This window comes from Pseudomonas sp. XWY-1 (assembly GCF_002953115.1).
GTDB lineage: Bacteria > Pseudomonadota > Gammaproteobacteria > Pseudomonadales > Pseudomonadaceae > Aquipseudomonas > Aquipseudomonas alloputida.
The window spans coordinates 602191-1060339 of the sequence record NZ_CP026332.1 but is presented as its reverse complement, the minus strand read 5'-3'; the positions used below and the strand labels follow the sequence as shown (position 1 = coordinate 1060339).

Annotated in this window: 391 protein-coding genes, 11 tRNA genes, 3 rRNA genes, 10 pseudogenes and 1 riboswitch (2 of these 416 running past the window's edge); of the genes and pseudogenes, 182 read left to right on the top strand and 233 right to left on the bottom strand. The window is 62.4% G+C overall.

The genetic code is table 11. The features are described 5' to 3' along the window. From PRJ_RS05020 to pmbA, 3 genes are all read right to left on the bottom strand, one after another. Window positions 1–255 carry the 5' portion of a lyase family protein gene (locus tag PRJ_RS05020; RefSeq protein ID WP_029615372.1) on the bottom strand. Its footprint begins 1122 nt before the window's first position, so 255 of the gene's 1377 nt are visible here — the first part of the coding sequence; the start codon lies at window positions 253–255; its stop codon lies off the left edge, out of view. Continuing rightward, window positions 248–649, bottom strand: coding sequence for a hypothetical protein (locus tag PRJ_RS05015; protein ID WP_012051310.1), 402 nt, complete (start codon window positions 647–649; stop codon window positions 248–250). The genes PRJ_RS05020 and PRJ_RS05015 overlap by 8 nt, the downstream gene beginning before the upstream one ends. A gap of 242 nt (window positions 650–891) precedes the next feature. Then, a complete protein-coding gene (pmbA, locus tag PRJ_RS05010; RefSeq protein WP_014589820.1) occupies window positions 892–2238 on the bottom strand; it encodes a metalloprotease PmbA in 1347 nt (448 codons plus the stop codon). 109 nt (window positions 2239–2347) lie between these two features. Between pmbA and yjgA the strand changes: the two genes are divergently transcribed. Continuing rightward, the gene (gene yjgA, locus PRJ_RS05005) at window positions 2348–2869 is read left to right on the top strand and encodes a ribosome biogenesis factor YjgA (protein WP_003255152.1); all 522 of its coding nucleotides are present in this window, start codon (window positions 2348–2350) and stop codon (window positions 2867–2869) included. Between the two features lie 57 nt (window positions 2870–2926). Here the strand turns inward: yjgA and tldD are convergent, their stop codons facing one another. The 8 genes from tldD to mreB form a co-directional block, all read right to left on the bottom strand. Beyond that, window positions 2927–4366: a metalloprotease TldD gene (tldD, locus tag PRJ_RS05000; protein ID WP_003255154.1), complete on the bottom strand. Its 1440-nt coding sequence runs from the start codon at window positions 4364–4366 to the stop codon at window positions 2927–2929. A 2-nt stretch (window positions 4367–4368) separates the two neighbouring features. Next, window positions 4369–5220 (bottom strand): carbon-nitrogen hydrolase family protein, encoded by an 852-nt coding sequence (locus PRJ_RS04995; RefSeq protein WP_104960855.1) that lies wholly within the window; start codon window positions 5218–5220, stop codon window positions 4369–4371. Window positions 5221–5228: 8 nt separating this feature from the next. Next, a complete protein-coding gene (locus PRJ_RS04990; protein WP_104960854.1) occupies window positions 5229–9050 on the bottom strand; it encodes a YhdP family protein in 3822 nt (1273 codons plus the stop codon). An 82-nt stretch (window positions 9051–9132) separates the two neighbouring features. Continuing rightward, window positions 9133–10590, bottom strand: a complete 1458-nt coding sequence (rng, locus tag PRJ_RS04985) for a ribonuclease G (RefSeq protein WP_010952135.1) — start codon at window positions 10588–10590, stop codon at window positions 9133–9135. Between the two features lie 53 nt (window positions 10591–10643). Next, the gene (locus tag PRJ_RS04980; protein ID WP_104960853.1) at window positions 10644–11255 is read right to left on the bottom strand and encodes a nucleoside triphosphate pyrophosphatase; all 612 of its coding nucleotides are present in this window, start codon (window positions 11253–11255) and stop codon (window positions 10644–10646) included. Between the two features lie 32 nt (window positions 11256–11287). Beyond that, window positions 11288–11776: a rod shape-determining protein MreD gene (gene mreD, locus PRJ_RS04975; protein WP_003255161.1), complete on the bottom strand. Its 489-nt coding sequence runs from the start codon at window positions 11774–11776 to the stop codon at window positions 11288–11290. Continuing rightward, window positions 11776–12777: a rod shape-determining protein MreC gene (gene mreC / locus PRJ_RS04970; RefSeq protein ID WP_263399876.1), complete on the bottom strand. Its 1002-nt coding sequence runs from the start codon at window positions 12775–12777 to the stop codon at window positions 11776–11778. The genes mreD and mreC overlap by 1 nt, the downstream gene beginning before the upstream one ends. Window positions 12778–13003: 226 nt before the next feature. Then, window positions 13004–14041, bottom strand: a complete 1038-nt coding sequence (gene mreB, locus PRJ_RS04965; RefSeq protein WP_003255163.1) for a rod shape-determining protein MreB — start codon at window positions 14039–14041, stop codon at window positions 13004–13006. 205 nt (window positions 14042–14246) lie between these two features. Between mreB and gatC the strand changes: the two genes are divergently transcribed. The 5 genes from gatC (at window position 14247) to PRJ_RS04940 (ending at window position 19063) form a co-directional block, all read left to right on the top strand. Beyond that, entirely contained in the window at window positions 14247–14534 is a 288-nt protein-coding gene (gatC, locus tag PRJ_RS04960) for an Asp-tRNA(Asn)/Glu-tRNA(Gln) amidotransferase subunit GatC (protein WP_003255165.1), read from the top strand. Between the two features lie 15 nt (window positions 14535–14549). Next, window positions 14550–16001: an Asp-tRNA(Asn)/Glu-tRNA(Gln) amidotransferase subunit GatA gene (gatA, locus tag PRJ_RS04955; protein WP_104960851.1), complete on the top strand. Its 1452-nt coding sequence runs from the start codon at window positions 14550–14552 to the stop codon at window positions 15999–16001. Window positions 16002–16012: 11 nt separating this feature from the next. Then, window positions 16013–17458, top strand: coding sequence for an Asp-tRNA(Asn)/Glu-tRNA(Gln) amidotransferase subunit GatB (gene gatB / locus PRJ_RS04950; RefSeq protein WP_010952130.1), 1446 nt, complete (start codon window positions 16013–16015; stop codon window positions 17456–17458). 126 nt (window positions 17459–17584) lie between these two features. After that, window positions 17585–17959, top strand: a complete 375-nt coding sequence (locus tag PRJ_RS04945; protein WP_010952129.1) for a septal ring lytic transglycosylase RlpA family protein — start codon at window positions 17585–17587, stop codon at window positions 17957–17959. A gap of 60 nt (window positions 17960–18019) precedes the next feature. Then, window positions 18020–19063 carry a calcium/sodium antiporter gene (locus PRJ_RS04940; protein WP_064492408.1) on the top strand — a complete coding sequence of 348 codons (1044 nt, stop codon included), beginning with the start codon at window positions 18020–18022 and terminating at the stop codon, window positions 19061–19063. A 551-nt stretch (window positions 19064–19614) separates the two neighbouring features. Here PRJ_RS04940 and PRJ_RS04925 read toward each other — a convergent pair. The 3 genes from PRJ_RS04925 to PRJ_RS04915 all read right to left on the bottom strand — a co-directional run bounded on the left by PRJ_RS04925 (window position 19615) and on the right by PRJ_RS04915 (window position 23055). Then, on the bottom strand, window positions 19615–20976 hold the full coding sequence (locus tag PRJ_RS04925; protein WP_104960850.1) for an amino acid permease: 1362 nt from the start codon (window positions 20974–20976) through the stop codon (window positions 19615–19617). 56 nt (window positions 20977–21032) lie between these two features. After that, entirely contained in the window at window positions 21033–21974 is a 942-nt protein-coding gene (locus PRJ_RS04920; RefSeq protein WP_012051304.1) for an AEC family transporter, read from the bottom strand. 193 nt (window positions 21975–22167) lie between these two features. Next, window positions 22168–23055 (bottom strand): hypothetical protein, encoded by an 888-nt coding sequence (locus PRJ_RS04915; protein WP_020193101.1) that lies wholly within the window; start codon window positions 23053–23055, stop codon window positions 22168–22170. 160 nt (window positions 23056–23215) lie between these two features. Here PRJ_RS04915 and olsB point away from each other — a divergent pair, with 160 nt between their 5' ends. Continuing rightward, a complete protein-coding gene (olsB, locus tag PRJ_RS04910; protein WP_104960849.1) occupies window positions 23216–23971 on the top strand; it encodes an L-ornithine N(alpha)-acyltransferase in 756 nt (251 codons plus the stop codon). Continuing rightward, the gene (locus PRJ_RS04905) at window positions 23971–24759 is read left to right on the top strand and encodes a lysophospholipid acyltransferase family protein (protein ID WP_104960848.1); all 789 of its coding nucleotides are present in this window, start codon (window positions 23971–23973) and stop codon (window positions 24757–24759) included. Before olsB ends, PRJ_RS04905 begins: the two co-directional genes overlap by 1 nt. Before the next feature lie 113 nt (window positions 24760–24872). Here the strand turns inward: PRJ_RS04905 and PRJ_RS04900 are convergent, their stop codons facing one another. Then, entirely contained in the window at window positions 24873–25457 is a 585-nt protein-coding gene (locus tag PRJ_RS04900) for an ACP phosphodiesterase (RefSeq protein WP_010952124.1), read from the bottom strand. A 150-nt stretch (window positions 25458–25607) separates the two neighbouring features. Here PRJ_RS04900 and PRJ_RS04895 point away from each other — a divergent pair, with 150 nt between their 5' ends. Both PRJ_RS04895 and PRJ_RS04890 read left to right on the top strand, forming a co-directional pair. Then, window positions 25608–25910 carry a helix-turn-helix transcriptional regulator gene (locus PRJ_RS04895; RefSeq protein ID WP_003255178.1) on the top strand — a complete coding sequence of 101 codons (303 nt, stop codon included), beginning with the start codon at window positions 25608–25610 and terminating at the stop codon, window positions 25908–25910. Between the two features lie 17 nt (window positions 25911–25927). Then, on the top strand, window positions 25928–26977 hold the full coding sequence (locus PRJ_RS04890; RefSeq protein WP_010952123.1) for an alkene reductase: 1050 nt from the start codon (window positions 25928–25930) through the stop codon (window positions 26975–26977). A gap of 109 nt (window positions 26978–27086) precedes the next feature. Here PRJ_RS04890 and PRJ_RS04885 read toward each other — a convergent pair whose 3' ends face one another. The 3 genes from PRJ_RS04885 to PRJ_RS04875 form a co-directional block, all read right to left on the bottom strand. After that, complete coding sequence (locus tag PRJ_RS04885) at window positions 27087–27956, bottom strand: ATPase (protein ID WP_104960847.1); 870 nt, start codon at window positions 27954–27956, stop codon at window positions 27087–27089. A 73-nt stretch (window positions 27957–28029) separates the two neighbouring features. Continuing rightward, window positions 28030–29022, bottom strand: coding sequence for an NAD(P)-dependent oxidoreductase (locus PRJ_RS04880; RefSeq protein ID WP_003255182.1), 993 nt, complete (start codon window positions 29020–29022; stop codon window positions 28030–28032). Window positions 29023–29071: 49 nt separating this feature from the next. Further along, complete coding sequence (locus tag PRJ_RS04875; protein ID WP_003255184.1) at window positions 29072–29962, bottom strand: LysR family transcriptional regulator ArgP; 891 nt, start codon at window positions 29960–29962, stop codon at window positions 29072–29074. 101 nt (window positions 29963–30063) lie between these two features. Here PRJ_RS04875 and PRJ_RS04870 point away from each other — a divergent pair, with 101 nt between their 5' ends. Together PRJ_RS04870 and PRJ_RS04865 are read left to right on the top strand one after the other, a co-directional pair. Next, window positions 30064–30663 (top strand): LysE/ArgO family amino acid transporter, encoded by a 600-nt coding sequence (locus PRJ_RS04870; protein ID WP_020191198.1) that lies wholly within the window; start codon window positions 30064–30066, stop codon window positions 30661–30663. A 266-nt stretch (window positions 30664–30929) separates the two neighbouring features. Beyond that, window positions 30930–31526 carry a superoxide dismutase gene (locus PRJ_RS04865; RefSeq protein ID WP_003255187.1) on the top strand — a complete coding sequence of 199 codons (597 nt, stop codon included), beginning with the start codon at window positions 30930–30932 and terminating at the stop codon, window positions 31524–31526. Window positions 31527–31679: 153 nt separating this feature from the next. On the opposite strand, the gene PRJ_RS04860 is transcribed toward PRJ_RS04865, so the two are convergent. After that, window positions 31680–32429 (bottom strand): hydroxypyruvate isomerase family protein, encoded by a 750-nt coding sequence (locus PRJ_RS04860; RefSeq protein WP_104960846.1) that lies wholly within the window; start codon window positions 32427–32429, stop codon window positions 31680–31682. A gap of 193 nt (window positions 32430–32622) precedes the next feature. Here PRJ_RS04860 and PRJ_RS04855 point away from each other — a divergent pair, with 193 nt between their 5' ends. From PRJ_RS04855 to PRJ_RS04805, 12 genes are all read left to right on the top strand, one after another. Next, on the top strand, window positions 32623–33525 hold the full coding sequence (locus PRJ_RS04855; RefSeq protein WP_104960845.1) for a GntR family transcriptional regulator: 903 nt from the start codon (window positions 32623–32625) through the stop codon (window positions 33523–33525). Window positions 33526–33730: 205 nt separating this feature from the next. Further along, window positions 33731–34510 (top strand): hypothetical protein, encoded by a 780-nt coding sequence (locus tag PRJ_RS30280; RefSeq protein ID WP_256597922.1) that lies wholly within the window; start codon window positions 33731–33733, stop codon window positions 34508–34510. A gap of 163 nt (window positions 34511–34673) precedes the next feature. Continuing rightward, the gene (locus PRJ_RS30275) at window positions 34674–35090 is read left to right on the top strand and encodes a PQQ-binding-like beta-propeller repeat protein (protein WP_256597921.1); all 417 of its coding nucleotides are present in this window, start codon (window positions 34674–34676) and stop codon (window positions 35088–35090) included. A 300-nt stretch (window positions 35091–35390) separates the two neighbouring features. Then, window positions 35391–37442, top strand: a complete 2052-nt coding sequence (locus PRJ_RS04845) for a bifunctional diguanylate cyclase/phosphodiesterase (RefSeq protein WP_162497226.1) — start codon at window positions 35391–35393, stop codon at window positions 37440–37442. 158 nt (window positions 37443–37600) lie between these two features. Next, window positions 37601–38932, top strand: a complete 1332-nt coding sequence (locus PRJ_RS04840) for an imelysin family protein (protein ID WP_010952117.1) — start codon at window positions 37601–37603, stop codon at window positions 38930–38932. Between the two features lie 141 nt (window positions 38933–39073). Next, window positions 39074–39556, top strand: a complete 483-nt coding sequence (locus PRJ_RS04835) for a hypothetical protein (RefSeq protein WP_104960843.1) — start codon at window positions 39074–39076, stop codon at window positions 39554–39556. 14 nt (window positions 39557–39570) lie between these two features. Further along, complete coding sequence (locus PRJ_RS04830) at window positions 39571–39957, top strand: hypothetical protein (RefSeq protein WP_020192047.1); 387 nt, start codon at window positions 39571–39573, stop codon at window positions 39955–39957. A 109-nt stretch (window positions 39958–40066) separates the two neighbouring features. Beyond that, entirely contained in the window at window positions 40067–41494 is a 1428-nt protein-coding gene (locus tag PRJ_RS04825) for a di-heme oxidoredictase family protein (protein WP_104960842.1), read from the top strand. 19 nt (window positions 41495–41513) lie between these two features. Continuing rightward, complete coding sequence (locus PRJ_RS04820; protein WP_104960841.1) at window positions 41514–42578, top strand: imelysin family protein; 1065 nt, start codon at window positions 41514–41516, stop codon at window positions 42576–42578. 2 nt (window positions 42579–42580) lie between these two features. Further along, window positions 42581–43678, top strand: coding sequence for a DUF1513 domain-containing protein (locus tag PRJ_RS04815; RefSeq protein ID WP_020192044.1), 1098 nt, complete (start codon window positions 42581–42583; stop codon window positions 43676–43678). A 219-nt stretch (window positions 43679–43897) separates the two neighbouring features. Continuing rightward, complete coding sequence (locus tag PRJ_RS04810) at window positions 43898–45055, top strand: efflux RND transporter periplasmic adaptor subunit (RefSeq protein ID WP_064492396.1); 1158 nt, start codon at window positions 43898–43900, stop codon at window positions 45053–45055. Window position 45056: 1 nt separating this feature from the next. Then, window positions 45057–48101, top strand: coding sequence for a multidrug efflux RND transporter permease subunit (locus PRJ_RS04805; protein WP_104960840.1), 3045 nt, complete (start codon window positions 45057–45059; stop codon window positions 48099–48101). Between the two features lie 105 nt (window positions 48102–48206). On the opposite strand, the gene PRJ_RS04800 is transcribed toward PRJ_RS04805, so the two are convergent. The 5 genes from PRJ_RS04800 to colR all read right to left on the bottom strand — a co-directional run bounded on the left by PRJ_RS04800 (window position 48207) and on the right by colR (window position 51916). Beyond that, window positions 48207–48440 carry a hypothetical protein gene (locus PRJ_RS04800; protein WP_047603320.1) on the bottom strand — a complete coding sequence of 78 codons (234 nt, stop codon included), beginning with the start codon at window positions 48438–48440 and terminating at the stop codon, window positions 48207–48209. Further along, window positions 48440–49138, bottom strand: coding sequence for a lipopolysaccharide kinase InaA family protein (locus PRJ_RS04795; RefSeq protein ID WP_049586448.1), 699 nt, complete (start codon window positions 49136–49138; stop codon window positions 48440–48442). Before PRJ_RS04795 ends, PRJ_RS04800 begins: the two co-directional genes overlap by 1 nt. A gap of 6 nt (window positions 49139–49144) precedes the next feature. Continuing rightward, window positions 49145–49825 (bottom strand): class I SAM-dependent methyltransferase, encoded by a 681-nt coding sequence (locus PRJ_RS04790; RefSeq protein WP_010952107.1) that lies wholly within the window; start codon window positions 49823–49825, stop codon window positions 49145–49147. 107 nt (window positions 49826–49932) lie between these two features. Continuing rightward, window positions 49933–51243 (bottom strand): HAMP domain-containing sensor histidine kinase, encoded by a 1311-nt coding sequence (locus PRJ_RS04785; protein ID WP_064492394.1) that lies wholly within the window; start codon window positions 51241–51243, stop codon window positions 49933–49935. Next, the gene (gene colR, locus PRJ_RS04780) at window positions 51233–51916 is read right to left on the bottom strand and encodes a two-component system response regulator ColR (protein ID WP_003255215.1); all 684 of its coding nucleotides are present in this window, start codon (window positions 51914–51916) and stop codon (window positions 51233–51235) included. The genes PRJ_RS04785 and colR overlap by 11 nt, the downstream gene beginning before the upstream one ends. 183 nt (window positions 51917–52099) lie before the next feature. Here colR and PRJ_RS04775 point away from each other — a divergent pair, with 183 nt between their 5' ends. Next, a complete protein-coding gene (locus PRJ_RS04775) occupies window positions 52100–52828 on the top strand; it encodes a phosphatase PAP2 family protein (RefSeq protein ID WP_104960839.1) in 729 nt (242 codons plus the stop codon). A 41-nt stretch (window positions 52829–52869) separates the two neighbouring features. Here PRJ_RS04775 and PRJ_RS04770 read toward each other — a convergent pair whose 3' ends face one another. Next, the gene (locus tag PRJ_RS04770) at window positions 52870–53790 is read right to left on the bottom strand and encodes an iron-sulfur-binding ferredoxin reductase (RefSeq protein ID WP_104960838.1); all 921 of its coding nucleotides are present in this window, start codon (window positions 53788–53790) and stop codon (window positions 52870–52872) included. A 249-nt stretch (window positions 53791–54039) separates the two neighbouring features. Here PRJ_RS04770 and PRJ_RS04765 point away from each other — a divergent pair, with 249 nt between their 5' ends. Beyond that, on the top strand, window positions 54040–55563 hold the full coding sequence (locus PRJ_RS04765) for a fumarate hydratase (RefSeq protein WP_003255232.1): 1524 nt from the start codon (window positions 54040–54042) through the stop codon (window positions 55561–55563). 121 nt (window positions 55564–55684) lie between these two features. On the opposite strand, the gene PRJ_RS04760 is transcribed toward PRJ_RS04765, so the two are convergent. Further along, window positions 55685–56557, bottom strand: coding sequence for a carbon-nitrogen hydrolase family protein (locus PRJ_RS04760; RefSeq protein ID WP_104960837.1), 873 nt, complete (start codon window positions 56555–56557; stop codon window positions 55685–55687). Next, complete coding sequence (locus tag PRJ_RS04755) at window positions 56554–57144, bottom strand: GNAT family N-acetyltransferase (protein WP_104960836.1); 591 nt, start codon at window positions 57142–57144, stop codon at window positions 56554–56556. Before PRJ_RS04755 ends, PRJ_RS04760 begins: the two co-directional genes overlap by 4 nt. Window positions 57145–57259: 115 nt before the next feature. On the opposite strand from PRJ_RS04755, the gene PRJ_RS04750 reads away from it, so the two are divergent. After that, on the top strand, window positions 57260–57658 hold the full coding sequence (locus PRJ_RS04750; RefSeq protein ID WP_064492390.1) for a nuclear transport factor 2 family protein: 399 nt from the start codon (window positions 57260–57262) through the stop codon (window positions 57656–57658). 30 nt (window positions 57659–57688) lie between these two features. Here the strand turns inward: PRJ_RS04750 and PRJ_RS04745 are convergent, their stop codons facing one another. The 7 genes from PRJ_RS04745 to PRJ_RS04715 all read right to left on the bottom strand — a co-directional run bounded on the left by PRJ_RS04745 (window position 57689) and on the right by PRJ_RS04715 (window position 63401). After that, window positions 57689–58267, bottom strand: coding sequence for a DJ-1/PfpI family protein (locus PRJ_RS04745; RefSeq protein ID WP_003255238.1), 579 nt, complete (start codon window positions 58265–58267; stop codon window positions 57689–57691). A 51-nt stretch (window positions 58268–58318) separates the two neighbouring features. Further along, window positions 58319–59476: a phosphatidylserine/phosphatidylglycerophosphate/cardiolipin synthase family protein gene (locus tag PRJ_RS04740; protein ID WP_104886652.1), complete on the bottom strand. Its 1158-nt coding sequence runs from the start codon at window positions 59474–59476 to the stop codon at window positions 58319–58321. Between the two features lies 1 nt (window position 59477). Further along, complete coding sequence (locus PRJ_RS04735) at window positions 59478–60059, bottom strand: YceI family protein (RefSeq protein WP_104960835.1); 582 nt, start codon at window positions 60057–60059, stop codon at window positions 59478–59480. A 44-nt stretch (window positions 60060–60103) separates the two neighbouring features. Continuing rightward, window positions 60104–60400, bottom strand: coding sequence for a hypothetical protein (locus tag PRJ_RS04730; RefSeq protein ID WP_010952096.1), 297 nt, complete (start codon window positions 60398–60400; stop codon window positions 60104–60106). Continuing rightward, window positions 60397–61476, bottom strand: a complete 1080-nt coding sequence (locus PRJ_RS04725; RefSeq protein ID WP_104960834.1) for a serine hydrolase — start codon at window positions 61474–61476, stop codon at window positions 60397–60399. The genes PRJ_RS04730 and PRJ_RS04725 overlap by 4 nt, the downstream gene beginning before the upstream one ends. A 108-nt stretch (window positions 61477–61584) precedes the next feature. Continuing rightward, window positions 61585–62145, bottom strand: coding sequence for a response regulator transcription factor (locus PRJ_RS04720; protein WP_003255244.1), 561 nt, complete (start codon window positions 62143–62145; stop codon window positions 61585–61587). Beyond that, window positions 62145–63401, bottom strand: a complete 1257-nt coding sequence (locus PRJ_RS04715) for an ATP-binding protein (RefSeq protein WP_014589781.1) — start codon at window positions 63399–63401, stop codon at window positions 62145–62147. The genes PRJ_RS04720 and PRJ_RS04715 overlap by 1 nt, the downstream gene beginning before the upstream one ends. A gap of 202 nt (window positions 63402–63603) precedes the next feature. On the opposite strand from PRJ_RS04715, the gene PRJ_RS04710 reads away from it, so the two are divergent. The 9 genes from PRJ_RS04710 (at window position 63604) to PRJ_RS04665 (ending at window position 75347) form a co-directional block, all read left to right on the top strand. Beyond that, window positions 63604–64320, top strand: coding sequence for an SIMPL domain-containing protein (locus tag PRJ_RS04710; RefSeq protein ID WP_003255248.1), 717 nt, complete (start codon window positions 63604–63606; stop codon window positions 64318–64320). A gap of 379 nt (window positions 64321–64699) precedes the next feature. Next, complete coding sequence (locus PRJ_RS04705; protein WP_104960833.1) at window positions 64700–66325, top strand: ABC transporter substrate-binding protein; 1626 nt, start codon at window positions 64700–64702, stop codon at window positions 66323–66325. Window positions 66326–66471: 146 nt separating this feature from the next. Beyond that, window positions 66472–68064 carry an ABC transporter substrate-binding protein gene (locus PRJ_RS04700; RefSeq protein ID WP_104960832.1) on the top strand — a complete coding sequence of 531 codons (1593 nt, stop codon included), beginning with the start codon at window positions 66472–66474 and terminating at the stop codon, window positions 68062–68064. Window positions 68065–68292: 228 nt separating this feature from the next. Further along, window positions 68293–69672, top strand: a complete 1380-nt coding sequence (locus tag PRJ_RS04690; RefSeq protein ID WP_104960830.1) for an OprD family porin — start codon at window positions 68293–68295, stop codon at window positions 69670–69672. A 78-nt stretch (window positions 69673–69750) separates the two neighbouring features. Beyond that, window positions 69751–71361, top strand: coding sequence for an ABC transporter substrate-binding protein (locus tag PRJ_RS04685; protein ID WP_033726404.1), 1611 nt, complete (start codon window positions 69751–69753; stop codon window positions 71359–71361). Between the two features lie 91 nt (window positions 71362–71452). Continuing rightward, window positions 71453–72463 carry an ABC transporter permease subunit gene (locus PRJ_RS04680; protein WP_003255257.1) on the top strand — a complete coding sequence of 337 codons (1011 nt, stop codon included), beginning with the start codon at window positions 71453–71455 and terminating at the stop codon, window positions 72461–72463. Window positions 72464–72473: 10 nt separating this feature from the next. After that, entirely contained in the window at window positions 72474–73400 is a 927-nt protein-coding gene (locus PRJ_RS04675; RefSeq protein WP_009685150.1) for an ABC transporter permease subunit, read from the top strand. Window positions 73401–73410: 10 nt separating this feature from the next. Then, window positions 73411–74379 (top strand): ABC transporter ATP-binding protein, encoded by a 969-nt coding sequence (locus PRJ_RS04670; RefSeq protein ID WP_020191897.1) that lies wholly within the window; start codon window positions 73411–73413, stop codon window positions 74377–74379. Next, window positions 74379–75347, top strand: a complete 969-nt coding sequence (locus tag PRJ_RS04665) for a peptide ABC transporter ATP-binding protein (RefSeq protein ID WP_003255261.1) — start codon at window positions 74379–74381, stop codon at window positions 75345–75347. Before PRJ_RS04670 ends, PRJ_RS04665 begins: the two co-directional genes overlap by 1 nt. A 366-nt stretch (window positions 75348–75713) precedes the next feature. On the opposite strand, the gene PRJ_RS30620 is transcribed toward PRJ_RS04665, so the two are convergent. Both PRJ_RS30620 and PRJ_RS04660 read right to left on the bottom strand, forming a co-directional pair. After that, window positions 75714–75818 carry a LysR family transcriptional regulator gene (locus PRJ_RS30620; RefSeq protein WP_121162286.1) on the bottom strand — a complete coding sequence of 35 codons (105 nt, stop codon included), beginning with the start codon at window positions 75816–75818 and terminating at the stop codon, window positions 75714–75716. Window positions 75819–75959: 141 nt separating this feature from the next. Then, entirely contained in the window at window positions 75960–76826 is an 867-nt protein-coding gene (locus PRJ_RS04660; RefSeq protein ID WP_064492383.1) for a DMT family transporter, read from the bottom strand. A 613-nt stretch (window positions 76827–77439) separates the two neighbouring features. Between PRJ_RS04660 and PRJ_RS04655 the strand changes: the two genes are divergently transcribed. The 4 genes from PRJ_RS04655 (at window position 77440) to PRJ_RS04640 (ending at window position 81243) form a co-directional block, all read left to right on the top strand. Continuing rightward, the gene (locus PRJ_RS04655; protein WP_177429881.1) at window positions 77440–78264 is read left to right on the top strand and encodes a nuclear transport factor 2 family protein; all 825 of its coding nucleotides are present in this window, start codon (window positions 77440–77442) and stop codon (window positions 78262–78264) included. Window positions 78265–78328: 64 nt separating this feature from the next. Continuing rightward, a complete protein-coding gene (locus PRJ_RS04650; RefSeq protein ID WP_104960829.1) occupies window positions 78329–79735 on the top strand; it encodes an FAD-binding oxidoreductase in 1407 nt (468 codons plus the stop codon). 33 nt (window positions 79736–79768) lie between these two features. Next, entirely contained in the window at window positions 79769–80110 is a 342-nt protein-coding gene (locus PRJ_RS04645; protein ID WP_012051262.1) for a cupin domain-containing protein, read from the top strand. 80 nt (window positions 80111–80190) lie between these two features. Continuing rightward, complete coding sequence (locus PRJ_RS04640) at window positions 80191–81243, top strand: polyamine ABC transporter substrate-binding protein (RefSeq protein WP_104960828.1); 1053 nt, start codon at window positions 80191–80193, stop codon at window positions 81241–81243. A 130-nt stretch (window positions 81244–81373) separates the two neighbouring features. Here PRJ_RS04640 and PRJ_RS04635 read toward each other — a convergent pair whose 3' ends face one another. Further along, complete coding sequence (locus PRJ_RS04635) at window positions 81374–82957, bottom strand: peptide chain release factor 3 (RefSeq protein WP_104960827.1); 1584 nt, start codon at window positions 82955–82957, stop codon at window positions 81374–81376. A 557-nt stretch (window positions 82958–83514) separates the two neighbouring features. Here PRJ_RS04635 and PRJ_RS04630 point away from each other — a divergent pair. Genes PRJ_RS04630 through PRJ_RS04615 form a run of 4 tightly spaced genes read left to right on the top strand, consistent with a single transcriptional unit; the run spans window position 83515 to window position 86957 of the window. After that, entirely contained in the window at window positions 83515–84228 is a 714-nt protein-coding gene (locus tag PRJ_RS04630) for an ABC transporter permease (RefSeq protein ID WP_003248483.1), read from the top strand. A 13-nt stretch (window positions 84229–84241) separates the two neighbouring features. Further along, window positions 84242–85153, top strand: a complete 912-nt coding sequence (locus PRJ_RS04625; RefSeq protein ID WP_004575997.1) for a glycine betaine ABC transporter substrate-binding protein — start codon at window positions 84242–84244, stop codon at window positions 85151–85153. Beyond that, complete coding sequence (locus PRJ_RS04620) at window positions 85150–85803, top strand: ABC transporter permease (RefSeq protein ID WP_003248487.1); 654 nt, start codon at window positions 85150–85152, stop codon at window positions 85801–85803. The genes PRJ_RS04625 and PRJ_RS04620 overlap by 4 nt, the downstream gene beginning before the upstream one ends. After that, window positions 85800–86957 (top strand): betaine/proline/choline family ABC transporter ATP-binding protein, encoded by a 1158-nt coding sequence (locus tag PRJ_RS04615; protein ID WP_010952079.1) that lies wholly within the window; start codon window positions 85800–85802, stop codon window positions 86955–86957. The genes PRJ_RS04620 and PRJ_RS04615 overlap by 4 nt, the downstream gene beginning before the upstream one ends. Window positions 86958–87497: 540 nt before the next feature. Here the strand turns inward: PRJ_RS04615 and PRJ_RS04605 are convergent. From PRJ_RS04605 to PRJ_RS04595, 3 genes are all read right to left on the bottom strand, one after another. Then, window positions 87498–89927: a TonB-dependent siderophore receptor gene (locus PRJ_RS04605; protein ID WP_104960826.1), complete on the bottom strand. Its 2430-nt coding sequence runs from the start codon at window positions 89925–89927 to the stop codon at window positions 87498–87500. 108 nt (window positions 89928–90035) lie between these two features. Continuing rightward, window positions 90036–90998 (bottom strand): FecR family protein, encoded by a 963-nt coding sequence (locus PRJ_RS04600; protein WP_104962853.1) that lies wholly within the window; start codon window positions 90996–90998, stop codon window positions 90036–90038. Window positions 90999–91018: 20 nt separating this feature from the next. Then, window positions 91019–91504 (bottom strand): RNA polymerase sigma factor, encoded by a 486-nt coding sequence (locus tag PRJ_RS04595; RefSeq protein WP_003248496.1) that lies wholly within the window; start codon window positions 91502–91504, stop codon window positions 91019–91021. Between the two features lie 507 nt (window positions 91505–92011). On the opposite strand from PRJ_RS04595, the gene PRJ_RS04590 reads away from it, so the two are divergent. After that, on the top strand, window positions 92012–93175 hold the full coding sequence (locus tag PRJ_RS04590) for a type III PLP-dependent enzyme (protein ID WP_003248498.1): 1164 nt from the start codon (window positions 92012–92014) through the stop codon (window positions 93173–93175). Between the two features lie 585 nt (window positions 93176–93760). Here PRJ_RS04590 and PRJ_RS04585 read toward each other — a convergent pair. Beyond that, the gene (locus PRJ_RS04585; RefSeq protein WP_104960825.1) at window positions 93761–94510 is read right to left on the bottom strand and encodes a tetratricopeptide repeat protein; all 750 of its coding nucleotides are present in this window, start codon (window positions 94508–94510) and stop codon (window positions 93761–93763) included. A 3-nt stretch (window positions 94511–94513) separates the two neighbouring features. Further along, window positions 94514–95194 (bottom strand): Fe2+-dependent dioxygenase, encoded by a 681-nt coding sequence (locus PRJ_RS04580; RefSeq protein ID WP_003248502.1) that lies wholly within the window; start codon window positions 95192–95194, stop codon window positions 94514–94516. 221 nt (window positions 95195–95415) lie between these two features. On the opposite strand from PRJ_RS04580, the gene PRJ_RS04575 reads away from it, so the two are divergent. Further along, window positions 95416–97698: a TonB-dependent siderophore receptor gene (locus PRJ_RS04575; RefSeq protein WP_104960824.1), complete on the top strand. Its 2283-nt coding sequence runs from the start codon at window positions 95416–95418 to the stop codon at window positions 97696–97698. Window positions 97699–97926: 228 nt separating this feature from the next. Then, entirely contained in the window at window positions 97927–100479 is a 2553-nt protein-coding gene (locus tag PRJ_RS04570) for a sulfite reductase flavoprotein subunit alpha (RefSeq protein WP_104960823.1), read from the top strand. A gap of 526 nt (window positions 100480–101005) precedes the next feature. Here PRJ_RS04570 and PRJ_RS04565 read toward each other — a convergent pair. The 21 genes from PRJ_RS04565 to trmJ form a co-directional block, all read right to left on the bottom strand. Continuing rightward, window positions 101006–101797, bottom strand: a complete 792-nt coding sequence (locus PRJ_RS04565; RefSeq protein WP_012051253.1) for an amidohydrolase — start codon at window positions 101795–101797, stop codon at window positions 101006–101008. Then, window positions 101785–102933, bottom strand: a complete 1149-nt coding sequence (locus tag PRJ_RS04560) for a pyridoxal phosphate-dependent aminotransferase (RefSeq protein ID WP_014861262.1) — start codon at window positions 102931–102933, stop codon at window positions 101785–101787. Before PRJ_RS04560 ends, PRJ_RS04565 begins: the two co-directional genes overlap by 13 nt. A gap of 151 nt (window positions 102934–103084) precedes the next feature. Continuing rightward, on the bottom strand, window positions 103085–104548 hold the full coding sequence (der, locus tag PRJ_RS04555; protein ID WP_010952071.1) for a ribosome biogenesis GTPase Der: 1464 nt from the start codon (window positions 104546–104548) through the stop codon (window positions 103085–103087). Between the two features lie 116 nt (window positions 104549–104664). Continuing rightward, window positions 104665–105807 (bottom strand): outer membrane protein assembly factor BamB, encoded by a 1143-nt coding sequence (gene bamB, locus PRJ_RS04550; RefSeq protein ID WP_003248513.1) that lies wholly within the window; start codon window positions 105805–105807, stop codon window positions 104665–104667. Then, on the bottom strand, window positions 105808–106449 hold the full coding sequence (locus PRJ_RS04545; RefSeq protein WP_104960822.1) for a tetratricopeptide repeat protein: 642 nt from the start codon (window positions 106447–106449) through the stop codon (window positions 105808–105810). A gap of 39 nt (window positions 106450–106488) precedes the next feature. Then, window positions 106489–107778, bottom strand: coding sequence for a histidine--tRNA ligase (hisS, locus tag PRJ_RS04540; protein WP_003248516.1), 1290 nt, complete (start codon window positions 107776–107778; stop codon window positions 106489–106491). A 25-nt stretch (window positions 107779–107803) separates the two neighbouring features. Beyond that, window positions 107804–108913, bottom strand: coding sequence for a flavodoxin-dependent (E)-4-hydroxy-3-methylbut-2-enyl-diphosphate synthase (gene ispG, locus PRJ_RS04535; protein ID WP_010952070.1), 1110 nt, complete (start codon window positions 108911–108913; stop codon window positions 107804–107806). A gap of 3 nt (window positions 108914–108916) precedes the next feature. Beyond that, window positions 108917–109945 carry a RodZ domain-containing protein gene (locus tag PRJ_RS04530; RefSeq protein WP_104960821.1) on the bottom strand — a complete coding sequence of 343 codons (1029 nt, stop codon included), beginning with the start codon at window positions 109943–109945 and terminating at the stop codon, window positions 108917–108919. Then, on the bottom strand, window positions 109942–110703 hold the full coding sequence (gene pilW, locus PRJ_RS04525; RefSeq protein ID WP_020193002.1) for a type IV pilus biogenesis/stability protein PilW: 762 nt from the start codon (window positions 110701–110703) through the stop codon (window positions 109942–109944). Before pilW ends, PRJ_RS04530 begins: the two co-directional genes overlap by 4 nt. A 14-nt stretch (window positions 110704–110717) precedes the next feature. Further along, entirely contained in the window at window positions 110718–111863 is a 1146-nt protein-coding gene (gene rlmN / locus PRJ_RS04520) for a 23S rRNA (adenine(2503)-C(2))-methyltransferase RlmN (RefSeq protein ID WP_003248524.1), read from the bottom strand. Window positions 111864–111891: 28 nt separating this feature from the next. Next, entirely contained in the window at window positions 111892–112317 is a 426-nt protein-coding gene (ndk, locus tag PRJ_RS04515; RefSeq protein ID WP_003248526.1) for a nucleoside-diphosphate kinase, read from the bottom strand. Window positions 112318–112405: 88 nt separating this feature from the next. After that, window positions 112406–112606 carry a Fe-S cluster assembly protein IscX gene (gene iscX / locus PRJ_RS04510; protein ID WP_003248529.1) on the bottom strand — a complete coding sequence of 67 codons (201 nt, stop codon included), beginning with the start codon at window positions 112604–112606 and terminating at the stop codon, window positions 112406–112408. Between the two features lie 10 nt (window positions 112607–112616). After that, entirely contained in the window at window positions 112617–112958 is a 342-nt protein-coding gene (gene fdx / locus PRJ_RS04505; protein ID WP_003248531.1) for an ISC system 2Fe-2S type ferredoxin, read from the bottom strand. Window positions 112959–112961: 3 nt separating this feature from the next. Beyond that, on the bottom strand, window positions 112962–114824 hold the full coding sequence (gene hscA, locus PRJ_RS04500; protein ID WP_104960820.1) for a Fe-S protein assembly chaperone HscA: 1863 nt from the start codon (window positions 114822–114824) through the stop codon (window positions 112962–112964). Window positions 114825–114867: 43 nt separating this feature from the next. Beyond that, on the bottom strand, window positions 114868–115389 hold the full coding sequence (gene hscB / locus PRJ_RS04495; RefSeq protein WP_010952065.1) for a co-chaperone HscB: 522 nt from the start codon (window positions 115387–115389) through the stop codon (window positions 114868–114870). Window positions 115390–115397: 8 nt separating this feature from the next. Continuing rightward, window positions 115398–115721 carry an iron-sulfur cluster assembly protein IscA gene (iscA, locus tag PRJ_RS04490; RefSeq protein ID WP_003248536.1) on the bottom strand — a complete coding sequence of 108 codons (324 nt, stop codon included), beginning with the start codon at window positions 115719–115721 and terminating at the stop codon, window positions 115398–115400. Window positions 115722–115749: 28 nt separating this feature from the next. Beyond that, window positions 115750–116136 (bottom strand): Fe-S cluster assembly scaffold IscU, encoded by a 387-nt coding sequence (iscU, locus tag PRJ_RS04485; protein ID WP_003248539.1) that lies wholly within the window; start codon window positions 116134–116136, stop codon window positions 115750–115752. Between the two features lie 46 nt (window positions 116137–116182). Continuing rightward, window positions 116183–117397 carry an IscS subfamily cysteine desulfurase gene (locus PRJ_RS04480; RefSeq protein WP_003248541.1) on the bottom strand — a complete coding sequence of 405 codons (1215 nt, stop codon included), beginning with the start codon at window positions 117395–117397 and terminating at the stop codon, window positions 116183–116185. Window positions 117398–117442: 45 nt separating this feature from the next. After that, complete coding sequence (gene iscR / locus PRJ_RS04475) at window positions 117443–117934, bottom strand: Fe-S cluster assembly transcriptional regulator IscR (RefSeq protein WP_003248542.1); 492 nt, start codon at window positions 117932–117934, stop codon at window positions 117443–117445. A gap of 179 nt (window positions 117935–118113) precedes the next feature. Further along, window positions 118114–118899: a serine O-acetyltransferase gene (cysE, locus tag PRJ_RS04470; protein ID WP_104960819.1), complete on the bottom strand. Its 786-nt coding sequence runs from the start codon at window positions 118897–118899 to the stop codon at window positions 118114–118116. A gap of 3 nt (window positions 118900–118902) precedes the next feature. Continuing rightward, window positions 118903–119658, bottom strand: a complete 756-nt coding sequence (gene trmJ, locus PRJ_RS04465; protein ID WP_004576300.1) for a tRNA (cytosine(32)/uridine(32)-2'-O)-methyltransferase TrmJ — start codon at window positions 119656–119658, stop codon at window positions 118903–118905. Window positions 119659–119809: 151 nt separating this feature from the next. On the opposite strand from trmJ, the gene suhB reads away from it, so the two are divergent. After that, complete coding sequence (gene suhB / locus PRJ_RS04460; RefSeq protein WP_003248548.1) at window positions 119810–120628, top strand: inositol-phosphate phosphatase; 819 nt, start codon at window positions 119810–119812, stop codon at window positions 120626–120628. A 169-nt stretch (window positions 120629–120797) separates the two neighbouring features. Here the strand turns inward: suhB and PRJ_RS04455 are convergent, their stop codons facing one another. From PRJ_RS04455 to queA, 6 genes are all read right to left on the bottom strand, one after another. Beyond that, on the bottom strand, window positions 120798–121340 hold the full coding sequence (locus tag PRJ_RS04455; protein WP_010952063.1) for a glycine zipper 2TM domain-containing protein: 543 nt from the start codon (window positions 121338–121340) through the stop codon (window positions 120798–120800). Window positions 121341–121458: 118 nt separating this feature from the next. After that, window positions 121459–122367, bottom strand: coding sequence for a protein translocase subunit SecF (gene secF, locus PRJ_RS04450; protein ID WP_104960818.1), 909 nt, complete (start codon window positions 122365–122367; stop codon window positions 121459–121461). Between the two features lie 10 nt (window positions 122368–122377). Next, the gene (gene secD, locus PRJ_RS04445; RefSeq protein WP_020189973.1) at window positions 122378–124240 is read right to left on the bottom strand and encodes a protein translocase subunit SecD; all 1863 of its coding nucleotides are present in this window, start codon (window positions 124238–124240) and stop codon (window positions 122378–122380) included. Window positions 124241–124303: 63 nt separating this feature from the next. Beyond that, a complete protein-coding gene (gene yajC, locus PRJ_RS04440; RefSeq protein WP_003248556.1) occupies window positions 124304–124639 on the bottom strand; it encodes a preprotein translocase subunit YajC in 336 nt (111 codons plus the stop codon). Between the two features lie 42 nt (window positions 124640–124681). Then, complete coding sequence (tgt, locus tag PRJ_RS04435) at window positions 124682–125797, bottom strand: tRNA guanosine(34) transglycosylase Tgt (protein ID WP_014589748.1); 1116 nt, start codon at window positions 125795–125797, stop codon at window positions 124682–124684. Between the two features lie 14 nt (window positions 125798–125811). Further along, window positions 125812–126861 carry a tRNA preQ1(34) S-adenosylmethionine ribosyltransferase-isomerase QueA gene (gene queA, locus PRJ_RS04430; protein WP_004576301.1) on the bottom strand — a complete coding sequence of 350 codons (1050 nt, stop codon included), beginning with the start codon at window positions 126859–126861 and terminating at the stop codon, window positions 125812–125814. Window positions 126862–126966: 105 nt separating this feature from the next. Here queA and PRJ_RS04425 point away from each other — a divergent pair. The 6 genes and pseudogenes from PRJ_RS04425 (at window position 126967) to PRJ_RS04405 (ending at window position 130025) form a co-directional block, all read left to right on the top strand. Beyond that, window positions 126967–127051 (top strand) — tRNA-Leu (locus PRJ_RS04425). 207 nt (window positions 127052–127258) lie between these two features. Further along, window positions 127259–127375: pseudogene (locus tag PRJ_RS30170) on the top strand (Arm DNA-binding domain-containing protein); the annotation flags it as partial. Beyond that, window positions 127341–128495: a phage major capsid protein gene (locus PRJ_RS04420; RefSeq protein ID WP_256597920.1), complete on the top strand. Its 1155-nt coding sequence runs from the start codon at window positions 127341–127343 to the stop codon at window positions 128493–128495. The pseudogene PRJ_RS30170 and the gene PRJ_RS04420, both read left to right, overlap by 35 nt. 129 nt (window positions 128496–128624) lie before the next feature. Next, window positions 128625–128822 (top strand): hypothetical protein, encoded by a 198-nt coding sequence (locus tag PRJ_RS04415; RefSeq protein ID WP_033698165.1) that lies wholly within the window; start codon window positions 128625–128627, stop codon window positions 128820–128822. 256 nt (window positions 128823–129078) lie between these two features. Further along, window positions 129079–129438: a hypothetical protein gene (locus tag PRJ_RS04410; protein ID WP_104960817.1), complete on the top strand. Its 360-nt coding sequence runs from the start codon at window positions 129079–129081 to the stop codon at window positions 129436–129438. Further along, window positions 129438–130025 (top strand): tail assembly protein, encoded by a 588-nt coding sequence (locus PRJ_RS04405; RefSeq protein WP_104960816.1) that lies wholly within the window; start codon window positions 129438–129440, stop codon window positions 130023–130025. The genes PRJ_RS04410 and PRJ_RS04405 overlap by 1 nt, the downstream gene beginning before the upstream one ends. A gap of 98 nt (window positions 130026–130123) precedes the next feature. Here the strand turns inward: PRJ_RS04405 and PRJ_RS04400 are convergent, their stop codons facing one another. The 3 genes from PRJ_RS04400 to PRJ_RS04390 all read right to left on the bottom strand — a co-directional run bounded on the left by PRJ_RS04400 (window position 130124) and on the right by PRJ_RS04390 (window position 135117). Then, window positions 130124–131017 carry a hypothetical protein gene (locus tag PRJ_RS04400; protein WP_104960815.1) on the bottom strand — a complete coding sequence of 298 codons (894 nt, stop codon included), beginning with the start codon at window positions 131015–131017 and terminating at the stop codon, window positions 130124–130126. A gap of 125 nt (window positions 131018–131142) precedes the next feature. Continuing rightward, window positions 131143–132293, bottom strand: a protein-coding gene (locus tag PRJ_RS04395; RefSeq protein WP_104960814.1) for an IS3 family transposase whose coding sequence is annotated in 2 segments (ribosomal slippage) — window positions 131143–132059 and window positions 132059–132293 — 1152 coding nt in all. Because the reading frame shifts where the segments join, the coding sequence is not laid out codon by codon here. Between the two features lie 22 nt (window positions 132294–132315). After that, the gene (locus tag PRJ_RS04390; protein ID WP_104960813.1) at window positions 132316–135117 is read right to left on the bottom strand and encodes a zinc chelation protein SecC; all 2802 of its coding nucleotides are present in this window, start codon (window positions 135115–135117) and stop codon (window positions 132316–132318) included. A gap of 282 nt (window positions 135118–135399) precedes the next feature. Between PRJ_RS04390 and PRJ_RS04385 the strand changes: the two genes are divergently transcribed. The 3 genes from PRJ_RS04385 (at window position 135400) to PRJ_RS04375 (ending at window position 137311) form a co-directional block, all read left to right on the top strand. Continuing rightward, window positions 135400–135633 (top strand): hypothetical protein, encoded by a 234-nt coding sequence (locus PRJ_RS04385; protein WP_104960812.1) that lies wholly within the window; start codon window positions 135400–135402, stop codon window positions 135631–135633. A gap of 380 nt (window positions 135634–136013) precedes the next feature. Then, a complete protein-coding gene (locus PRJ_RS04380; RefSeq protein ID WP_028697390.1) occupies window positions 136014–136661 on the top strand; it encodes a trypsin-like peptidase domain-containing protein in 648 nt (215 codons plus the stop codon). Between the two features lie 170 nt (window positions 136662–136831). After that, window positions 136832–137311: a GNAT family N-acetyltransferase gene (locus PRJ_RS04375; RefSeq protein WP_104960811.1), complete on the top strand. Its 480-nt coding sequence runs from the start codon at window positions 136832–136834 to the stop codon at window positions 137309–137311. A gap of 10 nt (window positions 137312–137321) precedes the next feature. Here the strand turns inward: PRJ_RS04375 and PRJ_RS04370 are convergent, their stop codons facing one another. Further along, window positions 137322–137618, bottom strand: a complete 297-nt coding sequence (locus tag PRJ_RS04370) for an addiction module antidote protein (RefSeq protein WP_003248566.1) — start codon at window positions 137616–137618, stop codon at window positions 137322–137324. Between the two features lie 319 nt (window positions 137619–137937). On the opposite strand from PRJ_RS04370, the gene PRJ_RS04365 reads away from it, so the two are divergent. After that, window positions 137938–138831, top strand: a complete 894-nt coding sequence (locus PRJ_RS04365; RefSeq protein ID WP_104960810.1) for a bestrophin family protein — start codon at window positions 137938–137940, stop codon at window positions 138829–138831. Between the two features lie 36 nt (window positions 138832–138867). On the opposite strand, the gene phnE is transcribed toward PRJ_RS04365, so the two are convergent. Genes phnE through PRJ_RS04345 form a run of 4 tightly spaced genes read right to left on the bottom strand, consistent with a single transcriptional unit; the run spans window position 138868 to window position 142113 of the window. Beyond that, on the bottom strand, window positions 138868–139635 hold the full coding sequence (gene phnE, locus PRJ_RS04360) for a phosphonate ABC transporter, permease protein PhnE (RefSeq protein WP_104960809.1): 768 nt from the start codon (window positions 139633–139635) through the stop codon (window positions 138868–138870). Beyond that, complete coding sequence (locus tag PRJ_RS04355; RefSeq protein WP_064491326.1) at window positions 139632–140459, bottom strand: ABC transporter permease; 828 nt, start codon at window positions 140457–140459, stop codon at window positions 139632–139634. Before PRJ_RS04355 ends, phnE begins: the two co-directional genes overlap by 4 nt. After that, on the bottom strand, window positions 140453–141262 hold the full coding sequence (locus tag PRJ_RS04350) for a phosphonate ABC transporter ATP-binding protein (protein ID WP_104960808.1): 810 nt from the start codon (window positions 141260–141262) through the stop codon (window positions 140453–140455). The genes PRJ_RS04355 and PRJ_RS04350 overlap by 7 nt, the downstream gene beginning before the upstream one ends. Further along, window positions 141259–142113: a putative selenate ABC transporter substrate-binding protein gene (locus tag PRJ_RS04345; protein ID WP_010952054.1), complete on the bottom strand. Its 855-nt coding sequence runs from the start codon at window positions 142111–142113 to the stop codon at window positions 141259–141261. The genes PRJ_RS04350 and PRJ_RS04345 overlap by 4 nt, the downstream gene beginning before the upstream one ends. A gap of 126 nt (window positions 142114–142239) precedes the next feature. Between PRJ_RS04345 and selD the strand changes: the two genes are divergently transcribed. Beyond that, window positions 142240–143274 (top strand): selenide, water dikinase SelD, encoded by a 1035-nt coding sequence (gene selD, locus PRJ_RS04340; protein ID WP_104960807.1) that lies wholly within the window; start codon window positions 142240–142242, stop codon window positions 143272–143274. Then, a complete protein-coding gene (gene mnmH / locus PRJ_RS04335) occupies window positions 143274–144386 on the top strand; it encodes a tRNA 2-selenouridine(34) synthase MnmH (protein ID WP_104960806.1) in 1113 nt (370 codons plus the stop codon). The genes selD and mnmH overlap by 1 nt, the downstream gene beginning before the upstream one ends. A gap of 125 nt (window positions 144387–144511) precedes the next feature. On the opposite strand, the gene PRJ_RS04330 is transcribed toward mnmH, so the two are convergent. From PRJ_RS04330 to hmpA, 16 genes are all read right to left on the bottom strand, one after another. Beyond that, window positions 144512–144898 (bottom strand): lysozyme inhibitor LprI family protein, encoded by a 387-nt coding sequence (locus tag PRJ_RS04330; protein ID WP_014589736.1) that lies wholly within the window; start codon window positions 144896–144898, stop codon window positions 144512–144514. 20 nt (window positions 144899–144918) lie between these two features. Then, on the bottom strand, window positions 144919–145458 hold the full coding sequence (locus tag PRJ_RS04325; RefSeq protein ID WP_104960805.1) for a hypothetical protein: 540 nt from the start codon (window positions 145456–145458) through the stop codon (window positions 144919–144921). 67 nt (window positions 145459–145525) lie between these two features. Then, window positions 145526–148051, bottom strand: coding sequence for a TonB-dependent receptor (locus tag PRJ_RS04320; protein WP_104960804.1), 2526 nt, complete (start codon window positions 148049–148051; stop codon window positions 145526–145528). A 76-nt stretch (window positions 148052–148127) separates the two neighbouring features. Then, complete coding sequence (locus PRJ_RS04315; RefSeq protein WP_104960803.1) at window positions 148128–149099, bottom strand: FecR domain-containing protein; 972 nt, start codon at window positions 149097–149099, stop codon at window positions 148128–148130. Further along, a complete protein-coding gene (locus PRJ_RS04310) occupies window positions 149096–149623 on the bottom strand; it encodes a sigma-70 family RNA polymerase sigma factor (RefSeq protein WP_012051229.1) in 528 nt (175 codons plus the stop codon). Before PRJ_RS04310 ends, PRJ_RS04315 begins: the two co-directional genes overlap by 4 nt. 56 nt (window positions 149624–149679) lie before the next feature. Beyond that, entirely contained in the window at window positions 149680–150243 is a 564-nt protein-coding gene (locus tag PRJ_RS04305; protein WP_003248588.1) for a GNAT family N-acetyltransferase, read from the bottom strand. Window positions 150244–150509: 266 nt separating this feature from the next. Then, entirely contained in the window at window positions 150510–150893 is a 384-nt protein-coding gene (locus PRJ_RS04300; protein WP_003248590.1) for a YkgJ family cysteine cluster protein, read from the bottom strand. 161 nt (window positions 150894–151054) lie between these two features. Then, on the bottom strand, window positions 151055–152182 hold the full coding sequence (locus PRJ_RS04295) for a hypothetical protein (protein WP_104886668.1): 1128 nt from the start codon (window positions 152180–152182) through the stop codon (window positions 151055–151057). A gap of 113 nt (window positions 152183–152295) precedes the next feature. Continuing rightward, on the bottom strand, window positions 152296–153504 hold the full coding sequence (gene alaC / locus PRJ_RS04290) for an alanine transaminase (RefSeq protein WP_004576357.1): 1209 nt from the start codon (window positions 153502–153504) through the stop codon (window positions 152296–152298). Window positions 153505–153813: 309 nt separating this feature from the next. Beyond that, window positions 153814–154701, bottom strand: a complete 888-nt coding sequence (cyoE, locus tag PRJ_RS04280; protein ID WP_003248596.1) for a heme o synthase — start codon at window positions 154699–154701, stop codon at window positions 153814–153816. Between the two features lie 11 nt (window positions 154702–154712). Next, window positions 154713–155045, bottom strand: a complete 333-nt coding sequence (cyoD, locus tag PRJ_RS04275) for a cytochrome o ubiquinol oxidase subunit IV (RefSeq protein WP_003248599.1) — start codon at window positions 155043–155045, stop codon at window positions 154713–154715. Then, window positions 155045–155668 carry a cytochrome o ubiquinol oxidase subunit III gene (cyoC, locus tag PRJ_RS04270; RefSeq protein ID WP_019436939.1) on the bottom strand — a complete coding sequence of 208 codons (624 nt, stop codon included), beginning with the start codon at window positions 155666–155668 and terminating at the stop codon, window positions 155045–155047. The genes cyoD and cyoC overlap by 1 nt, the downstream gene beginning before the upstream one ends. A 3-nt stretch (window positions 155669–155671) precedes the next feature. Next, window positions 155672–157690 carry a cytochrome o ubiquinol oxidase subunit I gene (gene cyoB / locus PRJ_RS04265; RefSeq protein ID WP_010952047.1) on the bottom strand — a complete coding sequence of 673 codons (2019 nt, stop codon included), beginning with the start codon at window positions 157688–157690 and terminating at the stop codon, window positions 155672–155674. A 3-nt stretch (window positions 157691–157693) separates the two neighbouring features. Continuing rightward, window positions 157694–158635 carry a ubiquinol oxidase subunit II gene (gene cyoA / locus PRJ_RS04260; protein ID WP_003248605.1) on the bottom strand — a complete coding sequence of 314 codons (942 nt, stop codon included), beginning with the start codon at window positions 158633–158635 and terminating at the stop codon, window positions 157694–157696. 559 nt (window positions 158636–159194) lie between these two features. Next, window positions 159195–159701: a disulfide bond formation protein B gene (locus PRJ_RS04255; RefSeq protein WP_003248609.1), complete on the bottom strand. Its 507-nt coding sequence runs from the start codon at window positions 159699–159701 to the stop codon at window positions 159195–159197. A gap of 515 nt (window positions 159702–160216) precedes the next feature. Next, window positions 160217–161395, bottom strand: a complete 1179-nt coding sequence (gene hmpA, locus PRJ_RS04250) for an NO-inducible flavohemoprotein (RefSeq protein WP_064491317.1) — start codon at window positions 161393–161395, stop codon at window positions 160217–160219. A gap of 154 nt (window positions 161396–161549) precedes the next feature. Between hmpA and norR the strand changes: the two genes are divergently transcribed. From norR to PRJ_RS04175, 11 genes are all read left to right on the top strand, one after another. After that, window positions 161550–163106 carry a nitric oxide reductase transcriptional regulator NorR gene (gene norR, locus PRJ_RS04245; protein ID WP_104960802.1) on the top strand — a complete coding sequence of 519 codons (1557 nt, stop codon included), beginning with the start codon at window positions 161550–161552 and terminating at the stop codon, window positions 163104–163106. Window positions 163107–163296: 190 nt separating this feature from the next. Next, window positions 163297–186099 (top strand): BapA/Bap/LapF family large adhesin, encoded by a 22803-nt coding sequence (locus tag PRJ_RS04240; protein ID WP_158682543.1) that lies wholly within the window; start codon window positions 163297–163299, stop codon window positions 186097–186099. Between the two features lie 63 nt (window positions 186100–186162). After that, entirely contained in the window at window positions 186163–187599 is a 1437-nt protein-coding gene (locus PRJ_RS04235) for a TolC family outer membrane protein (protein WP_104960800.1), read from the top strand. Further along, entirely contained in the window at window positions 187596–189764 is a 2169-nt protein-coding gene (locus PRJ_RS04230) for a type I secretion system permease/ATPase (RefSeq protein ID WP_003247299.1), read from the top strand. The genes PRJ_RS04235 and PRJ_RS04230 overlap by 4 nt, the downstream gene beginning before the upstream one ends. Continuing rightward, window positions 189761–190945, top strand: a complete 1185-nt coding sequence (locus PRJ_RS04225; protein ID WP_104960799.1) for an HlyD family type I secretion periplasmic adaptor subunit — start codon at window positions 189761–189763, stop codon at window positions 190943–190945. The genes PRJ_RS04230 and PRJ_RS04225 overlap by 4 nt, the downstream gene beginning before the upstream one ends. A 1354-nt stretch (window positions 190946–192299) precedes the next feature. Beyond that, on the top strand, window positions 192300–193199 hold the full coding sequence (locus PRJ_RS04205) for a chemotaxis protein (protein ID WP_003247301.1): 900 nt from the start codon (window positions 192300–192302) through the stop codon (window positions 193197–193199). 88 nt (window positions 193200–193287) lie between these two features. Next, window positions 193288–193599: a hypothetical protein gene (locus tag PRJ_RS04200; protein ID WP_014589718.1), complete on the top strand. Its 312-nt coding sequence runs from the start codon at window positions 193288–193290 to the stop codon at window positions 193597–193599. Continuing rightward, complete coding sequence (locus tag PRJ_RS04195) at window positions 193596–194330, top strand: YkgJ family cysteine cluster protein (RefSeq protein WP_104960797.1); 735 nt, start codon at window positions 193596–193598, stop codon at window positions 194328–194330. Before PRJ_RS04200 ends, PRJ_RS04195 begins: the two co-directional genes overlap by 4 nt. Before the next feature lie 190 nt (window positions 194331–194520). After that, window positions 194521–194745: a hypothetical protein gene (locus PRJ_RS04190; RefSeq protein ID WP_049586405.1), complete on the top strand. Its 225-nt coding sequence runs from the start codon at window positions 194521–194523 to the stop codon at window positions 194743–194745. Window positions 194746–194950: 205 nt separating this feature from the next. Further along, entirely contained in the window at window positions 194951–196285 is a 1335-nt protein-coding gene (locus PRJ_RS04185; protein ID WP_010952035.1) for an OprD family porin, read from the top strand. 384 nt (window positions 196286–196669) lie between these two features. After that, entirely contained in the window at window positions 196670–198160 is a 1491-nt protein-coding gene (locus PRJ_RS04175; RefSeq protein WP_104960796.1) for a sensor domain-containing diguanylate cyclase, read from the top strand. Here PRJ_RS04175 and PRJ_RS04170 read toward each other — a convergent pair. Then, window positions 198157–198633, bottom strand: a complete 477-nt coding sequence (locus PRJ_RS04170; RefSeq protein WP_014589713.1) for a PA2169 family four-helix-bundle protein — start codon at window positions 198631–198633, stop codon at window positions 198157–198159. The genes PRJ_RS04175 and PRJ_RS04170 overlap by 4 nt on opposite strands. Window positions 198634–198834: 201 nt before the next feature. Here PRJ_RS04170 and PRJ_RS04165 point away from each other — a divergent pair, with 201 nt between their 5' ends. Continuing rightward, window positions 198835–199056, top strand: a complete 222-nt coding sequence (locus PRJ_RS04165; RefSeq protein ID WP_003247308.1) for a DUF3820 family protein — start codon at window positions 198835–198837, stop codon at window positions 199054–199056. A 147-nt stretch (window positions 199057–199203) separates the two neighbouring features. Here PRJ_RS04165 and PRJ_RS04160 read toward each other — a convergent pair whose 3' ends face one another. The 3 genes from PRJ_RS04160 to ptsP are packed head-to-tail and all read right to left on the bottom strand — an operon-like array spanning window position 199204 to window position 204743. After that, the gene (locus PRJ_RS04160) at window positions 199204–200946 is read right to left on the bottom strand and encodes a PTS fructose-like transporter subunit IIB (RefSeq protein ID WP_104960795.1); all 1743 of its coding nucleotides are present in this window, start codon (window positions 200944–200946) and stop codon (window positions 199204–199206) included. Beyond that, a complete protein-coding gene (pfkB, locus tag PRJ_RS04155; RefSeq protein WP_104960794.1) occupies window positions 200943–201890 on the bottom strand; it encodes a 1-phosphofructokinase in 948 nt (315 codons plus the stop codon). The genes PRJ_RS04160 and pfkB overlap by 4 nt, the downstream gene beginning before the upstream one ends. Beyond that, window positions 201891–204743: a phosphoenolpyruvate--protein phosphotransferase gene (gene ptsP, locus PRJ_RS04150; RefSeq protein WP_104960793.1), complete on the bottom strand. Its 2853-nt coding sequence runs from the start codon at window positions 204741–204743 to the stop codon at window positions 201891–201893. Window positions 204744–205027: 284 nt separating this feature from the next. Here ptsP and cra point away from each other — a divergent pair, with 284 nt between their 5' ends. Both cra and PRJ_RS04140 read left to right on the top strand, forming a co-directional pair. Next, window positions 205028–206023, top strand: coding sequence for a catabolite repressor/activator (gene cra / locus PRJ_RS04145; protein ID WP_003247312.1), 996 nt, complete (start codon window positions 205028–205030; stop codon window positions 206021–206023). Window positions 206024–206025: 2 nt separating this feature from the next. Then, complete coding sequence (locus PRJ_RS04140; RefSeq protein ID WP_104960792.1) at window positions 206026–206802, top strand: TatD family hydrolase; 777 nt, start codon at window positions 206026–206028, stop codon at window positions 206800–206802. A 44-nt stretch (window positions 206803–206846) separates the two neighbouring features. Here the strand turns inward: PRJ_RS04140 and ampE are convergent, their stop codons facing one another. From ampE to PRJ_RS04125, 3 genes are all read right to left on the bottom strand, one after another. Continuing rightward, window positions 206847–207677, bottom strand: coding sequence for a regulatory signaling modulator protein AmpE (gene ampE, locus PRJ_RS04135; RefSeq protein WP_010952026.1), 831 nt, complete (start codon window positions 207675–207677; stop codon window positions 206847–206849). After that, window positions 207674–208246: a 1,6-anhydro-N-acetylmuramyl-L-alanine amidase AmpD gene (ampD, locus tag PRJ_RS04130; RefSeq protein ID WP_010952025.1), complete on the bottom strand. Its 573-nt coding sequence runs from the start codon at window positions 208244–208246 to the stop codon at window positions 207674–207676. The genes ampE and ampD overlap by 4 nt, the downstream gene beginning before the upstream one ends. Window positions 208247–208334: 88 nt before the next feature. Continuing rightward, window positions 208335–210494 (bottom strand): DUF1631 domain-containing protein, encoded by a 2160-nt coding sequence (locus PRJ_RS04125; RefSeq protein WP_104960791.1) that lies wholly within the window; start codon window positions 210492–210494, stop codon window positions 208335–208337. Between the two features lie 243 nt (window positions 210495–210737). Here PRJ_RS04125 and nadC point away from each other — a divergent pair, with 243 nt between their 5' ends. Further along, on the top strand, window positions 210738–211586 hold the full coding sequence (nadC, locus tag PRJ_RS04120; protein WP_064492563.1) for a carboxylating nicotinate-nucleotide diphosphorylase: 849 nt from the start codon (window positions 210738–210740) through the stop codon (window positions 211584–211586). A gap of 92 nt (window positions 211587–211678) precedes the next feature. Here nadC and PRJ_RS04115 read toward each other — a convergent pair whose 3' ends face one another. Together PRJ_RS04115 and trxB are read right to left on the bottom strand one after the other, a co-directional pair. Then, on the bottom strand, window positions 211679–212989 hold the full coding sequence (locus PRJ_RS04115) for an IS4 family transposase (RefSeq protein WP_104960600.1): 1311 nt from the start codon (window positions 212987–212989) through the stop codon (window positions 211679–211681). A gap of 112 nt (window positions 212990–213101) precedes the next feature. Further along, complete coding sequence (gene trxB / locus PRJ_RS04110) at window positions 213102–214064, bottom strand: thioredoxin-disulfide reductase (protein WP_003247318.1); 963 nt, start codon at window positions 214062–214064, stop codon at window positions 213102–213104. 330 nt (window positions 214065–214394) lie between these two features. Between trxB and cysZ the strand changes: the two genes are divergently transcribed. Next, a complete protein-coding gene (gene cysZ / locus PRJ_RS04105) occupies window positions 214395–215123 on the top strand; it encodes a sulfate transporter CysZ (protein ID WP_021781720.1) in 729 nt (242 codons plus the stop codon). A 44-nt stretch (window positions 215124–215167) separates the two neighbouring features. Here cysZ and PRJ_RS04100 read toward each other — a convergent pair whose 3' ends face one another. The 5 genes and pseudogenes from PRJ_RS04100 to PRJ_RS30610 all read right to left on the bottom strand — a co-directional run. Next, window positions 215168–215785 (bottom strand): GAD-like domain-containing protein, encoded by a 618-nt coding sequence (locus PRJ_RS04100; RefSeq protein WP_104960790.1) that lies wholly within the window; start codon window positions 215783–215785, stop codon window positions 215168–215170. Window positions 215786–216127: 342 nt separating this feature from the next. Continuing rightward, window positions 216128–216751: a GAD-like domain-containing protein gene (locus PRJ_RS04095; RefSeq protein WP_104960789.1), complete on the bottom strand. Its 624-nt coding sequence runs from the start codon at window positions 216749–216751 to the stop codon at window positions 216128–216130. A gap of 15 nt (window positions 216752–216766) precedes the next feature. Beyond that, entirely contained in the window at window positions 216767–218104 is a 1338-nt protein-coding gene (locus PRJ_RS04090) for a DUF6861 domain-containing protein (RefSeq protein WP_104960788.1), read from the bottom strand. A gap of 225 nt (window positions 218105–218329) precedes the next feature. After that, window positions 218330–218743 (bottom strand): annotated as a pseudogene (locus PRJ_RS30615) (methyl-accepting chemotaxis protein); the annotation flags it as partial. 180 nt (window positions 218744–218923) lie between these two features. Next, window positions 218924–219517: pseudogene (locus PRJ_RS30610) on the bottom strand (PAS domain-containing protein); the annotation flags it as partial. Window positions 219518–219824: 307 nt separating this feature from the next. Between PRJ_RS30610 and PRJ_RS04080 the strand changes: the two are divergent. Beyond that, complete coding sequence (locus PRJ_RS04080; protein ID WP_104960787.1) at window positions 219825–221015, top strand: glycosyltransferase family 1 protein; 1191 nt, start codon at window positions 219825–219827, stop codon at window positions 221013–221015. Window positions 221016–221078: 63 nt separating this feature from the next. Here the strand turns inward: PRJ_RS04080 and PRJ_RS04075 are convergent, their stop codons facing one another. Together PRJ_RS04075 and PRJ_RS04070 are read right to left on the bottom strand one after the other, a co-directional pair. Beyond that, window positions 221079–221561 (bottom strand): glutathione peroxidase, encoded by a 483-nt coding sequence (locus PRJ_RS04075; RefSeq protein WP_004575870.1) that lies wholly within the window; start codon window positions 221559–221561, stop codon window positions 221079–221081. A 145-nt stretch (window positions 221562–221706) separates the two neighbouring features. Further along, a complete protein-coding gene (locus tag PRJ_RS04070) occupies window positions 221707–222192 on the bottom strand; it encodes a peptidylprolyl isomerase (protein ID WP_003247325.1) in 486 nt (161 codons plus the stop codon). Here PRJ_RS04070 and PRJ_RS04065 point away from each other — a divergent pair. Both PRJ_RS04065 and pta read left to right on the top strand, forming a co-directional pair. After that, window positions 222191–222493, top strand: coding sequence for a DUF3565 domain-containing protein (locus PRJ_RS04065; RefSeq protein WP_014755346.1), 303 nt, complete (start codon window positions 222191–222193; stop codon window positions 222491–222493). The two genes, PRJ_RS04070 and PRJ_RS04065, sit on opposite strands and share 2 nt — an antisense overlap. Window positions 222494–222524: 31 nt before the next feature. Beyond that, a complete protein-coding gene (pta, locus tag PRJ_RS04060; RefSeq protein ID WP_010952014.1) occupies window positions 222525–224612 on the top strand; it encodes a phosphate acetyltransferase in 2088 nt (695 codons plus the stop codon). Window positions 224613–224691: 79 nt separating this feature from the next. Here pta and PRJ_RS04055 read toward each other — a convergent pair whose 3' ends face one another. The 10 genes from PRJ_RS04055 to PRJ_RS04000 all read right to left on the bottom strand — a co-directional run bounded on the left by PRJ_RS04055 (window position 224692) and on the right by PRJ_RS04000 (window position 237767). Beyond that, complete coding sequence (locus tag PRJ_RS04055; RefSeq protein WP_003247328.1) at window positions 224692–225411, bottom strand: OmpA family protein; 720 nt, start codon at window positions 225409–225411, stop codon at window positions 224692–224694. Window positions 225412–225520: 109 nt separating this feature from the next. Then, window positions 225521–226165, bottom strand: a complete 645-nt coding sequence (locus tag PRJ_RS04050) for an MBL fold metallo-hydrolase (protein WP_104960786.1) — start codon at window positions 226163–226165, stop codon at window positions 225521–225523. 18 nt (window positions 226166–226183) lie between these two features. Further along, on the bottom strand, window positions 226184–226531 hold the full coding sequence (locus tag PRJ_RS04045; RefSeq protein WP_104960785.1) for a type II toxin-antitoxin system ChpB family toxin: 348 nt from the start codon (window positions 226529–226531) through the stop codon (window positions 226184–226186). Then, the gene (locus PRJ_RS04040) at window positions 226528–226806 is read right to left on the bottom strand and encodes an AbrB/MazE/SpoVT family DNA-binding domain-containing protein (RefSeq protein ID WP_019436943.1); all 279 of its coding nucleotides are present in this window, start codon (window positions 226804–226806) and stop codon (window positions 226528–226530) included. The genes PRJ_RS04045 and PRJ_RS04040 overlap by 4 nt, the downstream gene beginning before the upstream one ends. A 169-nt stretch (window positions 226807–226975) precedes the next feature. Further along, complete coding sequence (locus PRJ_RS04035; protein ID WP_104960784.1) at window positions 226976–227668, bottom strand: sensor histidine kinase KdpD; 693 nt, start codon at window positions 227666–227668, stop codon at window positions 226976–226978. Continuing rightward, on the bottom strand, window positions 227665–229272 hold the full coding sequence (locus PRJ_RS04030; protein ID WP_003247330.1) for a tetratricopeptide repeat-containing response regulator: 1608 nt from the start codon (window positions 229270–229272) through the stop codon (window positions 227665–227667). Before PRJ_RS04030 ends, PRJ_RS04035 begins: the two co-directional genes overlap by 4 nt. Before the next feature lie 159 nt (window positions 229273–229431). Beyond that, window positions 229432–232149 carry a LuxR C-terminal-related transcriptional regulator gene (locus tag PRJ_RS04025; RefSeq protein WP_104960783.1) on the bottom strand — a complete coding sequence of 906 codons (2718 nt, stop codon included), beginning with the start codon at window positions 232147–232149 and terminating at the stop codon, window positions 229432–229434. A gap of 327 nt (window positions 232150–232476) precedes the next feature. Further along, entirely contained in the window at window positions 232477–233841 is a 1365-nt protein-coding gene (locus PRJ_RS04015) for a DUF1329 domain-containing protein (protein WP_010952007.1), read from the bottom strand. Window positions 233842–233866: 25 nt separating this feature from the next. Next, window positions 233867–235753 (bottom strand): DUF1302 domain-containing protein, encoded by a 1887-nt coding sequence (locus PRJ_RS04010; RefSeq protein WP_064490772.1) that lies wholly within the window; start codon window positions 235751–235753, stop codon window positions 233867–233869. Window positions 235754–236084: 331 nt separating this feature from the next. Then, window positions 236085–237767: a fatty acid--CoA ligase gene (locus PRJ_RS04000; RefSeq protein WP_010952004.1), complete on the bottom strand. Its 1683-nt coding sequence runs from the start codon at window positions 237765–237767 to the stop codon at window positions 236085–236087. 293 nt (window positions 237768–238060) lie between these two features. On the opposite strand from PRJ_RS04000, the gene PRJ_RS03990 reads away from it, so the two are divergent. From PRJ_RS03990 to PRJ_RS03980, 3 genes are all read left to right on the top strand, one after another. After that, window positions 238061–239026 (top strand): 2-hydroxyacid dehydrogenase, encoded by a 966-nt coding sequence (locus PRJ_RS03990; RefSeq protein ID WP_104960782.1) that lies wholly within the window; start codon window positions 238061–238063, stop codon window positions 239024–239026. Between the two features lie 54 nt (window positions 239027–239080). Beyond that, window positions 239081–240079 (top strand): class I SAM-dependent methyltransferase, encoded by a 999-nt coding sequence (locus PRJ_RS03985; protein WP_010952002.1) that lies wholly within the window; start codon window positions 239081–239083, stop codon window positions 240077–240079. A gap of 40 nt (window positions 240080–240119) precedes the next feature. Further along, window positions 240120–240259: riboswitch (yybP-ykoY riboswitch) on the top strand. Window positions 240260–240347: 88 nt separating this feature from the next. Further along, window positions 240348–240932: a TMEM165/GDT1 family protein gene (locus PRJ_RS03980; RefSeq protein WP_003247342.1), complete on the top strand. Its 585-nt coding sequence runs from the start codon at window positions 240348–240350 to the stop codon at window positions 240930–240932. A gap of 43 nt (window positions 240933–240975) precedes the next feature. On the opposite strand, the gene PRJ_RS03975 is transcribed toward PRJ_RS03980, so the two are convergent. The 4 genes from PRJ_RS03975 to PRJ_RS03960 all read right to left on the bottom strand — a co-directional run bounded on the left by PRJ_RS03975 (window position 240976) and on the right by PRJ_RS03960 (window position 243104). Further along, complete coding sequence (locus PRJ_RS03975; RefSeq protein WP_104960781.1) at window positions 240976–241794, bottom strand: M48 family metallopeptidase; 819 nt, start codon at window positions 241792–241794, stop codon at window positions 240976–240978. 228 nt (window positions 241795–242022) lie between these two features. Next, the gene (locus PRJ_RS03970; RefSeq protein ID WP_064490774.1) at window positions 242023–242643 is read right to left on the bottom strand and encodes an SOS response-associated peptidase; all 621 of its coding nucleotides are present in this window, start codon (window positions 242641–242643) and stop codon (window positions 242023–242025) included. A gap of 15 nt (window positions 242644–242658) precedes the next feature. Further along, window positions 242659–242919: a putative signal transducing protein gene (locus tag PRJ_RS03965; protein ID WP_020192887.1), complete on the bottom strand. Its 261-nt coding sequence runs from the start codon at window positions 242917–242919 to the stop codon at window positions 242659–242661. Beyond that, window positions 242919–243104, bottom strand: a complete 186-nt coding sequence (locus tag PRJ_RS03960) for a CPXCG motif-containing cysteine-rich protein (protein ID WP_010951999.1) — start codon at window positions 243102–243104, stop codon at window positions 242919–242921. The genes PRJ_RS03965 and PRJ_RS03960 overlap by 1 nt, the downstream gene beginning before the upstream one ends. Before the next feature lie 122 nt (window positions 243105–243226). On the opposite strand from PRJ_RS03960, the gene PRJ_RS03955 reads away from it, so the two are divergent. Further along, window positions 243227–244396 carry a 1-acyl-sn-glycerol-3-phosphate acyltransferase gene (locus tag PRJ_RS03955; RefSeq protein WP_014589682.1) on the top strand — a complete coding sequence of 390 codons (1170 nt, stop codon included), beginning with the start codon at window positions 243227–243229 and terminating at the stop codon, window positions 244394–244396. A 35-nt stretch (window positions 244397–244431) separates the two neighbouring features. On the opposite strand, the gene PRJ_RS03950 is transcribed toward PRJ_RS03955, so the two are convergent. Beyond that, a complete protein-coding gene (locus PRJ_RS03950) occupies window positions 244432–244692 on the bottom strand; it encodes a hypothetical protein (protein ID WP_104960780.1) in 261 nt (86 codons plus the stop codon). A gap of 160 nt (window positions 244693–244852) precedes the next feature. Between PRJ_RS03950 and PRJ_RS03945 the strand changes: the two genes are divergently transcribed. Then, window positions 244853–245059, top strand: a complete 207-nt coding sequence (locus PRJ_RS03945) for a hypothetical protein (protein ID WP_003247353.1) — start codon at window positions 244853–244855, stop codon at window positions 245057–245059. A 74-nt stretch (window positions 245060–245133) separates the two neighbouring features. On the opposite strand, the gene PRJ_RS03940 is transcribed toward PRJ_RS03945, so the two are convergent. After that, the gene (locus tag PRJ_RS03940; protein WP_010951995.1) at window positions 245134–245718 is read right to left on the bottom strand and encodes a YajG family lipoprotein; all 585 of its coding nucleotides are present in this window, start codon (window positions 245716–245718) and stop codon (window positions 245134–245136) included. A 145-nt stretch (window positions 245719–245863) separates the two neighbouring features. Here PRJ_RS03940 and PRJ_RS03935 point away from each other — a divergent pair, with 145 nt between their 5' ends. After that, window positions 245864–246097: a hypothetical protein gene (locus tag PRJ_RS03935; RefSeq protein WP_014589680.1), complete on the top strand. Its 234-nt coding sequence runs from the start codon at window positions 245864–245866 to the stop codon at window positions 246095–246097. Window positions 246098–246698: 601 nt separating this feature from the next. Beyond that, the gene (gene mqo / locus PRJ_RS03930) at window positions 246699–248207 is read left to right on the top strand and encodes a malate dehydrogenase (quinone) (protein ID WP_104960779.1); all 1509 of its coding nucleotides are present in this window, start codon (window positions 246699–246701) and stop codon (window positions 248205–248207) included. Window positions 248208–248648: 441 nt separating this feature from the next. Here mqo and PRJ_RS03920 read toward each other — a convergent pair whose 3' ends face one another. The 4 genes from PRJ_RS03920 to PRJ_RS03905 all read right to left on the bottom strand — a co-directional run bounded on the left by PRJ_RS03920 (window position 248649) and on the right by PRJ_RS03905 (window position 250563). Beyond that, window positions 248649–248939 (bottom strand): PA4642 family protein, encoded by a 291-nt coding sequence (locus PRJ_RS03920; protein ID WP_003247360.1) that lies wholly within the window; start codon window positions 248937–248939, stop codon window positions 248649–248651. Window positions 248940–249007: 68 nt separating this feature from the next. Next, window positions 249008–249478: a hypothetical protein gene (locus tag PRJ_RS03915; RefSeq protein ID WP_003247361.1), complete on the bottom strand. Its 471-nt coding sequence runs from the start codon at window positions 249476–249478 to the stop codon at window positions 249008–249010. Between the two features lie 51 nt (window positions 249479–249529). Next, a complete protein-coding gene (locus PRJ_RS03910) occupies window positions 249530–250003 on the bottom strand; it encodes a WbuC family cupin fold metalloprotein (protein WP_104960778.1) in 474 nt (157 codons plus the stop codon). Between the two features lie 2 nt (window positions 250004–250005). Beyond that, a complete protein-coding gene (locus PRJ_RS03905; RefSeq protein ID WP_010951990.1) occupies window positions 250006–250563 on the bottom strand; it encodes a hypoxanthine-guanine phosphoribosyltransferase in 558 nt (185 codons plus the stop codon). Between the two features lie 162 nt (window positions 250564–250725). Between PRJ_RS03905 and upp the strand changes: the two genes are divergently transcribed. Further along, entirely contained in the window at window positions 250726–251364 is a 639-nt protein-coding gene (gene upp / locus PRJ_RS03900; RefSeq protein ID WP_003247366.1) for a uracil phosphoribosyltransferase, read from the top strand. 2 nt (window positions 251365–251366) lie between these two features. Further along, complete coding sequence (locus tag PRJ_RS03895) at window positions 251367–252632, top strand: uracil-xanthine permease family protein (protein WP_003247369.1); 1266 nt, start codon at window positions 251367–251369, stop codon at window positions 252630–252632. A gap of 35 nt (window positions 252633–252667) precedes the next feature. Here PRJ_RS03895 and hemH read toward each other — a convergent pair whose 3' ends face one another. Together hemH and PRJ_RS03885 are read right to left on the bottom strand one after the other, a co-directional pair. Further along, the gene (hemH, locus tag PRJ_RS03890) at window positions 252668–253684 is read right to left on the bottom strand and encodes a ferrochelatase (RefSeq protein ID WP_019437887.1); all 1017 of its coding nucleotides are present in this window, start codon (window positions 253682–253684) and stop codon (window positions 252668–252670) included. A gap of 13 nt (window positions 253685–253697) precedes the next feature. Continuing rightward, complete coding sequence (locus PRJ_RS03885) at window positions 253698–254603, bottom strand: TIGR01777 family oxidoreductase (protein ID WP_010951988.1); 906 nt, start codon at window positions 254601–254603, stop codon at window positions 253698–253700. A 186-nt stretch (window positions 254604–254789) separates the two neighbouring features. Between PRJ_RS03885 and PRJ_RS03880 the strand changes: the two genes are divergently transcribed. From PRJ_RS03880 to PRJ_RS03860, 5 genes are all read left to right on the top strand, one after another. Continuing rightward, complete coding sequence (locus PRJ_RS03880; RefSeq protein WP_010951987.1) at window positions 254790–255776, top strand: NAD(P)/FAD-dependent oxidoreductase; 987 nt, start codon at window positions 254790–254792, stop codon at window positions 255774–255776. A gap of 103 nt (window positions 255777–255879) precedes the next feature. Then, complete coding sequence (locus tag PRJ_RS03875; RefSeq protein ID WP_010951986.1) at window positions 255880–256848, top strand: DUF523 and DUF1722 domain-containing protein; 969 nt, start codon at window positions 255880–255882, stop codon at window positions 256846–256848. Next, on the top strand, window positions 256838–257737 hold the full coding sequence (locus PRJ_RS03870) for a MerR family transcriptional regulator (RefSeq protein ID WP_104960777.1): 900 nt from the start codon (window positions 256838–256840) through the stop codon (window positions 257735–257737). Before PRJ_RS03875 ends, PRJ_RS03870 begins: the two co-directional genes overlap by 11 nt. Next, window positions 257728–259170 carry a deoxyribodipyrimidine photo-lyase gene (gene phrB / locus PRJ_RS03865; protein WP_104960776.1) on the top strand — a complete coding sequence of 481 codons (1443 nt, stop codon included), beginning with the start codon at window positions 257728–257730 and terminating at the stop codon, window positions 259168–259170. Before PRJ_RS03870 ends, phrB begins: the two co-directional genes overlap by 10 nt. Further along, window positions 259167–259865, top strand: coding sequence for an SDR family oxidoreductase (locus tag PRJ_RS03860; protein ID WP_104960775.1), 699 nt, complete (start codon window positions 259167–259169; stop codon window positions 259863–259865). The genes phrB and PRJ_RS03860 overlap by 4 nt, the downstream gene beginning before the upstream one ends. 62 nt (window positions 259866–259927) lie before the next feature. Here PRJ_RS03860 and PRJ_RS03855 read toward each other — a convergent pair whose 3' ends face one another. The 6 genes from PRJ_RS03855 to hemA form a co-directional block, all read right to left on the bottom strand. Continuing rightward, entirely contained in the window at window positions 259928–260446 is a 519-nt protein-coding gene (locus PRJ_RS03855) for an acyloxyacyl hydrolase (protein ID WP_003247385.1), read from the bottom strand. A gap of 104 nt (window positions 260447–260550) precedes the next feature. After that, the gene (murI, locus tag PRJ_RS03850) at window positions 260551–261348 is read right to left on the bottom strand and encodes a glutamate racemase (RefSeq protein WP_010951981.1); all 798 of its coding nucleotides are present in this window, start codon (window positions 261346–261348) and stop codon (window positions 260551–260553) included. Beyond that, window positions 261341–262096: a molybdopterin-synthase adenylyltransferase MoeB gene (locus tag PRJ_RS03845; RefSeq protein ID WP_014589669.1), complete on the bottom strand. Its 756-nt coding sequence runs from the start codon at window positions 262094–262096 to the stop codon at window positions 261341–261343. The genes murI and PRJ_RS03845 overlap by 8 nt, the downstream gene beginning before the upstream one ends. Next, window positions 262090–262920 (bottom strand): peptide chain release factor N(5)-glutamine methyltransferase, encoded by an 831-nt coding sequence (prmC, locus tag PRJ_RS03840; protein ID WP_014589668.1) that lies wholly within the window; start codon window positions 262918–262920, stop codon window positions 262090–262092. The genes PRJ_RS03845 and prmC overlap by 7 nt, the downstream gene beginning before the upstream one ends. Continuing rightward, window positions 262920–264002, bottom strand: coding sequence for a peptide chain release factor 1 (prfA, locus tag PRJ_RS03835; RefSeq protein WP_003247392.1), 1083 nt, complete (start codon window positions 264000–264002; stop codon window positions 262920–262922). The genes prmC and prfA overlap by 1 nt, the downstream gene beginning before the upstream one ends. Beyond that, the gene (gene hemA / locus PRJ_RS03830) at window positions 263999–265276 is read right to left on the bottom strand and encodes a glutamyl-tRNA reductase (protein WP_010951977.1); all 1278 of its coding nucleotides are present in this window, start codon (window positions 265274–265276) and stop codon (window positions 263999–264001) included. Before hemA ends, prfA begins: the two co-directional genes overlap by 4 nt. An 809-nt stretch (window positions 265277–266085) precedes the next feature. Here hemA and PRJ_RS30605 point away from each other — a divergent pair. The 10 genes and pseudogenes from PRJ_RS30605 to PRJ_RS03775 all read left to right on the top strand — a co-directional run. After that, window positions 266086–266191 (top strand): annotated as a pseudogene (locus tag PRJ_RS30605) (3-deoxy-7-phosphoheptulonate synthase); the annotation flags it as partial. 769 nt (window positions 266192–266960) lie between these two features. Further along, entirely contained in the window at window positions 266961–268682 is a 1722-nt protein-coding gene (locus PRJ_RS03815; protein WP_104960772.1) for a tetratricopeptide repeat protein, read from the top strand. Between the two features lie 4 nt (window positions 268683–268686). Next, entirely contained in the window at window positions 268687–269304 is a 618-nt protein-coding gene (gene lolB, locus PRJ_RS03810) for a lipoprotein insertase outer membrane protein LolB (RefSeq protein WP_010951969.1), read from the top strand. 4 nt (window positions 269305–269308) lie between these two features. Beyond that, window positions 269309–270169: a 4-(cytidine 5'-diphospho)-2-C-methyl-D-erythritol kinase gene (gene ispE, locus PRJ_RS03805; protein ID WP_019750445.1), complete on the top strand. Its 861-nt coding sequence runs from the start codon at window positions 269309–269311 to the stop codon at window positions 270167–270169. Window positions 270170–270189: 20 nt separating this feature from the next. Next, window positions 270190–270264: transfer RNA gene (locus PRJ_RS03800), tRNA-Gln, on the top strand. Between the two features lie 48 nt (window positions 270265–270312). Beyond that, window positions 270313–271254, top strand: a complete 942-nt coding sequence (locus tag PRJ_RS03795) for a ribose-phosphate pyrophosphokinase (protein ID WP_003247410.1) — start codon at window positions 270313–270315, stop codon at window positions 271252–271254. Between the two features lie 118 nt (window positions 271255–271372). Beyond that, window positions 271373–271966: a 50S ribosomal protein L25/general stress protein Ctc gene (locus PRJ_RS03790; protein WP_003247411.1), complete on the top strand. Its 594-nt coding sequence runs from the start codon at window positions 271373–271375 to the stop codon at window positions 271964–271966. Between the two features lie 79 nt (window positions 271967–272045). Then, window positions 272046–272630 carry an aminoacyl-tRNA hydrolase gene (gene pth / locus PRJ_RS03785; RefSeq protein ID WP_003247413.1) on the top strand — a complete coding sequence of 195 codons (585 nt, stop codon included), beginning with the start codon at window positions 272046–272048 and terminating at the stop codon, window positions 272628–272630. A gap of 24 nt (window positions 272631–272654) precedes the next feature. Further along, the gene (gene ychF, locus PRJ_RS03780) at window positions 272655–273755 is read left to right on the top strand and encodes a redox-regulated ATPase YchF (protein WP_003247414.1); all 1101 of its coding nucleotides are present in this window, start codon (window positions 272655–272657) and stop codon (window positions 273753–273755) included. A 176-nt stretch (window positions 273756–273931) separates the two neighbouring features. Further along, on the top strand, window positions 273932–275644 hold the full coding sequence (locus PRJ_RS03775) for a SulP family inorganic anion transporter (RefSeq protein WP_104960771.1): 1713 nt from the start codon (window positions 273932–273934) through the stop codon (window positions 275642–275644). A gap of 19 nt (window positions 275645–275663) precedes the next feature. On the opposite strand, the gene PRJ_RS03770 is transcribed toward PRJ_RS03775, so the two are convergent. From PRJ_RS03770 to ycaC, 7 genes are all read right to left on the bottom strand, one after another. Further along, a complete protein-coding gene (locus tag PRJ_RS03770) occupies window positions 275664–276686 on the bottom strand; it encodes a DUF2955 domain-containing protein (RefSeq protein WP_104960770.1) in 1023 nt (340 codons plus the stop codon). Further along, window positions 276676–277773, bottom strand: coding sequence for an HlyD family secretion protein (locus PRJ_RS03765; protein WP_020190535.1), 1098 nt, complete (start codon window positions 277771–277773; stop codon window positions 276676–276678). The genes PRJ_RS03770 and PRJ_RS03765 overlap by 11 nt, the downstream gene beginning before the upstream one ends. Continuing rightward, window positions 277770–279284 (bottom strand): efflux transporter outer membrane subunit, encoded by a 1515-nt coding sequence (locus PRJ_RS03760; protein WP_104960769.1) that lies wholly within the window; start codon window positions 279282–279284, stop codon window positions 277770–277772. Before PRJ_RS03760 ends, PRJ_RS03765 begins: the two co-directional genes overlap by 4 nt. Before the next feature lie 3 nt (window positions 279285–279287). After that, on the bottom strand, window positions 279288–280385 hold the full coding sequence (locus PRJ_RS03755) for an AI-2E family transporter (RefSeq protein ID WP_076402554.1): 1098 nt from the start codon (window positions 280383–280385) through the stop codon (window positions 279288–279290). A 40-nt stretch (window positions 280386–280425) separates the two neighbouring features. After that, window positions 280426–281622, bottom strand: a complete 1197-nt coding sequence (locus PRJ_RS03750) for a monovalent cation:proton antiporter-2 (CPA2) family protein (protein ID WP_104960768.1) — start codon at window positions 281620–281622, stop codon at window positions 280426–280428. A gap of 36 nt (window positions 281623–281658) precedes the next feature. Continuing rightward, the gene (gene ppk2 / locus PRJ_RS03745; protein WP_003247423.1) at window positions 281659–282474 is read right to left on the bottom strand and encodes a polyphosphate kinase 2; all 816 of its coding nucleotides are present in this window, start codon (window positions 282472–282474) and stop codon (window positions 281659–281661) included. A gap of 106 nt (window positions 282475–282580) precedes the next feature. Further along, a complete protein-coding gene (gene ycaC, locus PRJ_RS03740) occupies window positions 282581–283201 on the bottom strand; it encodes an isochorismate family cysteine hydrolase YcaC (RefSeq protein WP_003247424.1) in 621 nt (206 codons plus the stop codon). 207 nt (window positions 283202–283408) lie between these two features. Here ycaC and PRJ_RS03735 point away from each other — a divergent pair, with 207 nt between their 5' ends. The 3 genes from PRJ_RS03735 (at window position 283409) to PRJ_RS03725 (ending at window position 286834) form a co-directional block, all read left to right on the top strand. Further along, window positions 283409–283798, top strand: coding sequence for a nuclear transport factor 2 family protein (locus PRJ_RS03735; protein ID WP_004575697.1), 390 nt, complete (start codon window positions 283409–283411; stop codon window positions 283796–283798). Window positions 283799–283890: 92 nt separating this feature from the next. Next, the gene (locus PRJ_RS03730; protein ID WP_104960767.1) at window positions 283891–285390 is read left to right on the top strand and encodes a cytosine permease; all 1500 of its coding nucleotides are present in this window, start codon (window positions 283891–283893) and stop codon (window positions 285388–285390) included. A 13-nt stretch (window positions 285391–285403) separates the two neighbouring features. Beyond that, the gene (locus PRJ_RS03725; RefSeq protein ID WP_064490912.1) at window positions 285404–286834 is read left to right on the top strand and encodes an aldehyde dehydrogenase family protein; all 1431 of its coding nucleotides are present in this window, start codon (window positions 285404–285406) and stop codon (window positions 286832–286834) included. A 1138-nt stretch (window positions 286835–287972) separates the two neighbouring features. On the opposite strand, the gene PRJ_RS03705 is transcribed toward PRJ_RS03725, so the two are convergent. The 3 genes from PRJ_RS03705 to PRJ_RS03695 are packed head-to-tail and all read right to left on the bottom strand — an operon-like array spanning window position 287973 to window position 292167. Next, entirely contained in the window at window positions 287973–290384 is a 2412-nt protein-coding gene (locus PRJ_RS03705; protein ID WP_104960764.1) for a DUF3772 domain-containing protein, read from the bottom strand. Window positions 290385–290440: 56 nt separating this feature from the next. Then, window positions 290441–291493 carry a bifunctional DNA-binding transcriptional regulator/O6-methylguanine-DNA methyltransferase Ada gene (gene ada / locus PRJ_RS03700; RefSeq protein ID WP_104960763.1) on the bottom strand — a complete coding sequence of 351 codons (1053 nt, stop codon included), beginning with the start codon at window positions 291491–291493 and terminating at the stop codon, window positions 290441–290443. 47 nt (window positions 291494–291540) lie between these two features. Beyond that, the gene (locus tag PRJ_RS03695) at window positions 291541–292167 is read right to left on the bottom strand and encodes a DNA-3-methyladenine glycosylase (protein ID WP_010951953.1); all 627 of its coding nucleotides are present in this window, start codon (window positions 292165–292167) and stop codon (window positions 291541–291543) included. Between the two features lie 171 nt (window positions 292168–292338). On the opposite strand from PRJ_RS03695, the gene PRJ_RS03690 reads away from it, so the two are divergent. Both PRJ_RS03690 and PRJ_RS03685 read left to right on the top strand, forming a co-directional pair. Continuing rightward, complete coding sequence (locus tag PRJ_RS03690) at window positions 292339–292854, top strand: sigma-70 family RNA polymerase sigma factor (protein ID WP_104960762.1); 516 nt, start codon at window positions 292339–292341, stop codon at window positions 292852–292854. Next, window positions 292841–293797, top strand: coding sequence for a FecR domain-containing protein (locus PRJ_RS03685; RefSeq protein WP_177429880.1), 957 nt, complete (start codon window positions 292841–292843; stop codon window positions 293795–293797). Before PRJ_RS03690 ends, PRJ_RS03685 begins: the two co-directional genes overlap by 14 nt. 7 nt (window positions 293798–293804) lie before the next feature. On the opposite strand, the gene PRJ_RS03680 is transcribed toward PRJ_RS03685, so the two are convergent. From PRJ_RS03680 to PRJ_RS03675, 3 genes are all read right to left on the bottom strand, one after another. Next, entirely contained in the window at window positions 293805–294962 is a 1158-nt protein-coding gene (locus PRJ_RS03680) for an MFS transporter (RefSeq protein ID WP_010951950.1), read from the bottom strand. A gap of 83 nt (window positions 294963–295045) precedes the next feature. Then, the gene (locus tag PRJ_RS30020) at window positions 295046–295183 is read right to left on the bottom strand and encodes a hypothetical protein (protein ID WP_003247435.1); all 138 of its coding nucleotides are present in this window, start codon (window positions 295181–295183) and stop codon (window positions 295046–295048) included. 103 nt (window positions 295184–295286) lie between these two features. Beyond that, window positions 295287–296501: an MFS transporter gene (locus tag PRJ_RS03675; protein ID WP_104960761.1), complete on the bottom strand. Its 1215-nt coding sequence runs from the start codon at window positions 296499–296501 to the stop codon at window positions 295287–295289. A 193-nt stretch (window positions 296502–296694) separates the two neighbouring features. Here PRJ_RS03675 and PRJ_RS03670 point away from each other — a divergent pair, with 193 nt between their 5' ends. Next, complete coding sequence (locus tag PRJ_RS03670; RefSeq protein ID WP_104960760.1) at window positions 296695–297618, top strand: FecR domain-containing protein; 924 nt, start codon at window positions 296695–296697, stop codon at window positions 297616–297618. Window positions 297619–297713: 95 nt separating this feature from the next. Then, window positions 297714–297790 (top strand) — tRNA-Met (locus PRJ_RS03665). Window positions 297791–297920: 130 nt separating this feature from the next. Here the strand turns inward: PRJ_RS03665 and PRJ_RS03660 are convergent. Further along, window positions 297921–298535 (bottom strand): LysE family translocator, encoded by a 615-nt coding sequence (locus tag PRJ_RS03660; RefSeq protein ID WP_010951947.1) that lies wholly within the window; start codon window positions 298533–298535, stop codon window positions 297921–297923. A 227-nt stretch (window positions 298536–298762) separates the two neighbouring features. On the opposite strand from PRJ_RS03660, the gene PRJ_RS03650 reads away from it, so the two are divergent. Continuing rightward, a complete protein-coding gene (locus PRJ_RS03650; RefSeq protein ID WP_104960759.1) occupies window positions 298763–299680 on the top strand; it encodes a LysR substrate-binding domain-containing protein in 918 nt (305 codons plus the stop codon). Here PRJ_RS03650 and PRJ_RS03645 read toward each other — a convergent pair. Genes PRJ_RS03645 through PRJ_RS03635 form a run of 3 tightly spaced genes read right to left on the bottom strand, consistent with a single transcriptional unit; the run spans window position 299620 to window position 301491 of the window. Further along, window positions 299620–300195 carry a D-Ala-D-Ala carboxypeptidase family metallohydrolase gene (locus PRJ_RS03645; protein ID WP_020191533.1) on the bottom strand — a complete coding sequence of 192 codons (576 nt, stop codon included), beginning with the start codon at window positions 300193–300195 and terminating at the stop codon, window positions 299620–299622. The two genes, PRJ_RS03650 and PRJ_RS03645, sit on opposite strands and share 61 nt — an antisense overlap. 58 nt (window positions 300196–300253) lie before the next feature. Continuing rightward, window positions 300254–300709: a ribosomal protein S18-alanine N-acetyltransferase gene (gene rimI, locus PRJ_RS03640; RefSeq protein WP_004575708.1), complete on the bottom strand. Its 456-nt coding sequence runs from the start codon at window positions 300707–300709 to the stop codon at window positions 300254–300256. Next, window positions 300706–301491, bottom strand: a complete 786-nt coding sequence (locus tag PRJ_RS03635) for an energy transducer TonB (RefSeq protein WP_104960758.1) — start codon at window positions 301489–301491, stop codon at window positions 300706–300708. Before PRJ_RS03635 ends, rimI begins: the two co-directional genes overlap by 4 nt. Before the next feature lie 211 nt (window positions 301492–301702). Here PRJ_RS03635 and mksB point away from each other — a divergent pair, with 211 nt between their 5' ends. The 3 genes from mksB to mksF are packed head-to-tail and all read left to right on the top strand — an operon-like array spanning window position 301703 to window position 306517. Next, on the top strand, window positions 301703–302992 hold the full coding sequence (gene mksB / locus PRJ_RS03630) for an Mks condensin complex protein MksB (protein ID WP_003247449.1): 1290 nt from the start codon (window positions 301703–301705) through the stop codon (window positions 302990–302992). Next, a complete protein-coding gene (gene mksE, locus PRJ_RS03625) occupies window positions 302982–303689 on the top strand; it encodes an Mks condensin complex protein MksE (protein ID WP_003247452.1) in 708 nt (235 codons plus the stop codon). Before mksB ends, mksE begins: the two co-directional genes overlap by 11 nt. Beyond that, complete coding sequence (mksF, locus tag PRJ_RS03620) at window positions 303686–306517, top strand: Mks condensin complex protein MksF (RefSeq protein WP_104960757.1); 2832 nt, start codon at window positions 303686–303688, stop codon at window positions 306515–306517. Before mksE ends, mksF begins: the two co-directional genes overlap by 4 nt. Before the next feature lie 524 nt (window positions 306518–307041). On the opposite strand, the gene PRJ_RS03605 is transcribed toward mksF, so the two are convergent. From PRJ_RS03605 to rplU, 5 genes are all read right to left on the bottom strand, one after another. Further along, window positions 307042–307503, bottom strand: coding sequence for a CreA family protein (locus PRJ_RS03605; protein WP_104960756.1), 462 nt, complete (start codon window positions 307501–307503; stop codon window positions 307042–307044). Next, a complete protein-coding gene (proB, locus tag PRJ_RS03600) occupies window positions 307500–308618 on the bottom strand; it encodes a glutamate 5-kinase (protein WP_003247458.1) in 1119 nt (372 codons plus the stop codon). The genes PRJ_RS03605 and proB overlap by 4 nt, the downstream gene beginning before the upstream one ends. Before the next feature lie 85 nt (window positions 308619–308703). Next, window positions 308704–309930: an Obg family GTPase CgtA gene (gene cgtA, locus PRJ_RS03595; RefSeq protein ID WP_003247460.1), complete on the bottom strand. Its 1227-nt coding sequence runs from the start codon at window positions 309928–309930 to the stop codon at window positions 308704–308706. A 188-nt stretch (window positions 309931–310118) separates the two neighbouring features. Then, on the bottom strand, window positions 310119–310376 hold the full coding sequence (gene rpmA / locus PRJ_RS03590) for a 50S ribosomal protein L27 (RefSeq protein ID WP_003247464.1): 258 nt from the start codon (window positions 310374–310376) through the stop codon (window positions 310119–310121). Between the two features lie 38 nt (window positions 310377–310414). Next, a complete protein-coding gene (rplU, locus tag PRJ_RS03585) occupies window positions 310415–310729 on the bottom strand; it encodes a 50S ribosomal protein L21 (RefSeq protein ID WP_003247466.1) in 315 nt (104 codons plus the stop codon). 244 nt (window positions 310730–310973) lie between these two features. Between rplU and PRJ_RS03580 the strand changes: the two genes are divergently transcribed. The 3 genes from PRJ_RS03580 to PRJ_RS03570 all read left to right on the top strand — a co-directional run bounded on the left by PRJ_RS03580 (window position 310974) and on the right by PRJ_RS03570 (window position 312774). Beyond that, window positions 310974–311942, top strand: coding sequence for a polyprenyl synthetase family protein (locus PRJ_RS03580; RefSeq protein ID WP_010951940.1), 969 nt, complete (start codon window positions 310974–310976; stop codon window positions 311940–311942). Between the two features lie 160 nt (window positions 311943–312102). After that, on the top strand, window positions 312103–312444 hold the full coding sequence (locus tag PRJ_RS03575; protein WP_104960755.1) for a zinc ribbon domain-containing protein YjdM: 342 nt from the start codon (window positions 312103–312105) through the stop codon (window positions 312442–312444). 84 nt (window positions 312445–312528) lie between these two features. Continuing rightward, entirely contained in the window at window positions 312529–312774 is a 246-nt protein-coding gene (locus tag PRJ_RS03570; protein WP_010951938.1) for a hypothetical protein, read from the top strand. 26 nt (window positions 312775–312800) lie between these two features. On the opposite strand, the gene PRJ_RS03565 is transcribed toward PRJ_RS03570, so the two are convergent. The 5 genes from PRJ_RS03565 to PRJ_RS03545 form a co-directional block, all read right to left on the bottom strand. Next, window positions 312801–313418: an FKBP-type peptidyl-prolyl cis-trans isomerase gene (locus tag PRJ_RS03565; protein WP_003247482.1), complete on the bottom strand. Its 618-nt coding sequence runs from the start codon at window positions 313416–313418 to the stop codon at window positions 312801–312803. 85 nt (window positions 313419–313503) lie between these two features. Further along, complete coding sequence (locus PRJ_RS03560; protein ID WP_014589631.1) at window positions 313504–313809, bottom strand: DUF6482 family protein; 306 nt, start codon at window positions 313807–313809, stop codon at window positions 313504–313506. Between the two features lie 217 nt (window positions 313810–314026). After that, window positions 314027–314515: a TIGR00645 family protein gene (locus tag PRJ_RS03555; protein ID WP_003247486.1), complete on the bottom strand. Its 489-nt coding sequence runs from the start codon at window positions 314513–314515 to the stop codon at window positions 314027–314029. Window positions 314516–314704: 189 nt separating this feature from the next. Continuing rightward, entirely contained in the window at window positions 314705–315043 is a 339-nt protein-coding gene (locus PRJ_RS03550; protein ID WP_010951936.1) for a hypothetical protein, read from the bottom strand. A gap of 162 nt (window positions 315044–315205) precedes the next feature. Continuing rightward, window positions 315206–317644 carry a Lon protease family protein gene (locus PRJ_RS03545; protein ID WP_004575710.1) on the bottom strand — a complete coding sequence of 813 codons (2439 nt, stop codon included), beginning with the start codon at window positions 317642–317644 and terminating at the stop codon, window positions 315206–315208. 250 nt (window positions 317645–317894) lie between these two features. On the opposite strand from PRJ_RS03545, the gene PRJ_RS03540 reads away from it, so the two are divergent. From PRJ_RS03540 to PRJ_RS03525, 4 genes are all read left to right on the top strand, one after another. Further along, window positions 317895–318383: a DUF3015 domain-containing protein gene (locus tag PRJ_RS03540; RefSeq protein ID WP_003247492.1), complete on the top strand. Its 489-nt coding sequence runs from the start codon at window positions 317895–317897 to the stop codon at window positions 318381–318383. 71 nt (window positions 318384–318454) lie between these two features. Beyond that, complete coding sequence (locus tag PRJ_RS03535; protein ID WP_049586363.1) at window positions 318455–320308, top strand: DUF4105 domain-containing protein; 1854 nt, start codon at window positions 318455–318457, stop codon at window positions 320306–320308. A gap of 217 nt (window positions 320309–320525) precedes the next feature. Next, complete coding sequence (locus PRJ_RS03530) at window positions 320526–320882, top strand: lipoprotein (protein WP_003247495.1); 357 nt, start codon at window positions 320526–320528, stop codon at window positions 320880–320882. Between the two features lie 67 nt (window positions 320883–320949). Continuing rightward, window positions 320950–321447: a GreA/GreB family elongation factor gene (locus PRJ_RS03525; protein WP_060538637.1), complete on the top strand. Its 498-nt coding sequence runs from the start codon at window positions 320950–320952 to the stop codon at window positions 321445–321447. Window positions 321448–321612: 165 nt separating this feature from the next. Here PRJ_RS03525 and gdhA read toward each other — a convergent pair whose 3' ends face one another. From gdhA to PRJ_RS03505, 3 genes are all read right to left on the bottom strand, one after another. Beyond that, a complete protein-coding gene (gdhA, locus tag PRJ_RS03520) occupies window positions 321613–322953 on the bottom strand; it encodes an NADP-specific glutamate dehydrogenase (protein WP_003247498.1) in 1341 nt (446 codons plus the stop codon). A 222-nt stretch (window positions 322954–323175) separates the two neighbouring features. Continuing rightward, window positions 323176–324843: an energy-dependent translational throttle protein EttA gene (gene ettA, locus PRJ_RS03515; RefSeq protein WP_010951931.1), complete on the bottom strand. Its 1668-nt coding sequence runs from the start codon at window positions 324841–324843 to the stop codon at window positions 323176–323178. A gap of 304 nt (window positions 324844–325147) precedes the next feature. Continuing rightward, the gene (locus PRJ_RS03505; RefSeq protein WP_104960754.1) at window positions 325148–325552 is read right to left on the bottom strand and encodes a hypothetical protein; all 405 of its coding nucleotides are present in this window, start codon (window positions 325550–325552) and stop codon (window positions 325148–325150) included. Window positions 325553–325800: 248 nt separating this feature from the next. On the opposite strand from PRJ_RS03505, the gene PRJ_RS03500 reads away from it, so the two are divergent. The 3 genes from PRJ_RS03500 (at window position 325801) to PRJ_RS03490 (ending at window position 332336) form a co-directional block, all read left to right on the top strand. Further along, the gene (locus tag PRJ_RS03500) at window positions 325801–329631 is read left to right on the top strand and encodes an EAL domain-containing protein (protein WP_104960753.1); all 3831 of its coding nucleotides are present in this window, start codon (window positions 325801–325803) and stop codon (window positions 329629–329631) included. 249 nt (window positions 329632–329880) lie between these two features. Beyond that, on the top strand, window positions 329881–331134 hold the full coding sequence (glyA, locus tag PRJ_RS03495) for a serine hydroxymethyltransferase (RefSeq protein WP_003247505.1): 1254 nt from the start codon (window positions 329881–329883) through the stop codon (window positions 331132–331134). Between the two features lie 248 nt (window positions 331135–331382). Continuing rightward, window positions 331383–332336 (top strand): arsenic resistance protein, encoded by a 954-nt coding sequence (locus PRJ_RS03490; protein WP_104960752.1) that lies wholly within the window; start codon window positions 331383–331385, stop codon window positions 332334–332336. 133 nt (window positions 332337–332469) lie between these two features. Here the strand turns inward: PRJ_RS03490 and PRJ_RS03485 are convergent, their stop codons facing one another. The 12 genes from PRJ_RS03485 to PRJ_RS03430 form a co-directional block, all read right to left on the bottom strand. Continuing rightward, window positions 332470–334902: a TonB-dependent receptor gene (locus PRJ_RS03485; RefSeq protein WP_047605100.1), complete on the bottom strand. Its 2433-nt coding sequence runs from the start codon at window positions 334900–334902 to the stop codon at window positions 332470–332472. A 90-nt stretch (window positions 334903–334992) separates the two neighbouring features. Further along, window positions 334993–335967, bottom strand: a complete 975-nt coding sequence (locus PRJ_RS03480; protein WP_104960751.1) for a FecR domain-containing protein — start codon at window positions 335965–335967, stop codon at window positions 334993–334995. Continuing rightward, window positions 335964–336500, bottom strand: coding sequence for a sigma-70 family RNA polymerase sigma factor (locus PRJ_RS03475; RefSeq protein WP_010951925.1), 537 nt, complete (start codon window positions 336498–336500; stop codon window positions 335964–335966). Before PRJ_RS03475 ends, PRJ_RS03480 begins: the two co-directional genes overlap by 4 nt. A gap of 170 nt (window positions 336501–336670) precedes the next feature. Further along, window positions 336671–337033, bottom strand: coding sequence for a RidA family protein (locus tag PRJ_RS03470; RefSeq protein ID WP_047605103.1), 363 nt, complete (start codon window positions 337031–337033; stop codon window positions 336671–336673). A 16-nt stretch (window positions 337034–337049) separates the two neighbouring features. Next, window positions 337050–338468: an aldehyde dehydrogenase family protein gene (locus PRJ_RS03465; protein ID WP_104960750.1), complete on the bottom strand. Its 1419-nt coding sequence runs from the start codon at window positions 338466–338468 to the stop codon at window positions 337050–337052. A gap of 12 nt (window positions 338469–338480) precedes the next feature. After that, on the bottom strand, window positions 338481–339524 hold the full coding sequence (locus tag PRJ_RS03460) for a homoserine dehydrogenase (protein WP_104960749.1): 1044 nt from the start codon (window positions 339522–339524) through the stop codon (window positions 338481–338483). A gap of 198 nt (window positions 339525–339722) precedes the next feature. Then, complete coding sequence (locus PRJ_RS03455; protein ID WP_010951921.1) at window positions 339723–340160, bottom strand: Lrp/AsnC family transcriptional regulator; 438 nt, start codon at window positions 340158–340160, stop codon at window positions 339723–339725. Further along, the gene (locus PRJ_RS03450; RefSeq protein ID WP_104960748.1) at window positions 340157–341545 is read right to left on the bottom strand and encodes a threonine synthase; all 1389 of its coding nucleotides are present in this window, start codon (window positions 341543–341545) and stop codon (window positions 340157–340159) included. The genes PRJ_RS03455 and PRJ_RS03450 overlap by 4 nt, the downstream gene beginning before the upstream one ends. Before the next feature lie 24 nt (window positions 341546–341569). Further along, complete coding sequence (locus PRJ_RS03445; RefSeq protein ID WP_014859427.1) at window positions 341570–342454, bottom strand: LysR substrate-binding domain-containing protein; 885 nt, start codon at window positions 342452–342454, stop codon at window positions 341570–341572. A 45-nt stretch (window positions 342455–342499) separates the two neighbouring features. After that, window positions 342500–343939: an amino acid permease gene (locus tag PRJ_RS03440; RefSeq protein WP_010951918.1), complete on the bottom strand. Its 1440-nt coding sequence runs from the start codon at window positions 343937–343939 to the stop codon at window positions 342500–342502. A gap of 142 nt (window positions 343940–344081) precedes the next feature. Beyond that, on the bottom strand, window positions 344082–345353 hold the full coding sequence (locus PRJ_RS03435) for a cystathionine gamma-synthase family protein (RefSeq protein ID WP_104960747.1): 1272 nt from the start codon (window positions 345351–345353) through the stop codon (window positions 344082–344084). A gap of 167 nt (window positions 345354–345520) precedes the next feature. Beyond that, window positions 345521–346405, bottom strand: a complete 885-nt coding sequence (locus PRJ_RS03430; protein ID WP_177429879.1) for a homocysteine S-methyltransferase family protein — start codon at window positions 346403–346405, stop codon at window positions 345521–345523. 118 nt (window positions 346406–346523) lie between these two features. Between PRJ_RS03430 and PRJ_RS03425 the strand changes: the two genes are divergently transcribed. Together PRJ_RS03425 and PRJ_RS03420 are read left to right on the top strand one after the other, a co-directional pair. Further along, window positions 346524–347345: an ABC transporter substrate-binding protein gene (locus PRJ_RS03425; protein ID WP_003247511.1), complete on the top strand. Its 822-nt coding sequence runs from the start codon at window positions 346524–346526 to the stop codon at window positions 347343–347345. Beyond that, window positions 347342–348163, top strand: coding sequence for an amino acid ABC transporter permease (locus tag PRJ_RS03420; RefSeq protein ID WP_003247513.1), 822 nt, complete (start codon window positions 347342–347344; stop codon window positions 348161–348163). The genes PRJ_RS03425 and PRJ_RS03420 overlap by 4 nt, the downstream gene beginning before the upstream one ends. A gap of 61 nt (window positions 348164–348224) precedes the next feature. Here PRJ_RS03420 and PRJ_RS03415 read toward each other — a convergent pair whose 3' ends face one another. From PRJ_RS03415 to PRJ_RS03405, 3 genes and pseudogenes are all read right to left on the bottom strand, one after another. Beyond that, window positions 348225–348584 carry a hypothetical protein gene (locus tag PRJ_RS03415; RefSeq protein ID WP_020191670.1) on the bottom strand — a complete coding sequence of 120 codons (360 nt, stop codon included), beginning with the start codon at window positions 348582–348584 and terminating at the stop codon, window positions 348225–348227. Window positions 348585–348589: 5 nt separating this feature from the next. Further along, window positions 348590–348706 (bottom strand): annotated as a pseudogene (locus tag PRJ_RS30270) (type VI secretion system tube protein Hcp); the annotation flags it as partial. A 121-nt stretch (window positions 348707–348827) separates the two neighbouring features. Next, the gene (locus tag PRJ_RS03405; protein ID WP_049586352.1) at window positions 348828–349757 is read right to left on the bottom strand and encodes a malate dehydrogenase; all 930 of its coding nucleotides are present in this window, start codon (window positions 349755–349757) and stop codon (window positions 348828–348830) included. A gap of 431 nt (window positions 349758–350188) precedes the next feature. Here PRJ_RS03405 and PRJ_RS03395 point away from each other — a divergent pair, with 431 nt between their 5' ends. Beyond that, window positions 350189–351574, top strand: coding sequence for a GntP family permease (locus tag PRJ_RS03395; protein ID WP_104960745.1), 1386 nt, complete (start codon window positions 350189–350191; stop codon window positions 351572–351574). 64 nt (window positions 351575–351638) lie between these two features. Here PRJ_RS03395 and PRJ_RS03390 read toward each other — a convergent pair whose 3' ends face one another. The 8 genes and pseudogenes from PRJ_RS03390 to PRJ_RS03350 form a co-directional block, all read right to left on the bottom strand. Beyond that, entirely contained in the window at window positions 351639–351866 is a 228-nt protein-coding gene (locus tag PRJ_RS03390; RefSeq protein WP_014755271.1) for a hypothetical protein, read from the bottom strand. Window positions 351867–352355: 489 nt separating this feature from the next. Continuing rightward, window positions 352356–352626, bottom strand: a pseudogene (locus PRJ_RS30265) (hypothetical protein); the annotation flags it as partial. Window positions 352627–352818: 192 nt separating this feature from the next. Beyond that, window positions 352819–353208 (bottom strand): hypothetical protein, encoded by a 390-nt coding sequence (locus tag PRJ_RS03380; protein WP_104960744.1) that lies wholly within the window; start codon window positions 353206–353208, stop codon window positions 352819–352821. Continuing rightward, window positions 353201–353782, bottom strand: a pseudogene (locus PRJ_RS03375) (PAAR domain-containing protein); the annotation flags it as partial. The gene PRJ_RS03380 and the pseudogene PRJ_RS03375, both read right to left, overlap by 8 nt. After that, window positions 353782–354324: pseudogene (locus PRJ_RS03370) on the bottom strand (integrase); the annotation flags it as partial. The pseudogenes PRJ_RS03375 and PRJ_RS03370, both read right to left, overlap by 1 nt. Window positions 354325–355222: 898 nt before the next feature. Then, the gene (locus PRJ_RS03360) at window positions 355223–356545 is read right to left on the bottom strand and encodes an integrase arm-type DNA-binding domain-containing protein (protein ID WP_104962849.1); all 1323 of its coding nucleotides are present in this window, start codon (window positions 356543–356545) and stop codon (window positions 355223–355225) included. Between the two features lie 161 nt (window positions 356546–356706). After that, window positions 356707–356782 (bottom strand) — tRNA-Thr (locus PRJ_RS03355). Between the two features lie 71 nt (window positions 356783–356853). Then, window positions 356854–357264 (bottom strand): pilin, encoded by a 411-nt coding sequence (locus tag PRJ_RS03350; protein ID WP_104960743.1) that lies wholly within the window; start codon window positions 357262–357264, stop codon window positions 356854–356856. 216 nt (window positions 357265–357480) lie between these two features. Between PRJ_RS03350 and PRJ_RS03345 the strand changes: the two genes are divergently transcribed. The 4 genes from PRJ_RS03345 to yacG are packed head-to-tail and all read left to right on the top strand — an operon-like array spanning window position 357481 to window position 360378. Beyond that, window positions 357481–358689, top strand: coding sequence for a type II secretion system F family protein (locus PRJ_RS03345; protein ID WP_104960742.1), 1209 nt, complete (start codon window positions 357481–357483; stop codon window positions 358687–358689). Window positions 358690–358691: 2 nt separating this feature from the next. After that, entirely contained in the window at window positions 358692–359558 is an 867-nt protein-coding gene (locus PRJ_RS03340) for an A24 family peptidase (protein ID WP_104960741.1), read from the top strand. After that, the gene (coaE, locus tag PRJ_RS03335; RefSeq protein ID WP_064492469.1) at window positions 359558–360181 is read left to right on the top strand and encodes a dephospho-CoA kinase; all 624 of its coding nucleotides are present in this window, start codon (window positions 359558–359560) and stop codon (window positions 360179–360181) included. The genes PRJ_RS03340 and coaE overlap by 1 nt, the downstream gene beginning before the upstream one ends. After that, window positions 360178–360378 carry a DNA gyrase inhibitor YacG gene (gene yacG / locus PRJ_RS03330; protein WP_010951889.1) on the top strand — a complete coding sequence of 67 codons (201 nt, stop codon included), beginning with the start codon at window positions 360178–360180 and terminating at the stop codon, window positions 360376–360378. The genes coaE and yacG overlap by 4 nt, the downstream gene beginning before the upstream one ends. Before the next feature lie 193 nt (window positions 360379–360571). On the opposite strand, the gene PRJ_RS03325 is transcribed toward yacG, so the two are convergent. Continuing rightward, entirely contained in the window at window positions 360572–361279 is a 708-nt protein-coding gene (locus PRJ_RS03325) for an energy-coupling factor ABC transporter permease (RefSeq protein WP_020190540.1), read from the bottom strand. 86 nt (window positions 361280–361365) lie between these two features. On the opposite strand from PRJ_RS03325, the gene PRJ_RS03320 reads away from it, so the two are divergent. The 4 genes from PRJ_RS03320 to PRJ_RS03305 all read left to right on the top strand — a co-directional run bounded on the left by PRJ_RS03320 (window position 361366) and on the right by PRJ_RS03305 (window position 364168). After that, window positions 361366–361797: a hypothetical protein gene (locus tag PRJ_RS03320; RefSeq protein WP_104960740.1), complete on the top strand. Its 432-nt coding sequence runs from the start codon at window positions 361366–361368 to the stop codon at window positions 361795–361797. Window positions 361798–361852: 55 nt separating this feature from the next. Then, window positions 361853–362482 (top strand): DUF1780 domain-containing protein, encoded by a 630-nt coding sequence (locus PRJ_RS03315; RefSeq protein WP_003247546.1) that lies wholly within the window; start codon window positions 361853–361855, stop codon window positions 362480–362482. A 132-nt stretch (window positions 362483–362614) separates the two neighbouring features. After that, on the top strand, window positions 362615–362788 hold the full coding sequence (locus PRJ_RS03310; RefSeq protein ID WP_008091951.1) for a DUF3094 domain-containing protein: 174 nt from the start codon (window positions 362615–362617) through the stop codon (window positions 362786–362788). 84 nt (window positions 362789–362872) lie between these two features. Beyond that, window positions 362873–364168 (top strand): NAD(P)/FAD-dependent oxidoreductase, encoded by a 1296-nt coding sequence (locus tag PRJ_RS03305; protein WP_003247549.1) that lies wholly within the window; start codon window positions 362873–362875, stop codon window positions 364166–364168. Window positions 364169–364353: 185 nt separating this feature from the next. Here the strand turns inward: PRJ_RS03305 and PRJ_RS03300 are convergent. The 8 genes from PRJ_RS03300 to rluD form a co-directional block, all read right to left on the bottom strand. Next, window positions 364354–364429, bottom strand: a tRNA-Lys gene (locus PRJ_RS03300). Window positions 364430–364434: 5 nt separating this feature from the next. Then, window positions 364435–364511, bottom strand: a tRNA-Pro gene (locus tag PRJ_RS03295). A 47-nt stretch (window positions 364512–364558) separates the two neighbouring features. After that, a tRNA-Lys gene (locus PRJ_RS03290) sits at window positions 364559–364634 on the bottom strand. Window positions 364635–364640: 6 nt separating this feature from the next. Then, window positions 364641–364717 (bottom strand) — tRNA-Pro (locus PRJ_RS03285). A gap of 4 nt (window positions 364718–364721) precedes the next feature. Further along, window positions 364722–364797, bottom strand: a tRNA-Asn gene (locus PRJ_RS03280). A 362-nt stretch (window positions 364798–365159) separates the two neighbouring features. Continuing rightward, entirely contained in the window at window positions 365160–367724 is a 2565-nt protein-coding gene (gene clpB / locus PRJ_RS03275) for an ATP-dependent chaperone ClpB (RefSeq protein ID WP_104960739.1), read from the bottom strand. 249 nt (window positions 367725–367973) lie between these two features. Then, window positions 367974–368714 carry a peptidoglycan editing factor PgeF gene (gene pgeF, locus PRJ_RS03270; protein WP_104960738.1) on the bottom strand — a complete coding sequence of 247 codons (741 nt, stop codon included), beginning with the start codon at window positions 368712–368714 and terminating at the stop codon, window positions 367974–367976. After that, window positions 368711–369673, bottom strand: coding sequence for a 23S rRNA pseudouridine(1911/1915/1917) synthase RluD (rluD, locus tag PRJ_RS03265; RefSeq protein ID WP_049588123.1), 963 nt, complete (start codon window positions 369671–369673; stop codon window positions 368711–368713). The genes pgeF and rluD overlap by 4 nt, the downstream gene beginning before the upstream one ends. Window positions 369674–369820: 147 nt before the next feature. Between rluD and PRJ_RS03260 the strand changes: the two genes are divergently transcribed. The 10 genes from PRJ_RS03260 (at window position 369821) to PRJ_RS03215 (ending at window position 379722) form a co-directional block, all read left to right on the top strand. Continuing rightward, window positions 369821–370840: an outer membrane protein assembly factor BamD gene (locus PRJ_RS03260; protein ID WP_004577276.1), complete on the top strand. Its 1020-nt coding sequence runs from the start codon at window positions 369821–369823 to the stop codon at window positions 370838–370840. A gap of 92 nt (window positions 370841–370932) precedes the next feature. After that, window positions 370933–371163 carry a PP0621 family protein gene (locus PRJ_RS03255; RefSeq protein ID WP_014589594.1) on the top strand — a complete coding sequence of 77 codons (231 nt, stop codon included), beginning with the start codon at window positions 370933–370935 and terminating at the stop codon, window positions 371161–371163. A 266-nt stretch (window positions 371164–371429) separates the two neighbouring features. Beyond that, complete coding sequence (locus tag PRJ_RS03250) at window positions 371430–372194, top strand: FadR/GntR family transcriptional regulator (RefSeq protein WP_020192253.1); 765 nt, start codon at window positions 371430–371432, stop codon at window positions 372192–372194. A 90-nt stretch (window positions 372195–372284) separates the two neighbouring features. Further along, on the top strand, window positions 372285–373487 hold the full coding sequence (locus PRJ_RS03245; protein ID WP_003247562.1) for an ABC transporter substrate-binding protein: 1203 nt from the start codon (window positions 372285–372287) through the stop codon (window positions 373485–373487). 65 nt (window positions 373488–373552) lie between these two features. Continuing rightward, window positions 373553–374413: a branched-chain amino acid ABC transporter permease gene (locus tag PRJ_RS03240; RefSeq protein ID WP_003247565.1), complete on the top strand. Its 861-nt coding sequence runs from the start codon at window positions 373553–373555 to the stop codon at window positions 374411–374413. Between the two features lies 1 nt (window position 374414). Next, window positions 374415–375434, top strand: a complete 1020-nt coding sequence (locus PRJ_RS03235; RefSeq protein WP_003247567.1) for a branched-chain amino acid ABC transporter permease — start codon at window positions 374415–374417, stop codon at window positions 375432–375434. After that, the gene (locus PRJ_RS03230; RefSeq protein ID WP_012051121.1) at window positions 375434–376186 is read left to right on the top strand and encodes an ABC transporter ATP-binding protein; all 753 of its coding nucleotides are present in this window, start codon (window positions 375434–375436) and stop codon (window positions 376184–376186) included. The genes PRJ_RS03235 and PRJ_RS03230 overlap by 1 nt, the downstream gene beginning before the upstream one ends. Then, complete coding sequence (locus PRJ_RS03225; protein WP_020192256.1) at window positions 376186–376881, top strand: ABC transporter ATP-binding protein; 696 nt, start codon at window positions 376186–376188, stop codon at window positions 376879–376881. Before PRJ_RS03230 ends, PRJ_RS03225 begins: the two co-directional genes overlap by 1 nt. Window positions 376882–377033: 152 nt before the next feature. Then, the gene (locus PRJ_RS03220) at window positions 377034–378311 is read left to right on the top strand and encodes a Zn-dependent hydrolase (protein ID WP_104960737.1); all 1278 of its coding nucleotides are present in this window, start codon (window positions 377034–377036) and stop codon (window positions 378309–378311) included. Between the two features lies 1 nt (window position 378312). Beyond that, window positions 378313–379722 carry an amidase gene (locus tag PRJ_RS03215; protein WP_104960736.1) on the top strand — a complete coding sequence of 470 codons (1410 nt, stop codon included), beginning with the start codon at window positions 378313–378315 and terminating at the stop codon, window positions 379720–379722. Window positions 379723–379866: 144 nt separating this feature from the next. Here PRJ_RS03215 and thiO read toward each other — a convergent pair whose 3' ends face one another. The 5 genes from thiO to PRJ_RS03190 are packed head-to-tail and all read right to left on the bottom strand — an operon-like array spanning window position 379867 to window position 382694. Beyond that, complete coding sequence (gene thiO / locus PRJ_RS03210) at window positions 379867–380964, bottom strand: glycine oxidase ThiO (RefSeq protein ID WP_020192259.1); 1098 nt, start codon at window positions 380962–380964, stop codon at window positions 379867–379869. A gap of 54 nt (window positions 380965–381018) precedes the next feature. Further along, the gene (locus PRJ_RS03205) at window positions 381019–381408 is read right to left on the bottom strand and encodes a type IV pilin protein (RefSeq protein ID WP_104960735.1); all 390 of its coding nucleotides are present in this window, start codon (window positions 381406–381408) and stop codon (window positions 381019–381021) included. 1 nt (window position 381409) lies between these two features. Then, a complete protein-coding gene (locus PRJ_RS03200; protein ID WP_104960734.1) occupies window positions 381410–381874 on the bottom strand; it encodes a hypothetical protein in 465 nt (154 codons plus the stop codon). Further along, window positions 381871–382515, bottom strand: a complete 645-nt coding sequence (locus PRJ_RS03195; protein WP_104960733.1) for a PilW family protein — start codon at window positions 382513–382515, stop codon at window positions 381871–381873. The genes PRJ_RS03200 and PRJ_RS03195 overlap by 4 nt, the downstream gene beginning before the upstream one ends. Next, complete coding sequence (locus PRJ_RS03190) at window positions 382512–382694, bottom strand: prepilin-type N-terminal cleavage/methylation domain-containing protein (RefSeq protein ID WP_049588116.1); 183 nt, start codon at window positions 382692–382694, stop codon at window positions 382512–382514. The genes PRJ_RS03195 and PRJ_RS03190 overlap by 4 nt, the downstream gene beginning before the upstream one ends. A 109-nt stretch (window positions 382695–382803) precedes the next feature. Here PRJ_RS03190 and PRJ_RS03185 point away from each other — a divergent pair, with 109 nt between their 5' ends. Beyond that, window positions 382804–383286: a GspH/FimT family protein gene (locus PRJ_RS03185; protein WP_104960732.1), complete on the top strand. Its 483-nt coding sequence runs from the start codon at window positions 382804–382806 to the stop codon at window positions 383284–383286. A 76-nt stretch (window positions 383287–383362) separates the two neighbouring features. Here the strand turns inward: PRJ_RS03185 and ispH are convergent, their stop codons facing one another. The 6 genes from ispH to murJ form a co-directional block, all read right to left on the bottom strand. Beyond that, window positions 383363–384310 carry a 4-hydroxy-3-methylbut-2-enyl diphosphate reductase gene (gene ispH / locus PRJ_RS03180; protein WP_010951872.1) on the bottom strand — a complete coding sequence of 316 codons (948 nt, stop codon included), beginning with the start codon at window positions 384308–384310 and terminating at the stop codon, window positions 383363–383365. Between the two features lie 14 nt (window positions 384311–384324). Continuing rightward, entirely contained in the window at window positions 384325–384762 is a 438-nt protein-coding gene (gene fkpB, locus PRJ_RS03175) for an FKBP-type peptidyl-prolyl cis-trans isomerase (protein WP_010951871.1), read from the bottom strand. Further along, entirely contained in the window at window positions 384755–385270 is a 516-nt protein-coding gene (gene lspA, locus PRJ_RS03170; RefSeq protein WP_003247609.1) for a signal peptidase II, read from the bottom strand. The genes fkpB and lspA overlap by 8 nt, the downstream gene beginning before the upstream one ends. Next, a complete protein-coding gene (gene ileS, locus PRJ_RS03165; protein WP_104960731.1) occupies window positions 385263–388094 on the bottom strand; it encodes an isoleucine--tRNA ligase in 2832 nt (943 codons plus the stop codon). The genes lspA and ileS overlap by 8 nt, the downstream gene beginning before the upstream one ends. Then, on the bottom strand, window positions 388091–389041 hold the full coding sequence (ribF, locus tag PRJ_RS03160; RefSeq protein WP_010951868.1) for a bifunctional riboflavin kinase/FAD synthetase: 951 nt from the start codon (window positions 389039–389041) through the stop codon (window positions 388091–388093). The genes ileS and ribF overlap by 4 nt, the downstream gene beginning before the upstream one ends. Before the next feature lie 118 nt (window positions 389042–389159). Then, window positions 389160–390698 (bottom strand): murein biosynthesis integral membrane protein MurJ, encoded by a 1539-nt coding sequence (murJ, locus tag PRJ_RS03155; protein ID WP_104960730.1) that lies wholly within the window; start codon window positions 390696–390698, stop codon window positions 389160–389162. A 250-nt stretch (window positions 390699–390948) separates the two neighbouring features. On the opposite strand from murJ, the gene rpsT reads away from it, so the two are divergent. Beyond that, complete coding sequence (rpsT, locus tag PRJ_RS03150) at window positions 390949–391227, top strand: 30S ribosomal protein S20 (protein ID WP_003247625.1); 279 nt, start codon at window positions 390949–390951, stop codon at window positions 391225–391227. Window positions 391228–391472: 245 nt separating this feature from the next. Here the strand turns inward: rpsT and PRJ_RS03145 are convergent, their stop codons facing one another. From PRJ_RS03145 to PRJ_RS03090, 10 genes are all read right to left on the bottom strand, one after another. Beyond that, window positions 391473–393773: a PqiB family protein gene (locus PRJ_RS03145; protein WP_029615415.1), complete on the bottom strand. Its 2301-nt coding sequence runs from the start codon at window positions 393771–393773 to the stop codon at window positions 391473–391475. Beyond that, window positions 393766–394389 (bottom strand): paraquat-inducible protein A, encoded by a 624-nt coding sequence (locus tag PRJ_RS03140; RefSeq protein WP_014589576.1) that lies wholly within the window; start codon window positions 394387–394389, stop codon window positions 393766–393768. Before PRJ_RS03140 ends, PRJ_RS03145 begins: the two co-directional genes overlap by 8 nt. Next, window positions 394376–395035: a paraquat-inducible protein A gene (locus PRJ_RS03135; protein WP_020190949.1), complete on the bottom strand. Its 660-nt coding sequence runs from the start codon at window positions 395033–395035 to the stop codon at window positions 394376–394378. The genes PRJ_RS03140 and PRJ_RS03135 overlap by 14 nt, the downstream gene beginning before the upstream one ends. A gap of 260 nt (window positions 395036–395295) precedes the next feature. Next, window positions 395296–395411 (bottom strand): 5S ribosomal RNA (gene rrf / locus PRJ_RS03130). Between the two features lie 131 nt (window positions 395412–395542). Next, window positions 395543–398435, bottom strand: a 23S ribosomal RNA gene (locus tag PRJ_RS03125). A gap of 243 nt (window positions 398436–398678) precedes the next feature. Next, window positions 398679–398754, bottom strand: a tRNA-Ala gene (locus PRJ_RS03120). Window positions 398755–398778: 24 nt separating this feature from the next. Then, window positions 398779–398855: transfer RNA gene (locus PRJ_RS03115), tRNA-Ile, on the bottom strand. 85 nt (window positions 398856–398940) lie between these two features. Next, window positions 398941–400477 (bottom strand): 16S ribosomal RNA (locus tag PRJ_RS03110). The 16S, 23S and 5S rRNA genes sit together here with 2 tRNA genes alongside, the layout of an rRNA operon. Window positions 400478–401402: 925 nt before the next feature. Further along, on the bottom strand, window positions 401403–402896 hold the full coding sequence (locus PRJ_RS03095) for a CoA-acylating methylmalonate-semialdehyde dehydrogenase (protein WP_064493232.1): 1494 nt from the start codon (window positions 402894–402896) through the stop codon (window positions 401403–401405). Window positions 402897–402969: 73 nt separating this feature from the next. Further along, window positions 402970–404316, bottom strand: a complete 1347-nt coding sequence (locus PRJ_RS03090; RefSeq protein WP_010951866.1) for an aspartate aminotransferase family protein — start codon at window positions 404314–404316, stop codon at window positions 402970–402972. 118 nt (window positions 404317–404434) lie between these two features. Here PRJ_RS03090 and PRJ_RS03085 point away from each other — a divergent pair, with 118 nt between their 5' ends. The 5 genes from PRJ_RS03085 (at window position 404435) to PRJ_RS03065 (ending at window position 408788) form a co-directional block, all read left to right on the top strand. Continuing rightward, complete coding sequence (locus PRJ_RS03085; protein WP_014755221.1) at window positions 404435–405352, top strand: LysR family transcriptional regulator; 918 nt, start codon at window positions 404435–404437, stop codon at window positions 405350–405352. Between the two features lie 90 nt (window positions 405353–405442). Next, window positions 405443–406105, top strand: a complete 663-nt coding sequence (locus tag PRJ_RS03080) for a TetR/AcrR family transcriptional regulator (RefSeq protein WP_003255279.1) — start codon at window positions 405443–405445, stop codon at window positions 406103–406105. Between the two features lie 9 nt (window positions 406106–406114). After that, window positions 406115–406699: a YigZ family protein gene (locus tag PRJ_RS03075; RefSeq protein WP_104960729.1), complete on the top strand. Its 585-nt coding sequence runs from the start codon at window positions 406115–406117 to the stop codon at window positions 406697–406699. A gap of 368 nt (window positions 406700–407067) precedes the next feature. Beyond that, window positions 407068–407754, top strand: coding sequence for an SDR family oxidoreductase (locus tag PRJ_RS03070; protein ID WP_010951863.1), 687 nt, complete (start codon window positions 407068–407070; stop codon window positions 407752–407754). Window positions 407755–407840: 86 nt separating this feature from the next. Beyond that, on the top strand, window positions 407841–408788 hold the full coding sequence (locus PRJ_RS03065) for an adenosine deaminase (RefSeq protein WP_010951862.1): 948 nt from the start codon (window positions 407841–407843) through the stop codon (window positions 408786–408788). A gap of 20 nt (window positions 408789–408808) precedes the next feature. On the opposite strand, the gene PRJ_RS03060 is transcribed toward PRJ_RS03065, so the two are convergent. Continuing rightward, window positions 408809–409522 carry a helix-turn-helix transcriptional regulator gene (locus PRJ_RS03060; RefSeq protein ID WP_053868202.1) on the bottom strand — a complete coding sequence of 238 codons (714 nt, stop codon included), beginning with the start codon at window positions 409520–409522 and terminating at the stop codon, window positions 408809–408811. Window positions 409523–410011: 489 nt separating this feature from the next. Between PRJ_RS03060 and PRJ_RS30260 the strand changes: the two genes are divergently transcribed. Next, window positions 410012–410209 (top strand): hypothetical protein, encoded by a 198-nt coding sequence (locus tag PRJ_RS30260; protein WP_003255284.1) that lies wholly within the window; start codon window positions 410012–410014, stop codon window positions 410207–410209. Here PRJ_RS30260 and PRJ_RS03050 read toward each other — a convergent pair. Further along, entirely contained in the window at window positions 410160–411341 is a 1182-nt protein-coding gene (locus PRJ_RS03050) for a multidrug effflux MFS transporter (RefSeq protein ID WP_003255285.1), read from the bottom strand. The two genes, PRJ_RS30260 and PRJ_RS03050, sit on opposite strands and share 50 nt — an antisense overlap. A 107-nt stretch (window positions 411342–411448) precedes the next feature. Further along, window positions 411449–411646: a heavy-metal-associated domain-containing protein gene (locus PRJ_RS03045; RefSeq protein ID WP_014589568.1), complete on the bottom strand. Its 198-nt coding sequence runs from the start codon at window positions 411644–411646 to the stop codon at window positions 411449–411451. Window positions 411647–411791: 145 nt separating this feature from the next. Here PRJ_RS03045 and PRJ_RS03040 point away from each other — a divergent pair, with 145 nt between their 5' ends. From PRJ_RS03040 to PRJ_RS30595, 5 genes and pseudogenes are all read left to right on the top strand, one after another. After that, a complete protein-coding gene (locus PRJ_RS03040; protein WP_003255287.1) occupies window positions 411792–412178 on the top strand; it encodes a hypothetical protein in 387 nt (128 codons plus the stop codon). A 52-nt stretch (window positions 412179–412230) separates the two neighbouring features. Beyond that, window positions 412231–414630, top strand: coding sequence for a heavy metal translocating P-type ATPase (locus PRJ_RS03035; RefSeq protein WP_104960728.1), 2400 nt, complete (start codon window positions 412231–412233; stop codon window positions 414628–414630). Continuing rightward, the gene (cueR, locus tag PRJ_RS03030) at window positions 414627–415037 is read left to right on the top strand and encodes a Cu(I)-responsive transcriptional regulator (RefSeq protein WP_104960727.1); all 411 of its coding nucleotides are present in this window, start codon (window positions 414627–414629) and stop codon (window positions 415035–415037) included. Before PRJ_RS03035 ends, cueR begins: the two co-directional genes overlap by 4 nt. Window positions 415038–415204: 167 nt before the next feature. Continuing rightward, a pseudogene (locus PRJ_RS30600) lies at window positions 415205–416290 on the top strand (cache domain-containing protein); the annotation flags it as partial. A gap of 90 nt (window positions 416291–416380) precedes the next feature. Further along, window positions 416381–417148: a methyl-accepting chemotaxis protein gene (locus tag PRJ_RS30595; protein WP_371928147.1), complete on the top strand. Its 768-nt coding sequence runs from the start codon at window positions 416381–416383 to the stop codon at window positions 417146–417148. Window positions 417149–417242: 94 nt separating this feature from the next. Here PRJ_RS30595 and PRJ_RS03020 read toward each other — a convergent pair whose 3' ends face one another. Both PRJ_RS03020 and PRJ_RS03015 read right to left on the bottom strand, forming a co-directional pair. After that, the gene (locus PRJ_RS03020; protein WP_020193139.1) at window positions 417243–418022 is read right to left on the bottom strand and encodes a helix-turn-helix transcriptional regulator; all 780 of its coding nucleotides are present in this window, start codon (window positions 418020–418022) and stop codon (window positions 417243–417245) included. Window positions 418023–418111: 89 nt separating this feature from the next. Further along, window positions 418112–419389 (bottom strand): acetyl-CoA C-acetyltransferase, encoded by a 1278-nt coding sequence (locus PRJ_RS03015; RefSeq protein ID WP_104960725.1) that lies wholly within the window; start codon window positions 419387–419389, stop codon window positions 418112–418114. A 117-nt stretch (window positions 419390–419506) separates the two neighbouring features. On the opposite strand from PRJ_RS03015, the gene PRJ_RS03010 reads away from it, so the two are divergent. The 8 genes from PRJ_RS03010 (at window position 419507) to PRJ_RS02970 (ending at window position 425762) form a co-directional block, all read left to right on the top strand. Beyond that, window positions 419507–420859 carry a 3-oxoacyl-ACP reductase gene (locus PRJ_RS03010; RefSeq protein WP_104960724.1) on the top strand — a complete coding sequence of 451 codons (1353 nt, stop codon included), beginning with the start codon at window positions 419507–419509 and terminating at the stop codon, window positions 420857–420859. Window positions 420860–420861: 2 nt separating this feature from the next. After that, window positions 420862–421713: a MaoC/PaaZ C-terminal domain-containing protein gene (locus PRJ_RS03005; RefSeq protein WP_020191269.1), complete on the top strand. Its 852-nt coding sequence runs from the start codon at window positions 420862–420864 to the stop codon at window positions 421711–421713. A gap of 78 nt (window positions 421714–421791) precedes the next feature. Next, on the top strand, window positions 421792–422097 hold the full coding sequence (locus PRJ_RS03000) for a MazG-like family protein (RefSeq protein WP_003255298.1): 306 nt from the start codon (window positions 421792–421794) through the stop codon (window positions 422095–422097). Further along, window positions 422094–422843 carry a methyltransferase domain-containing protein gene (locus tag PRJ_RS02995; RefSeq protein WP_104960723.1) on the top strand — a complete coding sequence of 250 codons (750 nt, stop codon included), beginning with the start codon at window positions 422094–422096 and terminating at the stop codon, window positions 422841–422843. Before PRJ_RS03000 ends, PRJ_RS02995 begins: the two co-directional genes overlap by 4 nt. A 22-nt stretch (window positions 422844–422865) precedes the next feature. Beyond that, a complete protein-coding gene (locus PRJ_RS02990; protein ID WP_049587205.1) occupies window positions 422866–423501 on the top strand; it encodes a DUF4136 domain-containing protein in 636 nt (211 codons plus the stop codon). Between the two features lie 19 nt (window positions 423502–423520). Then, window positions 423521–424090, top strand: coding sequence for a DUF4136 domain-containing protein (locus PRJ_RS02985; protein ID WP_010951849.1), 570 nt, complete (start codon window positions 423521–423523; stop codon window positions 424088–424090). A gap of 305 nt (window positions 424091–424395) precedes the next feature. Continuing rightward, window positions 424396–424866, top strand: coding sequence for a prepilin peptidase (locus tag PRJ_RS02975; protein WP_010951848.1), 471 nt, complete (start codon window positions 424396–424398; stop codon window positions 424864–424866). Between the two features lie 119 nt (window positions 424867–424985). Beyond that, complete coding sequence (locus PRJ_RS02970) at window positions 424986–425762, top strand: response regulator transcription factor (protein ID WP_012051094.1); 777 nt, start codon at window positions 424986–424988, stop codon at window positions 425760–425762. Window positions 425763–425834: 72 nt separating this feature from the next. Here PRJ_RS02970 and PRJ_RS02965 read toward each other — a convergent pair whose 3' ends face one another. Beyond that, window positions 425835–427499 carry a ShlB/FhaC/HecB family hemolysin secretion/activation protein gene (locus PRJ_RS02965; protein ID WP_104960721.1) on the bottom strand — a complete coding sequence of 555 codons (1665 nt, stop codon included), beginning with the start codon at window positions 427497–427499 and terminating at the stop codon, window positions 425835–425837. A 92-nt stretch (window positions 427500–427591) separates the two neighbouring features. Then, window positions 427592–429946 carry a peptidoglycan glycosyltransferase PbpC gene (gene pbpC / locus PRJ_RS02960; RefSeq protein WP_020189961.1) on the bottom strand — a complete coding sequence of 785 codons (2355 nt, stop codon included), beginning with the start codon at window positions 429944–429946 and terminating at the stop codon, window positions 427592–427594. Window positions 429947–430023: 77 nt separating this feature from the next. Here pbpC and PRJ_RS02955 point away from each other — a divergent pair, with 77 nt between their 5' ends. Continuing rightward, the gene (locus PRJ_RS02955; protein ID WP_004577004.1) at window positions 430024–430317 is read left to right on the top strand and encodes a hypothetical protein; all 294 of its coding nucleotides are present in this window, start codon (window positions 430024–430026) and stop codon (window positions 430315–430317) included. 151 nt (window positions 430318–430468) lie between these two features. Here the strand turns inward: PRJ_RS02955 and PRJ_RS02950 are convergent, their stop codons facing one another. Then, entirely contained in the window at window positions 430469–435370 is a 4902-nt protein-coding gene (locus tag PRJ_RS02950; RefSeq protein WP_104960720.1) for an alpha-2-macroglobulin, read from the bottom strand. 279 nt (window positions 435371–435649) lie between these two features. Here PRJ_RS02950 and PRJ_RS02945 point away from each other — a divergent pair, with 279 nt between their 5' ends. The 3 genes and pseudogenes from PRJ_RS02945 (at window position 435650) to PRJ_RS02935 (ending at window position 437668) form a co-directional block, all read left to right on the top strand. Then, the gene (locus PRJ_RS02945) at window positions 435650–437005 is read left to right on the top strand and encodes an MATE family efflux transporter (RefSeq protein WP_104960719.1); all 1356 of its coding nucleotides are present in this window, start codon (window positions 435650–435652) and stop codon (window positions 437003–437005) included. A 61-nt stretch (window positions 437006–437066) separates the two neighbouring features. Next, window positions 437067–437153, top strand: a pseudogene (locus tag PRJ_RS30590) (bacteriocin); the annotation flags it as partial. Between the two features lie 179 nt (window positions 437154–437332). Next, on the top strand, window positions 437333–437668 hold the full coding sequence (locus PRJ_RS02935) for a hypothetical protein (RefSeq protein WP_256597913.1): 336 nt from the start codon (window positions 437333–437335) through the stop codon (window positions 437666–437668). A gap of 35 nt (window positions 437669–437703) precedes the next feature. On the opposite strand, the gene speA is transcribed toward PRJ_RS02935, so the two are convergent. From speA to PRJ_RS02915, 4 genes are all read right to left on the bottom strand, one after another. Continuing rightward, window positions 437704–439617, bottom strand: a complete 1914-nt coding sequence (gene speA / locus PRJ_RS02930; RefSeq protein WP_010951840.1) for an arginine decarboxylase — start codon at window positions 439615–439617, stop codon at window positions 437704–437706. A 150-nt stretch (window positions 439618–439767) separates the two neighbouring features. After that, on the bottom strand, window positions 439768–440139 hold the full coding sequence (locus tag PRJ_RS02925) for a translation initiation factor Sui1 (RefSeq protein ID WP_003255318.1): 372 nt from the start codon (window positions 440137–440139) through the stop codon (window positions 439768–439770). A 239-nt stretch (window positions 440140–440378) separates the two neighbouring features. Further along, a complete protein-coding gene (locus PRJ_RS02920; protein ID WP_010951839.1) occupies window positions 440379–440912 on the bottom strand; it encodes an NUDIX hydrolase in 534 nt (177 codons plus the stop codon). Between the two features lie 2 nt (window positions 440913–440914). Next, a complete protein-coding gene (locus tag PRJ_RS02915; protein WP_014589550.1) occupies window positions 440915–441982 on the bottom strand; it encodes a DUF2333 family protein in 1068 nt (355 codons plus the stop codon). A 247-nt stretch (window positions 441983–442229) separates the two neighbouring features. Here PRJ_RS02915 and PRJ_RS02910 point away from each other — a divergent pair, with 247 nt between their 5' ends. The 6 genes from PRJ_RS02910 to accC all read left to right on the top strand — a co-directional run bounded on the left by PRJ_RS02910 (window position 442230) and on the right by accC (window position 450321). Beyond that, a complete protein-coding gene (locus PRJ_RS02910) occupies window positions 442230–443585 on the top strand; it encodes a diguanylate cyclase (protein WP_104960717.1) in 1356 nt (451 codons plus the stop codon). Between the two features lie 244 nt (window positions 443586–443829). Then, the gene (locus tag PRJ_RS02905) at window positions 443830–445791 is read left to right on the top strand and encodes a methyl-accepting chemotaxis protein (protein WP_104886743.1); all 1962 of its coding nucleotides are present in this window, start codon (window positions 443830–443832) and stop codon (window positions 445789–445791) included. 188 nt (window positions 445792–445979) lie between these two features. Beyond that, window positions 445980–447752, top strand: a complete 1773-nt coding sequence (locus PRJ_RS02895; RefSeq protein WP_104960716.1) for a protein-disulfide reductase DsbD — start codon at window positions 445980–445982, stop codon at window positions 447750–447752. A gap of 179 nt (window positions 447753–447931) precedes the next feature. Beyond that, window positions 447932–448387: a type II 3-dehydroquinate dehydratase gene (gene aroQ, locus PRJ_RS02890; protein WP_010951834.1), complete on the top strand. Its 456-nt coding sequence runs from the start codon at window positions 447932–447934 to the stop codon at window positions 448385–448387. Window positions 448388–448486: 99 nt separating this feature from the next. Then, window positions 448487–448948 (top strand): acetyl-CoA carboxylase biotin carboxyl carrier protein, encoded by a 462-nt coding sequence (gene accB / locus PRJ_RS02885; protein ID WP_010951833.1) that lies wholly within the window; start codon window positions 448487–448489, stop codon window positions 448946–448948. Between the two features lie 17 nt (window positions 448949–448965). Further along, window positions 448966–450321, top strand: coding sequence for an acetyl-CoA carboxylase biotin carboxylase subunit (gene accC, locus PRJ_RS02880; protein WP_003255333.1), 1356 nt, complete (start codon window positions 448966–448968; stop codon window positions 450319–450321). 90 nt (window positions 450322–450411) lie between these two features. Here accC and PRJ_RS02875 read toward each other — a convergent pair whose 3' ends face one another. Beyond that, window positions 450412–452265: a sigma-54-dependent Fis family transcriptional regulator gene (locus tag PRJ_RS02875; protein ID WP_064492936.1), complete on the bottom strand. Its 1854-nt coding sequence runs from the start codon at window positions 452263–452265 to the stop codon at window positions 450412–450414. Between the two features lie 283 nt (window positions 452266–452548). Between PRJ_RS02875 and PRJ_RS02870 the strand changes: the two genes are divergently transcribed. The 6 genes from PRJ_RS02870 to PRJ_RS02845 all read left to right on the top strand — a co-directional run. Continuing rightward, window positions 452549–453604, top strand: coding sequence for an ATP-NAD kinase family protein (locus PRJ_RS02870; protein ID WP_064492935.1), 1056 nt, complete (start codon window positions 452549–452551; stop codon window positions 453602–453604). A 22-nt stretch (window positions 453605–453626) separates the two neighbouring features. Further along, a complete protein-coding gene (locus PRJ_RS02865) occupies window positions 453627–454604 on the top strand; it encodes a thiamine pyrophosphate-dependent dehydrogenase E1 component subunit alpha (RefSeq protein ID WP_010951830.1) in 978 nt (325 codons plus the stop codon). A gap of 33 nt (window positions 454605–454637) precedes the next feature. Further along, on the top strand, window positions 454638–455660 hold the full coding sequence (locus PRJ_RS02860) for an alpha-ketoacid dehydrogenase subunit beta (protein ID WP_010951829.1): 1023 nt from the start codon (window positions 454638–454640) through the stop codon (window positions 455658–455660). Continuing rightward, on the top strand, window positions 455657–456763 hold the full coding sequence (locus PRJ_RS02855) for an acetoin dehydrogenase dihydrolipoyllysine-residue acetyltransferase subunit (protein ID WP_010951828.1): 1107 nt from the start codon (window positions 455657–455659) through the stop codon (window positions 456761–456763). The genes PRJ_RS02860 and PRJ_RS02855 overlap by 4 nt, the downstream gene beginning before the upstream one ends. 52 nt (window positions 456764–456815) lie before the next feature. Further along, window positions 456816–457880 carry a 2,3-butanediol dehydrogenase gene (locus PRJ_RS02850; protein WP_223843612.1) on the top strand — a complete coding sequence of 355 codons (1065 nt, stop codon included), beginning with the start codon at window positions 456816–456818 and terminating at the stop codon, window positions 457878–457880. A 213-nt stretch (window positions 457881–458093) separates the two neighbouring features. Beyond that, a protein-coding gene (locus tag PRJ_RS02845) for a C13 family peptidase (RefSeq protein WP_104960715.1) crosses the window boundary here: on the top strand, window positions 458094–458149 show its 5' end (the start). 1678 nt of this gene lie beyond the right edge of the window; only the first 56 of its 1734 coding nucleotides appear in the window; the start codon lies at window positions 458094–458096; the stop codon falls past the right edge of the window.

Genomic DNA, 458149 nt, shown 5'->3' with positions numbered 1-458149 from the left:
GAAGTCCTCGGCCAGCAGTTGCTCGACAGCCTTGACGATAGCCTGGCCCTGCCCGGCAGACAGTTGCTCCAGTTCGACGTTGGCCTTGGCCGCAGCGGCCTTGGCCAGCAACAAGGCACGAATGAACTGGGCCGGCATACGCTGGCCGCTGATCGGGAAGTTGTCGACCGCGCGCTGGGTCTGGGCGCCGTAGAGGGCCTGGGCCGGCACCTGCAGCTCACCCATGCTGTCACGCTCGATACGGGTATCACTCATCATCAAATCCTTGCATCAGTTCATCGGGAGAAATCGAAGGCAGCAGACGGCAATTGGCCAACTGCAGGGCATAGGGTTGCCAGCGTTGGTTCTGTTCCTGGCGGTCGAGGTTGCGCAGGTCCAGCAGAGGGCGCCACGCCTGATCCAGGCACAGGCAACGCCAATGCCAGGGGAGCATGCGATCGCAGGCGGTATCCAGCAGCAGACGAAACGCTGTCAGCGCCACCGTCCATGGCGAGGTTTCGGTGCAGCACACCAGATAGCGGCCTTCGGCCAGGTAATGCTCGATCAGGCGCGGCTCGTCGGGGTCGAGCGCACAGCGAATGCGCCGGCTGAGCCAGCGCCAGTTTTCCAGGTAGGGCAGTTCGCGGAGGACGGATTTCATGAACATCATCGCCGGGTTACTGGATAATGATATTCATTATTAAATGATAAACAGAATCACTTCAAGGAGAAGGTGATGAAATAAAAACCCGGCGCGAGGGCCGGGTCTTCGGATTTGCAGGGAAAGGTGTAGGGCTGTGCCGGCCTCTTCGCGGGTGAACCCGCTCCTACAACGGCCTATGTCCTCGCCCCGATGTGCGTCTAATATCGTGTAGGTGATGGATCCGCGCTAGGGCCGGCGCAGGCTAAAGATCAGCTACCAGCAACGGTCATCCGCTCGATCAGCACCGAGCCCGTATGAATGTTGCTACGGGTTTCAAGATCGCTACCGATCGCGACAATCTGCTGGAACATGTCCTTCATGTTTCCGGCGATGGTGACTTCCTGTACGGCATGCTGAATCTCGCCATTCTCGACCCAGAACCCCGCCGCACCACGGGAATAGTCCCCCGTCACCATGTTCAAGCCATGCCCCATCAGTTCGGTCACCAGCAGCCCGCGCCCCATACGGCGAATCAGCGCGGCCTGATCTTCGACACCGTGGCTGACGAACAGGTTGTGCACGCCACCGGAATTGGCCGTACTCGGCAAACCCAGCTTGCGCCCCGAATAGGTACCCAGCAAGTACGACACCAGCTCGCCTTTGTCGACAAACGGTTTGGCATAGGTGGCCAGGCCATCACCGTCGAAGGCGGCGCTGCCCAACGCGCGCGGAATATGCGGGCGTTCGTCGAGGGTCAGCCAGGAAGGGAACAGGCGCTGGCCAATGGTACCCTCCAGGAACGACGACTTGCGGTACAGGTTGCCGCCGGAAATGGCCGACAGGAAGCTGCCGAACAGGCCTCCGGCCAATTCGGCCGAGAACAGCACCGGTACCTCGCAAGTCGGCACCGGCCGGGCGCCAAGGCGGCTGGCGGCACGCTGGGCAGCGCGCAGGCCGATGCTGCTCGGGTCGGCCAGCAGGTTGCCCTGGCGGTTCACGTCGTACCAGTAGTCACGCTGCATCTGCCCGTCGCCTTCGGCAATCATCACGCAGCTCAGGCTGTGCCGGGTCGAGGCGTAACCACCGATGAACCCATGGCTGTTGCCATACACGCGGCAGCCCTGGTGGGTATTGAGGGTGGTGCCATCGGCGTTGAGGATGCGCGGGTCGGCGTCGAACGCCGCCGCCTCGCAGGCCAGGGCCATTTCGATGGCCTTCTCGGGCTCGATATCCCAGTCGTGGTACAGGTCCAGATCCGGGATTTCACGCGCCATCAGCGCTGCGTCGGCCAAGCCCGAGCATTCATCCTCGGAGGTATGCCTGGCAATTGCCAACGCTGCGGCGACGGTCTCGCGAATCGCCTCCGGTCCACTGGCCGAGGTGCTGGCCGAACCTTTGCGCTGGCCAACATAAAGGGTGATACCAAAGCCCTGGTCGCGGTTGAACTCGACCGTTTCGACCTCACGCTGGCGTACGGTGGTGGACAGCCCTTGCTCCAGCGACACCGCCACTTCGCAGGCACTGGCCCCCTGACGACGCGCCTCGGCGATGATCGCCTCGACCTGTTCCTGCAATGCTGGCAGGTCTTTCGGACCTACGCTCTGGACTGCACTCATGGTTCTCTCCACTCAAATTCTGCGTTCGGCTTGGGGTCATTCTACGACCGGGCCGGACAAGCGGCCCCCGACTGGTTATCATGGCGGCGATTTCTAGCGGACTGCCACCATGGTTGATTCAAACGACGACGCCTTCGACGGCGAAAAAAGCAAAACCCAGATCAAGCGCGAACTGCATGCGCTGGTCGAACTCGGCGAGCGGCTTACCACGCTCAAGGCCGATACCTTGGCGCGCCTGCCTTTGACCGACGAGCTGCGCAAGGCACTGGCCGAGGCCAGCAAGCACACCGCTCATGGCGCCCGTAAACGCCACATGTCGTTCGTCGGCAAGCTCATGCGCGTGCAAGACCTCGATGCCATCCATGCCTTGCTCGAACAGATGGACAGCTCGACTCGCCAGTACAACGAACGTTTCCACAGCCTGGAGCGCTGGCGTGACCGGTTGATCGACGGTAACGACGAAGACCTCGAGCGCTTCGTCAACGAGTATCCCGACACCGACCGCCAGCAGCTGCGCTCGCTGGTGCGCCATGCCCAGCACGAGAAGGCGCGGAACAAGCCGCCTGCCGCCGCGCGCAAGGTGTTCAAGTACATCCGCGACCTCGACGAGTTGCAGCGCGGGTTGCGCTGACGGACTGGGGCCCTGTGGGAGCGGACGTGCCCGCTCCTGCAAGGGCCCCCGAAGCCATCAAGCCCCGGTACCGCCCACGGTAATCGCATCCAGTTTCAAGGTAGGTTGCCCCACCCCGACCGGCACCGACTGCCCGTCCTTTCCGCACGTTCCTACCCCGCTGTCCAGTGCCAGGTCGTTACCGACCATCGAAACCCGGCTCATCGCCTCGGGACCATTGCCGATCAGGGTTGCGCCCTTCACTGGCGCGGTAATCTTGCCGTCTTCGATCAGGTAGGCCTCACTGGTGGAGAACACGAACTTGCCGCTGGTGATATCCACCTGCCCACCACCGAGGTTGGCGCAGTAGATACCCTTCTTCACCGACGCGATGATCTCCTGTGGGTCGCTTTCGCCGGCTCGCATGTAGGTGTTGGTCATGCGAGGCATCGGCAGGTGCGCGTAGGATTCACGGCGCCCGTTGCCGGTCACGGCCATGCCCATCAGGCGCGCGTTCAGCTTGTCCTGCATGTAACCCTTGAGCACGCCATTCTCGATCAGCGTGGTGCACTCGGTCGGGGTACCTTCGTCGTCCACGCTCAACGAGCCGCGGCGGCCTTCGAGGGTGCCATCGTCGACGATGGTGCACAGGCTCGACGCCACTTTCTCGCCAATGCGGCCACTGAACGCCGAACTGCCCTTGCGGTTGAAGTCGCCTTCCAGGCCATGACCGACCGCTTCGTGCAACAGCACGCCCGACCAGCCCGAGCCCAGCACCACCGGCAAGGTACCGGCCGGTGCCGGGATCGCTTCCAGATTCACCAGGGCCTGGCGCAAGGCCTCGCGGGCATAGCCCATCACCCGCTCTTCGGTGAAGTAGCGGTAATCGGTACGCCCGCCACCGCCCTGCCCGCCACGCTCGCGACGGCCATTCTGCTCGACGATGACGCTGACATTGAAGCGCACCAGCGGGCGTACGTCGGCGGCCAGGCTGCCATCGGCCGCGGCAATCAGAATGCGTTCCCAGACCCCGGCCATGCTCACGCTGACTTGCTGAATGCGCGGGTCCAGGGCACGGGTGGCGGCATCGACACGCTTAAGCAGCTCGACCTTTTCGGCACGGCTGAGCACGTCCAGCGGGTTGTCCGCGGTATACAGGGCGGCCACTTCCTGGCTGCGGAAGGCTTGCACCGTGCCGTTTTGCCCGGCACGGGAAATCGAACGGGCGGCACGGGCTGCCGAGGTCAGCGCTTCGAGGTTGATCGCGTTGCTGTAGGCGAAGCCGGTTTTTTCGCCGGACTGGGCACGCACGCCCACGCCCTGGTCGAGGTTGAAGCTGCCCTCTTTGACGATGCCGTCTTCCAGCGCCCAGGTTTCCGAGATCTGGCCCTGGAAATACAGGTCGGCGGCATCGATGCCGGGGCCAGCCAACTCACCCAGCACGCTCTGCAGGCTGTCCAGGGTCAAGCCGCCTGGGGCCAGGAGCTGCTCACTGACGGTGGATAACATCTGGCTCATAGTCACTCCGAGGTATGCGCAGGCCGCAACGCGCCCTGCGAAAAAAAGCGCCGGTGCGATACCACCGGCATGCGCGTCCGAATGGACGCTTGTTCTTCAATGTCGCGCTCGGCAAGCAGTACCGCTTCACCTTGCGCCTGTTCTGCGAGAATGCGCCCCCAAGGGTCGACGATCGCCGCATGGCCATGGGTTTCCCGTGGGCCAGGGTGGGCACCGCCCTGTGCCGCTGCCAGCAGGTAACACTGGGTTTCGATGGCCCTGGCACGCACCAGCACCTCCCAATGTGCTGCGCCGGTCACTGCAGTAAAAGCTGCCGGTGCGGTGATCAGCTCCGCGCCGGCCGCGCGCAGCGCGCTGTAAAGTTCGGGAAAGCGCAGGTCGTAACACACGCTCAGCCCCAGCCGACCGACCGGCGTATCAGCCACCACCACCTGAGCACCCTGTGCGTAGTCATCCGACTCGCGGTAACGGCCCCGGTTGTCGGCCACGTCCACATCAAACAAGTGCAGCTTGTCATACCTTGCCGCCACCTCGCCGTGTTCATCGACCAGCAGCGAGCACGCATGGGCCTTGGCATTGGGCTGGCCGAACGGTGGCAAGGGCAAAGTACCGGCAACAATCCATAACTTGAGGTCGCGGGCGGTGCGTTTCAACCACGGCAGAATGGGCCCTTCCCCCAAGGCTTCGGCACGACCGATGGCAGCCGCGTCCTTGCGCCCCATGGCGGCAAAGTTTTCCGGCAGCACCGCCAGCCGTGCGCCGCCCAGCGCGGCCTGCTCCAACAGGGCGCCGGCACGCTGCAGGTTGGTCTGCACGTCGTCCTGGCTGACCATCTGGATTACCGCTGCCTTCATGGGTACTCCTAGCGGGATTTCTCGAAAGGTTTCACAAATGTGATTCTAGGCTCTTTCCACGGCCCTTCGACACGGTAGTGCACGCTGGCAAAGCGTGACACGCGGTCACCGATCAGCCGATCGACCAGGAACAGCGCACCGCCCACCGCCGGCGCGCCGACGATCAACGCCGCCAGCGGCAGGTTGTTGGTCACCGGCAGGCTCACCTGCAAGTCAGCATCGACCCGGTCCCTGACCATGTCCAGCGTGCCGTCGAGCTCGAAGTTGCTCGACGGGCCGGTCACGGTAATCGGTTCGCGGGTCACGTACACGCCACTGCTGGCCACCAGCAAGCCCTTGACCCGGTCATAGGCCAGGCCCTTGTCAAACAGGTCGGAAAAGTCCAGACGCAGGCGCCGGCCAATCGAGTTGAAGTTGAGCAGGCCGAACACCCGCAGTGCCTGTGCGCTGCCTTCGACCTCGACGAACTGGCCGGTGCGCAGCGCCGCATCCATGCTGCCCGAGAAGCGCTTCAGGCCCACTGCGGCCGGCGAACCCGGCCAGCGGCCATCCACGTCCAGGCGGAAGTCGCGGCTGGTCACCGTCGGGGCAAAGCCCCAGGCGCTGAGCACATCCGCCAGGTTCTTGCCGTCAAGGCGCCCTTTGTACCAGCTGCTGGTTTTGCCCGTTTCACCCTCCCAGCCACCACCGCCATCGATGCGCAACCCCTTGAGGTCGAGGTCGATATCACTGGCAGTAACGCCACGTGGGGTCGGCCGCAGCTTGATCGCGGCACTACCGTAAAGATCGTCACCGCGATAGAGCTTGTCGATGCTCAGGTCCAGTGCCGGTACTTTGCGCGGATCGAACGAGGCCAGCGGGTCGGGACCGTCTTCAGCCTGCTGTTCAGCGGCGCTGGCGGCAGGCAGCCGCAAGGTCTGCATGCGCACGACCATCGGCGCGCCCTTGGCATCCGGAACGCGTGCGTTACCGATGACTTCCTTGCTGTCGAGGCGCAAATCCCAGGCCGGGCCGCCCCGGGCCAGGCGTACCACGGCCTGGTTCAGGTCCATGCCGAAGGCTTTCAATTGGCCGATGCTCAGGTCGACGCTTTGCAGGTTCTGCCGCGCGCTGCCACCGGGGTCGTCCCCAGCCAGCCGGCCCGCCTGCTCTTGCCAGGGGGCCAGGTCCAGGGTCTCCAGGCGCCCGCGCACCCTCAGCCCCTGGCTGGCAGGTACCCGGGCGTCGCCTGTGCCCAGCACTAGCTCGCCGCGGCCCTGGGTCAAGTTTTCAGCCGGTGCAGCATAGGCAAAGCGGGCAAGGTCGGCGTAGGCAGCATCGAATTGCCGCTCCGGGCCCTGAAGGCTCATGCTGAAACGGCTGTCGCGGGTATCTGCTGCCGCTTTGCCGAACGGAGCCGGCAGGTCGATGGCCAGCCCCTTGAGGCTGGAAGTGACACTCAGGCGGTTGTCCCGGCTCCCCAGACTGAGCTGCAACTGATAGGGCAGGTCACCGGAGGCCGGCAAGGCCTGCTTGAACTGCAACCAGTCAGTCAGCGCCTTGAGCGATACCTGGCCATTGGCATTGATGCGGGTCTGCATCTGCCCAGCCTGACCTTCAGCGGTTATTTGCGCCGTTACCGGCTTGCCGAAGGCCTGTAGGCTGATGCCTTTGCCACTCAGGCCCTTGTCGAAATCGAAGCTGAAGTCTCCCTTCAGGCGGCTCAACTCCAGGCTTGGCGGAGCAACTTTCAGGCGCGCATCGCTGGTGGCGAAGTCCACCTGCACTTTTGGGCGCTGCCCATGGGCCAGCGGGATATCGAGCTTGACCTTGCCCTTCAGCGGCCCCTCACCTTCCCAGCCGGCGAAAATTTCACCAGTGCCGATGGGCGCCTCCTTGAGAATCTTCAGGCCATCACCCAGGCTACCGTCGAAGTCGCCATCCAGGTAGAGATGGCTGTGCTGGTCGCCGTCGACATGCGGGATATCGACATTCACATCGCTGACCTTGGTGTCGAGCAGCACGCCTCGCTGGGCCTTGATGCGCACGCCACTGTCCTCGATGAACACATCACCATCGACGTGCTGCACCTGTGGCCAACCGGGCTGGAAGTCCAGCGCGGCGTCATGCACCTTGAAGAACAGGCTGATGCTGCGCGCTTGCGGGGATGCGCCATGGTTCAGCGAGCCCTGATACTGGAAGTAGCCTTCATCCACAGCGCCTTTGACGATAGCGCTGCGCAGCCACTCGTCGAGGGCCGGGCTGAGCACCTCGGGCAGATACTTGGCAGTAAAGCGGCCATCGCCTTCGGTCAGGCCGACGCGCAGGTCCATGTAGTCCTCGCGGCCTTCCTCGAACAACAGGCGAATCAGGAAGTCACCGGCGATCTTGCCCTCCTCGCCCAGCACCTTGAGGTAGGGCGCAATCAGGGTGAAACCGTCTTTGTCCAAGGTCCAGGTCAAGCGCGCATTCGCCTTCTGGTAATGCCAGGGCTTGGCGAAGATCGGGTACAGATGCAGCATGAACGCATCGGTATCCAGGCGCAGCTCGCCGTGGCCCAGGTCACCACTGATGCTGCCACTGACGTTACCGGCCGCCGGGGCGTTGTGATAAGCATCGAAGCCTACCTTCTCCAGGTTGGCTGCGAACTGCAGGCGCTGGTCACCCTCGGCCTTGGGCCTGGCCTCGAGGCGCACATTGCGCAGCGCACCGGTCACCTTCAAGCCATCGACCACATCCTTGACCTTGTCCGGCAGGGGGGCCAGGGCATCGATCAGCGGAGTCAGCGGGGTGAGGTCGAGGCGGTCGGCCTGTAACTGCCAGCTTTCATCGGCTGCGCTCTGGCCAGGGCGCTGCTGCAACTGCAGGTGAGACTCCCAGCGGGCCTTGCCGAGGTCCATGGCCAACGAGTCGACGACCACATCGAAGCCTTGCTCCCGGCGCTGGAACCAGGCGCCCAAAGCCAGGTTATTCAGGTTGGCAGCCTTGCGCCCGGCATAGGCCCCCTCCAGCCTGGGTGCATTGAGCCGTACCACGGCCCGTTGCAACTGCCCCTTGCCCCACCCGATCCAGAACTCACCGCCCGCCCGCAGGGTGTCAGCATGCCACTGCCCCAACACCCTGGGCGGCAACCAATGTGCCCAGTCACTTTGCGGCAGGCTCACATAGGCTTCTACCTCGCCATCACGCCAGGCTTCGGCCGACATACGGCTGTTCAGGCTCAACGCCAGGGGCTGGCCGTCAGGCAGGGTCGCACGCAAATCCAGGGCCTGGCGTTTAGCACCGGCCTGCAGGCCGGCACTCACATATATCAGGGTCAGCGGGTCGCGCTGCCAGGGGTGCAGGGTGACCAGACTGTCGAACACATCGATGCGCCCCAGCTGGCGCAGGCGCTGCAGCAAGTCGGCAGGGTCCAGCGGCGCGTCGTCCTTCTTCGGCAGGCCTTCCAGGCTCCAGGCGCCCTGCTCGTTTTCGCGAAGGATCAGTTGCAGCCCGCCCAGCTGGATGCGCGCCAGGCGCACTTCGCGGGCGGTGAGGCTGGCCCAGATGTCGGGCACCACCATGACGTCGTCCAGCCGGAGCGCCCTGGTGCCTTCGCCCAGTTGCAGGTCACGTACCCGCAGCACAGGGGCCAGTCCGCTCCAGTGCCCTTCCAGGGCACCGACATGCACGGGCAGGCCCAGCGCCTGCTCGGCCTTGCTTTCTACGTCGGCACGGTACTCGGCTACCAGCGGCACCAGTTCACGACCAAGGCTGACATACAGCGCCACCAATACTGCCAGCAGGGCACATATGCCCAACCCCCAGCGGGTCAGAGCAACAAGAACGCGGTTCAGACGTCCCATGGCCATGGCCCTCCAAGTCGTTTATCCATGATGGCCCGTCGTGCCGGTTTTGCCAGCACGACGATGCAGTGGCGTGTTTCAGAAGACCTCAGAGCAGCACCACGTCGTATTGTTCCTGCGAATACATCGACTCGACCTGGAAGCGAATGGTTCGACCGATGAAGGCTTCCAGTTCCGCCACGTTGCCTGACTCTTCATCCAGCAGGCGGTCGACCACCTTCTGGTTGGCCAGCACACGGTAGCCTTCAGCCTGATAGGCACGGGCCTCACGCAGGATCTCGCGGAATATTTCGTAACAGATGGTCTCGGGTGTTTTCAGCTTGCCGCGGCCCTGACAGGCCAGGCACGGCTCGCAAAGCACCTGTTCCAGGCTTTCCCGCGTGCGCTTGCGGGTCATCTGCACCAGGCCCAGCTCGGTGATGCCGATGATGTTGGTCTTGGCGTGATCGCGCTCCAGCTGTTTTTCCAGGGTACGCAGTACCTGGCGCTGGTGATCTTCGTCTTCCATGTCGATGAAGTCGATGATGATGATGCCGCCAATGTTGCGCAGGCGCAGTTGTCGGGCGATGGCGGTAGCAGCCTCGAGGTTGGTCTTGAAGATGGTTTCTTCGAGGTTGCGATGGCCGACGAAAGCTCCGGTGTTGACGTCGATGGTGGTCATCGCTTCGGCCGGGTCGACCACCAGGTAACCGCCGGACTTCAACGGCACCTTGCGCTCCAGAGCCCGCTGGATCTCGTCTTCGACGCCGTACAGGTCAAAGATTGGGCGCTCGCCCGGGTAGTGTTCGAGGCGGTCGGCAATTTCCGGCATCAACTCGCCGACGAACTGCGTGGTCTTCTGGAAGGTTTCCCGCGAGTCGATGCGGATCTTCTCGATCTTCGGGTTGACCAGGTCGCGCAGGGTACGCAGGGCCAGGCCAAGGTCTTCGTAAATGACCGTGGGCGCGCCGCAGGTCTTGATCTGGGTGCCAATCTGCTCCCACAGGCGGCGCAGGTAACGGATGTCCTGCAAGATCTCCTCGGCACGCGCGCCTTCGGCGGCGGTGCGCAAGATGAAACCACCGGCATCCTTGATGTTTTCGCCATCCATGCAGTCGCTGACCACTTGCTTGAGGCGCTCACGCTCGGCTTCGTCCTCGATTTTCAGCGAAATACCGACATGGCTGCTGCGTGGCATGTACACCAGGTAACGCGACGGAATCGATAGCTGGGTGGTCAGGCGTGCACCCTTGGTGCCGATCGGGTCCTTGGTCACCTGCACCACCAGGGCCTGGCCTTCATGTACCAGTGCGGTGATGTTCTCTACCGCCGAGCCTTCGCGCTGGGAGATTTCCGAGGCATGGATAAACGCTGCGCGTTCGAGGCCGATGTCGACGAAGGCCGCCTGCATGCCTGGCAGCACACGCACCACCTTGCCCTTGTAGATATTGCCGACGATGCCACGGCGCTGGGTGCGCTCGACGTGCACCTCCTGCAGCACCCCGTTTTCCACCACCGCCACACGTGACTCCATCGGGGTGATGTTGATCAGGATCTCTTCACTCATGGCAGGCTCTCGTCAAAGGTTCTTCTAATGATGGATGGCGTATGCACTGCTGGCTACTGCGGGTTTGTTACCTCTGGCGTATGCGCGAGCGACTGCCAGCAGGCGATGCCGAACTGGCCAAGCAAATCGGCCGTTTCACAGAGTGGCAAGCCGACCACCGCCGAATAGCTGCCGGAAAGGCCGCTGACGAAGACCGCACCCAGCCCCTGGATGGCATAGCCGCCAGCCTTGTCAGATGGCTCGCCGCTGGCCCAATAGCGTTGCGCTTCATCAGTGCTGATGGCGCGAAAGCGCACCGTGCTGGTCACGCAAAAACTGTGCACACGCTGGCCATCGCCCAGGGCGACAGCGGTCAGCACCTGATGCTCACGGCCTGACAGGTCAGCCAGCATGGCCAAGGCATCTTCACGGTTTTCCGGTTTGCCGAGAATACGACCATCGAGCACCACGGCAGTGTCTGCGCCGAGCACTACAGCCGGGCCGTCGACACTGGCCAGGCCGGCGGCGGCCTTTGCCCGGGCCAGGCGTTCGACGTAGGCAGGGGCGCTTTCGCTGGGTAGCGGAGATTCATCGACCGGGGCACTGATGACAATGAACGGCACGCCGATCTGCGTCAGCAGTTCACGACGACGGGGCGAGCCTGAAGCCAGGTATAGCGGGGTCATGCAGACATCTCCCTGTCAGTGGCGCGTTGCCGTCAGTTGATGTGCAAGCGTCGACGCAGGTCGCGCAAGGCAAAGCTGATCCACGGCCAGAGCAAGGCGCTGATCACCGCCGACCAGACAAGCGCCAGGGTGGGCAGGCGGTTGCCGGTCAGTGCACTGAGCCACAGCTGGATCAACTGGGCGATACCGAAGATCACCAGAATGACCAGGCTTTGCTGCCACATGGGGAACATGCGCAGACGCTGCTGCAGGGACAGCACCAAGAAGGTGATGAGGGTAAGGACCAGCGCATTCTGCCCCAGCAACGTGCCATACAGCACGTCCTCGGCAAGGCCCAGCACGAATGCCGTGGTCATGCCGACCTTGTTCGGCACGGCAAGGGTCCAGAACGACACCAGCAAGGCCAGCCACATGGGCCGGAACACTTCCATGAACTGCGGCATGGGGGAAACGCTGAGCAGCAGGCCGATGGCGAACGTAAGCCAGATGACCCAGCCGTTATTGCGGCGTGATGCAGCCATCATTGCCTCCGGGGTTGAGCGGGTGCGGCCGGCGTGGCAGGTGCAGCAGACGGGGCTGCTGGCTGCGCGACCGGAGTGGCCGGTGCTGCCGGTGCTGCCGGTGCGACCGACGCGGCAGGCGTGCCAGCGGCGGGTGCGACCTGATCACGGGTAGCGGCCGGCTGGCCAGCAGGTGCAGCGCCCTTGCGGTCAGCCTCTTCCTGGGCAATGGCGGCATCGGTGGCGCGCTGCTCCGGGCTACGCCGGTCACTGAACACCAGCAACATATAGCGGCTGCGGTTGAGCGCGGCGGTGGGGATGGCACGGACGATGGCAAAGGGTTGGCCGGAATCGTGGATCACTTCGTTGACCGTGGCCACCGGGTAGCCGGCAGGAAAGCGCTGCCCCATGCCGGAACTGACCAGCAGGTCGCCTTCCTTGATGTCGGCAGTGTCGGCCACATGGCGCAACTCCAGGCGCTCCGGGTTGCCAGTGCCGCTGGCGATGGCACGCAAACCGTTGCGGTTGACCTGCACCGGAATGCTGTGGGTGGTATCGGTCAGCAACAGCACCCGCGCGGTATAGGGCATCAACTCTACGACCTGGCCCATCAGGCCGCGGGCATCGAGCACCGGCTGGCCCAGGAACACACCATCACGCTCACCCTTGTTGATCAGAATGCGGTGGGTAAACGGGTTGGGGTCGACGCCGATCAGTTCCGCCACTTCAACCTTCTCGTTGACCAGCGCCGAAGAGTTGAGCAACTCGCGCAGCCGCACGTTCTGCTCGGTCAGGGCCGCCAGCTTCTGCAGGCGCCCCTGCAGCAGCAGGGCTTCGGTCTTGAGCTTCTCGTTTTCGGCAATCAGCTCGGTGCGGCTACCGAACTGGCCGGCCACACCTTGCCAGGCACGCTGTGGCAAATCGGTGATCCAGTACGACTCCATCAGCACCAGGCCCATCTGGCTGCGCACGGGTTTGAGCACGTCGAAGCGCGCGTCGACAACCATCAACGCGACCGACATCACCACCAGAACGAGCAGGCGAACGCCCAGCGAAGGGCCCTTGGAGAAAAGCGGTTTAATGGGCCGTTCCTCGTGGACGACTCAGGAGGTCATTGGACATGGAACAACGCACCAGCCTGGTTGCGGGTTGACGGATACGGCGCCCCAAACGGGCGCCAGCCCAGCGCATACAGGTAGCACTGTACGTACTACCTGTAAACCGGGCGCTCGTGAACAGCGAGCGGGATCACTCGCTGGAGAGCAGGTCCATCGCGTGCTTGTCCATCATCTCCAGGGCGCGACCGCCGCCACGGGCGACGCAGGTCAGCGGGTCCTCGGCGACGATCACCGGCAGGCCGGTTTCCTGGGCCAGCAGTTTGTCGAGGTCACGCAGCAGCGCACCACCACCGGTCAGCACCAGGCCGCGCTCGGCGATGTCCGAGGCGAGTTCCGGCGGCGATTGCTCGAGGGCGCTCTTGACCGCCTGGACGATGGTCGCCAGCGATTCCTGCAGCGCTTCGAGCACTTCGTTGGAATTCAGGGTGAAGGCACGCGGTACACCTTCGGCCAGGTTACGACCACGCACGTCGACTTCACGTACTTCGCCACCTGGGTAGGCAGTGCCGATTTCCTGCTTGATACGTTCGGCGGTGGATTCGCCGATCAAGCTGCCGTAGTTGCGGCGCACGTAGGTCACGATGGCTTCGTCGAAGCGGTCACCGCCAACGCGGACGGACTCGGCATAGACCACGCCGTTCAGCGAGATCAGGGCGATTTCAGTGGTACCGCCACCGATATCGACGACCATCGAACCGCGGGCCTCTTCAACCGGCAGGCCTGCACCGATGGCAGCGGCCATCGGCTCTTCGATCAGGAACACTTCACGGGCACCCGCGCCGAGGGCCGACTCGCGGATGGCGCGGCGCTCGACCTGGGTCGACTTGCACGGCACGCAGATCAGCACGCGCGGGCTCGGCTGCAGGAAGCTGTTCTCGTGAACCTTGTTGATAAAATATTGCAACATTTTTTCGCAGACGCTGAAGTCGGCAATGACGCCGTCCTTCATCGGACGAATGGCTGCAATGTTGCCAGGCGTACGGCCCAGCATGCGTTTGGCTTCGGTACCGACGGCGACGACGCTTTTCTGGTTGCCATGGGTACGGATGGCAACAACCGAGGGCTCATTCAGGACGATACCGCGCTCACGCACGTAAATAAGGGTGTTGGCAGTACCCAGGTCGATAGAAAGATCGCTGGAAAACATGCCACGCAGTTTCTTGAACATGGGAAAGTGACCCTGGGGAAAGCGTGGGTAAAAAAGTGCGGCAAACTCTAACAATGGCAGGGATTTTGGGCAAGGAGCCAATATGTTAAATTGGCTGTTTTTCCGAGCACGCCAGCAGAATTTCGCGGCCGTTAGACCGCCAGAAAGCTGACATGTTCCTCACCGCGGACCCAAATTCCGTTCTTTGTTTCCCTTGGAGATCCTCATGGCGCTTGAACGCTGCGACGTGGAAAAGATCGCCCATCTGGCCCGCCTGGGCCTGAATGATGGCGAACTGCCACGCATTACCGACGCCCTGAACAGCATTCTCGGCCTGGTCGACCAGATGCAAGCGGTCGATACCACTGGCATCGAGCCCCTGGCCCACCCGCTGGAGGCCAGCCAGCGCCTGCGTCCTGACCAAGTCACCGAAAGCAACCAGCGCGATGCCTACCAGGCCATCGCGCCGTCGACCGAAAGCGGTCTGTACCTGGTTCCCAAAGTCATCGAGTAAGGGATAGAGCCTGCCATGCATCAATTGACCCTGGCCGAGATCGCCCGCGGACTCGCCGACAAATCGTTTTCTTCCGAAGAGCTGACCGGCACGCTGCTGGCGCGCATCAAGCAGCTCGACCCGCAGATCAACAGCTTCATCAGCATCACCGACGACCTGGCCCTGGCTCAGGCGCGTGCCGCCGATGCCCGTCGCGCCGCTGGCGAAACCGGCGCGCTGCTGGGTGCACCGATCGCCCACAAAGACCTGTTCTGCACCAACGGCGTACGCACCAGCTGCGGCTCGAAGATGCTCGACAACTTCAAGGCGCCCTATGACGCCACCGTGGTCGCCAAGCTGGCCGAAGCCGGCATGGTCACCCTGGGCAAGACCAACATGGACGAGTTCGCCATGGGTTCGGCCAACGAATCCAGCCATTACGGCGCGGTGAAGAACCCGTGGAACCTCGAGCACGTTCCGGGCGGATCGTCCGGTGGTTCGGCCGCTGCCGTGGCCGCGCGCCTGCTGCCCGCCACCACGGGCACCGACACCGGCGGCTCGATCCGCCAACCAGCGGCACTGACCAACCTCACCGGCCTCAAGCCGACGTACGGTCGTGTGTCGCGCTGGGGCATGATCGCCTACGCCTCCAGCCTCGACCAGGGCGGCCCGCTGGCCCGCACCGCCGAGGACTGCGCGCTGCTGCTGCAAGGTATGGCCGGTTTCGACGCCAAGGACTCCACCAGCATCGAAGAACCGGTGCCGGACTACAGCGCCAGCCTGAACGCTTCGCTGCAAGGCCTGCGCATCGGCCTGCCGAAAGAGTACTTCGGTGCCGGCCTCGACCCACGCATCGCCGACCTGGTCCAGGCCAGCGTCAAAGAGCTGGAAAAGCTCGGTGCAGTGGTCAAGGAAATCAGCCTGCCGAACATGCAGCATGCCATTCCGGCCTACTACGTGATCGCTCCGGCTGAAGCCTCTTCCAACCTGTCGCGTTTCGACGGCGTACGCTTCGGCTACCGCTGTGAAGAGCCCAAAGACCTCACCGACCTGTACAAGCGCTCACGCGGCGAAGGGTTCGGCGTTGAAGTACAGCGCCGCATCATGGTCGGTACCTACGCCCTGTCGGCCGGCTACTACGACGCCTATTACGTGAAGGCGCAGCAAATCCGCCGCCTGATCAAGAACGACTTCATGGCCGCCTTCAACGATGTCGACCTGATTCTCGGCCCGACCACGCCAAACCCGGCCTGGAAGCTTGGCGCCAAGAGCAGCGACCCGGTTGCCGCCTATCTCGAAGACGTCTACACCATCACCGCCAACCTGGCGGGCCTGCCAGGCCTGTCGATGCCTGCGGGCTTCGTCGACGGCCTGCCGGTCGGCGTGCAACTGCTGGCGCCGTACTTCCAGGAAGGCCGCCTGCTCAACGTCGCGCACCGCTACCAACAGGTGACCGACTGGCATACCCGCGCCCCCAACGGCTTCTGAGGAATTCACACATGCAATGGGAAGTTGTGATCGGGCTGGAAATCCACACTCAGCTCGCCACCCAGTCGAAGATCTTCTCCGGCAGCGCTACCACTTTCGGCTCCGAGCCGAATACTCAGGCCAGCCTGGTTGACCTGGGCATGCCCGGCGTACTGCCGGTGCTGAACGAGCAAGCCGTGCGCATGGCGTGCATGTTCGGCCTGGCCATCGATGCCGAGATCGGCAAGCGCAACGTGTTCGCACGCAAGAACTACTTCTACCCCGACCTGCCCAAGGGCTACCAGATCAGCCAGATGGACCTGCCGATCGTCGGCAAGGGCCACCTGGACATCGCGCTGGAAGACGGCACCATCAAGCGCATCGGTGTAACCCGCGCGCACCTGGAAGAAGACGCCGGCAAGAGCCTGCACGAAGACTTCAGCGGTTCCACCGGCATCGACCTGAACCGTGCCGGCACCCCGCTGCTGGAAATCGTCTCCGAGCCTGACATGCGCAGCGCCAAGGAAGCCGTGGCTTACGTCAAGGCGATCCACGCGCTGGTGCGCTACCTGGGCATCTGCGACGGCAACATGGCCGAAGGTTCGCTGCGCTGCGACTGCAACGTATCGATCCGCCCGAAAGGCCAGACCGAGTTCGGCACTCGCTGTGAAATCAAGAACGTCAACTCGTTCCGCTTCATCGAGCGCGCGATCAACAGCGAAATCCAGCGCCAGATCGACCTGATCGAAGACGGTGGCAAAGTGGTGCAGGAAACCCGCCTGTACGACCCGAACAAGGACGAAACCCGCTCCATGCGCAGCAAAGAGGAAGCCAACGACTACCGTTACTTCCCCGACCCCGACCTGCTGCCGGTGGTCATCGAGGACAGCTTCCTCGAAACCATCCGCGCCGGCCTGCCGGAGCTGCCGCCACAGAAGGTCGAGCGCTTCCAGACTCAGTACGGCCTGTCGGCCTACGACGCCAACGTATTGGCCTCCAGCCGCGAACAGGCAGACTACTTCGAAGAAGTGGTGAAGATCGGTGGTGATGCCAAGCTGGCAGCCAACTGGGTCATGGTCGAACTGGGTAGCCTGCTGAACAAGCTGGGTGTCGAAATCGATCAGGCGCCGGTCAGCGCCGCGCAACTGGGCGGCATGCTGCTGCGCATTCGTGACAACACCATCAGCGGCAAGATTGCCAAAACCGTGTTCGAGGCCATGGCCGCCGGTGAAGGCGATGCCGACAGCATCATCGAGAGCAAAGGCCTGAAACAGGTTACCGACACGGGTGCGATCGACAAGATGCTCGACGAAATGCTGGCAGCCAATGCCGAGCAGGTCGAACAGTATCGCGCAGCCGATGAGGCCAAGCGCGGCAAGATGTTCGGCTTCTTCGTCGGCCAGGCCATGAAAGCCTCCAAAGGCAAGGCCAACCCGGGGCAGGTGAACCAATTGCTCAAAGCCAAGCTCGAAGGGTGATGGTTTTACCCCTGTAATGCTGCGAGGGCTTCGCCCTCGTTCGCGGCTGAAGCCGCTCCTACACAAGCCAGCGTTCCCTGTAGGAGCGGATTTACCCGCGAATGGTCGCACCGGAGAGCACCTGACTTGCTAAAACGTTCCCTCGGCACCCTCGCCCTGTTTTCTTTCCTGGCCGGCTGCGCCAGCCATGACATCGACCCGCGCGGCTACGACCAGACGGGCACCGCTTCCTACTACGGCTCGCGCCACCATGGCAAACGCACCGCCAGTGGCGAACCGTTCAACCAGCACGCCCTTACCGCCGCCCACCGCAGCCTGCCCTTCGGCACACGTGTACGGGTGACCAACATGGCTAACCAGCGCAGTGTGGTGGTACGCATAAACGACCGTGGCCCGCACACCCGCGGCCGCCTGATCGACCTGTCTCGCGCAGCAGCGGAAAAAATCGGCATGCTCCGTAGCGGAACAGCGCGTGTGCGAGTACAAGGGCTTAGCGACTGACGCGACAGGAGTCCGACCATTTTCGACCTGGCCACCCTTCCCACTTTTAGCCTGCTGCAAATGGGCGTTGCCCTGCTGTTGCTGGTCGGCGGCGCCGAGCTACTGGTGCGCTCCGCTTTGCGCCTGGCGCAGCGCCTGCACGTGCGCCCGCTGATCATAGGCCTGAGCCTGGTGGCCTTCGGCAGTACCGCGCCACAATTGACCGTAAGCCTGCAGGCCGCCTACCAGGGTGCGCCGGATGTGGCAGTAGGCAGCGTGATCGGCAGCAACATCTTCAACGTACTGGTCATTCTCGGCCTGGCCGCGCTGATCATCCCGCTGCGGGTGTCACGCCAGCTGGTGCGGCTGGACATTCCCCTGATGATCCTTGCCAGCGGGCTGGTGTATGCGCTGTCCGCCAATGCCCATCTGGGCAGGGTTGAAGGGGCACTGCTATTGCTGGGGCTGGCCGGTTACCTGGCAATGCTCTGGCATCAGTCGCGCCATTACGCACGCACCTACCCTGCCCCGGACGCCGCCAGGTCCGGGGCCGGGCGCTTCTGGTCAGGTACGCTGCTGCAGATACTGGTCGGCCTTGGCCTGCTGAGCCTGGCGGGCCACTTGCTACTGGAAGCTGCCATCGAGGTGGCCACCGACCTGGGCCTGTCCGAGCGTATTATCGGCCTGACGGTCGTCGCCATCTGCACCTCCCTGCCGGAACTGGCCGCTGCGCTGATCGCCGCCTTGCGTGGCGAACGGGAGATCGCCGTGGGCACGGTGATCGGCAGTAACCTGTTCAACCTGCTGGCTGTACTGGGCCTGACCGCACTGATCACCCCGGAACCCCTGTCGATCTCGCCTAACGCGCTGTCTTTCGATCTGCCTGTAATGCTCGGCGTTGCTGTCCTGAGCCTGCCAGTGTTCTATTCCGGTTACCGCATCACTCGCGCAGAAGGCCTGGTGTTTCTTTGCCTGTACCTGGCCTACGGCCTTCATGTGGCGGCTTTTACCATGGGTATGCCGCTGGCTGGCCGCCTGGAGCGATTGATGCTGTTCTATGTACTGCCGGTGCTCGCTACAGTGTTGCTGTACACCACCGTGCGTGCCTGGCGGAGGCAGCATTGAGGGGCATGGAAGGGAAACGCGTCAGGGCCGCCAGACGCATGCCTTTAGGCTTTCATCGCCTGTGAGATCGAGCGCCGCCCGCGCGGCGCTTCGCGGGTAAACCCGCTCCTACGTTTGTTTCGGGCCAATTATTCCTGTGGGATTTGCGCGCGAACGCTTTGGCGCATGCCTCGATATCGCGTCGTACAAACAAGGCGGTCGCGCGCGCCTGGCACAGAACGGTTTGTTTCGGGCCAATTATTCCTGCGGGATTTGCGCGCGAACGCTTTGGCGCATGCCTCGATATCGCGTCGTACAACAAGGCGGTCGCGCGCGCCTGGCACAGAACGGTTTGTTTCGGGCCAATTATTCCTGCGGGATTTGCGCGCGAACGCTTTGGCGCATGCCTCGATATCGCGTCGTACAAACAAGGCGGTCGCGCGCGCCTGGCACAGGAGGGACTGGCCCGAAACAAACGTAGGAGCGGGTTTACCCGCGAAGCGCCGCGCGGGCGGCGCTCGATCTCACAGGCACCGAAAACCTAACGGCATACCCCTTACGAACAAACCCGATCAGCCCTTGGCCTGGCGAGCCTTCTTCAGCTTGAAAGCCACCCACAGCACAGCGATCCATGCCGGGATCAGCATTACCGAGATGCGAATCGGCGGCGTCAGGTACATCACCACCAGGATCAGCACGATGAACGCCAGGCACAGGTAGTTGGTCAGCGGGTGCCCCAGGCTTTTGTAGAAGGGGGTGATCCCGGCGGCCAGCTTGGCCTTGCGGAATTTGAGGTGGGTAATGCTGATGCTCGCCCAGTTGATCACCAACGCGGACACTGCCAACGCCATCAGCAAGCCAAAGGCCCCGCCCGGCATCAGGTAATTGATCAGCACGCACAGGCCGGTCGCAAAGGCCGACACGCCCAGCGCGGTCAGCGGCACGCCGCTACGGCTTACCTTCAGCAACTGACGCGGCGCATCGCCCTGGCTGGCGAGGCCGAACAGCATACGGCTATTGGCGTACACACAGCTGTTGTACACCGAGAGCGCAGCCGTCAGCACCACGATATTGAGAATGGTCGCCACCAGGTCGCTGTCCAGTTCGTGGAAGATCATCACGAACGGGCTGCCGCCCTGCACCACCTTCTGCCAAGGGTACAGCGACAACAGCACTGCCAAGGCACCGATGTAGAAAATCAGGATGCGGTACACCACCTGGTTGGTGGCCTTGGGGATGCTCTCGCGCGGGTTGTCAGCCTCGGCAGCCGTGATGCCGACCAACTCCAGGCCACCGAAGGAGAACATGATCACAGCCAGGGCCATTACCAGACCCGTGACGCCGTTAGGGAAGAAGCCGCCGTACTGCCACAGGTTGGCCACGCTGGCATCCGGGCCACCATGACCGCTGCCCAGCAACCAGGCACCAAAGCCGATCATGCTGACGATGGCTACTACCTTGACCAGGGCGAACCAGAACTCCATCTCGCCATAGACCTTTACCTGAGTCAGGTTGATCAGGTTGATCACCACGAAGAAGATCGCCGCCGTGGCCCAGGTGGGGAAGTCCGGCCACCAGTACTGCACGTAGATACCGACCGCCGTCAGCTCGGCCATGCCGACCAGCACGTACACCACCCAGTAATTCCAGCCTGAGACAAAGCCGGCAAACTCGCTCCAGTATTGGTGGGCGAAGTGGCTGAAGCTGCCGGCGACCGGCTCTTCCACCACCATTTCGCCCAGCTGACGCATGATCAGGAAGGCCATCAGGCCGGCGATGGCGTAGCCCAGCAACACGGAGGGGCCGGCCAACTGAATGGTCTGGGCAATGCCCAGGAACAAGCCGGTACCGATGGCCCCGCCCAGCGCGATCAGCTGGATATGGCGATTCTTCAGCCCGCGCTGTAACCGCTCGGGCGTGCTCTGGTCTTGCATGAAGTGTCCTTTAGCTCAGTAAGGCAGTGTTGTTGCTGTTATTTGCAGTCAAGGATCTAGATCCATCCGCCCCACTGCAAGATGAAAATACCAATGTTGGTGGTGATCGCCGCCATTAGCGTGGTAATCACGATGATCGACGCGGCCAGCTCATGATTGCCGTTGGCCGCGCGCGCCATTACGTAGCTGGCTGCAGCGGTCGGGCTGCCTATGTACAGGAACAGGATGCCCAGCTCCGCCCCGCGAAACCCGCACAACCAGGCACCAAGAGTGCCGAGCAGCGGCAGCCAGAGCATCTTCACCAGGCTGGCATCGATGGCCAGCCGGCCACAGTTACGCAGCGCTGCCAGCGACAGCGTGCCACCGATACAGATCAGCGCCAGCGGCAGCGTCATCTGTGCCAGGTAGTCGCCCGAGGTCAGCAGCCAGTTGGGCAGCGGCACCTGGCCGTAAGCCATCGGTGCGGCCACCAGCACGCTGATAATCAGCGGGTTGCTGAAAATGCTTTTGCAGATGCTCCACGGATCGGACTTGAGGTCCGGGCTGTACACCGCCAGCACCACCGCGGACAGCGAGTTGTACATGAGGATGACCAAGCCTGCGAGCACCGCCCCCAGGGAGATGCCATAGTCACCGTACAGGCTGGCGGCCAGGGCCAGGCCTATCACACCATTGTTGCCGCGGAAGGCGCCCTGGGTATAGATGCCCCGGTCGGCCATCGGGCTGCGCCAGATGGCCATGCCCCAGGCAATGGCGAAACCGACCAGGGTGGCGACGATGAAATACAGGATGACACCGGGCTTGACCGCTGCGGCCAGGTCGGCGTGGTAGATGCCGAGGAAGAGCAGCGCCGGCATGCAGACGTTGAATACCAGCTGCGAGGCGACGCGGTTGAAGTTGTCGTCGATCAAGTGAATGCGTTTGAGCAGGACGCCCATGAACAGCATGGCGAAAACCGGCGCCGTGATGTTCAGGGTCTGGATAAGAAGGGCGAGCATGCGCAAGCGATCCTGGAGGGGTTGCCGTCAGGCGGCCAATGATACGTCAACGGCTGGGATTTGCGGGGATCAAGCGCGATAAAAGGAAATGTCTTTCAGGTTTTCTGCTGCCAGTACCGGCCGCTTTGCACCTAACCCCGCCCCCACAGGTACCACGCCGCGATTCATCGGTTCACACAAACCTGTGAGCCATTCATGAAAAGCCCGCAGCAGCCCAAGCCTTGTTCAGCCGCTTCTCCCGCGCCGACGCCGCCAGCGCCATCACCCCTTGGTCACGCTGCCAGACTTGCGCCCACTGCACCGGCCCTGTCGCCAACGCCGCATCGATCTCCCCCCGCAAGGCCTGGAACTGCGCAAACAACCCGCCAAGCAACAAGTGACAACCCATGCTATCGGCACACTGGCGGCTACCCTCGGCGCAGCCGGCCAACAGCCCAAGCAACTGCAGGCGCAGCCCCTGCGGCCAGGCGCACTCCTGCCCAACGCCATACAACCAGGCGGTCAGCGCCGCGAGCACATACAAATCCTCCAGCGAACGGAACGGCTTCACGTAGGCATCCCAGCCGTCACCGGCCAGCAACTCGCACGATGCCTGCTCCAGCAGCAGCCGGGCGTGCCCGACTTCCGGCATCAGCGGCAGGGTCGGCAATGGCTCCAGTGTCACCCCCGGCTCCCCGGGATAGACCACCGCCAGGCTCAGTTGCGGCGCCGCGCCAGCCGCTTCGCTACGCGCCGCCACCAGCAACCACTCCGCCTCCAGGCCTGCGGTAACGAAGTCTTTGCAGCCCGACAGCCGCAGAGCGTCCAGCCGTGTGTGCATGTCTGCAGGCCGCACGCTGCGCCGCTCGGTGGCACACAAGGCGCCAAGGCTGTGCGGCGCACTGGGCCACAGCACACGAAGGGCGGCCTGGTAACCCACCAGGAAGGCCAGGCCCGGGGTGGCCATTGCACGCCCACCCAGTACCGCCAGTTCGAACGGGGCAACCGGGCCGAGGCGCTCAAGCAGCGCGGCGTAGGTTTCGCCCAGGGTGCCTGTCGGCGCGAGGCGAAGCGGATCGTTGAGTCGTTGCAACCAGGCCATGGAACAGCTCCTTGCTGGAGGGCTTTCAGTTAAGGCTCAGGGTGTGTCACGCAAGCATCACCAAACATTCACAGGGGTGACACTGGGTCTACCTAGGCTGACTTTGCACAACAAAGCCGACCGGCCGCAACCCTTCATGGCTGGCTTATGGAGACTCGTAATGACTCGGATCGCTACCGCTGGCGACTACAGCACCGAACGCCGTCTGCAAGCCGAACGCCTGGTTGGCGCCGCGGCGTTGCAAGAAGCCCAGGCTCTGCGCTACACCGTATTCAGCGCAGAATTCAAGGCCAAGCTCAAAGGTGCCGAGCAGGGCCTGGACATGGACGACTACGACGTGCACTGCCGCCACATTGGTGTACGCGACCTGAGCACCGGCGAACTGGTTGCCACCACCCGCCTGCTCGATCACCAGGCCGCCAGCAGCCTGGGCCGTTTCTACAGCGAAGAAGAATTCAGCCTGCACGGCCTGTTGCAGCTGCAAGGCCCGATCCTCGAACTGGGCCGTACCTGCGTCGCCCCCGACTACCGCAACGGCGGTACCATCGCCGTGCTCTGGGGCGAACTGGCCGAGGTGCTCAACGAGGGCCGCTACAGCTATCTGATGGGCTGCGCCAGTATCCCCATGCAGGACGGCGGCGTGCAGGCCCATGCAGTGATGCAGCGCCTGCGTGAACGTTACCTGTGCACCGAACACCTGCGTGCCGAGCCGAAAAAACCACTGCCGAAACTGGCCCTGCCCAACAACGTCATTGCCGAAATGCCACCGCTGCTCAAGGCCTATATGCGCCTGGGCGCGAAGATTTGCGGCGAGCCATGCTGGGACGAAGACTTCCAGGTGGCAGACGTGTTCATCCTGCTCAAACGCGACGAGCTGTGCCCACGCTACGCCCGCCACTTCAAGGCGGCGGTCTGATGCCGAAGTTGCGGGTACTGGCCCGCCTCATCCGACTGCTGCTGGTGCTGGCGCAGGGCATGCTGATGGCCAGCATTATCGCCTTGGGCGAACGCTTGGGCTTCAAGGCGCCGATCGAACGGCGCCAGCGCTGGACTTGCCTGTTCATGAAGCGCCTGGTCGCTGCCCTGCCCTTCGACGTCAAGGTAGTCGGCGAACTTCCGCAACGGCCGATGTTGTGGGTCAGCAACCATGTTTCCTGGACCGACATCCCCCTGCTTGGCATGCTCACGCCGCTGTCTTTCCTGTCCAAGGCCGAAGTGCGCCACTGGCCGGTGGCCGGCTGGCTGGCGGAAAAGGCCGGCACGCTGTTCATTCGCCGTGGTGGTGGCGACAGTCAGCGCCTGCGCGAACAGATCGCCGGGCAACTGGGGCTGGCCCGCCCGCTGCTGATATTCCCCGAAGGCACCACTACCACCGGCCGCACGTTGCGCACCTTTCATGGCCGCCTGCTGGCAGGTGCCATCGACCGTGGCGTGGCAGTGCAGCCAGTCGCTATCCAGTACCTGCGTGATGGCCAGATCGACCCGGTAGCGCCGTTCATTGGTGAGGACGACCTGGTGTCGCACCTGATGCGCCTGTTCGCCCTGCCGCGGGGCGAGGTGTGCATCCACCTGCTGCAGCCAATAGGTAGCGTGGGCAAGGAACGTGCGGTGCTGGCGTTGCAGGCACAACAGGCGATTCACCTGGCGCTGTTCGGGGTTGAAGACGTGGAGATGGCGCCACGTCGGCAGGCGCGGGCTGCCTGAATGCGTGTACTGCCTGTTCTGGCCCTTTCGCGGGTGAACCCGCTCCTACACCGATCGCAATTCCCCGTAGGAGCGGGTTTACCCGCGAAGAGGCCAGTATCACCCACACACCTCTAACTGTCAGACATCCGCCCCACCGCAGCAAACGCCTGCAGTTGCGGGTAGAACTCGCGAAAATCCGCCAGCAGCGGCTCGTACAGCCGCTCCAGTTCCACCATCACCCCGGCCATCCCCTCAGGCCGCGACAAGCGCCGGGCAATGCCGTTGAACACCTGTTCCAGCGTGTCGAAATCGCCATACGCCCCTAGCCAGTCATCCGCTGCCATGAACGGCGCAATCCGCGCCAGTCGCCCAGGCAGCTCAGGCTCTGCCAGCAATACCCGATAGAACGCGCCAGTGAACTGCTCCAGCGGCTGATCGGCGTAATTGCCCCAGTGCCGTGCCAGGCAATGGTCGAAAAACACATCCAGAACGATGCCGGCAAAACGCCGCCGCTCGCGCGGAAAACGTGCCAGAGCCGCCAGCACCACTGGGTGCCGGTCAGTGTAACTGTCGATTTGCCGGTGCAGCCGGATGGCCGCCTCCAGCGCAGGCGCAAAGCGCCCTTCCAACGAGCCTTTGACAAAGTCGCCATACAGGCTGCCAAGCAGTTGTTGCGGCGCCGGGCCGCCCAGGTGCAAGTGTGCGAGGTAGTTCATGAGCGCAGTCTAGCATCGTCACCGAACATATCGTTATAACGCGATATATCGATTCGTGCTCAGCTCAGAACACCTTCGTATTGGTATATCGGAATTCAGCGAATTATATTTCGCCCTATCGCGATATACCGCTACAACGAGCCTCAAACCATGCCACTCGATCTCGACGAAATCATAAAAGCACTGGCCCACCCGGTCAGGCGAGAAATTCTCAGTTGGCTGAAAGACCCGGCAACCCAGTTTCCGGACCAGTACCACAGCACCGAAAACGGTGTGTGTGCCGGGCAAATCGACCAACGCTGCGGCCTGTCGCAGTCGACCGTCTCTGCCCACCTGGCCACGTTGCAGCGCGCCGGGCTGATCAGCAGCCAGAAGATTGGCCAATGGCACTTCTTCAAACGCGACGAAGCCACCATCCAGGCGTTCCTCGAACAACTGCGCCAAGCACTTTGACAAGGCAGGTAACCGCTATGACCACGCTTTTCGATCCGATCAAACTGGGCGACCTGCAACTGCCCAACCGTATCATCATGGCCCCGCTCACCCGCTGCCGCGCCGATGAAGGCCGCGTGCCCAATGCGCTGATGGCCGAATACTACGTACAACGTGCCAGCGCCGGGCTGATCCTCAGCGAGGCGACTTCGGTCAGCCCCATGGGCGTCGGCTACCCAGATACCCCCGGCATCTGGAACGATGAACAGGTACGTGGCTGGAACAACGTGACAAAGGCCGTGCATGCTGCGGGCGGTCGCATTTTCCTGCAGCTGTGGCACGTAGGTCGTATCTCCCACCCCAGCTATCTGAATGGCGAACTGCCTGTGGCCCCCAGCGCGATCCAGCCCAAGGGCCATGTGAGCCTGGTGCGCCCACTGAGTGACTACCCTACCCCGCGGGCGCTGGAAACCGAAGAAATCAACGACATCGTCGAGGCCTACCGCAGTGGCGCCGAAAATGCCAAGGCTGCCGGTTTCGATGGTGTGGAGATCCATGGCGCCAACGGTTACCTGCTCGACCAGTTCCTGCAAAGCAGCACCAACCAGCGCACCGACCGTTACGGTGGCTCGCTGGAAAACCGCGCGCGCCTGTTGCTGGAGGTGACCGATGCGGCCATTGAAGTGTGGGGCGCGCAGCGCGTAGGTGTGCACCTGGCACCGCGAGCCGACGCCCACGACATGGGCGACGCCGACCGCGCCGAGACCTTCACCTATGTGGCCCGAGAGCTGGGCAAGCGCGGCATCGCCTTCATCTGCTCACGGGAGCGGGAAGCCGACGACAGCATCGGGCCGCTGATCAAAGAGGCATTCGGTGGCCCGTACATCGTCAACGAGCGGTTCGACAAGGCCAGTGCCAATGCGGCCCTGGCCAGTGGCAAAGCGGATGCCGTGGCGTTTGGTGTGCCGTTCATCGCCAACCCCGACCTGCCGGCACGGCTGGCAGCGGATGCGCCGTTGAACGAGGCACATCCCGAAACCTTCTATGGCAAGGGGCCGGTGGGTTACATCGATTATCCGCGGTTGTGATTGAGGGCCATTCGCGGGCATGCCCGCTCCCACCGGTATAGCGACAGGCTTGAAAGCTGTGCTCGATCCTGTGGAAGCGGGCGTGCCCGCGAACAAGGCTCAGCTGATGTTACGGACGGGCGTTGATCTGTTGCTGCAGGTTCTGAATCTGGCTCTGCAGCGTATTCAGGTTACGCGTCATCTGCGCACGGAAGGCATCGAACTCCTGCACCGAAGCACTACCGGATGACGCCGCAGCCGGGCGGTTGTCGACCTGGCTCTTCAACACCAGCATGTCCTGCTGCAGGCTCTGAATGTCAGCGCTCGGGTTGCCCTGTTTCTTCAAGGCCGCCACCTCGCTACCCAAACTCTTGAGCTGGCCGTCCAGCTGAGCGCCATCCACCTGTGAGGCCTTCAGCGCGGCAACCTGCTCGCTCAGGCTCTTCAACTGGGCATCCAGCTTGCCACCATCGACCTGGCCGGAACGCAGCGCCGCCAACTCGCCATTCACCAGCTTCAGTTGCGCCTGCAACTGGCTTTGCAGCTCGGTCACAGCCTTCTGCTGTTCTCGGGTATCGGCCAGCACCTGCTCCAGACGTTTGCCCAGGTCGCCGGTCTGCCCGGCAACACCCTGCTGCAACTGGCGCAGCTGTAGCTTCAATGCCTCACTGCTGGTAGTGGCGCCAGACTCACTGGCCGCCACCTTGCCACTGATTGCCTGAAGGCGGCCAGCCGCCTCTTCACTGATGCGGGCAAAGCTTTCCTGGGTCGCCACCAGTTGCTGCTCCATCAGCGAGATCTGCTGGAAGCTCCACCAGCCCAGACCCGCCAAGGCGATGAACGAGGCACCGAGCAATGCCCACAACGGCGCCGTGCTGGCCCCGCGGGCGGCTTTCTGGCGGCTGCGCATCACATGCGCCGGCATCAGTTCGTCATCATCAACGGTGCCCGCCCGCAAGGCAGGCACGTCATCAAAGTCATCGTGAGCATGGTTACGCATGGATACATTCAACCGCGGTAGTCACAAAGAGGCACGAGTATAAACCGCCAGCGCGGCGCATTGATGACCATTGTCAGCCGGGCGGCAAATGCTTCCACCAGCCGCAGAATTCATCCAGCGCCGTCCACAGGCTGACCTTGGGTTGGTAGTCCAGGTACTGCCGGGCACGGCTGATATCCAGGGTGAAATCACGGCTCATCACCTGCATCCCCAGGCGCGACAAGGTCGGTTGCGGGCGCCCTGGCCATAACATGCAGGCCGCCTCGTTGAGCGCGGCCAGGCTATAGGCAAGACCATAGGAACGGTAGCGGGTCACCTGGGGAAGCTGCATCTGGCGCATCACGTAGTTGACCACGTCCCACAGCGGCAGTGGCTGGCCGTTGCTTATGTTGTAAGCCTGGCCCAGCGCCCGGTCATCAGCGAACAATGCACTTAGCAGCGCCTCGTTAAGGTTGTGCACACTGGTGAAATCGACCTTGTTCAGGCCGTTGCCGATGATCGCCACACGCCCTTTGCGCTGCATCTGCATCAGCCGCGGGAAGATACTGGCATCGCCCGCACCGGTAACGAAGCGCGGACGCAGCGCCAGCACTTCCAGGCCGAACTCCTGGGCACCGAACACTTTCTGCTCGGCCAGGTACTTGGTTTGCCCATAGTGATCGTGGAAGCGACGCGGTACCTGGTCTTCGCGGACGTCCAGACGCGAACGGCCATTGAAGTAAATCGACGGCGAAGACAGATGCACCAGGCGCCGTACGTGCTCTTTCAGGCAGCCCTCGACCACGTTCTCGGTCACCACCACGTTGCCTTGGTAGAAATCCTGATAGCGCCCCCAGTTACCGACCGCGCCAGCGCAATGCACCACGGCTTCGACACCCTGGCACAAACGCCGGGCCAGCTCGGCGTCACCCAGATCACCCGGGATGAACTGTGCGCCACGCTTGACCAGATGCTCGACCCCTTCGGCACGGCGGCCGCTGACGCGCACGTCCAGGCCTTGCTCCAGGGCGAAACGCGCAAAACGCCCGCCAATGAAGCCACTCGCGCCGGTGACCAGAATTCGCATGTAACACTCCGTCTTGCCAGATTTCAGATGCAACTGACGCCAGCCATGGCTACAAGGGCACCAGCCAATGCTGTGCGGTGTGCCGCAGGTGGTCGGTCAGTTGCGCGAGCAATTGCCCGCCATTGCGCCAATGATGCCAGTACAGCGGCACATCGATAGGGGTATCGCGGCAGATTTCCACCAATTGCCCACTGGCCAGTTGCTCCCGGGCCTGCAATTCGGGCACCAGGCCCCATCCCAACCCGGCCTCGGTCATGCGCAGGAAGCCTTCGGATGAAGGGCACAGGTGGTGCAGGAAACCACCCTCTATGCCCAGCGATGCCAGGTAGCGATGCTGCAGGAAATCGTCCGGGCCGTACACGATCGCTGGCGTACGGGCCAGGCGGCTGGCGACAAAACCTTGGGGGAAGTGCCGCGCCATGAACACGGGACTGGCCAATGCCCGGTAGCGCATGGCCCCCAGTGGCAAACTACGTGCGCCGGCTACCGGCCGCTCACTCCCACACAGGCAGGCCGCCACTTCGCCGGCACGCATGCGTTTCAGGCCCACTTCCTGGTCCTCAACCACCAGGTCGGTCAGCACGTTCTGTTGTGCGCAGAAGTTGCCCACCGCGCCGGCCCACCAGGTGGCCAGGCTATCGGCGTTGAGGGCGATGCGCAGGCGCTCCGGCATGCCCTCTTCGTCCAGCGCCGGTACCTGGCGCTGCAGGTCGCGTTCGAGCAGGCGCACCTGCTGCACATGGTTGAGTAGCTGGCGGCCGACTTCGGTCGTGCCGGGCGGCGAGGCACGTACCAGCACCGGCTGGCCGACCCGCGCCTCAAGCAACTTGATGCGCTGGGAAATCGCCGATTGCGACAAGCCCAGCACCTGCGCCGCACGCTCGAAACCGCCTTGTTCGATCACTGCCGCGAGGGCAGCCAGCAGCTTGTAGTCGAACATCGATTTTCCTAATGGGTGATGAGCTTTATTTGTTTTTCTTATACAGCGCCGAACATCACAATGGCCAGCATCTTTCGTGACCCTTTTTGGAGAGCCCTGCCATGTGGCAAAGCTATCTCAATGGCATGCTGGTGGCCTTCGGTCTGATCATGGCCATTGGCGCCCAGAACGCCTTCGTCCTCGCCCAGAGCCTGCGCCGTGAGCATCACCTGCCGGTGGCAGCGCTGTGCATCATCTGTGACGCCATCCTCGTGGCCGCCGGGGTATTCGGCCTGGCTACCGTGCTGGCACACAACCCGACCTTGCTGGCGATTGCCCGCTGGGGCGGCGCAGTGTTCCTGATCTGGTACGGCGCCAAGGCGCTGCGCAGTGCCTGCTCCAAGCAGAGCCTGCAGCACCAGCAAGGCCAGGGCGTTCGCTCACGTCGCGCCGTACTGCTCAGCGCCCTGGCGGTGACCCTGCTGAACCCGCACGTGTACCTCGACACCGTGTTGCTGATCGGCTCGCTGGGCGCCCAGCAGTCCGCCCCTGGCGCCTATGTGGCCGGGGCGGCCAGCGCTTCGCTGCTGTGGTTCTCGACCCTGGCCATTGGCGCGGCGTGGCTGGCACCGTGGCTGGCGCGGCCGGCGACCTGGCGCATGCTCGACCTGATGGTGGCGGTGATGATGTTCGCGGTGGCGGCGCAATTGATCTTCAACTGACCTCGGGGCGCGGCATATTCATCAACGGCAAGATCGTGCAGCACGCGGTCTTGCAGGCAACACCCGCGCAACGCCGAGCCGCCGGTCGGCACAGCCCAGCCCCTGCGGAACCTCTATTCCCTATGTTTGTTGCGTGGTTATGCGCCGGGCCCGGTGCTATGATCCAGCCCTTGCGTCGCAAAGAGTACAGACTCGCCGACGCTTATCGGGCCGCCCGTGATCGGCCTTGCGCAAACCGCAAACAGACCTGAATCAGGAGATCCACCATGGCTTTTGAATTGCCGCCGCTGCCGTACGCCCATGACGCCCTGCAGCCGCACATCTCCAAGGAAACCCTGGAGTATCACCACGACAAGCACCACAACACCTACGTCGTGAACCTGAACAACCTGGTCCCAGGCACCGAATTCGAAGGCAAGACCCTGGAAGAGATCGTCAAGAGCTCTTCGGGCGGCATCTTCAACAACGCCGCTCAAGTCTGGAACCACACCTTCTACTGGAACTGCCTGTCGCCAAACGGCGGCGGCCAGCCTACCGGTGCACTGGCTGACGCCATCAACGCCGCTTTCGGTTCCTTCGACAAGTTCAAGGAAGAGTTCACCAAGACTTCGGTGGGCACCTTCGGTTCCGGCTGGGGCTGGCTGGTCAAGAAAGCTGACGGTTCCCTGGCCCTGGCCAGCACCATCGGCGCCGGCTGCCCACTGACCAGCGGCGACACCCCGCTGCTGACCTGCGACGTCTGGGAACACGCCTACTACATCGACTACCGCAACCTGCGTCCGAAGTACGTCGAGGCGTTCTGGAACCTGGTCAACTGGGCCTTCGTTGCCGAGCAGTTCGAAGGCAAGACCTTCAAGGCCTGAGTCCCTCAGCCTTGAGCAAGAAACCCGGCCTCGTGCCGTAATGCTGGCAGTCCAGCATTGCCATCCACGCCGGGCTTCCTCGAAAAACCGATGCCAGTCTTCTGGCATCGGTTTTTTTTCAAGGGTTCTGGAACGGGCCAGCGCACAGGGCGTTCATGAGGCGTACTGACCAAGCCAGCCAAGGCTATCCGCAGTAGCGCCCGTAGGCCGGTACTCACACCCGACCCAGCCCGCATACCCGCGCTGCTCCAGCGTCGCAAACAACCCTGCAATATCCATCTGCCCCGTCCCCGGTTGATGCCGCCCAGGACAGTCGGCCACCTGCACATGCACCGTCCGCTCAAAGAACTGTGCCAGCACATCGGCCGCATTTCCGGTCAACAACTGCGCATGGTACAGATCAAGGATCAGCCCGATACTCGCATGCGCCTCCAGCACCTGCTGTGCCTTGTTGAAGTCGGACATGTAATACCCTGGCATTTCCTGCGTGCAGATCACTTCGATCAATGGCCGCAGCCCCTGGTCCTCGAAATATTTCACGGCATAGTCCAGGTTGCTCGCGTACACCTTGCCGGCGCCATCCTCGTGGGTTATCCCGGACATCAGGTGCACATCCGTACATGCCAGCGTGCGGGCATAGCTGGCTGCCTGGCGCAACCCGTCACGAAACTCGGGCTCCTTGCCCGCCACCGCGGCAATGCCCTTGGAAACGCCAGCCGGTGCGGCAAACTGGACCAATGGCAACGCATACTTCGCCAGTTCATCAGCCAACAAACTCGCATCCAACTCATAGGGCGAGGGGAATTCCACCGCGCGAAATCCGGCGGCAGCGGCGGCTTCGATACGCTGCAGAAAAGGCAGTTCGTTGAACTGGAAGCCGAGGTGAGCATTGAATTTGAGCATGTGTAAAGATCCATCCCGGGAAGAAAACATTCGTCGTTGCAAAGCCTGAGCCGCGGCTCAGGCACTGCACTGGCGGCAACTGCGCCAGCTCGCTGCGTGCAGACACTCAGGTCCTTCGTGTGTGGTATTTTCCTGCCCCAGTCCGACCCAAATCTGCCGGATCGACTGAAGTCAAACATTCGGAATACAGCCTGTGATCAAGAAAGACCTCGCCCTGCAATTGGCCCCTCGCGTCATCGAGATGATCCGCGCCCGGTCGATGAAGGCCGGCGAGCCATTGCGCGAGCAGACCTTCGCCCAAGCCTTCGATGTCTCCCGCTCCCCCATCCGCAGGGTATTCGCCCTGCTCGCCGAGTGGAACATCGCGGTGCAGGAGCCCAATCGCGGCTATTTTCTGAAACAGGACGCCGGGCAGATCCAGGAAGCCACCGTACCGCCCGTCTGCGACCCCTTCGAAGACTTCTACCTGCGTGTGGTGGACGACATCCTCAACGGGGAAATCCCTGCCGAATTCTTTGAAGCCCAGCTACTGCGACGCTACTCTGTGCCTCGCGGGCAACTGCTCAAGGTCCTCAACCGGCTGGCAAGCGAAGCCATGGTCGAGCGCAAGCCCGGGCAAGGCTGGAGCCTCAACGAATTCGTGCACAACGCCCAGACCCACATCCAGAGCTACCGCTTCCGCATGGCCATCGAGCCGGCCGCACTGCGTGAGCCGGGCTACAACGTGAACCAGGCCGCCTTTGCCAAAGCCAGGGCGCAACAGCAGGCCATGCTCGACGGCGAGATTCACACGCTGTCACGTGCCCAACTGTTTGAAATCGGCGCCCAGTTTCACGAAATGATCGTGCAATGCTCGGGCAACCTCTTCTTCATCGATGCCATACGCCGGCAAAACCAACTCAGACGCTTCATGAGCTACAAAGCCAACGTCGACCGCAGTCGCCTGATGACGCAATGCCTGGAGCACCTGCACCTGCTCGACCTGATCGAATCCGGTCGGCGCGAAGAGGCCGCACGGTTTCTGTGGAAACATCTGGACGAAGTCGGCCGCCTCAAAACCGGCCAGACTGCCTTGCAGGAAAGCCAGCAGGCATAACCCCTCTCCCCCTTCCTTCAAACCTGCGCGTGAATCAGTTATGGCAGCTTAGCCATTGCCTCCTTTTGACACAAGATACAAAGAAGCCTGAAAAATCAGCGCTCGGCGTAAAATTTGCGCCACTCATTGTATTTCATTGCAACAATAAGCAATATGCGCATCGCTCGGACGCACTGTGGCACCGAATCACACAGGAAGGGATGCAATGGAACAAGGAACGTTGGCTAAAGGGACGGGGGTTTCGAGCCTTCTGTTCGGGGTGTACACGATTCTGCTGGCCCTGCTTGGCCTGACACTGGCCTATCAGGGAGGCGCGCTGGTCAATGCCGGTGGCTCGCCTTACTACGCGATGATGGGCACCGTATTGTTGCTGGCCGCCGCACTCATGGGCCTGAAGAAGGCGGCCGGAATTTACCTCTATGGCGCAGCATCCCTAGCCACCTACGGTTGGGCGATCTGGGAGTCGGGCTACAACGGCTGGGCCTATATTCCACGCCTGGCCTGGCTGGTACTGCTCAGTGTGATCTTTCTGGCTTTCTGGCCACTGGTCCGCCGCGACTTCGCCAAAATCAACAAGGCACTGTACTTCAGCATCATGGGCGTGCTGCCGCTGCTGATGGCGGCCACCATCCTGGCACCGCTGTTCTTCCCGAACATCGTTCATCTGGCCGACTCGCCGGCTATTACCGCGCATTCACAGCAACCGTTCAGCCGCAGCACGGTGGCATCACCAGATGCCAACCCATCCGCGGGGTGGTCATCACCGGTGGCCGGGTGCTGGACTCAGATGTGCGCCCGGCACCGTCAGGCGTGGTTCGCGCCTACGATGCAGTCAGCGGCAAACAAAATTGGGCCTGGGCTCATGGCCGTCCCGATAGCACTGCACCTGCCGACGCAGATGAAACCTATACGCTCAGCACGCCCAACTCATGGGCGCCGATGTCCGCCGACGACGAGCTGGGACTGGTCTACTCACCACTGGTAATGCAGCAGGTGACTTCTATGGCGGTACCCGCACCGAACAGGAAGACAAGTTCAGCTCTTCGCTGGTGGCCCTGGATGCCCTACGCCGCCAGTAGTCGCCCGGCAATAACCAGGGGTTCCGCGTCCAGGCCGGCCTGCCGTACGGGGCCATCAAGGACCCATGGATGTCGGCGCTGGAACAACCGTGCATCGCGCCACCCTGGGGGTTCATCTCAGCTATCGACCTGCGCACCCGTGAAGTACGCTGGAGCCGCCCATTCGGCACCGGCTATGGCAGCGGCCCCTTGGGCATCGCCTCGAAACCGCGCTTCGAAATCGGTACACCGAGCGATGCCACCGGCGTGGCTACAGCCGGCGGCGTGACCTTCATCGGCGCTGCCATCGACCCTTTCATGCGCGCCTACAACAGCGAAAGTGGTGAATTGCTGTGGGAAGAACGCCTACCGGCCGGCAACCAGGCGTCGCCCCTGACCTACGTGAGCGAAGGCCGCCAGTACGTGGTTGCAGTGGTCGGCGGGCATGACCGGATTCCGACCAAGCTGAGTGACAGCATCATTGCCTGGGCGCTGCCGGAGAAATAGCGCTGCCTTTCAGGGGCAGCCATCGTTTACTTCCGCTCCACAGGCCCTCTGTTCGAGGAGTGTGCCATGCCTGTGCGGGCGGGCTCTCCGCGAAGCAGCCAGCACGCATTTCACCTGCGCTCCACCCGCAAAACGCTTGCTCAGGCCGCATACCACGCTAACATCAAACCTCTGGAAGATTGATACAGCGCATTCAAGTTGCGGGGTCAGGCAACCGATACACTGCTAACGGTCGGCCGGTAGTGTATCGTCATCGTTGATGGCAAAATGATGCCATGCGCATGGATTAAGGAAACCCCATTGAAGCTGGAATTGCGGAACAGCTTGTCGGTCAAGTTGCTCAGGGTCGTGCTGCTGTCGGCGCTGGCGGTCGGCGTCGTGCTCAGCTGTGCGCAAATCATCTATGACACCTACAAGACCCGCCAGGCCGTGGACAGCGACGCCCAGCGCATCCTCGACATGTTCCGCGATCCTTCGACCCAGGCGGTTTACAGCCTCGACCGTGAAATGGGCATGCAGGTCATGGAAGGCCTGTTCCAGGACGAATCAGTACGCATGGCCTCCATTGGCCATCCCAACGAAACCATGCTGGCAGAAAAGTCCCGCCCGCTGCAGGACATGTCCATGCGCTGGCTCACCGACCTCATCCTCGGCCAGGAGCGCACCTACACCACGCAACTGGTCGGCCGTGGACCTTACAGCGAATACTACGGCGACCTCAGCATTACCCTCGATACCTCCTCCTACGGCAAAGATTTCCTGATCAACGCGGTGATCATCTTCATATCCGGCGTGCTGCGGGCCATGGCCATGGGCCTGGTGCTTTACCTGGTCTACCACTGGCTGCTGACCAAACCGCTGTCGAAGATCATCGAGCACCTCACCCAGATCAACCCTGACCGCCCCAGCCAGCACCAGATACCGCTGCTCAAGGGCCACGAGAAAAACGAGCTGGGCCTGTGGGTGAACACCGCCAACCAGTTGCTGGCCTCGATCGAGCGCAACACCCATTTGCGCCACGAGGCGGAAAACAGCCTGCAGCGCATGGCCCAGTACGACTTCCTCACCGGCCTGCCCAACCGCCAGCAACTGCAGCAGCAACTGGACAAGATCCTCGTCGACGGCGGCCGCCTGCAGCACCGAGTGGCAGTGCTGTGCGTTGGCCTGGACGACTTCAAGGGTATCAACGAACAATTCAGCTACCAGGTCGGTGACCAGTTGCTGCTGGCCCTGGCCGATCGACTACGCGCCCACAGCGGCCGCCTGGGCGCTCTGGCGCGGCTGGGCGGCGACCAGTTCGCCCTGGTACAGGCCAATATCGAGCAGCCCTATGAGGCTGCCGAACTGGCGCAAAGCATCCTTGACGACCTGGAAGTACCGTTCGACCTCGACCACGAGCAAATCCGCCTGCGCGCGACCATCGGCATCACCCTGTTCCCCGAAGACGGTGACAGCACCGAAAAACTGCTGCAGAAAGCCGAACAGACCATGACCCTGGCCAAGGCCCGCTCGCGCAACCGCTACCAGTTCTATATCGCCAGCGTCGACAGCGAGATGCGTCGCCGTCGCGAACTGGAAAAGGACCTGCGTGAAGCCCTGCCCCGCAACCAGCTGTACCTGGTGTACCAGCCACAGATCAGCTACCGCGACCACCGAGTGGTCGGCGTAGAGGCCCTGCTGCGCTGGCAGCACCCGGACCTGGGCATGGTGCCACCCGACCAGTTCATCCCCTTGGCCGAGCAGAACGGCAGCATCATCAGCATCGGCGAATGGGTGCTTGACCAGGCCTGCCGGCAACTGCGCGAATGGCACGACCAGGGCTTCAGCGACCTGCGCATGGCGGTCAACCTGTCTACCGTGCAACTGCACCACAGCGAGCTGCCACGGGTGGTCAACAACCTGCTGCAAGCCTATCGCCTACCACCGCGCAGCCTGGAACTGGAAGTCACCGAAACCGGTCTGATGGAAGACATCAGCACCGCCGCCCAGCACCTGTTGAGCCTGCGCCGCTCCGGGGCGCTGATTGCCATCGACGACTTCGGCACCGGCTACTCGTCCCTCAGCTATCTGAAGTCGCTGCCCTTGGACAAGATCAAGATCGACAAGAGTTTCGTTCAGGACCTGCTCGACGACGATGACGACGCCACCATCGTTCGCGCCATCATCCAGCTGGGCAAAAGCCTGGGGATGCAGGTGATCGCCGAGGGCGTGGAAACGGCCGAGCAGGAAACCTACATCGTGGCCCAGGGTTGCCACGAGGGCCAGGGCTACCACTACAGCAAGCCCCTTTCGGCCCGTGAACTGACCCACTTCCTCAAACAAGCGCAACGCAACCGGGTTTCGGTGTCCTGAGGCACCTGCCCGGTTACAGGCCGAGCCCCTGATTTACATGAATTGCGCGCCCGCCCCTTTACAGCAAATGCAAATCTTTCGCATGATGTTGTAGTTTTGCGTGCCACGGCGCACGGTCCACCCCCTTGGTCCAACCACACGATGCAGGAAAACCAATAATGATTCGAATGCCTCTGGCCTCCGCCAGTCTGCTGGCCATTGCCATCGCCCTCGCCGGTTGCGGTGAAGGCAAGGACGAAAAAGCCGCCGCGCCGCAAGCCCAGGCACCTGCTGCTGCCACCACCGCTGCGCCAGGGGCTGTCGACGAAGCAGCCGGCAAAGCCGTGGTCAAGCATTACACCGACATGGTCTACGCCGTGTACAGCGACTCGCTGAGCACTGCCAAGACGCTGCAGACCGCGGTCGACGCGTTCCTGGCCAAGCCCAACGACGAAACCCTGAAAGCCGCCAAGGAAGCCTGGTTCGCCGCGCGCGTACCGTACCTGCAGAGCGAAACCTTCCGCTTTGGCAACACCATCATCGACGACTGGGAAGGCCAGGTGAACGCCTGGCCCCTTGACGAAGGCCTGATCGACTACGTCGACAAGAGCTACGAGCACGCCTTGGGCAACCCGGGGGCCAGCGCCAACATCATCGCCAACACCGAGATCCAGGTGGGTGAAGAGAAGGTCGACGTCAAGGACATCACCCCCGAGAAACTGGCTAGCCTGAACGAGCTGGCTGGCTCCGAGGCCAACGTTGCCACGGGCTATCACGCCATCGAATTCCTGCTCTGGGGCCAGGACCTGAACGGCACCGGCCCTGGCGCTGGCAACCGCCCGGCATCCGACTACCTGGAAGGCCAGGGCGCTACCGGCGGCCACAATGACCGCCGCCGCGCCTACCTGAAAGCGGTTACCGACCTGCTGGTGACCGACCTCGAAGAGATGGTCGGCAACTGGGCACCGAACGTCGCCGACAACTACCGCGCCAAGCTGGAAGCCGAGCCCGTCAACGACGGCCTGCGCAAGATGCTGTTCGGCATGGGCAGCCTGTCGCTGGGCGAACTGGCTGGCGAGCGCATGAAAGTTTCGCTGGAAGCCAACTCGCCGGAAGACGAGCAAGACTGCTTCAGCGACAACACCCACTACTCGCACTTCTACGACGCCAAGGGCATCCGCAACGTCTACCTGGGCGAGTACACCCGCCCGGACGGCACCAAGCTGACCGGCCCTAGCCTGTCGTCGCTGGTCGCCAAGGTTGACCCGGCCGCCGATGCAGCCCTCAAGGCCGATCTGGAAGCCACCGAGGCCAAGCTTCAGGTGATCGTAGACCACGCCCTCAAAGGCGAGCACTACGACCAGCTGATCGCCGCCGACAACGCTGCCGGCAACCAGGTTGTACGGGACGCCATCGCCGCCCTGGTCAAGCAGACCGGCTCGATCGAGCAGGCCGCGGGCAAGCTGGGCATTGCCAACCTGAACCCGGACACTGCGGATCACGAGTTCTGATCCTGCTGTAGCGCTTCACCGCAAACGCCCGGCCTTGTGCCGGGCGTTTTCGTTTGCTGCCGGGTAAAACGCTTCCCGCTGCCTGGCGTGCGCGCAGATGCTCATCCTGTAGGCCTTCGATCAAACCTAACAGGAGGCACAGTGCTGCAGATTCTTGATGTCTGGGGCGAAGGCCGAATCGTCCAGCGCATGAATGGGGAAGACCTCATCACCGGATTCAACGATGCGTACAACCTGAACAAGGCTGGCCAGCTCATCTCCAACGGGCCGTTCGCTGGCGGGCACATTCCCAACCTTATCGTCGTATACGAATACGATGCTCCGGACTTTCCCCTCGACGACCATGCAGTCCCTCACGTGACGCTGATGGGCGCTCCGATCACCCACCATGTGGCCGAGGAAATGTGCCGGGTAGTTGCCCGTCCCGGCAAGATCTACCTGTACGACCCCAACGAAACCGACCGCCGGATGTTCGAGGCAGTCGCCATTGACCAAGGGATGCAACTGCTCGGTCGCTTTAATCCCGCCGAGCTCGCCCCCCCATTCAACGAAATCACCTTGCTCGCGGCCTATGTCTATCGCGCCCCGACCAGCCCATTACCACGCCCGAAAACTGAACATTGAAAGGAAAACACTACATGGCCAACGTCACCTACTTACGCTCCATCGCCAATAACACCCCTTATACCTTGACCCTGATCGACGGTGAAAACCGCAGCAACAGCCTGGCAGTCGGCGCACAGCACGTCTGGAATGGCTCGCTGGCCATCCCGTGGATCGGCAGATCGACTGAGAACCACAAGGCCTTGCGCCTGATACTCGGCCCGTCTGCCGACACCAGCATCTGGATATTCCAGGATTACTGGCAACCTGCGCACATGGACGCGGTCAAGTGCATTACCGCCTCCTCCATGGAATACACCAGCGAAGAAGTCATCGAAGTCACCGGCGATAATCGCGGTGGCGGCAACAAGAACCTGATCGTCAACCTGGTCAACCGACACTTCATGCTCTATATGGCCTGACCAACCGCGCTCGCAGCGATTTCATCAAGCAAACGCAAATTGCTCTTATTCAATGATCCTGGGCCTGCTAAGCTGCACGCCGGTTTTTCGCTCACGCCCAGGATTCTAGATGTCCTTGTCGCTGTCCCGACTCCCCCCCCTGCTGCTGGCCCTGGCCTTGGCCGCCTGTGACGACGCCCCGCGTTTCACCCACGCCGAGCCCGGCGAAGCGTTGTCGGGTGGCCAGGCGACCGTGCAGCGCAGCGACCGCAATGCCTATTCCCTGCCCTCGGCCAACCTCTCGCCAGAGCTACGCCTGGACTTCGCCGTGGGTAACAGCTTCTTTCGCAACCCTTGGGTGATCGCGCCGTCAACCACCACCGCGCGTGATGGTCTGGGCCCGTTGTTCAATACCAACGCCTGTCAGAACTGCCACGTGCGCGACGGCCGTGGCCACCCACCAGAGCCGGGCGACAGCAACGCGGTGGGTATGCTGGTACGCCTGTCGATCCCCGACCAACCCTACCTGGCCAAAGTGATCGAGCGCCTCGGCGTGGTGCCAGAGCCCGTCTACGGTACCCAGTTGCAGGACATGGCCATCCCCGGCGTGGCGCCCGAAGGCAAGGTGCGGGTGAGCTACACCCGCGAAACCATGTCATTCAAGGACGGCCATCAGGTCGAGCTGCGCAAGCCAGCCCTGCAAATCACCCAGCTCGGCTATGGTGTGATGCACCCCGACACGCGCTTTTCTGCGCGGGTGGCACCACCGATGATCGGCCTGGGCCTGCTTGAAGCGATCCCCGAAGCCGACCTGCTGGCCAACGAAGACCCGGACGACCGCAACCGCGATGGCATCCGCGGGCGGGCCAACCGTGTATGGGACGACGCCCAGGGCAAAACAGTGATCGGCCGCTTCGGCTGGAAAGCCGGGCAGCCCAACGTCAACCAGCAGAACGTGCACGCCTTTGCCGGCGACATGGGCCTGACCAGCACCCTGCTGCCCAACGACGATTGCACCCAGGCACAAACCGGCTGCCTGGCTGCGCCCAACGGCGATGGTGCCGATGGCGAGAAAGAAGTCAGCGACAACATCCTGCGCCTGGTCACGTTCTACACCCGCAACCTGGCTGTGCCGGCCCGCCGCGACGTCGGCTCGCCACAGGTACTGGCGGGCAAGAACCTGTTCTACCAGGCGGGTTGCCAAGGTTGCCACACACCGCAGTTCACCACCGCCGCCGACGCCACCGAACCCGCGTTGGCCAACCAGGTCATACGCCCCTACAGCGACCTGCTGCTGCATGACATGGGCCCGGGGCTGGCCGACGAGCGCACCGAGTTCGCCGCCAACGGCCAGGACTGGCGGACGCCGCCACTGTGGGGCATCGGCCTGAGCGAAACGGTCAGTGGCCATAGCCAGTTCCTGCATGACGGCCGCGCCCGCAACCTGCTTGAGGCCGTGCTGTGGCACGGTGGCGAAGCCGAGGCGGCACGCAATTTCGTACTCACTTTCGATGCCGAGCAGCGCGCTGCGTTGCTCGCGTTCCTGAACTCACTTTAAACGCGCAAAGGAGCCGGGCATGTTCCGACCCAAACTGTTGTTCACCAGCCTCGCCGCACTCGCCCTCGGTGCCTGCTCGCCACAAGACCCGCAAGCAGTGACCTCCGCCGCCATCGCCAACCAGGTGATCCTGCCTACCTACAGCCGCTGGGTCGAAGCCGACCGTACGCTGGCTGCCAGCGCCCTGGCCTACTGCGAAGGCAAGGAAAGCCTGGACAAAGCCCGCGCCGACTTCCTCAACGCACAAAAAGCCTGGGCCGAGCTGCAACCGCTGCTGGTCGGCCCGTTGGCCGAAGGCAACCGCGCCTGGCAGGTACAATTCTGGCCCGACAAGAAAAACCTGGTCGGCCGTCAGGTCGAGCAACTGGTCAACGGCGACAAGCCAGTTGATGCTGAGGTCTTGGGCAAGTCCAGCGTGGTGGTGCGTGGCCTGTCGGCGTATGAGTACATCCTGTTCGACAGCAAGCCGGACATCGCCACGGCCGAACAGAAAGCCCGCTACTGCCCGCTGCTGGTGGCCATCGGCGCGCACCAGAAGGCCTTGGCAGAGGAGATTCTCAAAGGCTGGAACAGCACCGACGGCATGCTTTCGCAGATGACCAAGTTCCCCAACCAGCGCTATGCCGACTCCCATGAGGCTATCGCCGATCTGCTGCGCGCCCAGGTGACCGCCCTGGACACCCTGAAGAAGAAGCTCGGCGCACCGATGGGCCGTCAGAGCAAGGGCATCCCGCAGCCGCTGCAGGCCGAGGCCTGGCGCAGCCACAACTCGATGAACAGCCTGCAGGCCAGCCTCAAGGCCGCCGAAGCCGTCTGGGTCGGGGTAGACAACCAGGGCCTGCGCGGCCTGTTGCCCAGCGATCAGAAAGCGCTGGCGGACAAGATCGACGCCGCCTACGCTACCTCGCTCAAGTTGCTGGCCGACAACCAGAAAACGCTGGGTGAGCTGCTGGCCGACGACGCCGGTCAGCAAACCCTCAACCAGATCTACGACAGCTTGAACGTCGTCCACCGCCTGCACGAAGGCGATCTGGCCAAGGCGCTGAACATCCAGCTGGGCTTCAATGCCAACGACGGTGACTGATCATGCTGCGACGCCAGGCACTCAAACTCGGTAGCGTATTGCTCAGTGCCCTCACCTTGGGCGGCTGGAGCCTGTTCCGCAGCAAAGGCAGCGAACCCTTGCTGCTCTCGGCGCGTGACAACGGCGACGGCCAGCACTATGCCGTAGGTTTTCGCCTGGACGGTACACAGGTGTTCAGCACGCAGGTCGCTCAGCGTTGCCATGCCATCATCCACCACCCCGAGCAGCCAATCGCTCTGTTCGTCGCCCGCCGCCCAGGTACCGAAAGCTACCTGATCGACCTGCGTGACGGGCGCCTGCTGCAAACGGTAGCCTCGCAGCCGAACCGGCACTTCTATGGCCACGCCGTCGTGCACAAAGGCGGCGAATGGCTGTATGCCACCGAGAACGACACCACCGACCCAGGGCGCGGCGTGCTTGGCGTGTACCGTTTCGAAGGCGAACGCCTGGTGCACACCGGTGAAATCCCGACCCACGGTATCGGCCCGCACGAGGTTGCCTGGCTGCCTGACGGTGAAACGCTGGTCGTGGCCAACGGCGGTATCCGTACCGAGGCCGAAAGCCGTGTCGAGATGAACCTCGACGCCATGCAACCGAGCCTGGTGCTGATGCAGCGCGACGGCACCCTGTTGAGCAAGGAAACCCTGGCCCAGCAGATGAACAGCGTGCGACACCTGGCAGTGGCCAGCGATGGCACCATCGCCGCCTGCCAGCAGTTCATGGGCGATGCCGATGAAACTGCCGAGCTGCTGGCGATCAAGCGCCCGGGCGAGCCATTCAAGGCCTTCCCGGTACCGGAGCGGCAACTGCAAGCCATGGCCCAATACACCGCAAGCGTTGCCATCCACAGCGAGCTGCGGCTGGTGGCGCTGACGGCACCGCGGGCCAACCGCCTGTTCATCTGGGACCTGGACAGCGGCGCTGTGCGGCTGGATGCCCCGATGCCCGACTGCGCAGGCGTTGGCGCGGTGAAGGACGGCTTTGTCGTCACCTCCGGGCAGGGCCGCTGCCGGTTCTACGATTGCCGCAAGGCCGAACTGGTCGGGCAACCGATGAACCTGCCGTCCGGCTTCTGGGACAACCACCTGCATCTCGTCTGATTGTTCTGTTGCACTCACTGGCCTTCTCGCAGCTAAAGCCGATCCCACAGGGTTCTACACAGTCCCTGTAGGAGCGGCTTTAGCCGCGAAAAGGCCGGCACAGGCATTTCACCCCCCCACCTCCGGAAAAACAGTCAATACTTCCCCCATCCACACGTGGGCAGGATCGCCCGTTGTCGTGTAGAAGCGAATAACAACTGCATCCAAGGAACCGGACCTATGCTGCGCCGCCGCATGCTCATCATGTTGGCCGTGGTTCTGCTGATCGTGCTGGCCCTGGGGGGTTACAAAGCCTTCTCGATCTACCAGCAGATCCAGATGTTCACTGCCCCCAAGCCCCCTATCACCGTGGCGGCTGCCATGGCTGAACAGCGCCCGTGGCAAGAGCGCCTGCCCGCTGTCGGCAGCCTCAAGGCGCTGCAGGGCGTGGATCTGAGCCTGGAGGTGGAAGGCATCGTCAAATCCCTGCACTTCGACTCAGGCCAGCAGGTCAAGGCCGGGCAACTGCTCTTGCAGCTCAACGACGATCAGGAAACAGCCCTGCTCGGTACCGCCCTGGCCGACCTGGGCCTGGCCAAGGTCGACTTCGGCCGTGGCAGCCAGCTGGTTGGTGATTCGGCCATCTCCCGCGGCGAGTTCGACCGCCTTTCCTCCCAGTACCGGCGCAACCAGGCGGTGGTCGAGCAGCTTAAGGCGCAGAAGATCAAGAAACGCATCAATGCACCTTTCAGCGGCACCATCGGCATCCGTCAGGTGGACATCGGCCAGTACCTGGCCGCCGGCACTGTGATCGCCACCCTGCAAGACACCTCCAGCCTGTACGTAGACTTCAACGTGCCGGAACAGGCGCTGCCACACCTGAGCCTGGGCCAGCAGGTGCTGGTGCAAGTGGCCGCCTACCCGGGTCAGCGCTTCCCCGGCAGCCTCAGCGCCATCAACCCCAAGGTCGAGGAAACCACGCGCAACCTGCTGGTACGCGCCACCATGGCCAACCCCGACGGCAAACTGCTGCCAGGCATGTTCGCCAGCCTGTTGATCCTGCTGCCCAACCCGCAGCCGCAAGTGGTGGTGCCGGAAAGCGCCATTACCTACACCCTGTATGGCAACTCGGTGTATGTCGCCTCACCGAAAAAGGACAAGGACGGCAAGCCGGAATACGACGACAAGGGCCAACCCCAGCTGGTCGCCGAACAGCGCACGGTAAAGACTGGCGAGCGCCGAGACGGCGTGGTTGTAGTCAGCGAAGGCCTGCAGGCCGGGGAACAGGTGGTCACCGCCGGGCAGCTGAAACTCACACCCGGTGCCGCAATACGCATTGGCCAGGACAACGCCCTCAAGCCCGAACCGGGCGCAGCGGCCAAGGACTCAGGAGGCTGACATGGCGTTCACCGACCCGTTCATCCGCCGCCCGGTGCTGGCCAGCGTGGTCAGCCTGCTGATTCTGCTGCTCGGCTTCCAGGCCTGGAACAAGCTGCAGATCCGCCAGTACCCGCAAATGGAAAACGCCCTGATCACGGTCACCACCGCCTACCCCGGGGCCAACGCCGAAACCATTCAGGGTTATATCACCCAGCCATTGCAGCAAAGCCTGGCCAGCGCCGAAGGCATCGACTACATGACCTCGGTGAGCCGGCAGAATTTCTCGATCATTTCCATTTACGCGCGCATTGGCGCCGACAGCGACCGGCTGTTCACCGAGCTGCTGGCCAAGGCCAATGAGGTGCGAAACAAGCTACCCCAGGACTCCGAAGACCCGGTACTAAGCAAGGAAGCTGCCGACGCCTCGGCGCTGATGTACGTCAGCTTCTACAGCAAGGAAATGAGCAACCCGCAAATCACCGACTACCTGTCACGGGTTATCCAGCCCAAGCTGGCCACTCTGCCGGGCATGGCCGAGGCGGAGATCCTCGGCAACCAGGTGTTCGCCATGCGCCTTTGGCTGGACCCGGTGAAGCTGGCTGGTTTCGGCCTTTCGGCTACCGACGTGACTAATGCCGTACGCCGCTACAACTTCCTTTCCGCCGCTGGCGAGGTGAAAGGCGAATACGTGGTCACCAGCGTCAACGCCAGCACCGAGCTGAAGTCGGCCGAGGCATTCGCCGCCCTGCCGCTAAAGACCAGCGGTGACAGCCGCGTGCTGCTGGGCGATGTGGCGCGGGTCGAGATGGGCGCAGAAAACTACGACACGGTCAGCTCGTTCGACGGCACCCCGTCGGTCTATATCGGCATCAAGGCCACCCCGGCCGCCAACCCGCTGGATGTCATCAAGGAAGTGCGGCGCATCATGCCTGAGCTGGAAAGCCAGCTGCCCTCGTCACTGAACGTATCGATTGCCTACGACGCCACGCGGTTCATCCAGGCCTCGATCGACGAAGTGATCAAGACCTTGGGCGAAGCGGTGCTGATCGTCATCGTGGTGGTGTTCCTGTTCCTCGGTGCCCTGCGCTCGGTACTGATTCCGGTGGTGACCATACCGCTGTCGATGATCGGTGTACTGTTCTTCATGCAGATGATGGGCTACTCGCTCAACCTGCTGACCCTGCTCGCCATGGTGCTGGCCATCGGCCTGGTGGTGGACGATGCCATTGTGGTGGTGGAAAACATTCACCGGCACATGGAAGAAGGCAAGTCGCCGTTCGACGCAGCCCTGGAAGGCGCGCGCGAAATTGCCATGCCAGTGGTGTCCATGACCATCACCCTTGCCGCCGTGTATGCACCGATCGGCTTCCTCACCGGGCTCACCGGCGCGCTGTTCAAGGAGTTTGCCCTGACGCTGGCCGGGGCGGTGATCATTTCCGGTATCGTTGCCCTGACCCTGTCACCGATGATGTGCGCCCTGCTGCTGCGCCGGGAGCAGAACCCGAGCGGCCTGGCCCACCGCCTCGATCAGCTGTTCGAACGCCTGAAAGGGCGCTACCAGCGTGTGCTGCACGCCACCCTCGACAGCCGGCCGGTGGTGCTGGTGTTTGCCCTGATCATCCTGTGCCTGATCCCGGTGCTGCTCAAATTCACCCAGAACGAACTGGCGCCCAACGAGGACCAGGGGGTGATCTTCATGATGAGCAGCTCGCCTCAACCGGCCAACCTCGACTACCTCAACGCCTACACCGACCAGTTCACACCGCTGTTCAAGGCCTTCCCCGAGTATTACTCGTCGTTTCAGATCAACGGCTTCAACGGCGTACAGACCGGTATCGGTGGTTTTTTGCTCAAGCCCTGGAACGAGCGCGAACGCACACAGATGGAGCTACTGCCGCTGGTGCAGGCCAAACTCGAGGAAATCAGCGGGCTGCAGATCTTCGGCTTCAACCTGCCTTCGTTACCCGGCACTGGCGAGGGCTTGCCATTCCAGTTCGTGATCAATACCGCTGGCGACTACCCGGCACTGCTGGACGTGGCCCAGCGCATCAAGATGCGCGCTCAGGAATCGGGCAAGTTCGCCTTCCTCGATATCGATCTTGCCTTCGACAAACCTGAAGTGGTGGTGGACATCGACCGGGCAAAGGCGGCGCAGATGGGGGTGTCGATGGACACCCTCGGCGGCACCCTGGCGACCCTGCTGGGCGAAGCGGAAATCAACCGTTTCACCCTTGAAGGCCGCAGTTACAAGGTGATCGCCCAGGTTGAACGGCCTTACCGCGACAACCCCGGCTGGCTGAACAACTACTACGTGAAGAACGACCAGGGCCAGTTGCTGCCGCTGTCGACCCTGATCACCCTCACCGACCGCGCTCGCCCACGCCAGCTCAACCAGTTTCAGCAACTGAACGCTGCGATCATCCAGGGCGTGCCCATGGTCAGCCTGGGCGAGGCGCTGAAGACCGTGCAGGAAATCGCTCGCGAAGAAGCCCCGGAAGGCTTTGCCTTCGACTACGCCGGCGCGGCCCGCCAGTATGTACAGGAAGGAAGCGCATTGTGGGTCACCTTCGGCCTGGCGCTGGCGATCATTTTCCTCGTGCTGGCTGCACAGTTCGAAAGCTTCCGCGACCCGTTGGTGATTCTGGTGACAGTGCCGTTGTCGATCTGTGGCGCGCTTTTGCCGCTGTTCCTGGGCGTGTCGAGCATGAACATCTACACCCAGGTCGGGCTGGTGACATTGATCGGGCTTATCAGCAAGCACGGTATCCTGATCGTCGAGTTCGCCAATCAGCTACGCGATGAGCGTGGCCTGAGTGTGCGCGAAGCGATCGAGGAAGCAGCGGCCATTCGCCTGCGGCCGGTGCTGATGACCACTGCGGCTATGGTGTTCGGCATGGTGCCGCTGATTCTGGCAAGCGGGGCGGGAGCGGTCAGCCGGTTTGACATCGGTATGGTGATTGCCACCGGGATGTCGATTGGCACGCTGTTTACCTTGTTTGTGTTGCCGTGCATCTACACCCTGCTGGCGCACAAGGCGAGCGCCAAGGCACCTGCAATCGCTTGAACCGACCTTGGGGCGGGCTTGCCCGCGAAGAGGCCGGCAAGGCAGACGCAAAAAACCAAAGGCCCCGCAATCGCGAGGCCTCTGGCTTTTCCAGCTAACGCAGGTTCATCCCTGTGGCCGCAACCCTTGACGCAGGCCAAACAGGAACAGCAAAAGGTCCTGGTCCGGCTCGCTTCGGGCCTGCTGCTGCGGTTTTGCATCCCGCGGCAACGCGCACTGGTCTGCCATCTCAGCCTTGCTGAACACGGTTGGCCTCGGCTCTTCCCAGGCAGCCACCGCCACGGTGGTCACCGCCAGGCCAGCTACCAGGAACAAAGCTCGAGCAATTTCTAGTTTCATTACTCTAACCCTTTGACAGCGCTGCCAAACGCCATCTTGTAAAAGTAGAGCAGCGTCCGCCATTCCGCGTCATTGAGCGACGAATGGCGGCGTAGCTGACGCAAGTCATTGCCGGCCGCCCGCTGGCAGCTGATACGCCGCCTGCACTTTTCCAGGTCCAGCAGCGCCACTTCGACGCGGGCCTGCTCGCCTTCGCCAATTACCTTGATGAATACGTGCTTGCCATACAGGCAGCCGTGCTGCCAGTGCCCCAGGTGCATCCGCGCCAGGTTGTCCGCCAGGTCCTTGAGCATGCGCTCATGCACCACCTGCGGGTAACGCTCGCGGGCACCTTCGGCATGCCAGGTGTCGAGTTCGACAAAACCGTCCAGCGCTTCGCTGACCAGCAGCGCGCGCCACTGGTGCTCGGCATCGCGCTGCGCGCCACAGAAGACGATGCGCGGTACACGCACGCCCAACTGCTCGAAACTGTTCAGTGCATCGAGTTCACGCAACACGGTCGGCCGACCAAAAGGGTGCAGCAGGCTGCGGTAGATATGCCCGACCTGGCGTTTGGCATACAACAGCTTGCCATCGGCATCGTTGAGGCGTTGCACGCCACTCTCGCCGCCGCGGCGCTGGTTAGGCTCCTCGACCCACTCGCCTTGCTGGCGCCAGTAAAAATCGAACTGCGCTTCCCCTTTATGGGCTACAGCCATCAAACACTACCCCTTACGCAATACATAGACCCGCCACATGGCATAGAACGGCAGGAAGTCGAGGCGTTCCTGGATTCTGAAGCCGGCGGCCCTGAATTCTTCTTCGACCGTTTCGGCAGGTAACACGAAACGGTTCTGGTAATTATCCTGCTCGGCCTTGGCGCTACGGCGTTGCTCCAGCTTTTTCCGCCGCCAGGCCTTGAAGTTGCCATCCACCCACAGGGAAAGGATCACACTATCACGGCTAACCCGTTGAAATTCCGAAAGAATGGTCTTTCTGTGCGCCGACTCGCCAATGTGATGGAACAGGCGCATGCAGAAAATGCTGTCCACCGCGTTATCTGGCAGGTCGATGGCAAATGCAGAAGTCTGCAAAGGCCGTACCCGTGCCACAACTTCTGGCGGTTGCGCCGCACAGGCTGTCTCGATCATGGCCTCGGAGTTGTCGGCACCGATGATTACCCGATTGGGCTTTTCCGCCAACAGCGGCCAGAAACGGCCCGCTCCGCATGGCAGGTCGAGTACCAGGCCAGGCTCGCCCGCCAATGCCAAGGCGCGGCGCGCCAACTGCTCATCTCGCTTGTGGGAAAGGCGTCGCGCCAGGCCGTCCTGGTGCTTGAGAAAGTACTCGCGCGCATGGTCTTTGTCGTACTTCTCGGAAAATTCAAGCTTGATGGGGCTACGCATTGGGCATCTCCTGACTCCATTGCGCCCACACTAGTCATGCAAGCGTTGGAATCAGGTCATGCCAATGTGAAAAAAACGTTGGGCACCAGTTGACCTGATACAAGACATTACTCGACCAGGGCGTCCGGGTCGCCTTTGGCCGCGGTGTTGCTCAGGTCCACCTGGAAGCGGCAGCCATGCGGCAAGGTGGATGTCAGGGTGACACGCCAACCTTGGTCGTCGCAGATCCGCTGCACCAGCGAAAGCCCCAGCCCAAGCCCCTCGCCACGCCGTTCATCGCCCCGCACGAACGGTCTGAACATGGCCTCACGCTGCTCTTCGGGGATACCCACGCCACTGTCCTCTACGCTGAAACCGTTGGCTTCCAGACTCAGGCGGATATACCCACTGTCGGTGTAGTGCGCCGCATTGCGCAGCAGGTTGCCCATCACCGACTGCAGGAAGGTGGCGTTGTACAGCACAGGGCTAGCGCTCACGCGGCCATCGAAATACAGGGTGAGGCCTTTCTGTTCGATGGTGTCGCGCCACACCCCGATGAGCTCGTCGGCCACTTCGCGCAGGGTCGCCCGTGACGCCACTGCCCCCTCATCACGCTGCGCGCGGGCCAACATGAGGAAGGTCTTGACCAGCTCGCGCATCTCTTCGGTGGCCCGCGCCACGCGCTCCACCTGGCTACGCGCGCGGGCATCGAGGCCAGGGTTTTCCATCAGAAGCTCACACGAGGTAGCCAACACCATCAACGGCGTGCGCAGCTCGTGGCTGACGTCGCTGGTGAACAGCCGCTCGCGGGTCAGCGCATCACGCAGCCGGCCCAGGGTATCGTCGAAAGCCACTGCAAGCTGGCCGACTTCGTCTGCCGCATAATCCGGAGCCAGCGGCGGGGCCAGGCCCAGTAGTTGATCGCGGTGGCGCACCTGACGCGCCAGGCGGATGACCGGTGCCATTACCCGACGTGCAACCAGCCAGCCAAGGATGACCGCCAGCACCAGGCTGAGCACGAAGCCCACCACAACCACGGCAAACAGTACGCGCTCGCGCTCCTCGAAGTCGCTCTGGTCCTGCAGCAGTACATAACGGCGACCATCGACGATCTCGACCATGGCGTGGTAGGACAGCTGGTCTCGGAACACCTCGTGGAAACCGCGGTCGAGGTGACGCAGGTCCTTGGGCAGCTCGAAGTCGTCACGCCCGCCGCTGAAATAGAACAGCTGATCTGGGCGAGGCCGATGACTCCAGTCACTGACGCTGTCCATACGCAGCAGGCGCTGCAGGTCACCGCCCAGTACCGAGGAAATCAGTCGCTCTTCGACCAGGTGCACCGTGCCGACGATACCGAATGCGAAGGCCCCGGCCACCAGCGCGCTCATCAGGGCAAAGGCGATGATGATGCGCTGGGCAAGGCTTTGCTTAAACTCCATCGCGGCCCTCGGCGAGGCGATAGCCGACGCCATGGACGGTATGCAGCAACGGTTTTTCAAACGGTTTGTCGATCACCTGGCGCAGTTGATGCACATGGCTGCGCAGGCTGTCGCTATCGGGGCAGTCGTCGCCCCACAAGGCTTCTTCCAGCACCTCGCGGCGCAGTACGTGCGGGCTTTTCTGCATCAGTACCGCCAGCAGCTTGAGGCCGACCGGGTTGAGCTTCAACAGGCGACCCTGGCGGGTAACCTCCAGGGTATCGAGGTCGTAGCTCAGGTCAGCCACCTGCAGGGTGCGCCGCCCACCGCCCTGGGCACGGCGCAGCACCGCTTCGATGCGCGCCGCCAGCTCCGACAGGGCAAATGGCTTGAGCAGGTAGTCGTCAGCACCCGAGCGGAAGCCCTGCAGGCGGTCGTCCAGCTGGTCACGGGCAGTGAGCATGATCACCGGCGTGTCACGGCGGGCATCTTCGCGCAGGCGCTTGCACAGGGTGTAGCCATCGATGCCTGGCAGCATGATGTCGAGTACGATCAGGTCATAGTGTTCGGTGGCGGCCAGATGCAGCCCGGACAGGCCATCCTGGGCACAGTCGACGGTGTAGCCTTTCATGCCCAGGTAATCGGCCAGGTTGGCCAGGATATCGCGGTTGTCTTCAACCAAAAGAATGCGCATCGGTTTCTCCTGTGCGGCGCTTCTCGCTGTGGTGCGCGGCAGGCGCAGCTTAAGGCCTATGCCTGCACGGTGCCAGCCCTGGGGAAAATTCACCGCACTTGACGGTTTTTTCACTGATCCTTCACGGACACAGGATAGCGGGCGGTCGACAATGCCCGATCTTTTTCGCGCCCTGGAGCCGTCATGCAGCAACGCACCCGCCCTCGCCCGATCAACTACTGGCTGTACCTGGGAATTCCCCTGGCGACTGCGCTGGCCTTGATCCTGCTGGAGCTGACTTCAGTCGACATGGATGTCGCCAACCTGTTCTTCGACCCCGCTGCCGGGCAGTTCATTGGCCGCCACAGTTACCTGTTGGAAAACATCCTGCATGACCGGGTCAAGCAAGTGGTGATCCTGTTGGGGGTGATATCGCTGCTGACCTTTGCCGCGAGCTTTTTCTGGAAGCGCCTGTTTGGCTGGCGCCGTGAACTGGGCTGCCTGGCGCTGGCACTGGGCTTGTCCACGGCGTTTGTCACGCCGCTGAAAAAAGTCACCCAGGTGCAGTGCCCCTGGAGCCTGACCCAGTTTGGCGGCACCGAAACCTACAGCAAGCTGCTGGAACCACGGCCGCCTACCGACAAGCCTGGGCTGTGCTGGCCGGGCGGGCATGCAGCGACGGGTTTCTGCCTGTTCGCCTTGTTCTTCATGCTGCGTGATCGCAAGCCGCGCCTGGCGCGGGTGGCGTTTGTAGTGGCCTTGACAGCAGGGTCGATACTGTCGGTGGGCAGGATGATGCAGGGGGCGCACTTCCTGTCGCACAATGTGTGGACGGCAGTGTTCTGCTGGTTGATCGGATTGGGGTCGTATTACCTGGTTCTCTATCGGCGGGGGCTGGCCGAGGTGCCCGTCGCCGAGCGCAGCGCCGCATGAAAGAGGGGCCGCTTTGCGGCCCTTCGCACTTCAAATGCTACTCAGGCATGCTCGACGAACACATCAGCAAACACCTGTCCCCGCGGTACCCCTGCCATGAACATGCGTCGGGCAAACCGCTCGACACTCCCCGGTGCCCCACACAGCAGCGCCACCGTCTGTCGCGACAACAGCCGCATCCCGGCCAACGCTTCATCCACATGCTCCACCAGCACCAGCTCGACACTGACCCCTGGCAGCTTCAGCAGCTTCTCCGCCAGATAGTGCCCAGCCGGATCCCGCGCCACATGCACCACCCGGATTTCGCCCCGATGCCCCCGGCGCAACGCTTCGCGCAAGATACCCCAGAGCGGCGCCAGCCCGGTTCCCGCAGCCAGCAACCACAGCGGCCGCTCCTGCCAATCAGGGTCGTAATGAAGGGCTCCGCCTCTGAACTCCCCCAAACGCATCTCATCGCCGACCTGCAGACCACGCGCCTTGTCGCAAAAGGCACCAGGCCGCTGGCAATCGATATGAAACTCGAGAAAATCATCCTGGCCCGGCAGGCTGGCCAAGGAATAAGGCCGAGCAACCGCGCCTAGCCACAGCACCACGTGCTGCCCCGCCTGGTAACGCACCACCCGATCGGGGCGCAACCGCAGGCGCAACACATCGGCAAACCAGTCCAACGCACAGACCTGCGCCGGGACACCGCCCAGCAGGGGGTCGTATAGCGCCACACGCAGGTCCTCGACCACCCGGCACTGGCAGGCCAGGCGCCAGCCCTGGGCGTGTTTCTCCAACGCCAACGCCTCGGGCAAAGCGTCTGCCGGTTGCCCTTCCAGGCAGCGCACCAGGCAGGCGTGGCAACTGCCAGCGCGGCAACTGTAAGGCACATTCAGCCCCGCCTCGTTGAGGGCATCGAGCAGGTTGCTGCCAATGGGCACCAGCCAGCGGCGCTCGCCCACGCAAATTTCGGGCATGTTCGGTACATCTCCTGCTGTCCAAGGCTCACTGTAAGCCAAGCAGAGCACACCAGCAAAATAGATGCCTGCGCGCTGCCGACCATGGTCCAGACCGGCCGCAGGTGTGCCGGGCACGGATGCGCGCTATACTGCCGCGCCTTTTTCCGTCGGCCTGACCTGCCGGCGCCTTGCAAGGCGCTTCGACGTGCTGGTCGGCTATGTCGAGCGTCTTTTTGAATGTTCCCGTCTTTAAGAGGAGCGCGCTGCATGACCGTGATCAAGCAAGACGACCTGATTCAGAGCGTCGCCGACGCCCTGCAATTCATCTCGTACTACCACCCCGTCGATTTCATCCAGGCCATGCACGAGGCCTATCTGCGTGAGGAATCGCCTGCTGCACGCGATTCCATCGCCCAGATCCTGATCAACTCGCGCATGTGCGCCACCGGCCATCGTCCAATCTGCCAGGACACCGGTATCGTCACCGTGTTCATCCGCGTGGGCATGGACGTGCGCTGGGATGGCGCCACCATGAGCGTCGACGACATGATCAACGAAGGTGTGCGTCGCGCCTACAACCTGCCCGAAAACGTCCTGCGCGCTTCGATCCTGGCCGACCCGGCCGGTGCCCGCAAGAACACCAAGGACAACACCCCGGCAGTGATCCACTACTCCATCGTCCCCGGCGACAAGGTGGAAGTCGATGTCGCAGCCAAGGGCGGCGGCTCGGAAAACAAGTCGAAGATGGCCATGCTCAACCCGTCCGACTCGATCGTCGACTGGGTACTGAAGACCGTGCCGACCATGGGTGCTGGCTGGTGCCCGCCTGGCATGCTCGGCATCGGCATCGGCGGTACCGCCGAGAAGGCCGCGGTCATGGCCAAGGAAGTGTTGATGGAGTCCATCGACATTCACGAACTGAAAGCCCGTGGCCCACAGAACCGCCTGGAAGAAATCCGCCTGGAGCTGTTCGACAAGGTCAACCAGCTGGGCATCGGCGCCCAGGGCCTGGGTGGCCTGACCACCGTGCTCGACGTCAAGATCATGGACTACCCGACCCACGCCGCGTCCTTGCCGGTGTGCATGATCCCCAACTGCGCTGCTACCCGCCACGCCCACTTCGTGCTCGATGGCACCGGCCCGGCAGAACTGGAAGCGCCGTCGCTGGACGCCTACCCGGAAATCGTCTGGGAAGCCGGCCCGAGCGCCCGTCGCGTCAACCTCGACGACATCACCCCGGAAGAAGTGGCCAGCTGGAAGCCGGGTGAAACCATCCTGCTCAACGGCAAGATGCTGACCGGCCGCGATGCCGCGCACAAGCGCATGGTTGAAATGCTCAACCGTGGCGAAGAGTTGCCGGTAGACCTGAAAGGCCGCTTCATCTACTACGTCGGCCCGGTCGACCCGGTGGGTGACGAAGTGGTAGGCCCAGCCGGCCCGACCACTGCTACCCGTATGGACAAGTTCACTCGCCAGATCCTCGAGCAGACTGGCCTGCTGGGCATGATCGGCAAGTCCGAGCGTGGCCCGACCGCCATCGAGGCGATCAAGGACAACAAGGCCGTGTACCTGATGGCCGTTGGCGGCGCTGCCTACCTGGTCGCCCAGGCCATCCGCAAGTCGAAGGTACTGGCCTTCGCCGAGCTGGGCATGGAAGCGATCTACGAGTTCGAGGTCAAGGACATGCCGGTGACCGTCGCCGTGGACAGCAACGGTGAGTCGGTACACATCACTGGCCCTGCCCTGTGGCAGAGCAAGATTGCCGAAAGCCTGGCCGTCGAAGTGAAGTAACCTGATGTAACTGCGGCGGCTGCTTCGCGGGCAAGCCCGCTCCCACACGTACAGCGCAAGCCAGAAGGCTACGCATTTGACTGTGGGAGCGGGCTTGCCCGCGAAGAGGCCGCCACAGTCATCACAGGACTCTCTCGAACTGCTCCGGCCAGTCCCGCCAGGTAAACACCTGCCCTTCCCGCCTCACCCGCCGCACTTCCTCCAAATCTACCTCACACACCAGCCACTGGCTGCAGTCCGGGTTCAGCTGCTCGCTCAACGCCACCACCCCATCCCCCGGCATCCCGTGATCCGGCGGTACGAACAAGCCTGCCCGGCCGATATTCTCGTCCAATGCCGGCGACCAGGGCGCCACCCCCACCGTCGGGCTCTGCAACACGGCAATCTGGTTCTCCAGGGCGCGCGCCTGGGCGCCAATACGCACCCGGTGGTAACCGGCTTCGGTATCGGTACAACTTGGCGCCAGGATCAGGTCGGCACCACACTCGGCCAGGCGGCGGGCCAGCATCGGGAACTCGTTGTCGTAGCAGATCAGGATGCCCAAGCGCCCCAGTTCGGTTTCGAACACCTGCAGCCCCTGGCCTGCAGCGATGTCCCACTGCTCGCGCTCGAAGCGGGTCATCATCAGTTTGTCCTGATAACCCAGCACACCTTGGGGGCCGAACAGCCAGGCACGGTTGCGGTAGCGCCCATCGTTGTCCAGCACCGGCACACTGCCCGGTTGCAGGTAGATCCCCCAGCGTCGGGCAAGGCTCTCGCACAACGCTTTCCAAGGTTCGATCAGCGGCTGGATACCGGCAATCGAAGCCTTCAGGTCTTCCCGCTGCCCGGCATTCAGCTGGCCGCTCAGCACCAGCCCGGCGTACTCCGGCAGTAGCAGCAAGTGTGCCCCCGCCTCCACCGCTTCGGCGCACAGGCCTTGCAGGTGGTCGGCGTAGGCGTCCCAGGTTTCGTGCAGCTCGATGGCGTACTGGCAGGCTGCCAGGCGGATCATACCGGCAGTGCCTTGAGCCAGAACGACATCAGCTTGTCGGAGCTTTCCTGCTCGTCCAGATCGCGCCAGGCGTAGTTGGTACGCAGCGATGGGTCGTGCAGGAAGCCGCGGTTGCGCCAGAAGCCGTGCAGGGGTTTGTACTCGGCTGGCCGGCGCGGGTGCGCACCGGGGCGCTCGACCGCGCAGAACGCGCAGTAATCGAACTCGGCCAGTTTGTGTGCGTAGGACTCGCGCTCGATGAAGAAGCGAACCCCCAGGCCCTGTCCGCGGTATGCCGGCAACACCAGCGACTCACCGAAGTAGTACACACTGGCTGGGTCGCGCCCCTGGGCCAGGAATGGCTGCTGGAATTCGGGCGCGACATCCACCAGCGGCAGGCCGGTAGAGGCGCCGACCACCTTGCCGTCGTCCAGCGCCAGCACAACCAGGCTGCGCCCGGAGCGGGCATAGTTGGCCAGGTAGTCGGCCTCGTACTCCGGGGTGCCGTCGTAGAGGTAGGGGAACTCGCGGAACACAGTAAGGCGCAGGCGAGCGAGGTCATCGATGTAAGGCGCGATAGCGGCACCGTGCAACAGGCGTATTTCCATGTTTGGCGGTCGTTTTGTCGATGTGGATGACGCGCTCGGCTAAGCCGGGCTTGAGGGGAAACCCTATCATCCGAGTTAACGACCCGCCTTTTCCCTACACGACAGGAAATGTTCCATGACCGCAACCGAACTGGTAAATGCTTACTACGCCGCCTTCAACGCGGGTGACATGCAGGCGTTTCTGGCGCTGCTCAGCGAAGACGTGATCCACGACATCAACCAGGGTGAGCGCCAGATGGGCAAGGCCAGGTTCGCCGCGTTCATGGAAAAGATGAACCGCTGCTACCGCGAGCGCCTGGCCGACATCGTGGTGATGCAGAACGCCGATGGCAGCCGCGCGGCGGCGGAGTTCACCGTGCATGGCCAATACCTGGCCGATGACGAAGGGTTGCCGACAGCAAACGGCCAGACCTATGTGCTGCCGGCAGGGGCGTTCTTCTATATTCACTGTGGCAAGATTGCCCGGGTCACCAACTACTACAACCTCAATGACTGGGTGGAGCAGGTTGCCTGAAGCAACCCGCTGCCAACTCAATCAAGCCTGTCAGACAATACGCGTGCCCAGCACTTGCAGGAACGCCGCCAGCCAGGCCGGGTGCGCGGGCCATGCCGGTGCGGTCACCAGGTTGCCATCCACATGCGCCTGGTCCACCGCGATGTCGATGAACGTGCCACCCGCCAGGCGCACTTCTGGCGCACATGCCGGGTACGCGCTGCACTCACGCCCCTCCAGCACCCCTGCCGCCGCCAGCAGCTGGGCCCCATGGCAGACCGCCGCAATCGGCTTGCCGGCCTGGTCGAACGCCCGCACCAGGTCCAACACCTTTTCATTCAGGCGCAGGTACTCCGGCGCCCGGCCACCCGGGATCAGCAGCGCGTCATAACTCTCAGGCCGCACCCGCACGAAATCATAATTCAGGGCAAAATTGTGCCCAGGCTTTTCGCTGTAGGTCTGCTCACCCTCGAAGTCATGAATCGCGGTACGCACGGTCTGCCCCGCCAGCTTTTCCGGGCACACCGCATGCACCGTGTGGCCCACCATGCTCAAGGCCTGGAACGGCACCATCGCTTCGTAATCTTCGACGTAGTCGCCCACCAGCATGAGAATTTTCTTCGCCGTCATCTCGCCCACTCCTTCGGTTAACTGTGAATAGTCACTGCACGATAGCCGCTGTCAGTCACGGCGGTCGAGGAAGTTGACCACCAGCCGATCGAGCCAGCCCCAGATCCGTTGCTTCACCCTGCGCCACAAAGGGCGAGCATGCCAGTGGGCGAGGTCGACTTCTTCGCTCTGGGCGAAGTCGCGCTCGAAGCTGGCCACCACCGCCGCTGTCAACGGCGGGTCGAGCGCTTCGATGTTGGCTTCAAGGTTGAAGCGCAAGTTCCAGTGGTCGAAGTTGCACGAACCGACGCTGACCCAGTCGTCTACCACAGCCATCTTCAGGTGCAGGAAGCACGGCTGGTACTCGAAAATCCGTACGCCCGCGCGCAACAGACGCGGGTAGTAACGATGCCCGGCGTAGCGTACCGAGGGGTGATCGGTACGCGGGCCGGTCAACAACAGACGCACGTCCAGGCCCTTGCTGGCAGCCCGGCGCAACGACCGGCGCACGCTCCAGGTCGGCAAGAAGTACGGCGTGGCCAGCCACACCCGTTTCTGGCCGCTGTTCAGTGCCCGTACCAGCGCGTGCAGGATGTCCTGGTGCTGGCGGGCGTCGGCATAAGCGACCCGGCCCATGCCCTGCCCCTGCGCAGGCACCTTGGGCAGACGCGGCAGGCCAAAGCCTTCAGCAGGGCGCCAGGCGGTGCGGCGGTTGTTGGCTTGCCACTGACGGTCGAACAGCAACTGCCAGTCGCTCACCACCGGCCCCTGCATCTGCACCATCACTTCGTGCCATTCGCTGGTCGCCTCACCCGGCGTCCAGAACTCGTCGGTAACGCCCGTCCCCCCCACCACTGCCCAACGTTCGTCAACCAGTAGCAATTTGCGATGATCACGGTAGAGGTTACGCAGGCCACGCTTCCAGCGCAGGCGGTTATACCAGCGCAAGTACACGCCGGCGTCCAGCAGGCGCTGACGCAACGCGCTGTTGAAGGCCAATGAACCGTAGTCATCGAACAGGCACCGCACCCGCACGCCACGCCGGGCAGCCTGCTCCAGCGCGTCGACCACCGCCTCGGCACAGGCACCGGCCTCGACCAGGTACAGCTCCAGGTCAACCTGGAACTCGGCACGCATGATCGCCAGGAGCATGCGCGGAAAGAACGCAGGGCCGTCGATAAGCAGTTCGAACTGATTGCCATCCCGCCAGGGGAAGACTGGCCCCGCCATGTCAGCGCGCAGTGAAGATCAGCACCGCGCTAACCGGTACCGACGGGTTGATGGACTTCAACCTGGCGAACTTGCGCAGGCTTTCCAGCCCCGGCACCAAGCCAAAATCTTCGGCGCGCAGCACCAGAGGCTCAAGGGTCACCACCTGAAAGCGCCGCGCATCCAGGCGGGTGGCCAGCAACAGGACATTGTAGCTGTGCGACTGGCCATGCAGGGTGACCGTCAGCGGCAGGCGCAATTCGATCTGTGCACCGTCGGCCAGATCATTGATCGGCTGCAGGTCGATCTGCGTCTTCACTGTAGCCTCGGCGAAGCGCTCGACCTCGAACAGGTTGTCGCGCATTTGCTCGTCACGCAGCGGAATACCGCTGCTTACCGAGTCCATCTCGATCCTCAACCCGGCCACACCCTTGCGGTCGACCGTGCCGTGCAGCACCAGAAAACGATGCACTTCGGCGGTGTCGCCGTTCTTGCCGGTGATGAACGACAGCCGTGAAGATTCGCCATCCAGGTGCCAATTGGCATGAGCGGGCAGGCACAGAGCCAGCAATAAGGCAGGCAGCAGACGGGGCAACTTGAACATGACAGATCTCGTGAAACCAGGCCGCCAACCTTACCCGCCTGCATTCATGGCAGCAAGCGGCAGCCCTCACGCGCGCCTTGCCAAGCCGCCTGGCTGCGCCGCCCCAGGCCTTCAGCGGTGACTCGCTGCTGCTGGCTGTTTTCCTCCAGCAGGCTCAGTGGCAGCCACTGCTTCACGTACCCTTGGCAGTACACCTTGTCAAAGCCCATGACAAAGCGGCAGGAGCAGTATTCCTTGGCCGAGTAGGCCGAGAGTATGCCGGGGAAGTCCGCCAGCGCCTGGCGTTCCTGCCAGGCCCAGTACAGGAGCCCTGCCAGCGCCAGCAGCAATAACCGCTTCATGCCCCCTCCCCGGCCAGTACCGCCAGCACCCGCTTGAGCAATTCGTCGTGTCGATAGCTGCTGTCACGGTCATCGGCGTAGCGCACGATCACCAGCTTTTGCTCAGGCACCACATATAACGCCTGCCCCCAGTGGCCAAGGGCGGCGAAGGTGTCTGCGGGTGCACTGGGCCAAGGCCGTTCGGCGCCAGCCAGCGGCTGGTTGAGCCACCAGTGGCCGCCCGGGATGGCCTCGCCAGGCAGCGCCTGGGCCTGGGCAAACGGGGTGCGGTTGAAGGCTACCCAGGCTTTGGGCAGCAATTGTCGGCCCTGCCAGCGCCCGTCGCGCTGCATCAGCAGGCCAATACGGGCCAAATCGCGGGCACTGAGGTAGAGATAGGAAGAGCCTACGTAGGTGCCTGCCCGGTCACGCTCCCACACCGCACTGCCGATACCCAACGGGGTGAACAGTGCGTGCCAGGGGTAGTCGGGGTACTGCCCGGCATCGAGCATGCCACGCAGCGCGGCGGCCAGCAGGTTACTGTCGCCGCTGGAGTAGAGGAATCGCTGACCGGGGCTGGCGGCGGCACCCCGCGCCGCCGCGTAGGCGGCCATGTCTGCGCGGCCCCGGGTATACAGCATGGCCACCACCGAGGACTTCAGCGGCGCGTATTCGTAGTCTTCCTGCCACTCGAGGCCACTGGCCCAGTGCAGCAGGTCGGCCACGCGCACGCCTGGGTGGGCGCGCATGGGGGGATAGAAGCGGCTGACCGGGTCTTGCAGCTGGAAGCGGCCTTCGCCCTGGGCTACGCCCATTACCGTGGCCAGTATGCTCTTGCTTACCGACCAGGTCAGGTGCGCGGTGGCGGCGCGGGTGGGCGCGGTGTAGCGCTCGTGGAGGATACGCCCGTCGCGGATGATCAGCAGAGCGTCCGTGCGGATGCCGTTGCGCTCCGAGGGGGAGCGTGCAGGAAAGGCGTAGGCGTCGACGGCCTGCCAGTCGAGGGTGGCAGGGTCGTTCTGCCACTGCGGGTCAGGCCAGTCTTCAGCTTTGGCGCTACCTGCAACCAGCGCAAGGATGACCAACAGTACCTTCATCGAGCTCGCCTTGATTGGGGCTGCTGTGCAGCCCTTCGCGGGCAAGCCCGCGCTCACAGTTGCAGGAGCGGATTCCCCCGCGAACAGGCCAACATCATCGATAAGGAATCAGCGCCGAACCGGCCGCTTCTGCAACTTGCGCTGCAACGTCCGTCGGTGCATGCCCAGCGCCCGCGCGGTGGCCGAGATATTGCCTTCATGCTCGTTCAGCACGCGCTGGATGTGTTCCCACTGCAGGCGATCGACCGACATCGGGTTTTCCGGCACCAGGGTATCCAGGTCGGTGTGCTCCGACAGCAGTGCTGCCAACACGTCATCGGCGTCAGCCGGCTTGCACAGGTAGTTGCAGGCACCGCGCTTGACCGCCTCCACTGCGGTGGCAATGCTCGAGTAACCGGTCAGGATCACCACGCGCATTTCCGGGTCCAGTTCCAGCAGCTTGGGCAGCAGCACCAGGCCGGAGTCGCCATCCATCTTCAGGTCCAGCGTGGCGTAGTCCGGCAGGTCCTGCTGGGCCAGAATCAAGCCTTCTTCGGCAGAACTGGCAGTGCTCACACGGAAACCGCGACGGCTCATGGCCCGGGCCATGACCCGGGTGAAGGTGGCATCGTCATCCACCAGCAGCAGGTGCGGCAGCTCTTCGCTTTCGACCTGGTTTTCTTCGCTCATCATTCATCTCCTCGCTTGCCATAGGGCAGGCGCAGTTCGGTCAGGGTGCCACCCTGTTCATGACTATAGAGTTTCACCGAGCCGCCCGCACGGGTCACGCTGGCCTTGCTCAAGAACAGGCCCAGGCCGAAGCCTTTGCCCTTGGTGGTAATAAAAGGTTTGCCAATGGCTTCGGCAATGGCTGGCGGTACACCAGGACCATGGTCGTGGATACTGATGACGATGTCCTGGGCGTCCCAGTCCAGGCGAACCTCCAGATCATCAGGGCAGGCATCGGCGGCATTGTTCAACAGATTCAGTAACGCCTGGGTCAGGTCTGGCGGCGGCGCCAGCCGCGGCACCTTGCCGTCGCGCAGGCGCTGGAAGCGGTAGCTGGCTTCCGGGCGCATCAGGTGCCAGCGGTTGAGCGCCTCGTCCAGCCAGGCGGTCACATCCTGCTCCACGATGGCCAGGCGTCGATTGGCTTCGGCTGCGCGCACCAGCTGTTGCAAGGTCTCTTTGCACAGCTTTACCTGGTCCTGGAGGATTTGCAGGTCCTCCTGCAACAGCGGGTCGGTGTGGTCCTGGCGCATTTCGTTGATCAGCACGCTCATGGTCGCCAGCGGTGTACCCAGTTCATGGGCGGCACCGGCAGCCTGGGTAGCCACAGCCAGCAGTTGCTCGTCGCGCAGGCTTTCTTCACGCCGCTCTGAACGCAGCTGCTCCTGGCGGCGCAGCTCTTCGGCCATGCGCGCGGCAAAGAAAGTGATCACAGCCGCCGCCAGGGCAATGCTCAGCCACATGCCGTAGACCTGCATCTTGTCCCGCGCCATCGGCAGCCCTTCGAGCGGGTAGAACTGCACCAGCAGCAAACTGTAGGCCGTCAGCGCAATGCCCGACAGGATCAGCGAATACAGCCACGGCAAGGTCACCGCAGCGATCGCCAGCGGCACCAGGTAATACGACACGAACGGGTTGGTCGAGCCGCCGGAGTAATACAGCAAGGCACTGTGGATCAGCAGGTCACAGGCCAGCTGCAGGGCGTACTCCATTTCGGTGACGGGCAGCGACAGCCGCAGGCGCAGGGCCGTGAAGGCACACAGCAACGAAGACAAGGCCAAGGTGCCGGCCAGTGACAGCCAGGGCAATGGCAGCAGTTCGGTCCAGTAGGCAACGCCCACCGAGCCGGCCTGGGCAGCCAGGACCAGGACCCGAATGACGGTCAGGCGCCAGAGGTTCTGGCGGGTAGCGGACAACGGTTGTACGGCGGCGAGCATGAGCTCTCCTGATGAGTGCTCCAGAAAAATCGGCTGGAGTATACCGAAGCCGGGCGCCTCGCTGCAGCGATGCGGCAAAGCGCCACACTTTGTCACAGGTTCATGATGGCACTTTTGAACCCACTACACTGTTGCCGGTCCTATGGGCCATGCGTGGAATGGATGACCAGCCCCCACGCCTTCAAATGCCAAGGAGTACCACATGCAAATCCCACGTCGCGGCGCCGCCCTGATCATGTCTTGCGGCCTGCTCGCCAGCCTGCCGGCACTGGCTGCCGATGAACCGCGTTTCAACCAGGTATCGCTGCGTGCCGAAGTCAGCAAGGAAGTGGCGCGCGACCTGATGGTCGTGACCCTGTACAGCGAAGCGCAGAACAGCGACCCGGGCAAGCTCGCCAAGCAGATTACCGAAACCATGAACAAGGCCGTGCAGCAGTCGCGCCAGGTCAAGGACGTGAAGATCAGCCAAGGCAGCCGCAACAGCTACCCGGTGTATGACAGCAAGGGCCAGAAAATTACCGGCTGGCGCGAGCGCGCCGAACTGCGCCTTGAAAGCGCCAACTTCCCGGCCTTGTCCCAGCTTACCGCCGATTTGTTGCAAGAGCTGAAAATGGCTGGCATGGACTTCTCCATCGCCCCGGCCACGCGCAAGGCCAGCGAGGATGCTCTGCTCAAGGATGCGGTCGATGCCTTCAAGGCACGCGCGCAACTGGCGACCGAGGCGCTGGGTGGCAAGGGCTACAAAGTGGTGAGCCTGAATCTCAACAGCAGCGGCTACCCGCGCCCGTACTTGCGTAGCGCGCCGATGGCGATGAAGGCGATGGGGGCTGATGAAGCGGCACCGGCGCCAGATATCGAGGCAGGCACCAGTGAAGTGAGCATGAATGCCGATGGCCTGATCGAAGTGCAGATGCCATAAGGCGTCCACGCATCATCTGTGGGAGCCCGCGAGCAAGACACGGTGGTGGAGGCACGGGCTTCGCCCGTGTTCGCGGGTAAACCCGCTCCTACGGGTGACTGCGTCGTTGTCACGATTTTCAGACATTTCTTACGCACCAACAGGGTGCGTCCTACGCTTTCCCCTACCTAGAAACATCGCGCAAAACGCCATCATTTTGCCTACGCAAACGTTTAACTTCACCAAAAGTTATACCGATGCGACATCCATGTACGTTCGTGCCACTTTCCCGGCGTCAACTATCCTTGTACCTGTTGCAATGGGAACGCCCCCTGCATAAGTATCCGCAGGTCGGCTCACGAGGCCACCTCATCCAAAAAATGACAACAATGAGGCCACCATGCTCAAACACGCAGTCATTCCGTTCCTGCTGGGTGCAGGCTTGCTCAGCGGCGCACCGTCGGCCGTTGCCGCATCCAACCTGGTGTTCTGCTCCGAAGGCAGCCCGGCCGGCTTCGATCCGGGGCAGTACACCACCGGGACCGACTTCGATGCCTCGGCAGAGACCGTGTTCAACCGCCTGACCCAGTTCGAGCGCGGCGGCACTGCGGTCATCCCGGGCCTGGCGACCAAATGGGAAGTGTCCGACGACGGCAAGACCTACACCTTCCACCTGCGCGAAGGGGTCAAGTTCCACACCACCGACTACTTCAAGCCCAGTCGCCCGTTCAACGCCGACGACGTGCTGTTCACCTTCAACCGCATGCTCGACAAGGACAACCCGTTCCGTAAGGCGTACCCCACCGAGTTTCCATACTTCACCGACATGGGCATGGACAAGAACATTGCCAAGGTGGAGAAGCTTGACGAGCACACGGTGAAGTTCACCCTCAACGAGGTTGACGCCGCGTTCATCCAGAACCTGGCCATGAGCTTTGCCTCGATCCAGTCCGCCGAATACGCCGACCAGCTCCTAAAGAACGGCAAGGCCGCCGACATCAACCAGAAGCCGATCGGCACCGGCCCGTTCGTGTTCAGCAAATACCAGAAGGACGCGCAGATCCGCTTCAAGGGCAACAAGGACTACTGGCAGCCCGAGGACGTGAAGATCGACAACCTGATCTTTGCCATCACCACCGACGCCTCGGTGCGCATGCAGAAGCTCAAGAAGAACGAGTGCCAGGTCACCCTGTTCCCACGCCCGGCCGACATCGAGCCGCTAAAAGCCGACAAGAACCTGCAAATGCCGCAGCAGGCCGGCTTCAACCTCGGCTATATCGCCTACAACGTGATGGACAAGATCAAGGGCAGCAACGAGGCCAACCCCATGGCCCAGCTGAAAGTCCGACAGGCGCTGGACATGGCCGTGGACAAGAAAAAGATCATCGAGTCGGTGTACCAGGGCGCCGGCCAGCTGGCGGTCAACGCCATGCCGCCCACACAGTGGTCCTATGACGACAGCATCAAGGACGCCGCCTTCGACCCCGAGAAAGCCAAGCAACTGCTCAAGGAAGCCGGCATCAAGGAAGGCACCGAAATCACCCTGTGGGCCATGCCCGTGCAACGCCCGTACAACCCCAATGCCAAACTAATGGCCGAAATGCTCCAGTCCGACTGGGCCAAGATCGGTATCAAGGCGAAGATCGTCAGTTATGAATGGGGCGAGTACATCAAGCGCTCCAAAGGTGGCGAACAGGGTGCCATGCTGATTGGCTGGAGCGGTGACAATGGTGACCCGGACAACTGGCTGGGTACCCTCTACGGTTGCGATGCCGTCGATGGCAACAACTTCTCCAAGTGGTGCTACAAACCCTATGACGACCTGATCAAGCAGGCCAAGGCCACGTCCGACCAGGCCAAGCGCACCGAGCTGTACCAGAAGGCGCAGCACATCCTCAAGGAGCAGGTACCGATCACCCCGATCGCCCACTCCACTGTCTACCAGCCCATGAGCGCCAAGGTGAAGGACTTCAAGATCAGCCCGTTCGCGCTGAACGCCTTCTACGGCGTCAGCGTGGACAAATAGGCTGACCGAGGCACCCGCTGAATCGCGGGTGCCCTTCACCCCCACCACCTCTTCATGTCGTCCTGCGGCCATACGCTGCGGGGACGGCGAACTGTTGCCGCCATTCGTACCCGGAGGCGGCGCGAACAGATGAAAAAGGATTTGCCATGCGCCACGTTACCCGCCTTTCCGCGCTGCTGGCTCTGGGCCTGGTCAGCCAATCCCCGGTCCTGCTGGCCAACAACCTGGTGTTCTGCTCTGAAGGCAGCCCAGCCGGCTTCGACACCGCCCAGTACACCAGCGCCACCGACAACGACGCCGCCGAACCCATCTACAACCGCCTGGTCGAGTTCGAACGTGGCGGCACCACCGTGCACCCGGCCCTGGCGACGCACTGGGAGGTGTCCGACGACGGCCTGCGCTACACCTTCCACCTGCGCGAAGGGGTCAAGTTCCACAGCAACAAGGCCTTCAGCCCGAGCCGCACGTTCAACGCCGACGATGTGCTGTTCACCTTCAACCGCATGCTCGACAAGGGTCATCGGTTCCGTCAGGCCTACCCTACCGAGTTTCCCTATTTCAACGGCATGGGCCTGGACAAGAACATCGCCCGTGTCGAGAAGACCGACCCATTGACCGTGGTGTTCACCCTGAACACCGTCGATGCCGCGTTCATCCAGAACCTGGCCATGAGCTTCGCCTCCATCCTCTCCGCTGAATACGCCGAACAGCTGCTGGCCAGTGGACGCCCCAGTGACATCAATCAGCAGCCTATCGGTACCGGGCCGTTCGTGTTCCAGCGCTACCAGAAGGATTCGCAGATCCGCTACAAGGGCAACAAGGACTATTGGGCAGCGAACGAGGTGAAGATCGACAACCTGGTGTTCTCGATCAATACCGACCCGTCGGTGCGTATCCAGAAGCTGCGCCGCAATGAATGCCAGGTCACCCTGCACCCACGCCCGGCCGACCTGCCGGCGCTCAAGGCCGACAGCACGCTGCAGGTGCTCCAGCAACCAGGCTTCAACCTCGGCTACATCGCCTACAACACCCAGCACCCGCCATTCGACCGCCTGGAAGTGCGCCAGGCAATGGACATGGCGGTCAACAAGGAAGCCATCCTCCAGGCGGTGTACCAGGACGCCGGCCAACGGGCGGTCAACGCCATGCCACCGACCCAATGGTCCTATGACGACAGCATCAAGGACGCCCCGTACGCGCCGGAAAAGGCCAGACAGCTGCTCCAGCAGGCGGGTGTCAAACCTGGCACCGAGATCACCCTGTGGGCCATGCCGGTGCAACGCCCGTACAACCCCAATGCCAAGCTGATGGCCGAAATGCTCCAGGCCGACTGGAGCAAGCTCGGATTCAAGGTACGCATCGTCAGCTACGAATGGGGCGAATACCTCAAGCGCATGAAAAACGGTGAGCACGACATCGCCCTGATCGGCTGGACCGGTGACAACGGCGACCCGGACAACTGGCTGGGCACCCTCTACAGCTGCGATGCCATCGGCAGCAACAACTACTCGCAGTGGTGCGATCCGCAGTACGACAGCCTGGTCAAGCAGGCCAAGCAAGTGACCGACCGTACGCAACGCACCGCCCTGTACCAGCAGGCCCAGCAGCGGCTCAAGCAGCAGGTACCGATCACGCCGGTGGCGCATTCCACCGTGAGCCAGCCGCTTAGCGTCAAGGTTTCCCAGTTCAAGGTCAGCCCGTTTGGGCGCAATGATTTTTCCGGTGTGAGTGTTGATTAAGCGTTAGCCAGTACCGGCCTCTTCGCGGGCAAGCCCGCTCCCACAGGATCTCGACAGGTTCGGACACTGCGCCCTACCTGTGGGAGCGGGCTTGCCCGCGAAGAAGCCAGAACGGCCAACACAACGCCCCGATTCTGCCCGGCGATCCCGCGGCACCCCTGGCAACACCGCAGCAATCACCCGGCCCACAAGGCCGGCCATAACTAGAAAAGAAAGGGAGCTTTAACCTTGAAAGTATTCACCTTGACCGCACTGGCGTTATCCATCGGTGCCTTTTCCACGGTGGCCCAGGCAGATCCGCAGAGCCAGGACTACATTCCGCTCACCCTCAAAAGCAGCAGCGAGCAAGCGCAAGCCAGCGGCTTCATCGACGGCCAAAGCCTGTCCGGCAGCACCCGCAACTGGTATGCCCGTGAACGTGCCGCACGCGCCCCGCTGTGGAAGTACTACAAGAACGACGGCACCCGCCACGACACCCACAGCCGTGAAAACTGGGTCCAGGGCACCATCCTCAATTACAGCTCCGGCTTCACCCAGGGTACCGTGGGCTTCGCCGTCGAGGCTGCCGGCTACAACGCCATCGCCCTGCAGCAGAGCCGCGAAGCCATCGCCGGCCCCAACAACCGCACCCTCACCCACAGCGATGGCGACCCCGTCGGCCAGTGGAGCAAACTGGGCCTGGGCAATATCAAGGCGCGCGTGTCCAACACCACCCTTACCCTTGGCCGCCAGTCGGTGGATACGCCGATGATCGCCTACATCGGCAACCGCGCCCTGCCCTCGAGCTTCCAGGGCGCGTTCCTGCACAGCGCTGAATTCGACAACCTCAGCCTCGACCTGGGCACCTTCGACCGCGTCTCGCCACGTACCGAACAGAGCCTCAGCAAGTTCCGCAGCGAGTACAGCGCCACCGGCGTGGAAACCGACCGCGCCAGCACCGCCGGCATCAACTACCAGCCGTTCAAGAGCCTGAGTACCAGCCTGTACGCCACCAAGGTCGACGACTTCTGGAACCAGTACTACTTCGGCGCCAACCATGTGCTCGGCGACAGCGCAGTGCTCAGCCTGAGCACCGGCCTGAACTACTACAAGACCGTCGACGCCGGCAGCCAGAAAATGGGCAAGATCGACAACGACACCTACAGCCTGTCACTGGGCCTGACCCATCAGGCCCACACCCTCAGCGCCTCCTGGCAGCAGGTCAACGGCAATGAGTACTTCGACTACCTGCACGAAACCAACGGCATCTTCCTGGCCAACTCGCTGCTGTCGGACTTCAACGGCCCCAACGAGAAATCACTGCAGATTTCCTATGTGCTGAACATGGCGCCCTATGGCGTGCCTGGCCTGAAGTTCAACCTGTACAACGCCCGCGGCTGGGGTATCGACGGCACCCACTACCGCGGCACTGCCTACGACGTGAATGGCCTGGATGGCGAAACCCACTATGAGTGGGGTATCGGCACCAGCTACGCGTTGCAGAGCGGGCCGCTGAAAGACACCAGCATCCGCGCCACCTACACCACCCATCGCGCCAGCAAGGCCCAGGGCGATGGCAGCCTGGATGAGTTCCGCGTGGTCACCACCATTCCGTTCAACATTCTCTGAGCGCGGGCGCCACGGCCTGTTTCGCTGCGGGCCGTGGCAGCTACGCTGGAATCAATGCACGCAGGGAGACTTCAACCTATGCAGATAGCTTTCAGGAAAACGCCAGTGCTGCGCCTTACCCTGGCAGCGCTGATACTGGGCAGCGCCACGCATCTGGCCGCCAAGCCGCTGGTGGTGTGTACCGAAGCCAGCCCGGAAGGGTTCGACGTGGTTCAGTACACCACTGGGGTCACTTTCGATGCCGCGTCCGAAACGCTGTTCAACCGCCTGGTCGACTTCAAGCCCGGCACCACCGATATCCAGCCGGCCCTGGCCGAGCGTTGGGACATTTCAGCCGACGGCCTGACCTACACGTTTCACCTGCGCCAGGGGGTGAAGTTCCACAGCACCGAGTACTTCACCCCTACCCGTGAATTCAACGCCGACGATGTGCTGTGGAGCCTGCGCCGCCAGCTCGACCCCGCCCATCCATGGCACGACAAGACCAGCGTCGGCTACCCGTACTTCGAAAGCATGGCCTTCAAGCAACTGCTCAAGTCGGTGGACAAAACCGACGACCACACGGTGGTGATCACCCTCACCCGCCCGGAAGCGCCGTTCCTGCGGGACATGGCGATGGGGTTCACCTCGATCTACTCCGCCGAATACGGCGACCAGTTGCTCAAGGCCGGCAAGACCGCAGCGCTGAACAGCAAGCCGATCGGCACCGGCCCGTTCATCTTCCAGCGCTACAACAAGGATGCGCAGGTCCGCTTCAAACCTAACCCGGATTACTTTCGCGGCAAGCCGCCTGCCGACGCCCTGATATTCGCCATCGCTACCGATAGCAACGTGCGCCTGCAGAAACTGCGCGCCAACGAGTGCCAGGTGGCGTTGTACCCCAAACCCGAGGACGTGCCGTCGATAAAGGCCGACGCCAGGCTCAAGGTCGCAGAGACCGAAGCGTTGGTCACCGGCTACATCGCCATGAATACCCAGCACAAATACCTCAACGACGTGCGCGTGCGTAAAGCCATCAACATGGCCTTCGACCGCCAGACCCATGTCGACCAACTGTTTGGCAAAGGCAACGCACTGGTGGGTGTAAACCCCTACCCACCCACCATGATCGGCTACAACACCCACAACCAGAACCCACCGCGCGACCTCGATAAAGCCCGCGCCCTGCTCAGGCAGGCCGGTGTACCCGAGGGCACGGTAATCACCCTGTTCACCCGCAACGGCGGCGGCATGACCAACCCTAACCCGCGCCTGTCCGCCGAAATGCTGCAAGCCGACCTCAAGCAGATCGGCCTGAAGCTGGATATTCGCGTGATGGAATGGGCCGAGATGCTGCGCCGCGCCAAGCAGGGCGAAGCCGACCTGGTGTCCACCGGCTGGGCAGGCGACAACGGCGACCCGGACAATTTCCTTGGCCCGCTGCTCAGTTGCGAGGCCGCCAAAAACGGTGAGAACTACGCGCGCTGGTGCAACTCGAAATTCCAGGAGCTGATCACCCGTGCCCGCGAGGTGATCGACAACGACGAGCGCGCAAGGCTCTATAGCGAGGCATTGAAGGTGTACGATGACGACCAACCCTGGATCAGCATGGCCCACCCCAAGGTGTTCACGGCCATGCGTGACAACGTGGAGGGCTACGTGATCAGCCCTCTGACCAACAATAACTTCGCCACGACCAAGGTGAAGTAGAACAACAACGACCGCCGGCCACCCACACGGGGACCGGCGGCTCTGCCGTACCGGGCTGATCGCCCCACGGCCTGATGAGGTAACCCCGACAATGTTGAGTTTTATTGCCCGGCGCCTTGGCCTGCTGATACCGACCTTTTTCGGCATCACCTTGCTGACCTTCGCGCTCATACGCCTGATCCCCGGCGACCCGGTGGAAGTGATGATGGGCGAGCGCAGGGTCGACCCCGAAATGCATGCCCAGGCCATGGAACGCCTGGGCCTGAACAAGCCACTGCCGGTCCAGTACCTGGACTACGTCGGCAAACTTGCCCAGGGTGACCTTGGCGAATCGCTGCGCACCCGCGAAAGCGTGTGGCGCGAGTTCCTCACCCTGTTCCCGGCCACCCTGGAACTGGCCTTCGCCGCCCTGCTGTTCGCCGGCGTCGTCGGCCTGCTGGCCGGTGTAATCGCCGCACTCAAGCGCGGTTCGCTGTTCGACCACGGGGTCATGGGCATATCACTGGCCGGCTACTCGATGCCGATTTTCTGGTGGGGCCTGATCCTGATCATGTTCTTCTCCGTGAGCCTGGGCTGGACCCCGGTGTCCGGGCGCATCGACCTGCTCTACGACATCGAGCCGAAGACCGGCTTCATGCTTATCGACACCCTGCTTAGCGATGAAGAAGGCGCGTTCAAGGACGCTGTGATGCACCTGATCCTGCCGGCCATCGTGCTCGGCACCATCCCGCTGGCGGTGATCGCCCGCATGACCCGCTCGTCGATGCTTGAAGTACTGCGCGAAGACTACATCCGCACCGCCCGCGCCAAAGGCCTGTCGCCGGCCCGTGTGGTGTTCGTCCATGGCCTGCGCAATGCGCTGATCCCGGTGCTGACCGTGTTCGGCCTGCAGGTCGGCACGCTGCTGGCCGGTGCGGTGCTGACCGAAACCATCTTTTCCTGGCCGGGCATCGGCAAATGGCTGATCGAAGCCATCGGTGCCCGTGACTACCCCGTAGTCCAGAACGGCATCCTGTTGATCGCCTGCCTGGTGATTCTGGTCAACTTCGTCGTGGACATCCTCTACGGCCTGGCCAACCCACGCATCCGTCATCAGCGCTGAGGCCCTTGCCATGACTAGCCCGATTCCAAAATCCGTGTCACCGGCCAGCCCGGTGGACCAGAGCCTGCTCTACCCCTCCCCGTACAAAGAATTCTGGCAAGCCTTCGCGCGCAACAAGGGTGCGGTGATGGGCCTGGCCTTCATGTGCCTGGTGGTGTTCTGCGCGCTGTTCGCGCCTTGGGTCGCCCCGCATGACCCGAGCGAGCAGTACCGCGACTTCTTGCTGACCCCGCCGGTGTGGCTGGAAGGCGGCACCTGGCAGTTCATCCTGGGCACCGACGAACTGGGCCGTGATCTGCTTTCGCGGCTGATTCAGGGTGCACGGCTATCGCTGCTGATCGGCCTGTCGTCAGTGGTGATGTCACTGATCCCAGGCATTCTCCTTGGCCTGCTGGCCGGCTTTTTCCCGCAGTTGCTCGGCCCGTCGATCATGCGCCTGATGGACGTGATGCTGGCCTTGCCGTCGCTGTTGCTGGCCGTGGCCATCGTCGCCATCCTCGGCCCTGGCCTGATCAACACCGTGATTGCCATCGCCATCGTTTCCCTGCCGTCCTACGTGCGCCTGACCCGCGCCGCGGTGATGGGCGAACTGAACCGCGACTACGTCACCGCTGCCCGCCTGGCCGGCGCCGGCTTGCCCCGACTGATGTTCGTCACCGTGCTGCCCAACTGCATGGCACCGCTGATCGTGCAGGCCACGCTCAGCTTCTCCTCGGCCATCCTCGACGCCGCTGCGCTGGGTTTCCTCGGCCTCGGCGTGCAGCCGCCTACCCCCGAGTGGGGCACCATGCTGGCTTCGGCCCGGGATTACATCGAGCGCGCCTGGTGGGTGGTAAGCCTGCCCGGCCTGACCATCCTGCTCAGTGTGCTGGCAATCAACCTGATGGGCGACGGCCTGCGCGATGCGCTGGACCCGAAACTCAAGAACGCCGCCTGAGGAAAACGCCATGCCACTTTTGCAGATCAACAACCTCAACGTGCGCTTCGGCGACGCCAATGCGGTACCCGTGGTGGACGGCCTTGACCTGGTGGTAGACGCCGGCGAAATCCTGGCCATTGTCGGCGAGTCCGGCTCGGGTAAATCGGTCACCATGATGGCCCTGATGGGCCTGATCGATGCCCCCGGGCGCATCACCGCCGACGCCCTCACCTTCGACGGCACCGACATGCTCAAGCTCAGCGGCCGTCAGCGGCGCAAGGTGGTGGGCAAGGACATCGCCATGGTCTTCCAGGACCCGATGACCGCGCTCAACCCCAGCTACACCGTGGGCTTCCAGATAGAGGAAGTGCTGCGCCAGCACTTGGGCCTCAAGGGCAAGGCTGCCCGCCAGCGTGCTCTGGAGCTCTTGAAAAAGGTCGAGATTCCGGCCGCCGAAAGCCGCCTGGACGCTTACCCGCACCAGCTGTCAGGCGGCATGAGCCAACGTGTGGCGATCGCCATGGCCATTGCCGGCGAGCCCAAGCTGCTGATCGCAGACGAACCGACCACCGCCCTCGACGTGACCATCCAGGCACAGATCATGGAACTGCTGGTCAACCTGCAGAAGGAGCGCAACATGGCGCTCATCCTGATCACCCACGACCTCGCCGTGGTCGCCGAAACCGCCAGGCGGGTGTGCGTGATGTACGCCGGCCAGGCCGTGGAAGTGGGCCAGGTGCCAGAACTGTTCGATGTGCCCGCCCACCCTTACAGCGAAGCCCTGCTCGCCGCGATCCCCGAGCACAGCATTGGCGCCGAACGCCTGGCCACCCTGCCTGGCATCGTCCCCGGCCGCTACGACCGCCCGGTCGGTTGCCTGCTGTCACCACGCTGCCCCTATGTACAGGACAATTGCCGGCGCCAGCGCCCGCCCCTCGACCCTCAGGCCCACAGCCTGGTGCGTTGCTTCTACCCGCTGAACCAGGAGGTGGCGTGATGGCCGTCGTTCTATCTGCCCGGGAGCTGACCCGGCACTACGAAGTCTCCCGCGGGCTGTTCAAGGGCCATGCGCTGGTGCGCGCGCTCAATGGCGTGTCGTTCGAACTGGAGGCCGGCAAGACCCTGGCCGTGGTCGGCGAGTCGGGCTGCGGCAAGTCGACCCTGGCCCGCGCCCTGACCCTGATCGAAGAGCCGTCGTCCGGCTCGCTGCAGATTGCCGGCACTGAGGTGAAGGGCGCCAGCAAGGCAGAGCGCAAACAACTGCGCCGCGATGTGCAGATGGTGTTCCAGAGCCCCTACGCCTCGCTCAACCCACGGCAGAAGATCGGTGACCAACTGGCCGAACCGCTGCTGATCAACACCTCGCTGAGCAAGGCCGAGCGCCGCGACAAAGTGCAGAAGATGATGGAACAGGTCGGCCTGCGCCCCGAGCACTACCAGCGCTACCCACACATGTTCTCCGGCGGCCAGCGCCAGCGTATCGCCCTGGCCCGGGCGATGATGCTGCAGCCCAAGGTGCTGGTGGCCGACGAACCGACCTCTGCGCTGGACGTGTCGATTCAGGCGCAGGTGCTGAACTTGTTCATGGATCTGCAGAAGGAGTTCAACACCGCCTACGTGTTCATTTCGCACAACCTGGCGGTGGTACGGCATGTGGCGGATCAGGTACTGGTGATGTACCTGGGGCGGCCGGCGGAGATGGGGCCGAAGGAGGACATCTACAACAAGCCGCTGCATCCCTATACCCAGGCGCTGCTATCGGCGACACCGGCGATTCATCCAGACCCGTTGAAGCCGAAGATTCGTATCGTCGGGGAGCTGCCCAACCCGCTGAACCCGCCGGATGGGTGCGCGTTTCACAAACGCTGCCCGTATGCGACCGAGCGGTGTGCCAAGGAGGTGCCGGCGCTGAGGCAGGTGAGTACGCGGCAGGTTGCGTGCCACTATGCGGAGCAGTTTCTTTAACTGTTAGAAAACTGGGCAGCCCTCAATGCGAAAAACAGCAGTTTGCTGCGCTGCCCAGCTGAAGTACCAAGGCTTTTTGATTGTGGAGCTGAATCCATTTGTGGACGAGGTTGCCATTGAGGCTGTAGCCCAAGGCGATGTTTGCGATGGAGGCGCCGGGCTCGTCGCACTCTGGGCTTTGAAAGGTTTATTGTAGGTACGGCGCTGAGGCCTGGAAAATCCGCTTGCTGGGTCAGAAATGGTGTCTACTTTTAGGTGGACACCATGGCCTTCGCCGGTTCCATCAGGAAGATGTGTTGGCCGGACGGATACCGGGATTCGACCATCAGGGAAGTGTCAGACTTTTGTGTACGGGACAAGGTATTTTCAATGCTTTGATACCTGCTTGCTGACTGCAGACGCCGTCAAGCCTAATCGGGCAGATGCGTATACAATACTTCCAGTTTCAACCACTACCGCAAATGCTGCCATGCAAGGCAACATATCAACATGACTTTCGCAAGATAGATTTGATAGTCCATTACTATGAGCACTCATATCTACAGGCCCACAGCGAAGAAATACGCCATTGGCACACCCCCAAAATCTACAATTTATATACCGAAGAAAATGTCACCCATACAGGTGCAGAAGCAAAGCCCCTGACAACACTAGGCTAACACCACCGATCTGGATGACTGACAGCCGCTCGCGAAAAAAGAAGTACCCCAGGATCGCGGCGATACCACCCGACAACGTGCTGATGACGGTGACAACGGACACCGAGCCATTTAGAGCCCCCCAAGAAAACGCAGAAAACCCTCCCAAGTTGAAAAGACTGGCCCCGCACAGTGAGCCATAGGTCTTCAGCATTATCGTCGTATGATCCCGCAGAAACTTGATGGCTTCAGGGATAAGGAACATGACCCCCACCGCATACCCTAGCGCCAGCATGTTCACCGGTCCCAGCGCCGGCAAGGTGAATTTCCCCTGAATCCAGAAGCTGATGCCGTAAAGCATGGCCGCCAACAAAGCAAACCACACAGACATTACGCTGGTGACCTTACGATCGAAACCACCATTATCGCTGCGGCAGGCCAACAGCACGCCGAAAAAGCAGACAAGGATACCGACCACCTGCCAAGCGGAAAGGGCATCACCACCCAGCCATGCCAACAGCGTTGTAAAAACACCATACGAAGTGACCAGGGGCGCTACTATGGCTGTCTTGCCAATAGCGAAAGCTTTTGAAAGCGCCAGCGCTCCTACTACGGTGCATAGAGAGGCGACAATTCCTAACCCTATCGTGAGCCAGGGCGCAGAAGTAAATTTCTGCCACTGATCGGCTGAAATGGCAATAATGATTGCCATCAAGAAAAGCCCTAGCAACTGACCGAAAAATACCGCCCGTTTTACTCCAACCGCTCTTGCGTTCACGCCGACCAAGAAGTCGGTGCACCCCCAGAACACCGCAGCCAGCAACCCCATGAATACGTCCATAGCAATGGTCCTTAATTATGAATTATTCCTGAACCTCCTCAGACAGTAATCGGGAAAACAGCAGAAATCAAACACCTATTTTGACAAGAATCTACAGACTAACGTATTTCGGCACGTCCACCAGCCTAGCAACATTATTAACGAGTTAGTTAGTACTGTAGAGATAGCGGCAAGTGCCAAGAGAATACTGTAGGAACTTTCAGACAACACTCCACTTGCACTTACTACACTAAATATTACTAATTCAACGAGACCCTTGGTGTTCATCAGAACACCAAATTGGATTTATTGATCTCAAGCCGGCATCCGGGCCCTGCCTTGCACACGCCTTTTGTAGCGAAGAGTTGTAGCAAAAGGGCCGCAAAGCGGCCCCCAAAATCTCAATGCATGAAGAACCAGATCAGAATGATCACCGGAATCGGCACCCCAATCATCCAAAGCAGTATCGAGCGCATGGCCTTTCTCCTTGATCGATGGTGACAAGAAAGGTGCAGCCGCCATGCCAGTTGTATCAAAAAACTACATTCATAAGAATCAAAGGCTTACCCTCCAAGCCGCCTGAGCAAACCGTGCAATATGCAGGATCCACGCCCTTGCACCTGGGTGTTCTGCAATGCACTATCCTCCCATGATCGCCACCACCCTCCCCGACGGCCCCGAGCAAACGCCGCTTACCGCCGAAATCGTGCTGCGCTACCACCTCTGCTGGAAGCATCGCGACCTCGACGGTGTCATGGCGCTCTACCACCCCGATATCCAGTACCACGACTTCTTTCAGAACCGCGTGCTCGGCCATCAGGAACTGCGCGACTATGTACGCGCCTGTCTGCCCCATGAAGCCGGCGAGGACATCGTCCACAGCGACCGCATCCGCGTCGATGGCTGCACCGCATTCATCCAGTATCAGGTCACGGTCCAGGGCGGTGACGGCCTGGTTGCGTTCCAGTCCAGCGAGGCGATCACCGTCAGGGACGGGCTGATCTGGCGGGTCAACGAATACGCCACGCTGGTCCGCCGGAACGGCACAGGCCCCGCCAACAGCGGCCCGCGCCCCGCCACCAGCCGCCTGGGCCTGTCGCCTCGGCAGTTGTCGACCATGGCCCAGGACCTGGAGCACTACTTCCAGCGTCAACGCCCCTACCTCGACCCGGAGCTCGACCTGCAACAGGTCGCCGACGCCAGCGGCTACAGCCGCAACCAGATTTCCTACCTGCTCAACCAGGTGCTGGGGCAAAGCTTCTACCGCTACGTCAACCAGGCACGCCTGCAGCACCTGATGGCCAGCCTCGGCGACGACAGCGTCGAGGCGACGATCGACGAGCTGGCCTTCAGTGCCGGCTTCAACTCGCTGTCGGCGTTCTACAAGTGCTTCCGTGAGCACACCGGGCTCACGCCCAAGGCCTACCTCAAGCAAATTTCCCTGCGTGCACGCACGTAGGACAGCTGCCCGCTGACACCACTACGATCGCCCACAGACCTTGACGGATGTGGAGCCGAACCCGATGCAACCCCTGCGCACGCTCAGCTTGTGGATGGACCAGCTCGACGAGCCGCTGTGCGCGCGCCCGGCACTGCGCAATGACCTCGACGTTGACGTGTGCATCATCGGTGCCGGCTATACCGGCCTTTGGACCGCGTACTACCTCAAGCGCCAGGCACCCCAGCTGAACATTGCGGTGATAGAAGCCCAAATCGCCGGCTTCGGCGCCTCCGGCCGTAATGGGGGCTGGCTGATGGGCAACCTGCTCGGCGAAGACCGCCTGCTCGGTGCCCTCTCGCCGCAACAGCGCCGCGCCAGCATCGACCTGCTGCACGGCATCCCGGATGAAGTGCATCGCGTGCTGCAAAGCGAAGGCATCGACTGTGACTACCGCAAAGGCGGCGTGCTGTATTGCGCGGCGCGCTACCCGGAGCAGGAACGCAGCCTGCGCGCCTACCTCGCCGACTTGTATCGCCAAGGCATGACCGAGGACGACTACCGCTGGCTGAGCCCCGAGCAGTTGGGGAGCCAACTGCGGGTCAGCAATGCGTTTGGAGCCATTTACAGCCCGCACACGGCGACCATCCAGCCAGCCAAGCTGGTGCGCGGCCTTGCCCGGGCAGTAGAGGCGCTGGGCGTATCGATCTACGAAAACACCCCGGCCATCGACTGGCAGCCGAGCGAGGTGCGTACCCCGCTGGCACAGATTCGCTGCCAGTGGATGGTGCCTGCCGTGGAGGGTTACGCCGCCAGCCTGCCGCCACTGGGCAAACACCAATTGCCGGTACAGAGCCTGCTGGTGGCCACCGAGCCGCTGCCGGAGGCTACCTGGGAGCAGATTGGCCTGAGCCAGGGCCAAGCCTTCAGTGAAAGCAGCCGCCAGGTCACCTATGGCCAGCGTACCGCCGACAATCGCCTGGTCTTCGGTGCCCGCGGTGGCTACCGCTTCGGTGGGCGCCTGCGCGAAAACTTCAACCTCGACGAACATGAAATCGAACTGCGCCGCTACCTGTTCGGCGAACTGTTCCCGCAGCTCAAACAGGTACGCATCACTCATACCTGGGGCGGCAACCTGGGCATGGCGCGGCGCTTCCGCCCACACATGCTCTGCGACCGCCAGCGCGGCATCGCCCTTGCCGGCGGCTACGGCGGCGAAGGCGTGGGGGCTACCAACCTGGGTGGACGCACCCTGGCGGCGCTGATCCTCAACCAGCGCAACGAACTGACGGCACAACCCTGGGTGCTCGACAACCGCCCGCTATCGAGCCTGGCCAGCTGGCCTCCCGAGCCCTGCCGCTGGCTGGGCTACAACGCGATCATCCAGAGCTTCGTCCACGAGGACCGGACCCTCGCCAACCCCGCCAGCGCGCCGTGGAGGCGGCGCCTGGCCATCTCGGTTGCGGACTTCATGGAAGGTTTCATGCACTGACTTCCCTTATCACTCGTACAGGATCCACCGGTCATGAGCATCACCCAGTTCAAGAACACCGAATTTGCCGTGCTCGACAGCTCCAACCCGGTCGCGGTACCGCTCGGCGAACCCGTGGCAGTCACGTCAGTCACCTGCGTGGAGCGCAGCGATGGCGTTGAAACCGGCATCTGGGAATGCACCCCAGGGCGCTGGCGGCGGCAGATCGTGCAACAGGAGTTCTGCCATTTCATCAAGGGCCGCTGCACGTTCACCCCCGACGGTGGCGAGCCCCTGGTCATAGAAGCCGGAGACGCATTGATGCTACCGGCCAACAGCACCGGCACCTGGGACATCCAGGAGACCGTGCGCAAGACCTACGTGCTTATTTTCTGATCCGCTGATCGCCTGCCTTCGATAACAACAGACAAAGCAAGGTAAACCCGACATGCGCACCTTCCTCCTCGCCCCCCCTGATGCTGGCCGCCAGCGTGGCCAGCGCCGCTGAAACGGTGAAGATCTACAACTGGTCCAGCTACGTGGCCCCCGACACGTTGAAGAACTTCCAGCAAGCCAGCGACATCGTGCCGACCTATGACGTGTACGACAGCAATGAAACCCTCGATGGCAAGTTGATGACCGGCAATTCCGGCTACGACGTGGTGTTTCCCTCCAACCATTTCATGGCCCGGCAGATTCAGGGCAAAGCCTTGAAGCGCCTGGACAAGTCGCAGCTGCCCAACTGGCACAACCTCAACCCGGTGCTGCTCAAGGCGCTGGAGGTCAACGACCCGGGCAACCAGTACGGCTTCCCGTACCTGTGGGGCAGTACCGGTATTGGCTACAACATCGACAAGGTCAAAGCAGTGCTCGGCGACAACGCGCCCGTGGACTCCTGGGACCTGATCTTCAAGCCCGAGTACATGAGCAAGCTGAAAAGCTGTGGGGTCGCGGTGCTGGACAATGGCCCCGAACTGCTGCCGATCGCCCTGCACTACCTGGGCTTGCCCCATCACAGCCAAGACCCCAAGGACTACGAAAAGGCCAAGGACCTGCTGATGAAAGTGCGGCCTTACATCAGCTATTTCCACTCGTCCAAGTACACGGGCGACCTGGCCAACGGCGATATCTGCGTGGTGGTGGGGTTCTCAGGGGATGTGCTGCAGGCGAAGAACCGCGCCGACGAGGCGAACAATGGCGTGAAGGTGGGCTATTCGATACCCAAGGAGGGCGCGCCGATGTGGTTCGACATGGTCGCAATGCCCGTCGATGCGCCGGATGAAAAGGCCGGATATGCCTACATGAACTACCTGCTGCAGCCGGAGGTGATGGCCAACATCAGCAACCACGTCCAGTACGCCAACGGCAACCTCAAGGCTGACGGGCTGGTGGACCCGGCGATGAAGGGTAATACGATGATTTACCCGAGCGACGAGGTGATGGGCAAGCTGTATGCGCTGGAGGCGATGCCGGCGAAGATCGACCGTATTCGTACGCGAATCTGGACCAGTATCAAAGCCGGAAATTGAAATGGGGCCGCCTAGCGGCCCTTCGCGGGCACGCCCGCTCCACAGGTATCACATGACCTCCAGGTCTGGTGATTCCCTGTGGGAGCGGGCGTGCCCGCGAAGGGCTGCAAAGCAGCCCCGATTTCAGGCCTTAATGGTGCTCGCGGGTAGCGCGGAACTTGATGTCCGGCCAGCGCTCTTCCATCAGCGCCAGGTTGACCCGGGTCGGCGCCAGGTAGGTCAGGTGACCGCCGCCGTCGATGGCCAGGTTTTCCATGGCCTTGGTCTGGAATTCCTCGAGCTTCTTCTTGTCATCGCAGCTGATCCAGCGCGCCGACCAGACGGTGATAGGCTCGTAGGCGCACTCGACCTTGTACTCTTCCTTCAGGCGGCTGGCGACCACGTCGAACTGCAGCACACCGACCGCACCGAGGATGATGTCGTTGCTGCGCTCAGGGAAGAACACCTGTGTAGCACCTTCTTCGGCAAGCTGCTGCAGGCCTTGACGCAGTTGCTTGGATTTCAGCGGGTCTTTCAGGCGTACGCGGCGGAACAGCTCCGGCGCGAAGTGCGGGATACCGGTGAAGCCCAGCGACTCGCCTTCGGTGAAAGTGTCGCCGATCTGGATGGTGCCGTGGTTGTGCAGGCCGATGATGTCACCGGCAAAGGCTTCTTCCAGTTGCTCACGCTCGGAGGAGAAGAAGGTCAGCGCATCGCCGATGCGCAGGTCCTTGTTCAACCGCACATGACGCATCTTCATGCCCTTCTCGTACTTGCCCGAGCAGATACGCATGAAGGCGATACGGTCGCGGTGTTTCGGGTCCATGTTCGCCTGGATCTTGAACACGAAGCCGGTGAACTTCTCTTCCACAGGCTCCACGGTGCGCTCGTGGGCAACACGGCCAAGCGGACGCGGCGCCCAGTCGACCACCGCGTCGAGCACGTGGTCGACACCGAAGTTGCCCAGCGCAGTACCGAAGAACACCGGGGTCAGCTGACCGTTGATGAACTCTTCCTGGTTGAACTCGTGGCAAGCGCCCTGCACCAGTTCCAGTTGCTCGACGAACGAATCGTACTGGTCGCCCAGGTGGGCGCGCGCTTCGTCCGAGTCCAGCTTCTGGATGATCTTGGCTTCGGTGCGCTCGTGGCCGTGGCCCGGGGTGTACACCACGATATAGTCACCGGTCAGGTGGTACACGCCCTTGAAGTCGCGGTAGCAACCAATCGGCCAGGTGATTGGCGCGGCCTTGATCTTCAAAACGGCTTCGATCTCGTCGAGCAGTTCGATCGGGTCGCGGATGTCACGGTCGAGTTTGTTGATGAAGCTGACGATGGGCGTGTCACGCAGGCGGCACACGTCCATCAGGGCGATGGTCCGCGGCTCTACACCTTTACCGCCGTCGAGCACCATCAGCGCCGAGTCCACCGCGGTCAGGGTGCGGTAGGTGTCTTCCGAGAAGTCTTCGTGGCCGGGGGTGTCGAGCAGGTTGATCATGTGCTCGCGGTACGGGAACTGCATCACCGAGGTGGTGATGGAGATGCCGCGCTGCTTCTCCATTTCCATCCAGTCGGAGGTGGCGTGGCGGTCGGACTTGCGCGACTTCACGGTACCGGCGACGGCAATGGCCTTGCCCATCAGCAGCAGCTTCTCGGTGATGGTGGTCTTACCGGCGTCGGGGTGGGAAATGATTGCGAAAGTGCGGCGCTTCGCGACTTCGGCGGCCTGGTTGGTCATGGGAAATCGCCTGACTGGGGGATTTGAAAGGGGCAGTATCATACCTGAAGTTGGGCCTGGACCAAAATCTGCCGAATGAATGGCGCCTGTGCCGGCCTCGTCGCGGGTAAACCCGCGCCTACAGGTACGACACAGGGTTCGGATGCGGTGCAGTCTTCGTAGGAGCGGGTTTACCCGCGAAGACGCCAGCACAGACAAAACAAACCCAACAGGCAATCGCTTTATCACGACAAATAACCAAAACGCAGTTATTTCAACGCCTGCAGCACATCAAGTCGCTGTTTTTTCTCGCCCAAAAACCCGCAACCCAGCGATTAACACTGGCCAAATGCCGTCCCAGATGGGAACCTTTACGCCCACGGAGACGTCCACTCCCCTGCAAACCGCTTCGGTTGGGGACTGGTTTCATCAGCATTTTCGGGCCCGACGGGGTTCGGCTCATGGCCTGATCGCAGCCTTCGGCTTGCATCTCGCTGCTACTCGCGAACACACCACCCGCCGCCAGGATTGGCCGGCTTCCAAGAAGTGTGCTCGCCGACAACACAAGGAGTCCGCCTGTGGCTAAACGCTACGGAAAGGGGCTGTTGGGATGGGCCGCCGTGCTCGTCATCCTGGCCCTGCTGGTCCACTGGATCGGCATCGACACGATCGCGCGTTATCGCGACGATCTTGGGTTCTACCTGCAAGCGCACCTGGTATTGGTGCTGGCTTCGATGGCGGCGGCGTTGGCCGTGGGCATCCCCGCCGGCATTGCGTTAAGTCGACCGCACCGGGTCGACAAAGCCGAGCGCTTCATGCAGTTCTTCAACGTTGGCAACACCATTCCCCCCCTTGCCGTTCTGGCCATCGCCCTGAGTATCCTGGGCATCGGCGCCGGGCCTGCGATCTTCGCACTGTTCCTCGCGTCCCTCCTGCCCATCGTGCGCAACACCTACGAAGGCCTGAAAAACGTCCCCGCCTCGCTCAAGGAAGCCGCTACCGGCATCGGCATGACCCCGCGCCAGCAACTCTGGCAGGTGGAGCTGCCCAACGCGGTGCCGATCATCGTCGGCGGCGTGCGCGTGGCCCTGGCGCTGAACGTGGGCACCGCGCCGCTGGCATTCCTGATCGGCGCCAACAGCCTGGGCAGCCTGATCTTCCCCGGCATTGCCCTGAACAACCAGCCGCAGCTGCTGCTGGGGGCCGCCTGCACCGCGCTGCTGGCACTGGTGCTGGACGCAGCGGTGAGTTTCTCCAGCAGGCGCTGGCTGGAACGTGGCCTGGCCCAATAAGGATAGGAAACGCATGAAGAAGAGAATCGCCTTGCTGCTGGGCGCGGCCCTGCTGTTCGCAGGAGTTGCCCAGGCAGCGGAAAAACCCCTGGTGCGCATCGGCGCACGGGTGTTCACCGAACAGACCGTGCTCGCCGAAATCACCGCGCAATACCTGCGCGCCAACGGCTTTGACGTACGCGTCACCACCGGCCTTGGCAGCAGCATCGCTCGCCAGGCCCAGGAAACCGGCCAGCTCGACCTGATGTGGGAATACACCGGGGTGTCGCTGGTGTCCTACAACCACATCGATGAGCGTATGCCCAGTGCCGAGGCCACCTACGCCAAGGTCAAGGAGCTGGATGCCAAGAAAGACCTGATCTGGCTGACCCCATCGAAATTCAGCAACACCTATGCCCTCGGCTTGCCGAAGCAGGTCGCCGAGGCCTACCCCCAGATCAATTCGATCAGCGACCTCAACCAGGTGCTGCGCGACGAGCGCAAGCGTAACCACCTGGTGGCCCTGGACACCGAGTTCGCCAACCGCCCCGACGGCCTGGTCGGGCTCAAGGAGATGTACGACCTGCAGGTCGGCCGCGCCAATATCCGCCAGATGGACGCGGGCCTGGTCTACACGGCCATGCACAACAACCAGGTGTTCGCAGGCCTGGTCTACACCACCGACGGTCGCCTGAGCGCGTTCAACCTCAAGCTGCTCGAAGACGACAAGCACTACTTCCCCGACTACACCGCCGCCCCGGTGGTGCGCAAGGCCGTGCTCGACGCCAACCCGCAACTGGTCGCCCTGCTCAAGCCACTGGCCGAGCAGCTCGATGACGAGACCATGCGCCAGCTCAATGCCAAGGTCGACGTAGACCACCAGAACCCGACCGCAGTGGCCGCCGCATTCCTGCGAGAGCATCCCCTCAAGGAGGTACAGCCATGAGCCTGCTCGACACGTTCGCCCACCTCGACTGGGCCCAGGTGCTGCAACTGACCTGGCAGCACATCATGCTGGTCGGCATCGCCGTCGGCCTGGCGATCCTCGTTGGCGTGCCGCTGGGCATCCTGATGACCCGCTTCCCGGCAGTGGCCGGCCCGCTGCAGGCCAGCGCCACAGTGCTGCTGACCATCCCATCGATTGCGTTGTTCGGCCTGCTGCTGCCGTTCTACTCCAAGTTCGGCCAGGGGCTGGGCCCCTTGCCTGCGATCACTGCCGTGTTTCTTTATTCGCTGCTGCCAATCATGCGCAACACCTACCTGGCCCTGACCAATGTCGAGCCCGGTATCCGTGAAGCCGCGCGTGGCATTGGCATGACCTTCGGCCAGCGCCTGCGCATGGTCGAGCTGCCCATCGCCGTACCGGTGATCCTCGCCGGCGTTCGCACCGCCGTGGTGATGAACATCGGCGTCATGACCATTGCCGCCACCATCGGCGCCGGCGGCCTCGGCGTGCTGATTCTGACTTCCATCAGCCGCAGCGACATGTCGATGCTGCTGGTCGGCGCCGTACTGGTCAGCCTGCTGGCGATCATCGCCGACCTGCTGCTGCAAACCCTGCAACGTGCCCTGACTCCAGAAGGACTGCGCTCATGATCGAACTGAAGAACCTCAGCAAAACCTTCAACGTCAACGGCAAGGACGTCAAAGCCGTCGACTCGGTAAGCCTCACCGTCAACGAAGGGGAAATCTGCGTGTTCCTCGGCCCGTCGGGCTGCGGCAAGAGCACCACGCTGAAAATGATCAACCGCCTGATCACGCCCACCTCGGGCCAGGTGTTCATCAATGGCGAAGACACCACCGGGCTGGACGAAGTCACCCTGCGCCGGCACATCGGCTATGTGATCCAACAGATCGGTTTGTTCCCCAACATGACCATCGAGGAGAACATTACCGTGGTCCCGCGCCTGCTTGGCTGGGACAAGCAGAAATGCCACGAGCGTGCTCGCGAGCTGATGCACATGATCAAGCTCGAACCCAAGCAGTACCTGCAACGCTACCCGCGGGAGCTGTCTGGCGGCCAGCAACAGCGTATCGGCGTGATTCGCGCCCTGGCAGCAGATGCACCCGTGCTGTTGATGGACGAGCCGTTCGGCGCGGTCGACCCGATCAACCGCGAGATGATCCAGAACGAGTTCTTCGAAATGCAGCGGGCGCTGAACAAGACGGTAATCATGGTCAGCCACGACATCGACGAAGCGATCAAACTGGGCGACAAGATTGCCATCTTCCGTGCCGGCAAGCTGTTGCAGCTGGATCACCCGGATACCCTGCTGGCGCACCCGGCGGATGATTTCGTCAGCAACTTTGTGGGCCAGGACAGCACCCTCAAACGCCTGTTGCTGGTGCGTGCCGAGGATGCAGCGGACAACGCGCCGTCGGTGAGCCCGGAAACACCGGTGGGCGACGCGCTGGAGCTGCTCGATGAGCACGACCGCCGCTATGTGGTGGTGACCGACGCGCAGAACAAGGCGCTGGGCTATGTGCGCCGACGTGACATGCACCGCCAGCAAGGGACGTGTGGCGATTTCCTGCGGCCGTTCAATGCCACGGCGTCGCACGATGAGCATTTGCGCATCTTGTTGTCGCGCATGTACGAGTTCAACCGCGCGTGGTTGCCGGTGCTGGATGCCGAGCAGGTGTTCTTGGGCGAGGTGACGCAGGAGTCGATTGCTGCGTACCTGAGCTCGGGGAGATCGCGGGGGGCGAAGAGCAGTATCGTTTCGCCGGCCGAGGCGGTGGTTTCGTAATCGCCGGGGGCGCTTTGCGCCCCTTCGCGGGTAAACCCGCTCCTACAACGGCCTGTGTTCAATCCCCGATGTATGTCCACAACCGATCAATGTGTAGGAGCGGGTTTACCCGCGAATACGGTGGTGGCGGCAACGGTGAGCGGCTGGTGAAATTGGCCAGCAGGCCCGGCCCTTTCGCGGGTGAACCCGCTCCTACGACGGCCTGCACCCAATCACCGATGTGTGTCCACCACCGATCAATGTGTAGGAGCGGGTTTACCCGCGAATACGGCAGCGGCGGCAACGGTGAAGCGGCTGGTGAAATTGGCCAGCAGGCCCGGCCCTTTCGCGGGTGAACCCGCTCCTACGACGGCCTGCACCCAATCACCGATGTGTGTCCACCACCGATCAATGTGTAGGAGCGGGTTTACCCGCGAATACGGCAGCGGCGGCAACGGTGAGCGGCTGGTGAAATTGGCCAGCAGGCCCGGCCCTTTCGCGGGTGAACCCGCTCCTACACCCGACCGCGAAGGGCCGCAAAGCGGCCCCGGCAATCTCCGATCAAAACCCAACACTGGCCTGCACGTAGAAGGTTCGCGGCTCACCCACGTAAAGGCCGGCATTGTTATCACTGGAGCGGGTGAAGTACTGCTTGTCGAACAGGTTCTTCACCCCCGCCGCCAGCTTCAGGTTGGACAACTGCGGCCCGAACTCATAACCGCCACGGGCATGCCAGGTCACGTAGCCCGGAATATCGCCATACTGCCCGTCAGCACTCGGCTCGGTGATGTAGTCGCCATTGAAACTGCCATCGGCATTGATCCCGGTACCGGGTGCGCGCTGCCTGGATTGGGCGTAGGCATCCAGGTTCCAGGTCCAGTGGTTGATCGCGTAACGCACCCCGGCAGTGGCCACCTGGCGTGAATAGAACGGCAGGTCTCGGCCCTTGAACCCTGGGATATCCCCTTCATAGGTCGCGCGGGTATAGGTGTAGCCACCGCTCACCGACAGCCCGTCCAGGCGCGGGTCCAGCCCTGCCAGGTCATAACGCACCGAAGCCTCGATGCCCTGGTGCTTGGTCGCACCGAGGTTGGTCCAGCCCACGTCGTTGCTGATGTACTGCAGCTCATCATCGAAGTCGATGTAGAACGCCGTCAGCTCACCGGCAAAGCCGCCATTGTCATAACGGGTACCCATTTCGTAGGTCTTGGCTTTTTCCGGCTCCAGGCCATTGGCCGTACTGTTGCCAGTACCGCCCTGGCCCAGCTGGAAGTACTGCAGGCTACCGAACGAAGTCTCGTAGTTGGCGAATACCTTCCAGGCATCGGAAACGTGATACATCACGCTCAGCGCCGGCAAAGGCTCGTTGCTGGTGATGCTGCGCTTTTTCTCGGCGACCGGGCGGTTGTTGGCGTCCAGTACCGGGCGGTCGCGCCAGTCGGTATTGATGTGCTCGAAGCGCACGCCAGGGGTAATGGTCCAGTTGCCCACGTCGATCTTGTCGTCGATGTAGTAAGCGCTGGCCTCGGTGCCGCCGCTGCGGTCCTGGAACACGTGGCCGTCGGAAGTCGGGGTCACCGTCGGCACGTTGTCGATCAGCGCCAGGCGAGTCGACTGTTCGCGCATCGCTTCCTTCAGGTAACGGTAACCGACACTGACTTCCTGGGTGGTTGGGCCGGCAAAGAAGATGCGCGACACACGGGGTTCGATGGCAAAGGTGTGGTAGTTGCGCGGGTACGACGACAACGTCTTCATGTCCCGCGAGGCTATTGTGCTGCCGCGGAAGCTGTCGGTGTAGTAGGTCAGCACTTCGAACTGGGTGGCATCGTCGAGCTGCCGCTGCCATTTGAACGACACATCCTTGCGCCGGCCCGCGAAGTAGTCGTAATCGCGCAGCGACTGGTACGGGTTGCTGTCGTATTGGGCCTGGGTCAAGCCACCCGGCATGTCGGCACGGCCATCGTAATAATGGAAGTTGAGCCAGAACTCATCGACATCGGTTGGCGCCCAATGCGTCTTGAGGATAACGTCGTCGATGTCGTTGCCGTTGTTGCTTTCACGGTAACCGTTGCCATTCACCCCGGTGTACAACAGCGCCACGCCGATGCCATTGTCGGCCGTGCCACCGACGAAGGCTGACTCGGTGTGTTTCCAGCCACCGTGCTGGGAGGTCTCCAGGGTGGTGGACAGCTCTGCCGAGGCCTTTTGCGGAATAGCCCGTGTTACAAAGTTGATCACGCCGCCCACGTTCTGCGGGCCATAGCGCACCGAGCCGGCACCGCGCACGACGTCGATGCTGTCGAGGTTGCCAGAGGAAATCGGTGCCATCGACAGCTGTGGCTGGCCATACGGCGCGAACGCGGCCGGGATGCCATCGATCAGTACCGTGGAGCGTGGTGACAGGCGCGAAGTGAGGCCGCGCACGCCCACGTTCAGCGACAGGTCGCTGCCACCGGTTCCGTTGGAATCCTGCACTTGCACGCCAGGGATACCGCGCAGCACGTCGCGCACGTTCATTGCGCCCTTCTCCACCATTGCCTCGCGGCGTACCACGGTGCGTGCCCCGGGGTGGTTCTGTACCACGCTCTGCTGGGCATCACCCAGCCAGTCACCGACCACCTTGATGTCGGTGGGGGCCAGCTCCAGGCTGCCGCTGCCCAGGTCAAGGGTAGTCGGCAGTGGCTTCACCACAACGGTGTCCCCGGACATCTCGTAGGTGAGCCCGCTGCCTTGCAACAGCTGTTGCAGCGCCTGCACCGGCGCCAGGTTGCCCGATACCGCCGGGGCCTGTTTGCCGGCGACCAGCTCGGGGCTGAAAAACAGCTGCAGGCTGGTTTGCTGGCCGAGCTGGTTCAGCGCCGAACCCAACGGCTGGGCCTGGATCTGGAGGGTATTGCCGGCCTCTGCGGCCTGGCTGTCAACGGCCACGGTGCTGACCGCCAGGGCCAGCGCCAGGGCGCGAAAGCGTGGGAAGGGTTTGTTGTTGTTCACGTCGTCGAAACATCCTGGAATGCGGAATAAACGCCAACCGCGTGCAAATGGAAATGCTTGGCAGTTGCAGCTGGCGAGGAAGACGAACGAGTGAGAAAAAACCTGAATCTAGTTGGCGATTATTTCGCTGGAGCCGTCTTCATGGGCCTTGATGGCCACCGGCAGGATGCTCGGCAAAGCCCGCAGCAGAGCATCTGTATCGTTGGTACTGAAGGTGCCGGACAGGCGCAGCCGCGCGACTTTCCCAGGGGCGACCCGCAATGGCTGGCTACGGTAGCGCAAGGTTTCGGCCACTACTTCGGTGAGGGTGGCGTTGTCGAACACCAGCTTGCCCTGTCGCCATGCGGTCATGGCGCCGGTGTTGACCGCATAGGGTGCGGCGACCAGGCCCTGTGCATCTATATGCGACCCCTGCCCGGCCGTCAGTTGCGCCAGCGAGGCGCCCTTGCCCTGCACCCGCACCGACCCCTGTTCCACCGCCACACGGGTGCTGGCTGGGTCCAGGCGGACGTCAAAGCGGGTACCTGTGACGATCACGCTGCCTTGGGCAGTGTCGACCACAAACGGCCGGTTACTGTCATGGGCGACGATGAACATCACTTCACCGGCGTTCAGGCGCACGTGCCGCTGGCCGGCGCTGAACTCCACCTGCAACTGCGTGCTGCCATTGAGCTCGAGATGCGAGCCGTCCGGCAGTTCGACCTGACGGCGCTCATTGAAGGCCGTCTGCAGGCTGCCCTGATGGTTCAGTTGCAGGTGGTGCCAGCCGCTCCAGCCCAGGCCCAGCGCCACTACCGCGACACTGGCGGCCAACGCCTGGCGCATGAAACGCCGTCGTGGCAGCTGCTGCACCGGGTCTGGCTGGCACAGCGCCTCCAGGTGCTGGCGTGGAATGAAGTCGGCGGCCTGCCACACGCGGCAGAGATGCTCATATTCTTCCCGGTGGTGCTCGTCGCTCGCCAACCAGGCATGCAACTGCTTGTGCAGCCCGGCATCCCGAGGTGCATCCTGCACACGGGCGAACCATGCGGCCGCCTGCTCGCGGACGGCATCGGTACCGTGCTGTTTCATCGAAAAGGCCTCCTGACTCTTCATGCCGACACATCCAGGTGCTCACGTAGGTGCCGGAGCGTGCGGATCATATACTTTTCGACCATGTTCTTGCTCAACCCCATGCGCTCGGCAATCTCGGCCTGGGTCAGGCCTTCGAGCTTCTGCCAGATGAACACCTGCCGGCAGTTGAGTGGCAGCTCGGCCAGAGCCCGCTCGACGCTGTCGGCCAGCTCCAGGGCATGCACGTAGGCTTCCGGGTCGCCACTGCCGGTTGCGCCTTCTTCGAAGGCTTCCCGCTCCAGGGCCTGGCGGCGGTCTTCGCGACGGAAGCCATCCACAGCGATGTTGCGCGCAGCCTGATGCAGGTAGGCGCGCGGCTGCTCAACCTGCTCGCGCGGGGTTTCCAGTACCCGGACAAAGGCATCGTGGGTGAGGTCCTCGGCCTGCTGACGACTGCGCAGCTTGCGCGTCCAGGTGCCGATCAGCTCATGGTAGTGGTCGAGGAAGCCTTTGTGTCCGGACACGGTCGGGGGTCATCAGGGAGGCAGATAAGGGTGCGAATAGTAATGTTTCTCATCAAAAGCAGCAAATCCGCCAGTCGGTAACAAAAAATTTATGGGCGATTTCCTGTACGGGGGTACCAGGAAAATGTGGCCATAAATATGAACACCTCCGGCCCTTTCGCGGGCAAGCCCGCTCCCACATGCAACGCGTATCCCCTGTAGGAGCGGGCTTGCCCGCGAAGGGCCGAACACGCTCCATTCCACAATTTTTTACGCTTGAAAGATCGCAGGGAACATCAGCCGGTCACACGAGTCGGTTATTCAAATGGCTGGTCGTCGATCCACGTCGATCACGCCCGGATTGCCTGTTGATTCTGCATTCTTCACGCCCTAAAGTGCGCGCCGAACGTCCATGCTGGAAACGATCCATCCGGCTCAAGTACTGAGTAGGCGAACCAAAGTGGGGATACGGAGGACGTTCAGTTTGCAGCCACTTAATCTTTCAGTTTGCCCATGGAGTCCCTGAGCATGTCGATCCAGGTCGAAGACTATTTCGCGCGTGAAACCTTCCAGAAAATGAAGGCGTTCGCTGACAAGCAGGAAACCCCGTTCGTACTCATCGACACCCAGATGATCAGCCAGGCGTACGACGACCTGCGCGCCGGTTTCGAATTCGCCAAGGTCTACTACGCGGTCAAGGCCAACCCGGCCGTTGAAATCATCGACCTGCTCAAAGAGAAAGGTTCGAGCTTCGACATCGCCTCGATCTACGAGCTGGACAAAGTGATGGGCCGCGGTGTCAGCGCCGACCGCATCAGCTACGGCAACACCATCAAGAAGTCCAAGGACATCCGCTACTTCTACGAGAAGGGCGTGCGCCTGTACGCCACCGACTCGGAAGCCGACCTGCGCAACATCGCCAAGGCCGCACCGGGCTCGAAAGTGTATGTGCGTATTCTGACTGAAGGCTCCACCACTGCCGACTGGCCACTGTCCCGCAAGTTCGGCTGCCAGACCGACATGGCCATGGACCTGCTGATCCTCGCTCGCGACCTGGGCCTGGTGCCATACGGCATCTCCTTCCACGTGGGCTCGCAGCAACGCGACATCAGCGTGTGGGACGCCGCCATCGCCAAGGTCAAGGTAATCTTCGAACGTCTGAAAGAAGAAGACGGCATCGAACTGAAGCTGATCAACATGGGTGGTGGCTTCCCGGCCAACTACATCACCCGTACCAACAGCCTGGAAACCTACGCCGAAGAAATCATCCGCTTCCTCAAGGAAGACTTCGGTGACGAACTGCCGGAGATCATCCTCGAGCCCGGCCGTTCGCTGATCGCCAACGCCGGCATCCTGGTCAGCGAAGTGGTGCTGGTCGCACGCAAGTCGCGTACCGCCGTCGAGCGCTGGATCTACACCGACGTAGGCAAGTTCTCCGGCCTGATCGAAACCATGGACGAAGCCATCAAGTTCCCGATCTGGACCGAGAAGAAAGGCGAAGCCGAAGAAGTGGTCATCGCCGGCCCGACCTGCGACAGTGCCGACATCATGTACGAGAACTACAAGTACGGGCTGCCGCTGAACCTGGCCATCGGTGACCGCCTGTACTGGCTGTCGACCGGCGCCTACACCACCAGCTACAGCGCAGTGGAATTCAACGGCTTCCCGCCGCTGAAGGCTTACTACCTGTAATGCACGACGGGGCCGAAAGGCCCCGTTTTCATTTGTGTGCTGTCGATGCTGGCCTCTTTGCGGGTAAACCGTACAACGGCCTGCGCCCAACCACCGATGCGTGTGTAGGAGCGGGTTTACCCGCGAATACGGTGGCGGCAGCAACGGTGAACGGCGGGTGGAGATTGGCCAGCAGGCCCGGCCTCTTCGCGGGTGAACCCGCTCCTACGACGGCCTGTGCCCAACCACCGATACGTGTGTAGGAGCGGGTTTACCCGCGAATACGGTAGCGGCGGCGACAGTGATCGGCGGGTGGAAATTGGCCAGCAGGCCCGGCCTCTTCGCGGGTGAACCCGCTCCTACGACGGCCTGTGCCCAACCACCGATGCGTGTGTAGGAGCAGGTTTACCCGCGAATACGATGGCGGCGGCAACGGTGAGCGGCGGGTGGAAATTGGCCAGCAGGCCCGGCCCTTTCGCGGGTGAACCCGCTCCTACGACGGCCTGCGCCCAACCACCGATGCGTGTGTAGGAGCGGGTTTACCCGCGAATACGATGGCGGCGGCAACGGTGAACGGCCAGTGGAAATTGGCCGGCACAGTCAACCTCACTCACCACGCCGTTCGATCTCCTCGGCATAGCGCCCGGCAAAGGTCATGAGCGCCGGCCCCGCCTCCTGCAAGGTCACCAGCGCCGCACGCAGGAAGTTCATGTTGCCCTCGATCCGCGCCCGCTCCAGCCAAGGCGCGGCCTCAGCCACCTGGCCGCGCTCGACCAGCACCAGCGCCAGGCTGAACATCCCACGAAAATCCCCCGCCTCGGCCGAACGCCGATACCAGCGCACCGCCCGCGCCGGGCTGGGCGCCGTGGCAATGCCCTGCTCCAGGTAACGCCCATACAGGTTCATCGATTTGGCATGCCCCAGCTGCGCAGCCTTCTCGTAGCACATCAGTGCCTGCGCCTGATTGGCCGGCACCCCACGCCCGGTCGCCAGAAGGTTGCCCAGGTTATACAGGCCCCAGTCCAACCCGGAGTCGGCCGCACGGGCGTAGTGAACGGCAGCCTGCGCCAAACTCACCTCGCCGCCCCAACCATGCTCCAGGCAACGCCCGAGCATGTTGTGCGCCATGGCACTGCCACCCTGTGCAGCGATACCGAACCAACGCCGGGCAACCGTGGCATCCTGCTGGATGCCACGCCCATCCAGCAAGATCTGCCCCAGCAGCAACTGCGCCTCGACCACGCCCTGCCCCGCTGCCGCCAGAATCGCCTGGGCGGCCTTGCCGGGGGTTTCCTCGAGCATGGCCTGCAAGCCGGCCACATCCACCACTTCCTCACGTCGCAGCAGGTAGGACACGGCTCAGACCTCAGCCCAGCGGCGCAGCAAATTATGGTAGGTGCCCGTCAGCTGCAACAGCGAAGGGTGGTCCGGCACATCGGCAGTCAGTTGCTGGATTGCGTTGTCCATCTCGAACAACAGTGCCCGCTGGCTGTCATCGCGCACCAGGCTCTGGGTCCAGAAGAATGCGGCATAGCGTTGGCCACGGGTCACCGGGTTGACCTTGTGCAGGCTTGTGCCGGGGTACAGCACCATGTCACCGGCGGCCAGCTTGATCTGCTGCACGCCATAGGTGTCCTGGATCACCAGCTCACCGCCGTCGTAGCTTTCCGGGTCGCTGAGGAACAGCGTGGAAGACAAGTCGGTACGCACCCGCTCCGGGCTGCCCTTGGGCTGGCGCAGGGCATTGTCGATGTGGAAACCAAAGTTGCCGCCATCGCGGTAGCAGTTGATCAGCGGCGGGAACACCTTGTGCGGCAAGGCTGCCGACATGAAGCGCGGGGTCTTCCACAGGCGGTCGATCAGCGCAGTGCCGATTTCCTTGGCCAGTGCATGGCCTTCCGGCAGCTGCAGGTTGTGCTTGGCCTTGGCCGACTGATAACCGGCCGTAACCTTGCCATCGGCCCAGTCGGCCCGCTCCAGCGCCTCGCGGATACGGGCCAGTTCATCAGCGTCGAACAGGCCTGGAATGTGAAGCAGCATGGCAACAGCACCGTTAGGAAATGTAAAGGCGCAATGATATTGATTCACTTTTACGCTACACAAGCCCCATTCGCCGCTTAAGACGTTTCAGCGGCATGAAACCGTAAAGACAAATTGTAAAGATTGTAAATTCTTCACGAATGGTAACGACTCTCAATTGTTAGTCAAAATTGCTTACATTAAGATCCACCGCCTCAATACCTTGGGGAAGGTTCTTTGCAATGCGCCAGTACGTACCATCTGCTGTGAGTTCGCCACGCCTGATCGTGTCTGCCATCGGTGTCGCCCTGAGTGCCTCGTCGGTCTATGCCGCCGATCCGGCCGCCAACAGCGCCATCACCCTCGATGCCACCAGCGTCAACGGCAAGGCTGAACAAGCCAGCACCGATTACAAGGTGGAGAAGGCCGCCTCGCAGAAGTACACCGCGCCGCTGGTAGACACCCCGCGCTCGGTAACCGTTATCCCGCAGCAAGTGATCAAGGACACCAACGCCCTGACCCTGCAGGATGCCCTGCGCACCGTGCCCGGCATTACTTTCGGCGCTGGCGAAGGCGGCAACCCGCAAGGTGACCGCCCGTTCATCCGCGGCTTCGACGCCCAGGGCGATACCTACCTGGACGGCGTGCGTGACACTGGCGCCCAAACCCGCGAAATCTTCGCCATCGAATCTGTTGAAGTGGCCAAGGGGCCGAACTCGGCCATCGGTGGCCGCGGCGCGGCCGGCGGTACCATCAATCTGGTAAGCAAGCGCGCGCATCTGGGCAACTCGCTGGACGGCGCCTGGACCTGGGGCAGCGACCAGACCCAGCGCTACACCTTCGATGGCAACTACCAGTTCAGCGATACCGTTGCCGGCCGCCTGAACCTGATGACCCACGAAAGCAACGTCGCCGGCCGCGACAAGGTCAACTACGACCGCTGGGGTATCGCCCCATCGCTGGCCTTTGGCCTGGGCACGCCGACCCGCGTCAACCTTGACTACTACCACCTGGAAAGCGACGACCTGCCGGATTCGGGCATCCCTTACAGCATCCCCGTTACTGGCAGCGCCGCCCGTACTTCGGCGCACCCGAGCAAGCCGATCGATGGCGGTGACAGCGACAACTTCTACGGCTTGACCGGTCGCGACTTCCGCAAGAGCCGCGTGGACATCGCCACTTTCGCCATCGAGCACGACCTGACCGACTCGCTGACCATCAAGAACACCCTGCGTCACGGCAACAGCATGCAAGACTACGTGCTGACCCAGCCGGATGACAGTGCCGGCAACGTGAACAACAACGGTGTATGGCGTCGTGCCAACACCCGCGTGGGTAACACCGCCACCACCACCAACCAGACCGACCTGTTCGGCGAGTTCTTCGTCGGCGGTTTCAAAAACAACTTCTCGACCGGTATCGAACTCACCAAGGAAGAATCCGACCGCCAGAGCTACACCGTCACGCCAAACAGCAAGCTCACCTGCACCGGGCCTGGCAATGGTGGTAGCTGCACCTCACTGAGCGACCCTAACCCGGACGACACTTGGGACGGCACTGTCTCGCGCAACTACGCCGGCACCAAGACCAGCGGCAAGACCCGAGCGATCTATGTCTTCGACACATTGGAGCTCACACCCCAATGGCTGCTGAACATGGGCCTGCGTTACGACCATTTCGATACCAAGTTCCGCACCTACGACGCCAGCGGCGCAACCGTCTTGAACAAGAACGGCGTACCCACCAAAGGTCGCGACAAAAGCGAATTCTTCACGGGCCAGCTGGGTCTGGTGTGGAAGCCAGCCGAGAACGGTAGCATCTATATTTCCTACGCCACCTCGGCGACACCGCCAGGCGCAATGCTCGGCGAAGGTACCGAGACCAACTCACTGCCAGGTACAACCGACCGCAGCGGCAATATTCTGGGCAGCGACCTGGAACCAGAAGAAACCACCAACTACGAAATCGGTACCAAGTGGGACTTACTGGACGAACGCTTGTCGCTGGCAGCGGCGCTTTTCCGCACTGAGAAGGAAAACGCCCGCGTTCAGGTGGACACCACTACCTACGAGAACGTCGGCGAAACTCGCGTGCAGGGTATCGAACTGTCGGCCAGCGGCAAGCTGACCGACAGGTGGCAGGTGTTCGCCGGCTACACCTACATGCAGGCTCGCCAGATCGACGGCGGCCCGGTGGGCAAGGCCAACGACGGCAACCAGCTGCCGAACACGCCAAACAACAGCGCCAGCCTGTGGACCACCTACTCGATCACACCAAAGCTGACCGTTGGCGGTGGTGCGTTCTACGTGGATGACGTGTACGGCAGCGTGGCCAACACCACCATGGTCGACAGCTACGTACGCTACGACGCCATGGCCGCCTACAAGCTGACCAAGAACGTCGACCTGCAACTGAACGTGCAGAACCTGACCAACGAGGTGTACTACGACAAGGCCTTCTCCACCCACTTCGCCAACCAGGCGGCCGGGCGGACGGCACTGTTGACCACCAGCGTGCACTTCTGATGTCAGGGTTGGGTTGATCTGTTGAAGGGCTGCGCCTGTGCCGGCCCTTTCGCGGCTGAAGCCGCTCCTGCGTTGCCGGTGCAGGAGCGGCTTTAGCCGCGAAGAGGCCCGCACAGACAACACGAAAAGCAGCCCTCCCGGCCCCGTTCATTCCCGCGAGCGGGGCTTTTGCGTATCAAGGCATAATGCACGCCGCGCTGGTCGCGGTAGCAACTCAAGGTGAGAAACGTGGTGAAGAAGACGCTGTTCCAATTGCACTGGTTCTTTGGCATCACCGCTGGCCTGGTGCTGGCCTTGATGGGCATTACCGGGGCGCTGTACTCGTTCCAGGAAGAACTGCTGCGCGCATTCAATGCCGATGTACTCAAGGTGGAAGTACGCGCCGAAGGCGTGCTGCCGCCGGCCGAGCTGGTTAAGCGGGTCGAAGCCCAGCAACAGGACAAGGTGTCGATGCTGTGGGTCGACGTGCGCGAAGGCAACGCTGCACGGATCTTCTTCATGCCCGCACCGGGCGAACGCCGTGGCGAGCTGCGCTATGCCGACCCGTACACCGGCGAACTCAAGGGCGAAGCGGCCGGGCAAGGCTTCTTCAACCTCATGCTCAAGCTGCACCGCTTCCTCGCCATGGGCGATACTGGCCGGCAAATCACCGGGGCCTGCACCCTGATGCTGGTGTTCTTCTGCCTGTCCGGCCTGTACCTGCGCTGGCCGCGCAAAGCGCTGGACTGGCGCACCTGGCTGACCTTCGACTGGGCCAAGAAAGGCCGCGCCTTCAACTGGGACCTACACGCCGTGGCAGGTACCTGGTGCCTGCTGTTCTACCTTCTGTTCGCCCTGACCGGCCTGTTCTGGTCCTATGAGTGGTACCGCGAAGGCCTGAACAAACTGCTGGCCGACACCCCGGCTGCGGGCCAGCAGCAAAAACGGGGTGAAGGCCGTGGCCGGCACGGGCCGCAGAACGTCGACAGGAATGCGCCGCCGCTGGTGGTGGACTACGACGCCATCTGGGCCAACCTCAAGGACGCCGCGGGCCCAGGCCTGTCCACCTACAACCTGCGCCTGCCGCCCGCTGGTGGTCAGCCGGCCAACCTGTTCTACCTGCTCGACAACGCTGCGCACCCGCGTGCCTTCAATAACCTGGTGCTGGACCCGGCCACTGGCCAGGTTAAAAAGCACGACCGCTACACCGACAAGTCCTTCAAGGCGCAGCTACTGCAGAGTGTTTACGCCTTGCACGTCGGCGAATACTTCGGCTTGCCGGGGCGCATCATCGTCACCATCGCCAGTCTCACCATGCCGTTGTTCTTCGTCACCGGCTGGCTGCTGTACCTCGACCGCCGCCGCAAGAAACGTCAGGTGCGCGCAGCCCGTGGCAACGTCGCCAACAGCGGCAATGGCGAGGGCTGGCTGATCGGCTTTGCCAGCCAGAGTGGCTTTGCCGAACAGTTGGCCTGGCAGAGCGCCGAGCAGTTGCAGGCAGCTGGCCAGCCCGTTCAGGTGCGCGCCCTTGCCGAGCTGGGTGAAAACGACTTGCGCCAGGCCCATCGCGCGCTCTTCGTGGTGAGTACCTTCGGCGACGGCGAAGCGCCCGACAGCGCTCGCGCCTTCGAGCGCAAGGTGCTCGGCCAGCCTTGGGCACTGAACAACCTCAACTATGCCCTGCTCGCCCTCGGTGATCGTCAGTACCCGCACTTCTGCGGTTTCGCTCGTCGTCTCCAGGCGTGGCTGGGGGAGCGCGGTGCCAGCAGTGCATTCAGCCCGGTGGAAGTGGACAACGCCGACCAGGCCGCCCTGCAGCGATGGCAGCAGGAGCTGGCGCAACTGACCGGTGTCCAGCCGGTGGCCGCCTGGCAGCCGCCAACCTTTGCCAACTGGTCGCTGGTGCGCCGCGAACTGCTCAACCCCGGCAGCCAAGGCCAACCGGTGTACCTGCTTGGCCTGCAGGCTGCAGAACCTGCAAGCTGGGAAGCCGGCGACCTGGTAGAGGTACTGCCGCTGAATGGGCAGCCACGGATCGACGCGTTCCTCAAGGGCGTGGCGCTGGACGCCAGCAGCCAGGTGCAGGTGAATGGCCTGAGCGAAACCCTTGCCCAGGCACTCGCAGGCCGCCAACTGCCGACGCGCCGCGACCACCTGATCGGCTTGCAGCCACAAGCGCTGGTCGATGCACTGGTGCCAATCGGTTGCCGCGAGTACTCCATTGCCTCGATCGCCAGCGATGGTGTGCTGGAGCTGATCGTGCGCCAGGAACGCCACCCCGACGGCAGCCTTGGCTTGGGCTCTGGCTGGCTGACCGAATACCTGCCAATGAATGGCACCCTGAGCCTGCGCCTGCGGCGTAACAGTGGCTTCCATCTGCCTGAGGCCGCTGCGCCGATGATCCTGATCGGCAACGGCACTGGCCTGGCGGGTCTTCGCAGCCTGTTGCGCGCGCGGGTCAATGCCGGTGAGCAGCGCAACTGGCTGTTGTTCGGCGAGCGTAATCGGGCGCATGACTTGCTGTGTGGCGATGAGCTGCACGCTTGGCTGGACAACGGCGACCTGGCACGGCTGGACCTGGCGTTCTCGCGCGATCAGGCCGAGAAGGTGTATGTGCAGGACGTGATGCTGGAGCAGGCCGAGGACTTCAAGCGCTGGGTGGCCGACGGGGCTTGCGTGTATGTCTGCGGCAGCCTGCAAGGCATGGCGGCCGGGGTGGATGCGGCGCTCAAAGGCATGCTGGGTGAAGCTGCTGTACAGCAGTTGATCGAGGATGGGCGGTATCGGCGGGATGTGTATTGATCGGCGTGTAGGAGCGGGTTTACCCGCGAATACGGTGGCGGTGGCAACGGTGAACGGCCGGTGGAAATTGGCTGGCAGGGCCGGCCCTTTCGCGGGTGAACCCGCTCCTACAACGGCCTGTGACCAACCGCCGATGCGTGTGTAGGCGCGGGTTTACCCGCGAATACGGTGGCGGTGGCAACGGTGAACGGCCGGTGGAAATTGGCTGGCAGGGCCGGCCCTTTCGCGGGTGAACCCGCTCCTACGGTGGCCTGTGACCAACCGCCGATGCGTGTGTAGGAGCGGGTTTACCCGCGAATACGGTAGCGGCGGCAATGGTGAACGTCGCATGAAAATTGGCCAGCAGGGCCGGCCCTTTCGCGGGTGAACCCGCTCCTACGACGGCCTGTGACCAACCGCCGATGCGTGTGTAGGAGCGGGTTTACCCGCGAATACGGTGGCGGCGGCAACGGTGAACGGCCGGTGGAAATTGGCTGGCAGGGCCGGCCCTTTCGCGGGCAAGCCCGCGAAGAAGCCGGGCCTGCTGTCAGTGCAGCTCGAAGGTATCGGCATCCAGGTTGGCCGGGAACTTGGCCCGGTACGCCGCCAGTTCCGCCGCGCTCAGTACTGCAGTGAACACCCCGTCCGCCTCCCCGGCACTGAGCAGGCTCTCGCCCTGGAAATCCAGCACCTGGCTGTCACCAGAGTAAGCAAAGCCTTTACCGTCCGTGCCCACCCGGTTCACCGCCGCCACATAGCACAGGTTCTCGATCCCCCGCGCCGGTAGCAGACGGTTCCAGTGCTGGCGACGCGCGGCCGGCCAGTTGGCGGTGTACAGCAGTAGGTCAGTGTCCTGGGCGTCACGGCTCCACACCGGGAAGCGCAGGTCGTAGCAGATCAGCGGGCGAATCCGCCAGCCCTTGAGCTCGAACTGCACCTGCCGCTCGCCTGGGGTGTAATGTTTGTGCTCACCGGCCATGCGGAACAGGTGGCGCTTGTCGTAGTGCAGAATCTCGCCGTCCGGCCGCGCCCACAACAGGCGGTTGCGGTGGCTGCCATCGGCGGCCTGGATGATCACACTGCCGGTAATCACCGCGTTGTGCTTCTTCGCCTGTGCCTTCAACCATTTGTAGGTCGGACCGTTCTCCGGCTCGCACAGGCTTTCCGATTGCATCGAAAAACCGGTGGTAAACATTTCCGGCAGGATTACCAGGTCAACCTCGCCCACCTGCTCCAGCAGCACCTCGAAGTGCGCGTAGTTGGCCTCACGGTCGTGCCAGGCCAAGGTGGTTTGCACCAGGGCGACTTTCAGGTTCGGCAGTGTACTCAGATCGCGCATAGTCGTTCCGCTGCCTGACGCAGCGTCTCCTCTCGTTTGGCAAAGCACAGGCGCACCAGGCGTTGCTCGGGGATGGGGTGCTGGTAGAACACCGATACCGGGATGGTCGCCACGCCGTGCTCACGCGTCAGCCACAGCGACATGTCGACATCGTTCAGGTCCGGACGGATTTGCGAATAGTCCACCAGCTGGAAATAAGTGCCCGTCGTGCGGGTAAAGTTGAAACGCGAACCGTCCAGCAAACCGCAGAACAGGTCGCGCTTGGCCTGGTAGAAGGCCGGCAACTCATCAATATGCTCGGGGTGCCCGGCCATGAAGTCGGCCAAGGCACACTGCAGCGGCGTAACGCCACAGAAGTTGACGTACTGGTGCACTTTGCGCAGCTCGGCGCTCAAGGCTGGCGGTGCGATCACGTAACCGGTCTTCCAGCCGGTAACGTGGTACGTCTTGCCGAAGGAACTGACCACGAAGGCACGTGAGTACAACTGCTCATGGGCCAGCACACTGGCGTGGCGTACGCCGTCGTAGACCAGGTGCTCGTACACTTCATCGCTGACCAGGTAGATATCGCGGTCGGCAATAAGTGCGGCCAACTGGTCGAGGTCTTCGCGGGTGATCAGCGCGCCACTGGGGTTGTGTGGCGAGTTGAGGATGACCATGCGCGTGCGCGGGCTCAAAGCATCGCTGAATTTCTGCCAGTCGATACGGAAGTCGCCGTCGCTCAATTGCACATGCACACAGCGACCACCGGCCAGCTCCACGGACGGCTCGTAACTGTCGTAGCAGGGGTCGAAGACGATCACTTCGTCACCGGCATGCACCACCGCCTGGATGGCACAGAAAATAGCCTCGGTGGCGCCGGGGGTGATAGTCACTTCCTGATCGGCATCCACCCTTGCCCCATACAACCGCTCGACCTTGGCCGCCACCTGCTGGCGCAGGGCCGGCAGGCCGGTCATGGGCGAATACTGGTTATGCCCGGCAGCCACGTGCCGGCCCACTGCATCGAGCAGGGCCTGCGGGCCATTGAAGTCAGGAAAGCCCTGGGACAGGTTGAGCGCGCCAGTCTGCACGGCGAGCTGGGACATGGTGGTGAAGATGGTCGTGCCGACATTCGGCAGTTTGCTGCGGATCATGGAGCCCTCTTTCCTGGGGTACATCCGGCACGGGGTGGAGTCCGAGCATAGCGGATCGAGCGGTCAGGAAAAAGGTTGAAACAATAGGGGGATTGCTCTGGATCAAAGGGCCTCTGTGGGGGCAGCCTTGCCCGCCCCCACATGGCGCTGCTTAGCGTTTGTCGCGACGCTTCTTCTCGGCCTTCTTGTGGTGCGACATCAGGCGGCGCTTCTTGTTGACCTGGCGATCGGTAAGGGTGTTCTTCTTACCCTCGTACGGGTTCTCACCCCCCTTGTACTCGATACGGATCGGCGTACCGACCAGCTTGAGCACCCGGCGATAGGTGTTTTCCAGGTAACGCGAGTACGACTTGGGAATGCTGTCGGTCTGGTTGCCGTGGATCACGATCAGTGGCGGGTTGGCACCGCCAAGGTGGGCATAGCGCAGCTTGATGCGGCGACCGTTGACCATCGGCGGCTGGTGCTCGCTCACGGCATCTTCGAGGATCTGCGTCAGGCGGCTGGTCGGCCAGCGGGTGACCGCGGACTGGAACGCAGCCTGTACCGACTTGTACAAGTTGCCCACGCCCGTGCCATGCAGCGCGGAAATGAAGTGGATGTCGGCAAAGTCGACGAAGAACAGCCGGCGCTCCAGCTCGGTCTTCACGTAGGCGCGCTCACCCGGCTCCATGCCATCCCACTTGTTCAGGGCAATGACGATGGCGCGACCGGCTTCAAGGGCGAAGCCCAGCAGGTTCAGGTCATGGTCGACCACACCTTCGCGGGCATCCATGACGAAGATGACGACGTTGGCATCCTTGATCGCCTGCAGCGTCTTCACCACCGAGAACTTCTCGACTTCCTCGTGGATCTTGCCACGCTTGCGCACACCGGCGGTGTCGATGAAGGTGTACTTCTCGCCATCGCGCTCGAACGGGATGTAGATACTGTCACGGGTGGTGCCCGGCTCGTCGTAGACCACCACACGCTCTTCGCCGAGCATGCGGTTGACCAGCGTCGACTTGCCAACGTTCGGACGGCCGATGATGGCGATCTTGATGCCATCCTTCTCGCTTGGGCCAGGAATGCGCACGGCTTCCTCACCTTCAGCGACGTCCTGTTCGAGGGCTTCTTCTTCGGCATCACGCGGCAGGTGACCGAGCACGGCCTCCATCAAGGCGTTGATACCACGGCCCTGGGAGCCCGCCACCGGAATGGCGTTGCCCATGCCCATTGGCGAGAATTCGGCGCGGGCAACGTCGGGGTCGATGTTGTCGATCTTGTTGGCAACCAGGATCGCCGCCTTGTTCCGCTTGCGCAGGTGCTCGGCGATCATCTGGTCTGCTGCAGTCATGCCCGCACGGGCATCAACCAGGAACAGCACATAGTCGGCTTCTTCAATGGCCATGAGCGACTGCTCGGCCATTTTCTCGTCCATGCCCACTTCGTCACCGGTGATACCACCGGTGTCGATCAGGATGAAGGAACGACCCTGCCAGCTGGCATCACCATACTGGCGGTCACGGGTCAGGCCCGACAGGTCACCGACGATGGCATCGCGGGTCTTGGTCAGGCGGTTGAACATGGTGGATTTGCCGACGTTCGGGCGGCCCACCAGGGCAATTACGGGAACCATCGGCTCTCCACTCTCGAATTCTTGAAAATGCAAAGGCCGCTGCAAGGCAGCGGCCGGAGTTTGGGCGGCGTGTCCTACGCCGCGGCTTGAAGCCCGCCAAGGCTTCAAGCATAGCTTCAGCGGATGGTCAGTGCCTCGAGCTTGCCGCTGTTGCCGAAGACATAGATGGTGTCGCCGACCACAAGTGGGCGGGCGCGCAGGCCATCGCTGTCGATACGCTCACGGCCGACGAAGCGGCCATCCACCTGGCTCAGCAGGTGCAGGTAACCTTCAAAGTCACCCACAGCCACGTAGCTGCTGAACACTTCAGGGGCGGTCAACTGGCGGCGAGCCATGCTGTCGTTGCTCCACAGGGCACTGGAAGAGCGCTCATCCACACCTTCCACGGTACCCGAGGCTTCGCTGACGTAGACGTTACCGAAGCCCTGAGCGACACCCACATAGCTGGAAGCATCGCGCTGCCACAGCTCGCGGCCGCTTTCCAGGTCCAGGCCCGCTACACGGCCCTGGTAGGTGCTGACGTACAGGGTACCACCAGACAGCAACAAGCCGCCGTCGATATCAACCACACGGTCCAGCTCGGAACGGCCCTTCGGGATGGCCACGCGGCTTTCCCACACCGGCACACCGTTGTTGATGTCAACCGCGACCACTTTGCCGGTGGACAGGCCGGCAACCGCCAGGCGGTTGGTGGCGATCGGCGCACCGGTACCACGCAGCGTCAGCACGGCCGGGGAGTTTTCGTAGATCCAACGGCGGTCGCCAGTGGCGGCATCCAGGCCGATCAGGCGGTCGTCCTGGGTCTGCACCACCACCACGTCACCGTTGTTGGCAGGTGGGGCCAGCACTTCGCTGGTCACGCGCGAGCGCCAACGCTCCTCACCGGTGCTGGAGTCCAGGGCAATGACTTCACCCTTGAGGGTACCGAGCATGACCAGGCCATAGCCTACGCCAACTGCACCGGAAACCTGCAGCTCCAGGTCCTTCTTCCACACCACGTCGCCGGTGATGCGGTCGAGGGCGAAGACTTCGCCGTTGACGTCGGAAGCGTAGATACGGTCGTTCTCGATGGCCGGTACCAGGGTGTTGTAGGTTTCACCCTGGCCGTCACCGATCGAACGGCTCCACTGCTTCTTCAGCACCACTTCCTCGGTGAACTTGGTCAGCTCGGCCGGGGGCAGTTCCTTCTTGCTGTTGCTGCTGCAACCTGCGGCCAGTACGGCCAGGGTCAGCACTGCTGCATGTTTCCAACCGATCACTTACGCGTCCCCTTTAGCCAGGTCATCCAGCTTCAATTGCAGGCCACCGACCGCCGCGTCATCGGACAGCGCAGCCTTGGCTTTTTCGTAAGCGCTGTGCGCGTCGTTGGTGCGACCCAGCTGCACCAGCAGGTCACCCTTCAACTCTTCACGGCTGGCCAGGAAGGCTTTGTCGGCGTCGCCGTCGAGCAGCTTGAGGGCATCCTCGGCCTTGTTCTGGGCTGCCAGTACGCGCGCCAGACGCTGACGCGAAATCTCGCCCAGGGTGACGTCGGCCGGATTGTCCAACACGCTTTTCAGCTCGGCTGCGGCGTCATCGAGCTTGCCGCTGTCGACCGCGACCTTGGCCACGAACAGGCTGCCGTACTGGGCGTAAGCGGTGCCGCCAAACTCGCTCTTGAGCTTGCCGGCCAGTTCCGCGACCTTGGTGGCGTCCGGCTGGCCGGTCGGTGTCAGGCTGGTTTCAATCAACGCCTGATACAACTGCGAGGCACCTTGCGACTGGTTGTTCTGGTACTTGTGCCAGGTATTCCAGCCCAACACCACCACGCCAGCCAGCAATGCACCGGTCAGCAGCGGCTTGCCGTTGCGGCTCCACCAGTCCTTGACGCCTGCCAGGTCATCATCATCGGTACTCGACACCCCAATACTCCTTTTCGCCTATTCGCTTGTTGAACCGCGTTACGCTTGCGCGATCGCGGTTTCCAGGTGCTCTGCAAGAGCATCCCAGGCAATGTTCTGTTGTTCACCCTGGCCACGCAGGGGCTTCAAGCCGATTTCTTGCTTGGCCAGCTCGTCGTCGCCGAGGATCAGGGCGAACAGTGCACCGCTCTTGTCGGCTTTCTTGAACTGGCTCTTGAAGCTGCCACCACCGGCGTTGACTGCCAGGCGCAGGCCCGGCAAGCGGTCGCGCAGGCCTTCGGACAGGCGCAGGCCAGCCAGCTCCGCCTGTTCGCCAAAGGCGCACAGGTAAACGTCGATCTGGCGGCTGATGGACTCCGGCACCTTGCCCAAGGTTTCCAACAGCAGGATCAGGCGCTCGATGCCCATGGCGAAACCAACGCCAGTGGTCGGCTTGCCACCCATCTGTTCGACCAGGCCGTCGTAACGGCCACCCGCGCACACCGTGCCCTGGGCGCCGAGCTTGTCGGTTACCCACTCGAACACGGTCTTGCTGTAATAGTCCAGGCCACGTACCAGCTTGGTGTTGATCACGAACGGAATACCGGCAGCGTCCAGGCGGGCCTTGAGGCCCTCGAAGTGCACGCGCGATTCTTCGTCCAGGTAGTCTTCCAGCTTCGGCGCTCCGACCAGCACCGCCTGGGTGTTCTGGTCCTTGCTGTCGAGGATGCGCAGCGGGTTGCTCTTCAGGCGGCGCTGGCTGTCTTCGTCCAGTTGCTCCAGGCGCGCCGAGAGGAACTCGACCAGCGCGTCACGGTAGCGTGCGCGGGCTTCACTGGTGCCCAGGCTGTTGAGCTCCAGCTTGACCGCGTCCTGGATGCCCAGCAGGCCCCACAGGCGCCAGGTCAGCATGATCAGCTCGGCATCGATGTCCGGGCCGTCCAGGTTGAACACTTCCACGCCAATCTGGTGGAACTGGCGGTAGCGGCCCTTCTGTGGGCGCTCGTGGCGGAACATCTGGCCGATGTACCACAGCTTCTGCACCTGACCGTTGCCGGTGATGCCGTGCTCGAGCACCGCTCGCACGCAGGCCGCAGTGCCTTCAGGGCGCAGGGTCAGCGAATCACCGTTGCGGTCCTCGAAGGTGTACATCTCTTTTTCGACGATGTCGGTCACTTCACCGATCGAGCGTTTGAACAGCTCGGTGAACTCGACGATCGGCGTGCGGATCTGGCTGTACCCGTAGGTGTCCAGCAGCCCGGCCACGGTGCCTTCGAAGTAGCGCCACAGCGGCGACTGTTCTGGCAGGATGTCGTTCATGCCACGGATGGCTTGCAGCGATTTGCTCACGAAAAGTCCTTACGAATTCTGTGTGTCAGCCACGAGCGATCAACGCCGCGTCGGCCTCGGCCTTTTCGGCCGCTTTCTGGCGGATGAGTTTTTCAAGCTCATCGACCAGGTTGTCATTGGTCAGCTTCTGCGCCGGCTTGCCGTCGATGTAGATCAGGTTCGGCGTACCGCCGGTCAGGCCTACATGGGCTTCCTTGGCTTCACCCGGGCCGTTGACCACGCAACCGATCACCGCCACATCCAGCGGCACCAGCAGGTCTTCCAGACGCCCTTCCAGCTCGTTCATGGTCTTGACCACATCGAAATTCTGCCGCGAGCAGCTTGGGCAGGCGATGAAGTTGATGCCACGCGAGCGCAGATGCAGCGACTTGAGGATGTCGTAGCCGACTTTCACTTCTTCGACCGGGTCGGCCGCCAGCGAGATGCGGATGGTATCGCCAATACCTTCGGCCAGCAGCATACCGAGGCCGACGGCGGACTTCACGGTGCCCGAACGCAGGCCACCGGCTTCAGTGATGCCCAGGTGCAGCGGTTGCACGATCTGCTTGGCCAGCAGACGGTAGGCTTCGACAGCCATGAACACGTCCGAGGCCTTGACGCTGACCTTGAAGTCCTGGAAATCCAGGCGATCGAGATGCTCGACGTGGCGCAGGGCCGACTCGACCAGCGCGGCCGGGGTCGGTTCGCCGTACTTCTTCTGCAGGTCTTTTTCCAGCGAACCGGCGTTGACCCCGATACGAATCGGAATGCCGCGGTCGCGGGCAGCATCGACCACCGCGCGCACGCGGTCTTCACGGCCGATGTTGCCCGGGTTGATCCGCAGGCAATCAACGCCCAGTTCGGCAACACGCAGGGCGATCTTGTAGTCGAAATGGATGTCGGCGACCAGCGGCACGCTGACCCGTTGCTTGATCTTGCCAAACGCTTCGGCCGCGTCCATGTCCGGCACCGAGACCCGCACGATGTCCACGCCGGCATCGACCAGACGCTGGATTTGCGCCACGGTGGCAGCGACATCGTTGGTGTCGGTGTTGGTCATGCTCTGCACCGCGATGGGCGCATCACCACCCACCGGCACATTGCCAACCCAGATTTTGCGGGATTCGCGACGTTTGATCGGAGATTCGCCGTGCATGACTTACTGTCCCAACTTCAGGCGAGCGGTCTCGCCACTGGTGAACGGGGCAACATCGACGGCCTGGCCGTTGTAGCTGACCTGGGCGCCCCGGGCAAAGCCCAGGCGTACCGCGAATGGCGGCTTGCCGGTCAGCTCGAGGTTGTCCCCCTTGCGCTTGATGGCGCTGAACAGCACCTTGCCGTTGCCGTCGCTGACCTGGGTCCAGCAATCGGCGGTGAACTGGATGGCGACCTTGGCGCTGCCTGCTGGCACCGCGGCAGGCTCGACGGCCGCCACGGCCGGTGCAGGTGCAGGTGCAGGTGCCGGCGCAGCAGTGGCCTGTACCGGAGGAGTAACCGGTGCAGGCGAAGCAGCAGGTGCGGGTTGCACAGGCGCTTGTTGTGCTGGCGCAGGCGCTGTGGCAATGACTGCCTCAGAGCTTACCGGCGCCTGTTCAGCGGCAGCATGCTGCTCGGCAGCGCCCTGCTCCAGCGCCAGCGGCGCGCTTTCAGGTTGCTGCCCAGCGGAAACGGCCTGGTCTTCAGGCTCATCGAGCGGGTGAATCTGTGTGGTGCCGTCGGCGCTTTCGACCTCGACGTGCTCCAGGGCAATCTTCGCCAGTTCCTTGCCCCGCAGGCTGCCCTGGTCCTGCCACCAGAAAAAGCCACCACCGACCACAGCCACCAGCAACAGCAGGCTGACGCCGCGCAGGATGTTGTGCGACAACCGCACAGGCTCTTCGATACGGCCCAGCGAATGCACGTCGCTGCCTTTGGCGTGGGTACCGGTGTAGCGGTCGAAGGCATCTACCAGGGCGGCTTGGTCGAGGTCCATCAGCTTGGCGTAGGCGCGAATGTAGCCACGAGCGAAAGTATGCCCGGGCAGCTTGTCGAAGGCGCCGGTTTCCACGTGGTTCAACGAACTGACAGTGAGGTTGAGCTTGCGGGCCACCTCGGCTTGAGACCAGTCCCGTTTCTCACGGGCCAGGCGCAAAAGCTCACCGGGGTTCTGGCCAGGCGCTACTGCTACTTCGGGATGCGCGGCGTTCATCGTTGCTCCGACAGGTATTGCTGATATTCCGGCGTACCGGGATAAAGTCGTTGTAATTGCTGGCCCAATTCGGCCAGTGTGCCCTGCTCGTCGAACACCCTGGCAAGGCGGCTGCCCAGCAGCAGGCTACGGGCGTCGTGGTCGCTCAACTGGCTGAAACGATCGTAGTAGTCCCGAGCCGGCACATAATGCCTGTTTTCGTAGGACAACTCAGCCATTTCCAGCAACGCTTTTGGTTGCCGCTGGTTGAGTTGTAACGCTTTCAACAGATACGCGTGCGCCTGATCGCGGCGTTCGAGCTTCAGGGCGGTCAGGCCCAGATTCTCGTACACGCGTGAGCGCTCAGGATACAGGGTATCGGCACTGGCCAGGCGAAACATCTGCTTGGCCTCGGCAAATCGCCCCTGAGCATAAAGGAAACTGCCGTAATTGTTGCGAATTCGCGTGTCACCGCGGCTTATCTGCAAGGCCTTGCGAAAATGTGCTTCGGCCAACGCCGGCTCGCCTTGGGCTTGAAACACTACCGCCAGGGCGGCGTGCGCGTCGACATCCTGGTCATCCAGCGCCAGGGCCTTTCCCAGCGGCGCCTTGGCCTGTTCGGTCAAACCTTGTTGCAAATAACCCAAGCCAAGCTGCACATAAGCCCGCCCTGCCTCCACCCTGCCCTGGCGGCTGGCCAAGGGGTCGCTCGCGCCGCCCGACACGCAGCCGGCCAGCAGCGAAAGCGCAAGGATCGACAGCGCGGCACGCAGGCTCATGGGCAAGGTACCTGTCAGTGGCTGGCGGCGCTGTCTGGCAGTTCGACGTCCGCAGAAAGCTGGCGAACAGCGATGTAGCGCTCACTGCGGCGAGTACGGTCATTGACCTGGCCGACCAGCTGGCCACAGGCAGCGTCGATGTCGTCGCCGCGCGTGGTACGGGTGGTGACGTTGAAGCCACCGTGGTGCAGCAGGTCCTGGAAGCGACGAATGGCGTTGTTGCTCGGTCGCTCGTAGCCCGAATGCGGGAACGGGTTGAACGGGATCAGGTTGATCTTGCAGGGTACATCGCGCAACAGTTCGATCATCTGCGCGGCATGCTCGGGCTGGTCGTTGACGTCCTTGAGCAGGGTGTACTCGACGGTGAGCACGCGCTTGCCGCCCAAGGTGGACATGTAGCCCATGCACGATTCCAGCAGCATCTTCAGCGGGTACTTCTTGTTGATCGGTACCAGCTTGTTGCGCAGTTCGTCGTTCGGCGCATGCAGCGACAGGGCCAGCGACACGTCGATGTGCTTGGCGAGTTCGTCGATCATCGGCACCACGCCCGAGGTGGACAAGGTGACACGGCGCTTGGAAATGCCATAGCCAAGGTCATCCATCATGATTTTCATGGCGGCAATGACGTTGTCGAAGTTCAGCAAGGGCTCGCCCATGCCCATCATGACCACGTTGGTAATCGCGCGGTCGACTTTGGCAGGAACGGTCCCGAAGGATTTGTTGGCAAGCCACACCTGGCCGATCACTTCGGCGGCAGTGAGGTTGCTGTTGAAGCCTTGCTTGCCGGTGGAGCAGAAGCTGCAGTCCAGGGCACAGCCGGCTTGCGACGATACGCACAGGGTGCCGCGGTCGTCGGTTGGAATATAGACGGTCTCGACGCAGCTGCCGGAGGCAACGCGGATCACCCATTTACGGGTGCCGTCGGCGGAAATGTCTTCACTGACCACTTCCGGTGGGCGAATTTCGGCAACGGCCTCGAGCTTTTCGCGCAAGACCTTGCCTACGTTGGTCATGGCCGCAAAGTCGGACACGCCAAAATGGTGAATCCATTTCATCACCTGGCCGGCACGGAAGCGCTTCTCCCCAATAGAGTCGAAGAATTGTTCCATTTCCGGCTGGGTCAGACCCAACAGGTTGATTTTGCCAGTAGATGTCGTCATGGATTCACCCTCACCCGTAAGCTTTCGCTTAGCGAGTGGTTACCTCGGTAGCAGCGAAGAAGTAAGCGATTTCGCGAGCAGCAGCAGCTTCGGAGTCCGAACCGTGAACGGCGTTGGCGTCGATCGACTCGGCGAAGTCAGCGCGGATGGTGCCGGCAGCAGCTTCTTTAGGGTTGGTAGCACCCATCAGCTCACGGTTCTTGGCGATGGCGTTCTCGCCTTCCAGAACCTGGACAACGACCGGACCGGAAGTCATGAAGGCAACCAGGTCACCGAAGAAGCCGCGCTCGCTGTGCTCAGCGTAGAAGCCTTCGGCTTCGGCTTTGGACAGTTGCTTCATTTTCGAGGCAACGATTTTCAGGCCGGCTTCTTCGAAGCGAGTGGTGATCTTGCCGATGACGTTTTTGGCAACAGCGTCAGGCTTGATGATGGAGAAAGTACGTTGAACAGCCATGGAAAACTCCAGAATATGAGTGTTACGAAAAATTAAACCCGCGAATTATACGCGGGTTCCGGGGGATTGCCTAACCTGCAAGTGACGCTTAGTCGGCTTCGTCGATCCAGGCGGCCTGGATTGCCTCGAGCACTTTCTCACCGCCGCGTGACGGATCGTCGCTGAACTCTGGCAATGCCAGCACCCAGCGGTGCAGGTCCACGAAATTCACATAACGAGGATCGACCTCAGGCTTGCTTTCTGCAAGCTGGATTGCGATCTCAAGTACATCAACCCATTTCAGACTCATGTACAGGCCCTCAGTGCGGTGCTTCGGCAGCATGGTTGAGCGAATACTTGGGGATCTCGATGGTCAGGTCTTCGTCAGCGACGAAAACCTGGCAACCCAGGCGCGATTGCGCTTCCAGGCCCCAGGCTTTGTCCAGCATGTCTTCTTCCAGCTCGTCAGCCTCTTCGAGCGAATCGAAGCCCTTGCGCACGATGCAGTGGCAAGTGGTACAGGCCTTGACGCCGCCGCAGGCGCTTTCCATCTCGATGTGATGGTCGTGGGCCAGCTCCAGGATGTTGGTCCCGGGCTTGACCTCCACGGTCAGCCCCTCGGGGCAGAACTTCTCATGCGGCAGGAATGTCACCAGCGGCATCGATTACTCCTCGATCTCATTCAGGTTGCGCCCGGCCAGTGCGGCTTTGACCGTCGAATCAAGGCGACGGGCGGCAAATGCATCGGTCACCTGCGACAGACGCTTGGTCTGTTGCTCGATGGCTGCGCCATCGGTGCCGGCCAGCAAATCACGTAGTTCTTGCATCTGGAATTCAATGGCGTCGCGCTCGTCACTGCTGAGCAGGCGATCGCCGTCGGCGTCCAGGGCGCCCTGTACCGCCTCGAGCAGCCGCTCGCCATCTACCTGATGCTCTCGCAGCTGGCGGGCGTGCTTGTCGGAACCGGCGTGTTCGAAGGAGTCCTTGAGCATGCGGGCGATTTCGCCGTCGGTCAGGCCGTAGGACGGCTTGACCTGAATGCTGGCTTCCACGCCCGAACCCAGCTCGCGGGCAGCGACGCTGAGCAGGCCATCGGCATCCACCTGAAAGGTAACGCGGATTTTCGCAGCGCCGGCAACCATGGCCGGAATGCCGCGCAGCTCGAAACGGGCCAGCGAACGGCAGTCACTGATCAGCTCGCGCTCGCCCTGCAGGACGTGGATCATCATGGCCGACTGGCCGTCTTTGTACGTGGTGAATTCCTGAGCGCGCGCCACCGGAATGGTGGTGTTACGCGGGATCACCTTCTCCATCAGCCCGCCCATGGTCTCAAGACCAAGCGACAGCGGGATGACATCGAGCAGCAGCAGCTCGCCACCTTCGCGGCGGTTGCCGGCCAGGGTGTCGGCCTGGATGGCGGCACCAATGGCCACCACTTGGTCTGGGTCGATCGAGGTCAGCGGGGTGCGCCCGAACAGCGCACCCACGGCCTCACGCACACGCGGCACGCGGGTAGAACCACCGACCATGACTACGGCGCTGACTTCTTCCAGCTCAACGCCACTGTCGCGCACGGCGCGGCGGCAGGCCTTCAGGCTGCGGGCAACCAGTGGTTCGATCATGGCTTCGAAGGCGCTGCGGGTCAGCTCACCGTGCCAGGCACCGTGGCTGACGTTGACCACGTCAGCGTCGGTCAGGGCTTCCTTGGCGGCGCAGGCGGTTTGCAGCAGCGCGCGCTGGGTAGCCGGGTCGAGGTCAGACGACAAACCCGCCTGTTCGATGATCCAGCCGGCAATAGTGTGATCGAAGTCATCACCCCCAAGGGCGGTATCACCACCGGTGGCCAGCACTTCGAATACGCCAGCGGTCAGACGCAGGATGGAAATATCGAAAGTACCGCCGCCCAGATCATAGATGGCCACCACGCCTTCGGCGTTCTGGTCCAGGCCGTAGGCTACGGCGGCCGCAGTCGGCTCGTTGAGCAGGCGCAGCACGTTCAGGCCGGCCAGACGGGCAGCGTCTTTGGTGGCCTGACGCTGGGCGTCATCGAAATAGGCCGGCACGGTGATCACCGCGCCTACCAGCTCGCCACCCAAGGTGGCTTCGGCCCGTTCGCGCAACACCTTCAGGATGTCGGCAGACACTTCCACAGGGCTTTTCGGCCCCTGCACGGTGTCGATGAACGGCATGTGCGACTCACCACCCACAAAGCGGTATGGCAGTTGCTCGCCCAGCTGCTTGACGTCGGCCAGGCCGCGCCCCATCAGGCGCTTGACCGACAGCACGGTGTTCAACGGGTCGCTGGAGGCAGCATCACGCGCGGCCTGCCCCACTTCGTTGCGCCCTTCGAGGTAGCGCACCGCGGACGGCAGAATGACGTTACCCTGCGCGTCGGGCAGGGGCTCGCTACGGCCGCTGCGCAGTGCAGCGACCATTGAGTTGGTGGTACCCAGGTCGATTCCAACCGCCAGGCGGCGCTGGTGCGGCTGAGGGCTTTGACCGGGTTCGGCAATCTGCAGTAGGGCCATGCTTATCTGAATACCTTAGGTGCCATCACGGGCAGCACCGGGGTTAATCGTCGAGGCGCTCTTCCAGTTGGCGCACTTCTTGGGCGAGCTTGTCGAGGAACTGCATGCGGCGCATCAGGCGTTCAGCCTTGTCGCGCTCGCCCGGGGCATCCCAGCAGCCGGCAAAGTCCTCATTCAACGTGTCCTGGGCGGCCTTCAGGCGCTTCTTGAACACGCCGACACCGTCAAGGTCGGCTTCATCCTGCAGTTCTTCGAGCTCTTCACGCCACTGCATCTGCTGCAGCAGGAAGTCAGGGTCGTGGACCGTGACCTCCTGGGGCACTTCGTGGCCACTGATGGCCAGCAGGTAGCGCGCGCGACGCGGCGCACTGCGCAGCGTCTGGTAAGCGTCGTTGAGGGCCGCGGATTTTTCCAGCGCTATACGCTGCTCACGCTCGGAGGCGTCGGCAAAGCGATCAGGATGGACTTCGCGGGCCAGCTCGCGATAGCGAGTGGCCAGCTTGTCGAGATCCAGACGGAAGCTTGGCTGGAGGTCAAACAATGCGTAATGACAAGGAGTACCCACAGCCAGCCTCAAACGTTGAAGCTTTCGCCGCAGCCACACTCACCGCGCACGTTGGGATTGTTGAACTTGAAGCCTTCGTTCAACCCTTCCTTGACGAAATCCAGTTCGGTGCCATCGAGGTAGACCAGGCTCTTGGGATCGATGATCACCTTGACGCCATGGTTTTCGAACACCTGGTCTTCGTCCGCCAGTTCGTCGACGAATTCCAGCACGTAGGCCAGACCCGAGCAACCGGTAGTGCGCACGCCCAGGCGAATGCCCTCACCTTTGCCGCGCCCGTCGAGGGAGCGGCGAATGTGGTTGGCGGCGGCTTCTGTCATGCTGATAGCCATCAGAACTCCTTACCTTGCAACAGGCGACTTAGATCAAGCCTTTCTTCTGCTTGTAGTCGCGTACGGCTGCCTTGATGGCATCTTCGGCGAGTACCGAGCAGTGGATCTTGACCGGCGGCAACGCCAGCTCTTCGGCCAGTTGGGTATTCTTGATGGTTTCGGCCTCATCCAGGGTCTTGCCCTTCATCCACTCGGTGGCGAGGGAGCTGGACGCGATGGCCGAACCGCAGCCGTAGGTCTTGAACTTGGCGTCTTCGATAACGCCCTGCTCGTTGACCTTGATCTGCAGACGCATCACGTCACCGCAGGCCGGGGCGCCGACCATGCCGGTGCCGACATCCGGGTCTTCGGCATTCATCTTGCCGACGTTGCGCGGGTTTTCGTAGTGGTCGATGACCTTTTCACTGTATGCCATGGTGCAATTCCTTCCTCATCAGGGAGCCGCTCTTGCCGGCGACTGCTTAGTGGGCGGCCCACTCGATCTTGGAGATGTCAACGCCGTCTTTGTACATATCCCACAGCGGCGACAGCTCACGCAGTTTATTGACGGCCTCGCAGACTTTCTGCGCGGCGTAGTCGACTTCTTCTTCGGTGGTGAAACGGCCGAAGGAGAAGCGGATCGAGCTGTGCGCCAGCTCGTCGTTGCGGCCCAGAGCACGCAGTACGTAGGACGGCTCGAGCGACGCGGAGGTACAGGCCGAACCGGACGATACGGCGATGTCTTTCAGCGACATCAGCAGCGATTCGCCTTCGACGTAGTTGAAGCTCAGGTTCAGGTTGTGCGGTACACGCGCAGTCTGGCTGCCATTGACGTACAGCTCTTCAAGGTTTGAGACCTGCTTGAAGAAGCGGTCGCTCAGGGCCTTGATGCGTGCGTTTTCTGCAACCATTTCCTGTTTGGCAATGGCGAAGGCTTCGCCCATGCCGACGATCTGGTGGGTCGGCAGGGTGCCCGAACGCATGCCGCGCTCATGACCGCCGCCGTGAATGATGGCTTCAAGACGTACACGCGGCTTGCGACTGACGTACAGCGCGCCGATGCCTTTCGGGCCATAGACCTTGTGCGCCGAGAACGACATCAGGTCGACTTTCAGCTTTTGCAGGTCGATTTCGACCTTGCCGGCCGACTGGGCGGCGTCGACATGGAACAGTACGCCGCGCGAACGGGTCAGTTCACCGATGGCGGCAATGTCGTTGATCGAGCCGACTTCGTTGTTCACATGCATCAGCGAGACCAGGATGGTGTCGTCGCGCAGCACCGCTTCTACCATGGCCGGGGTGACGATGCCGTCTTCGCCTGGCTCCAGGTAAGTGACTTCAAAACCTTCGCGTTCCAGCTGGCGAGCGGTATCCAGGACCGCCTTGTGCTCGATCTTGGAGGTAATGATGTGCTTGCCCTTGGTCTGATAGAAGTGCGCGACACCTTTGAGCGCGAGGTTGTCGGACTCGGTGGCACCGCTGGTCCAGACGATTTCGCGCGGATCGGCGTTGATCAGCTCGGCAACCTGACGACGACCGTTCTCCACCGCTTCCTCGGCCTTCCAGCCAAAGACGTGGGAGCGCGAGGCCGGGTTACCGAAGTTCCCGTCGACCAGCAGGCAGTCGGCCATCTTCTGGGCCACGCGTGGGTCGACCGGAGTGGTCGCAGAGTAATCAAGGTAGATCGGCAACTTCATTTGTCTCTCCTATCAGGCGGTGGCGTCGCTCGTCGTCCCAGGGGGTCAATCGACGGCAGACGTCTCAATCTTGTCCAGCTGGGCGGTTCGTCCTGCGACACGGCGCAGGTCCTGGCGCTGGGCGACTTCCTGCACATCACGGCGCTTGACGAGGTCGGCCAGGCTTATGCCGCTGAGGAATTCATGGATCTGCTGGCTGAGGTCGCACCACAGGTGGTGGGTCAGGCAGGTATCACCGGCATGGCAGTCACCGAGCCCCTGGCAGCGGGTGGCGTCGACCGATTCGTTGACCGCGTCGATAACCTGGGCCACCTGGATGGTTTCCATGCCCCGCGACAGCTGGTAGCCACCGCCTGGACCGCGCACACTGGAAACCAGGCTGCTGCGGCGCAGCTTGGCGAACAGCTGCTCCAGATAAGAGAGGGAAATGCCCTGGCGCTCGGAAATATCGGCCAAAGACACCGGCCCATGCTTCGCGTGCAACGCCAGGTCGAGCATGGCGGTCACGGCGTATCGGCCTTTGGTAGTCAGTCGCATGGCTATTGGGTACCACGGGAGTTTCAGGATGTGTGCGAGTATGCGATTCCCGAGCATTTAAGTCAACTATTAGACCTACTGCTTTAGTCGGGATTGCATCTGGGAGGCGGGCGCGATTGTAGCAGACGAGGGGCGTGAGCACACGCCCCGCATGCCACCATGACTTCAGTGCGGCGCGATCAATGCGGCTGAGTGTCGCGCTGGGCCACCTGGGCAGCCTCGCTGAAGTCGTCCTCCGGCAAGGCCGGCAGTTCCTTGGCACAATAGTCACTGCCCATCTTGGTCAGCGCGCCACACATACCCTCCAACCGTTCGTCGACGGCCTGCAGGTGATCGAGCATCTGGCCGATGGCCCGCGCCACCGGGTCGGGCATGTCGCCACTGACACCATAGGCGTCGAAGCCGATCTTCTCGGCCATTGCCTTACGCTTGGCTTCAACTTCAGCGTCCTCGCTCTTGACGATGATCCGCCCCGGAATGCCTACCGCCGTGGCCCCGGCCGGCACCGCCTTGGTGACCACCGCATTGGAACCGATCTTGGCGCCGGCGCCGACCGTGAAAGGCCCCAGCACCTTGGCACCCGCCCCTACCACCACGCCGTTCTCCAAGGTGGGGTGGCGCTTGCCCTTGTTCCAGCTGGTGCCACCGAGCGTCACCCCCTGGTACAGGGTGACGTCATCGCCGATCTCGGCGGTTTCGCCAATGACGATGCCCATACCGTGGTCGATGAAAAAGCGCCGGCCAATGGTGGCGCCAGGGTGGATTTCGATACCGGTCAGCCAGCGACCGAAGTTCGACACCAGCCGGGCCAGCCATTTGAAATCACGCCTCCACAGGGCATTGCCCAGGCGGTGCAGCCAGATGGCATGCATGCCGGGGTAGCAGGTGAGCACCTCGAAGGCATTGCGTGCAGCCGGGTCACGGTGGAATACGCTTTGAATATCTTCACGCAGGCGTTCGAACATCTGTCAGTCCTTCCGTTTATGCGGCTCGCCCCGGACCACTTTCTGGGTCTCGGTGAGGATGCCGCGCAAAATGCTCATTTCCGAACGCTCGACCGCCACCCGCCCATACAGCCGGCGCAAGCGCGGCATCAGGTGCTTGGGCTTTTCGGGGTCGAGGAAGCCGATGCCCACCAGGGTTTTCTCCAGGTGGTCGTAGAACAGCTCCATTTCATCCATGGTCGCCAGCTCAGCGGCGTCAACCTTCTCGACTTTGCCCGGCGCTTCACCGGCAGCCAGCCAGGCCATGCGCACCTCGTAGGAGAGCACCTGCACGGCAGCCGCCAGGTTCAGCGAGCTGAAGTCGGGGTTGGAGGGAATGTGCACGTGGAAGTGACATCGCTGCAGTTCTTCGTTGGTCAGGCCGGCGTGCTCGCGCCCGAACACCAGGGCGATTTCCTCGCCGCCATTGGCATGCTCCACCGCCTTGGCACCGCATTCACGCGGGCCGATCAACGGCCAGGGAATGCTGCGCTCGCGGGCGCTGGTGCCCATCACCAGGTTGCAGCCGACCAGCGCCTGTTCGAGGCTGTCGACCACCTGGGCATTGTCCAGCACATCGTCGGCGCCCGAAGCACGGGCACTGGCATCCACGGCGGGGAATTCTTTCGGCTGCACCAGCACCAGACGCGACAAGCCCATGTTTTTCATGGCACGTGCAGCGCCGCCGATATTGCCGGGGTGGCTGGTATTGACCAGAACAACACGAATATTTTGCAGCAAGGTGTTGTGCTCACAGATGCAGGAATCAGGGCCTTCGATCTTACAGAACCGACAGACGTAACGCCATGAAAGCAAATGTGACACTTCTGCCGCCAAAGTTTTCTGCTAGAATGATCGGCTTTCTTCTTTAACATCTCCAGGTGACCCGCCCATGCAGCCTATGCTGAATATCGCCCTGCGCGCCGCTCGCAGCGCCAGTGAACTGATTTTCCGCTCCATCGAACGCCTGGATAGCATCAAGGTCGATGAGAAAGAGGCCAAGGACTACGTTTCCGAAGTCGATCGCGCCGCCGAGCAGAGCATCGTCAACGCCCTGCGCAAGGCCTACCCGAACCACTCCATCCAGGGCGAGGAAACCGGCCTGCACGCGGGTAGCGGCGAAGAAGGCAAAGATTACCTGTGGATCATCGATCCGCTGGACGGCACCACCAACTTCCTGCGCGGCATCCCGCACTTCGCCGTCAGCATCGCCTGCAAATACCGCGGCCGCCTTGAGCACGCCGTGATCGTCGACCCGGTTCGCCAGGAAGAATTCACCGCCAGCCGTGGCCGTGGCGCCCAACTCAATGGCCGCCGCCTGCGCGTCAGCTCGCGCACAAGCCTGGAAGGCGCCCTGCTGGGCACCGGCTTCCCGTTCCGTGATGGCCAGATGGCGGACATGGACAACTACCTGGGCATGTTCCGCGCCTTGACCGGCCAGACCGCCGGCATCCGCCGCGCCGGCTCCGCCAGCCTGGACCTGGCCTATGTGGCTGCTGGCCGCTTCGACGCCTTCTGGGAGTCGGGCCTGTCCGAATGGGACATGGCAGCTGGCGTATTGCTGATCCAGGAAGCCGGTGGTTTGGTGAGCGACTTCAACGGCGGCCACGACTTCCTCGACAAAGGCCACATCGTTGCAGGCAACATCAAGTGCTTCAAGGCGGTACTGACTGCCATCCAGCCGCACCTGCCAGAAAGCATGAAGCGCTAAGCGCAGATTGCCGGCAAACAAAAAGCACCTCTTGAGGTGCTTTTTTTGTGCCTGGTGGTTTTGCGTGGCCTGTACCGGCCTCTTCGCGGGTCAACCCGCTCCTACATGGATCGCATTGCCCCTGTAGGATCGGGTTTACCCGTGAAGAGGCCGGCACAGACACCGCAAATCACTGACCCGCTTCGCTCAGAATCAGCTTGCCATTCTTGTCCAGCGGAATGGTCGATCCCGGCTCGCGATCCATCTTCACCTTGCCTACCTGATCACCGATGGAATAGGTCACATTGTAGCCCACCACCTTCTCACTGATGTCGTTGACCGTGTTGCAGCGGGTTTGCGTGGTCGTGTAGGTATCACGCTCCTGCATGCCTTCCTGCACCTTGTTACCCGCATAACCACCACCGACCGCACCGGCCACCGTGGCAATCTTCTTGCCGGTACCGCCACCAATCTGGTTACCCAACAGACCACCTGCCAACGCACCGACTACGGTACCGGCAATCTGGTGTTGATCCTTGACCGGCGCCTGGCGCGTCACAGTCACGTCCTTGCAAACTTCACGCGGGGTTTTCACCTGCTGCTTGATCGGCTGCACGTCAGTCACCTGGGCGACTTCGGGGCCTTTGTTCACCAAGCTGTAGGTCGCCACAGCACCTCCGGCAGTTACACCGACAGCACCCAGCACCGCACCCACCAGCATTGATTTATTCACGTGAACCTCCTGATCGTACCAGCGGGTGTGAACCCGCGCTTCTCCCAGCCTTGGAGCAAAAAAAAAGGCGCGAGTTCAACACTCGCGCCTTTTCATCGCCAAACGGCGCAGGAAAAACCTACGGACGTTCGTCCACACCTTCGGCCTTGACCGGCGGAATGAGATCCTCGCTGCTCAGGTTCAGCCAGATCAGTACCACGTTGGCGATATAGATCGACGAGTAGGTACCGGCCATGACACCAATGAACAGGGCCAACGAGAAACCGAACAGGTTGTCACCCCCGAAGAACAGCAGCGCGGCAATGGCCAGCAAGGTCGAAACCGAAGTGGCGACGGTACGCAGCAGGGTCTGGGTGGTGGATACGTTGATGTTCTCGATCAACGAGGCCTTGCGCATGACGCGGAAGTTTTCACGTACCCGGTCGAACACAACGATGGTGTCGTTCAGCGAGTAACCGATGATCGCCAGCACCGCCGCCAGCACCGTCAGGTCGAAGGTGATCTGGAAGAACGACAGGATACCCAGCGTTACCACCACGTCGTGGATCAGCGAAACGATCGCCCCCACGGCGAACTTCCACTGGAAACGGAACGCCAGGTAGATGAGGATGCCGCCCAAGGCCAGCAACATGCCTATGCCACCCTGGTCACGCAGCTCTTCACCCACCTGAGGGCCGACGAACTCGACACGCTTGACCTTCGCCGGGTTGTCACCTCCGGCCTTCTGCAGGGCTTCAGCTACCTTGTTACCCAGCATGGGATCGTCGCCAGGCATGCGCACAAGCAGGTCAGTGGTAGCACCGAAGCTCTGCACCACGGCCTCGTTGAAGCCGGATTCGACCAACTCGGCACGCACAGCCTTGACGTCGGCCGGGCGCTCGTAGGTCAGCTCGATCAGCGTGCCCCCGGTGAAGTCCAGCCCGAAGTTCAGGCCCTTTTGCCACCAGCTGAACAGCGCCAACACGGTGAGGAGCACGGTGACGGCGAACGCGAAATTGCGCACGCCCATGAAATTGATGGTTTTCATCGCAGCTCCCTCAAACCCACAGCTTCTTGATGTCACGCCCGCCACAGGTCAGGTTGACCAATGCACGGGTCACCATGATGGCAGTGAACATCGAGGTGAAAATCCCGAGGGACATGGTGACCGCAAAGCCTTTGACCGGGCCGGTACCCATGGCAAACAGGATGCCGCCGACCAACAGGGTGGTCAGGTTGGCGTCGACGATTGCCGAGTAGGCGCGATTGAAGCCTTCGTGGATGGCGCGCTGCACCGACATGCCAGCCGCGATTTCTTCGCGAATACGCGAGAAGATCAGCACGTTGGCGTCCACCGCCATACCCATGGTCAACACGATGCCGGCAATACCCGGCAGGGTCAGGGTCGCCCCCAGCAGCGACATCAACGCCAGCAGCAGCACCATGTTGCCCGCCAGGGCGATGGTGGCCAGCACGCCGAAGGCGCGGTAGATGGCGATGATGAACAGCGAGACGAACAGCATGCCCCACAGCGACGCGTTGATACCCTTGGTGATGTTATCGGCACCCAGGCTTGGGCCAATGGTACGTTCTTCAGCGAAGTACATCGGCGCGGCCAGACCACCGGCACGCAGCAGCAATGCCAGTTCCGACGATTCACCCTGGCCGTTCAGGCCGGTGATGCGGAACTGGCTGCCCAGCGGCGACTGGATGGTCGCCAGGCTGATGATTTTCTTCTCTTCGACGAAGCTTTGTACGGCAACATCCTTCTCGACGCCACCGACAGTCTGCTTGACGTAACGGGTGACTGGCTTCTGCTCGATGAAGATCACCGCCATGCTACGGCCGACGTTGCTGCGCGTTGCGCGGCTCATCAGCTCGCCACCGTGACCATCCAGACGGATGTTCACCTGCGGGCTACCATGCTCGTCAAAACTGGCCTGGGCGTCGGTGACCTGGTCACCGGTGATGATCAGGCCCCGCTCGACTGCGGCGGAGCGGCCGCCCTCACGGAACTCGAACACCTCGGTAGTGGCTTTGGAGGCACCTGGTTCAGCACCGAAGCGGAACTCCAGGTTGGCCGTTTTACCGAGGATACGCTTGGCTTCGGCAGTGTCCTGCACGCCAGGCAGCTCGACCACGATACGGTTGGCGCCCTGGCGCTGTACCAGGGGCTCTGCCACACCCAGCTCGTTCACGCGGTTGCGTACGGTGGTGAGGTTCTGCTTGATCGAGTATTCGCGGATCTCGGCGACTTTCGCCTGGGTCAGCGCCAGACGCAGCACCGCAAGCTCATTGCGCTCGGTGGTGGTCAGGTCGAAATCATTGAAATTCTTGCGGATCAGGGCACGTGCCTGTTCGCGGGTGGCATCGTCAGCGAAGCCCAGCATGATGCCGCCATCCTGCTGAGGCAGGCTGCGGTAGCGGACGCGCTCTTTGCGCAGCAAGGTCTTGACCTCGCCTTCGTAGACTTTCATGCGGGCAGTCATGGCCTTGTCCATGTCCACTTCCAGCAGGAAGTGCACACCACCAGACAGGTCCAGGCCCAGTTTCATCGGGCTTGCGCCCAGGTTGCGCAGCCATTGCGGGGTAGTCTGGGCCAGGTTCAGGGCCACGACGTAATCATCGCCCAGTGCCTTGCGCACGACATCCTTGGCTGGCAACTGGTCTTCCTGATTGGTCAGGCGGATCAGCCCGCTGCCCTTTTCACCCAGGCTTGCGCCCTTGACAGCGATCTTGGCATCGACCAGCGCCTTGCTGACGCGATCGAGGTCGGCCTGATTCACCTGCAGCGCCGAGCTGGCACCGCTGATCTGTACCGCCGGGTCATCCGGGTAGAGGTTGGGAGCGGAATAAATGAAACCGACCACCAGTACCAGCACGATCAGTGCATATTTCCACAGAGGATATTTGTTCAGCATCACGCCGCCCGTTCAAGACGCGGGGCGCGTTGCGCGCCCCGACTGGAAAATAAAACCGGTAACTCAGATAGCCTTGAGCGTACCTTTTGGCAGGGTCGCAGCAATGGCACCCTTCTGGAACTTCAGTTCGACAGTGTCGGACACTTCCAGCACCACGAAGTCATCGGAAACCTTGACGATCTTGCCGGCGATGCCGCCGTTGGTGACAACTTCGTCACCTTTCTGCAAGTTGCTCAGCAGGTTCTTCTGCTCTTTTGCGCGCTTGGCCTGCGGGCGCCAGATCATCAGGTAGAAGATGACCAGGAAACCGACCAGGAAAATCCACTCGAAGCCGGTACCGGCTGGGCCAGCGGCAGGTGCTGCAGCGTCCGCGTATGCGGCGGGGATGAAGAAGCTCATTGGGCACTCCTAATGTAATTTTCTAATAATGGATGCGGACAGTCAGTCCAAGGGCGGTACAGGAAGCCCGCGCTTGGCGTAGAAGGCGTCGACAAAGGCGGCCAATTTACCCTGTTGAATAGCCTCGCGTAAACCGGCCATCAAGCGCTGATAATGGCGCAAGTTGTGGATGGTATTCAGCATGCTGCTCAGCATTTCGCCGCATTTGTCCAGATGATGGAGATAGGCGCGCGAGAAGTTGGTGCAGGTATAGCAGTCACAGGTCGGATCCAGCGGCGATTCATCGTGACGATGGAACGCATTGCGGATCTTGATCACCCCTGTATCGACGAACAGATGACCGTTGCGCGCGTTACGCGTCGGCATCACGCAGTCGAACATGTCGACGCCGCGGCGCACACCCTCAACGAGATCTTCCGGTTTGCCTACCCCCATAAGGTAACGAGGTTTGTCAGCAGGCATCTGGCCCGGCAGGTAATCCAGCACCTTGATCATCTCGTGCTTGGGCTCGCCCACCGACAGGCCGCCAATGGCCAGGCCGTCGAAACCGATGTTTTCCAGGCCTTCCAGCGAGCGCATGCGCAGGTCCTGGTACATGCCGCCCTGGACAATGCCGAACAGCGCGGCGGTGTTGTCGGCATGGGCGTTCTTCGAGCGCTGGGCCCAGCGCAGCGACAGCTCCATGGAAGTGCGTGCCACATCGTGCTCGGCCGGGTACGGGGTGCACTCGTCGAAGATCATTACCACGTCCGAGCCCAGGTCACGCTGAACCTGCATCGACTCTTCCGGGCCCATGAACACCTTGGAACCATCGACCGGCGAAGCGAAGGTCACGCCCTCTTCCTTGATCTTGCGCATGGCACCCAGGCTGAATACCTGGAAACCACCGGAGTCGGTGAGGATCGGGCCTTTCCACTGCATGAAATCGTGCAGGCCGTTGTGCTTCTTGATCACCTCGGTGCCTGGACGCAGCCACAGGTGGAAGGTGTTGCCGAGGATCATCTCGGCGCCGATGGCCTCGATATCGCGTGGCAGCATGCCCTTGACCGTGCCATAGGTACCCACCGGCATGAATGCCGGGGTTTCCACGGTGCCACGTGGGAAGGTGATGCGACCACGACGGGCCTTGCCGTCGGTGGCCAGCAGTTCGAAGGACATTCGACAGGTGCGACTCATGCTTGATCCTCGGGCCCGCGTGGCGCCGGATTGCGGGTGATGAACATGGCATCACCGTAACTGAAGAAGCGGTACCCGTGCTCGACCGCCGCTGCGTAGGCAGCCATGGTCTCGGGGTAGCCGGCGAAAGCCGAGACCAGCATCAGCAGCGTGGACTCCGGCAGATGGAAGTTGGTGACCAGGGCGTCGACCACATGGAACGGCCGGCCCGGGTAGATGAAGATGTCGGTGTCGCCACTGAAGGCCTTGAGCACGCCATCACGCGCGGCGCTTTCCAGCGAACGCACACTGGTGGTGCCAACCGCAATCACCCGACCACCACGGGCCCGGCAGGCCTCGATGGCATCGACCACATCCTGGCCCACTTCGAGCCACTCTTTATGCATGTGGTGGTCTTCGATCTTGTCGACCCGCACCGGCTGGAAGGTGCCGGCGCCCACATGCAGGGTGACGAAGGCGCGCTCGACGCCCTTGTCGGCGATCTTTTCCAGCAGCGCCTCGTCAAAGTGCAGGCCGGCAGTAGGCGCGGCAACCGCGCCGGCGCGCTGGGCGTACACGGTCTGGTAGCGCTCACGGTCGGCGCCCTCGTCCGGGCGGTCGATATAGGGCGGCAACGGCATATGGCCGACACGGTCGAGCAACGGCAGCACCTCTTCGGTGAAGCGAAGCTCGAACAGCGTGTCATGGCGCGCGACCATTTCGGCCTCGCCACCGCCATCGATGAGGATGACCGCGCCTACCTTGGGCGCCTTGCTGGCGCGCACATGGGCCAGCACCCGGTGGCTGTCGAGTACGCGCTCGACCAGTACCTCCAGCTTGCCGCCGGAGGCTTTCTGGCCAAACAACCGCGCCGGGATCACCCGGGTGTTGTTGAACACCATCAGGTCGCCGGGGCGCAGATAGTCGAGCAAGTCGGGGAATTGCCGGTGCGCCAGCGCGCCGGTAGGCCCATCGAGCACCAGCAGACGGCTGCCATGGCGCTCGGCCAACGGGTGGCGGGCGATCAGGGAATCAGGGAGTTCGAAGGAAAAATCGGCGACGCGCATGATGATGTTCGGTTCGGCAGGGCCGGGAAGTTTAGCCCAATGTGTGAAAATTGACCATGAAAGCCGATTGACCGACCAGCGGCACCTCTTTATACTGCGCGCCACGCCCTGATGGCGGAATTGGTAGACGCGGCGGATTCAAAATCCGTTTTCGAAAGGAGTGGGAGTTCGAGTCTCCCTCGGGGCACCATCACATAGTTCCAAGCGGTCCCTACCAGACCCGGAACACCAGAGAAACCGGCCACATGGCCGGTTTTTTTGTGCCCATCGTTCCCAGCGGTTCCCTTGTAAGCCCGCAAGCATATGAGTAGATTTGTGAGTAGGACGAGTTCGGTCCAGAATCCTACTCACACACCGACCGCAATCCAGCGCGGTTCGGCACTCCACGGGAATAGCCGTGGCGCTCACAGATACCGCCATCCGCACCGCCAAACCCCGCGACAAGCTCTATCGCCTCGCTGACGCCCAGGGCCTTTGCCTTGAGGTTACAACCGCTGGGGGCAAACTGTGGCGCCTTAACGCTGCAGAACATCGGCACGCAGATCGCTGACTTCAAATCGTCCTCAGCAGAGAAGCAAAACGAGTTCGGCGCCCGGCTTCAAGAAATCGAGCAGAAGATGGTGAATGTCAGCGCCCGCCGAGGCGCTAACGACGATTCCACCGACTCCAATGCTGTAACTGCCCAGGTCGTGGCCGCCGATGGCATCGCCGGCTTCCGCAACGGTATGAAGTCCACCGGCCAGATCAATTGCAAAGTGGGCGTCCGCGCAGCCATCACCAACCCCAACAAAGGCGTTACTGGCTCGACCAGCTATCCAACTGCCCCGCAGCGTGATGGCGCCGGCATCCGTGGTATTCCGCAGCCGCGGCTGAGCTTGCTGGATGTGCTGCCGATCGTGCCGGTCACCAGCGCTACCTACGAGTTCGTTCGCCTCGACGGCTACATCAACGGCGCGGCCTACCAGAAAGAAGAAGGTGAGGAGAAGGCCGAAGGGTCGATGCCAACCAAGATGGAGCGGGCGGAGATCGCCACCATCGCCACCTGGATTCCGGCGAGCCTCCAGGTACTGCAGGACAATGACCAGCTTGAGGGACAGATCAACACGCTGATGAGCGTGGGCGTGCGCCAGAAGTTGGAAGCCGAACTCATCAACGGCGACGGCGGCGCGGGTGAAATCCTCGGGTTCAAGAAGCAAGCCACCGCTGCCGGCATCACCACTGGCAAACCGGCTGACCGCATCGGCGCAGCCCTCACTGACCTCAAGGCCGAAGGTTGGAACCCGAACGTCATCGTGATGAACCCGCGTGACTGGTTCGCCATCGAGAGCGAGCGCGCCGATGATGGCGACGGCCAGTATGTGATTGGCACCCCACGCGATCCAGCGCCGCCCAGCCTGTGGGGCACCCCTGTAGTCGTCACCAACGGCATGCCGCAAGGCGAGGCGTTGATCCTCGATACCAGCGTGGCCGCATTGCTGGACCGTCAGGAAGTGACCGTGGAGGCCAGCCGCCACGACGGTGACAACTTCCGCCGCAACATGGTGACCATCCTGGCAGAGCTGCGCGCTGGCCTGGCCGTGTTCGCACCCACAGCTACTCGACTCGTCACGCTGGCCGGCACGCCGACACCGTAACGACGAGCGTGGGTTAGCTGTGAGTGCCACGACCTCCTAACCGCAGCAGTCGGAGCCCTTCTTTCCTTTGTGGGGTGATCCGGCACAGGCCCGCACTCGCGGGCCTTTTCATTCACACCGGAGAAGACCATGAGCCATACCCATCTACCCAAGCCAGTTCAACGAGCCCTCAACCAGATCGCCCACAGCCGCGCCCTGTTGCGCCAGATGGAAGAGCGTGAGCGGTTGAGCAAAGAGATTGATCGACTGTTGGCCAGCGGCCTGAGCGCAGCCGAAGCGCTGGAACAGATCCGGTCGGCGCCGCCGTACATCGCGCCGACCTACTGAGGGGGGGCGGGTCGAAAGTCTGGAAGGTTCGCTGACCTAGACCGCCTCCGACCCCACGTAGACATTTTTTCCCCGGTTAAAAAAAAGTTAAAACGAGGTTAACACCATGCCGAACGTGCATGGGGCTGGAAGCCACGGAAACAGCGGCATAGACGGCGATAGCGCCCTCTGGCGGGTGTTAACCGGATTAACAGCTTTAACCTCGAAAAGTTAACGCTTTAACACCGACGAGTTAACACCTGGAGGCTATCCGCTGATGACCATTCAACCAGCTCCGTCCACCTTTCAAGAGCGTTTCGCCCGAGCCTGCGACGTGGCCACCTTCACCCTGGACAAAGGTGGCCCCTGCTATCTGCTGTGGGAAGTCGATCGTGTCCAGGCCGGCCAAAGGGTGAAGCTCGATGGCGTGTTCTTTACCGAGGAGGAGGCGCGGATATCTGCCGCCTTGCTGCGTGGCACCCTACGCGGCGCTCGCGCTTCAATGTCGAGCTATGCGCCCAACTGGAACCCTTGTCCTGCCCGAGAGGACTCCATTCGCCTGGAGGCGCTGCAGTGCCGCGAGATGCTCGCTCGGCGCCTGGGCGTCCATCTGTCCATGCCACAGGAGGCCGTGTGATGGCTGCGACCGTGATCGACTATGCGCCAAAAACCAAAATCCGTCTGGGCGGCTTCTTGGGCAAGAAGTACGGCAAACACCACCACTTCCTGCTGCAACGCGGTGACGCGAAAGAGGCCGCTAAAGCGCTGGATGCTAATTATCCAGGCTTCGCCCGTGACCTGGCCGATGCCGAGAGCCGGGGGCTACGCTTCGCGATATTCAAGAATGGCAAGAACATTGGCGACGGTGACCTGACCCGAGGGGGAGCCCGAGAGCTGTGGTTTGTGCCGGTAGTGCATGGCAGCAAGCGTGCTGGGCTGCTGCAGACGATCGTTGGAATCGCGTTGCTCATTGCTGGACCGTTCACCGGAGGCGCCACCTACGGGCCAGGTATCGCGCTGGTCGCTGGCGGCGTGATTCAGATGCTCAGCCCCCAGGCGAAGGGGCTGTCACAGAGCGGCGCGCCCGAGAACCTGCCTAGCTACGCCTTTGGAAGTGCCAAGAACACCACCGCTAGTGGATTACCGGTACCGATCTGCATCGGCGAGCGCCGCTGGGGCGGGGCCATCATTTCTGCATCGATCGTGGCCCAGGACAAGGCTTGAAGTGAACCAGGGCCACTTTGAATACCCCAGACTGAGGGTATTTAGGGGGTGTCCTCAAATTTGAAGACACCCATCAAACACTATCGTCACAGTAAAATTCACTCGCGCAGGTCTGATAGAGAGTTGAACGTGAATGTTTTTGCCTCTTCCCGAATTGCGCCTGACGCGAACTGCATGGGTACGGGATTGCTAAACACCACAACGCTTTCAATTATAGGGATACTTTTGAGGTTCAGATATTTTTGGACTTTATGGGCTTGCTCGCGCAGGATCGAAACCCTGTCTAAATGTTTTCTCAATAGATCTCGTTTCCCATTTCTCTCTACTCCGCGAAAATCATTGAGTTGCTCTGCAATTTCTCCGTACGTTTTTTTGAATTGTAAATCTTTGCATTCAATAATTAGTACTCGACCCAGATCAGCATCCCATGCTAGTACATCGACGTCTCCATAGTCGCGATCAAGTTTGTCTTTAAGTATCTTTGTTAGTTTGATTTCAGGCTGGGTTTGCCAGCCTAGCTCTTCTAGTTTTTCAGATACTTTAGTATTAAAAGCCATCCCATCTCGCTCGCGAGCATATCCAGCATACTTTCGCATTCCTGGTCCGCAATGCCGGTCTGGATAGGATCCGCTATAATAGTTGCTCACCATTGCGATGAAACCCTCTCGAATAATTCCAGGGGCGATGAGGTAGAGAGGTTCTTCGCTAGTTGTGATTTGTAGAAGAGGGCGTCTTACAACGCTCAAGCGTCGTTTGAATCGCCACGGATCGATATCTTTTGACTCATAGCCTTCCGGCACGTAACGCCAAGACTCCCTAGGGGCCAGGGTCATAGCTTGGAGTATGCACTCCGCGCTCTCCGCGCTTTCTCCTAAGTTCAAAAGCTCAGCGCGACGCATTACCAGGACAGATTGACCAGTATTGACTGCATAGTTTTCTATCGCATCTACTAACTTGCAGAAGTCTTCAAAGCTTGCTCCGAGATCTTGCATCCAAGCAGCTAAAAACTTAGGATCTATCTCTTGAGATTTTTCACTGGAAGAGTCGCGTTCCTTCAGGTTCTTTGCATAGTTGCGAGCAGAGGACAGGTATCTATGTGTGAATCGCCCCTGGTTTCCTAGACACTCTCCAAGCTCAGGAAATAGCGTTTCTCATACTCTACTGGAGACAGCTGCATAGCACTGCTGTGTCGGCGTTTAGGGTTATAGAACATCTCGATGTAATCGAAAATATCACTTCGGGCTTCTTCACGGGTTGTGTAGATCTTTCGTCGGATTCGCTCCCGCTTCAAAAGCTGGAAAAAGCTCTCGGCTACGGCATTGTCGTGGCAGTTTCCCCGCCGGCTCATGCTGCTGATTACATTGTTAGCCTTCAAGAAGCTTTGCCAATCTGAGCTACTGAACTGACTACCCTGATCTGAGTGAATCATCACTTGCTGCTGTGGCTTGCGTCGCCACACAGCCATCAACATTGCGTCGATAGCGAGGTCGCTGCACATCCTTGGCTTCATTGACCAACCAATTACTTGGCGTGAGAACAGATCCAGCACTACCGCCAGGTAGAGCCATCCTTCATAGGTGCGGATGTAAGTGATATCTGTCACCCAGACCTTGTTCGGTTCACTGACATTGAACTGCCGCGCGAGGTGGTTGGGCGAGGCCACTGTTGGTTTACCACCGTAAAACCCTGGACGCCGCCGATAGCCCGTTTGCGAACGCAGCCCCTCCGCCTGCATCAAGCGCCCGACTCGATTTCGTCCGCATTCCTCTCCTAGCTCACGTAGGTCATCGTGAATTTTGCGGTAGCCGTATACGCCTCCGCTTTCTAGCCAAGCGTGTTTGATCAAGCCAAGCAGACGTTGATCTTCTTTTGCTCGGGCAGATTGAGGCTCGGCCAGCCAGGCGTAGTAGCCGCTGGGGTGCACCTTGAGGGTTTGGCAAAGGCGCCGCACCGGGTAATCAGTCGAGTGCTTCTTGATGAAGGCGTACTTTAACCGCACTCCTTGGCAAAGTACGCGGCGGCCTTTTTTAAGATGTCTCGCTCTTCCGTCACGCGCTTGAGTTCAGCGCGCAGCTTGCGCAGTTCGGCCTGCTGATCGTCGTCTTGCTGACGCTGCTCTTGGGGCTTGCTGTAGACCTTGATCCAGGCATAAAGGCTGTGCACGGACATGCCCAGGCGCTGGGCAACATCGGCGACGGGCTTGCCTTTCTCGGTGACTTGCTTGACCGCTTCGATCTTGAATTCTTCAGGGTAACGCTGACGACTCATGGCACCTCCTATTTGGGCCTCATTATGAGGCTTGGAGGTGTCTACGAAACCAGGGGCGATTCAGTGTGCTCGTCGCTGTTCCAAAATCTTCTACTACAGTTTCGATGAAATCATGCTCTACATGAACGTCGCCTAAAGGGCGGATCATCACTTTGGGTGTCATTACATCCCAGCGTATCAGATCTGACCACCCTCCCAAGTGGTGTAAGCATGCAGCCTTGCCGAGTAGGCGAGCGATATCGAGGTCGCCCACAAGATTTCCGCCCTCAACTGGAGATTCACAAATTGCCATCTCAATTAAGTTTCGGCTCGGCTGCAGTACAGAATTAAGCTTGAACTCGTAATCACGCATGACGGCTAGCGCTGCATTTTGATCATTCCTAAGTGATAGAACTGCTGACGCTGTCCTATGCCACCGATCGCGTGAGACGCTAGCGGTATCTGCATTCATGAGTAGCTCTGACACCAAGCTCTCGCGGTTGAATTGTTTGACATCCCTGCAGAGTTCAACCTCTAATCTGGTAACGAGGGCATTCAGGTAGGCTTGGCATTCCACTTTGCCCTCAATTACGCCGCCTTCTCCCCTATCTCGGACTTTCCAGCCCATATTAAGTTTGCCAAGGCCTTCATCTAAGTTGTTTATTGTTATTACTTTTTTGCTTAATAGCTCTGGAAAGTGGTCTCTAAATTTCGAAGCTTGGAAAATATGTGCATGCCGCGCCTGGTCATTTGGTACTATTTTATTTGTTAGATCGTCCACTAATGAGCCGTCTTTTCGTGCAAGCTCTAGCACTCCCGCCACAAAAGCTTGCACCAGAGCCCGTTCTGCTATGTTTGTTGGGTTGAACAACGCCTTGTCGAAGTCGGGGCCTATGTTCAGTTGGACGGTCCTGATCTCAGCATGGACAGTCGCAGTTATCGATTTGGCAGCATCATCTTCATTACCGTGTTCTTCGATATAGGTTGCGTCTTGCGGCTTCTCAAATACACATCTCCAAACTATAGGTCCTTGCCCTAGCTCTTGACCTAGGGCGTCATCAAGAATAGGCGCGGCACGGACTATCCATACTCCCAGCATCTTCCAGCGATCGTAGCTAGCAGTATCAATTCCATTAGGCGGCGATGCCAGCTCTGTCCACCAACATCTGTTTTTTGTTATAACGGCTCCTTTCGGAATCCCGGGAGTGAAGCTTCCGTATAGTGGTAGAAGATCTTCTTCCTTAAAGTAGCTTGAGCCTTCTTTGCGAATCAGTAACCATGATCCGTCGGTGTATTGCTGGACCTGGTCGTCCATCGAAAATGCAACTTTTTGTCGTGTCTCTCGCAGTCCATTCTGTGTGATTGCCAAGAACAATGTTGAGTTGTGAGGATCATCAGGAATCTCTGAGTGCGGCACCATGTGACCATTTAAGGAATCGCACCATGCGTAAAGATTCAAAAGTCCGTTCATATTCTGGATAAGGACGTTGCTTTCTTGCAATTTTTCTTCAGCTTCGAGCATGCGCCACAGATTCAATGGCTCAAACTGCTCTACATTGCTAAGAGTGTAAAAGTCATGAGCGCTGATGACTTCGAGCTTCCACCCATCCCGCGGGGGGAGCGACAAATCAAAGGCGGCGCCTCTACCTATACCGCAGCTAACTATCAAATTTATTCCGCCCCTAAATTGGGGGTCAGCCGAAGCCTTGTCTTGCATTTCTATAACTTGTTCTGCCAGCTTTTCCCTTAATTTTTCGCTCGGGCTATACATGCCCATAAAGCCAGAGTCTGCAAAATCTTCTAGACTGTCCAATAGAAATGCAAAATTGATATATCGCCCTGTGTCTATAACTTTTTGAACACAGAAAAAGGCTTCGTCGCCATTGTGAGCAAAATCTGCATCAATACCGTCGCCACCTAATATTTTCATGTGACTGATAAGTCTGGAATATTCTTTGCTCAGGTTGTAAGTAAAAGTCGGCCTGGATTTGCCGGTCGCCAGCACTGAAACGCAACACGATCGGATTGCTAAAGATATTGCAGTTGGGAGTACGACATATATATCGCCCCCAATCATGGCTAGAGGTTTTCGCTCAAGAGAAGTATTACCAAGGCTTTGCTCTTTTATAAGGTTTCGCGTTGAAGGATCAAAAATGAATGGCTCAATATCCTCAAACTCGACACCCAACTCTCGAAGATCGGTAGGCGAAACCGCGACTGAACTCTTGAATGCAGCTGCTTTCGCTGCAGTTGCGCCGCCGAGGCGGTCCTGTCCAAATTCGTCGCCAAGGCTGTTGGGCATGAGGTTAGCCCGCAAGCATATAAAGTTCGAAATTTTAAGTAGCGCATGTATGGAGTTTCGGAGAGCGCCAAAGAGCCCATAATCAGGCATGCTATCTACAAGATGCATAAATCTTTGCAAGTAGAAGCCTGCACCCTCCCAAATACCATCAATTACTAAATAGTTTCCTCGGCGCGTATAAATGCGATGAGCGAAAAGATCCTCGGGGGGATCTTCCAGCTGACTGTATTCGTTCCCTACTGAATTGTATGCATCGATTAGATCTTGGTATGGTGCAGTACGTTTTCCGTTGCCTACTGCAATCGCAAGGTGAATAAGATACTCAAGCCGGAGACAGTTCTTTTGGAATTTTGGGTTAAGTAATAATCCACCAAACACCGCCGCAGTTGTTACTGGGCAATACCGCTCCAGCTTTTTAATCAACGCGGGGCACCGTTCCATTACTGACTCAATTGGTTCAGCGCTCGCACTCAAGGCCATGGCTGCCATCATCGCCTCAAAATCGAACTCTTTCATACCAGTATCTGCTTCGTCCCTGCTCATACTTGATCTCTTTCTAGTCTACGGATCTGCGACATCCCGTTGCCCGTGATGTCATCCTGGCATCGTAGCTGAAGGGTTGTGCCATGCAGAAGTGGAACGAAGAGGATCGGCATCAAATAGGAGGCTCACCGCGGGGGTATCAATGGGGATATCTCAAAGCTTTAACTACGAAAAAACCAATTAAAACAATGAGATACAATATACTTTGACATCCCGAAGAAGGATCGTAAAAGTCGGCTAGCCTGCTAAGACACCCAATCGAAAGCAGCTAGGAGATAGGAAATGTCCAACATTCAAGTGTACCTGCCGGCCAAAGACGGTTCGGCTTATTGGCCGGTCTCCACGGGGGACTCATGCAAAGAGGCTGTCCACGTCCTGTACACAGACGACTTTGCCGCCCCTCCTCACCGACTCGTGATTGAAATCACTACCGAGTCAGGCAAAAAGGTCGAGGTGAGCATCCCGTATGCTGATGACGCTCAAGCATCAGTCCGAATAGACGGCACAACCGTGTGACGGCTTTGCAACGCTTGCAAAAAAGTGAGTAGATTTGTGAGTAGACCCCCACTCACAAAGACCTAGACACCTGTAAATAAAGGCCAAAATTGAGCAGTACGGGTCTCCCTCGGGCACCAAATCCGGAAAAAACCGACCTTACGGTCGGTTTTTTTGTGCCTGCGATTCACGCACGTCGTTGACGCCGCCCCCCTGACTCCCGCGCCTCCCCCCATACCTGCATTCTATTGGCCGCGCCTTGCGCTAGCACTTAAGCTGTCATTCGTCAGATATATTCCGAAAGTATTGTTAGCGTAATGGCACTTAGCCATAGTGGCGCTCCCCTTTCTTCACGCAATGTGTGTCCCATGAAAACAATCGCGCCCTGCATGGCGGCAATGATGCTGCTCAGTGGGTGCAATGGAGTGCCAACGTCGTACGTTTCAGATCCCGTCTACAGCCAGGCGTTCGTGGTTACCTCAGGTGCCCCGCTGCCCATGTTGCTGATGGCCAGCGCCATCCAGTGGAACGAGGATTACGCAGTCACCGCCAAACACACCCCCTTCCTGCGCAACGTGGTCCACGAGGGCCTGGGTGACGTGGTGTTCTTCAAGCACAAGGCCAGCAACGTGCCGCACTGGCGCCAGTACGTGCCGGGGGAGGCAGTGACGGCGGTGGGTTTCAACAGTTTCATGATGCCGATGCAGGGCAAGGGCCATGCCCTGTCATCGCTGGTACGGCTTGAAGGTACGCCGGGCAGCGTCTTCTACTCGGTACACGACGGCCCGATTACCAAGGGTATGTCGGGCGGGCCTGTGTTTGCCGATGACGGCAAGGTCGTAGGTATCAACGTCGCGATCATTCCCACCCGCGAGATCGACGCTGGCAAGCGCCCTGACCTGGCGGGCAAGGATCGCATCAGCGTGTTCATGTCATTCAACGAGATCGACAAGGAATGGCGGCGCTATCAGTACTTGTTGGCGCACAAGGCCAAGCCGAGGGCGCCGGCTGCGGTCAAAGGCTACGTGGCGGTGGCCGCCAAGCCGTGAATCGGGGCGCGGTGTTGGATGGAAAGCGGCCTATGATGTGAGGCTGATGGCCTCTTCGCGGGTAAACCCGCTTCCACAGGGCCTGCACAGGATTTGAGCCTTGTGCAGTACCTGAGGGAGCGGGTTTACCCGCGAAGAGGCCCTGCCAGCCAACGCGAGAAGGACCTGCCATGCACCTGACCCACCGCCCCATCCGGCCAGAAGACATCCCCGTTATCTGCAGCTTCCCGCAGAGCCCGGACGAACTGTTCTACATGTTCCCCAAAGCCACCTACCCCCTCACCCCCAACCAGCTGAGCGACGCCATAGCCCAACGCAGCAGCTCCACGGTAGTGGAAGGTGATGGAGCTGTCCTGGCCTTCGCCAATTTCTACAAAGCCGAACATGGCGGCCTATGTGCCCTGGGCAACGTAGTGGTGGCCCCCGGCGCCCGCGGCCTTGGTGTAGCGCGTTATCTGGTAACGGCAATGATCGACCTCGCCCGCCAGCAGTACAGCGCCCGGGAGGTCTGGGTGTCATGTTTCAATCACAACACCGCCGGCCTGCTGCTTTACCCACAGCTGGGCTTCACACCGTTCGGCATCGAGGAGCGGCAGGCGTGGGACGGCACGCGGGTAGCGTTGGTGCAGATGAAGCAAATACTGACTTAACCGAACTGGATCAGCGGGTCATTGCATGTGGCTGAACGAGAAGGTCCACCCCCAGAGCACGAATGACCCTCAATACAGTGTCAAAACGAGGCTTCGCGCCAGGGCTCAGCGCCTTGTACAGGCTTTCTCTACCCAGCCCACTCTCCGTAGCAATATGTGTCATGCCCCGTGCACGAGCGATATGGCCAAGTGCTCGAATGATTTCCTCGGTATCGCCATCTGATAGCACCTGGCTAAGGTATTCACTGATTGCCTCATCGCTGCTCAACAAGGCTGCCATATCAAACGGGATCAATTTTTCGCTCATTTCATCTCCTTCAGCAGCTTTCTGGCTTTGAGGATGTCGGCGGCTTGGGTGGCAGTAGCCAAGCGGCAAAGCTTTCCTCTGTTCAACGAGAAACATCAAGTGGTCACCCAATCGTATCCTTATGGATACACCCATTCAAGGATTGAAGTGACCCACTCTGTCGTTTTCGAGCTGAATCAGGAATTCAGGCACACCTGATAGGCCGGTCGGATTTTTCCCTTCATTTCAGCTACAAAATCCCTTGCAACATTCAACCCTCGAACCTTCGACGAGCCTCGGCGTCCCATCCTGCATCCCCCGCGTTTCGAGGTGCCCCCGCGTGAAAGACGTCATCACCCGCAAGTACCGCCTGGTGGTGAAGACCATCGGCTATATCGGCTGGTCGCTGTTCTGGCTGCTGATCTGGGATGTGCTGGTCACCATCGATTTCATGCTGTTCTTGAACAGCAAGTTCACCCTGCCACTGATCCCGCTGACCCTGCTGGGCTCAGCCTTGGTGGTGCTGGTGAGTTTTCGCAACAGCAGCGCCTACAACCGCTGGTGGGAAGCTCGCACCCTGTGGGGGGCGCTGGTGAACAGTTCGCGCAGCTTCGCCCGGCAGACGCTGACGCTGATCGATGACCCGGATGACGGCCTGAACCCGGTCAAGGCCACCCTGCTGCGCCGGCATATCGCCTATGTGAACTGCCTGGCGGCGCACTTGAAAGGCGAAAGCTGCCCAGAGGAGCTGATGGCCTTCATCCCCCCGGCGGAGTTTGAACGGCGCAACCGCTCGAACAATTTCGCCAATGACATTCTCGGCGGCTCGGCAGCCTTGCTGGCGCGGGAATACCAGGCCGGGCGACTGGACAGCATTCGTCTGGCGCGGCTGGAGTCGACGCTGGTAGACCTGTCTAACGCCCAGGGCGGCATGGAGCGGATTGCCAATACGCCATTGCCCTACCCCTATGTGTATTTCCCACGGCTGTTCATCACCCTGTTCTGCCTGATCGTGCCGGTGGGGCTTGTGGAGTCGCTAGGCTGGTTCACGCCGCTGGCGTCGACGGTGGTAGGGTTCATGTTGCTGGCCATCGAGCGGATCGGCACGGACTTGCAGAGCCCGTTCAGGTTCAGCGAGCATCAGATCCAGATGGATACCATATGCGAGACGATCGAGCGTAACCTGGAGTCGATGCAGCGGGAGGCGCAGTGTGCCGAGGCTGTAGACGCCTGAGAGATGTCGGGGCTGCTTTGCAGCCCGGGCTTTCCGTCAGGCCCGCACATAGCGCTGACGCAACACATCACTCGACACATCCACCAGCAACACCAACACCAGCATACCGATGATCACCGTGCTGGCCTGGGCCTCCTGGAACAGGCTCAAAGTGGTGTACAGCATCTGCCCCAACCCGCCCGCCCCGACGAACCCGAGCACGCTGGCCATGCGGATGTTGTTCTCCCAGCGGTACAAGCTGTAGGCCAGCAACTGCGGCCACAGGTTGGGCAGGGTACCAAAGCAGAACGCCGCCACCTGGCTGCCCCCCTGCAAACGGATCGCCGCCGCAGGCTCGGGCGGGGCGTTCTCAAGCGCCTCGGCAAACAAACGCCCCAGCACGCCAGCGGTGTGCAACGCCAAAGCCAGGGTACCGGCATTCGGCCCCAGCCCAGCCGCCAGCACAGTCAGCGCTGCCCACACCAGTTCAGGAATGGCACGCAAGGCATTGAGCAGCAAACGCGCGGCCCCTTGCAACGGCCAACCGAAGCGCCCCGCCGCCGGCAGTGCCAGCAACATCCCCAATACCATTGCCAACAAGGTGCCCATGCCAGACATGGCCAGGGTTTCCAGCGCCCCGCGCCACACCGCCTTGAGGTGCCCCGCAGACAGATCCGGCTGCAGGAAGCGCCCGGCGTACTCGCCCATCTGCCCCAGCCCGCCATTGCCGACCAGCGCGTGCAGGTCCAGCTCCAGATACGCGAACGAGGCCACCGCCGCTGCCACGATGGCGCCCAGCAACACCAGGTTGATCACCCGGTTCATGCCAGCCTCCAGCGCAGCAGGCGGCTGAGCAGGTCGGCCAGGATCACCAGCAGCAAGAACGTCAACAGCATGCTCGCCACTTGCGCACCCGCAAACATGCGCATCGACAGGTCGATCTGCTGGCCCAGCCCGCCAGCACCGACAAAGCCCATCACCACCGAAGCCCGTACCGCGCACTCCCAGCGGTACACGGTGTACGACACCACTTCGGAGGCAGCATTGGGCAGGATGCCGTAGAAAAACGCCGCCAGCCGGCCACTGCCCGCCTGCAACAAGGCATGCGCCGGGCGCTGGTCGACCGACTCGAAGATTTCGGCATAAACCTTGCCGAGCATGCCACTGTAGGTGATGGCGATAGCCAGTACGCCCGCCGTCGGCCCCAGCCCCACGGCGCGCACGAACAGCAACGCCCAGACGATCTCCGGCACGCTACGCAGGAAAATCAGCAGCCCACGCACCGGCAGGCGCAACAGTCGCGACCACAACCCGGCCCGCCCGCCGCGTGAAGCAGCACGCAAGGACAAGGCACGGCTGGCCAGCAAGCCAGCAGGGATCGCCAACAACAACGCCAGCGCCATGCCGGCAGTCGCCACGGCCAGGGTCTGCAAGGTGGCTTCATACAGCAGTGCAAGAAAATCGGCATCATGTGCCGGCGGCCAGAAGGCGCTGGTGAAACTGGCAATCTGCTGACGGTTGTCCGCCTGCAACAGCACCCCGGGGTTCAGTTCGCTTGTCTGGATAGCCGGCCACAGTACTGCTACCGCCAACAGGGCCAGCAGCATCCGCGGCAGCAGCGCCGGGTCGCGGGCGTCGGCCTTCAGCATCGCGGAATCTGCACGGTCAGGGTCTGCCCCTGGGTTGGCGGCGGAGCCAGTTGTTCGTTGGCGTATAGCGCGTCCAGCAGTTGCTCGGTGATTGCTTCGGCCGGGCAGTCGAACACAACCTGCCCTTCCCGAATGCCAATCACCCGCGGAAAATGCGCCAGCGCCAACTCTACGGCGTGCAGGCTCGCCACCAACGTCACGCCAGTGGCCTGGGCATGGCGATTGAGCAAGGCCAGGCTGTGGTCGGCCAACACCGGGTCCATGGCCGACACCGGTTCGTCGGTCAGCAGCACCTGCGGACGCTGGTACATCGCCCGAGCAATGCCCACCCGCTGCAACTGGCCACCGGACAACTGCCCACACTGCACGAACAGCTTGTCGGCCAGGCCCAGTTCAGCCAACACCTGGCGCGCCCCCGGCACATCGCTGGGATACAGCAGGTTGAGCAAGCCGCGCAGCGTCCCCCACTGCCCCAGGCGACCCGCCAGTACGGCGGTCACCACCCGCTGACGCGGTGGCAAAGGCGGCGACTGATGCACCAGGCCAACCCGCGCACGCAGTCGCTGGCGTGCCCTTGCCGACAGTGCCCAAGGCTGCTCGCCAAGCAACTCCAGGCGCCCACTGCTGGGCTGGATGGCCGTGGCCATCAGGTGCAGCAAGCTGGACTTGCCCGCCCCCGACGGCCCGATGATGGCGACACGCTCGCCCTGCGCGATACGCAGGCTCACCGCATCAAGCGCGCGTACCTGGCCATGGCGCAGGCTGGCACCGTGCAGATGAATTGCCGCATTCGAAGCTGTCACTTGAGCAGGCCGGCCTCGCGTGCAGCTTGTTCGGTGCCCTTGTAGTTCTCAGGCTTGGTCTCGATGAAGCGGCTGGCGGCCTGCAGGTCAAGGATCGCCTTATGCTCCGGGTTGCTCGGGTCGAGGTCCAGGAAGGCTTTCTTGATTTTCTGTTTCAACGCCGGGTCCATGTTGCCGCGCACGGTCCAGTTGTAGTCGAAGTAGGTTGGGGTTGTGGCGAACACCTTCACCTTGGTGGTGTCGACCTTGCCGGCATCCACCAGCTTTTGCCACACGCTGGCGTTGAGCACGCCACCATCGACCTTGCCAGCCTGCACCCAGGCCACGGTGGCATCATGGGCGCCAGAATAGGCCACGCGGCTGAAGTACTCTTCAGGCTTGATATTGTCCTGCTTGAGCATGAAGTAACGCGGCATCAGGCTGCCCGAAGTAGACGAAATGGAGCCGAAGGCAAACGACTTGCCCTTCAGATCGCTCAGGCTCTTCACGTCGGGGTTGGCGGTGATGAACTTGGAGGTGAACTGTGCGTCCTGCTCACGCTGTACCAGTGGTGTGGCGGTCGGGTCCTTCAGGTGCACCTGAACGAACGTGAAGCCCCCCAGCCAGGCCAGATCGAGGCGGTCTGCGGCCAGCGACTCGACCACCGCCGGGTAGTCCGCCACAGGTACGAACTTCACCTCCATGCCCAGTTGCTTGGCCAGGTACTCACCCAAAGGCTTGAACTTGCGCTGCAGTTCGGTCGGCGCTTCGTCGGGGATGGCGCTGACCCGCAGGGTTTCTGCGGCCTGAACGACAGCGGCACAGCAAGACAGCACGAGGCCGGCGGCGAGCGCCAGGGGGCGGTTGAGCATGGGTGTTCTCCGGTTCAATAGCGGGGAAGTGCCGACACATTTGCCGACACCGGGAATTATAAGAGGCAAGGGCCTAAAGGCCAGCTTTGCTACAATCGCGCAACAATTTGACCTGCAGAGGTGCGTATGAGCGAGCCGATTCGCCTGACCCAGTACAGCCATGGCGCCGGCTGTGGTTGCAAGATCTCCCCCAAGGTGCTGGACGTGATCCTTGCCGAAAGCGGCACCCAGGCCCTGGACCCGAAACTGTGGGTCGGCAACGCATCGCGCGACGATGCAGCAGTGTACGCGCTGGACGACGAGCGCGGCGTGGTCTCGACCACCGACTTCTTCATGCCGATCGTCGATGACCCTTACGACTTCGGCCGCATTGCCGCCACCAACGCCATCAGCGACATCTATGCCATGGGCGGCGACCCGCTGATGGCCATCGCCATCCTCGGTTGGCCGGTCAACGTGCTGCCGCCGGAAGTCGCCCGCGAAGTCATCCGCGGCGGCCGTGCGGTGTGCGCCGAAGCGGGTATCCCGCTGGCCGGCGGCCACTCGATCGACGCGCCCGAGCCGATCTTTGGCCTGGCCGTCACCGGGGTGGTCAGTAAACGCCACCTCAAACGCAACGACACCGCCAGCGCAGGCTGCCAGCTGTACCTGACCAAACCCCTGGGCATCGGCATCCTCACCACTGCCGAAAAGAAGGCCAAGCTGCGTGTGCAGGACCAAGGCCTGGCTCGCGACTGGATGTGCACCCTCAACACGCCCGGCAGCCGCTTCGGCAAGCTGGACGGGGTCAAGGCCATGACCGACGTCACCGGCTTCGGCCTGCTCGGCCACCTGGTCGAGCTGGCCGAAGGCAGCGGCCTCACCGCGCACCTGAACTACGCCGCCGTGCCACGCCTGCCTAGCGTCGACCACTACCTGGCCGAAGGCTGCATCCCCGGCGGAACCCTGCGCAACTACGACAGCTACGGGCACAAGATCGGCGCCCTGAGCGACGACCAGAAGCACCTGCTGTGCGACCCGCAGACCAGCGGTGGATTGCTGGTAGCTGTTGCCCCGGAGGGTGAAGCCGAGTTCCTCGCCGTGGCTGCCGAACTGGGCCTGAAACTGTCCCCGATCGGCAAGCTGGTCGAGCGACAGAGCCATGCGGTCGAGGTGATCTGATGCGCCCCGACTGCACCGACTTCCGTCAGCTGTTCCTCGACGACGTGCCGATGATGGACATGCGCGCCCCCGTCGAATTCGCCAAAGGCGCCTTCCCTGGCGTGGTAAACCTGCCGCTGATGAACGACCAGGAGCGGCAGAAGGTCGGCACCTGCTACAAGCAGCAGGGCCAGGCCGCCGCCATCGCCCTGGGCCACCAACTGGTCAGTGGCGCCACCAAGCAAGCCCGTCTGGAGGCCTGGGCAGCGTTTGCCAAGGCGCACCCTGACGGTTACCTGTACTGCTTCCGTGGCGGCCTGCGATCGCAGATCGTGCAGGGCTGGCTGCGCGATGAGGCGGGTATTCAGTACCCGCGTGTCAAAGGCGGCTACAAGGCCATGCGTACCTTCCTGCTGGAGACTACCCAGCAAGCGGTGGAGCAATGTGATTTCGTACTGGTCGGTGGACTGACCGGTACTGGCAAGACCGATGTGCTGCACCAGCTGGACAACGTGCTCGACCTTGAAGGCCACGCCAACCATCGCGGTTCCAGTTTCGGCAAGCGCGCCACGGCGCAACCGGCGCAGATCGACTTTGAAAACCAGCTGGCAATCGACGTGCTGAAAAAGCGCGCCCGCGGTATCGGGCAGTTCGTTCTGGAAGATGAAGGCCGCATTGTTGGCAGCTGCACGGTGCCGCTGGAGTTGTACCAAGGCATGCAGCATTACCCGCTGGTGTGGCTTGAAGACAGCTTCACCAACCGCGTGGAGCGCATCCTGCGCGACTACGTGGTCAACCTGAGCGCCGAGTTCAAGGCCGTGCATGGCGAAGAAGACGGTCCCCGGCTGTTTGCCGAGCGCATGCTGCAGAGCATGGCCAATATCTACAAGCGTTTAGGTGGAGAGCGCCATCAGCGCTTGTCCGAGATGCTGCGCGAAGCCTTGGAAGAGCAGCAGCGCAGCGGCGCAGTAGACCTGCACCGGGGCTGGATCGAAGGCTTGCTGAACGAGTACTACGACCCGATGTATGCCTACCAGCGCGCAGCCAAGGCCGAGCGCATCGAGTTTGCCGGGGATGCCGTGGAAGTACGCGAGTACCTCAAGGCCCGGGCGCTGCGCCAACCGCGCAAATAGAACCAGCACCCTGTAGGAGCGGGTTTACCCGCGAAGAAGGCAACGCGGTGCATGACACCGGCAAAGCCGATGTTCGCGACTGAACCCGCGCCTGCAAATGTAGGCCAATCATGCCTGAACAGGCGTTACTGCCCCGGGCTAAGCACCCGCTCCAGCTCCGCAGCGCGGTCGCGGGTCATGTCCATGATGCAGCTGCCACCTTCCAGCTGCGCCAGGGTCCCGCCACTGGCCTGTACATGGAACTGGCAATTGCCATCACGGTAGGCCAGCCACTTGCGCTGCACATCCCGCAGGCTCTTCTGCTGCCCGGCATCCAGCTTGCCCATCAACTGCTTGTACACCCGGTTCAACCGCTGGTCCTGCACTTGCGTTTCGGCCCCGATGCACGCGTTCATGGCCACGGTGCTGGAGGCCTTGTCCATGCACTGCCCGTAGGCCGCCGTGTAATCGTCCGCCATCGCTACCGGTAGCACGCAAGCCAGTGCCAGACCTGCCAGGTAATGCTTGATCATGCTAACCCTCCTTGTGGGTATCAAAGCGTCTGCGGCTGCTCCGGGGGCATCAGCACCTTGCCTGGCTCGAAGCGCAGCGAGGGCATTTGCGTCGCTGCATACAACGTTACCCCCAGGGCGGCAATCAACGCGACATCAAGCCAGTTCCAGCCTGGCACGTCGTCAGCCCTTCGCGCCTTCCAGCAAAACCAGGCTTGCCCCAGGCAAAACATCACCATCGATACCAGCCACAGGTAAAAGCCAGCACCAAAGCCGGTAAGGTCATGAAATTCATAGCTGCTGTTATCCGGCAAGCGGTCGATGCCAAAACTGCTGGCTGCCAGATACGCCGCCCCAAGCCCGGCCAGCAAGGCCAGCCGGCGAAACCGCCGATGAGCAAGGATGGCCAGGGCCAGCAGCGGGTTGGCAAACCATTGGTACAAGCCGAACGGCATGCCCCAAGGCCCGTACAGCAGCATCTGCAGGGCCGGCATATGACGCTCGCCGCTCATCAGCGCGCCATCGAAGAACAGGGCGAGCAAATACAGCAGCAGGCTGATACTCAGGTAGAAAGCGGGCAAAGGGGATTCCTGAGAGAAACGGGACAGCCTACGACCTTAACCCAGGCCCTGCCCCGCTTCCAAACCCTCAATAGGTGCCGCGCAGGGTCACCATGAAGTTGCGTGGCTCACCATAGTAGTTGCCATAGGTCGAAGTACCCACGGTTTCGTAGTACTTCTTGTCGAACAGGTTGTTGCCGTTGAGCGTGACGTTCCAGTGATCATCGACACGGTATTCGACCAACGCGTTCCAGATCGCATAGCCGCTCTGGTCGAAGTCGAACGGTACGTTTCGCTCAACCAGCGCGCCGCTGCTGTCATAGCGATTCACTGTACCGCTCATGTACGTGGCGCTTTGCACCTGCACGCCACCGCCGACCTTGAAGTCGCTGAGGATACCCGGCAGCCGGTAGGTGCTGTACAGCTTGAACAGGTGCTTTGGCATCACCGTGCTCAGCGGTGCATCGGCGCTACGGTTGCGGTTCAGGTTGAAGGTGTAGCCCCCCACCAGCATCCAGTCCGGCAGCAGCTCGCCAGACAGCTCCATGTCGATGCCCTTGCTCACCACCTTACCGTTGGACACATAGCAGCAGCTGCCCGAGAAGCCGGCGTTGGTGGCCAGGAAGTTCGGGTCTTGCACCGCTTCGTTTTCGCGGGTGCTGTAGTACAGCGCCACGCTGGCGTTGAGTGCGCCGTTGAACAACTCACCCTTGAGGCCGGTTTCGTAGGTTTTGCCGGTCATGGGCTCAAGCGGCGAACCGCTTTGCGCAGGGCCGCTGATTCGGCTGGACTGCGGTTTGTAGATTTCCGAATAGCTGGCGTATGTCGACCATTGATCGTCAAGGTCGTAGACCAGGCCACCGAACGGGGTGACCTTCGTGCCTATACGCTGCTCCGGGCTGGAGATACTTGCTGGCGAGGTCAGGTTGTTGGTGTAGGTCTGCCAAAAGTGGAAACGCTGTGCACGCGCCCCGACAATCAGGTGCAGGGGTTCGGCCAGCTGCAAACGCAGGCTGCCGTACAGGCCGTACTGGCGTTGCGAGTTGGGGCTGTAGTCGCGCTTGTAGTCACGCCCGTTGCCGGGGTCGTCGAACGCCGAGCTGTCGGGGTCGAACACGTTGGCCGGCGCGCCCGAGGCGGCATAAGGCGCAGTGCCCAGCCACCGGCTGTCGATCTTCTGGTAGTCGGCGCCGAAGACCACTTCGTGGTCCAGACCAAAGGCCTGGAAGTGGCCAGAGACGTTACCGTCATACAGGTGCTGCTCGTTCTCCTGGCGTGTCGAGGTGCCGTACCAGGTCGCCCCGGTATTGGTCACCGGGTCTACTGCATTCAGGGTGGTCGCCGTCTTGAACAGCCCAAGGTCCCAAGTATTGGTGTAGCTGAGGTTGAGCTTCCAGTCGTCGTTGAATCGGTGGTCCACCTTGGCGAAGTACTCGCGCGCGGTGGCGTCGAGGTAGGCCCAATTCTTGGTCAGGCCGGTATGCCGTGGCAGGTTCAGGTCAGCACCATTGCTGTAGCGCGGCACCGCGCTGTTGCTGCCGGTTTCGTGGGATTTGTTGTAGCGAGCACCGAAGGTGAGCATGGTGTCGTCCGTAACGTCCGCCTCCAGCACGCCATACACCAACGGCCGCTCGGTGGCGCGGTTGTCGGTGAAATACTGGCGATCGGTGTTGGACATCACCAGGCGACCGCGCACGCGACCATCCCAGCCCAGCGGGCCGGACAGGTCGAACTCCTGGCGATAGTTGTCCCAGCTACCGGCCGACAGGGTCAGCTTCAGCTGGTTAAAAGAAGTCGGCCGCTTGCGCACCATGTTGATGATGCCACCCGGGTCACCCGAGCCACCATACAACGCAGCAGTACCACGCAGTACCTCGATGTGGTCGAACTCGGCCAGTTCGAAGATGTTCGACGAATAGAACGAACCCATGGCGGTCCCCAGCGCCTGCGGTGCAGCGCCGTCGATCTGCAGGTTCTGGATACTGAAACCACGCGAGATGAAGTCCTGGGTGCGGAAGGTGGTGCTCTGGGTGACGATGCCCGGCGTCACTTTCATCGCCTGGTTGATGTCGGTCAGTTGCTGGTCTTCAATCAGCTGGCGGGTCACGGTCGACACCGATTGCGGCGTCTGGCGCAGGCTGGTCGGGGTCTTGGAGCCAACGCTGATCAGGCCCGGTGCGTAGGAGCCGGTGTTCTCGGTACTCTGGCCCATGCCCTGCCCGGCTACTGTGGTCACGCCAAGTTCCATCGCGTCACTGCTCACCGCCGCTTGCGGCTCGGCCACCAGCCGGTAGCCGTTATCGCTACGCTCTACCCGGTAGCCACTGCCGGCCAGCAACACGGCAAAACCGCTGTCCACCGAATACAGGCCATGCAGGCCGTTGCTTTGCAGGCCGGCCAGTGCTTCGGGGGTGAAGGCCAGCGACACGGCGGCTTGCTGGGCATAGCTACCAAGCGCCTGGGCCAGGTTGCCGGCGGGCACTTCGAAGCTAAGGCGGGCGGCCTCCTCGGCGACGGCCGGCAGGGCCGCAACGGATAGGGCCAGCCCGGCACAGGAAAGGCGCAAGGCCAGGGCTAGCGGGCTGAGGACGGGGTGGCCAGGGAATCGGCGCATGGTGGATCGGCTCCTTGTTCTTGATCGGTTGGCCTCTTGTCTGACGGGCCACTGCGCAGAAGCGGAACCTCCTGGCTCAATTTTCTCGTGAGACGGGTTCGACCGTGGTCCACCAGCGGCCAACGCCGCCGATACGAATCGGCAGCGCCTCGGCCAGCAGGCGCAGGGCCCTTTCGCTGTCATCCAGAGGCAGTACCGCCGACACCTTGATCGCCTGCATTGCCTGGCGGTCGAAGCGCAGCACGCCACGGCGTTGCTCGGCCAAGGCATCGAGCACCTGGTCGAGCGGTACGCCGTCGGCCACCAACTGGTGGTGCTGCCAGGCTCGATCGACCCGCGCCGGGTCGATGGCCGGCAACGGGCCAAGCCCGTTACGCGCCACCCATGCCCGCTCGCCCGGGCCGACGACCAACTGATCGCCGGACACGGCAGTGCGCGCCTCGACCCGGGACTCAAGCATGGTCAGCTCGCTGCGAGCGCGGCCTTGGCTGACCACGAAGCGCGTACCCAGCGCCTTGAAGCTGCCTTCGTCGGTCTGTATCACGAAGGGTCGCGTCGGGTCATGGCTGACATCCACCAGTACTTGGCCATGCAGTAGGCGGATGCGCCTCTCGCCAGTGCTGAACTCGACATCCACGGCAGAGTTGCCCGCCAAGGTCAGCTGCGAGCCATCTTCCAGGGTTTGGCTGCGCCACTCCGCCGGCGCGGTATGCAAGTCGGCCAGCCAGTCGCGCGGCGTTCCACCGGAAAGGCTCAGTGTGCCCAGCAAGGAGATTGCCAGGGCCAAACCGAGCAAAGTGCGCCGTGCGCCCGAGCCTGGCGCCGAACCCCGTACGCCGGCGCGCAGCCCGGCGCCCACCGGTCCGCGTTGCTCGCGCAGTGCCTGCACCTGGCTGATCACCCCTTGCATGCGGCGCAAGATGGCGCCGTGGCGTGGGTCGGCCTGCAGCCATGCGTCGAACTCACGCGCCTCGTCGACATCCAGCTCACCCTCGCCCAGGCACAGGGCCCATTCGGCAGCTTCCTGTTCGATACGCGAGGGGTTCACGGTTCGGCAATGTCCAGCGTGCGGTGGCAATGGATCAGGGCCTGGGCCAGGTACTTGCGCACCATGCGTGGGGAAATCTGCAGGCGTTTGGCAATCTGAGGCTGGGTCAGGTCGTCCAGGTAGTAACCGACGAAGGCCTCGCGGGCATTCACGTGCAGGCCTTCCAGCAGGAAAGCGATCTGCTCCAGCGCTTCGAGGGTGATGAGGATGCTTTCGGGAGACTGGTGCCCTTCCAGCGCCTCGGCAGCCAAGGCAAGTTCGCTGAGGTAGGCCTCTTCGATTTGCTGTCGGCGCACCCGGTCAATCAACAGGCGGCGTGCAGTGGTACTGAGGTAGGCGCGTGGCTCGCGCATGCCCAGCAAGGCATCACGCGAGGCCAGGATGCGCACGAAGGTGTCCTGGGCCAGGTCGGCTGCGCTGTGCGAACAACGCAGCTTGCGACGTAGCCAGCTGAAAAGCCAGCCATGGTGCTCGCTGTACAGCTGTTCAAGCGGGTACGGGCTCGGTGAGTCGGCTACGGGCATGGGGCACCGGGACACAAGTGAGAATTGTTCCCGAATAGTAGCTATTCGCCGTAAGACTATGCAACAGGTGGTTCGAGCAACAAGCCGTAAATGCCAGAGTCGGACAGCTCACCCGCCACGCACCAGCGCGCCCGCAAGGTGCCCTCCAGCACGAAGCCCTGGCGCTCAAGGGTGCGTGCCGAGCCTTGGTTGCGCGGATCGATTTCGCCTTCCAGGCGGCGCATGTGCAGGGTGTGGGCGAGGTAGTCGATGAAGCAGGTCAGAGCCTCGTCCATGTAGCCCCTGCCCTGCACGGCGCTAGCCAGGCAGTAGCCGATTTCGCCACGGCGGGAAATGTCGTCGATGTTGAACAGCTGGACCATGCCGATCAGTTCGCCGTTGTCGCGGCGGTACATGCCAAGCTTGAGCTGGTCGCCATTGGCATAGGCTTCGCGGTCGGCGGCCAGGGCGCTCTCGGCTTCGGCCAGGTCTTGCCAGGGTGCATGGTGCCAATAGCGCATGACCTCGGGGTCGGCCATGATCGCCAACCACTGCGCGGCATCGGCATGGCGCATGGGGCGCAGTTGCAGGCGTGGGCTGTCGAGGCAGAGGTCACTGGGGAAACTGCGGGGTGGGGTCACGCCGGATCTCCTGTCCATTGCTGGGGAGATGACAGTTTAACGTCAAGTGCAGGGTTCAGGCATCTCGGGGCAGCTTTGCAGCCCGTCGCCGGCAGGTTCACCACAGGCCAGGAGCCTTTCACGCTACCTGTGGGAGCGGCCTTGTGTCGCGAAAGGGCTGCAAAGCAGCCCTGGCAATTCTCGCGGTGCCGCTGATGCCTGGGGCCGCTGTGCGGCCCTTTCGCGACACAAGGCCACACATCGACCGCGTCAGGCTGATCGATACTTCAGGCCACCTCAGCCCCATCATCCGGCCAATGCGGCTCGTTGGCCTCTGGCGGGGTCAGCGGCGGCAAACCATACGCCGCCCGCGCATCATCACAGCTCGGGTTATGCACCCCACCCTCCCACGACGCATCAAACTCGCGGCACGGGCTGGAACGGTTGGCGTAAATCGTACACGCTACCTCTTTACCTATCTCGCCCTGAAGGCTGACACAGCGGCAGGGCTTGGCATCGGTGCCGATCATGGCAACGCGCGTGGGGTTGATCTGTACCACCAGGTCGTCCGGCACTACGCCCCCGGCAGACTGGCATTCGCCCCAGAAGAAGGACACACGGAAGTACCCGCAGCAGGCGCCGCAGTCAAGGCAAGGGTTATATTCAGACATGATGTCACGGAGGGAAGGTTGTTGTTATCGGGGCTGGCCCGCGGCGCCATTTTTAATCCAAGCAGGGGCCGCTGGATAGAGGGGGAATGCAAAAAAAAATGCCGCTGATCCGGCTGCCGGACAAGGACGGCCAATACCTTCGCCGGCCGCCCCCTCTTCAGTCAGCAGATGGGCTGGTAGGTCTCTGCATCCCAGCGTTGCAAACCTAGGCCTGCGCTCGGCTCGTAGCCACCTCCCTGCACCTTGCTGAATTGCGTATGCGCCTCACCACAATGCACCAGACGATCGTTCTCATCGCCCTCGGTGAGTACCGTGTAGGACTTACTGCGCATGGCCTGATACTGCCTGTCGGCAGCCGCCATGACCTGGTGATACTTCATCAACTGGCAGCTGCTCAAGGCCAGACGTTTGTCCAGCTGCACGCCCCAGCGGGTCAGGCAAACCTCGGCAAAGTGGCGAACGATCAGCCCAGGTTCGGTCAGCACCTTGCCATCGCCTGCGCCATCAGCCGAGGCGTTGCCCACCAGCGTGGCATGGCGGCCCGGCATCGGGTAAACGCATATCCGTGTTTCTTTGGCGACCGAAGGGATCACGCAGGCAAAACCTTTGGAGCGCTCATCCCTTGAGTAGAAGCCTACGTACTCTTTGACATTGTCCGCCAAGGTTACGCGCTCGGCCTGTAGGTTACCGACGCCAGGCACCGGGTCGATGGCAAATATGTTCACCGGTATGCCGCGCAATACCGGGTCTTGCGCCATGGCATTGGCCAGCATGTGGCAGCTGATCCCTCCCCTGCTCCAGCCCACCAGGTTGACCTGGGTTGGCAGGCGCGGTTTGCGGAACATGCTGATGATGCGCTCCTGCAGTTCCTGCGGGGTCGGGTGGCGATCGCCGTAGTCGTAGGTTCGCCAGAACCATGAGGCGGAGGAAGACACGTCCGGAATGGGCACACCGGCAGCTTTCAGCCGCTCGTATTCCTGCTCACTGAGTTTGGTGCGCCGCCAGCTGCTTTCACCTTTGATGACCTGCAGCACATGGTTGACGTTCTCCTCCCAGCCGCGGCCAAACAGCTGGCCGGTCCAGTTGAAATAGCCGCCGGGTTCGACGAACAGGTTGTCATCCTGAAGGTTGCCGCTGCCTGGGCCGTCGACGGCGATCCAGTGGGCGAATTCCCGGCTCTGGTCGTTGCTGGCCAGGGTCGAGACCAGCTCGCCATTCCAGAAGTTGGGATTGGCGTCGTCGAAACGGTGCGAGCCAGTGCCGCAGAAGTAGGCGGTGAAGACACTCATGGGGGATCTCTTTGGTGAGAAATGAGTGCTGACGGTAGGCGTACGGGTAACCAGAAGGCAGGCGGAAAGCTCACCCAAGAGGCAGGTGGGGCTGCTTCGCAGCCCCTTTGGGCTTACTTGCGAGCCAAACCATCAGCCCGGAACATTTGCCGGATCCCGCGGATGGCCTGGCGAATACGGTCCTGGTTCTCGATCAACGCAAAGCGCACATGGTCGTCCCCATAGTCACCAAAGCCGATCCCCGGCGACACGCAGACCTTGGCCTCGGCCAGCAGCTTCTTGGAGAACTCCAGCGAACCCAGGTGCGCATACTCCGGCGGGATCTTCGCCCACACGTACATCGACGCCTTGGGGTTCTCAACCATCCAGCCCAGTTCGTGCAGCCCTTTGACCAGCAGGTTGCGACGCTGGCGATACTGCTCGGCAATGTCGCGCACGCACTGTTGGTCGCCTTCCAGCGCGGCAATGGCTGCAACCTGTAGCGGGGTGAAGGTGCCATAGTCGTGGTAGCTCTTGATCCGCGCAAGGGCGCTGACCAGCTCGGGGTTGCCGACCATGAAGCCGATGCGCCAGCCGGCCATGTTGTAGCTCTTGGACAGGGTGAAGAACTCCACCGCAATGTCCTTGGCACCCGGCACCTGCATGATCGACGGGGCTTTCCAGCCGTCGTAGACGATATCGGCATAGGCCAGGTCATGCACCACCAGTACGTTGTACTGCTTGGCCAGGGCCACCACGCGCTCGAAGAAGTCCAGTTCCACGCACTGGGCAGTCGGGTTGGACGGGAAGCCCAGGATCATCATCTTCGGCTTGGGGATGGACTCGCGAATGGCCCGCTCAAGCTCGTTGAAGAAGTCCACACCCGGCACCAGCGGCACCGAACGCACCTGGGCACCGGCGATCACTGCGCCGTAGATGTGGATCGGGTAGCTGGGGTTGGGCACCAGCACCGTATCGCCCTGGTCGAGGGTGGCCAGCATCAGGTGGGCCAGGCCCTCTTTCGAGCCGATGGTGACGATGGCTTCGCTTTCCGGGTCGATGTCGACCTCGTAGCGGTCCTTGTACCAGTTGGAGATGGCCCGGCGCAGGCGCGGGATGCCGCGAGAGGTGGAGTAGCCGTGGGTGTCTTCACGCTGGGCGACCTGTACCAGCTTCTCGACGATGTGCGGCGGGGTGGCGCCATCGGGGTTGCCCATGCTCAGGTCGATGATGTCCTCGCCACGACGGCGGGCAGCCATCTTGAGCTCGGCGGTAATGTTGAAGACGTAGGGGGGGAGACGATCGATGCGCGCAAAGCGGCGCGGCGAACCTGGGTTGGCCATGGCTTCCTCTGAGTACGTAAGCGCCCGGAACCGTCCGAGCGACGTTGGCCGATGTGGCGGCCTGAATCAGAAGATAGTGCCGAAACATGATCCGTGTAAAGGACAATTTCCTGTTTTGTTAGAACTTTTCAGATCTATTGTTTGAAAATCAGAGATTTATATTTTCCTGTGCTGGCCTCTTCGCGGGTAAACCCGCTCCTACAGGAACCTTGTAGGAGCGGGTTTACCCGCGAAGAGGCCAGCATAGGAAAAAACCTATAAAAAAACCCCGACGCAGAGGCCGGGGTTTTCGTGAAACAGGCAGCAGTTTCAGCGAGCGTAGGTCATCAGCACGTCCGCAGCGGTCTGGCTATCCACACCCATCATCACGCTCAGGGCAGTGACGGTGAGGATGGAGAAGCCGAACACCTTGCGGGCCCACTTGCTGTCGTCCTCGGCCTTGTAACCACCCCAGGCCATGTACAGCCAGTACAGGCCCATGGCAGCAGCCACGGCCAGGTAGCCGAGGCCGGCGTAACCGCCGAGGGTAAGCATCAGGGTAGCGAGCACGAAGGCCAGCACGTACAGCACGATCTGCTTTTTCGCCGCGAGGATGCCACGTGCCACCGGCAGGACCGGAATGTTGGCAGCGCTGTAATCCTTGAAGCGGAAGATCGCGATGGCAAAGCTGTGCGGCATTTGCCAAAGGCTGAACATCACCAGCAGGGTTACCGCAGCCAGGTCGAAGCTGTTGCTCACAGCGCAGTAGCCGATCACCGGAGGCATGGCACCCGACAGGCTGCCAACCAAGGTGCCGTGCACCGATTTACGCTTCAGCCACAGGCTGTAGAAACCGACGTAGACGACAAAGCCAATCAGTGCGCAGAACGCAGACAGCGGGTTGGCCTGGACATACAGCAGGCTGAAACCCGCCACCCCGAGCAGGGTGGCGTAGATCAGCGCGAGGGGCAGCGACATGCCGCCCTGAACCATGACACGGTTCTTGGTGCGCTCCATCTTGTGGTCGATGTCACGGTCGATGCAGTTGTTGAACACGCATCCGGACGCAACCACCAGCGAAGTACCGATCACCACCGCCAGGAACAGGGCGAAATCCACATGGCCCTTCGAGGCAAGGAAGAAACCGCCTGCCACGGAAAGCACGTTACCGAAAATGATCCCCGGTTTGGTGATTTGGATAAAGTGCTTAACGGACATGCAGTCTTACCTCACTTGGCCAACATTTCGAAGTGGATGCTGAACATGATCCACAGCGACAGGCCGACAAGCAGAGCGATCACCAGGGTGGTGAACAGGAACGTCGAAACGTTGTTGCGTTGCTCTTTCGAGCGGTCCATGTGCAGGAAGTAAACCAGGTGAACAACTACCTGGATCACGGCCATGGCAACAATGATCAGAACGGTCAGGTTCTTCGGCAGGCTGGCGGTCATGGCCAGGCCGAACGGGATCGCAGTCAGGATGATCGACAGTACAAAACCGATCATGTACGACTTGACGCTGCCGTGATTACCTTCGTGATGAGTGTCGTGTGCGTTAGCCATTACAGAACCCCCAGCAGGTAAACGACGGTGAATACGCAGATCCAGACCACGTCCAGGAAGTGCCAGAACAGGCTCAGGCAGCTCATGCGGGTCTTGGCGGTCGGCGTGATGCCGTGCTTGTTGATCTGGTACATCATGATTGCCATCCAGATCAGACCAGCAGTCACGTGCAGACCGTGGGTACCTACCAGGGCGAAGAAGCCCGACAGGAAGCCACTGCGCTGCGGGCCGAAGCCCTCGCTGATCAGGTGATGGAACTCATAGATTTCCATCGCGATGAAGCCTGCACCGAACAGGAAGGTCACAGCCAACCAGCCCAGTACGCCAGCTTTCTTGCCATCGAACATCTTCAGCATGGCGAAGCCGAAGGTGATCGAGGACAGCAGCAGGAGCAGCGTTTCAACAGCTACGAAATCGAGCTGGAAGATGTCATGACCCGACGGGCCGCCGGCAAAACTGCCGGACAGCACCGCGTAGGTGGCGAAGAGCGACGCAAACAGGATGCAGTCGGTCATCAGGTACAGCCAGAAGCCCAGTACGGTCATCTGGCCCGAGTCGTGGTGGTGGTCGTCGTGCCCATGGTCGTGACCATGAGCAGCGCCGTGCATTACTTGACTGGACATTGATTACACCCGCTCAAACGATTCGACACGTGCGCCGGCAGGCAGAGCACCTGCTTTGGCCAGCGCTTTCATACGCTCGCCTTCGATGCGCGCCACTTCTTCGGCCGGAACCATGTAGCCCTGGTCGTCACGTGCAGCGTGGCGAACGAAGACAGCGATGGTTGCAACCAGGCTCGCGCCAACCAGCCACCAGATGTGCCAGATGAAGGCGAAGCCGAAGACGGTCAGGAACAGGCCCATGAACAGACCGGTAGCGGTGTTGCTCGGCATGTGAATGGCTTCGTACTTGGCCGGGGCCTTGTACGCAACGCCTGCTTCCTTGGCTTCGTGCCAGCAGTCCAGACCAACTTTCTCAGGCATGTGAGCGAAGTTGTAGAACGGAGGTGGCGAAGAAGTCGACCATTCCAGGGTACGGCCGCCCCATGGGTCGCCGGTCACGTCCAGGTTCTGGTTGCGGTCGCGGACCGAAACGACGATCTGGATCAGCTGGCAAGCGATACCGAACAGGATCAGCACGGCGCCGACAACGGCTACGTACAGGTAGGGTTCCCACAGTGGGTTGTCGGAGTGGTTCAGACGACGGGTCATGCCCATGAAGCCCAGGGCGTACAGCGGCATGAACGCAACGTAGAAGCCCGACAGCCAGAACCAGAAGGCAGCTTTGCCCCACTTCTCGTTCAGGGTGAAGCCGAAGGCTTTCGGGAACCAGAAGGCGAAACCGGCGATGTAGCCGAATACCGCGCCACCGATGATCACGTTGTGGAAGTGCGCAATTACGAACAGGCTGTTGTGCAGGACGAAGTCAGCACCCGGAACGGCCAGCAGTACGCCGGTCATGCCACCGATGGAGAAGGTGACCATGAAGCCCAGGGTCCAGAGCATCGGTGCGGTGAAGCGCACACGGCCTTGGTACATGGTGAACAGCCAGTTGAACAGCTTCACACCGGTCGGAATGGAGATCAGCATCGTCGCCAGGCCGAAGAAGGTGTTGACGCTGGCGCCGGCACCCATGGTGAAGAAGTGGTGCAGCCATACAGCAAAGCCGAGGATGGCGATCGCGCCCGATGCGTAAATCATCGAGTGGTGGCCGAACAGGCGTTTGCCAGAGAACGTCGAAGTTACTTCCGAGAACACGCCGAAGGCCGGCAGGATCAGGATGTAAACCTCAGGGTGACCCCACGCCCAGAACAGGTTGACGTACATCATCGGGTTCCCACCAAGCTCGTTGGTGAAGATGTGGAAGTCCAGATAACGGTCAACAGTCAGCAGAGCGAGTGCAGCAGTCAGAATCGGGAACGAAGCGACGATCAGCACGTTGGCCCAGGTGCAGGTCCAGGTGAAGATCGGCATGTCCATCAGTTTCATGCCAGGTGCGCGCATCTTCATCACGGTGACGAGGAAGTTCACGCCGGTAAGCGTCGTACCCAATCCGGATAGCTGTAGCGCCCAGATGTAGTAGTCGACACCCACCCCAGGGCTGTACTGAATGCCCGCGAGCGGCGGATAGGCAACCCAGCCGGTCTTGGCGAATTCACCAACGCCCAGCGAGATGTTGACCAGCAGCACGCCTGCCAGCAGCAGGTAGAAGCTCAGGGAGTTCAGGAACGGGAAGGCAACGTCACGTGCACCGATCTGCAGAGGAACCGCCAGGTTCATCAGGCCGGTGAAGAACGGCATCGCCATGAAGATGATCATGATCACACCGTGAGCGGTGAAGATCTGGTCATAGTGTTCAGGCGGCAGGTAGCCTTCGGAGCCGCCGGTTGCGGCAGCCAGCTGGGTACGCATCATGATGGCGTCGGCAAAGCCGCGCAGCAGCATGACCATCGCGACGATGATGTACATCACGCCGATCTTTTTGTGGTCGACAGTAGTCAGCCACTCGCTCCACAAGTAGGTCCACTTGCGGAAATAGGTGATAAGACCGACGACAGCGATACCGCCGAGCGCGATCATGGCAAGCGTCACCATGACTATCGGCTCGTGATAGGGTATCGCCTCCAGGCTTAATTTACCGAACATCTCTTACTCCTCTGCACCGGCAGCTGGTTGCATACTCGATTCCACACCCTTGGTTGTGGCCAGATCTTTGCTGCCTGCTTCTTCGTGGCTACGACCGCGGTTCATGCCTTCGTACTTGTCGACGATCAGCTGGAACTGCTCAGGCGAAGCCTCGCTATACAGCGCGACCGGGTTGTTTTCGCTTGGTTTGGCCAAGGCGTCGTATTCGGCCTTGTCCAGCTTCTTCGGCGACTGCTTGACTTCAGCGACCCACTTGTCGAAGTCTTCCTGAGAGGTGGCAGTAGCCTTGAATTTCATGCCGGTGAAGCCAGCACCGCTGTAGTTGGCGCTGATACCGTCGAATTCGCCGTTTTCGTTGGCGATCAGGTGCAGCTTGGTGGTCATGCCGGCCATGGCGTAGATCTGACCGCCCAGGCCCGGGATGAAGAACGAGTTCATCACGGCGTCGGAAGTGACGCGGAAGTTGACCGGAGTGTTAGCCGGGAAGACGATCTTGTTGACCGTGGCAATGCCCTGCTCCGGGTAGATGAACAGCCACTTCCAGTCCAGCGCGACCACGTCGATCTGAATCGGCTTAACGTCCGAATCCAGCGGACGATAAGGGTCCAGCTTGTGGGTGGAGTGGTAGGTGACGTAACCCAGGGCGATGATGATCAGGATCGGGATGATCCATACCGCGGCCTCGATCTTGGTCGAGTGCGACCAGTCAGGGGTGTAGGTGGCTGCCTTGTTGGAAGCACGGTACTTCCAGGCGAACGCCAGGGTCATGATGATCACAGGGATTACCACCAGCAGCATCAGGCCGGTAGCGATCAGGATCAGGTTCTTTTGCTCAATGCCGACCTGGCCCTTCGGGTCGAGCAGGGTCCAGTTGCACCCACTGAGTAAAAGCATGCCTAAAAAGGGCAATATGCCAAACAGTCTGGGGTAACGCTTTTTACTCATCTCACGACCTCTAGATCAGCTTGCTTCAATGCAATTTGTGTTTTGGTAGCCAACACTTCGTCCTGCCAAGTGAGGCATTTCGCGCCCGTACTCGCTCCTGCCTGGGGTCCGACTGCAGGACCTTGGCTTCAAGCGGGTTAGCGGTGCTTATGGTTTCGTAGGCAACAGGCCTGTACTTCAGACCAAGTCCATTTGGTGCGGGAAAACGCGGAGGGGTGTCCGCCCGGTATCGCCGTTGGGCGAAACTTGACGAAGTCAGCAAAAAGGAGCGCTGAGGCTTCCTTCAATCCTGCGACTCGCAAGCAGTGCCGAACGGAAATTGGGGGCGATTGTAGATAGGTCGCCAACCCTTGACTATGACTTATTGAGCAACAGTCTTTTACAGAATCCGTAACAATGCTGCTCGATAATTCAACTTCGCGACAGTTTGTCGCACCCCGCTTGATAGGCCTCAAAGCCGCATCCTGCAAGGCCTGCGGGTTGATCTGGATCAAGCGGTGCGCAACTTTTCCCTCTTCTCATGCGGTGCAAAAGACCCCTTGCAATTCGGGACTTTTGTCTAAGCCTGGCGTCGATTGCGGTAGATACCGAGCGGGACCAGGACGGCGGTCAGCACGAACGCCACAAGTGCCCATTGCGCCAGCGACAGGCCGAGGATCGGCGGATACGGCGTGCTGCAGAAGCCGTCGACCTGAAACGCCAGGGGCCACAGCTTTGCCAGTGGCAGGTCATCCACGATCGGCTGCAGGGTATCGATACCGCAACTGACCATGGGGTTGGCGAGTATATACACATGGTTGCCCGCCGCAACGATTCCGCCAATTGCACTGAGCACCACCAACGCCTCGAAGAAGGTCAGGCTGCGGCGCCCGGGCATCGCCGCAGCGATGAAGGCAAACACGGCAATGAACAGCAACGCATAACGCTGCAGGATGCACAACGGGCAGGGTGCCTCGCCTAGCACCACCTGCATGTAGAGGGCGCCGCCGATCAGTGAAAGGCAGATCAGCCCCAACAGCACCAGAAAGCGCCGTTCCCGATTCAGGCGCGATGTTTGTTCGTTCATTGCCGGTTCCTTCGATGGATAGTGGCAGCGTGGTCCGCCTGCCTGGGCGCAAGTCTACACGCTGGGCATGGCCTGTGAGCATGCCGAGGGAGCGTCGCGGAAGCACTGCGCAGGGCTATCCAGTGTGGCTGAGACCGGCCGCAACGACGTCGGTTCAACGCCGGGCGGCAAAAAAGGCTGCCCAGGTGCCGCGCAGGGGCAAGCCCCTCGACACCCGGGAGTGAAGGATACCGTGATTAAAGGATGATTAAGGATGAAAGCTGCGCAGGTGCTTTCATCTCTTCTTTATATATAGGCAGAAAGATGTGCTGCAGCGGGGGACGAGTACGCTATAGGCCTGTACCGGCCCCTTCGCGGGTAAACCCGCTCCTACAGAGACGGCACCACATTCAAGACCGGTGCAATGCCTGTAGGAGCGGGCTTGCCCGCTCCTACAGAGACGGCACCCCATTCAAGACCGGTGCAATACCTGTGGGAGCGGGCTTGCCCGCGAAGAGGCCGGCACAGGCGCTACATCACTCCAGCGCTGCCGCCGGCCCGAAGAACTCGTAGCGGCTCTGCTGCTCGGGCACACCCAGGCCCTTCAGCTGGCGCTTGACCGCCGCCATGAAGCCCTTGGGCCCAAGGAAGTAGGCATCCACGTCACGCTCCTGCGGCAGCCACTCGGCGAGCAGGTCTTCACTCAGCAAACCCACGGCATCGGCCGCAGCGCCACCTTCCGGCTCGGCATAGCAGTAGAAGCGCTTGAGCTGTGGATGACGCGCCGCCAGGCCATCGATCCAGTCCCGGAAGGCATGCACCGCGCCGTTACGCGCACAGTGGATGAAATGCACCTCGCGCCGGGTTTGCAGTGCTGCCTGCAGCATCGCCAGGGTCGGGGTAATGCCCACCCCTCCGCTGATCAGCACCAGCGGCTTGTCGCTGGCTGCCAGGGTGAAGTCACCCGCAGGCGGGAACAGTTGCAGGGTATCGCCCACCATCAGCTCATCGTGCAGGTAGTTGGAGACCTTGCCGCCCGCCTCGCGCTTGACGCTAATGCGGTATTCCTTGCCGTCGCACAGCGCCGACAGGGAATAGTTGCGGCGCTGCTCGGCACCGTCAATGTCCAGTTTCAGACCGATGTACTGGCCAGGTTCTGCCTTGAGCACCGGCATGCCATCCACCGGGGCGAAGTAGAACGAAACGATCTCGCTGCTTTCCTGCTCGCGGCGTACCAGGCGGAATTCACGGGTACCGCGCCAGCCACCCTCGGCCTCTTCCTTCTCTTTATAGAGGTTTTCTTCAGCGCCAATCAGAATGTCGGCCAGCTGGCCATAGGCCGCGCCCCAGGCGTCGATCACCGCAGGGGTGGCAATGTCCTTGCCCAGCACTTCCTCGATGGCGCGCAGCAGGCAGCTTCCGACAATCGGGTAGTGCTCCGGCAGAATCTGCAGGGCAACATGCTTGTTGATGATCTGCCCGACCAGGCCGCCCAGTTGCTCCAGCTGGTCGATATGGCGGGCATACATCAACACGCCATTAGCCAGCGCACGCGGCTGATCGCCACTGGCCTGGTGGGCCTGGTTGAACAGCGGCCGTACCTCGGGGTACTCGCTGAGCATCATTTTGTAGAAGTGGGTGGTCAGCGCTTCGCCGCCGCTTTCCAGCAGAGGTACAGTGGCCTTGATGATTGCACGTTGTTCAGCATTGAGCATTGCAACAACTCCTGAGCCTGTGGCTTCAAATGACTGCCCCTGCCGTTACAGCAATCGTGCCAACTTTTATCGCCAGCAAAATCAGGGGTTTGATGCAGGTCATGTCAAAACGACCCACCTCTGCGTATAGTCATATCGACCCACAGGAGTCCTTATGACTACAAAGCCACTGCTCACCACCCTGCTGCCTCTGGTCAGCGACCTGTCCCGCGATTTGCCCGACCAGGAACGCTACCGCCGCCTGTTGCAAGCCATGCGCGGCCTGCTGCCGTGCGATGCTGCAGCACTGCTGCGACTGGATGGTGAATGGCTGGTGCCGCTGGCAGTGGATGGCCTTAGCCCCGACACCCTCGGCCGGCGCTTTCGGGTCAGCGAGCACCCGCGTTTCCAGATACTGCTCAGCCGCCCGGAACCCACCCGTTTCGCCAGCGACTCCGAACTGCCCGACCCCTACGATGGTTTGGTCAATGCCCCCGATGCAGACCTTGAAGTGCACGACTGCATGGGCTGCCCGTTGATGGTCGATGAGCGCCCATGGGGCCTGGTCACCCTCGACGCCCTCACCCCCGGGCAGTTCCAGAGCCTGGAGCTGGATGCCCTGCAGGCCTTTGCCAGCCTGGCTGCCGCCACCGTTACCGTGGCCGAGCGTATCGAGCACCTGGCCCTGCGCGCCGAAGACGAACACCATCGCGCCGAGCTCTACCGCCAGGCCAGCGGCCAGGATAGAGAGCTGATTGGCCAGAGCGCCGCGCATAAACGCCTGGTGGAGGAAATTCGTCTGGTCGGCAGCAGCGACCTGACCGTGCTGATCACCGGCGAAACCGGGGTCGGCAAGGAGCTGGTGGCCCAGGCCCTGCACCGAGCCAGTAGCCGCGCCGACAAGCCGCTGGTCAGCCTCAACTGCGCCGCCCTGCCCGACACCTTGGTGGAAAGCGAACTGTTCGGCCATGTGCGCGGCGCCTTCACCGGCGCGCATGGTGAGCGCCGCGGCAAGTTCGAACTGGCCAACGGCGGCACACTGTTCCTCGACGAAGTGGGCGAACTGCCGCTGACGGTCCAGGCCAAGCTTTTACGCGTGCTGCAAAGCGGCCAACTGCAACGCCTGGGTTCGGACCGCGAGCACCGGGTGGACGTGCGCCTGATCGCCGCGACCAACCGCGACCTGGCTGCCGAGGTGCGTACGGGCAACTTCCGCGCCGACTTCTATCACCGCCTCAGCGTTTACCCGCTGCACGTGCCGCCGTTGCGCGAACGTGGGCGTGACGTGCTGCTACTGGCGGGCTACTTCCTCGAACAGAACCGTTCACGGCTTGGCCTGAACAGCCTGCGCCTGAGCCATGAGGCCCAAGCCGCGTTGATCGCCTACGACTGGCCAGGCAATGTGCGCGAACTGGAACACCTGATCGGCCGCTCGGCACTCAAGGCGCTGGGCCAGCACCCTGATCGGCCACGTATCCTCACCCTCGAAGCCATCGACCTGGACCTGCGTGTGTCGGCAGCCACGCCAGGCACGCTGCCCTCCCCCGCTGCACCGCAGCAAGTAGTCGCCCCGCCTGAAGGCGGCTTGCGTGAAGCCGTCGATATTTACCAACGACAGGTGATCGAAGCCTGCCTGCAGCGGCATCAGGACAACTGGGCAGCAGCGGCCCGCGAACTCGGTCTGGACCGCGCAAACCTGAGCCGTTTGGCCCGCAGGCTTGGGCTTCGCTGAGGCTTTTCTACCAAAGGATTAACCCAGAAAGCCATCTGGTTGCTTCCCCACCGGCTGCTATATCTCCCTAACCACCCGTTTGTCGACTGCCTGGTCGAGGCTGTGCGTAACCCCCCTGACAGGGCTCTGTTACGCCGGTTGTGGCCCGAACACTCGGGTCGGGGGATCCGGATATCAGCAGGGAGCATCCATGGACAACATCGTCGTCGCCGATAAGCAATCCGAAGTCGCCACTCAGAGCGCCTGGGGCAATATCAATCTCAAAGCACCAAGCGTCATGCAGATACCGGTATCTCCAGACAAAGTGGCCACGGTCACCCAGCGCGGGCAGGACCTGATCGTCACCCTGAAGTCGGGGGAAAAGGTCACCATCGGTAACTTCTTCGCCGTGGACCAGGCCGGGGTCGGCAGCGATATGGTCTTCGTCGGCGAAGACGGCACCCTGTGGCATGCCCAGTACGATGCGGCAGCGTTCACCGGTTTCACCTTCGAAGAAGTGGCCTCGCTGGACGAACTGGTCGCAGGCATCGGTACTGCAGGCAGCGCCATGCCAACTTGGGCGATTGCCGGGCTCAGCCTGCTGGGCGTGGGCGGCGCAGCAGCAGCGGCGGACAATGGAGGCGGGGGCAGCAGCGGCGGTTCCGACCCCGACACCAGCGCACCGGCCACGCCGATCGACCTGCTGGTTTCACCGGATGGCCTGCGTCTGACCGGCCGTGGCGAAGCAGGCACCACGGTGAACATCCGCGACGCCGCCGGCAACCTGATCGGCAGCGGCACAGTGGGTGCCGACGGCAACTTCAACGTGACGTTGAATGCGCCGCAGATCAACAGCGAAAACCTTGATGTCACCCTGACCGACGCCGCCGGCAATGTCTCGGCGCCTGGCACTGTCACTGCACCGGACGCAACTGCACCACTGGCGCCGACCGACCTGGCAATCAATGAGCAGGGTAACACCCTCACCGGTCGTGCCGAGCCCGGCTCGACGGTATCCGTACGAGGCGCAGGTGGCGTATTGCTGGGCACTGCGGTGGCCGGTGCGGACGGCCAGTTCAGCATCACCCTGCAACCGCCACAAAGCGACGGCCAGGCCCTGGAGGTCAGCGCTGCAGACGCGGCAGGCAATAGCTCGCCAGTTGCCAGCATCACGGCACCGGACGTCGACACCCCTGATACTACAGCCCCTGAACAACCGACCGACCTGGCCCTGGCCGAAGGCGTCACCTTCACCGGTCGCGGTGAGCCTGGTGCTACCGTGCAGGTGCGCGACGCAGCCGGCAACCTGATTGGCACCGGTGTCGTCGGTGCCGACGGCCTGTTCAGCCTCACCCTGTCGCCTGCCCAGGCCAATGGTGAAGCACTCGATGTGCGTTTGGTGGATGCCGCCGGTAACAGCTCTACTCCATTGCAGTTCGATGCGCCGGACATTACCCCGCCCGATGCGGTGAGCAACATTGCTGTCGGCGCTGACGGCCTGGCCCTGAGCGGTCGCGGTGAACCCGGCGCCACTGTCGAAGTGCGTGATGCCAGTGGCACCGTGATCGGCACGGGTATTGTGGGAGCCAATGGCACTTTCCTGATTGATCTTGATCCGGCGGCGCAGCCGGGCGAGCAGTTGAGCCTGGTGCAGACCGATCCAAGCGGCAATGCGTCCGTGGCTACCGAGTACGACGTCCCACTGACCTCCGTGCCCAACAGCCCGAGCAATCTGGCCATCGATGCTGATGGCACCACCCTCACCGGTACCGCGCCGGCTGGCAGTCGTGTGGAAGTGCATGATGCCAACGGCACGTTGATTGGCAGTGCCATTGCCAACGCCGATGGCAGCTTCAGCATCGAACTGAATCCCGCACAAGCCAATGGCGAACTGCTGGACGTGGTCGCCATTGATGATGGCGGCGTTTCCTCGCTGCCTACCCAGATCACCGCACCGGATATCACCGCCCCTGCCGCACCGACCGAACTGGCCGTGGGCGCGGACGGCAGCGTAGTCACCGGCCGTGCCGAACCGGGAAGCACCGTACGCGTGCTGGCCGCCGACGGCACCACTGTGCTGGGTAGCGTGGTAGTTGGCGCTACCGGCAGCTTCAGCATCACCCTCGACCCGCCACAAGTTGACGGCGAAGTGCTACAGGCCACCGCGACCGATGCCGCTGGCAACACATCGCCAATCAGCTCGGTCACCGCCCCAGACATCGATGGCGGCGACACCACCCCGCCTGAAGCCCCGACCAATCTGGTGATCGGCCTTACCGGCAGCCAGCTCAGTGGTCGAGGCGAAGCCGGCTCTACCGTGCAGGTGAGTGACGCGGCCGGCAACATCCTCGCGACTGGCACCGTCGCTGCAGATGGCACCTTCGTCATCGCCCTGGACCCTGCTGTCAACGACGGCAGCACCTTGCAAGTCACCCTCACCGACGCCGCCGGCAACGTATCCCAACCGGGCTCGGTCACCTCGGCCGACCTGCTGCCTCCCGCGCAACCGACTGACCTGGCCCTGGCCGATGGCGTCACCTTCACCGGTCGCGGCGAGCCCGGCGCCACCGTGCAGGTGCGCGATGCCGGCGGTACTGTCATCGGTACTGGTGTCGTCGGTGCCGACGGCCTGTTCAGCCTCACCCTCTCGCCTGCCCAAGCCAACGGCGAAGCACTCGACGTGCGCTTGGTGGATGCCGCCGGCAACGCCTCGGCGCCGCTGCAGTTCGATGCGCCGGACATCACACCGCCCGATGCGGTCACCGATATCCTGGTCGGCCCTGGTGGCACGGCCCTGAGCGGTCGCGGCGAACCCGGCGCCACTGTCGAAGTGCGTGATGCCAGTGGCACCGTGATCGGCACGGGTATTGTGGGAGCCAATGGCACTTTCCTGATTGATCTTGATCCGGCGGCGCAGCCGGGCGAGCAGTTGAGCCTGGTGCAGACCGATCCAAGCGGCAATGCGTCCGTGGCTACCGAGTACGACGTACCGCTGACCACTGCGCCCGATAGCCCGAGCAATCTGGCCATCAATGCTGATGGCACCACCCTCACCGGTACCGCGCCGGCCGGCACCCGTGTGGAAGTACATGACACCAACGGCACGCTGATTGGCACTGTGGTGGCGGGCCCCGACGGCAGCTTCACCGTAACCCTCGACCCGCCTCAGGCCAACGGCGAACTGCTGGACGTGGTCGCCATCGATGACGGCGGCGTTTCCTCGCTGCCCGCACAGATCACCGCACCGGATGTCACCGCCCCTGCCGCACCGACCGAACTGGCGGTGAGCGCGGACGGCAGCGTTATCACGGGCCGTGCCGAACCGGGCAGCACCGTACGCGTGCTGGCCGCCGACGGCACCACTGTGCTGGGTAGCGTGGTAGTTGGCGCTATCGGCAGCTTCAGCATCACCCTCGACCCGCCACAAGTTGACGGCGAAGTGCTACAGGCCACCGCGACCGATGCCGCTGGCAACACATCGCCAACCAGCTCGGTCACCGCCCCAGACATCGATGGCGACACCACCCCGCCTGAAGCACCGACCAACCTGGTGATCAGCGCTGCCGGCAGCCAGCTCAGCGGTCGTGGCGAAGCCGGTACCAGCGTTCAGGTGCGCGATGACGCAGGCACCGTAATTGCCACGGGCACGGTGAATCCGGATGGTACCTTCGCCATCACCCTGGACCCTGCCGTGAACGACGGCAGTACCCTGCAAGTCACCCTCACCGACGCCGCTGGCAACGTATCGCAACCGGGCTCGGTCACCTCGGCTGACCTGCTGCCGCCCGCGCAACCGACTGACCTGGCCTTGGCCGATGGCGTCACCTTCACCGGTCGCGGCGAGCCCGGCGCCACCGTGCAGGTGCGCGATGCCGACGGTACTGTCATCGGTACTGGTGTCGTCGGTGCCGACGGCCTGTTCAGCCTCACCCTCTCGCCTGCCCAAGCCAACGGCGAAGCACTCGACGTGCGCTTGGCGGATGCCGCCGGCAACGCCTCGGCGCCGCTGCAGTTCGATGCGCCGGACATCACACCGCCCGATGCGGTCACCGACATCCTGGTCGGCCCAGGTGGCACAGCCCTGAGCGGTCGCGGCGAGCCAGGTGCCACTGTCGAAGTGCGCGATGCCAGTGGCACCGTGATCGGCACGGGTGTGGTCGGTGCCAACGGCACCTTCCTGATCGATCTCGCCCCGGCCGCTCAGCCAGGCGAGCAGTTGAGCCTGGTACAGACCGACCCAAGCGGCAATGCTTCCGTGGCTACCGAGTACGACGTCCCACTGACCTCCGCGCCCAACAGCCCGAGCAATCTGGCCATCAATGCTGATGGCACCACCCTCACCGGTACCGCGCCGGCTGGCAGCCGTGTGGAAGTGCATGATGCCAACGGCACGCTGGTTGCCACTGTGGTGGCTGGCCCCGACGGCAGCTTCACCGTCACCCTCGACCCGCCTCAGGCCAACGGCGAACTGCTGGACGTGGTCGCCATCGATGACGGCGGCGTTTCCTCGCTGCCCGCCCAGATCACCGCGCCTGATATCACCGCCCCTGCCCCACCGAGCGAGCTGGTGATCAATGCCGACGGCAGCGTAGTCACCGGCCGCGCCGAACCGGGAAGCACCGTACGCGTGCTGGCCGCCGACGGCACCACTGTGCTGGGTAGCGTGGTAGTTGGCGCTACCGGCAGCTTCAGCATCACCCTCGACCCGCCACAAGTTGACGGCGAAGTGCTGCAGGCCACGGCGACCGATGCCGCTGGCAATACTTCCGTTGCCAGCTCCGTCACCGCCCCAGACATCGATGGCGGCGACACCACCCCGCCTGAAGCCCCGACCAATCTGGTGATCGGCCTTACCGGCAGCCAGCTCAGTGGTCGAGGCGAAGCCGGCTCTACCGTGCAGGTGAGTGACGCGGCCGGCAACATCCTCGCGACTGGCACCGTCGCTGCAGATGGCACCTTCGTCATCGCCCTGGACCCTGCCGTCAACGACGGCAGCACCTTGCAAGTCACCCTCACCGACGCCGCCGGCAACGTATCCCAACCGGGTTCGGTCACCTCGGCTGACTTGGTGCCGCCCGCACAACCAACTGACCTGGCCCTGGCCGATGGCGTCACCTTCACCGGTCGCGGCGAGCCCGGCGCTACCGTGCAAGTACGCGATGCCAACGGTGCTGTCATCGGTACTGGTGTCGTCGGTGCCGACGGCCTGTTCAGCCTCACCCTGTCGCCTGCCCAGGCCAACGGCGAAGCACTCGACGTACGCTTGGTGGATGCTGACGGCAACGCCTCTGCGCCGCTGCAATTCGATGCGCCGGATATCACCCCACCTGAAGCAGTAACCAATATTGCAGTTGGTGCTGACGGCCTGGCGCTGAGCGGTCGCGGCGAATCGGGTGCCACTGTCGAAGTGCGTGATGCCAATGGCACCGTGATCGGCACGGGTGTGGTCGGTGCCAACGGCACCTTCCTGATCGACCTGAATCCGGCCGCTCAGCCGGGCGAACAATTGAGCCTTGTGCAGACCGACCCAAGCGGCAACGCTTCCTCGGCACTGCAATTCGAAGTCCCGGTCACCACTGCGCCTGCCAGCCCCACCGACCTGGTGTTCGCCGAAGACGGCAGCAGCATCAGCGGTACCGCACCGGCCGGCACCCGTGTGGAAGTACATGACGCCAACGGCACGTTGATTGGCACTGTGGTGGCGGGCCCCGACGGCAGCTTCACCGTCACCGTCGACCCGCCTCAGGCCAACGGCGAACTGCTGGACGTGGTCGCCATCGATGACGGCGGCGTTTCCTCGCTGCCCGCACAGATCACCGCCCCCGACATCACCGCCCCTGCCGCACCGAGCGAGCTGGTGATCAATGCCGACGGCAGCGTAGTCACCGGCCGCGCCGAACCGGGAAGCACCGTACGCGTGCTGGCCGCCGACGGCACCACTGTGCTGGGTAGCGTGGTAGTTGGCGCTACCGGCAGCTTCAGCATCACCCTCGACCCGCCACAAGTTGACGGCGAAGTGCTACAGGCCACCGCGACCGATGCCGCTGGCAACACATCGCCAATCAGCTCGGTCACCGCCCCAGACATCGATGGCGGCGACACCACCCCGCCTGAAGCCCCGACCAATCTGGTGATCGGCCTTACCGGCAGCCAGCTCAGTGGTCGAGGCGAAGCCGGCTCTACCGTGCAGGTGAGTGACGCGGCCGGCAACATCCTCGCGACTGGCACCGTCGCTGCAGATGGCACCTTCACCATCACCCTGGACCCTGCCGTGAACGACGGCAGCACCTTGCAAGTCACCCTCACCGACGCCGCCGGCAACGTATCCCAACCAGGCTCGGTCACCTCGGCTGACCTGCTGCCGCCCGAGCAACCGACTGACCTGGCCTTGGCCGATGGCGTCACCTTCACCGGTCGCGGCGAGCCCGGCGCCACCGTGCAGGTGCGCGATGCTGCCGCCAACCTGATTGGCACCGGTGTCGTCGGTGCCGATGGCCTGTTCAGCCTCACCCTGTCGCCTGCCCAGGCCAATGGTGAAGCACTCGATGTGCGTCTGGTGGATGCCGCCGGTAACAGCTCTGCCCCATTGCAATTCGATGCACCGGACATCACCCCACCTGAGGCAGTAACCAATATTACAGTTGGCGTTGACGGCCTGGCCCTGAGCGGTCGCGGCGAACCGGGTGCCACTGTCGAAGTGCGCGATGCCAGTGGCACCGTGATCGGCACGGGTGTCGTGGGAGCCAACGGCACCTTCCTGATCCACCTCGCCCCAGCCGCACAGCCGGGCGAGCAGTTGAGCCTGGTGCAGACCGACCCAAGCGGCAACGCTTCCTCGGCGGTGCAATTCGAAGTCCCGGTCACCACTGCGCCTGCCAGCCCCACCGACCTGGTGTTCGCCGAAGACGGCAGCAGCATCAGCGGTACCGCACCGGCCGGCACCCATGTGGAAGTGCATGACGCCAACGGCACGTTGATTGGCACTGTGGTGGCGGGCCCCGACGGCAGCTTCATCGTCACCCTCGACCCGGCCCAGGCCAATGGCGAACTGCTGGACGTGGTCGCCATTGATGACGGCGGCGTTTCCTCGCTGCCCGCCCAGATCACCGCACCTGATATCACCGCCCCTGCCCCACCGAGCGAACTGGTGATCAATGCCGACGGCAGCGTGGTCACCGGCCGCGCCGAACCGGGAAGCACCGTACGCGTGCTGGCCGCCGACGGCACCACTGTGCTAGGTAGCGTGCTAGTTGGTGCTACCGGCAGCTTCAGCATCACCCTCGACCCGCCACAGATAGACGGCGAGGTGCTGCAAGTGACGGCCACCGATGCGGCAGGCAACGCCTCCACCGGCAGCAACCTTACCGCGCCGGACATCGACGGCAGCGACACAACGCCACCGGAAGCCCCGACCAACCTGGTAATCAACCCTGCCGGCAGCCAGCTCAGTGGTCGAGGCGAAGCCGGCTCTACCGTGCAGGTGCGTGACGCGGCCGGCAACATCCTTGCGACTGGCACCGTCGCTGCAGATGGCACCTTCACCGTCGCCCTTGACCCTGCCGTGAACGACGGCAGCACCTTGCAAGTCACCCTCACCGACGCCGCTGGCAACGTATCGCAACCGGGCTCGGTCACCTCGGCCGACTTGCTGCCGCCCGCACAACCGACTGACTTGACCCTGGCCGATGGCGTCACCTTCACCGGTCGCGGCGAGCCTGGTGCTACCGTGCAGGTGCGCGACGCAGCCGGCAACCTGATTGGCACCGGTGTCGTCGGTGCCGACGGCCTGTTCAGCCTCACCCTGTCGCCTGCTCAGGCCAATGGCGAAGCTCTCGACGTACGCTTGGTGGATGCTGACGGCAACGCCTCGGCGTCACTGCAATTCGATGCGCCGGACATCACACCGCCCGATGCGGTCACCGATATCCTGATCGGCCCAGGTGGCACGGCTCTGAGCGGTCGCGGCGAGCCCGGCGCCACCGTCGAAGTTCGCGATGCCAATGGCACCGTGATCGGCACGGGTGTCGTGGGTGCCAACGGCACCTTCCTGATCGACCTCGCCCCAGCCGCTCAGCCGGGCGAGCAGTTGAGCCTGGTACAGACCGACCCAAGCGGCAATGCTTCGGTGGCTACTGAGTACGACGTACCGCTGACCACTGCGCCCGATAGCCCGAGCGATCTGGCCATCGATGCTGATGGCACTACCCTTACCGGTACCGCGCCGGCTGGAACCCGTGTGGAAGTGCATGACGCCAACGGCACGCTGGTTGCCACTGTGGTGGCGGGCCCCGACGGCAGCTTCACCGTAACCCTCGACCCGCCTCAGGCCAACGGCGAACTGCTGGACGTGGTCGCCATCGATGACGGCGGCGTTTCCTCGCTGCCCGCACAGATCACCGCGCCCGACATCACTGCCCCTGCCGCACCGACCGAACTGGCCGTGAGCGCGGACGGCAGCGTTATCACCGGCCGTGCCGAACCGGGCAGCACCGTGCGCATCGTGGCTGCCGACGGCACCGAACTGGGCACTGCCGTGGTCGGCCCGACCGGCGTGTTCAGCCTCAACCTCAACCCGCCACAGGTTGACGGCGAAGTGCTACAGGCCACCGCGACCGATGCCGCTGGCAATACTTCCGTTGCCAGCTCCGTCACCGCCCCAGACATCGATGGCGGCGACACCACCCCGCCTGAAGCCCCGACCAATCTGGTGATCGGCCTTACCGGTAGCCAACTCAGTGGTCGAGGCGAAGCCGGCTCTACCGTGCAGGTGCGTGACGCGGCCGGCAACATCCTTGCGACCGGCACCGTCGCCGCGGATGGCACCTTCGCCATCGCCCTGGACCCTGCCGTGAACGACGGCAGCACCTTGCAGGTCACCCTCACCGATGCCGCCGGCAACGTATCCCAACCGGGCTCGGTCGCCTCGGCCGACTTGGTGCCGCCCGCACAACCAACTGACCTGGCCCTGGCCGATGGCGTCACCTTCACCGGTCGCGGCGAGCCCGGTGCTACCGTGCAGGTTCGCGATGCCGGCGGCGCTGTCATCGGTACTGGTGTCGTCGGTGCCGACGGTCTGTTCAGCCTCACCCTGTCGCCTGCCCAGGCCAACGGCGAAGCACTCGACGTACGCTTGGTGGATGCTGACGGCAACACCTCTGCGCCGCTGCAATTCGATGCGCCGGATATCACCCCACCTGAAGCAGTAACCAATATTGCCGTCGGTGCTGACGGCCTGGCGCTGAGCGGTCGCGGCGAACCCGGCGCCACTGTCGAAGTGCGCGATGCCAATGGCACCGTGATCGGCACGGGTGTGGTGGGAGCCAATGGCACCTTCCTGATCGATCTTGATCCGGCGGCGCAGCCGGGCGAGCAGTTGGGCCTGGTGCAGACCGATCCAAGCGGCAATGCTTCCGTGGCTACCGAGTACGACGTCCCACTGACCTCCGCGCCCGACAGCCCGAGCAATCTGGCCATCGATGCTGATGGCACTACCCTTACCGGTACCGCGCCGGCCGGCAGCCGTGTGGAAGTGCATGATGCCAACGGCACGTTGATTGGCACTGTGGTGGCGGGCCCCGACGCCAGCTTCACCGTCATCCTCGACCCGCCCCAGGCCAACGGCGAACTGCTGGACGTGGTCGCCATCGATGACGGCGGCGTTTCCTCGCTGCCCGCACAGATCACCGCACCGGATATCACCGCCCCTGCCGCACCGGCCGAACTGGTGATCAATGCCGACGGCAGCGTGGTCACCGGCCGCGCAGAACCGGGCAGCACCGTACGCGTGCTGGCCGCCGACGGCACCAATGTGCTGGGTAGCGTGGTAGTTGGCGCTACCGGCAGCTTCAGCATCACCCTCGACCCGCCACAGATAGACGGCGAGGTGCTTCAAGTCACGGCCACCGATGCGGCAGGCAACCCCTCCACCGCCAGCAACCTTACCGCGCCGGACATCGACGGCAGCGACACAACGCCACCGGAAGCCCCGACCAATCTGGTGATCAACGCTGCCGGCAGCCAGCTGACCGGTCGCGGTGAAGCCGGTGCCAGCCTTCAGGTGCGCGATGGCGCAGGCACCGTAGTTGCCACGGGCACGGTCAACCCGGATGGCACCTTCGCCATCACCTTGAACCCGGCCATCACCGATGGCAGTACTCTGCAAGTGACCCTGACCGACGCTGCCGGCAATGTCTCGCAACCCGGTTCGGTCGCCGCGCCAGACCTGCTGGCCCCCGCGCAGCCAACCGAGCTGGCCTTGGTCGATGGTGTGACCTTCACCGGCCGCGGCGAGCCCGGTGCCACCGTACAGGTGCGCAATGCCACCGGCAGCCTGATCGGCACAGGCCTGGTCAACGAAGACGGCACCTTCAGCGTCACGCTGTTCCCCGCCCAGGCCAATGGTGAGGCCCTGGACATTCGCGTGGTAGACGCCGCCGGCAACAGTTCGACGCCGCTGGCGTTCACTGCACCGGACACCACGCCGCCAGCTACTGTCAGCAACATCGTGGTCGGCGCCGATGGCCTGGTGCTCAGTGGCCGGGGCGAAGCGGGTACTACCGTACAAGTACGTGATGCCAACGGCACTGTCATCGGTACCGGCACCGTCAGCGCCAACGGCACCTTCGTGGTCGACCTGGACCCGGCTGCCCAGCCGGGTGCTCAGTTGAGCCTGGTGCAAACCGATGCGAGCGGCAACGCCTCCGAGGTCCTGCAATATGAAGTTCCGGTAACCACCGCGCCCGCCAGCCCCAGCGACCTGGTGGTGGCTGAGAACGGTGTCAGCATCAGCGGTACAGCCCCGGCGGGCAGCCGCGTGGAAGTACACGACGCCAACGGCTCACTGGTCGGCAGTGTGGTGGTAGGTGCCGATGGCACCTTCACCGTCATCCTCAACCCGGCCCAGGCCAACGGCGAACTGCTGGACGTGGTGGCCATCGACGGCAGCGGTGCTACATCGTTACCCGTGCAGGTCACCGCACCGGATATCACCCCACCGGTCACCCCGGGCGAGCTGGCGATCAGTGCCAACGGCAGCGAGGTCACCGGCCGCGCCGAAGTGGGCAGCACCGTGCGGGTGGTGGCCGCCGATGGCACCACCGTGCTGGGTAGTGGGGTGGTCGACGCCACTGGCAGCTTCAGCATCACCCTCGACCCGCCACAGGTAAACGGCGAGGTACTGCAAGTCACCGCCACTGACGCCGCCGGCAACACCTCCACGGCCGGCGACATCACCGCGCCGGACATCGACGGCGGCGACACCACACCACCGGATGCCGCGACCAACCTGGTAGTCGGCCTGGCCGGCGCCCAGCTCAATGGCCGCGGCGAAGCCGGGGCCAGCGTGCAGGTGCGCGATGCCCAGGGCAATGTACTGGCCAGCGGCTCGGTCAACCCGGACGGCACCTTCCAGATCACCCTCGATCCACCGGTGAAAGATGGCAGCAACCTGCAAGTGGTGCTGACCGATGCCAGCGGCAATGCTTCGGCCCCGGCGTCGGTGGTTACCCCGGACTTGCAGGCCCCGGCTCAACCGACCGGCGTGGCCTTGGCCGACGGCGTGACCCTGAGTGGCAACGGCGAACCGGGTGCGACCGTGCAGGTACGCGATGCCTTGGGCAACTTGCTCGGCACTGGCCTGGTCCCTGAAACCGGCAGTTTCAGCATCACCCTGTCGCCGGCCCAGGCCAATGGCGAGATCCTCGACATCCGTCTGATCGATGCTGCCGGCAATGTCTCTTCACCCCTGCAGTTCGAGGCTCCGGACATCACCGCGCCTGCCGTAGTCAGCAACATCGTCGTCGGCGCCGACGGCCTGACCTTGGGCGGTCGCGGCGAAGCCGGTGCTACCGTCGAGGTGCGCGATGCCAATGGCACGCTGATCGGTACCGGCACAGTGACCGCGAACGGTACTTTCCTGATCGACCTTGATCCGGCTGCACTGCCGGGTGAACGCCTGAGCCTGGTACAGACCGACCCGAGCGGCAACGCCTCTGAAGCGCTGACCTACGACGTGCCACTGGTGGTCACCCCAACCAGCCCGAGCGAACTGGTCGTCGCTGCCGATGGCAGCAGCATCAGCGGTTCTGCTCCTGCTGGTAGCCGCGTGGAAGTGCATGATGCCAACGGCACGCTGGTCGGTAGCATCGTGGTGGGTGCCGAGGGCACCTTCACCGTGGTGCTTACACCGGCCCAGGCCAATGGCGAGTTGCTGGACGTGGTGGCGATCGACAACAACGGCACCTCGTCGTTGCCGGTGCAGGTCGCCGCACCAGACATCACCGCGCCTGCGGCGCCAAGCGATCTGGCAATCAGTGGCGACGGTACCGTTGTCAGCGGCCGCGCCGAAGCAGGCAGCACCGTCCGTGTGCTGGCCGCCGATGGCACCACTGTACTGGGCAGTGTCGTGGTGGGGGCCAGCGGCGCCTTCAGCATCGGCCTCACCCCGCCACAAGTGGCAGGCGAGCAGTTGCAGGTGACGGCCACCGATGTCGCAGGCAACGCCTCCACGGCCGGCAGCGTCACCGCACCGATCGTGGACAACGGCGGCGACACCACACCGCCGGAACCCGCTACCGAGCTGGCCATCAGTAACGATGGCCGCACAGTCTCCGGGCGCGGCGAAGCGGGCGCCACCGTGGAGGTGCGCAACGATCAGGGGCAAGTGCTGGTGAGCGGCACCGTTCAGCCCGATGGCAGCTTCAATGTGCAACTGCCAACCCCGGTGGTGGATGGCTCGTCCCTGCAAGTGACCCTGACCGACGCCGCCGGCAACGTCTCTACACCTAGCCCGCTGACGGCGCCCGACCAGGTAGCACCGCTGCAACCAACCGACCTGGTGCTGAGCAATGGCGACAGCCTGGCCGGTACTGCAGAAGGGGGCGCACGAGTAGAGGTCAAAGATGCCTCAGGCAACCTGATCGGCAGCGCCATTGCCGAGCCGGATGGCAGTTTCAGCCTGACCCTCGACCCGCCACAGGCCAATGGCGAGACCCTGTCCATCATCGTGACCGATGCGGCAGGCAACACTTCGGTGCCGCTGAGCTACGTGGCCCCGGACATCACCGCGCCAGCGATCGTCGCCGACGTGGTGGCAAGCGATGGCAGCCTGGCCGTGTCTGGCCGTGGCGAGCCCGGTGCCACAGTGGAAGTGCGTGATGCCCAGGGCGCAGTCATCGGTACTGGCACCGTGGCGCCAAATGGCACCTTCGTGATTGACCTGGAGGCACCGCTGGCCGCAGGTGAGAACCTCGTGCTGGTGCAGACCGATGCCGCCGGCAATACCTCGGCAGGGGTCAGCGTGACCGTTGCCGATACACCGCTGCCCGAAAGCCCGAGCGGCGTGGTGGTGGCCGGTGACGGATCCAGCGTTTCCGGTACCGCACCGGCAGATACGCAGGTGGAAGTGCGTGACGCGCAGGGCAATGTCCTGGGCAGCGCCCAGGCCGGTCCGGATGGCAGCTTCACCGTCGGCCTGACCCCGGCCCAGGCCAACGGCGAGACCCTGGATGTCGTGGCGGTTGACGGCGCTGGCAACAGTTCGCTGCCTACCCAGATCACCGCCCCCGATATCACCCCGCCCAATGAAGCCAGCGAACTGCAACTGAGTGCCGATGGCAGCCTGCTCACTGGTCGCGGCGAACCGGGCACCACCGTGCAGGTCATCAGCGCCGACGGGACTGTGCTGGGCAACGCCCAGGTCGGTGCCGACGGTGTGATCAGCGTGGTCCTGAACCCAGCGCAGACCGACGGCCAGGAACTGGACGTGGTCCTGCGCGACCCCGCTGGCAACACCTCGACCGCCACCCTCGTCGCGCCCGATACCGACGGCCCGCTGCAACCCTCCGGGCTGGCCATCGATACCGCTGGCATCCACCTTACCGGCCAGGGTCAAAGCGGCTCCATCGTCACCGTGCGTGACGCCGACGGCAATGTGCTGGGCACTGCCACCGTGGGCGGCGACGGCCGTTTCGACGTCACCCTCGTCGCGCCACAGCGCAATGGCGAAAGCCTGACCGTCGAAGCGACCGACAACCTGGGCAATAGCGCAGGGCCGGTGGACTTCACCGCCCCCGACTCTACCCCGCCGCAAGTGGTCACCAACCCAGCCATCGACGGCACCGGCACCACGATCACCGGCAACGGCGAACCGGGCGCCACCGTGACCGTGCGCGGGCCGGATGGCAGCGTGCTGGGCAGCACGGTGGTCGGCGCGGGTGGCGCTTTCGAAATTACCCTCGACGAGCCGCAAACCAACGGCCAGGCACTGACCGTGGAGCAACGCGACGCGGCCGGCAACCTGTCGGCGGCGGTCGATTTGTCGGCACCGGATACCCAGGCACCCGATAGCCCCACCGGGCTGGTCCTGGCCGGCGACGGCAGCAGCCTGAGCGGCAGCGGTGAGCCGGGTGCGCAGGTGACCGTGACCGGCACTGGCGGCACAGTACTGGGCACCGCAACGGTCCAGCCCGATGGCACCTTCCAGGTGGCCATCGACCCGCCACAGCTCAATGGCCAGACGCTGTCTGTCACTCAGGCGGACAATAGCGGCAACGGCTCGCCCGCTGGCACTGTGATCGCACCTGACTTCGAGGCACCGCTGCCGGCGCAAGGGCTGGGCCTTGATCCTACTGGCACACTGCTCAGCGGGCAGGGCGAGGCAGGCAGCACCGTAGAGGTACGCGATGCTGCGGGCAACCTGCTAGGCACCATCCCGGTGAATGCTGACGGGACGTTCGAAGTGGCACTCTCCACGGCCCAGACCAACGGCGAAGTGCTGTCGGTGGTGCTGATCGATGGCGGCGGCAATGCCTCGCCGTCGGCCACGTTCACCGCTGACGACAGCACCGCGCCAGCTGCGCCTGCCGGCCTCACGATCACCCCGGGCGGCAGTGCCATCCAGGGTACCGGTGAAGCTGGCTCCACGGTGGAAGTGAAGCTTGCCGACGGCACGTTGGTTGGCACGGTCGTTGTGCCCGCAGGCGGCAGCTTCACAGTCCCACTATCGCCCGCCCAGTTGGACGGCCAGGCCCTGGATGTAACGCTGACCGATGCGGCCGGCAATATTTCGCAGCCCAGCCAGATCCTTGCGCCTGACATCACGCCACCAGCGCTGCCTACCGACGTTGCAGTCAACGGCGATGGCACGGCTGTGACCGGTAATGCACCTGGCGCCAGTTCAGTGACCGTGAGCGATGGGGCCGGCAATGTGATCACCGTTGCGGTCAACCCGGATGGCAGTTTCAGCGTGCCGCTGGATACACCGCAGAACAACGGCCAGACCGTAACCGTGGTAGTGACCGACGCAGCCGGCAACGACTCGGCGCCGGTCTCTGTCACCGCTCCGGACACGACCAACCCAGAACCGGCGACCGGGCTTACCGTAAGCCCGGACGGCAGCTCGGTCGGCGGCACAGCCGAGCCTGGCAGCACAGTGGAAGTCCGCAACCCGGATGACACCGTGCGCGGCACTGTAACTGCAGGGCCGGACGGCACCTTCGTGATACCTGTCGACCCACCGCTGGGATCAGGCGAAACCGTCGATGTGGTGGTGATCGACCCTGCCGGCAACGAATCTCCTGAAATACCACTGACTGGCCCGACCGGTACCGAAGTGGCCACGCCTTCGGCCCTTGCCATCAGCGTCGACGGTTTCCTGCTGACTGGCCAAGGTACGGTCGGCTCGCTGATTACCGTGACCTCCGGTGGCACCACGCTGGGTAGCGCCACGGTCGGCAGCGACGGCACCTTCCGTGTGTTCTTCCAGAACGCCCAGCTCAACGCCCAGATCTTGCAGGTCAGTGCCAAGGCTACCGTCGACGGCCAGCCTTCGGTGCCGGCCATTATCGTGGCCAATGACTCCACGGCACCGGACGCGCCGACACAGGTAAACCTCAACGCCACCGGCAGTACGCTGACCGGCCAAGGCGAGGTGGGTGCAACCGTGCGCGTGACAGACGTACAAGGCACCTTGCTGGGGACTGCAACCGTCGACAGCAATGGCCTGTTCAGCGTCAGCTTCTCGCCGGCCGTGGCCAATGGGCAAAACCTGATCGTCACCCAGGCTGATGCTGCAGGCAATGTTTCGCTCGCGGCCACCCTGCAAGCGCCCGACCTTCAGGCACCGCTGGCGGCCAGCAACCTCAGCCTCAACAGCGCAGCCACCGTGCTCAGCGGCCAGGGCGAAGCCGGCGCCAGCGTCACCGTGCGCGACGCCAGCGGCGCCATCCTGGCCACTGGCACCGTCAACCAGAGCGGCCAGTTCCAGATCACCCTGCCCAGCGCGCAGGTCACCGGTAGCCCGCTACAGGTCACCCTCAGTGATACCGTTGGCAATGTGTCTGCCCCGGCCAGCCTGGCCACGCCAGACCACACGCCGCCAGCGGCCATCAGTAACCCGGTGTTGAGCCAGGACGGCCGGCAGCTTTCCGGCAGCGGTGAAGTGGGCGCCACGGTACAGGTACGCAACGCCGCCGGTGCCTTGCTCGGCACCGCCACGGTGGGCGTCGACGGTCGCTTCACGGTGACCTTCGACACGCCGCAAGCCAACGGCCAGGTCATCGGCGTGACGCAAATGGATGCCGCCAGCAATACCTCGCCGGCGATCAACGTGACAACCCCGGACCTGACCCCACCCGCACCGCTGACCAACGTGGTGCTGAACAACAACGGCCTGACCCTGACCGGCCTGGGCGAAGCCGGTGCCACGGTCACCGTTCACGGCCCGGACGGGACCATCATCGGCACCGGCCTGGTGGCGGCCAATGGCAGCTTTACCCTCACCCTGAACAGCGCCCAGCTCAACGCCCAGCTCCTGAGCGTTACGCAGACCGACGCGGGCAACAACACCTCCAACGCCGTGGCGGTCACCGCGCCGGACTTCACCCCGCCTACGGCACCGACAGCACTCGCGCTGTCCGGTACCGGGCTGCAACTGACCGGTAACGCCGAAGCCGGCAGCACCGTGACCGTGCGCGATGCCAGCGGCAACGTGCTGGGCACAGCGGTAGCCGGTGGCAACGGCACCTTCCAGGTCACCCTGAACAGTGCCCAGACCAATGGCCAGGCGCTGCAGGTGACCGCCACCGACGCAGCCGGCAACGTGTCGCCGGCCGCACCTTACACCGCAGCCGACACCACGCCGCCGGCCGCCGTGGCCAACCTGGCTGTCTCCGCCAATGGCGCCACCCTGACAGGCGATGGCGAAGCAGGCGCAACCGTGACCGTACGAGCACCGGACGGTACCGTGCTGGGCAACGCTACAGTGGCCGCCGACGGTCACTTCAGCGTGTCCCTGTCACCGGCAGCGATCACGGGTGAAAGCCTGAGCGTGGTCCAGGCCGATGCCGCACAGAATGTCTCCCCTGCGCAAAACGTGACGGCGCCGGGCGCGCTGGCACCGGCCACGCCGGACAACCTGATACTGGCCGCCGACGGCCTGTCGGTGAGCGGCACCGCCGAGGCGGGCAGCACAATCAAGGTGTACGGCCCCAACGGCGTATTGCTGGGCAGCAGCCCGGTCACCAACGACGGCACGTTCACTGTCAATCTCGGCAGTGCACAGGCCAATGGCGAAGTGTTGCAGGTCAGCGCAACAGGCCCCGATGGCACCGTATCGCTGCCCGCTACCCTACAGGCACCGGACACCACGGCACCGCAACCACTGACCAACCTGGTGTTGTCCAACGACGGCCTGGTACTCAGTGGCCGCGGTGAAGCAGGTGCCACCGTTACCGTGCTTGGCGAAGGCGGTATCGAACTGGGCACTGCCGTGGTCGATGCCAATGGCGACTTCAACGTCGACCTGAGCGTCGCTCAAATCAACGGCGAACAGCTCAGCGCCAGCCAGTCCGATGTGGCCGGCAACGAGTCCAACAGCGTCAGCCTGACAGCCCCTGACCGCGTCGCGCCGGATGCTGCCGGCAACCTGGCCTTCGCCGGGGGTGGCAGCTTGCTGAACGGTACCGGCGAAGCGGGTGCCGCCGTGCGTGTGCTCGCCGCCGATGGTTCGGTGCTGGGCAGTGCAACGGTGCGCGCCGACGGTACCTTCCAGGTCAACCTCGCATCGCCGCAGGCCAACGGCCAACAGGTGCAAGTGGTACTGGCCGATGCGGCTGGCAACCAGTCTGCCGCCAGCGCCATCACCGCACCCGATACCACACCGCCATCGGCACCCGGCGAACTGGCCGTTTCCGGTGATGGTGTCACCCTCACCGGCCGCGGCGAAGTGGGCGCGCTGGTGACCGTGACCAACCCGGCAGGCGAGGAAATCGGCAGCGCCACGGTCGATGCCAGTGGCCACTTCACCATCACGCTGAACCCGGCGTTGGGCAACGCCGAGCTACTCAGCTTCACCCAGGCCGATGCGGCCGGCAACGTGTCGGCAGTGGCAACTCTGCAAACCCCGGACTTCACTCCACCCGACCCGCTCACCCTGGTGGTGATCAACGCCGACGGCAGTGTGGTCAGCGGCCTGGGCGAGGCCGGCGCCACAGTAATCGTCAGTAATGCAGCCGGTACCGTACTGGGCACGGGTATCGTGCTTGCTGATGGCAGCTTCAGCGTCGAGCTGTCACCTGCACAAATCAACAGCCAGACACTGTCGGTGCTGCAGGCCGACCCACCCGGCAACGTCAGCCTGCCGGTCAACGTCCAGGCGCCGGACCTCACGCCGCCAGCTGCTGCAACAGAGCTGCGGCTCAATGCGGCAGGTGACGAGCTGAGCGGTATCGGCGAAGTGGGCGCCACCGTGCGCGTGTACGTCGGCACCACGCAGGTCGGTACCGGCACAGTGGGCGCCGACGGGACCTTCATCGTAGGGCTGGATGCAGCACAGCTCGATGGCCAGGTGCTGCAGGTCACCCTGACCGATGCAACCGGCAACATCTCGCCAATCAGTTCGGTCACGGCCGTGGACACCACACCACCGGCCACCGTGATCGCCAGCATCAACGACAGCGGTACCCAGGTGACCGGTACTGCCGAAGCCGGCACCCGCGTCACTGTGGTCAACAACAACGGCGACCTGCTGGGCCAGGTAACGGTGGAACCGGACGGCACCTTCGTCCTTGACCTGAACCTCCCGCAAATCAACGGCGAAACGCTCACCATCATCGCCCAGGACGCCACTGGCAACCCGTCGGTACCGCTGGCGGTGACTGCGCCAGACCTGACGCCACCGGTGCAGCCGACCGACCTGCTGCTCAACGCAGCCGGTACGTCGATGACGGGTACGGCCGAAGCCGGCAGCACCATCACGGTACGCGGCCCGGACAACAGCATCGTGGGCACAGTGGAAGTGGATGCGAACGGCCAGTTCACTGTGCCGATCAGCCCGGCACAGAACAACGGCCAGTTGCTGACGGTGGTGTCCACCGATGATGCCGGTAACGCTTCGGTGGCTGTCCCTTACCAGACCAACGACACCTCGCCACCCGACCTGGTGACCAACCTGGCGATCAACAACACCTTCAACGTGCTGACCGGCAAGGGCGAAGCCAATGCCACGGTCACCGTCAGCTTCGACGGAGACGTGATCGGTACCGGCGTGGTGGATGGCGCTGGCAACTTCCAGATAACACTGGTGCCAGCGGTGGGCTCGCTCGCCACCCTGGAAGTGACACAGTCCGACGGCATCAATACGTCTGCGGTCGCGACCTACCTCACACCGTTGATCGCACCACCCGTGCCGCCAACCGACGTGACCTTGGGCAGCGACGGCCTGACCCTGACAGGCAGTGCACCAAGCGGTGTGGACATTCGCGTGTACGATGCCGCAGGCAACCTGATCGGTACAGGCAGCGCAAACCTGAGCGGCACCTTCACTCTGACACTGGACGCAGCCCAGCTCAACGGCGAGCACATTTCGGTGACAGCGGTGGCACTGGTCGGCGGCGAATCACAGCCGACCTTCCTGCAAGCGGCTGACATCACGCCACCGGCCAACCCGGTGGTGACCAGCCTCTCTGTCAATGGCCTGGTGCTGAGCGGCACGGGTGAAGCCGGTGCGACGGTGACAGTGCGTGATGCCAGCGACAATGTGCTCGGCACGGCGGTGGTGAATGGCGGTGGCGTGTTCACCGTCAACCTGAACGCCGCGCAGCTCAACGGCCAGGTCCTGGGCGTGAGCCAGGCTGACGCTGCAGGCAATGTGTCCGGCAGCACGAGCTACACTGCCGCAGACCTGCAGCCACCTGCAGCCCCCACCAACGTCGCCATCGATGGCGCGGGCACCGTGCTTACCGGTAGCGGTGAAGCGGGCGCTACCGTTACCGTCCAGGGCCCGAACGGCCAGGTCGGTACCGGAGTGGTGCAGGCCAACGGCACCTTCAGCATTACCCTGACCTCGCCACAGAACGACGGGCAACTGCTGGTGGTACGCCAGGCCGATGCTGCCGGCAACCTGTCCGCCAGCACCAGCCTGACTGCGCCGGACACCACCCCGCCAGCCGCCCCGCTGGCCACCATCAACGCCAACGGCACCTCGGTCAGTGGTTCTGGCCAGATCGGCAGCACGGTCACCGTGCGCAACAGCGCCGGTACCGTACTGGGCACCGCAACGGTGGGTAGCAACGGCCTGTTCGTGGTCAGCCTGACTGCGGCGCAGATCGACAACCAGGCGCTCAGCGTCACCCTCACCGACAGCGCCGGTAACGTGTCCACAGGCACTGCGCTGACCGCACCGGACCTGACCCCGCCTGCGGCTGCCGGCAACCTGCTGTTCAGTGCCGACGGCAGTACCCTCACCGGTACGGGCGAAGTGGGTGCCACCGTAACCGTACGCAGCGCCGGCGGGACCGTGCTGCAGACCGCGACGGTGCAGGCGGACGGCACCTTCACCGTGACCCTGAGCCCGCCTCAGGACAACGGCCAGATCCTTTCGGTGACCCTCAGCGACCCGCGCGGCAACGTGTCGGGCAACGCCAACATCACTGCACCGGATGTGGATGCCAACGCGCCGGTCATCGCCAGCGACAACCTGGCCACGGCCACGGTCAACCTGGCAGCAGTCAGCGCCACGAAGACCTACACCGACAGCTTCACCACGCTGCTGTCGGGCTTCTCCAAGACCTACACCTGGACGGTGGCAGCAGGCACCACGGCCGACCCTACTCTCACACTGACCACCAACAGCGTGCTGGCACTGCTCAACAACACCAGCTTCACCCTGCAGGTGAAAGACGCCAGCGGCGCCTGGGTGACCATCGCCACCGGCAACACCCAGGGCCTGCTCGACCTGATCGTGCTGCCAATCGGCTTGCAGGTGGACATCGGCGTGCTGCAAGCCGGTGATTACCGACTGACCGTGGGCAGTGGCGGCATCGGCCTGATCACCGAAGTGAGCACCACGCTGGACATCGTCTCCACCAGCCTGACCCAATTCACCGGCACCGGCATTGCCACCTCCGGCAACGTCATTACCGACGTGGGCACCGATGGCGCGGTGGATGCCCGTGGCCCGGACAGCGCCGCCGTGTTGCAAGTGCTGAAAGACGGCAGCTACGTCTCGGCCGGGACCGCCACGACGGTTCAGGGCCAGTACGGCACCCTGGTGATCAGTGCGGACGGCAGCTATACCTACACGCCCAACGGCAGCCCGAACAGTGTGGGCAAGGTGGATGTGTTCAGCTACCAGTTGGTGCACCCGAACGGCCTGTCCGATACCGCCAACCTGTACGTGCGCATCGACAGCCCGCAAGCCACGGAAATCTGGAGCGACAGCAACTACGGTGCACCGGCCACGGTGGTCGACGCAGTCAACGACGTTGGTAGCAGCCAAGTCACCCTGGACAACCGCGTGGACACCAGCAGCAGTACGCTGGGCTCGCTGAACCTGCCACTGATTGGTACCCGTCAGGCCACCTACACCACCACGGTTGCCGCCGACACCACGGCCGACCTGCAGGTGGTGGTCAACTCCGCCAACCTGTTGAGCCTGCTCAACGGCACCACCATCGAGCTGCTCAAGCTCAACCCAGCCACCGGCCAGTACGTTCTGGTGCAGTCGGTACCGGGTGGTTCGCTGGTCAGCGTGCTGGGGGGGGGCGCCGGGTATACCTTCGAGAACCAGGGCGCCGGTACCTACCACGTGCGTGTCACCGCCGGCGGCATTGGCTTGCTCAGTTCCATTACCACCAGCCTGAACACCACCACAACGTACCTGACCGAGTTCGTGGTCAGTGGCGCGACAGCCGCCACCGGCAACCTGCTGACTGACGACAACATCGGTTCGGCCTTGACCGTGCTGAGCGTGCTGACAGCGGCCAACACCTACACCATCCCAGGCTACAACGGGGTGAGCGTGGCCGGCACCTACGGCACGTTGCTGGTGCATGCCGACGGCAGCTACACCTACACCCTCAACGCGGGGCTCACCTCGGCGGTGGTCGGCCAGCAAGACACCTTCACCTACGAGCTAAGCCACCCGAACGGCACCACCGACACCGCAACCCTGACCATCAACGTGGACGATGCTGCCGGCCTCACCGCGACCACATCGCTGCTGGCCGATACCGGCGACGAATCAGAGGCACTCGCCAGCCTGGCAGCGGCCACCGATGTGATCGCCGGCAACGACGGCAACGACCACCTCGATGGCAGCCAGGGTGGCCACATCACCCTGCAGGGTGGTGCGGGTGACGACACGCTGGTGGTGGTCGACCAGAACTTCGCCAGCGTCGACGGTGGCTCGGGAACCGACACCCTGCTGTGGGGCGGCGGTGATGCCAGCATCGACCTGGGCAACCTGGCCGGGCGCGTACACGACATCGAAATCCTCGACCTCAACGACACCAGTTCGGTGGCGCTCACCCTCAACCTGGCGGATGTGGTGGCCATCACCGAAACCGCTACCGACACACTGATCATCAAGGGGGACGACAAAGACTCGGTTCACATGACGGACAACTGGACGCTGGTCGGGAACCAAACTGCCGACGGCATCGACTATAACCAGTACACGGCCCAGGAGGATCCAAGCCATCACCTGTGGGTACAAAACGGTATCCATGTGGTTTGAGGCCGCTGCAAACCCGCCGGGTGAATGCCCGGCGGCATGGACGACCAGCAGTAAGGGAACTATGTGAAGCGAAGCAGTCCGCTGTCACCGCTGTTGCTGGGAGCCTTCGGGCTCCTGGCCCTGAACTTCCACCCGGTTGCCCAGGCAGCCGATGATATAGACCCCCACCTGCGCCAGATCGGGCCGTCGCTGCTACGCGATGCGCCCGAAGCGGTGCCCGCCCGCCCCCCCATCGGCATGGCCCCGGTCGCCAGTGGCGAACGGCTGAGCCTTACCGACGCAGTGCTGCAGGCAGCGCAATGGCACCCGAGCATCACAGAGGCCATCGGCAACCTTTACAAGCAGGGCGAAGGCATCAACGTCGCCCGAGCGGGGTATTACCCACAGATTTCCGGCGGTATCCGCACCGGTTATGACACCGGCTATGGCGGCGACCGCAATAGCCAGGCCCTGAACCTGTCGCTCAAACAAATGCTCTATGACTTCGGCAAGGTCGACAGCGCCGTCAACGCGGCCCAGGCTGCCGCCGCCCGGGCACAGGCCAATATCCTGCTGGTGGTCGACGATCTGGCCCGCGACACAGCCTATGCCTGGATCGAAACCCGCCGCTACGAGCAGCTGATGACGATTGCCCGCGACCAGATTCGCGGCGTGGGCGACATTGCCGGCATGGCCCGCCAGCGCAGTGACATGGGCGCCAGCACCCGTTCCGACGTGGTACAGGCCGAGTCCCGCGTGGAAAGCGCCCGTGCCACCCTGGAGGAGTACCAGTCGCAGTACGAGCGCTGGCGCTCGACCCTGGCGGCGCTGATGGGTCGCGTTACCCCTCCGGCACTGGCCGAGGGCTCACCCGCCGAGCTGGACCAGGCCTGCAAGCGCCCTGCTCAGGGTGATGACCGCCTGCCCGCCGTGCTGATGGCCCTGGCCCAGCGCGCACAGGGCCAGGCCGAGCTGGCCCAGGCCAAGGCGGAGGCCTACCCTACCCTGTCGTTGCAACCGCAGGTCAATCATTACCTGGACGACGACTACAACCGCGATAACGCACGGCTGGACCGCACCCAGGCGGGCATCTACCTGAACGTCGAAGTCCCCATCTACCAAGGGGGCTCCATCAGCGCCCGCACCCGCGCTGCCGGCCACGCGCTGACCGCCGCCGACTCCGCCGAAGACGCCGCACGGCTGCAGGCGCGTCGGGGCCTGGCGGAGGCCAAGGCGCAAACCTCCGGGCTGGGCCGCCGGCTGACTTCGCTGGAAGCCCGCCAGGTCAGCATTCAGGAGGCACGCATGCTCTACGGGCGTCAGTACCTGGACCTGGGCACACGGCCACTGCTCGACCTGCTCAACGCCGAGCAGGAGATCTACCAGTCACGCTTCGAACTTGCCGGCACCCGCTCCGATCTGCTGCGCCTGGATGTCGACTGCCTGTACAACACCGGCGCCCTGCGCACGGCCTTTGGCCTTGAGGGGCGCAACCTGCAAGGTGTGGAGATCCAGCCATGAGTGATTCGATCGATGTGACCCTGCCCAACCAGGCGCCCGCGCCGGAGCAGGCCGCCGCGCACCGGCCAGACCTTGGCCCCTGGCTTGAGGTGATGTTGCAGGTGGCACACCATTACCGCCTGGACGTATCACCCCAGCGTATTCGCCTGGCGGCTGCGGAGGATGCCCGCCCGTTAAATGAAATCCTCCGCCACATGGCACGTCAGGCGGGGCTGGCATTGCGCTTCGTGCACTTCGATGCCAAGGGCCTGCGGCAATGGCGCACGCCGCTGGTGCTGGAGCTGGACGACGGGCAGCTGGCGGTGGTCGAGTCGGTGACCGAAGAAGACGACCTGGCGGTGGTGTTCGCCGGTGACCAGGGCCTGACTTCGCGCCTGCCCCGCGACACCCTGAAGGGCCGTATCAACCGCGTTGCCCTGCTGCGCCCGGCCCGGCCACTGCGCGATGTGCGCACCGACGACTACACCGCGCCTTACGACCGCCACTGGTTCGCCCGCATCGTACTGCGCGACCTGCGTCCCTATGGGCAGGTGATGGTCGCGTCACTGGTGGCCAACGTGCTGGCGCTGGCCGGCGTGCTGTTCTCGATGCAGGTGTACGACCGAGTCATACCGGCCGAATCCCTGCCCACCCTCTACGTCCTGTTTGGCGGTGTGGTGTTGGCACTGGTGTTCGACTTCAGCATGCGCCTGCTGCGGCTAAAGGTGACCGACCTGCTCGGCAAGCGCGCCGACCTGCGGGTGAGCGACCTGGTCTACGGCCATGCCCTGCGCCTGCGCAACTCGGTGCGGCCGAAGTCCACCGGCTCGTTCATCTCGCAGTTGCGCGAGCTGGAGTCGATCCGCGACCTGATCACGTCCAGCACCGCCACGGTGCTGGCCGACCTGCCGTTCTTCCTGCTGTTCCTGTTCGTGTTCTGGCTGATCGGCGGCGTACTGGTGTTCATCCCGCTGGTCGCGCTGCTGGCCATGGTGTTGCCCGGGTTGCTTGCACAACGGCGCCTGGCACGGTTGGCCAATGCCTCGATGCGTGAGTCGGCGCTGCGCAACGCCATGCTGGTGGAAAGTATCCAGGGCCTGGACGAGATCAAGGCACTGCAGGCAGAGGCACGCTTCGAACGGCAGTGGAACCAGTACAACGCGGCCTGCGCGCACACCAACCTGCGCCTGCGCACCCTCACCAACGGCCTGGTGACCTGGACGCAGAACGTGCAGGGTGCCGTGTTTGCCGTGGTCATCGTGATCGGCGCCCCCATGGTCATCGCCGGCGACCTCACCACGGGTAGCCTGGTGGCGGCATCCATGCTTTCATCGCGGATGATGGCACCGCTCGCCCAGCTGACCCATGTGCTGACCCGCTGGCAGCAGGCCAAGGTCGCGCTGCAAGGCCTGGACAAGCTGATGCAGTCGCCGGTCGACCACCCCGAAGGCGAAGCCCGCGTGCACCTGCCGGCCATTCACGGCGAGTACCGCCTGCGCCAGGCCAACTTCCGCTACAGCGAAGACTACCCGCCAGTACTGAACATTGGCCGGCTGGATATCCAGCCGGGCGAGCGCATTGCTGTGCTGGGCCGCAACGGCGCCGGCAAATCAACCTTGCTGCAGGCGCTGGGTGGGGCCATGGACCTGGTGCAGGGCGAGATCAGCCTGGACGGCATCGCCATGGCCCACCTCGACCCTGCTGACCTGCGCCGTGACGTCGGCCTGCTGCCGCAGTACGCGAGGCTGTTCCACGGCACCCTGCGGGAAAACCTCACCCTCGGCGCCGGCCAGGCCAGCGACCAGGAACTGGTGGCCGCGCTGGCCGCCACTGGCGCACTGGACTTCGTCCGCCGCCTGCCCAAGGGCATGGACCACTTGATCCTCGAAGGAGGCCTGGGCTTGTCTGGCGGCCAGCGCCAAGCCCTGGTGCTGTCGCGCCTGCTGGTACGCCAGCCGCAGGTGCTGCTGCTGGACGAGCCGACCGCGTCGCTGGACGACATGACCGAGCGCAAGCTGCTGGATAACCTGGAGCGCTTCTGTCAGGGCCGTACACTGGTGATCGCAACCCATCGCCTGAGTGTTCTGCAGCGGGTCGACCGCATCCTGGTGCTGGACGCCGGGCGCATCGTCATCGATGACGCGCGCGATGCCGCGCTGGCCAAACTGCAGGGAGCCCAGGCATGAGCAACCATGAACTCCCGGCTTCCTACCTGGACGGGCAGGACGACCAGGCGGTATTCCGCGCCGGCCGCATCATCACCCTCTGCGCGCTGATGCTGGCTGCGTTCCTGGCCTGGGCGGCCTGGTTCGAGGTGACCGAGGTATCCACCGGCACAGGCAAGGTCATTCCAAGTTCGCGAGAGCAGGTCATTCAGTCGTTCGAGGGCGGTATCGTCGCGCAGATGAGCGTGGCCGAAGGCGACCTGGTCGAGCGCGGCCAGGTGCTGGCCCAGCTCGACCCGACCAAGACGGCTTCCAGTGTGGGTGAAAGCGAAGCCAAGTACCGCGCTGCCAGGGCCAGCCAGGCCCGCCTGCAGGCAGAGGTGACCGGCAAACCACTGACCTTCCCGGAGAGCCTGCGCGACTCTCCTGACCTGATCGATGCCGAAACCGCGTTGTACCAGACCCGCCGCCGCGGCCTGGAACAGACCCTGGCGGGCATTCAGGACTCGTTGCAGCTGGTGCGCAGCGAGCTGAAGATCACCGAGAACCTGGCAAAGATGGGGGCCTCCAGCCGGGTTGAAGTGATCCGCCTGAACCGCCAGCGTTCCGAGCTGGAACTCAAGGCCAACGAGGCACGCTCGGACTATCTGGTGCGCGCCCGGGAAGAACTGGCCAAGGCCAGCGCCGAAGCGGACGCCCTGTCGGAAGTGATCCGCGGGCGCAGCGACTCGCTCACCCGCCTGACCCTGCGCTCGCCGGTGCGCGGCATCGTGAAGGACATCGAGGTCAACACCCTGGGTGGCGTGGTGCAGCCTGGTGGCCAGGTGATGAAGATCGTGCCGATGGACGAACGCCTGCTGATCGAAACCCGCATCGCGCCACGGGACATCGCCTTCATTCACCCCGACCAGGCGGCCAAGGTCAAGATCAGTGCCTATGACTACTCAATCTACGGCGGGCTGGACGGCAAGGTGGTGGGCATCTCGCCGGATACCCTGCAGGACGAGGTCAAACCGGAAATCTACTACTACCGCGTGTTCATCCGCACCGAACAGGACAGCTTGCAAAACAAGGCCGGCAAGCGTTTTGCGATCGTGCCAGGGATGATTGCCACGGTGGATATCCGAACGGGCGAGAAAACCATCCTCGATTACCTGATCAAGCCGCTGAACCGAGCCAAGGAGGCCCTGCGTGAACGCTGATCCAGGCGTTTACACACCTCCCCCTGTGGGAGCGGGCATGCCCGCGAACACCGGCGAAGCCGGTGCCATGTACCGCGTCGCACGCTTCGCGGGCATGCCCCACAAGGGTCCCAGGCGCTCCGGAGTAGTGGGCATCTCGCCGGACACCCTGGCCAGAATCCATCCTCGATTATCTGTTCAAGCCGCTGAACCGGGCATTTACGCACATTCCCCGTGGGAGCGGGCATGCCCGCGAACACCGGCGAAGCCGGTGCCATGTACCGCGTCGCACGCTTCGCGGGCATGCCCGCTCCCACAAGGGTCCCAGGCGCTCCGGAGTAGTGGGCAACTCGCCGGACACTCTGGCCAGAATCCATCCTCGGTTACCTGTTCAAGCCGCTGAACCGGGCATTTACACACATTCCCCGTGGGAGCGGGCATGCCCGCGAACACCGGCGAAGCCGGTGCCATGTACCGCGTCGCACGCTTCGCGGGCATGCCCGCTCCCACAAGGGTCCCAGGCGCTCCGGAGTAGTGGGCAACTCGCCGGACACTCTGGCCAGAATCCATCCTCGGTTATCCTTTCAAGCCGCTGAACCGGGCATTTACGCACATCCCCTGTGGGAGCGGGCATGCCCGCGAACACCGGCGAAGCCTGTGCCATGTACCGCGTCGCACGCTTCGCGGGCATGCCCCACAAGGATCCCAGGCGCTCCGGAGTAGTGGGCATCTCGCCGGACACCCTGGCCAGAATCCATCCTCGATTATCTGTTCAAGCCGCTGAACCGGGCCATTTACACACATTCCCCGTGGGAGCGGGCATGCCCGCGAACACCGGCGAAGCCGGTGCCATGTACCGCGTCGCACGCTTCGCGGGCATGCCCGCTCCCACAAGGGTCCCAGGCGCTCCGGAGTAGTGGGCAACTCGCCGGACACTCTGGCCAGAATCCATCCTCGGTTACCTGTTCAAGCCGCTGAACCGGGCATTTACACACATTCCCCGTGGGAGCGGGCATGCCCGCGAACACCGGCGAAGCCGGTGCCATGTACCGCGTCGCACGCTTCGCGGGCATGCCCGCTCCCACAAGGGTCCCAGGCGCTCCGGAGTAGTGGGCAACTCGCCGGACACTCTGGCCAGAATCCATCCTCGGTTACCTGTTCAAGCCGCTGAACCGGGCATTTACACACATTCCCCGTGGGAGCGGGCATGCCCGCGAACACCGGCGAAGCCGGTGCCATGTACGCGTCGCACGCTTCGCGGGCATGCCCGCTTCCACAAGGGTCCCTAGCCCTCCTGGGTTCTGTGCAAAATGCCTAAAGCCCAACCCAAACAGGCCGATAACCGGTTATCCCCTGCTCCTCACCGAAGGTCACCATGGCCACGCAAAATGCCCGCGCGGATTCGCTATCCCTGCTGCTGTTCACCCTGCGCAGCGGCAAGCTGATGGCAATCAACCTGCTCAAGGTCAGCGAGATCATCCCCTGCCCGCCGCTGACCAAGCTGCCTGAGTCGCACCCTCACGTAAAAGGTGTGGCAACCCTGCGCGGCCACTCGCTGTCGGTCATTGACCTGTCCCGCGCCATTGGCGAACAGCCACTGGTCGACCCGCAGGGTGGCTGCCTGATCGTTACCGAGATCAGCCGCTCGCGCCAAGGCCTGCATGTACAGGCGGTCAGCCGCATCGTGCATTGCCTGAGCACCGACATCAAACCGCCGCCCTACGCCTCGGGCACCCGCTCGTTCATTACCGGTGTGACGCGCGTGGACAACACCCTGGTGCAGGTGCTGGACATCGAAAAAGTCATACACGCCATCGCCCCGCCCGTCGCCGAGCCAGCGCACGGCACCTTGAACGAAGAAGACGCCAGCCTGCTGGCCGCCGCCAACATCCTGGTGGTGGACGACAGCCAGGTGGCCCTGCAGCAGTCGGTGCACACCCTGCGCAACCTCGGTATCGAATGCCACACCGCGCGCAGCGCCAAAGACGCCATCAACGTGCTACTGGAGCTGCAAGGCACCGCGCAGGAGATCAACATCATCGTCTCCGACATCGAAATGAGCGAAATGGACGGCTACGCCTTCACCCGCACGCTGCGTGAAACCCCCGACTTCCAGCACCTGTACGTGCTGCTGCACACCTCGCTGGACAGTGCCATGAGCAGTGAAAAGGCGACCCAGGCCGGGGCCAATGCCATCCTTACCAAGTTCTCCTCGCCAGAGCTGACCGATTGTCTGGTGGTGGCTGCGCGTACCGTGGTGTTCGCCGAGCACTGATATATTCAGCGACAAACTCCCCGGCTTGCCGCCGGGGGTGACTCGGGCATAATTCGCGCCCCTCGCAAGTAAATTGCCGGAATCGCGTATGAAGCTTCTCAGCTCTATCTTGATCAGCTGCGCCCTCTTCAGCGGTATTGCCCAGGCCTCCAGTAGCCAGGCCTGGAACGAGCAGCGCCAGCAGATGCTCAAGGCTTGCCTGACCGCCAGCCAGTTCAAGGACGCCCATGCCCGCGGCAAGCCCGCCGAGTTCGATGACCAGGCAGGCATGAGTGCCCTGCTGATCGAAGGCGTCTACCCACAGAAACACATGCAGCAGCGCACCGGCACCGAGCTGTGCCTGTACGATCGCCAGCACCAGCGTGCGTTCGTCAGTGAATGGAGCCCGGAAGCCAAGTGACCGACCGCTTACGTTTCGGCTGTACCGGCTGCGGCAAATGCTGCACCGGCCACCATGTGCCCCTGACGCTGGCCGAAGCGCGTCGCTGGGCGGACGATGCCGGCCAGGTGGTGGTACTGATCGAGGCCTTCGTCGTGGACGGCCCCGGCATGCCGCTGGATCAGCGTGACCATGTGCTGCGACGCTCCCACCCGGTGCATTGCGGCGAGGGCGAGGCACGCGTCTCGGTGACCTTTGCTGCATTCAACCCCGGACGTTGCCGTAACCTCGGCGCCAACGACCTCTGCACCATCTATGAGCAGCGCCCACTGGTCTGTCGCATCTATCCGGTAGAAATCAACCCGCATATTCCCCTGCGGCCAGACAGCAAGGACTGCCCGCCGGAGGCCTGGCAACAGGGGCCGGAGCTGATTCACGGCACGCAACTGGTCGATGTGGAACTGCAGGCGCTTGTACAGGCTTCGCGCCAGGCCGACCGTGATGACATTGCGGCCAAGGTGGCGGTGTGCCAGGCATTGGGCATGACTACCAGTGCGCTCAAGGGTAACGGGTTTACCGCTTACTTGCCGGACATGGGGGCGTTTGCTGCGGCGCTGGCGCAGGTACAGGGGAATGAAGGGGCGCAGTGGACCTTGCATGTGCAGGATGAAGCGCTGACGGCAAGCTTGCAGGCACTGGGTTTGCGCACAACCCATGAAACCCCGGTTTATTACGCCTTTATCGGCTTCTAGCCGGCCAAGGCGGCGCCCTGTGCAGGCGCCCTAGCACGGGGCTTTCGCCGAAAGCCCCGTTGTTTCCCCCTAGGATCGTTACCTTTTGCGCAACAGTGCTTATCGCACTTTGCTCTGTTTCGAGTGCACTGAAAGGACTAACTTTACCCCTGTCCTCATTAGCACTTGCACCGCAAGAAGGTAGTTTCAAATGTCCAACAGTATGGGTATTGCCAGCGTCTTCGTCCTGTCTTCCCTGTTGTTGTCGCCCCTGGCCATGGCCGAAGAATCCCCGGCATTCGTTGCCCGTAATGCAGAGATCGCGGCTGTCCATCAAGAAGCCCGTGACGCTGTAGCCGCAAACAAGGCCGATACCGTAAAAGACGCGAAACAGACAGCTTCCAAAGTCAGCGTCGATACCAGTGCCGACAGCTGATCACGCGCTGTCGCTACTCCCGTTTTCCCTTGGCTACGCCATGGGCACCCCCGGTGCCGATATGTTAGCCTTTTAAAGCCGCTGCCGATCAGCGGCTTTTTTTATGTGCTTTAACGCTCAGCCCGGCTGTAACGTGTACCTATAAAAAAGACGCACATTCAAATATAAAAACTGCCCCACCGTCAGATCCAAGGAGCTAGTACCGGTGCCTTCCGCGTTTCGTTTTACCCCGCTTTTCATTGCGTTGACTGCAACGATCCCTTTCGCCGCCCAGGCAGATGAAGACAAGGCTGATGGCTTCATCGAAGGTTCGTCCTTCAACCTGCATTTTCGTAATGCCTACTTCAACCGCGACAACCACAACGCCGGCGTGCGCGACACCCGCGAGTGGGGCCAGGGCGCGGTAGCGCGTTTCGAGTCGGGCTACACCCCGGGTGTGGTCGGCTTCGGCCTGGATGCTCATGCCATGCTGGGCCTGAAGCTCGACGGCGGTGGCGGCCATGCCGGCACCAGCATCCTGCCCGAACACATCAAGGACGACGGCGAGCTGGGCGCTGCCCCGCATTCGTTCTCCACTGCCGGTGCTGCGGTCAAGCTGAAAGCCTTCGACACCGAGCTGAAAGCCGGTGACCTGTTCCTCACCAACCCAGTGATCGCCGGCGGCGAAACGCGCATGTTGCCGCAAACCTTCCGCGGTGTAAGCCTGACCAACACCAGCATCGACGGCCTGTTGCTCGAAGGTGGCCAGGTCAGCTTCACCCACCCGTACAACCAGAGCGGCCATCGCCGCATCGACACCTACTACGGGTCACTGGACGAGCACGACAAGAGCAAGCACCTGAACTGGGCCGGCGCGTCGTGGAGCGGTACCGAGCACATCACCGCCAACCTGTACGCCGCCGAGCTGAAGGACATCTGGAACCAGTACTACGCGGACTTCGACTACACCTATGTGGTCAATGACCTGGTCAGCCTGAACCCGGGCGTGCACTTCTATCACACCCAGGACACCGGCCAGGCCCTGCTAGGCAAGATCGACAACAACACCTACAGCGTGCACTTCACCGTCAATGCAGGCTTCCACAGCGTCACCGCTGCCTACCAGCGAGTGAACGGCAACACGCCATTCGACTACATCAACCTGGGCGACAGCGTGTACCTGGACAACTCGCGCATGTACTCGGACTTCAACGCGCCGAACGAGCGTTCGTGGAAACTGCAGTACGGCTATGACTTCGCCGGTGTCGGCGTGCCTGGTTTGTCCACCTCGCTGTCCTACTCGCGCGGCGAGGCTGACCTGACCAAGGCCACTCAGGACACCACTCACTACGACTACTACCGTGAAGATGGCAAGAACGCCATGCACTGGGAGCGCGACCTGGACGTGAAATACGTATTCCAGGAAGGTGACCTCAAGGACCTGTCGGTGCTGGTGCGTTATGCCACCCACCGCGGCAGCCAGGGTTATGCGTCGATCGACAGCAACAGCGACAACGATGAACTGCGGGTAATCGTCGATTACCCACTGAACGTGTTCTGATCTTGCGCTGCAAGCATCGCAAATAACCCTGTGGGAGCGGGTTCAACCGCGAAGAAGGCACCGCGGTGTTGGGCACCGGCTGCGCCGATGTTCGCGGGTAAACCCGCTCCTACAACGGCCTGTGTCCAATCCCCGGTGTGTGTCCACCGCAGATCAGTGTGTAGGAGCGGGTTTACCCGCGAATACCGTGGTGGCGGCAACGGTAAACGCCTGCTGGAGATTGGCCAGCAGGCCCGGCCCATTCGCGGGTAAACCCGCTCCTACAGGCGACGGCAAATGGAAAAGTACGGTACACCGTGCTTCCGTCGGACAAATCTTGTCCGACAATGCCCGCTTCCCTAGAATATCGCCGCCGCGAATGGCCCTGCCCACGCAGTAGCGAGCATGCCCACCCAATCCCCGCGTTTCGCAGTCTACAGGTCGCACCCCGAGCTGATCCTCAACCTGGGCAGTTGCCTTGCCGTGCTCGCCATCGTGGCTATCGTCAGCTACCTGCTTGCCCGCGAGCGCGAAAGTGTCGAGCAGTCGGCGGTGCGCTCGTCGAACAACCTCGTGCAGCTGATCGAAAGCGACATCCTGCGCAACGTCGAACTCTACGACCAATCCCTGCAAGGCCTGATCTGGGCCGTCGGCCGCAAGGAACTGCCGGAAGTCCCCGGCCCGATACGCCAGCGCCTGCTGTTCAATGAAGCCTTCGTCGACCGCAAGCGCGGTGACGTGCTGTGGCTGGACAAGCAAGGCAATATCGTTGGCGACTCCACCAGCAGCGTGCCGCGCAAGGCCAACTTCGGCGACACCGGGGTGTTCAAGGCCCACCAGCACAATGCCAACCTCGGCTTGCTGGTGGGCCCGCCTTTCAAGGCCAAGCTTGGCGACCTGGACTGGTGTATCAGTTTCAGCCGGCGTATCTCCGGCCCCAATGGCGAGTTCGCCGGGTTGGCAGCGGGTGCGCTGCGCCTGTCGTACTTCAATGAGTTGTTCCAGCGCCTGGACATTGGCCACGACAGCAGCATCAACCTGTTCAATGCCGATGGGCAGTTGCTCGTCCGCCAGCCCTACCGCGGACAGGACCCACTGATTGGCACCTACTACACCGAACGGCCCAATTTCAAACGCATCCTCAGTGAACAGAGCGGTAGCTTCACCGCCCGCTCCCACGGCAGCGGCAAGCTGCGCATGTTCACCTTCGCCCGGGTCGCGCAGTTGCCACTGATCGTGCTGGTGGCGCACTCGGCCGACGAGGTGTTCGAGTCCTGGCGCCGCACCGCCATTCTGGTCAGCGTCGCCACCGGCGGTCTGTGCGTGGGCATTCTCTGGCTGACATTGCTGCTGGGCCGCGAACTACGCCGCCGCCACGACGCCGAAGAAAACCTGGCCATGCTCGCTTCCACCGATAGCCTGACTGGCCTGGCTAACCGCCGCAGGCTGGACCATGTGCTGCGCCAGGAATGGGCCCGCGCCCAACGTAGCCGTAAGCCGCTTGCGATACTGATGGTGGACGTGGACCACTTCAAGGCATTCAACCAGCGCCATGGCCATGCCGGTGGCGACCATGCCTTGCGCGAGGTGGCCAAGGCCATCGAGGCATGCATTCGTCGCCCTGCGGATTTGGCTGCGCGCTATGGTGGGGAGGAGTTTCAGGTAGTGTTGCCAGAAACCGATCTGGCCGGGGCCCAGCTACTGGCTGAACGCATCCGCGCCAACGTCGAGGCGCTGGCGCCGTTTGCGGATGATGCCCACGCCGTGACCGTGAGCATCGGTATCGGTCTGTCCGGCACCCAGCAGGACCTTGGCAGGCTGCTGGGTGCTGCGGACGAAGCGCTCTACCGCGCCAAGGCCAATGGCCGCAATCGGGTAGAGGGCCCGCTCGATTAGGAGCGGGCGCGAGCGGCGTTGCGCAGGGCCTTGACCTGGTCATGGTTGCGCTGCACGCCTTGCAGCTGCTTTTCCACCAGGCTGTAGGTCATGTCGCTGGCAGTGCGGCCCAATTTCACCAGCTTCTCGCGGGCTTCCTTGTAGGCCTTGAGGGCGTGGTCCTCGCCACGCTCTACCTCGTTCAGCACTGCCTCCTCGTCCTTGCCGGTGACCATCGACTTGAGGTTGACCCAGCCGCGGTGCAGGTCGCCACTGATGCTGGTAGAAGTTTCCGGATCGCCGCCCAGGCGGCGCACTTCGCTCTGCAGCTCACTGGCAGCGTTGGCGCACTCGCCCGCACGCTGGACGAAGAACGCTTTCAGTTCGGGGTTCTTCACATCATCGGCCGAGGCCTTGAAACCCTTCTCGCCATCCTTGCTGTACTCGATCAGGTCGTTGAGTACATCGATCACGTCTTTGTTGGGGTTGCTCATGGTCGAACTCCTTGGCAGGTGATAGTCCACTAGGGAATTGCAGTGTTCGTGCCACGCTTTCAAAAAATATAAATTCCTTACCATTCAATAAGTTACGAAAATGATGGCATCAGCTGTCAACGGCGTTCTGCATGATTGCCGCTTGGGGCTTCGTGCAGATTGCAGTATGGTCGGCACCTTTCCACAGCCAGGTGCGCGAAGATGAAGCCGGAAACCCTCGAACTACTGGTGACCCGCAGCATGCCGTTCGGCAAGTACCAGGGCAGGATCATTGCCGACCTGCCCGGTGACTACCTGGCGTGGTTTGCGCGCAAGGGCTTCCCGGCAGGGGAACTGGGCGGGTTGCTGGCGTTGATGCATGAGATCGATCACAACGGGCTGGGTGATCTACTGGTGCCGTTGCGGCAGAAGCATCGCCGTTGAAAGGCCAACGCGGGCTCTGTGGGAGCGGCCTTGTGTCGCGAAAGGGCTGCGAAGCAGCCCCAGATTTTCAGCTTCGCAACTTAGATTGCCGGGGCCGCTTTGCGGCCCTTTCGCGACACAAGGCCGCACCCACAGAACGAGGTCTGCTCATACACTTTTAGCAGGCGCCACGGCCAACTCCACACGCTCGCTCTTCTTGATAACCGCATACACCACCGCTGTCACCAGGCTACCCGCCACAATCGCCAGCAGATAAAGCAACGCATGGTTGATCGCGTTGGGGATCAACAACACGAACAAGCCGCCATGCGGCGCCATCAGCTTGCAGCCAAAATACATCGACAATGCCCCGGTCAACGCACCACCGGCGATACTGGCCGGGATCACCCGTAACGGGTCCTTGGCGGCAAACGGAATCGCCCCCTCGGAGATGAAGCACAGCCCCAGCGCCAGCGCCGCCTTGCCCGCCTCCCGCTCGCTCTGGGCGAACTTGCGCCGGGCCAGGAAGGTGGCAATACCCAAGCCAATCGGCGGCACCATGCCGGCGGCCATGGTCGCCGCCATTGGCGCATAGCTCGACGAGGCCAGCAGCCCCACCGAGAACGCATAGGCGGCCTTGTTGATCGGCCCGCCAAGGTCGACGCACATCATGCCGCCCAGCAACAGCCCCAGCAGGATGGCATTGGTGGTGCCCATGCTGTCGAGAAAATGCGTCAGGCCTTCGAGCATCGCCGCTACCGGCTGGCCAACCACGTAGATCATCACCAGCCCGGTGAACAGACTGGCCAGCAATGGAATGATAAGGATCGGCTTGAGCGCCTCCAGGCTGCTGGGCAAGCGCGCCCATCGGGCAATGGCCTTGGCGCTGTAACCGGCGAGGAAACCGGCGACGATGCCACCGATGAAGCCGGCCCCCAAGGTGCTGGCCAGCAGGCCGCCGATCATGCCCGGGGCCAGCCCGGGGCGGTCGGCGATGGACCAGGCGATATAGCCCGCCAGTAGCGGAACCATCAGCTTGAAGGCAGCTTCACCGCCAATCTGCATCAACGCCGCCGGCAAGGTACCCGCCTCTTTGTAGGCCTCGATACCGAACACGAACGACAACGCAATCAGCAGGCCGCCGGCCACCACCATCGGCAGCATGAACGACACGCCGGTCAGCAAGTGCTTGTACACACCGGTTTTCTCGCCCTTGGTCGGCGTGGTCGCCGCTGCGGCGTCGGCAGCGTTTTCCACCGTGGCTTGCGCCAGGGCTTTGTCCAGGGTAGCGCTGGCCTGCTTGAGGGCAATGCCGGTACCACAACGGTAAATACGTTTACCGGCGAAACGTGCAGTGGGTACTTCAATGTCGGCGGCCAGCAGCACCACGTCCGCCGCAGCGATGGCCTCAGCGGACAAGGGGTTGCGCGCACCGACCGAGCCCTGGGTCTCGACGGTAAGCTGGTAGCCCAGCTGTTGTGCGGCTTGCTGCAAGGCCTCTGCGGCCATGAAGGTATGGGCTACGCCGGTCGGGCATGCAGTGACGGCAACGATGCGAGCGCCAGCACTGCCCACTGCGGCGGGGGTGCCTGTCACTGCGGCCAGCAGCTCGGCGTTGGCCGCCGCTTCGTCGAGAAAGCCTTCGCGATCAGCCAGCGCCTGGGACGGTGTGCTTTGGTACAGGCGCTTGCCGACGAAGCGGGCCAGGTCCACCGGCCCGGTGCTGACCACAAGCACCCAGTCAGCCTCGGCGATCTGTGCGGCGCTCAGTTGCCGCTCGGGGTGTTCAGTATTCTGCACTTCGACGCTGGTGCTCCAGCCGCGCCGCTGGGCAGCGGCGGACAGCAAGCGTGCGCTCAGTACACTCGATACCTGGCCGTTGGGGCAGGCGGTGACTATGGCAATGTTCATCGGCAACCCTCTTGTTGTTCTGTCAGTTGCACGGCCGCTTCCAACTGCGCCAGGTGCTCGCGGTCATGGATGCCGAAGCCAACCTGGGTAACGGCCTGGGCGGCGATGGCAGTGGCCCGGGTCAACGTCTGTGCAGGCGCCTCGGCCAGCAGCAGGCCGTGGACCATGCCGGCCACCAGCGAATCCCCCGCCCCCACCGTGCTGGCAACCCGCACCTTGGGTGGGCGGGCCTGCAGGGCCAGATCGCGACTGAACCAACTGACGCCCTGCTCGCCCGCAGACACCACCACGTGTTCAACGCCACTGTCCAGCAGGCGCTTGGCGGCAGCGCGCTGTTGCGTCAGGTTATCCACAGCCAGGCCCAGCACTTCGCCCAGTTCCTCGGTATTGGGCTTGACCAACCAGGGCGCGCTTTGCAAGCCGACACGCAGGGCTTCACCACTGCTGTCCAGGACTATCTTGAGGCCTTGGGCCTTCAACCGTTCGAGCAACTGGCGGAACCAGTCGGCACTGATTCCGCGCGGCAGGCTACCGGCCACCACCACGGCATCGTGACCGGGGGCAATCTGTTCCAGCCTGTGCAGCAAGGCACTGCGTGCCGCCTCGTCGACCTCCGGGCCCTGCCCGTTGATGTCGGTCACGCGGCCATCGGCCTCGACCAGCTTGATATTGCTGCGGGTTTCGCCCGGCACACGGACAAAGCAGTCGATAAAACCGCGGCCGTCGATCAGCGCCTCGAAGGGCTGCAGATTGTCGCCCCCCAGGAAACCGCCCACGGTTACGCTGTGCCCCAGGTCGGCCAGTACCTGGGCAACGTTCAGCCCCTTGCCTGCGGCGTGACTGTGCTGCGCCTGGCTACGGTTGACCTGCCCTGGGCGCAGAGTGTCCAGGCCGATGGTGATATCCAGCGCAGGGTTGAGGGTAAGAGTGAGGATCTTGGCCATTCAGTAACGCTCCACCAGCGCGCGAACTGCTGCGGCGCTGTCCTGTTGCAGGGCCTCGCGCGCCAGGGCGCGGGCTGTCTGATGATCGGCCTGGCGAACCAGTGCCTTGACTTCGGCGATGCTGCGCGCGGAGACGCTGAGTTCGTCCACGTCCAGCCCCAGCAGCACGGCCACCGCCTGCGGGTCGGCTGCCAGCTCGCCACACACGCCCACCCACTTGCCGTGGGCATGGGCAGCGCGCACGGTCATGTCGATCAGGCTCAATACCGCCGGGTGCAGGCCGTCGGCCTGTGCCGAGAGGCTGGGGTGGCCACGGTCGATGGCCAAGGTGTATTGAGTCAGGTCGTTGGTGCCGATGCTGAAGAAGTCCACTTCGCGCGCCAATTGCGCTGCCAGCAGGGCCGCTGAAGGCACCTCGACCATAATGCCCAGCTGCAGGTCGGCTACCGGGATTTCTGCACGCAGGCGCTCCACCATGGCCCGAGCCTCACGCCATTCGTGCACCTGGCCAACCATGGGGAACATGATACGCAACGGGCGCTGGTCGGCGGCCCGCAGCAACGCGCGCAACTGGTCTTCCATCACTTGCGGGCGCTGCAGGGTCAAACGCACGCCGCGCACGCCGAGGAAGGGATTTTCCTCGGCAGCGATCGGCCAGTAAGGCAACGGTTTGTCGCCGCCAACATCCAGGGTGCGCACCACCAGCGGGCGCCCATCGAGGCCATCGAGCACGCGGCGGTACTCGGCTTCCTGGGTAGCCACATCCGGCGCTTGAGGGTGGGCCATGAAAATCAGTTCGGTACGCAGCAGGCCGACACCTTCGGCGCCCTGCTCCACCACCTTGGCGATGCCGTTGCTATCGCCGATGTTGGCAAACACCTCGACGGCATGCCCATCACGGGTGATGGCCGGCTCGAAGCGGTTGGCCCAGGCGGCCTGCAGGCGTTGCTCGCGCAGGTCACGCTCGGCCAGCGCCCGCTGCAGCTCATCCGCTGGCGGTGCGACGCTGACCACACCACGCTGGCCATCGAGCAGCAGCGGCGTACCACTCTCCAACAGCAGTATCGATGCACCCGCGCCGACCACTGCTGGTATGCCCAACGCCCGGGCGACGATGGCACTGTGGGCCGTGGCGCCGCCCTGGGCGGTGACAATGCCGGCAACCCGGTTGGGGTCCAGGCGGGCGACATCGGATGGACCGACTTCGGTCATCACCAGCACATAGGGTTGCTCGGGTTCAACCTGCGCCTGCACACCACACAACTGCGCCAGCACGCGGCGGCCAATATCGCGCAGGTCGGCGGCGCGCTCGGCGAGCAGCGCATCGTGCAACGCCTCTTGCTGACGGGCCGCAGCTTCGATCACGGCCATCCACGCGGCCGCAGCGCTTTCGCCCTGGGCCAGGCGCTGTTCGACATCGTCGGTCAGGGCTGGGTCGGCAAGCATTTCCTGGTGGGTGACGAAAATTTCGCCAATGGCTTTGTCGCTGCGCAGGACCAAAGCCTGCAGTTCGCCATTGACGGTAGCCAAGGCTTCGCGCAGTTTCTGCCGCTCCAGGGCGCACGATTCACCCCGCAAGGGATAGTCGAACTCACGCTCGACACAGACATGCGCCGGGCCGCTGGCAATGCCGGGGGCGGCGCCCACACCCTGGATACGGCTGCCGGCCGCTGGCGCTTGCAGTACTTCGGGGACGTCATCGGCAATGGGCGCGACGCTCTGCGGTAGCGGTTCCACCTCTTCACCCAAGCCTTGTTCGATAGCAGCCAGCAGCACCGGCAAGGCATCGGCAGCGATGCTCGGTTCGGCGACCAGTTCCAGTGCCTGACCACGGCGTGCGCCGAGGCTGAGCAGCTTGCTCAGGCTCTTCACCGATACGGCTGGCTGCGCGCTATCTACCAGGCGCACACGGATTTCCCCTTCAAAGCCTTTGGCCAGTTGTGCAAGCACCTTGGCCGGTCGCGCATGCAAGCCATGTGGATTGGCCAGCACGACCCGTGCGCTGGGCCAGTCCGCCGGCACTTCGCCGCCCAGCACTTCCAGCACCGCACGGCTGCTGGTGGCTTGGTAGAGCATCTGCCCACGGCCTTCGATCAGCACTTCGCACAGCCGCTCGAGCAGGGCCTCGTGAGCGGCGCCAAGGCTGGCCAGGCAGAACAGACCGTTGAGCGGCTGGTCGCGGTAACGCAGCGGCTGCTGCGGGGTGATGAAGGCCAGGCCTGGCTGACGAACCTGGCGCTCGCTGTGCAGCCACCACAGGCCCTCACCCAGCGGCAGCGGCTCGGCCTGCTGCAGCACGGCGGCAAAGCCACTGTCGACACAATCGGCACGTTGCAGCAGGCGGGCACCGCGCCAGGCCAGTTCGTCGAAGTCTTCTGCCGGCACGTTCAGGCCGACCAGCTGCGCATCCAGCGCCAGCGCCTGGGGCGCGCCCTGCAGCAGCTTGAGCAACGCTTCGGCAGAGCTGGCACGGCGCAAGGCTTCGGCCAGGTCGGTCTCGCCCAGCGCCCGGGTCAACAGCTGCAGCAGGCGCAGGTGTTCGTCGGAGCGGGCGGCAATACCAATGGCCAGGTAGACCATTTGCCCGTCACCCCAGTCTACCCCCTCGGGGAACTGCAGCAGGCGTACGCCGGTGGCATACACCAGGTCACGTGTTTGCGGCGTACCATGGGGAATGGCGATGCCCTGGCCAAGGAACGTGGAGCCTTGTGCCTCCCGGGCCTGCAGCCCTTGCAGGTAACCCTCGGCGACCAGGCCGTCCGCAACCAGCCGATCCGCCAGAAGGCGCAATGCCTCGGCCTTGTCGGCGGCCTTCTGGCCCATGGCTATCTGCTCATTGGCGAGCTCGAGCATGACCTTCTCCTTTTGCAGTTCCCGTTCGGGTACTGGAGTATTGTTGTGAAATTCACATAAAGGGCCAGTTCAGCAGCCTTGCGCAGGTGGCAGCCGAGGCAGAAAATTCGGCAGCTGAAACGTTTAATCTGACCAGACGGCCACGTTACTCGATAATCTGCCCAGTAAAAAGCCCCATCCTGTCGGACAATTGCGACAATGGTCGTCTGCGCGTGATGCCTGTACCGGGTCAAACTACCCGGTCTGGCCTTACAGGCAGCCCCGGAAATAACAAGGAAAATTCGGTGAAACTCAGCGATATCGCCCGTCTGGCCGGTGTGTCCGTGACCACTGCCAGCTACGTCATCAATGGCAAGGCTGAACAGCAGCGCATCAGTAACAGTACTGTCGAGCGGGTACGCGCGGTGGTCGAAGCCCACGGCTTCACCCCCAACCCGCAGGCTGCTGGGCTGCGCAGCCGGCATACCCGCACCCTGGGCTTCATTCTCCCGGATCTGGAGAACCCCAGCTACGCCCGCATTGCCAAGCAACTGGAGCAAGGCGCACGCGCCCGCGGCTACCAGCTGCTGATCGCCAGCAGCGATGACCAGCCAGACAGCGAGCGCCAACTGCAGCAACTGTTCCGTGCGCGCCGATGCGATGCGCTGTTTGTTGCCAGTTGCCTGCCGCCAGAAGATGACAGCTACCGCGAGCTGCAGGACAAAGGCCTGCCGGTGATTGCCATCGACCGCCGTCTGGACCCCGCACACTTCTGCTCGGTGATCAGCGACGACCGCGATGCCAGCCGCCAGCTGGCCGCCAGCCTGCTCAGCTCGGCCCCACGCAGCATCGCCCTGATAGGCGCACGCCCCGAGCTGTCGGTTAGCCAGGCGCGTGCCGGCGGATTCGACGAAGCCCTGCAAGGCTATACTGGCGAAGTGCGCCGCTATCAGGGCGAAGCCTTCAGCCGTGAGTGCGGCCAACGCCTGATGCAGCAACTGATCGACGACTTGGGTGGCCTGCCGGATGCTCTGGTGACCACTTCGTACGTACTGTTGCAGGGCGTGTTCGACACCCTCCAGGCGCGCCCGGTCGACTCGCGCCAACTGCAGCTGGGTACCTTTGGCGACAACCAGTTGCTCGACTTCCTGCCGCTGCCGGTCAATGCCATGGCCCAGCAGCATGGCCAGATTGCCGCCACTGCGCTTGAACTGGCACTGGCCGCCATCGAGGAAAAACGCTATGAACCCGGCGTGCACGCCGTTGGCCGCACCTTCAAGCAACGCATCTCAGCGGCCTGAACATGCGCCTGATCGACACCCACACCCACCTGGACTTCCCCGACTTCGACGCCGACCGCCCGCGCCTGCTGGCCAACGCGGCGGCGCGTGGGCTGGAGCGAATGGTGGTGCTGGGGGTGTACCAGGCGAATTTCCAGCGGGTGTGGGAACTGGCCTGCGCCGAGCCGCGCCTGTTCGCCGCGCTTGGCCTGCACCCGGTCTACCTCGACCAGCATCGCCCTGAGCACCTGGTGCAACTGCGCGAGTGGCTGGAGCGCCTGCGCGACAACCCGCGGCTATGTGCCGTAGGTGAGTTCGGCCTGGACTATTACCTCGCAGACCTTGACAAGACCCGCCAGCAGGCGCTGTTCGAAGCGCAACTGCAGATGGCTTGCGACTTCGAACTACCGGCCCTGCTGCACGTGCGCCGCAGCCATGCCCAGGTGATTGCCACACTCAAGCGCTACAAGCCAGCGCGGGCGGGGGTGATTCATGCGTTTGCCGGCAGCTACGAAGAGGCCCGCGAGTACATCAAGCTGGGGTTCCTGCTGGGGTTGGGCGGTGCGGGTACCTGGCCGCAGGCGCTGCGGCTGCGCAAGGCCTTGGCGCGGCTGCCACTGGACAGTGTGGTGCTGGAGACTGACTCACCGGACATGGCACCGGCGATGTACCCAGGGGTACGCAACAGCCCGGAGCACCTGCCGGAAATTGCAGCGGCGCTGGCGCACGTAATGGGGCAGGATGTCGAGGTGCTGGCACAGGCCAGCACCCGTAATGCTTGCACGTTGTTTGGCTGGTGAAACTCGGGTGAACGGGATTCCGGCGGGATGCGATTGGCCCGGAATCAGACCAGCACGGTCCACAGCGCAAACCCGGCATACCACAGCACTGCACAGCGCAACAGCAATTCCCACAGGCTGTCCAGCCGCCCCAACCCGCGCTGGCTGTCCTCTTCCTCGGGAATGTCATCGGCAATCCGCCCCACCCGAGCCACCAGGTGCCCGGCGCTGATGTGCCAGTTGAGCACCTCGTGCAGCATCACCCGTGTCACCGCGAGGAAGTTGCCCACCAGGGCAAAGCTCAACGCCAGCGCCCGCACCGGCAACCAGTCCATGATGTGCCGCAACTGCTCGGCACGCGCCTTCAAAGCCGGCTGCTTGCTGTGCTCACTACACAGCGCCAACAATCGATAAGCCAGCGCAGCGCCAGGGCCCAGTACGAAATACCAGAAGATCACCGCAAAAAAGCCCTGGTACACCTGCCACAGCAAGTTACCCTGCACCCGCACCAGCAAGCTGTGCGGTTCATCGGCCACCAGGCCCAGGTCGCGCTCGGCCGCGTGCAGCGCCGCCTGATCGTCCCCCCGCCGCCAGGCATCACGAAACGCCCCCAGCGATGCCTTGGCATCGCCGCGGCCCAGGCTGTAGATCAGCACCAGCAGGTGCACCGGCAACGCCAGCAGACCATAGGCCACCGGCTCCAGCACATGCAGCAGCAACACCAGCAGCGCTACCGGCGCCAACACCAGGATGGCCAACGTCCACCATGGGTGCACCTTGCCGTTGCGTTCCAGACGCACCAGTTCGCCAATAAAGAACCCGTCGCGCTGCACCTGATGGCGCAGGGCCGAAAACTTCTCGACCCACAGCGCCAGCAACAACACCAGAAAACTCATGCCTTGTCCTCGTTGTGCTGCAGCGCCTGGCGGTAGCGCGACCAGTCGAAGGCCGGGCCGGGGTCGGTCTTGCGCTGCGGGGCAATGTCGCTGTGGCCCTGAATGCGGTTCAGGTCGATGGCTGGCCAGGCACTGCGGATGTGCCGGGTGAGTTGTTCCAGCACCGCATACTGGGCATCGGTATAGGGCAGGTCGTCGGTGCCTTCCAGTTCGATGCCGATGGAAAAGTCGTTACAGCCTTCGCGCCCGTCAAAGCTCGACACACCCGCATGCCAGGCACGGTCATGCAACGACACGAACTGCGTCACCGCGCCGTCACGCTCGACGAACAGGTGCGCCGACACGGTCAGGTGGTTGATGCTGGCAAAATACGGGTGTTCATCAGGGGCCAGGCGGTTCTGGAAGAATTGCTGCACCTTGCCCGTGCCGAAACAGGCCGGGGGCAGGCTGATGTTGTGGATCACCAGCAGGGAAATCGATTCGCCTTCGGGGCGCGCATTGAAGTTCGGCGAGGGGCAGTGGGTGATTCCGATTCCGTGGAACCAGCCAGTGGCATAGTCCAATTGCATGGGCAGATCCTGAAAAACGCCGTGAACATGCCCACAGTATGCCCTGCGGCCAACGCCGTGTGCATGTGAATGATTGTAATGCGTCGGCCTATTGCGCCTGCCCTTGCCGCAAGCTTTCAAGTACCGCCTCCAGCGCCCGTTCGAACAACAGGCGATCATCCAGCACGCGCACTTCGTGCCGCTGCAGTGCCTGGGCCAGGCTGGCACTGCTCCACTCGCGCACTTTCATGCCGGTGCGGTTGGCGAAAACCAGCCTGTCACTGCTGTCGATGCGCGCGACCAGCTTGCAGCGCAGTGGCTCATCCTCGTCGAGAACCTCGACCCAGGTGCCGATACGCAGGCGTTGCGCCTGGCGCAGCGCTGCAGCCTGCCCGTCGGCAGCGTGCAGGGGCACGCAGGCGGGTTCTTCGGCAATCGTCAGCACAATCTCTTGGGCCACCCGCACATCGCCCAAGGGTTGGCCCTCCCCGCTCGGCAGCGCTTCATTACCTGCGCAGGCGCGCAGGTGCAACTGTTCCAGTTGCAGGAAGAACTCGCGGGTCGCCACCGCGTCCAGGGCTATGCTGGCCAGGCCATCGCGCAGCGCCTTGAGCAGGCCTGGCACCTGCTGCAGCAAGGCTTGCGGCTCATGTGGCGGCGTGATGCTGGCCAGCAGCATGTCCATCGTCTGCACTGCGTCGCGCCAGGCCTGTGAGGCCTCGCCCTGTTTCAGCCAAGCCAACAGCAGTACCTGGCTCCAGGCCTGCACCAGCATTTGCACCACCACCTGCGGCAATACCCGGCCGCGCAGGCGCTGGTTGAGCACGTGCTGCACCTGCTGCCTGGCCCGCATTGCCCGGGCACGGCCTTCTTCGGCGTCGCGAGTGCGTTGCTCCAGCAACTCGTTACGTCGCCGTTCGTCCTGATTGAATGCCAGGAAGTCGTCGAGCAGCTCGGCGAACAGGCTGGCATCGTCGGCAAAATCATTGAGCAAGCGCTGGACGATACGCTCTACCCGCATGTGCAAGCTGTCACGCTGGCACTCGCTGCCGCACTCCCAGCCAATCGCGGCGCCGGCGATTTCGTTGAGCAAACGGCGCGCCGGGTGGCTACTCCGGCTGAACAGCCCCTTGTCCAGTAATGCCACCTTGAGCAGGGGAATATGAAGGCGCGCAATCAGCGCCCGCAGGCTGGCCGGCAGGTTGTCATCGTTGTGGATGAACGCGAACAGCAGGCCAACCAGGTTGATCATGTCTTCGTCAGCCACGTGAAGGCGCCGACGCGTACCGCTGCGCACGCTGACCCGCAACAGCAGCTGCTCAAGCTGCTGGCCGAGCTCGAAGTCATCGGCCTCGTACGTGGCGGGCACATAGCGCTGCAAATGCGACAGCAGCCGGAGCAGGTCGGCGGTACTGATCGGCTGGGCGGCAGCCACCGCTTGCAAGCGCGGAGCGAACTGCCCGCGCACCGGCGCCAGCAGTGCCTGCAACGAGGCAAACAACGCCTGCCCTGCGGCGTCCGCCCCCTCCTCCTGGCCAAGGTTCGCCGGCCTGGGCCGCGCACGCATGCGCCGGTCTTCGGCACGCCGGCGCGGCGCCGGTTGCAGCTCGGGCAGCACGCCGGCAGCGGCCAGCAACTGGTTGGCTTCGCCATAGATCACATCGACATCGCGCAGAACATAACGCTCGAACAGCTTCAGCAGCACCAGCTTGACCCGCAGGCCAACGCCCAGATTACGCCCGGCGTCGAGAAAGTAACGACACAGCGCGGCTGGCCCCAATGGGTTGTGCTGCTCGTACAGGGGGCGGTCGAGCAATGCCTGCAGGCGCAGACCCAGTTGCTGCAGGGCAACGCCATCGCGTGACAGCACCCGCGCCACCATGCCCTCGATGGCGGCGGCCCGTTCCATTTGAGCCTTGCTGCGCGGCTTGCCCGGCTGGGCCAGGTTTGCCAGCAAGTCGACCTGGCCGGCGCGGAGGAAAGCATCATGGAACGTATCCAGAAAACCACGCTCGATGCTCTTGCGCTTCAGGCGCAGGTCACGCATGGCTTCGAAGTACAGGTTCTGGTCACCGCGGTCGAAGGCCTTGTCGGCCATTTCGAAGAGCGTGTCATCGGCATTGTCGAACAAGTCCTGCAGGCCCTGACGCAACTGCAACGCTGCCTTGTCGCGCACCTGCAGCAACAAGACCGGAAGGCAAGGATGAGGCGTACGCCCCCCTCGGTCGATGGTTGCCGCCAAGGGCACCACCTTGCCTTCTTTTTGCATCCTGGACTCCTTGCAGGGTGTCTTGCCCGAAAGGGCTGAAAAATCGTCAAAGCTATGACGCCAAATACTAGTCGCCATTATCGGTAAAAAATCACATAGCTACCAGCGCCGTTTCGCTGGCTGGCTAATGACCCTGATCTGCTCCGATTACTCACGACGCCCGACCAAAGGTCAGCGCCAAGGCTGCTGTACACACCGGCCCCCTGCCCTATAATCGCGGGCACCTAGCTTGTGGAGCCGACCATGCCGAACCTACGCCTTGCCGACCTGACCGCTGAAATTGAAGCCAACGTGCGCCGCGCGCTGTTGGAGGACATCGGCAGTGGCGATATCACCGCGCAACTGATCCCGGCCGAGCGCCTGGCCAAGGCGACCATCATCACCCGTGAAAACTGCGTAGTCGCCGGTACCGCCTGGGTCGATGCCGTATTCCGCCAGCTCGACCCGCGCGTTGCAGTGCACTGGCAGGTGGCCGACGGTGAGCAGGCCACTGCCAATCAGCCGTTGTTCCACCTGGAAGGCCCGGCCCGTTCGCTGCTCAGTGGGGAGCGCAGCGCACTGAACTTCCTGCAGCTGCTGTCAGGGGTCGCCACCCGTGCGCGCTTTCTCGCCGACCTGGTAGCCGGCACCCAGGTGCGCCTGCTGGACACCCGCAAAACCCTGCCGGGCCTGCGCCTGGCGCAAAAATACGCAGTGACCTGCGGTGGGTGCGACAACCACCGCATAGGCCTGTACGACGCCTTCCTGATCAAGGAAAACCACATCGCCGCCAGCGGCGGCGTAGCCGAGGCTGTGGCCGCAGCGCACCGCATTGCGCCGGGCAAGCCGGTGGAAATCGAGGTCGAAAGCCTGGACGAACTGCGCCAGGCGCTGGCCGCTGGCGCGGACATCATCATGCTCGACGAGCTGAACCTGGACGAAATGCGCGAAGCCGTGCGCATTACCGCGGGCAAAGCCAAACTTGAAGCCAGCGGCGGGGTCAACGAAACGACCCTGCGGGTGATCGCCGAAACAGGGGTGGACTACATCTCGATTGGTGCCATGACCAAGGATGTGAAAGCGGTGGACCTGTCGATGCGACTGAGCCTGTGAGCTGATTGCAGGCAATAAAAAACCGGCGCTTGGCCGGTTTTTTATTGGGGGCGCTTTGCCTAATGCCAGTCAGTTAAGCTGACTGGCATTTTTCATTTTCGGGTGGGGTACTTCGCTGGACGTTGCTTCACCGTTCGCGGAAACCATCGGTCAGGCCGTCGATGTGGCAAGACATATTGTGCCGCCGAAGCCTGCAGATCCGACAAAAATCCCGGCAAATTTCCGGGGTGGTTCAAGGATGTGCCATGCAGCAAGCCCAGTATTGCCCAGCTACAGGCAGTAAAACTCATCTCGCATGGGTACACACCAGGGCACTGTCGAGACATTTGCACCATCTGATAACGCAACAGGTTGTAGCCCAGCAGTACGCCCCATAGCTCTTGCGCAATCATCTCCGGCGTCTTGCTTCTCAGCGTATATTCACCACCTAAAAGCCCTTGCTTGATCTCTCGATATCCCAGTTCGATTTCCCAACGCTGACTGTAAAGGTCGACGATCTCATCACCCGGGAAACGCAGCGGATCGACCATTGAGGTCAGTACGCTCACCACCTTGCCTTTAATCGTCTTGCTTAACAGCCGTGCTCGAGTCTCCAGCGGCAGGCCGGGCCATTGCTTACGGGCTTGTGGCGAGGTGCGCAGAATGACTACGGCATCGTTGCGCCCAAGCTTGTGCTCGACTTCGTACTGGCTACCCTTCTTCAAAGGAATAAGCCAATGACGCTGCTCGCCTTGTGATTGCCAGTGATGCAGCAAACCCAACGAGTAGAAACCTTTATCGAACAGGGTCAGCGAGTGATCAGGCGTGGTAGCGATCAACTGTTCGGCCAGCTTCATTTCGCTACTGTGATAGCTCTCGAAAGTACTGCTTATCAGCAGATGGCTAGTCAGTTCCATCTGGCAGACCATTCGGACTTGAGGGTAACTGCCATCGCCATGCTGATTGGTCGCGCCGCCGTAGCACGCCCGATTTTCTGCGGTGTCGGGGGTATTCCAGACGACGCCATCCACACCCAAAAGTGTTAACCCCAACCATTGAGGGTGTTGGACTTCTGCATGCCATCGCTGCTGGGTGAGCGAAAACACCTCGCGAACCGCTTCGCTACCCAGCCGTTGCCGTCCCTGAACAACAGCGCTGGGCGCCACCAGCGGTCGCTTGCCCGGCAGCATGATGTCCATGTGATTCACGACATCCCAAGCCGACATCCGGCGGAACAACGCCATGCCGATGATGCACCAGACCAGGCTTTCCAACGGCAACCGGCGCTTACGTATAGTCGAGACACCTGCCGTTTCGAAGGCCTGTTTCACAATGTCTGGATCAAGCAAGGCTCCAAGCCCTTCGAGGGCATGTGGCCGCGATGCCATTTCATGAGTGAGGGACAGGGCTTTTGACAGGCGCATAAAAAATCCGATGCTCGTTTCCAAGCATCGGATTTTGCGGCCTATGGGCTAAAGGTCAATGCGTCAGTCTTAACTGACTGGCATTAGGCGCTTTGCCCCCCTTTTTCTCAGATCAGAACGAGGCGTTGGCCAAACCGTCCAGGTAGCGCTCGACATCCAGCGCTGCCATGCAACCCGCACCGGCCGAAGTAATGGCCTGGCGGTAAACGTGGTCAGCCACGTCGCCAGCGGCAAACACACCCTCGACGTTGGTAGCGGTGGCGTTGCCTTCGCGGCCGCCATTGACTACCAGGTAGCCGTCTTTCAGGGTCAGCTGGCCTTCGAACAGCGAAGTGTTCGGGGTGTGGCCAATGGCGATGAACACGCCGTCGACCTTGATTTCGTCGCTGCTGCCGTCGTTGTTCTTCAGGCGTGCACCGGTTACGCCCATGTTGTCACCCAGCACTTCGTCCAGGGTGGCGTTGAGCTTGAGCTCGATCTTGCCTTCGGCCACACGGGCGTTCAGCTTGTCGACCAGGATCTTCTCGGCGCGGAAGGTTTCGCGACGGTGTACCAGGGTCACTTTGCTGGCGATGTTGGCCAGGTACAGTGCCTCTTCCACGGCAGTGTTACCACCACCGACCACGGCGACCGGCTTGTTGCGGTAGAAGAAACCGTCACAGGTGGCACAGGCCGAAACACCCTTGCCCATGAAGGTTTCTTCCGACGGCAGGCCCAGGTAGCGAGCGCTGGCGCCAGTGGCGATGATCAGCGCATCACAGGTGTACTTGCCGCTGTCACCCTGCAGGGTGAATGGCTTGTTGGCCAGGTCGACAGCGTTGATGTGGTCGAAGACGATTTCGGTTTCAAAACGCTCGGCGTGCTCTTGCATACGCTGCATCAGAGCCGGGCCGGTCAGGCCGTGGGGGTCGCCCGGCCAGTTGTCGACTTCGGTGGTGGTGGTCAGCTGGCCACCAGCCTGCATGCCGGTGATCAGCAGCGGCTTGAGGTTGGCACGGGCGGCATACACCGCAGCGCTGTAACCGGCAGGGCCGGAACCGAGAATGATGACGCGCGAATGACGTACTTCAGACATGTCGAACTCCTGTCGAGCGGGCCGCAGGGCCGGCATCGGTGTACCGGCTGCGCCAGCCAAGAAATTAAAAAGGACCCACGCAGCACTTGGGGAAGGCTAAAACGCGCAGGCCCGCAAAGCGAAAAGTTGAGCGCACTGTAGCGAGGTCGCAAAGATTAAGGAAATATCCTTAGACAATCCACCTCATAGGCATCGCCTATGCTGCGATTTCATCGATAAACACGCGCCGAACGCTTTTGTTACATCCCGTTTCCCGTCCACTGCGTGCCTTTCGTCGGCGCGGCAAACTCGGTAAGGTCAGCGCGTTTTCCTTCTCTGCGGAGTATCTAGATGCAAGCCCCTGTCCTCTCTGGCCCCCAATACTTGCGCGAAGGCCTGAAACTGGTGCTGAGCCCCAACCTACGGTTGTTCGTGCTGCTGCCACTGGCGGTCAACCTGTTGCTGTTCGGTGGCCTGATCTACTTCGCCGGCCACCAGTTCGGCATGTGGCTCGATGCTCTGATGCCCACGCTGCCTGACTGGCTGAGCTTCCTCAGCTACATCCTCTGGCCGCTGTTCGTTGCCTTGCTGGTGCTGATGGTGTTCTTCACCTTCACCTTGGTGGCCAATATCATTGCCGCGCCGTTCAACGGTTTTCTGGCGGAAAAGGTCGAGGTGGTAGTGCGTGGCGAAGACACCTTCCCAGCCTTCAGCTGGGGCGAGCTGGCAGCCATGGTACCGCGTACCTTCAGCCGCGAAATGCGCAAGCTGGGCTACTTCCTGCCACGCGCCATCGGCCTGTTCGTCCTGTCGCTGATCCCGGTGGTCAACGTGGTGGCTGCGCCGCTGTGGCTGATCTTCGGCGTGTGGATGATGGCCATCCAGTACATCGACTACCCGGCGGACAACAACAAGATGACCTGGCAGGACATGCTCGCCTGGCTGCGCCAGAAGCGCTGGCAGAGCCTGGGCTTTGGCGGCATCACCTACCTGGCGCTGATGATTCCAGGCGTGAACGTGCTGATGATGCCGGCGGCGGTGGCCGGGGCTACGTTGTTCTGGGTGCGGGAGCGGAGCTGAAGGAGCGAGGGGCTGCAGGGCAGCCCCTTTTTGCGGATTGCTTTTTAGAAGTCGGAGAAACTGTAGGGTTCGAGGGTGGCAATCTGAGAAAGCAGTATTAGATGTTCCACTGCCTTAACCTTCTCGAGGTTAGCAAGGTCGCTTGACCCGCCGAATGCCAAGGCTGGAACGAACCCATACATTTCATCATGCTTTAGCATGCCCAATTTCTTCTTTGCGGGCTCGAACATACCATCAAAGTCAACAGACGCCTTCTCTTTGCCAAGGAAGAAACCTTGCACTTCCCTGTCCATATCCGCCGCCGTCAACTCATATTCACTGCCCCTGTATCGTGAAATATGAGCCAAAATCTTTACTGAGAAACCCGTTTGCTCTCCAAAGAGATACAGGTCACCAAATGCGCCGCGAGCGATCAGGTGGTATCTATCCCGCTTCTCCAATATTGTGCCTTCGATAAGCGAGGCAGTTACCCCTTCATATTCCTGGGGATTGACAGTCCAAAATATCCCGTCACCATACCCGCACCAACCGTGCTCACTCCAATACGCTAACAATTTGTTCGGCAAGATCTTTCTGTATCGATCCAGACTTGAGGGAGGAACCTCCTGTCGAAAAAACGGCTCACCAACTTGCTCTACAAACAGGGAAAAAACCTCATCCACGGCGAAAACCTCAAGCGACTAGCATTCATGGATTGTGCAAAGCTGCTAGAGATGACAGGGTTTCCTTTGCCTGCTTCACCGAGAGCTTTCTAGCTTCAATGGCATTCATAGTTATCACAAGATCTCTCTGAATTCTCTCCTGCAACTTAGAAGTTCAGCTGTTCAGTTGTTACCGTGGGTAAGGCTGGAGATTTTTATCGTTCTTTAGATCGAGCGCCGCGCAGGCGAAACTCGATCCCATGGCCATTACAAATTATCAAAGACTCAACCGACTGGAAAACTGTTCCACTACATCCATCACCCGGGCGATTTCCTCGGTGGCGGTGCTGGTTGACTGCGGCATTAATCTGGCTGCTCGGAAAAGGAGTAAGGTTGAAGATCTGTCAATTGCGCCAGAAAGATCAAGTGTTCAACAGCGCTGACTTTTTTAAGATGTTGCAGGGAGTCAGCCCCGCCCAGCATGAGCGCGGGGAAAAAGCCGTACATCTCGTCATGTTTAAGTCTACCCAGTTTTTCCTTGGCGGGATTGAAGAGACCATTGAAATCCATTGACTCCACTTCTCTTGACAAAATAAAGCCTTGAAGCTCAGTATTTAGTTGTTCCTTTGTGAATTCAGTTCGATAAAATATGTACTGAGACCCAACGCTTGTTATTTCCAATGAAAATCCAGTTTTTTCTCCCCAAAGGTACAAGTCTCCGAAGGCACTTCTTGCAACCAAATGATAGCTGTCGTGCGAAGCAAGTGCCGTGCCTGCAATCCAGCAGGAAACTACGGCATCATATTCTTGCGGATTGACTAGCCAGAATATGCCCTCACCGTAGCCCCCCCACCCATGCTCGGACCAATATTCCAAAAGCTTGGGAGGAAGCTTGTCTCTGTATCTTTCGATTGTGGAGCCAGGTACTTCCCGGCGGTCAATCGGCGGACCGAAATTCTCAATCAAATTGGCAAATACTTTATCCATTTCAACCTTCTCACCTTAGCACTTATGTAATTTGACATTCATGCGGATTGAGCCTCTGGACTCTAGGGATACCCTTTCGGCCGCTTTCTTTAAGTTGGGTATCCTGGTTTTCCATTGGGCGCCTATCACTGAGTTTACCTGGCGGTCCCCAAAGTCCGATATGACGTCTCTACCTCCGGCGACGAGATCCGGATTGTGCAGTGCTGCTGTAATTGACATCCGGTTTCTGGCTTTTTCTATTGCAACCCGTTGCGCTTCAAATGGGCCCATGGTTTTCCTGAGCTCTTTTTCAATTTTTTCCTTGATAAATTCTTGCTCCTTTTTTCTCGCTCTCTGGGCGAGCCCTTTATTGCGCTGATTTGGGTTTTCAACTTTTTCCAAAAATTCTTCAACGGTCATCCAGTTGAGCCCGTCTTCCTGGCCATTCAACTGTCGTTTGAATTCGCCTATTTTGTATTCCGGTACTTTATCAGCTTTGAAACATTCAACGTTATGCAATGCCATCGTGCCCGGATGGGGCTTCGTTGGCGCTTTCCTGGGCTGATTCGGGCTAACGGGCTGCGGATCACCCATCGCCCCCTTGCGCCGCTCCGGCACCTGCAGATCCGGCCGTTTCTTCAACCCCTCTTCATGCTTGAGCATCCATTGCCCCAGCCGCGCGCCATTGCGGCTGGCCGCCATCTCCTGGGCCAGCACTCGGGCATCGCCGCGCCCGCGGGTGAGGTACGACACGATCGCCCCCAACAACAGCACCACGACTTCCACATGGCCTTGGGCAATCTGATGCGTGGCCCGGGATATCGCATACGGATCGTCCCGGCAGAACGGGCCGGTGCCTTCATTGCCGCAGGTGCCTTCCCAGGCGAAGCGGATGCCATCGACGTAGTACTCACCGATCCGCGGCAAGCCCTCGATGAAGAACTCGGCAATGGAAGCCAGCCCCAGCGCGCCAAGGATCCAGCCGCTGACCTTGAGGCCCATGACCGCGCCTGCGCCAGCGAACGGTATGGTTCCGGCGCCGCCGGCGAATGCGCCTACCCCCGCGCCAAGCAGGCCGCCGGTAACGGTGCTGCCGATGACGATCATCGCCATCTGCTGCACGACCCTCAGCAGTTCGTCGACGATGCTGTTGATGCCGAGGTCGGCGAAGCGCTGGCGTAGCATGTGCGCCGCCTGCCATTCGGCGTGGTAGAAGGCTGTGCGGACTGCTTCAATCCGGCGCAGGTTGAGGCCCAGCGAGGCGACTTCTTCATTGAGGCTGGTGCGGAACTGGCCACCGCTTTGGTAGCCCACCATGGCGATGACACGTGACTCGATCTCGTGCCAGGAGGGCACGAGGTAATCCAGGTACATGAGGTGTCTCCCTGACAACGTGTGCAGGGGGAAATCCCATCATGGATTCGGATCGGAGGTTTCTGAGTCAGTTGTAGGAAAATGCGACTTCGTTTCCGGCATGCTCGGCGAAGTTCAGCTGCTCAGTTGTTACCGTGGGTAAGGCTGGAAATTTTTATCGTTCTTGAGATCGAGCGCCGCGCAGGCGAAGCTCGATCCCATGGCCATTACAAACCCCAAGCCATATCAAAGACTCAACCGGCTGGAAAACTGCCCCACTACGTCCACTACCCGCTTAGCCCCGTCCTGGATCTCGACAATCACGCTGCCCGTCTCATCCGCCAGCGCCAGCCCCTGTTCGGCCTGGCGCTTGCTGGTGTCGATGATCGCCACCGCCGCCTGCGCCAGTTGTTCGTTCTGCTGTACCACCCGGGCGATTTCTTCGGTGGCGGTGCTGGTGCGAGAGGCCAGTTGGCGCACTTCGTCGGCAACGACGGCAAAGCCCCGCCCTTGCTCACCGGCACGGGCGGCTTCGATGGCCGCGTTAAGGGCCAGCAGGTTGGTCTGCCCAGCAATGTCGCTGATGGTCTTGATGATCGAACCGATCACCCGCGACTGGGTATCCAGCGCCTGGATGCCGTCGGCGGCCTCTTGCATCGAAGCCTCCAGTCCACGCATCACGGTGACCGTCTGGGTGACCACTTCGGTGGCCTTGCGAGCACTGACATCGGTACCCAGCGAGGTGTTGTAGGCGACATCTGCCGCCTCGGCCACTGCCAGCTCCTGGTTGACCTGGTCGGTGATCACGGTGGCGAACTTGACCACCTTGTACAGCACATCGTGGGCATCGAAGATCGGGTTGTACGAGGCCTCCAGCCAGATCACCCGGCCATGGGCATCGATGCGCTTGAAGCGCTCGGCAACATATTCGCCACGCCGCAGCCTGTCCCAGAACGCTTGGTAGCCAGCCGAGTTGACCTCCTGCGGTTCGCAGAACATGCGGTGGTGCTTACCGCGAATCTGCTCCAGGCGATAGCCGACGGTGGCCAGGAAACGATCGTTGGCAGTGAGAATGATGCCGTCGAGGTCGAACTCGATCACCGCAGTAGAGCGCATCAGGGCCTTGATCAGGCTTTCGTGCTCGCGTGAGGTCTCGATGGTTCGCGTGAGGTCGCTGGAATGCAGGGTGAAGTACTTGATGCGCCCCTCGCTGTTCTTCACCGGCTGCAGGATCGAGCGCAGCCAGGCTTCCTGACCATTGCCCCGCAGAAGACGGAACGCACCGTTCAGGTGTTCGCCACGGCTGATCGCACTTTTCATGCGCTGGTAGAAGTCCAGCGACTTTACGTGGGCGGGGACGATGTCCTCGATATTGCGTCCAAGCAGTTGTTCGGCACGGTAGAGCATCTCGCTCTCGAAGTTGCCGTTGACCATCTCGATCCGTCCCTGAGGGTCGAGCTGCAGCACCAGCATCTCGCTGTCGAGACTACTCTTGACCTGTTCGATGGACATCAGGTCTTCGCGCAGTTGCCGGATTTCTTGCTTGAGCTTGTTGTTGAACATCACCGCTCTCCTGGAGCGCATCACGTAGTCGAATGCATCTTCATCGGCTGCCGGCTACACCTTCTTGAGTGCTGTGCGAGGAAATATTCATGAAGGCAAAAGTGCCGGCAGTCAGGCGTCATCTTTACGTCACAAGGCGGTCACATTAGCGCAACCCGGCAGGCGGAAACTTTTTGTCATGAATACACCCGCCCTACGCATTACCCTGGTCAGCGAAACCTTCCCACCCGAGATCAATGGCGTGGCCAACACCCTTGGCCGCCTCAGTGATGGGTTGCGCCAACGCGGCCATGAGGTCGAGGTGGTGCGCCCGCGCCAGGCCGGCGAAGGGCACGTGCACAACGATCCGCAGCTAATGCTGTGCCGTGGCTGGGCGCTGCCTGGCTACCCGGGTTTGCAGTGGGGCGAGGTGTCGATGCACAAGCTGTTGCGCCACTGGCGCCGGCAGCGCCCGGATGTACTGTACATCGCCACCGAGGGGCCGCTGGGGCTCAGCGCCCTGCGCGCGGCCCGACGCCTGGGGGTGGCGGTGGTCAGTGGCTTCCACACCAACTTCCCGCAGTATTCCGGCCAGTACGGCCTGGGCCTGCTGGCGCGCCTGCTCACTCACTACTTGCGCTGGTTCCATCGGCGCACGGCAATCACCTTGGTGCCAAGTGCCAGCCAGCGCCTGGAGCTGGAGCGTCGCGGTTTCGAACGCCTGGAGCTGCTGGCCCGAGGGGTCGATGCCTGCCTGTTCAATCCGGCCCGGCGCAGCCAGGCCCTGCGCGAAAGCTGGGGGCTAGGCCCGGAGGACATCGCCGTACTGCATGTCGGGCGGCTGGCGGCGGAAAAGAACCTTGGCTTGCTACGGCCTTGCTTCGAGGCGTTACGCAAGACGTATCCACAAAAGCGCCTGCGCCTGATCATGGTCGGCGACGGGCCTCAGCGCACCAAGCTCGAACAAGAGATACCGGACGCCGTGTTTTGCGGCGCCCAGCGCGGTGAACGACTGGCCGAGCACTATGCCAGCGGCGACCTGTTCCTGTTCCCGAGCCTGACCGAGACCTTCGGCAATGTGGTGCTCGAAGCCATGGCCTCAGGGTTGGCGGTAGTTGCTTATGACGAGGCGGCCGCCGCGCAGCATATTCGCCATGGCCACAGTGGCGCGCTGGCGATGCCGGGGGACCAGGCGGCGTTTGTCGATGCAGCGTGCTGGTTGCTGGAAGAAGTGGAGACCTTGCGCAGGGTGCGCCTGAATGCGCGACAGCATGCCAGCCGCCAGGGCTGGCCGGCGATTGTCGAACAGTTCGAGGGGTATCTGAACAGCGCATGCCGGCAACCTGGTGCTACGGCTGGGCGTTCTGCGCAATGTTTGCAGCGCCTGTGAGATCCAGCGCCGCCCGCGCGGCACTCGATCTCACAGGTGCCAAAACATCACGTCAGGCACTCTTCAGGCCAGGGCTTTCTCGATGGCCTGCACCACCGCTGGGTCATCCGGCGCCGTGCGCGGCGAGAAACGCGCCAGCACCCGGCCATCCTTGCCCACCAGAAACTTCTCGAAATTCCAGGTAATGTCACCGGGGAACTCGGCCCCCTCCCCTGCCAGCAGGCGGTACAACGAATGGCGCTGCGGCCCGTTGACCTCCAGCTTGCTCCCCAGCGGGAAACTGACCCCGTAGTTGAGGCTGCAGAAGTCCTGGATTTCCTTTTCGCTACCCGGTTCCTGCCCGGCAAACTGGTTGCACGGCAGGCCAAGCACATTGAAGCCCTTGTCCTTGTAGATCTGGTAGAGGTTTTCCAGGGCCTTGTATTGCGGCGTCAGGCCACATTTGGAGGCAACGTTGACCACCAGCACCACTTGGCCCTTGAAGGGTGCGAGGGGCAGCTCTCCGCCGTTCAGCGCTTCCAGTTTCAGGTCGTGAAATGCACTCATGATGAAATCCCCTCTCAGGTTCCCGGTTGCCGTGCAGGCGAATTTCGCCCACTAAAAAGGCGCTCGTCCAAACCGTTCACCTCCCGTAGGAAGGCAAATCGGCTTGCCCGAGCGCCTGGCGACTTTCTGAGCTTAGCGCAGAAAATCAGTGGTGATGGCCACCTTCACCGTGGATGTGACGGTGAGCGATTTCTTCGTCGCTGGCGTCACGCACGTTCACAACCTTGACCTGGAAGGTCAGGCGCTGACCGGCCAGTGGGTGGTTGCCATCAACGGTGACGTCGTCGCCGTCGATGTCGCGGATGGTGACGATCTGCATCTGGCCGTCCGGCGCCGAAGCGTGGAACTGCATGCCCACTTCCAGCTCGTCGACACCTTCGAACAGGCTACGGTTCAGGGTGCTGACCAGTTCGGCCAGGTACTCGCCGTAGGCCTCTTCAGGTTCAATGGAAACGTTCAGTTCGTCACCAGCCTGCTTGCCTTCCAGGGCTTTTTCCAGGCCCGGGATGATGTTGCCGGCACCGTGCAGGTAAACCAGCGGCGCGCCACCGGCGGAGCTGTCGATGGTCTCCCCGGCGTCGTTGGTCAGGGTATAGTCGATGGAGACAGCCTTGTTGGCGGCGATCAGCATGGGGCAAGACCTTTTGCAAAAGAATGTAGAGCGGACAAGTGTAACCTTGCCATCGTCCGATTGCGAACGTGGTGCAGACGAGCAACGGCCCATCAGTCGGATCAACGGCTTTCATCAGGACGAAGAAGGCCACTGGGTGGTGGAACTTTCGTGCGGCCATACCCAGCACCTGCGCCACCAGCCGCCGTGGCAGGCACGCCCCTGGGTGCTTGACCCGGCACAACGTGCGCAGCACATCGGCCAGCCTTTCGCTTGCGGCTGGTGCGCACAAGGGGCCGATAGCGCTACCCTTGACCGTTAATTTCTTGCACCGCTTATTTCGAGAAGCACGCATGCAGACATTTTTCATTGCGCCGACCGACTTTGGTGTCGGCCTGACTTCGATCAGCCTGGGCCTGGTGCGCACCTTGGAGCGTGCCGGCCTGAAGGTCGGCTTCTTCAAGCCTATCGCCCAGCCCCACCCGGGTGACACCGGCCCCGAGCGCTCCACCGAACTGGTCGCCCGCACCCACGGCATCAAGCCACCGGTCCCACTGAGCCTGGCCCACGTCGAGCGCATGCTCGGCGATGGCCAGCTGGACGAGCTGCTTGAAGAAATCATCCGCCTCTACCAGCAAGCCTGCGTCGGCAATGACGTGGTTGTGGTCGAGGGAATGGTGCCCACGCGCCACGCCAGCTACGCGGCGCGGGTCAACCTGCACCTGGCCAAGAGCCTGGATGCCGAGGTAATCCTTGTATCGGCCCCGGAAAACGAAGTGCTCAGCGAGCTGTCTGGGCGGGTCGAACTGCAGGCCCAACTGTTTGGCGGCCCACGCGACCCGAAAGTGCTCGGGGTGATCCTTAACAAGGTGCGTACCGACGAGAGCATGGCGGACTTCGCCACCCGCCTGCGCGAGCACTCGCCATTGCTGCGCGGTAATGACTTCCGCCTGCTTGGCTGCATCCCCTACCAGCCCGAGCTGAACGCCCCGCGGACCCGCGATGTGGCCGAGCTGCTCGGCGCCCAGGTGCTCAATGCGGGCGATTACGAGCAGCGGCGCATGAGCAAGATCATCATCTGTGCACGCACGGTGGCCAACACGGTCCCGCTACTGACCTCGGGCACCCTGGTGGTAACCCCGGGCGACCGCGACGACATCATCCTCGCTGTCAGCCTGGCAGCGATCAATGGCGTCCCCCTGGCCGGCTTGCTGCTGACCAGCGACAGCAAGCCTGACGTGCGTATCCTTGGCCTGTGCCGCGGTGCCCTGCAGGCCGGCCTGCCGATCCTTTCGGTCAGCACCGGCTCGTACGACACCGCCAACCAGCTCAACTCGCTGAACCGCGAAATCCCGGTGGACGACCGCGAGCGTGCCGAGTTCATCACCGACTTCGTCGCCAGCCACCTCGACGCGGCCTGGCTGCACCAACGCTGCGGCACGCCACGCGAACTGCGCCTATCGCCGGCAGTGTTCCGCTACCAGCTGATCCAGCGTGCGCAGCAGGCCAACAAGCGCATCGTCCTGCCAGAAGGCGCCGAGCCACTGCTGGTGCAGGCTGCAGCCATCTGCCAGGCCCGCGGCATCGCCCGCTGCGTGCTGCTGGCCAAACCCGAAGACGTCGACGCCGTGGCCCGCGCCCAGGGCATCACGTTGCCGCCGGGGCTGGAGATTCTCGACCCCGAACTGATTCGCGGGCGCTACGTGGAACCCATGGTCGAGCTGCGCAAAAGCAAGAACCTCAACGCACCGATGGCCGAGCAGCAACTGGAAGACCCCGTGGTGATCGGCACCATGATGCTGGCCCTGGACGAAGTGGACGGCCTGGTCTCGGGCCTGGTGCACTCCACGGCCAACACCATCCGCCCGGCCCTGCAGCTGATCAAGACCGCACCCGGCTCGAGCCTGGTCTCGTCGGTGTTCTTCATGCTGTTCCCCGAGCAGGTGCTGGTGTACGGCGACTGCGTGATGAACCCGCACCCAAGCGCTGCCGAGCTGGCGGAGATTGCCCAACAGAGTGCCGCCTCGGCGCAGGCCTTCGGCATCGCGCCACGGGTGGCGATGATCAGTTATTCAAGCGATTCGGCCAGCGATGAAGAAGTGGAGAAAGTGCGCGAAGCGACACGCCTGGCACAGGACGCGGCGCAGGAGCTACTGATCGATGGGCCGTTGCAGTATGACGCAGCGGCCAACCCGGCGATCGCCCGAGAGCTGGCGCCGGCTAGCCCGGTGGCCGGGCGCGCCACGGTGTTCGTGTTCCCCGACCTGAATACCGGCAATACCACGCACAAGGCGGTACAGCGCAGTGCCGACGGGGTCAGCCTGGGGCCGATGCTGCAGGGTTTGCGCAAGCCGGTGAATGACTTGCCGCGAGGGGCGCAGGTTGACGATATCGTGCATACCATTGCCCTGACGGCGATTCAGGCCAGCGTGGCGCGCTAAAAGCAGAGGCTTCTTTGCAAGCCTTGTGGGAGCGGGTCTGCCCGCCCCCACAGAGCCGCAAAGCGGCCCGGAAGGTCAATCAGGGATACTGCTGAACCTGACCTTGCTGCTCATACTGCTGACCCGGAATCGGCTTCAGGTTCACTTCCACACGGCGGTTCTGCGCACGACCATTGGCGTCAGCGTTGCTGGCGATCGGCTGGTCCGGGCCCATGCCACGTACAGAGATACGCGAGGCATCCACACCCTGCGAAGTCAGGTAGGTGCTGACCGCCTGCGCACGGCGCTGGGACAGGTCCATGTTGTGCTGGCGGCTGCCCGTGCTGTCGGTGAAGCCGACCACTTCGATGGTGTTCTGGTTGAACTGCTTGAACGAGCCAGCCAGGTTGTTCAGTGGCGAGTAGAAGCTTGGGGCGATGTTGGCCGAGTCGGTGGCGAAGGTGATGTTGCCCGGCATGATCAGCTTGATCTGGTCACCCTGACGCTGCACTTCCACACCCGTGTTGGCCATCTGTGCGCGCAGTTCGGCTTCCTGCTTGTCGGCGTAGTAGCCGTAACCTGCAGCGGCAGCACCCACTGCTGCGGCACCGATCAGGGCCCCCTTGCCACGGTTGTTGTGGTCGATGGCGGCACCCGCGATGGCACCGGCCAGCGCGCCCAGACCGCCGTACTTGGCAGTCTTGCTCATCCCTGTGGAGCCCTGCGCCTGACCCTGGTTGTCGTAAGGGTTCTGGCCGGCGCAGCCGGTCATCAGTGCAGCGGCGGTTGCGACGATAATCAGACGACGCATGGTGAACATGGACAAGCTCCTACTGAAATTCATAAATGCGGCAGATCCCAAGGGGTTCTATGCCAGCCTTGGAACGCATCGGCAACGAAAAATTCCATGAAAGTGCCTTCATGTGCCATCAGGCACGCACGAATGGGTTTTCACGCATCTCGTCGCCCAGACGGGTGTCGGGCCCGTGGCCGGTCACCACGACGGCCTCTTCGTCCAACCGGTACAGCCGCTCCTTGATGGAACGCACGATTGCCCGCTGGTCGCCACCCCATAAATCGGTGCGGCCAATACCCCGGCGGAACAGTGTGTCACCGGCAATCAACAACTTGGCGTCGGCGAACCAGAAGCTCATCGAGCCCGGGGTATGGCCTGGCGTATGCAACGCCACACCGCAGCCGCAGGCCAGTTCTTCGTCATCGCCCAGCCAGCGGTCCGGTGCCGGTACCGGCGTGTAGGGTACGCCGAACATCTGGCACTGCATCTCAAGGTTGTCCCACAGCATCTGGTCGTCCTTGTGCAGGTGCAGCGTGGCACCCGTCAGCTCCTTGAGCTTGCCTGAGGCGAGGAAGTGGTCGAAGTGCGCATGGGTGTGGATGATGCTCACCAGCGTCAGGCCGTGGACCTGCAGGCGAGCAAGGATCTTGTCCACATCACCACCCGGGTCCACGACAATGGCTTTCTTGGTCAGGGGGTCGCCGATCAGCGTGCAGTTGCACTGCAAGGGGCCGACGGGGAAGGTTTCGCGGATGAGAGCTGACGATGGGATATACATTGTGAATACGGGAACCGGTTAATCGAATAGGGTTTGCACACGCGCCAGTGCATCCAGGATGACAACTTCAGGCACCGACTCTATGCGCTTGGCAAATCGTGCTTCAAGGTCGACGGTGCGCACCTGGTTGCAAAGCACCACCCCCTGAGTCTGCGTGCCCGTACCGCTGAGCGTGACAGCGAAACCCGCATGCCTCGCGAAATCCCCACCTTGAGTGATCGGGATGATTACAGCCAGGCCGGAAGCATTGAACGCAGCCGGAGTAATTACCAGTGCAGGTCGGCCGGAGCCCTGCTGTTCCCGGCCGACTGTTGGGTCCAGGTTGACGCGAACAATATCACCCCTGGCGAATTTCAACCGTTTCACACTTCACGCCCCACTGGGCGCATGGCATTCCAGTCGGCCATGTCCTCTGGCTCCGGTGCACTCAGGTCACACTGGGCCATCAGTTCCTCAAGGGTGTACTTGGGTTTCGACCTGACGGGTTTGAGCACCATCGTCTCACCCGTTGTGTCAAGGCTCAGGGTGGAGCCGACACCGAGGCGCATCTGCTTGAGTACTGCGGCGGGCAAGCGGATCGCGGCGCTGTTGCCCCACTGTTGAATCTTGATCTGCATGAGTATCTCCCAAGGTAGATACATAGTAGAAACCCTCCCAATGATTGCAAGCGAAATGTAGAAACGTCGTATCTACACTGTCATCTGCCCTGACCGGACAAAAGCCCTGCAATCTCAAGAAGGAAATGCCCTACATCACCTTGGGAAGCCACTCTCCAACTGCAAAAATTTCAAACGTAGATTCAGCCGGACCTCAAGGTAAAAACAACCTGAACAACCCACCCCCAAGCGCCCCGCCGTTGGAGATCTCGATCCGCCCGCGCACCCCGCCGCTTTCATGCAACGCGGCGATCCGCGCCGCAAAATACAGCCCAAGGCCGGTACTGCCGCTGGTCGAGTCGATGCCCTGGATGTAATCCTCCTGGCGCTCGAGCATGTGCTTTGGATAACCCGGGCCGTCATCATTGACGCAAATGGCCAACTGGTTATCGGCCTCTTCGATGGTGATCAGCAAGGCGTGCCCGGCAAAGCGGGTGGCGTTGGTGATAACGTTGGAGATCACCGAGGCCACCAGTTCGCGGTCGAAGAAACCCAGCGGGTTGTCGGTGTCGATACGCCAGGTGGCGAGAATGTCGTTGTGCTTGAGTACTTCCTCGTGCGCCGCCAGCTGGGCTTCGATGAAATCATCCAGCTCATGGTAATCCGGGCATACCGGCAACTGGTTCACACCCAGTTTGTACAAGCCCAGCAACTGCACCAGCATGCCGTTGAGGTGACGAAACTCATGCTCCATGATCCCCTGTTCAGCACCGCCGCGCAGTTCCTCGGGCAAGCGTTCCACCCACTGGCTGTGGGACTGGATCAGCGCCGACAACGAACTTTTGAGGTCGTGCACGGTGGAGGCGATCACCGTGGAAAAATCCAGCCCCTGATTGTCTTGATTCATGCGCCGAACACTCGGATGTGCAGTTTGCGGTAACGGTCATAGCGATTGTCGCTGGCAGGGATACCGGCCACGCTGGTCAAGGCGTCGCGGCACTCCTGCATGATCGCAGGCTGTGGGTTGTCACCGCCGATGCGCAGCAGCGCCTGGGCGGTGTTGAGGGCGATGCTGATGTTCTTCGGCTGTAAACCCAATGCCTTTCGGAACAGTTGCAACGCCTCGCCAAGCTGCCCTCCCTGGTAACTGCGCACACCCTGCCGATTGAGGGTGACCGCTTCGGTAATGGCGTTGAGCACACTGGGGTCATCCGTCAGCTTGCCCACTTTCTCCATGACCTTGGGGTCATCGCCATAACTTTCCACGCAGTTCTTCAGCACGCCGATGGCGGCGGCTTCCTGCCCCATCGCCTGCAGTTGCGCAGCGACAGTCAGGGCCGAATCGACAGAGAAGAACTGGTTCATCTTGTCCAGGCGCTGAATCGCCTGTTCTGTCAGCTTGCCGGCCGTTTCCGGGTCGCCGGCCTGCTGCAGGCTGGCAGCCTTCATCATCCGCGCACGTACCTGCAGGCCTTGGTCCTCGGGGTTTTCTTTGGCCACTTCGCTGAGCGTGGTGTTGATCTCGACCCGGGTGCGGGCGTCCAGGCCGAAGCCTGCATTCTTGCTCATCAGCGCCTGCACCAGGCCAAGGTTGTTTTCGGCATCCTTGTACCGCGAACTCTGCCCCTGGTTCACCGCATGGCGGAACGCCTTCGATGCGCTCTCGAAGTCTTCGTTCTCCAGCGCCAGCTTGCCCAGCGTCGACTGCCGACGCACCGACAAAGGCGACAGGCGCACGGCTTCTTCAAGCAAGTTCTGCGCGCGCCGGGTATCACCCTGCGCCACCAGCACCTCGGCCATGCCATCGTAAAGGCCTGGCATGATCGGGAACGCCTTGAGCGCCTGCTCGTATACACCCTGGGCCTGAGCATTCTGACCACGCTTGTGCATCAGTGCGCCCAATGCAGCATATACCCACGGCTGCGGACGGCTGGCCAGGATGGCCTTGAGGAATTTTTCCAGTTCCTCGAAACGGTTGAGGTTGCGCAGGGCATCGGCCCGGTAGCGCAAGCACAAGGGTGCCAGGCGCGGATCCTTCTTGCACAGCTCGGCGCAGGCCGCCAGTACTTCGGCCGGACGGTTGCGGTCCAGCGCCTGCAGGATCGGCTTCAGCAACGTCTTGCGCTGGAACAGTTTCTCGACACGCTGGGCCAGGCCAACCCGGTTGAACGGTTTGGTCAGGTAGGCATCGGGCTCGTGCTCGATGGCGCTGAGAACAATCGCCTGACTGCTCTCGGCAGTGACCATGATGAACACGCACTCATGGCTGATGTGCTTGTCGATGATCAGGTCTTCAAGCACCTGCTGCCCGTTCTTCTTGCCATCACCCAGATGGAAGTCCTGCAGGATGAAGTCATAGCGCTTCTGCGCGCACATGCGCAGCGCCTGCTCGCCGCTGTCAGCGGTGTCCACGTCGCGCACGCCCAACTCGCGCAACATGGAACGGGTCGACGTACGAAAGTCGGTAAAGTCGTCGACGATCAGAAAGCTCTTTTGCCCGTACTGCAGCATCAACACGACCTGCCTTGGAATGATTGAAAAATCGCGCGAGGCGATGCCACCGATAGCTGTATCGGCAGCTGGTCGGGAAAGATGAGGGTAGAGCATTGTCGGCCAGATAATATGGCGTCAGGCCATCACTTTAACGAGCAATGACCTACAGGGCCAGTATCACGCCAGCAACCCCAGGGATTTGGCCTTGGCCACCGCCTGGGTGCGCCGCTCCACGCCCAACTTGCTGTTGATGTGGCTGGCGTGGGTCTTCACCGTGTGCAGGGAAATGAACAGCCGTTCGCTGATCTGCTGATTGGAGCAACCTTGGGCAATCAGTTCGAGCACAGCCATTTCGCGGCCACTCAGCGCTTCGCCGTTGCCCGTACTGGCGATTGGCACTGGCGGCAGGTGCTTGAGCAGTTCCGCCTGAACCGGGCAAGCGGCACCTGCCTGCAGTTGTTCATGAAGCCATTGCGGGTGTTTTTCCAGCAGTGGCTGCATCGGCTGCATCACACCGCCATGCGCCGCTTCCAGCAAGCTTGGCAGCAACTGCGCGGCCTGCCCTTCCTTGCCTTCGTCCAACAGCAGGGAAAGCCATTGGCTCAGGGCGCTGACGGCGAGCATCATGCCGCCACTGTCCTGGCCGCGCTTTACCAGGCATGCCAGGCGTTGCACGGCATCGTCGCTACGCAACTGGATGCGATCGAGCGCTGCCTGCTGCAACGCAATGTGCAACGGCAGCAGCGGATGGAACTCCGGTGCCGCCGCCGGCTGCTCGCCGCCATAGGTCTGGCCCAGGCGCTGCAGCCAGGACTCCGCCAGGTCAGTACGCCCCTGGGCCAGCCACAGTTCGCATTTGACCAGGGTAATCATGGCCAGGTAGTAGACCGGGGGCACATCCCAGATGTGCATCAAGCGCTCGGCCTCGGCCAGTTCGGCAAAGGCCTCGGCAAAGTGACCTTCCCGGCCATCGAGCGTGGCAATCACGCAATGACCGATGAGCACACTGATGTCCCGGCACGCTCGCGCCTCGCCCAGCCCCGCGCGCAAACGCGCGCGGCCCTGCGCCGGCTGCAGACGCGAGACCAGCAGGTAACCTTCATAAAGCGTCAGCCGCGCACGCACGGCATACAGCCGCTGCGCCGAAAGCCCTTGCAGACGTTGCAGCCCTTGGCGCACTTCGTCCAGCGCACGTAGCACCTCGCCACGGGCATGCAGCACCCGCGCCCGATCGTAATGCGCCAGCGCCTCGAACAAGGGGTTACCGACCCGCTGGGCCAGCTCCAGGGCCTCGCGGTTCCAGCCTCGGGCCCGCCAGAAGTCACCATCGGCAATGGCCAGGTTGGACAGCGTCGACAAACACACCAGCCGCTGGCCATAGCGCTTGCTCGGCAGGCTCTGCAGCGCTTCGCCGCAATAGGCCAGGGTGCGCTCGCGGTCGCCACGGCCACGGGCAATGACCCCACTGAGTGCCAGCCATTGGGCCAGCATCGACTTTTGCGCAGTCGCCGAAGGCGCGGGCAGAAAGCGACTGAGGTAGCCGGCCAGTTCCTCGGCAGCATCCAGCTGGCAAGCCAGCCCCAACGCCCAGCTGTACAGCACGATCAGCCGCGGCGTGCTGACCAACAGACTGTCGGGCAGGTCCATCTTCCAGCGCAGCAACATGCCGACATTCTGCTCGGCCAGCAGTTGCTCCTCGGACAGACTTTGCACCAGGTCGGCGGCAACATCGAGGTGGCCGGCACGCAAAGCCTGCTCCACCGCCTCGTCCAGCAGGTCCTGAGCTTCAAACCAGCGGCAGGCCCGCAAATGCAAAGCGACCTGCGATTCGCTCGCCTGTCGGCTACGCAGCAGGTCGGAGAACAAATGGTGATAGCGGAACCAGTGCCCATGCTCGTCCAGCGGCACAAGGAACACCTGATGCGCCTGCAGGAAGCTCAGGACGGCGGCGCTGTCGTGGCGGCCACGCATCGCATCGCAAAGCGGAGCGCAGAAACGCTCCTGGCAGGCAGTTTCGTCCAAGAAGGCCTGCACGTCCGCAGGTAGCCTGTCGATGACTTCTTCAAGCAGGTAGTCGCGGATCAGGCCCTCGCCACCATGCAGCGCCTGGGGCAAGGCTTGCTCGTCGGCGCTGTCGCTGGCCGCCAACTGCCAGAACCGCAACCCGGCCACCCAGCCGTCGCTGCGCTGGATCAGGTTGTCCAGTGCCTGGCCGCGCAGGCCGGTAGGCTGGCGACCGAGCACCGCCAGCGACTCATCCGCGGTGAGGCGCAGGTCCTGTTCGTTAAGCTCGACCAACTGCCGGGACAGGCGCAGGCGCGCCAGGTGCCAGTCTGGCCGCTGGCGGCTGGTCACCAGCAACACCAGGCCGGGGGGCAGGTGATTGAGGAAGAACTGCAGGCAACGGTCGAGCACCGGCCCCTGGGCCAGGTGATAGTCGTCCAGCACCAGCAGCAGCGGCGTATCAGCCTGCAGGTACAGCGCCAGCTCGTCGAGCAGGCCGTCAAGCCACTCTTCAAAGGCAAACGGCTGGTGGCGCTGGCGCATTTTCAGCAGGCCCATGGCCTGGCCGCCCAGTGCTGGGCAGTATTGCTGCAGGCCTTCAAGCAAGCGCTCAAGGAAGCGGCCAGGGTCAGCGTCCCGCTGGCTCAGGCCAAGCCACAGGCTGCGCCAGTGCTCGGGCAGTGTTTCGCAAAACTCGATGGCCAGGGAGCTTTTGCCGAAACCCGCCGGCGCATTGACCAGCAGCAGCCGCCCGCCCAAACCGGCCTCCAGCCGCTGGCACAAACGCAGGCGCGGTACATGGCCGTCCGGCAGCGGCGGCCGGAAGAAACGCCCGTCCCGCAGGCCAAGGGCCTGACTTGCGAATCCATGGGTACGGGACAGATCTGTCATGGCCGGCTCGTTCTGGTTGGAAGACAACGGCGGTATGGATGTTTGCGAGACTAGCCGTTAACGCTGCGCATTTGAAGATGATAGGCGCAATAGGCGCAGAAAAGACTGCGACAAAAAGCAACATGGCTGATGGACAGGGGCTGGGGCGGGGGTTTGGAGAGGTATTCAGGAGGTTTATTGCCTTGCCCGGCCTCTTCGCGGGTGAACCCGCTCCTACCGCGGAACCTGTAGGAACGGGTTCACCCGCGAAGAGGCCGGTTCAGGAAATAGAAACGCCCCGGCGAGCCGGGGCGTTCTGGGGATCACACGGTGTTCAGTGATTTCAGCTTAGCGAATACCCGACTGACGCAGCGCTGCGGGCTGGAAATCGGCCTTGCTGGCACTGAAGCCGAAGTCGTAGGCACGTTTCTCTTCGTTCTTCATCCCAAGGGCCAGGTAACGACCGGACTGCAGGTCGTAGATGGCTTCCAGGGTGTACCAAGGCACTTCCACGTTGTAATAAGGCTGAGCATGGGCCTCGGACACGCGCCACAGTTGGCCACGGCCGTCGTACTGGTCGATCACTGCAGCCTGCCAGGTGTCCTCGTCGATGTAGAAATCACGCTTGGCGTAGATGTGCCGCTGGCCTGGCTTGAGGGTTGCAACTACGTGCCAGACGCGGCGCAGCTCGTAACGGGCCAGGTCCTGATTGATGTGCCCGGCCTTGATGATGTCGGCATACTTGAGCTTAGGATCATCAAGTTTGAAGGCGTTCGATGCGATGTACAGCTCCTTCTTGCCTTCCAGCTTCCAGTCATAACGGTCCGGTGCACCGTTGAACATGTCCAGGTTGTCCGACGTACGCAGGCCGTCGGCGGCGGTACCCGGGCCGTCATACGACACTTGCGGTGCCTGGCGCACACGGCGTTGGCCGGCGTTGTAGATCCACGCCTTGCGCGGCTCCTTCACCTGGTCGAGGGTTTCGTGCACCAGCAGCACAGTCCCGGCCAGGCGCGCAGGCGCAGTAACTTCCTGCTTGAAGTAGAACAGGATGTTGCCTGGGTTGTTCGGGTCGTAGTCCTTCATCTTGTCGCGGAAGACGAACTGGTCGGAGAAGTACACGGGGTTGAACGAGCCATTCTGCTGCGGCGTGGCCTGGGTCACCAGGCGGCTGACACTGCCGCCGCGGTAGCGGGTGATGTGGTTCCAGATCACCTCAAGGCCGCTTTTCGGGATCGGGAACGGCACCGCCGTGCGGAAGTTGCTCAGGCCGTTGCCGCCTTCCACCAGGGTGGTTTTGGTGGCGTTTTCCTTGATGGCAGCGAACACATCGGCCGGGACGGTTGCTCCGCGATGGGTTTTGAACACCGGGATCTTGTAGGTGTTCGGATAGCGTTTGAACATGGCCAACTGGCCGGGCGAGAGTTTGTCCTTGTACTGGTCGGCATTCTGCGCCGTGATGGTGAACAGCGGTTTTTCACTGCCGTACGGGTCGGACAGGAAGCCCTTGCCGTCGACGCTGCCTGCAGTCTTCGACAGCGGCTCCCACGGGCCGATGGAGCCGTCGGCGTTGCCGGCCTTCTCGGCACCCATCGGGGTCAGGGTGCTGCCCAGCTTGGCCGCCTCGTCGGCGGATACCGCAGCCATGACGCTGGTCGCCAGCAGGGACAGGCCCAGCACACCGGCTTGCAGCAGACTTCTGGTCTTGTTCATGTCGTGTCGTCCTGGATCTGTATGCTTAGAAGTTCACGCCGAAGCTGAGGGCGACGAAGTCGCGGTCATCCACGGTGCTGTACTTGCCGTCGAAGAAGTTGGTGTACGACAGGCTCGCCGTATAGGTGTTCTGGTACTCGGCGTCCAGGCCCAGGCTGACAGCCTTGCGGCCTTCCTCGAAGTTGGCGCCAGGGCCAGGCGAATAACCGGACACGTCATGCGACCAGGCCACGCTCGGCTTCAGGTTGATACCCGCGAATACGTCGTTGTAGTCCCAGATGACACGGCCGCGGTAACCCCAGGAAGTGCTGGTGGTGTAGCCGTCGTTCTCGCATTTGCGGTTCAGGTTGGCGGTGGACGCCCCCGCACCGGCGCCGGCGATGGTGCTGCCATTGAGCGCCTGGCAGGTATCGGCGCCACCGGTGGATGGCAACGGACCTGGGCCGAACACCGGGTCGCGACCGTAGCGGGTATCGTGGGCATTCTCCAGGCCGCCGACATGGGTAACACCCACTTCACCGACTACAGTCATCCGGCTGGCACCCATCACCTGGTCGAAGAAATGGGTCAGGGTGGTCTGGAACTGGGTGATCTCCTTACGGCGATACCCATGCAGGTCTTGCCCCGGCGTACCGGTCAGCAACGATGCGTTGCTCAACGCCCCGCCAATGGGACGGACACCGGCGAACAGGATATCCGTGGTATTGAGCTGCACTGGCGCATTGGGGCGGTAGCTGACTTCGCCGCTCCAGGCGGTGCCAGTGGGTAACGTGGTGGAGAAACTCAAGCCATAAAGGCGGATGTCCTCGGGGTATTCCACAAAGTACTCGGAATTACCCGCCACGATCAGAGGCGCCAATGCGCGCAGCTGCGCAGGCAGGGCGCTCAGCCCGGCGAACACGGACGGCGGGGCCCCTGTGGCACTGAAGATGGGTGCACGGCTATGGTAATTCATGAAGTAGGCGCCGAACTCCGTGTCCAACGGCTCGAACATATAGCGCATGGCCACACCGAACTGGCCGCTGTCACGCGCATCGCGGTCGGCACCACGGCGCACCATCACACCCTCTTCGTTGATGTCCACGCCCCGCGTGGCGAGGAACTGCTGCGCAGCGCCCGGCACCGTGCGGCTGCTATTGAGCACGCGCAAGTTGTCGGTACAGCCGTCGGCAATGATGTCCGGCTGGGAGAAGAAGGTGCCGCAGTTGTCGACGACCGTCTGGTCCCATTCGAGCTGGTAGAAGGCCTCGGCCGACAGGTTGTCGGTCAGGCTCTGCGAGATGTAGAACATGTTGACCGGAATCAGGCCTTCCTTGATCTCGGCCCCGGGACGGCGGAACGCCGACACGTCGATGGGGTTGATCGAGTTGATGCCGCCGCCGATGAAGGTACTTTCGCCCCAGCTCACTACCTGCTTGCCAAAACGCACCGAGCCAGGCTGATCGCCGATGGAGTAGTTGTGGTAGACAAAGGCGTCGAGCAGCTCGGCCCCGGACGACTTGGCGCCTTCCTTGCGGTTGGAGTCGCTGATGTCCTTGAACTCGCGGTTTTCGTCCTTCAGTTCGAAGTCGTACCAGTACTTGCCGCGCACGAACACACCGGTGTCGCCGTACTTGAGCTCCAGGTCATGAATGCCCTTGAAGATCTTGGAGAAGGTTTCGCCCTTCTTGAAGTTCAGGTGGCCATCGTCGGATGTCTGTGACAGGCCCTTGCCGCCGTTGTTCACCCCTATCAGGTTCTTGTTGGGGTTGGCCGTCGACCAGCTGGCGCCGATGGAGAGCGACGAGTCGAACTGGCCTTCGATTTCACCAATGTTGAAACTGACAGCGAAAGCAGGACTTGCGAGCGTGGAAGCAAGGCTGACGGCCAAGGGCAGCTTGGCCCGGCGCCAGAACAGGTTTGCAGATTTCATCGACGCTACTCCATGTACTTTTTTGTTATGGCAGTGAGTCCTTTCAAGAACGGCCCGAGCGACCGGATTGCAGGCTTGCACCTGCGGCGACACAGCTTGCGCATGTCGCCCTCCCCCATTCCTGAAAATCCCCTGGCCCCGACTATAGCCAGCAGGCACAGGCGCTTGATCCCTCTAAAGTGTGATTTGCGCTCCATGCCACCAACTCGCTGCAGTTTTGCTCCGGTTGCGGGCTGGTAGTGCTCAAGGATGGCGCATTTCTGTCGTTTGGCAAGGCGGCGGGCTCTCTAGCATGCGGGTCACGCTCTGACGTGCGCGACCCGCACAAGGGTTACAACGTGGAAAGGAACGCGCTGTTGCTGGCCTGCCACTGGACGATGTCCTGGCGAATGCGTTTCTTGTCGAGCTTGCCGACACTGGTCTTGGGAATTTCAGTAACAAGGGCGATCTGGCTTGGAATCGCCCACTTGTTGATATGACCTTGCTCGACGAATGGCTTGAGGTGTTCCTTCAGCGCCTTGGCGTCGATATCGTGGCCGTCACGTGCCACCAGCAGGGCAAACGGGCGCTCACCCCACTGCGGGTCGGCCACCCCCACCACCGCCACTTCGCGCACGGCCGGGTGGCGACTGATCAGGTCTTCCAGGTCGAGCGAGGAAACCCACTCGCCACCGGTCTTGATCACATCCTTGATGCGGTCGCGGATGTCGATGTAGCCCATGCCGTCGAGGGTGGCGACGTCACCGGTGTGCAGCCAGCCGCCCTGCCACAGCTCCTCGCTCTTCTCCGGTTCCTTGAAGTAGCCCATGGTCAGCCACGGCGCACGCAGTACCAGCTCGCCCTGGGTTTCACCATCGGCGGGCAGGAAGTTGCCTTCGCCGTCGACGATGGCCGCTTCGACCAACGGCACCGGCACACCGGCCTTGATACGGTAAGTGACGCGCTCATCCTCGCTGCCGGCCTGCAGTTCATCGTTCAGGTGTGCCGCGGAGATCAGCGGGCAGGTTTCCGACATGCCATACGCGGCGGTCAGCTGGATGCCGCGCGCCAGGGCGGCCTGGTACAGCGAACGGTTGAGCGAGCTGCCGCCGATGATGATCTTCCAGCCGCCGAAGTCCTGCCCCTGGGCATTCGGGCAGTTGAGCAGCATCTGCAGGATGGTCGGCACGCAGTGGGAGAAGGTGACCTTCTCTTCACGCCAAAGCTTGACCAGCATGTCCGGCTCGTAGCGCCCCGGGTACACCTGCTTCATGCCGAGCATGGTGGCAGCGTAGGGGATGCCCCAGGCATGCACGTGAAACATCGGGGTGATGGGCATGTAAACGTCGTTGCTGCCCAGCAGGCGCACGCTGTCGATACTGCCGGTGACCGAGGCCTCGGCCAGGGTGTGCAGCACCAGCTGGCGGTGACTGAAATACACGCCCTTGGGGTTACCGGTGGTGCCAGTGGTGTAGAAGGTAGTGGCCACCGAGTTCTCGTCGAAATCCGGGAAGTCGTAGCGCGGGCTGGCAGCAGCCAGCAGCTGCTCATACTCGCCGACCAGACCGGGCAGTTCGGCAGTCTTGTCCGGGCCATCGGTCAGCAGCAGGGTCTTGTCGACAGTGGTCAGCTGCCCGGCGATGGCCTGGTACAGGCCGACGAAGTCGCTGTTGACCAGCACCACGCGGTCTTCGGCATGGTTCATGGTGTAGAGGATCTGTTCGGGCGACAGGCGCACATTGATGGTGTGCACCACAGCGCCGATCATCGGGATGGCGAACATGCATTCCAGGTAGCGATGGCTGTCCCAGTCCATCACCGCCACGGTGTCACCGGCCTTGACCCCGGCCTCGGTCAGCACATTGGCCAGGCGGGCAATGCGCTCGTTGAGCTGTGGATACGTCAGCCGCATCTGGTCGCGGTAGACGATTTCGCGGGTCTTCTCATAGCGGCTGCCGGACATCAGCAGGCGCTTGATCAGCAATGGATAGGCATAGGCGCCCTCGGCGGGCTTGATGATGCGTGTCTGCAACATGGGGATCCCTTTTCTGAAAAGCGGGCCGGACAAGTCTGGGTTTACTGTAGTTCGCCAATGTGACGGCCAAATCAGCCGAAGGAATGATTTGCGCGGCAGAGGTATGAGTGGCGGGCGTTGACGGGCAGCAAGGTTGAGCTAGACACTGCGGCGGCGGCTTCAGGTTTGCGCCGAAGCCGAGGGCCTCTTCGCCGGCAAGCCCGCTCCTGCAAGGGTTGTGGTGACCTTGTGGGCGCGGGCATGCCCGCAAATGGCCACAACGCCCTTATCCCTCCCTGCCACCGGAGATCTTCATGCCCAGCCCGCGTCGCGCCGTGTTTCTCGATCACCAGTCCCTGGACCTTGGCGACCTCGACCTTTCGCCCCTGAAGCAGCAGTTCGACCAGTTCGAACTGTTCGCCGCCACCCGCCCGGAACAGGTCGCGGAACGCTTGCAGGGCGCCGTGGCAGTGGTCAGCAACAAGGTCATGCTCGACGCCGCAACCCTGGCCGCCAACCCGCAACTGAAGCTGATCCTGGTGGCCGCCACCGGCACCAACAATGTCGACCTGGCTGCCGCCCGCGCCCAGGGCATCACCGTGTGCAACTGCCAGGGCTACGGCACGCCGTCTGTCGCCCAGCATACCCTGGCCCTGCTGTTGGCCCTGGCCACTCGGCTGTTCGACTACAACCAGGCGGTGGCCGATGGCCAGTGGGCCAAGGCCAGCCAGTTCTGCCTGCTGGACTTTCCTATCGTCGAACTGGAGGGCAAAACCCTCGGCCTGCTCGGCCACGGCGAACTGGGCGGCGCAGTGGCGAGGCTGGCCGAAGCCTTCGGTATGCGTGTACTGAGCGGGCAGATCCCTGGCCGTCCGGAGCGCGCCGACCGGCTGCCGCTGGACGAGTTGCTGCCGCAAGTCGATGCCCTGACCCTGCACTGCCCGCTGAACGAGCACACCCGGCATATGCTCGGTGCCCGCGAACTGGCCCTGCTCAAGCCCAACGCGCTGGTGGTCAACACCGCCCGTGGCGGCCTGATCGACGAACAGGCGTTGGCCGATGCCCTGCGCGGTGGTCACCTGGGCGGCGCGGCCACCGACGTGCTGAGCGTGGAGCCGCCGGTCAACGGCAACCCGCTGCTGGAGCCCGGCATCCCGCGCCTGATCATCACCCCGCACAGCGCCTGGGGTGCCGTGGAATCGCGCCAGCGCATCGTCGGCCAGCTCAGCGAGAACGCCCAGGCCTTCTTCGCCGGGCAGCCACGCCGCGTGGTCAGCTGAGCCAGGCGCCCGCCTCTGCTACACTGCGCCACTTTTTTCCAGGAGACGTCGTCCATGGACCCGCGCAGTGAAGTGTTGCTCCGCCAGGCAGAGCTGTTTCAGGGGCCGCTGCTGATCGCCGGCGCCCCCGCCGACGACCTGCTCGGCCAGTTGCCTCAGGCCCAGGCCTGGACTTGGCATGCCGGCGATCAGGCCATGCTCGAAAGCCGCTTCGCAGGCCGCAGCCATTACGGCGTCGAGGCACCTGAAGCAGCATTCGACAGCGCCGTGCTGTTCCTGCCCAAATCCCGCGAGCTGGCCGCCTATCTGCTCAACGCCCTGGCATCGCGCCTGGCTGGCCGCGAGCTGTATCTGGTCGGCGAGAAGCGCGGCGGCATCGAGGGCGCGGCCAAGCAGCTGCAGGCCTTTGGCAAGCCACGCAAGCTCGACAGCGCCCGGCACTGCCAGCTGTGGCAAGTGACCATCGACCAGGCGCCGCAGGCAAAACCGCTGGAAAGCCTGGCCGAGCGCTTCGAGCTGGCCCTGGAAGACGGCCCGCTGCAGGTGGTCAGCCTGCCTGGAGTATTCAGCCATGGCCGACTCGACCGAGGTACCGCCCTGCTCCTGAAGCATCTTGACGGACTGCCCGGTGGCCACATGCTGGACTTTGGCTGCGGTGCCGGGGTACTGGGGGCCACGCTCAAACGCCGTTACCCACAAAGCCGGGTGACCTTGCTGGACGTGGATGCCTTCGCCGTGGCCGCCAGCCGCCTGACGCTGGCTGCCAACGGCCTGGAAGGCGAAGTGATCAGCGGCGATGGCATCGACGCCGCCCCTACCGAACTGAGCCTTATCCTGAGCAACCCGCCATTCCACACCGGCGTTCATACCAACTATCAGGCTTCGGAAAACTTGCTGAAAAAATCGGCCGTTCATCTGCGAAAAGGTGGCGAAATGCGCTTGGTCGCCAACAGTTTCCTGCGCTACCAGCCACTGATCGAAGGGGCGTTGGGCAACTGCCAGGTACGTGATGAGGCCGACGGTTTCCGCATCTACCAGGCAACTCGCGGATAAAAAACAGCGCTTGCCGAAAACGTTTTGCCTAGGCAGAATCCGCACCGTCCTAGGGGAGTAGTCTCCCGCGAGCACCCAGCTCGCCCGGTACGCGTCAACATACTTGGTCCACAGACCATGGCGCGTGCGACCCACCATGCACGCCTGCATGGCGAGATCCGCATAGACGGATCGAGGGTTTGACAAGACCTATGACACGCACACCTTACCCGGGGCGGGGAGGCTGTACGTGTCATAGCCGTGTCGACCCGCCCCCGTAGGAATCCTGATGCTGGAATCACTGCTGGTCCCCACCGCTATCGTTGCCCTGGCCGAGATCGGCGACAAGACGCAACTGCTCGCACTCATTCTCGCTGCCCGCTTCCGCAAACCCTGGCCGATCATCGCCGGCATCATCGCCGCCACCCTGGCCAACCATGCCGCAGCCGGTGCCGTGGGGGCGTGGGTCGGCAGCTTCTTCAGCGATTCGGCCCTGCACTGGATCCTGGCTGCGAGCTTTACCGCCACCGCACTGTGGACGCTGGTACCGGACAAGATGGATGACGACGAGAACCCAGCTCGCCGTTTCGGGCCGTTCCTGACGACGCTGATTGCGTTCTTCCTGGCCGAAATCGGTGACAAGACCCAGGTCGCCACCGTGATGCTGGCGGCGCAGTATCCGCACCTGATCATGGTCATTATCGGTACAACCCTGGGTATGCTGATTGCCAACGTTCCGGTGGTACTGGCGGGTAACTTCGCGGCAGACAAACTGCCGTTGACGCTGATTCGCCGCCTGGCGGCAACGGCGTTCTTCGTGCTGGCGATCGTGGCCGTCTATTCGGCAATGAAGGCCAGTGGCTGGATTGGGTAAAGGGCACATCAGGGGCTGCCATGCAGCCCCTGGATTCAGGCATTTACGGCTTGGCTGCAGCCTGATACAGCGGCATCACCTTCGGAATCGCCGCCTGCAGCGAAGCAATGCGGCTCGCGGACGCCGGGTGAGTACTCATGAACTCAGGCGGTGCACCTTCGGAAGCCTTGCTCATCTTGTTCCACAGGGTGATCGCGGCATTCGGGTCGTAGCCGGCACGGGCCGACAGCTCCAGGCCAATCAGGTCGGCCTCGTTTTCGTTGGCCCGGCTGTTGGGCAAGGTCATGGCGTAGTTCACCACCGTGTCGGCCATGGCCATGCTGCTCTGGCCGAGGCCGAAGATGGCACCGGCACCCTGGCGAGCCATTTCCACACCGTATGCCTTGGACATGGCCTCGCGGCTATGCTCGCGCAAGGCGTGGGCAATCTCGTGCCCCACCACTGCGGCAATTTCCGCATCGGTGAGTTTGAGCTGATCGATCAGCCCGGTGTAGACGATGATCTTGCCGCCCGGGCCGCAGTTGGCGTTCAGCTCGTCACTCTTGATCACGTTGACTTGCCAGTCCCACTGCGCGGCATCCGGGCGGAATTTGGGCGCCTGGGCGATCAGGCGGTTGGCAATGGTCTGCACACGCTTGGCATCGGCGCTGGACTTGTCGAGCACACCCTTGCTCGATGCTTCACCCAGGGTCTGCTGATACGACTGCGCGTACATCTGGTTGACCTCATCGGTCGAGAGCATGCTGAACATGTACTGCTGGCGCTCGACGCCAACAGCACCGCCGCTGGTGGTATTCACCGCCTGGCAGCCGGCCAACAGAATGCCAGCGCTCAGCAGGCTGACGACAAAAGACTTACGCATGAAAACACTCCCTATCCACATGCGCCGTATCCTAGGCCGAGTCGCCAGTGGCTGCCATAGCCGCAGGGAAGATTTTCGTCGCCTGAACCGGCCTCTTCGCGGGCAAGCCCGCTCCTACAGGGGTAACACGACCGTGGGTACGAGCAGGCTTGCCCGCTCCTACAGCAGGGGTAACACGATCATTGTAGGAGCGGGCTTGCCCGCGAAAGGGCCGGCACAGCCCCCCCATCAAGCCGGGGTAAGACACTCCGGCGCATCCAGCTTCGGGTCATTGACGAAATTGGCCAAGGCCCGCTCACGTAGCGTCGCCGGCGGGCTGGCCAGCAGCTCGTGCAAGCGGGTAATCGGCGTGTCCGGGTCAAGCCAGGCCGCCTGCCCCGCTTCGTCGAGGATGAGCGGCCGACGCTGATTCATGGCCGCCTGGGTCACCACCGCGCAACTCAGCCATACCTGGTCCTGCACCGGATAGGCCTCCCACACCGCCGCAAAGTACAGCGACGCGCCCTCCCCCGGGGTCAACCAGTACGGGCGTTTGCGCACGCTGCCACGCCATTCGTAAAAGCCGTTGGCCGGCATCAGGCAGCGACGCTGACGAAATGCATCGCGAAACATCGGTTGTTCGGCCAGCGTTTCGGCGCGGGCATGGGCAGGGGTGCGGGACAGGTCGGTGAGCCAGGCCGGGGTCAACCCCCAGCGCGCCTTGGCCAGTTGCTGCTGGCCGTCAAGCTGACGCTGGATCAGCACCGACGCCCCAGGCGATATATTCCATTGGGCCGGCTGGCCGACGGGAAAGCCCGGCAGACTGGCAAGGGCCTGGGGCCAGCGAAACAGGGCATAACGTCCACACATGGGCGAATTCAGAACCTAGCAGATCAAGGTACCGGGGACATTCTCCGGTTCGTCGCCAACCAGTGGCTGGGCATCATTGTACGCATCGATCAGCTGCCGTGCGCATTCGGCCTGCTCATCAGCCACGACGAGCCCCAGCAGGCCCTGCAAGGGCAGCTCGCCAGCGGCACCGACCAGGTCACGGCCGACCACGTGTACATCGATCCCCTCGCTGGCAAGCATGCCTGCCAGCATTTGCGCCTCGAGCAGGCTTTCCGGTTCGTAGATACGCTGCATCAGGTGTCGTCCTCGCGGCGGACTTCAAGCATCCATTCGTCACCATGCACCTGCAGAATGCACACCACAGGCTGGCAGCACACCTGGCAATCCTCGGTATAAACCTGGTCGCCCGCAGACAGATCGACGGTAGTTTCCACACGTTCGCCACAATAAGGGCAATCATAGAAGTCGGTTTCCAGCATCGCGGCCTCCGCAGTGACTTATGCGTATAATTGCCGGTCTGTTTACAGGGTCTGTGTGCGTCCGAGCCGTTTTTCGGAGCCCGTCCCTACCTTATTACCCTAGCCGTTTCCAACAAGAGAGCATGATGGGCGAATTCGATGCCATCCGACCGTACGACGACGCTGAGGTCCCTGCCGTTCTGGCACGCCTGCTCAGCGACCCGGCATTCCTCGATATCCTCACCCACTTCCGCTTTCCACGGGCGGCCGGCGCTCTCGGCTGGTTGCTCAAGCCCTTGATCGCACGCCGCCTGCGCAAGGAATTCGCCGGTGTTACCTGTGTCTCGACCTTGCAGGACAAAGTCGAGTACTACGTCGACCAGACCATCGATCGCGCCACCGACGGCGTCACCTACTCGGGAGTGGAACAGCTCAAGGCCGGCACCGCCTACCTGTTCCTGGCCAACCACCGTGACATCGTCATGGACCCGGCCTTCGTCAACTATGCGGTGTACCACGCCGGCCTGCCCACGCCGCGCATCGCCATTGGCGACAACTTGCTGCAAAAGCCCTTTGTCAGCGACATGATGCGCCTGAACAAGAGCTTCATCGTGCACCGTTCGATCAGCGGGCGGCGCGAAAAACTGGCTGCTTACCAACTGCTGTCGGCTTACATCAACCACTCGATCCGCAACGATGCCACCTCGATCTGGATCGCCCAGGCCGAAGGTCGGGCCAAGGACGGTGACGACCGTACCGACTCGGCGATCCTCAAGATGTTCCACATGAGCCGCAAGGACGAACCGTTCGGTGCAGTGATCCAGAGCCTGAACCTGACCCCGGTGTCGATCAGCTACGAATACGACCCGTGCGACCAGGCCAAGGCCCGCGAGCTGTACATCCGCGCCACTACCGGCACCTACAAGAAGGCGCCGGGCGAAGATGACAACAGCATTGCCAAAGGCATTACCGGCTACAAGGGCCGAGTCCACATCAACTTCGCGCCGCCGGTAACCGAGTACCACGAAGACACAAAACAGCTGGCGGCAGAGATTGACCGGCAGATTCTGGGGGGCTACCGACTGTTCCCGGTGCATTACCTGGCATATGCGATGTGGGAGGGCAAGGACGAAGCCCTGCAGGTGCCAAGCGCCGAGAAGGTGTTCCCGGCGGATGAGCTGGCCAAGGCCAAGGAAGAATGGCAACGGCGCCTGGATGCCTGCCCGCAAGAGCAGCGGCCATACCTGGTGTTGCAGTATGCGACGCCGGTGCGCAACCAGTATCAGGTCAGGCAGCAGGCACCTGTAGCCTGATCAGGTTTGGGGCTGCGTTGCAGCCCCGATGGTGCTCAGATCCAGGTGCTGAACCAGGACAGCAGCAGCGCCATCGCCAGGCACGAAAAGCCCAGAATGTAGAAGTATTTCGGCACCCGAAGGTCGAAAGCGTCCACTACCCCGTCGTCTACTGCCATGTACTGGCGGGTTTCGGCCTCACGCCGCCGCGCACTGTGCAGCAGCAAACCGCCCGGGCAGGTCAGCAGCAGCGCCAGCAGGTTGATCAGCTTGGTGGGATGGGCGGCCAGGAACCCCCAGAGCACTTGCAAGGACATCACGCAACCTCGGTGTGAGCAGTGGCAAAGGCCAGCATTCTACCCAAGTCGCACCGTGGCGCCCGGCCTTGGCGACAAACTGTCATTAAATTTCATCTGTCATCCGCTCGTCATCCATACAGGCGACCCTGTCGACCTTTTGATGACCCGGAGCTTTTTCATGTTGCACGCCGAAAACCAGGACCGCCTCTACCTCGTTGCCCAGAGCGATGAACAACAGGCGCTGATCGATGGTTTTGCCATCAACGTGCAGGACCGCCAGTGGCTGGTCTACTGTGCGCTTGGCGGACATGTGCATGAGGACTTGCCCGAAGTGGATGCCGGCACTGGGTTCAGCTTGCTGGATTTCCACATAGAAGCGGCGTAGATCTGTACCGGCCAGACAACAAAAAACCCGCTGCCTGTCACTCAGGCAGCGGGTTTTCTTGCACCACCTGAAGCTTACTGACCCAGCACCTGCCCGATGCTCGGGTCCTTGAACAGGCGGGTCAGGGCATCGCTCAGCACATCACCCACCAGCTGGGTGTTGGTGTCCTGGTTCGGCGCCATGCCGAAACGCTGGTCCAGCGAAGCGCCATAACGGCCGCTGTAACGGCGGCCGCCATTGGTCACATCAGCGCGGAAGGTGGCGCCGATGGTGGCCTCGGTCACGTAAAGGTTGTCTTTCGGCGACTGATACTTCAGCTCGGCCAAGGTCACGGTCAGCTGCGGCGCATTGCCGGCGTTCGGGGTCGGGGTGAAGCCGAGCAGGCGCACAGCCGCTTCAGCCTGAGCCTGCAGCTTGGGCACCACGTCATTACCGCTGACGCTGATGGTGCTGGTCTCGGGGTACATGCCACCGCGGGTACCCAGGGACTGCGAAGGCCGGCCATCAACTACCCGGACCACCACCGGCTGGCCATGACCGACCGGGGCCAGCTGGGCCTTGAGCGTGGGTTGCGGGTTGAGTTGTTGCGGGCTGTGGGCACAACCGACCAGGCTAAGGCTGGCCACGGCGATCAAACCGAACAACAGACGTTGCAACATGCGCGTTTCTCCAGAAAATGCGGCAAAGGCCCACAGTATACCTAGCCAGGCACAGACCAGTCATCGGCCCGGCCCGCTTGTCACAATCGTTTCATCGCCACACCCTTATCCTTGCGCCAAGCCCTAACGCAAAGGACTCGCCGCCATGACCTCGCTCTGGACTCAGCTCTTCCAACGGCCGCGCTACAACGCTTATGCCCGCCTTGACGCGGATGGCAAATGCCTGGCGTTCAAGCAATGCAGCCAGGCACCAAGCGGCATCGACTGGGTGCAGATCAGCGAAATTCAGCTGGCCTGGCTGGGCCGCGAGCTGCCCATCGAAGCCCGGGTTTGCGCCCGCGCAAACCGCCGTTGGCACCAGCGCCTCCTCGCTGCCTGACAAACGCTGCAATAAAAACCACGAATGGCGACATTTCTGCCCGCGACATCGCTATAATCTCCCCCCGATTATAAGGACGTCTCCTGATCGGGCCCCGCACTCGCCGATTGACCCCGGCAACTTCACCGCTTCGCCCACAGAGAGCCTTCCACTCAGGTCTTGCATCGGCTGTCGTGCCTGCTTTTTCCGGCCCTTCACACTGCATGAACCTGCGGGTTGCCATCGCGCAGTCCCCTTTTGAGGTTCACGTCTCCAAAAGAGCGTGAAAAAACGGTTTTCACAACTTCACAAGAGTGTGGCGAGCAAATGAACAGTCTGGCATGTGCAAAAGCGGCAGATGTGTCCCGAACAGCCCTGAACAGGCGGCAGATGCGCTCATCCCGTATGAGTGTCTGAACCGTTCCATAACGCACGCACGACACCTTGACCATAAGTCGAATTGCCGCACCTGTGGCAAACGGCGTTCAATACACGAACCCGAAGACTGATTGGCGGTGTCCGCGGAAGTTGCAAGAACTGCGAAAAGTCGGACATGGCGACCCTGGCAAACCCAGGTCCTATGCTGTCAATTAGGTAGCTGTAGATTGTGGAGACGCGTTAAATGGCGCAGAACGAATCGGTTGATGTGGTACTGGTAGGCGCGGGCATCATGAGTGCCACCCTGGCCGTACTGCTCAAGGAGCTTGACCCGACCCTGAAGCTTGAGGTCGTCGAGGCGATGGACTCCGGGGCCGCGGAAAGCTCCAACCCCTGGAACAACGCAGGCACCGGCCACGCCGGCCTGTGCGAGCTGAACTACACGCCGCAGGCCGCCGATGGCAGCATCGACATCAAGAAGGCCGTGCACATCAACACCCAGTTCGAGGTTTCGCGCCAGTTCTGGGCCTACCTGACCAAGAAGGGCAACTTCGGCTCGGCGCGTGCCTTCATCAACCCTGTCCCGCACCTGAGCTACGTCGAGGGTGACAAGGGTGTTTCCTTCCTCAAGAAGCGTTTCGAGCTGCTCAAGCAGCACCACGCCTTCGCCGAGATGGAATACACCGAAGACAAGGCCGTGATGAACGACTGGATGCCGCTGATGATGCCTGGCCGCCCGGCCGACCAGCACATCGCCGCTACCCGCGTGGCCAAAGGCACCGACGTCAACTTCGGCGCACTGACCAACAAGCTGCTCAAGCTGCTGAGCGACTCGCCGGACGCGCAGGTCAAGTACAGCAAGAAGGTTGTCGGCCTGCGCCGTAACGGCAGCGGCTGGACCGTGAGCATCAAGGACGTCAACAGCGGCGGCAGCCGTGAAGTCGACGCCCGCTTCGTCTTCCTCGGCGCTGGCGGCGCGGCCCTGCCGCTGCTGCAGTTGTCCGGCATCCCGGAAAGCAAAGGCTTCGGCGGCTTCCCGGTCAGCGGCCAGTGGCTGCGTTGCGACAACCCGGAAATCGTCAAGCAGCACCAGGCCAAGGTCTACAGCCAGGCCGCTGTCGGCGCCCCGCCGATGTCGGTGCCGCACCTGGACACACGCGTCGTGGACGGCAAGACTTCGCTGCTGTTCGGCCCGTATGCCGGTTTCACTACCAAGTTCCTCAAGCACGGCTCGCTGATGGACCTGCCGCTGTCGGTGCGCATGGGCAACATCGGCCCGATGCTGGCCGTGGCCCGCGACAACATGGACCTGACCAAGTACCTGGTCAGCGAAGTGATGCAGTCGATGGAGCAGCGTCTGGAAGCCCTGCGTCGTTTCTATCCGCAGGCCAAGGCCGAAGACTGGCGCCTGGAAGTGGCGGGTCAGCGCGTGCAGATCATCAAGAAAGACCCGAAAAAAGGCGGCGTGCTGCAGTTCGGTACCGAGCTGGTCTCGGCCCAGGACGGCAGCCTGGCTGCACTGCTCGGCGCATCGCCGGGTGCTTCGGTAACCGTATCGATCATGCTGGAACTGATCGAGCGCTGCTTCCCCGAGCAGGCCAAGGGCGCCTGGGCTGCCAAGCTCAAGGAAATCTTCCCGGCTCGCGAGAAGACCCTGGCAACCGATGCTGCGCTGTACCACAAGATCAGTGCCGATAACGACGCGGCCCTGGACCTGGCAGAAAGCAGCCCGGCGGCCAAGCATTACGCCTGAACCGCCCGCTAACGAAAAAACGCCCCTCGGGGCGTTTTTTTGTGCCTAGCGCTTGATCAGCCTGTACCGGCCTCTTCGCGGGCATGCCCGCTCCCACAGGTTCGGTAATGCCCGCAGGTGCGACGCGACTCCTGTGGGAGCGGGCGCGCCCGCGAAGAGGCCGGCACTGGCTACAGATCAGCCGCGGGCTTTACGATGATCTCGATGTACTCAGGGGCATTGCGCTGGTCGGCAATCTGCTCGACGAAGGTCTATTACGCCTAAGCCGGCCTGAAACGCAAAAACGCCCCTCGGGGCGTTTTTTTGTGCCTAGCGCTTGATCAGCCTGTACCGGCCTCTTCGCGGGCATGCCCGCTCCCACAGGTTCGGTAATGCCCGCAGGTGCGGCGCGACTCCTGTGGGAGCGGGCGCGCCCGCGAAGAGGCCGGCACTGGCTACAGATCAGCCGCGGGCTTTATCGATGATCTCGATGTACTCAGGGGCATTGCGCTGGTCGGCAATCTGCTCGACGAAGGTCTTGCCGTGCTCGTCCTTGCCGTCCAGGTCCAGGCCAGCTTCGACGAAGAAGCCTACAAAGCGCTCGAAGTCGTCCACGCGCAGGCCACGGTAGGCCTTGACCAGCTTGTGCAGCGACGGCGAAGTCACACCATCGGCCGGCTCGAACTGAAGGAACGACTTGATGTAGTCGTCGCTGATTTCGTCACCGATTACCTGTTTCTTGTCTTTACGCATTGCCGACTCCAACTGGACCATCACGGAATTTCGAAGGCCGGCAGTTTACCCCCCGCAGGCTTCGCGCCTCAACGCGTACGTACCGTCCCGGTGTGCAAGTCGGCCCAGATGTGGCCGTTGCCATAAGTCAGAAACTGCACGTACAGGGTTTCGTTACGCAGCAGGTCCATGACCACCCGGTAGTTGCTGACCGGGTAATTCAGGCTCAAGGTGCGGGTTTTAGCGTCATACACAGGCTTTTTCAGGCTTTTGGCCGCTTCACCATCGAACGTCAGCAGCACCTGGGCAATGGTCGCGCCCTTGCTCAGCGGCTTGCCCTTCAGGCGCACCTGCAACGACGATGTGATCGGGATCGGCTGCTGATCGGACTGGCGCTGGGCCCCTACGACCACCGAATAGTCAGTCACTTGCAGCAATTGCTGGCTGGTCGGTGCTTCCTGGCGCAGGGACTGGTCATCAGGAGGCAGGAACTGGCTGTGCAGCGGTGCGGCAGCGAGCGGCAGGCTGACCGCAAGCAGGAGGGGAAGAATCGCACGCATGTGAGGCTCCTTGTATGAAGGAGCACTCTAGCATGCCGGGTGCAGCCGATATCAATCGAACTGCGCGCGCATCCAGGCCTGGTAATCGGTCACGCCGGTTTCACCCTCGCGCGGCGCCCAGTGTGCGTGCTCGCCCTCGCCCACTGGTCGGTATGGCCCAGCCTTGCACTCGAACAGGATGCTGTCAGGCTCCAGCACCACCAAGCCATGGTAGGTACCAGGCGCCAGATCCACACCCAGACAGTCGCCACCGGCCTGCAGCACCCGCTTGTCAGTCACCGCGCCTTGTTCATCGAAGATCAACAGGCCAAAACGCCCCTTGAGCGCTATCAAGGTTTCAGCCTTGTCGGCGCTCAAATGGCGATGCGGCGGAATGTAGGTGCCCGGTTGCAGCCCGACGGCCATGCGGTGGCAGGGCTCTTCCATAGCGTGAAAGTTATGGTGCTGCCGCCCGCGCGGGTTGGCAGCGGCCTTTTCGGCCAGCCCGGCGAACAGCGATTGGTCGATGAACGCAGGCTGGCGCACGGTTACAGCCCCTTTACGGCGAAGATGCCGTTAGCGTTGCGCCAGTAACCTTTGTAGTCCATGCCGTAACCGAAGATATAGCGATCGACACAAGGCAGGCCCACATAGTTGGCCTTGAGGTCAGGGCTTGCCTTGCGGTCGTGGTCCTTGTCGATCAGCACAGCGGTGTACACCGAGCGGGCGCCGGCATGCTTGCAAAACTCGATGATGGCGCTGAGGGTGTGGCCTTCGTCGAGGATATCGTCAACGATCAACACGTCACGGTCGATGAACGACACTTCCGGCTTGGCCTTCCAGAAAAGCTCGCCGCCGCTGGTCTGATTGCGGTAGCGGGTAGCGTGCAGGTACGAGGCTTCCAGCGGGAACTGCAGGTGGGTCAGCAGTTTGCCGGAGAAGATCAGGCCACCGTTCATCACGCAGAACACAACCGGGTTCTTGTCGTGCAGGTCCTTGCAGATCTGCTCGCCGACTTTGGCGATGGCCGCTTCGACTTCGGCTTCGGTGTACAGGCAGTCAGCTTCATGCATGACTTGACGGATATGCTCGAGATCGGCGGACATGGCGCGCTCCGGGGGGCATTTTGGAAAAGCGGGCAAAGGTACGCATCCGCTCGTCACAGATCAAGCATTTATGGACTAACGTCCAGAATGACCAGACGACAGCACAGGCTGAATAGATTAATCTAGCGCGGTTTTTTTGCCCGCCTTTCGGAGCCCTCCCCTATGCCCACTCGTGAGATCCGCCATCCGCTGATCCGCCACAAGCTTGGCCTGATGCGCCGTGCCGATATCAGCACCAAGAATTTTCGCGAACTCGCCCAGGAAGTCGGCGCGCTCCTGACGTATGAAGCCACCCAGGACCTACCCCTCGAAACCTACGAGATCGACGGCTGGTGTGGCAAGGTCTCGGTTGAAAAAATCGCCGGCAAGAAGATCACCGTAGTACCGATCCTGCGCGCCGGCATCGGCATGCTCGACGGCGTGCTCAGCCTGATCCCGGGTGCCAAGGTCAGCGCCGTCGGCGTTGCCCGAAACGAAGAAACCCTCGAAGCCCACACCTATCTGGAAAAGCTCGCGCCGGACATCAACCAGCGCCTGGCCCTGATCATCGACCCGATGCTGGCCACCGGCGGCTCGATGGTTGCCACCATCGACCTGCTGAAAAAGGCCGGCTGCAAAGAGATTCGCGCCATGGTGCTGGTCGCCGCGCCAGAAGGCATCGAGGTGGTGGAAAAAGCCCACCCGGACGTGAAGATCTACACCGCCTCGATCGACCAGCGCCTGAACGAGCACGGCTACATCGTGCCAGGCCTGGGTGATGCCGGTGACAAGATCTTCGGCACCAAGCAAAAGGACGCCTGACCATGCAGGACGGCTTCAACGACCCGCTCTGGCGCCAGGTCGTTTCGGGCGCGCAGATGCTCTTCGTGGCATTCGGCGCGCTGGTGCTGATGCCCCTGATCACCGGCCTCGACCCGAACGTCGCGCTGTTCACCGCCGGCATCGGCACGCTGCTATTCCAGCTGGTCACCGGTCGTCAGGTACCGGTGTTCCTGGCCTCGAGCTTTGCCTTCATCACGCCGATCATCCTCGCCAAAGGCCAGTTCGGCCTTGCCGAGACCATGGGCGGCGTAATGGCTGCCGGCTTCGTGTACACCTTCATGGGGCTGATGGTAAAAATCAAAGGCACCGGTTTCATCGACCGCATGCTGCCGCCGGTGGTGATCGGCCCGGTGATCATCTCCATCGGCCTGGCCATGGCACCGATCGCCGCCAACATGGCGATGGGCAAAGGTGGGGACGGTACGGCACTGATGCCGTACAAGACGGCCATGCTGATCTCGATGCCAGCGCTGCTGACAACCTTGATCGTTGCCGTATTCGGCAAAGGCATTTTCCGCCTGGTACCCATCATCTCCGGCGTGCTGGTGGGCTTTGCCCTGTCGTTCGCCTTTGGCGTGGTCGACACCGCCAGGATCGCTGCCGCACCATGGCTGGAAATCCCCAATTTCACCGCCCCTGCGTTCAACTGGCAGGCCATTCTGTTCATCGTCCCGGTTGCGCTGGCGCCGGCGATCGAGCATATCGGCGGGGTGATCGCAGTGGGCAGCGTGACCGGCCGTGACTACCTGAAAAAGCCTGGGCTGCACCGGACGTTGCTGGGCGACGGCCTGGCGACTACTGCAGCCGGCCTGTTCGGCGGCCCGCCCAACACCACCTACGCCGAAGTGACCGGCGCGGTGATGCTGACCAAGAACTACAACCCGAAGATCATGACCTGGGCGGCGGTCTTCGCCATTACCCTGGCATTCATCGGCAAGTTCGGCGCGCTGCTGCAGAGCATCCCGGTGCCGGTGATGGGCGGCATCTTGTGCCTGCTGTTCGGCTCGATCGCAGCGGTGGGCATGAACACCATGATCCGCCACAAGATTGACCTGGGCGAGGCACGCAACCTGGTGATCGTCTCGGTGACACTGGTGTTCGGTATCGGCGGCGTGCTGATCGGCAGCGGTGACGGCCCGGATGACTGGGGCCTGAAGGGCATTGCCCTGTGCGCCATTGTGGCTATCGCCCTGAACCTGATTCTGCCGGGTAATGACAGCTGGAAGCACAAGAAGCTGGATGTATGACCGGTCGGAAGGGGCCGCAAAGCGGCCCCTTCGATTCAGGCCTTTTCACACATATCAGCCAACACCCTCACCCACTCAGGGTGATCATTCAGGCACGGCACCAGCACCAGCTCCTGGCCGCCCGCCTCGACAAACTGCTCGCTGCCACGCATGCCTATCTCTTCCAGCGTCTCGATGCAATCCGCCACAAACGCCGGGCACATCACCAGCAGCTTCTTCACACCGGCCTTGGCCAGCTCATCCAGCCGCGTCTCGGTGTAGGGTTCGATCCACTTGTCCCGGCCCAGCCGCGACTGGAACGATACCGACCATTTGCCATCCGGTATGCCCATGCTCTGCGCAAAGGCTTTGGCCGTAGCCAGGCATTGCCCGCGATAGCAAACCGAACGTACTTCGGCGGTTGCACCGTGGCAGCAATCGGCAGCGCGCAGGTCGTGCTTGACCCCCTTCGGAAACAGTTTCTTCAGGTGCCGTTCCGGCAAACCATGGAAGCTCAGTAGCAGGTGGTCGTAACCCTGCTCCAGGTACGGCCGGGCGCTGGCTGCCAGCGCCTCGATGTACGCCGGGTGCTCGTAGAACGGCTGCAGCACGCGCATCTGCAACGGTAACTGGCGCTCACTGACCGTCTGTTTTGCCTGCTCGATCACAGTGGTCACCGTGCTGTCGGCGAACTGTGGATAAAGCGGTGCCAAAGTCACCTTGCGCACACCTTGGGCGGCCAGCCGCGCCAGCACATCAGGCAAGGCCGGCTGACCGTAGCGCATGGCGATTTCAACCGGGCCATGGGGCCAGTGCTCGGCCATCGCTGCCTGCAGGCGACGGGTCAGCACAACCAGAGGCGAGCCCTCCTCCCACCAGATCGAAGCGTAGGCATGTGCCGACTGCTCCGGGCGCTTGATCAGGACCAGCGACACCAGCAAGCGCCGCACCGGCCACGGCAGGTCGATCACGTACGGGTCCATGAGGAACTGGTTGAGGTAGCGGCGCACATCGGCCACCGAGGTGGAGGCCGGGGAACCCAGGTTGACCAGCAGCAGGGCGTGATCGGTCATGCAGCGTCCTATGTCAGAGGCGACTGGACAGGTTGTCCAGCGCCGATTGCAGATCGTTGAAGCGGAAGGTGAAGCCGGCTTCCAGCAAGCGTACCGGGCGCGCCCGCTGGCCTCCCAGCAGCAAGGTGGACATCTCGCCAAGCCCGGCCTTGAGCAGTAATGCCGGCACTGGCAACAGCGCCGGCCGATGCAGGGCGCGGCCCAGTCGCCTGGCAAACTCACGGTTGCGCACAGGCTCCGGCGCGCAGGCATTATAAGGACCGCTGGCATCCTTGTGCTGCAAGAGAAAATCAATCAGGGCGACCTGGTCGTCTATATGAACCCAGGGCATCCACTGCCGCCCATTGCCCAAAGGCCCGCCCAGCCCCAGTTTGAAGGGCATGCGCAGGCGCGACAAAAAGCCGCCATCGCTGGCCAGCACCAGGCCGGTACGGACCAGTACCACGCGTATCCCCTGCGCTTGCGAACGCTGGGCGGTCTCTTCCCAGGCAATACACAACTGGCTGGCGAAATCTTCACGCACCGGGGGAGAAGCCTCGGTCAGTTCGCGTTCGCCACCGTCTCCGTACCAACCTACCGCAGAGCCGGAGATCAACACCTCCGGGCGCTGCTCACGGGTGCCCAACCAAGCCAGCAATTGCTCGGTAAGGGTGACACGGCTGGCCCACAGCACGTTGCGCCGGGCAGCCGTCCAGGGCCTGTCGGCAATCGGCGCACCGGCAAGGTTGACCACCGCATCAAGATGATCGTCGGCCTCCAGCTGCTCCAGGCGCGCGATACCACGCACCCCGCTACCACAGATTTTCGCCACCTGTTCCGGACGCCTGCTCCAAACCGTAAGCCGATGCCCTTGGCCCAGCCAGTACTGGCACAGATGCTTGCCAATCAAACCGGTGCCACCTGTCAGCAATATATGCATGGCTGTGTCCTCGCAGAATGCGTCGGTGGTCTATTTTTAACAGCAAGGCACTTTTTTGACCCGACGCTCTCGGATAAACATAGGCCAACCTGCCGCCAACACGGAATAACCTTATACATAATTTTGGCATTGTACAGGTTTGCCTGACAGCGTAGTCTGCTCACAGCAAGGTTTGAAGAGGCCATCATGACAGTACCTATCGCCATCATCGGGGCCGGCATCGCCGGTTTGTCAGCCGCCCAGGCCTTGCAGAAGGCCGGGCAATCCGTGCACTTGTTCGACAAAGGCCACGGCAGTGGCGGGCGCATGGCCAGCAAGCGCAGCGAAGCCGGCGCGCTCGACCTGGGCGCACAGTACTTCACTGCCCGTGACCGACGCTTCGTCGATCAGGTGCAGCAGTGGGTGGCCGCCGGCTGGGCCGAGCAGTGGAAACCGCAACTGTACAACTACCGTGATGGCGAACTTACCCCCTCCCCCGACGAGCAGACGCGCTGGGTGGGCGTGCCACGCATGAGCGCCATTACCCGCGGCTTGCTCAAGGACGTCACCGTCAATTTCGGCTGCCGCATAGCGGAAGTGTTTCGCGGCAAGCAGTACTGGCACCTGCAAGATACCGAAGGTTGCAGCCACGGCCCCTACAGCCGTGTGGTCATTGCCGTCCCGGCACCGCAGGCCACGCCACTTCTGGCCGCCACACCGAAGCTGGCCGCCGTGGCCGCTGGCGTGCAAATGGAACCTACCTGGGCCGTCGCCCTTGCCTTCGAGACACCGCTGGATACACCAATGCAAGGCTGCTTCGTGCAGGACAACCCGCTGGACTGGCTGGCCCGCAATCGCAGCAAGCCTGGCCGCGACGAGCACCTGGACACCTGGGTACTGCACGCAACGTCAGACTGGAGCCGGCAACACATCGACCTGCCCAAGGATGAAGTGATCGAGCAGCTGTGGGGCGAATTCGCCGAGCTGGTCGGCTGCGTGGTCCCCCCGCCCACCTTCGCCCTGGCCCACCGCTGGCTCTATGCCCGCCCCAGTAGCAACCATGAGTGGGGCGCACTGGCCGATGCTGACCAGGGCTTGTACGCCTGTGGGGACTGGTGCCTGTCCGGCCGCGTCGAGGGCGCATGGCTCAGTGGCCAGGAAGCAGCGCGGCGCTTGCTCGAACACCTTGAGTGATGCCGAACTATACAAAAATACTAGTTTGCATAACTTCAGCGCTGTGCTGAAATAAACCTGTACAAGTTTCGAGTCACGTACAGGTTTATTTTCGGAGGCAGCCATGCACGACCCTTCCGCCCACAGCAAGCCGCGTATCGCCATCAGCGCCTGCCTGACCGGGCACAGCGTGCGCTACAACGGCGGCCACAAGGCCTCCGACCTGTGCCGTAAACAGCTGGAACAGCACTTCGACTGGCTACCCGTGTGTCCGGAAGTGGCAATCGGCCTGGGTGTCCCGCGCGACCCGATTCGCCTGGTCGGCAACCCCGAGCAACCCGAAGTGGTCGGCACCCGCGATCCTGGCAAGGACCTTACCGACCCGCTGCGCACCTATGGCGAGCAGATGGCCAACGAGCTTGACGACATCTGCGGCTACATCTTCATGCAGAAGTCACCTTCATGCGGCCTGGAACGGGTAAAGGTTTATCAGGACAACGGCCACCCGGCCGTGCATGGTGGCCGTGGCGTCTATGCCCAGGCTTTCTGCGCATTGCGCCCGGACCTGCCAGTAGAAGAAGAAGGCCGCCTGCATGACCCTGTGCTGCGCGAGAACTTCATAAGCCGCGTTTACGCCTACGCCGACTGGCAGCGCCTGCTGGCCGAGGGCCTGAACCGTGGCGCGCTGGTACGCTTTCATTCGCGCTACAAGTATTTGCTGATGGCCAACAACCCCCAGGCCTATCGCACCCTCGGCCGCCTGCTTGGCAGCATGAGCAAGGCTGATGAACCACAGAGCATCGGCCCGCGCTATTTCAGCCAGCTGATGCAGGCCCTGCGCCGCTGCGCCAGCCGCGGCACCCACAGTAACGTGCTGCAGCACCTGAGCGGCTACTTCAAGGATGCCCTGACGCAGCAGGACAAGGCCGAGTTGCAGGCAGTCATCGGCCAATACCAACAAGGCGTGGTACCTCTGGTAGTGCCACTGACCCTGCTCAAACACCATTTGCGCAAGCACCCAGACCCCTACCTGCAGCAACAAGCCTACCTGCAGCCTCACCCCGAGAGCCTGGGCTTGCGCAATGCGGTCTGAGGACTTGCTGCCCATTGGCGAACTTGCCCGTCGCACTGGCGTCAACCCGGTCACCCTGCGCGCCTGGGAGCGCCGGTATGGGTTGCTCAAGCCACAGCGCACCGCCAAGGGGCATCGCCTGTACCCACTTGAGCAGGTCGAACGCGTCGAGGCCGTCCTGGCCTGGCTGCAGCGTGGCGCGTCGGTCGGCCAAGTCCGCGAGTTGCTCGACAAACCCGCCAGCACCCCACCGAAGGGGGACTGGCAAGCCAGGCAATTCCAGCTGATCGAAGCCATCGCCGGCCTTTCACAGCGCGCCCTCGATCAGCAACTCAACCAGGCAATGGCGCTGTACCCGGCAGTCACCCTGTGCGAACAACTGCTGCTGCCGCTCCTCGACATGCTCGACCAGCGCTGGCGCAATTACTTCAACGCTCGGCTGGAGCAGGTGTTTTTCCACAGCTGGCTGCGCAGCAAGCTCGGTGCCCGCGTGTACCACGACAACCAGCTGCTGCAAGGGCCCGCCGTATTGCTGGCCGAAGACAGCGAACGCACCTTCAGCCCGGACTTATGGTTGTGCGCCTGGCTACTCACCAGCAATGGCTTCCCGGTCGAGGTGCTCGAGCAGCCCGTCGCAGGCCCGCAATTGCTAAGCGCCGTCAACGCGCTCAAACCACGCGCCTTACTCCTGCACCTGGGGCCACGCATCGACGACAAGGCGTTGCTGCGCACCCTGCAAGGCTTGCCGATCCCCAAGCTGCTGGGCGGTGCCACGCTGGCGCTGCATGAAGCCCGCTTGCAGGCTTTTGAGCTGCCCGACCTTTTCCTGTTCGACACCCCGCAGGCGGCATTGCGCGTGCTTCAAGCCCATGATCGACAGCCTGTAGAGATAAATCCCCCATGCACCTGACCTGGCTGCGCAGCGACCTGCGTATCGATGACAACACTGCACTCAGCGCCTCTACCGAACGCGGCCCGACCATCGCCCTGTGGCTGGTCAGCCCCGGACAATGGCAAGCCCATGACGATGCCGACTGCAAAGTCGACTTCTGGCTGCGTAACCTGCATGACCTGCGCCAATCACTGGAAAAGCTGAACATCCCCCTGCTGATCCGCACAATCGATACCTGGGACCAGGCGCCACAGGCGGTGCTCGATATCTGCCGCCAACATCAGGTGCAAAGCGTGCACTGGAACGAGGAGTACGGCATCAATGAGCAGCGCCGGGATGATGCCACCCGGGCACTGCTGGAAAAGTCGGCCATCCAGGCGCACAGCTACCTCGACCAACTATTCTTCCGTCCGGGCACCATACTGACTCGCAGTGGCGATTACTTCCAGGTGTTCAGCCAGTTCAAGAAAACCTGCCTGGAGCATCTGCACCGCAGCCTGCCGTCCCTGGCACGGCGGGTGAAGCGCCAGGCCCCGCTGAACATCGGCAGCGACCCGATCCCGCAACATGTCGAGGGCTTCGGAAAAACCACGCACGCACTGCGCGACCACTGGCCAGCCGGTGAAGCTGAGGCACAGTCCCGCCTGTCACGCTTCCTGGACGAAACCATCGACGACTACCACCACCTGCGCGACTTGCCTGCCAAGCCCGGTACCAGCCAGCTTTCCCCCTACCTGGCCGCCGGCGTGATTTCGCCCCGCCAATGCTTGCACGGTGCACTGGCCGGCAACCGGGGCGAGTTCGACAGTGGCAGCACAGGCGTGCAGACCTGGATCAATGAGCTACTCTGGCGTGAGTTCTACAAGCACATCCTGAGCGGTTATCCACAGGTCTCGCGCCACCGCGCCTTCCGCGCCCAGACCGAAGCCCTGCCCTGGCGTGACGCCCCCGCAGACCTGGAGGCCTGGGAGCAGGGCCGCACCGGCTTCCCGATCATCGATGCCGCCATGCGCCAGCTGCTGCACACCGGGTGGATGCACAACCGCTTGCGCATGATCGTGGCCATGTTCCTCAGCAAGAACCTGCTGATTGACTGGCGCAAGGGCGAGCGGCACTTCATGCGCCACCTGATAGACGGCGACCTGGCCGCCAACAACGGGGGTTGGCAGTGGAGTGCGTCCACCGGCACCGACGCGGTGCCCTATTTCCGTATCTTCAACCCGGTTTCACAGTCGCAACGCTTCGATCCACAGGGTCGGTTCATTCGCCACTGGGTACCGGAACTACAGGAGCTCGATGAAAAAGCCATCCATCAACCCATTAAATCGACGGACCTTTTCGGTAATACTTCGTACCTAAGTCCAATCGTAGATCTCAGCAGCAGTCGCCAGCGGGCCCTGGAAGCATTCAAAGGGCTGCCACGCCGGCAGAATCAGGGGATAACGTCTTGATTAACTCGCGTAGTTTTTGGGTTACAGGCGCAAGCAACGGACTTGGCTTGGCTTTGGTGGAGCGGATGCTCGATGAAGGACATCGCGTTGCCGCGAGTGGCAAGGATAGCGATGCACTGGATGATTTGGGGGCACGCTACGGCAGCCAATTGTTGCGTTTGCCGTGGCAGTTGCAGGAAGAACAACACGTCACCGATGCGTGCCAACAGATTTGCCATGCCTGGTGTTCGCTGGACGGGCTGATCCTCAACACCGGCACCACCGATTACCTGCCAGACAATGTCAGTGACAGTGAGCTGATCGAAGCGATCGTCACCACCAACCAGCTGGCCGCAGAGCATTGCCTGAGCAAAGCGCTGCCGTTGCTGGCAAAGGGGCAGTCGCCCCAGGTGATGGGGCTTTTCAACCGCTATTCGGCGTTGCAGCTGTTTGCACCGACACAGGTGACTGCGGGCTGGAACAACTTGCCGCAATGGCTGCGTGAGCAGCGCAAGGCCCTTGAGGACCAAGGGGTAGCACTGACCATCGTAGGGCCACAATCGTTGAAGGTTACGGTAACGTCGGCACAGGCGATACCGGAGGCGTGGACGCCCGGCAGTGCCGCAGAGGAGTTGCTGCGCCGGTGGCCTCAGAGAGAACCCGAACTGGTCCTGGAGACGCTGGACCTCAGTAGCCTGTGGCCGCTGGCGCGTTAACACCTGAAATCAGCATTACCGTCTTCGCGGGCAAGCCCGCGAAGTGGCGAATGCAGGCGAACTCAGAGCGCCATTCTGTAATGCAGGCTGTAGCTTTCTACACCATCATTGGGCTCTTTGATGCCCGCGTTGGAATAGTGAATCGCCCGCACCCCAATCTCATGCCCGCCGGCAAAGCGCAAACCAAAACCAATGCGGTCCTCGAACTGGAATGCCGAACCCAGCTCGTTGCTTTCCAGCTCGGTGCTGGAGAACGCCGCCACCCCGATGCCGGCTTCGATGTAAGGTTTCACCGATTCCCCGGCAAATTCATAGACGAACACGGGCGCGAAGGACAGGCTGTGATTGCTCGCGGTCTCGTCGCCATCCCAGTAGGTGTAGGCCCCGTCCCAATAGCCGGTCAGCCGACCAACGCTGGTCTGCCACCAACTCGCGTCCCAATTCGATTGCAGCCCTAGCCGGTAGACCATTGTCGAATCGCCAGTCTGCCCCACCGAAAACGAAACATCGGCAGCCTGTGCAGACATCGCTTGCCCCAAAACAAAGGCAGCAGCCGCTGCCAAGCCGAGCAGTTTCCTCATAAGAAACATCCTTCTTTCTGATGCTGTTATTTGTCCGCCTCATCTCAGGCAAAGCGGTAGAAAGCAGAAGTGGAACGATAGTTCAGCCTTTTTTCACGTTTTTTTCACAACGCAAAGCTTTGCACATCGTCAGACTTATGCCACAGCACAGGTAGGATTTTTCTTAAGGCTTCTGGGTCAGCGCTTGTCCAGAAGCGTGCAGCGCCGGCCGGGCCTTCGGCCAACAGATCATTGGCACCCAACAGCCGTTGCAACTGACGCGCCACGGCCGCGCCGGTGTCGATGATGGCCACGTCATCCGGGACCATGCCGGCCAGCAATGGGCGAAGGAAAGGGTAATGGGTGCAGCCGAGGATCAGCGTATCGCAACCTGCAGCCAGTAGCGGCTGCACATAACCTTGCAGCAGCTGGCGCACCGCCGGGCTTACCAGGTCACCGGCTTCGATCAGCTCGACCAGCCCCGGGCAAGGCTGGGTAATAACCTGTACGTCATTCGCGAAGCGATCGAGCAAGGCTGCGAACTTGGCACTCTGCAGGGTACCGGTGGTGGCCAGCACACCGACCACGCCCGAGCGGGTGGCTGCCGCTGCAGGCTTGACGGCCGGTTCCATGCCCACCAACGGCCAGGTCGGATACAACTCACGCAGGTCGGCCACTGCCGCCACCGTGGCAGTGTTGCAGGCCAGGACCATGGCCTTTGCGCCTTGTTCATGGAAGAACCCGGCAATGCGTCGGCAGCGCTCGCGGATATAGTCAGGCGACTTCTCACCGTAGGGTATATGCCCGCAATCGCCCACATACAGCAACGTTTCGTTGGGCAGCAGGCGCTGGATCTCGGCCAGCACCGACAAACCGCCAACCCCCGAGTCCATGACGCCGATCGGCGCCGAGCGCTCAGCCATCGCGCTTACCACAGACCGTGCAAGCCGGGTCGCGCTTGACACGAAGCTCGCGGATACGGGTGCCGAGGGCATCGATCAACAGCAAGCGGCCGACCAACGGCTCACCGAAGCCAGCCAGCAACTTCATCGCCTCCAGCGCCTGCAGGCTACCCACCAGTCCCACCAGCGGGCCAATGACGCCTGCTTCGCTGCAGGTCAGTTCAGCTTCGCTACCATGCCCGTACAGGCAGTGATAGCACGGACTGTAGTCACGCCGCGGGTCGAACACCGACAGCTGGCCTTCCAGACGGATTGCCGCTCCGCTGACCAGCGGCTTGCCGGCGGCGACACAGGCAGCGTTGACCGCCTCGCGGGTAGAGAAATTGTCGGAGCAGTCCAGCACCAGGTCGACCGCCGCCACCGCCGCCACCAGCGAGTCCTCGTCCAGTGCCTGGCGGTGAGCAACCAGGCTGACTTCCGGGTTGATTGCCTGCAAGCGCTGCAAGGCCGAGTCGACCTTGCTCATGCCAACGCTGGCACTGTCGTGGATGACCTGGCGTTGCAGGTTGGTCAGGTCGACGGTGTCGAAGTCGGCCAGGTGCAGCTCACCCACGCCAGCGGCGGCCAGGTACAGGGCGACTGGCGAGCCCAGGCCACCCAGCCCGATGATCAGCGCTTTGCTCTGCTTGAGCCGCAGCTGGCCATCGATGTCGATCTGGGCCAGCAGCACCTGGCGGCTGTAACGCAGCAGTTCCTGATCACTCAGCATGGCAGTCGCCCCAGGGTAATGCGTTCATGGCCGCCCAGGTCCGTGCGGCTGGCCACCTCGATAAAGCCATGTTCAGCCAGCAGAGCACGTACCGCCGCCGCCTGATCGTAGCCATGTTCCAGCAGTAGCCAACCACCTGGCAACAAGTGCGCGGGGGCCTGGGCGGCGATCACGCGAAGGTCGTCCAGGCCATCGGCACCGGCCACCAGGGCACTGCTGGGTTCGAAGCGCACGTCGCCGGCCACCAGGTGCGGGTCTTCAGCGGCGATGTAGGGCGGGTTGCTGACAATGAGGTCGAAACGCTCCCCGGCCAGGCTGTCGAACCAGTGGCTTAGCCGTACCCGAGCGTTGGCCAGGCCCAACCGCTGGCGGTTGCGCTCGGCGAGGGCAGCAGCCTCCTCCACCCGGTCAACCGCTGTAACCTGCCAGGCCGGGCGCTCGCTGGCCAGCGCCAGAGCGATGGCACCCGTACCGGTACCCAGGTCGAGAACCTTGGCGGGCGAAGCGGGTTGCAGTTCAAGCGCCGTCTCGACCAGCAGCTCGGTATCCGGCCGCGGGATCAGGGTATGCGGCGCGACCTCCAGGTCGATCTTCCAGAAGCCCTGCAGCCCAAGGATATAGGCCACTGGCTCGCCGCCACGGCGGCGTTTCAGGTAGCCGGCATAGGTCTCGGCATCTTCGCTGCTGACAATACGCTCGGGCCAGGTATGCAGGTAGCTGCGCGATTTACCGATGGCCGCAGCCAGCAGCAGTTCGGCATCCAGGCGCTCAGTGGGCGATTCAGGCAACTGCGCGTTGCGCAACAGGCTGGCGATGACAGTCATCAGTCCCCCAAGGCGGCCAATTGATCGGCCTGGTATTCGGCCAGCAGCGGTTCGATCACCGCGTCTACGCCACCGCTGAGGATGTCGTCCAGCGAATACAAGGTCAGGTTGATGCGGTGATCGGTCACCCGCCCCTGTGGATAATTGTAGGTGCGGATGCGCTCGGAGCGGTCACCGGAACCCACCAGCAGCTTGCGCTCACTGGCAATGGCGTTCTGCGCGGCACTGGTCTGCATGTCGTTCAGCTTGGCCGACAGCCAGGACATGGCGCGAGCACGGTTCTTGTGCTGCGAGCGCTCCTCCTGGCATTCGACCACGATACCGGTAGGCAAGTGAGTGATACGGATCGCCGAATCGGTCTTGTTGACGTGCTGGCCGCCGGCACCGGAGGCACGGTAGGTATCCACGCGCAAGTCGGCCGGGTTGATTTCGATGGCGGCCTGCTCGTCCGGCTCGGGGAGCACCGCCACCGTGCACGCGGAAGTGTGGACACGGCCTTGGGACTCGGTCTCGGGCACACGCTGAACCCGGTGTGCACCGGACTCGAACTTGAGCTTGCCGTAGACATTCTCGCCCTCGACGCGGGCAATGATTTCCTTGTAGCCGCCGTGCTCGCCTTCGTTCTCGGACAAGATCTCCAGGCGCCAGCCGCGCTTTTCGGCGTAGCGCGAATACATGCGGAACAGGTCACCAGAGAAGATGGCTGCCTCGTCGCCACCCGTACCGGCGCGGATTTCGAGAAACACGTTGCGACCGTCGTTGGGGTCTTTGGGCAGCAGCATGCGCTGCAGCTGCGCCTCCAGGGTCAACAACTGCTCCTTGGCTTCACGCACCTCTTCCACGGCCATTTCACGCAGGTCCGGGTCACTGTCCTTGAGCAGCGCCTGGGCGCCTTCGAGGTCGTCCTGGACTTTACGCCACTCTTTATAAGCAGCGTAAACCGGCTCTACCTCGGCATACTCGCGGGAGTAGGCGCGAAAACGCGTCTGGTCGGAAATAACCTCGGCGTCACCGAGCAGGGCGGTGAGTTCTTCAAAACGGTCCTGGAGGATTTCCAGTTTGTTCAGCAGCGACGCTTTCATTGCGGGGATTTGTCCGTGGAGCCCTCGTTGAGGGCAAAGAGTTCCTGGGCCATGGCCAGCGCATCGAGGCGGCCCTCGGCCGAGAGCTTTTTCAGCTGCACGCTGGGCGCATGCAGGAGTTTGTTGGTCAGGCCCCGGGCCAGTTGGGCCAGCACGTCTTCGGGGTTGCCGCCATTGGCCAGCAGGCGCAGGGCCTTTTGCAGTTCTTCGTCGCGAAGGCGCTCACTTTGCTGGCGATAGGCCCTGAGCACGTCCACCGCAGCCAGTTCGCGCAGGCGCAGCATGAAGTCTTCGGCGCCCACGGATACCAGCTCTTCGGCCGCCTGAGCCGCACCCTGGCGGCTCTTGAGGTTTTCCGCCACTACATCGTGCAGGTCGTCGACGGTGTACAGGTAGACATCATCCAGCTCGCCGACTTCGGTTTCAATATCGCGAGGGACAGCGATGTCGACCATGAAAATCGGCTTGTGTCGGCGCTGTTTCAGTGCGCTCTCGACCGCGCCCTTGCCCAGGATCGGCAACTGGCTGGCGGTGGAACTGATCACGATGTCACTGTTGGCCAGTTCCTGGGGGATGTCTGCCAGCAGCACGGCATGCGCGCCGAACTGCTCGGCCAGGATGCTGGCGCGCTCCAGGGTGCGGTTGGCCACCACGATACGGCGTACGCCCTGCTCGTGCAGGTGGCGGGCGACCAGGGTGATGGTTTCGCCGGCACCGATCAGCAGGGCCTGGCTGCGGCCCAGGTCGGCGAAAATCTGCTTGGCCAGGCTGACCGCGGCGAACGCAACCGAAACCGGGTTTTCACCGATGGCCGTATCGGTACGCACCTGCTTGGCGGCGCTGAAGGTGGCCTGGAACAGGCGCCCGAGCAACGGCCCGACGGTACCGGCTTCGCGGGCCACGGCGTAAGCGGACTTCATCTGGCCGAGGATCTGAGGCTCGCCGAGAACCAGCGAGTCCAGGCCCGAGGCCACGCGCATCATATGCTTCACGGCGTCGTGCTCTTCATGCACGTAGGCGCTGGCGCGCAGCTCGTCGATGCTGAGGCGGTGATAGTCGGCCAGCCACTGCAGCACGGCGTCGGCGGACAGGTGGTCCTGCTCTATATAGAGCTCACTGCGGTTGCAGGTCGACAGGATCGCCGCCTCGCGGCTGGACGTCAGTCGGCAGAGCTGCTGCAGGGCGTCTACCAGCTGCTCTGGGGTAAACGCCACGCGCTCGCGTACGTCTACCGAGGCAGTCTTATGGTTGATACCAAGTGCAAGAAAGGCCATGCAAGGTCGCTGGTTGTGACGGGAAGCCGATAATTGTCCTCTTTCGCAGGTTTCAGGACAACCACCGTTCGCTATTGTGCTGATAGTCCCGCGGCTATCGCCGCTCGCGGGCCAGCATCAACGTTGATTTCAGGTTTCACTCCCGCTTTTGATCTTCGCGACTTCAGGAGGCCGGAGAGAGGGGATCCCGGAGCGCAGCGCAGGGGCCGGATGATGGGAGCGCAACGTTTTTTGGTGGGCTTGCCCCGTGACAACGGACGCCAAGAAGCTGGCTACAGAGCTAACTGCCTTAAGCCTTTTGCGAAAAGGTGAGTCAGCGTCGCCATCGCAAATGACGGTTCGCCGAGTCAAAACAGACCACTTCGCTCCTTGCTTCTTGCTTCTTGCTTCTTGCTTCTTGCTTCTTGCTTCTTGGATGTGAGCATCCACATCAAGTAGGTATTCATTCGCGAAGGTGGCGCGTAGTCACCTTTCCGCCCTTCCGGCGGGTTACTTTGGTCATGGCCAAAGTAACCAAAGCCGTCGGCTCCCATCATCCGGCCCCTACGCTACGCTCCGGGGTCCCCTCGCTCCGGGCTTGCTCCCGGGAGGACCGCGCTGCAGGCCCCATCCTGGGGCCCAGCGCTTGACGGGCATCCATGCCCGTCACCTCCCTCCGCAAGCCCTGCGCTCGGCCTCCTGAAGTCGCAATCTGCGTCGCCTGGCCTACCGCGCGCTTAGAAGCAAAAGCCAAAGCAAGAGCAAGAGCAAGAGCAAGAGCAAGAGCAAGAGCAAGAGCAAGAGCAAGAGCAAGAGCAAGAGCAACGACGTTCTTCCAGGTACACCAGGCCGAGGGCAGCCATGCCGGCGTATCCTTATCCAGATGACTGGGCAGAACCTCACCGAATGCATCGGCGGTGCCGGCCGATCACCGAATTCGCTTCTCGCTTTTGATCTTGCTTCTAAGCGCGCGGTAGTCCAGGCGACGCAGATTGCGACTTCAGGAGGCCGAGTGGAGGCATTGCGGAGGGAGATGACGGGCATGGATGCCCGTCAAGCGCTGAGGCCCCATGGATGGGGCCTGCAGCGCGTGCTCCCGGGAGCAAGGCCGGAGCGAGGGGACCCCGGAGCGCAGCGTAGGGGCCGGATGATGGGAGCCGACGGTTTTTGGTCCCTTTTTGCCACGATAAAAAGGGACCCGCCGTAAGGGCGGAAAGGTGAGTCGGCGTCGACATCGCAAACGGACTGTACGCCCGATCAGAACCAGCGCTTAAGCTTTGAGCTTTTGAGCTTTTGAGCTTTTGGGCCTTTGGGCCTTTGGGTTGTGCGCTTTCACATCAAGTAGACATTCATTCACGATGTAGGCGCCTATTCTCCTTTCCGCCCTTCCGGCGGGTTACTTTGGTCGTAGTGTGGCAAAAAGGAACCAAAAACCGTCCGGATCCCATCATCCGGCCCCTGCGCTCCGGGCTAGCTCTCGGCCTCCTGAAGTCGCAATCTGCGTTGCCTGAACTATCGCACGCTTAGAAGCAGAAGCAGAACAACAGCACGAACGCTGGGCATCGTGGCCAGCCTGGGGCGAACCCTGCGCGCGCAGTGCGGTCTGCATAGGCTAAGCGTAGCTTCATACCTTCGCAGGTGGGTTTGCCTCCGCGCTTGTGTCATCATGCTCCGACCGCCGGTGAGTCCTCCTATAAGCCTTTCTATGAACAAACCATACGCATTGCTGCTTGCCTTCGCCCTGCTCCAGGGCTGCCAAAGCCTGGCCCCGCAAAAGGCCGAGCCTCCCGTCGCCGAAGCTGGCAAGGGCGAGGCGGAAAAGCCCGTGGTGTATGGCTCGTTCAAGCAGGACACACTCTATAGCCTGTTGGTGGCAGAGCTGGCCGGCCAGCGCAACCGTTTCGACATTGCCCTGGCCAACTACACCGATCAGGCGGCAAAAACCCAGGACCCAGCAGTTTCCGAGCGCGCCTACCGCATTGCCGAGTACCTCGGCGCCGACGAGCCGTCACTGGAGAATGCGCTGGTCTGGGCGCGCAACGACCCGCAGAACCTCGACGCCCAGCGCGCCGCCGCCATCCAGCTGGCCCGCGCCGGTCGCTATGACGAGTCCATGACCTACATGGAAAAGGTACTGCAGGGCCAGGGCGACACCCACTTCGACTTCCTCGCCCTGTCCGCAGCCGAAACCGACCAGAGCACCCGCGACGGCCTGCTACACAGTTTCGAACGCCTGCTGGTGAAATACCCCGACAACGGCCAGCTGATATTCGGCAAGGCCCTGCTGCTGAACCAGGACGGCAAGACCGAAGAAGCCCTTGAACTGCTCGAGTCGCACCCGGCACAAAACGGCGAAGTCGCCCCGATCCTGCTGCGCGCCCGTCTGCTGCAGGCCTTGGACCGAGGTCCAGAGGCCCTGCCACTGCTGCGCGGGGCGATTCGCGACAACCCGGACGACAAACGCCTGCGCCTGACTTACGCTCGCACCCTGGTCGAACAGGACCGTATCGCCGATGCCAAAGGCGAGTTCATCAGCCTGGTCCAGCAATACCCCGATGATGACGAATTGCGCTACTCGCTGGCGCTGGTGTGCCTGGAGAACAAAGATTGGGATGAAGCCGAAGGCTACTTGCAGGAGCTGGTCGAGCGCGACAGCTACGTTGACGCCGCGCATCTGAACCTGGGCCGCATCCACGAGGAGCGCCACGACCCTGCTGGCGCTCTGCGTGAATACGCCCTGGTCGGCCCGGGCCCAGACTACCTGCCGGCACAGCTGCGCCAGGCCGACATCCTGATCGCCAACGGCCGCGGCACCGAGGCCTCGCGCCTGCTCGCCGACGCGCGCGAAGCCCAGCCAGACTACGCCATCCAGCTATTCCTGATCGAATCGGAAAGCTACAGCAACAACAACAAGGACGCCCAGGCCAATCAGGTGCTGCAGCAAGCCATCCAGCGCTACCCGGACGACCTCAACCTGCTTTACACCCGCGCCATGCTGGCCGAGAAGCGCAACGATTTGACGCAGATGGAAAAAGACCTGCGCGCCATCATCGCCCGCGAGCCAGAAAACGCCATGGCCCTGAACGCCCTGGGCTACACACTGGCCGACCGCACCACCCGCTATGCCGAAGCCAAGGCGCTGATCGACAAAGCCCACCAGCTGACCCCCGATGACCCGGCAGTGCTCGACAGCCTGGGTTGGGTCAACTATCGCCTGGGCAACCTCGACGCAGCTGAGACCTACCTGCGCCAGGCCTTTGCCAACTTCCCAGACCACGAAGTGGCCGCCCACCTGGGCGAAGTGCTGTGGGCCAACGGCAAGCGCCGCGAAGCCCGCCAGGTATGGGCCAAGGGCTTCGAAGCCCAGGCCGACAGCCCCATCCTGCGCAAGACCCTCTTGCGCCTGACCGGATCCGAGACTCTTTAACGCCATGTTCCTGCGCCATTGCATCACCTTTACCTTGATCGCCCTGCTGGCCGGCTGCGCCGGCTTCGGTAGCCGTGAGGCCCTGCAGGGCCACGGCGACCCGCAACAGTGGCGCGCCCACAAAGCGCAGCTGAGCAGCCTCGATGGCTGGCAGATCAACGGCAAGGTCGGCATCCGCGCCCCGCGCGATTCCGGCAGCGGTACGCTGTTCTGGCTGCAACGCCAGGACTATTACGACATTCGCCTGGCCGGCCCGCTGGGCCGTGGCGCCGCGCGCCTTACCGGCCGCCCGGGTGGCGTGGTGCTGGAAGTGGCCAACCAGGGCCGCTACGAAGCCACCAGCCCGGAAGCCCTGCTGGAAGAACAACTGGGCTGGCAACTGCCGGTTTCGCACCTGGTCTGGTGGGTGCGCGGCCTGCCCGCCCCCGACAGCAAGAGCAAGCTGACCCTGGATGGCGACAGCCGCCTGGCCAGCCTCGACCAGGATGGCTGGCAGGTGCAGTACCTGAGCTACACCGAACAGAACGGCTACTGGTTGCCCGAGCGCCTGAAGCTGCACGGCAAGGACCTGGACGTGACCCTGGTGGTCAAGGACTGGCAGCCGCGCCAGCTGGGGCATTGATCGCATGCAAAAGCTCACCCTGCCCGCCCCGGCCAAGCTCAACCTGTGGCTGCACATCATCGGCCGCCGCGCAGACGGTTACCACGAACTGGAAACGGTGTTTCAGTTTCTAGACCATGGCGACGAACTGAGTTTTGCCCTGCGTGACGATGGCGTGATCCGCTTGCACACCGAGATCGAGGCCGTCCCCCACGACAGCAACCTGATCGTACGGGCCGCGCGCATGTTGCAAGCACAATCGGGCACCACGCTTGGCGCCGACATCTGGCTGACCAAGGTACTGCCCATGGGCGGAGGTATCGGCGGTGGCAGCTCGGACGCCGCGACCACCCTGCTCGCCCTGGCCCACCTGTGGCAACTGGACTGGGACGAAGACCGCCTGGCCGCACTGGGGCTCAGCCTGGGCGCCGATGTGCCGGTGTTCGTACGCGGCCACGCAGCATTCGCGCAAGGCGTAGGCGAACAACTGACCCCGGTCGACCCGATCGAACCCTGGTATGTCGTGCTGGTGCCGCAAGTGTCTGTCAGCACAGTAGAAATTTTTTCACATCCACAGTTGACACGTGATTCTCTCCCCCTTAAGATGCGCCCCGTTCCCGAGGGAAACAGTCGAAATGACTGCCAACCGGTGGTAGAGCAGAATTACCCAGAAGTTCGCAATGCGTTGAATTCACTGGGAAAATTCACTGAGGCTCGACTAACCGGCACTGGAAGTTGTGTGTTTGGGGCCTTCCCAAGCAAAGCCGAAGCTGATAAAGTTCTGGCCCTTCTTTCAGCGACCCAAACAGGGTTTGTGGCGAAAGGAAGCAATATTTCGATGTTGCATCGCAAGCTGCAAAGTCTGGTCAAGAAGTCGAGCGCATGAGCGTTCGCAGCAACAGATACAGGGGCGTCGCCAAGCGGTAAGGCAGCAGGTTTTGATCCTGCCATGCGTTGGTTCGAATCCAGCCGCCCCTGCCATTTTCCTTATACTCATCCAGGTATACCCTCAGCCTTCAGGTACTGCGCGTGTCCAAGATGATGGTCTTTACGGGGAACGCTAACCCCGATCTGGCTCGGCGTGTCGTACGTCAGCTGCATATCCCTCTCGGTGACGTCTCTGTCGGTAAATTCTCCGACGGCGAGATCAGTACTGAGATCAATGAAAATGTTCGCGGTAAAGACGTTTTCATTATTCAGCCGACCTGCGCCCCGACCAACGATAACCTGATGGAACTGGTAGTGATGGCCGACGCCTTCCGCCGCTCCTCAGCATCCCGAATCACCGCCGTGATTCCCTACTTCGGATATGCCCGCCAGGACCGCCGTCCGCGTTCGGCACGTGTAGCCATCAGCGCCAAAGTCGTTGCTGACATGCTCACTGTCGTAGGTATCGACCGTGTACTCACCGTCGACCTGCACGCTGACCAGATCCAAGGCTTCTTCGATATCCCCGTCGACAACATCTACGGCTCGCCCGTACTGGTTGACGACATCGAAGACCAGCGTTTCGAGAACCTGATGATCGTCTCCCCGGACATCGGTGGTGTCGTGCGCGCACGCGCTGTCGCCAAGTCCCTGGGCGTCGATCTGGGTATCATCGACAAACGCCGCGAAAAGGCTAACCACTCCGAGGTTATGCACATCATCGGCGACGTCGAAGGGCGCACCTGCATCCTGGTAGACGACATGGTCGACACCGCCGGCACCCTGTGCCACGCGGCCAAGGCCCTGAAAGAGCACGGCGCTGCCAAGGTTTACGCCTATTGCACGCACCCTGTTCTGTCGGGCCGCGCAATCGAGAACATCGAGAAGTCGGTACTGGACGAGCTGGTGGTGACCAACACCGTTCCGCTGTCCGCCGCTGCTCAAGCCTGTGATCGTATCCGCCAGCTGGATATCGCACCGGTTGTCGCTGAAGCGGTACGCCGCATCAGCAACGAAGAATCGATCAGCGCGATGTTCCGCTAAGCGGGACACGTGTTGATGTGAAGCGCCCCGCCCCAACCTGTGTTGGGGCGGGGCTTTTTTGCCATCCCCGTTGGCGCTGGTCGCAAACGCCCTCGGGGGGCTATTTTGGAGAAACAAAATGACTGATTTTATTCTGAACGCCCAAGCGCGTACTGACCTGGGGAAAGGTGCGAGCCGCCGCCTGCGTCACTCGCTGAGCATCCCAGCCGTTGTCTACGGTGGTGATAAAGAAGCTCAATCCCTGACCATCCTGGCCAAGGAAATCACCAAGCTGTTCGAAAACGAAGCTGCCTTCAGCCACGTTATCGAACTGAACGTTGACGGTGTTAAGCAGAACGTCATCATCAAGGCCATGCAGCGCCACCCAGCCAAGCAGTTCATCATGCACGCTGACTTCGTTCGCGTCGTTGCTGGCCAGAAGCTGACCGCCAAGGTTCCGGTTCACTTCATCAACGAAGAAGCCCCGGTCAAGAAAGGCGGCGAGATCTCCCACGTTGAGTCCGAGATCGAAGTTTCCTGCGAAGCCAAAGACCTGCCTGAGTTCATCGAAGTTGACCTGGGCAACGCCGAAATCGGCACCATCATCCACCTGTCGGACCTGAAAGCTCCGAAAGGCGTAGAGTTCGTCGCTCTGGCCCACGGTGATGACAAAGCTGTTGCCAACGTTCACGCTCCACGCGTTGCTCCAGAAGCAGAAGGCGCTGCCGAGTAATCCACTCGCACGCCGGCGTTGATCGGGTTACAGTGCCGCGCGCACTGTAACCCACCAACTCCAAGGAAGAGCCCCTGACGTGACCGCCATCCAGTTGATCGTTGGCCTGGGTAACCCCGGCCCCGAATACGAACAGACCCGGCATAACGCAGGGGCTCTTTTCGTTGAACGCCTTGCCAGCGCCCAGCGTGTTTCGCTGACCGCTGACAAAAAGTATTTCGGCCTGACGGCTAAATTCAGCCATCAGGGCAACGACGTTCGTTTGTTGATCCCCACCACCTACATGAACCGCAGCGGCCAGTCCGTAGCGGCCTTGGCCAATTTCTTCCGAATAAAGCCGGAAGCGATACTGGTGGCACACGACGAACTCGATCTGCCCCCGGGCGTTGCCAAGCTCAAGCGCGGCGGCGGCCATGGTGGGCACAACGGCCTGCGCGACATCATCGCGCAGCTCGGCAACCAGAACGACTTCCACCGCCTGCGGCTTGGCATCGGCCACCCGGGTGACGCCAAACTGGTATCCAACTTCGTCCTGGGCCGCGCGCCGCGCGCCGAGCAGGAGAAGCTCGACGCCAGCATCGATTTTGCCCTCGGCGTGCTGCCGGACGTGCTTGCCGGCGACTTCGCCAAGGCGATGCGCGAGCTGCACAGCCAGAAGGCCTGATTTCCTTTAGAGAGGGGAATACCCATGGGTTTCAATTGCGGCATCGTCGGCCTGCCCAACGTCGGCAAGTCCACCCTGTTCAACGCCCTGACCAAGTCTGGCATCGCGGCGGAGAATTTCCCTTTCTGCACCATCGAGCCGAACAGCGGCATCGTGCCTATGCCCGACGCTCGCCTGGCTGCGCTGGCTGAAATCGTCAAGCCAAACCGCATCCTGCCGACCACCATGGAATTCGTCGACATCGCCGGCCTGGTTGCCGGTGCCTCGAAAGGCGAAGGCCTGGGCAACAAGTTCCTCGCCAACATCCGCGAGACCGACGCCATTGCCCACGTGGTGCGCTGCTTTGAAGACGAGAACGTGATCCACGTTTCCAACAGCGTCGACCCCAAGCGTGACATCGAGATCATCGACCTCGAACTGATCTTCGCCGACCTCGACAGCTGCGAAAAGCAACTGCAGAAGGTAGCCCGCAATGCCAAGGGCGGCGACAAGGATGCCTTGGCGCAAAAGGCCATTCTGGAAAAGCTGATCCCGCACTTCACCGAAGGCAAGCCTGCGCGCAGCCTGATGAAGCACATGGCTGACGACGAAAAGGCCGTCATCCGTGGCTTCCACCTGCTGACCAGCAAACCGGTGATGTACATTGCCAACGTGGCCGAAGACGGCTTCGACAACAACCCGCACCTGGACGTGGTCAAGGCCATTGCCGAGGAAGAAGGCGCGGTAGTGGTGCCGGTGTGCAACAAGATCGAAGCGGAAATCGCCGAGCTGGAAGACGGTGAAGAGAAGGACATGTTCCTTGAGGCCCTGGGCCTGGAAGAGCCTGGCCTGAACCGCGTGATCCGCGCCGGTTACGAGCTGCTGAACCTGCAGACCTACTTCACTGCCGGCGTGCAGGAAGTACGCGCCTGGACCGTTCGCGTCGGAGCCACTGCCCCGCAGGCAGCCGGCGTTATCCACACCGACTTCGAAAAAGGCTTCATCCGCGCTGAAGTGGTGGCCTATGACGACTTCATCCAGTTCAAGGGTGAAGCCGGTGCCAAGGAAGCCGGTAAGTGGCGTCTGGAAGGCAAGGATTACATCGTCAAAGACGGCGACGTGATGCACTTCCGCTTTAACGTCTAAGCGGTAACCAGCAGCACACACAAACCCCTTGAGGCTTGCGCTTCAAGGGGTTTTGTTTTGCCCAGACATGCGCGCCCTTGGCAGGGGCGGCCTTGTGTCGTGCCAGGCCGCAAAGCGGCCCCCGCCTTCAGCATCTAAGCTGAGGTTCAGCGCCCTTCTCGCCCAGAGCCGACACCATGCCCCAACCCACTCGTTTCGACTGGCAACGCTGGTTACCCGGCCTGGTCACCCTGCTCCACTACAAGGCAGCCTGGCTACCCAAGGACATCGCCGCCGGCCTGGTGCTCACCACCATGCTCGTGCCTGTGGGCATCGCCTACGCCGAGGCTTCCGGCGTCCCCGGCATCTATGGCCTGTACGCCACCATCATCCCCCTGCTGGCCTATGCCCTGTTCGGTCCCAGCCGTATCCTGGTGCTGGGCCCGGACTCGGCGCTGGCCGCGCCTATCCTGGCTGTGGTGGTGCAATACGCCGCCAGCGACCCGCAGCGGGCGATCGCCATCGCCAGCATGATGGCGCTGGTCGCCGGGGCGTTCTGTGTGATTGCCGGGCTGCTGCGCCTGGGCTTCATCACCGAGTTGCTGTCCAAGCCCATCCGCTATGGGTACATGAACGGCATCGCCCTGACCGTATTGATCAGCCAGTTGCCCAAGCTGTTCGGCATCAAAGTCGACAGCGAAGGCCCCTTGCGCGACCTTTGGTACTTGGGCCAGGCGCTATACGCCGGCCAAGGGCACTGGCCAAGCTTTGTCGTGGGTGCCGGTAGCCTGGCGCTGATTCTGCTGCTCAAACCGTTCAAGCGCCTGCCGGGCATCCTGATCGCCGTGGTACTGGCGACGCTGGCAGTGAGCGTGTTCAACCTCGATCAGATGGGCGTCAAGGTACTCGGGCAATTGCCCCAGGGCCTGCCCGCCTTCGTCTTCCCCTGGGTCAGCGACATTGACCTGGTCGAGGTGCTACTGGGCGGGATTGCAGTGGCGCTGGTGTCGTTCGCCGACACCAGTGTGCTGTCACGCTCCTATGCCGCGCGCCTCAAGATGCGGGTAAACCCCAACCAGGAAATGTTCGGCCTGGGCGTGGCCAACGTGGCCTCGGGGCTGTTCCAGGGCATCCCGATCAGCAGCAGTTCGTCGCGCACCCCAGTGGCCGAAGCTGCCGGCTCGCAGACCCAGCTCACCGGCATCATCGGCGCCCTGGCGGTGACCCTGTTGCTGCTGGTAGCGCCCAATCTGATGCAGCACCTGCCTAACAGCGCTTTGGCTGCGGTGGTGATTGCCGCTGCACTGGGGCTGTTCGAATTTGCCGACCTCAAGCGTATCTTCCGCATGCAGCAGTGGGAGTTCTGGCTGTCGTTCACCTGCTTTGTCGGCGTGGCGGTGTTCGGTGCCATTCCTGGTATCTGCATTGCAGTGGCGGTGTCGGTGATCGAGTTCCTGTGGGACGGCTGGCGGCCGCATTACGCAGTGCTCGGCCGGGCCGATGGGCTGCGCGGCTACCATGACATACAGCGTTATCCACAGGCCCGGCGTATTCCAGGGCTGGTGCTGCTGCGCTGGGACGCGCCGTTGTTCTTTGCCAACGCCGAGCAGTTCCAGAACACAGTGATGGCGGCGGTGGACGCGTCGCCAACGCCTGTGCAGCGGGTGGTAATTGCCGCTGAGCCTGTGACCAGTATCGATATCACTTCGGCGGACATGCTGGCCGAGCTGGACCGGGCATTGGAGGCGCGGGGGGTGGAGTTGCAGTTCGCCGAAATGAAGGACCCGGTGAAGGACAAGATGCGCCAGTTCGAGTTGTTCGAACACATGGGGGAGAAGGCCTTTCATCCGACGGTGGGCGCCGCGGTGGATGCCTATCTGGAAGAGAGTGGGGTTGATTGGCAGCCCTGAATTGCCTGGGGGAGCGGGCTTAACTGCGAAGAAGCCCGCGCCGACTCCGAAGCCGGTCAATCCAGATCAACATGCCGCTGGCATACACCGATACCGCCAGAAACAGCGCCATACGCACCGCAAATGCCTTGTACACATCCTGCCCGGCAGCACTGTCCTGCACCGACTGCCCCAGCAAGATCAGCATGGTCGTCAGGCAACTGACCCAGTACGCCGGGCTCTGCCGGCTCAGCACCGCCTGGTACAGGCGCCGAGCCTGCCAAAGGGCGAACAGCAGTACCCACAAGAAGAACATCCACAGATGAACGAACAGGCTCAGCGCTACCCACAGCGCTATCGCCAACACCCCGGCAAGCAAGGTTGAACCGATCAGCTCGCGGCTGGCGTGCCGCGCGCGGGTTTCGCCTGCTTGTTGCCCCACACTCACGGCCTTCATGATCAACGGCATGTACTGATCAGGGGCGATCAATGCCAGCAGAAAAGCCGGCATCACGATCAACGTGGCACGCAGCGCCACCCAGCTGACATGCTCGCTGCCCAGCAGCGGCGGCACCGGCGGTGCTGGCGCATTGGCAGGTTCGGGGAACAACGTATGCGCCACCGACGTGCCCAGCACTGCCAGCAGCATGCCTTTGGCCAGCGCTTCAACCACCGACAATGCCAGGGTGAAGTCACTGGTGCCGGCAGCGGCGATCATGGTCAGGCCGACCACCAGCAGGTTGGCCAGCAGGCCGTTGCCGCCCTTCAGCGCATAGCGCAAGGTCAGGAAAACACCCACCCCAACCAGTAACACCCCGGCCAACGGAGCATGACGCAACAGCGGAATCAGCAGCAACCCGCTGCCGCAAGCGAGCAGCACCAGTAGCGCCAGGGCCGGTGCTGCACGCAGGGGCAATGGCTGACTGCGCATGGCCAGCAACAGCACCGCAAACACCGGCGCCAGGATCGGCACCGGCAAGCCGATACCAAAGCTCACCGCCAGGCACAGCGCCACGCCCCAGGCCAGGCGCAGTGCCCGCAGGCGGCGCAATTCAATAGGCATACGACAGCCAGCTCATCAGCCACATGAACAACCGGCCCAGCAGGTTCAGTGGGTTGCCTTCGCTGGGCAGGGCCATGACCTCGGCCTGACCACCGACCCGCAGCACGGTCTTGTCCTGAAGCTGATCGCGCTCCAGTTCGACAATCACCGGAAAGCGCTGCGCCGAACGCAGCCACTCGCGGCTATTCTGCACGGTCGGCAGCGTACCCGGCGGCGTGCTCTGGCCCACGCTCACGCCATAGCCAATGCTGCGTATACGCCCTTTCAACACAGTGCCCGGTAGCGCATCCAGCACCACCAGCACCGGGGTTTCAGGGCGCAAACGACCGAGGTTGTTCTCGGTCATGTCGGCACTTATCCACACGTCATGGATACTGATCAGGGTCATCATCGGGCTGCCCGCCCCGACATAGTGGCCAACGTCTGTGCGCAGGTCGGTGATCAGCCCGTTTGCGTCGGCACGCACCACGGTACGGGCAAGGTCCAGGCGGGCCTTTTCCACATTGGCCGCAGCACTGCGCAGCTGGGCGTTGTCTTCCTGTGCCCCGCCCTGCTGCTCACGGGCGCGCTCCACCTCGGCACGGGCCGCCGCCACTTGGCTGATGGCCTGGTCGCGGGTGGCCTGGGCGCCTTCCAGACGGCGCACTGACACCGTACCGGGGTCTTCGTCAATCAGCCGTTTGAGGCGCTCGGCGTCCTGCCGCGCCTTGCGTTCGTTGGCCTGGGCGGCCACCAGCGCTGCCTGCGCCGAATCGATACCAGCGGTACTGGCGCCGATCTGCCGGCGCACGGTATCGAGGTCGGCTTCGGCACGGGCCAAGGCAATGCGGTACTGCTCCTGATCGAGTTCGAACAGCACATCGCCCTGGCGCACCTCCTGGTTGTTGCCTACGGCCACACGCTTGATCTGCCCGGCCACTTCGGCGGCCACCGGGACCACGTAAGCCTGCAGGCGAGCTTGCTGGGTGTACGGCGTATAGCGGTCAGCCAGCAAGTACCAGAGCAGGCTGACGGCAATCAGCAGCAGCACCCAGCGCATGCCGCGATCCGGGGCTGACGGGGGCGGCGTGGGCGTGGCGTCGCTCATTCGGTTTCACCTTGTGCATGCGCGGTGGGGGCTGGCTCGTCAAGCAACTCGCCCCAGTCGGTGCGTTGCTGCATTTGCTGGCGGGTGGCCGGGTCGATCGGCGCGCGGCTGGCGTCCCAACCACCACCCAGGGCCTTGTACAACGTCACCAGGCTGCTGACCGCGTTGCCACGGCTGACCAGGTAGCCGTCCTGTTGCTGCAACAGCAGTTGCTGAGCATCGAGCACCCGCTGAAAATCGGCGAAGCCTTCGCGATACTGCGAGCTGGCCAGATTCAGCGAGCGCTGTGCAGCCTGAGAGGCCTGGTCGCGAATGGTTGCGCTCTGCAGCGAGCGCACCAGCCCGCTGGCAGCATCGTCGGCCTCACGGGAGGCTTCGCGCACGCCCTGCTGGTACAACTCGATCAGTTGCTGCAAGCGGGCATCTTCCACACGTACGGCGTTCTTGCGCCGGCCATAGTCGAACGGGTTCCAGATCAGGCTTGGGCCAGCCGCCAGGTCGAAGGTGTCGGGCAGATGATTGGCCGATAGAAAGGTCCAGCCGATACTGCCGAGCAAGCTCAGCTGTGGATAAAGATCGGCCTCGGCCACCCCGACCAGCGCCGACTGCGCCGCCACTGCCTGCTCGGCGGCGCGGATGTCCGGGCGGCGCTGCAGCAGGCTGGCAGGTACATCCTGCAACACTGCCCGGTTGGGCAAGGGCAGTTGGCCATGCCCGGCCTCCAGCTGCGGCAGCGGCCCGGGCGGGCGGCCAAGCAGCGAGCACAGTACGTTGCGCAGGGCGTTGAGCTGGTTCTCGAACTCGGGAATGGTGGCCAGGGTCGCCAGGTATTGAGTACGCGCCTGCTGCCAGTCGAGCTCGTCGTTTTCGCCGTGGCGGAACAACCGCTCGGTAATCTCCAGGCTACGCGCCTGGCGCTTGGCGTTCTCTTGTGCGATCGCCAGCCGCGCTTCGGCGGTACGCAGGGCAAAGTAGGTGTCGGCCACTTGCGCACGCAGCAGCAGCATGGCATCGGCGTAGTTGGCCTGGGAGGCGAAGTAGACGGCATCGGCGCTTTCGATGGCGCGACTGAAGCGGCCCCAGAAGTCAATTTCCCAGCCGATGTCGAAGCCCACGCTGGATTGCCAGAACACCGAATCACGGGCCGAAGGCGTACCAGACTGATTCTGCTTCAGGTACAGGCTTTGCGCACTCAGTTGCTGCAGCTGCGGATAACGCCCGGTCTGCACAATGGCCAACTGGGCACGGGCTTCAGCGATACGCAGGCCAGCCACGCGCAGGTTGGTGTTGTTGGCATCGGCCTCGGCTATCAACGCGTCCAGGGTCGGGTCGGCAAACACCGCCCACCACTGGCGCAGGTCGGGCGCCGCCGCGCTGCGCCCTGCCTGCTCCAGCATTGGCGTGCTCCAGCCGTCCAGCCACGGCGCTTGGGGCTTCTCGAAATCCGGACCAACCTGAGTGCAACCGGCCAGCACCATCAGCAGCCCCAGGCCATAGCAGCGGTTGGGCATGGCTCAGGCGGCAGGGGGTGCCGGTTGCTCCGGCACCTGCAGCGCAACCCATTGCCAGAACAGCACGTACGTCACGCCGAGGATTACCGGGCCGATAAACAAGCCGATGATGCCTTTGACCACCATGCCACCTAATGCCCCGATCAGTACCACCGGCATCGGTACATCAACCCCGCGCCCCAGCAGCAGCGGTTTGAGCACGTTGTCGGCAAGGCCGGCGACGAAGGTGTAGATGGCAAAAATGATGGTCGCCACCGTGAAGCCTTCGGCGTTGAACACATAAATGATCACCGGCAAGGTCACCAGCGTCGCCGGGGCCTGTGCAATGCCCAGCATGAGGATGACGATGGCCAGCATCCCGGCACCGGGAACCCCTTTGACGACAAAGCCGACACCGATCAGCAACATCTGGATGAAGGCAATGCCGATCACCCCTTGTGCCACCGCGCGAATGGTGGCCGTGCACAGCGTGGCCAAGGGTTTACCGCGCTCTGCGCCTGAAACCCGCATGGCGATGCGTTGGGTAGCGATTTCACCTCGTTCACCAAAGGCCATGATGACCCCGGAAATGATGATTGCTCCGATGAACAGAAGGAAGGCCCCACCGGCGCTCGCCGCAGCGCCCAGCACCGTTAGCCCGGCCCCCTTGATCTGGGGCATCCACTGATTCAGTACACTGGCCATGTTTTCGGAGGCCGCCAACCACAGCGCGTGCACCTTTGGCCCGATCAGTGGCCAGGCCGCCACGGAATCAGGCGGGACCGGCACGCTCCAGGCGCCGCTCTTGAGTAGCGTCACCAGGCTGTCCACCGATTCGCCGATGGACATCACCACCAGGTAGATAGGCACCAGCAGCAGCACCAGAACCAATAGCACCACCAGCGTCGCCGCATAGCCTTGCTTGAGCCCGGTGCGGCGCTGGATGCGGCAATGCAACGGGTACAAGGTGACCGCCAGAATCACCGCCCACAGCATCAACTCCAGGAACGGCTGGAACACCTGGAAGGCGAAGATCACCAAGGCTGCCACCAGACCGGCCTTGATGAGCACATCGAGCAAGCCCCGCGAAAGGGCGCTGTCCAACTTGAAACTCGACTGCATGATTCATCTCCCGATATTCAATGCACCAGCACGGCGCAATTCACTGCCCCGTTTCAGGGGATGCCTGCACAGGGCTGTCATCGCGCAGCTGCCGCGCCAAGGCCATCATGACCAAAGGCACCACCGCCATCGACAAGGTGATGGCCAGCACCAGCAGGTCGTGTACCGCTTGCGTGAGCACTTGGTGCTCCAGCGCCAGCTTGAACACCACGAAGGCGAACTCGCCCCCCGAAGCCAGCACCACGCCCAGGCAGAGCGCCTGGGCCTTGTTGAGCCCACCCATCGTGCGCCCCAGGCCATACAACAAGGGCAGCTTGATGGCGACCAGCAGCAACGTCAGGCCCAACACCATCAGCGGCATGCCGAACAGCAGACGCAGGTCGGCACTCATACCTACGCCAACGAAGAACAATCCAAGCAGCAGGCCTTTGATCGGTTCGATCTGGGTTTCCAGTTCGTGGCGAAACGGCGACTCGGCCATCAGCACACCGGCCAGGAAGGCCCCCAGCGCCATCGACACACCCACATGCTCCATCAACCAAGCGGTGCCCAGCACGACCAGCAAGGCCGTGGCGGTCGACAGTTCAGGCAGGCCCGAACCCACCGTCCACTTGAATATCGGGGTCAGCAGATAACGGCCAAAAACAATCAGCACACCAATGCCGACAACCACAGCCAGCAAGGGCCAGGCACCTTCGTCAGCAGTGCTGACATCGCCACCGAGCAGCGGCACCACGGCAATCAAGGGAATGGCGGCAATGTCCTGGAACAGCAGGATGGCAACGGCCAGGCGGCCATGAGGTTTGCCCAGGTCCTTGCGCTCGGCCAGTACCTGCAAGCCAAAGGCGGTGGACGACAGCGCCAGGCCCAGGCCCAGCACGATGGCGGCAGGTTTCGATTGGTCGAACAGCCAGAATGCCAGTAGCCCAAGCAGCACAGCGGTCAGCCCCACTTGCAAGCTGCCGACGCCAAATAGCGCCCGGCGCATGGTCCACAGGCGCCTTGGGGACAACTCCAGGCCAATCACGAACAACAGCATGACCACGCCCATTTCCGACAGCCGCGCCACGTTGTCCGGGTTGCCGAGCAGGCCAAACACCGACGGACCAATCAAGATACCCGCCAACAGGTATCCCGGTACTGCGCCCATTTTCAGACGCTGCGCCAGCGGTACCAGAAGCACCACAGCCAAAAGGAATACCACCGTCGCCTGCAACAGGCTGCCGTCATGTGGCATGAGCTCGTACCTTCGCAGCTCCCTGCAGGGAGGGGTTCAGAAACGTTCTTCGACGAACTTGAACGGGTAGGCGACAGCCTTGTACTTGCCGATCTTGCCGCGTTTGGGCAGCTTCACGTGCTGGTCGCGGGTTATATCCTTGTAGGGAATACGGCTGAGCAGATGGCTGATGATATTCAGCCGGGCGCGACGTTTGTCGTTGGAGTTGGCCATGAACCACGGTGCCCAAGCGGTATCAGACGCCTGGAACATTTCGTCACGCGCTTGGGTGTATTCATCCCAGCGGCTATACGACTTGAGGTCCATCGGCGACAACTTCCACAGCTTGCGGCCGTCGTTGATGCGATCCTGCAGGCGCCGGGTCTGCTCATCGGCGCTGACTTCAAGCCAGTACTTGATGAGGATGATCCCTGAATCGACCATGACCCTTTCGAACCCAGGTACTCCGGTCAGAAACTTGTCCACTTGCTCGCCAGAGCAAAAGCCCATTACCCGCTCAACGCCCGCACGGTTGTACCAGCTGCGATCGAAGATCACCACTTCACCCGCCGCAGGCAGATGGCCCAGGTAACGCTGCACGTACATCTGGGTCTTTTCCCGCTCGGTCGGTGCGGGCAGCGCCACCACACGAAACACCCGCGGGCTGACACGCTCGGTAATGGCCTTGATGGTGCCACCCTTACCGGCGCCATCGCGGCCTTCGAAGACAATGCATACCTTCAGGCCCTTGGCGACCACCCACTCCTGTAGCTTCACCAACTCTACATGCAGGTTCTTGAGCGCTTTTTCGTACGCCTTACCGCCCAGCTTTTCTGGCTGTTTTTTGGGGGGCTTCCTGGACGGCTTCGACATGACACGCTCCTGAAGGCTAATGAAGAGTGAGTATGGTCGATTAATGCCAGTTTGCCGCTTCGCTTGCAGATTGATGTGGGGGCTGTCGTGCAGCCCCCGGGAGGCACTATTTGGCCAGCTTGTTGTAGCTGGTCATCAGGTTGCGGTAGTCCGGGATATGGTTGGAGAACAGGGTACCCAGCCCTTCGATGTCGTTGCGCCAGTCACGGTGCAGTTCGCAGGCCACGCCGAACCAGGTCATCAGTTGCGCCCCGGCAGCCTCCATGCGTCGCCAGGCCGAGTCACGGGTCAGTTCGTTGAACGTGCCAGAGGCGTCGGTGACGACGAATACCTCGAAGCCCTCCTCCAATGCCGACAGGGCCGGGAAGGCCACGCATACTTCAGTGACCACACCAGCAATCAGCAGCTGCTTCTTGCCGGTGGCTTTTACCGCTTTGACGAAATCTTCGTTGTCCCAGGCGTTGATGTTGCCCGGGCGTGCAATGTAGGGGGCATCAGGGAACTGCTCTTTCAGTTCCGGCACCAGCGGGCCGTTGGGCCCAGTCTCGAAACTGGTGGTGAGGATGGTCGGCAGCTTGAAGTATTTGGCCAAGTCGGACAGGGCCAACACGTTGTTCTTGAAGCGGTCGGGGTCGATGTCCCTTACCAGCGAGAGCAAGCCGGTCTGGTGGTCGACCAGCAGTACGGCTGCGTTGTTCTTGTCCAGACGCTTGTATTGGAAGGTCACAGTGGATCTCCTTGCTTCAGCGGGTTGGGAGTATCAGCGTAGGCAAGGATGGGGGGTGGGAGAGACCGTCAGTCGGCTTGCCTGTCCTGGCGCCCCCATCACTTCACAAATTCCTGAACTGATTATTTGCCGCCAGCGATTTTTCCCCTCGCCCACCGCCACCAGAATCGCTTCACCACAATCACAATAAACCGTGAGGCCACTCCCGTGGACCAGACACTTCAAGTGCGGCAAGCCGCCGCCGACCTCGTCGCGGCGTTCGCCAGCAACGACACCGCCCGCTATTTCGCTTGCTTCAGCGAAGACGCCACCTTTCTGTTCCACACCTTGCCGTATCCGCTGCTGTCGCGTCGCGCCTATGAAGAGCTCTGGGCCCAGTGGCAGGCCGAGGGCTTTACCGTGCTTGCCTGCGAATCGGGCAACGCCCATGTAAGCCTGCAAGGCGACGTGGCTGTTTTCATGCACGATGTGGCCACGCGTATCCGCATCGGCGGTGAAGAACACCCGTTGAGCGAGCGCGAGACCATCGTCTTCCGCCGCCATGGTGACCAGTGGCTGGCCTGCCACGAGCACCTGTCGGTCGTAACACCGGCCTGATCACCCTTTACGCGGCCCTGCCGCCCTGCCATCGCACCCACAAAAAGGCCCGCGCACTGCGCTGGCTACAACAACCGCGCTGGAGCACCACCATGAGCCACTCGACCGGTATCGAGACCAACGGCGTCGAGCAGATCCCCGCCGATCAACGCGACGCCTCCCCGCTAGACCTGTTCCGCCTGATCTTCGGCGGTGCCAATACCTTCGCGACCGCCGTACTGGGCAGCTTCCCGGTGCTTTTCGGGTTGTCATTCCAGGCGGGTGTGTGGGCGATTCTGCTTGGCGTTGGCATCGGCGCGCTGATCCTTGCACCGATGGGGCTGTTCGGCGCGCTTAACGGCACCAACAACGCCGTTTCATCGGGCGCGCACTTTGGCGTACACGGGCGTATCGTCGGCTCGTTCCTGTCGCTGCTCACGGCGGTGGCGTTTTTCTCGCTCTCGGTGTGGAGCTCGGGCGATGCGTTGGTCGGTGGTGCCAAGCGCCTGGCCGGCCTGCCAGAGACCGACCTGACCCTCGGTCTGGCCTATGGTTTGTTCGCGGTGCTGGTCCTGGTGGTATGCATCTTTGGCTTCCGCTTCATGCTGTGGGTCAACAAGATTGCCGTTTGGGCCTCGAGCCTGCTGTTCCTGCTGGGCATCGTCGCCTTTGCCGGGCCCTTCGATGCCGGCTACACAGGCAACGTAAACCTTGGCCAGGCAGGCTTCTGGGCCGCGTTCGTCGGCGCGGCGATCCTGGCCATGAGCAACCCGGTGTCGTTTGGCGCCTTCCTGGGTGACTGGTCACGCTATATTCCACGCGAAACCCCCAAGGCACGCATCATGCTGGCAGTGATCGCGGCACAGGGGGCGACGCTGATTCCGTTCCTGTTCGGCCTGTGTACGGCCACCCTGGTCGCCACCCAGGCGCCGGACTACATTGCCGCCAACAACTATGTCGGCGGCCTGCTGGCGGTAGCGCCAAGCTGGTTCTTCCTGCCGGTATGCCTGATTGCGGTGATCGGCGGCATGTCCACCGGCACCACCGCGCTGTATGGCACCGGCCTGGACATGTCCAGCGTGTTCCCGCGCCTGCTCAGCCGTGCTGGCGCTACGCTGCTGATCGGCGTGCTGGCGATTGGCTTCATCTTCATTGGCCGCTTCACCTTCAACCTTGTGCAGAGCGTATCGACCTTTGCCGTGCTGATCATTACCTGCACCAGCCCGTGGATGGTGATCATGATCCTTGGCCTGATTACCCGCCGCGGCTTCTACCACGCCGACGACCTGCAGGTATTCACCCGCGGCCAGCGTGGTGGCCACTACTGGTTCCTGCACGGTTGGAACTGGCGCGGCATGGGGGCGTGGATCCCCAGCGCGGCGGTCGGCCTGTGCTTCGTCAACCTGCCGGGGCAGTTCGTCGGCCCACTGGGTGACCTGGCGGGCGGCATCGACCTGAGCCTGCCGGTCACGCTGGGGCTGGCTGGCGTGCTGTACCTGCTGTTGCTCAACCTGTTCCCTGAACCTGCTGGCGTGTATGGCCCCCTGGGCCCGCGATGGGTGCGTTGCAAAAGCACCGCGCATACGCCTGTGACCACCGCCGAAATGGCCTGACTGGAAACCGACCATGACCACTTCCCACTATATCGCCGGCCATTGGGTCGAAGGCCAAGGCAGCGACTGCATCAGCGTCAACGACCCTGCGCTGGGGCAACCGTTCGCCGAGCTGATGGCCGCCAGCGTGAGCCAGGTCGACCAGGCCGTCGCCGCTGCCCGCAGCGCCCTGCCCGCCTGGAAAAGCACCAGCGCCAGTGAACGTGCCGCCTTCCTGCGTGGTTTTGCCGAACAGCTCGGGCAGCGCCGCGAAGCGCTTGTCACCGTGCAGATGCGCAATAACGGCAAACCGCGTCACGAAGCGGAAATCGACCTGGATGACGCCATCGCCACCTTTGGCTATTACGCCGAGCTGGCCGAGCAGCTGCCATCGAAAAACCGCACTGTGCCGCTGGCTGCGCCGGGTTTCACCGCCCGCACCCGTCTTGAACCGGTGGGCGTGGTCGGCCTGATCGTGCCGTGGAACTTCCCGTTGGTGACCAGCGCCTGGAAACTTGCCCCGGCCCTGGCCGCCGGTTGCACCGTGGTGCTCAAGCCTTCAGAGGTCACCCCGCTGATCGAGCAGGCCTACGGCCAGATCGCCGACGCCCTGGGCCTGCCCGCCGGGGTGCTGAACATCGTCAACGGCAAGGCCGAGACCGGCGCCGCGCTGAGCAATCACAACGGCCTGGACAAGTTGTCCTTCACCGGTAGCAACAGCGTCGGCAGCCAGGTGATGCGCAGCGCTTCGGCGCAGTGCCGGCCGGTGACGCTGGAACTGGGCGGCAAGTCGGCCATCGTGGTGTTCGATGATTGCGATGTCGACCAGGCGGTGGAATGGATTGTTGCCGGCATCAGCTGGAATGCCGGCCAGATGTGTTCGGCCACATCGCGGCTACTGGTGCAGGACGGCATTGCCGATGCACTGCTGCCGCGCTTGCAGGCGGCACTGGAAAACCTGCGGGTGGGTAATCCTTTGACCGAAGAGGTCGACATGGGCCCGCTGACCAGCCAGGCGCAATGGCTGAAGGTGGCCAGCTACTTTGCCACGGCGCGGGAAGAAGGTTTGCAGTGCCTGGCAGGCGGCCATGCACTGGACCGTGAAGGCTGGTTCGTCAGCCCGACGCTGTATACCGATGTGCCGAAAGACAGCCGCCTGTGGACCGAGGAAATCTTTGGCCCGGTGCTCTGCGCACGGCGCTTTGCCACCGAGGAACAGGCCATTGCCGAAGCCAATGACAGCCGCTTCGGGCTGGTGGCTACAGTATGCTCCGCCGACCTGGAACGCGCCGAGCGCGTGGCCGATGCGCTGGAGGTTGGCCATGTGTGGATCAACTCGGTGCAGGCGGTGTTCGTCGAAACGTCATGGGGGGGCACCAAGGGCAGCGGGATCGGCCGCGAGCTGGGGCCTTGGGGGTTGTCAGCCTATCAGTCGGTCAAGCACGTAACCCGCTGCCTGGGCTGATATCGCAAGGGGTCGCGTAATGGCACCGGCTCTGCCGGTGTTCGCGGGTAAACCCGCTCCTACACGGCGGCCTGTGTCCAAACTCCGGTGTGTGTCCACCCCCGATCAGGTGTAGGAGCGGGTTTACCCGCGAATACGGTAGCGGCGGCGACAGTGAACGGCGGGGGAAATTGGCCAGCAGGGCCGGCCTCTTCGCGGGTGAACCCGCTCCTACACACGGCCTGTGTCCAACCCCCGAGGTGTGTCCACCACCAATCTGCGTAGGAGCGGGTTTACCCGCGAATACGGTAGCGGCGGCAACGGTGAACGGCGGGTGGAGATTGGCCAGCAGGGCCGGCCTCTTCGCGGGTGAACCCGCTCCTACACACGGCCTGTGTCCAACCCCCGAGGTGTGTCCACCACCAATCTGCGTAGGAGCGGGTTTACCCGCGAATACGGTAGCGGCGGCAACGGTGAACGGCGGGTGGAGATTGGCCAGCAGGGCCGGCCTCTTCGCGGGTGAACCCGCTCCTACACACGGCCTGTGTCCAACCCCCGAGGTGTGTCCACCACCAATCTGCGTAGGAGCGGGTTTACCCGCGAATACGGTAGCGGCGGCAACGGTGAACACCGGGGGAGATTGGCCAGCAGGGCCGGCCCATTCGCGGGTAAACCCGGTCCTACGACGGCCTGTGTCCAACCCCCGAGGTGTGTCCACCACCAATCTGCGTAGGAGCGGGTTTACCCGCGAATACGGTAGCGGCGGCAACGGTGAACGGCGGGTGGAGATTGGCCAGCAGGGCCGGCCTCTTCGCGGGTGAACCCGCTCCTACACGGCGGCCTGTGTCCAACCACCGAGGTGTGTCCACCACCAATCCGCGTAGGAGCGGGTTTACCCGCGAATACGGTAGTGGCGGCAACGGTGACCGACGGGTGGAGATTGGCCAGCAGGGCCGGCCTCTTCGCGGGTGAACCCCTCCTACACGGCGGCCTGTGTCCAACCCCCGAGGTGTGTCCACCACCAATCCGCGTAGGAGCGGGTTTACCCGCGAATACGGTAGTGGCGGCAACGGTGAACGGCGGGGGGAAATTGGCCAGCAGGGCCGGCCCTTTCGCGGGTAAACCCGCTCCTACCAGCTGGACTGCCCCCCCCCGATGCCTACACCGACTCGTCAGCCGGCCGCGCCCCCTCCTGCACCAGCACCATGCTCTGCGGCGAAGACAGTGGAATGCCTTCATCACGCAACCGGCCAAGAATGGTGAACAGCAGGTCGCTGCGGGCTCCCGATACCTGCCGCGGCCCGGCCACATAGCCACTCACACCAATCACCATGCCGCTGGCCGTCAGGTCCTTGAACGACACCGAGGCAGCTGGCGCATCCAGAATCGCCTCATGCTCATGGTAAGCCGCCAGCAGCAGCTCCCGAACGCGGTTGGCATCGGTCTCCAGCGGCAGTGTCAAGGTAATGCTGACCACGCCCAGCGCATTGCCCATGGTCACGTTGCGCACGTTCTGCGAGATGAACTGCGAGTTGGGCACGATCACCGTGGAACGGTCAGACATCTGGATCTCCGTGGCGCGCACGTTGATGCGGCGGATATCACCCTCGACACCCGCCAGGCTGACCCAGTCGCCGACCTTCACCGGGCGCTCGGTCAGCAGGATCAGGCCGGAAATGAAGTTCTGCACGATCTGCTGCAAACCGAAACCGATACCGACCGACAGGGCACTGACCACCCAGGTCAGGCTGGTGAGGTTGATACGCAAGGTCGACATCACCAGCATGGCCAGGAACAGGAAACCCAGGTAACCCACCAGGGTCACCAGCGAGGCCCGCATGCCGGCGTCCATCTCGGTTTCCGGCAGCAGGCGGTCGCTCAGCCAGCGCTTGACCACACGGATGGCGAACAGGCCACCGAGGAAGATCGCCAAGGCCAGCAGGATGTCCTGCGGCACGATGTTCAGGTTGCCGAGCACCTTGCCGCCGGTCCCATCCCAGTCGCCCAGACTCAACAGCAATTCGCTAGGGCTGGTGCCCGACGGCATCAACACCAGCAGCAGTGCCAGGAACAGCACGACAGTGCGGCCGATGCCGGCCAGTATGGTGCTGGCCTGCGCCTGATGGCGAGGCGCCAGGCCCAGGGTCGACGCCAGTGCCAGGCCACCGGGCTGGCGGGGCGACAGCAGGGTTTCGCACAGGTCGCCGAAGAAGGTGGTCAGCAAGTAGGCACAGGTGATCACCAGGCTGACCCACAACAGCTTGGCGGTGAGGAAATAGGCGAGTGTCAGGTAGCCGGTGAGCAGTGCCAGCAGGATCAACGTCAGCCAAATGACCATCACGAACGGGATCAGCCCGGCCAGGCCCGTCGGGCGCTCCAGGTCATGCTTGCGCAGGGTGCGGCGGTAACACAGCAGCGCGCCTGCAAAGGTGAGCGCCACCACCAGCGCGGTCAGCCCGTTGACGGCCACCGTCAGCGCCAGGCTGGCACCGATCACGCTGTTCATGCGCTCCATGGTCATCATGACCATCAGTGCCAATGCCAGCACCTTCGGGAACCAGCCCAGCGCACTGGCGACTTCGTCGTGGATCGCCGGCAACCGCCAGGACGGACGCTGCAGCATCAGCATGGCGCGGCCCAGGCCTGTGATGAAGGCACTGAACACCACCAGGGTCAGAATGTGATTGGTCAGGCTGGTGATATCCGAACCCAATCGCGCATTGCTTTCCAGCCCCCAGCGCAGCAAAGACACCGAGCCGGCGATGGTGCCCAGGGTTGCCAGGCTAACGCCCAGAGCCAAGGCGCTGCGGCGCAGGCGGCCCTCCGGCAACCAACGGATCATGGCACTGGCCAGCAAGCGTTCAAGCACGCGCCGTACCAACGTCCACACCAGAATCGCCGCCACCAGGCTGGCAACGAACAGCCAGCGGTTTTCGGCGCTGAAGGCGCTGCTGATGGCGTCGGCCGCCTCGCCGCGCAGGTCACGCAGGCGCGCTACGTCGTCCTGGGTGGGGCGGATGATGCTCTGCCAGAACGCCGGGCTCAGCGGCGAGGCTGCGCGGCTGGTGATTTGCGAATTGAACTGGCTGCGGCGCAGGTTGACGATTTGCGTGGACAGGTCACGGGCCGACTGGGTCAGCTTGGTGGCCTGATCCTGCTGGGCTACCAGCGCCTTTTTCTCGGCCTCCAGCGCTTTGCGCTGCTGCGTCAGGGTAGCGGCCTCGTCCGGCTGGGCCGGGCCGATAACCTTCAGCTGATCGTCGAGTTTTCCCACATCGGCAGTGCGCAGCGCACTCAATGCATCAGCTTGACGCTGAACCTGCATCGCGCCCATGCGCAGTTGCGACAGCACGTCGTCGTTGGCCTCGCTGGTGACGCCTTGGCGGATGAGGTCCAAGCGGTCGCTCAGTTGTTCGAGGCTGGCGTTTTCGTCCAGTGCGGGCGCCTCGGCAGCCGCCAGGTTGGACAATGGCGTGGCCGGGGCCGACCAAGCTGGGCTGACAAGCAACAGCATCAGGGCCAGCAGGGCAATCAGACCTGGGCAATAACGGGCAAGGCTGACACGCCTCATCGAATATTCCTCTTTGCAATTCGATTTGGCGGGGGATTCTACGCGGCTTCGGGTGGTCAGGAGAGTGCCGTTTCTCGCTTCAGCAATTGCTGTTTGCGCTCCACGCCCCAGCGGTAACCGCTGATGTCGCCATCCCGGCGCACGACGCGGTGGCAAGGGATGGCCACGGCAATACGGTTGGCCGCGCAGGCCATGGCGACCGCCCGCACGGCCTTGGGGGCGCCAATGCGCTCGGCGATGTCGGTGTAGCTGACCCGGCTTCCGGCCGGCACCTCACGCAGCGCCTGCCACACCCGCTCCTGAAACGCGGTGCCTTGCACATCCAGCGGCAGGGCCAGACCCAAGGAGGGCGCTTCGACGAAACCGATCACTTCGGCGACCCTCTGCTCGTAGGCGCTGTCGCCGCCAATCAGGTGGGCCTTGGGGAACTGATCCTGTAGCTCTTGCAACAAGCCCTCGGGGTCGTCGCCCAGCAGAATCGCGCAGATGCCCTTGTCGCTCTGGGCTACCAGTATTGCACCCAGCGAGCATTGCCCAAGGGCGAAGTGAATGGTTGCCCCGGCACCGCCGGCGCGGTATTGCCGGGGGCGCATGCCCAGGCGCTGGTCGGCGCTTTCGTAGAAGCGGCTGTTGGAGTTGTAGCCGGCGTTGTAAATAGCATCGGTGACCGAGTGCTGGTCGTCTTCCAGGTGCGCACGCAGGCGCCGGGCCCGGAAGGCCGTGGCGTAGGCTTTGGGGGTAACCCCGGTTTCGGCCTTGAACAGCCGATGCAGGTGGAAGGGGCTGACGGCCAGCCGTGCACTGAGTTGGCCGAGGCTTGGAACGGGGTCGCTGGTTTCGATCAAGCGGCAGGCGTGAGTAACCAGCTGGCTGTGGCGGGTGGCGCTGGCCTTGCTGATACAGCGTTTGCAAGCACGGTAGCCGGCAGCCTCGGCAGCCGCGGCAGTGTCGTAGAACTCGACGTTCATGCGCTTGGCCTGGCGTGATTTGCAGCCGGGGTGGCAGTAGACGCCGGTGGTACGTACGGCGTAGACAAAGTGGCCTGTAGCGGCAGTGTCGCGGCTCTCTACGGCTTGCCAGCGTTGGTCGGGGGTGGTGTAGAGATTCATCTTTGTTTCCCGGATATGTTGTTGCCTGTACGGGCGATGCAAAAACCTCAGGCCCGCCACAGGTACCAGGCCGCCACGGTACGAAACGGCCGCCAAGCGCCGCCCAGCGAACGCATTTGTGCCGGTGTCGGCGCCGTCTCCAGCCCCTTGAGCCGCCGATACCCCTCGCGCACGCCAAAATCGTCCACCGGCAGAATGTCAGAACGCCCCAGGCTATAGATCAGCAGCATCTCCACCGTCCACCGCCCTACCCCGCGCAGCGCCACCAGGCGTTCGATCAACGCCTCGTCAGCCATGGTTAACGCCTGCTCCCGCGTCGGTACCAGGCCCTCCAGGGTGGCTTGAGCAATGCCCTGGACCGTCACCAGCTTGCTCGCCGAAAAGCCGCAGGCACGCAGGGTTTCCGGGGATACCGCCAGCAACTGCTCTGGCTGGGGAAAATCATCTGCCGGGAACAGTGCCAGCAAACGCCCCAGGATCGCCTCGGCGGCGCGGGCGTGCAGCTGCTGGTAGGCAATCGCCCGCACCAATGCCTCATAAGGCTCACGTCCCGGCGTAGCCTGGTGCAGGCAGGGCCCGATCGCTGCGATATGCCGTGACCAGTCCGGGTCAAGTGCCGCCAGGTGTTGCGCGGCCTCGTGATAGGCCTCGGGCGAAAGGTCGGCCAGCATCATGGCACCTCCATCAAGTCGATTGCAGGTCCAGCTTAGCGCAGCCGTTCATCGGGCAAACGCCGGTTCTTGCGCAGCTAATCTTTGGCATGCCATTGCTCCGCGCCATCTTCCTTGCATAGAATTGAGAACTATTCACAATCGCACACATCACTGGACTGGGCCTTCTCTACGATGCAGATCAACGACACGCTCAAGCCCACCGAGGTCGCTCTGCTCTACCAGTCTCACCATGCCTGGTTGCGTGGCTGGTTACGCAGCCGGGTCGGTTGCAGTGAACATGCCGCAGACCTGGCCCAGGATACCTTCGTGCGGTTGTTGCGCGCCCGCCAGGTGTCGCCGCTCAAAGAACCGCGCGCCTACCTCAGCAGCATCGCCCGTGGCTTGATGATCGACCAGTTCCGCCGCCGCGCGCTGGAGCGGGCCTACCAGGAAAGCCTGGCTCACCTGCCCGAAGCAGAAGTGCCCAGCGAAGAGGATAAGCTCGTCATCCTCGATAGCCTGGAACGCCTCGACCGCGCCTTGCAGCAGTTGAAACCGCGCGTCCGCCAAGCGTTCCTGCTGGCCCAGCTAGACGGTTTGAGCATCGTGCAGGTTGCCCAACGTCTGGAGGTGTCCAGGGCCACCGTCGAGCGCGATCTGGCCAAGGCCTTGGGCGTCTGCTACCGGTTGCGCTATGCCGATGCCTGATGGTACGCCCGCACAGGCGCAGGTCGATCAGGCCATCGACTGGCTGGTGAAGCTGCGTTTCGACACCCCCAGCCCGCGCACCGAGCAGCAGTTTCAACACTGGCTGGCCAGCCACCCACACAACCGCCTGGCCTGGCAGCGAGTCAGTAATCTGGGTGATGAATTGGCCGGGCTGCCCAAGGACCTGAGCCGGCGCACCCTGGACGCTAGCCAGCACCCAAAAGCCAGCCGCAGGGACCACCTGAAGTTGCTGGGGCTGTTGGCCGTGGGCGGCAGCCTGGGCTGGGCCGCGCGCGAACCGCTAGGCCTGCCACAGCTGCTGGCCGACACCAGCACTGCCACAGGCGAACGGCGCCAATGGCAAGGCAGTGACGGCAGCCGCATCCAGCTCAACACCGCCAGTGCCATCGACTTGCACTACAGCGCGGAGCAACGCCAGCTGAAACTGATCCGTGGCGAGGTCAGCCTGGAGAGCAACCCCAACGACAACCGCCCGTTCCACGTCGCCACCCGTGTCGGCCCGCTGACCACCTTCGATGGCCAGCTGTTGCTGCGCGAAAACAGCCAAGGGCTGCTGCTGTCGGTGCGTCGTGGTGAAGTCACGCTGTTCCCTGCCTCGGCCTCAGCGAGGCAAGTGCTGCCCGGTGAAACCTTGCAAGTCACAGCCGACGGCAGCATTCAGGCCAGAACACTGCACAACGACCCCTGGGGTTGGACCGAAGGTGTACTCAGCGTGCAGCAGATGCCGCTTGCCGAGTTTGCCAGCGAACTCGGCCGCTACCGACCGGGCCTGTTGCGCTGCGCTCCAGAAGTGGCGGGCTTGAAGGTTTCCGGCACCTATCAGTTGGCTGACACCGGGCAGATCCTGCAACTGCTCACCCGCAGCCTGCCCGTGCGGGTCGAGTACAGGACACGCTATTGGGTAAGCATCGGCGCGGCGTAAAGGGATATCACTGCGCCACAGCCCGCATCCGCCCACGGCGCCGGTATGACTGCCTGGCAAAGCACACGAACAGCCCGGCCATCAGGGCCAGCGCCATGGGCAAACCATGCGGCGCGACATTCATGGCCGCCCCACTGACCAGCGGCCCGACCAGGCTGCCTACACCCCAGAGCAAGCCCACACTGGCGTTGGCAGTGACCAGGTCCTGGCCCTTGAAGCGCTGCCCGATCAAGACCAGCGCCAAGGTATAGATCCCCCCCGCCACCGCGCCCAGCACCACCAGCAGCGGCCACAGCAGCCAGGTCAGATTCAGCAGCCAAGGCAAACCGATGCCGATCACCATCGCCACCAGCCCGCACGCCAGGTGTAGCCCTGTGCGCTCAACCCGATCGGCCAACCAGCCCAGCGGCAGCTGGAACAGCATGTCGCCGGCAAACACCACCGTCACCATCAACGCCGCCACGCCAACGGCAAAGCCATGGCTGGTGGCGTACACCGGCAGCAGCGACAGCACCACGGCATCGAAGAACGAGAAGAACAGCACCGCCATGCACAACGCAGGTGCCACACGGAAGAACCCGGCCAGGCCGAAGCTTTTTTCGCCCTCTTCGTGCTCGACATGGTCGTTAGGCACCGTCAGCACAATGCACAGCAACGCCAGCCCATAACAGACCGTGACGACACCCGTGATCCACGGGCTATCGGCGCCCAACACTGCCAGCATGGCCGGGCCCAGCACCTGAAAGCCCGTAAAGCTGGTGGCGTACAAGGCCATGATCTTGCCGCGATTATGTTCGGGGCACAGTTCGTTGACCCACGACTCGCCGAGGATGATGGCGATCCCCATGCCGAGCCCCAGGCCCAGGCGCAGCAACGCCAGCAGCCACAACGAGCCGAACGCGGACTCGAGCAAGGCGATGCTGACCGTGCACAGGCTGAAACACAGAAGATAGATAGTGCGCCGGGTGAGATGGCGGCAGCAGGCGTCGACCAGAAAAGCCGAGAGCATCATGCCGGCGGCAGGGATGGCCGAGATGATGCCGATTTCCAGTGTGCTCGCCCCCGCTTCATGCAGGCGCAACGACACCAGCGGCAAGCTGGCCCCCAAACTGAAACCCACGACAGAAACGGCGAACAATAAGCCCGCCAACAAACGCATGTTCATGTACCACTCCTGGCAAACCGAAAAGACGTGCAGAAACAGGCGCGCACGCCAGAATGGCGAGCGACGCGATAGCGCAGATCAGTTCAGGCGAGGTGTGGCGAGAAGGTGAAGGCAAACAGCACGCTGCGGCGGCGCTTGAGCACCGTGTCACTCGGCCATGCACGACGCAGTGCCTGGAAGGCAGGCTGGCGGGCGTGTGGGAGGGACTGGGTACGGCGCATTGCTTTGGCTACTACGCAGGTGATTGAAAAAAGAGGCGGCACTCTAGCCACCTCCGGGGGGCTCGTCAATTGCCCAGGGGCCTCTGCCAGGCCCCCGGCGCGTTCAGCGTTTACCTGTACTTGGCAGCAACACCGCCAACAACCCGAACAATGGCAGGAACGAGCACAACCCATACACATACTCGATACCACGCAGGTCTGCTACGTACCCCAACAGCGCAGCGCCAATGCCACCAAAGCCGAACATCAGGCCGAAGAAGATCCCGGCAATCATGCCCACGCTGCCTGGCACCAGTTCCTGCGCATACACCACGATCGCGGAAAACGCCGAAGCCAGGATAAAGCCGATCACCACGCTCAGCACCGTGGTCCAGAACAAGTCGGCATACGGCAGCGCCAGCGTGAACGGCGCCACACCCAGTATCGAAAACCAGATCACAGCCTTGCGCCCGATACGGTCACCGATCGGCCCGCCAAAGAAGGTGCCCGCCGCCACCGCGCCGAGGAACAGGAACAGATGCAGCTGCGAGCTGGCCACCGACACACCGAACTTCTCGATCAGGTAAAAGGTGAAGTAGCTGGTGAAGCTGGCCATGTAGAAGTACTTGGAGAACACCAGCAAGCCCAGCACGATCAGCGCCGCAATTACCCGATTGCGCGAAATGCCGTGGGTGGCCTGAACCGTCTTGCGCGCCTTGGCCTGATTGAGGTGCTCCTTGTACCAGCCGCGCAGCATCAGGGTAACGCCGAGGAAGAACAGCCCGGCCAGGCCGAACCAGGCCACATGGGTCTGGCCGAACGGAATGACGATGGCCGCTGCCAGCAGCGGGCCCAGAGCGGAGCCGGTGTTGCCACCGACCTGGAAGGTCGATTGGGCCAGGCCGAAGCGCCCGCCCGAGGCCAGCCGTGCAATACGCGAGGTTTCCGGGTGGAAGGTCGACGAGCCAATGCCCACCAGCGCCGACGCCAGCAGGATCATCGGGAAACTGCCAACGAAGGCCAGCATCACGATCCCCACCAACGTGCACAGGGTGCCTAGCGGCAACAGATTAGGCGTGGGCCTGCGGTCGGTGAAGAAGCCGACCCAAGGCTGCAACAGCGAGGCGGTGATCTGGAACGTGAGCGTGATCATGCCAATCTGGGCGAAGCTCAGGTCGTAGTTGGCCTTGAGCATCGGGTAGATCGCTGGCAGCACCGACTGGATCAGGTCGTTGATCAAGTGCGCCAAGGCGCAGAAACCGATGATACGCATCACCATCGGCGAGGCTTGGCTTGCCGCTGCCGGGGTGGATGCGGTGGAGGCACTACTGGTGGCCATTTGCCTGAATCTCCGTCCTCTGGTTTGGGATCCGATTATCAGGAATCAAATAGATACATAGCTACCTTTTTTATCCCCCTGTCGCCACGTACTTGAAAATGGTTCTCAATATAATTAGCATCCTCTGCCAATGACTCCTGTCATCGTTAGGCCAAACGGCCCCTATCGTGAGCAGACCGCCCCCATGAGCCCGATGTCCGCCAAGCAGCTGCAGCCCGATCCACAACAGGAAGCGCTGGCGTGGTTTTCGTTGCTGCGCCAGCCCGGTTGCGACGAAACCCAGCGCCAGGCATTTGCAGCCTGGTGCCAGGTACAAGAGAACGCCCACGCCTACGCCGAGCTGGAGACGTTCTGGCAACAGCTGCAACCCGCACCTGCCCGCCCTCGCCCACGGCATGTCACTGTCCGTCGCAGTCACCTGGGTAAAGGGTTGGCGCTTGCGTTTTTGCTAGGGTTAGCCGCTGCAGCTTACCTGTACTGGCCGCTGATGCAGCGTCTGGCCAGCGAGCTGTACACCGACGTGGGAGAGCGCCGCAGCATACGCTTGGCGGATGGCACGACATTGAACCTGGACAGCGCCAGCGCGATGAACGTCGACCTGCGCGGCCGCACCCGCCAACTGCACCTGGTGCAGGGCCAGGTGCATCTGGAAGTCGTGCTCGACGGGCGCGCCATGGACGTGGAAGTGGGCAACGCACGCATCCAGGTATACGGCACTCGCTTGCAGATAGCCCGCCATGCAGGGCGCGACGAACTCGTGGTATTCAGTGGCAAGGCCATGGTCACCCAGGGGGGTGAGCAGCGGATGGTCTCGGCGGGTGAGCGGGTAACCTTCGATGACACACGCATCGACCCGGTGCGTAAGGCTGATCTGAAAACCGCTGACAGTTGGCGCAATGGCCGCCTGAAAGCCACAGACATGCCATTGAGGCAGGTGCTGGAGCGCCTTGCCGGTTACCAAGGGCAGCGTCTGTGGATGATGGATGAACAAGTGGCTCATCGCCGTGTAAGCGGCGACTTCAACCTCGACCAGCCTGGCCAAAGCCTGCAATCCCTGGCTGCAGCCCAGCAGTTGCAGTTGCTGGGCGTGCTCGGGCACTGGCTTGTGGTGCGCTGAAACCGGGGCTGGCCGCTAAGTTTTTGAAAGCGTGCAAATTTTTTTTGAAATGAGTGTTGACAGAGGGGGCGTTCAAGAGAATAATGCGCGCCATCGGCTACATAGCTCAGTTGGTTAGAGCATAGCATTCATAATGCTGGGGTCCGGGGTTCAAGTCCCTGTGTAGCCACCAAACAAGACGAAGGGCTTACCGCAAGGTAAGCCCTTTTTCTTTGCCTGCGAAAAAGCTGCTGATGCCCGCGCTAACCAATCCCGCAGCAGCCGGGCGCCGAATCACAGGTTTCGGCGCTGCTATCGTCGCCTCAACGTATTCCGGTCACCGCCACAGCCAGGCCAAGCCCGATCAATGCCAGACCAATGGCCCGGTCCACCAGCACTTGCCGCTCGATCATCGCCCTGCGCAATGCCGTACTGGAGAAAAATACCGCCACCAGGCTGAACCATAGCCAATGGGCAACGGACATGAACGCACCGTAGGCGAAGTTCAGCGCCAGCGGGCTGCCAGGCTGCACCACCTGGGTGAAGGCACTGATGACAAACAACATGGTCTTGGGGTTGAGGGCGTTGGTCAAAAAGCCGGTGCGCAGCGCTTGCAGTACGCTGGCAGCAGACTGGCCAACCCCGTCCAGGCTGATACGTTGCGTGTTGGTCAATGACTTGTACCCGAGGTAGATCAAGTAGCCCGCACCCAGCACCTTCATGACGAAGAACAGCGTCGGGCTCTGGCTGATGATCACGGCAATGCCCAACACCGTGTACAACACATGCACCTGCACCCCCAGGGCGATGCCCACAGCAGCAGCCAGCCCGGCCTTGCGGCCCTGCGCATAGCTGCTGCGGGTGACCATGGCGAAGTCCGCGCCGGGGCTGATGACGGCGAGCAGGGTGAACAGGGCGACGGCGATGAGTTCGGTCATGCTGAGGGCTCTCGATAGGCGATGGAAATGCACAGACCGCCGATTATCAAGCGCTTACAGATGCGGAAAAATCGATTTATGCTGAGATGAATCTGATAGTTTTGCTCACAGATATGTACAGCCTGCCTTGGCCTCTTCGCGGGTAAACCCGCTCCTACAGGGAAATATGTGGCCATGTAGGAGCGGGTTTACCCGCGAAGAGGCCGGCACAGCTGAACAGGGATATCATGAAACTGCCGCCACTCAACGCCTTCCGCTACTTCGACATCGCCGCCCAGACCGAGAGCTTCGTACACGCCGCCGAGCACTTGCACGTCACTCACGGCGCGGTCAGCCGCCAAATACGCCTGCTGGAAGAAAGCCTTGGCGTGGAACTGTTCGAACGCCGCAACCGGGCCATTTTCCTCACCCCCGCCGGTCGTGCCCTGCAAAGCACCACCCAGGCGATCTTCGAACAGCTCGAAGGCGCCGTGCAGCGCCTGCAGCAACAAGCTCGCGACAATGTGCTGGTGCTGTCTTGCGAGCCGACCATCGCCATGCGCTGGCTGATCCCGCGCCTGCCGCGCTTCCATGCCACCCACCCCGACCTTCAGTTGCACCTGGTAGCCGCAGGCGGTCCACTGGACTTCGCCCGCAGCGGTGTCGACCTGGCAATTCGCCGCGACGACTTCCACTGGGACAACCAGCTGTACAGCCAGAAAATCTGCGATGAATGGATCGGCCCGGTGTGCCACCCCGCCGCCAGCGCCAGACTCGATGGCCAACGGCTGCTGCACAGCACCACACGCCCTGCTGCCTGGCCCACCTGGCTGCGCCTGAGCGGCCAGCAGGCGCGGCACTGCGAACGCAGCGACTACGAACATTTCTACCTGTCGATTCAGGCTGCCAGCGCCGGACTGGGCCTGGCCATTGCCTCAGCCCTGATGGTGCGCGACGAACTCGACAGCGGGCAGCTGCAGGCGCCGCTCGGTTTTGTGCGCGATGGCTCGGCCTACCACCTGCTCAGCCCGCAGCCTCTGGCCGACAGCGGCAAGCGCCAGCGCTTCGCCGAGTGGATAATGGACGAATGCCGGAAGTGCCTGGCTCATTTGGGGTTGATACAGAACGACGCCCCCGCACCGCCATCACCACCCCAGGTGCGATAACCGGCGGTATCCAAATGGATACGGCCTGATGGGTAGCGGCCCAACCCCATGTTCCAGGCTTGGCCGTGTTGCTGCCAGAAACGGCACAGCGGATTGGGGTCGGCCCAGGCCGGCAGCAGTATATCGACGGCGAAAGCGCGGGTATGCGCACTGTTGGCCGCCCCGCCCGCACAGGCGTTCAGGCGCGGCTCACGGTAGGCCGAAACCACCTCGAACTGGCGCAGGATGCCTTGATCGTCGAGTGCCTTGATCAACGCGAGGGTCGAACGCACAGCGGCCCAATTGCCGGGGGGTGGTACGGCGAAAGGCGATGCGTGGCACAGTTTCCAGTCCGATGCCGAGCGCAGCAACTGGTGAATTGGCACTACACCGTAAAGCCGGGCATCTACCAGCATTTCACGGAAAGGGCGGGTTTGATGATCACCCGCCCACTGGGCGAACATCCACACGTCGCGCTCGTCAGCGTGAGCAGCGCTTGCGATACACAGGCTCGCTGCCAAAAGCAGTTGTCTCATTCTTTATCCGTCCCTGCCGAGAACAAAGCCTGCGCGCCCGGGTACGCCCCCTGCAAAGTCAGTCTTCGAACAGGGTACAGGCCATCACCAGGGCGTCTTCACGGCCGCCGGCAATCGGATAATAGTCACGGCGGCGGCCAATTTCGTTGAAACCGTAACGCTCGTACAAACGATAGGCCGACTGGTTGCTGGCGCGCACTTCCAGAAAGCATTCGCGGCCATTGAGCTGATAGGCCCGGGCCATCAGGTGCTCAAGTAGGCGCAAGCCCAGGCCGCAGCCTTGGTTTTCCGGTTTTACGGTGATGTTGAGCAGGTGCGCTTCGTCGATGATCACGTTGATCACCCCATGGCCCACTTGCTGCTGGCCATCGAACATCAGCCAGACTTCGTACGACTTGAGCGCATCCTGAAAGATTCCACGGGTCCAGGGGTGACTGAATGCGGCATATTCGATCTTAAGTACGGCATCCAGATCCGCCTCGGTCATCGGGCGGAAGCTGATCGAGTCACTCATTCAACGCTCTTCCAGCGCGCCATCAGCTGGCGCATGGCTTTCCAGACGTCCGCCTTGCGTTGCGGCTCGTCCATCAACAGTTCAAGGCCCGGCAATGCCCAGGCGTCGCCCAGGCTGTCGAGCGTCAGGGTTTGGTAATAGGCGTCGGCGTCGACATTGGCGGCAAAACGCAGTGCCGGCAGGCCGACAAGCCACAGACAGGTACACGGTGCGTCTTCCAGGCGCGCCTGAACGAAGCCCTGGACGAAATCGCGCGCAGCCTCCGGCCCCTGGTCCATGTTGCCGCGCACCAGCAGTGGCCAGCGCACCGGCTCGCCGATGATCTGCGGGGCATCGGGCAGGCCGGCGGCGCGCAGCATGTCCTTGAGCAGCAGGTAAGAGGGGTCGCGGCTCTGGAACGGCTGACCAGTGGCCAGCTCCACCAGCAGCAGGCAACTGCCGGCGCGCAACAACTGCAGCGAGAAGCGCGGTGGCGGCACCGGTGCCGGGCGCGGAGCAGCGGGCTGCTCTTGTGCCTCGGCAGGCTTGACGGCGGGTTTAGGCACACTGCCCGGGCGCGGGATCTCGATTTTCGGCCGCTCGCCGGAGCGAGCCTGGGGGGTGACGGGCGTTTCGTTGGCTGCCGATGCCGGCCTGACCTCGAAATCGATGTCCTCGACCGGCACGACAGGCAGCAGCAACTCGGGCCGCGACGGTGCGGCGAACGGCAGCTCGGCGCGCGGCAGCCAGTGCACCACTTGCATGGCGGAAAGGTAGGCGCGGCGACGGGGTTCGGTCAGCAAGGGGCGGATATCCGAGGGGGTGAAGGCAATTGGGCATTCTAACGTGTACGCCGTGGTTTTTGCAGCGCCTATCAGACCGAGCGCCGTCACATGAACAACGTCTTACACCTGCACATCCCATGGTTATTTCTCATTACAGACCAAGGGGTAAAAACCACCCCCGCGAATGCAGTACAATCGCCCCCTTTTTCTTGGCAACGAGTCGAAGCCAATGATCGAACCCAAGCGCGTCCTGCGCGCCCTAGCCGAACACTGGGCCCTGATCGAGCCGCTGTGCGAGCGTTTCGACCAGGGCACCCTGAGCCTGGTCGAACTGCGCCAGCATGTGGCCCGCCAGCAGCTCGAAAGCACCCCGCAGGACATCACCCAGCTACTCGACGTGTGGATCCGCCTGGATATCCTGGTCCCGGTGGCCAAGAGCCCGAACCGTTTCGAGCTCAACGCGCAGATCCACGACTTCCTCGCCTACCTGCGCCGCGAACACCGGCTGGGCCTGTGCCTGGAGATCGAAGCCTACTTGCGCCACCTGGAGCGCCTGGCCGGGCACATCCAGGATGCCTTCGACAACCGCGACAGCGACGACCTGGCACGCCAGTTGCGCCTGCTCGACATGCGCGTGCGCGATGTGCTGAAAAAGCTCGACAACGACGAGCAGGCACTGGTGGCCGTGGCCGAACGGGCCAAGACCAGCAACCGCCAGATTCCGCTGCGCCAGCGTTATGCCGAAGTGCTGGCCACCTGGGACGAATACGTCGAGCCGATGATCCAGCTGGTCAACGCCGACGGCGCCTTCGAGCAGGGTGTACGCAAGGTCGAGACCGTGCTGCTGAAACTGCTGGGCGAACAAGCGCGCCTGGGCCACCTGGTCGACGACGACATGCTGCTGCGCACCCACGCGCGCATCCTGGAAATGCAGACCAGCGCCCAGTTGACCCTGCGCCACGCCCGCGAACTGCTGCTGCCGCTGCGCGAAGAAGCCCGCCGGCACAACGCCGTGACCCGCGGCGCCGCACTGGCCCTGTCGGTGATCCGGCGCAAAGGCATCGATGCCGTGCCGCAGGCGGCCATGCCGATGTTCACCCGCCCGCAAAGCACCTTCCTTGGCAGTGCCAGCCAGGTCGAGGCCTACGTTTACGCACTGGCCCGCTTCGAGCCCAAACCGGCGCGCTTCCCCAAAGCCCACAAGACCCAGTCCGGCGCCCTGCCCCGCGCCCCGCGCACGGTCAAGGAAATGGCCGAACGCTGCGAACAGGCCCTGCCACTGCCCGACTTGATGGTCTGGCTGCTGGAGCAGGAGCCCGAAGGCGCCACCGACGAGCTGCTGTACTGGTTCTCGCGCCTGTCGCGGGAAAAGCGCTTCAAGCGCGAACGCCTCGACCGCCGCGAATACACCACTCAGGAACATTTGGTCAGCCTGCATTCGTTCGCCCTGACCTCCAGCCGCGAAGACGCCCCCAGCGCGCCTACCGAACCCAACGCGAGCCCAGCCCATGCATCTTGATCTTTCCGAACTGTCCCAGCTCGCGCCGATCTTCCGCGAGCTGTTCAAAGGCTTCCACGTCAGCCGGCGCGACCCTGAGCTGTACGCCCAGCTGTCGAACTTCCAGGACCAGTACCGCACCCTGTTCAAGGCCCTGGGCTTCGAACTGGTGTGCGATACCCGTGGTTTCTACTACTTCGTGCCGGACATGACCGCCGCGCAGGTCAACAAGACCGCGCAACGCCTGTCGCTGTTCACCTTCATCCTGGTCGAGCACCTTGCTGACCAGGGCCGCGACCCGATGGCCGTGCTCGACGGTGGCAGCATCGGCCGCGACGAACTGCCCTCGCTGCTGGACAAGTACCGCGACCTTTTCCTGCAGGCCGAAGTGCAGACCGTGGACGAGCTGGAAGAAAAAATCCTGCGGCGCATGACCCAGCTCGGCTTCGCCCATGAGGAAGGCGGCATCTACCGCTTCCTGCCGCCCATGCACCGCTTCCTTGATGTGTGCCTGTCGGTGCAGCAGGACCGCGACCTGGCCGCCACCCTGCACAGCGCCCTGCCGCTGCCGACCCCGGTACTGGTCGAGGAAGAAAGCGCCGAAGAACTCAACCGTACCGACGACCCGCTCGACCTCACGCCTTTCCAGGGCGAGGAAAGCGAAGAGGACGCCCTGGCCCGGGCCATCCGCGAAGAGCAACAGGAGATTGACGCATGAGCCAGGAACGCTACGGCATCCGCCGCTTCGCACTGCTCAACACCGCCGGCTACAGCCTTGGCCTGTTCCCGCTGGAGCACCCGCTGTCGGTATACGGCGCCAACAACCTGGGTAAATCGGCGTCAATCAACGCCCTGCAGTTCCCGATCCTGGCACGCATGTCGGACATGAGCTTCGGCAAGTACAGCCTTGAGCAGTCGCGCCGCTTCTACTTCGCCAGCGACACGTCGTACATTCTTTGCGAACTGAGCCTGCCCCACGGCCCGCACGTGATCGGTGTGGTCGGACGCGGCCCGGGTGGCGGTTTCGGCCACCAGTTCTTCGCCTACAAAGGCGAACTGGACCTGGCCCACTACCAGAAGAACGACACCTGCCTGCGTCAGAAAGAGCTGTTCACCAACCTTGAGCGCCTGGGGATCAAGGCTTACGAGCTGAAGCCGGACGAACTGCGCCGGCTGCTGGTGGGCGGACACACTTCGGTGCCGCTGGACCTGACCATGATCCCGCTGCGCTCCACCAGCGAGCAAAGCCTGAAAACCTTCCGCGCGCTGTTCATCAACCTGCTGCACATGCGTGAGATCACCGCCGCCAAGCTCAAGCAGCTGTTCCTCGACGCCTTCGAGCACAGCCTGCGCTCGGGCAGCGTCGACTACATCGCTGCGTGCGAGGAAGCCTTCCGCGACGTACGCCGCATGGAGCAGGACTACAACGCCCTGGTCGCTGCCGGCCCGCTGGTCGAGGCCCTGGCCGGTGGCGTGGCCCAGCGCGACATCCTGCGTGGCAAGCTGCACCGCATTTCGCCTGTGCTCGACACCCTGCTGGGCACCTGGCAGGAATACGCCATGGCGCGCAAGGAAGAGCTGGTCATCCAGTCCGAGCACTACCGTGGCGAGCAGGACCGCCTGCAGAACGACCAGCGTGGCGGCACCCAGGAGCTGATGCGCCTGGAGCGTGAAATTACCGGTATCCAGCGCTGGCTAGGCGAGCTGTCGGTGCTCAAGCACCGCTTTGCGCTGGTCGATGACGTCAAGGTACTGGAGCAGCAACTGCTGGCGGCCAAAGACGCCCACGACGAGCTGGCCGGCGCGCTGGCCCAGTCACGGCAGTTCAGTGCCGAAGACCTCGACGAGCGCGTACGCGACCTGGAAAAACGCCTGAAGCAGGTCAAGCAGCAGCTGGATCACGCTGACAACAACAGCTATGCCCGCCTGCGCGAAGAGTTCTCGCAGCAGGACGTCGACCGCTTGATGCGCCTGTTCAACGGCGCGCTGTTCAGCCTGCCGCTGGGCGATCGCGGTATCGAGCTGGACGACAGCGACCTGTGGGTAAAATCGCTGGAAGCGGTGCTCGACGGCTTCAAGGGCGAACGCTTCGAGGCCCCAGGCCTGGCCATCGACCTGACCCACATCGACCCGCCGGCCCTGCAGGCCCTGGCCGACCGCGCCGCCCTGCGCGACCAGAAAGAGCGCCTGGAAAAAGAACTCAAGCAGCTCAAGACCCAGCAGGCCGTGGCCGCCGACCGCTCCGCTTCCAAAGCGCAGACCGAAACCCTGTACCAGGAAGTGCTGGACGCGCAGAAGGCGCTGGAAGACTTCCGCCGCAGCCAAACCCTCGCCGCCGAAGAGCCCGAGAAGCTGGAACAGCTCTCGCAGCTGGAAGCGGCCCAGGACGAACTCAAGCGCTCCAGCGACGCCTTCACCGAGCGCGTCCAGCAGCTGTCAGCCAAGTTGCAACTGGTCGGCCGCCAGCTCGGCGACCTCGAGTCCAAGCAGCGCACCCTGGAAGACGCCCTGCGCCGTCGCCAGCTGCTGCCGGCCGACCTGCCCTACGGCACGCCTTACATGGAAGCCATCGACGACTCGATGGACAACCTGCTGCCGCTGCTCAATGACTACCAGGACAGCTGGCAAGGCCTGCAGCGGGTGGACAACCAGATTGAGGCGCTGTACGCCCAGGTGCGCCTCAAAGGCGTTGCCAAATTCGACAGCGAAGACGACATGGAACGCCGTCTGCAACTGCTGGTGAACGCCTACGCGCACCGTACCGACGAAGCCCTGACCTTGGCCAAGGCACGCCGCGCTGCGGTCACCGACATCGCCCGAACCCTGCGCAACATCCGCAGCGACTACGACAGCCTCGAGCACCAGCTGGCCCTGTTCAACCGCGAGATCAACAAGCGCCAGGTTTCCAACCTGGAAAGCTTCCGCGTGGTACTGGCGCCGAACAAGGAAGCGCTCAAGCACATCGACCAGATTATCCACAGTGCCGGCCAGTACGAAGAAGGCGAAACCCTGTCGGTCTTCGACCTGACCCAAAGTGCAGACCAGGACAACAAGAACGAAGAGGCCAAGGAGTACCTGGCACGGCTGGTGGCGGCCAACCACAACCAGCTGGGCCTGAAGGACCTGTTCGAGCTGGCGTTCGAGATCACCAAGGTCAATGGCCAGCCGATCATCCACGCCGACATCGACGGTGCGGCGTCCAACGGCACCACCATGACCATCAAGGCGCTGACCAACATGTACCTGCTGCTGCACCTGATGGACCGTGACCTGGCCGGGCGCATTCGCCTGCCGTACTACCTGGACGAAGCGGCAGACATCGACGAACGCAACCAGGCGGCACTGCTGGAGACCAGCCAGCAACTGGGCTTCGTGCCGATCCTGGCGAGTGTGAAACCACAGGTCTCGGCGCACGTTGCGATCGACCTGGAAGGTGGCAGCGGGCCGAACGGCATCTACATCGACGAGGCGGACTGGAAGTTCATCAGCCGGCTGGATGAAGTGAAGGCGGTTGTGCGTGAGGATCAGGCCGAGGAGCTGGCCTGAGATAGCCGGGGCCGCGTTGCGGCCCATTCGCGGGTAAACCCGCTCCTACGACGGCCTGTGTCCAGTCACCGATGCGTACGACGGCCTGTGTCCAACCACCGAGCGCATGTAGGCGCGGGTTTACCCGCGAATACGGTGGCGGCGGCAACGGTGAACGGCGGGTGGAAATTGGCCAGCAGGTCCGGCCCTTTCGCGGGTGAACCCGCTCCTACGACGGCCTGCGCCCAACCACCGATGCGTATGTAGGAGCGGGTTTACCCGCGAATACGGTGGCGGCGGCAACGGTGAACGGCGGGTGGAAATTGGCCAGCAGGCCCGGCCCTTTCGCGGGTGAACCCGCTCCTACGACGGCCTGCGCCCAACCACCGATGCGTATGTAGGAGCGGGTTTACCCGCGAATACGGTGGCGGCGGCAACGGTGAACGGCGGGTGGAAATTGGCCAGCAGGCCCGGCCCTTTCGCGGGTGAACCCGCTCCTACGACGGCCTGCGCCCAACCACCGATGCGTATGCAGGAGCGGGCTATCAATGAGCCCAAGGCAGGATCGGAATGGCAGTCACCGCATTCTGCGGGCTGCCTTCGATCATGCGGTCGCTGTACACCAGGTACACCAGCGTGTTGCGCTTCTTGTCGAGAAAACGCACCACCTGCATGGTCTTGAACACCAGCGAGGTGCGTTCCTTGAACACTTCCTCGCCATCCTTGAGCTCACCCTTGAAGTTGATCGGCCCGACCTGACGACAGGCAATCGATGCCTCCGCCCGGTCCTCGGCCAGCCCCAAGCCCCCCTTCACCCCGCCAGTCTTGGCCCGGGACAGGTAGCACGTCACGCCCTCTACCTTAGGGTCGTCGAAGGCCTCGACCACAATGCGGTCGTTCGGCCCGACGAACTTGAACACGGTGGACACCTGGCCGACCTCTTCGGCGCCGGCCAACATCGGCAGCACGCACGCTACCACAGCGATTACGTTCTTCAGCAGGCTCATACCAGCACCAGGTTGTCGCGGTGTACAAGTTCCGGCTCGGCGCTGTAGCCAAGGATCGACTCGATGGCTTCGGACGACTGACCAATGATCTTCTGCGCCTCCAGGGCGCTGTAGTTGGCCAGGCCGCGAGCCACTTCAACACCGTCCGGGCCGACGCACACCACCATCTCGCCACGACGGAAGCTGCCCTGCACAGTCTTCACGCCAACCGGCAGCAAGCTCTTGTTGGCCTGACGCAGCGCTTGCACGGCACCGGCATCCAGCACCAGGGTGCCACGGGTTTGCAGGTGACCGGCCAACCACTGCTTGCGCGCCGCGAGCATGCCGCGCTCAGGGGACAGCAAGGTGCCCAGACGCTCGCCCGCCTTCAGGCGGTCCAGCACGCGCTCGATGCGGCCACCGATAATGATGGTGTGAGCACCGGAACGGGCAGCCAGGCGCGCCGCACGCAGCTTGGTCTGCATGCCGCCACGGCCCAGGGCACCACCGGTACCACCGGCCACGGCATCCAGCGAGGGGTCGTCGGCACGGGCTTCGTAGATCAACTGCGCTTCGGGGTTGTTGCGCGGGTCGGCATCGAACATACCATCGCGGTCGGTGAGGATCACCAGCAGGTCGGCCTCGACCAGGTTGGCCACCAGCGCCGCCAGGGTGTCGTTGTCGCCGAAGCGGATCTCGTCGGTGACCACGGTGTCGTTTTCGTTGATCACCGGCACCACGCCCAGATCGACCAAGGTGCGCAGGGTGCTACGGGCATTCAGGTAACGCTTGCGGTCGGACAGGTCGTCATGGGTCAGCAGGATCTGCGCGGTGTGCTTCCCGTGCTCCCCGAAGCTCGACTCCCAGGCCTGCACCAGACGCATCTGGCCAAGCGAGGCAGCCGCCTGCAGCTCGTTCATCGCACTCGGTCGCTTGGTCCAGCCCAGCTGGCTCATGCCGGCAGCCACGGCCCCGGAGGAGACCAGTACCAACTCCACGCCTGCCTCACGCAGCGCGACCATCTGCTCGACCCAAACGGCCATTGCACCGCGGTCGAGGCCCTTGCCATCGGCGGTCAGCAGAGCACTGCCAATCTTAACGACCCAGCGCTTGGCGCCCGTCACCTTGCTTCGCATCTTCTTCCAACCTATGTCGAATCTGTAGATACCGTGGATACAAAAACGCCGCTCCAGAGAGCGGCGTTTAGTGTACTGCAACCGATCAGTCGCGCACGTAAATGATTTCCGGACCGTCTTCGTCGTCCTCGAAATCATCGTCCCAACCATCGTCGTCGCCGATGTCATGCACGCTCTTGACGCCGGTACGACGCAGGGTACGGGCGTCGTCCAGGGCCTGCAGCTGGGCACGGGCTTCGTCTTCGATGCGCTGGTCAAGGTCGGCCAGCTCTTCGGCGTAGGCCGGGTCGTTGGCCAGGCGGTCGGCGCGGTCTTCGAGGTAGCGCATCAGGTCGTGGCTGAGCTTGTCGGTGCCCTGCTTGGAAATAGCCGAGATCACGTAGACCGGCCCTTCCCACTCCAGACGGTCGATCACTTCCTGCACACGCTCGTCGCGCTCGTCGTCCATGACCATATCGGCCTTGTTCAGCACCAGCCAGCGCTCACGCTCGGCCAGCGACGGGCTGAAGCGGGTCAGCTCGTTGACGATGACTTCGGCGGCATCGGCCGGGCTGCTTTCGTCCAGCGGCGCGATGTCCACCAGGTGCAGCAGCACGCGCGTACGCGCCAGGTGCTTGAGGAAGCGGATACCCAGGCCGGCACCTTCGGAAGCGCCTTCGATCAGGCCGGGGATGTCGGCGATGACGAAGCTCTTCCAGCGGTCAACGCTGACCACACCCAGGTTTGGCACCAGAGTAGTGAACGGGTAGTCGGCAACTTTCGGCTTGGCAGCCGAGACCGAACGGATGAAGGTACTCTTGCCGGCGTTCGGCAAGCCCAGCAGGCCGACGTCGGCCAACACCTTCATTTCCATCTTCAGGTCACGCTGCTCACCCGGTTTGCCTGGGGTGGTCTGGCGCGGTGCACGGTTGGTGCTCGACTTGAAACGGGTGTTGCCCAGCCCGTGCCAGCCACCTTGCGCGACCATCAGCTTCTGGCCGGGGGTGACCAGGTCACCGATCACTTCCTGCGTGGAAGCATCGATCACGGTGGTGCCGACCGGCACGCGCAGGAACAGGTCTTCACCCTTCTTGCCGGTGCAGTCGGTGCTACCGCCGTTGGAGCCACGCTGGGCTTCATGGTGACGGGTGTAGCGGTAGTCGACCAGGGTGTTCAGGTTTTCGTCGGCAATCATGTACACCGAGCCGCCGTCACCACCGTCACCGCCGTTAGGGCCGCCGTTCTCGATGAACTTCTCGCGACGGAAGCTCATGCAACCGTTGCCACCGTCACCGGCCTTGACCCGAATGGATACTTCGTCAACAAACTTCATTAAAACCGCCTCTCGTCGGCAGACGAGCTGAATGACTCAAAAACATGAGGCTCTTGCAAAAATGAGCGCGGCGGCCCCGTACGACCGTAGAAACCAACGCCGGCAACCCAGACAAACAGCTTTGCAAGAGGCTCACCACAAACGAAAAAGCCCCGTCGCATGACGGGGCTTCTGGAGCGACGTCGCGATTAAGCGGCGACGATGCTCACGTAACGGCGCATGAACTCGCCTTTCTTCTCGAACTTGATCACGCCTTCGATCTTGGCGAACAAGGTGTGGTCCTTGCCCATGCCAACGCCGTAGCCAGCGTGGAATTCGGTACCGCGCTGACGGACGATGATGTTGCCTGGCTTGATAACCTGGCCGCCATACATCTTCACGCCAAGGCGTTTCGATTCTGAGTCGCGACCGTTACGAGTACTACCACCAGCCTTCTTGTGAGCCATGGTTCAATTCTCCAAATAAATTCAGGGGATCTAGGGGATTAAGCCTGGATGCCGGTGATTTTGATCTCGGTGAACCACTGGCGGTGGCCCATACGCTTCATGTGGTGCTTACGACGACGGAACTTGATGATGCGAACCTTGTCGTGGCGGCCTTGCGAAACGACTTCGGCCACTACTTTAGCGCCAGCAACAACTGGAGCACCGATGGTGACTTCTTCACCGTTGGCGACCAGCAGAACGCGATCGAAGGTCACGGATTCGCCAGTGGCGACTTCCAGTTTTTCGATCTTGAGGAATTCACCTTCAGCGACTTTGTACTGCTTGCCGCCGGTAACGATTACTGCGTAAGACATGGTATTTCTCCGATAATCCTGCTCACCCAGCGCTTTATATGATGAGTATTGGCTGGCATGGCTGCACAGGGCTGGAACGGCCCGGCGCAATTGCGTAAGGCAGGTGCTGCCCAGGAAGTTAGGGTGCGCGATTGTACGCAACCGCGGTTTTGCTTGCAAGTGCCGCCCCCGGCCTGCGGGCACCGCGCCTTGACACACCGGGACCCGCGACCTAGCATGCCGCGCAACCTCACTGGAGCAGCCGATGCAACCCCAAACCTTCTACCGCGCGGTGGCTGATGATTTCAGCGCCGTCGACGAGATCATCAAGAAGCAGCTGACCTCGCGCGTGCCGCTGGTATCGAAGATCGGCGACTATATCACGTCCGCCGGTGGCAAGCGCCTGCGTCCCCTGCTGGTACTGCTGTGTGGCAAGGCCCTGGGCCGCGAAGGCGACGACCTGCGCCTGCTGGCCGCCACCATCGAATTCCTGCACACCGCCACCCTGCTGCACGACGACGTGGTCGACATGTCCGGCATGCGCCGTGGCCGCTCTACCGCCAATGCCCTGTGGGGCAACGCGCCGAGCGTACTGGTGGGCGACTTCCTTTATTCGCGCTCGTTCGAAATGATGGTCGAGCTGGGCTCGATGCCGGTCATGCAGATCCTGTCCAAGGCCACCCGGGTGATTGCCGAAGGTGAAGTGCTGCAGCTGTCGCGCGTACGCGACGCCAGCACCACCGAGGAAGTCTACATGGAGGTCATTCGCGGCAAGACGGCGATGCTGTTCGAAGCCTCTACCCACAGTGCTGCGGCGCTGGCCCAGGCCACCGACGAGCAGCGCGAAGCCCTGCGTACCTTTGGCGACCATCTGGGCGTGGCCTTCCAGCTGGTCGACGACCTGCTGGACTACAAGGGTGACTCGCAGACCCTGGGCAAGAACGTCGGTGACGACCTGGCCGAGGGCAAACCTACCCTGCCGCTGATCTACACCATGCGCGAAGGCACTGCCGAGCAGGCGGCGCTGGTACGCCAGGCGATCCAGAAGGGTGGCCTGGAAGATCTGGAACAGATTCGCGTTGCGGTCGAAGAATCGGGCGCACTGAAATACACCGCCGAGCTGGCGCGCGATTACGTGAAACGCGCCATCGCCTGCCTCGAAGTGCTGCCTGCCAGTGAGTACCGGGATGCGCTGGTTGAACTGAGCGAGTTTGCGGTCGCGCGTACGCACTGACAGACCGAGTCGTCTTCATTCGCGGGCAAGCCCGCTCCTGCACCATTTGTGGGGAGCGCTCTTGCCCGTGGTGCTTTTTGTCCGGACATAATCACTTCCGGAAAAATACCTTTTACAATGTGGGCTTTTAACCGCCCGTCTGTTTGTTTGAGGAACCGAAGTGAGCACTCTGCCACCCTGCCCGAAATGCAACTCCGAATACACCTATGAGGATGGCACTCTGCTTATCTGCCCTGAATGCGCCCATGAGTGGTCGGCCAGCGGCGATGCCGAGGCGGCCAGCGACGATGTGGTGAAGAAAGATTCGGTCGGCAACATCCTGCAAGACGGTGACACCGTCACCGTGATCAAGGACCTCAAGGTCAAGGGTTCGTCCCTGGTGGTCAAGGTTGGCACCAAGGTCAAGAACATCCGCCTGTGCGACGGCGACCACGACATCGACTGCAAAATCGACGGCATCGGCGCCATGAAGCTGAAGTCCGAGTTCGTCCGCAAAGTCTGATCAGGCAAAAAATCGCCAATTGGCGCTTGCTATTCTGGTAATAAGAATTATTCTCATTGGAATTGCTGTCCAAGGAGAATAGCCATGACTTATCTGATCGACGCCTGGCTGGAACGCCCTCACCCCTACCTGCGCATTCTTCATCGGGAAACCGGCGAAGTGTGCGCGGTGCTTGAAGAAGAAGCCCTCGACGAACTGCGTGACCAGGGTGACCTGGACATGAGCGGGCTGAATTCGAGTGAACCGGGGGTGCTCAAGGAACTGGTACGGAATCTGTTTCTGTTCTGCTATGCGCGGGCGTTGCGCCCTGGGGGGACAGACTGGAATTGAGGCCGGCAGGGCCGGCCTCCAGGGCATTACAGAACGTCGAGCAGCTCGACGTCGAACACCAGAACGCTGTGCGGCGGGATGCTGCCAACGCCTTGGGCGCCGTAAGCCAGCTCGCTTGGCACGTACAGGCGCCATTTGCTGCCAGCGTTCATCAGCTGCAGGGCTTCGGTCCAGCCAGCGATCACGCCGCCTACCGGGAATTCAGCCGGCTGGCCACGCTCGTAGGAGCTGTCGAACACGGTGCCGTCGATCAGGGTGCCGTGGTAGTGCGTACGCACGTTGTCTTCGCGGGTCGGCTTGGCGCCTTCACCAGCGGTCAGCACTTCGAACTGCAGGCCCGAAGCCAGCGTGGTGATGCCTTCACGCTTGGCGTTCTCGACCAGGAACTCCTTGCCAGCAGCAGCAGCGGCTTCGGCCTTGGCTGCAGCTTCGGCTTGCATCACCTCGCGGATGACCTTGAAGCTGGCCGACAGGTCGGCTTCGCTGACGCGGCTGTCGGCACCGTTGAAGGCGTCGGTCAGGCCGGCCAGGATGGCTTCCAGGCTAACGCCTGGTGGCGGGTTGTCGCGCAGCTGGCCACCCAGCTGACGGCCGATACCGTAGCTGACGCGCGTTTCGTCGGTAGACAGGTTGAGTTCGGACATTGTCGTGCTCCACTGCAGGGCGCAATGCAGCCGCGCCCTTGATAAAAAGGGCGAGCAGCCTAGCACACTGGGGCGCTGCGAGCAGCTACCAGGCCGAACGCTGGGAAATCGGCACCTTCAGGTCTTCTTCCGGGTGCGTACCCATGCCGCACATTTCGTCCTGCACCGACCAGTGCACCAGGTTCATCGAGACCATGGGGATGGTTTGCAGCAACTTGCGCGCATCCTCCACCGAGTGCACGCGCAAGCGTTCACCGCGGGTATCGGACAGGGGGTGAGGATGGCCTTTGACCCGGGCCTCGAGCAGGTAGTCACCGCCTTCGATAGCGATCAGGTTCAGTTCGTCGACATGGCCAGCCCTGGCCTCGGTATTGAGCTGATGCAGGTTCATGAGAGCACCTCGCGATGGGAACCACGCATGAGAGCTCATTTTTTGTACAGGAAGGGAGAATGCGCAAGGCATGACTGACGCCACTCGTCAGTTGAGCCTAGATCTCTGTGGGAGCGGGCGTGCCCGCGAAGCAGGCCACGCGATGGCTGGCACCGGCTTTGCCGGTGTTCGCGGGCAAGCCCGCTCCCACAGGAGTTGCAGTGAGGCCTGGCGGGACTCAGTGCTTGGTCAGCTTGTCCAGGTAACCCATGCAGAACGCCGAGACCACGAAGGTCATGTGGATGATCACGTACCACATCAGGTAATCGGTGGAGATGTTCTGCGCATCCATGAACACCCGCAGCAGGTGAATGGAGGAAATCGCCACGATCGACGCGGCAACCTTCATCTTCAGCGACGAGGAATCCATCTTGCCCAGCCAGTTGAGCTTTTCCTTGCTTTCATCGATGTCCAGTTGCGAGACGAAGTTCTCGTAGCCGGAAATCATCACCATCACCAGCAGGCCACCAACCAGCGACATGTCGATCAGTGACAGGATCACCAGGATCAGGTCAGCTTCGCTCAACGCAAAGACATTGGGCAGGACGTGGACCACTTCCTGGAAAAATTTCAGCGCCAGGGCCAGCAGGCCGAGGGACAAGCCGAAGTAGATCGGTGCGAGCAGCCAGCGCGAGGCATACATCGCGTTTTCGAGGATACGTTCCATGAAGTTCAGGACTCATCAGGTGACTAAAAAAGCGACGGCGAGTATAGCCAGCCACCTGTTACAGCAAAAGCCCGGGGGCTGCTCCGCAGCCTGATCGCGACACAAGGCCACACTCCCACAGCAAGCCGATGCTGTACCTGTGGGAGCGGCCTTGTGTCGCGATGGGCCGCAAAGCTGCCCCGGCATTCTTCAGGTCTCAGGATGAAACTGGTAATCCCCCAGGTTGCGACACCGCTCACCATTGATCCGCCGCAACTGCGCCTGCAAATGCAGACACCAGATCTGCGGGTCATCGGCCACCTGATAACCATGCATGGTCAGGCTGTCGACGATGGCATTGAGCACCGATTCAGCCACCAGTGGCCCATGAAACGGGCCCTGCGCCTTGATCGCGGAGGGTTGTTCACCGGCCATGCCGGCGGCGAACAGCAGGGTCCACATGCCGTTATCCCCGGCCAGTGGACGAATGCTGCATTCGATACGGGTCACCAGGCCCAGGCACTGGCGTGTGAGGCTGAGGTTGCGCATGGCCGCGTCCCCTCCAATGAGCCTTGTTCAGCCCGAAACCCTCAGGCTGTTTCCATCCTGAACGCTGTACCGTCCTTAAGTTCCAGCATAGAGGAACAGTACAGAAAGATGGAAAACTGGCGCTGAACGGTAGCACATCGCCGCCAGCGCCAGTTTATTGACTCAGGCCGGTTTGGCCTGGGCAATCACCTCTTCCAGGCGTTCCTTTTCTGCCTTCTCGATGTCTTCCTCGCTGATCATCTCGGCAATTTCACGCAGGCGTTCCACCACCCGAGCATTGACGCTGCCCTCGGTGAACAGCCCCTTGTCGTCGAGTACACCGGCCTCCTCCCCTACCAGCAGGCTCAGTGCCTCATCAGCCTGGCTGACCGCGTAGACGTGGAACATGCCGTTCTCCACCGCCTGCAACACACGCTCGTCAAGCATCAGGGTGGCGACGTTGGCACGCGGAATGATCACCCCCTGCTCACCGGTCAGGCCACGCGCCTCGCAAAGGCGGAAGAAGCCCTCGATCTTCTCGTTCACTCCACCCACCGCCTGCACTTCACCAAACTGGTTGATGGAGCCTGTGATGGCGAAGCACTGCTTGAGCGGCGTGCGCGACAAGGCCGAGATCAGCGTGCAGGCTTCGCCCAGCGAGGCGCTGTCGCCGTCCACGTAGCCGTAGGACTGCTCCAGGGCGATGCTCGCGGAGATCGCCAGCGGGAACTCCTGGGCATAGCGGCTGCCCAGGTAACCGGTGAGGATCATCACCCCTTTGGAGTGGATCGGCTGGCCAAGGTTGACCTCACGCTCGATATCGACAATACCGCTGCCGCCCGGGTAGACGGTGGCCGAAATACGCGCGGGCATGCCGAACGCCGAGTCACCCACTTCCAGCACGGTCAGGCCGTTGCACTTGCCGATGGCCGCGCCTTCTGTGTCGATCAGGATGATGCCAGCGAGCATGTCGTCCAGCACCCGTTGCGACACACGGCCGGTACGGGTGGCCTTGGCCTTCAGCGCCCGCTCGATGTGACCCGCATCGGTCATTTCATCACTGGCCAGCTGGCGAATGAAATCAGCCTCGCTGACCAGCTGGAACAGGTCGCCGATACGCGCCGACAGACGTGACTGGTTTTCAGCCAGACGCGCACTGTAGGTGGCCAGACGCGCCACCGCGTCACTGGTCAGCGGCGCCATGCCCTCTTCGTTGGTGCGGGTGCGCAACAGCTGGGCGAACTGCTCCAGGTTCTCGTCGACCATCGGCATGTCTTCATCGAAGTCCACCAGCACGCGGAACATCTCCTGGAAGTCCGGGTCGTGGTCCTGCAGCGCGTAGTACAGCTGGCGCGAACCGATGATCACCAGCTTGACGTTCAGCGGAATCACCTGCGGCTGCAGGCTGACAGTGGCAACACGGCCCAGCTCACCGATCGGCGACTCCATCTTCAGCTTGCGCGACTGCAGCGCACGCTTGAGCGCGTCCCATACGAACGGCTCGCCCAGCATTTTCTCGGCTTCCAGAATCAGGAAGCCGCCGTTGGCCCGGTGCAGCGCGCCTGGGCGCAATTGGCGATATGAGGTATACAGCGCACCTTGGTCGGTGCTGTATTCGATACGGCCAAACAAATTGTCATAGGTCGGGTGCGGCTCGAACACCACCGGCGCACCACCGTCAGCGTGATGGCCCACTACCAGGCTGGGCGCGTACTGCTCTTCGAGCAGCTTGCGGGCCACGGCGTCGGACTTGCTGTCATCGACCAGTTGCTCGACCAACGTACGCAACAGGTTCAATTGCACCGATTGCAGGTAGGCGCAAACCGCCGCGTTTTCGGCGTACTTTTCCGACAGCGGCGCCAGCAACGGCTGCAGTGCCAAGGTGATGGTTTCTTCGTTGAGCTGGCGCAGCTGGTTGTTCGATTCGCGCTTCCATTGCGGCAGACTGGCCAGCTCTTCGTTAAGGCGCTCCTCAAGCAGGGCAATGTCCTCGTGGAACTGCTCGCGCACCTCTTCCGGCAATTGGGCAAACTCTGCTTCATCCAGCGCCTTGCCATCCGCCATTGGCGTGAAGGCGACGTTGCTGGCATCGCGGTACAAGGCCACGTCCTTTTCCAGCGACGCGCGCTCGATCACATCCAGAGCACGGTCATAACGCTGGTTGAAAGCGCGGTCGATGGCGCCCTTCTTCTGCTGGTAGGACGGGTGTTCGAACACCGCCGGGAACGTCGACAGCAGGTTGTCGATCAATCCGCCCATGTCGCTGATGAACTCGGCGGCGCTTCCGGACGGCAGCTCCAGTGCACGTGGTTCACGGGTGTCGTCGAAGTGGTTGACGTAGACCCAGTCGGCCGGGGTCTGCTGGCGCTTGCCCTCGGCCTTGAGGTAGCGCTTGACGAACGAGAAGCGCCCGGTGCCGGGCTCGCCCATCACATACACATTGTAACCAGGACGCGGCATGGCCACGCCAAACTGCAGGGCCTCGACAGCACGTTCCTGGCCCAGAACTCCGCGAAACGGCTCCAGATCGTCGGTATGGGTAAAAGCAAACTGCTCGGGGGAGAAACGCCGGGTCAGGGCTTCAGGCGCAAGACGCAGGCGCGCAGCGACAGGATCGGGCATTGGGTTTCCTTACTTCGGCGGGGCAGATACGCAGCATTCTGGCGCTGCCCGCGCGCGCCTTGCAAGGCTCCACGGGACTTTATGTCGCAGCCGGTGCAGTCTTGTGACAGCAAATTTTTCGCAATCAACAACGCAACCTTTAGATCGTGCCTAAACTCCAAGCTGCGCGGGTGGGTGAAAAGCTTTCCCGACCTGGCAACCGAGTTGCCAGAAACCCTGACCCTTGGTTAAGACAAAGAGAACAAATGCTATGAAACGGATTCTTCTGGGTACTCTGTTCACCGTGGTCTCGCTGAACGCCATGGCCGAAGCGCCAGGCGGCCCGAACTGCGGCTGGGGCAACATGCTGTTCGAAGGCCAGCGCGGCACGCCGGCACACTTCCTGGCCTCTACCACCAACGGCACCTCCGGTAACGCCACCTTCGGCATGACCTCCGGCACCAACGGCTGCTCGACCAAGGCTTCGCTGACCTACGGCGGCAAGTCCTGGTTCGCCATGAACGGCATGATGAACGAGCTTTCCGAAGACATGGCCATGGGCCAGGGCGAAGCACTGACCACCTATGCCGTCGTTCTCGGCGTAGCACCGGAGGACCGCAGCTACTTCAACTCGGTCACCCACCAGCACTTCAACCAGATCTTCAGCAGCGCCGACGTCACTGCCGAAACTGTCCACAGCAACACCCTGGCCGTTCTGAAGAGCGACCCACGCCTGGCCAAATACGCTACCGAGGCCTAAGCACAGCTGCTCCCGCCCCACCCGGGGCGGGTTTCGCCTTTTTCGGCATCGTCAAGAAGTAGTTGCCCGATATGCTCAAACGCCTCGCTGCCCTGGCGCTGTGTGCCTGCGCCCCTGTTCATGCCGCCCCCATGCTGGATCCAGGCCGTCTCCAGCAATTGGCCAATACCCCCTACTGGCTCGCCATTGGACATTACGAAACCGCCAAGCTCGGCGGCTGGCGCAGCTATGTGGATGATGATGCGTTCTTCCTCGCCGAAGATGGCGCGCACCATCCGGACCAGGAACTCAAGGCTACGGTCGCTGCGCTGTATGCCCCGGCCAGCCTCGGTGACAAGCACGCCCAGTGCGTATTCCCCGCTCGCACCCGCTGGCTGCGCGAACAGCTCGACCTGCAAGACTTGCCACAACCGGACTGCCAGGAATTCAAGACCTGGTACCAGTCGATCGACCCGCACAGCGCCGCGTTGATCTTCCCGGCAGCCTACCTGAACAGCCCGTCGTCGATGTTCGGGCACACCCTGCTGCGCATCGACCAGTCCAACACCCGCAGCGACGACACCACGCTGCTGAGCTACGCCATCAACTTCGGTGCCTATATCGAAGGCAGCGACAACAGCATCCTGTACGCCTGGAAAGGCCTGATGGGCGGCTACCCGGGGCTGTTCGCGCTGATGCCCTACCAGGAAAAACTCTCCGAATACCGCAGCCTGGAAAACCGCGACCTGTGGGAATACCAGCTGGACCTGACCCCCGAAGAAACCGGACGTATGGTCGAGCATGTGTGGGAGCTGAAGCAGATCCAGTTCGACTACTTCTTCTTCGACGAAAACTGCTCGTATCGCCTGCTGGAGCTGCTGCAAGTGGCCCGGCCGAGCCTGGACCTGACGTCTCAGTTCCCGCTGACCGCCATTCCCACCGACACGGTGAAAGCCGTGAAGCAGTCCGGCCTGGTCGCCAGCGAAACTTACCGCCCTTCTCGCGAACGTGAATTGCTGGCCAGGGCCGAGCCACTCGACCACGACGAAAAGCGCCAGGTGCTGGCTGTAAGCGCCGACACTGCGCAACTGCAAAGCCCAGAATTCCAGGCCCTGCCTCGCGAACGCCAAGCGTTGGTGCAAGATGCCGCGTATCGCCTTGAACGCTATCGGGCCAATGGCCAGGAACGCGACCCAGGGCAGGCCAAACGCAGCTTCGAGTTGCTGCGGGCGATCAACAGCAACCCGCCGCCGCCCCTGCAGATCGAGCGCCCCGGCCTGCCCGAAGATGGCCATGACTCGCGCACCTGGCAACTGGGCGTGGGCACCCGTGAAGACCGCGCCTACGCCGAATATGGCTTGCGCATGGCCTACCACGACCTGAATGACAACGCCTATGGCTTCCCGCTGGGCGCACAGATCGAAATCCTGCAATTGAAGCTGCGCCAGTACGAAGGCAACGATTGGCAGGTGCAGCGCCTGGACCTGGCCACCATCCGTTCACTGACACCCCGTAACGAGCTGCTCAAGCCTTGGTCATGGCAAGTGGCCGGCGGGCTGGAGCGGGTGCCGGGCAAGCATGATGACGAAGTGCTGGTGAGCCATGTGAATGGCGGCGCTGGCGGCACCTGGCAACTGGCCGACGGTTTGCTGGGGTTTGCCTTGGGCACGGTGCGGGTCGAGCATCACAACGACTTCGCTCAATTCATTGCCCCGGCGGCTGGCTTCAATGGCGGGCTGCTGTGGCGCAATGGGCTAGGCAACATGACGCTGGAGGCCAAGGGCGATTACTTCACCAACGGCGAAGTACGTCGCAGTGTAAGCCTGAACCAGCAGTGGGAGATCAGCCAGAACCTGGGGTTGCGGCTGAGTGCCTCGCGGGAATTCAGCCACCTGGCTACGGCGCAAAACGAGGTGATGCTGGAGCTGAAGTGGTATCACTACTGAGGCCGCTCTGCGGCCTTTCGCGGGCACGCCCGCTCCCACAAGGGTCCCCACAAGATCCTTGGCCTGTGCAAGTACCTGTGGGAGCGGGCTTGCCCGCGAATCGGCCAGTCAGGCTAGTAAAGCAGTGTGACTGAACCAACTCTTTGACACTGTTTTGACACCCACCCGACAAATCGCCACCTAGACTCTCCACCATCAACTGGAGGGCTTTGTGGCTATGTCGCGGTACTGGTTCGGCGTGTGCATTGCGTTGTTGCTGTCGGGTTGCGAAACCACCCACGAGCAGATGGTCAACCACGGTTACCCTCCTGCCTATGCGGATGGCTTCCAGGACGGCTGCAGCAGTGGCCGCCAGGCGGCCGGGCTGATGGTGGGCAACTTCCGCAAGAACGTACCGCGCTACCTGCACGAGCGTCAGTACGAAACCGGCTGGGACGATGGCTTTCGCCAGTGTCATGCCATGCAGAACAGCGAAGAACAGCGCCAATACCACGAGCGCTTCTGGGACCAGCGTGACCGCGAGTGGGAGCAGGAAAAGGACCGCGGCGCTGCCAAGGCCTATCGCCACAATTGAGTCGCAAACGGACATTCCTTTAAACCGGCGGCCTGCCATGATGGTCTCATGCACAAGGAGGCCCTACATGAGCCGAGCATTCGTCAACGAAGACCAAGCCGCCGACCAGGCCGACCAGCCGGTCGAGCGGCGCATCAGCGAACAGCCCAACTATGTGACGGCCAGCGGCCTGCGCCAGCTGCAAACGCGTGTGGCCGAGCTGAATGCCTTGCGCAGCGAACTGCAGGCGCAGGGCGAACGGGGTGACAAACAACGGCTGGCCGATACCGAGCGGGATCTGCGCTACTTCAGCGCGCGGGTGCAAAGCGCCCAGGTGGTACCCGCGGCGACTTCCCATAGCAAGGTACAGATTGGTAGCCGGGTGCGGTTTGTCGACGCGCAGGACCAGGAGCAAGTGGTGCAGCTGGTGGGCGAGGATGAGGCGGATGCCGGGCGGGGGTTGATCAACTGGGGTTCGCCATTGGGGCGGGCGTTGCTCGGGGCTGGGCCGGGTGATGAGGTGGTCTGGCGGCGGCCGGTGGGGGAACAGGTGATAGAGGTGGTTGAGATTCTGGGTGAGGGTTGAGGGCCCTGGGGCTGCTTTGCAGCCCATCGCGACGCAAGGCCGCTCCCACAGGGCCTTGACTGCCCCCAAGGGTTGGATGGGTGTCCAACTTCTCGGGTGCAGTCCAGCCTGTGGGAGCGGCCTTGTGTCGCGATGGACCGCAAAGCGGCCCCCTACGGTCTCAGATCAGACCACGCCCTGAGCCAGCATCGCATCAGCCACTTTCACGAAGCCCGCGATGTTCGCCCCCTTGACGTAGTTGATCCGGCCATCAGCCTCTTCACCGTAGTGCACGCATGCATGGTGAATCGACTGCATGATGTTGTGCAGCTTGCTGTCCACTTCACCGGCCGTCCACAGCAGGCGCATGGCGTTCTGCGACATTTCCAGGCCCGACACGGCTACGCCGCCCGCATTGGAGGCCTTGCCCGGGGCGTACAGAATGCCGGCGTCCAGGAAGATATCCACAGCCTCGAGGGTAGTCGGCATGTTGGCGCCTTCGGCCACACAGATACAGCCGTTACGCAGCAAGGTGCGGGCATCTTCGGCGCCCAGCTCGTTCTGGGTGGCGCATGGCAGGGCGATGTCGCACGGCAGGCTCCACGGGGTCTGGCCCTTGCGGAACTCCAGGCCGAATTGCCCGGCCAGCTCGCTGATACGTCCGCGCTTGACGTTTTTCAGCTCCATCAAGGCGTCCCACTGGGCGTCGGTCAGCCCGGCTTCTGCATACAAGGTACCTTCAGAGTCAGACAGCGAGATCACCTTGCCGCCCAGGTCCATGACCTTACGCGCAGCATACTGGGCGACGTTGCCCGAACCGGACACCGCCACGCGGCGGCCGTCGATACGCTTGTCCTGACGCTTGAGCATTTCTTCGGCGAAGTAAACGCAGCCATAGCCGGTGGCTTCCGGGCGGATCAGGCTGCCGCCATAGGTCATGCCCTTGCCGGTCAACACCGAGGTGAACTGGTTGGCCAGGCGCTTGTACTGGCCGAACATGAAGCCGATTTCGCGGGCCCCCACGCCGATGTCACCGGCCGGTACGTCGCAGTCGGCGCCGATGTGGCGATACAGCTCGCTCATGAACGCCTGGCAGAAGCGCATCACTTCGGCGTCGCTCTTGCCTTTCGGGTCAAAGTCCGAGCCGCCCTTGCCGCCGCCCATGGGCAGCGAGGTCAGCGAGTTCTTGAACACCTGCTCGAACGCCAGGAACTTCAGCACGCTGAGGTTCACCGACGGGTGGAAACGCAGCCCGCCCTTGTACGGGCCAATGGCACTGCTCATCTGAATGCGGTAGCCGCGGTTGACCTGCACCTTGCCCTGGTCATCGACCCAGGAGACGCGGAACAGTACGGCGCGCTCGGGCTCGACCATGCGCTCGAGGATGCCGGACTGCAGATAGTGGGGGTTGGCTTCAAGGAATGGCCACAGGGTGCGCAGCACCTCTTCCACCGCCTGGTGGAATTCCGGCTGGCCTGGGTCACGCTGCTTTAGGCGTGCAAGGAAATTGTCGACAGATTCGATCATGGTAGACATCTCACCAAGAGGATTGGACTTATTGGTTTTTTTCAGAAATGTACCAAGAAGCAATCGCACCGGAATAGGGCGAAATGTCGTTTTTTTGAAATTATTTGGTGCGTTTTATGTAAGTGTATACAAAATACACCTTCGCTTCGCCCTTTATAGCGGTCCGCCAGGCACAAAAATGGGGCCACTTGGGGCCCCATTCTTGTGCATCAGAAAACCGGCTTACTGAGCCAGTTTCTTGTGCCGTACACGGTGCGGCTGGGCTGCAGCATCACCCAGACGCTTCTTGCGGTCGGCTTCGTACTCGGTGTAGTTACCTTCGAAGAACACCACATTCGAGTCGTCTTCGTACGCCAGGATGTGAGTAGCCACACGGTCCAGGAACCAACGGTCGTGGGAAATCACGATCGCGGCGCCCGGGAAGTCCAGCAGGGCTTCTTCCAGCGAACGCAAGGTTTCGACGTCGAGGTCGTTGGACGGTTCGTCGAGCAGCAGAACGTTACCGCCTTCCTTCAGGGTCAGGGCCAGGTGCAGGCGGCCACGCTCACCACCGGACAGGTCCTTGACGAACTTCTGCTGATCGCCACCTTTGAAGTTGAAGCGGCCAACGTAGGTACGCGAAGGGATCTCGTAGTTGCCGATGCGGATCTGGTCGGAACCGTCGGAGATCTGCTGGAACACGGTCTTGGCGCCGTCCAGGTCCTCACGGCTCTGGTCAACACAGGCCAACTGTACGGTTTCACCGATCTCGATGCTGCCCGAGTCCGGTTGCTCCTTGCCCATCAACATGCGGAACAGGGTCGACTTACCGGCACCGTTACCACCGATCACGCCAACGATGGCGCCTTTGGGCATGGAGAACGACAGGTTGTCGATCAGCACACGGTCGCCGTAGCCCTTGGTGACGTTCTTGAACTCGATAACCTTGTCACCCAGGCGCGGACCGGCCGGGATGTAGATTTCGTTGGTTTCGCTGCGTTTCTGGAATTCCTGCGACTGCATTTCTTCAAAGCGCTGCAGACGGGCCTTGGACTTGGACTGGCGGGCTTTGGCGCCTTTGCGCACCCACTCCAGTTCCTCTTTCATGGCCTTCTCGTGGGCGCTCTGCTGCTTGGATTCCTGCGCCAGACGCTCCGACTTGGCTTCCAGCCAGCCCGAGTAGTTGCCTTCGTACGGGATGCCGGCGCCGCGGTCCAGCTCCAGGATCCAGCCGGCGACGTTGTCGAGGAAGTAACGGTCGTGGGTAATGGCGACCACGGTGCCCGGGAAGTCGTGCAGGAAGCGCTCCAGCCAGGCCACCGAGTCGGCGTCCAGGTGGTTGGTCGGTTCGTCGAGCAGCAGCATGTCGGGTGCCGACAGCAGCAGGCGGCACAGGGCCACACGGCGCTTCTCACCACCGGACAGGTGTTCGATGCGCGCATCCCAGGCCGGCAGGCGCAGGGCGTCGGCAGCGACGTCCAGCTGGCGCTCCAGGTTGTGGCCATCGGCGGCCTGCAGGATGGCTTCCAGCTTGGCCTGCTCGGCGGCCAGCTTGTCGAAGTCGGCATCCGGCTCGGCGTAGGCCGCGTAGACCTCGTCCAGGCGGGCCTGGGCGTCCTTGATTACGCTGACCGCTTCCTCGACCACTTCACGCACGGTCTTGGTTGGGTCCAGTTGCGGTTCCTGTGGCAGGTAACCCACGTTGATGTCGGGCATCGGACGGGCTTCGCCGTCGAATTCCTTGTCGACGCCCGCCATGATCCGCAGCAGGGTCGATTTACCGGCGCCGTTCAGGCCAAGTACGCCAATCTTGGCGCCTGGGAAGAACGACAGGGAAATGTTCTTGAGAATTTCCCGCTTCGGCGGCACGACCTTGCTCAGCCGATGCATGGTGTAGACGTATTGAGCCAAAACCAAGCCCTCTAATCAGATAGGTAAAGACATCGCCGATCGCCCCGGCACGCGGTGGCCAGTGGGATGTGTTTACGGGGTGTCATTGAACAAAGTCGACCATTCTACGCCAACGCGCGGCGTTGCATAGGAGGGGCCGATGGTGGGGTGTGATCAGTGCGGTCACTGGGATGAATTCATTGCCTTTGCCGGCCTCTTCGCGGGCATGCCCGCTCCCACAGTGTCACCGCAGAGTCTGAAGAATCCGCGATTCCTGTGGGAGCGGGCGAGCCCGCGAAAGGGCCGGCACAGCAGCCGAAGAGGCTCAGACGTGACGCTGTTTGGCCTTGCCCCGCGGCAGGCGGCAACGGTCGCCCTGCTCGGCCAGGCGCGCGGCCCAGGCGGACTTCACGCTGAAGCCGCCGCTGCGGGCAGGTTGCTGCTCGGCCGCCTTGGCCGGTTTGCCAGGTGCAGGCGCAGTGCTGACCACCTTGGCTGCCGGCTTGACCGCCGCCACTGCAACAGCCGGCTCTGCTGCCACCTTGGCGGTCTTGCGCAGTTCAGCCAGCGATGGGGCCTTGCTTTTTGCGGCAGCGGCCGCCTCGGGTTTGCCCAGCGAACGCTGGCAAGACTTGCAGGATACGTCCTCGGTCACGGCAGTGCTGACAAGGGTCTGACTGCTGCGCCCGCAGGCGGAATCGAGGCCATTGGAGGAAAAGTGAGTAACCAAAACCGAACATCTCCGATGCGTTGTCATGTGAAGCGGGCGCTATTCTCGCACAGGTTACAGGGGCTTGCCGAACCACCGGGCAGCCACCATCGGTCAACATGGCTGGCACTTCGCCATAATCCGAGGCATGCTAGCCGGTTTCGGGTGTCCGGCCTTATAGTGCGCCACCGCGGTGCGCAAGCCGGGCGCCGGCACGCACCGTGCACGATCATTCCCTGCCATCGCCAGCCCAATCGCAGGATCAACGCTTGACCAACCTTACTCATCCGTCGTCATTGCGTTCCGCCCCACAAGCACCCGCGACTCTCCTGCGCGGGTCGATCAAGGGTGCGCTGGCGCTGCTGGCCCTGATCCTGCTGGGCCTGCTGCTGTGGCAGCTGTTCGCCCAGTTCAATCATACCCAGGCCGAATTGCGCAAACAGAGCCTGGACGCCTCCGCGGAACTGGCCGACCACCTGAGCCTGAACATGGCGCTCAAGGCGCAACAGGCCGTGAACGTGGTGCAACCCTACCCTGATGCACCGACACCTGCCGCCCTGCCCAGCCTGCTCGGTACCCTGCGCGAGCGCCTCCCTGCCCTGCAGAGCGTGGCCTGGCTGGACAACGTCGGGCAGCTACGCGCCGACAGCCAGGCCGGCAGCCCCGACCGCCAGTCGCTTGACGAGTTGCTCGTACTGAGCCAGGGTCGCCCGTACTTCTTCACCAATTCGGCCGACAACCACATCCTGTACCTTTTGCTGCGCCAGGATGCCGCACAGGGTAGCGGCTACTGGCTACTGCGCCTGTCACCGGACTATTACCGCGAGCTCACCCTCCACCTCGAGGGCAGTGGCCACCCGCAGTGGCTGCTGGAAAACAGCCGCAGCGGCGAGGTGCTGCAGCGCCATGCCGCAGCCGACACCAGCGACGAACCGCTGCAAAGCGTGATGCTGGCCTTTATCGAAAACAGCACCTGGCAGCTACGCGGTCTGTTCGACGCCAAACTGGCCCAGCAAAAATTATTGCCGGCGCTGCTCGGCAAATGCCTGCTGGTGCTGTTCTGCGCCCTGCTGCCAGTGCTGGCGCTGATCAACATGCGTCGCCGCCAACGGGCGCTGCAGGAAGACCGCCGGCGCTATCAGGAAATTTTTGAAGGCACCGGCGTGGCCCTGTGCGTGCTCGACCTGTCCAGCCTGCCCGGTCAGCTCGATCGCTACCACCTGCGCAACCGGGCCGCACTCAAGCACAGCCTGGCGCTGGACCCGAACCTGCGCCGCTCGCTGCTGCTGGAGCTGAAGATCACCGAGGTCAACCAAGTGGCGCGCCAGCTGCTGAACATCGACTGCCACGAAGGGGCCTGGCAGCGGCTGATCGATGGCACTGGCGACAGCCGCGACAGCATTGGCATGCAACTGATCGATGCACTGATCGAACAACGCCCGTTGCTGGAGCTGGAAGTGCGTCTGCCGACACCCCAGGGAGACGAGCTGCACCTGTGGCTGATGGCGCGCCTGCCGCTGCAGCGTCGTGATTATCAGGCGGTGATCCTCAGCATCAGCGATATCACCAGCCGCAAACAGGTGGAGCTGTCGCTACTGGAACGCGAAAGCTTCTGGTCGGACGTGGTACGCACCGTACCCGACCAGTTGTATGTGCAGGATGTGCCGAGCCAGCGGATGATCTTCAGCAACCGCCACCTCGGCCAGACCCTGGGCTACGACCGCACCGAGCTGGCACAGATGGGCGACCGCTTCTGGGAGCTGCTGCTGCACCCCGAGGACGCCGCACACTACCAGGCACTGCGCCGTCAACAGCGCGACAACTGTCATGACCAACCGCTGCACTGCCAGCTGCGCTTCCGCCACCGCGACGGAAGCTGGCGCTGCTACGACATCCGCGAGCAGGTGCTGACCCGCAACGCCGAAGGCCTGGTGACGCGCATCATCGGTGTGGGCAAGGATGTGACCGTTCAGATCGAGGCCAGCCAGTCGCTACGTGACAGCGAGCAACGCTACCGCATGCTCGCCGAAAGCATCAGCGACGTGATCTTTTCCACCGACAACCAGCTCAAGCTCAATTATGTCAGCCCCTCGGTACAGAGCGTGCTGGGCTACCAGGCCGACTGGATCTTCGCCAACGGCTGGCAGTCGATCGTCGCCAACCCGGCCCAGCTCACCGGCATCTACAGCCTGATGGAGCGTGTCAGCAAGGCCATGGGCGACCCGGCGCAGATGGCGCAACTGTGCAGCCAGTTACCCACCCAACTGTTCCTGTTCGACTGCCTGCGTGCCGATGGCCGCAAGATCCCGATCGAGCTGCGCCTGGTGCTGGTGTGGGACGATGATCAGCGCTTCGAAGGCGTACTCGGGGTGGGCCGCGACATCAGCCAGCAACGCCGTGCCGAAAAAGACCTGCGCATGGCCGCGACCGTATTCGAACATTCCACGTCGGCGATCCTCATCACCGACCCGGCCGGCTATATCGTTCAGGCCAACGAGGCGTTCAGCCGCGTCAGCGGTTACGCCGTCAGTGAAGTGCTCGACCAATTGCCGGGCATGCTCACTGTCGACGAACAGCAGGAAGGCCACCTGCGCTATGTGGTCAAGCAACTGCACCAGCGCGGCAGCTGGGAAGGTGAGGTGTGGCTCAAGCGCCGTGACGGCGACCATTACCCGGCCTGGGTCGGCATCACCGCGGTACTGGACGACGAAGGCGACCTGGCCAGCTATGTGTGCTTCTTCACCGACATCAGCGAACGCAAGGCCAGCGAACAACGCATCCACCGCCTGGCCTACTACGACGCCCTTACCCACCTGCCCAACCGCACACTGTTCCAGGACCGTTTGTACAACGCCCTGCAGCAGGCCGAGCGGCAGAAGGCCTGGGTGGTGCTGATGTTCCTCGACCTCGACCGCTTCAAACCGATCAACGACTCCCTCGGCCATGCGGCCGGCGACCGCATGCTCAAGGACATGGCCCTGCGCCTGCTGGCCTGCGTGGATGACGACGACACGGTGGCACGCATGGGCGGCGACGAGTTCACCCTGTTGCTGCAACCGCGCCCCACCCGTGAAATGGCCCTGAACCGCGCCATCCACGTGGCCGAGAACATCCTCGGCAGCCTGGTGCGGCCGTTCGTGCTGGAAAACCGCGAGTTCTTCGTCACCGCCAGCATCGGCATCGCCCTCAGCCCGCAGGATGGCAGTGAGCTGAGCCAGCTGATGAAGAACGCCGACACCGCCATGTACCACGCCAAGGAACGCGGCAAGAACAACTTCCAGTTCTACCAGGCCGAAATGAACGCCAGCGCCCTGGAGCGCCTGGAGCTGGAAAGCGACCTGCGCCATGCCATGGAGCAGAACGAATTCATCCTCTATTACCAGCCGCAGTTCAGCGGCGACGGCAAGCGCCTGACCGGCGCCGAAGCGCTGCTGCGCTGGCGTCACCCGACCCGTGGCCTGGTGCCGCCGGGTGACTTCATCCCGGTGATCGAGGAACTGGGCCTGGTGGTTGACGTGGGCGACTGGGTGCTGCGCGAGGCCAGCCGCCAGCTCAAGGCCTGGCACAAGGCCAAGGTGCGGGTGCCGAAAGTGTCGGTGAATATTTCGGCGCGGCAGTTCTCCGACGGCCAGCTGGGCACGCGGATTGCCAACATTCTGGAAGAAAGCGGTCTGCCGCCGGCGTGCCTGGAACTGGAGTTGACCGAAAGTATCCTGATGCGTGAGGTGAACGAGGCGCTGCAGATTCTTGCCAGCCTGAAGAACCTCGGCCTGAGCATTGCGGTAGACGACTTCGGCACCGGCTACTCGTCGCTCAACTACCTCAAGCAGTTCCCCATCGACGTCCTGAAGATCGACCGGACCTTCGTCGACGGCCTGCCCGAAGGCGAGCAGGACGCGCAGATTGCCCGGGCGATCATCGCCATGGCCCACAGCCTCAACCTGGCAGTCATCGCCGAGGGCGTGGAAACCCACGAACAGCTGGAGTTTCTGCGCGAGCATGGTTGCGACGAGGTGCAGGGCTATCTGTTCGGGCGGCCGATGCCGGCGCATCAGTTCGAGGCGCAATTCTCCAACGAGACCTTGTTCATGTTCCATTGACCCGCACACAAGGTCCCCGTAGGAGCGGGTTTACCCGCGAACACCGGCCAAGCCGGTGCCATCCACCGCGCCGCATTCCTGCATAAAAAAGCGGACTTCCAGGTCAACTCCCGCCCCCGCCCAGCCCAGAAACGGCGCGGGATGCAAGATGAAGCCCATTGGTCTGCGACTTGACGCCACTTCATATGCCAGCCGCGAATCAATCGGTTAGAATGCACACCCAAATTACCCCGATCCTTGAGGACCGCCATGTTCAGCCGTGATTTGACCATTGCCAAGTACGACGCCGAGCTCTTCGAAGCCATGCAGCAAGAAGCTCTGCGCCAGGAAGAGCATATCGAGCTGATCGCTTCGGAAAACTACACCAGCCCGGCAGTCATGGAAGCTCAGGGCTCGGTCCTGACCAACAAGTACGCCGAAGGCTACCCAGGCAAGCGCTACTACGGCGGTTGCGAATACGTCGACGTCGTCGAGCAACTGGCCATCGACCGTGCCAAGGAGCTGTTCGGCGCCGACTACGCCAACGTACAGCCGCACGCTGGCTCCCAGGCCAACGCTGCCGTCTACCTGGCCCTGCTGTCGGCCGGTGACACCATCCTGGGCATGAGCCTGGCACACGGTGGCCACCTGACCCACGGTGCTTCGGTAAGCTCCTCGGGCAAGCTGTACAACGCCATCCAGTACGGCATCGACGGCAATGGCCTGATCGACTACGACGAAGTCGAGCGTCTGGCTGTCGAGCACAAGCCGAAGATGATCGTTGCCGGCTTCTCGGCCTACTCTCAGGTTCTGGACTTCGCCCGCTTCCGCGCCATCGCCGACAAGGTCGGTGCCTACCTGTTCGTCGACATGGCCCACGTTGCCGGCCTGGTTGCCGCTGGCGTGTACCCGAACCCTGTTCCGTTCGCCGACGTGGTCACCACCACCACCCACAAGACCCTGCGCGGCCCGCGCGGCGGCCTGATCCTGGCCCGTGCCAACGCCGACATCGAGAAGAAGCTGAACTCCGCCGTCTTCCCGGGCGCCCAGGGCGGCCCGCTGGAGCACGTCATCGCTGCCAAGGCCATCTGCTTCAAGGAAGCCCTGCAGCCAGAGTTCAAGGCTTACCAGCAGCAGGTCGTGAAGAACGCCCAGGCCATGGCCAGCGTGTTCATCGAGCGCGGTTTCGACGTGGTTTCCGGTGGCACCCAGAACCACCTGTTCCTGCTGTCGCTGATCAAGCAGGAAATCTCCGGTAAGGATGCTGACGCCGCCCTGGGCAAAGCCTTCATCACCGTCAACAAGAACTCGGTACCGAACGACCCGCGTTCGCCGTTCGTCACCTCGGGCCTGCGTTTCGGCACCCCAGCCGTTACCACCCGTGGTTTCAAGGAAGCCGAGTGCAAGGAACTGGCCGGCTGGATCTGCGACATCCTGGCCGACCTGAACAACGAAGCGGTGATCGACGCCGTTCGTGAGAAGGTCAAGGCCATCTGCAAGAAGCTGCCGGTTTACGGCAACTGATTGGCGCTTGCCTGAAGTGAAAGAGCCCGGCCCAGTGCCGGGCTTTTTCGTGAACGGACCATGAAACCCGTTCGCAGGCCTGATACACATCCTGTGGGAGCGGGCGTGCCCGCGAAGAAGGCTACGCGGTGGATGGCACCGGCTGCGCCGGTGTTCGCGGGCACGCCCGCTCCCACAGGGAATGATTTCGAGCAGCCACGTGCCATCACGTATTACCCTGTTTGACACCACCAACCACAGGCCACACCTTGACCAGAGAGCAACTCGAAACCCGGCAGATCCCCATCTACTTCGCCGCCGTACTGGTCGCTATCGTCTTCGGCCTGCTGGCCAGCGACACTGCGCGCCAGCTTGAAGCCCTGATCACCCCCGCCATCGCCGTGCTGATGTACGCGATGTTCCTGCAAATACCCTTCCTCGACCTGCGCCAGGGCCTGGGTAACCGCCGCTTCATCACGGCCCTGCTACTGGCCAATTTCATTCTCGTTCCGCTGCTTGTCTGGGCCATCACCCGTGGGCTGGTGGAACACCCGGCGATCCTCGTCGGGGCCTTGCTGGTGCTGCTTACGCCCTGCATCGACTACGTGGTGGTGTTCACCCACATTGGCAAAGGCGACTCACGCCTGACCCTGGCCGCAACCCCCCTGTTATTGCTGGCGCAACTGGTACTGCTGCCGGTGTATCTGGCCCTGATGCTGGGTGGCAGCAGCCAGGTGGCAATCTCCATCACCCCGTTCGTGGAAGCCTTCGTGCTGTTGATCGTGTTGCCGATGGCCCTCGCGGTACTCACCAGCGCCGGTGCCCGGCGCTCGCGCGCAATCGCGACCTGGAACGACGCCTGGGCGTGGTTGCCGGTGCCGGCGATGGCCTTGGTGCTGATGGTGGTGATCGCTTCGCAGATTGTCGTGGTACTGCGTGATTTCGACCGTCTGCTGCCGGTGGTTCCGGTATACATCGGCTTCATGCTGCTGGCCCCGGTGCTCGGCTTCATCTGTGCGCGCCTGCTGCGCCTGCCAGCCAGCGAGGCACGCTCGGTGACCTTCAGCGCAGCCACGCGCAACTCACTGGTGGTGCTGCCGCTGGCGCTGGCGTTGCCAGAAGAGATGCGCGGGTTGGCGGCAGCGGCGGTGATCACACAAACCTTGGTAGAGCTGGTGAGTGAACTGATCTATGTACGGGCAGTTCCACGCCTCGTACGCTGATCGATCAGTACATGCATAAGTTGTAGGGGCCCGGTATCGCGACAGCCGGTCAGGCTCTGTATGAAAAGCCTTGAGGTTCGGTGATGCTGCGTTGAAAACAGCCAGACCTTCGTCTCAAGGCTTAATACAGCCCCTAGAACCTGGCCCGCAACGCCACGTTGAAGTTGCGCGGCTCGCCATAGAAGTTCCAGTAATTGGGGTTACCCAAGGTCTGGTAGTACTTTTTGTCAAACACGTTGTCCAGGTTGTACTGCACTTCAAGACGCTTGTTGATCTCGTAGATCGCATGCAGGTTCGTCAGGTGGTATGCGTCCTGCTGGATCTTGTAGTCTTCGCCAACCTCGGTCTGGGTCATCTTGCTCTGCGCATAGAAGCTGCCACCCACACGCAGCTGGTTGAGCGCGCCTGGCAGGCGGTAGTCGGTCGCAACCTTGAACAGGTGGCGCGGCGAGGCGCCGTTGAAGTCTTCACCTTTCTGCTCGCCACCGATGTACTTGGACTGGGTGTAGGTGTACCCCGCCGATACATTCCAGTTCGCCAGCACCTCACCGGTCAGCTCCAGCTCGATACCTTTGTTGCGCACCTTGTCGGAGGCACGATAGCAAGCCCAAGTCTGCGCACAGGTCACCCGCTCGGCCCGGCCGGTCTGGTCGGCCTGGAACAGCGCGATGGCGGTTTGCAAGCGCTTGTCCAGAAACTCACCCTTCAAACCGATTTCGTAGTTGCTGCCGGTCATCGGCTGGAGCGTGGTGCCCTCCGCATCTTGCGCGCTCTGCGGCTTGAAGATTTCGGTGTAGCTGGCGTATGCCGACCAGTTCTCGTTCAGGTCCTGCACAAGGCCCGCATAAGGTGTGACTTCGCCACTCTTGGAAAAATGCTTATGGTCTGTGGGCTCACGCACGCCATTGGTGTCGTCCAGCGAATCGTGGCTGTACCAGCTCAGGCGGCTGCCCAGAATGAACGTGGTGCTGTCGGTAAGGCTGAACCGGCTGGCCACGTACACGCCCTTTTGCTCCTGAGTGCGGTTGTATTGCCACTGGTTGACGTTGAGGGCTGTCGGCTTGGGCGGATCGAACGCTGCCAGGTTGTTCATGTCGACGATGTAGCGGTAGGTGGCATCGCGCCCCCCGTGATAGTCGAAATCGTCCTTGTTCCAGTTGCCACCCACGATCAGCTCATGCTGGCGGCCCAGCAGCTGGAACGGGCCGGTGAAATAGCCGTCGATGCTGGTCTGGGTGTCATCGAAGTGAAAGTGGCGCGGGTTGAGGGTGAACAGGTCGGGGCCGCCACCCGGGTAGGTGTAGTTACCGAGAAAGTCCGACTTGGCCCACATCTGGTTCACGGCCACCACGCCCTTCCAGCCGTTGGCAAAGGTATGCTGGATGTCGGCGAACACGGTGGTATTGCGCTTGTCCAGGTGGTTCCAGTCGCCGGTCAGCGAGGTAGAGCGCGAAACCGGGTAGAACGCGCCGCTCTCCTTGCTGGGGAGGCCCGACCAGTCATAACCGGAGTTGCGTTCCTTCTGGTAGGTAAACCCGAAGGTGGCCAGGGTTGACTCAGCCAGGTCGGCCTCGATGATGCCATAGAACAGTTGGTTCTCTTTCTGGGCAGTGTCCAGGTAGCTGTTGGCATTGTTGTACGTAATGACCGAGCGGCCGCGCAGGGTGCCTGCTTCGTTCAGCGGCGCAGACAGGTCGACCATGGTCTTGTAGTCGTCCCAGGAGCCGACCGATGTTTCGATCAACGCCTGGCGCTCGGCCGTGGGCCGCTTGCGGACCAGGTTGATGGAGGCCGACGGATTACCCGCGCCTTCCATCAGGCCGGTGGCGCCCCGCACCACTTCCACGCGGTCGTAGATGTCGGTGTTGGGCTTGGAAATGGTATCCATCGAATACGGGTTGCCAATGTTGGTCGGCACGCCATCAATCTGCAGGTTGTCGACCGTCTGCCCGCGAGCCTGGTACAGCGAGCGCTCGCTGCCGTTCTTGATGATGGTGACGCCGGTGGCGTTACGCATTACGTCGTCAAGGTTCTTCATATTCTGGTCGTCCATACGCTGACGGGTGACCACCGTGACCGACTGGGGCGTTTCACGCAGGCTCATCGGCAGCTTGGTGGCAGTGGACGAACGGCCCGTCGCATAAGCCCCTGTAGCCTCCGTCACAGCACCCAGGCCCTGGCCCGAGACGGTGGTGGCGCCCAAGGTCACCGCGCCTGCCGCATCTTCGGCCTGGCTCACCAGCTGGAACTCCCGCTCACCCGTGCGCACGGCCGCCACACCGGTGCCGGCCAGCATCTGCGCCAGCGCCACCTCTACGCTCAAGGCGTGCACCGCCTGGCTCTGCTTGTTGACCGTCAGCGCCGCATCACCGCCGATCAACAGCCCGGCCTGGCTGGCCAACAGGTTCAGTTGGCGCGCCAATGGCCCGGCTGGAATGTCGAATACCACGCGTTGGGCTGCAGCACTGCTGTCGGCCTCGGCGACGGCAACGTGGCCGCCAAGGGCTAGGAAAATGGCCAGGGCCAACGGATGACGGTGCGCGGAAGCAGAGTCGCGAAGCAGCATGGAAGAATCCTTTCGCAAAGAGGATGAAGTAGCGTCATCCCACCAAGCGAATGAGCGTCGCAAAACCGGAAAAAGAATTTTGAAAAAACTTCAGACCGCCTCGATGGAGACCCACCAAGGCAAGGTACGCACAACCCGGATGGGCAACGCACGCTCGAGCATGGCCAACGCACGGTCGGTGTCGAGCAACGGGAAGGTGCCGACCGCACGCAGGCTGCCAATCGCCGGGTCGATGCCCAAGTGGCCATGGCGGTAATCGCGCAGAATGTCGATCATCTGAACCAGCGGCATGTCCTCCGCCACCAATACACCGCGGCTCCAATCCTCGCGCAAGCGTTGTGCAGTTGATGGGGCGCCGACTTGCTGCGCGTCGAACACCATCATTTGCCCGGCTTGCAACGTGGTTTGCCTGCCGCTGCCGGAGCAAGTTGCCTGCACGGCGCCGGCAAATACGCTCAAGGTGGTCTGCAACCCCTGGTCCCGGACACTGAAGCGCGTGCCGAGCGGTTGCACCCGCCCAGCCCTCGTCACTACGGAAAGTGGACGTGGGTCCTTGCCGGACTCGATCAGGATTTCTCCGCGATACAGGCGCAATTGCCTTGAGCCCTCATCGAACTGCACATCCAGCGCCGTCCCGCCGTTCAGCCACAGCTGGCTTCCATCGGCCAGGGTGACCGGCCGCACCTCACCCAGGCCGGTGCGGTAAGTGGCGAACCAGGCACGTGGCGAGTCGACCCAACCGCGCTGCCATCCGCCCCAACTCAACACACCTGCCACACCCGCCACACCCGCCACACAGAGGCTACCGAGCACGGCCCTGCGCGAATGCCGGTCACGGCGCACGCTGTCGAACACTTGCCGAGCCTGCTCTGCCTGGCCGCTGAGGCCGCCAAAGCGCTGATTGATGTTCTCTACGTACGACCAGGCCAGGCGATGCCGCGCATCCTCGTTCAGCCAGGCATGCCACTGCGCCTGGATCGCAGCGTCATTCTGCGCCGCGTGCAGCCGCGCGAACCAACCGGCAGCCGCTTGCAGTACGCCATGGTCGAGTGGCGCCCTGCTCATGCCAGCGAGCCATCCAGTTCGGCTTCCAGCAGCAGGCATTGGTACATAGCCTGAGCCAGGTAACTGTTCACACTGCGCTCGCTCACGCCCAACTGCTCGGCGATCTCGCGTTGCTTCATGCCCTGCAACTGCGCCATGGAAAATGCCTCGGCCACGCGCTGGGGCATACGCTCGAACATTGCCTGCAGTTGCTCGAGGGTTTCGAGGATAACGGCCTGATGTTCCAGCGAAGGCGCAAGTTGCTCGGGCTGGGCGGCCAGCACTTCCAGATAAGCCTGCTCCACCCGCCGCCGTCGCCAGAAGTCCACACACGCATTGCGCGACATACGTCCCAGGTACGCACGGGCATGCTCGTGGTCATTGAACACACGGGGTTTGGACAACAGCCGCACAAATACATCCTGGGCCAGTTCCGCCGCATCATGGGCATTGCCGAGCTTGCGCTGGAGCCACTGGCGAATCCAGCCATGGTGGGAACGGTAGAGTTCCTCCAGGTCGAAACCAGGGGCTGGAGCACTGGGAGAGGCATTCATGGGGCAGGCCATTATGCTAATAGGAATTATTCACAATGGTAGCGTGGATGAATGACGCCGGGCAATTGCGATAAGCAACGCTGCCCGGTTTGGTCATGGCTGGGATGTTTTTGCGATCAGGCCGAGGCCTGCCCATATCAAGCAACTGGTCTGCGCTTTCAGCCTAGCGGTCACAGTGAATCCGGGCACCCAGTGCACACAGCGAACACCTGCACCTCTACCAGGTAGCCATCCCCCAGGGCGGCGCCCACGCAGGCCCGCACCGGTTTTGCACAGCCTTGCAACCAGGCGTCGTACACTTCGTTGACCAGGTCGAAGTGGCGGTAGTCGGCCAGCCACATCTGAACCCGCGTCAGCTGCGCCTTGCCGACGTTGGCTTGCACCATCAGGCCGTCGATCACGCTCAGCGCCTGACGCAACTGCCCCTGCACATCCTGTTGCAGGTCATCCGCCACGATGCCTGCCGTTTCAAACAGGCCCCTGTAACTGACCGCCAGTGACATCCGCGCGCTTGATCCGTAGCGAGTGATCATCGAGGTACCCTCCCCCTCAACCCATCTGGTTGAAGCAGACGACTTTGGGTTGGGTCATGTCCTCGTAGGCAAACCGCACCCCCTCACGCCCAAGACTCCCATACTTGGCGCCACCAAATGGCATGGCATCGAAGCGGTAGTCGGAAGAGTCGTTGATCATTACACCGCCGGCCTCGATACGCCGGGCCAGGCTCAACGCCAGCGACAGGTCGCGGGTGAACACACCGGCATGCAAGCTGTACTCCGGGGCATTGGCCAGCGCTATCGCCTGCTCGACAGTCTCGAAGGGCGCCAGCATCACCACCGGCGCAAAAACCTCCTCAAGCCACAGCCGGCTGACGGGGTCCACGCTTTCGAGCACTGTCGGCGCATAGACCGCCCCCTGACGCTGGTGGCCACAGAGCAGGCGGGCACCGCCCTCAAGCGCCTGGTTGACGCGTTCTTCGATCTGCCGGGCAGCCGCTTCGGTGATCATCGGCCCCATATCGGTTTCGCGCCGGCCCGGATCGCCCCAGACCATCGCCTGGGTCAATGCCACGAAGCGTTCGCGGAACGCCTCATAGATCGAGGCATCTACGAGAATGCGCTGGGTGCCGATGCAGTTCTGCCCGGCCGCCCAGAACGCGCCCGACACACACGACTCGACAGTGGCTTCCAGGTCGCAGTCCTTGAGCACCAGCACCGGGGCATTGCCGCCAAGGTCCATGGCAAGCTTTTTCAAACCAGCCCCGTGCGCAATCTTTTCGCCCGTCGCGAAACCGCCCGTAAAGGAAACCATGCGCACCTCACGCACAGCCACCAGCGCCTTGCCCAGTTCGGCGCCCCCTGTGGCTACGGTGACGACGGCCTCCGGCAACCCTGCCTCCACCAGGTACTGCACCAGTTTCAGGGCAGAAAGAGGGGCCAACTCCGAGGGTTTCAGAATGACCGCATTGCCCCCTGCAAGTGCTGGCCCCAGCTTGTGCGCCACCAGGTTGAGCGGGTCGTTGTACGGGGTAATGGCCAGGATCAACCCCAACGGCTCGCGGGTGAACCAGCCCTGACGCGATTCGGAGCCTTCATAGGCATCGAACGGCACCACCTCACCGGCGTTGCGCCGTGCCTCTTCGGCAGACAGCTTGAGCGTGTTGATGCAGCGTTTGACCTCTTTCTCAGCCTGGCGCAGGGTCTTGCCCGCTTCATCGACGATCAGGCCGGCAAAGTCTGCCGCATCCCGTTCAATGAGCTGAGCGGCGCGTTCCAGAATAGCTGCCCGGCGGTGCCTGGGCAGCGCCGCACTTTCATGCACACCCTGACGGGCACGGGCGAGCAAGGCAGGCACCGCTTCTGCGCCGAGGTTGTCGACGCTGCCAACCAGGCTGCCATCGAAGGGGTTGTACACATCGATCAAGGCGGGTTGCTGAACAAGCACCCGGGAAACGGAAGTCAGGCTCATGAACGTTGCTCCTCAGGCCGAATGGCCGGCCGCGTGAATGGCGACAATGTCCGACAGCAGGGCAAAAGCCGTTTCGATGCGCCCCGCCCCCGGGCCGGACACGGTTACAGCCCCCAGCAACTCCGTGTCGAACGCCAGCGCATTGGTGGCGCCCGAAATACCCGCCAAGGGGTGATGGCCAGGCAGCAGCTTCGCTTCGACGCTGGCACGCACCGAGCCATCGGCTTCACGGCGGGCGCTGCCGATCAGCTTCCAGCGCTCGCCCGCCGCCCGTGCCCGCTCGATAGCCGCGCTGTCGATGGCACTGATACCGCTGCAGGCCACATCACCCACCTGCAGACAGGCGCCGAGCAACTCATTGGCGAGGATCACCACCTTCAGGCGTACGTCATGGCCTTCCACATCGGCGGTCGGGTCAGCCTCGGCAAAGCCAAGCGCTTGTGCCTGGGCCACCGCCTCGTCGAAGCCAAGCCCTTCCTCCATGCGCGTGAGCACATAGTTCGAGGTACCGTTGAGAATGCCCTCGAAACCTACCAGGCCCGCGCCCGCCAGGGTCTGGCGCGCCATGCGCAGCACCGGTGTGCCGCTCATGACGGCGCCTTCGTATTCGAACGACACATTGTTGGCCTTGGCCAAGGCCTTGAGCGCCTGGGCATGCAAGGCAATCGGCCCCTTGTTGGTGGTGACCACGTGCTTGCCCGCCTCCAGCGCCCAGCGGCAGAAGGTTGCCGCCGGCTCACCGTCCTTGGGGTTGGTGAATGTGGCCTCGGCGATGATGTCGGCGCCTGATTGCTTGATCACCGCCTCATTGAACGCCTCGGCCGAACCTTGAGGGATTTGCGCCAGCGCGCCCTTCTGGGCCGGCAGCGCGGCCAGCATGGCGGCATCCAGGCCGTCGCGGTCGATCACCGACCCCAGGAACAAGTCGGTGACACCAACGATTTTCAGGCCAAAGCCCAACTCGTGCTGCCAACGTGCATTGCGTTCGGCGATCAGTTGGGCAAGCGCGCGGTTAACGCCACCAAAGCCAACGAGTGCAATTTTGTATTCGGTCATGGTTTGCTGTCCTGTCCAGGCAGTGGGTCGATGAGGACTAGCGTAAGAGCCGTGCACTGCCAGTTGAATATGGCAATCCGCTGTATTTATTGGCCAATCTGGCCAGTGCAAAGCGCGCACCTGCGCCAGGGCAAAACGCACAACGCCGCCTGGGCGCGAACCCAGGCGGCGTTGTGCTAGCCAATGCAAAGACGCGGTTCAGACCACCGCGGCCAGGACGAACGAAGTCACCGTGTTCTCCACCCCGGGCATGGCAGCGATTTCCTTCCACACATGGTGCACCCGCTCCGGGCTGGAGGCCTCGACGCGCAACATCAGGTCGAACTCGCCGCTGAGCACTTCACACTGGATCACCTCGGGGATCTGCCGCAGCGCATCGAGTACCGCCTCACCGCGCATGCGGTCATAGCGGTAGACGAAGATCACCGCGTTGATCAACGACGCCGGCCGTCTGCCCTCACCGATGCGCAGGGTATAACCCTGAATGGCGCCGTCGCGCTCCAGGCGCTCGATGCGCTGGCGTACCGCATTGCGCGACAGGTTCACCTTCAACCCCAACTCGGCGTGGGCAATACGCGCATTGGCGGTGAGCTCGGCGAGAATGCGCTCGTCCAGGGGGTCGAGGATGCGCTTCATCGCCCAGCCTGCAACCGGGCCAACAAGGCATGAACACCGGCCAGGTCGTCAGGTGCCAACAGCGGCCCATCGCCCGCTGTGGCGACCGCACCGGCGGGCACCTCTCCGTGCCAGGCCCCCAGCTCCGCCAGCAGCCCGGCAGACTTTTCGGGGGCAAATTGCCCCAGCGTGACGATGGGCGCACCGATGTTGCGCCGGTGCAGGCGCCCGGCGAATACCCCTGTCGCGGCATGAGGGTCTACTGCGCTGCCCGTTTCGTGGAACAGCGTGACAATTTCTTCGCGAATCAGCACGTCGTCCACGGCATAGGAGTCGAACAGCATGCGCGCATGCAACCACTGGCGGTTGCCGATGCTCAGCTCGCCACACGCCTCGAAGTGCTCCATCAGTGCCCGGGTTGCCACGCCATCGCGGTCATACAGTTCCCAGACGAAGCGCTCCAGGTTGGAGAACAGCGAAAAGTCCATGACCGGTGACAAGGTCTGGCTGGTTGAGCCACGGCTGTAGCGGTTGCAGTGGATGAACCGGTGCAGGGCATCGTTGCGGTTGGTGGAGACGATGATCTGGTTGATCGGCAGGCCCATTTTCTGGGCAATGAACCCCGCGTAGATCTCGGCAAAACTGGCCGTGGGGATGCTGAACCCGACCGGGCGTATCCCGCCACCGAGCTGCAGCGCCGCATGGAAATAGAACACGATCTGCGCCAGCACACCGACCCAGTTGGTGGAGTTGAAGCTGACCGGAATCAGCCCGGGGCATGGCCAGTCACGCAGCAGCGCCGACACCAGCGACTGGCAATCGTCAAAGCTGCCATCCACGGCCACGCAGCTCACGCTGTCGGACGCGGCACTGCGCATCACTGCCGCGCGGTCGGCGGGCGTGCCTGCGCTGGGGTATAGCGCCAGCAAGCCTGCTGCCGGGCAATGCCGCAACGCTTCGATAGCCGCTACTGCGGTATCGCCGTTGCTGGCACCGACCAGCATGACCCGCTCGCACTCCGCCCCCAGAAAGTGCCGGACAAAACGCGCCTGCAACTGCGCGGCAAAGTCCTTGGAGGACCGGGTAGGCCCATGGAAAAGCTGCAGGATCCATTCGTTATGGCCAAGCTGCTGCAACGGCGCAATGCCGCGGTGGCGGAACCCGCGATAGCTGTCGCTGACCAGCGCCCTGAGCGTAGGCTCGTCGAGGGTATCGCCGACAAACGGTGCCATTACCCGCCAGGCCAGTTCGTCGAAGGGCAACCACGACCAGCTGGCAATTTCCTGTGGGCTGAACACCGGCACCGAGGTGGGTACATAAAGCCCGCCATCGTCGGCCAGGCCAGAAAGCAATGCCGTGCGGAAATCGACCCGTGTCTCGTTGCCGCGCGTGGATGTGTACTGCATCGGTGCTCCAGATAGCTACGTAAATTAACGATGCGCCATGGCCACCAGCCAATGGCTGAACGCCTGGGCATCGGGGGACAACGCTTCACCCAGGCCGCGTACCAGGAAAAACGACTCGCTTGCCTCGATACGCTGGGCAAAGGGAGCGACCAACCGCCCCTCCTGCAGCAGGTCCTCTACCAGCGACGAGCGTGCCAGCGCCACGCCCAGCCCCAGCTCCGCCATGCGCAGGGTCGACACCAGCGTGTCGAACTGCAGGCCGCTGGAAGAATCGACCTGATCGGCGCCGACCCGCTCCAGCCAGTAGCCCCACCCCTCCTCGTAACCCAGCACATGCAGCAACGGCACACGGGCCAGGTCGCGCGGGTCGCGCAGCGGGCAACCGGCCAGCAGCGCGGGTGCGCACACCGGCACCAGCATGTCGCGGGTCAGGCGCTGCGCCTCTACCCCGGCCCACTGCCCGCTGCCCCAGCGGATTTCCAGATCATCTTCGGCATCCAGCTCCTTGACCCACAGGTTGCTGATGTAGCGGATGTCCACCTGCGGGTGCGAACGCCGAAAGTCGGCCAGCCGCGGGGCCAGCCAGAAGTGCAGGAACGACAGGCTGCCCCGAACTTTCAGGGGCCGACGTTGGCGTTGCCCGAAGATTTCATTGGTGCCGACCGCAAGGCGGCTGATGGCGTCCTGCACCACCGGCAGGTAGGACTGCCCTTCTTCGGTCAGCCCCAGCCCGCGCGGCAGGCGCTTGAACAGCGCCACACCCAATTGGCTTTCCAGGTGACGAATCTGTTGGCTCACAGCCCCTTGGGTAAGGTGCAGCTCTTCTGCCGCATGGGTGAAGTTCAAGTAACGCGCCGACACTTCGAAGGCTCTCAGCCAGTTCAGGGGGGGCAGGGTTTTCTGAGTCATCGGCGGCTTCTCGTGGCTAGGTTCCGGTGGCCTAGTATCACCTGCTCAGGCGGCCTCGGAACCTGGGGCGACGATTTCCAGCGGGGCCGTACGGCGGCTGCGGTACTTGCACGTCAGCCAATAGGCCAAGTAGCACCAGGCAATGAAAGGCAAGCCGAAGTACAGGGCAACCCGCTGAGCAGGGTCGAAGGCAATGCCGACGCAGGCCAGTACGCAGCAGAAAATGGCCCCCAGTGGTACGAACGGGTAGCCACGCACCCGGAACTTGAGGTCCTCGAGCTTGCCGCCGCTGGCGATGTAATGACGGCGGAATGCGATCTGGCTGGCCGCGATGCTGATCCACACCACCACCACGGCCAACCCTGAAATCGACACCAGCGCCAGGTAGATGGTGTCGGGGGCAAACACACTGCTCAACAGCGAAGCCATGCCGCCAGCCATGCTCAGCACGATTGCATTGAAGGGTGTGCCGCGGCGCGACAGCGTGGCGTAACGGCGGGGCATGTTGCCTTGGTCGCTAAGGGTCCAGAGCATGCGCGAAGCGGCGTAGAGGCCGGAGTTGGCGGCAGACAGCAGCGCGGTGATGATGACGAAGTTCATGATATCGGCCGCATACGGGATACCAATCATCGCAAAGACCATCACGAACGGGCTTTCAATAACCCCGGCCTGTTCACGCGGCAGCAAGGTGGCCAGTACAAAGATGGTGCCGATGAAGAACAGCGCCAGGCGCAGGACCGTGGTGCGAATGGCCTTGGGGACGTTCTTTTCCGGGTCTTTGGTTTCGCCGGCAGCAATGCCGATCAGCTCGGTACCCGAGAACGCGAAGGCCACTGCCAGCAGGGTCATGGCAATTGACCAGAAACCGGTGGGGAACAACCCTTCACGGGTGAAATTGCCCAGCCCTGCACTGTGCGCCTGCTGGATCTCGAAGCCACCCAGAATGGCCCCGCCGCCCACCACCAGAAAGGCGATGACGGCCAACACCTTGACCAGTGACAACCAGAATTCGGTTTCGGCGAACGATCGCACCGAAATGATATTGCTGATGAACACCGCGGCGCCGAACAGCGCACTCCACATCCATACCGGCGTGTCGGGGAACCAGCGCACCATCAGGATGCCCGCGGCGGTGAATTCGGAGCCGATGGCCACCGTCCAGGTCAGCCAGTACATCCAGGCCACCATGTAACCGGTGCCCGGGCCGAGGTAACGCGTGGCGTAACTGCTGAACGAGCCGACTTCCGGCATGTGTACCGCCAGCTCGCCCAGGCACATCATGACCAGGTACACCATGATTGCGCCAAGTATGTAGGCGATGACCGCGCCCAACGGGCCGGCCTGGTTAACGGTGTAGCCCGACGTGAGAAACAGGCCGGTGCCTATCACTCCGCCCAGCGCCAGCATGACGATGTGGCGGGTTTGCATATCCTGCTTGAAGGTATGCGCCGAGGCATTTCTAGTTGTGGTTGTCTGCACGGACATTGTGGGTTACTCATGAAAGTTGGCGGGCAAGGACGTAGCAACGACCTCGTCTTGGCAGAGCGAATCGAGTTGCCTTGCATATTGTTTTTGTTCGACTTCATGAAGTGGCACCCACCGCACGGGTGAGTGCTACGCGCCAGCCTCAGGCCTGCACCGGGCGCTGGCAGGTGTCTGCGTCAGCGTGCAATTCCTTTGCGACGGCCAGTTCCTCACGCACCGATGCACAGGCCTGTGCCAGGTCCGCCAGCAGGTCATCGGTTTCCTCGATGCCCACTGAAATGCGCACCAGCCCTTCGGAAATGCCCAGCGCCAGGCGTTCTTCCAAAGTGTTCTCGACATGGCTGGTGGTGCGCGCCGGGCCATAGATGGTCTCTACCGCGCCAAGGTTGCCGGCCCGGTGGGCATACTTCAGCCGCGGCAGCAAACGGGCCACGGTCGGCATGCCGCCTTTCAGCACGAAGCTGACAATGGCGCCAAACCCGCGCATTTGCGCCTTGGCAATGGCATGCCCGGCATGCGCCGGCAAACCTGGGTAGCTCACCGCTTCAACCAACGGCTCAGTGCTCAGGTAAAGGGCCAACGCCATGGCACTGGCTTGCTGCTGGCGCAGGCGCACTGCCAGGGTCTTGATACCGCGGATGATCAGGTAGGCCGAGAACGGGTCCAGCGCCGCACCGTTGATTTCCCGGTAATGCCGCACCTGGGCCATCAACGCCTCCGCGCCACACACCACCCCACCCAGCACGTCACCATGCCCGGACAGAAACTTGGTTGCGCTGTGCACCACCACATCCACGCCCAGCGCCAGCGGGTTCTGGTTCAGTGGCGTGGCAAAGGTGTTGTCGGCCACCACCAGCGCCCCCACCTTGTGCGCAGCGGCGCTCAGCCGACGAATGTCCAGCACCTTCAGCGTCGGGTTGGTGGGGGTTTCCAGGTAAAGCAGGTCGCAACCGGCGGCAATCTCGCGCTCCAGCGCTTCAGTGTCCAAGGTATCGCACAGGCACACTTGCACGCCCATGCGCGGCAGGAACTCTTCGAAGATCTTGTTGGTGCCGCCATAGCTGTCGCGGGTCGACACCACGCGCTTGCCGTTAGACAGGAAGGTGTGCAGCACGGCACTGATGGCCGCCATGCCGCTGCTGAACGCGACTGCCGACTCGGCTTGCTCCAGTTCGGCCAGTTTTGCTTCCAGCGTGGCGACCGTGGGGTTGCTCATGCGGCTGTAGATGAAGCCCGGCTGCTTGCCCTGCGCCACGTCGTACCAGGCATCGATATCGTTATAGCCATAAGCGGCGCTGACCACGATCGGGGTCTGCGTGGCGTTGTACGGGTGCTGTACCTGCTCCCCGCTCCACACGACCCGCGTCCCCACACCGGCCGCAGCATTGCCCTCGATTTTTTCGTTGTTGTTCATATCCGCTTCCCGCCCAGCTGAGTTGTGTACACCGATGCAGCATCGGCCTTGAGCGGACTATAGGGAGATGGCGGGGGCCTGAAAAACGATGGAATCCGGGTCTGACTGGCGTTTTTTTTAATGGCTGCGGGCCGGGCGCTGCAAAAGCCGCCCGGCCACGTGGGCGCTTAGGCCAGGTTGCGCTTCAGCTCGGCGATATGCTCCGGGCCGATGCCACAGCAACCGCCGACCATGCTGGCACCGCGCGCACGCCAGTCCTTGGCCCATGCCAGGTAACCCGGCGGATCGAGGTCTTCGCGCAGTTCGTCCAGGCCATCGTTGGCAGTGGCTTCTTTAGGCTGCGGCGGGAAGGCGTTGGCATAGGCACCAATGGCAATCTCGGCGTTGTGCCGCTCGATGACGGAGCGCGCGACATCAATGGCGGCGCCGATCACTTCCGGCTGGCTGCAGTTGAACAACACCGCAGCCACCCCCAGGCTGACTGCGGCTTCGATGGCGTCGGCCACCGGTTCACCGGAACGCAGGCGCGGAACGTCGTCGACGTCCTCGTCCTGCAGGGTGAAGGACACCCAGAACGGCCTGCCGTCTGCCGGCAAATGGCTATGAATGGCCCGCACTTCGGCCACGGAACTCTGGGTTTCGGCTAGCCACAGGTCAACATGCGGGGCCAGGCCCTGGAGCAACGGGGTCAGCACCTCTGCCACACGCTCGGGCTGGAACAGGTCGGGCCGGTAGGACCCGAACAGCGGCGGCAGCGAACCTGCCACCCTGACCGGGTGCGCGCCGCTATCTGCCGCGTACCGCGCAAGCTGGCCTGCGATATGGGCCAGCTGTCGCCCTTCGGCGGCAAAGCGTTCTTCACCGATGTGGAACGGCACTACTGCATAGCTGTTGCTGGTGATGACCTGCGCACCCGCATCGATGAAGGCTGCATGCACGCCCACGACCGCCTCCGGCGCCTCGCTCAGCGCCAGCGCCGACCACTCGGGCTGGCGAAACGGTGCACCGCTGCGCTGCAGCTCTCGGCCCATGCCACCGTCCAGAATTACCATCGTTCGCTCTGCCATATAACTTCTCTGAAGGTTCTTATGAATAAAATTCATTATGGGGATTAGGGTTATAACTATTAAATACCCTATCACCCATTTGCCCAACATATCAGGTATGTACATGCGATTTTCTTCTCTGCTGGGTGCGGGCCTTGTACTGCTCGCAACTGCCACCCAAGCCTTTGCTGGCGCCACGTTGGAGCGGGTTGAATCGCGCAAGGAAATGGTCAACGTGCTGATGGAAAGCTACCCGCCGTTTTCCTTCCTCAATGACCACAACCAGCTCGACGGTTACGATGTGGACGTGGCCAAGGCAGTGGCCGACAAACTCGGCGTCAAACTGCGCCTGGAAACACCGTCCTGGGACGTGATTGCCGCTGGCCGCTGGAGCGGGCGCTACGACATCTGCATTTGCTCGATGACCCCGAGCAAGGCGCGCGCCGAGGTGTTCGACTTCCCCGTGGAGTACTACGCATCGCCCGCCGTGATCGTGGTCAATGCCTCGGATGAGCGCATCCATGGCGCCAAAGACCTGGAAGGCCGCAAGGTAGGTTCGATCAGTGCATCGAGCTACGAAAGCTACCTGAACAAGAACCTGGTCATTGAAGGCAAGGAAGACCAGAAGATCGATTACCCGTTCGACTTCGTGCAGGCTGCGCCCTACGACACTGAAAACGTCGCCTTCCAGGACCTGGGCCTGGGCACTGGCGTGCGCCTGGACGCCATCATTACCAACCTGGTGACCGCGCAGCCGCGCCTGCAGCAAGACAAGCGCTTCAAGCTGGCCGGTGCGCCGCTGTATGAAGAGCCCAACGCGGTAGCCATCGAAAAAGGCGACCCTGAGTGGGATGCCAAGGTACGCCAGGTGTTCGCCGAGCTGAAGGCTGATGGCACCCTGGCCAAGCTGTCGCAGAAATGGATTGGCGCCGACATCAGCAAATGAGCACCTTCCCTCCCTCCCCCAAGCCCGTGGCAAAGCCTGCGGGCGCCGGCCTGTTCGGCTTTCGCACCCGGTTACTGCTGACCTGGCTGGCGCTGTTCGGGCTGTTTGTCGCCTTCTTCCTCAGCTTTGACCTGAAGTTCGCCATCATTCTGGAGAAGTTTCCCAACCTGGCCGGTTTCAAGCTGGGGCCCAATGGTTTTCTGCAAGGCGCCGCACTGACCCTGTTCCTGTGCCTGTGCTCGATGGTGGTATCCGTGCTGCTCGGCTTTGCCGCCGCGCTGGCACGGTTATCCAACAGCGCGGTGCTGGTGGGTGTGGCCAGCTTCTACACCTCGTTCTTCCGTGGCACGCCGCTGCTGATCCAGATTCTGCTGATCTACCTGGGGCTGCCGCAGGTGGGCCTGGTACCCGGCGCCATCAGCGCCGGCATCATTGCCTTGTCGCTGAACTACGGGGCCTACCTGAGCGAGATCTTCCGCGCCGGCATCCTCGGCGTGGCCCGTGGGCAGCGTGAAGCAGCATTGGCGCTGGGCATGCGCACGCCGCAGATCTTCTGCCACATCATCCTGCCCCAGGCCATGCGGGTGATCATTCCGCCCACCGCCAACCAGTTCATCTCGATGCTCAAGGACTCGTCGCTGATTTCCGTGATGGGGGTTTGGGAGGTGATGTTTCTGGCGCAGTCGTATGGGCGTTCGAGCTATCGCTACCTGGAAATGCTGACCACCGCAGCCGTGATCTACTGGGTGCTGTCGATACTGCTGGAGCTGCTGCAGGCGCGCCTGGAACGGCATTTTGGCAAGGCTTATCAGCGCTGAGGGCTGCACGGCTCGTGCAGAACCGACAGGCCTGACCGCGCCCCATGCAGGAGCGGCCAGGCTACGCGTAAGTGAAAATAATCAGCGCGGTTGCCAGCAGGATGTGAATGACCAACAGACTCACCAGCAGTCGTCTCATGCTTGAGGGGAAACGTTTGACTTCATCGAAGTCAATCAACCCCCTGCGCACGAAGAGGCTCGGTATAGCCAGCACCATGGAGATCAAACCCGTACGCATAACCTTGCCCAGAAGGCCTGCATGTTGAAACGTGATTTTATTGCCGGTCACGAAGCTACAGCGCGTTAGCAACGACTCGTAGTACTCAGTGTATTTGTGTGCGATGAAACACTGTACGACCATCGCCAGCATCATGGGGGCAAGAATCAGAATCGCAATTAGCCCAGGCTCAACTTCATTCATTCCGATACTTCCTTGAGATGCTGGCCCGAGCATCTGGCTTCCAGCAGCTTACAACTCGCGCGGTCGAGAAACTTGGTGAACGTGAAGTTGGTCAAGGTGGTACGTCCCGATGTTGCACCGCCCATGCCTACCTCTCCTTGGTAATGGTGGGTCTGAACCCCAATGAACGGGTGTGACAGGTACGGAGGCAAAGTGTTCCCCCACTGCCCGAGCCGCCACACCCGATGCATGACGCTTCAAGCTCTACAACGCCTTCATCTCTGCAATATCCCGCGCCACCTGGTCGGCAGAGTGGTCGAACATCGCCTGTTCCTGCGCATCCAGCGGCAACTCGATAATCCGCGCAAGCCCCTTCTCTGCCAGTACACAGGGCACACCCATGGCGATATCCGTTCGCCCATACTCGCCCTCAAGAATCGCCACCGCCGGCAAAATACGGTTCCGCCCATTGGCGATCGCATCGACCATCTGCGCAATGGCCACGCCCGGTGCATCGCAGGCGCTCCCCGTCTTCTTCAACCCCAGAATCTCGCCGCCGCCCTTACGGGTGCGCTCGACAATCTGTTCGATCTGCTCGCTGGACAGGAAGTGCGACAATGGCACCGAGCCAATCTGGCAGTAGCGCATCAGCGGCACCATGCTGTCGCCATGCCCGCCCAGCACCAACGCCGTGATATCCCGTGCAGAAAACCCGGTTTGCTCGGCGATGAAGCACTTCATGCGCGCGGTATCCAGCACCCCCGCCTGCCCGAACACCTTGTCGCGCCCCTGACCGCTCACGCTCCAGGCGCGGTAGGTGAGCACATCGACCGGGTTGGACACCACCAGCACCGTCGCTGTCGGCGCGTGGTGCTTGATATCCGCCATGATGCTGTCGAGGATTGGCAGGTTGGTACTCAATACATCCTGGCGCGACTGGCCGGGCTTGCGCGGCACGCCCGCCGTGATCACCACCAGCTCGGACCCCTCCAGCATCTCGGCTTTGGCCCCGCCGTGAACATGGGTATCGGACCCTGAATCCACAGCCGCCTGCCAAACGTCCAGCGCCTTGCCCTGCGCCAGTTCACCCTGCACGTCCATCAACACCAGCTCACGGCACAACTCATCCCGGGCGATGATCTGCGCCGCCGCCTCGCCGACCAGGCCGGCACCCACAATCGTTAATTTGTTCACCAGACACCTCCCAGCGGCGCGCGCCACCAGGAACACGCCTGCGTATAGAGAGAAGTATTGCCTGCCGGGGCTAAATGGCCACCCAAGATGATGCGACTACCTTCACTTGACAGTATTCCACGGGAGCGCAAATACTTTGGCCAGATTCATATATATGACCATACAACAAGGTGAATCAACCGATGACCATGCTGCCCAAGCGCCCCGTCGCCACACCGCCGCCCACCGGCCTCAGCGCCACGCCTCCCTGCTGCCCATCTTCCGTTGCCAGGCGGCCGCCTGTGAGCGGCAGCTAGCGCAAAGCCGCGTTCCCTTCCTCGAAACCGCAGCAGCAGCCGCAACGGCAGCCACCTGGCATGCCCCGTGGAAACGCCCGTCACGCCTTCAAACCCTGAGTGCAGCCGAGCGCCAGCCCAACCGAGATTCCTTGAATGACTCCCTTAGATATACAGCTATTACTGACAGCATTGACCAGTGTTCTGGTGCTGGTGGCGCTCATCGTTTCGCGCCTGAAAATGCACCCGCTGCTGGCCTTGCTGGTGGTGTCCATTGGCGTGGGCTTCGCGACGCATATGGCGCCAGGCAGCATCGTCTCCCACCTGCTCACCGGCGCCGGCAAGACACTGGGCGCAGTGGGGGTGGTGATTGCGCTGGGTGCGATGCTTGGCAAGATCCTGGCTGACGCAGGCGTCACGGAGCAGGTCGCGGATGTCATCCTCAAGCGCACCTCCGACCGCATGATCCCTTGGGCCATGATGCTGGTTGCCTTCGTCATTGGCATCCCCATGTTTTTCGAAGTCGGCCTGGTGATCATGCTGCCGCTGATATTCAGCGTGGCGCGCAAACTGGAAAGCAAGGCGCGCTTCAAAGGCTCGGCGTATGTGTATGTAGGTGTGCCGGTCATTTCGGCGCTTGCCGCCATGCACGGCATGGTACCGCCGCACCCAGGCCCCCTGACCGCCATCGCCGTGCTCAAGACCTCGGTTGGGCCCACCATGCTCTATGGCTTCCTTGCCGCCATTCCGGCAATGATCCTGGGCGGCCCGCTGTACGGCATGTTCATTTCACCGCGCATGACCACGCGGCCCGATCAGGCATTGCTGGACCAGTTCACACTGGCTGAAAAAGCCGACGGCCAACCCCGCCCCGGGGTAATGGTCGGCATGCTGGCCGCATTGCTGCCGGCCATCCTGATGCTGGTGCATGCCGTCGCCGAGATGCTGCTGCCCAAAGGCAATGCGCTGCTGGAGATGGCCAGCTTCCTGGGCAACCCGCTGATCGCCATGCTGCTGGGCGTGCTGTTCGCCGGCGCCAGCCTGGTGCTTGCGCGCGGCGGCGACGCCGAACAGCTGCGCGATGCACTGGGCAAAAGCCTCAAGCCGATCGCCTCGATCATCATGATCATTGCCGGTGGCGGTGCCTTCCAGGAGATGCTGACCAGCGCCAAGGTTGGCGATGCCATTGTGCACCTGACCCAGCAATCTGCCTTCCCTCCCCTGATTCTGGGGTGGCTGATCGCGATGTTGCTCTCGGTGTCTACCGGTTCCGCCACGGTCGGTATCGTGGGTGCTGCAGGCTTGCTGGCACCGCTGGCAGGTGCAGACCCCAGCCTCAACCTGCCTTTGCTGGCCTTGTCCATCGGCTGCGGTTCGCTGTTCTTCAACTATGCGAACCATGCAGGCTTCTGGATGGTGAAAGAATCCTTTGGCATGACCATGGGCGAAGCCACCAAGACCATTTCGGTGGTGCAGTCTATTGTGGCGGTGGTCGGGCTGATGGTGGTGTTGATGTTGAATGCGGCCATCACCATAGGTTGAACTCGAGTCAACGGGGGCTGCGCAGCAGCCCCAATCTGGCCCCCCCCTCGAGCAACGATCTGGCCTAACGCTGCAGATCCTGCTCGCTTCGTTCCATTACCTTCCCACACTGCTCACTGGCCAACCGGCTGATGATCCGGATCGCTTGATGGATACCGGCCGTGTTGCGAAAACTCAGACGCGGGTTGTGTTCGCACTCGAGCATTTCATCGTGCTGGACCAGGGCCTCGCCTAGCAGTTCGAGGGTCCAGGCGTAGCTTTGGATGGTGGAGAGGCGTTCTTGGTCAGACATGGCGGGCCTCCGGTTGGGTGGAGACGAAGCGGGGTTGGTTGAGGGTGACGTAGCTGAGGGCCGTTGCGGAACGGCGGAGGAGAACGGATGCGAGGGTCCTGCTTGGACTTGAGATAAGCATGCATGAGGCTCCAAGTTTTAGTTGGAGCTGCCACGATCCTTCCTACGGGATTGGGTGACAGCTGTGTGCGGGGTAGGAATACCGGGAAACTTGGAAACCCGGCCAGGCCGAAGCCTGCCCACACACAGCCGCCATGACACAGCACGGCAGACGCAAAAAAAGCGCCAGCTGTGATGCAGGGGCGCCTAGTGCGTGCGCCAAGTTTACCAACGGGTTCCTACGCCCGGTCACGGGATTTACCGTGACGGAGAGATTTAGCCTCACATTGGTTGGTCGGGCAATAGTAGAATTTGTAGGAAACGTCTACGAATGATGTATGAATCGCGCCGAATAGGATGACGACCATTATGAACCAATGACTTCTGCGCCTATAGCAATCCGTTAGGGATTAATCGCTCATCTGCCAGAGCAGCCGTGGTTTCGACTTCAACGTAGCTGGACTCTCCACTTCCCTGTGCCCCCCGACAACCAACCCCATACGAAATGGAGTGTGGTGCGCCCTGCATCATCGACCCCTACCCTGCCACGTGACCATCTGGCGAGAATTTCGCCGTCATGAGTGATGCAGTGGTAAAGCAGTTCGATAGTATCGGGGCCAGTTACTCGGCCTATCTGGTGGCCGGTACGGATTCGGCTACCAGATAGGTGCGGAGACAGACGGACGGTTGTTGGGCGTCAGGGCCCGGTTTTCACGGGGCTGGAATTTGGTGGATTTATAGACGTACCTCATAGGGTATCTATAAACAAATCAGCTATTTATGGCTTTCAGTGGAATCGAATCGGGACTTGCGAAGGATCCAGTGAGAGCTACGACCGCCGTGGCATCAACGTTCACGCCTTGATGAATCCATAGGTCACCCACATCCAAGCGAAGCCAAAGGCCGTCAGCCACGTGGATACCTGTAGAGCCAACTTAAGTTTTGCAGGGAAGTTTTCTAGTTCTTCGATGTCCAGATGCCCTCGGCGCATATGTACGCCAGGCCAAATGAGTATTCCACAAAGAAACGTTATCAGCAGCCACCGAGCGCCAAAGCGCCGCGTGCCCAAAAACAGTTTCATTTGCTCCAGGCCGGGATGACTTTGGATAGCCGAGGTTGCAACAGTGAAATTTCTTGTACCCGCGATGAATGCACTGACCGCGCAACCGGCCAACGCGATCACGAACGGACACGCCAGCATTAGCCACTTCAGCCACACGGGCCAACTCTCGAACTCAGTCATAATGTGATTCGTAGATCAGCTCGCCCATTTGCTCACCGCCCTCCGCACCGGCGATGCTCCCAGCAAAAGCCCCTCCCCCGACCAGCGCAATGCCACATACCGGCGCCCCGAAACCCGCGGTACCAGCAGAGAACACCCCACATACAGCGAGCGCAGTAATCCCAGCAATCTTGCCACCCACGATCCCTCCCGCCAGCCCCCCAGCGAAAGCACCTGCCTCAGACAAACGAATTTTTTTGCAGCCTTCGGTTTCCCCTGCACGGCAGGCCTCTTGGACTTTCAGATAGGAAGATGTACCACCTAAGCCAATTCCGACATGCCCACCATACCGAAGGTACTTACTAAGCTTCGCCACTTTGTCCAAGTATGTGGCGTACCCAGGAATCTGCCCTGGCCCGCCGGCTTTCGACCAATGATGCACAAGGCTCTTGGTCGAGATATTCAAGCTTTTCTTCAGCCGCTCGTAGGCCCCTAGATTCAGATGTTTATTTAGAAAAGTCGCCTTCAGCTGACCATCTAGCTGCTCCAATAACAGCCGTCGTTCGGCGAAGAACGATGGACTATTCAGATGGCCATCCGTGGCAGATCAGCCAAGATAGCCTCACGCAAGCGCATGCCAGTGGCTCGCGCAAGCAGAACGATCGCGGCGGCCCGCAGCTGATGATGGTGGCAAAGCACATTGACGATCTGCTTAATCTGCTCACGGTTCTGACCTTGCGGCGCCGACTGGCGAACCCTGATGCGCTGCATACCCAACGCCTTGCTCGGGCTGGGCAACTTCACGTACTGATCACCGCGAAGCGCCGCCATGGTTCTGTTAACACTGGATAGCCGATTTTGCGCGGTGCTGATGGCGAGGTCACCGCGCCTAACTACCTCACGCAGATGATCCGCATAGTCGGCCAACACCTTCCGATCAATCTGCCGTGCATCATTCAATCCGGGCCCCTGTTCGGAGCGGCACCATTTGACGAATGCCTGCCAGCGATCACAGTGCGCTTTGACCGTACCGTAGTGACCAGCGCCGAACATGTCTTTCAACGCCTGCGGCCCTGCATAGCTCAGTTGCCTGCCGTAGCCGAAATTACGGCCATCGCGTCTACCCACCAATGCCATGTCGAATCACCTCATCGCCGGTTCTCCTATCCTCGCCCCACGTCATCCCGCCAAGAATGCTGAGTGTTATCAGGGATCAAGGCCCCTGCGACCTGTGGGGAATGTCCTCTACGCGGGACTGGCGGCTCCTTACGTCCGGGAGCAAGGGCATCTCATGATCTGGCCTCCTTAACACCGTTGCCGATGGGCGGGTAGAGGCAGTGCTGGCTGACGAAACCAGCACCTGAAGACCCTGAGCCGGGTGAACGCAGCAATGCGATGACCGGGGCATGCCTGACTGTCAGTCAGGTGCTGTCCATTCCTTGGTCTGCGGCACCATCATCTACAGCGCTGTTGCTGGTGACATCGGCGTTTGTCACGCCGATTGTCACGAGGGGGAATGCCGCAAAGCCTTGTGCGATCAGGGCTGCAGCAGTGGTAGAAGTGCCCGTCTCTTTCCAGAAGAAAGAGACGGGCACAGGTTGGCGCAATAGTCGGCCAAGCGGATAGGTTGCTGCAGGGCAGCGAGGTACGGTGTGTCTGGCGCACGAGCGCTATATGTGTAAGAGCATCCATCACATGGGTAGTGACCGGGCGAGCTGCCGGATGCGAATCGCCCTTGGGGAGAACCACCGCGAGAGCGGCGTGACCTTGAAGGCTCAGGTCACCTGGGGTGCTGTCAACGACAGCCTTTGCACTGTCTTTTCTACGCCCGCAATCCGAGAGGGTCAAGCGACTCGCCCGCTGGATTTTGCAGTTGAACATGACGTTGGGCGTGTACGGAATCCCGTGGTTTCCAGTGGCCGATGTGGTGCTTTTGATCTTTTTAGGTAAGGTCCATCCAAACAGGGCGGCTTTGCAGCCCTGTTTGGATGGACCCGCATGGAAAGCGGATCATCGAAACTTCAAAGCCGTGCGCTCACTCGACTGCGCCACGCCTTGCTCTAAGGCTAGAGACGTTTGTCCCGGTCTGATTCGCGAACTCATGCGGCGAGATATGCTCCTGCCGGTTCGCTTCGAGGTAACGACTCCACCAAATCATGATCATTCGCCGTTCCTCCAGGAACTCGGCCTTGTGGATATATGCCGCCCGAACGTTGTTGCGCTCCCTGTGACTCATCTGCCGTTCGATAGCCGTCTCGGACCAAAGCCCGGATTCAACCAAGGCACTGCACGCCATTGACCGAAATCCATGCCCGCAGATTTCGGTCTTGGTGTCGTAGCCCATGTTCCGCAAAGCGCTGTTGACCGTGTTCTCGGACATAGGCTTCCACGAGCGAGCGTCACTGGTGAATACCAAATCGAAGTACCCCGTGATCGCATGAATCTGTTCGAGCAACGCCACCGCTTGTGGTGATAGGGGAACCAGATGGATGTCGCCTGCCATCTTCGTTCCTCTGGTCGAATACGGAACACCGTCCAACGCGGGCCGCGTGTCAGGTATTTCCCAGATACCGCGCTTCAGGTCGAACTCACTCCAACGTGCGAAGCGCAATTCGCTGGAGCGTACGAACACATGCAGCGACAGCATGACTGTCAGCCGAGTGAGCGTGCGCCCTTTGTAGTTCTCGATGCGGTCCATCAACTCAGGCAGACGTGACAGCGGGAGTGCAGGCCGGTGCGTAACCCGTGGCGCGCTGATGAAGCCCTCAAGGTCATATGCAGGGTTCACCGTGATCAGCCGCAGCCGCTTCGCCTCACGCATGATGCTCTGAAGGTAGTTTTGTACCCTTAAGGCCACATCGATCGTGCCGCGCTTCTTGATCGCCTCAAGCGGCTGCATGAGGTCGAAGGTATCCAGATCAACGATGGCGCGTGCGCCTAGCAGGGGGAATACGTGAGTCTTCAAACGACTCAGCACGGTCCTGGAATGGCCAGGCGCCCACTTCACGGACATTTCCTTATGCCAGTCCAAAGCAACACGCTCGAACGTGTGGCCTCTGACAACCGCCTCGGCCTTGGCCTGCTGCTTGGACGCAATCGGATCAATGCCTTCAGCCAGCATCCGCTTAGTCTCCAGACGCTTCTGCCGAGCATCTGCAAGTCCGATGACGGGATAGTTGCCAAACGAGGTCAGCCCCTCTCGCCCATCCGGTTTCACATATCGGAAGCGCCAGCCTTTGCGGCCATTGGGGTAAACGAGGAGGTAAAGCCCGTCACCGTCGAAAAGCTTGTAGGGGCGGTCAGTGGGTTTGGCCGAGCGGCATACGGTGTCGGTCAGGGGAGCAGTAGTACGAGCCATAAGGGTAAACCCCTTTATCGAATCGACTTTATCCCAAACGTTACCCCTAAATCGGCTGGCAGCTATCGGAATCCGACGGAACGCCATAACGAAAAAACCCGCCAGAAGGCGGGTTTTACGGGGGTTCCAGAGATTTTGGTAGCCTTAACTGGAACCTGAACTGGTGCCGGAGACAGGAATCGAACCTGCGACCTTCGCGTTACGAGTGCGCTGCTCTACCGACTGAGCTACACCGGCGTGTAGCGCAACGTACCACTGCTCACACCCGTAACGCAAACCCCTGTTTCCGCTGGTTTATTGCCCTGCCCTCAAGCCCCCTTGCACCCTTTGGGCGCCAGGTCTTCCTCGATGTCGGTCGTGCACGCCCAGCCGCTGGCCGAACGCGTCAGGGTCAGGGCCTTGCCCAGCACGTTGGCCGGGGCATCCACCAGGGTGCATACAATGCTGCCGCTGCCATCTGCGGCCTTGCCGCTCGCCGTGATCGCACAATGCGCCGTCGCCGGCTGGCCACCCAGGGCGGCTACATCCGCTACATCCTTCCCATCATTCAGCCGCAGATCCATCGCCGTCTTCAGCGCGCTGATCTCCAGCAACCCGGCCGCGGCCTTGGAGCGTGCCTGGTGGTTGGTGTACGTCGGTAAGGCGATGGTCGCCAGAATGCCGATGATCGCGACGACGATCATCAGTTCGATCAGGGTGATACCGCGTTGCCCTTTCATGAACGTAGTTCCTTTTTGATTCGCTTACACATTGAGGTCAGTTGCGCCCCAACCGGCAGCGGCGCAGTAGGCCTGAACAGACACCTTTTGTCACCCCTGCCCGCACGGGCGTCATCTTCGCTGAACTACTCTAGTGAGCATCACGGACGCGTGCCCTTGCATGGACGCGGCAAGCTGTTTCCAGGCTTGTCGCCGGGGCTGAACAAGGACCTTTGCATGACTTCATCTTCACTTCTCTACCGCTGGCACGGCACCGACGCCAATGGCGCGCCGGTCAGCGGCCAAACACCCGGGCGCAGCCCGGCTTATGTGCGCGCCGGGCTGATTCGCCAGGGCATCACGGTGGCGAGTTTGCGGCCGGCCAGCGGGCTGGCGTTCAGTTTGCCAAAGCGGCGCGAAAAGGCAGACCCGGCGGGGTTCAGCCGGCAGTTGGCGACGTTGCTCAAGGCCGGGGTGCCGCTGCTGCAGGCGTTCGAGGTGATGGGCCGCAGTGGTTGCGATGCGGCGCAGGCGGCGTTGATGGAAAGATTGAAACAGGATGTGGCCTCGGGCCTGGGGTTGGCGGATGCGTTGCAGCGTCACCCGGCATGGTTCGATGCGCTGTATTGCAACCTGGTACGGGTGGGCGAGCAGTCCGGTACGCTCGACCGGCAGCTGGAGCAACTGGCCGGCGTGCTGGAACAGCGTCGGGTGCTGCACAAGAAGGTGCGCAAGGCGATGATCTACCCGCTGCTGCTGTTGCTGACCGGGCTGGGGGTGTCGGCAATCTTGTTGCTGGAGGTGATTCCTAAATTCGAGAGCATGTTCTCGGGCATGGGCGCGGCGTTGCCGGCATTTACCCAATGGGTGATCAACTTGTCCACAGGGCTGAGCCGTTTTGCGCCGCTGCTGCTGGTGATGGGCTTAATGCTGGGTGTTGCCGTGCGCCAGCTTTACCGGCAGCACGCGCCAGCGCGCCTGTGGATATCTCGGCGGGTGCTGGGCTTGCCCGTGTTTGGCAAGTTGCTGGGGCAGGCCGCGCTGGCGCGGTTTGCGCACAGCCTGGCAACGTCCTACGGCGCCGGGGTGCCGTTGCTGGATGCGCTGGGTACGGTGGCGCGGGTAACGGGTGGCGACCTGCACGAGCAGGCGGTGTTGCGGCTGCGCCAAGGCATGGCCAATGGGCAAGGGCTGAACCAGGCAATGGCAGGTGAACCGCTGTTTCCCCCGTTGCTGGTGCAGTTGACGGCCATCGGTGAATCCAGCGGCACGCTGGACCAGATGCTGGAAAAAGCCGCCAGCCATTACGAGGAGCAGGTCAGCCAGGCGCTGGACCAGTTGACCAGCCTGCTGGAGCCGGCCATCGTGCTGATCCTGGGCTTGCTGGTGGGTGGCCTGGTGGTGGCGATGTACCTGCCGATCTTCCAGTTGGGTAGTTTGATCTGAACATGACTTTATGGGCTTTGCTGGCTGAACAGCCAGCGTACTTCCTTACTTTCGTCACGGTGCTCGGCCTGCTGGTGGGCAGTTTTATCAATGTGCTGGTGTATCGCCTGCCGATCATGCTGGAGCGGCAATGGCAGCGTGAGGCGCAAGAGGTATTGGGGCTGCCGACCACGCAGCACGCGCGTTTCGACCTGTGCCTGCCCGCCTCCCGGTGCCCACACTGCGCGCACCGGATTCGTGCGTGGGAGAACATTCCGGTCATCAGCTACCTGGCCTTGGGCGGGCGCTGCTCGTCCTGCAAAAACCGCATCAGCCTGCGTTACCCGGTAGTGGAAGTGGCCAGCGCGCTGCTGTCGCTGGTAGTGGCCTGGCGCTTCGGCGCTTCGGTAGAGGCGTTGGTGGCTCTGCCGCTGACCTGGTGCCTGTTGGCGCTGAGCCTGATCGATGCGGACCACCAGCTGCTGCCGAATGTGCTGGTGCTGCCGACCATGTGGCTAGGGCTGATCGTCAATGCCTTTGGTATCCATGTGGCCCTGGCCGATGCCCTGTGGGGCGCAGTGGCCGGGTATCTCACCCTGTGGACGGTGTACTGGGTGTTCAGGCTGGTCACCGGCAAGGAAGGCATGGGCTATGGCGATTTCAAGCTGATGGCGCTGATCGGGGCGTGGGGGGGTTGGCAGGTGCTGCCGTTGACGCTGCTGTTGTCGTCGGTGGTCGGGGCGCTTGTTGGCCTGTGCCTGCTGCGTTTTCGCCGGCATGCCTTGGGCACGGCAATCCCGTTTGGCCCTTATCTGGCAATTGCGGGGTGGATTGCCGTGCTCTGGGGTGATGAAATATACGCCTCATACATGCAACTGCTTGGATACTGATGACCACTGCGGCCTTTACCCCCTGGATTCTCGGCCTGACCGGCGGCATTGGTAGCGGCAAAAGCGCCGCTGCCGAGCGCTTTGTCGAGCTTGGCGTGCACCTGGTCGATGCCGACCAGGCGGCGCGCTGGGTTGTCGAACCTGGTCGCCCGGCCCTGGCCAGCATCGTCGAGCGCTTCGGCCCGGGCGTGCTGCAGGGCGACGGCCAGCTCGATCGTGCCGCCCTGCGCCAGCTGATATTCACCGACCCGGCCCAACGCAAATGGCTGGAACAACTGCTGCACCCGCTGATCGGCCAGGAGATTTTCAGCTATCTGGCCAAGGCGCAGTCGCCTTATGCAGTCTATGTGTCGCCGCTGCTGATCGAATCGGGCCAGCACCACAAGACCCAACGTGTGCTGGTGATCGATGCGCCGCAGGACCTGCAAATAGCCCGAACCCTGGCGCGGGACAACACCAGTGCCGAGCATGTGCAGGCCATTTTGCAGGCGCAGTTGGCCCGTGAGGATCGCTTGCGCCATGCCGATGATGTGGTGGTCAACGACGGCGGCCTGGCCGCGCTGCATGAGCAGATTGACCGCCTGCACCACTTTTACCTGACTTTGAAAGGAGGCCAGCCATGAGCCAGCCATTGACCGTCGATTGCCCGACCTGCGGCGCGCCTGTGGAATGGAGCGAAAAAAACGCGTTCCGGCCGTTTTGTTCGGACCGTTGCAAACTGATCGACCTGGGCGCCTGGGCGGCTGAGGAGCACAAGATTGCGGGGTCGGAAGAGTCCGAAGATGAGCTGTATTCGGGGGACCTGGAGCCGCGGCATTGAGCTGATCCACAAATACAACGCGGGCCCACAACCCGCGCGCTACCTGTGGGAGCGGGCAAGCCCGCGAAGCAGGCGCCGCAGTGGATGGCACGGGCTTCGCCCGTGTTCGCGGGCAAGCCCGCTCCCACAGTGTGAGTGCAACCGCTGAGTGCTGTGCATTACCCCCGAAGAGGCCGGCACAGCCACCACACATTCACCGCTCATCTTCCTTCCACGGCGCCTGCAGGTACCGCGTCCGGTTGAAGGTTTCCAGCCACTCGGGGCAAAACACCACCAGCGCACTGATCACCATGCCGTTGATGAACGCCTCGGGGAACATCATCAGCCACAGGTAGCCAACAAAGTCGCTGAGCCACTCCGGCAGGGCAAAACGCCCGTCCAGCCACAACACCCCTAGCGCTGCGGGGACGCAAATCAGCACAGTCAGGGCGGCCGGAAAAAAACCCGAACAAAAGATGTAAACGAACAGGTTGCGGGGCTGGGCACGCTCCACCAATAGCGCGCACACCTCGGTAATCAGCACCGGCAAGCCAACCAGCAACAAACCATTCACCCCCAGCGCCGCCAGGTCCTGACGCCCCAGCGCCAGCAAGCCGAGCTGGGCCATGAACCCACCCAGCACCGCCAGCGGCCAGTCCAGCAACAGGGTGACCGCCGTCATGCCAATAAAGTGGTACGACACCCCGGTATCAAAGTCGCGCCGCACCAGCCACAGCGCAAACAGGCAGAACACCGTGCCAAACAGCAAATGCTGGCGGCGCCGGTCGGTAAACAGTTCCACCCAGCGAACCCGGCTGACCGCCCAGATCAGCAACGGCACATAACCCAGCCAGCCAAGGGTAAGGGTGGTGCCGGATAACACCTGCGCGCTGATCACCTGAACAATACCCTTTGCGGCCATGTGGATAAAACCGAGTCTACACCCATTCTCCCATTCCTTCGGCTGCGGTAGGCTGACGCTTCCATTTGATGCAGGAAGCATTGGTCATGCTGGAAGGAACCAACCCCGCCCTGCTACTGGCAGCGGCACTCAACGCCATCATCGGCGTACTTCACCTGGCCATCATCGCCGTGGGGCCGCGTTGGTACCGTTTGTTCGGGGCCGGTGAGCGCATGGCGGTGGCCGCCGAAAAGGGCCGCTGCTACCCGGCGCTGATCACCGCCACCATCGCCTGCGTGTTGCTGGCCTGGTCGACCTATGCGCTGTCGGCTGCCGGGGCGATCGGGCGGCTGCCCTTGCTGCTGCCAGTCATTTGCCTGATCACCCTGGTGTACTTCCTACGCGGTCTGCTGGGGCCAGGACTACTGGCAGGCACCGGGCGTTCGCAGCGTTTTATCGTGGTCAGTTCGCTGATCTGCCTGGGCTTTGGCGTGGTGCATCTGGTCGGGCTGGTGCAGCAGTGGCCGATGCTGGGCTGATTCTCACGCTTAAACAGCATCTTACCGTCATCGATTAGCGGCTAAGCTTGTCTGCATGGATGACTCAGACTACCTGCGCCTGCTTACCATCCAGGCCGAACAAGCCAATGCCTTTCTCTCCAACGCCCGTAAGTGGGAGCGGGAGCGTTGGGTGTGCCAGCGCCTGTTGCAGGGGCTGAACATTCCCTACCGCAGCGAGGACTTCACCCCGGCGGGGCAGGAGCCACCAGACGTGCTGTTCCGCGACGCCGCCTTCGAGGTGTTTTTCGTGCTCGACGAGGGCCGCCGGCTGAACGATGAATGGCGCGAGGAACTGCAGCGGCGCCGCAGTGCGTTTTCCCTGGCGCAGCTGGTACGCCGCGAAGCACGCCCGCGGCGCATCAGTGCCACCGAACTGCTGGGGCGCCTGGCGCCCACCTTGCGCAAGAAGGCGCACAATTACCGGGAACGCGGGCTGGAGCTGAACGAGCTGGACATCATCGCGTTCTCCAGCCTCAAGCGCGAAGTGCTCGACCTCAACACCCACTTCCCGCCGCCTACCGAATACCTGCGCCAGGGGTGGCGTTCGTTGTCGCTGGTTGGGCCAACCTTTGCCCGGGTACTGTTTGCCCACCCCGATGCGCCGGATTTCCTGCGCGGCAACCTGGGCCGCAGCATCGTCTTCGACGTAGGCATCAGTCTTTGATCCAGTGCAGCGACTGTTTGCGATGGCGTACACTCGGCGCCAGGGATAGAAAGCATTATCATTTGTTTCAAGCGCCTGCGCGAACGCTGTAGCGTTTGCGCAGTCACAAACGTCTACCTGACGAGGCCCACCATGACCAGTCGCCTGAACCCGGAAGATCAGCGTCGTGTCGATGAGTATCTGCGAGCCCCCCAGCACCAAGTCGAGCGCAGGCCCTTCCGGCCGTGGCTGCTCCTTGTGCTGGTGCTGGCCGTGACCATCGGGTTGGGTCTCATCAGCCGCCTGCTGAGTGGACTGGTGCTATGAGCTGCTTCGCGCTCGCCCTCCCCTCGTGCAGTTTGCGGCCGGCCCCCAGGGCCACGAATTCCGTAAACCTTATGAGATATTCCCATGACTCATCGCATCGTGATTGTCGGCGGCGGCGCCGGCGGCCTGGAACTGGCGACCCGCCTGGGTAAAAGCCTGGGCAAGCGCAAGCAGGCCGAAATCACCCTGGTCGACACCAACCTCACGCACATCTGGAAGCCACTGCTGCACGAAGTGGCCGCCGGCTCGCTGAACTCCTCGGAAGACGAACTGAACTACGTGGCTCAGGCCAAGTGGAACCACTTCAATTTCCAGCTGGGGCGCATGAGCGGCCTGGACCGTGAAGGCAAGCAGATTCAACTGGCTGCCACCCTCGACGAAGAGGGCCGCGAGCTTCTGCCTGCGCGCACCCTGGGCTACGACACCCTGGTGATCGCCGTGGGCTCCAACACCAACGACTTCGGCACCCTGGGCGCAGCGCAGCACTGCCTGTTCCTGGATACCCGCAAGCAGGCCGAGCGTTTCCACCAGCAACTGCTCAACCACTACCTGCGTGCCCACGCCGGCGACGTGGCCAGCGAGAAAATCAGCGTAGCCATTGTCGGCGCCGGTGCCACCGGTGTAGAGCTGGCGGCCGAGCTGCACCACGCTGCCCACGAGCTGGCGGCCTATGGCCTGGACCGCATCCAGCCCAAGGACATGCACATCACCCTTATCGAGGCGGGCCCGCGCGTTCTGCCGGCGCTGCCGGAGCGCATCAGCGTACCGGTTCACAAAACCCTGGAAAAACTCGGGGTGAAGGTGATGACCAACGCCGCAGTCAGTGAAGTGACCGAGGACGGCCTGAAAACCAAGGACGGTGAAGTGATCCAGGCCAGCCTGAAAGTGTGGGCAGCCGGTATCCGGGCGCCAGGTTTCCTCAAGGACATCGATGGCCTGGAAACCAACCGCATTAACCAGTTGGTGGTGCGCCCCACCCTGCAAACCACCCGCGACGACAACATCTTCGCCTTCGGTGACTGCGCCGCCTGCCCGCAACCTGGCAGCGACCGCAACGTGCCGCCGCGCGCACAGGCGGCGCACCAGCAGGCTTCGATGCTGGCGCAAAGCCTGAAGGCGCGCCTGGAGAACAAGGCCCTGCCGACTTACGAGTACAAGGACTATGGCTCGCTGGTGTCGCTGTCGCGCTTCTCGGCGGTGGGCAACCTGATGGGTAACCTGATGGGCAGCGTGAAGCTGGAAGGCTGGCTGGCGCGGATGTTCTATGTGTCGCTGTACCGCATGCACCAGATGGCGCTGTACGGGTTCTTCCGCACGGCGTTGATGATGCTGGGCAGCAAGATTGGCCGGGGTACCGAGCCGCGCCTGAAGTTGCACTGACAGGCGCCCCATGCCCTGCATGGCGCGGGTTTACCTGTGAATGCGATGGTGGCTGCACTGCCGTATTCGCGGGTGAACCCGCTCCTACAAAGGGGCGGTGTGGCAAACAGGTGGGATTTGCACCGATGGGCGCATTTTTCGAGGCAAAAGAAAAAGGGCATCTCATGCGAGATGCCCTTTGTTCATGGTGGGTCGTGTAGGATTCGAACCTACGACCAATTGGTTAAAAGCCAACTGCTCTACCAACTGAGCTAACGACCCAAAAATGGTCGGGGTGAGGGGATTCGAACTCCTGACATCCTGCTCCCAAAGCAGGCGCGCTACCGGACTGCGCTACACCCCGAGTGTTTCAAAAAAAAGGGCATCTCTTTGGAGATGCCCTTTTCTACATGGTGGGTCGTGTAGGATTCGAACCTACGACCAATTGGTTAAAAGCCAACTGCTCTACCAACTGAGCTAACGACCCGGAAAATGGTCGGGGTGAGGGGATTCGAACTCCTGACATCCTGCTCCCAAAGCAGGCGCGCTACCGGACTGCGCTACACCCCGAGATTGGCTCCGCGACCTGGACTCGAACCAGGGACCCAATGATTAACAGTCATTTGCTCTACCGACTGAGCTATCGCGGAACTGAACTTCGGTACAACTCCGAAGACTGTGTTCGCTTCGGACTCTTTAGCTTCTTCGCTTTCGCGTTGTCGCTGCTGAGGCCGGCTATTCTACATTCTTCGTTTTGCTTGTCAACCACTTTTTTTCATTCAACTTACTGATTTGTAAGTTGTTTTGCGATCACCGATGTTGCTGGTGATTCGCTTAGTGCCTGACAACGCGGCGTATATTAGGGGCACTCTAAATTTGATGCAAGCAAAAATTTCAAAAATTTCAGGCGGTTACCCCGGGTTGGCGCAAAGGCCCGAAATAGCTGGGCTGTGCCGGCATTGGCAACAGGCAAAAAAAGCCCCGCAAACGCGGGGCTCATGGTGCAACACAATCAGCCGAAGACGATTTCGTCGCCTTCCACCTTGGCGGTGATCGCCGTACCGGGCAGGAACTTGCCGGCCAGAATCAGCTGCGCCAGCGGGTTCTCGATCCAGCGCTGGATCGCCCGCTTCAGCGGCCGCGCGCCGTACACCGGGTCGTAACCCACGGCAATCAGCTTGTCCAACGCCTCTGGGCTCAGGCTCAGCGACAGTTCGCGCTCCAGCAAACGGCTGCGCAGGCGGCCGAGCTGGATTTCGGTAATACCGGCAATCTGCTCGCGGCCCAAAGGCTCGAACACCACCACTTCGTCGATGCGGTTGATGAACTCCGGACGGAAGTGTGCCCCCACCGCATCCATCACTGCCGCACGCTGTGCCTCGCGGTCACCCACCAGTTCCTGAATCTGCGCCGAGCCCAGGTTGGAGGTCATCACGATCACGGTGTTGCGGAAGTCCACGGTGCGCCCGTGGCTGTCGGTCAGGCGGCCGTCTTCCAGCACCTGCAACAGTACGTTGAACACATCCGGGTGGGCTTTTTCCACCTCGTCCAGCAGCACCACCGAGTAAGGCTTGCGCCGCACGGCCTCGGTCAGGTAACCGCCCTCTTCATACCCTACATAGCCTGGTGGTGCACCGATCAGGCGCGCGACGGAGTGCTTCTCCATGAATTCGGACATGTCGATGCGCACCATCGCCTCTTCGGTGTCGAACAGGAACTCGGCCAGCGCCTTGCACAGTTCGGTCTTGCCCACACCAGTCGGGCCGAGGAACAGGAACGAACCACTTGGCCGGTTCGGGTCAGACAACCCGGCACGCGAGCGGCGTACGGCGTTGGCTACGGCGGTTACCGCCTCGCTCTGGCCAATCACGCGCTGGTGCAGCAGCTCTTCCATTTTCAGCAGCTTCTCACGCTCGCCTTCGAGCATCTTGGCCACAGGAATGCCGGTCCACTTCGACACCACTTCGGCAATTTCTTCCTCGGTGACCTTGTTGCGCAGCAACTGGTTGTCGGTCTTGCCGTGCTGGTCGACCATCTGCAGGCTGCGCTCCAGGTCCGGGATCACCCCGTACTGCAGTTCGGCCATGCGGTTCAGGTCGCCTTTGCGACGGGCGGCTTCCAGCTCCTGGCGAGACTGCTCGATCTTTTGCTGGATCTGCGCCGAGCCCTGCACTTCAGCTTTCTCCGAAGCCCAGATTTCTTCCAGGTCGGAATACTCACGCTCCAGCCGCTCGATTTCTTCGGTCAGCTTCTCCAGGCGTTTTTTCGCCGCTTCGTCTTCTTCTTTCTTCAGCGCCTGCGACTCCACCTTCAGCTGGATCAGGCGGCGATCAAGGCGGTCGAGCACTTCCGGCTTGGAGTCAATCTCCATGCGGATGCGGCTGGCCGCTTCGTCGATCAGGTCAATGGCCTTGTCCGGCAGCTGGCGGTCGGTGATGTAGCGGTGGCTGAGCTTGGCCGCAGCGATGATTGCACCGTCGGTGATGGCCACCTTGTGGTGCACTTCATAGCGCTCTTTCAGGCCACGCAGGATGGCGATGGTGTCTTCCTCGCTCGGCTCCTCGACCAGCACCTTCTGGAAACGGCGCTCCAGGGCGGCGTCCTTTTCGATGAACTGGCGGTACTCGTTCAGCGTGGTGGCACCTACGCAATGCAGCTCGCCGCGGGCCAGGGCCGGCTTGAGCATGTTGCCGGCGTCCATGGCGCCCTCGCCTTTGCCGGCGCCGACCATGGTGTGCAGTTCGTCGATGAACAGGATGATCTGGCCTTCCTGCTTGGACAGCTCGTTCAGCAGGCTTTTCAAGCGCTCTTCGAACTCACCGCGGTACTTGGCACCGGCAATCAACGCGCCCATGTCCAGCGCCAGCAGGCGCTTGCCTTTGAGGCCGTCAGGCACTTCACCATTGATGATGCGCTGGGCCAGGCCTTCGGCGATGGCGGTTTTACCCACGCCAGGCTCACCAATAAGCACTGGGTTGTTCTTGGTACGGCGTTGCAGCACCTGCACGGTACGGCGGATTTCATCGTCACGGCCAATGACCGGGTCCAGCTTGCCCTCTTCGGCACGCTTGGTCAGGTCGACGGTGTATTTGTCCAGCGCCTGGCGCGATTCCTCGGCGTTGGCGTCATTCACTGCCGCGCCGCCACGCAGGTTGTTGATGGCATTTTCCAGCGCTTTCTTGCTCACGCCCTGGCTCAGCAGCAGCTTGCCGAGCTTGCTGTTTTCGTCCATGGCGGCCAACAGCACCAGCTCGCTGGAAATGAACTGGTCGCCCTTCTGCTGTGCCAGGCGGTCTGCCTGGTTAAGCAGGCGTGCCAAGTCCTGCGACATGTTCACGTCGCCGGTAGGGTTCTGTATTTTTGGCAGTTGGTCGAGCTCTTTCACCAGCCCCTGGCGCAGGCCATTGATGTCGAAGCCTACCTGCATCAGCAGCGGTTTGATGGAGCCGCCCTGCTGTTCGAGCAGCGCCTGTAACAGGTGCACGGGCTCGATGGCAGGGTGGTCCATGCCAACGGCCAAAGACTGGGCATCGGATATTGCAAGTTGCAGCCTGCTGGTTAAACGGTCTATTCGCATGGTGTACCTTCCTTTAAAGGGCAGGTCGGAGCGATGGACAGCGCCTGTTTATAAAGAAACCTGCCTGAGATGACTTTATAGATAAGGCTGATTCTGGAAGATTCAAGCTTAGCGGGGTTGACCAAAGTCAACCTGTTGGATTAACGGGGGCCATTCGCGGGCATGCTCGCCCCCACAGGTACACCACCAGTTTCAACGTTTGCGGAATCTCTGTGGGAGCGGGCGTGCCCGCGAAGAGGCCGGTACAGGCTAGCGCGGGTCCAGCCAGACCAACGATGCAAAACGCCCACCCTGCGGGGTACGGCGATAGGAGAAGAACCGCGCATCACTGACCGTGCACAAGCCACCGCCATAAACAGCAGTCACGCCACGGGCAGCCAGGCGAATACGCGCCAGCTCATAGATATCCGCCAACAGCTTGCCTGGCCGTTCGCCGTCGACGAATGCCCGAGCTGCTTGCGGGTGCACGGCGGTAAAGGCATCACGCACTTCCAGCCCCACTTCGAATGCTTGCGGGCCGATGGCAGGCCCCAACCACACCAGCACCTCTTCTGGCGGCAGCGCCAGCCGGTCCAGCGTGGCTTCCAGCACACCACCCGCCAGCCCACGCCAGCCAGCATGCGCCGCCGCCACGCGGGTGCCCGCGCGGTCGCAGAACAACGCAGGCAGGCAATCGGCGGTCATCACGGTGCAGGCAATGCCAGGCTGGCGGGTCCAGCTGGCATCGGCCTCGGCGACCACCGCCGGGTCGGCATCCGCCACCACCCGCCCATGCACCTGCTTGAGCCAGGCCGGTTGGATGGTGAACTGTTCGCTCAGGCGGCGGCGGTTCTCGGCGACCGCGGCAGGGTCATCCCCAACATGGTCGCCGAGGTTGAAGGTTTCGTAAGGCGGCAGGCTGACGCCGCCCTGACGGGTGGTGACACAGGCGCGGACCGAAGCCGGGGCCGGCCAGTCGGGGAACAGCAACGCCTGCGTCAGGTCACTCATCCGATGAAGCTCTCGCGGTCCTGGTTCAGCAGCGACAGCAACCAGACGAAGTCATCCGGCAGTGGCGATTCCCACTTCATGACTTCACCGGTAATCGGGTGGGCCAAGGCGAGGAAACGCGCATGCAGCGCCTGGCGCGGGAAGGTCTTGACCGCCTCGACCATGGTCGGGCTGGCAGCGGGCGGAATACGGAAGCGCCCGCCGTATGTCTGGTCGCCAACCAGTGGGAAACCCACGTGGGCCATGTGCACGCGAATCTGGTGGGTACGGCCGGTTTCCAGCTTGACCCGCACATGGGTGTGCGAGCGGAAGCGCTTGAGTACGCGGTAGTGGCTGACCGCCGGCTTGCCGCCGTCGGTTACAGCCATGCGCTGGCGCATGCCGCCGTGGCGGCCGATAGGCGCGTCGATCTTGCCACCGGCAGTCACCACGCCGATCACGATGCACTCGTAGATGCGGCTGACCTTGCGGGCCTGCATCTGCTCGACCAGCTTGGTCTGCGCCTGCAGGGTCTTGGCCACCACCATCAGGCCGGTGGTGTCCTTGTCCAGGCGGTGCACGATACCGGCGCGCGGCACGTTGACGATGTCTGGCACATGGTGCAGCAGCGCGTTGAGCAGGGTGCCGCTGGCATGCCCGGCCGCCGGGTGCACAACCAGCCCGGCAGGCTTGTTGATCACTAGGATGTGGTCGTCTTCGTAGACGATATCCAGTTCGATATCTTCTGCGATCCACTCGCCCTGGGCCTCTTGCTCGGCCTCCAGGGCAAGCTGAGAGCCACCATGAACAAGGTCTCGAGGGCGCACGACTGCACCATCGACCGTCAGGCGGCCCTCTTTGATCCACGAAGTTAGCCGCGAACGCGAGTACTCGGCGAACAATTGGGCGGCGACCTGGTCGAGGCGTTGGCCGCCCAGTTCGGACGGTACCTCTGCGCTAAGTTGAATGATCTCGGACATGCTCGATTCGGCGGGCGCACAGCCTTTGGTTTCGGCTGCGAGCTTGTGGTTAAATACGGCTTCTTTTGTCCCGGGGTTGGCCGGGGCGCTCATCATAACAGGACGGCACCGCCCAAGACAGCGGCCGTCAAAGGGACGCAAGCCGCCATGCGAGTGAAACACCTGCTGCTGATCGCCATCCTCGGGCTTACCGCGGCCTGTTCCTCTAATAAAGAGGTCATTGACGAGAACCTCAGCGAGGCCGAACTGTACCAGCAGGCCCAGGCTGATCTGGACAACTCCAGCTACACCAGCGCCGTGAACAAGCTCAAGGCCCTGGAGTCGCGCTACCCGTTCGGCCGCTATGCCGATCAGGCGCAGCTCGAGCTGATCTACGCCAACTACAAGAATTCTGAGCCCGAGGCCGCCAAGTCGGCCGCCGAGCGCTTTATCCGCCTGCACCCGCAGCACCCGAACGTCGATTACGCCTACTACCTCAAGGGCCTGACCTCGTTCGACCAGGACCGTGGCCTGCTGGCGCGCTTCCTGCCGCTGGACATGACCAAGCGTGACCCGGGCGCCGCCCGCGACTCGTACAACGAGTTCGCCCAGCTGACCAGCCGCTTCCCCAACAGCCGCTACGCGCCAGACGCCAAGCAGCGCATGATCTACCTGCGCAACCTGCTGGCTTCGTACGAAATCCACGTGGCCGACTACTACCTGAGCCGCCAGGCTTATGTAGCGGCTGCCAACCGTGGCCGCTACGTGGTCGAAAACTTCCAGGAAACCCCGTCTGTCGGTGACGGCCTGGCGGTGATGGTCGAGTCGTACCAGAAGCTGCACCTGGACGAACTGGCCGCCACGAGCCTGGAAACCCTCAAGCTCAACTACCCGGACCACCCGAGCCTGGTCGATGGCGAGTTCCAGCCCAAGCAGACCGAGTCTGACGGCCGCGGCTGGCTGTCCAAGGCCACCTTGGGCCTGATCGAAACCGATACCCCGCTGCCGCCAGGCGAAACCCGCGCCAACCAGGACGTGGTCAAGCAGTTCCAGGACGCGCGCGACGAGATGCCGCGAGAGCTGCTGCCTAAAGACGAGAACGGCGACCCGATCGTGCCGGAAGGCCCGAAAGAAGCCGAGAAAGACCGTTCCTGGTTCAGCTACATGACCTTTGGTCTGTTCGACTGACCCACAGCGGTAAATGAAAGGGAGGCCAGGCCTCCCTTTTTTTATGGCCGCGTCCTAGACTGTCGGCTTCTTCAACCGACAAGCTGGACATCATGGTTCGCCTACTTTTCTGGATCGCCCTGATCGCCGCCGCGTTCTGGCTGTGGCGCAAATACAAAGTCAGCCAGCAGTCGCACCCCGAGGCGAAGCTGGATGCGCCGCTGAAGATGGTGCGCTGTGCCCATTGCGGCGTGCACCTGCCCAACGACCGGGCGCTGCAGCAGGGCAATGAGTGGTATTGCAGCCAGGCCCACCTGCAGCAGGGCCCTGGCCACCAAGGCTGAACACGATGTCTGTTCAATCCTGAAACCAATTCGAAATCTGTGGGAGCGGGCTTGCCCGCGAAGCAGGCACCACGGTGTATGGCACCGGCTTCGCCGGTGTTCGCGGGCACGCCCGCTCCCACAGTTTTTATCTGCAATTTCGTGTTCCACATATCCCTCCCCGACCCTTTCACACCATTTACGACCCCTCCCCCCCGCCAGCATTGACCCGTCCGGCCAAAATTCGCTAAATCCTATTTATCCGCATAAATATGAAAAATAGCGAAATGCTCAAACCCAAACGCAAGCGCCAGAAGCTGTCCGATGTGATCGTCGAATCAGTCAAGCGCTCGATCGTCACCGAAGCGCTGCACCCCGGCGACCGCCTGCCTACCGAGCGTGAGCTGATGGAGCATTTCGAATGCTCCAAGGGCACCGCCCGCGAAGCCCTCAAGGCGCTCGAAGTCGAAGGCCTGGTCAGCACCCGCACCGGCCCGACCGGGGGCGCCTACCTGAACGAAGTGGGCACCGAGCCAGCCAGCCGCGCGCTGCGCAACTACCTGCATTTCCAGCACCTGGACGGCGAACAGGTGTACCAGCTGCGCAAAGTCATCGAGGTAGAACTGGCGGTGTCGGTGATGGGCAAGCTGAGCGAAGCCGATTACGCCGCGCTGCAGGCCAACATCGACTTCTGCAGCGCGCCGGAAGACAGCGAAGAAGGCCAGCGTGAGCAGCGCCTGGCGGAGCTTGAATTCCACACCCTGCTGGCCAACCGCTGCCCCAACCCGTTGCTGCGTTTCATGGCGGTGTTCCTCAACGACCTGCTGCGCGACCTGGTGGTGCTGAAAAAGGCCTACCTGCCCAAGCGCCAGCAGTTCGCCGCCGCCAACATCGACTACCACAAGCAACTGCTGACCGCCTTGCGCGCCAGCGACGAACCCGCCGTACGCCGGCTGATGCACGAACACATGTGCGACGCCGAGCACCACATGACCGCGCTGGAAGGCGAGGTTGCCCGTAACTTCCTGCTGGAGTTCGATCACCACCACTGATGCGCCTGCAAAGAGGCCTGCACACAGGCCCGGCCGTACCCGCTTTGTCATTGCCACTCCTGCCTAATAACCACAAACAAGGAGTTACTCATGCAAAGACGTACCCTGCTCAAGGCAGGCCTTGCCCTGGGTGCCTTAGGTAGCCTCCCCTTGGGGGCACACCGGGCATTCGCCGACCAACCGCTGACCTTCTATGGGCTCAAGTCCATGTCGGGCGCCTTCGCCAGCTACGGCAAGTACGCCGACATGGGCTCGCGCCTGGCCATCGCCGAGCACCCGCAGTTGCTCGGCCACCCGCTCAAGTACAAAGTCATCGACACCGAAGGCAACGCCGGCAAGGCGGTGCGCAAGGTGCAGGAAGCCATCGGCCAGGATGGTGCACGCTTCTTCCAGGGGTGCACCCTGTCGTCTTCGGCACTGGCGGTGTCCAAGGAAATCCACAAAGCCGGCGGCGTGTTCATGACGCCTGTGGGCGCCGATGAAATCACCGGCAAGGACTGCAATGCCTCAACCTTCCGCTGGTCGGTGCCCACCTATGGTGCCATCCGCGAAACCCTGGTGCCGATGAGCCGCCAGCTGCCCCAGGCCAAGCGCTGGTACACCATCACCCCGCAATACGTATTCGGCGATGCCCTGCTGGACAACGCCCGCAAAGTGTTCGCCGAGCTCGGCGTGGAACACATCGGCAACAGCTACCACTCGCTGCAGGAGCAGGAATTTTCCGGCTACCTGACCAACGCCATCGCCGCCAAGCCCGACGTGCTGGTGCTGCTCAACTTCGGTAGCCAGGCCTCCAACGCCCTGCGCCAGGCGGTCAACTTCGGCATCAAGGACCGCATGAAAGTGCTGATGGTGTGGTCTGCCGGCCTCGACCAGTTCCAGGAGCTGGGCAGCGACGTGCTCGAGGGCGTGTACCTGGGTGCGCAGTACTGGCACCAGGTCGACACCCCGCTGAACAAACAGTTGGTCGCCGCCACCCGCAAGGCCTATGGCATCAACCCCAACTATCCGCTGGCCGCCGACTACATCGGCACCAAGGTGATGCTCGAAGCCATCGTCAAGGCCGGCAGCCTGGACGGGGCCGCCGTGTCTGCGGCATTGCAGGGCATGCGCTTCCAGGGCCCGACCGGCGAAGAACTGATCCGCCCGGGTGACCACCAGGTGCTCAAGGACTACTACCTGCTGCGCGGCAAGCCCCAGGGGCAGATGCGCGACGAGGACGACCTGGCCGAAGTCATCAGTTCGGGCCGCTCGTTCGTCGAGGTCGATCACACCGGTTGCGCCCTGGCCTGAAGCTGCGGCGTTAGTCACAAACACTTGTACAGGCAGCCGCCCGGCGCGCTGTCGAGGGCACGCTCATGCTCGATTTGTACCTGTTCCAACTGCTCAACGGCCTGGGCCTGGGGATGATCTACTTCCTCATCGCCGTAGGCCTGACGATCATTTTCGGCCTGCTCAACTTCGTCAACTTCGCCCACGGCGCGTTTTTCTTGCTGGGCGCCTACCTGTGCTACACCGCCGTGGCCGTCACCGGCAACTTCTGGCTGGCGCTGCTGATTGCGCCACTGGTGGTGGCCGCGCTGGCCTGGGCGGTCGAGCGCCTGTTGATCAAACGCATCTACCACCTGCCGCACACCTTCCAGATCCTCGTCACCCTCGGCATCGCGCTGATCATCCAGGAAGCGTCGGTGCTGATCTGGGGCCCGGTGGGCAAGAACATTGCCGTGCCACCCGAACTGCGTGGGGTGCTGATACTCGGCGACTTCATCTACCCCTACTACCGCTTGTTCCTGATCGGCTTCGCAGCGCTGATCGGTATTGGCCTGTGGCTGCTGCTGGAACGCACCCGTTTCGGCGCACTGGTGCGGGCCGGTAGCGAAAGCACCGAAACCGTGTCGCTGTTGGGCACCAACATTTTCCGCCTGTTCTCCCTGACATTCGCCCTGGGCGTGGGCCTGGCAGGTGTGGCGGGTGTGCTGTTTGCGCCGCTACGGGGCGCCCAGCCCTTCGTCGGCCCGGAAATCCTCGGCATTGCCTTCGTGGTGGTGGTGATTGGCGGCATGGGGTCGTTCGGCGGGGCGCTGGTTGGCGGCCTGCTGGTGGGTGTGGTGCAAAGCATGATGACCAGTCTCTGGCCGCAAGGCGCCAGCCTGATGATCTACGGCGCCATGGCAGCAGTGATTCTGGTCCGTCCCTACGGCCTGTTCGGGAGAGCCTGAGATGAGCGAGAAAAACCCATTGCCAGTCGCCAAGGGCCGCGCCCCGGCGCTGCTGTCGCTGGTAGTTGCCAGCCTGGTGGCGCTGCCGCTGTTGCTGCCCTCGGCCACCCTGGCCACCGAGATCCTGATCTTTGCCATGGCCGCACTGGCCTGCAACCTGCTGCTCGGCTACACCGGACTGCTGTCGTTCGGCCAGGGCATCTTCTTTGGCGTGGGCGCCTATGGCGCAGCGCTGCTGATGATCCACCTGCAGTGGGGCATGTTCGCCGCGCTGCTTGGCGCAGCTGTGTTCGGCGCCTTCCTCGCGCTGCTGGTGGGCGCACTGGCGATCCGTCGCACGGGCATCTACTTCGTCATGCTGACCCTGGCCTTCAGCCAGATGGCCTACTTCCTGGCCTATACCCTCAGCGGCTGGACCGGCGGTGACAACGGCCTGCTTGATGTGCCACGGCCGAATATCGAAATCGCCGGCCATGTGCTGGTCGACCTGGCCGACCCACGGCACTTTTATGTGTTCGTCGCGGTGCTGTTCCTGTTGATCTTCGCCGCAGCCCTGCGGGTGATCCGTTCGCCATTCGGCAGCACCCTGCTGGCTATCCGTGAGAACGAGACCCGCGCCGCCGCCATCGGCTACGACACCCGCCATTTCAAGATTCTGGTGTTCATGCTGTCGGGCGCCATCACCGGCATCGCCGGGGCGCTGTACGCCATGCTGCTGCACTTTGCGCCGCTGTCGAACATCGACCTGATGATGAGCGAGAACATCCTGATCATGACCATCGTCGGCGGCACCGGCTCACTGTTCGGCTCGCTGCTGGGGGCCGGCGCCATCGTGCTGCTGGGTGACGTGCTGTCGGAGCTTTGGCCACGCTGGCTGATGCTGCTGGGGGTGATCCTGATTCTGGTGGTGGTGTTCATGCGTGGCGGCCTGTGGGGCGGCCTGACCGAACTGGGCAAGCGCCTGCTGGCCACCCGCAATGCCGATGACAAACCCCAGGCCAAGACCAAGGAGACCCTGTGATGAGCGACTACCTCCTGGAAACCCGCCAGCTGGAGCTGGCTTACGGGCCGTTCAAGGCGGTCGCGGGCGTTGACCTCAAAGTGCGAGCCGGCACCATCCACACCATCATCGGCCCCAACGGCGCTGGCAAGACCAGCCTGTTCCACTGCCTGACCGGCGAACGTCAGGCCACTGCCGGCAAGATCCTGTTCAATGGCCAGGACATCATTCGCAAGCCGTCCCACGGGCGGGTGGCACTTGGCATGGCGCGTTCGTTTCAGCTCACCAGCCTGTTCCAGAACCTTTCCGTGCGCGAGAACCTGCGCCTGGCAGCCCAAGGCCGTGATGGCCTGGGCGCGCTGAACTTTTGGCGCAGCGTCGAGCACAAGCGCAGCCACTGGAACACCGCCGACCAGGTGCTGGAGCGCCTGAAACTGAGCGCCCGTGCCGAAACCCTGGCGGGCGAGCTGTCGCACGGCCAGCAAAGGGTGCTGGAAGTGGGCATGTCGATCTGCGCCAAGCCCACCCTGCTGATGCTCGACGAACCCACTTCAGGCATGGGCATCGACGACATCCCGGTGATGACCGACCTGATCAGCGATCTTGGCCGCGACCATACCGTGCTACTGATCGAGCACAACATGAGCATTGTCATGTCGATCAGCCAGCGCATCACGGTGATGAGTCACGGCCAGATCCTGGTCGAGGGTACCCCTGAACAGGTGCGCAACGACGAGCGCGTACGCACCGCCTACCTTGGAGAGGCCGCCTGATGCTCAACGTCGATTCGATCCATTCCTACTACGACAAGAGCCATGTGCTCGAAGGTGTCTCGCTCAAGGTCGAGGCAGGCGAACTGGTAACGCTGCTGGGGCGCAACGGCGCAGGCAAGACCACCACCTTGCGCAGCATCCTTGGCATCGTCCGCCCACGACAGGGGCAGATCAGCTTCAACGGCCAGCAGTTGGTCGGCCGCGAAATTTTCGATATCGCCCGGCTCGGCATTGCTCTGGTGCCGGAACACCGCGGCATTTTCCGCCAACTCAGCGTGGAGGAGAACCTGAAGATTGCCGTGCGCAAAGCCAGCCGCTGGCAGCTGGAGGACGTCTACAGCATGTTCCCGCGCCTGAAGGAGCGGCGCCGCAACGGTGGTTTCGCCCTGTCCGGTGGCGAGCAGCAAATGTTGGCCATCGCCCGCGCCCTGCTCAACGGCCCCAGGCTGCTGATCCTCGACGAACCCACCGAGGGCCTGGCCCCGGTGATTGTCGATGAACTGGTGAAGATCCTGCGACGGATCAAGGACGAAGGGCTGTCGATCCTGCTGGTAGAGCAGAACCTGATGGTATGCGATGCCCTTGCTGATCGCCACTATGTGCTGGAGCAGGGCCGCGTCGCTTACCAGGGCAGTGCGGCGCAGTTCCGCGAGGACCCGAGCATCAAGAACCGTTACCTGGCCCTTAGCGCCTGACCCGACCGTGCTTACCTGTACCGGCCCTTTCGCGGGCAAACCCGCGCCTACAAAGGTGTCACCACCCTCAGCCCTGCGAGGCCTTTGTAGGAGCGGGTTCACCCGCGAATAGGCCGGTACAAGCAACCCAGAAATTTCAGGAGAGATGAACCATGAACACCCGCATCGATCCCTCGCAGCACCTGCTCGGCCAAGGCCCTCTGATCAACCGCGAGCGCCTGTGGCAATCATTGATGGACCTGGCCCAACTCGGCGCCACCGCCAAGGGTGGCGTATGCCGCCTGGCCCTGACCGACCTCGACCGCCAGGCGCGCGACCTGTTCGTGCGCTGGTGCGAAGAAGCCGGCTGCACCGTCAGCATCGACGCCATCGGCAACATCTTCGCCCGCCGCCCCGGCCGCAACCCTGCCCTGGCACCGGTTATGACCGGCAGCCACATCGACACCCAACCCACCGGCGGCAAGTTCGATGGCTGCTACGGCGTCATGGCCGGCCTCGAAGTGATGCGCACGCTCAACGACCTGCACCTGACCACCGAAGCCCCGCTGGAAGTGGTGGTATGGACCAACGAAGAAGGTTCGCGCTTCCCGCCCTGCATGATGGGCTCGGGCGTGTTTGCCGGTAAGTTCGGCCTGCAGGAAACCCTGGACAAGGTCGATGACCAAGGTCTGTCGGTCGGCGCTGAATTGCAGCGCATCGGCTACGCCGGCCCGCGCGTGCCTACCGGGCATGCCGTGGGCGCCTACTTCGAAGCACATATCGAGCAAGGCCCGGTGCTGGAAGACCAACGCACCACCATCGGCGTGGTCCAGGGCTGCCTGGGACAGAAATGGTTCGACCTGGTACTGACCGGTGTCGAGGCGCATGCCGGCCCCACGCCCATGCACCTGCGCAAGGACGCATTGGTCGGCGCAGCCGAAGTGGTGGCTGCGGTCAACCGCGTCGCTCACGCGCACCAACCACATGCCTGCGGCACGGTCGGCTGCCTGACCCTGCATCCAGGTTCGCGCAACGTTATCCCCGGCCAGGTACACATGACCATCGACCTGCGCCACCTCGACCCTGGGCACCTCGACGCCATGGTCAGCGAAGTGCGCGCAGCCATCGAAACCAGCACGGTGAAACATGGCCTGAGCTATCAGCTGACCCCGACAGCCGACTTCCCGCCGCTGTACTTCGCCGAGCAGTGTGTGGATGCCGTGCGCCAGGGGGCGCGTGCGCTGGGCCTGAGCCACATGGATATCGTCAGCGGCGCCGGTCACGATGCAATCTTCCTCGCCGAGCTGGGCCCGGCCGGGATGATCTTCGTGCCATGCGAAGGCGGCATCAGCCACAACGAAATCGAAAATGCCGCGCCCCAGGACCTGGCCAATGGTTGCGACGTCCTGTTGCGCGCCATGTTCCAGGCCGCCAACCCGGGAGCCCGTTGAAATGACCCAGAAAACCGCGATTGGCGAACTCACCGCCGTCGAACTGCTCGAACTGTACCAGCGCCGCCAGTTGTCACCCGTCGAGGTGGTCGAGGATGTGCTGGCGCGCATCGACCTGCATAACCCGGCGGTCAACGCCTTCTGCCATGTCGACGGCGAAGGCGCCCGCGCCGCCGCCCGCGCCAGCGAACAGCGCTGGCAGCGCGGCGAGCCCTGTGGCCGACTGGATGGCGTACCCGCCTCGATCAAGGACCTGACCCTGACCCGCGGCATGCCTACCCGCAAGGGCTCGCGTACTACCTCGGGTGCCGGGCCGTGGGAAACCGATGCGCCCTTCAGTGCCTTCATGCGTGAAGCCGGTGCAGTGCTGGTGGGCAAGACCACCACGCCAGAGTTCGGCTGGAAAGGCGTGACCGACAACCCGCTGTACGGCATTACCCGCAACCCGTGGGATACCAGGCTGACTGCCGGTGGTTCGTCTGGTGGTGCTGCGGCAGCCGCCGCGCTGAACCTGGGGGTACTGCATCAGGGCAGCGATGCCGGTGGTTCGATTCGCATCCCCTGCGCCTTTACCGGCACCTTCGGCATCAAACCGACCTTCGGCTATGTGCCGCAATGGCCGGCCAGCGCCATGACCGTGCTGTCGCACCTGGGGCCGATGACGCGTACCGTGGACGATTCGGTGCTGATGCTCGACTGCGTAGCGCGCCCCGATGCCCGCGACGGTTTGGCCGGCGCACCCCGGCAGGCGCCGTGGCTCAGCCAGCAGCAAGATCTGAGCGGCCTGCGCATCGCCTACAGCGCCAACTTCGGTTACGTGCAGGTCGACCCACAGATCCAGGCACTGGTGGCGCAAGCGGTGCAGCGCCTGGCGCGGCTGGGTGCGCAGGTAGAGGAAGTGGACCCGGGCTTCAGCGACCCGCTGGAAACCTTCAACACCCTGTGGTTTGCCGGTGCGGCGCGGTTGGCAAGTGCCTTGAGCGATGAGCAGAAAGCGTTGCTTGACCCGGGGCTGCGCTGGATTGCCGAACAAGGTGCACAGATCAGCCTTGGCGAATACACCCAGGCGCTTGAGGCACGGGCAGAATTGATTGCGAAGATGAATGCCTTTCATCAGCGATATGACGTGCTGGTATCGCCGATGCTGCCGTTGGTGGCGTTCGAGGCCGGACACAACGTGCCGCCTGGGTCGGGGATGGCGCAATGGATGGAGTGGACGCCGTTCAGCTATCCCTTCAACCTGACCCAACAGCCGGCGGCCTCGGTACCCTGCGGGTTCACCCGCGAGGGGTTGCCGGTGGGCCTGCAGGTGGTGGCCGGGCGCTTTGCCGATGAGCAAGTGCTGCGGGTGTGCAAGGTGTATGAGCAGCATTATCCGACCCGGCACCTGCAAGCACCGATTACTGGCTGAAATCTGTGTTGGTTTCTGCGGCCCTTTCGCGGGTGAACCCGCTCCTACACGCACCGATTACTGGCTGTAATTTGTGTTGGCTTTTGCGGCCCGTTCGCGGGTAAACCCGCTCGTGTAGGAGCGGGTTTACCCGCGAAGAGGTCCTCAGCCCAAACGCCCTTCTGGCGCATACGGCGCCGGGTCGATAATCGGCTCGGCCCCTGTCAGCAAATCGGTAAACAGCTGGCACGAAGCCGGCGCCAGCACCAGCCCATTGCGATAATGCCCGCAGTTCAGCCACAACCCTTCATGCCCTGGCACAGGCCCAATATAAGGGATGCCTTCTGGCGACCCCGGCCGCAGTCCCGCCCAGTGCGCCACCACTGTCGCGCCTTCAAGCTCTGGCAACAACTCCACCGCCGATGCTTTCAGGCTTTCCAGCGCATCCCCGGTCGGGGTCTTGTCATACCCGGCGTGTTCCAGCGTGCTCCCCACCAGAATGTGCCCGTCACGTCGCGGGATTGCATAGCGCCCCTTGGCCAGCACCATGCTCGGCAAGAAGTCTTCAGCGCACTTGAACAGGATCATCTGGCCCTTCACGGGCTCCACCGGCAGTTCAAGGCCAAGGGTACGCAACAGGTCGCCACTCCAGGCGCCTGCGCTGAGCACAACCTCATCCGCCGCCAGTACCCCATCTGCCGTCTGTACACCGGTCACGCGCCCCTTTTCCTGCACGAAGCCGGTGATCTGGCAGTGTTCGCGCAAGCTCACGTTCGGCAGCGCCAGCAACGCCGCCTTCAGCGACTTGACCAAGCGTGGGTTGCGCACATTGGCCACACCAGCCATGTAGATGGCGTGCTTGAAGCCCGGGCCCAGCACCGGCACCGCATCGTAGGCCGCCGAAATATCCACGGCACTGAGCGGCCGCTGCTCGCGCGCGGCCCAGGCCAACGCTTCGGCCTCGTCGTCCAGGTCGAGCCAGTACAGCCCGGTGGTGTGAACTTCCGGGTCGACACCGGTGCTGGCGAACAGACGCTCGCCCAGCTGTGGATAAAAGTCCTGCGACCAGTGCGCCAGAGCGGTCACTGCGGGGCTGTAGCGCCATGGGTACAACGGCGAGACAATGCCTCCGCCAGCCCAGGACGACTCTCGGCCAACCTCGCCCTGATCGCACACCACCACCTGGCCGACCTTGGCTGCCAGGTTGAATGCCGTCAGCAGGCCGATCACCCCGCCGCCAACCACCACTACTTGCTTGCTCATCTGTCGATCCAACACCTGAAGTAAAACCGCGATGCACCGGGCATCATTGAACCTTCAACTTCCCCAACAGTGCGTGCTGTGCTCAACGGCGCCCGGATTGTGCTGCACGCCAGCCTGGTCGAGCTGGAAATCGCCACAGCCATCCTGTGCCATCAGCCCATGCGGTAGCCGCCGGGCGCGCAGCGTGAAGGTGTCACTGTCGCGCTGGGCCTGAAGGCTGTAGTAGCGGGTACCTTCGGGCAAGACCAGGTCGCCCTCGGCGTATTGGCCAGTGCGCACGCGGTGGCGCTCCAGGCGCAGGGCGGCATCATGCAGCAGGCCAATTACTTCGCTGCGCGCGGCTCGCCGAAGCTGGTCGCTGTAACTGGGGTAGGCAATGGCTGCCAGAATGCCGGTCACGGCCAGCACAATCAACAACTCGATCAGGCTCAAGCCTTGCTGCATGTCAGTCTCCTCGCAATCTTTGCCGCCAGGTGATGCGTTGGGTTTGATTGCCGACCACGGCGTAGACCGCTTCCAGCACATGCCGTGAGCGGCTTTGCTTGCTGACGGCGGTAATCCGGAACAGGCTAACCGGCTGCCCTTCGGGCATGTGCGCGGCACGTTCGCTGATACCCAGGTTCTGCAGCTGGAAAAAGCCGGTCTGGGTACTTTGCCACTGCCCAATCAGATCGTGCGGCCTGGGCGGTGGCAGGCACGCGTTACAAACGTCAGGGGGCGCCCGTTCAAGTTCGCGTACCCCGGCCAGCAAAGTGGCCTCAGCCTCTTCCAGCGCCATCAGGCCATCGCTCAGGTAGCCGGTCATTCGCGTTTCCACCAGCGCGTCGCGCAGGGCAGATGTGGCAAGCAGGCCCAGCAGGACGCTCAGGACCAAGGCCAGTAGAAGAACCACGCCACGCTGGTGAGTCATGAAGCGGGGACCGGGTTGCGGATTGCGACGCTCAACTCATGGCGCTGCTGAACCTTGAGCGTGGGTTCGTAGAGCGTCAGGCTGATATCCACCCGTTCTCCCCCCACCATCTGCACACGCTCCACACGCATCGCCTGCACATTATCAACCAACGGTTGAAATTTGCTGTTTCCGCGTTTGAACCTCAGCTTATCGTCCTGGAGCTGGTAGACATACCTGCTGACCGGGTACACCAGTAGGTCCCCAGCCTTGCGCGCTGCATCGACAGACACTTCGGTCAGGCAATTGGTGTGCAGAAACCAGTCAGGTCGGCCAGCTTGCCCAGGCAACTCCGCCACGATCAGGCTGAGGGTGGACGCTTCGATCACCAGGGGGCGAGCGAAGACCTGCTGTAATGCCGGGTCATCGAAATCGGAAGATTTCAGGCGCAAACAGCCAAACATGCCGGCCATGCGAATATCCTGGGCCATGCGCAGCAATGCCTGCCGCGCCTCATCCTGCATGCGCAGCGCAGTACTTTGCAGGCGCCAGGCCTGGTGAGCCGATGCAAAGAGCTGACTGGCGGCCGCCAACAACATCAACCCGATAGTCAGCGCCAACATCAGCTCAACCAAACCAAAACCACGTTGGCCGCGCCTCATCGACGCCCCCGTTCATGCTCGCTGTGCGCCGCCATTGCCGCCTGCCCATTGCGACGCGCGCTGTCCACAGCCTGCAATGCCTGCAGTTGCAGCCCCGCTGCGGCGAACATACCCACGGCCACGACCACAACCGCCAACAACACTTCCAGAAGCGTCATGCCCCCTTGCCTTGCGTGCATCCCTGCACCTCCTGCGACTTTTCCCGTCATTGCTTTCAACTTGGGCGACTGGACCTCTTGTCCAACCGCCAGGAAGCTATAGCCAAGCACGTCCAGGAAGGAATGCACGGTGAAGCAACGCGGCGTAACACTGATACAAATGATGTCAGCCTTGGCCGTGGCGGTCTTGCTGACCCAACTGGGCATGCCGGCCTACGCCAGAATGAGCGATGACCTGCACCGAGCGGCGGCTGCCCGTGATCTGGCACAGGCGCTGCGCAGTGCACGCAGCCATGCGCTGTTGCAGGGTCAGCCGGTGCTGGTGCTGGCGCTGGACGGTAATTGGGGGAATGGTTGGCGGGTAGTGCTGGAGCATAACCGGCAGGTGCTGCGCGAACAGCGCCTTTCAAAGCCGCTGAAAATAACCAGCAATCGCGGTGAGCAGTTCAAATTCAGTGCGCTGGGCGTGCCCATGACGTCGGGCAACAGCTGGTTGGGCGCAAAACTGGAAATGTGCGAACGCGCCGCTGCTCGCAGCCGATATCAGGTGGTGCTGGCATCAAGCGGCAGAGTCAGGTTGCTTACGGAGGACCTGAGCAATGACCGCTGCTAGCGCGGTCATTGCAGGAGCGGTCTTGTGTCGCGCAAGGGCTGCAACGCAGCCCCTGCATTGGCGGCGGTGCTGCCCGTCAGATCAGCGAGCGAACCCGCAGCTCTTTGGGCATTGAAAAGGTGATGTTCTCTTCGCGCCCGTCCAGCTCTTCAGCGCCAGTGGCGCCCCAGGCCTTGAGCTGTTCGATCACGCCACGCACCAGCACTTCGGGCGCAGAAGCACCGGCGGTGATGCCGATGCGCGCGGCCTGGTCAAACCAGCCGCGTTGCAGGTCCTCGGCACCGTCGATCAGGTAGGCCGGGGTGCCCATGCGCTCAGCCAGCTCACGCAAACGGTTGGAGTTGGAACTGTTCGGGCTGCCGACCACCAGCACCACGTCGCTCTCGCCGGCCAGTTGCTTGACGGCATCCTGGCGGTTCTGGGTGGCGTAGCAGATGTCGTCCTTGCGCGGGCCGCCGATGTTCGGGAAGCGCGCACGCAGCGCATCGATGACGCGGCTGGTGTCGTCCATCGACAGTGTTGTCTGGGTGACGAAAGCCAGGTGGTCCGGGTCGCGCACCTGCAGGTTGGCCACATCTTCCTCGTCTTCGACAAGGTAGATGGCGCCGCCGTTGCTGGCATCGTACTGGCCCATGGTGCCTTCGACTTCCGGGTGCCCTTCGTGGCCGATGAGAATGCACTCACGGCCATCGCGGCTGTACTTGGCCACTTCGATGTGAACCTTGGTCACCAGCGGGCAAGTGGCATCGAACACTTTCAGGCCACGGCCAGCAGCTTCCTGGCGCACGGCCTGGGAAACACCGTGGGCACTGAAGATGACGATGACATCATCCGGCACCTGGTCCAGCTCTTCGACAAAGATGGCGCCGCGGTTACGCAAGTCTTCCACCACGAACTTGTTGTGCACCACTTCGTGGCGCACATAGATCGGCGGGCCGAAGACTTCCAGCGCGCGGTTGACGATCTCGATCGCCCGGTCGACCCCGGCGCAGAAGCCGCGAGGGTTGGCGAGTTTGATTTGCATGCTCGGCTCCAGGCTTACAGGGCCTTCACCTCGAGGATCTCCACCTCGAAGGTCAGGGTCTTGCCAGCCAGTGGGTGATTGAAGTCGATGGTGACCTGGTCGTCATCGAACGCTTTGACCACACCCGGCAGCTCGGTGTTGGCGGCGTCGTTGAAGATGATCAGCAGCCCTTCGGACAACTCCATGCCTTCGAAGTTGGACCTCGGCATGACCTGCACGTTCTGCGGGTTAGGCTGGCCGAAGGCGTTCTCCGGGGCCACTGCCACGGTGCGCTTGTCACCGGCCTTGAAGCCGAACAGGGCGTTTTCAAAGCCCGGCAGCAGGTTGCCATCACCTACTTTGAAAGTAGCCGGGGCCTTATCGAACGTGCTGTCGACGGTGTCGCCGTTTTCCAGGTGCAGCGCGAAGTGCAGGGTGACTTCGGTGTTCTGGCCGATACGGGTGTCAGTCATGGACCGGATCCTCGGACTTCTTGCTCTTGAACATATCCAGCGCCAGCATCACCGCACCAACGGTGATGGCGCTGTCGGCCACGTTGAAGGCCGGGAAGTAATGGCGGTTCTGCCAGTGCACCAGGATGAAGTCGACTACGTGGCCCAGCACGATGCGGTCGTACAGGTTGCCAATCGCCCCACCCAGCACCAGCGCCAGCGCCACGGCCAGCCAAGTCTCGTTGCGCCCCAGGCGCTTGAGCCAGACGACCAGTACCGCGCTGACCACCACGGCGATCAGGGCGAACAACCAGCGCTGCCAACCCGCTCCGTCAGCCAGGAAGCTGAACGCGGCACCGGTGTTGTAGGCCAGGGTCCAGCTGAAGTAGTCAGGAATGACCACGATCTGCTGGTACATGGTCAGGGCGTTGTTGAAGTACAGCTTGGTGGCCTGGTCGATGACCAGGACCAGCAAGCTCAGCCACAGCCATGCAAGGCGCCCGAAGCGCCCCGCTGCAGGGTTAGGCATAGTGGCGCACCTCACCCGAGCCTGTCAGGTTGTCGACGCAACGGCCGCAGATTTCCGGGTGCTCCGGATGGCTGCCGACGTCGGCGCGGAAGTGCCAGCAACGGCCGCACTTGGTGTGGCCGGACTTGACCACTTGCAGCTTGAGGCCTTCGACTTCGGTGGCTACCGCTTCGGCCGGCGCCTGTGCGAACGGCACCACGCTGGCGGCCGAGGTGATCAGCACGAAGCGCAACTCGTCGCCCAGCTTGCCCAGGTCGGCACTCAGGCCTTCGTCGGCGTACAGGGTCACTTCGGCTTGCAGGTTGCCGCCGATGACCTTGGCGGTGCGCTGGTTTTCCAGCTCCTTGTTGACCGATGCCTTCACTGCCATCACGCGGTCCCAGTAGGCGCGGTCCAACTCGGTGCCTTCCGGCAGCTCGCTCAGGCCTTGGTACCAGCCGTTGAGCATTACCGACTCGTTGCGCTCGCCCGGCAGGTACTGCCAGATTTCGTCGGCGGTGAATGCCAGGATCGGCGCGATCCAGCGCACCAGCGCCTCGCTGATGTGGTACAGCGCAGTCTGGCAGGAACGGCGGGCGACACTGTTGGCGCCGGTGGTGTACTGGCGGTCCTTGATGATGTCGAGATAGAAGCCGCCCAGCTCCTGTACGCAGAAGTTGTGCACTTTGGAGTAGACGTTCCAGAAACGGTACTCGCTGTAGTGCTCTTCCAGTTCGCGTTGCAGCAGCAGGGTACGGTCCACGGCCCAGCGGTCCAGCGCCAGCATGTCTTCCGGTGCCAGCAGGTCGCGGGCCGGGTCGAAGCCGGACAGGTTGGACAGCAGGAAGCGGGCGGTATTGCGGATACGCCGGTAGGCGTCGGCACTGCGCTGCAGGATCTGCTCGGAAACGGCCATTTCACCGGAATAGTCGGTGGCCGAAACCCACAGGCGCAGGATATCGGCACCCAGGGTGTTGTTGACCTTCTCCGGCTCGATGGTGTTGCCCAGCGACTTGGACATCTTGCGGCCGTTCTCGTCCACGGTGAAGCCGTGGGTCAACAACTCGCGGTATGGCGCATGGTTATCGATGGCGCAACCGGTCAGCAAGGACGAGTGGAACCAGCCGCGGTGCTGGTCGGAACCTTCCAGGTACAGATCGGCGCGCGGGCCGGTGGCGTGGCCGATGTCGTGCGAGCCACGCAGTACGTGCCAGTGAGTGGTGCCCGAGTCGAACCACACGTCGAGGGTGTCGGCGATCTTGTCGTACTGGTCGGCTTCAGCGCCCAGCAGTTCGGCGGCGTCCAGCTTGAACCAGGCCTCGATGCCTTGCTGCTCGACACGCTTGGCCACTTCTTCCATCAGTTCGACAGTGCGCGGATGCAGCTCGCCGGTCTGCTTGTGCAGGAAGAACGGGATCGGCACACCCCAGTTGCGCTGACGCGAGATGCACCAGTCCGGGCGGTTGGCGATCATCGCGTGCAGGCGCGCCTGGCCCCAGGCCGGGACGAACTTGGTGTCTTCGATGGCTTTCAGCGCACGCTCACGCAGCGGCTCGCCGGTGCTCGGCTGCTTGTCCATGCCCACGAACCACTGCGCGGTGGCGCGGTAGATCAGCGGGGTCTTGTGGCGCCAGCAGTGCATGTAGCTGTGGCTGATGGTTTCGGTGTGCATCAGCGCACCGACTTCGCTCAGCTTCTCGACGATGGCCGGGTTGGCCTTCCAGATGAACTGGCCGCCGAAGAATGGCAGCGAGTCGACATACACGCCGTTGCTCTGCACCGGGGTAAGGATGTCGTCGTTGACCATGCCGTAGCGCTTGCAGGTGACGAAGTCGTCTTCACCGTAGGCTGGCGAGGAATGCACCACGCCGGTACCGGCGCCCAGCTCGACGTAGTCGGCCAGGTAGATTGGCGACAGGCGATCGTAGAACGGATGGCGGAAGTTGATCAGCTCCAGCGCCGAACCTTGGGTGGTGGCAACGACCGAACCTTCCAGGTTGTAGCGCTTCAGGCACGACTCGACCAGCTCTTCAGCCAGCACCAGCAGGCGCTCGCCGGTGTCGACCAGGGCGTACTTGAATTCCGGGTGGATGTTCAGGGCCTGGTTGGCCGGGATGGTCCACGGGGTGGTGGTCCAGATCACGATGGCGGCCGGCTTGGCCAGCGAGGCCAGGCCGAAAGCGGCGGCCAGCTTGGCTTCATCGGCAACCGGGAAGGCCACGTCGATGGTCTGCGACTTCTTGTCGGCGTACTCGACTTCCGCTTCAGCCAGCGCCGAACCGCAATCAAAGCACCAGTTCACCGGCTTCAGGCCCTTGAACACGAAGCCTTGCTTGACCATCTCGGCCAGGGCGCGGATTTCACCGGCCTCGTTGGCGAAGTTCATGGTCTTGTATGGGTTGTCCCAGTCACCCAGCACGCCCAGGCGGATGAACTCGGTCTTCTGCCCTTCGATCTGCTCGGCAGCGTACTCGCGGCACAGCTCGCGGGTACGGTCGGCGGAAAGGTGCTTGCCGTGGGTAACCTCGACCTTGTGCTCGATCGGCAGGCCGTGGCAGTCCCAACCTGGCACGTACGGCGCATCGAAGCCGGCCAGGGTCTTGGAACGGACGATCATGTCCTTGAGGATCTTGTTCAGCGCATGACCGATGTGAATCTTGCCGTTGGCATAGGGCGGGCCGTCGTGCAGGACGAACTTGGGACGATCCTTGCCAATTTCGCGCAGCTTCTGGTACAGGCCAATGCTGTCCCAGCGCTGCAGGATCTGCGGTTCGCGCTGAGGCAGGCCGGCCTTCATGGGGAAGGCGGTGTCCGGAAGGTTAAGCGTGGCTTTGTAGTCGGTCATTTCAGGCTCTTCGTTAGCGGTTGAGCGTGCCAATGTGCACGTGCGGCGGCGATATCCGCATCGATCGCCGACTTCAGCGCCTCCAGGGAGGCGAATCGCTGCTCTTCACGCAGCTTGTGGTGGAACTCCACCGTCAGGCGCCGGCCGTAAAGATCGCCGGCAAAGTCCAGAAGATGAATCTCCAGGTGCGGGCGCCCATCACCGGCAACGGTGGGGCGCACGCCGATATTGCCGACACCCGGCCAAGCTTTGCCGTCGATCACGATGCTGGCCAGGTATACCCCGGACAGCGGCACGCGGCGGCGCTTGAGCTGGATGTTGGCGGTTGGTGTGCCGAGCTGGCGGGCCAGCTTCTGGCCGTGCAGCACGCGGCCTGTAATGCGGTACGGGCGGCCCAGCAGGTGTTCGGCCAGTTCGAAGTCGCCCTCGGACAAGGCCTTGCGCACTTCGGTGCTGCTGACCCGCAGGCCATCCTGGATGACCGTGTTGGCGGCCTCGACGGTAAAGCCGTACGCGTTGCCGGCCTCGACCAGGAAAGCGAAGTCGCCAGCGCGGTCGCAGCCGAAGCGGAAGTCATCGCCCACTTCGAGATGACGCACGCCCAGGCCGTCGACCAGGATGGCCTTGACGAAGGCATCGGCACTGAGCTTGCTCAGACGCTGGTTGAACGCCAGGCACAGCACCCGGTCGATGCCTTCGGTCGCCAGCAGCTCGATCTTGTCGCGCAGCCGGGCCAGGCGCGCTGGCGCGGTATCGGGTGCGAAGTACTCGCGTGGTTGCGGTTCGAAGATCACCACGCAGGTCGGCAGGCCCAAGGCCTGACCGCGCTCGCGCAGGCGCGCCAGGATTGCCTGGTGGCCGCGGTGAACCCCGTCGAAGTTGCCAATGGTGGCGACACAGCCCCGGTGCTCGGGGCGCAGGTTGTGAAGACCTCGAACCAGCTGCATAACGCGCTTCTTGCTCATAAAGTGGCCGATTATAACCACACCCGGGCGCTGGTGACAGGCAGCAGCGCCCAAGGGCGGCGTGGAATGCGAAAAACCGACGCCTGACCCGCCAAAAGCCTCAGTGCAAGGCCTTGCGAGCGAAATGCCGGGGCCGGAAGCCACACAGGTACAGGCAGCCAAAATACGTCACGACGCCCGCCAGGATCAGCGCCCCAAGCCGCAGGAAGCGCTCAAGCATGATGCCCTGTTCCCAGGCCGGCATATAGTGCATGCCCGCCAGCAGTACTGCCGACATCAGCGCCACCGCCAACACAAGCTTGAGCAGGAACACTGCCCAGCCAGGCTGAGGCTCGAACAGCTGCTGACTGCGCAGCTTCCAGAACAGCAAACCGGCGTTCAGGCAGGCACCGAGGCTGATCGCCAATGCCAGGCCGGCATGTGCAAGCGGGCCGACCAGGGCAAGGTTGAACAGCTGGGTGCAGACCAGGGTGAAGACTGCGATCTTCACCGGCGTGCGGATATTCTGCTGCGCGTAGAAGCCAGGTGCCAGTACCTTGATCAGAATGATCGCCAGCAAGCCCACGGAATAGGCGATCAACGCTCGCTGGGTCATGGCCGCATCAAACGCGCTGAACTTGCCATATTGAAACAGCGCAACGGTCAGCGGTTCGGCAAGAATGGCCAACGCCAGGGTGCAGGGCAGTACCAGCAGGAAGCACAGGCGCAGGCCCCAGTCGAGAATCCGTGAGTACTCCTCGCGGTCCTTGTTGGCGTAGGTCTTGGCCAGGGTCGGCAGCAGGATGGTGCCCAAGGCAACGCCCAACACACCGGAAGGCAGCTCCATGAGGCGGTCGGCGTAGTACATCCACGACACCGAGCCGGCCACCAGGAAGGAAGCGAAGATGGTGTTGATGATCAGCGAGATCTGGCTCACCGACACCCCCAGGATCGCCGGCAGCATCTGTTTCAGTACCCGCCACACACCCGCGTCCTTGAGGTTCAGGCGCGGCAGCACGAGCATGCCGATCTTCTTCAGCGCTGGCAGCTGGTACAGCAACTGCGCCAGGCCACCCGCCAGCACGCCCCAGGCCAACGCCATGATTGGCGGGTTGAAGTACGGCGTCAGCAACACGGCGAAGGCAATCATCGCCACGTTCAGCAAGGTGGGCGTGAAGGCCGGCACCGAAAAGCGGTTCCAGGTATTGAGGATCGCTCCGGCCAGGGAAGACAGCGAGATCAGGAATATATAAGGAAACGTCACCCGCAACAGGTCGGTGGTCAGCGCGTATTTTTCGGTGCTGTCGACAAAACCCGGGGCAGTCGCCCACACCACCCACGGTGCAGCGAGGATGCCGATGGCGGTCACCAGGGCCAGCACCAGGGTCAGAAGGCCGCTGACATAGGCAATGAAGGTGCGCGTCGCCTCCTCGCCTTGCTGGGTCTTGTACTCGGCCAGAATCGGCACGAAGGCCTGGGAGAATGCGCCTTCGGCGAAGATGCGCCGCAACAGGTTGGGCAGTTTGAACGCGATGAAGAAGGCATCGGTAGCGACACCAGCACCAAAGATGCGGGCCAGGATGGTGTCGCGAACAAAGCCCAGCACCCGCGAAATCATGGTGATCGAGCTTACTGCAGCCAGGGATTTGAGCAGGTTCATCGAAAAGATTCACGCCAATGACAGAGGACGCTGCCAGACAGCGTCCGAATGTGCGATACTCCCGCGCCTTCGCAGGGGAGCCAAAAATTCCCGAGTGTACAGGTCGCGCAGCAGAAAGGAATCTTTCCCGCTTGTTGGCGCACCGCTCGGCGGAACCTTGCAGGTGGCCTTGACATCCGCTCGACTGATCGGCATGATTCGCGGCCTATTTTGTTTGCTATTTACCTAAAGTCTTTCGAGGAGCTCGACGGTGGCCAACACACCTTCCGCCAAGAAACGTGCAAAACAGGCTGAGAAGCGTCGCAGCCACAACGCCAGCCTGCGTTCCATGGTCCGCACCTACATCAAGAATGTAGTTAAAGCCATCGACGCAAAAGACGCCGAAAAAGCGCAAGCCGCTTACGTTCTGGCTGTACCTGTAATCGACCGTATGGCCGACAAGGGTATCATCCACAAGAACAAGGCTGCTCGTCACAAAGGCCGTCTGAATGGCCACATCAAGGCGCTGAAAGAAGCTGCCGCTGCCTAAGCGACGCGCTAGTCGAAAAACCGACCCTAGGGTCGGTTTTTTGTTGCCTGCGATTTATGCTTGCGGGCCCAGTTCCATGTGGGACTCGATCTGTGGGAGCGGCCTTGTGTCGCGAAAGGGCTGCGGGGCAGCCCCGGCAATCTCAGCTTCTGCGCTGAGACCGAGGGGCCGCTACGCGCCCCTTTCGCGACGCAAGGCCGCTCCCACAAAAAAGCAGGGCCGCGCTTGGCGGCCCTACTTTTACATCACTTGGCGATCTGAATCTTCGGTGCCCACTGCAGCCATTCATCCTCGGCCTTTTCGAACAAGGCAAAGGTCTGCTGCGGCCGTGCCGGGTTACCCATCTGCTCGCCATCTGGCGTTGCGAAGGCGATACCGCCATCGATCAGGGTTTCCACCGACTCGGTACGCACTGTAGCGCCCTTGAACAGACCCCAGTCGAAACCGAAACCACTGCTGTTCCAGAAGCGGCTACCGCTGCGCACCAAGGCGGCATAGCGCGGCTCGATGAGGATATGAATCAGCACGCGGTCAGCGCTCTGGCCCAGCTCGAAGCCTGTCACCTTGCCCACCGTAACCTCACGATAGGTAACCGGCACACCCGGCTTGATCGAGCCGCGACGCGGTGCACTGAGCGTCAATGGCAGGCCGACCTCTGGCCCAGCTACCTCCGGTGCCTCGGCCAGGGCGATGAAATCGCGCTGTGGCCCACGGTTCTTGGCTGCTGGCTGCACTTCCAGGTACTGCCCACCTATCAAGGTGTCCAGGTTTTCAGTGCGCACCAAGCCAAGGGCTGGCTTGACCACCCAGAACTGCGTACCGGCACGGGCAATGCGATCCGCCGATTCGGTAATGCGCGCCCGTAGCAGCACCGCCTGCAGGTCATCGGTGAGGTCGACGCTCTCGATGCTGCCCACATCCAGGCCGCGGAAGCGGATGGCCGTACCCGGCTTCAGGCCATCGGCACGCTCTACACGGATGGTGATCAACGTACCCGCACGGTTCACCGCTTCCTGGCTGTCATGCAGGCGGAAGCGTGGAATGTGCCGTTTCAGCGGTACATCGGGCCGTGGTGTATCGAACGCAATACCGCCGGCCATCAGTGTTTGCAGCGACTCACTCTTGATCTTGATGCCCGACAGGCCGCCGGTCAGGGTGATCCCACTGACGTTCCAGAAGCGCGACGAACCATTGACCAGCTTCTCGTACTCCTTCTCGATATGCACACCGATCAGGATGCGGTTGCTGTTACGGGCGAACTGATAGCTCTGCACGCTACCCACCTTCACCTGGCGGTACGTCACCGGGCTGCCGATTTCCAGCGAACCCAAGGTGTCGGCGAACAACACCATGTGCAGGCCCGGCGCTTTGAGGTCGAGCGGCGGCGCCTTGGCACGCGCCTCGAACTCACGCTCTGGCCGTGCGCCCTTCTCACCAGGACGAATGGCGATGTAGTTACCTTTGACCAAGGCTTCCAGGCCAGTGATTCCCGCCAGGGAAATCGACGGTTTGACTACCCAGAACTGTGTCCCGTCTACCAGGTAGTCCTCGGTCAGTGGGTCGAGTGTCAGCTCGGCCGAAGCGCTGGCCAGGTTGTCTTCCATCTTCAGTGCTTTCAGCGAGCCCACCTGGATGCCCTTGTACATGACCGGCGTGCGACCCGCCTGCAGGCCTTCATAATCGCTCAGCTTCACTTTTACCCGGATACCCGCCTGGGCGGCATCGAAGTCCTCGTACAGACGGAACGGCAGGCTCGGATCGGTGGGAGGGCTGTCCTTGCGGTACTCCGGCGTGGCGAAGGCGATACCACCCGCCACAATGCTCGACAACGACTCACTGCGCACCTTCACACCCGAAAGCGAAGCATCGATGCTGACACCGCTGGCGTTCCAGAAACGCGTGTGCTTGCGCACCAGGCTGGCGTAGGCCGGCTCGATGAAGACTTTCACCTCTACGGTGCTCTGGTCCTCGGACAGGCGGTAGCTTTTCACCCGGCCTACCTGAATCTGTTTGTAGAACACCGGGCTGTCACGGTTGAGCGAGCCCAGCCTGTCGGCCTTGAGGGTCAGGTGCAGGCCTGGTTCAGAATCCGAGAGCGGTGGCGCCACCTTCAATGCCACAAAGCGTTTGGTACGTTCCCCCTCTCCCGGGCTAACGGCGATGTAGTTACCCGACACCAGTGTTTCAAGGCCAGATATACCGGCCAGGCTGACACTCGGCTTCACCAGCCAGAAACGCGTGCCTTTGGTTAGATGGGGCTCGGCAGCCTTGTTCATCTCGATGGTAGCGATCACCCCCTGCGTGTCGCCCTTGGCGTCGAGCACCAGGCTTTTCACCTTGCCAACCGGCATGCCTTTGTAGATGACCTCGGTCTTGTTGGCGACGATACCCTCTCCCGACTCGAAGCGGACTTCAATTTCCACGCCAGCGTCGCGGTAGGCCTGCCACGCGAGCCAGCCACCGATCATCAGCGCAATCAAAGGCAGGATCCAGATGGCCGACCAGTTCGAGGCTGGGCGGGTTTTAGCCGTTGGCAGGTCACTCATGGTCGTCATCCGACTCCGTGTTATCCCAAATCAGTCGGGGATCGAAAGTTAAAGCGGCAAGCATTGTCAGGATCACCACAGTTGCGAAGGCGACAGCGCCCAGGTTGGCTTCGACACTGGCTATTCGGCCAAAATTCACCACTGCCACCAGGATGGCAATGACGAAGATATCCAGCATGGACCAGCGCCCAATGAATTCGATGAAGCGGTACATCAATATCCGCTGCCGGGCCGAAAGCGGCTGCCGCCGCTGAACGGAGTACAACAGCAAGCCGATACCCACCAGCTTGAACGTGGGGACCAGGATACTGGCAATGAACACCACAGCCGCAATGGGCACCATGCCGTGCTTGAGCAGGGTGATGACACCGGACATGATGGTGTCCGGGCTACCCTGACCGAGGGTACTCACGGTCATGATCGGCAGTATGTTGGCCGGGATGTAGAGGATCGACGCCGCAATCAGCAACGCCCAGGTGCGCACGATACTGTTCGGCCGGCGTGCATGCACGATAGCGCCGCAACGTGTGCAGGTTTGCGAAGTGCTGTCTGGCTCTTGCCTGTTCAGCTCGTGACACTCATTGCAGACAACAATGCCTGCGTCAATCGCCCGCATGCAGGTCCTCCCCCGATAGCGCACTCCAGATCTGGTGGGGCGACATCACCACTTCGAGCCACACCTGAATCAATAACAGACTGATGAAACAGAACAGCCCAAGGCCCACGGTCAGTTCGGCCAGGTCCACCAGTTTGACGATGGCCACCAGCACCCCCATGAAATAGACCTCGAGCATGCCCCAGTCACGCAGGTGGTGATAGATGCGGTAGAAGACCAGGCCGTAGTCACGCCCGAAGTTCAAGCGGATGCTCAACAGCACGGCCAGCTGACAGAGCAGCTTCGCCAGCGGAATGACCATGCTACAGAGCAGTACCACTACGGCAACACCGCGCATTCCCGAGTTGTACAGGCCTAGCACGCCACTCCAGACCGTATCGTCCGAAGTCTGGCCAAGCAGGTGCAACTGCATGATCGGCAGGAAATTGGCCGGCACGAACAGCAAAAGGGCCGTCAGCACCAAGGCCAGGCTGCGATTGACCACATTGTGCCGGTGGGCATAGAGCTCGTAGCCGCAGCGCGGGCATTGGGCTTTCTCATCATGCTGCAGCACGGGCTTGCGCAGCAGCAGGTCGCATTCATGGCAGGCGACAAGCTCGTCCAACGGCAGCTGGGCCAGGGTTTCAGGTTCGACAGAATTGGACATAGAGCGCTTCTGTATAGGTGCGTGGGGGCTATTCTAGTGTTCTGACTCGAATTATGGGAGGCGACGTTGTCCTGAAGGGTGTGCGGGGGGCGCCCCTGCCTGGCGTTGCACCCTTCCCTTGTAGGCGCGGGTTTACCCGCGAACACCGGCAACGCCGGTGCCATCTCCGCTCCCACAGGGATTCAAGCAAGCCCAGGCTTTTTTGCCCACAAAGACAAAACCCCTACCTGCATGCGCAGATAGGGGTTTTGCGAAATGAATCTTGACGATGACCTACTCTCACATGGGGAAACCCCACACTACCATCGGCGATGCATCGTTTCACTACTGAGTTCGGGATGGGATCAGGTGGTTCCAATGCTCTATGGTCGTCAAGAAATTCTGTTGCCAGAATGTCCAGATGGACAGCCCAGCGAATCCGGATATGCGATATTTGTGGTCTTACGAATTTTCGGGTCTTTCGTCTTCACCACCGCAATCTGCGTCAGCAAATTGCTTGGGTGTTATATGGTCAAGCCTCACGGGCAATTAGTATTGGTTAGCTCAACGCCTCACAGCGCTTACACACCCAACCTATCAACGTCGTAGTCTTCGACGGCCCTTTAGGGGATTCAAGATCCCAGTGAGATCTCATCTTGAGGCAAGTTTCCCGCTTAGATGCTTTCAGCGGTTATCTCTTCCGAACATAGCTACCCGGCAATGCCACTGGCGTGACAACCGGAACACCAGAGGTTCGTCCACTCCGGTCCTCTCGTACTAGGAGCAGCCCCTCTCAAATCTCAAACGTCCACGGCAGATAGGGACCGAACTGTCTCACGACGTTCTAAACCCAGCTCGCGTACCACTTTAAATGGCGAACAGCCATACCCTTGGGACCGGCTTCAGCCCCAGGATGTGATGAGCCGACATCGAGGTGCCAAACACCGCCGTCGATATGAACTCTTGGGCGGTATCAGCCTGTTATCCCCGGAGTACCTTTTATCCGTTGAGCGATGGCCCTTCCATACAGAACCACCGGATCACTAAGACCTACTTTCGTACCTGCTCGACGTGTTTGTCTCGCAGTCAAGCGCGCTTTTGCCTTTATACTCTACGACCGATTTCCGACCGGTCTGAGCGCACCTTCGTACTCCTCCGTTACTCTTTGGGAGGAGACCGCCCCAGTCAAACTACCCACCATACACTGTCCTCGATCCGGATGACGGACCTGAGTTAGAACCTCAAAGTTGCCAGGGTGGTATTTCAAGGATGGCTCCATGAGAACTGGCGTCCCCACTTCAAAGCCTCCCACCTATCCTACACAAGCAAATTCAAAGTCCAGTGCAAAGCTATAGTAAAGGTTCACGGGGTCTTTCCGTCTAGCCGCGGATACACTGCATCTTCACAGCGATTTCAATTTCACTGAGTCTCGGGTGGAGACAGCGCCGCCATCGTTACGCCATTCGTGCAGGTCGGAACTTACCCGACAAGGAATTTCGCTACCTTAGGACCGTTATAGTTACGGCCGCCGTTTACCGGGGCTTCGATCAAGAGCTTCGCTTGCGCTAACCCCATCAATTAACCTTCCGGCACCGGGCAGGCGTCACACCCTATACGTCCACTTTCGTGTTTGCAGAGTGCTGTGTTTTTAATAAACAGTCGCAGCGGCCTGGTATCTTCGACCGGCATGGGCTTACGGAGCAAGTCCTTCACCCTCGCCGGCGCACCTTCTCCCGAAGTTACGGTGCCATTTTGCCTAGTTCCTTCACCCGAGTTCTCTCAAGCGCCTTGGTATTCTCTACCTAACCACCTGTGTCGGTTTGGGGTACGGTTCCCAGTTATCTGAAGCTTAGGAGCTTTTCTTGGAAGCATGGTATCAACCACTTCGTCGCCTAAAGGCAACTCGTCATCAGCTCTCGGCCTTGAAATCCCGGATTTGCCTAAGATTTCAGCCTACCACCTTAAACCTGGACAACCAACGCCAGGCTGGCCTAACCTTCTCCGTCCCTCCATCGCAATAACTGGAAGTACAGGAATATTAACCTGTTTTCCATCGACTACGCTTTTCAGCCTCGCCTTAGGGACCGACTAACCCTGCGTCGATTAACGTTGCGCAGGAAACCTTGGTCTTTCGGCGTGCGAGTTTTTCACTCGCATTGTCGTTACTCATGTCAGCATTCGCACTTCTGATACCTCCAGCAAGCTTCTCAACTCACCTTCACAGGCTTACAGAACGCTCCTCTACCGCATCATCGTAAGATGATACCCGTAGCTTCGGTGCATGGTTTGAGCCCCGTTACATCTTCCGCGCAGGCCGACTCGACTAGTGAGCTATTACGCTTTCTTTAAAGGGTGGCTGCTTCTAAGCCAACCTCCTAGCTGTCTAAGCCTTCCCACATCGTTTCCCACTTAACCATGACTTTGGGACCTTAGCTGACGGTCTGGGTTGTTTCCCTTTTCACGACGGACGTTAGCACCCGCCGTGTGTCTCCCATGCTCGGCACTTGTAGGTATTCGGAGTTTGCATCGGTTTGGTAAGTCGGGATGACCCCCTAGCCGAAACAGTGCTCTACCCCCTACAGTGATACATGAGGCGCTACCTAAATAGCTTTCGAGGAGAACCAGCTATCTCCGAGCTTGATTAGCCTTTCACTCCGATCCACAGGTCATCCGCTAACTTTTCAACGGTAGTCGGTTCGGTCCTCCAGTCAGTGTTACCTAACCTTCAACCTGCCCATGGATAGATCGCCCGGTTTCGGGTCTATACCCAGCGACTAAACGCCCTATTAAGACTCGCTTTCGCTACGCCTCCCCTATTCGGTTAAGCTCGCCACTGAATATAAGTCGCTGACCCATTATACAAAAGGTACGCAGTCACCTAACAAAGTAGGCTCCCACTGCTTGTACGCATACGGTTTCAGGTTCTATTTCACTCCCCTCTCCGGGGTTCTTTTCGCCTTTCCCTCACGGTACTGGTTCACTATCGGTCAGTCAGTAGTATTTAGCCTTGGAGGATGGTCCCCCCATATTCAGACAAAGTTTCTCGTGCTCCGTCCTACTCGATTTCATTGACAAGAGATTTTCGTGTACGGGGCTATCACCCACTATGGCCGCACTTTCCAGAGCGTTCCACTAATCTCAAATCAACTTAAGGGCTGGTCCCCGTTCGCTCGCCACTACTAAGGGAATCTCGGTTGATTTCTTTTCCTCAGGGTACTTAGATGTTTCAGTTCCCCTGGTTCGCCTCTTGCACCTATGTATTCAGTACAAGATAACCAGCTTATGCTGGCTGGGTTCCCCCATTCAGAGATCTCTGGATCACAGTCTGTTTGCCGACTCCCCAAAGCTTATCGCAGGCTACCACGTCTTTCATCGCCTCTGACTGCCAAGGCATCCACCGTATGCGCTTCTTCACTTGACCATATAACCCCAAGCAATCTGGTTATACTGTGAAGACGACATTCGCCGAAAATTCGTACGTTGCTCTTTCGAGCAGAACTCACAAATTTTACCTTAGCCTGATCCACCAGCAGTGAAACTGGTGTTCAGTCTATATCTATCACATATCCGAATTTTTAAAGAACGATCTGACAAAAGCCAGAAATCAACATTCGAGCTGAATGTTCATTTCTAAGTTCTGACAAGTAACTGCGTACGGCGAAAGTGGTGGAGCCAAGCGGGATCGAACCGCTGACCTCCTGCGTGCAAGGCAGGCGCTCTCCCAGCTGAGCTATGGCCCCGTATTCTACGGCTGAACCATGTAATGGTAGGTCTGGGCAGATTTGAACTGCCGACCTCACCCTTATCAGGGGTGCGCTCTAACCAACTGAGCTACAGACCTATAACAGGGTCGCGTTACAGCATCGTCTTTTACAATGAATCAAGCAATTCGTGTGGGAGCTCATCAGCAGGCTGATGTCGTCGATTAAGGAGGTGATCCAGCCGCAGGTTCCCCTACGGCTACCTTGTTACGACTTCACCCCAGTCATGAATCACACCGTGGTAACCGTCCTCCCGAAGGTTAGACTAGCTACTTCTGGTGCAACCCACTCCCATGGTGTGACGGGCGGTGTGTACAAGGCCCGGGAACGTATTCACCGCGACATTCTGATTCGCGATTACTAGCGATTCCGACTTCACGCAGTCGAGTTGCAGACTGCGATCCGGACTACGATCGGTTTTGTGAGATTAGCTCCACCTCGCGGCTTGGCAACCCTCTGTACCGACCATTGTAGCACGTGTGTAGCCCAGGCCGTAAGGGCCATGATGACTTGACGTCATCCCCACCTTCCTCCGGTTTGTCACCGGCAGTCTCCTTAGAGTGCCCACCATAACGTGCTGGTAACTAAGGACAAGGGTTGCGCTCGTTACGGGACTTAACCCAACATCTCACGACACGAGCTGACGACAGCCATGCAGCACCTGTGTCAGAGTTCCCGAAGGCACCAATCCATCTCTGGAAAGTTCTCTGCATGTCAAGGCCTGGTAAGGTTCTTCGCGTTGCTTCGAATTAAACCACATGCTCCACCGCTTGTGCGGGCCCCCGTCAATTCATTTGAGTTTTAACCTTGCGGCCGTACTCCCCAGGCGGTCAACTTAATGCGTTAGCTGCGCCACTAAAATCTCAAGGATTCCAACGGCTAGTTGACATCGTTTACGGCGTGGACTACCAGGGTATCTAATCCTGTTTGCTCCCCACGCTTTCGCACCTCAGTGTCAGTATCAGTCCAGGTGGTCGCCTTCGCCACTGGTGTTCCTTCCTATATCTACGCATTTCACCGCTACACAGGAAATTCCACCACCCTCTACCGTACTCTAGCTTGCCAGTTTTGGATGCAGTTCCCAGGTTGAGCCCGGGGCTTTCACATCCAACTTAACAAACCACCTACGCGCGCTTTACGCCCAGTAATTCCGATTAACGCTTGCACCCTCTGTATTACCGCGGCTGCTGGCACAGAGTTAGCCGGTGCTTATTCTGTCGGTAACGTCAAAACAGCAAGGTATTAACTTACTGCCCTTCCTCCCAACTTAAAGTGCTTTACAATCCGAAGACCTTCTTCACACACGCGGCATGGCTGGATCAGGCTTTCGCCCATTGTCCAATATTCCCCACTGCTGCCTCCCGTAGGAGTCTGGACCGTGTCTCAGTTCCAGTGTGACTGATCATCCTCTCAGACCAGTTACGGATCGTCGCCTTGGTGAGCCATTACCCCACCAACTAGCTAATCCGACCTAGGCTCATCTGATAGCGCAAGGCCCGAAGGTCCCCTGCTTTCTCCCGTAGGACGTATGCGGTATTAGCGTTCCTTTCGAAACGTTGTCCCCCACTACCAGGCAGATTCCTAGGCATTACTCACCCGTCCGCCGCTGAATCAAGGAGCAAGCTCCCGTCATCCGCTCGACTTGCATGTGTTAGGCCTGCCGCCAGCGTTCAATCTGAGCCATGATCAAACTCTTCAGTTCAATACTGCTTGGGTTTTTAAGAAACCCTAAACTTGGCTCAGCAATCTCAAATGACTATGTGATTTCTCGCATGGTCACTTGTGATGCTGATAATCTTTTTGACTATCAGTCCATACTCACAAGCACCCACACGAATTGCTTGATTCGATTTGTTAAAGAGCGTTTGGTTAAGAGCTTTTCGTCTCAACCGAGGCGCGCATTCTACGCTTTCCTCAGATCCTGTCAAGCGTTTATTTTGAAGTTTTTTGCGAGAAACTCGTTTAGCTTCAAACACTTGGCTCGCTGCGATCTCTCGTAGCGGGAGGCGAATCATACAGCACTTGGAAGCGCTGTCAACCATCATCTCAACCGCTTTCGATCATTTGATCGTAGCCCTTACAGCACCTTCAGGATTGTCTAACTCATTGAATTTCAAGGAGTTTGTCGTTCCGTTGTCGCTGGAAGTGGGGCGCATTATAAGGGGATTCGAGAGGGCGTCAACCTTTAATTTCAAGAAAGTGAAATATAAGGGGGAAAAACCGTATCGGGGCTGCCAAGTGTTCGCCACGACAGTTTCAGCGCCTGTGAGATCGAGCGCCGCCCGCGCGGCGCTTCGCGGGTAAACCCGCTCCTACGTTTGTTTCGGGCCAATTATGCCTGCGGGATTCGCGCGCGAACGCCTTGGTGCCTGTCTCGATATCGCGTCGTACCAACAAGGCGGTCGCGCGCGCCTGGCACAGGAGGGACTGGCCCGAAACAAACGTAGGAGCGGGTTTACCCGCGAAGCGCCGCGCGGGCGGCGCTCGGTCTCACAGGCGCTGCAGGGGTTGTGGCGGACACATCTCACAGCCAACACCCTCTCAAACCAGTTCCTCCCCAACAGCAACAACCAACCCCAAAAACAAAGCGGGGAGGCCTGACGGCCTCCCCGCTTCATCTACTTCCCTTACAGGCTAGGGAATGCAAACTGCGACGCTTCATGGCTGGCCCGCTGCGGCCAACGCTGGGTAATGGCCTTGCGACGGGTATAGAAGCGCACACCATCCGGGCCATAGGCATGCAGATCACCAAACAGCGAACGCTTCCAGCCACCAAAGCTGTGGTAGGCCACCGGCACCGGCAGCGGTACGTTCACACCCACCATACCCACTTCGATCTCGTCGCAGAACAGACGGGCCGCTTCACCGTCACGGGTAAAGATGCAGGTGCCGTTGCCATACTCGTGATCGTTGATCAGCTGCATGGCCTGCTCCAGGCTATTCACCCGAACCACGCACAGTACCGGGCCAAAGATCTCCTCTTTATAGATGCGCATCTCTGGGGTCACATTGTCGAACAGGGTGCCACCTACAAAGTAGCCATCTTCATTACCCGCCACACGGAAGCCACGGCCATCCACCACCAGCTTGGCGCCAGCAGCAACACCGTCATCGATGTAACCCACGACCTTGTCACGCGCTGCCGCAGTCACCAGCGGGCCCATGTCCAGGCCGCACGAGGTGCCGGCACCAATCTTCAGCGCCTTGATCTGTGGCTCCAGCTTGGCAATCAGGGCATCGGCCACTTGGTCGCCCACGCAAACGGCTACCGAAATGGCCATGCAACGCTCGCCACACGAACCGTAAGCCGCGCCCATCAGTGCACTGACTGCGTTGTCCAGGTCGGCATCCGGCATCAGCACCGCGTGGTTCTTCGCGCCCCCCAGGGCTTGTACACGCTTGCCACGCTTGGTGCCTTCGGCATAGATGTACTCGGCGATCGGGGTCGAACCCACGAAGCTCAGTGCTTTGACTTCCGGCGCTTCGATCAGCGCATCCACCGCTTCCTTGTCACCGTGCACGACGTTGAGAATGCCCTTCGGCAGGCCGGCTTCCAGCAGCAACTGGGCAATGTACAGGGTCGAGCTCGGGTCACGCTCGGAAGGCTTGAGGATGAAAGCGTTGCCGCAGGCGATGGCCAGCGGGTACATCCACAGCGGCACCATGGCCGGGAAGTTGAATGGGGTGATACCGGCAACCACGCCCAGCGGCTGGAAGTCGGACCAGGCGTCGATGTTCGGACCGACGTTACGGCTGTACTCCCCCTTCAGCACTTCTGGGGCTGCACACGCAAACTCGACGTTCTCGATACCACGCTTCAGTTCGCCGGCGGCGTCTTCCAGGGTCTTGCCGTGCTCTTCGCTGATCATCTGCGAAATCTTGGCTTCGTTCTGCTCCAGCAGTTGCTTGAAGCGGAACATCACCTGGGCGCGCTTGGCCGGAGGGGTGTTGCGCCAGGCCGGGAAGGCTGCCTTGGCCGAGTCGATCGCTTCCTGCACGGTTGCGCGGCTGGCCAGTTCGACCTTGCGAACGGCCTGGCCAGTGGACGGGTTGAAGACATCGGCGGTGCGCTCACCCTTGGTAACCAGTTCGCCGTGAATCAGGTGCTGAACAATGCTCATGCAAAACTCCAGATAAACAAAGGAGAGCCAGGCGCGCGCTGCGGGCATACGCCTGGCATCAATATCGGAAAGATCAGTCGATCAGGTTCAGGGTTTCGCCAACAGCATCGAACAAGCGATCCAGTTCCTGCGGCTTGGTATTGAAGGTTGGGCCGAACTGCAGGGTGTCGCCACCAAAGCGTACATAGAAGCCCGCTTTCCACAGCTTCATGGCCGCTTCGTAAGGGCGAACGATGGCATCACCGTCACGGGCGGCGATCTGGATGGCGCCGGCCAGGCCGTAGTTGCGGATATCGACGATATTCTTGGTGCCCTTCACGCCGTGCAGCAGCTTCTCGAAATGCGGCGCCAGTTCAGCCGCGGACTGCACCAGGTTTTCCTTCTGCAGCAGGTCCAGCGCGGCGAGACCGGCGGCACAGGCTACCGGGTGCGCCGAGTAGGTGTAGCCGTGTGGGAATTCCACGGCGTATTCCGGGGTCGGCTGGTTCATGAAGGTCTGGTAGATCTCGCTGCTGGCAATCACTGCGCCCATCGGGATGGCGCCGTTGGTCACCTGCTTGGCGATGCACATCAGGTCCGGGGTAACGCCGAAGGCTTCCGAGCCGGTCATCGCCCCCATGCGGCCGAAGCCTGTGATCACTTCGTCGAAGATCAGCAGAATGTTGTGCTGGGTGCAGATTTCACGCAGGCGCTTCAGGTAACCCTTTGGCGGCGGCAGCACACCGGCCGAACCGGCCAGCGGCTCGACGATGACTGCTGCGATGTTGGAGGCATCGTGCAGCTCGATCAGCTTGAGCATTTCGTCAGCCAGCGCGATACCGCCCTCTTCCGGCAAGCCTTTCGAGAAGGCGTTCACCGGCAATACAGTGTGAGGCAGGTGGTCGACGTCCAGCAGTTGGCCAAACATCTTGCGGTTACCGTTGACGCCACCCAGGCTGGTACCGGCGATGTTCACGCCATGGTAACCACGGGCACGGCCGATGATCTTGGTCTTGGTTGCCTGGCCTTTCAGGCGCCAGTAGGCACGCACCATCTTCAGTGCGGTATCGGCGCACTCGGAACCGGAGTTGGTATAGAAGACGTGATTCAGATTGCCCGGAACCAGCTCGGCGATCTTTTCCGCCAACTGGAACGACAGCGGGTGGCCGAACTGGAACGCTGGGGAGTAGTCCAGCGTACTCAGTTGACGGGTCACCGCGTCAGCGATTTCCTTGCGAGTGTGCCCTGCGCCGCAGGTCCACAGGCCAGACAGGGCGTCGAAGATCTTGCGCCCGTGGTCATCGACCAGGTAGTTGCCTTCGGCCGCCACGATCAGGCGTGGATCGCGCTGGAAGTTGCGGTTGGCGGTGTAGGGCATCCAGTGGGCGTCCAGCTTGAGCTGGCTGGCGATACCGGCAGGACCAGTTTCGGGCATGTTCATCGGCGGTTCCTCGGAAGACGATTAGGCAACGATGGATGTTGTTGCAGCTAAATTGGCACGGCGATAGAGTCTGAAAAAGCCTACATTTCTAACCTTCAGACAGGCCGTGACTAAACTAATGAGCCGACGCCCCGATCCACTCGCCCAAGTCAGCGATTTCGACATCCGCCTGCTGAAGATCTATCGCAGCGTCGTCGAGTGCGGTGGCTTCTCGGCTGCCGAAAACGTACTGGGCATTGGTCGCTCGGCCATCAGCCAGCAGATGAACGACCTCGAGCAACGCCTCGGCCTGCGCCTGTGTCAGCGCGGCCGCGCCGGTTTCTCGCTGACGGAGGAAGGCCGCGAGGTCTACCATTCAGCCCTGCAACTGCTCAGCGCGCTGGAAAGCTTCCGCACCGAGGTCAACGGCCTGCACCAGCATTTGCGCGGCGAGCTGAACATCGGCCTGACCGACAACCTGGTGACGTTGCCACACATGCGTATCACCCACGCCCTGGCGGAACTCAAGGATCGGGGCCCTGATGTGCGCATCCAGATCCGCATGATCGCCCCCAGCCAGGTCGAGCACGGCGTGCTCGACGGCAGCCTGCACGTTGGCGTCGTACCACAGACCAGCCCGTTATCGGGGCTTGAGTATCAACCGTTGTACAGCGAACGCTCGCTGCTGTACTGCGCGGTTGGCCACCCGCTGTTCTACGCCGACGACCAGCAGATAGACGACGAGCGCCTCAACAGCCAGGAAGCCATCACCCCCACCTTCCGCCTGCCGGCCGACATCCAGGCGCACTACCAGGCGCTGAATTGCACAGCCAGTGCTTCTGACCGCGAGGGCATGGCGTTTCTCATCCTTACCGGGCGCTATATCGGCTACCTGCCCGACCACTACGCCATGTTCTGGGTGCAGCAAGGCCGTTTGCGTGCGCTCAAACCCAAGGAGCGTTTTTATGACCTGAGCCTGAGCTGGGTTACCCGCAAAGGCCGGCGCCCCAACCTGGTGTTGGAAAGCTTCCTCGAAAGCCTGGCTGCGACACGTTGATGCCTGTCTGTGCCGCAAACGCTTGTCACTTCGGCACAGGCAGGTAATCTTGTCCCACAGCCGCAGCCACTGCACCGTACGGAATCGTCCATGACCCTAGAAGTCCCTGCGCATCGCCTCTCCGCCTCGGGCAAGCCCGCGGGCCGTATCCGCCAGAAGAACGAACAGGCCATTATCCAGGCCGCCGAAGATGAATTCGCCCGCCATGGTTTCAAGGGCACCAGCATGAACACCATCGCCCTCAAGGCGGGGTTGCCCAAGGCTAACCTGCATTACTACTTCACCAACAAGCTGGGCCTGTACATCGCCGTGCTCAGCAACATCATCGAGTTGTGGGACAGCACCTTCAACGCCTTGAGCGTCGATGACGACCCCGGTGAAGCCCTGAGCCAGTACATCCGCACCAAGATGGAGTTCTCCCGGCGCAACCCGCAAGCTTCGCGCATTTTCGCCATGGAAGTGATCAGCGGTGGCACCTGCCTGACCGAATACTTCAGTGCCGACTACCGCGAATGGTTCCGCGGCCGTGCTGCGGTATTCCAGGCCTGGATCGAAGCAGGCAAGATGGACCCGGTCGACCCCGTACACCTGATCTTCCTGCTCTGGGGCAGCACCCAGCACTACGCTGACTTCGCCACCCAGATTTGCCAGGTGACTGGCCGCAGCCGCCTGACCAAGCAGGACATGGAAGACGCGAGCAACAACCTTATCCACATCATTCTGAAGGGCTGCGGCATCAAGCCGGCTGCCTGACTGTCCTTTATGCCTTCTACCCTGCTCGACCTCTGCGAATACCGCGAGGAAATCCGCAAAAGCCGCTTCATCACCCTCGCCGGGCCGATCAGCAGCGCCGCCGAAGCGATGAGTTTCATCGAACGTCACAGCGACGTGGCCGCTACCCACAACTGCTGGGCCTGGAAACTCGGCGCGCAGTACCGCAGCAGTGACGACGGCGAACCCGGCGGCACCGCAGGGCGGCCGATCCTGGCAGCCATCGAAGCGCAGGACTGCGATCAGGTGGTGGTGCTGGTGATCCGTTGGTACGGCGGTATCCAGCTGGGTACCGGCGGCCTGGCCAGGGCTTATGGCGGCGGCGCCAACAAGTGCCTGCAACAGGCGCCCAAGCGCCTGCTGGTGCAGCGCAGCCATTTCAGCTGCAGTTGCAGTTTCAGCGAGCTGGCGCTGGTGAAGCTGCGCCTGGCCGAGGTTGACGGCCTGGTCCTGGATGAACAGTTCACCGCCAATGGTGTGGACCTGGTGATTGCCCTCGGTGACGCCCACCTGGCGCCATTGCAACAGCAACTGGCGGACCTGAGCCGCGGGCGTATTTTGCTCGAAGCACGCTGAACATTGCCCACAACAACTGTGGGCCTGCCTGTGGATAAGCTTGGGGCACTCTCTTGCAGGCTAGTGATTTCGAGGCCCCCAGAGCTTTGATCATATTTTGATCACTATTTGATGACAGTCGTAAACTGCTGAATGTGCGCGACTTATCCCCAGCGAACCGCCCATCCAAGCCGCACCCCTCTTGCTCACCTTGCACACAATAACTGTGGACCAGCTTGTGGATAACCCGTGCGCCAACGGGCGAAGCGCCCGGCCCCGCAAGGCCCAGACAAAACTGACCATTTTTTAACCAGACGCAAACCAGGCACGCGTATTCGCCGTGACGTATGCTCAATTCCTTTCTCCTACACCGATAAAGGAATGTTCCTATGGCTAATTCAAGAACTGCCCTCATCATCGGCGCCTCGCGCGGGCTTGGCCTGGGTTTGGTACAACGCCTGCACGAAGACGGCTGGCACATCACTGCCACCGTCCGTAACCCGCAGCAGCCCGGCGGCCTGGCGAACGTCCCCGGCGTGCACATCGAGCAGCTGGAAATGAACGACACCGTTCAGCTCGACAGCCTGCAGCAACGCCTGCAAGGCCAGGTGTTCGACCTGATATTCGTCAACGCCGGGGTCATGGGCCCCCTGCCGCAAGACCTGGAGGCAGTACACAACAGCGACATTGGCGATCTGTTCATGACCAACGCCGTGGCGCCGATACGCGTGGCTCGCCGCCTGGTGGGTCAAATACGCGAAGGCAGTGGTGTGCTGGCCTTCATGAGCTCGATCCTGGGAAGCGTCACTATCCCCGACGGTGGCGAAATCTGCCTGTACAAGGCCAGCAAGGCGGCACTGAACTCGATGATCAACAGCTTCTTCGTTGAGCAGCAGCGCCCGGACCTGTGCGTGCTGGCCATGCACCCGGGCTGGGTGAAAACCGACATGGGTGGCGAAAACGCCGAAATCGATGTGCTCACCAGCACCCGCGGCATGATCGAACAGATCAAGGCCCAAAGCGGCAAGGGCGGCCTGCGCTTCATCAACTACAAGGGCGAGCCCTTGGTCTGGTGATTCACCAGGTCGCAGCCCGGCTGGGCGCATTGCCCGGCCGGCCCCTGTAGAATGGCCGCAACCGTACCTGATTGAGATGAACCACTATGTATGACTGGTTGAACGCCTTGCCCAAGGCCGAACTGCACCTGCACCTGGAAGGCTCGCTGGAGCCCGAGTTGCTGTTCGCCCTGGCCGAGCGCAACAAGATCGCCTTGCCCTGGGCCGATGTGGAGACCTTGCGCGGTGCCTATGCCTTCAACAACCTGCAGGAGTTCCTCGACCTGTATTACCAGGGCGCCGACGTGCTGCGCACCGAGCAGGACTTCTACGACCTGACCTGGGCCTACCTGCAACGCTGCAAGGCCCAGAACGTGATCCACACCGAACCCTTCTTCGACCCGCAGACCCACACCGACCGCGGCATTGCTTTCGAAGTGGTGCTCAACGGCATCAGCCAGGCGCTCAAGGATGGCCGCGAGCAACTGGGCATCAGCAGCGGCCTGATCCTCAGCTTCCTGCGCCACCTCAGCGAGGATGAAGCGCAAAAAACCCTCGATCAGGCATTGCCGTTCCGCGATGCGTTCATTGCCGTAGGCCTGGACAGCTCGGAGATGGGCCACCCACCCAGCAAGTTCCAGCGGGTGTTCGACCGCGCCCGTAGCGAAGGCTTCGTCGCCGTTGCCCATGCTGGCGAAGAAGGCCCGCCCGAGTACATCTGGGAAGCCCTCGACCTGCTGAAGATCAAACGTATCGACCATGGCGTGCGCGCCATCGAGGACGAGCGCCTGATGCAGCGCATCATCGACGAGCAGATCCCGCTCACGGTGTGCCCGCTTTCCAACACCAAGCTCTGCGTGTTCGACCACATGAGCCAGCACAACATCCTCGACATGCTCGAGCGTGGTGTGAAAGTCACGGTCAACTCGGACGACCCGGCCTACTTCGGTGGCTACGTCACGGAGAACTTCCACGCTCTGCATACCCACTTGGGCATGACCGAAGACCAGGCACGTCGCCTGGCGCAGAACAGCCTGGACGCAAGGCTGGTTTGAGTAGCATGACGACGTTGCGCTCAACCGACCTGCAACGTCGCCACGCGGGCTATGCGATTGATCTGCTGGATACCCAGCGCCGAAATATGCAATGCCCGCGAGTCCTCCAACTCACGCATCCAGCCAGATTGCAGGAACAACCTGAACAAGGCCTGGCCCAGTACGCCACCCAGATGCGGGCCCTGGTCATTCCATTCGGTGCAGCGGCAGATCACGCAACCTCGTTGCTGGTGTGGCGCCAGGGCATCGATGTACACCCCGACCAAGGCCAACTGCGCCCGCCCCTCGTCACTGACCCTCAAGTGCCGTCCGCTGCCTTCCAACCAGCCAGCCACCACCATGCGATGGTACAGCTCACTGGCCAACTCCCCACCCAGGTGATCGCCACAACGGCGCGCCCGGCGCATCGACAGCGGCAGCGATGATACCGGCGTTTCGGCACGCTCTCCCCTGGCGCTTTCCAGCTGTACGCTGGCCAAGGCCTCTACCGCTGCTCCGACCTGCGGGGTAGCCAGACAGAAGTAACGTTTGCGGCCCCTGGCTTCATGCCTGAGCAAACCGGCCGACGACAGCAGCGAAAGGTGTGCGCAGGCTGACGATGAAGTCAGGCCAGTCATTATCGCGAGCTCATTGGCCAACCGTGGTGTGCCATCGATCAATGCCCACAACATGGCACTGCGCTTGGGGTCGGCCATCAGGCTGGCAATTTGACTGATACTGCTGGCTGCGTTCATGTCCTTGTAACTCCCTGCAAGTTCACGGTGGGGATGCAATGGCCAACCCTGCCAGGGAAGCGCCTCTCGCTGGCACTGGCCTGGCTCGCCAGTATAAGCCGCAGAAAAACGCCGGCCAGACGGCCAGGTGCCGTCGTACTCATGACGAAAAACCACTGGGTATGCCTACCCATTGCAAGCAGCGAAGCGGCTTCGAAAACGCCCCGGAACCAAGTCAAACAAGGCACCGGTACGCCCATACAAACGCGCTGAAACATCTTGATGAAAACAAACTTGCAGCCATTTCAGATGTGGCCCACAGCAACCTTCCACAAATAGCGCGAAACAAAGCGAAGGTTCTGCGGGTTTGCGGGCATTGCGCCCAAAGTAGGAAACACCGCCAGGGAAATGCACACACTTACCGTCAGTCAGGACGCTGAAGCCGTGTCATGGCAGGCTGGCGGGCCAGCGCTACACTTGAGCGGCTCCCCTTCTTGGAGGTATGCCGCGATGAAAATTATCGTAAGTGCGTCGAGCCGAAACCCCGCCTGCCCCTGGCAAGTCCAGCTCGATCAGCATGTGGTCAGTTTCCGCAGCGAGGCTGAGGCGCGCGCCTTCGTCGCCACGCTGGAAACCCGGCTGCAGGCACCTCACCCGCTCATGCGGGAGCCTTGGCCTGCAAACGCCGGGTCAACAGCGCAACACTGACCACCAGCGCCCCGCACAGGCTGATCACGATTGCCATGGGCACCGCACTGCCATCATGCAGCAGCCCGACCAGCGCCGCAGCACCCGCAGCTACGCTGAACTGCACACAGCCCATCAGTGCCGAGGCGCTGCCGGCACGCGCGCCCTGTCCACTCATGGCGCAGGCCGAAGCATTGGGAATGATGCAACCAAGGCTGGCGATACAGATGAACAGCGGCACCAGTAGCGGCCACAGTTGCGCAGGGCGCAACGCCGCCACGCCCAGCAGCACCAGGCCCGCAACCAGATACAGCCACACCGCACGGCCCAGCAGGAAGGCCGGCCCGCGTTTGGCCAGCAGGCGGGCGTTCACCTGCGCCACCAGAATAAAACCTGCGGCGTTGGTGCCGAACAGCCAGCCGTAGTGCTCAGCGGGCACGCCATACAGTTTGATGAACACGAAAGGTGAACCGGCGATATAGGCGAACATGCCGGCAATGGCGATACCGCCGGTCAGGGCATGTCCGAGGAAAACCCGATCAGCCAGCAGCCGCAGGTACTGGCGCAAGGCGCCAGATAGCGGTTGGCGGGGTATGTGCTCGGGCAGGCTTTCCGGCAGGCCCAGGCTTACCGCCAGCAGGCAGCCGGCACTGAACAGGCTCAGCGCAAGGAAGATCGACTGCCAGCCGGCCAGGTTCACCAGCACCCCACCCAGCATCGGTGCCAGGATTGGCGCCAAGCCCATGACCAGCATCAGTTGCGAAAACACTTTGGCTGAAGCTACCGGGTCGCACTTGTCGCTGACGATGGCCCGCGAAAGCACCATGCCGGCACAACCACCCAGTGCCTGGATGAAACGCGCCACCACCAAGGTATCGAGGTTGGGGGCGTAGGCACAGGCCAGTGATGCCAGGGTGAACAGCGTAACGCCGAACATCAGCGGTTTGCGTCGGCCAAAGCGGTCGGCAACCGGCCCATAGGCCAACTGCCCGATAGACAGGCCCAGGAAGTAGGCGGCCAACGTGGCCTGGACGTGTTTTTCATCGGTGGCGAACGCTTGCGCCATGGCCGGAAAGGCTGGCAGGTAGAAGTCGATCGCCAAGGGCCCGAACGCACTGAGTGCGCCCAGGATGAGCACCATTCGCAGGTTCATCAGGAATCCATAGCAGGCTAAGCAAGTGACTGATTCTACCTGCTGTGGACCCTGTCAATGTGAAAAGATTTGCAACACTGTTAGCGCCGGAGGGAGCAATCAGGTCTTCAGGCGAGTTCGGCCTGATACCCCTCATCCCGAATCGCAGTGAGGATCTGCTCCTGCGCCAACTCGCTCTGCACACGCACCTGTTTGCCTGCCAGATCAACTTCCACCCTGGCTGCCGCATCCTGCTCCTGCACCGCGCGGGTCACGGCTTTCACGCAATGGCCGCAGGTCATGCCTTGTACATTGAACACTTGCATGGGGGTTACCTCCTTCAGGTTTTTCACAAGTCTCAAGCTTGCCATCAGGGCAAGGTCAAGCCCTGCCTGCAACACCCGGGGTGGAAATCCGCGTCCGCGTCGGCCAAGCTGCGCCTTTGACGATCAGGCAAGCAGGAGATTTTTCATGTTCAGGGCAGCATTGGGCGTTGTCGGGCTCTTGGGCGCGCTGGCTGTGGTGCCACCGGCATTCGCCGAGGGCAACTCGGCCTACAGCGTACTGATCATTTCCCGGGAGCGCCTGGAAGTGGCCACCAGTTGCGAAATCGGCGTGTACCTCAACGACCAGCTTTCCGGGCGCGTTTTCCAGGAGCAGTCCACCTCGTTCAACCTGCCGCCTGGCCCGGTGGATGTGCGCCTGCGCCTGCTGCCTGGGCAAATGCCGGGTTGCGCCGCAGGTATAGAGGACCAGCGCAGCACGCGTTTGAATCTGCAGGCGGGCCAGATCAACAAATACCGCATCGCCATGGGGCAATATGGGCTGGAGTTGAAACGAGCCGACCTGGGCTATTGACCTTGCCTGCGTGGCAAGGTTGATGCTGGAGGCCTGTCCAAGGAGGAGAGCCATGCCCGCATCCACCACATACGACCTGCCGATCTCCGGCATGACCTGCGCCAGCTGTGCTGGCCGGGTCGAGCGCGCCCTGCGCAAGGTCACCGGCGCTGAACAGGTCAGCGTAAACCTCACCACTGAAAAAGCTCGGGTTCTGGCCCCGCCTGCCAGCCTGCCAGCCTTGGTCGAAGCCGTTCGCGAGGCCGGTTACGGGGTACCAACCCGCACCCTCGAACTGCAGATAGGCGGCATGACCTGTGCCAGTTGTGTCGGCCGAGTAGAGCGCGCCCTGGGCAAATTGGCCGGGGTCAAGCAGGTCAGCGTCAACTTGGCCAGCGAACGCGCGCACCTCGAAGTGCTTGCGGCCCTTGATGACAACCTGCTGATCGACGCTGTGCAAAAGGCAGGCTACAGCGCCAGCCTGCCGCAATCGACCAAGGACGACCAAAGCGCTGTCCAGCGCCGCCTGCGCAACGAGCGCCTGGCAGTCGGTGCAGCCTTGCTGTTGGCCCTGCCGCTGGTATTACCCATGCTGGTACAACCGTTCGGCTTGCACTGGATGCTACCCGCCTGGGCGCAGTTCCTGCTGGCCACACCCGTGCAGTTCATTCTCGGTGCCCGCTTCTACATTGCAGCCTGGAAGGCCGTGCGCGCCGGTGCCGGCAACATGGACCTGCTGGTGGCCCTGGGCACCAGCGCTGGTTATGGCCTGAGCCTGTACCAATGGGCACAGGCTCCCGCCGGTATGGCCCCGCACCTGTACTTCGAAGCCTCAGCCGTGGTGATTGCCCTGGTATTGCTGGGCAAGTACCTGGAAAGCCGCGCCAAACGCCAGACCGCCAGTGCCATCCGAGCCCTCGAAGCCCTGCGCCCGGAACGCGCCCTGCGCGTGGTCGACGGCGTGGAAGAGGACGTGGCCATCGCCCAGTTGCGCGTGGGCGACCTGGTACTGGTCAAGCCCGGCGAACGCTTCCCGGTCGACGGCGTGGTCGAAGACGGCAGCAGCCATGCCGATGAGGCCCTGATCAGCGGCGAGAGCCTGCCAGTGCCCAAGCAACCCGGCGACAGCGTCACCGGTGGCGCCATCAATGGCGAAGGCCGGCTGCTGGTGCGTACCCAGGCGCTGGGCACCGAGACCGTGCTGGCGCGCATCATCCGCCTGGTGGAAGACGCCCAGGCCGCCAAAGCGCCGATCCAGAAGCTGGTCGACCGTGTCAGCCAGGTGTTCGTCCCGGCCGTGCTGGTACTGGCGCTGATCACCCTGATTGGCTGGTGGCTGGCTGGGGTACCGCTGGAAACCGCGCTGATCAACGCCGTCGCCGTGCTGGTCATCGCCTGCCCCTGCGCCCTCGGCCTGGCCACGCCCGCCGCGATCATGGCCGGTACCGGGGTCGCCGCCCGCCACGGCATCCTGATCAAGGATGCCGAAGCCCTGGAGCGTGCCCATGCGGTCAACCGCGTAGTGTTCGACAAAACCGGCACCCTCACCTCCGGCAGCCCGCGGGTGGTTCACAGCCAGGCGCTGGACGGCAACAGCGCCGACCTTTACCGCCTGGCCGGCGCCCTGCAGCGTGGGAGTGAACACCCGCTGGCCAAGGCGGTGCTGGTGGCCTGTGCAGAGCAAGGGCTGGACGTGCCAACCGTTGCCGACAGCCAGTCGCTGACCGGGCGCGGCATTGCCGGTCGCGTTGAAGGCCGTGAACTGGCGTTGGGCAACCGCCGACTGCTTGACGAAAGCGGTCTGCAGCCCGGCGAGTTGGCCGCCCAGGCCCAGGCCTGGGAAGCTGAAGGGCGCACACTGTCGTGGCTGATCGAGCGCGGCAAGCAACCGAGAGTGGTGGGCCTGTTCGCCTTTGGTGACAGCCTCAAGCCTGGCGCCGCGCAGGCCATCGAAACCCTGCACGCCCAACACATCAGCAGCTACCTGCTGACCGGTGACAACCGTGGCAGCGCCAACGTGGTTGCCGAGGCACTGGGCATCGACGATGTGCACGCCGAAGTGCTACCGGCCGACAAGGCCGCGACCGTGGCCGCGCTCAAGCAGGATGGAGTGGTCGCCATGGTTGGCGATGGCATCAACGATGCACCGGCGCTGGCCGCGGCCGACATCGGCATTGCCATGGGTGGCGGTACCGACGTGGCCATGCAGGCCGCCGGCATCACCCTGATGCGTGGCGACCCGCGCCTGGTGCCCGCCGCGCTGGAAATCAGCCGCAAGACCTACGCGAAGATCCGCCAGAACCTGTTCTGGGCCTTCATCTACAACCTGATCGGCATTCCACTCGCCGCGCTGGGTTACCTCAACCCGGTCCTGGCAGGTGCCGCCATGGCCCTGTCCAGTGTCAGCGTCGTCAGCAATGCACTGTGGCTTAAAACGTGGAAACCCACCAGCAGCACCCAGGAGGCGCCATGAACATCGGCCAGGCCGCCCGCCGCAGCGGGCTCAGCACCAAGATGATCCGTTACTACGAGTCCATCGGCCTGCTCAAACCCGCCACTCGCAGCGACAGCGGCTACCGCCTGTACCAGGCGGAAGACTTGCACAACCTGGCCTTCATCAAACGCTCCCGCGACCTGGGCTTTTCCCTCGAAGAGGTCGGCAAGTTGCTGACCTTGTGGCAGGACCGCCAACGTGCCAGCGCCGATGTGAAGGCACTGGCCATGCACCACATCGATGAACTGAACCGGCGCATCGAGGAGCTGGTGAGCCTGCGCGACACCCTCGGCGAGCTGGTTTCGCACTGTCAGGGTGACGACCGCCCGGACTGCCCGATCCTCAAAGACCTGGCCAATGGTGCTGCAGGCAGCTGCTGTCACTGAGCTGCCACGAGCGTTTGGCATGCCATAAATGTCCAAACACGACCGATTAGTCACCAACCACGACTTTATCCAATAAATACGGGCGTTTCGGCTTCATAAAACCCGGATGCTGCCGATGTAGATGCTACCTGCCTCGTGTGTCGAAAATAACAATTCCGGGAGCGTCGATGAGCATCAAACAGAAATTGACCTGGGCATTCGCGGTCATCGCCGGCTTGCCCATCGTTCTGGTGGCCACCCTGGTGGTCATCAACCTGCGCGGCGAAGCCCGCGACGGATTCCTCGACAGCAGCAGCCGGGAAATCCGCCAGGTCAGCAATGCGATGAACATCTTCTTCCAGGGGATCAACCAGAACGTCGAATACATGGCTTCCCAGCCAATGGTTGCCGCCACGGGCAGCGAGCTGAACAAGTACATGAGCGCAACCCCGTCTTACGAACTGGGCGAGCAGGCCAGCAAAATTCTCGACTTCATGACTCGCCTGGCCAACTCACATCCCGCCTACGCCTACCTGTCCTACGGGGTGAATGACGGCGGCTACACCGGCTGGCCGGCCGGCCAGAAGTTTGTCAATTATGACCCACGCACGCGCCCCTGGTACCAACTTGCCATGGCCAACCCTGGCAAGACACTGCGTACCGGTGCCTACTACTGGGCCGCCGACGATGCGGTGCTGGTCAGCACCGTGCGCACCGTGGCCAACCAGCTGGGCAACCCCGGCGGCGTGGTCAACATCGACGTGTCGCTCAAGGGCCTGACCGAGATCGTCAAGCAGATCAAACTGGGCGAAAGCGGCTACCTGATGCTGGTGGAAAGCAACGGCAACGTGATGGTCGACCCGCGCGACGCCACCCACAATTTCAAGCCGCTGGGAAGCTTTGGCGACGGTTATGCCAAGCTGGCCAAAGCCGGCAAAGGCCTGGTCGAGGTCGAACTCAATGGCGTGCACTACATGGCCAACGTCTACCCCGACCAGCAGCTGGGCTGGACCTTCATCGGCCTGATCGAACAAAGCGAAGTGATGCAGACCACCACCCGGCTCACCTGGCTGATCGGTGTCATCGCTGTGGTGTTGGCCGCGCTGTTCGCGGTGGTCGGTGCGGCCTTCGCCAAACTGATCGTGCGCCCGATCAACAGCGTCACCAATGGCCTGGAAGACATTGCCCAAGGTGAGGGTGACCTGACCCGCAACCTGGAAATCCGCGGCCGCGACGAAACCGCGCAACTGGCCAACTGGTTCAACCAGTTCCTCGGTGCCATTCGCAGCCTGATCCAGCACATCGGTGCTGCCGCCAGCAAGATCCTCAGCACTTCCAGCAGCTCGACCCGCGTCTCCAGCGACATGGCCGAGGCGGCCGGCCGCCAGCGCGAAGCCGTAGACATGGTTTCCACCGCATTCCACGAAATGGTCGCCACCGCCAATGAAGTGGCACGGTCCTGCAGCCAGGCGGCGCAGTCGGCCGACAGCGGTCAGCAGCAGGCCCGCGAAGGGCAGCAGCAGATCGATGCGGCGGTACACAGCGTTGATCGCCTGAGCCACGAAATCGAGCAATCGGCCCAGTCGATCCAACAGCTGGAGCGTGACAGCAACGCCATTCAGTCGATCCTCGGCACCATCCGTTCGATTGCCGAACAAACCAACCTGCTGGCCCTCAACGCCGCCATCGAGGCGGCCCGTGCCGGTGAGCAGGGCCGTGGCTTTGCCGTGGTGGCCGACGAAGTGCGGGCGCTGGCCAAGCGTACTGCCGACTCCACCGCCGAAATCGACGGTTTGCTGGGCAACCTGGCCAGCCGTACCGCCGAAGTGGCCGAGCAGATGCACGCCAGCCTGGAGGTGTCGCAGCAGTCGGTCAGCCGCATTGGTCTGGCCCGCGACAGCTTCGGGCAGATCCGTGAGTCGGTGGATGTGATCCGCGACATGAACACCCAGATCGCCACGGCAGCCGAAGAGCAGCATCAGGTGGCTGAGGACATCAACCGGCACATCAGCCAGATTCACGGGGATGCGCAGTTGGTGGCCGAGCTGGCCCAGGCGGCGCGCCAGGACTCCGAGAGCCTGGCTGGGCTGTCCAATGAGCTGGATATGCTGGTGCGCAGGTTCCGCACCTGATGATGCATGGCCTGTGCCGGCCCTTTCGCGGGTGGTAACGCGCCCTCCGTAGGCGCGGGTTTACCGCGAAGAGGCCGGCACAAGTAACCCTGAACTAAAGCTTCAACTCCCCCGGTGTCGCGCCAAACAGCTGCTTGAATGCCGCAATGTAGGCCGAGGTGGAGTCATACCCACACCCCAGCGCCGCCTCGGTCACATTCTCCCCCGCCTCCAGCAACGCCAGCGACGACAACAGCCGCATGCGCTGGCGCCAATTACGAAAGCTCAACCCGGTCTCCCGTTGAAACAACCGCATCAGCGTCTTTTCCGAACACCCCAGCTCCCGCGCCCACTGCTGCAAGGTCTGCGGCTGGTCTGGTGCAGCGATCAAGCCATTGCACAGCGCCAGCAAACCAGGGTGGCGGGGCAACGGCAGCGAAAAACCGACTTCCGGCAAGGTGCGCAACTGATCGAGCAGCACCGCTACCAGTCGCGCCTCCGCGCTGTCGTCCTCTGGGTAATCCGCCGGGAACAGGCAGAACTGCTTGATCAGCTCGCGCGCCAGCGGCGTCACTTCCAGCACCCGGCATTGTTCCGGCGCCCATGGGCAGGCATCGCGGCGCACATACAGGCTGCGCATCTCGGCTTGCATCGAGGTGACCACTTCATGCTCGGCATCGGCGGGGATCCACACCCCCCACTGCGGTGGGGCAAAGTAACTGCCGTCGCGTGTGTACACGCCGAGTACGCCGCTGATGGCGTAGGAAAATTGCACCCAGTCGTGCTGGTGGCGAGTCGTCCAGGAACCGGCGCCAAGGCTTTCGGCACGGGCGTAGAGCGGTCTGGGCAGGTGTTCCAGCGCGGGGATAGCGCGGGGGTGTCCGATGATCGGCATGGTATTTTCTTTTAGTTCTGACCAGACAAGCCTAACAGCTGGATCATGATCGAGGCACTCGCCGCCTCTGCCGTTACCCTGGAGGTACTTCAGCGCTCGACGATAACGGTCACCCCCTGCCCGCCTGCCGCACAGATCGAAATCAGCCCGCGCCCCTTACCCGCCGACGCCAGCAGCTTGGCGAGGTTGGCCAATATCCGCCCACCGGTTGCCGCAAACGGGTGCCCGGCCGCCAGCGAACTGCCCTTGACATTGAGTTTGCTGCGGTCGATCGCGCCAAGCGGCGCCTCCAGGCCCAACCGCTCACGGCAGTAATCGGCATCCTCCCAGGCCTTGAGCGTGCACAGCACCTGGGCCGCAAAGGCTTCGTGGATTTCGTAGTAGTCAAAGTCCTGCAGCGTCAGGCCATTGCGTGCCAGCAAGCGCGGCACGGCATACACCGGCGCCATCAACAACCCTTCGCGCCCCGTGACAAAATCCACCGCAGCGGTTTCGCCATCGACCAGATAGGCAAGCACCTGCAACCCCTGCTGCTGCGCCCACGCCTCGCTGCCCAACAGCACCAGCGAAGCACCATCGGTCAGCGGCGTGGAATTACCCGCCGTCAACGTGCCCTGCCCGCTGCGGTCAAAGGCTGGTTTGAGTCTGGCCAACTGTTCAAGACTCAGGTCGGGGCGCAGGTTGTTGTCCCGTGCCAGCGAAAGAAACGGCGTCAACAGGTCGTCCTGCCAACCCTCGGCATAGGCAGCGGCCAGCTTCTGGTGGCTAAGCAGCGCCAATTCGTCCTGCTCGGCGCGGCCAACGCGCCAGGTGTGGGCCATGCGCTCGCAATGCTCGCCCATCGACAACCCCGTACGCGGCTCGCTATTGCGTGGCAGCTCGGGTTTCAGGTGATGAGGCCGCAGCTTGAGGAAGGGCTTTAACCGTTCGCCAAGGCTTTTGCCACGGTTGGCCTGCAGCAATATATGGCGCAAGCCTTCGTTGACGGCGATTGGCGCATCGGAGGTGCTATCGACACCGCCTGCAATACCGCAGTCGATCTGCCCCAGGGCAATCTTGTTGGCTACCAGCAGCGCAGCCTCCAGCCCGGTACCACAGGCCTGCTGGATGTCATAGGCCGGGGTCTGCGGTGACAGGCGCGAACCCAACACGCACTCGCGGGTCAGGTTCATGTCGCGCGAGTGCTTGAGCACGGCACCAGCCACCACCTCGCCCAACCGCAGCCCGTGCAGGCGATAGCGTTCGATCAAGCCTTCAAGCGCGGCCGTGAGCATCGCCTGGTTGCTGGCCGTAGCGTAGGCGCCATTGGAGCGGGCGAAAGGGATCCGGTTGCCGCCCAGGATCGCGACCCGGCGAGTTGAACGCATGCGCGTGTTCCTCCTGAAACAATTTGTTCGGTACAGCCTAGGTGTTTTTACCGCATTCGAACGACCCTGCCGCAAAGTTGGTCCACACTTTCAAGCTTGCCTTTCGGGAGACCACTCATGAGCGATCGCTACCTCGGTTTTGCCAACTCCAATCTCGGCCGCCGCCTCGTGGATGCCCTTGGCCTGCCACGCCCGGCGCCACTGGAGCGCTGGCAGGCTGGACGCCTACGGCCGGTGGAAGGTGCCCTGGTACTGGGTGGCGGGCCACTGGCGACGCAGGTCGAAGCCATCGCCCCGCGCCTCACGGACGAGGTATACAGCTTCAATGCCGACAACCTGCAGGCTGAAGCCTGGGTGGCCGGCCTGGGGCCGAAAATCAAGGCCGTGGTATTCGATGCCAGTCACTTGTCCGACAGCGATGCACTGAAGCAGTTGCGTGAATTTTTCCAGCCGATGTTACGCAGCCTGGCCCCATGCGCCCATGTACTGGTGCTGGGCCGTGCACCGGAAGGCCTCGACGACCCACTGGCCAGCGTTGCACAGCGTGCCCTTGAGGGCTTCAGCCGCTCACTGGCCAAGGAACTGCGCAATGGCGCGACTGCCCAGCTGCTGTATGTCGCCCCCGGTGCCGAAGATCAGCTGGAAGGCGCCCTGCGCTTCTTCCTCTCGCCAAAGAGTGCCTTCATCTCTGGCCAGGTACTGCGCCTGCAAGCCTGCACCAGCCAGGTGGAGGACTGGACCCGCCCACTCGGCGGCCGCCGTGCGCTGGTCACGGGGGCTGCGCGCGGCATCGGCGCCGCCATTGCGGAAACCTTGGTACGGGACGGCGCCGATGTGCTGCTGCTGGATGTACCGCAGGCCAGCCAGGACCTCGACGCCCTCGCAGCACGCCTCGGCGGCAAGGCACTGCCACTGGACATATGCGCGAGCGATGCGGCAACGCAACTGCTCGCGGCCCTGCCCGACGGCATCGATATCGTGGTGCACAACGCCGGTATCACCCGCGACAAGACGCTGGCCAACATGACGCCGGAATACTGGGACGCCGTGCTGGCCGTGAACCTCAAGGCACCGCAAGTGCTCACCCAGGTGTTGTATGACAACGGCGCGCTGGGGGAAAACGCGCGCATCACCCTGCTGGCCTCGGTCAGCGGCATTGCCGGCAACCGCGGGCAGGCCAACTATGCCGCGAGCAAGGCCGGGCTGATCGGCCTGGCCCAGGCCTGGGCGCCACGGCTCGCCGAGCGTGGTGGCAGCATCAACGCCATCGCCCCCGGTTTCATCGAAACCCACATGACTGCAGCCATGCCCATGGGCCTGCGCGAGGCGGGCCGGCGCCTGAGTTCGCTGGGCCAGGGTGGGCGCCCGCAGGATGTCGCCGAAGCCATTGCGTGGTTCAGCCAGCCAGGCTCCGGGTCGGTCAACGGCCAGGTGCTGCGGGTGTGCGGCCAGGCACTGATGGGGGCTTGAACATGAGCCGACAATGGCACGACCTGCACAACCCTGCCGCCCGCGCCAGCCTGTACCTGCGCGCAGCCAGCAAACGCTCCATCAGCGGCGAACGGCTGCCGGACGATGGCCTGCGCTGTTTCATTCGGGTCCAGCCGGGCAATCTGGGTGCCTACCGAAGGCTTTGCCACTTTCCCGATGATGGCCGCCTGCCGGGGACCTATCCACATGTGATGGCGTTCGCCCTGCAATTGCAGCTGATGACGGCCGATGATTTCCCCTTCCCGCTGCTTGGCCTGGTACACCTGCACAACCGCATCGAAGTGCTGCGCCCGCTTGGTGCTGTCGAAGGTCTGCGCTTTGCGGTGTACGCGCACAACCTGCAGCGCCATGCCAAAGGTGGCACCTTCGACCTGGTCACCGAGGCTGAAGATGGTATCGGCCTGCTCTGGCGCGAGACCAGCCGCATGTTGGTGCGTGGCTTGGCCCTGGAAGGCGAGGCAAGTGAGCCCGCCGACCCTGAGCCTGATCCGTTGCCCGAGGCCACCCGCTGGTACGCCGACAGTGATATCGGCCGGCGTTATGCCAAGGTGTGCGGGGATTACAACCCTATCCACCTCAGTGCCGTCAGTGCGCGGTTGTTCGGCTTTCCCACGGCCATTGCCCATGGCATGTGGACCAAGGCCATGGCCTTGGCCGCGCTGCGCGGGCACTTGCCGCACAGTGGCTATGCCTTTGAGGTGGACTTCCGCAAGCCGGTCAGGTTGCCTTCGGAGGTGGTGCTCAGTGCCAGTGAAGCGGGCCCTTCGGGCCAACTGCGCCTGGACGGGCACGGGGACGTGCTGCATATGGTCGGCCGTTGGGAGAGCCTGTAAGGCCGGGCCTGTCCTGGCGGTATACGCTTGCTTTGCATCGGGCCTGGGCAGAAGCTATGCAGCAATAGGAGACCCCCGATGAACCTGCAAGAACTCACCCAACGCCTGCATCAGATCCGCGATACCAACGACTGGCGCGGCTTCCACAGCCCGAAGAACCTGGCCATGGCCGCCAGCGTCGAAATGGCCGAACTGGTAGAAATCTTCCAGTGGCTGAGCGAGGACGAATCGCGCCAGCTGCCTGCCGACAAACTGGCCCACGCCGGCCAGGAGATCGGTGACGTGGTGCTCTACCTGTTGCTGCTGTGCAGCGAACTGGGTCTGGACATGGACCAGGTGGTGCGTGCCAAGCTGGCCGACAGCGAGAGGCGCTTCGCCCGATGAACGACCGTCATTTCGATGAGCTGGCCACCCGCTTTGCCGAAAAGATCTATGGCGGCGCCAAGGGTGCGATCCGCCTGGCCGTGCTGCAGGCCGACCTGGCCGAAGCGCTACCCGACCGCCCGCTACGCATCCTCGACATCGGCGCCGGGTTGGGCCACATGGCCTTGTGGCTGGCCGAGCGCGGCCACCAGCTGACCCTGGCCGAACCTGCGGCGCCCATGCTCGACGGCGCCAGGGCACGCTTTGCCGAAGCCGGCCAGACCGCGACCTTCATCCAGGCGCCCTGGCAAGACCTGCTCGGCCAACTGACCGAGCGCTACGACCTGGTGCTCTGCCACGCCGTGCTCGAATGGCTGGCCGAACCCGAGAGCATCCTGCCGGTGCTGCACCAGCTCACGGCCCCCGACGGCTGGTTATCGCTGGCCTTCTACAACCGCGACGCCCTGGTCTATCGCAACCTGCTCAAGGGCCATTTCCGCAAGTTGCGCAGCAACCGGCTGGAAGGTGAAAAGCAGAGCCTGACCCCTCAGAAACCGCTTGATCCACGCGAACTCAAAGCGCAACTTGAGCCTATGTGGCTGGTTGAAAGCGAAAGCGGCGTGCGGGTGTTTCACGACTATATGCCCAAGGAATTCCAGGGTAAGGCCGAGCTGCTCGACCTGCTGGAAATGGAACTGGCCCACCGTCGCCACCCCACCTTCGCCGGGCTTGGCCGCTACCTGCACTGGGTTTGCCGCCCCCGCTAATCCGCCGCGCCGGGAGGAACACATGCCGTACCGTCTGTTGTGCCTGGCCCTGCTGCCCATTGCCCTGGCTGGCTGCCAGGGCAGCAACCCGTATGTGGCCAGCAGCCGCCCGTTACCACCGGCCCCCGCCCAGGCGGCCACCACCTTCGACGCCAGTGCTTACCCTGCGCCCGCTCGTGATTATGGGCACTACCGCAGCTGGAGCTGGCGCAACGGCCAGTTGCCCAGCGGCACTGTCGATGCCGACCCGGCGCAACTGGCCGATGCCGTCAGCGGTGCGCTCGACCAGCATGGCCTGCGCCCCTCTCGCGCAGGCCCTGGCGACTTGCTGGTGAGCGCCGATATGCGCCTGGAAAAACGCTTGCGCCAAGTGCGTGACTACGACACCTACGACCCCTACTACGGGCCGTACCCCTATGGAGGTGTCGGCTATGGCGGCTACCGCCACGGTTATGGAGGCTATGCCAGCGTGCCCATCGTGCGTACCTACGAGGTCGAAGTACTGGTGGTGCGCATCGACCTGTACGACGCCCGCAGCGGCCAGCCGGTCTGGAGCGCCAGCGCCGAAAGCAGCAGCAACAAGGACTCGCCCCGCGAACGCGAAAGTGCCTTGCGCGACTCTGTGCACAAGGCGCTCAGCGGCTATCCTCCCAGTTAATAGCTAACGGAGAACCATCATGTTGCGCCGTCTCGTTCTACTGTCATTCGCGTTGTTGCTCGCAGCCTGCTCCAGCAACAACGTCCAGCAGGATTTCGATGCCAGCCGCGATTTTGCCGCCTACCGTAGCTGGGCATGGCAGGAGCCAGGCCTGCAGTACCGCCCGGATGACCCACGGATCAAGAGCGACCTCACCGAGCAGCGCATTCGCCAGGCGGTAGCAGACCAACTCGACCAGCGCGGCCTGCGCCCGGTACAAGGCGGAGCGCGGCCCGACCTGACAGTACGCACATACCTGATCGTGGAGCAGCGCCAACAACAGATCACCACCAACTACGGCGGTGGCTGGGGTGGCTACTGGGGCGGCTACTGGGGTGGCCCGATGTACAACGAAACCCGCAGTGTCGACTACAAGGTCGCCACCATCCAGGTCGACATGTTCGATGGGCGTGACGGCAAGCTGGTATGGCGCGGCAGTGCCGAGCAGATCATGAACAACTACCCGCCAAGCCCGGAAGAACGTAACAGCGCAATCCGCAACACCGTGGCCAAGGTGCTGGGCAACTACCCACCGGGCAGCAAAAAATAGCGTTGGAGCGCGGCTTTTGCATGCACCGTGGCCCGGCGGGAGCGGGTTTACCCGCGAAGCAATTGGCCCGGTGCATGGCACCGGCTTCGCGGATGTTCGCGGCTGACCCCACGCCTACATAGATGGCGATTCCGAGTACGACTGCGTCACCGGCCTGGCCTGTGTCAGCTACGACAAAATCCATTCCACGCACGCCTTTTTTCCGATGCCAACCGCACTCCCCCGCACGTTCCCGTCTATCTTCTTTTAAGGAAACCTGACTGACCGGGTAGAAGTGTTCAACATTTGGGAAAGGCGACCTGCCAATGCAAAGCATTGTTCTCCTGCTGTGGCTTGCCTTGTGCTCCGAACAGGATGTGCGTCAACGCCAGATATCCAACGTGCTGACCCTGGGGGCGGCTGGCTGCGCCCTGGCCTGGCTGTTCAGCACCGGTCACAGCTGGATAGGCGCCGAAGCCAGCGAGGCCGGTTGGGCGCTGGCCATCGTCATGCTGCTGACCCTGCCAGGCTACATGCTCGGCCGCTTCGGCGCCGACGACGTCAAGCTGATGGGTGCCCTGGCCCTGGCCACCAGCCCGCAATATGTGCTCGGCACCTTCATTGGCGCGGGTGTCACTGTACTGGTCTGGCTACTGACCCGCCGCCGCCTGTGGACTCTGCTCAACCCCAAGGTAAAGAAGCGTTTGCAGGCCCTGACCGAAGAAATGGGCGACAAGCAGGCATTCGTCCCCTATGTGTTATCAGGTTTTCTTCTAACGGCCGTATGGATCCAATAACCCTTCCAGTGGTCCGATGACTTGTACAGACCTTGTACATATTCGCTGAGTGCGACTACTTTTAAGCTGCCAGAGCGTCTGGCACGGGAGCAGGGCCGTATAAGAACAGGGAGTTGATCGTGTCCAGATCAGTGAGTGAAGTAAAGGTGTTGGTGGTTGATGACCAACCGGTCATTGTCGAACAGCTGAGTGAATTCCTTCAAACCAAGGGCTATGCCTGCGTTACAGCCCTCTCAACCGACGAAGCCATCGAGCACTATGTGGCAGACCCGACCATCGGCTTGCTCATCTGTGACCTGCACATGCCAGATCGGGATGGCATCGAGCTGGTGCGCGCCTTGAAGGAAATCAACGGCAGCCAGCGCACGTTCGAAGCCATCATGTTGACAGGGCGTGCCGAGAAACAGGACTTGATCCGGGCAATACGCGAAGGTTTTGCCGATTACTACCAGAAGCCGATGGACCTTGATGAACTGCTGGCAGGCGTCCGTCGGCAAGAAGCGGCTTTGCTGGAGCGCCAGCGCAACCTTCGTGATCTGGGTGGACTGAACCAGCGCTTGCAGGAACTGGCCGAGTCGGTGGACGAACTGTATCAGGACCTGGAAAAAGCCCGTGGCCAAGGCACCCACCGGCGTGCCAGTGATGCAGAAGAAAGCGAAAGCGAGCTGCCAGCAGCGTTCGAGAAACTGTCACCACGCCAACTGGAAGTGGCGCGCCTGGTTAGCAAGGGCAAGACCAATTACCAGATCGCCTGCGAACTGGGCATTACCGAAAACACCGTGAAGCTGTATGTGTCTCAGGTATTGCGTTTGACGCATATGCACAACCGCACCCAGCTGGCTCTGGCGCTGACCCCCAGCTCGTCGCCCGTTCACCAGCGGTTCACGACCCATTGAGTGAATGCTCGGCTTACCATCTGGAGCGGCCTCGTGCTGCAAAGGCTGCTCCTGCAAGCCCATAGTTGCCTGCTACAACTGGATCGCCAGGTTCAACGACAGCCGAGGCCCACGGTCCAGGCTATCCAGCGCCACATCCGCCAACGGCTTGGCCACTTCCAGCGCCACATTGAACACATGCCCACCCCCTAACCGCACACCCAGCGCCACCGAAGCCAGATGGGCGTCCTCCACCGGTCCCCGGTTGTGCCAGGCCTGAGCGGTATCCACCACCGCATAGGGCTGAACCTGCGCAAGCCAGCTACTGCGCACGCTGTAGTGGAGCTCGTAAGCCACACCCCAGCCCTTGTCACCGTCCGCCTGATCGCGCGGGTAACCGCGCCCGAAATTCTGCCCGCCAAACCCCGCACGCTCGCTGTCGGGCAAGCGATCATCACTCCAGTACAACGCCCCGGACACCACCCCCTGCCAGTTATCCAACAGGGTGTCGCTCTGCAAACCGGAAAGCCGCACGCGCAGGAAGTCGAGATCGTAGTCAGCATCGCTGCGTGCCCCCAGGTAGTCCAGCCCCTGATGGACCCCGGCACTGACGATACGCAAACGCCCCTGCTCCACCTTGCGCCAATCACCTTCGAATGACAGCGCCCGCACATAGGTGTCGTATTTGCGAGACGGTGGCTGCTCGGCCATCCGGTCTTCATCATGCTCACTGACCGAGTACAGGTGGCCCTGCACCGCTAGCCACTCATTCGGCCTGACAACCACCGGCTGACGCAGGCCGATCGCATAGCGCTCACTGTCGTGCTCGCGGGTGATATCGCGGCCATCGTCCAAACGTATGCGCGTGCCGGGCTCGCTGCGGTAGCGCGACGCCGACAGCAGCAGTTGGCTACCGGCGGCGTCCAGGTACTGGCTGTAATCGAGGCGCTGGTAATAGACCCGGTCATTGCCAGGGGGCAGCAGCCAGCTGGCCGTGACACGTTCGCCATGGCGGGTCTGGGCATTGCTGGCTACGGTGATCAGGGCCTGTGCAGCATCACGGCTGGAGTCGGCCACGGTCACAGCGGCGCTGAGCGGCGTGCGTCGCGCATGCACGGTCAACTGGGCGACACCATCGGCAGCCCGTGCCATTGCCAGTTCGGCCTCTACCACGACCCCTGGCATGCGCGTAGCCAGGCCCAGATAGCGCTCCAGCGTTTCGCGGGTCAGTGGGCGCTCGGCCTCAATGCGCGCCAGCAACTGCTGCAAATACTCACTGGCCGGCCCAATATCGCCGTCCAAGCGGTAATCACGTACGTAACCTTCGACCAGCACCACGTCGACCCTGCCATCGGCCACATCCTGAGGAGGCAGGTAGGCATACGACAGCAAATAGCCCTCCTGCCGGTAGCGTTGGGTCAGGCGCTGGGTGTATTGCTGCAATTCACCCAACGTGGTTTCGCGCCCGATCAGCGGCTGATAGTGTTCACGCAGGTCGCCCAAGGGGTACACCGTGCCGCCCTCGAAGCGCACTTTTTGCAGCACCAGCCGGGTGTTGGCCGGGGCCCAGTCGGGGTTGTCGATAGCCCCCCCTGCCAACCGTATATGGGGGCTCAGAGGGGAATAGTCCGTCATCGGCAGGTTGGCGCTGGGCAGACGCCGCTCGTACTCATGGCTTTCGAGAAACCCCGGCAACGGGTCGGCGTGGGCAGCAAGTGCCCAAAGCAGCAACATCAGGGGCACGACCAGAGGACGCATAGGGCACTCCATGTTCCCATGGGTTGCGGGGCACCAGCCGGTCACACCCGTCACTTGCAAGCGTAGGTGCTGGCCCGGCTGTCGTCGAACACCTACTCACTGACCTGGAACGCCACCCGCGCCGTCTGACCGCTTTCGTCCAGCGCGCTGAGTTCGGCCTGCCCGACCTGTGGCAAACGCAGCAACAAGCTGTCCTGCCCCTGGGTTTCACCCAACGGCTGGCCGTTGAGGAACCACCAGCGCCGTCCACCACCACCCAAGGCAGATACCTGCAATTGCAACGGCTCAGTGCTGGTGGCCGGGCGGCGCAGATTGTCGCCTGGGCGCACGCCGACGATCGACAGCGGTGGTGCGCTGGCCGGCGCCTGCGGCGGGCAGGCCGGGTCGATGGCCGGCAAACGCGCCATGCGCCGCTCGACACGGGGTAGCCAAGGCTCCAGCGGCGCCGGCCACAGGGCGATGTCACGCGCCTTGGCGCCCGGGCAGCTACCATCGACCCGCAAGCCCTGCTCGTTGACCCATACTTTTTCGCGCAAACCCAGGCCCAGCGGCTGGTCGGCTGCCTGCAAGGTTGGCGGCGTGGTGCCGTCCAGGGTCCATGCAAAGCGCTGACGCCGACAGTTGGTGTCCTGCTTGCTCATCGGCTGGCCCAGCGGCCAACAGATCGCCGCAACGCCGATATTCGCAGGTACCGGCGCTACCGGGACGCTGATGCCGCGTTGGCTGTCGCGATTGCTCAACAGATCGTGCACCTGCAACATCAGCGGCGCCGCCGACGCCAGGCCGAACTGCCCAGGCACCGGTGTACCGTCGGGGCGGCCAATCCATACGCCGATCAGGTAGCGCGGCCCCACGCCAATCGACCAGGCATCGCGGAAGCCGTAGCTGGTGCCGGTTTTCCAGGCCAGTAGCGGGCGCTGCACCAGTTCGGCGTGCGGGTCGCGGTCCGGGCGCGCCTGGCCGCTGAGGATACGCCGGATGATCCACGCCGCCCCCGGTGACAGCAACCGGTGCTCCACCAAGGGGGCCTGTGGCTGCAAGCGCACCTGCGCACTGTTGCCACCCCGCGCCAGCGCCGCGTAGCCCCCGACCAGGTCCTCCAGCCGGCTGCCGGCACCGCCCAGGATCAACGACAGGTTGGGCTCGGCAAGGGGGGGCAGTATCAACGGCATGCCCGCCATGCGCAGTTGCGCGGCAAAGCGTTTCGGGCCGTAGGCCTCCAGCAATTGCACGGCGGGCAGGTTGAGCGACAGGGCCAGCGCCGAGCTGGCCGACACCGGCCCGCTGAACCCCATGGAGAAGTTGCCAGGGCGATAGTCGCCATAGCGTCGCGGAACATCCTGCAACAGCGATTCGGAATGGATCAGGCCATCGTCCAGCGCCATGCCGTAAAGAAACGGTTTGAGGGTGGAGCCGGGCGAACGTAGCGAGCGCACCATATCGACATGGCCAAAGCGGCGCTCATCAGACAAATCTATCGAGCCCAGGTACGCGCGCACCGCCATGCTCTGCGCTTCGACCACCAGAATGGCGGCCGAGGTACGCTCCGGCAGCCGTGCGCGCCAGCCCAGCAGCAAGTCTTCGAGGCGCCGCTGAAGCGCGGCGTCAAGCGTGGTACGGATCAGCGGCGGGCTGTCAGCGCTGTTCAGGCGCCGGGCCAGCAATGGCGCCAGGGCCGGCTCCTGGCGTGGCGCCAACACCAGCGGCTCCTCGGCCGCCTCGCGAATTTGCTGGGCCGGCCACACCTGGTATTCAGCCAGGCGCTGCAGCACCTTGTCCCGGGCACGCTGGGCACGCTCGGGGTGGCGGTCCGGGCGCAGCCGGCTGGGTGCCTGGGGCAGCACGGCCAGCAGTGCCGCTTCGGCAGGTGTCAGGTGCAGGGGCGACTTGCCCAGGTACGCCCAACTGGCTGCCGCCACGCCCTGAAGCGTGCCGCCGAACGGTGCGCGGTTCAGGTAGATCTGCAGGATGTCGCGCTTGGACAAGTGCCATTCCAGCTGCAAGGTGCGCCATAGCTGGCGCAGTTTGCCGACCAGGGTACGGTCGTGCGGGTCGAGCAGGCGTGCCACCTGCATCGACAATGTGCTGCCGCCCGACACGACACGCCCCCCGCGCAGGTTCAGCCAGGCCGCCCGGGCCAATGCCAGCGGGTTGACCCCTGGGTGGTTGTAGAACCAACGGTCCTCGTAAGTCAGCAAAGCCTGCAGGTAAAGCGGCGAAACCTCTTCAGGGCTTACGGGGTAGCGCCACACGCCATCAGCATCGGCAAAGCGCCACAACGGCGTGCCGTCTTCGGCCAGCACTACCCGGGCCAGGTCGTCACCCGGCAGCGGCAACGGCCAGACACGGTCAGCCAGCCAGAACAGGCCGCCGAGCACCAGCAGACTGATCAGCGTGGCACGCAACAACCTGCCCGCTCGGCAGCGTGGTCGCGCTAAGCTTGGCATCGGGAACCGACCTGGCCAGGTAATGGCCAAAGGCTTTGGGACGACAACCTCGCCGATTTTTTCATCAGGAAGCAACTATGCATGTAGAAGGTTTTTTCGAGTGGCTGGGCCAGGCACTGGGGTCGTTGATCCGCTTCATCGTCGACGCATTGAGCGGGCTGTTCAACCTGCTGGCCAATGCCGGTGGCAACTTCATCGATGGCCTGTCGCGCACCTTGGGCATGGACACCTCGCTGCTGAGCATCCTGGCCCTGATCATCGGCCTGATGCTGCTGTACTCGGCAATCCGCGCATTCATGCGCGCCTCGATCATCCTCGGGATCATCTGGCTGGTGCTGGGGCTGTGGGTGATGAGCTGGGTGATCCACTGATCTGCGCGGTCTTTGTGGGAGCGGCCTTGCGTCGCGATAGGGCTGCACAGCAGCCCCAGGATTTCAGCTTCGCCGCTTGAATTGTCGGGGCCGCTTTGCGGCCCGATCGCGACGCAAGGCCGCTCCCACATTGTCCGCGTAGAGCGGGCCTCTAGCGGGCCTTCACCGTCATCTCCCCTTGCCCATCGCCCACGGCCTGCAGGTTCGGCCGGTACATCGATTCGACCTGCGGCGGCGGCACGCGGTAAGTGCCCGGGGTCACTGCTCGCGCCAGGTACAGCAGGTGGGTGGTGCCATAGCCGTCAAGCTTGAGCGCGGCAACATAACGGTCATCACGGTACTCCTGATGCACCACGCTGGCGTTCTGCATCGACTCGCGCCACGCCTTCACTGCACTGCTGGCGTTGTCCAGGCTGGCGGCGCTTTGAGCCAGGTTCTGGTTTTCCAGCTCCAGGCCTGCCGGCAGCAGGTCCACCACCAACGCATCCGGCACGCGGTCCTCAGCCTTGAGCGCCAGGTGCACGAGCACAAGGTCGCCACTGCGCAGGTTGTGCAGGTCCAGCGGCTGGCCATTCATACCCAGGTACTCTCTGCGAATCTGCAGGCCGTTGCCGCCAGCAGCAGGCGCCTGCCGTGGGTAGCCCGACAAGGTCAGCTGCTGGTACAGCGTCTCGTTGCCTTCATTCTGCACGCTCAGTGGCGAGGCCAGTAACGGGCCTTCCAGCTTCATACCGGCGTCGGCATTGTTCAACTCGCGCACTTCACCCGCGCTGTCCAGGCGTGCCTGCCACTGGCCTTCCGGCTTGCCCAGCAGGCCACGGCCAGCGAGGAACAGTGCATTGCGCTCTTGGGTCGACAGCCAACGGTTGGCTGCCAGTTCATCCGACAAGGCGAACAGGCGCTGATCGACCTGGCTGCTGGCCAGGTTGCTTTCCTGCAGCAGCGCCAGGATCAGCGCCTGGTCACGCAGGGCGCTGCCATAATCGGCCAGCCAGCCTTTGCCCCGGCTGATGCCCAGGCCCGCCTGCAAGGCTTGCTCGGCACGCGGTTTGTCGCCCATTTTGTCCAGCGCCACTGCCAGTTGTACCAGCGGCAGACCGGAGCGGGCATCGGCGCGACGTTCGAACAGCCCGCGCAGGGCACCCAACGGCGCCTGCTGGCTGCGCGACAGCACCAGCGCCGCATAGGCCTGCACGGCAAAGCGCGTATGGTCGGCATTTTCGCTGTAGTCGACTTCGATCAGGTTGCGCTCCTGCAGGTAACGCAGCAGGCGCTCACTGGCCTTCTTCAGTGCCTCGGCGGGCACGCCGTAACCTTGGTCACGGGCACGCAGCAGGAAGTCGGTCACATAGGCGGTCAACCAGTACTCTTCCTCACTGTCCGAACTCCACAGGCCAAAGCTGCCGTTGTAGCGCTGCATCCCCAGCAAGTGCTCGATGCCCATTTCGATCTTGCGCTTGCGCACATCCGCCGGCTCGCCCTTGATGCCCAGGCGCTTGAGGCTGTCGGCATCGGCGTACAGCGAGGGGTACAGGCCACTGGTGGTCTGTTCGAGGCAGCCGTAGGGGTAGGCTTGCAGCGCGCGAATCTGCTCGGCAAGGTTCAGCGGCGGCCGGCTCGACAAGGCCAGGCTGGCTTCCAGGCCAGCGGGCTCGAAGGCGGCCAGGTCTGCTTCGGGCAGGGTCCACGGCTGGTCCTTCAAGGCCACGCGGTAGTGCTTGAGCATTGCCGGGTAGGCCGGGCGCACGCCCAGCGTCCACTCACGTTCGAACGCCTTGACCGGCTCGTTCGGCAGTTGCAGGCCCGTCACCCGGACATGCACCTTGCCCTGCCCCAGGCCTCCCTGGGCCTGCACCGGAATCATCAGCGTCGAGCGCTGCCCTTCGGCCAGGTTAATGCTCTGCACGGCGTTGGCCGCCAGGCTCAGTTGCCCATCCGTGGTGATTTCGACGCTCAGTTGCTGGGCGCGGCCGGACAGGTTGGCCAGGTCCAGTGCCAGGCTGGTACGGTCGCCACCGGCCAGGAAGCGCGGGGCCGAAAGCTCGGCAATCAACGGCGCGGCGACCACGGTCTTGCCTTCGGCCATGCCGAAGTGCTCTTCGGTCCAGGCCTGGGCCATCAGCCGCAGTTCACCGTTGAAGTCGGGGATGTCGACCGTGGCCTGGCCCTCACCCTTGTCGTCCAGTGTCACCGGCAGGCTCTGCTGGGCGACGATGGTTACCGTAGTGTTGGGGCGCTTGCCCCCCTTGGCCATCGCTGCGTCACCACCGAACGCCAGGCTGGCCAGGCGGCCTTGGCCGGCCTCTATCAACTGGCCGTAGATGTCCAGTTGATCGGCACCATAGGCCTTTCGCCCGAACAGGCTGGCGAACGGGTCGGGAGTTTTGAAATCGGTGATGTTGAGGATGCCCACGTCCACCGCCGACAACAGCACATGCACCTGCTTGGGCACACTGCCATCGGCGTTGGCGGCCTTTACCTTCACTGTCAACGGCTGTTTCGGGCGCATTTTTTCCGGTGCCTGCAGGCTCAGCGCAAGCTTGCGCTCGGCGCGGTCCAGCGGCAGGTGCAGCACGCCCACGGCGCGCTTGGGCGTGGCATTGGCCTTGCGCTCACCAGGGCGGATAACCAACGCGCTGATGTACAGGTCGTGACGGGCCCAGGCCTTGTCCAGTTGCACGTCAAAGGTCTTGCCCTCGGCGGGCACATCGATCTCCTGCCACCACAGCGGGCCATCGCTGGACTCGATCATCAGGTAACCGCTGCCCGCAGCGGGCGGAGTGACGGTGACCTTGGCGGTAGAGCCATCGGCGTAGGAGGGTTTGTCCAGCGCCAGCTTGACCTGGTCCGGCCGTACCGCGCCGCCCTCAGCGTTGTCCTGGGCACGATAGCCGGCCCAGAAGCGCTCACTGGATACCAGACCGGTCTGCGGGTCTTCGACTTCGACGCGGTACGGGCCCCATTCAACCTGGAAGCTGAGCTTGGCGGTGGAACCTGCCTTGACGCTGATCGTCTCTTCGTTCTGGGTCAGGAACTTCTCGTTGTAGGCGTAGCTCCAGCCGTCGCTTTGCGAGTAATTCCAGTAGTAATCGCGGCGTTCGCGAACAAGGCGCACCTTGAGCGCGTCGGCCGCCAGTTTGTTACCGTCGCGGTCGGCCACCAGGAACTCGAATTCCACCGGCCCGTTGCTATCAGTTTCCTCACCTTCGAACAGGCCTCGCAGGCCCGGCAGGCGCTCAGCAGGCCAGATAGGCTGCTCCAGGCGCCGGGTGATCGGCCGGCCACCCGACTCCTGCAGACTGGCCTGCACGGTAAGTTGCAGCGGAGAGCGGGCCTCGGCCCAACGGCTTTCGATATCGACCACCGCCTTGCCGGCCTGGTCAAGGGTGACTTCGTCCAGTTCCAGGTCCTGGTTCAGATCGGTTTCGGTGACCGAGCCGAACTGGTAGCCAGGCAACGCCGGTACGGCCTCGCGCAGCGGGCGTACATAGGCCTGACCGCTCAGGCGGTTGCCGGCGGCCGGCGCACCATAGAGGTAACGGCCATTGACCTGGATACGCGCATCTTCATCCGGCGAAAGCGGTGTGCTGCTGCCCTTGAGCTCCAGCGCCAGGCGCTCGGGCAGGAAGTCTTCAACGAGGAATTCATAGACCTGCTTGCGCCCGCCACCCAGGTCGAGCAGCAGTTGCCAACGGCCAGTCGGGGCCTCGGTGGCCAGTTGCAACTGGTATTGGTACAAGCCATTGCTGTCGGCTTCCCAGACGAACTTGCGGCTCACCTGTTCATCCGGGCGACGCACTTCCACGCTCACCGGCTGGGCTTTGACCGGCTTGCCGTCCTGGTCGCGCAGCAGGCCGTTGAGCAGCACCGTCTCACCCGGGCGGTACAGGTCACGCGGGCCGAAGATGAAGAACTGCAGCGGGTTGGCCTGAGGCCCGGTGATGTCGAATTCGGCCAGGTCCAGGGCTGCGGTGTTCAGGCGCAGCAGCGTGGTATGCACGCCCTGGGTGGCAATCAGGGTATCGGCCTTGGGCGTGATCGGCAGCTGGGCATGCCCCTTGCCATCGCTGGTGGCCTGGGCCAGCAGCTTGCCCTTTTCGTCATGGATTTCCAGGTTGACGCCGCTCAGCGCCTTGCCGCCTTCCAGGGCTTGAGCAAACACGTCGATGCGATCGCGGTAGCGGTGGGCCGACACGCCGATGTCGCTGAGGGTGAACAGGGTTGCCGGCTGAGAATAATCGTAGGTACCCGAGGCGCGCATCACTGCCAGGTACACGCCTGGCGCCTGCAACGGCTTGATGCCGGCAATCGGCAGCAACACGGTTTCGCGCGTGTTGCGCGCCGGGTTGAGATCGAAGCGGCCGCTGTAGACCAACTCAGCCATGTCCAGGGTTTCCTTGGACTGGTAGTAGTACAGGCTGCTGTTGCGTCCCCAGTTGGCCAGGAAGGCCGAGAGCATGTCTGGCTTGACGCGGAAGAACTCGACATCCACTTTGTCGACGTTCAGGGCAATCACCGGCAGGCCCTCGGCCAGGCGCGTAGGCAGCAGCGAACCGCGGCTGGCAAAGCCGATGGTCGGCTGCATGTCGCGGGTTTCCAGGCGGGTGATCGACTCGCTGTCCAGCTGCTTGCCGTTGACTGCCAGCAGGCCCTTGTCGACGGTCAGCACCAGCTTGCGCTGCGGCTCCAGGTGGCGCAAACGCAGCTCCATCTGGTTGTCGGAGAGTTCCCAGGCACCGTCGAGCTTGCCTTTGACGGTGTCTACCAGGTGCACCTTGGTGGTGAAGTCCTGCTTGGCATCCAGCGGTACGGAGAAGCTGATCGACAGCGTTGCCGCGCCATCGAGCTGCACTTCCGATACGTCCAGCACCGTGAGTTCGCGGCCCTCGTAGCGCTTGGCGAGCACGGTCGGGTCCTCACGCTTGGGGGCGGAGGCTTCGGCGGGCGCGGGTGCCACTGACTTCTCGACCGGTGCTGGTTTACCCGGCGTGGAAGAGTCACAGGCACTGAGCAACGCCAGCGCGCAGGCCAGCAACAATCCTTTGTTGAACATGAGATAGGAACTCTTGGGCAGCGTGTACGTGAGGGCAGCAACTATAGCGCAACGTCAGGTGCAGCACCCGGCGTTGCGCGCCAGGTCAGACCATGGTCGCGCTAAATGGTTGCCTGGTCGGTACACTGTGGCCATTCGTTAAAAGGGGGCCGCGTTGCGCCCCTTCGCGGGCTCGCCCGCTCCCACGGGTTTGGCGCCGGCCACCAGAGCAACACTTTCCTGTGGGGGCGGAAGCCCGCGAAGGGGCACACAGCGGCCCCAAAATCTCATGGAATGCACATGCCCCAACTCGCTGCCGACTGGCGCCACCGCCCCACCCACCGCAAGGTCTGGGCGTTGGCCGCGCCGATGATCCTGTCCAACATCTCGGTACCGCTGGTGGCGTTGGTCGACAGCACGGTCATCGGTCATCTCCCGCACGCCCACCAATTGGGCGCGGTAGCTGTGGGCGCCACCTTGTTCACCTTCATGGTCGGCCTGATGGGCTTCCTGCGCATGGGTTCCACCGGCTTCGCTGCTCAGGCCGCCGGCCGTGGCGACGGTGCAGCGCTACGCCAGGTCCTGGTGCAAGGGCTGCTGCTGGCGGTCGGCTTCGCCCTGTTGATCGGCCTGCTGGCCCTGCCCTTCAGCCAGCTGGCACTCCATGCGATGCAACCCAGCGCAGCCCTGCAGCAATCCACCGAAGACTTCTTCCACACCCGCCTGCTTGGCCTGCCTGCGGCGCTGGCCAGTTACGCGCTGGTCGGCTGGTTCCTCGGCACGCAGAACGCCAGGGCTCCACTGGCCATCCTGCTGACCACCAACCTGCTGAACATCGCCTTGAACCTGTGGTTCGTGCTGGGCCTGGACTGGGGTGTACTGGGCTCGGCGCGGGCATCGGTGATTGCCGAATGGACTGCCGCCCTGCTCGGCCTGGCCCTGACCCGCCCGGCCCTGCGGGCCTACCCGGGGCAGATCGTGTGGGCAGCGCTCAAGCGCTGGCAGGCCTGGAGGCCACTGCTGGCGGTGAACCGCGACATCTTCCTGCGTAGCCTGGCGCTGCAACTGGTGTTCCTGCTGATTACCGTGCAAGGCGCACGCCTGGGCGAAGCGACCGTGGCGGCCAACGCCCTGTTGCTCAATGGCCTGCTGCTGACGGCCTATGCGCTGGATGGGCTGGCCCATGCGGTGGAGGCCTTGTGCGGCCATGCCATTGGTGCCCGTGACCGCGACACCTTGCGCCGCTCGCTGGTGGTCGCTTGTGCTTGGTCACTGATCACCAGCCTGGGCTTTGCCGGGCTGTTCCTGCTGGGTGGGCACCTGTTCATCGACTTGCAGACCGACATCGAAAGTGTGCGGGCGGCGGCTTATCCGTATTTGCCCTACCTGGCGTTGCTGCCGCTGATCGCGGTGTGGAGTTACTTGCTGGATGGCTTGTTCATCGGCGCGACCCGGGCGCGGGAAATGCGAAATGCAATGCTGGTTTCGGTGTTGATTGCGCTGCCGGTGGCAGTGGCCATGAGCGGGTTGGGCAACCATGGGTTGTGGATGGCGTTTCTTGGGTTCATGGGGTTGCGGGCGGTGACGTTGGGGTGGGTTGGATGGAAACTGAAACTGGAGGGCAAGTGGGTCACAGGGCCCGGAAACACAATATGAAAAATATGCTCATTACAAGCAACAGGGAAGGCAATATGAGGCTTTAGGTAATTTCAATTATGGCGCAACTGGAACTGCTGCTGGCCTTTCGGAGGAATTCCTGTTGAGGGGGGGCGGGATGGGCACAGAGCCGCGCGGGGACCAGTAATTCAGCATTTGGATCATGGTGGGGCAGTTCCCCTTATGGCGACGACCCCGAGGATCAGGAATGGATCAAGAAAGGGATCGAATATGCCAAGTCATTCGGGTATTAGATGGCTGATTGCTTGCCTGCTTCTGCTTATCCTCGGTCAATCCCTATGGATCTTCTCCAGAGATGCAAGGCCTGTGTTGACCAAGATTGTTTCTGAAACTCCAATTGGCAAGCAGAGTGCCATTTATGAGGTGCTCAGCGATGCTGGTGGGGCGACAGTGCCGCTGACCTACTTGTACTTTGTGGCTGAAAAACAACAGCACGATGATCAGGTCTTGAAAGGCCTTGAAAGGCTGACGCCTTTCCTGGTCACTCGACAATCGGGCGCCGTGCTGCACGTGGAGGGCCTGAAAATAACGGCGCGGACTGAGGAGCAGGTCTACAGCTATTCGAGTACCACTCTTCTCGAAGAGGGTGGCGCAGTATTGCCCATTACAATCGAACTCAACGCGACATCTCACCGAGAGTGATAGTCAAAGGGGCCGCGCAACGGCCCCTTTGCATTTCAGGAGGACAGGTACGAAGACCGGGTCAAGCCCAGGCGCAAGGCATCCAGATACTGGGTCCGCTCACGCGCAGTGATCTTGGCGCTGGCAACCTTGTCGCGGTAATGCGTCATCAACTCTTCCGGCGACAGGTGCACGTAGCGCAGCATGTCTTCGATGGTGTCGTGGGTTTCGATACCGGCGTGGTACACGCTGCCGTCGGCATTCTGGTAGATGTTCACCGAATCGGTGTCACCGAACAGGTTGTGCATGTCACCCAGGATTTCCTGGTAGGCACCCACCAGGAACACGCCCAGCAGGTAATCCTCACCCTCCTTCACCGCATGCACCGGCATGCTGGTTTCGATGCTCTGCTCGTCAACGTACTGGTTGATCTTGCCGTCGGAATCGCAAGTCAGGTCCTGCAATACCGCACGCCGCATCGGCTCTTCGTCCAAGCGGTGCAGCGGGATGATCGGCAGGACCTGGCCGATGGCCCAGGTGTCTGGCAGGCTCTGGAACACCGAGAAGTTGCAGATGTACTTGTCGGCCAGCTTGTCGTTCAGCTCGTCCAGCACCTGGCGGTGCGAGCGCTGGCGGGCTTTCAGCGAGTTGTGCAGGCGGCGGCACACGGCGAAATAGCACTGCTCGGCCAAGGCCTTCTCGCCCAGGCTCAGCTTGCCATCGGCGTACTGCGCGGCCACATCACCCATGTAGTGGGTGGCGCGCCAGTAGGTCTCGGTGACCATCTCGATGTCGGTCGGGCCAAGCAGGTCGACCAGCCACTGCACGGTCTCGGGCAGGGCTTCCTTGTTCTCGATGGTCGGTACGTCGTCGTTGTGTTTCTCGACGTCGGTCACCTGGATCACCAGCATGGCGTGGTGCGCGGTCAGCGAACGGCCACTCTCGGAGAAGATGTGCGGGTGCGGCAAGCCCTGCGCGTCGCAGAACTCCTTGAGCATGCCCACCACCACGCCGGCGTAGTCGTCCATGTCGTAGTTGATCGAGCTGGCATTGCGCGAGTGGGTGCCGTCGTAGTCCACACCCAGGCCGCCACCCACGTCGATGTGGTCGACCGGCAGGCCCAGCGCACGCAGTTCGCCGTAATAACGGATGGCTTCCTTGAAACCGTGCTGGTAGTCAGCCAGGTTGGCGATCTGCGAACCCATGTGGAAGTGCAGCAGGCGGATGCCCTGATCCAGGCCCGCATCGCGGAAGCGCTGCACCACCGAAAGCAACTGGGCGGCGGACAAACCGAACTTGGACTTCTCGCCACCGGTGTCGGCCCACTTGCTCGAGGCCAACGACGACAGGCGAACGCGCAGGCCAACCTGTGGTTTCACCTTGAGCTCGGCGGCCTCTTCGATCACCAGGGCCACTTCCGACTCTTTCTCGATGACGATGAACACATTGTGGCCAAGCTTCTGACCCATCAGCGCCAGGCGAATGAACTCACGGTCCTTGTAGCCGTTGCAGACGATGGTACCGCCCTTCGGCGCCAGCGCCAGCACTGCCAGCAACTCGGGTTTGGAGCCGGCTTCCAGGCCGATGGAAACGTTTTGCGTGGCGATGATGTTTTCCACCACCGCTTCCTGCTGGTTGACCTTGATCGGGTACAGCGCGGTGTACTGGCTCTGGTATTCCAGGCGCGCGATATTGGCGTCGAAGGCACCGGTCAGCTGGCGCACACGGTCCTGCAAAATGTCAGGGAAGCGCACCAGCAAGGGCAGCGACAAGCCGCTCTGGCGCAGTTCGTCGACCTGTTCGAACAGGTCGATCGGAGCGCTTTGAGGGCCGTTGGGGCGTACTTCGACGCGCCCGGCTTCATTGATGGCGAAATAGCCAGCGCCCCAATGGCGGATACCATAAACACTGCGGCTGTCGGCCACGGTCCATTGGCTACCATCGTCTTTGCGTGTGCGTCGTACGGACATTCAAGTCCCCTATAGATAAGTCGAAGACACTGCCCGCAGGCAGCGGGGCGAGTGTAAAAGCTGAAAATGACGATTCATCCGTGCTCAGGCATAGACTCTGACCACGGGAACGAGTTTAGAAAGCGCTGGGCAAAAAATCGCGCGATGGCCTCAGCCGCCGGACTTTTTCGCCTTGAAACCCTGTTTGGTCAGCTCGCCGATCAACAGCTCGACATGGTCGCCCTGGATCTCGATAACCCCGTCCTTCAAGGCGCCGCCGGTACCGCAGCGGCGCTTGAGCGTGGTCGCCAGCTCTTTGAGCTGGTCGGGCGGCAGCGGCACGCCGGTGACAGTGGTCACGGTCTTGCCGCCACGGCCTTTGCTTTCGCGGCGCACGCGGGCAATGCCGTCGCCTTCGGGGATGATTTGCTGCTTGCAGGTGCAGGCGTCCACCGGCTGGCCACAGTCGGGGCAGTGCCGACCGGCGTCGGTGGAGTACACGAGACCGCCAAGGGCGGAAAAGGAAGAAGCTTTCTTGGCCACTTTTGTTCCTCGGTGCTGAGGACAAAAACTGGTCGTGCCTTGGGGTTGAGGCCGACCGCGAAGCCCCACTCTGGCAGGGGCGGCGCTACTGCTGCAAGAATTGCGGCAGCCCGAAAAGGGCGCGCAGTGTAACGATAAATACGCCGGTTGTGTAGGAGCGGGTTTACCCGCGAACAAGGGCAAAGCCCTTGCCCTGCGAAACGGGTGTCTGGGCCGGTATTTCGCTGGCAAACCCGAGCCTACAAAGTGGCCTTGTAGCGCTGCAACGCCGCCAACGAGTCCGGGCAATAAGGCTTGCTCAGGCTTTCCTGCTCAGCCTGTTCCAGACCGATGAAGCGCGCTTCAATAACCTCTTCCGGCTGCAACCGCAACGGCGCATCCGACACCGCCGAATAGACCGCGCACCACAAGCGGTTATCCGGCTGGTCGAAATAGAACCGCTCGTGAAAGCGCAGCTCGGCGCCCTCGATGCCCAGCTCTTCGGCCAGCTCGCGCGCGGCCGACTCGGCATACGCTTCGCCAGCCGCGACCATGCCGCCCGCTGCCACATCCCAATAGCCGGGGTACAGCGCCTTGCTCAGCGTACGCCGGTGTACACACAATTCACCGGCACTGTTGAACAGCAGAATGAACGTGCATCGACCGATCAGGCCACGCTCGCGCAGCTCGGCACGGGGCAAGGCGCCCAGTACCTGGTCGGTTTCGTCCACCCAGGTGACCAGCTCGCGGTCGGAAGCCGCCCGATGGGCGGCCTCGGTTGGGCTGATAGCCATCATCAACCCTGCGACAGCAGCTGACGCAGATCGATAACCGCAGCGTTGGCCCGGGAAATGTAGTTGGCCATGACCAACGAGTGGTTGGCCCACATGCCGAAGCCACTGCCGTTGAGCACCATCGGGCTCCACAGCGACTCTTGCGAGGCCTCCAGCTCACGGATGATCTGACGCACGCTGACGGTGGCATTCTTCTTCGCCAGCACGTCGGCGAAGTCCACCTCGATGGCACGCAGCAGGTGCGACAGCGCCCAGGCTTGGCCACGGGCTTCATAGAACACGTTGTCGATCTGCAGCCATGGGGTTTCCACCAGCTCCTCATCCACCTGCGGCGCCTGGCCGGCAACGACCGACTCGGTCTTCAGCGTGGTGTTGAGCTTGACCCGGCCAACGCTGGCCGACAGGCGCTGCGACAGCGAGCCCAGACGGGTGGCGACGTCACCCAGCCAGTTGTTCAGGTTGTCGGCGCGGGTATAGAAGATAGCGCCCTTGTCGCCGGCAGCCAGACGGGTCTGGTAGCGGGTCAGCGACTTGATGCCCTCTTCGAACTCCGACTCGCTCGATGGCAGGATCCAGCTCTTGTTGTCGAAGTTGAAGCGCGGCTCGGCCTTGGCCAGGTCGGCGTCTTCGGTGGACTGCGACTGCGAACGGGCGAAGTCTTTACGCAGGGCACGGGACAGGTCGCGGACCTGGACCAGCACGCCATATTCCCAGCTTGGCATGTTGTCCATCCACAGCCCTGGCGGGAAGCGGTCGTTGGAAATGTAGCCGCCCGGCTTGTTCAGCAAGGTGCCGGCCACGGTCTTGAGGGTTTCGACGGTGGTATAGCCCACCACCATCTGCTGGCCAGCACGTTCGGCTGCGGCCTGGGCGTTTTGCTGCACCGGGAACAGAGCAGGCTCCTGGCTCCAGTACCAGCCCAGGCCGATACACACCAGCAGGTACAACCCGATCAGGGTCCCCAGGGCACGGCTCCAAAGGCCGCCAAGGTAGCTACGGGCGGCAGCGCCGCGCCCGTCGACACGCTCACGGGGCTCGGCTTTGGCCTCGCGGTTTTTCCAGTCCAGCATGGCTTTGTCCTTATCAGTCACGACGGTTCAGGGGCTTTGACCACAGGCCTGCGCTAGCGTGCCACGGGAAGCCCGAATGGCTGCACTATAAAGCAGACACCACCGTACGCATAAGCGACCATTCAGTCAGCAACTGAATATTCGTTCTGCCCGCTTTGTTGACGCAGGGCACTCACGCACGTGAAAAGAGCTGCTAGCATAGAGCCATCATTGCCCCTGCACATCCCAACCTATAAGTAGCCAGGACATGAGCCAAGCAGTCGAGCCTACCCCGCAGTGCCCCGTCCAACAGTTGACGCGTAACGGCCTGCGCAAGGACGACCCGCTCGACCAACTGCTGCTGCCCGTGCGCAAACCGGTGTACATCCTGCTGCAGGACCACGAGCGCGCCCAGCGCCTGGCCCAGCAACTGGAATTCTTTGGTCTGGTGGTGCAAGCGTTGCCCAGCGCCGCAGCGTTTCTCGCCTCGATCAGCGAGTACCCGCCGTCGGCCATCATCATGGATGTCGACTTCACCGGCGCCGGCCTGGGCTTGCTGCTGGCCGCTCAGGTGCAGCAGGGCCTGGCACGCTCCATTCCGTTGCTGTTCTTCAGCCATCACGAAGCCGACACCCCTACCCGCCTTGCCGCAGTACGCGCCGGCGGTCAGGACTTTCTCACCGGCAGCCTGGAAGCCTCCAGCTTGCTGGAAAAGGTCGAACTGCTGACCAACACCGCCCCGCACGACCCGTTGCGCGTGCTGATCATCGACGATTCGCGCACCCAGGCCATGTACACCGAGCGTGTACTGGCCGGCGCCGGCATGCTCACCCGCAGCCTGACCGACCCGATCCGCACCATGGCCGAGCTTGCCGACTTCCAGCCCGACCTGATCATCCTCGACCTGTACATGCCGGCCTGCACCGGCCCGGAGCTGGCCAAGGTAATCCGCCACAGTGACCGTTATGTGAGTGTGCCGATCATCTACCTGTCTGCCGAGGACGACCTGGACAAACAACTGGATGCCATGAGCGAAGGCGGTGATGACTTTTTGACCAAGCCGTTTCGTTCACGCCACCTGATCACTACCGTGCGCAACCGCGCCGCCCGCGCCCGCCATTTGAAGGCGCGCATGGTCCGCGACAGCCTGACCGGGCTGTACAACCACACCCATATCCTGCAGCTGCTGGAAGACTGCAGCTTCCGCGCCCGCCGTGAGCAGCAGCCGTTGAGCTTTGCCATGCTCGACATCGACCACTTCAAGAAGATCAACGACCGCCACGGCCACCCCATGGGCGACCGAGTGATCAAGAGCCTTGCCCTATTCCTCAAGCAGCGTTTGCGCAAGACCGACTTCATTGGCCGCTACGGTGGCGAGGAGTTCGCCATCGTCATGCCCAATACCGCGCTGGATGCCGCACACAAGGTACTGGACGAAATTCGCCGGCGCTTTGCCGAAATTCTCTACCCGGCGCAGCCGCGGGATTTGCAGTGCACCTTCAGTGCCGGGGTGGTGCAACTGGATGAGGGGCTGGATGCACTGACCATGGCCAGTGCAGCGGACGAGGCGCTGTACCGGGCCAAGCATGCGGGGCGCAATTGCGTCGTTCGTGTAGAGCCCTGAAATTCGCACTCACTGTGCCGGCTTCTTCACAGACTCGCCCGCTTCCCCAGGCATTTCACACACCTCAAATCTGGAGGTAAACCTGTGGGAGCGGGCAAGCCCGCGAAGAGGCCAGTGCCGGCCACACCAATGGAGGCACTGTGCCACTTTTTTTATGACACCAAGCCCCTGGCGTCATCACCCCGTCACAAAATCGCAATAACTTCAGGCGCCTACCTCTCCCCTGCGCAGGAAGTTCGCGGCTATGCGCCTGAAGTGGCTGACCAATTTCAACACGCTGTTGCTGGTGACCGTGTGTATCGCCTTGGGCGCCACCCTGTGGTGGTCACAGCGCGCCCTCGAGCGCCCCTACCAGCTGATGGAGCGCTATCTGGGCCTGTCCCAGCAGTTCCAGAACCAGGCGGCGCGCAATATCCAGGCTTACCTGGGCAGCGGCGACGCCCTGCGCCAGGCCGCCGCCATGGAGGCGAACCAACAGTTGCAGGCCGCACTGACGGACTGGCCGGTAGAGCTGGCCGAGAAGTTGCGCCCCAGCCTGGATAGCCTGCAGGCCTTCACCGCCAACGAACTGCTGGCCGCCGGCAAGCTGGCCGGCGACCCACAAGCCCTGCTGCTGCAAGCCGAGCGGGAGCTGGGGGCGAACTTCGAGCAGATGGCCAGCTACGCCCGCGACAGTGGCAACGCCGAGGCCAATCGCTACTTGCTGCCCTTGCTCGACGCCACCCTGCATCTGGGGCGGCTGTCATTGGCTCGCGACAAGCTGGTCAGCAGCGGCCGCCCAGAGCTGGCCGACGAGGTCGAGCGCGAGCTGCAACTGATCCGCGCCCAGGCCCAGACGGTCGACGGCCTGCCACTGCTCGGCGTAACCCGCACGGCCGAATCCGGAGCCGACGACTTCGCTGCGATGATGGGCCTGGAATCCCAGAGCAGCGCCCAGCAGGAAGACATTGCCGTGGGCCTCAAGCGTGAATTGCAAAGCCTGCTCAACCGCTACCCGGCCGAACTGCAACGCACCCGTGAACAGATCGAGCGCCGCGCCGAACTGGCCGCCACCACCGGCCAGCGCCTGGAAGCCGTACAACAGGCCATCGCCGCGCTGGAACCCGAAGTACGCGGCCAGCATGCGAAAATCGCTGCCGAGGTGCGCATCATCCAAGGCCTGATGATCGGCCTGATCCTGCTGATCGCCCTATTGATCGATACGCTGCAACGGCGCCTGGCCCGGACCCTGACCGGACTGGCCCCGGCCCTGTCACGCTGGGCCGAGGGCGACTTCGCCCAAGCCATCGCCCTGGGCAAGACCAACCGCGAACTGCACGACATCCAGGAGTCGCTCAACCGCCTGCGTCAGTACCTGGTGGAGCTGGTCGGCACCATCCGCCATAACGCCGAGCAGGTGGCCGGCAGCAGCCACGCCCTGGCCGGCATGAGCGCTGCGCTACACGGCGGCGCCGAGCGACAGGCCGGCGATACAGGGCAGATCCGCGATGCCTTGGGCGAGCTGGAAGCGACCATTCAACAAGTGGCTGGTGATGCCAGCGCAGCCGCCGAGGCCAGCCGCGATGCCGGGCGTGCGGTGGAACAAGGCCAGGCGGTAATCGGCCAGAGCCTGTCGGGCTTGCGTGAACTGGTCGATGAAGTGCAAGGCAACGCCCGCATGATCGAACAATTGGCGGAAGAGTCGGCCACCATTGGCGGGGTACTGACGGTGATCCGCTCGATTGCCGAGCAGACCAACCTGCTGGCACTGAATGCCGCGATCGAAGCGGCCCGTGCCGGCGAGATGGGCCGTGGCTTTGCCGTGGTCGCCGATGAGGTGCGCTCACTGGCTCAGCGCACCACGGGGGCTACCGGCGAGATCCAGGCGTTGATCGACCGCCTGCAGCAGGCCGCCAGAAGTTCGGTGGCAGGGATGCGCGCGCAACTGGAGCATGCCGAGGCCACGGCCAACCAAGCCCAGGCGGCGGATGGGGCGCTGGATGAGATTGTCTGTGCCATTCGCACCATTTCCGATACAGCGGTGCGGATTGCCGATGTCACGGCACAGCAGAGTGGCGCGGTGAGCGAGATTCGTGACCACAGCGAGCGGATTCACGAACTGGGTGAAGACAACCTGCAGCGCATTGGCGAGGGGCGTGAACAAGGTGAACAGCTGCTGAGCCTGGGCGGTGAGCTGAACCGGGCGGTGCGAGCGTTCAGGGTCTGAGTCGGCGGGTGGTCGTCAGGACAGGTGTAGCAGCTGAAGAGGGTTTGACGTGACATGTGTTGCGTCTGGGAGATCGAGCGCCGCCCGCGCGGCGCTTCGCGGGTAAACCCGCTCCTACGTTTGTTTCGGGCCAATTATTCCTGCGCATCCGTTATCATGCCGGGCACGTTCCACCTCGCGAGTCCGCCATGCGCCGCCTGTTTTTCATGCTGTTCCTGCTGCTGGCCAGCCCGGCCTTCGCCACAGGCCTGCTCGACAACCGCCCCAGCGCCACCCTTGGCGCCGCTTCGCTGGCCAACAACGCCGACTTCCTGCCGGTACACGAGGCCTTCAAGCTCAACCTGGTCCAGGCCGATGCGCAAACCATCAAGCTGCGCTTCGTTGCCACCGATGGCTACTACCTTTACCGCCACCGCTTCCAGTTCCGCACGGAACCGGCCGATATCACCCTGGGCACACCGAACATCCCCAAGGGTGAGGCCAAGCACGATGAATTCTTCGGCGACGTCGAGGTGTACCACGGCGTGCTCGATATCGAGTTGCCACGTAAAGACCCGCGCGCCTTCACCCTGCTGGTGGGCTACCAGGGTTGCGCCGACAAGGGCTTGTGCTACCCGCCGGAAACCGCACGCCTGAGTATCGATGGCGAAGGCGTTGCAAACACGCCAGCCACCCGCGAACACGGCTGGAACTGGAAGTCGCTGCTGCTGTTCTTCCTCGCTGGGGTCGGCCTGACCTTCACCCCCTGCGTGCTGCCGATGTTGCCGATCCTTTCCGGTGTCGTGCTGCGCGGCCAGGTTGGCGGCGTGCGCGGCCTGGCGCTGTCGCTGGCCTACGTGCTGCCAATGGCCGCCAGCTTCGCGGTGCTCGGCGCACTGATGGGCCTGTTCGGCGCAAGCCTGAACCTGCAGGCGCGCCTGCAGTCGGCCTGGGTGCTGGTACCTTTCGCGCTGTTTTTCGTAGTGTTCGCCCTGGCCATGTTCGGCCTCTTCGAACTGAGGCTGCCCCAGGCCCTGAGCAACCGCCTGAACAACGTCGCCAACCACACCCGCGGCGGCTCGCTGCTGGGCGCAGCTGTGCTCGGTGTGCTCTCCAGCTTGCTGGTTTCTCCGTGTGTATCGGCGCCCCTGGCCGGTGCCTTGCTCTATATCAGCGCCAGCGGCGATGCCCTGGGTGGCGCACTAAAGCTGTTCGCCCTGGGTTTGGGCATGGGTGCACCGCTGCTGCTGGTGGCCACCGGTGGCGCGGCCTGGCTGCCCAAAAGCGGCCCGTGGATGAATACGGTAAAAAACGCCATTGGCGTACTGCTGCTGGGGCTGGCCATCGGCTTGCTCAGCCGTGTACTGCCGGGCCCTGCGACCTTGCTGCTGGTCGGTTTCCTCGCTGCGGGTGTGGCACTGTTCCTCGGTGCGCTGGAATTCGTCGTCAAGACGACGGCCCAGCGCCTGGCGCAACTGCTCGGTCTGGCCTTGCTGGTGTACGCGCTGGCTTGCTGGTACGGCGCCCTCACTGGCCAGGGCGACCCACTGCGCCCACTGCCGGGTGCGTCACTGGCCGCCAGCGGCGGCCTGCCGGCAGCAAAAGCCGATGCCTGGCAGACCATCACCACACCTGATGCCATGGACGCAGCCCTGGCGCAAGCCAAGGCCGCCGGCCAGCCAGTGCTGCTGGACTGGTACGCCGACTGGTGCATCAGCTGCAAGGTGATCGAGCATGAGGTGCTCAATGCACCGCAGGTGCAAACACAGCTGGCCGGCTTCAAACTGCTGCGGTTCGACATCACCGAAAGTAATGCCGAGCAACGCAAGCTGCTCGACCGCTATCAGCTGTTCGGCCCACCCGCCCTGCTGTTTTTTGCTGCGAACGGCAGCGAAATTACCGCTGATCGGGTGATTGGCGAGATAAATGCCGGTGAATTCGCGCAGATTCTGACGCGCGTGCGCGGCAAAGTCGGTCTATAACTTCCCGCGAGCTCGGAAAAATCCTGAAATGAGTGACCGGATTTAATTATCCGGTCACATACTTCGCGCGAACCTCGGACATCGTGCTGGCTATTGCCGGGAACTGGACACTTGCCGTTGCTTTACGGCACACTCGCCGCGCTGTGTCGAATTGCCCTACAAATCCAAGGAATCCGCAGATGGCAACGCTACTGGTGCTCCACGGCCCAAACCTCAACCTGCTCGGTACTCGCGAGCCAGGCCACTACGGCGCCGTGACCCTGGCTCAGATCAACCAGGACCTGGAGCAACGTGCCCGCGCCGCAGGCCACCATCTGCTGTACCTGCAGAGCAATGCCGAATACGAACTGATCGACCGCATTCACGCCGCACGCAACGAGGGTGTGGACTTCATCCTGATCAATCCGGCTGCTTTCACCCACACAAGCGTCGCATTACGTGACGCATTGCTTGCGGTGAGCATCCCATTCATCGAAGTGCACCTGTCCAACGTGCACAAACGCGAACCGTTCCGTCACCACTCCTACTTTTCCGATGTTGCCGTAGGGGTGATCTGCGGTCTGGGCGCCAGCGGTTATCGCCTGGCCCTGGAGTCCGCGCTGGAACAACTGGCTGCCAACGCACAGCCCAAATGATGAAAACCCTGGCCTAAGTGGGCCGGGGTTCGAGAGAAACGTTTCAGATACGTTTTTTGTATTTCGCCCCCTGACCGAACCTTTGGGAGTTGATGATTAATGGATATCCGTAAAGTCAAGAAACTGATCGAGCTGCTGGAAGAGTCTGGCATCGACGAACTGGAGATCAAGGAAGGCGAAGAGTCGGTCCGTATCAGCCGTCACAGCAAGACCCCAGCTGCCCAGCAGTTCTACGCACCGGCGCCTATGGCCGCCGCCCCTGCCGCTGCGCCGGTTGCCGCTGCTGCGCCAGCCGCCGAAGCCACTGCTGCCGCCCCGGCCCTGAAAGGCACCGTGGTCCGTTCGCCAATGGTAGGTACCTTCTACCGCAAGCCTTCGCCGACCTCGCCTAACTTCGCTGAAGTTGGCCAGTCCGTGAAGAAAGGCGACACCCTGTGCATCGTCGAAGCCATGAAGATGATGAACCACATCGAAGCCGATATTGGCGGTGTCATCGACGCCATCCTGGTAGAAGACGGCCAGCCGGTTGAGTTCGACCAGCCGCTGTTCACCATCGTTTGAATCGCGGAGAGCCAACGATGTCTGGGAAGCTCGAAAAAGTCCTGATCGCCAACCGCGGGGAAATTGCCCTGCGGATCCTGCGTGCCTGCAAAGAGCTGGGTATCAAGACCGTCGCCGTGCACTCCACTGCCGACCGTGAACTGATGCACCTGGGCCTGGCAGACGAGTCGGTCTGCATCGGCCCTGCATCGTCCAAGGATTCCTACCTGCATATCCCGGCGATCATCGCTGCCGCCGAAGTGACTGGCGCCACTGCGATTCACCCGGGTTACGGCTTCCTGGCGGAAAACGCCGACTTCGCCGAACAGGTGGAAAAATCCGGTTTCGCCTTCATCGGCCCGAAAGCCGACACCATTCGCCTGATGGGCGACAAGGTTTCGGCCAAGGACGCGATGATCAAGTCGGGCGTACCGACCGTACCGGGCTCCGATGGCCCACTGCCAGAAGACGAAGAAGTTGCCCTGGCGATTGCCCGTGACGTCGGCTACCCGGTGATCATCAAGGCCGCCGGTGGCGGTGGTGGTCGCGGCATGCGCGTGGTGCACAAGGAAGAGGACCTGATTTCCTCGGCCAAGCTCACCCGTACCGAAGCCGGTGCTGCCTTCGGCAACCCGATGGTTTACTTGGAGAAGTTCCTGACCAACCCACGTCACGTGGAAGTGCAGGTACTGTCCGACGGCCAGGGCAACGCCATTCACCTGGGCGACCGCGACTGCTCGCTGCAGCGCCGTCACCAGAAAGTACTGGAAGAAGCACCAGCACCGGGCATCGATGAGAAAGCCCGTCAGGAAGTGTTCAAGCGCTGCGTCGATGCGTGCATCGAGATCGGCTACCGTGGTGCCGGTACTTTCGAGTTCCTGTACGAAAACGGCCGCTTCTACTTCATCGAGATGAACACCCGCGTGCAGGTTGAGCACCCGGTATCGGAGATGGTCACTGGCATCGACATCGTCAAGGAGATGCTGAGCATCGCCGCTGGCAACAAGCTGTCGTTCCGCCAGGAAGACGTGGTGATCCGTGGCCACTCGCTGGAGTGCCGGATCAACGCCGAAGACCCGAAGAAGTTCATCCCGAGCCCAGGCAAGGTGAAGCACTTCCACGCCCCGGGCGGCAACGGCGTACGCGTCGATTCGCACCTGTACAGCGGTTATTCGGTTCCGCCGAACTACGACTCGCTGATCGGCAAGCTGATCACCTACGGCAAGGACCGCGACGAAGCCATGGCGCGCATGCGCAATGCCCTGGACGAGATCGTCGTCGACGGCATCAAGACCAACATCCCGCTGCACCGCGACCTGGTGCGTGATGAAGGCTTCTGCAAAGGCGGCGTCAACATTCACTACCTCGAGCACAAACTGGCCAACCAGGAGTGATCGTGTAGTGTGATGTACCAGAACCCCGGCCCTGTGCCGGGGTTTTTCATTGCCTGCCAGAATCTGGGGCCGCGTTGCGGCCCCAGGGCTCTACCCCTTCATCCGCGGCATGTCGATGCGGTGCTCATGCACTCGCCGATAAAGCGTCGCCCGCGAAATGCCCAAAGCCCGTGCCGCATCAGCCGGCTTCCAGCGATGGCGGATCAGCGCGTCCAGCAACAGCTGCCGGGCCGGGCACGACACCCCGCTTTCAGCCGAGCCAACCGCTTCACCGCGCACCTCCTGCGGCAGATCCTGCAGCCGCACCTGCCCGCCCTCACTCACCGCACAGGCATACCGCAACACCTGCCGCAGCTGGCGCAAATTGCCCGGCCAGCGATAAACCAGCAGCGCCTGCAGCGCGTCATCCGCCAACACCACCTCCACCCCGCAGGCCGCCGCCTCTTCGGCCAGCAACTGGTGAATCAGCCCCAGCCGGTCATCACGCTCACGCAAGGGGGGAAGCTCGAAACGGGCATTGGCCAGGCGGAAGTACAAGTCTTCACGAAATCGCCCGTCCTCCACCATCGCCGCCAGATCGCGATGGGTCGCACAGATCACCTGAATATCCACCCGCTCCCGCCGCGCGGCCCCCAGCGGCGCCACCTCCCCCTCCGCCAGCACCCGTAGCAGGCGGGTCTGCAGGTTCAGCGGCATGTCCCCGATCTCGTCGAGGAACAGCGTGCCGCCATCGGCCTGCTGCAACAGCCCTTGCATGCCTTTACTGGAAGCCCCGGTGAAGGCCCCGGCCACATAGCCGAACAACTCGCTCTCGATCAGGGTTTCCGGAATGGCCGCGCAGTTCAGGGTAACGAACGGGCCATCACAGCGCTGGCTTTGCTGGTGCAGCTGGCGGGCGAATACCTCCTTGCCGGCCCCGGTCTCACCCAGTACCAGCACCGCCAGGTTGCAGTCCTTGACCCGCGTGGCCAGCCGCAGGTGTTGCTCGATACGGGTGTCCTGGGCCTGGCGCACAGGCTGCGCACGCTGGCGTTGCTGCGGTGCACTGACCCGGCCATACAAACCACCCAGACCGGGCAGGCGCTGGGCGGACGACGCGCTCACCCGGCGCAGTTGGTCGATGTCGAACAGTTCGCCTATATGCTCGGGCAAGCGCCCCAGGCGTTCCACCAAGCGTTGCCGCGCCAGGCTGTTGATCGCCTGCAAGCGGCCATCGGCATCCCAGGCCAGCAGGTAGTCGGGCTGGCTCTCCACATAGCCCGGCGTACCATGGGCGCGCATCACCCAGTGGCCTTGGGCGCTGTGCATGAAGAAGGCGTTTTCGATCTCGCGGGCCGTTTGCTCGACCAACTGGCGGATCAGGTGCTGGCTGCGCCGATCGTCCGGCGACTGCAAGGCCGACACATCGACCACGCCCAACAACTCGCCCAACGGGTCGAACACCGGCGCCGCTGTGCAGGTCAGGCCGATGAAGGCGGCGCGAAAGTGATCGCGCTTGTGCACCGTGACCGGGGCCTTGCTGGTCAGCACCGCCGCCACACCGCATGTGCCCTCCTCGCCTTCCGACCAGCAGGTTCCCAGATACAGCCCGGCCTTGCGACAGTCGTTGCGGATGGCCGACTCGACCCGGTAATCGATGGTGCGCCCCTGGGCATCGGTAAGCAGCACACAGTAGTCAGCGCCGCGCACCCGCTCATGCAAGCGCGCCACGGCATCGCTGGCGATGCGCAGGAACAGCTCGGCGCGTTCGCGGCATTCGTTGAGCAGGCTTTGGGAAAGGATACGCGGCCCCTGCTGGGAACCGGGGTCGAGGCGGTACACATCCATGGAGCGGCGCCATGAATCGAGGATCAGCGGTGGTACCGGCGCCTGCGGCAGGCGGTCGGCATTCTTCAACACCCTGCTGACGCAGTCCACATGGGCTCGGGAGTTCGCGGCAAGCATTCAGGCCCTCCGGTTCTCGTTACTGTTTTTATCGTTGTCCGGCCATTAAGCGCCTCTGGGCATGCCCCGACAAGCACTGTGTGATTACCGGCTGGCTTGAGACGCAGCGTCTCAGTGTCTCGGCAACGCAGGCCCGGCGCTGGCACCCGGCGTCTCGCCACCCTACCCGTGTAGACCTCCCCGAACACGACCAGAGCCCTCTAGTCCGGGCACTTCAGCTATTGCGAAGAAAGCTGGCACCCCGCTTGCTCCTGCCCTTGCAAACAAAAATACGAGGTGCGCCATGCCGCTACCCGCCCCGATTGTCGGGATCATTGCCAACCCTGCCTCTGGCCGCGACCTGCGCCGCCTGACCGCCAATGCCGGGCTCTATTCGAGCACCGACAAGGCCTCGGCTATCCAGCGCCTGCTGGCCGCTTTCGGCGCCACCGGCATTGGCCAGGTGTTGTTGCCCAGCGACATGACCGGCATCGCTGCTGCAGTGCTCAAGGCCAGCCAGGGCCCGGGGGCCCGTGACCAGCACTGGCCGGCCATCGAGATCCTCGACCTGCCACTGAGCCAGACCGTGGCCGATACCCGCCTGGCTACCCGGCGCATGGTCGAGCGCGGCGTGGCGATGATCGCCGTGCTGGGCGGTGATGGCACCCACAAGGCGGTCGCCGCCGAGGCCGGTGACGTGCCGCTGCTGACCCTGTCCACCGGCACCAATAACGCCTTCCCCGAACTTCGTGAAGCCACCAGCGCAGGCCTGGCCGGTGGCCTGCTTGCCAGTGGTCGGGTACCGGCCAGCATCGGCTTGCGCCGCAACAAACGCTTACTGGTGAACGTGCCGGAACAACAGCTGGCCGAGTGGGCCTTGGTCGAGGTGGCCGTGTCGCCGCAGCGCTTCATCGGTGCCCGTGCACTCAGCCGCAGCGAGGACCTCTGCGAAGTCTTCGCCTGCTTCGCCGAGCCCCACGCCATCGGCCTGTCGGCCCTGTGCGGTCTGTGGTGCCCGGTGTCACGGCAAGATCCGCACGGCGCCTGGGTACGCCTTGCCCCCGACGCCGAACAGGCGCTGTTGGCGCCGTTGGCGCCCGGGCTGCTGCAAGCCTGCGGCATCACTGCCTGCGGTCCGCTGACACCCGGCGTCGCCCAACGCCTGAGCCTGGCCAGCGGCACCTTGGCGCTGGATGGCGAACGCGAAATCGAATTTGCCGAGCATGACACCCCCACCATCACCCTCGACCACCAAGGCCCACTCAGCGTGGACGTCGAGGCCGTGCTGGCGCATGCCGCCCTCCACCACCTGCTGGCCGTCCCGCGCGGCCACCGGCTGCACCCTGCAAACCCGTGTTGAGACAACCCCGGAGAACAACAAGATGTCCAATCAACTCAGTACTGAACAACTGCTGCATGCCTATGAAGTCATGCGGACCATCCGCGCCTTCGAAGAACGCCTGCATGTGGAGTTCGCCACCGGCGAAATTCCCGGCTTCGTCCACCTGTATGCCGGCGAAGAAGCCTCTGCCGCCGGGGTCATGGCCCACTTGCGCGACAGCGACTGCATCGCCTCGACCCACCGCGGCCATGGCCACTGCATCGCCAAAGGCGTGGACGTGTACGGCATGATGGCCGAGATCTACGGCAAGAAGACCGGCGTGTGCGGTGGCAAAGGCGGCTCGATGCACATTGCCGACCTGGAAAAGGGCATGCTCGGTGCCAACGGGATCGTCGGCGCCGGCGCACCACTGGTGGCCGGGGCGGCGCTGGCGGCCAAGCTCAAGGGCCGCGATGACGTGTCGGTAGCCTTCTTCGGCGATGGGGCATCCAACGAGGGCGCCGTGTTCGAGGCCATGAACATGGCGTCGATCATGAACCTGCCCTGCATCTTCGTGGCCGAGAACAACGGCTACGCCGAGGCCACTGCCTCCAACTGGTCCGTAGCCTGCGACCACATTGCCGACCGCGCTGCCGGCTTCGGCATGCCAGGCGTCACCATCGACGGCTTTGACTTCTTTGCCGTATACGAGGCCGCCGGCGCTGCTATCGAGCGCGCCCGCTCCGGGCAAGGGCCGTCGCTGATCGAGGTCAAGCTCAGCCGTTACTACGGCCATTTCGAAGGCGATGCGCAAACCTACCGCGCCCCTGATGAAGTGAAGAACCTGCGCGAATCCCGCGACTGCCTCATGCAATTTCGCAACAAGACCACCCGCGCCGGCCTGCTCACGGCCGAGCAACTGGACGCCATCGACGCCCGCGTCGAGGACCTGATCGAAGACGCCGTTCGCCGCGCCAAATCCGATCCCAAGCCACAGCCCGCCGACCTGCTCACCGACGTCTACGTCGCCTACCCCTGAGCCGCGGATTACAAGAACAACAGGAGAACCACCATGGCAAGAAAGATCAGCTACCAGCAGGCCATCAACGAAGCCCTGGCCCAGGAAATGCGTCGCGACAGCACAGTGTTCATCATTGGCGAAGACGTCGCCGGCGGCGCCGGTGCGCCCGGCGAGGATGACGCCTGGGGTGGCGTGTTGGGCGTGACCAAAGGCCTGTATCACCAATTCCCCGGCCGCGTGCTTGACGCGCCGCTGTCGGAAATCGGCTACGTCGGCGCGGCCGTCGGTGCCGCCACCCAGGGCCTGCGCCCAGTGTGCGAACTGATGTTCGTCGACTTCGCCGGCTGCTGCCTGGACCAGATCCTCAACCAGGCCGCCAAGTTCCGCTACATGTTCGGCGGCAAGGCAGTAACCCCGCTGGTGATGCGCACCATGTATGGCGCCGGCCTGCGCGCAGCCGCCCAGCACTCGCAGATGCTCACCTCGCTATGGACGCACATCCCCGGCCTGAAAGTGGTGTGCCCATCCTCGCCTTACGATGCCAAGGGCCTGTTGATCCAGGCGATCCGCGACAACGACCCGGTGATCTTCTGCGAACACAAGTTGCTGTACAGCATGCAGGGCGAGGTGCCGGAAGAGGTGTACACCGTACCGTTCGGCGAAGCCAACTTCTTGCGCGATGGCGACGACGTGACCCTCGTTACCTACGGGCGCATGGTGCATGTGGCGCTGGAGGCCGCCAACAACCTGGCCCGCCAGGGCATCGACTGCGAGGTACTGGACTTGCGCACTACCAGCCCGCTGGACGAGGACAGCATTCTGGAAAGTGTGGAGAAGACCGGCCGCCTGGTGGTGATCGATGAAGCCAACCCGCGCTGCTCGATGGCCACCGACATCAGCGCGCTGGTGGCACAGAAGGCTTTTGGCGCACTCAAGGGACCGATCGAAATGGTCACCGCGCCGCATACCCCGGTGCCGTTCTCCGACGCCCTGGAAGACCTGTACATCCCTGACGCGGCGAAGATCGAAGCCGCCGTGCGCAAGGTGATCGAAGCCGCAAGGAGTGCCGCATGAGCCAGATCCATACCCTGACCATGCCCAAGTGGGGCCTGTCGATGACCGAGGGCCGGGTGGACACCTGGCTCAAGCAGGAAGGTGACGAAATCAGCAAGGGCGACGAGGTGCTGGACGTCGAGACCGACAAGATCAGCAGCAGCGTCGAAGCGCCTTTCAGCGGCGTGCTACGCCGCCAGGTAGCCAAGCCGGATGAAACCCTGCCCGTCGGCGCACTGCTGGCGGTGGTGGTCGAAGGCGAAGCAGAGGAGGCCGAGATCGATGCCGTGGTACAGCGCTTCCAGGCCGAGTTCGTCGCCGAAGGCGGCGCCGACCAGAGCCAAGGGCCGGCCCCTCAGAAGGCGGAAGTAGGCGGGCGCCTGCTGCGCTGGTTCGAGCTGGGTGAAGGCGGCACACCGCTGGTGCTGGTGCACGGCTTTGGCGGTGACCTCAACAACTGGCTGTTCAACCACCCGGCGCTGGCTGCCGAGCGGCGGGTCATCGCCCTCGACCTGCCGGGTCACGGCGAGTCGGCCAAGGCCCTGCAGCGGGGCGACCTGGATGAGCTCAGCGAAACCGTGCTCGCCCTGCTCGACCACCTGGACATTGCCAAGGCTCACCTGGCCGGCCATTCCATGGGTGGTGCCGTCAGCCTCAATGTGGCGCGCCTGGCCCCGCAGCGGGTGGCCAGCCTGAGCCTGGTGGCCAGCGCCGGTCTGGGCGAAGCGATCAACGGGCAGTACTTGCAAGGTTTCGTCACCGCGGCCAACCGCAATGCACTCAAACCGCAGATGGTGCAACTGTTTGCCGACCCGGCGCTGGTCACCCGGCAAATGCTGGAGGACATGCTCAAGTTCAAGCGCCTGGAAGGTGTGGACCAGGCCCTGCAGCAACTGGCAGGGGCGCTCGCCGACGGCGACCGGCAGCGCCACGACTTGCGCGGAGTACTTGGCAATCACCCGGCACTGGTGGTGTGGGGTGGCAAGGATGCGATCATCCCGGCCAGCCATGCCGAGGGCCTGGAAGCCGAAGTACAGGTGCTGCCAGAGGCCGGCCACATGGTGCAGATGGAGGCGGCCGAACAGGTCAACCAGCAACTGCTCGCATTCCTGCGCAAGCACTAAGCCCTTTTCGTGAGCCTGGAGAACAACAATGAATGACCTGAGCCACACCCACATGCGCGCGGCCGTCTGGCATGGCCGCCACGATATTCGTGTCGAACAGGTACCTTTGCCGGCCGACCCTGCGCCTGGCTGGGTGCAGATCAAGGTGGACTGGTGCGGCATCTGCGGCTCCGACCTGCACGAATATGTTGCCGGCCCGGTGTTTATCCCGGTAGAGGCCCCGCACCCGCTGACCGGCATTCAGGGCCAGTGCATCCTCGGCCATGAATTCTGCGGCCACATCGCCAAGCTTGGCGAAGGCGTGGAAGGCTATGCCGTAGGCGACCCGGTGGCGGCAGACGCCTGCCAGCATTGCGGCACCTGCTATTACTGCACCCATGGCCTGTACAACATCTGCGAACGCCTGGCGTTCACCGGCCTGATGAACAACGGTGCCTTCGCCGAGCTGGTCAACGTGCCCGCCAACCTGCTCTACCGGCTGCCGCAGGGCTTCCCTGCCGAAGCCGGGGCACTGATCGAACCGCTGGCGGTGGGTATGCACGCGGTGAAAAAGGCCGGCAGCCTGCTTGGGCAAACCGTTGTAGTGGTGGGGGCCGGCACCATCGGCCTTTGCACCATCATGTGTGCCAAAGCCGCGGGCGCAGCGCAGGTTATCGCCCTGGAAATGTCCTCAGCACGCAAAGCCAAAGCCAAAGAGGTAGGCGCCAACGTGGTGCTGGACCCCAGCCAGTGCGATGCCCTGGCGGAAATCCGCGCACTGACTGCAGGGCTGGGCGCCGATGTGAGTTTTGAGTGCATCGGCAACAAACATACGGCCAAGCTGGCCATCGACACCATCCGCAAGGCGGGCAAATGCGTGCTGGTGGGTATTTTCGAAGAGCCCAGCGAGTTCAACTTCTTCGAGCTGGTGTCCACCGAGAAGCAAGTGCTGGGGGCGTTGGCGTACAACGGCGAGTTTGCCGACGTGATTGCCTTCATTGCTGATGGTCGGCTGGATATTCGCCCGCTGGTAACCGGCCGGATCGGATTGGAGCAGATTGTCGAACTTGGCTTCGAGGAACTGGTGAACAACAAAGAGGAGAACGTGAAGATCATCGTTTCACCAGGTGTGCGCTGATTGCACCTTGAAGGCAACGTGGCACCTGTGGGAGCGGGTGGGCCTGCGAACAATGCAACACAGTGGAGGGCACCGGCTTTGCCGGTGTTCGCGGCTGAAGCCGCTCCTACAGGGTACGCGCAAGGTTCAAAGGCTGTGCGCTGGCACAGGGGCTCGCTGTCTCAGGATCCCATTCTGCGTCATACTCGGCAGACCTATTGCCCGGTCCTCGCCATGCGTCCACTGCTCCCCATTACCCTGGTCCTGCTGCTCGCCGCCTGTGGCGATGG

What these genes read in the sequence shown, in the direction of transcription:
- PRJ_RS05015 (WP_012051310.1), bottom strand. Translation starts at nt 649, where the DNA reads ATGATGTTCATGAAATCCGTCCTCCGCGAACTGCCCTACCTGGAAAAC.
- pmbA (WP_014589820.1), bottom strand. Translation starts at nt 2,238, where the DNA reads ATGAGTGCAGTCCAGAGCGTAGGTCCGAAAGACCTGCCAGCATTGCAG.
- yjgA (WP_003255152.1), top strand. Translation starts at nt 2,348, where the DNA reads ATGGTTGATTCAAACGACGACGCCTTCGACGGCGAAAAAAGCAAAACC.
- tldD (WP_003255154.1), bottom strand. Translation starts at nt 4,366, where the DNA reads ATGAGCCAGATGTTATCCACCGTCAGTGAGCAGCTCCTGGCCCCAGGC.
- PRJ_RS04995 (WP_104960855.1), bottom strand. Translation starts at nt 5,220, where the DNA reads ATGAAGGCAGCGGTAATCCAGATGGTCAGCCAGGACGACGTGCAGACC.
- PRJ_RS04990 (WP_104960854.1), bottom strand. Translation starts at nt 9,050, where the DNA reads ATGGCCATGGGACGTCTGAACCGCGTTCTTGTTGCTCTGACCCGCTGG.
- rng (WP_010952135.1), bottom strand. Translation starts at nt 10,590, where the DNA reads ATGAGTGAAGAGATCCTGATCAACATCACCCCGATGGAGTCACGTGTG.
- PRJ_RS04980 (WP_104960853.1), bottom strand. Translation starts at nt 11,255, where the DNA reads ATGACCCCGCTATACCTGGCTTCAGGCTCGCCCCGTCGTCGTGAACTG.
- mreD (WP_003255161.1), bottom strand. Translation starts at nt 11,776, where the DNA reads ATGGCTGCATCACGCCGCAATAACGGCTGGGTCATCTGGCTTACGTTC.
- mreC (WP_263399876.1), bottom strand. Translation starts at nt 12,777, where the DNA reads ATGTCGGTCGCGTTGATGGTTGTCGACGCGCGCTTCGACGTGCTCAAA.
- mreB (WP_003255163.1), bottom strand. Translation starts at nt 14,041, where the DNA reads ATGTTCAAGAAACTGCGTGGCATGTTTTCCAGCGATCTTTCTATCGAC.
- gatC (WP_003255165.1), top strand. Translation starts at nt 14,247, where the DNA reads ATGGCGCTTGAACGCTGCGACGTGGAAAAGATCGCCCATCTGGCCCGC.
- gatA (WP_104960851.1), top strand. Translation starts at nt 14,550, where the DNA reads ATGCATCAATTGACCCTGGCCGAGATCGCCCGCGGACTCGCCGACAAA.
- gatB (WP_010952130.1), top strand. Translation starts at nt 16,013, where the DNA reads ATGCAATGGGAAGTTGTGATCGGGCTGGAAATCCACACTCAGCTCGCC.
- PRJ_RS04940 (WP_064492408.1), top strand. Translation starts at nt 18,020, where the DNA reads ATGGGCGTTGCCCTGCTGTTGCTGGTCGGCGGCGCCGAGCTACTGGTG.
- PRJ_RS04925 (WP_104960850.1), bottom strand. Translation starts at nt 20,976, where the DNA reads ATGCAAGACCAGAGCACGCCCGAGCGGTTACAGCGCGGGCTGAAGAAT.
- PRJ_RS04920 (WP_012051304.1), bottom strand. Translation starts at nt 21,974, where the DNA reads ATGCTCGCCCTTCTTATCCAGACCCTGAACATCACGGCGCCGGTTTTC.
- PRJ_RS04915 (WP_020193101.1), bottom strand. Translation starts at nt 23,055, where the DNA reads ATGGCCTGGTTGCAACGACTCAACGATCCGCTTCGCCTCGCGCCGACA.
- olsB (WP_104960849.1), top strand. Translation starts at nt 23,216, where the DNA reads ATGACTCGGATCGCTACCGCTGGCGACTACAGCACCGAACGCCGTCTG.
- PRJ_RS04905 (WP_104960848.1), top strand. Translation starts at nt 23,971, where the DNA reads ATGCCGAAGTTGCGGGTACTGGCCCGCCTCATCCGACTGCTGCTGGTG.
- PRJ_RS04900 (WP_010952124.1), bottom strand. Translation starts at nt 25,457, where the DNA reads ATGAACTACCTCGCACACTTGCACCTGGGCGGCCCGGCGCCGCAACAA.
- PRJ_RS04895 (WP_003255178.1), top strand. Translation starts at nt 25,608, where the DNA reads ATGCCACTCGATCTCGACGAAATCATAAAAGCACTGGCCCACCCGGTC.
- PRJ_RS04890 (WP_010952123.1), top strand. Translation starts at nt 25,928, where the DNA reads ATGACCACGCTTTTCGATCCGATCAAACTGGGCGACCTGCAACTGCCC.
- PRJ_RS04885 (WP_104960847.1), bottom strand. Translation starts at nt 27,956, where the DNA reads ATGCGTAACCATGCTCACGATGACTTTGATGACGTGCCTGCCTTGCGG.
- PRJ_RS04880 (WP_003255182.1), bottom strand. Translation starts at nt 29,022, where the DNA reads ATGCGAATTCTGGTCACCGGCGCGAGTGGCTTCATTGGCGGGCGTTTT.
- PRJ_RS04875 (WP_003255184.1), bottom strand. Translation starts at nt 29,962, where the DNA reads ATGTTCGACTACAAGCTGCTGGCTGCCCTCGCGGCAGTGATCGAACAA.
- PRJ_RS04870 (WP_020191198.1), top strand. Translation starts at nt 30,064, where the DNA reads ATGTGGCAAAGCTATCTCAATGGCATGCTGGTGGCCTTCGGTCTGATC.
- PRJ_RS04865 (WP_003255187.1), top strand. Translation starts at nt 30,930, where the DNA reads ATGGCTTTTGAATTGCCGCCGCTGCCGTACGCCCATGACGCCCTGCAG.
- PRJ_RS04860 (WP_104960846.1), bottom strand. Translation starts at nt 32,429, where the DNA reads ATGCTCAAATTCAATGCTCACCTCGGCTTCCAGTTCAACGAACTGCCT.
- PRJ_RS30280 (WP_256597922.1), top strand. Translation starts at nt 33,731, where the DNA reads ATGGAACAAGGAACGTTGGCTAAAGGGACGGGGGTTTCGAGCCTTCTG.
- PRJ_RS30275 (WP_256597921.1), top strand. Translation starts at nt 34,674, where the DNA reads ATGTCGGCGCTGGAACAACCGTGCATCGCGCCACCCTGGGGGTTCATC.
- PRJ_RS04840 (WP_010952117.1), top strand. Translation starts at nt 37,601, where the DNA reads ATGATTCGAATGCCTCTGGCCTCCGCCAGTCTGCTGGCCATTGCCATC.
- PRJ_RS04830 (WP_020192047.1), top strand. Translation starts at nt 39,571, where the DNA reads ATGGCCAACGTCACCTACTTACGCTCCATCGCCAATAACACCCCTTAT.
- PRJ_RS04825 (WP_104960842.1), top strand. Translation starts at nt 40,067, where the DNA reads ATGTCCTTGTCGCTGTCCCGACTCCCCCCCCTGCTGCTGGCCCTGGCC.
- PRJ_RS04820 (WP_104960841.1), top strand. Translation starts at nt 41,514, where the DNA reads ATGTTCCGACCCAAACTGTTGTTCACCAGCCTCGCCGCACTCGCCCTC.
- PRJ_RS04815 (WP_020192044.1), top strand. Translation starts at nt 42,581, where the DNA reads ATGCTGCGACGCCAGGCACTCAAACTCGGTAGCGTATTGCTCAGTGCC.
- PRJ_RS04810 (WP_064492396.1), top strand. Translation starts at nt 43,898, where the DNA reads ATGCTGCGCCGCCGCATGCTCATCATGTTGGCCGTGGTTCTGCTGATC.
- PRJ_RS04805 (WP_104960840.1), top strand. Translation starts at nt 45,057, where the DNA reads ATGGCGTTCACCGACCCGTTCATCCGCCGCCCGGTGCTGGCCAGCGTG.
- PRJ_RS04800 (WP_047603320.1), bottom strand. Translation starts at nt 48,440, where the DNA reads ATGAAACTAGAAATTGCTCGAGCTTTGTTCCTGGTAGCTGGCCTGGCG.
- PRJ_RS04795 (WP_049586448.1), bottom strand. Translation starts at nt 49,138, where the DNA reads ATGGCTGTAGCCCATAAAGGGGAAGCGCAGTTCGATTTTTACTGGCGC.
- PRJ_RS04790 (WP_010952107.1), bottom strand. Translation starts at nt 49,825, where the DNA reads ATGCGTAGCCCCATCAAGCTTGAATTTTCCGAGAAGTACGACAAAGAC.
- PRJ_RS04785 (WP_064492394.1), bottom strand. Translation starts at nt 51,243, where the DNA reads ATGGAGTTTAAGCAAAGCCTTGCCCAGCGCATCATCATCGCCTTTGCC.
- colR (WP_003255215.1), bottom strand. Translation starts at nt 51,916, where the DNA reads ATGCGCATTCTTTTGGTTGAAGACAACCGCGATATCCTGGCCAACCTG.
- PRJ_RS04775 (WP_104960839.1), top strand. Translation starts at nt 52,100, where the DNA reads ATGCAGCAACGCACCCGCCCTCGCCCGATCAACTACTGGCTGTACCTG.
- PRJ_RS04770 (WP_104960838.1), bottom strand. Translation starts at nt 53,790, where the DNA reads ATGCCCGAAATTTGCGTGGGCGAGCGCCGCTGGCTGGTGCCCATTGGC.
- PRJ_RS04765 (WP_003255232.1), top strand. Translation starts at nt 54,040, where the DNA reads ATGACCGTGATCAAGCAAGACGACCTGATTCAGAGCGTCGCCGACGCC.
- PRJ_RS04760 (WP_104960837.1), bottom strand. Translation starts at nt 56,557, where the DNA reads ATGATCCGCCTGGCAGCCTGCCAGTACGCCATCGAGCTGCACGAAACC.
- PRJ_RS04755 (WP_104960836.1), bottom strand. Translation starts at nt 57,144, where the DNA reads ATGGAAATACGCCTGTTGCACGGTGCCGCTATCGCGCCTTACATCGAT.
- PRJ_RS04750 (WP_064492390.1), top strand. Translation starts at nt 57,260, where the DNA reads ATGACCGCAACCGAACTGGTAAATGCTTACTACGCCGCCTTCAACGCG.
- PRJ_RS04745 (WP_003255238.1), bottom strand. Translation starts at nt 58,267, where the DNA reads ATGACGGCGAAGAAAATTCTCATGCTGGTGGGCGACTACGTCGAAGAT.
- PRJ_RS04740 (WP_104886652.1), bottom strand. Translation starts at nt 59,476, where the DNA reads ATGGCGGGGCCAGTCTTCCCCTGGCGGGATGGCAATCAGTTCGAACTG.
- PRJ_RS04735 (WP_104960835.1), bottom strand. Translation starts at nt 60,059, where the DNA reads ATGTTCAAGTTGCCCCGTCTGCTGCCTGCCTTATTGCTGGCTCTGTGC.
- PRJ_RS04730 (WP_010952096.1), bottom strand. Translation starts at nt 60,400, where the DNA reads ATGAAGCGGTTATTGCTGCTGGCGCTGGCAGGGCTCCTGTACTGGGCC.
- PRJ_RS04725 (WP_104960834.1), bottom strand. Translation starts at nt 61,476, where the DNA reads ATGAAGGTACTGTTGGTCATCCTTGCGCTGGTTGCAGGTAGCGCCAAA.
- PRJ_RS04720 (WP_003255244.1), bottom strand. Translation starts at nt 62,145, where the DNA reads ATGAGCGAAGAAAACCAGGTCGAAAGCGAAGAGCTGCCGCACCTGCTG.
- PRJ_RS04715 (WP_014589781.1), bottom strand. Translation starts at nt 63,401, where the DNA reads ATGCTCGCCGCCGTACAACCGTTGTCCGCTACCCGCCAGAACCTCTGG.
- PRJ_RS04710 (WP_003255248.1), top strand. Translation starts at nt 63,604, where the DNA reads ATGCAAATCCCACGTCGCGGCGCCGCCCTGATCATGTCTTGCGGCCTG.
- PRJ_RS04705 (WP_104960833.1), top strand. Translation starts at nt 64,700, where the DNA reads ATGCTCAAACACGCAGTCATTCCGTTCCTGCTGGGTGCAGGCTTGCTC.
- PRJ_RS04700 (WP_104960832.1), top strand. Translation starts at nt 66,472, where the DNA reads ATGCGCCACGTTACCCGCCTTTCCGCGCTGCTGGCTCTGGGCCTGGTC.
- PRJ_RS04685 (WP_033726404.1), top strand. Translation starts at nt 69,751, where the DNA reads ATGCAGATAGCTTTCAGGAAAACGCCAGTGCTGCGCCTTACCCTGGCA.
- PRJ_RS04680 (WP_003255257.1), top strand. Translation starts at nt 71,453, where the DNA reads ATGTTGAGTTTTATTGCCCGGCGCCTTGGCCTGCTGATACCGACCTTT.
- PRJ_RS04675 (WP_009685150.1), top strand. Translation starts at nt 72,474, where the DNA reads ATGACTAGCCCGATTCCAAAATCCGTGTCACCGGCCAGCCCGGTGGAC.
- PRJ_RS04670 (WP_020191897.1), top strand. Translation starts at nt 73,411, where the DNA reads ATGCCACTTTTGCAGATCAACAACCTCAACGTGCGCTTCGGCGACGCC.
- PRJ_RS04665 (WP_003255261.1), top strand. Translation starts at nt 74,379, where the DNA reads ATGGCCGTCGTTCTATCTGCCCGGGAGCTGACCCGGCACTACGAAGTC.
- PRJ_RS30620 (WP_121162286.1), bottom strand. Translation starts at nt 75,818, where the DNA reads ATGGCAGCATTTGCGGTAGTGGTTGAAACTGGAAGTATTGTATACGCA.
- PRJ_RS04660 (WP_064492383.1), bottom strand. Translation starts at nt 76,826, where the DNA reads ATGGACGTATTCATGGGGTTGCTGGCTGCGGTGTTCTGGGGGTGCACC.
- PRJ_RS04655 (WP_177429881.1), top strand. Translation starts at nt 77,440, where the DNA reads ATGCACTATCCTCCCATGATCGCCACCACCCTCCCCGACGGCCCCGAG.
- PRJ_RS04650 (WP_104960829.1), top strand. Translation starts at nt 78,329, where the DNA reads ATGCAACCCCTGCGCACGCTCAGCTTGTGGATGGACCAGCTCGACGAG.
- PRJ_RS04645 (WP_012051262.1), top strand. Translation starts at nt 79,769, where the DNA reads ATGAGCATCACCCAGTTCAAGAACACCGAATTTGCCGTGCTCGACAGC.
- PRJ_RS04640 (WP_104960828.1), top strand. Translation starts at nt 80,191, where the DNA reads ATGCTGGCCGCCAGCGTGGCCAGCGCCGCTGAAACGGTGAAGATCTAC.
- PRJ_RS04635 (WP_104960827.1), bottom strand. Translation starts at nt 82,957, where the DNA reads ATGACCAACCAGGCCGCCGAAGTCGCGAAGCGCCGCACTTTCGCAATC.
- PRJ_RS04625 (WP_004575997.1), top strand. Translation starts at nt 84,242, where the DNA reads ATGAAGAAGAGAATCGCCTTGCTGCTGGGCGCGGCCCTGCTGTTCGCA.
- PRJ_RS04620 (WP_003248487.1), top strand. Translation starts at nt 85,150, where the DNA reads ATGAGCCTGCTCGACACGTTCGCCCACCTCGACTGGGCCCAGGTGCTG.
- PRJ_RS04615 (WP_010952079.1), top strand. Translation starts at nt 85,800, where the DNA reads ATGATCGAACTGAAGAACCTCAGCAAAACCTTCAACGTCAACGGCAAG.
- PRJ_RS04600 (WP_104962853.1), bottom strand. Translation starts at nt 90,998, where the DNA reads ATGAAACAGCACGGTACCGATGCCGTCCGCGAGCAGGCGGCCGCATGG.
- PRJ_RS04590 (WP_003248498.1), top strand. Translation starts at nt 92,012, where the DNA reads ATGTCGATCCAGGTCGAAGACTATTTCGCGCGTGAAACCTTCCAGAAA.
- PRJ_RS04580 (WP_003248502.1), bottom strand. Translation starts at nt 95,194, where the DNA reads ATGCTGCTTCACATTCCAGGCCTGTTCGACGCTGATGAACTGGCCCGT.
- PRJ_RS04575 (WP_104960824.1), top strand. Translation starts at nt 95,416, where the DNA reads ATGCGCCAGTACGTACCATCTGCTGTGAGTTCGCCACGCCTGATCGTG.
- PRJ_RS04565 (WP_012051253.1), bottom strand. Translation starts at nt 101,797, where the DNA reads ATGCGCGATCTGAGTACACTGCCGAACCTGAAAGTCGCCCTGGTGCAA.
- PRJ_RS04560 (WP_014861262.1), bottom strand. Translation starts at nt 102,933, where the DNA reads ATGATCCGCAGCAAACTGCCGAATGTCGGCACGACCATCTTCACCACC.
- der (WP_010952071.1), bottom strand. Translation starts at nt 104,548, where the DNA reads ATGGTTCCCGTAATTGCCCTGGTGGGCCGCCCGAACGTCGGCAAATCC.
- ispG (WP_010952070.1), bottom strand. Translation starts at nt 108,913, where the DNA reads ATGCACGGCGAATCTCCGATCAAACGTCGCGAATCCCGCAAAATCTGG.
- PRJ_RS04530 (WP_104960821.1), bottom strand. Translation starts at nt 109,945, where the DNA reads ATGAACGCCGCGCATCCCGAAGTAGCAGTAGCGCCTGGCCAGAACCCC.
- pilW (WP_020193002.1), bottom strand. Translation starts at nt 110,703, where the DNA reads ATGAGCCTGCGTGCCGCGCTGTCGATCCTTGCGCTTTCGCTGCTGGCC.
- rlmN (WP_003248524.1), bottom strand. Translation starts at nt 111,863, where the DNA reads ATGACGACATCTACTGGCAAAATCAACCTGTTGGGTCTGACCCAGCCG.
- ndk (WP_003248526.1), bottom strand. Translation starts at nt 112,317, where the DNA reads ATGGCTGTTCAACGTACTTTCTCCATCATCAAGCCTGACGCTGTTGCC.
- iscX (WP_003248529.1), bottom strand. Translation starts at nt 112,606, where the DNA reads ATGAGTCTGAAATGGGTTGATGTACTTGAGATCGCAATCCAGCTTGCA.
- fdx (WP_003248531.1), bottom strand. Translation starts at nt 112,958, where the DNA reads ATGCCGCTGGTGACATTCCTGCCGCATGAGAAGTTCTGCCCCGAGGGG.
- hscA (WP_104960820.1), bottom strand. Translation starts at nt 114,824, where the DNA reads ATGGCCCTACTGCAGATTGCCGAACCCGGTCAAAGCCCTCAGCCGCAC.
- iscA (WP_003248536.1), bottom strand. Translation starts at nt 115,721, where the DNA reads ATGGCTATCAGCATGACAGAAGCCGCCGCCAACCACATTCGCCGCTCC.
- iscU (WP_003248539.1), bottom strand. Translation starts at nt 116,136, where the DNA reads ATGGCATACAGTGAAAAGGTCATCGACCACTACGAAAACCCGCGCAAC.
- PRJ_RS04480 (WP_003248541.1), bottom strand. Translation starts at nt 117,397, where the DNA reads ATGAAGTTGCCGATCTACCTTGATTACTCTGCGACCACTCCGGTCGAC.
- iscR (WP_003248542.1), bottom strand. Translation starts at nt 117,934, where the DNA reads ATGCGACTGACTACCAAAGGCCGATACGCCGTGACCGCCATGCTCGAC.
- cysE (WP_104960819.1), bottom strand. Translation starts at nt 118,899, where the DNA reads ATGTTCGAACGCCTGCGTGAAGATATTCAAAGCGTATTCCACCGTGAC.
- suhB (WP_003248548.1), top strand. Translation starts at nt 119,810, where the DNA reads ATGCAGCCTATGCTGAATATCGCCCTGCGCGCCGCTCGCAGCGCCAGT.
- secF (WP_104960818.1), bottom strand. Translation starts at nt 122,367, where the DNA reads ATGAAAACCATCAATTTCATGGGCGTGCGCAATTTCGCGTTCGCCGTC.
- secD (WP_020189973.1), bottom strand. Translation starts at nt 124,240, where the DNA reads ATGCTGAACAAATATCCTCTGTGGAAATATGCACTGATCGTGCTGGTA.
- yajC (WP_003248556.1), bottom strand. Translation starts at nt 124,639, where the DNA reads ATGAGCTTCTTCATCCCCGCCGCATACGCGGACGCTGCAGCACCTGCC.
- tgt (WP_014589748.1), bottom strand. Translation starts at nt 125,797, where the DNA reads ATGTCCTTCGAACTGCTGGCCACCGACGGCAAGGCCCGTCGTGGTCGC.
- queA (WP_004576301.1), bottom strand. Translation starts at nt 126,861, where the DNA reads ATGCGCGTCGCCGATTTTTCCTTCGAACTCCCTGATTCCCTGATCGCC.
- PRJ_RS04415 (WP_033698165.1), top strand. Translation starts at nt 128,625, where the DNA reads ATGAGCCATACCCATCTACCCAAGCCAGTTCAACGAGCCCTCAACCAG.
- PRJ_RS04410 (WP_104960817.1), top strand. Translation starts at nt 129,079, where the DNA reads ATGACCATTCAACCAGCTCCGTCCACCTTTCAAGAGCGTTTCGCCCGA.
- PRJ_RS04405 (WP_104960816.1), top strand. Translation starts at nt 129,438, where the DNA reads ATGGCTGCGACCGTGATCGACTATGCGCCAAAAACCAAAATCCGTCTG.
- PRJ_RS04400 (WP_104960815.1), bottom strand. Translation starts at nt 131,017, where the DNA reads ATGCAAGATCTCGGAGCAAGCTTTGAAGACTTCTGCAAGTTAGTAGAT.
- PRJ_RS04390 (WP_104960813.1), bottom strand. Translation starts at nt 135,117, where the DNA reads ATGAGCAGGGACGAAGCAGATACTGGTATGAAAGAGTTCGATTTTGAG.
- PRJ_RS04385 (WP_104960812.1), top strand. Translation starts at nt 135,400, where the DNA reads ATGTCCAACATTCAAGTGTACCTGCCGGCCAAAGACGGTTCGGCTTAT.
- PRJ_RS04380 (WP_028697390.1), top strand. Translation starts at nt 136,014, where the DNA reads ATGCTGCTCAGTGGGTGCAATGGAGTGCCAACGTCGTACGTTTCAGAT.
- PRJ_RS04375 (WP_104960811.1), top strand. Translation starts at nt 136,832, where the DNA reads ATGCACCTGACCCACCGCCCCATCCGGCCAGAAGACATCCCCGTTATC.
- PRJ_RS04370 (WP_003248566.1), bottom strand. Translation starts at nt 137,618, where the DNA reads ATGAGCGAAAAATTGATCCCGTTTGATATGGCAGCCTTGTTGAGCAGC.
- phnE (WP_104960809.1), bottom strand. Translation starts at nt 139,635, where the DNA reads ATGAACCGGGTGATCAACCTGGTGTTGCTGGGCGCCATCGTGGCAGCG.
- PRJ_RS04355 (WP_064491326.1), bottom strand. Translation starts at nt 140,459, where the DNA reads ATGCTGAAGGCCGACGCCCGCGACCCGGCGCTGCTGCCGCGGATGCTG.
- PRJ_RS04345 (WP_010952054.1), bottom strand. Translation starts at nt 142,113, where the DNA reads ATGCTCAACCGCCCCCTGGCGCTCGCCGCCGGCCTCGTGCTGTCTTGC.
- selD (WP_104960807.1), top strand. Translation starts at nt 142,240, where the DNA reads ATGAGCGAGCCGATTCGCCTGACCCAGTACAGCCATGGCGCCGGCTGT.
- mnmH (WP_104960806.1), top strand. Translation starts at nt 143,274, where the DNA reads ATGCGCCCCGACTGCACCGACTTCCGTCAGCTGTTCCTCGACGACGTG.
- PRJ_RS04330 (WP_014589736.1), bottom strand. Translation starts at nt 144,898, where the DNA reads ATGATCAAGCATTACCTGGCAGGTCTGGCACTGGCTTGCGTGCTACCG.
- PRJ_RS04320 (WP_104960804.1), bottom strand. Translation starts at nt 148,051, where the DNA reads ATGCGCCGATTCCCTGGCCACCCCGTCCTCAGCCCGCTAGCCCTGGCC.
- PRJ_RS04310 (WP_012051229.1), bottom strand. Translation starts at nt 149,623, where the DNA reads ATGCCCGTAGCCGACTCACCGAGCCCGTACCCGCTTGAACAGCTGTAC.
- PRJ_RS04300 (WP_003248590.1), bottom strand. Translation starts at nt 150,893, where the DNA reads ATGTCTGAATATAACCCTTGCCTTGACTGCGGCGCCTGCTGCGGGTAC.
- PRJ_RS04295 (WP_104886668.1), bottom strand. Translation starts at nt 152,182, where the DNA reads ATGAGTGTCTTCACCGCCTACTTCTGCGGCACTGGCTCGCACCGTTTC.
- alaC (WP_004576357.1), bottom strand. Translation starts at nt 153,504, where the DNA reads ATGGCCAACCCAGGTTCGCCGCGCCGCTTTGCGCGCATCGATCGTCTC.
- cyoE (WP_003248596.1), bottom strand. Translation starts at nt 154,701, where the DNA reads ATGTCCGTTAAGCACTTTATCCAAATCACCAAACCGGGGATCATTTTC.
- cyoD (WP_003248599.1), bottom strand. Translation starts at nt 155,045, where the DNA reads ATGGCTAACGCACACGACACTCATCACGAAGGTAATCACGGCAGCGTC.
- cyoC (WP_019436939.1), bottom strand. Translation starts at nt 155,668, where the DNA reads ATGTCCAGTCAAGTAATGCACGGCGCTGCTCATGGTCACGACCATGGG.
- cyoB (WP_010952047.1), bottom strand. Translation starts at nt 157,690, where the DNA reads ATGTTCGGTAAATTAAGCCTGGAGGCGATACCCTATCACGAGCCGATA.
- cyoA (WP_003248605.1), bottom strand. Translation starts at nt 158,635, where the DNA reads ATGAGTAAAAAGCGTTACCCCAGACTGTTTGGCATATTGCCCTTTTTA.
- PRJ_RS04255 (WP_003248609.1), bottom strand. Translation starts at nt 159,701, where the DNA reads ATGAACGAACAAACATCGCGCCTGAATCGGGAACGGCGCTTTCTGGTG.
- hmpA (WP_064491317.1), bottom strand. Translation starts at nt 161,395, where the DNA reads ATGCTCAATGCTGAACAACGTGCAATCATCAAGGCCACTGTACCTCTG.
- norR (WP_104960802.1), top strand. Translation starts at nt 161,550, where the DNA reads ATGACTACAAAGCCACTGCTCACCACCCTGCTGCCTCTGGTCAGCGAC.
- PRJ_RS04240 (WP_158682543.1), top strand. Translation starts at nt 163,297, where the DNA reads ATGGACAACATCGTCGTCGCCGATAAGCAATCCGAAGTCGCCACTCAG.
- PRJ_RS04230 (WP_003247299.1), top strand. Translation starts at nt 187,596, where the DNA reads ATGAGTGATTCGATCGATGTGACCCTGCCCAACCAGGCGCCCGCGCCG.
- PRJ_RS04225 (WP_104960799.1), top strand. Translation starts at nt 189,761, where the DNA reads ATGAGCAACCATGAACTCCCGGCTTCCTACCTGGACGGGCAGGACGAC.
- PRJ_RS04205 (WP_003247301.1), top strand. Translation starts at nt 192,300, where the DNA reads ATGGCCACGCAAAATGCCCGCGCGGATTCGCTATCCCTGCTGCTGTTC.
- PRJ_RS04200 (WP_014589718.1), top strand. Translation starts at nt 193,288, where the DNA reads ATGAAGCTTCTCAGCTCTATCTTGATCAGCTGCGCCCTCTTCAGCGGT.
- PRJ_RS04190 (WP_049586405.1), top strand. Translation starts at nt 194,521, where the DNA reads ATGTCCAACAGTATGGGTATTGCCAGCGTCTTCGTCCTGTCTTCCCTG.
- PRJ_RS04175 (WP_104960796.1), top strand. Translation starts at nt 196,670, where the DNA reads ATGCCCACCCAATCCCCGCGTTTCGCAGTCTACAGGTCGCACCCCGAG.
- PRJ_RS04170 (WP_014589713.1), bottom strand. Translation starts at nt 198,633, where the DNA reads ATGAGCAACCCCAACAAAGACGTGATCGATGTACTCAACGACCTGATC.
- PRJ_RS04165 (WP_003247308.1), top strand. Translation starts at nt 198,835, where the DNA reads ATGAAGCCGGAAACCCTCGAACTACTGGTGACCCGCAGCATGCCGTTC.
- PRJ_RS04160 (WP_104960795.1), bottom strand. Translation starts at nt 200,946, where the DNA reads ATGAACATTGCCATAGTCACCGCCTGCCCCAACGGCCAGGTATCGAGT.
- pfkB (WP_104960794.1), bottom strand. Translation starts at nt 201,890, where the DNA reads ATGGCCAAGATCCTCACTCTTACCCTCAACCCTGCGCTGGATATCACC.
- ptsP (WP_104960793.1), bottom strand. Translation starts at nt 204,743, where the DNA reads ATGCTCGAGCTCGCCAATGAGCAGATAGCCATGGGCCAGAAGGCCGCC.
- PRJ_RS04140 (WP_104960792.1), top strand. Translation starts at nt 206,026, where the DNA reads ATGCGCCTGATCGACACCCACACCCACCTGGACTTCCCCGACTTCGAC.
- ampE (WP_010952026.1), bottom strand. Translation starts at nt 207,677, where the DNA reads ATGAGTTTTCTGGTGTTGTTGCTGGCGCTGTGGGTCGAGAAGTTTTCG.
- ampD (WP_010952025.1), bottom strand. Translation starts at nt 208,246, where the DNA reads ATGCAATTGGACTATGCCACTGGCTGGTTCCACGGAATCGGAATCACC.
- PRJ_RS04125 (WP_104960791.1), bottom strand. Translation starts at nt 210,494, where the DNA reads ATGCAAAAAGAAGGCAAGGTGGTGCCCTTGGCGGCAACCATCGACCGA.
- nadC (WP_064492563.1), top strand. Translation starts at nt 210,738, where the DNA reads ATGCCGAACCTACGCCTTGCCGACCTGACCGCTGAAATTGAAGCCAAC.
- PRJ_RS04115 (WP_104960600.1), bottom strand. Translation starts at nt 212,989, where the DNA reads ATGCGCCTGTCAAAAGCCCTGTCCCTCACTCATGAAATGGCATCGCGG.
- trxB (WP_003247318.1), bottom strand. Translation starts at nt 214,064, where the DNA reads ATGTCTGAAGTACGTCATTCGCGCGTCATCATTCTCGGTTCCGGCCCT.
- cysZ (WP_021781720.1), top strand. Translation starts at nt 214,395, where the DNA reads ATGCAAGCCCCTGTCCTCTCTGGCCCCCAATACTTGCGCGAAGGCCTG.
- PRJ_RS04095 (WP_104960789.1), bottom strand. Translation starts at nt 216,751, where the DNA reads ATGGATAAAGTATTTGCCAATTTGATTGAGAATTTCGGTCCGCCGATT.
- PRJ_RS04090 (WP_104960788.1), bottom strand. Translation starts at nt 218,104, where the DNA reads ATGTACCTGGATTACCTCGTGCCCTCCTGGCACGAGATCGAGTCACGT.
- PRJ_RS04080 (WP_104960787.1), top strand. Translation starts at nt 219,825, where the DNA reads ATGAATACACCCGCCCTACGCATTACCCTGGTCAGCGAAACCTTCCCA.
- PRJ_RS04075 (WP_004575870.1), bottom strand. Translation starts at nt 221,561, where the DNA reads ATGAGTGCATTTCACGACCTGAAACTGGAAGCGCTGAACGGCGGAGAG.
- PRJ_RS04065 (WP_014755346.1), top strand. Translation starts at nt 222,191, where the DNA reads ATGGGGCAAGACCTTTTGCAAAAGAATGTAGAGCGGACAAGTGTAACC.
- PRJ_RS04070 (WP_003247325.1), bottom strand. Translation starts at nt 222,192, where the DNA reads ATGCTGATCGCCGCCAACAAGGCTGTCTCCATCGACTATACCCTGACC.
- pta (WP_010952014.1), top strand. Translation starts at nt 222,525, where the DNA reads ATGCAGACATTTTTCATTGCGCCGACCGACTTTGGTGTCGGCCTGACT.
- PRJ_RS04055 (WP_003247328.1), bottom strand. Translation starts at nt 225,411, where the DNA reads ATGTTCACCATGCGTCGTCTGATTATCGTCGCAACCGCCGCTGCACTG.
- PRJ_RS04050 (WP_104960786.1), bottom strand. Translation starts at nt 226,165, where the DNA reads ATGTATATCCCATCGTCAGCTCTCATCCGCGAAACCTTCCCCGTCGGC.
- PRJ_RS04040 (WP_019436943.1), bottom strand. Translation starts at nt 226,806, where the DNA reads ATGTATCTACCTTGGGAGATACTCATGCAGATCAAGATTCAACAGTGG.
- PRJ_RS04035 (WP_104960784.1), bottom strand. Translation starts at nt 227,668, where the DNA reads ATGAATCAAGACAATCAGGGGCTGGATTTTTCCACGGTGATCGCCTCC.
- PRJ_RS04030 (WP_003247330.1), bottom strand. Translation starts at nt 229,272, where the DNA reads ATGCTGCAGTACGGGCAAAAGAGCTTTCTGATCGTCGACGACTTTACC.
- PRJ_RS04025 (WP_104960783.1), bottom strand. Translation starts at nt 232,149, where the DNA reads ATGACAGATCTGTCCCGTACCCATGGATTCGCAAGTCAGGCCCTTGGC.
- PRJ_RS04015 (WP_010952007.1), bottom strand. Translation starts at nt 233,841, where the DNA reads ATGAACAAGACCAGAAGTCTGCTGCAAGCCGGTGTGCTGGGCCTGTCC.
- PRJ_RS04010 (WP_064490772.1), bottom strand. Translation starts at nt 235,753, where the DNA reads ATGAAATCTGCAAACCTGTTCTGGCGCCGGGCCAAGCTGCCCTTGGCC.
- PRJ_RS04000 (WP_010952004.1), bottom strand. Translation starts at nt 237,767, where the DNA reads ATGTTGCAGACACGCATCATCAAGCCCGCCGAGGGCGCCTATGCCTAT.
- PRJ_RS03990 (WP_104960782.1), top strand. Translation starts at nt 238,061, where the DNA reads ATGCCCAGCCCGCGTCGCGCCGTGTTTCTCGATCACCAGTCCCTGGAC.
- PRJ_RS03985 (WP_010952002.1), top strand. Translation starts at nt 239,081, where the DNA reads ATGGACCCGCGCAGTGAAGTGTTGCTCCGCCAGGCAGAGCTGTTTCAG.
- PRJ_RS03980 (WP_003247342.1), top strand. Translation starts at nt 240,348, where the DNA reads ATGCTGGAATCACTGCTGGTCCCCACCGCTATCGTTGCCCTGGCCGAG.
- PRJ_RS03975 (WP_104960781.1), bottom strand. Translation starts at nt 241,794, where the DNA reads ATGCGTAAGTCTTTTGTCGTCAGCCTGCTGAGCGCTGGCATTCTGTTG.
- PRJ_RS03970 (WP_064490774.1), bottom strand. Translation starts at nt 242,643, where the DNA reads ATGTGTGGACGTTATGCCCTGTTTCGCTGGCCCCAGGCCCTTGCCAGT.
- PRJ_RS03965 (WP_020192887.1), bottom strand. Translation starts at nt 242,919, where the DNA reads ATGCAGCGTATCTACGAACCGGAAAGCCTGCTCGAGGCGCAAATGCTG.
- PRJ_RS03960 (WP_010951999.1), bottom strand. Translation starts at nt 243,104, where the DNA reads ATGCTGGAAACCGACTTCTATGATTGCCCTTATTGTGGCGAACGTGTG.
- PRJ_RS03955 (WP_014589682.1), top strand. Translation starts at nt 243,227, where the DNA reads ATGATGGGCGAATTCGATGCCATCCGACCGTACGACGACGCTGAGGTC.
- PRJ_RS03950 (WP_104960780.1), bottom strand. Translation starts at nt 244,692, where the DNA reads ATGTCCTTGCAAGTGCTCTGGGGGTTCCTGGCCGCCCATCCCACCAAG.
- PRJ_RS03945 (WP_003247353.1), top strand. Translation starts at nt 244,853, where the DNA reads ATGTTGCACGCCGAAAACCAGGACCGCCTCTACCTCGTTGCCCAGAGC.
- PRJ_RS03940 (WP_010951995.1), bottom strand. Translation starts at nt 245,718, where the DNA reads ATGTTGCAACGTCTGTTGTTCGGTTTGATCGCCGTGGCCAGCCTTAGC.
- PRJ_RS03935 (WP_014589680.1), top strand. Translation starts at nt 245,864, where the DNA reads ATGACCTCGCTCTGGACTCAGCTCTTCCAACGGCCGCGCTACAACGCT.
- mqo (WP_104960779.1), top strand. Translation starts at nt 246,699, where the DNA reads ATGGCGCAGAACGAATCGGTTGATGTGGTACTGGTAGGCGCGGGCATC.
- PRJ_RS03920 (WP_003247360.1), bottom strand. Translation starts at nt 248,939, where the DNA reads ATGCGTAAAGACAAGAAACAGGTAATCGGTGACGAAATCAGCGACGAC.
- PRJ_RS03915 (WP_003247361.1), bottom strand. Translation starts at nt 249,478, where the DNA reads ATGCGTGCGATTCTTCCCCTCCTGCTTGCGGTCAGCCTGCCGCTCGCT.
- PRJ_RS03905 (WP_010951990.1), bottom strand. Translation starts at nt 250,563, where the DNA reads ATGTCCGCCGATCTCGAGCATATCCGTCAAGTCATGCATGAAGCTGAC.
- upp (WP_003247366.1), top strand. Translation starts at nt 250,726, where the DNA reads ATGCCCACTCGTGAGATCCGCCATCCGCTGATCCGCCACAAGCTTGGC.
- PRJ_RS03895 (WP_003247369.1), top strand. Translation starts at nt 251,367, where the DNA reads ATGCAGGACGGCTTCAACGACCCGCTCTGGCGCCAGGTCGTTTCGGGC.
- hemH (WP_019437887.1), bottom strand. Translation starts at nt 253,684, where the DNA reads ATGACCGATCACGCCCTGCTGCTGGTCAACCTGGGTTCCCCGGCCTCC.
- PRJ_RS03885 (WP_010951988.1), bottom strand. Translation starts at nt 254,603, where the DNA reads ATGCATATATTGCTGACAGGTGGCACCGGTTTGATTGGCAAGCATCTG.
- PRJ_RS03880 (WP_010951987.1), top strand. Translation starts at nt 254,790, where the DNA reads ATGACAGTACCTATCGCCATCATCGGGGCCGGCATCGCCGGTTTGTCA.
- PRJ_RS03875 (WP_010951986.1), top strand. Translation starts at nt 255,880, where the DNA reads ATGCACGACCCTTCCGCCCACAGCAAGCCGCGTATCGCCATCAGCGCC.
- PRJ_RS03870 (WP_104960777.1), top strand. Translation starts at nt 256,838, where the DNA reads ATGCGGTCTGAGGACTTGCTGCCCATTGGCGAACTTGCCCGTCGCACT.
- phrB (WP_104960776.1), top strand. Translation starts at nt 257,728, where the DNA reads ATGCACCTGACCTGGCTGCGCAGCGACCTGCGTATCGATGACAACACT.
- PRJ_RS03855 (WP_003247385.1), bottom strand. Translation starts at nt 260,446, where the DNA reads ATGAGGAAACTGCTCGGCTTGGCAGCGGCTGCTGCCTTTGTTTTGGGG.
- murI (WP_010951981.1), bottom strand. Translation starts at nt 261,348, where the DNA reads ATGGCTGAGCGCTCGGCGCCGATCGGCGTCATGGACTCGGGGGTTGGC.
- PRJ_RS03845 (WP_014589669.1), bottom strand. Translation starts at nt 262,096, where the DNA reads ATGCTGAGTGATCAGGAACTGCTGCGTTACAGCCGCCAGGTGCTGCTG.
- prmC (WP_014589668.1), bottom strand. Translation starts at nt 262,920, where the DNA reads ATGACTGTCATCGCCAGCCTGTTGCGCAACGCGCAGTTGCCTGAATCG.
- prfA (WP_003247392.1), bottom strand. Translation starts at nt 264,002, where the DNA reads ATGAAAGCGTCGCTGCTGAACAAACTGGAAATCCTCCAGGACCGTTTT.
- hemA (WP_010951977.1), bottom strand. Translation starts at nt 265,276, where the DNA reads ATGGCCTTTCTTGCACTTGGTATCAACCATAAGACTGCCTCGGTAGAC.
- PRJ_RS03815 (WP_104960772.1), top strand. Translation starts at nt 266,961, where the DNA reads ATGAACAAACCATACGCATTGCTGCTTGCCTTCGCCCTGCTCCAGGGC.
- lolB (WP_010951969.1), top strand. Translation starts at nt 268,687, where the DNA reads ATGTTCCTGCGCCATTGCATCACCTTTACCTTGATCGCCCTGCTGGCC.
- ispE (WP_019750445.1), top strand. Translation starts at nt 269,309, where the DNA reads ATGCAAAAGCTCACCCTGCCCGCCCCGGCCAAGCTCAACCTGTGGCTG.
- PRJ_RS03790 (WP_003247411.1), top strand. Translation starts at nt 271,373, where the DNA reads ATGACTGATTTTATTCTGAACGCCCAAGCGCGTACTGACCTGGGGAAA.
- ychF (WP_003247414.1), top strand. Translation starts at nt 272,655, where the DNA reads ATGGGTTTCAATTGCGGCATCGTCGGCCTGCCCAACGTCGGCAAGTCC.
- PRJ_RS03775 (WP_104960771.1), top strand. Translation starts at nt 273,932, where the DNA reads ATGCCCCAACCCACTCGTTTCGACTGGCAACGCTGGTTACCCGGCCTG.
- PRJ_RS03770 (WP_104960770.1), bottom strand. Translation starts at nt 276,686, where the DNA reads ATGCCTATTGAATTGCGCCGCCTGCGGGCACTGCGCCTGGCCTGGGGC.
- PRJ_RS03765 (WP_020190535.1), bottom strand. Translation starts at nt 277,773, where the DNA reads ATGAGCGACGCCACGCCCACGCCGCCCCCGTCAGCCCCGGATCGCGGC.
- PRJ_RS03760 (WP_104960769.1), bottom strand. Translation starts at nt 279,284, where the DNA reads ATGCCCAACCGCTGCTATGGCCTGGGGCTGCTGATGGTGCTGGCCGGT.
- PRJ_RS03755 (WP_076402554.1), bottom strand. Translation starts at nt 280,385, where the DNA reads ATGCAGTCGAGTTTCAAGTTGGACAGCGCCCTTTCGCGGGGCTTGCTC.
- PRJ_RS03750 (WP_104960768.1), bottom strand. Translation starts at nt 281,622, where the DNA reads ATGCCACATGACGGCAGCCTGTTGCAGGCGACGGTGGTATTCCTTTTG.
- ppk2 (WP_003247423.1), bottom strand. Translation starts at nt 282,474, where the DNA reads ATGTCGAAGCCGTCCAGGAAGCCCCCCAAAAAACAGCCAGAAAAGCTG.
- PRJ_RS03730 (WP_104960767.1), top strand. Translation starts at nt 283,891, where the DNA reads ATGAGCCACTCGACCGGTATCGAGACCAACGGCGTCGAGCAGATCCCC.
- PRJ_RS03725 (WP_064490912.1), top strand. Translation starts at nt 285,404, where the DNA reads ATGACCACTTCCCACTATATCGCCGGCCATTGGGTCGAAGGCCAAGGC.
- PRJ_RS03705 (WP_104960764.1), bottom strand. Translation starts at nt 290,384, where the DNA reads ATGAGGCGTGTCAGCCTTGCCCGTTATTGCCCAGGTCTGATTGCCCTG.
- ada (WP_104960763.1), bottom strand. Translation starts at nt 291,493, where the DNA reads ATGAATCTCTACACCACCCCCGACCAACGCTGGCAAGCCGTAGAGAGC.
- PRJ_RS03695 (WP_010951953.1), bottom strand. Translation starts at nt 292,167, where the DNA reads ATGATGCTGGCCGACCTTTCGCCCGAGGCCTATCACGAGGCCGCGCAA.
- PRJ_RS03690 (WP_104960762.1), top strand. Translation starts at nt 292,339, where the DNA reads ATGCAGATCAACGACACGCTCAAGCCCACCGAGGTCGCTCTGCTCTAC.
- PRJ_RS03685 (WP_177429880.1), top strand. Translation starts at nt 292,841, where the DNA reads ATGCCGATGCCTGATGGTACGCCCGCACAGGCGCAGGTCGATCAGGCC.
- PRJ_RS03680 (WP_010951950.1), bottom strand. Translation starts at nt 294,962, where the DNA reads ATGAACATGCGTTTGTTGGCGGGCTTATTGTTCGCCGTTTCTGTCGTG.
- PRJ_RS30020 (WP_003247435.1), bottom strand. Translation starts at nt 295,183, where the DNA reads ATGCGCCGTACCCAGTCCCTCCCACACGCCCGCCAGCCTGCCTTCCAG.
- PRJ_RS03675 (WP_104960761.1), bottom strand. Translation starts at nt 296,501, where the DNA reads ATGGCCACCAGTAGTGCCTCCACCGCATCCACCCCGGCAGCGGCAAGC.
- PRJ_RS03670 (WP_104960760.1), top strand. Translation starts at nt 296,695, where the DNA reads ATGTCCGCCAAGCAGCTGCAGCCCGATCCACAACAGGAAGCGCTGGCG.
- PRJ_RS03660 (WP_010951947.1), bottom strand. Translation starts at nt 298,535, where the DNA reads ATGACCGAACTCATCGCCGTCGCCCTGTTCACCCTGCTCGCCGTCATC.
- PRJ_RS03650 (WP_104960759.1), top strand. Translation starts at nt 298,763, where the DNA reads ATGAAACTGCCGCCACTCAACGCCTTCCGCTACTTCGACATCGCCGCC.
- PRJ_RS03645 (WP_020191533.1), bottom strand. Translation starts at nt 300,195, where the DNA reads ATGAGACAACTGCTTTTGGCAGCGAGCCTGTGTATCGCAAGCGCTGCT.
- rimI (WP_004575708.1), bottom strand. Translation starts at nt 300,709, where the DNA reads ATGAGTGACTCGATCAGCTTCCGCCCGATGACCGAGGCGGATCTGGAT.
- mksB (WP_003247449.1), top strand. Translation starts at nt 301,703, where the DNA reads ATGATCGAACCCAAGCGCGTCCTGCGCGCCCTAGCCGAACACTGGGCC.
- mksE (WP_003247452.1), top strand. Translation starts at nt 302,982, where the DNA reads ATGCATCTTGATCTTTCCGAACTGTCCCAGCTCGCGCCGATCTTCCGC.
- mksF (WP_104960757.1), top strand. Translation starts at nt 303,686, where the DNA reads ATGAGCCAGGAACGCTACGGCATCCGCCGCTTCGCACTGCTCAACACC.
- PRJ_RS03605 (WP_104960756.1), bottom strand. Translation starts at nt 307,503, where the DNA reads ATGAGCCTGCTGAAGAACGTAATCGCTGTGGTAGCGTGCGTGCTGCCG.
- proB (WP_003247458.1), bottom strand. Translation starts at nt 308,618, where the DNA reads ATGCGAAGCAAGGTGACGGGCGCCAAGCGCTGGGTCGTTAAGATTGGC.
- cgtA (WP_003247460.1), bottom strand. Translation starts at nt 309,930, where the DNA reads ATGAAGTTTGTTGACGAAGTATCCATTCGGGTCAAGGCCGGTGACGGT.
- rpmA (WP_003247464.1), bottom strand. Translation starts at nt 310,376, where the DNA reads ATGGCTCACAAGAAGGCTGGTGGTAGTACTCGTAACGGTCGCGACTCA.
- rplU (WP_003247466.1), bottom strand. Translation starts at nt 310,729, where the DNA reads ATGTCTTACGCAGTAATCGTTACCGGCGGCAAGCAGTACAAAGTCGCT.
- PRJ_RS03580 (WP_010951940.1), top strand. Translation starts at nt 310,974, where the DNA reads ATGCAACCCCAAACCTTCTACCGCGCGGTGGCTGATGATTTCAGCGCC.
- PRJ_RS03570 (WP_010951938.1), top strand. Translation starts at nt 312,529, where the DNA reads ATGACTTATCTGATCGACGCCTGGCTGGAACGCCCTCACCCCTACCTG.
- PRJ_RS03565 (WP_003247482.1), bottom strand. Translation starts at nt 313,418, where the DNA reads ATGTCCGAACTCAACCTGTCTACCGACGAAACGCGCGTCAGCTACGGT.
- PRJ_RS03560 (WP_014589631.1), bottom strand. Translation starts at nt 313,809, where the DNA reads ATGAACCTGCATCAGCTCAATACCGAGGCCAGGGCTGGCCATGTCGAC.
- PRJ_RS03555 (WP_003247486.1), bottom strand. Translation starts at nt 314,515, where the DNA reads ATGGAACGTATCCTCGAAAACGCGATGTATGCCTCGCGCTGGCTGCTC.
- PRJ_RS03550 (WP_010951936.1), bottom strand. Translation starts at nt 315,043, where the DNA reads ATGCGCAACCTCAGCCTCACACGCCAGTGCCTGGGCCTGGTGACCCGT.
- PRJ_RS03545 (WP_004575710.1), bottom strand. Translation starts at nt 317,644, where the DNA reads ATGCCCGATCCTGTCGCTGCGCGCCTGCGTCTTGCGCCTGAAGCCCTG.
- PRJ_RS03540 (WP_003247492.1), top strand. Translation starts at nt 317,895, where the DNA reads ATGAAACGGATTCTTCTGGGTACTCTGTTCACCGTGGTCTCGCTGAAC.
- PRJ_RS03535 (WP_049586363.1), top strand. Translation starts at nt 318,455, where the DNA reads ATGCTCAAACGCCTCGCTGCCCTGGCGCTGTGTGCCTGCGCCCCTGTT.
- PRJ_RS03530 (WP_003247495.1), top strand. Translation starts at nt 320,526, where the DNA reads ATGTCGCGGTACTGGTTCGGCGTGTGCATTGCGTTGTTGCTGTCGGGT.
- PRJ_RS03525 (WP_060538637.1), top strand. Translation starts at nt 320,950, where the DNA reads ATGAGCCGAGCATTCGTCAACGAAGACCAAGCCGCCGACCAGGCCGAC.
- gdhA (WP_003247498.1), bottom strand. Translation starts at nt 322,953, where the DNA reads ATGATCGAATCTGTCGACAATTTCCTTGCACGCCTAAAGCAGCGTGAC.
- glyA (WP_003247505.1), top strand. Translation starts at nt 329,881, where the DNA reads ATGTTCAGCCGTGATTTGACCATTGCCAAGTACGACGCCGAGCTCTTC.
- PRJ_RS03485 (WP_047605100.1), bottom strand. Translation starts at nt 334,902, where the DNA reads ATGCTGCTTCGCGACTCTGCTTCCGCGCACCGTCATCCGTTGGCCCTG.
- PRJ_RS03480 (WP_104960751.1), bottom strand. Translation starts at nt 335,967, where the DNA reads ATGAGCAGGGCGCCACTCGACCATGGCGTACTGCAAGCGGCTGCCGGT.
- PRJ_RS03475 (WP_010951925.1), bottom strand. Translation starts at nt 336,500, where the DNA reads ATGAATGCCTCTCCCAGTGCTCCAGCCCCTGGTTTCGACCTGGAGGAA.
- PRJ_RS03470 (WP_047605103.1), bottom strand. Translation starts at nt 337,033, where the DNA reads ATGATCACTCGCTACGGATCAAGCGCGCGGATGTCACTGGCGGTCAGT.
- PRJ_RS03465 (WP_104960750.1), bottom strand. Translation starts at nt 338,468, where the DNA reads ATGAGCCTGACTTCCGTTTCCCGGGTGCTTGTTCAGCAACCCGCCTTG.
- PRJ_RS03460 (WP_104960749.1), bottom strand. Translation starts at nt 339,524, where the DNA reads ATGACCGAATACAAAATTGCACTCGTTGGCTTTGGTGGCGTTAACCGC.
- PRJ_RS03455 (WP_010951921.1), bottom strand. Translation starts at nt 340,160, where the DNA reads ATGAAGCGCATCCTCGACCCCCTGGACGAGCGCATTCTCGCCGAGCTC.
- PRJ_RS03450 (WP_104960748.1), bottom strand. Translation starts at nt 341,545, where the DNA reads ATGCAGTACACATCCACGCGCGGCAACGAGACACGGGTCGATTTCCGC.
- PRJ_RS03445 (WP_014859427.1), bottom strand. Translation starts at nt 342,454, where the DNA reads ATGACTCAGAAAACCCTGCCCCCCCTGAACTGGCTGAGAGCCTTCGAA.
- PRJ_RS03440 (WP_010951918.1), bottom strand. Translation starts at nt 343,939, where the DNA reads ATGTCCGTGCAGACAACCACAACTAGAAATGCCTCGGCGCATACCTTC.
- PRJ_RS03435 (WP_104960747.1), bottom strand. Translation starts at nt 345,353, where the DNA reads ATGAACAACAACGAAAAAATCGAGGGCAATGCTGCGGCCGGTGTGGGG.
- PRJ_RS03430 (WP_177429879.1), bottom strand. Translation starts at nt 346,405, where the DNA reads ATGGTAATTCTGGACGGTGGCATGGGCCGAGAGCTGCAGCGCAGCGGT.
- PRJ_RS03425 (WP_003247511.1), top strand. Translation starts at nt 346,524, where the DNA reads ATGCGATTTTCTTCTCTGCTGGGTGCGGGCCTTGTACTGCTCGCAACT.
- PRJ_RS03420 (WP_003247513.1), top strand. Translation starts at nt 347,342, where the DNA reads ATGAGCACCTTCCCTCCCTCCCCCAAGCCCGTGGCAAAGCCTGCGGGC.
- PRJ_RS03415 (WP_020191670.1), bottom strand. Translation starts at nt 348,584, where the DNA reads ATGAATGAAGTTGAGCCTGGGCTAATTGCGATTCTGATTCTTGCCCCC.
- PRJ_RS03395 (WP_104960745.1), top strand. Translation starts at nt 350,189, where the DNA reads ATGACTCCCTTAGATATACAGCTATTACTGACAGCATTGACCAGTGTT.
- PRJ_RS03390 (WP_014755271.1), bottom strand. Translation starts at nt 351,866, where the DNA reads ATGTCTGACCAAGAACGCCTCTCCACCATCCAAAGCTACGCCTGGACC.
- PRJ_RS03380 (WP_104960744.1), bottom strand. Translation starts at nt 353,208, where the DNA reads ATGACTGAGTTCGAGAGTTGGCCCGTGTGGCTGAAGTGGCTAATGCTG.
- PRJ_RS03360 (WP_104962849.1), bottom strand. Translation starts at nt 356,545, where the DNA reads ATGGCTCGTACTACTGCTCCCCTGACCGACACCGTATGCCGCTCGGCC.
- PRJ_RS03350 (WP_104960743.1), bottom strand. Translation starts at nt 357,264, where the DNA reads ATGAAAGGGCAACGCGGTATCACCCTGATCGAACTGATGATCGTCGTC.
- PRJ_RS03345 (WP_104960742.1), top strand. Translation starts at nt 357,481, where the DNA reads ATGACTTCATCTTCACTTCTCTACCGCTGGCACGGCACCGACGCCAAT.
- PRJ_RS03340 (WP_104960741.1), top strand. Translation starts at nt 358,692, where the DNA reads ATGACTTTATGGGCTTTGCTGGCTGAACAGCCAGCGTACTTCCTTACT.
- coaE (WP_064492469.1), top strand. Translation starts at nt 359,558, where the DNA reads ATGACCACTGCGGCCTTTACCCCCTGGATTCTCGGCCTGACCGGCGGC.
- yacG (WP_010951889.1), top strand. Translation starts at nt 360,178, where the DNA reads ATGAGCCAGCCATTGACCGTCGATTGCCCGACCTGCGGCGCGCCTGTG.
- PRJ_RS03325 (WP_020190540.1), bottom strand. Translation starts at nt 361,279, where the DNA reads ATGGCCGCAAAGGGTATTGTTCAGGTGATCAGCGCGCAGGTGTTATCC.
- PRJ_RS03320 (WP_104960740.1), top strand. Translation starts at nt 361,366, where the DNA reads ATGCTGGAAGGAACCAACCCCGCCCTGCTACTGGCAGCGGCACTCAAC.
- PRJ_RS03315 (WP_003247546.1), top strand. Translation starts at nt 361,853, where the DNA reads ATGGATGACTCAGACTACCTGCGCCTGCTTACCATCCAGGCCGAACAA.
- PRJ_RS03310 (WP_008091951.1), top strand. Translation starts at nt 362,615, where the DNA reads ATGACCAGTCGCCTGAACCCGGAAGATCAGCGTCGTGTCGATGAGTAT.
- PRJ_RS03305 (WP_003247549.1), top strand. Translation starts at nt 362,873, where the DNA reads ATGACTCATCGCATCGTGATTGTCGGCGGCGGCGCCGGCGGCCTGGAA.
- clpB (WP_104960739.1), bottom strand. Translation starts at nt 367,724, where the DNA reads ATGCGAATAGACCGTTTAACCAGCAGGCTGCAACTTGCAATATCCGAT.
- pgeF (WP_104960738.1), bottom strand. Translation starts at nt 368,714, where the DNA reads ATGAGTGACCTGACGCAGGCGTTGCTGTTCCCCGACTGGCCGGCCCCG.
- rluD (WP_049588123.1), bottom strand. Translation starts at nt 369,673, where the DNA reads ATGTCCGAGATCATTCAACTTAGCGCAGAGGTACCGTCCGAACTGGGC.
- PRJ_RS03260 (WP_004577276.1), top strand. Translation starts at nt 369,821, where the DNA reads ATGCGAGTGAAACACCTGCTGCTGATCGCCATCCTCGGGCTTACCGCG.
- PRJ_RS03255 (WP_014589594.1), top strand. Translation starts at nt 370,933, where the DNA reads ATGGTTCGCCTACTTTTCTGGATCGCCCTGATCGCCGCCGCGTTCTGG.
- PRJ_RS03250 (WP_020192253.1), top strand. Translation starts at nt 371,430, where the DNA reads ATGCTCAAACCCAAACGCAAGCGCCAGAAGCTGTCCGATGTGATCGTC.
- PRJ_RS03245 (WP_003247562.1), top strand. Translation starts at nt 372,285, where the DNA reads ATGCAAAGACGTACCCTGCTCAAGGCAGGCCTTGCCCTGGGTGCCTTA.
- PRJ_RS03240 (WP_003247565.1), top strand. Translation starts at nt 373,553, where the DNA reads ATGCTCGATTTGTACCTGTTCCAACTGCTCAACGGCCTGGGCCTGGGG.
- PRJ_RS03235 (WP_003247567.1), top strand. Translation starts at nt 374,415, where the DNA reads ATGAGCGAGAAAAACCCATTGCCAGTCGCCAAGGGCCGCGCCCCGGCG.
- PRJ_RS03230 (WP_012051121.1), top strand. Translation starts at nt 375,434, where the DNA reads ATGAGCGACTACCTCCTGGAAACCCGCCAGCTGGAGCTGGCTTACGGG.
- PRJ_RS03225 (WP_020192256.1), top strand. Translation starts at nt 376,186, where the DNA reads ATGCTCAACGTCGATTCGATCCATTCCTACTACGACAAGAGCCATGTG.
- PRJ_RS03220 (WP_104960737.1), top strand. Translation starts at nt 377,034, where the DNA reads ATGAACACCCGCATCGATCCCTCGCAGCACCTGCTCGGCCAAGGCCCT.
- PRJ_RS03215 (WP_104960736.1), top strand. Translation starts at nt 378,313, where the DNA reads ATGACCCAGAAAACCGCGATTGGCGAACTCACCGCCGTCGAACTGCTC.
- thiO (WP_020192259.1), bottom strand. Translation starts at nt 380,964, where the DNA reads ATGAGCAAGCAAGTAGTGGTGGTTGGCGGCGGGGTGATCGGCCTGCTG.
- PRJ_RS03205 (WP_104960735.1), bottom strand. Translation starts at nt 381,408, where the DNA reads ATGCAGCAAGGCTTGAGCCTGATCGAGTTGTTGATTGTGCTGGCCGTG.
- PRJ_RS03200 (WP_104960734.1), bottom strand. Translation starts at nt 381,874, where the DNA reads ATGACTCACCAGCGTGGCGTGGTTCTTCTACTGGCCTTGGTCCTGAGC.
- PRJ_RS03195 (WP_104960733.1), bottom strand. Translation starts at nt 382,515, where the DNA reads ATGAGGCGCGGCCAACGTGGTTTTGGTTTGGTTGAGCTGATGTTGGCG.
- PRJ_RS03190 (WP_049588116.1), bottom strand. Translation starts at nt 382,694, where the DNA reads ATGCACGCAAGGCAAGGGGGCATGACGCTTCTGGAAGTGTTGTTGGCG.
- ispH (WP_010951872.1), bottom strand. Translation starts at nt 384,310, where the DNA reads ATGCAAATCAAACTCGCCAACCCTCGCGGCTTCTGCGCCGGGGTCGAC.
- fkpB (WP_010951871.1), bottom strand. Translation starts at nt 384,762, where the DNA reads ATGACTGACACCCGTATCGGCCAGAACACCGAAGTCACCCTGCACTTC.
- lspA (WP_003247609.1), bottom strand. Translation starts at nt 385,270, where the DNA reads ATGCCTAACCCTGCAGCGGGGCGCTTCGGGCGCCTTGCATGGCTGTGG.
- ileS (WP_104960731.1), bottom strand. Translation starts at nt 388,094, where the DNA reads ATGACCGACTACAAAGCCACGCTTAACCTTCCGGACACCGCCTTCCCC.
- ribF (WP_010951868.1), bottom strand. Translation starts at nt 389,041, where the DNA reads ATGCAGCTGGTTCGAGGTCTTCACAACCTGCGCCCCGAGCACCGGGGC.
- murJ (WP_104960730.1), bottom strand. Translation starts at nt 390,698, where the DNA reads ATGAACCTGCTCAAATCCCTGGCTGCAGTAAGCTCGATCACCATGATT.
- PRJ_RS03145 (WP_029615415.1), bottom strand. Translation starts at nt 393,773, where the DNA reads ATGAGTGACCTGCCAACGGCTAAAACCCGCCCAGCCTCGAACTGGTCG.
- PRJ_RS03140 (WP_014589576.1), bottom strand. Translation starts at nt 394,389, where the DNA reads ATGCGGGCGATTGACGCAGGCATTGTTGTCTGCAATGAGTGTCACGAG.
- PRJ_RS03135 (WP_020190949.1), bottom strand. Translation starts at nt 395,035, where the DNA reads ATGTCCAATTCTGTCGAACCTGAAACCCTGGCCCAGCTGCCGTTGGAC.
- PRJ_RS03095 (WP_064493232.1), bottom strand. Translation starts at nt 402,896, where the DNA reads ATGAGCATTGTTCAGCACCTGATTCACGGCGAACTGGTTACCAAGGGT.
- PRJ_RS03090 (WP_010951866.1), bottom strand. Translation starts at nt 404,316, where the DNA reads ATGAACATGCCCGAAACTGGTCCTGCCGGTATCGCCAGCCAGCTCAAG.
- PRJ_RS03085 (WP_014755221.1), top strand. Translation starts at nt 404,435, where the DNA reads ATGAGCCGACGCCCCGATCCACTCGCCCAAGTCAGCGATTTCGACATC.
- PRJ_RS03080 (WP_003255279.1), top strand. Translation starts at nt 405,443, where the DNA reads ATGACCCTAGAAGTCCCTGCGCATCGCCTCTCCGCCTCGGGCAAGCCC.
- PRJ_RS03075 (WP_104960729.1), top strand. Translation starts at nt 406,115, where the DNA reads ATGCCTTCTACCCTGCTCGACCTCTGCGAATACCGCGAGGAAATCCGC.
- PRJ_RS03070 (WP_010951863.1), top strand. Translation starts at nt 407,068, where the DNA reads ATGGCTAATTCAAGAACTGCCCTCATCATCGGCGCCTCGCGCGGGCTT.
- PRJ_RS03065 (WP_010951862.1), top strand. Translation starts at nt 407,841, where the DNA reads ATGTATGACTGGTTGAACGCCTTGCCCAAGGCCGAACTGCACCTGCAC.
- PRJ_RS03060 (WP_053868202.1), bottom strand. Translation starts at nt 409,522, where the DNA reads ATGAACGCAGCCAGCAGTATCAGTCAAATTGCCAGCCTGATGGCCGAC.
- PRJ_RS30260 (WP_003255284.1), top strand. Translation starts at nt 410,012, where the DNA reads ATGAAAATTATCGTAAGTGCGTCGAGCCGAAACCCCGCCTGCCCCTGG.
- PRJ_RS03050 (WP_003255285.1), bottom strand. Translation starts at nt 411,341, where the DNA reads ATGAACCTGCGAATGGTGCTCATCCTGGGCGCACTCAGTGCGTTCGGG.
- PRJ_RS03045 (WP_014589568.1), bottom strand. Translation starts at nt 411,646, where the DNA reads ATGCAAGTGTTCAATGTACAAGGCATGACCTGCGGCCATTGCGTGAAA.
- PRJ_RS03040 (WP_003255287.1), top strand. Translation starts at nt 411,792, where the DNA reads ATGTTCAGGGCAGCATTGGGCGTTGTCGGGCTCTTGGGCGCGCTGGCT.
- PRJ_RS03035 (WP_104960728.1), top strand. Translation starts at nt 412,231, where the DNA reads ATGCCCGCATCCACCACATACGACCTGCCGATCTCCGGCATGACCTGC.
- cueR (WP_104960727.1), top strand. Translation starts at nt 414,627, where the DNA reads ATGAACATCGGCCAGGCCGCCCGCCGCAGCGGGCTCAGCACCAAGATG.
- PRJ_RS30595 (WP_371928147.1), top strand. Translation starts at nt 416,381, where the DNA reads ATGGCCGAGGCGGCCGGCCGCCAGCGCGAAGCCGTAGACATGGTTTCC.
- PRJ_RS03020 (WP_020193139.1), bottom strand. Translation starts at nt 418,022, where the DNA reads ATGCCGATCATCGGACACCCCCGCGCTATCCCCGCGCTGGAACACCTG.
- PRJ_RS03015 (WP_104960725.1), bottom strand. Translation starts at nt 419,389, where the DNA reads ATGCGTTCAACTCGCCGGGTCGCGATCCTGGGCGGCAACCGGATCCCT.
- PRJ_RS03010 (WP_104960724.1), top strand. Translation starts at nt 419,507, where the DNA reads ATGAGCGATCGCTACCTCGGTTTTGCCAACTCCAATCTCGGCCGCCGC.
- PRJ_RS03005 (WP_020191269.1), top strand. Translation starts at nt 420,862, where the DNA reads ATGAGCCGACAATGGCACGACCTGCACAACCCTGCCGCCCGCGCCAGC.
- PRJ_RS03000 (WP_003255298.1), top strand. Translation starts at nt 421,792, where the DNA reads ATGAACCTGCAAGAACTCACCCAACGCCTGCATCAGATCCGCGATACC.
- PRJ_RS02995 (WP_104960723.1), top strand. Translation starts at nt 422,094, where the DNA reads ATGAACGACCGTCATTTCGATGAGCTGGCCACCCGCTTTGCCGAAAAG.
- PRJ_RS02990 (WP_049587205.1), top strand. Translation starts at nt 422,866, where the DNA reads ATGCCGTACCGTCTGTTGTGCCTGGCCCTGCTGCCCATTGCCCTGGCT.
- PRJ_RS02985 (WP_010951849.1), top strand. Translation starts at nt 423,521, where the DNA reads ATGTTGCGCCGTCTCGTTCTACTGTCATTCGCGTTGTTGCTCGCAGCC.
- PRJ_RS02975 (WP_010951848.1), top strand. Translation starts at nt 424,396, where the DNA reads ATGCAAAGCATTGTTCTCCTGCTGTGGCTTGCCTTGTGCTCCGAACAG.
- PRJ_RS02965 (WP_104960721.1), bottom strand. Translation starts at nt 427,499, where the DNA reads ATGCGTCCTCTGGTCGTGCCCCTGATGTTGCTGCTTTGGGCACTTGCT.
- pbpC (WP_020189961.1), bottom strand. Translation starts at nt 429,946, where the DNA reads ATGCCAAGCTTAGCGCGACCACGCTGCCGAGCGGGCAGGTTGTTGCGT.
- PRJ_RS02955 (WP_004577004.1), top strand. Translation starts at nt 430,024, where the DNA reads ATGCATGTAGAAGGTTTTTTCGAGTGGCTGGGCCAGGCACTGGGGTCG.
- PRJ_RS02950 (WP_104960720.1), bottom strand. Translation starts at nt 435,370, where the DNA reads ATGTTCAACAAAGGATTGTTGCTGGCCTGCGCGCTGGCGTTGCTCAGT.
- PRJ_RS02945 (WP_104960719.1), top strand. Translation starts at nt 435,650, where the DNA reads ATGCCCCAACTCGCTGCCGACTGGCGCCACCGCCCCACCCACCGCAAG.
- speA (WP_010951840.1), bottom strand. Translation starts at nt 439,617, where the DNA reads ATGTCCGTACGACGCACACGCAAAGACGATGGTAGCCAATGGACCGTG.
- PRJ_RS02920 (WP_010951839.1), bottom strand. Translation starts at nt 440,912, where the DNA reads ATGGCTATCAGCCCAACCGAGGCCGCCCATCGGGCGGCTTCCGACCGC.
- PRJ_RS02915 (WP_014589550.1), bottom strand. Translation starts at nt 441,982, where the DNA reads ATGCTGGACTGGAAAAACCGCGAGGCCAAAGCCGAGCCCCGTGAGCGT.
- PRJ_RS02910 (WP_104960717.1), top strand. Translation starts at nt 442,230, where the DNA reads ATGAGCCAAGCAGTCGAGCCTACCCCGCAGTGCCCCGTCCAACAGTTG.
- PRJ_RS02905 (WP_104886743.1), top strand. Translation starts at nt 443,830, where the DNA reads ATGCGCCTGAAGTGGCTGACCAATTTCAACACGCTGTTGCTGGTGACC.
- PRJ_RS02895 (WP_104960716.1), top strand. Translation starts at nt 445,980, where the DNA reads ATGCGCCGCCTGTTTTTCATGCTGTTCCTGCTGCTGGCCAGCCCGGCC.
- aroQ (WP_010951834.1), top strand. Translation starts at nt 447,932, where the DNA reads ATGGCAACGCTACTGGTGCTCCACGGCCCAAACCTCAACCTGCTCGGT.
- accB (WP_010951833.1), top strand. Translation starts at nt 448,487, where the DNA reads ATGGATATCCGTAAAGTCAAGAAACTGATCGAGCTGCTGGAAGAGTCT.
- accC (WP_003255333.1), top strand. Translation starts at nt 448,966, where the DNA reads ATGTCTGGGAAGCTCGAAAAAGTCCTGATCGCCAACCGCGGGGAAATT.
- PRJ_RS02875 (WP_064492936.1), bottom strand. Translation starts at nt 452,265, where the DNA reads ATGCTTGCCGCGAACTCCCGAGCCCATGTGGACTGCGTCAGCAGGGTG.
- PRJ_RS02870 (WP_064492935.1), top strand. Translation starts at nt 452,549, where the DNA reads ATGCCGCTACCCGCCCCGATTGTCGGGATCATTGCCAACCCTGCCTCT.
- PRJ_RS02865 (WP_010951830.1), top strand. Translation starts at nt 453,627, where the DNA reads ATGTCCAATCAACTCAGTACTGAACAACTGCTGCATGCCTATGAAGTC.
- PRJ_RS02860 (WP_010951829.1), top strand. Translation starts at nt 454,638, where the DNA reads ATGGCAAGAAAGATCAGCTACCAGCAGGCCATCAACGAAGCCCTGGCC.
- PRJ_RS02855 (WP_010951828.1), top strand. Translation starts at nt 455,657, where the DNA reads ATGAGCCAGATCCATACCCTGACCATGCCCAAGTGGGGCCTGTCGATG.
- PRJ_RS02850 (WP_223843612.1), top strand. Translation starts at nt 456,816, where the DNA reads ATGCGCGCGGCCGTCTGGCATGGCCGCCACGATATTCGTGTCGAACAG.